The 461,373-nt window shown below is 45.2% G+C and carries 429 protein-coding genes, 19 pseudogenes, 6 CRISPR repeat arrays and 1 other annotated feature (1 of these 455 only partly in view); of the genes and pseudogenes, 382 read left to right on the forward strand and 66 right to left on the reverse strand.

Features of this window, described 5'->3' with window-relative positions; all coding sequences use genetic code 11:
- Window positions 1-170 precede the first annotated feature (170 nt).
- Window positions 171-1,136 carry a serine hydrolase domain-containing protein gene (locus LCF57_RS01765; RefSeq protein ID WP_225999183.1) on the reverse strand — a complete coding sequence of 322 codons (966 nt, stop codon included), beginning with the start codon at window positions 1,134-1,136 and terminating at the stop codon, window positions 171-173.
- 158 nt (window positions 1,137-1,294) lie between these two features.
- On the opposite strand from LCF57_RS01765, the gene LCF57_RS01770 reads away from it, so the two are divergent.
- Both LCF57_RS01770 and LCF57_RS01775 read left to right on the forward strand, forming a co-directional pair.
- Window positions 1,295-3,010, forward strand: a complete 1,716-nt coding sequence (locus LCF57_RS01770; protein ID WP_225999184.1) for a methyl-accepting chemotaxis protein — start codon at window positions 1,295-1,297, stop codon at window positions 3,008-3,010.
- A 90-nt stretch (window positions 3,011-3,100) separates the two neighbouring features.
- Complete coding sequence (locus LCF57_RS01775; RefSeq protein WP_225999185.1) at window positions 3,101-4,411, forward strand: MFS transporter; 1,311 nt, start codon at window positions 3,101-3,103, stop codon at window positions 4,409-4,411.
- Window positions 4,412-4,477: 66 nt separating this feature from the next.
- Here the strand turns inward: LCF57_RS01775 and LCF57_RS01780 are convergent, their stop codons facing one another.
- The 3 genes from LCF57_RS01780 to fsa form a co-directional block, all read right to left on the reverse strand.
- Complete coding sequence (locus LCF57_RS01780) at window positions 4,478-5,677, reverse strand: MFS transporter (protein WP_225999186.1); 1,200 nt, start codon at window positions 5,675-5,677, stop codon at window positions 4,478-4,480.
- 1 nt (window position 5,678) lies between these two features.
- Window positions 5,679-6,134, reverse strand: coding sequence for a MarR family winged helix-turn-helix transcriptional regulator (locus tag LCF57_RS01785; RefSeq protein ID WP_225999187.1), 456 nt, complete (start codon window positions 6,132-6,134; stop codon window positions 5,679-5,681).
- Window positions 6,135-6,321: 187 nt separating this feature from the next.
- On the reverse strand, window positions 6,322-6,969 hold the full coding sequence (gene fsa, locus LCF57_RS01790; RefSeq protein ID WP_225999188.1) for a fructose-6-phosphate aldolase: 648 nt from the start codon (window positions 6,967-6,969) through the stop codon (window positions 6,322-6,324).
- Window positions 6,970-7,186: 217 nt separating this feature from the next.
- Here fsa and LCF57_RS01795 point away from each other — a divergent pair, with 217 nt between their 5' ends.
- Together LCF57_RS01795 and LCF57_RS01800 are read left to right on the forward strand one after the other, a co-directional pair.
- The gene (locus LCF57_RS01795) at window positions 7,187-7,864 is read left to right on the forward strand and encodes a CBS domain-containing protein (protein ID WP_225999189.1); all 678 of its coding nucleotides are present in this window, start codon (window positions 7,187-7,189) and stop codon (window positions 7,862-7,864) included.
- Window positions 7,865-7,883: 19 nt separating this feature from the next.
- Window positions 7,884-8,510 carry a TraX family protein gene (locus LCF57_RS01800; RefSeq protein WP_225999190.1) on the forward strand — a complete coding sequence of 209 codons (627 nt, stop codon included), beginning with the start codon at window positions 7,884-7,886 and terminating at the stop codon, window positions 8,508-8,510.
- 90 nt (window positions 8,511-8,600) lie between these two features.
- Here the strand turns inward: LCF57_RS01800 and LCF57_RS01805 are convergent, their stop codons facing one another.
- From LCF57_RS01805 to LCF57_RS01815, 3 genes are all read right to left on the reverse strand, one after another.
- Window positions 8,601-9,599: a polysaccharide deacetylase family protein gene (locus LCF57_RS01805; RefSeq protein WP_225999191.1), complete on the reverse strand. Its 999-nt coding sequence runs from the start codon at window positions 9,597-9,599 to the stop codon at window positions 8,601-8,603.
- A gap of 128 nt (window positions 9,600-9,727) precedes the next feature.
- Window positions 9,728-13,423 (reverse strand): non-ribosomal peptide synthetase, encoded by a 3,696-nt coding sequence (locus LCF57_RS01810; protein WP_225999192.1) that lies wholly within the window; start codon window positions 13,421-13,423, stop codon window positions 9,728-9,730.
- A 143-nt stretch (window positions 13,424-13,566) separates the two neighbouring features.
- Entirely contained in the window at window positions 13,567-15,336 is a 1,770-nt protein-coding gene (locus tag LCF57_RS01815) for a methyl-accepting chemotaxis protein (protein ID WP_225999193.1), read from the reverse strand.
- A 463-nt stretch (window positions 15,337-15,799) separates the two neighbouring features.
- Here LCF57_RS01815 and LCF57_RS01820 point away from each other — a divergent pair, with 463 nt between their 5' ends.
- From LCF57_RS01820 to LCF57_RS01865, 11 genes are all read left to right on the forward strand, one after another.
- Entirely contained in the window at window positions 15,800-16,270 is a 471-nt protein-coding gene (locus LCF57_RS01820; protein WP_225999194.1) for a GNAT family N-acetyltransferase, read from the forward strand.
- A 61-nt stretch (window positions 16,271-16,331) separates the two neighbouring features.
- Window positions 16,332-17,000 (forward strand): ribose-5-phosphate isomerase RpiA, encoded by a 669-nt coding sequence (gene rpiA, locus LCF57_RS01825; protein WP_225999195.1) that lies wholly within the window; start codon window positions 16,332-16,334, stop codon window positions 16,998-17,000.
- Window positions 17,000-17,449, forward strand: a complete 450-nt coding sequence (locus LCF57_RS01830) for a VanZ family protein (RefSeq protein WP_225999196.1) — start codon at window positions 17,000-17,002, stop codon at window positions 17,447-17,449. Before rpiA ends, LCF57_RS01830 begins: the two co-directional genes overlap by 1 nt.
- Window positions 17,450-17,657: 208 nt before the next feature.
- A complete protein-coding gene (locus LCF57_RS01835) occupies window positions 17,658-18,107 on the forward strand; it encodes a MarR family winged helix-turn-helix transcriptional regulator (protein ID WP_025719585.1) in 450 nt (149 codons plus the stop codon).
- A gap of 230 nt (window positions 18,108-18,337) precedes the next feature.
- Entirely contained in the window at window positions 18,338-19,105 is a 768-nt protein-coding gene (locus tag LCF57_RS01840) for a B12-binding domain-containing protein (RefSeq protein WP_225999197.1), read from the forward strand.
- A 171-nt stretch (window positions 19,106-19,276) separates the two neighbouring features.
- The gene (locus LCF57_RS27455) at window positions 19,277-19,402 is read left to right on the forward strand and encodes a hypothetical protein (protein ID WP_264083434.1); all 126 of its coding nucleotides are present in this window, start codon (window positions 19,277-19,279) and stop codon (window positions 19,400-19,402) included.
- A gap of 43 nt (window positions 19,403-19,445) precedes the next feature.
- Window positions 19,446-21,164, forward strand: a complete 1,719-nt coding sequence (locus LCF57_RS01845) for an ATP-binding protein (RefSeq protein WP_225999198.1) — start codon at window positions 19,446-19,448, stop codon at window positions 21,162-21,164.
- Between the two features lie 109 nt (window positions 21,165-21,273).
- Window positions 21,274-22,527: an MDR family MFS transporter gene (locus LCF57_RS01850; protein ID WP_225999199.1), complete on the forward strand. Its 1,254-nt coding sequence runs from the start codon at window positions 21,274-21,276 to the stop codon at window positions 22,525-22,527.
- A gap of 20 nt (window positions 22,528-22,547) precedes the next feature.
- Window positions 22,548-23,102, forward strand: coding sequence for a nucleotidyltransferase family protein (locus tag LCF57_RS01855; RefSeq protein WP_225999200.1), 555 nt, complete (start codon window positions 22,548-22,550; stop codon window positions 23,100-23,102).
- Window positions 23,103-23,191: 89 nt separating this feature from the next.
- Entirely contained in the window at window positions 23,192-23,614 is a 423-nt protein-coding gene (locus LCF57_RS01860; protein ID WP_225999201.1) for a GNAT family N-acetyltransferase, read from the forward strand.
- A gap of 68 nt (window positions 23,615-23,682) precedes the next feature.
- Window positions 23,683-24,321 carry a GDSL-type esterase/lipase family protein gene (locus LCF57_RS01865; protein ID WP_225999202.1) on the forward strand — a complete coding sequence of 213 codons (639 nt, stop codon included), beginning with the start codon at window positions 23,683-23,685 and terminating at the stop codon, window positions 24,319-24,321.
- A gap of 104 nt (window positions 24,322-24,425) precedes the next feature.
- Here LCF57_RS01865 and LCF57_RS01870 read toward each other — a convergent pair whose 3' ends face one another.
- The 5 genes from LCF57_RS01870 to LCF57_RS01890 all read right to left on the reverse strand — a co-directional run bounded on the left by LCF57_RS01870 (window position 24,426) and on the right by LCF57_RS01890 (window position 31,349).
- Complete coding sequence (locus tag LCF57_RS01870; RefSeq protein WP_225999203.1) at window positions 24,426-25,307, reverse strand: TetR/AcrR family transcriptional regulator; 882 nt, start codon at window positions 25,305-25,307, stop codon at window positions 24,426-24,428.
- A complete protein-coding gene (locus LCF57_RS01875) occupies window positions 25,304-28,384 on the reverse strand; it encodes an efflux RND transporter permease subunit (RefSeq protein WP_225999204.1) in 3,081 nt (1,026 codons plus the stop codon). The genes LCF57_RS01870 and LCF57_RS01875 overlap by 4 nt, the downstream gene beginning before the upstream one ends.
- The gene (locus LCF57_RS01880) at window positions 28,381-29,664 is read right to left on the reverse strand and encodes an efflux RND transporter periplasmic adaptor subunit (RefSeq protein ID WP_225999205.1); all 1,284 of its coding nucleotides are present in this window, start codon (window positions 29,662-29,664) and stop codon (window positions 28,381-28,383) included. The genes LCF57_RS01875 and LCF57_RS01880 overlap by 4 nt, the downstream gene beginning before the upstream one ends.
- Window positions 29,665-30,017: 353 nt before the next feature.
- Window positions 30,018-30,695: a tetratricopeptide repeat protein gene (locus tag LCF57_RS01885; protein WP_225999206.1), complete on the reverse strand. Its 678-nt coding sequence runs from the start codon at window positions 30,693-30,695 to the stop codon at window positions 30,018-30,020.
- Between the two features lie 282 nt (window positions 30,696-30,977).
- Window positions 30,978-31,349, reverse strand: a complete 372-nt coding sequence (locus LCF57_RS01890) for an iron chaperone (RefSeq protein ID WP_225999207.1) — start codon at window positions 31,347-31,349, stop codon at window positions 30,978-30,980.
- A 608-nt stretch (window positions 31,350-31,957) separates the two neighbouring features.
- On the opposite strand from LCF57_RS01890, the gene LCF57_RS01895 reads away from it, so the two are divergent.
- Both LCF57_RS01895 and map read left to right on the forward strand, forming a co-directional pair.
- Entirely contained in the window at window positions 31,958-32,695 is a 738-nt protein-coding gene (locus LCF57_RS01895; protein WP_225999208.1) for a TetR/AcrR family transcriptional regulator, read from the forward strand.
- Window positions 32,696-32,721: 26 nt separating this feature from the next.
- Complete coding sequence (map, locus tag LCF57_RS01900; protein ID WP_225999209.1) at window positions 32,722-33,468, forward strand: type I methionyl aminopeptidase; 747 nt, start codon at window positions 32,722-32,724, stop codon at window positions 33,466-33,468.
- Between the two features lie 388 nt (window positions 33,469-33,856).
- Here map and LCF57_RS27460 read toward each other — a convergent pair whose 3' ends face one another.
- The 3 genes from LCF57_RS27460 to LCF57_RS01910 all read right to left on the reverse strand — a co-directional run bounded on the left by LCF57_RS27460 (window position 33,857) and on the right by LCF57_RS01910 (window position 35,419).
- Window positions 33,857-33,985, reverse strand: a complete 129-nt coding sequence (locus LCF57_RS27460; RefSeq protein WP_264083435.1) for a hypothetical protein — start codon at window positions 33,983-33,985, stop codon at window positions 33,857-33,859.
- A 61-nt stretch (window positions 33,986-34,046) separates the two neighbouring features.
- Window positions 34,047-34,205 (reverse strand): hypothetical protein, encoded by a 159-nt coding sequence (locus LCF57_RS01905; protein WP_225999210.1) that lies wholly within the window; start codon window positions 34,203-34,205, stop codon window positions 34,047-34,049.
- Between the two features lie 179 nt (window positions 34,206-34,384).
- On the reverse strand, window positions 34,385-35,419 hold the full coding sequence (locus tag LCF57_RS01910) for a stalk domain-containing protein (RefSeq protein WP_225999211.1): 1,035 nt from the start codon (window positions 35,417-35,419) through the stop codon (window positions 34,385-34,387).
- A gap of 340 nt (window positions 35,420-35,759) precedes the next feature.
- Here LCF57_RS01910 and LCF57_RS01915 point away from each other — a divergent pair, with 340 nt between their 5' ends.
- From LCF57_RS01915 to LCF57_RS01940, 6 genes and pseudogenes are all read left to right on the forward strand, one after another.
- Window positions 35,760-36,911, forward strand: coding sequence for an iron-containing alcohol dehydrogenase (locus LCF57_RS01915; protein ID WP_225999212.1), 1,152 nt, complete (start codon window positions 35,760-35,762; stop codon window positions 36,909-36,911).
- Window positions 36,912-37,252: 341 nt separating this feature from the next.
- Window positions 37,253-37,728: pseudogene (locus LCF57_RS01920) on the forward strand (hypothetical protein); the annotation flags it as partial.
- Between the two features lie 221 nt (window positions 37,729-37,949).
- On the forward strand, window positions 37,950-38,372 hold the full coding sequence (locus LCF57_RS01925) for a MarR family winged helix-turn-helix transcriptional regulator (protein WP_225999213.1): 423 nt from the start codon (window positions 37,950-37,952) through the stop codon (window positions 38,370-38,372).
- Between the two features lie 72 nt (window positions 38,373-38,444).
- Window positions 38,445-39,026 carry an NAD(P)H-dependent oxidoreductase gene (locus tag LCF57_RS01930; protein ID WP_225999214.1) on the forward strand — a complete coding sequence of 194 codons (582 nt, stop codon included), beginning with the start codon at window positions 38,445-38,447 and terminating at the stop codon, window positions 39,024-39,026.
- Between the two features lie 221 nt (window positions 39,027-39,247).
- Window positions 39,248-39,685 carry a MarR family winged helix-turn-helix transcriptional regulator gene (locus LCF57_RS01935; RefSeq protein ID WP_225999215.1) on the forward strand — a complete coding sequence of 146 codons (438 nt, stop codon included), beginning with the start codon at window positions 39,248-39,250 and terminating at the stop codon, window positions 39,683-39,685.
- Window positions 39,686-39,706: 21 nt separating this feature from the next.
- Window positions 39,707-40,540, forward strand: a complete 834-nt coding sequence (locus LCF57_RS01940; protein WP_225999216.1) for a DegV family protein — start codon at window positions 39,707-39,709, stop codon at window positions 40,538-40,540.
- Window positions 40,541-40,619: 79 nt separating this feature from the next.
- On the opposite strand, the gene LCF57_RS01945 is transcribed toward LCF57_RS01940, so the two are convergent.
- From LCF57_RS01945 to LCF57_RS01955, 3 genes are all read right to left on the reverse strand, one after another.
- The gene (locus LCF57_RS01945; protein WP_225999547.1) at window positions 40,620-41,252 is read right to left on the reverse strand and encodes a hypothetical protein; all 633 of its coding nucleotides are present in this window, start codon (window positions 41,250-41,252) and stop codon (window positions 40,620-40,622) included.
- Between the two features lie 209 nt (window positions 41,253-41,461).
- The gene (locus LCF57_RS01950; protein WP_225999217.1) at window positions 41,462-42,682 is read right to left on the reverse strand and encodes an MFS transporter; all 1,221 of its coding nucleotides are present in this window, start codon (window positions 42,680-42,682) and stop codon (window positions 41,462-41,464) included.
- Window positions 42,683-42,778: 96 nt separating this feature from the next.
- Window positions 42,779-44,806 (reverse strand): beta-galactosidase, encoded by a 2,028-nt coding sequence (locus LCF57_RS01955; RefSeq protein ID WP_225999218.1) that lies wholly within the window; start codon window positions 44,804-44,806, stop codon window positions 42,779-42,781.
- 137 nt (window positions 44,807-44,943) lie between these two features.
- Here LCF57_RS01955 and LCF57_RS01960 point away from each other — a divergent pair, with 137 nt between their 5' ends.
- The 9 genes from LCF57_RS01960 to coaD all read left to right on the forward strand — a co-directional run bounded on the left by LCF57_RS01960 (window position 44,944) and on the right by coaD (window position 52,023).
- A complete protein-coding gene (locus LCF57_RS01960) occupies window positions 44,944-45,780 on the forward strand; it encodes an AraC family transcriptional regulator (protein WP_225999219.1) in 837 nt (278 codons plus the stop codon).
- A gap of 190 nt (window positions 45,781-45,970) precedes the next feature.
- Entirely contained in the window at window positions 45,971-47,788 is a 1,818-nt protein-coding gene (locus tag LCF57_RS01965; RefSeq protein WP_225999220.1) for an APC family permease, read from the forward strand.
- Window positions 47,789-47,991: 203 nt separating this feature from the next.
- Window positions 47,992-49,110, forward strand: a complete 1,119-nt coding sequence (locus tag LCF57_RS01970) for an acyltransferase family protein (protein WP_225999221.1) — start codon at window positions 47,992-47,994, stop codon at window positions 49,108-49,110.
- Window positions 49,111-49,281: 171 nt separating this feature from the next.
- Window positions 49,282-49,914 carry a hypothetical protein gene (locus LCF57_RS01975; protein WP_225999222.1) on the forward strand — a complete coding sequence of 211 codons (633 nt, stop codon included), beginning with the start codon at window positions 49,282-49,284 and terminating at the stop codon, window positions 49,912-49,914.
- A complete protein-coding gene (locus tag LCF57_RS01980) occupies window positions 49,907-50,422 on the forward strand; it encodes an accessory gene regulator ArgB-like protein (RefSeq protein WP_225999223.1) in 516 nt (171 codons plus the stop codon). The genes LCF57_RS01975 and LCF57_RS01980 overlap by 8 nt, the downstream gene beginning before the upstream one ends.
- A 6-nt stretch (window positions 50,423-50,428) precedes the next feature.
- Window positions 50,429-50,551 carry a cyclic lactone autoinducer peptide gene (locus LCF57_RS01985; protein ID WP_081330746.1) on the forward strand — a complete coding sequence of 41 codons (123 nt, stop codon included), beginning with the start codon at window positions 50,429-50,431 and terminating at the stop codon, window positions 50,549-50,551.
- 57 nt (window positions 50,552-50,608) lie between these two features.
- Complete coding sequence (locus LCF57_RS01990; protein WP_225999224.1) at window positions 50,609-50,821, forward strand: hypothetical protein; 213 nt, start codon at window positions 50,609-50,611, stop codon at window positions 50,819-50,821.
- A 46-nt stretch (window positions 50,822-50,867) separates the two neighbouring features.
- Window positions 50,868-51,509, forward strand: coding sequence for a 16S rRNA (guanine(966)-N(2))-methyltransferase RsmD (gene rsmD, locus LCF57_RS01995; RefSeq protein ID WP_225999225.1), 642 nt, complete (start codon window positions 50,868-50,870; stop codon window positions 51,507-51,509).
- Window positions 51,502-52,023 (forward strand): pantetheine-phosphate adenylyltransferase, encoded by a 522-nt coding sequence (gene coaD, locus LCF57_RS02000; RefSeq protein WP_225999226.1) that lies wholly within the window; start codon window positions 51,502-51,504, stop codon window positions 52,021-52,023. Before rsmD ends, coaD begins: the two co-directional genes overlap by 8 nt.
- Here coaD and LCF57_RS02005 read toward each other — a convergent pair.
- Complete coding sequence (locus LCF57_RS02005) at window positions 51,986-53,281, reverse strand: nucleoside recognition protein (protein ID WP_225999227.1); 1,296 nt, start codon at window positions 53,279-53,281, stop codon at window positions 51,986-51,988. The two genes, coaD and LCF57_RS02005, sit on opposite strands and share 38 nt — an antisense overlap.
- Window positions 53,282-53,471: 190 nt before the next feature.
- Here LCF57_RS02005 and LCF57_RS02010 point away from each other — a divergent pair, with 190 nt between their 5' ends.
- Window positions 53,472-54,503: a SepM family pheromone-processing serine protease gene (locus tag LCF57_RS02010; protein ID WP_225999228.1), complete on the forward strand. Its 1,032-nt coding sequence runs from the start codon at window positions 53,472-53,474 to the stop codon at window positions 54,501-54,503.
- Here LCF57_RS02010 and LCF57_RS02015 read toward each other — a convergent pair.
- Window positions 54,493-55,728 (reverse strand): nucleotidyltransferase, encoded by a 1,236-nt coding sequence (locus LCF57_RS02015; RefSeq protein ID WP_225999229.1) that lies wholly within the window; start codon window positions 55,726-55,728, stop codon window positions 54,493-54,495. The genes LCF57_RS02010 and LCF57_RS02015 overlap by 11 nt on opposite strands.
- Before the next feature lie 284 nt (window positions 55,729-56,012).
- Between LCF57_RS02015 and LCF57_RS02020 the strand changes: the two genes are divergently transcribed.
- The 36 genes and pseudogenes from LCF57_RS02020 (at window position 56,013) to LCF57_RS02195 (ending at window position 87,815) form a co-directional block, all read left to right on the forward strand.
- Complete coding sequence (locus LCF57_RS02020; protein ID WP_225999230.1) at window positions 56,013-56,531, forward strand: YceD family protein; 519 nt, start codon at window positions 56,013-56,015, stop codon at window positions 56,529-56,531.
- A 189-nt stretch (window positions 56,532-56,720) separates the two neighbouring features.
- The gene (rpmF, locus tag LCF57_RS02025; RefSeq protein ID WP_007429979.1) at window positions 56,721-56,894 is read left to right on the forward strand and encodes a 50S ribosomal protein L32; all 174 of its coding nucleotides are present in this window, start codon (window positions 56,721-56,723) and stop codon (window positions 56,892-56,894) included.
- A 319-nt stretch (window positions 56,895-57,213) separates the two neighbouring features.
- Window positions 57,214-57,810 (forward strand): transcription factor FapR, encoded by a 597-nt coding sequence (fapR, locus tag LCF57_RS02030; protein ID WP_225999231.1) that lies wholly within the window; start codon window positions 57,214-57,216, stop codon window positions 57,808-57,810.
- Entirely contained in the window at window positions 57,794-58,786 is a 993-nt protein-coding gene (gene plsX / locus LCF57_RS02035) for a phosphate acyltransferase PlsX (protein WP_225999232.1), read from the forward strand. Before fapR ends, plsX begins: the two co-directional genes overlap by 17 nt.
- Window positions 58,787-58,794: 8 nt before the next feature.
- On the forward strand, window positions 58,795-59,784 hold the full coding sequence (locus LCF57_RS02040) for a beta-ketoacyl-ACP synthase III (protein WP_225999233.1): 990 nt from the start codon (window positions 58,795-58,797) through the stop codon (window positions 59,782-59,784).
- An 81-nt stretch (window positions 59,785-59,865) separates the two neighbouring features.
- Window positions 59,866-60,807: an ACP S-malonyltransferase gene (gene fabD, locus LCF57_RS02045; protein WP_225999234.1), complete on the forward strand. Its 942-nt coding sequence runs from the start codon at window positions 59,866-59,868 to the stop codon at window positions 60,805-60,807.
- Window positions 60,808-60,846: 39 nt separating this feature from the next.
- Entirely contained in the window at window positions 60,847-61,596 is a 750-nt protein-coding gene (fabG, locus tag LCF57_RS02050; protein WP_225999235.1) for a 3-oxoacyl-[acyl-carrier-protein] reductase, read from the forward strand.
- A 109-nt stretch (window positions 61,597-61,705) separates the two neighbouring features.
- Complete coding sequence (locus LCF57_RS02055) at window positions 61,706-61,939, forward strand: acyl carrier protein (RefSeq protein ID WP_007429985.1); 234 nt, start codon at window positions 61,706-61,708, stop codon at window positions 61,937-61,939.
- A gap of 190 nt (window positions 61,940-62,129) precedes the next feature.
- Complete coding sequence (fabF, locus tag LCF57_RS02060; protein ID WP_225999236.1) at window positions 62,130-63,368, forward strand: beta-ketoacyl-ACP synthase II; 1,239 nt, start codon at window positions 62,130-62,132, stop codon at window positions 63,366-63,368.
- A 12-nt stretch (window positions 63,369-63,380) separates the two neighbouring features.
- Window positions 63,381-64,079 (forward strand): ribonuclease III, encoded by a 699-nt coding sequence (gene rnc / locus LCF57_RS02065; protein WP_013309856.1) that lies wholly within the window; start codon window positions 63,381-63,383, stop codon window positions 64,077-64,079.
- A 271-nt stretch (window positions 64,080-64,350) separates the two neighbouring features.
- Window positions 64,351-67,920 carry a chromosome segregation protein SMC gene (smc, locus tag LCF57_RS02070; RefSeq protein WP_225999237.1) on the forward strand — a complete coding sequence of 1,190 codons (3,570 nt, stop codon included), beginning with the start codon at window positions 64,351-64,353 and terminating at the stop codon, window positions 67,918-67,920.
- Between the two features lie 38 nt (window positions 67,921-67,958).
- Entirely contained in the window at window positions 67,959-68,975 is a 1,017-nt protein-coding gene (ftsY, locus tag LCF57_RS02075) for a signal recognition particle-docking protein FtsY (protein ID WP_225999238.1), read from the forward strand.
- A gap of 193 nt (window positions 68,976-69,168) precedes the next feature.
- The gene (gene trhA, locus LCF57_RS02080) at window positions 69,169-69,819 is read left to right on the forward strand and encodes a PAQR family membrane homeostasis protein TrhA (RefSeq protein WP_225999239.1); all 651 of its coding nucleotides are present in this window, start codon (window positions 69,169-69,171) and stop codon (window positions 69,817-69,819) included.
- A 174-nt stretch (window positions 69,820-69,993) separates the two neighbouring features.
- Window positions 69,994-70,362: a putative DNA-binding protein gene (locus LCF57_RS02085; protein WP_225999240.1), complete on the forward strand. Its 369-nt coding sequence runs from the start codon at window positions 69,994-69,996 to the stop codon at window positions 70,360-70,362.
- Window positions 70,363-70,414: 52 nt separating this feature from the next.
- Entirely contained in the window at window positions 70,415-71,791 is a 1,377-nt protein-coding gene (gene ffh / locus LCF57_RS02090) for a signal recognition particle protein (protein ID WP_225999241.1), read from the forward strand.
- Between the two features lie 66 nt (window positions 71,792-71,857).
- A complete protein-coding gene (gene rpsP, locus LCF57_RS02095) occupies window positions 71,858-72,130 on the forward strand; it encodes a 30S ribosomal protein S16 (RefSeq protein ID WP_014281051.1) in 273 nt (90 codons plus the stop codon).
- A 23-nt stretch (window positions 72,131-72,153) separates the two neighbouring features.
- A complete protein-coding gene (locus LCF57_RS02100; protein WP_013309863.1) occupies window positions 72,154-72,384 on the forward strand; it encodes a KH domain-containing protein in 231 nt (76 codons plus the stop codon).
- 96 nt (window positions 72,385-72,480) lie between these two features.
- A complete protein-coding gene (gene rimM, locus LCF57_RS02105) occupies window positions 72,481-72,996 on the forward strand; it encodes a ribosome maturation factor RimM (RefSeq protein ID WP_225999548.1) in 516 nt (171 codons plus the stop codon).
- Window positions 72,997-73,815, forward strand: coding sequence for a tRNA (guanosine(37)-N1)-methyltransferase TrmD (gene trmD / locus LCF57_RS02110; RefSeq protein WP_225999242.1), 819 nt, complete (start codon window positions 72,997-72,999; stop codon window positions 73,813-73,815).
- Between the two features lie 226 nt (window positions 73,816-74,041).
- Window positions 74,042-74,386 carry a 50S ribosomal protein L19 gene (gene rplS, locus LCF57_RS02115; protein WP_025717224.1) on the forward strand — a complete coding sequence of 115 codons (345 nt, stop codon included), beginning with the start codon at window positions 74,042-74,044 and terminating at the stop codon, window positions 74,384-74,386.
- Window positions 74,387-74,487: 101 nt separating this feature from the next.
- Window positions 74,488-75,114, forward strand: coding sequence for a signal peptidase I (gene lepB, locus LCF57_RS02120; RefSeq protein ID WP_225999243.1), 627 nt, complete (start codon window positions 74,488-74,490; stop codon window positions 75,112-75,114).
- 86 nt (window positions 75,115-75,200) lie between these two features.
- Window positions 75,201-76,061 (forward strand): ribosome biogenesis GTPase YlqF, encoded by an 861-nt coding sequence (gene ylqF / locus LCF57_RS02125; RefSeq protein WP_225999244.1) that lies wholly within the window; start codon window positions 75,201-75,203, stop codon window positions 76,059-76,061.
- 211 nt (window positions 76,062-76,272) lie between these two features.
- Window positions 76,273-76,920 (forward strand): ribonuclease HII, encoded by a 648-nt coding sequence (locus LCF57_RS02130; protein ID WP_225999245.1) that lies wholly within the window; start codon window positions 76,273-76,275, stop codon window positions 76,918-76,920.
- Between the two features lie 91 nt (window positions 76,921-77,011).
- Window positions 77,012-79,126 carry a DNA ligase gene (locus LCF57_RS02135; protein WP_225999246.1) on the forward strand — a complete coding sequence of 705 codons (2,115 nt, stop codon included), beginning with the start codon at window positions 77,012-77,014 and terminating at the stop codon, window positions 79,124-79,126.
- Window positions 79,123-79,422, forward strand: coding sequence for an EscU/YscU/HrcU family type III secretion system export apparatus switch protein (locus LCF57_RS02140; protein WP_225999247.1), 300 nt, complete (start codon window positions 79,123-79,125; stop codon window positions 79,420-79,422). The genes LCF57_RS02135 and LCF57_RS02140 overlap by 4 nt, the downstream gene beginning before the upstream one ends.
- Window positions 79,422-79,805, forward strand: coding sequence for a YraN family protein (locus LCF57_RS02145; RefSeq protein ID WP_225999248.1), 384 nt, complete (start codon window positions 79,422-79,424; stop codon window positions 79,803-79,805). The genes LCF57_RS02140 and LCF57_RS02145 overlap by 1 nt, the downstream gene beginning before the upstream one ends.
- A gap of 171 nt (window positions 79,806-79,976) precedes the next feature.
- Window positions 79,977-80,528, forward strand: a complete 552-nt coding sequence (locus tag LCF57_RS02150) for a nitroreductase (RefSeq protein WP_225999249.1) — start codon at window positions 79,977-79,979, stop codon at window positions 80,526-80,528.
- A gap of 165 nt (window positions 80,529-80,693) precedes the next feature.
- Window positions 80,694-81,992 (forward strand): annotated as a pseudogene (locus tag LCF57_RS02155) (YifB family Mg chelatase-like AAA ATPase); the annotation flags it as partial.
- A gap of 67 nt (window positions 81,993-82,059) precedes the next feature.
- A complete protein-coding gene (locus tag LCF57_RS02160) occupies window positions 82,060-82,479 on the forward strand; it encodes a MerR family transcriptional regulator (RefSeq protein WP_225999250.1) in 420 nt (139 codons plus the stop codon).
- A 121-nt stretch (window positions 82,480-82,600) separates the two neighbouring features.
- A complete protein-coding gene (locus LCF57_RS02165) occupies window positions 82,601-83,797 on the forward strand; it encodes an MFS transporter (RefSeq protein ID WP_025720870.1) in 1,197 nt (398 codons plus the stop codon).
- Between the two features lie 484 nt (window positions 83,798-84,281).
- The gene (locus tag LCF57_RS02170; RefSeq protein ID WP_225999251.1) at window positions 84,282-84,470 is read left to right on the forward strand and encodes a hypothetical protein; all 189 of its coding nucleotides are present in this window, start codon (window positions 84,282-84,284) and stop codon (window positions 84,468-84,470) included.
- Between the two features lie 90 nt (window positions 84,471-84,560).
- A complete protein-coding gene (locus LCF57_RS02175; protein WP_264083453.1) occupies window positions 84,561-84,668 on the forward strand; it encodes a hypothetical protein in 108 nt (35 codons plus the stop codon).
- A gap of 452 nt (window positions 84,669-85,120) precedes the next feature.
- On the forward strand, window positions 85,121-85,888 hold the full coding sequence (locus tag LCF57_RS02180; protein ID WP_225999252.1) for a hypothetical protein: 768 nt from the start codon (window positions 85,121-85,123) through the stop codon (window positions 85,886-85,888).
- 144 nt (window positions 85,889-86,032) lie between these two features.
- Window positions 86,033-86,512 (forward strand): hypothetical protein, encoded by a 480-nt coding sequence (locus LCF57_RS02185; protein ID WP_225999253.1) that lies wholly within the window; start codon window positions 86,033-86,035, stop codon window positions 86,510-86,512.
- A gap of 104 nt (window positions 86,513-86,616) precedes the next feature.
- The gene (locus LCF57_RS02190) at window positions 86,617-86,931 is read left to right on the forward strand and encodes an SOS response-associated peptidase (RefSeq protein WP_225999254.1); all 315 of its coding nucleotides are present in this window, start codon (window positions 86,617-86,619) and stop codon (window positions 86,929-86,931) included.
- 260 nt (window positions 86,932-87,191) lie between these two features.
- Window positions 87,192-87,815, forward strand: a complete 624-nt coding sequence (locus LCF57_RS02195) for a nucleotidyltransferase family protein (RefSeq protein ID WP_225999255.1) — start codon at window positions 87,192-87,194, stop codon at window positions 87,813-87,815.
- Window positions 87,816-88,629: 814 nt separating this feature from the next.
- Here the strand turns inward: LCF57_RS02195 and LCF57_RS02200 are convergent.
- Genes LCF57_RS02200 through LCF57_RS02210 form a run of 3 tightly spaced genes read right to left on the reverse strand, consistent with a single transcriptional unit; the run spans window position 88,630 to window position 91,063 of the window.
- Window positions 88,630-89,415 (reverse strand): amidohydrolase family protein, encoded by a 786-nt coding sequence (locus tag LCF57_RS02200; RefSeq protein ID WP_225999256.1) that lies wholly within the window; start codon window positions 89,413-89,415, stop codon window positions 88,630-88,632.
- Window positions 89,416-89,432: 17 nt separating this feature from the next.
- Window positions 89,433-89,834 (reverse strand): carboxymuconolactone decarboxylase family protein, encoded by a 402-nt coding sequence (locus LCF57_RS02205; protein ID WP_014600006.1) that lies wholly within the window; start codon window positions 89,832-89,834, stop codon window positions 89,433-89,435.
- Complete coding sequence (locus LCF57_RS02210; RefSeq protein WP_225999257.1) at window positions 89,834-91,063, reverse strand: MFS transporter; 1,230 nt, start codon at window positions 91,061-91,063, stop codon at window positions 89,834-89,836. Before LCF57_RS02210 ends, LCF57_RS02205 begins: the two co-directional genes overlap by 1 nt.
- A gap of 105 nt (window positions 91,064-91,168) precedes the next feature.
- Between LCF57_RS02210 and LCF57_RS02215 the strand changes: the two genes are divergently transcribed.
- The 4 genes and pseudogenes from LCF57_RS02215 to LCF57_RS02230 all read left to right on the forward strand — a co-directional run.
- The gene (locus tag LCF57_RS02215) at window positions 91,169-92,005 is read left to right on the forward strand and encodes a helix-turn-helix transcriptional regulator (RefSeq protein WP_225999258.1); all 837 of its coding nucleotides are present in this window, start codon (window positions 91,169-91,171) and stop codon (window positions 92,003-92,005) included.
- A gap of 284 nt (window positions 92,006-92,289) precedes the next feature.
- Window positions 92,290-92,844: pseudogene (locus LCF57_RS02220) on the forward strand (tyrosine-type recombinase/integrase); the annotation flags it as partial.
- 20 nt (window positions 92,845-92,864) lie between these two features.
- Window positions 92,865-93,317 carry a DUF4158 domain-containing protein gene (locus LCF57_RS02225; protein ID WP_225999259.1) on the forward strand — a complete coding sequence of 151 codons (453 nt, stop codon included), beginning with the start codon at window positions 92,865-92,867 and terminating at the stop codon, window positions 93,315-93,317.
- A pseudogene (locus LCF57_RS02230) lies at window positions 93,245-93,749 on the forward strand (Tn3 family transposase); the annotation flags it as partial. The gene LCF57_RS02225 and the pseudogene LCF57_RS02230, both read left to right, overlap by 73 nt.
- A 190-nt stretch (window positions 93,750-93,939) precedes the next feature.
- On the opposite strand, the gene LCF57_RS02235 reads toward LCF57_RS02230, so the two are convergent.
- Window positions 93,940-94,524 carry a TIGR00730 family Rossman fold protein gene (locus LCF57_RS02235; protein WP_225999260.1) on the reverse strand — a complete coding sequence of 195 codons (585 nt, stop codon included), beginning with the start codon at window positions 94,522-94,524 and terminating at the stop codon, window positions 93,940-93,942.
- A gap of 90 nt (window positions 94,525-94,614) precedes the next feature.
- Between LCF57_RS02235 and LCF57_RS02240 the strand changes: the two genes are divergently transcribed.
- The 6 genes and pseudogenes from LCF57_RS02240 to LCF57_RS02265 form a co-directional block, all read left to right on the forward strand.
- Window positions 94,615-94,962 carry a MazG-like family protein gene (locus tag LCF57_RS02240; RefSeq protein WP_225999261.1) on the forward strand — a complete coding sequence of 116 codons (348 nt, stop codon included), beginning with the start codon at window positions 94,615-94,617 and terminating at the stop codon, window positions 94,960-94,962.
- Window positions 94,963-95,335: 373 nt separating this feature from the next.
- Window positions 95,336-95,917 carry a Crp/Fnr family transcriptional regulator gene (locus tag LCF57_RS02245; protein WP_225999262.1) on the forward strand — a complete coding sequence of 194 codons (582 nt, stop codon included), beginning with the start codon at window positions 95,336-95,338 and terminating at the stop codon, window positions 95,915-95,917.
- A 127-nt stretch (window positions 95,918-96,044) separates the two neighbouring features.
- The gene (locus LCF57_RS02250; RefSeq protein ID WP_225999263.1) at window positions 96,045-97,061 is read left to right on the forward strand and encodes an NAD-dependent epimerase/dehydratase family protein; all 1,017 of its coding nucleotides are present in this window, start codon (window positions 96,045-96,047) and stop codon (window positions 97,059-97,061) included.
- Between the two features lie 213 nt (window positions 97,062-97,274).
- Window positions 97,275-98,127, forward strand: a pseudogene (locus LCF57_RS02255) (hypothetical protein).
- Window positions 98,128-98,332: 205 nt separating this feature from the next.
- Window positions 98,333-98,553, forward strand: a pseudogene (locus tag LCF57_RS02260) (ABC transporter ATP-binding protein); the annotation flags it as partial.
- A gap of 42 nt (window positions 98,554-98,595) precedes the next feature.
- Window positions 98,596-99,235, forward strand: a pseudogene (locus LCF57_RS02265) (ABC transporter permease); the annotation flags it as partial.
- A gap of 331 nt (window positions 99,236-99,566) precedes the next feature.
- Here the strand turns inward: LCF57_RS02265 and LCF57_RS02270 are convergent.
- Genes LCF57_RS02270 through LCF57_RS02280 form a run of 3 tightly spaced genes read right to left on the reverse strand, consistent with a single transcriptional unit; the run spans window position 99,567 to window position 103,544 of the window.
- Window positions 99,567-99,956, reverse strand: coding sequence for a hypothetical protein (locus tag LCF57_RS02270; RefSeq protein ID WP_225999264.1), 390 nt, complete (start codon window positions 99,954-99,956; stop codon window positions 99,567-99,569).
- Window positions 99,957-99,963: 7 nt separating this feature from the next.
- Entirely contained in the window at window positions 99,964-102,192 is a 2,229-nt protein-coding gene (locus LCF57_RS02275; RefSeq protein ID WP_225999265.1) for a site-specific integrase, read from the reverse strand.
- A gap of 2 nt (window positions 102,193-102,194) precedes the next feature.
- Entirely contained in the window at window positions 102,195-103,544 is a 1,350-nt protein-coding gene (locus tag LCF57_RS02280; RefSeq protein ID WP_225999266.1) for a tyrosine-type recombinase/integrase, read from the reverse strand.
- Window positions 103,545-103,700: 156 nt separating this feature from the next.
- On the opposite strand from LCF57_RS02280, the gene LCF57_RS02285 reads away from it, so the two are divergent.
- From LCF57_RS02285 to LCF57_RS27475, 7 genes and pseudogenes are all read left to right on the forward strand, one after another.
- The gene (locus LCF57_RS02285) at window positions 103,701-104,066 is read left to right on the forward strand and encodes an SOS response-associated peptidase (RefSeq protein ID WP_225999267.1); all 366 of its coding nucleotides are present in this window, start codon (window positions 103,701-103,703) and stop codon (window positions 104,064-104,066) included.
- Window positions 104,067-104,696: 630 nt separating this feature from the next.
- Window positions 104,697-104,825 (forward strand): hypothetical protein, encoded by a 129-nt coding sequence (locus LCF57_RS27465; protein WP_258297766.1) that lies wholly within the window; start codon window positions 104,697-104,699, stop codon window positions 104,823-104,825.
- Between the two features lie 631 nt (window positions 104,826-105,456).
- Window positions 105,457-105,639, forward strand: coding sequence for a hypothetical protein (locus LCF57_RS02290; RefSeq protein ID WP_225999268.1), 183 nt, complete (start codon window positions 105,457-105,459; stop codon window positions 105,637-105,639).
- Window positions 105,639-106,091, forward strand: a complete 453-nt coding sequence (locus LCF57_RS02295) for a hypothetical protein (RefSeq protein WP_225999269.1) — start codon at window positions 105,639-105,641, stop codon at window positions 106,089-106,091. Before LCF57_RS02290 ends, LCF57_RS02295 begins: the two co-directional genes overlap by 1 nt.
- A gap of 160 nt (window positions 106,092-106,251) precedes the next feature.
- Entirely contained in the window at window positions 106,252-106,374 is a 123-nt protein-coding gene (locus LCF57_RS27470) for a hypothetical protein (RefSeq protein WP_264083441.1), read from the forward strand.
- A pseudogene (locus LCF57_RS28065) lies at window positions 106,374-106,763 on the forward strand (ATP-binding cassette domain-containing protein); the annotation flags it as partial. The gene LCF57_RS27470 and the pseudogene LCF57_RS28065, both read left to right, overlap by 1 nt.
- 22 nt (window positions 106,764-106,785) lie before the next feature.
- Window positions 106,786-107,049 carry an ATP-binding cassette domain-containing protein gene (locus tag LCF57_RS27475; RefSeq protein WP_264083442.1) on the forward strand — a complete coding sequence of 88 codons (264 nt, stop codon included), beginning with the start codon at window positions 106,786-106,788 and terminating at the stop codon, window positions 107,047-107,049.
- Between the two features lie 145 nt (window positions 107,050-107,194).
- Here LCF57_RS27475 and LCF57_RS02305 read toward each other — a convergent pair whose 3' ends face one another.
- The 4 genes from LCF57_RS02305 to LCF57_RS02310 form a co-directional block, all read right to left on the reverse strand.
- Complete coding sequence (locus LCF57_RS02305) at window positions 107,195-108,244, reverse strand: BtrH N-terminal domain-containing protein (protein WP_225999270.1); 1,050 nt, start codon at window positions 108,242-108,244, stop codon at window positions 107,195-107,197.
- Between the two features lie 490 nt (window positions 108,245-108,734).
- Window positions 108,735-108,857 carry a hypothetical protein gene (locus tag LCF57_RS27480; RefSeq protein ID WP_264083443.1) on the reverse strand — a complete coding sequence of 41 codons (123 nt, stop codon included), beginning with the start codon at window positions 108,855-108,857 and terminating at the stop codon, window positions 108,735-108,737.
- A complete protein-coding gene (locus LCF57_RS27485) occupies window positions 108,854-109,078 on the reverse strand; it encodes a transposase (protein WP_264083444.1) in 225 nt (74 codons plus the stop codon). Before LCF57_RS27485 ends, LCF57_RS27480 begins: the two co-directional genes overlap by 4 nt.
- 10 nt (window positions 109,079-109,088) lie before the next feature.
- On the reverse strand, window positions 109,089-109,619 hold the full coding sequence (locus tag LCF57_RS02310) for a hypothetical protein (protein ID WP_413232176.1): 531 nt from the start codon (window positions 109,617-109,619) through the stop codon (window positions 109,089-109,091).
- 854 nt (window positions 109,620-110,473) lie between these two features.
- Here LCF57_RS02310 and LCF57_RS02315 point away from each other — a divergent pair.
- Window positions 110,474-110,923: a hypothetical protein gene (locus LCF57_RS02315; protein WP_225999271.1), complete on the forward strand. Its 450-nt coding sequence runs from the start codon at window positions 110,474-110,476 to the stop codon at window positions 110,921-110,923.
- 332 nt (window positions 110,924-111,255) lie between these two features.
- On the opposite strand, the gene LCF57_RS02320 is transcribed toward LCF57_RS02315, so the two are convergent.
- The gene (locus LCF57_RS02320) at window positions 111,256-112,269 is read right to left on the reverse strand and encodes an ogr/Delta-like zinc finger family protein (protein WP_225999272.1); all 1,014 of its coding nucleotides are present in this window, start codon (window positions 112,267-112,269) and stop codon (window positions 111,256-111,258) included.
- A 322-nt stretch (window positions 112,270-112,591) separates the two neighbouring features.
- On the opposite strand from LCF57_RS02320, the gene LCF57_RS02325 reads away from it, so the two are divergent.
- The 25 genes from LCF57_RS02325 (at window position 112,592) to LCF57_RS02445 (ending at window position 140,364) form a co-directional block, all read left to right on the forward strand.
- Window positions 112,592-113,712 (forward strand): IS3 family transposase gene (locus tag LCF57_RS02325; RefSeq protein ID WP_225999273.1). Its coding sequence is split into 2 segments (ribosomal slippage): window positions 112,592-112,841 and window positions 112,841-113,712, totalling 1,122 coding nucleotides; the frame shifts between segments, so codons are not numbered across the junction.
- 467 nt (window positions 113,713-114,179) lie between these two features.
- Window positions 114,180-115,739 carry a B12-binding domain-containing radical SAM protein gene (locus LCF57_RS02330; RefSeq protein ID WP_225999274.1) on the forward strand — a complete coding sequence of 520 codons (1,560 nt, stop codon included), beginning with the start codon at window positions 114,180-114,182 and terminating at the stop codon, window positions 115,737-115,739.
- A gap of 35 nt (window positions 115,740-115,774) precedes the next feature.
- The gene (locus tag LCF57_RS02335; protein ID WP_225999275.1) at window positions 115,775-116,017 is read left to right on the forward strand and encodes an acyl carrier protein; all 243 of its coding nucleotides are present in this window, start codon (window positions 115,775-115,777) and stop codon (window positions 116,015-116,017) included.
- 362 nt (window positions 116,018-116,379) lie between these two features.
- Entirely contained in the window at window positions 116,380-117,471 is a 1,092-nt protein-coding gene (locus LCF57_RS02340) for a nucleotidyltransferase family protein (protein WP_225999276.1), read from the forward strand.
- Between the two features lie 29 nt (window positions 117,472-117,500).
- Window positions 117,501-118,454: a DUF4872 domain-containing protein gene (locus tag LCF57_RS02345; RefSeq protein ID WP_225999277.1), complete on the forward strand. Its 954-nt coding sequence runs from the start codon at window positions 117,501-117,503 to the stop codon at window positions 118,452-118,454.
- A 17-nt stretch (window positions 118,455-118,471) separates the two neighbouring features.
- On the forward strand, window positions 118,472-118,714 hold the full coding sequence (locus LCF57_RS02350) for an acyl carrier protein (RefSeq protein WP_225999278.1): 243 nt from the start codon (window positions 118,472-118,474) through the stop codon (window positions 118,712-118,714).
- Between the two features lie 19 nt (window positions 118,715-118,733).
- Complete coding sequence (glyA, locus tag LCF57_RS02355; protein ID WP_225999279.1) at window positions 118,734-120,086, forward strand: serine hydroxymethyltransferase; 1,353 nt, start codon at window positions 118,734-118,736, stop codon at window positions 120,084-120,086.
- 33 nt (window positions 120,087-120,119) lie between these two features.
- The gene (locus LCF57_RS02360; protein ID WP_225999280.1) at window positions 120,120-122,390 is read left to right on the forward strand and encodes a non-ribosomal peptide synthetase; all 2,271 of its coding nucleotides are present in this window, start codon (window positions 120,120-120,122) and stop codon (window positions 122,388-122,390) included.
- A 37-nt stretch (window positions 122,391-122,427) separates the two neighbouring features.
- Window positions 122,428-123,960, forward strand: a complete 1,533-nt coding sequence (locus LCF57_RS02365; protein WP_225999281.1) for a class I adenylate-forming enzyme family protein — start codon at window positions 122,428-122,430, stop codon at window positions 123,958-123,960.
- Between the two features lie 109 nt (window positions 123,961-124,069).
- Complete coding sequence (locus LCF57_RS02370; RefSeq protein WP_225999550.1) at window positions 124,070-124,861, forward strand: thymidylate synthase; 792 nt, start codon at window positions 124,070-124,072, stop codon at window positions 124,859-124,861.
- Window positions 124,858-125,802, forward strand: coding sequence for a phosphotransferase (locus LCF57_RS02375; RefSeq protein WP_225999282.1), 945 nt, complete (start codon window positions 124,858-124,860; stop codon window positions 125,800-125,802). The genes LCF57_RS02370 and LCF57_RS02375 overlap by 4 nt, the downstream gene beginning before the upstream one ends.
- 1 nt (window position 125,803) lies before the next feature.
- Window positions 125,804-126,037, forward strand: a complete 234-nt coding sequence (locus LCF57_RS02380; protein ID WP_225999283.1) for an acyl carrier protein — start codon at window positions 125,804-125,806, stop codon at window positions 126,035-126,037.
- Window positions 126,030-127,562, forward strand: coding sequence for an alpha/beta hydrolase (locus LCF57_RS02385; protein WP_225999284.1), 1,533 nt, complete (start codon window positions 126,030-126,032; stop codon window positions 127,560-127,562). The genes LCF57_RS02380 and LCF57_RS02385 overlap by 8 nt, the downstream gene beginning before the upstream one ends.
- The gene (locus LCF57_RS02390) at window positions 127,555-128,415 is read left to right on the forward strand and encodes a glycosyltransferase family 2 protein (protein WP_225999285.1); all 861 of its coding nucleotides are present in this window, start codon (window positions 127,555-127,557) and stop codon (window positions 128,413-128,415) included. Before LCF57_RS02385 ends, LCF57_RS02390 begins: the two co-directional genes overlap by 8 nt.
- 33 nt (window positions 128,416-128,448) lie before the next feature.
- Window positions 128,449-129,057 (forward strand): hypothetical protein, encoded by a 609-nt coding sequence (locus LCF57_RS02395; protein WP_225999286.1) that lies wholly within the window; start codon window positions 128,449-128,451, stop codon window positions 129,055-129,057.
- 51 nt (window positions 129,058-129,108) lie between these two features.
- Window positions 129,109-129,732 carry a hypothetical protein gene (locus LCF57_RS02400; RefSeq protein WP_225999287.1) on the forward strand — a complete coding sequence of 208 codons (624 nt, stop codon included), beginning with the start codon at window positions 129,109-129,111 and terminating at the stop codon, window positions 129,730-129,732.
- Window positions 129,729-130,349 (forward strand): hypothetical protein, encoded by a 621-nt coding sequence (locus tag LCF57_RS02405; protein ID WP_225999288.1) that lies wholly within the window; start codon window positions 129,729-129,731, stop codon window positions 130,347-130,349. Before LCF57_RS02400 ends, LCF57_RS02405 begins: the two co-directional genes overlap by 4 nt.
- Before the next feature lie 32 nt (window positions 130,350-130,381).
- Window positions 130,382-131,239, forward strand: coding sequence for an HAD-IIB family hydrolase (locus LCF57_RS02410; protein WP_225999551.1), 858 nt, complete (start codon window positions 130,382-130,384; stop codon window positions 131,237-131,239).
- A complete protein-coding gene (locus LCF57_RS02415) occupies window positions 131,226-131,648 on the forward strand; it encodes a hypothetical protein (protein ID WP_225999289.1) in 423 nt (140 codons plus the stop codon). Before LCF57_RS02410 ends, LCF57_RS02415 begins: the two co-directional genes overlap by 14 nt.
- Before the next feature lie 265 nt (window positions 131,649-131,913).
- The gene (locus tag LCF57_RS02420; protein WP_225999290.1) at window positions 131,914-132,879 is read left to right on the forward strand and encodes a radical SAM protein; all 966 of its coding nucleotides are present in this window, start codon (window positions 131,914-131,916) and stop codon (window positions 132,877-132,879) included.
- A 38-nt stretch (window positions 132,880-132,917) separates the two neighbouring features.
- A complete protein-coding gene (locus tag LCF57_RS02425) occupies window positions 132,918-134,651 on the forward strand; it encodes an ABC transporter ATP-binding protein (RefSeq protein WP_225999291.1) in 1,734 nt (577 codons plus the stop codon).
- Window positions 134,648-136,390 carry an ABC transporter ATP-binding protein gene (locus tag LCF57_RS02430; protein WP_225999292.1) on the forward strand — a complete coding sequence of 581 codons (1,743 nt, stop codon included), beginning with the start codon at window positions 134,648-134,650 and terminating at the stop codon, window positions 136,388-136,390. The genes LCF57_RS02425 and LCF57_RS02430 overlap by 4 nt, the downstream gene beginning before the upstream one ends.
- 117 nt (window positions 136,391-136,507) lie before the next feature.
- Entirely contained in the window at window positions 136,508-137,626 is a 1,119-nt protein-coding gene (locus tag LCF57_RS02435) for an IS3 family transposase (RefSeq protein ID WP_225999293.1), read from the forward strand.
- Window positions 137,627-137,774: 148 nt separating this feature from the next.
- The gene (locus tag LCF57_RS02440; protein WP_225999294.1) at window positions 137,775-138,704 is read left to right on the forward strand and encodes a hypothetical protein; all 930 of its coding nucleotides are present in this window, start codon (window positions 137,775-137,777) and stop codon (window positions 138,702-138,704) included.
- 1 nt (window position 138,705) lies between these two features.
- Window positions 138,706-140,364, forward strand: coding sequence for a non-ribosomal peptide synthetase (locus LCF57_RS02445; RefSeq protein WP_225999295.1), 1,659 nt, complete (start codon window positions 138,706-138,708; stop codon window positions 140,362-140,364).
- Between the two features lie 635 nt (window positions 140,365-140,999).
- Here the strand turns inward: LCF57_RS02445 and LCF57_RS28070 are convergent.
- The gene (locus tag LCF57_RS28070) at window positions 141,000-141,269 is read right to left on the reverse strand and encodes a transposase (protein ID WP_225999296.1); all 270 of its coding nucleotides are present in this window, start codon (window positions 141,267-141,269) and stop codon (window positions 141,000-141,002) included.
- Window positions 141,270-141,483: 214 nt separating this feature from the next.
- Here LCF57_RS28070 and LCF57_RS02455 point away from each other — a divergent pair, with 214 nt between their 5' ends.
- Together LCF57_RS02455 and LCF57_RS02460 are read left to right on the forward strand one after the other, a co-directional pair.
- Window positions 141,484-142,224 (forward strand): SDR family NAD(P)-dependent oxidoreductase, encoded by a 741-nt coding sequence (locus LCF57_RS02455; protein WP_225999297.1) that lies wholly within the window; start codon window positions 141,484-141,486, stop codon window positions 142,222-142,224.
- Between the two features lie 48 nt (window positions 142,225-142,272).
- The gene (locus LCF57_RS02460) at window positions 142,273-142,530 is read left to right on the forward strand and encodes a hypothetical protein (protein WP_225999298.1); all 258 of its coding nucleotides are present in this window, start codon (window positions 142,273-142,275) and stop codon (window positions 142,528-142,530) included.
- Window positions 142,531-142,555: 25 nt separating this feature from the next.
- Here the strand turns inward: LCF57_RS02460 and LCF57_RS02465 are convergent, their stop codons facing one another.
- Window positions 142,556-142,720 (reverse strand): hypothetical protein, encoded by a 165-nt coding sequence (locus LCF57_RS02465; RefSeq protein ID WP_225999299.1) that lies wholly within the window; start codon window positions 142,718-142,720, stop codon window positions 142,556-142,558.
- Window positions 142,721-143,112: 392 nt separating this feature from the next.
- Here LCF57_RS02465 and LCF57_RS02470 point away from each other — a divergent pair, with 392 nt between their 5' ends.
- The 8 genes from LCF57_RS02470 (at window position 143,113) to LCF57_RS02505 (ending at window position 148,541) form a co-directional block, all read left to right on the forward strand.
- The gene (locus LCF57_RS02470) at window positions 143,113-144,141 is read left to right on the forward strand and encodes a hypothetical protein (RefSeq protein ID WP_225999300.1); all 1,029 of its coding nucleotides are present in this window, start codon (window positions 143,113-143,115) and stop codon (window positions 144,139-144,141) included.
- A 350-nt stretch (window positions 144,142-144,491) separates the two neighbouring features.
- Entirely contained in the window at window positions 144,492-144,815 is a 324-nt protein-coding gene (locus LCF57_RS02475) for a hypothetical protein (RefSeq protein WP_225999301.1), read from the forward strand.
- Between the two features lie 3 nt (window positions 144,816-144,818).
- Window positions 144,819-145,016, forward strand: a complete 198-nt coding sequence (locus tag LCF57_RS02480; protein ID WP_225999302.1) for a transposase — start codon at window positions 144,819-144,821, stop codon at window positions 145,014-145,016.
- Between the two features lie 90 nt (window positions 145,017-145,106).
- A complete protein-coding gene (locus LCF57_RS02485) occupies window positions 145,107-145,433 on the forward strand; it encodes a transposase (RefSeq protein ID WP_264083445.1) in 327 nt (108 codons plus the stop codon).
- Between the two features lie 53 nt (window positions 145,434-145,486).
- Window positions 145,487-146,110, forward strand: coding sequence for an IS3 family transposase (locus LCF57_RS02490; RefSeq protein ID WP_225999303.1), 624 nt, complete (start codon window positions 145,487-145,489; stop codon window positions 146,108-146,110).
- Window positions 146,107-146,361 (forward strand): integrase core domain-containing protein, encoded by a 255-nt coding sequence (locus tag LCF57_RS02495; protein ID WP_225999304.1) that lies wholly within the window; start codon window positions 146,107-146,109, stop codon window positions 146,359-146,361. Before LCF57_RS02490 ends, LCF57_RS02495 begins: the two co-directional genes overlap by 4 nt.
- Window positions 146,362-146,771: 410 nt before the next feature.
- Window positions 146,772-147,002, forward strand: a complete 231-nt coding sequence (locus LCF57_RS02500) for a hypothetical protein (protein ID WP_225999305.1) — start codon at window positions 146,772-146,774, stop codon at window positions 147,000-147,002.
- A gap of 432 nt (window positions 147,003-147,434) precedes the next feature.
- Window positions 147,435-148,541, forward strand: coding sequence for a hypothetical protein (locus LCF57_RS02505; RefSeq protein ID WP_225999306.1), 1,107 nt, complete (start codon window positions 147,435-147,437; stop codon window positions 148,539-148,541).
- 234 nt (window positions 148,542-148,775) lie between these two features.
- Here the strand turns inward: LCF57_RS02505 and LCF57_RS02510 are convergent, their stop codons facing one another.
- Both LCF57_RS02510 and LCF57_RS02515 read right to left on the reverse strand, forming a co-directional pair.
- Entirely contained in the window at window positions 148,776-149,681 is a 906-nt protein-coding gene (locus tag LCF57_RS02510) for an IS3 family transposase (RefSeq protein WP_225999552.1), read from the reverse strand.
- 11 nt (window positions 149,682-149,692) lie between these two features.
- A complete protein-coding gene (locus LCF57_RS02515; RefSeq protein WP_010345122.1) occupies window positions 149,693-150,004 on the reverse strand; it encodes a transposase in 312 nt (103 codons plus the stop codon).
- A gap of 106 nt (window positions 150,005-150,110) precedes the next feature.
- Between LCF57_RS02515 and LCF57_RS02520 the strand changes: the two genes are divergently transcribed.
- The 5 genes from LCF57_RS02520 (at window position 150,111) to LCF57_RS02540 (ending at window position 152,671) form a co-directional block, all read left to right on the forward strand.
- Complete coding sequence (locus LCF57_RS02520; protein ID WP_225999307.1) at window positions 150,111-150,455, forward strand: hypothetical protein; 345 nt, start codon at window positions 150,111-150,113, stop codon at window positions 150,453-150,455.
- Between the two features lie 118 nt (window positions 150,456-150,573).
- A complete protein-coding gene (locus LCF57_RS02525) occupies window positions 150,574-150,843 on the forward strand; it encodes a hypothetical protein (protein ID WP_225999308.1) in 270 nt (89 codons plus the stop codon).
- 4 nt (window positions 150,844-150,847) lie between these two features.
- Window positions 150,848-151,270, forward strand: a complete 423-nt coding sequence (locus LCF57_RS02530) for a hypothetical protein (RefSeq protein WP_225999309.1) — start codon at window positions 150,848-150,850, stop codon at window positions 151,268-151,270.
- Between the two features lie 400 nt (window positions 151,271-151,670).
- On the forward strand, window positions 151,671-151,982 hold the full coding sequence (locus LCF57_RS02535) for a hypothetical protein (RefSeq protein ID WP_225999310.1): 312 nt from the start codon (window positions 151,671-151,673) through the stop codon (window positions 151,980-151,982).
- Window positions 151,983-152,020: 38 nt separating this feature from the next.
- The gene (locus LCF57_RS02540) at window positions 152,021-152,671 is read left to right on the forward strand and encodes a transposase (protein ID WP_264083459.1); all 651 of its coding nucleotides are present in this window, start codon (window positions 152,021-152,023) and stop codon (window positions 152,669-152,671) included.
- 158 nt (window positions 152,672-152,829) lie between these two features.
- Here LCF57_RS02540 and LCF57_RS02545 read toward each other — a convergent pair whose 3' ends face one another.
- On the reverse strand, window positions 152,830-153,039 hold the full coding sequence (locus LCF57_RS02545; RefSeq protein WP_225999311.1) for a YqaE/Pmp3 family membrane protein: 210 nt from the start codon (window positions 153,037-153,039) through the stop codon (window positions 152,830-152,832).
- Between the two features lie 221 nt (window positions 153,040-153,260).
- Between LCF57_RS02545 and LCF57_RS02550 the strand changes: the two genes are divergently transcribed.
- The 6 genes and pseudogenes from LCF57_RS02550 to LCF57_RS02575 all read left to right on the forward strand — a co-directional run bounded on the left by LCF57_RS02550 (window position 153,261) and on the right by LCF57_RS02575 (window position 160,170).
- Window positions 153,261-153,710 carry a nuclease gene (locus LCF57_RS02550; protein ID WP_225999312.1) on the forward strand — a complete coding sequence of 150 codons (450 nt, stop codon included), beginning with the start codon at window positions 153,261-153,263 and terminating at the stop codon, window positions 153,708-153,710.
- Window positions 153,711-154,192: 482 nt separating this feature from the next.
- Complete coding sequence (locus LCF57_RS02555; RefSeq protein WP_225999313.1) at window positions 154,193-154,420, forward strand: hypothetical protein; 228 nt, start codon at window positions 154,193-154,195, stop codon at window positions 154,418-154,420.
- Window positions 154,421-154,467: 47 nt separating this feature from the next.
- A complete protein-coding gene (locus tag LCF57_RS02560) occupies window positions 154,468-154,881 on the forward strand; it encodes a hypothetical protein (RefSeq protein ID WP_225999314.1) in 414 nt (137 codons plus the stop codon).
- 2,077 nt (window positions 154,882-156,958) lie between these two features.
- Window positions 156,959-157,087: pseudogene (locus LCF57_RS28075) on the forward strand (IS30 family transposase); the annotation flags it as partial.
- Between the two features lie 79 nt (window positions 157,088-157,166).
- A complete protein-coding gene (locus tag LCF57_RS02570; RefSeq protein WP_225999315.1) occupies window positions 157,167-157,421 on the forward strand; it encodes a hypothetical protein in 255 nt (84 codons plus the stop codon).
- 115 nt (window positions 157,422-157,536) lie between these two features.
- Window positions 157,537-160,170, forward strand: coding sequence for a lanthionine synthetase LanC family protein (locus tag LCF57_RS02575; RefSeq protein ID WP_225999316.1), 2,634 nt, complete (start codon window positions 157,537-157,539; stop codon window positions 160,168-160,170).
- Window positions 160,171-160,282: 112 nt separating this feature from the next.
- Here the strand turns inward: LCF57_RS02575 and LCF57_RS02580 are convergent.
- Both LCF57_RS02580 and LCF57_RS02585 read right to left on the reverse strand, forming a co-directional pair.
- Window positions 160,283-161,046, reverse strand: a protein-coding gene (locus tag LCF57_RS02580) for an IS5 family transposase (RefSeq protein WP_413232177.1) whose coding sequence is annotated in 2 segments (ribosomal slippage) — window positions 160,283-160,702 and window positions 160,705-161,046 — 762 coding nt in all. Because the reading frame shifts where the segments join, the coding sequence is not laid out codon by codon here.
- A gap of 133 nt (window positions 161,047-161,179) precedes the next feature.
- A complete protein-coding gene (locus LCF57_RS02585) occupies window positions 161,180-161,626 on the reverse strand; it encodes a helix-turn-helix transcriptional regulator (RefSeq protein WP_225999318.1) in 447 nt (148 codons plus the stop codon).
- An 8-nt stretch (window positions 161,627-161,634) separates the two neighbouring features.
- Between LCF57_RS02585 and LCF57_RS02590 the strand changes: the two are divergent.
- Window positions 161,635-162,135, forward strand: a pseudogene (locus tag LCF57_RS02590) (ATP-binding protein); the annotation flags it as partial.
- Between the two features lie 352 nt (window positions 162,136-162,487).
- Here the strand turns inward: LCF57_RS02590 and LCF57_RS02595 are convergent.
- Window positions 162,488-162,916 (reverse strand): organic hydroperoxide resistance protein, encoded by a 429-nt coding sequence (locus tag LCF57_RS02595; RefSeq protein ID WP_225999319.1) that lies wholly within the window; start codon window positions 162,914-162,916, stop codon window positions 162,488-162,490.
- Window positions 162,917-163,063: 147 nt separating this feature from the next.
- Between LCF57_RS02595 and LCF57_RS02600 the strand changes: the two genes are divergently transcribed.
- From LCF57_RS02600 to LCF57_RS03105, 103 genes are all read left to right on the forward strand, one after another.
- The gene (locus LCF57_RS02600) at window positions 163,064-163,534 is read left to right on the forward strand and encodes a MarR family winged helix-turn-helix transcriptional regulator (protein ID WP_225999320.1); all 471 of its coding nucleotides are present in this window, start codon (window positions 163,064-163,066) and stop codon (window positions 163,532-163,534) included.
- Window positions 163,535-163,869: 335 nt separating this feature from the next.
- A complete protein-coding gene (gene sucC, locus LCF57_RS02605) occupies window positions 163,870-165,030 on the forward strand; it encodes an ADP-forming succinate--CoA ligase subunit beta (protein WP_025718456.1) in 1,161 nt (386 codons plus the stop codon).
- A 49-nt stretch (window positions 165,031-165,079) separates the two neighbouring features.
- Window positions 165,080-166,009: a succinate--CoA ligase subunit alpha gene (sucD, locus tag LCF57_RS02610; protein WP_225999321.1), complete on the forward strand. Its 930-nt coding sequence runs from the start codon at window positions 165,080-165,082 to the stop codon at window positions 166,007-166,009.
- A gap of 228 nt (window positions 166,010-166,237) precedes the next feature.
- On the forward strand, window positions 166,238-167,356 hold the full coding sequence (gene dprA, locus LCF57_RS02615; protein WP_225999322.1) for a DNA-processing protein DprA: 1,119 nt from the start codon (window positions 166,238-166,240) through the stop codon (window positions 167,354-167,356).
- 284 nt (window positions 167,357-167,640) lie between these two features.
- The gene (gene topA / locus LCF57_RS02620; RefSeq protein ID WP_225999323.1) at window positions 167,641-169,743 is read left to right on the forward strand and encodes a type I DNA topoisomerase; all 2,103 of its coding nucleotides are present in this window, start codon (window positions 167,641-167,643) and stop codon (window positions 169,741-169,743) included.
- 27 nt (window positions 169,744-169,770) lie between these two features.
- Window positions 169,771-171,111: an FADH(2)-oxidizing methylenetetrahydrofolate--tRNA-(uracil(54)-C(5))-methyltransferase TrmFO gene (gene trmFO, locus LCF57_RS02625; protein ID WP_225999324.1), complete on the forward strand. Its 1,341-nt coding sequence runs from the start codon at window positions 169,771-169,773 to the stop codon at window positions 171,109-171,111.
- 26 nt (window positions 171,112-171,137) lie between these two features.
- On the forward strand, window positions 171,138-171,680 hold the full coding sequence (gene hslV / locus LCF57_RS02630) for an ATP-dependent protease subunit HslV (protein ID WP_225999325.1): 543 nt from the start codon (window positions 171,138-171,140) through the stop codon (window positions 171,678-171,680).
- Between the two features lie 36 nt (window positions 171,681-171,716).
- On the forward strand, window positions 171,717-173,117 hold the full coding sequence (hslU, locus tag LCF57_RS02635; protein WP_225999326.1) for an ATP-dependent protease ATPase subunit HslU: 1,401 nt from the start codon (window positions 171,717-171,719) through the stop codon (window positions 173,115-173,117).
- 408 nt (window positions 173,118-173,525) lie between these two features.
- On the forward strand, window positions 173,526-173,933 hold the full coding sequence (gene flgB / locus LCF57_RS02640) for a flagellar basal body rod protein FlgB (protein ID WP_225999327.1): 408 nt from the start codon (window positions 173,526-173,528) through the stop codon (window positions 173,931-173,933).
- Between the two features lie 6 nt (window positions 173,934-173,939).
- Window positions 173,940-174,392: a flagellar basal body rod protein FlgC gene (flgC, locus tag LCF57_RS02645; RefSeq protein ID WP_152381334.1), complete on the forward strand. Its 453-nt coding sequence runs from the start codon at window positions 173,940-173,942 to the stop codon at window positions 174,390-174,392.
- A gap of 39 nt (window positions 174,393-174,431) precedes the next feature.
- The gene (gene fliE / locus LCF57_RS02650) at window positions 174,432-174,746 is read left to right on the forward strand and encodes a flagellar hook-basal body complex protein FliE (protein ID WP_025718474.1); all 315 of its coding nucleotides are present in this window, start codon (window positions 174,432-174,434) and stop codon (window positions 174,744-174,746) included.
- A 35-nt stretch (window positions 174,747-174,781) separates the two neighbouring features.
- Entirely contained in the window at window positions 174,782-176,365 is a 1,584-nt protein-coding gene (gene fliF / locus LCF57_RS02655; protein ID WP_225999328.1) for a flagellar basal-body MS-ring/collar protein FliF, read from the forward strand.
- Between the two features lie 11 nt (window positions 176,366-176,376).
- Entirely contained in the window at window positions 176,377-177,393 is a 1,017-nt protein-coding gene (fliG, locus tag LCF57_RS02660; protein ID WP_025718476.1) for a flagellar motor switch protein FliG, read from the forward strand.
- Window positions 177,386-178,222, forward strand: a complete 837-nt coding sequence (locus tag LCF57_RS02665) for a FliH/SctL family protein (RefSeq protein ID WP_225999329.1) — start codon at window positions 177,386-177,388, stop codon at window positions 178,220-178,222. The genes fliG and LCF57_RS02665 overlap by 8 nt, the downstream gene beginning before the upstream one ends.
- Window positions 178,209-179,528 (forward strand): flagellar protein export ATPase FliI, encoded by a 1,320-nt coding sequence (gene fliI, locus LCF57_RS02670; RefSeq protein WP_152381337.1) that lies wholly within the window; start codon window positions 178,209-178,211, stop codon window positions 179,526-179,528. Before LCF57_RS02665 ends, fliI begins: the two co-directional genes overlap by 14 nt.
- A gap of 10 nt (window positions 179,529-179,538) precedes the next feature.
- The gene (gene fliJ / locus LCF57_RS02675) at window positions 179,539-179,982 is read left to right on the forward strand and encodes a flagellar export protein FliJ (RefSeq protein WP_025718480.1); all 444 of its coding nucleotides are present in this window, start codon (window positions 179,539-179,541) and stop codon (window positions 179,980-179,982) included.
- Between the two features lie 47 nt (window positions 179,983-180,029).
- The gene (locus tag LCF57_RS02680) at window positions 180,030-181,025 is read left to right on the forward strand and encodes a magnesium transporter MgtE N-terminal domain-containing protein (RefSeq protein WP_225999330.1); all 996 of its coding nucleotides are present in this window, start codon (window positions 180,030-180,032) and stop codon (window positions 181,023-181,025) included.
- A gap of 26 nt (window positions 181,026-181,051) precedes the next feature.
- Window positions 181,052-182,509 carry a flagellar hook-length control protein FliK gene (locus LCF57_RS02685; RefSeq protein WP_225999331.1) on the forward strand — a complete coding sequence of 486 codons (1,458 nt, stop codon included), beginning with the start codon at window positions 181,052-181,054 and terminating at the stop codon, window positions 182,507-182,509.
- A gap of 19 nt (window positions 182,510-182,528) precedes the next feature.
- Complete coding sequence (locus tag LCF57_RS02690) at window positions 182,529-183,062, forward strand: flagellar hook capping FlgD N-terminal domain-containing protein (protein WP_225999332.1); 534 nt, start codon at window positions 182,529-182,531, stop codon at window positions 183,060-183,062.
- Window positions 183,059-183,439, forward strand: coding sequence for a TIGR02530 family flagellar biosynthesis protein (locus LCF57_RS02695; RefSeq protein WP_225999333.1), 381 nt, complete (start codon window positions 183,059-183,061; stop codon window positions 183,437-183,439). Before LCF57_RS02690 ends, LCF57_RS02695 begins: the two co-directional genes overlap by 4 nt.
- A gap of 104 nt (window positions 183,440-183,543) precedes the next feature.
- The gene (gene flgG, locus LCF57_RS02700; protein WP_225999334.1) at window positions 183,544-184,353 is read left to right on the forward strand and encodes a flagellar basal body rod protein FlgG; all 810 of its coding nucleotides are present in this window, start codon (window positions 183,544-183,546) and stop codon (window positions 184,351-184,353) included.
- 60 nt (window positions 184,354-184,413) lie between these two features.
- Entirely contained in the window at window positions 184,414-184,638 is a 225-nt protein-coding gene (locus LCF57_RS02705; RefSeq protein ID WP_014281086.1) for a flagellar FlbD family protein, read from the forward strand.
- The gene (locus tag LCF57_RS02710) at window positions 184,635-185,108 is read left to right on the forward strand and encodes a flagellar basal body-associated FliL family protein (RefSeq protein WP_025718486.1); all 474 of its coding nucleotides are present in this window, start codon (window positions 184,635-184,637) and stop codon (window positions 185,106-185,108) included. The genes LCF57_RS02705 and LCF57_RS02710 overlap by 4 nt, the downstream gene beginning before the upstream one ends.
- Before the next feature lie 42 nt (window positions 185,109-185,150).
- Window positions 185,151-186,149 (forward strand): flagellar motor switch protein FliM, encoded by a 999-nt coding sequence (gene fliM / locus LCF57_RS02715; protein ID WP_225999335.1) that lies wholly within the window; start codon window positions 185,151-185,153, stop codon window positions 186,147-186,149.
- The gene (gene fliY, locus LCF57_RS02720) at window positions 186,139-187,425 is read left to right on the forward strand and encodes a flagellar motor switch phosphatase FliY (RefSeq protein ID WP_225999554.1); all 1,287 of its coding nucleotides are present in this window, start codon (window positions 186,139-186,141) and stop codon (window positions 187,423-187,425) included. Before fliM ends, fliY begins: the two co-directional genes overlap by 11 nt.
- 29 nt (window positions 187,426-187,454) lie before the next feature.
- Window positions 187,455-187,820 carry a response regulator gene (locus LCF57_RS02725; protein ID WP_010346372.1) on the forward strand — a complete coding sequence of 122 codons (366 nt, stop codon included), beginning with the start codon at window positions 187,455-187,457 and terminating at the stop codon, window positions 187,818-187,820.
- Window positions 187,821-187,832: 12 nt separating this feature from the next.
- Complete coding sequence (locus LCF57_RS02730; RefSeq protein WP_025719811.1) at window positions 187,833-188,366, forward strand: flagellar biosynthetic protein FliO; 534 nt, start codon at window positions 187,833-187,835, stop codon at window positions 188,364-188,366.
- On the forward strand, window positions 188,363-189,118 hold the full coding sequence (fliP, locus tag LCF57_RS02735; RefSeq protein ID WP_025719813.1) for a flagellar type III secretion system pore protein FliP: 756 nt from the start codon (window positions 188,363-188,365) through the stop codon (window positions 189,116-189,118). The genes LCF57_RS02730 and fliP overlap by 4 nt, the downstream gene beginning before the upstream one ends.
- Before the next feature lie 37 nt (window positions 189,119-189,155).
- A complete protein-coding gene (gene fliQ, locus LCF57_RS02740) occupies window positions 189,156-189,425 on the forward strand; it encodes a flagellar biosynthesis protein FliQ (protein ID WP_007430038.1) in 270 nt (89 codons plus the stop codon).
- A 10-nt stretch (window positions 189,426-189,435) separates the two neighbouring features.
- The gene (fliR, locus tag LCF57_RS02745) at window positions 189,436-190,221 is read left to right on the forward strand and encodes a flagellar biosynthetic protein FliR (RefSeq protein WP_225999336.1); all 786 of its coding nucleotides are present in this window, start codon (window positions 189,436-189,438) and stop codon (window positions 190,219-190,221) included.
- A complete protein-coding gene (flhB, locus tag LCF57_RS02750; protein ID WP_225999337.1) occupies window positions 190,221-191,333 on the forward strand; it encodes a flagellar biosynthesis protein FlhB in 1,113 nt (370 codons plus the stop codon). The genes fliR and flhB overlap by 1 nt, the downstream gene beginning before the upstream one ends.
- 23 nt (window positions 191,334-191,356) lie before the next feature.
- Window positions 191,357-193,390 (forward strand): flagellar biosynthesis protein FlhA, encoded by a 2,034-nt coding sequence (flhA, locus tag LCF57_RS02755; protein WP_225999338.1) that lies wholly within the window; start codon window positions 191,357-191,359, stop codon window positions 193,388-193,390.
- Entirely contained in the window at window positions 193,387-194,778 is a 1,392-nt protein-coding gene (gene flhF / locus LCF57_RS02760) for a flagellar biosynthesis protein FlhF (RefSeq protein WP_225999339.1), read from the forward strand. The genes flhA and flhF overlap by 4 nt, the downstream gene beginning before the upstream one ends.
- On the forward strand, window positions 194,775-195,662 hold the full coding sequence (locus LCF57_RS02765) for a MinD/ParA family protein (protein WP_225999340.1): 888 nt from the start codon (window positions 194,775-194,777) through the stop codon (window positions 195,660-195,662). The genes flhF and LCF57_RS02765 overlap by 4 nt, the downstream gene beginning before the upstream one ends.
- 30 nt (window positions 195,663-195,692) lie before the next feature.
- Complete coding sequence (locus tag LCF57_RS02770) at window positions 195,693-197,231, forward strand: chemotaxis protein CheB (protein ID WP_225999555.1); 1,539 nt, start codon at window positions 195,693-195,695, stop codon at window positions 197,229-197,231.
- Window positions 197,232-197,264: 33 nt separating this feature from the next.
- Window positions 197,265-199,358, forward strand: coding sequence for a chemotaxis protein CheA (locus tag LCF57_RS02775; protein ID WP_225999341.1), 2,094 nt, complete (start codon window positions 197,265-197,267; stop codon window positions 199,356-199,358).
- Between the two features lie 62 nt (window positions 199,359-199,420).
- A complete protein-coding gene (locus tag LCF57_RS02780; protein WP_225999342.1) occupies window positions 199,421-199,882 on the forward strand; it encodes a chemotaxis protein CheW in 462 nt (153 codons plus the stop codon).
- Between the two features lie 3 nt (window positions 199,883-199,885).
- Window positions 199,886-200,512 carry a chemotaxis protein CheC gene (locus tag LCF57_RS02785; protein WP_225999343.1) on the forward strand — a complete coding sequence of 209 codons (627 nt, stop codon included), beginning with the start codon at window positions 199,886-199,888 and terminating at the stop codon, window positions 200,510-200,512.
- Window positions 200,505-201,002 (forward strand): chemotaxis protein CheD, encoded by a 498-nt coding sequence (locus LCF57_RS02790; RefSeq protein WP_225999344.1) that lies wholly within the window; start codon window positions 200,505-200,507, stop codon window positions 201,000-201,002. Before LCF57_RS02785 ends, LCF57_RS02790 begins: the two co-directional genes overlap by 8 nt.
- Before the next feature lie 2 nt (window positions 201,003-201,004).
- A complete protein-coding gene (locus LCF57_RS02795; RefSeq protein WP_225999345.1) occupies window positions 201,005-201,418 on the forward strand; it encodes a hypothetical protein in 414 nt (137 codons plus the stop codon).
- A 14-nt stretch (window positions 201,419-201,432) separates the two neighbouring features.
- Window positions 201,433-202,221 (forward strand): FliA/WhiG family RNA polymerase sigma factor, encoded by a 789-nt coding sequence (locus LCF57_RS02800; protein WP_007430050.1) that lies wholly within the window; start codon window positions 201,433-201,435, stop codon window positions 202,219-202,221.
- Between the two features lie 44 nt (window positions 202,222-202,265).
- The gene (locus tag LCF57_RS02805) at window positions 202,266-203,675 is read left to right on the forward strand and encodes a DUF342 domain-containing protein (protein WP_225999346.1); all 1,410 of its coding nucleotides are present in this window, start codon (window positions 202,266-202,268) and stop codon (window positions 203,673-203,675) included.
- Window positions 203,676-203,754: 79 nt separating this feature from the next.
- Window positions 203,755-204,075, forward strand: coding sequence for a hypothetical protein (locus tag LCF57_RS02810; RefSeq protein ID WP_225999347.1), 321 nt, complete (start codon window positions 203,755-203,757; stop codon window positions 204,073-204,075).
- A 42-nt stretch (window positions 204,076-204,117) separates the two neighbouring features.
- A complete protein-coding gene (locus LCF57_RS02815; protein WP_225999348.1) occupies window positions 204,118-204,750 on the forward strand; it encodes a hypothetical protein in 633 nt (210 codons plus the stop codon).
- Window positions 204,747-205,394, forward strand: a complete 648-nt coding sequence (locus tag LCF57_RS02820) for an endolytic transglycosylase MltG (RefSeq protein ID WP_225999349.1) — start codon at window positions 204,747-204,749, stop codon at window positions 205,392-205,394. Before LCF57_RS02815 ends, LCF57_RS02820 begins: the two co-directional genes overlap by 4 nt.
- A gap of 253 nt (window positions 205,395-205,647) precedes the next feature.
- Window positions 205,648-206,346: a 30S ribosomal protein S2 gene (gene rpsB, locus LCF57_RS02825; protein ID WP_007430055.1), complete on the forward strand. Its 699-nt coding sequence runs from the start codon at window positions 205,648-205,650 to the stop codon at window positions 206,344-206,346.
- A gap of 130 nt (window positions 206,347-206,476) precedes the next feature.
- Entirely contained in the window at window positions 206,477-207,127 is a 651-nt protein-coding gene (gene tsf / locus LCF57_RS02830; RefSeq protein ID WP_225999350.1) for a translation elongation factor Ts, read from the forward strand.
- 121 nt (window positions 207,128-207,248) lie between these two features.
- Window positions 207,249-207,977, forward strand: a complete 729-nt coding sequence (gene pyrH, locus LCF57_RS02835; protein WP_013309918.1) for a UMP kinase — start codon at window positions 207,249-207,251, stop codon at window positions 207,975-207,977.
- Window positions 207,977-208,531: a ribosome recycling factor gene (frr, locus tag LCF57_RS02840; protein WP_025719844.1), complete on the forward strand. Its 555-nt coding sequence runs from the start codon at window positions 207,977-207,979 to the stop codon at window positions 208,529-208,531. Before pyrH ends, frr begins: the two co-directional genes overlap by 1 nt.
- An 84-nt stretch (window positions 208,532-208,615) precedes the next feature.
- The gene (locus tag LCF57_RS02845) at window positions 208,616-209,383 is read left to right on the forward strand and encodes an isoprenyl transferase (RefSeq protein WP_225999351.1); all 768 of its coding nucleotides are present in this window, start codon (window positions 208,616-208,618) and stop codon (window positions 209,381-209,383) included.
- A gap of 17 nt (window positions 209,384-209,400) precedes the next feature.
- Entirely contained in the window at window positions 209,401-210,192 is a 792-nt protein-coding gene (locus LCF57_RS02850; RefSeq protein WP_225999352.1) for a phosphatidate cytidylyltransferase, read from the forward strand.
- A gap of 152 nt (window positions 210,193-210,344) precedes the next feature.
- On the forward strand, window positions 210,345-211,484 hold the full coding sequence (locus tag LCF57_RS02855) for a 1-deoxy-D-xylulose-5-phosphate reductoisomerase (RefSeq protein ID WP_225999353.1): 1,140 nt from the start codon (window positions 210,345-210,347) through the stop codon (window positions 211,482-211,484).
- 109 nt (window positions 211,485-211,593) lie between these two features.
- Window positions 211,594-212,865 carry an RIP metalloprotease RseP gene (rseP, locus tag LCF57_RS02860; RefSeq protein WP_225999556.1) on the forward strand — a complete coding sequence of 424 codons (1,272 nt, stop codon included), beginning with the start codon at window positions 211,594-211,596 and terminating at the stop codon, window positions 212,863-212,865.
- A 51-nt stretch (window positions 212,866-212,916) separates the two neighbouring features.
- Window positions 212,917-214,365 (forward strand): proline--tRNA ligase, encoded by a 1,449-nt coding sequence (proS, locus tag LCF57_RS02865; RefSeq protein ID WP_225999354.1) that lies wholly within the window; start codon window positions 212,917-212,919, stop codon window positions 214,363-214,365.
- A 254-nt stretch (window positions 214,366-214,619) separates the two neighbouring features.
- A complete protein-coding gene (locus tag LCF57_RS02870; protein WP_225999355.1) occupies window positions 214,620-218,936 on the forward strand; it encodes a PolC-type DNA polymerase III in 4,317 nt (1,438 codons plus the stop codon).
- A 312-nt stretch (window positions 218,937-219,248) separates the two neighbouring features.
- On the forward strand, window positions 219,249-219,710 hold the full coding sequence (rimP, locus tag LCF57_RS02875) for a ribosome maturation factor RimP (protein WP_025719853.1): 462 nt from the start codon (window positions 219,249-219,251) through the stop codon (window positions 219,708-219,710).
- A gap of 100 nt (window positions 219,711-219,810) precedes the next feature.
- The gene (nusA, locus tag LCF57_RS02880) at window positions 219,811-220,908 is read left to right on the forward strand and encodes a transcription termination factor NusA (protein ID WP_007430066.1); all 1,098 of its coding nucleotides are present in this window, start codon (window positions 219,811-219,813) and stop codon (window positions 220,906-220,908) included.
- Window positions 220,909-220,931: 23 nt separating this feature from the next.
- Window positions 220,932-221,240, forward strand: coding sequence for an RNase P modulator RnpM (rnpM, locus tag LCF57_RS02885; RefSeq protein ID WP_007430067.1), 309 nt, complete (start codon window positions 220,932-220,934; stop codon window positions 221,238-221,240).
- A complete protein-coding gene (locus LCF57_RS02890) occupies window positions 221,233-221,556 on the forward strand; it encodes a L7Ae/L30e/S12e/Gadd45 family ribosomal protein (protein WP_225999356.1) in 324 nt (107 codons plus the stop codon). Before rnpM ends, LCF57_RS02890 begins: the two co-directional genes overlap by 8 nt.
- Complete coding sequence (infB, locus tag LCF57_RS02895; RefSeq protein WP_225999357.1) at window positions 221,549-224,101, forward strand: translation initiation factor IF-2; 2,553 nt, start codon at window positions 221,549-221,551, stop codon at window positions 224,099-224,101. The genes LCF57_RS02890 and infB overlap by 8 nt, the downstream gene beginning before the upstream one ends.
- A 20-nt stretch (window positions 224,102-224,121) precedes the next feature.
- Window positions 224,122-224,472 carry a 30S ribosome-binding factor RbfA gene (gene rbfA / locus LCF57_RS02900; RefSeq protein WP_025719857.1) on the forward strand — a complete coding sequence of 117 codons (351 nt, stop codon included), beginning with the start codon at window positions 224,122-224,124 and terminating at the stop codon, window positions 224,470-224,472.
- A gap of 51 nt (window positions 224,473-224,523) precedes the next feature.
- Complete coding sequence (locus LCF57_RS02905; RefSeq protein ID WP_225999358.1) at window positions 224,524-225,501, forward strand: DHH family phosphoesterase; 978 nt, start codon at window positions 224,524-224,526, stop codon at window positions 225,499-225,501.
- Window positions 225,498-226,436: a tRNA pseudouridine(55) synthase TruB gene (gene truB, locus LCF57_RS02910; protein ID WP_225999359.1), complete on the forward strand. Its 939-nt coding sequence runs from the start codon at window positions 225,498-225,500 to the stop codon at window positions 226,434-226,436. Before LCF57_RS02905 ends, truB begins: the two co-directional genes overlap by 4 nt.
- A gap of 169 nt (window positions 226,437-226,605) precedes the next feature.
- Window positions 226,606-227,544 carry a bifunctional riboflavin kinase/FAD synthetase gene (locus tag LCF57_RS02915; protein ID WP_225999360.1) on the forward strand — a complete coding sequence of 313 codons (939 nt, stop codon included), beginning with the start codon at window positions 226,606-226,608 and terminating at the stop codon, window positions 227,542-227,544.
- 132 nt (window positions 227,545-227,676) lie between these two features.
- The gene (rpsO, locus tag LCF57_RS02920) at window positions 227,677-227,946 is read left to right on the forward strand and encodes a 30S ribosomal protein S15 (RefSeq protein WP_007430074.1); all 270 of its coding nucleotides are present in this window, start codon (window positions 227,677-227,679) and stop codon (window positions 227,944-227,946) included.
- A 210-nt stretch (window positions 227,947-228,156) separates the two neighbouring features.
- Entirely contained in the window at window positions 228,157-230,259 is a 2,103-nt protein-coding gene (gene pnp / locus LCF57_RS02925; protein WP_225999361.1) for a polyribonucleotide nucleotidyltransferase, read from the forward strand.
- A 227-nt stretch (window positions 230,260-230,486) separates the two neighbouring features.
- A complete protein-coding gene (locus LCF57_RS02930; protein ID WP_225999362.1) occupies window positions 230,487-231,491 on the forward strand; it encodes a polysaccharide deacetylase family protein in 1,005 nt (334 codons plus the stop codon).
- A 66-nt stretch (window positions 231,492-231,557) separates the two neighbouring features.
- Window positions 231,558-232,823 carry a M16 family metallopeptidase gene (locus LCF57_RS02935; RefSeq protein WP_225999363.1) on the forward strand — a complete coding sequence of 422 codons (1,266 nt, stop codon included), beginning with the start codon at window positions 231,558-231,560 and terminating at the stop codon, window positions 232,821-232,823.
- Window positions 232,801-233,247 (forward strand): dUTP diphosphatase, encoded by a 447-nt coding sequence (gene dut, locus LCF57_RS02940; protein ID WP_025719868.1) that lies wholly within the window; start codon window positions 232,801-232,803, stop codon window positions 233,245-233,247. The genes LCF57_RS02935 and dut overlap by 23 nt, the downstream gene beginning before the upstream one ends.
- A gap of 135 nt (window positions 233,248-233,382) precedes the next feature.
- Window positions 233,383-234,282 carry a dipicolinate synthase subunit DpsA gene (gene dpsA / locus LCF57_RS02945; protein ID WP_225999364.1) on the forward strand — a complete coding sequence of 300 codons (900 nt, stop codon included), beginning with the start codon at window positions 233,383-233,385 and terminating at the stop codon, window positions 234,280-234,282.
- Window positions 234,279-234,872 (forward strand): dipicolinate synthase subunit B, encoded by a 594-nt coding sequence (locus LCF57_RS02950; RefSeq protein WP_225999365.1) that lies wholly within the window; start codon window positions 234,279-234,281, stop codon window positions 234,870-234,872. Before dpsA ends, LCF57_RS02950 begins: the two co-directional genes overlap by 4 nt.
- A gap of 134 nt (window positions 234,873-235,006) precedes the next feature.
- Window positions 235,007-236,044: an aspartate-semialdehyde dehydrogenase gene (locus LCF57_RS02955; protein WP_225999366.1), complete on the forward strand. Its 1,038-nt coding sequence runs from the start codon at window positions 235,007-235,009 to the stop codon at window positions 236,042-236,044.
- Between the two features lie 36 nt (window positions 236,045-236,080).
- On the forward strand, window positions 236,081-237,298 hold the full coding sequence (dapG, locus tag LCF57_RS02960; protein WP_225999367.1) for an aspartate kinase: 1,218 nt from the start codon (window positions 236,081-236,083) through the stop codon (window positions 237,296-237,298).
- A gap of 40 nt (window positions 237,299-237,338) precedes the next feature.
- A complete protein-coding gene (dapA, locus tag LCF57_RS02965) occupies window positions 237,339-238,220 on the forward strand; it encodes a 4-hydroxy-tetrahydrodipicolinate synthase (RefSeq protein ID WP_225999368.1) in 882 nt (293 codons plus the stop codon).
- A gap of 346 nt (window positions 238,221-238,566) precedes the next feature.
- Window positions 238,567-240,246, forward strand: coding sequence for a ribonuclease J (locus tag LCF57_RS02970; protein WP_225999369.1), 1,680 nt, complete (start codon window positions 238,567-238,569; stop codon window positions 240,244-240,246).
- Window positions 240,247-240,474: 228 nt separating this feature from the next.
- A complete protein-coding gene (locus LCF57_RS02975) occupies window positions 240,475-241,323 on the forward strand; it encodes a ClpP family protease (protein WP_225999370.1) in 849 nt (282 codons plus the stop codon).
- Complete coding sequence (locus LCF57_RS02980; protein WP_068496308.1) at window positions 241,320-241,532, forward strand: YlzJ-like family protein; 213 nt, start codon at window positions 241,320-241,322, stop codon at window positions 241,530-241,532. The genes LCF57_RS02975 and LCF57_RS02980 overlap by 4 nt, the downstream gene beginning before the upstream one ends.
- 103 nt (window positions 241,533-241,635) lie before the next feature.
- A complete protein-coding gene (locus LCF57_RS02985) occupies window positions 241,636-244,305 on the forward strand; it encodes an FtsK/SpoIIIE family DNA translocase (protein ID WP_225999371.1) in 2,670 nt (889 codons plus the stop codon).
- Window positions 244,306-244,531: 226 nt separating this feature from the next.
- Window positions 244,532-245,374 carry a spore cortex-lytic enzyme gene (gene sleB, locus LCF57_RS02990; RefSeq protein WP_225999372.1) on the forward strand — a complete coding sequence of 281 codons (843 nt, stop codon included), beginning with the start codon at window positions 244,532-244,534 and terminating at the stop codon, window positions 245,372-245,374.
- Window positions 245,375-245,533: 159 nt separating this feature from the next.
- Window positions 245,534-246,814 carry an EF-P 5-aminopentanol modification-associated protein YfmF gene (gene yfmF, locus LCF57_RS02995; RefSeq protein ID WP_225999373.1) on the forward strand — a complete coding sequence of 427 codons (1,281 nt, stop codon included), beginning with the start codon at window positions 245,534-245,536 and terminating at the stop codon, window positions 246,812-246,814.
- Window positions 246,815-246,817: 3 nt separating this feature from the next.
- Window positions 246,818-248,098 carry an EF-P 5-aminopentanol modification-associated protein YfmH gene (gene yfmH / locus LCF57_RS03000; protein WP_225999374.1) on the forward strand — a complete coding sequence of 427 codons (1,281 nt, stop codon included), beginning with the start codon at window positions 246,818-246,820 and terminating at the stop codon, window positions 248,096-248,098.
- Window positions 248,099-248,118: 20 nt separating this feature from the next.
- The gene (gene ymfI, locus LCF57_RS03005; RefSeq protein WP_225999375.1) at window positions 248,119-248,886 is read left to right on the forward strand and encodes an elongation factor P 5-aminopentanone reductase; all 768 of its coding nucleotides are present in this window, start codon (window positions 248,119-248,121) and stop codon (window positions 248,884-248,886) included.
- Between the two features lie 102 nt (window positions 248,887-248,988).
- The gene (locus tag LCF57_RS03010; protein ID WP_225999376.1) at window positions 248,989-249,243 is read left to right on the forward strand and encodes a DUF3243 domain-containing protein; all 255 of its coding nucleotides are present in this window, start codon (window positions 248,989-248,991) and stop codon (window positions 249,241-249,243) included.
- Window positions 249,244-249,471: 228 nt separating this feature from the next.
- The gene (locus LCF57_RS03015; protein WP_025719896.1) at window positions 249,472-250,245 is read left to right on the forward strand and encodes a DUF3388 domain-containing protein; all 774 of its coding nucleotides are present in this window, start codon (window positions 249,472-249,474) and stop codon (window positions 250,243-250,245) included.
- 30 nt (window positions 250,246-250,275) lie between these two features.
- On the forward strand, window positions 250,276-251,373 hold the full coding sequence (locus LCF57_RS03020; RefSeq protein WP_225999377.1) for a helix-turn-helix domain-containing protein: 1,098 nt from the start codon (window positions 250,276-250,278) through the stop codon (window positions 251,371-251,373).
- Between the two features lie 83 nt (window positions 251,374-251,456).
- A complete protein-coding gene (locus LCF57_RS03025) occupies window positions 251,457-251,621 on the forward strand; it encodes a hypothetical protein (protein WP_225999378.1) in 165 nt (54 codons plus the stop codon).
- 146 nt (window positions 251,622-251,767) lie between these two features.
- A complete protein-coding gene (locus LCF57_RS03030) occupies window positions 251,768-252,259 on the forward strand; it encodes a YajQ family cyclic di-GMP-binding protein (protein ID WP_007430096.1) in 492 nt (163 codons plus the stop codon).
- A 209-nt stretch (window positions 252,260-252,468) separates the two neighbouring features.
- A complete protein-coding gene (gene pgsA, locus LCF57_RS03035) occupies window positions 252,469-253,056 on the forward strand; it encodes a CDP-diacylglycerol--glycerol-3-phosphate 3-phosphatidyltransferase (RefSeq protein ID WP_225999379.1) in 588 nt (195 codons plus the stop codon).
- 94 nt (window positions 253,057-253,150) lie between these two features.
- On the forward strand, window positions 253,151-254,419 hold the full coding sequence (locus LCF57_RS03040) for a competence/damage-inducible protein A (RefSeq protein ID WP_225999380.1): 1,269 nt from the start codon (window positions 253,151-253,153) through the stop codon (window positions 254,417-254,419).
- Between the two features lie 239 nt (window positions 254,420-254,658).
- Window positions 254,659-255,720, forward strand: coding sequence for a recombinase RecA (recA, locus tag LCF57_RS03045; protein WP_025719904.1), 1,062 nt, complete (start codon window positions 254,659-254,661; stop codon window positions 255,718-255,720).
- A gap of 210 nt (window positions 255,721-255,930) precedes the next feature.
- Window positions 255,931-256,680 carry a regulatory protein RecX gene (locus LCF57_RS03050; RefSeq protein WP_225999381.1) on the forward strand — a complete coding sequence of 250 codons (750 nt, stop codon included), beginning with the start codon at window positions 255,931-255,933 and terminating at the stop codon, window positions 256,678-256,680.
- Between the two features lie 374 nt (window positions 256,681-257,054).
- The gene (gene rny, locus LCF57_RS03055; protein WP_013309958.1) at window positions 257,055-258,599 is read left to right on the forward strand and encodes a ribonuclease Y; all 1,545 of its coding nucleotides are present in this window, start codon (window positions 257,055-257,057) and stop codon (window positions 258,597-258,599) included.
- Window positions 258,600-258,675: 76 nt separating this feature from the next.
- On the forward strand, window positions 258,676-259,470 hold the full coding sequence (locus LCF57_RS03060; RefSeq protein WP_225999557.1) for a TIGR00282 family metallophosphoesterase: 795 nt from the start codon (window positions 258,676-258,678) through the stop codon (window positions 259,468-259,470).
- Between the two features lie 129 nt (window positions 259,471-259,599).
- Window positions 259,600-259,860, forward strand: coding sequence for a stage V sporulation protein S (locus tag LCF57_RS03065; protein ID WP_007430104.1), 261 nt, complete (start codon window positions 259,600-259,602; stop codon window positions 259,858-259,860).
- 122 nt (window positions 259,861-259,982) lie between these two features.
- Window positions 259,983-260,999 (forward strand): dipeptidase, encoded by a 1,017-nt coding sequence (locus LCF57_RS03070; RefSeq protein ID WP_225999382.1) that lies wholly within the window; start codon window positions 259,983-259,985, stop codon window positions 260,997-260,999.
- Between the two features lie 201 nt (window positions 261,000-261,200).
- Complete coding sequence (pduL, locus tag LCF57_RS03075; RefSeq protein ID WP_225999383.1) at window positions 261,201-261,773, forward strand: phosphate propanoyltransferase; 573 nt, start codon at window positions 261,201-261,203, stop codon at window positions 261,771-261,773.
- A gap of 308 nt (window positions 261,774-262,081) precedes the next feature.
- Complete coding sequence (gene miaB / locus LCF57_RS03080; protein WP_225999384.1) at window positions 262,082-263,635, forward strand: tRNA (N6-isopentenyl adenosine(37)-C2)-methylthiotransferase MiaB; 1,554 nt, start codon at window positions 262,082-262,084, stop codon at window positions 263,633-263,635.
- 78 nt (window positions 263,636-263,713) lie between these two features.
- Window positions 263,714-264,166 carry a RicAFT regulatory complex protein RicA family protein gene (locus LCF57_RS03085; RefSeq protein ID WP_225999385.1) on the forward strand — a complete coding sequence of 151 codons (453 nt, stop codon included), beginning with the start codon at window positions 263,714-263,716 and terminating at the stop codon, window positions 264,164-264,166.
- Between the two features lie 135 nt (window positions 264,167-264,301).
- Window positions 264,302-264,724, forward strand: coding sequence for a PaaI family thioesterase (locus LCF57_RS03090; RefSeq protein ID WP_225999386.1), 423 nt, complete (start codon window positions 264,302-264,304; stop codon window positions 264,722-264,724).
- A 65-nt stretch (window positions 264,725-264,789) separates the two neighbouring features.
- On the forward strand, window positions 264,790-265,578 hold the full coding sequence (locus LCF57_RS03095) for an NUDIX domain-containing protein (RefSeq protein WP_225999387.1): 789 nt from the start codon (window positions 264,790-264,792) through the stop codon (window positions 265,576-265,578).
- Window positions 265,579-265,646: 68 nt separating this feature from the next.
- The gene (locus LCF57_RS03100) at window positions 265,647-266,213 is read left to right on the forward strand and encodes a cysteine hydrolase family protein (protein ID WP_225999388.1); all 567 of its coding nucleotides are present in this window, start codon (window positions 265,647-265,649) and stop codon (window positions 266,211-266,213) included.
- The gene (locus LCF57_RS27490; RefSeq protein WP_264083447.1) at window positions 266,210-266,332 is read left to right on the forward strand and encodes a hypothetical protein; all 123 of its coding nucleotides are present in this window, start codon (window positions 266,210-266,212) and stop codon (window positions 266,330-266,332) included. The genes LCF57_RS03100 and LCF57_RS27490 overlap by 4 nt, the downstream gene beginning before the upstream one ends.
- A 5-nt stretch (window positions 266,333-266,337) precedes the next feature.
- Window positions 266,338-267,801 (forward strand): nicotinate phosphoribosyltransferase, encoded by a 1,464-nt coding sequence (locus LCF57_RS03105; protein WP_225999389.1) that lies wholly within the window; start codon window positions 266,338-266,340, stop codon window positions 267,799-267,801.
- Between the two features lie 75 nt (window positions 267,802-267,876).
- Here the strand turns inward: LCF57_RS03105 and LCF57_RS03110 are convergent, their stop codons facing one another.
- A complete protein-coding gene (locus tag LCF57_RS03110) occupies window positions 267,877-268,392 on the reverse strand; it encodes a molybdenum cofactor biosynthesis protein B (protein ID WP_225999390.1) in 516 nt (171 codons plus the stop codon).
- A 274-nt stretch (window positions 268,393-268,666) separates the two neighbouring features.
- On the opposite strand from LCF57_RS03110, the gene LCF57_RS03115 reads away from it, so the two are divergent.
- From LCF57_RS03115 to LCF57_RS03135, 5 genes are all read left to right on the forward strand, one after another.
- Window positions 268,667-268,996, forward strand: coding sequence for a four-helix bundle copper-binding protein (locus LCF57_RS03115; RefSeq protein WP_225999391.1), 330 nt, complete (start codon window positions 268,667-268,669; stop codon window positions 268,994-268,996).
- 73 nt (window positions 268,997-269,069) lie between these two features.
- Window positions 269,070-269,344: a binding site (T-box leader), on the forward strand.
- A gap of 83 nt (window positions 269,345-269,427) precedes the next feature.
- Window positions 269,428-271,155 carry an arginine--tRNA ligase gene (gene argS / locus LCF57_RS03120; protein WP_225999392.1) on the forward strand — a complete coding sequence of 576 codons (1,728 nt, stop codon included), beginning with the start codon at window positions 269,428-269,430 and terminating at the stop codon, window positions 271,153-271,155.
- Window positions 271,156-271,185: 30 nt separating this feature from the next.
- Window positions 271,186-272,103: an ATP-binding cassette domain-containing protein gene (locus LCF57_RS03125; RefSeq protein ID WP_225999393.1), complete on the forward strand. Its 918-nt coding sequence runs from the start codon at window positions 271,186-271,188 to the stop codon at window positions 272,101-272,103.
- Window positions 272,100-272,816 carry a hypothetical protein gene (locus tag LCF57_RS03130; protein ID WP_225999394.1) on the forward strand — a complete coding sequence of 239 codons (717 nt, stop codon included), beginning with the start codon at window positions 272,100-272,102 and terminating at the stop codon, window positions 272,814-272,816. Before LCF57_RS03125 ends, LCF57_RS03130 begins: the two co-directional genes overlap by 4 nt.
- Before the next feature lie 107 nt (window positions 272,817-272,923).
- Window positions 272,924-273,892, forward strand: a complete 969-nt coding sequence (locus LCF57_RS03135) for an S-layer homology domain-containing protein (protein WP_225999395.1) — start codon at window positions 272,924-272,926, stop codon at window positions 273,890-273,892.
- Window positions 273,893-274,038: 146 nt separating this feature from the next.
- Here LCF57_RS03135 and LCF57_RS03140 read toward each other — a convergent pair whose 3' ends face one another.
- Together LCF57_RS03140 and LCF57_RS03145 are read right to left on the reverse strand one after the other, a co-directional pair.
- A complete protein-coding gene (locus LCF57_RS03140; protein ID WP_225999396.1) occupies window positions 274,039-276,234 on the reverse strand; it encodes an ABC transporter ATP-binding protein in 2,196 nt (731 codons plus the stop codon).
- On the reverse strand, window positions 276,234-277,991 hold the full coding sequence (locus LCF57_RS03145; protein ID WP_225999397.1) for an ABC transporter ATP-binding protein: 1,758 nt from the start codon (window positions 277,989-277,991) through the stop codon (window positions 276,234-276,236). Before LCF57_RS03145 ends, LCF57_RS03140 begins: the two co-directional genes overlap by 1 nt.
- A gap of 50 nt (window positions 277,992-278,041) precedes the next feature.
- Here LCF57_RS03145 and LCF57_RS03150 point away from each other — a divergent pair, with 50 nt between their 5' ends.
- Complete coding sequence (locus LCF57_RS03150; protein WP_225999398.1) at window positions 278,042-278,227, forward strand: hypothetical protein; 186 nt, start codon at window positions 278,042-278,044, stop codon at window positions 278,225-278,227.
- A gap of 349 nt (window positions 278,228-278,576) precedes the next feature.
- Window positions 278,577-278,879, forward strand: coding sequence for a HesB/YadR/YfhF family protein (locus LCF57_RS03155; protein ID WP_152381388.1), 303 nt, complete (start codon window positions 278,577-278,579; stop codon window positions 278,877-278,879).
- Between the two features lie 130 nt (window positions 278,880-279,009).
- Here the strand turns inward: LCF57_RS03155 and LCF57_RS03160 are convergent, their stop codons facing one another.
- The 3 genes from LCF57_RS03160 to LCF57_RS03170 form a co-directional block, all read right to left on the reverse strand.
- Window positions 279,010-279,522, reverse strand: a complete 513-nt coding sequence (locus LCF57_RS03160; protein ID WP_225999399.1) for an ADP-heptose synthase — start codon at window positions 279,520-279,522, stop codon at window positions 279,010-279,012.
- Between the two features lie 111 nt (window positions 279,523-279,633).
- Window positions 279,634-280,077 (reverse strand): DUF441 domain-containing protein, encoded by a 444-nt coding sequence (locus LCF57_RS03165; protein ID WP_225999400.1) that lies wholly within the window; start codon window positions 280,075-280,077, stop codon window positions 279,634-279,636.
- A 13-nt stretch (window positions 280,078-280,090) separates the two neighbouring features.
- On the reverse strand, window positions 280,091-281,071 hold the full coding sequence (locus LCF57_RS03170) for a YpdA family putative bacillithiol disulfide reductase (protein ID WP_225999558.1): 981 nt from the start codon (window positions 281,069-281,071) through the stop codon (window positions 280,091-280,093).
- Window positions 281,072-281,410: 339 nt separating this feature from the next.
- Between LCF57_RS03170 and LCF57_RS03175 the strand changes: the two genes are divergently transcribed.
- Window positions 281,411-282,007, forward strand: a complete 597-nt coding sequence (locus LCF57_RS03175; RefSeq protein WP_225999401.1) for a metalloregulator ArsR/SmtB family transcription factor — start codon at window positions 281,411-281,413, stop codon at window positions 282,005-282,007.
- Between the two features lie 161 nt (window positions 282,008-282,168).
- Here LCF57_RS03175 and LCF57_RS03180 read toward each other — a convergent pair whose 3' ends face one another.
- Window positions 282,169-282,366, reverse strand: coding sequence for a hypothetical protein (locus LCF57_RS03180; RefSeq protein ID WP_225999402.1), 198 nt, complete (start codon window positions 282,364-282,366; stop codon window positions 282,169-282,171).
- A gap of 155 nt (window positions 282,367-282,521) precedes the next feature.
- Here LCF57_RS03180 and rsgA point away from each other — a divergent pair, with 155 nt between their 5' ends.
- Window positions 282,522-283,619 (forward strand): ribosome small subunit-dependent GTPase A, encoded by a 1,098-nt coding sequence (gene rsgA, locus LCF57_RS03185; RefSeq protein ID WP_225999403.1) that lies wholly within the window; start codon window positions 282,522-282,524, stop codon window positions 283,617-283,619.
- 83 nt (window positions 283,620-283,702) lie between these two features.
- Window positions 283,703-284,041, forward strand: a complete 339-nt coding sequence (locus LCF57_RS03190) for a L,D-transpeptidase (protein WP_025716871.1) — start codon at window positions 283,703-283,705, stop codon at window positions 284,039-284,041.
- A gap of 51 nt (window positions 284,042-284,092) precedes the next feature.
- On the opposite strand, the gene LCF57_RS03195 is transcribed toward LCF57_RS03190, so the two are convergent.
- Entirely contained in the window at window positions 284,093-285,112 is a 1,020-nt protein-coding gene (locus LCF57_RS03195) for a flagellar motor protein MotB (RefSeq protein ID WP_225999404.1), read from the reverse strand.
- Window positions 285,113-285,330: 218 nt separating this feature from the next.
- Between LCF57_RS03195 and LCF57_RS03200 the strand changes: the two genes are divergently transcribed.
- On the forward strand, window positions 285,331-285,480 hold the full coding sequence (locus tag LCF57_RS03200) for a hypothetical protein (protein WP_225999405.1): 150 nt from the start codon (window positions 285,331-285,333) through the stop codon (window positions 285,478-285,480).
- A gap of 130 nt (window positions 285,481-285,610) precedes the next feature.
- Here the strand turns inward: LCF57_RS03200 and LCF57_RS03205 are convergent, their stop codons facing one another.
- The gene (locus LCF57_RS03205) at window positions 285,611-285,850 is read right to left on the reverse strand and encodes a hypothetical protein (protein ID WP_025716873.1); all 240 of its coding nucleotides are present in this window, start codon (window positions 285,848-285,850) and stop codon (window positions 285,611-285,613) included.
- 393 nt (window positions 285,851-286,243) lie between these two features.
- On the opposite strand from LCF57_RS03205, the gene LCF57_RS03210 reads away from it, so the two are divergent.
- The 16 genes from LCF57_RS03210 (at window position 286,244) to cas2 (ending at window position 307,234) form a co-directional block, all read left to right on the forward strand.
- Window positions 286,244-286,564, forward strand: coding sequence for a hypothetical protein (locus LCF57_RS03210; RefSeq protein ID WP_225999406.1), 321 nt, complete (start codon window positions 286,244-286,246; stop codon window positions 286,562-286,564).
- Between the two features lie 67 nt (window positions 286,565-286,631).
- Complete coding sequence (gene essC / locus LCF57_RS03215) at window positions 286,632-290,627, forward strand: type VII secretion protein EssC (protein WP_225999407.1); 3,996 nt, start codon at window positions 286,632-286,634, stop codon at window positions 290,625-290,627.
- A 16-nt stretch (window positions 290,628-290,643) separates the two neighbouring features.
- The gene (locus LCF57_RS03220; protein WP_225999408.1) at window positions 290,644-291,486 is read left to right on the forward strand and encodes a hypothetical protein; all 843 of its coding nucleotides are present in this window, start codon (window positions 290,644-290,646) and stop codon (window positions 291,484-291,486) included.
- Between the two features lie 5 nt (window positions 291,487-291,491).
- The gene (locus tag LCF57_RS03225) at window positions 291,492-292,028 is read left to right on the forward strand and encodes a WXG100 family type VII secretion target (protein WP_225999409.1); all 537 of its coding nucleotides are present in this window, start codon (window positions 291,492-291,494) and stop codon (window positions 292,026-292,028) included.
- Window positions 292,029-292,276: 248 nt separating this feature from the next.
- A complete protein-coding gene (locus LCF57_RS03230) occupies window positions 292,277-292,552 on the forward strand; it encodes a WXG100 family type VII secretion target (protein WP_007430133.1) in 276 nt (91 codons plus the stop codon).
- 297 nt (window positions 292,553-292,849) lie between these two features.
- Window positions 292,850-294,889: a hypothetical protein gene (locus LCF57_RS03235; RefSeq protein ID WP_225999410.1), complete on the forward strand. Its 2,040-nt coding sequence runs from the start codon at window positions 292,850-292,852 to the stop codon at window positions 294,887-294,889.
- A 72-nt stretch (window positions 294,890-294,961) separates the two neighbouring features.
- The gene (locus LCF57_RS03240; RefSeq protein ID WP_007430135.1) at window positions 294,962-295,714 is read left to right on the forward strand and encodes a vWA domain-containing protein; all 753 of its coding nucleotides are present in this window, start codon (window positions 294,962-294,964) and stop codon (window positions 295,712-295,714) included.
- A 12-nt stretch (window positions 295,715-295,726) separates the two neighbouring features.
- The gene (locus LCF57_RS03245; RefSeq protein ID WP_225999411.1) at window positions 295,727-296,563 is read left to right on the forward strand and encodes a hypothetical protein; all 837 of its coding nucleotides are present in this window, start codon (window positions 295,727-295,729) and stop codon (window positions 296,561-296,563) included.
- 265 nt (window positions 296,564-296,828) lie between these two features.
- Window positions 296,829-297,638: an SDR family oxidoreductase gene (locus tag LCF57_RS03250; protein ID WP_225999412.1), complete on the forward strand. Its 810-nt coding sequence runs from the start codon at window positions 296,829-296,831 to the stop codon at window positions 297,636-297,638.
- A gap of 308 nt (window positions 297,639-297,946) precedes the next feature.
- Window positions 297,947-298,724: direct repeats of the CRISPR family, unit length 32 nt; unit sequence GTCGCACTCTATATGAGTGCGTGGATTGAAAT.
- A 312-nt stretch (window positions 298,725-299,036) separates the two neighbouring features.
- Window positions 299,037-301,526 (forward strand): CRISPR-associated helicase Cas3', encoded by a 2,490-nt coding sequence (gene cas3, locus LCF57_RS03255; RefSeq protein WP_225999413.1) that lies wholly within the window; start codon window positions 299,037-299,039, stop codon window positions 301,524-301,526.
- Window positions 301,527-301,638: 112 nt separating this feature from the next.
- Window positions 301,639-302,358, forward strand: a complete 720-nt coding sequence (gene cas5c, locus LCF57_RS03260; RefSeq protein ID WP_225999414.1) for a type I-C CRISPR-associated protein Cas5c — start codon at window positions 301,639-301,641, stop codon at window positions 302,356-302,358.
- Window positions 302,355-304,319 (forward strand): type I-C CRISPR-associated protein Cas8c/Csd1, encoded by a 1,965-nt coding sequence (gene cas8c / locus LCF57_RS03265; RefSeq protein WP_225999415.1) that lies wholly within the window; start codon window positions 302,355-302,357, stop codon window positions 304,317-304,319. Before cas5c ends, cas8c begins: the two co-directional genes overlap by 4 nt.
- Before the next feature lie 64 nt (window positions 304,320-304,383).
- Window positions 304,384-305,259, forward strand: coding sequence for a type I-C CRISPR-associated protein Cas7/Csd2 (cas7c, locus tag LCF57_RS03270; RefSeq protein WP_225999416.1), 876 nt, complete (start codon window positions 304,384-304,386; stop codon window positions 305,257-305,259).
- A complete protein-coding gene (gene cas4 / locus LCF57_RS03275) occupies window positions 305,246-305,905 on the forward strand; it encodes a CRISPR-associated protein Cas4 (protein ID WP_225999417.1) in 660 nt (219 codons plus the stop codon). The genes cas7c and cas4 overlap by 14 nt, the downstream gene beginning before the upstream one ends.
- A complete protein-coding gene (gene cas1c / locus LCF57_RS03280; RefSeq protein WP_025716886.1) occupies window positions 305,902-306,933 on the forward strand; it encodes a type I-C CRISPR-associated endonuclease Cas1c in 1,032 nt (343 codons plus the stop codon). Before cas4 ends, cas1c begins: the two co-directional genes overlap by 4 nt.
- 10 nt (window positions 306,934-306,943) lie before the next feature.
- On the forward strand, window positions 306,944-307,234 hold the full coding sequence (gene cas2 / locus LCF57_RS03285) for a CRISPR-associated endonuclease Cas2 (protein ID WP_225999418.1): 291 nt from the start codon (window positions 306,944-306,946) through the stop codon (window positions 307,232-307,234).
- 181 nt (window positions 307,235-307,415) lie between these two features.
- Window positions 307,416-308,179: a CRISPR direct-repeat array (repeat unit 32 nt; unit sequence GTCGCACTCTATATGAGTGCGTGGATTGAAAT).
- 53 nt (window positions 308,180-308,232) lie between these two features.
- Here the strand turns inward: cas2 and LCF57_RS03290 are convergent.
- A pseudogene (locus tag LCF57_RS03290) lies at window positions 308,233-309,350 on the reverse strand (IS3 family transposase); the annotation flags it as partial.
- Window positions 309,351-309,818: 468 nt separating this feature from the next.
- On the opposite strand from LCF57_RS03290, the gene LCF57_RS03295 reads away from it, so the two are divergent.
- From LCF57_RS03295 to LCF57_RS03380, 18 genes and pseudogenes are all read left to right on the forward strand, one after another.
- Complete coding sequence (locus LCF57_RS03295; protein WP_225999419.1) at window positions 309,819-310,850, forward strand: Wadjet anti-phage system protein JetD domain-containing protein; 1,032 nt, start codon at window positions 309,819-309,821, stop codon at window positions 310,848-310,850.
- Window positions 310,847-312,391, forward strand: coding sequence for a replicative DNA helicase (locus tag LCF57_RS03300; RefSeq protein WP_225999420.1), 1,545 nt, complete (start codon window positions 310,847-310,849; stop codon window positions 312,389-312,391). The genes LCF57_RS03295 and LCF57_RS03300 overlap by 4 nt, the downstream gene beginning before the upstream one ends.
- Window positions 312,378-313,130 (forward strand): DUF6063 family protein, encoded by a 753-nt coding sequence (locus LCF57_RS03305; protein WP_225999421.1) that lies wholly within the window; start codon window positions 312,378-312,380, stop codon window positions 313,128-313,130. Before LCF57_RS03300 ends, LCF57_RS03305 begins: the two co-directional genes overlap by 14 nt.
- A complete protein-coding gene (locus LCF57_RS03310; protein ID WP_225999422.1) occupies window positions 313,114-317,538 on the forward strand; it encodes a chromosome segregation ATPase in 4,425 nt (1,474 codons plus the stop codon). The genes LCF57_RS03305 and LCF57_RS03310 overlap by 17 nt, the downstream gene beginning before the upstream one ends.
- Before the next feature lie 372 nt (window positions 317,539-317,910).
- A CRISPR array of direct repeats spans window positions 317,911-318,273; the repeat unit is 32 nt; unit sequence GTCGCACTCCACGTGAGTGCGTGGATTGAAAT.
- 808 nt (window positions 318,274-319,081) lie between these two features.
- On the forward strand, window positions 319,082-320,083 hold the full coding sequence (locus tag LCF57_RS03315) for a DUF6602 domain-containing protein (RefSeq protein ID WP_225999423.1): 1,002 nt from the start codon (window positions 319,082-319,084) through the stop codon (window positions 320,081-320,083).
- 27 nt (window positions 320,084-320,110) lie between these two features.
- A complete protein-coding gene (cmr1, locus tag LCF57_RS03320) occupies window positions 320,111-321,481 on the forward strand; it encodes a type III-B CRISPR module RAMP protein Cmr1 (RefSeq protein WP_225999424.1) in 1,371 nt (456 codons plus the stop codon).
- Entirely contained in the window at window positions 321,451-323,283 is a 1,833-nt protein-coding gene (gene cas10 / locus LCF57_RS03325; protein WP_225999425.1) for a type III-B CRISPR-associated protein Cas10/Cmr2, read from the forward strand. Before cmr1 ends, cas10 begins: the two co-directional genes overlap by 31 nt.
- Window positions 323,252-324,514 carry a type III-B CRISPR module-associated protein Cmr3 gene (gene cmr3 / locus LCF57_RS03330; RefSeq protein WP_225999426.1) on the forward strand — a complete coding sequence of 421 codons (1,263 nt, stop codon included), beginning with the start codon at window positions 323,252-323,254 and terminating at the stop codon, window positions 324,512-324,514. Before cas10 ends, cmr3 begins: the two co-directional genes overlap by 32 nt.
- A 31-nt stretch (window positions 324,515-324,545) precedes the next feature.
- The gene (gene cmr4, locus LCF57_RS03335; protein ID WP_225999427.1) at window positions 324,546-325,448 is read left to right on the forward strand and encodes a type III-B CRISPR module RAMP protein Cmr4; all 903 of its coding nucleotides are present in this window, start codon (window positions 324,546-324,548) and stop codon (window positions 325,446-325,448) included.
- A complete protein-coding gene (cmr5, locus tag LCF57_RS03340) occupies window positions 325,445-325,831 on the forward strand; it encodes a type III-B CRISPR module-associated protein Cmr5 (protein ID WP_025721215.1) in 387 nt (128 codons plus the stop codon). The genes cmr4 and cmr5 overlap by 4 nt, the downstream gene beginning before the upstream one ends.
- On the forward strand, window positions 325,828-326,622 hold the full coding sequence (gene cmr6, locus LCF57_RS03345; protein ID WP_025721216.1) for a type III-B CRISPR module RAMP protein Cmr6: 795 nt from the start codon (window positions 325,828-325,830) through the stop codon (window positions 326,620-326,622). Before cmr5 ends, cmr6 begins: the two co-directional genes overlap by 4 nt.
- A gap of 198 nt (window positions 326,623-326,820) precedes the next feature.
- A CRISPR array of direct repeats spans window positions 326,821-327,650; the repeat unit is 32 nt; unit sequence GTCGCACTCTATATGAGTGCGTGGATTGAAAT.
- A gap of 314 nt (window positions 327,651-327,964) precedes the next feature.
- A complete protein-coding gene (locus LCF57_RS03350; RefSeq protein WP_225999428.1) occupies window positions 327,965-329,449 on the forward strand; it encodes a PLP-dependent aminotransferase family protein in 1,485 nt (494 codons plus the stop codon).
- A 109-nt stretch (window positions 329,450-329,558) separates the two neighbouring features.
- Complete coding sequence (locus tag LCF57_RS03355) at window positions 329,559-330,488, forward strand: D-alanine--D-alanine ligase (protein WP_225999559.1); 930 nt, start codon at window positions 329,559-329,561, stop codon at window positions 330,486-330,488.
- 1 nt (window position 330,489) lies between these two features.
- A complete protein-coding gene (locus tag LCF57_RS03360) occupies window positions 330,490-331,680 on the forward strand; it encodes an aminotransferase class I/II-fold pyridoxal phosphate-dependent enzyme (protein WP_264083448.1) in 1,191 nt (396 codons plus the stop codon).
- Between the two features lie 495 nt (window positions 331,681-332,175).
- Window positions 332,176-332,743: a CRISPR direct-repeat array (repeat unit 32 nt; unit sequence GTCGCACTCTATATGAGTGCGTGGATTGAAAT).
- Between the two features lie 272 nt (window positions 332,744-333,015).
- A CRISPR array of direct repeats spans window positions 333,016-333,856; the repeat unit is 32 nt.
- A 476-nt stretch (window positions 333,857-334,332) separates the two neighbouring features.
- Window positions 334,333-335,730 (forward strand): annotated as a pseudogene (locus LCF57_RS03365) (helix-turn-helix domain-containing protein).
- A gap of 360 nt (window positions 335,731-336,090) precedes the next feature.
- Window positions 336,091-336,258 carry an aspartyl-phosphate phosphatase Spo0E family protein gene (locus LCF57_RS03370; RefSeq protein ID WP_225999429.1) on the forward strand — a complete coding sequence of 56 codons (168 nt, stop codon included), beginning with the start codon at window positions 336,091-336,093 and terminating at the stop codon, window positions 336,256-336,258.
- 110 nt (window positions 336,259-336,368) lie between these two features.
- Window positions 336,369-336,563 carry a hypothetical protein gene (locus LCF57_RS03375; protein ID WP_025716577.1) on the forward strand — a complete coding sequence of 65 codons (195 nt, stop codon included), beginning with the start codon at window positions 336,369-336,371 and terminating at the stop codon, window positions 336,561-336,563.
- A 121-nt stretch (window positions 336,564-336,684) separates the two neighbouring features.
- Window positions 336,685-337,059, forward strand: a complete 375-nt coding sequence (locus LCF57_RS03380; protein ID WP_225999430.1) for a DnaJ family domain-containing protein — start codon at window positions 336,685-336,687, stop codon at window positions 337,057-337,059.
- Window positions 337,060-337,123: 64 nt separating this feature from the next.
- Here the strand turns inward: LCF57_RS03380 and gluQRS are convergent, their stop codons facing one another.
- Complete coding sequence (gene gluQRS / locus LCF57_RS03385; protein ID WP_225999431.1) at window positions 337,124-338,119, reverse strand: tRNA glutamyl-Q(34) synthetase GluQRS; 996 nt, start codon at window positions 338,117-338,119, stop codon at window positions 337,124-337,126.
- A gap of 282 nt (window positions 338,120-338,401) precedes the next feature.
- Here gluQRS and hrpB point away from each other — a divergent pair, with 282 nt between their 5' ends.
- The 5 genes from hrpB to LCF57_RS03410 all read left to right on the forward strand — a co-directional run bounded on the left by hrpB (window position 338,402) and on the right by LCF57_RS03410 (window position 344,878).
- Window positions 338,402-340,930 (forward strand): ATP-dependent helicase HrpB, encoded by a 2,529-nt coding sequence (gene hrpB / locus LCF57_RS03390; RefSeq protein ID WP_225999432.1) that lies wholly within the window; start codon window positions 338,402-338,404, stop codon window positions 340,928-340,930.
- A gap of 258 nt (window positions 340,931-341,188) precedes the next feature.
- Window positions 341,189-341,773: a general stress protein gene (locus tag LCF57_RS03395; protein ID WP_225999433.1), complete on the forward strand. Its 585-nt coding sequence runs from the start codon at window positions 341,189-341,191 to the stop codon at window positions 341,771-341,773.
- Between the two features lie 205 nt (window positions 341,774-341,978).
- Window positions 341,979-343,151, forward strand: coding sequence for an acyltransferase (locus LCF57_RS03400; RefSeq protein WP_225999434.1), 1,173 nt, complete (start codon window positions 341,979-341,981; stop codon window positions 343,149-343,151).
- A 340-nt stretch (window positions 343,152-343,491) separates the two neighbouring features.
- A complete protein-coding gene (locus tag LCF57_RS03405; RefSeq protein ID WP_010346250.1) occupies window positions 343,492-343,854 on the forward strand; it encodes a helix-turn-helix transcriptional regulator in 363 nt (120 codons plus the stop codon).
- Window positions 343,855-343,873: 19 nt separating this feature from the next.
- The gene (locus LCF57_RS03410; protein ID WP_225999435.1) at window positions 343,874-344,878 is read left to right on the forward strand and encodes a Gfo/Idh/MocA family protein; all 1,005 of its coding nucleotides are present in this window, start codon (window positions 343,874-343,876) and stop codon (window positions 344,876-344,878) included.
- Window positions 344,879-345,022: 144 nt separating this feature from the next.
- On the opposite strand, the pseudogene LCF57_RS03420 reads toward LCF57_RS03410, so the two are convergent.
- Window positions 345,023-345,591, reverse strand: a pseudogene (locus tag LCF57_RS03420) (TraR/DksA C4-type zinc finger protein).
- A 145-nt stretch (window positions 345,592-345,736) separates the two neighbouring features.
- On the opposite strand from LCF57_RS03420, the gene LCF57_RS03425 reads away from it, so the two are divergent.
- The 7 genes from LCF57_RS03425 (at window position 345,737) to LCF57_RS03455 (ending at window position 349,842) form a co-directional block, all read left to right on the forward strand.
- Window positions 345,737-346,114, forward strand: coding sequence for a DivIVA domain-containing protein (locus LCF57_RS03425; RefSeq protein ID WP_025717379.1), 378 nt, complete (start codon window positions 345,737-345,739; stop codon window positions 346,112-346,114).
- Between the two features lie 99 nt (window positions 346,115-346,213).
- A complete protein-coding gene (locus tag LCF57_RS03430) occupies window positions 346,214-346,648 on the forward strand; it encodes an Rrf2 family transcriptional regulator (RefSeq protein ID WP_225999438.1) in 435 nt (144 codons plus the stop codon).
- A gap of 24 nt (window positions 346,649-346,672) precedes the next feature.
- Window positions 346,673-347,173: a metallophosphoesterase family protein gene (locus LCF57_RS03435; RefSeq protein WP_225999439.1), complete on the forward strand. Its 501-nt coding sequence runs from the start codon at window positions 346,673-346,675 to the stop codon at window positions 347,171-347,173.
- A 32-nt stretch (window positions 347,174-347,205) separates the two neighbouring features.
- Window positions 347,206-347,550: a (2Fe-2S) ferredoxin domain-containing protein gene (locus LCF57_RS03440; RefSeq protein WP_225999440.1), complete on the forward strand. Its 345-nt coding sequence runs from the start codon at window positions 347,206-347,208 to the stop codon at window positions 347,548-347,550.
- A 136-nt stretch (window positions 347,551-347,686) separates the two neighbouring features.
- Entirely contained in the window at window positions 347,687-347,965 is a 279-nt protein-coding gene (locus LCF57_RS03445) for a hypothetical protein (protein WP_225999441.1), read from the forward strand.
- Between the two features lie 108 nt (window positions 347,966-348,073).
- Window positions 348,074-348,676, forward strand: coding sequence for a nitroreductase family protein (locus LCF57_RS03450; protein WP_225999442.1), 603 nt, complete (start codon window positions 348,074-348,076; stop codon window positions 348,674-348,676).
- Window positions 348,677-348,918: 242 nt separating this feature from the next.
- Entirely contained in the window at window positions 348,919-349,842 is a 924-nt protein-coding gene (locus tag LCF57_RS03455) for an NAD(P)/FAD-dependent oxidoreductase (RefSeq protein WP_225999443.1), read from the forward strand.
- A 10-nt stretch (window positions 349,843-349,852) separates the two neighbouring features.
- On the opposite strand, the gene LCF57_RS03460 is transcribed toward LCF57_RS03455, so the two are convergent.
- Together LCF57_RS03460 and LCF57_RS03465 are read right to left on the reverse strand one after the other, a co-directional pair.
- Complete coding sequence (locus tag LCF57_RS03460) at window positions 349,853-350,182, reverse strand: hypothetical protein (protein ID WP_225999444.1); 330 nt, start codon at window positions 350,180-350,182, stop codon at window positions 349,853-349,855.
- Window positions 350,183-350,324: 142 nt separating this feature from the next.
- The gene (locus LCF57_RS03465; protein ID WP_007430161.1) at window positions 350,325-350,645 is read right to left on the reverse strand and encodes a winged helix-turn-helix transcriptional regulator; all 321 of its coding nucleotides are present in this window, start codon (window positions 350,643-350,645) and stop codon (window positions 350,325-350,327) included.
- A gap of 291 nt (window positions 350,646-350,936) precedes the next feature.
- On the opposite strand from LCF57_RS03465, the gene zwf reads away from it, so the two are divergent.
- From zwf to LCF57_RS03495, 6 genes are all read left to right on the forward strand, one after another.
- Window positions 350,937-352,439, forward strand: coding sequence for a glucose-6-phosphate dehydrogenase (zwf, locus tag LCF57_RS03470; RefSeq protein WP_225999445.1), 1,503 nt, complete (start codon window positions 350,937-350,939; stop codon window positions 352,437-352,439).
- Window positions 352,440-352,488: 49 nt separating this feature from the next.
- Entirely contained in the window at window positions 352,489-353,382 is an 894-nt protein-coding gene (gene gnd / locus LCF57_RS03475; RefSeq protein WP_225999446.1) for a phosphogluconate dehydrogenase (NAD(+)-dependent, decarboxylating), read from the forward strand.
- 144 nt (window positions 353,383-353,526) lie between these two features.
- On the forward strand, window positions 353,527-354,201 hold the full coding sequence (locus tag LCF57_RS03480; RefSeq protein WP_225999447.1) for an SOS response-associated peptidase: 675 nt from the start codon (window positions 353,527-353,529) through the stop codon (window positions 354,199-354,201).
- A gap of 378 nt (window positions 354,202-354,579) precedes the next feature.
- Window positions 354,580-355,788 carry an MFS transporter gene (locus LCF57_RS03485; RefSeq protein WP_225999448.1) on the forward strand — a complete coding sequence of 403 codons (1,209 nt, stop codon included), beginning with the start codon at window positions 354,580-354,582 and terminating at the stop codon, window positions 355,786-355,788.
- A 54-nt stretch (window positions 355,789-355,842) separates the two neighbouring features.
- Window positions 355,843-356,289 carry an OsmC family protein gene (locus LCF57_RS03490; RefSeq protein WP_225999449.1) on the forward strand — a complete coding sequence of 149 codons (447 nt, stop codon included), beginning with the start codon at window positions 355,843-355,845 and terminating at the stop codon, window positions 356,287-356,289.
- A 68-nt stretch (window positions 356,290-356,357) separates the two neighbouring features.
- Window positions 356,358-357,443, forward strand: coding sequence for a lactonase family protein (locus LCF57_RS03495; protein ID WP_225999450.1), 1,086 nt, complete (start codon window positions 356,358-356,360; stop codon window positions 357,441-357,443).
- Window positions 357,444-358,007: 564 nt separating this feature from the next.
- Here LCF57_RS03495 and LCF57_RS03500 read toward each other — a convergent pair.
- Complete coding sequence (locus LCF57_RS03500; protein WP_225999451.1) at window positions 358,008-358,289, reverse strand: MerR family transcriptional regulator; 282 nt, start codon at window positions 358,287-358,289, stop codon at window positions 358,008-358,010.
- A 489-nt stretch (window positions 358,290-358,778) separates the two neighbouring features.
- On the opposite strand from LCF57_RS03500, the gene LCF57_RS27495 reads away from it, so the two are divergent.
- The 14 genes from LCF57_RS27495 to LCF57_RS03570 all read left to right on the forward strand — a co-directional run bounded on the left by LCF57_RS27495 (window position 358,779) and on the right by LCF57_RS03570 (window position 370,527).
- Window positions 358,779-358,901 carry a hypothetical protein gene (locus tag LCF57_RS27495; protein ID WP_264083449.1) on the forward strand — a complete coding sequence of 41 codons (123 nt, stop codon included), beginning with the start codon at window positions 358,779-358,781 and terminating at the stop codon, window positions 358,899-358,901.
- Between the two features lies 1 nt (window position 358,902).
- The gene (locus tag LCF57_RS03505) at window positions 358,903-359,154 is read left to right on the forward strand and encodes a hypothetical protein (protein WP_225999452.1); all 252 of its coding nucleotides are present in this window, start codon (window positions 358,903-358,905) and stop codon (window positions 359,152-359,154) included.
- Window positions 359,155-359,169: 15 nt separating this feature from the next.
- A complete protein-coding gene (locus LCF57_RS03510; protein WP_225999453.1) occupies window positions 359,170-360,183 on the forward strand; it encodes an aromatic ring-hydroxylating oxygenase subunit alpha in 1,014 nt (337 codons plus the stop codon).
- Window positions 360,184-360,210: 27 nt separating this feature from the next.
- Window positions 360,211-361,260 (forward strand): aromatic ring-hydroxylating oxygenase subunit alpha, encoded by a 1,050-nt coding sequence (locus tag LCF57_RS03515; protein ID WP_225999454.1) that lies wholly within the window; start codon window positions 360,211-360,213, stop codon window positions 361,258-361,260.
- A 76-nt stretch (window positions 361,261-361,336) separates the two neighbouring features.
- Window positions 361,337-362,197 carry a 2-oxo-4-hydroxy-4-carboxy-5-ureidoimidazoline decarboxylase gene (gene uraD / locus LCF57_RS27820; RefSeq protein ID WP_318840597.1) on the forward strand — a complete coding sequence of 287 codons (861 nt, stop codon included), beginning with the start codon at window positions 361,337-361,339 and terminating at the stop codon, window positions 362,195-362,197.
- 48 nt (window positions 362,198-362,245) lie between these two features.
- Window positions 362,246-363,634 carry an allantoinase gene (locus LCF57_RS03530; RefSeq protein ID WP_225999455.1) on the forward strand — a complete coding sequence of 463 codons (1,389 nt, stop codon included), beginning with the start codon at window positions 362,246-362,248 and terminating at the stop codon, window positions 363,632-363,634.
- Complete coding sequence (allC, locus tag LCF57_RS03535) at window positions 363,635-364,924, forward strand: allantoate deiminase (protein ID WP_225999456.1); 1,290 nt, start codon at window positions 363,635-363,637, stop codon at window positions 364,922-364,924.
- A complete protein-coding gene (locus tag LCF57_RS03540; RefSeq protein ID WP_225999457.1) occupies window positions 364,921-366,165 on the forward strand; it encodes a pyridoxal-phosphate-dependent aminotransferase family protein in 1,245 nt (414 codons plus the stop codon). The genes allC and LCF57_RS03540 overlap by 4 nt, the downstream gene beginning before the upstream one ends.
- A gap of 85 nt (window positions 366,166-366,250) precedes the next feature.
- Window positions 366,251-367,669, forward strand: a complete 1,419-nt coding sequence (locus LCF57_RS03545) for an NAD(P)-binding domain-containing protein (RefSeq protein ID WP_225999458.1) — start codon at window positions 366,251-366,253, stop codon at window positions 367,667-367,669.
- Window positions 367,670-367,754: 85 nt separating this feature from the next.
- Entirely contained in the window at window positions 367,755-368,225 is a 471-nt protein-coding gene (locus LCF57_RS03550; RefSeq protein ID WP_225999459.1) for a nucleoside deaminase, read from the forward strand.
- 282 nt (window positions 368,226-368,507) lie between these two features.
- A complete protein-coding gene (locus LCF57_RS03555) occupies window positions 368,508-368,663 on the forward strand; it encodes a hypothetical protein (protein ID WP_225999460.1) in 156 nt (51 codons plus the stop codon).
- 175 nt (window positions 368,664-368,838) lie between these two features.
- A complete protein-coding gene (locus LCF57_RS03560; protein ID WP_225999461.1) occupies window positions 368,839-369,348 on the forward strand; it encodes a hypothetical protein in 510 nt (169 codons plus the stop codon).
- 68 nt (window positions 369,349-369,416) lie between these two features.
- Complete coding sequence (locus LCF57_RS03565) at window positions 369,417-369,719, forward strand: ArsR/SmtB family transcription factor (protein ID WP_225999462.1); 303 nt, start codon at window positions 369,417-369,419, stop codon at window positions 369,717-369,719.
- 229 nt (window positions 369,720-369,948) lie between these two features.
- Window positions 369,949-370,527: an NAD(P)H-dependent oxidoreductase gene (locus LCF57_RS03570; RefSeq protein ID WP_225999463.1), complete on the forward strand. Its 579-nt coding sequence runs from the start codon at window positions 369,949-369,951 to the stop codon at window positions 370,525-370,527.
- 174 nt (window positions 370,528-370,701) lie between these two features.
- Here LCF57_RS03570 and LCF57_RS03575 read toward each other — a convergent pair whose 3' ends face one another.
- Window positions 370,702-371,328 (reverse strand): FMN-dependent NADH-azoreductase, encoded by a 627-nt coding sequence (locus LCF57_RS03575; RefSeq protein WP_225999464.1) that lies wholly within the window; start codon window positions 371,326-371,328, stop codon window positions 370,702-370,704.
- 287 nt (window positions 371,329-371,615) lie between these two features.
- On the opposite strand from LCF57_RS03575, the gene murI reads away from it, so the two are divergent.
- The 5 genes from murI to LCF57_RS03600 all read left to right on the forward strand — a co-directional run bounded on the left by murI (window position 371,616) and on the right by LCF57_RS03600 (window position 376,490).
- Window positions 371,616-372,419, forward strand: a complete 804-nt coding sequence (murI, locus tag LCF57_RS03580; protein ID WP_225999562.1) for a glutamate racemase — start codon at window positions 371,616-371,618, stop codon at window positions 372,417-372,419.
- Between the two features lie 87 nt (window positions 372,420-372,506).
- On the forward strand, window positions 372,507-373,358 hold the full coding sequence (locus LCF57_RS03585) for an aminoglycoside phosphotransferase family protein (RefSeq protein WP_225999465.1): 852 nt from the start codon (window positions 372,507-372,509) through the stop codon (window positions 373,356-373,358).
- Between the two features lie 14 nt (window positions 373,359-373,372).
- Complete coding sequence (fosB, locus tag LCF57_RS03590) at window positions 373,373-373,795, forward strand: metallothiol transferase FosB (RefSeq protein ID WP_225999466.1); 423 nt, start codon at window positions 373,373-373,375, stop codon at window positions 373,793-373,795.
- An 89-nt stretch (window positions 373,796-373,884) separates the two neighbouring features.
- Window positions 373,885-375,279 carry an MATE family efflux transporter gene (locus LCF57_RS03595; RefSeq protein ID WP_225999467.1) on the forward strand — a complete coding sequence of 465 codons (1,395 nt, stop codon included), beginning with the start codon at window positions 373,885-373,887 and terminating at the stop codon, window positions 375,277-375,279.
- Window positions 375,280-375,509: 230 nt separating this feature from the next.
- Window positions 375,510-376,490, forward strand: a complete 981-nt coding sequence (locus LCF57_RS03600) for a S8 family peptidase (RefSeq protein ID WP_225999468.1) — start codon at window positions 375,510-375,512, stop codon at window positions 376,488-376,490.
- 236 nt (window positions 376,491-376,726) lie between these two features.
- Here the strand turns inward: LCF57_RS03600 and budA are convergent, their stop codons facing one another.
- Together budA and alsS are read right to left on the reverse strand one after the other, a co-directional pair.
- On the reverse strand, window positions 376,727-377,473 hold the full coding sequence (gene budA / locus LCF57_RS03605) for an acetolactate decarboxylase (RefSeq protein WP_225999469.1): 747 nt from the start codon (window positions 377,471-377,473) through the stop codon (window positions 376,727-376,729).
- A 161-nt stretch (window positions 377,474-377,634) separates the two neighbouring features.
- Window positions 377,635-379,332: an acetolactate synthase AlsS gene (gene alsS, locus LCF57_RS03610; RefSeq protein ID WP_413232178.1), complete on the reverse strand. Its 1,698-nt coding sequence runs from the start codon at window positions 379,330-379,332 to the stop codon at window positions 377,635-377,637.
- A 539-nt stretch (window positions 379,333-379,871) separates the two neighbouring features.
- Between alsS and uxaC the strand changes: the two genes are divergently transcribed.
- From uxaC to LCF57_RS03625, 3 genes and pseudogenes are all read left to right on the forward strand, one after another.
- Window positions 379,872-381,296 carry a glucuronate isomerase gene (gene uxaC, locus LCF57_RS03615; protein WP_225999471.1) on the forward strand — a complete coding sequence of 475 codons (1,425 nt, stop codon included), beginning with the start codon at window positions 379,872-379,874 and terminating at the stop codon, window positions 381,294-381,296.
- Between the two features lie 264 nt (window positions 381,297-381,560).
- Window positions 381,561-382,849: pseudogene (locus tag LCF57_RS03620) on the forward strand (glycoside-pentoside-hexuronide (GPH):cation symporter).
- 86 nt (window positions 382,850-382,935) lie between these two features.
- Entirely contained in the window at window positions 382,936-383,940 is a 1,005-nt protein-coding gene (locus LCF57_RS03625; RefSeq protein ID WP_225999472.1) for a LacI family DNA-binding transcriptional regulator, read from the forward strand.
- Between the two features lie 101 nt (window positions 383,941-384,041).
- Here the strand turns inward: LCF57_RS03625 and poxB are convergent, their stop codons facing one another.
- A complete protein-coding gene (gene poxB / locus LCF57_RS03630) occupies window positions 384,042-385,766 on the reverse strand; it encodes a ubiquinone-dependent pyruvate dehydrogenase (RefSeq protein WP_225999473.1) in 1,725 nt (574 codons plus the stop codon).
- A gap of 324 nt (window positions 385,767-386,090) precedes the next feature.
- On the opposite strand from poxB, the gene LCF57_RS03635 reads away from it, so the two are divergent.
- The 4 genes from LCF57_RS03635 (at window position 386,091) to LCF57_RS03650 (ending at window position 390,714) form a co-directional block, all read left to right on the forward strand.
- A complete protein-coding gene (locus tag LCF57_RS03635; protein WP_225999474.1) occupies window positions 386,091-387,584 on the forward strand; it encodes a tagaturonate reductase in 1,494 nt (497 codons plus the stop codon).
- A gap of 19 nt (window positions 387,585-387,603) precedes the next feature.
- On the forward strand, window positions 387,604-389,103 hold the full coding sequence (locus LCF57_RS03640) for a UxaA family hydrolase (RefSeq protein WP_225999475.1): 1,500 nt from the start codon (window positions 387,604-387,606) through the stop codon (window positions 389,101-389,103).
- A 123-nt stretch (window positions 389,104-389,226) separates the two neighbouring features.
- Entirely contained in the window at window positions 389,227-389,673 is a 447-nt protein-coding gene (locus LCF57_RS03645) for an acetyltransferase (RefSeq protein WP_225999476.1), read from the forward strand.
- 183 nt (window positions 389,674-389,856) lie between these two features.
- The gene (locus tag LCF57_RS03650) at window positions 389,857-390,714 is read left to right on the forward strand and encodes a DNA-binding protein (protein ID WP_225999477.1); all 858 of its coding nucleotides are present in this window, start codon (window positions 389,857-389,859) and stop codon (window positions 390,712-390,714) included.
- 207 nt (window positions 390,715-390,921) lie between these two features.
- Here the strand turns inward: LCF57_RS03650 and LCF57_RS03655 are convergent, their stop codons facing one another.
- Window positions 390,922-391,812 carry a hypothetical protein gene (locus LCF57_RS03655; protein ID WP_225999478.1) on the reverse strand — a complete coding sequence of 297 codons (891 nt, stop codon included), beginning with the start codon at window positions 391,810-391,812 and terminating at the stop codon, window positions 390,922-390,924.
- Window positions 391,813-392,155: 343 nt separating this feature from the next.
- Between LCF57_RS03655 and LCF57_RS03660 the strand changes: the two genes are divergently transcribed.
- Entirely contained in the window at window positions 392,156-392,968 is an 813-nt protein-coding gene (locus LCF57_RS03660; protein ID WP_225999479.1) for a DUF3891 family protein, read from the forward strand.
- 87 nt (window positions 392,969-393,055) lie between these two features.
- On the opposite strand, the gene LCF57_RS03665 is transcribed toward LCF57_RS03660, so the two are convergent.
- The gene (locus LCF57_RS03665; protein WP_225999480.1) at window positions 393,056-393,193 is read right to left on the reverse strand and encodes a hypothetical protein; all 138 of its coding nucleotides are present in this window, start codon (window positions 393,191-393,193) and stop codon (window positions 393,056-393,058) included.
- A 260-nt stretch (window positions 393,194-393,453) separates the two neighbouring features.
- Here LCF57_RS03665 and LCF57_RS03670 point away from each other — a divergent pair, with 260 nt between their 5' ends.
- The 6 genes from LCF57_RS03670 to LCF57_RS03695 all read left to right on the forward strand — a co-directional run bounded on the left by LCF57_RS03670 (window position 393,454) and on the right by LCF57_RS03695 (window position 403,214).
- Window positions 393,454-394,599: a glucose-1-phosphate adenylyltransferase gene (locus LCF57_RS03670; RefSeq protein WP_264083451.1), complete on the forward strand. Its 1,146-nt coding sequence runs from the start codon at window positions 393,454-393,456 to the stop codon at window positions 394,597-394,599.
- 23 nt (window positions 394,600-394,622) lie between these two features.
- The gene (glgD, locus tag LCF57_RS03675; RefSeq protein ID WP_225999482.1) at window positions 394,623-395,726 is read left to right on the forward strand and encodes a glucose-1-phosphate adenylyltransferase subunit GlgD; all 1,104 of its coding nucleotides are present in this window, start codon (window positions 394,623-394,625) and stop codon (window positions 395,724-395,726) included.
- Window positions 395,727-395,771: 45 nt separating this feature from the next.
- A complete protein-coding gene (locus tag LCF57_RS03680; RefSeq protein WP_225999483.1) occupies window positions 395,772-398,225 on the forward strand; it encodes a glycogen/starch/alpha-glucan phosphorylase in 2,454 nt (817 codons plus the stop codon).
- A gap of 191 nt (window positions 398,226-398,416) precedes the next feature.
- Window positions 398,417-398,968: a DUF2062 domain-containing protein gene (locus tag LCF57_RS03685; RefSeq protein WP_225999563.1), complete on the forward strand. Its 552-nt coding sequence runs from the start codon at window positions 398,417-398,419 to the stop codon at window positions 398,966-398,968.
- Window positions 398,969-399,177: 209 nt separating this feature from the next.
- Window positions 399,178-401,853, forward strand: coding sequence for a YhgE/Pip domain-containing protein (locus LCF57_RS03690; RefSeq protein WP_225999484.1), 2,676 nt, complete (start codon window positions 399,178-399,180; stop codon window positions 401,851-401,853).
- 386 nt (window positions 401,854-402,239) lie between these two features.
- Window positions 402,240-403,214, forward strand: a complete 975-nt coding sequence (locus LCF57_RS03695) for an aldo/keto reductase (RefSeq protein WP_225999485.1) — start codon at window positions 402,240-402,242, stop codon at window positions 403,212-403,214.
- A gap of 83 nt (window positions 403,215-403,297) precedes the next feature.
- Here LCF57_RS03695 and LCF57_RS03700 read toward each other — a convergent pair whose 3' ends face one another.
- Window positions 403,298-404,278, reverse strand: coding sequence for a multidrug resistance efflux transporter family protein (locus LCF57_RS03700; RefSeq protein ID WP_225999564.1), 981 nt, complete (start codon window positions 404,276-404,278; stop codon window positions 403,298-403,300).
- A gap of 192 nt (window positions 404,279-404,470) precedes the next feature.
- On the opposite strand from LCF57_RS03700, the gene LCF57_RS03705 reads away from it, so the two are divergent.
- Window positions 404,471-405,682 (forward strand): GTP-binding protein, encoded by a 1,212-nt coding sequence (locus tag LCF57_RS03705; protein ID WP_225999486.1) that lies wholly within the window; start codon window positions 404,471-404,473, stop codon window positions 405,680-405,682.
- 30 nt (window positions 405,683-405,712) lie between these two features.
- Here the strand turns inward: LCF57_RS03705 and LCF57_RS03710 are convergent, their stop codons facing one another.
- Window positions 405,713-406,579 (reverse strand): LysR family transcriptional regulator, encoded by an 867-nt coding sequence (locus LCF57_RS03710; protein ID WP_225999487.1) that lies wholly within the window; start codon window positions 406,577-406,579, stop codon window positions 405,713-405,715.
- 124 nt (window positions 406,580-406,703) lie between these two features.
- Between LCF57_RS03710 and LCF57_RS03715 the strand changes: the two genes are divergently transcribed.
- The 5 genes from LCF57_RS03715 to LCF57_RS03735 all read left to right on the forward strand — a co-directional run bounded on the left by LCF57_RS03715 (window position 406,704) and on the right by LCF57_RS03735 (window position 410,891).
- Complete coding sequence (locus tag LCF57_RS03715; protein ID WP_225999488.1) at window positions 406,704-407,033, forward strand: antibiotic biosynthesis monooxygenase family protein; 330 nt, start codon at window positions 406,704-406,706, stop codon at window positions 407,031-407,033.
- A gap of 193 nt (window positions 407,034-407,226) precedes the next feature.
- On the forward strand, window positions 407,227-408,246 hold the full coding sequence (locus LCF57_RS03720; RefSeq protein ID WP_225999489.1) for an ATP-binding cassette domain-containing protein: 1,020 nt from the start codon (window positions 407,227-407,229) through the stop codon (window positions 408,244-408,246).
- Window positions 408,243-409,058, forward strand: coding sequence for an ABC transporter permease (locus tag LCF57_RS03725; protein ID WP_225999490.1), 816 nt, complete (start codon window positions 408,243-408,245; stop codon window positions 409,056-409,058). The genes LCF57_RS03720 and LCF57_RS03725 overlap by 4 nt, the downstream gene beginning before the upstream one ends.
- A gap of 61 nt (window positions 409,059-409,119) precedes the next feature.
- A complete protein-coding gene (locus LCF57_RS03730; RefSeq protein ID WP_225999491.1) occupies window positions 409,120-409,794 on the forward strand; it encodes a response regulator transcription factor in 675 nt (224 codons plus the stop codon).
- On the forward strand, window positions 409,791-410,891 hold the full coding sequence (locus LCF57_RS03735; protein ID WP_225999492.1) for a sensor histidine kinase: 1,101 nt from the start codon (window positions 409,791-409,793) through the stop codon (window positions 410,889-410,891). Before LCF57_RS03730 ends, LCF57_RS03735 begins: the two co-directional genes overlap by 4 nt.
- Window positions 410,892-411,088: 197 nt before the next feature.
- Here the strand turns inward: LCF57_RS03735 and LCF57_RS03740 are convergent, their stop codons facing one another.
- Window positions 411,089-411,958 (reverse strand): DUF421 domain-containing protein, encoded by an 870-nt coding sequence (locus tag LCF57_RS03740; protein WP_225999493.1) that lies wholly within the window; start codon window positions 411,956-411,958, stop codon window positions 411,089-411,091.
- A 247-nt stretch (window positions 411,959-412,205) separates the two neighbouring features.
- On the opposite strand from LCF57_RS03740, the gene LCF57_RS03745 reads away from it, so the two are divergent.
- The 15 genes from LCF57_RS03745 (at window position 412,206) to LCF57_RS03815 (ending at window position 426,129) form a co-directional block, all read left to right on the forward strand.
- Window positions 412,206-412,475, forward strand: a complete 270-nt coding sequence (locus LCF57_RS03745) for a glutaredoxin family protein (RefSeq protein WP_225999494.1) — start codon at window positions 412,206-412,208, stop codon at window positions 412,473-412,475.
- A gap of 42 nt (window positions 412,476-412,517) precedes the next feature.
- Complete coding sequence (locus LCF57_RS03750; protein ID WP_225999495.1) at window positions 412,518-413,858, forward strand: LLM class flavin-dependent oxidoreductase; 1,341 nt, start codon at window positions 412,518-412,520, stop codon at window positions 413,856-413,858.
- A gap of 17 nt (window positions 413,859-413,875) precedes the next feature.
- Entirely contained in the window at window positions 413,876-414,403 is a 528-nt protein-coding gene (ssuE, locus tag LCF57_RS03755; protein ID WP_225999496.1) for an NADPH-dependent FMN reductase, read from the forward strand.
- A gap of 111 nt (window positions 414,404-414,514) precedes the next feature.
- On the forward strand, window positions 414,515-415,405 hold the full coding sequence (locus LCF57_RS03760) for a LysR family transcriptional regulator (protein ID WP_225999497.1): 891 nt from the start codon (window positions 414,515-414,517) through the stop codon (window positions 415,403-415,405).
- A gap of 160 nt (window positions 415,406-415,565) precedes the next feature.
- Window positions 415,566-416,414 carry a transporter substrate-binding domain-containing protein gene (locus tag LCF57_RS03765; protein ID WP_225999498.1) on the forward strand — a complete coding sequence of 283 codons (849 nt, stop codon included), beginning with the start codon at window positions 415,566-415,568 and terminating at the stop codon, window positions 416,412-416,414.
- A 75-nt stretch (window positions 416,415-416,489) separates the two neighbouring features.
- Window positions 416,490-417,269, forward strand: a complete 780-nt coding sequence (locus LCF57_RS03770) for an amino acid ABC transporter permease (RefSeq protein WP_225999499.1) — start codon at window positions 416,490-416,492, stop codon at window positions 417,267-417,269.
- Window positions 417,266-417,976, forward strand: coding sequence for an amino acid ABC transporter permease (locus LCF57_RS03775; protein ID WP_225999500.1), 711 nt, complete (start codon window positions 417,266-417,268; stop codon window positions 417,974-417,976). The genes LCF57_RS03770 and LCF57_RS03775 overlap by 4 nt, the downstream gene beginning before the upstream one ends.
- Complete coding sequence (locus LCF57_RS03780; protein ID WP_225999501.1) at window positions 417,973-418,725, forward strand: amino acid ABC transporter ATP-binding protein; 753 nt, start codon at window positions 417,973-417,975, stop codon at window positions 418,723-418,725. The genes LCF57_RS03775 and LCF57_RS03780 overlap by 4 nt, the downstream gene beginning before the upstream one ends.
- 15 nt (window positions 418,726-418,740) lie before the next feature.
- Window positions 418,741-419,757, forward strand: coding sequence for an LLM class flavin-dependent oxidoreductase (locus LCF57_RS03785; RefSeq protein ID WP_225999502.1), 1,017 nt, complete (start codon window positions 418,741-418,743; stop codon window positions 419,755-419,757).
- A 64-nt stretch (window positions 419,758-419,821) separates the two neighbouring features.
- A complete protein-coding gene (locus LCF57_RS03790) occupies window positions 419,822-420,979 on the forward strand; it encodes an amidohydrolase (RefSeq protein WP_225999503.1) in 1,158 nt (385 codons plus the stop codon).
- A 403-nt stretch (window positions 420,980-421,382) separates the two neighbouring features.
- A complete protein-coding gene (locus LCF57_RS03795) occupies window positions 421,383-421,838 on the forward strand; it encodes a MarR family winged helix-turn-helix transcriptional regulator (protein ID WP_225999504.1) in 456 nt (151 codons plus the stop codon).
- Window positions 421,839-421,988: 150 nt separating this feature from the next.
- Window positions 421,989-422,867 carry a (Fe-S)-binding protein gene (locus LCF57_RS03800; protein ID WP_318840602.1) on the forward strand — a complete coding sequence of 293 codons (879 nt, stop codon included), beginning with the start codon at window positions 421,989-421,991 and terminating at the stop codon, window positions 422,865-422,867.
- Between the two features lie 438 nt (window positions 422,868-423,305).
- Complete coding sequence (locus LCF57_RS03805) at window positions 423,306-424,103, forward strand: dockerin (protein ID WP_225999506.1); 798 nt, start codon at window positions 423,306-423,308, stop codon at window positions 424,101-424,103.
- 358 nt (window positions 424,104-424,461) lie between these two features.
- The gene (locus LCF57_RS03810) at window positions 424,462-425,514 is read left to right on the forward strand and encodes a phosphotransferase enzyme family protein (RefSeq protein WP_225999507.1); all 1,053 of its coding nucleotides are present in this window, start codon (window positions 424,462-424,464) and stop codon (window positions 425,512-425,514) included.
- Between the two features lie 18 nt (window positions 425,515-425,532).
- Window positions 425,533-426,129 (forward strand): class I SAM-dependent methyltransferase, encoded by a 597-nt coding sequence (locus LCF57_RS03815; protein ID WP_225999508.1) that lies wholly within the window; start codon window positions 425,533-425,535, stop codon window positions 426,127-426,129.
- Window positions 426,130-426,590: 461 nt separating this feature from the next.
- Here LCF57_RS03815 and LCF57_RS03820 read toward each other — a convergent pair whose 3' ends face one another.
- Window positions 426,591-427,586: a carbohydrate kinase family protein gene (locus LCF57_RS03820; RefSeq protein ID WP_225999509.1), complete on the reverse strand. Its 996-nt coding sequence runs from the start codon at window positions 427,584-427,586 to the stop codon at window positions 426,591-426,593.
- Window positions 427,587-427,608: 22 nt separating this feature from the next.
- Window positions 427,609-428,643, reverse strand: a complete 1,035-nt coding sequence (locus LCF57_RS03825; protein WP_225999510.1) for a LacI family DNA-binding transcriptional regulator — start codon at window positions 428,641-428,643, stop codon at window positions 427,609-427,611.
- A 509-nt stretch (window positions 428,644-429,152) separates the two neighbouring features.
- On the opposite strand from LCF57_RS03825, the gene LCF57_RS03830 reads away from it, so the two are divergent.
- The 28 genes and pseudogenes from LCF57_RS03830 to LCF57_RS03955 form a co-directional block, all read left to right on the forward strand.
- The gene (locus tag LCF57_RS03830) at window positions 429,153-430,037 is read left to right on the forward strand and encodes an ABC transporter permease (RefSeq protein WP_225999511.1); all 885 of its coding nucleotides are present in this window, start codon (window positions 429,153-429,155) and stop codon (window positions 430,035-430,037) included.
- Window positions 430,038-430,051: 14 nt separating this feature from the next.
- Window positions 430,052-430,933, forward strand: a complete 882-nt coding sequence (locus LCF57_RS03835) for a carbohydrate ABC transporter permease (protein WP_225999512.1) — start codon at window positions 430,052-430,054, stop codon at window positions 430,931-430,933.
- Between the two features lie 18 nt (window positions 430,934-430,951).
- Entirely contained in the window at window positions 430,952-432,571 is a 1,620-nt protein-coding gene (locus tag LCF57_RS03840) for an ABC transporter substrate-binding protein (protein WP_225999513.1), read from the forward strand.
- Window positions 432,543-434,177, forward strand: a complete 1,635-nt coding sequence (locus tag LCF57_RS03845) for a glycoside hydrolase family 32 protein (RefSeq protein WP_225999514.1) — start codon at window positions 432,543-432,545, stop codon at window positions 434,175-434,177. The genes LCF57_RS03840 and LCF57_RS03845 overlap by 29 nt, the downstream gene beginning before the upstream one ends.
- A 232-nt stretch (window positions 434,178-434,409) precedes the next feature.
- Window positions 434,410-434,625: pseudogene (locus LCF57_RS03850) on the forward strand (LacI family DNA-binding transcriptional regulator); the annotation flags it as partial.
- Complete coding sequence (locus LCF57_RS03855) at window positions 434,610-434,882, forward strand: hypothetical protein (protein WP_225999566.1); 273 nt, start codon at window positions 434,610-434,612, stop codon at window positions 434,880-434,882. The pseudogene LCF57_RS03850 and the gene LCF57_RS03855, both read left to right, overlap by 16 nt.
- Before the next feature lie 360 nt (window positions 434,883-435,242).
- Window positions 435,243-436,253 (forward strand): annotated as a pseudogene (locus LCF57_RS28080) (glycoside hydrolase family 32 protein); the annotation flags it as partial.
- Between the two features lie 42 nt (window positions 436,254-436,295).
- A pseudogene (locus LCF57_RS28085) lies at window positions 436,296-436,730 on the forward strand (family 16 glycoside hydrolase); the annotation flags it as partial.
- Window positions 436,731-437,048: 318 nt separating this feature from the next.
- Complete coding sequence (locus LCF57_RS28090) at window positions 437,049-438,776, forward strand: GH32 C-terminal domain-containing protein (RefSeq protein ID WP_413232180.1); 1,728 nt, start codon at window positions 437,049-437,051, stop codon at window positions 438,774-438,776.
- Between the two features lie 274 nt (window positions 438,777-439,050).
- A complete protein-coding gene (locus tag LCF57_RS03865) occupies window positions 439,051-440,427 on the forward strand; it encodes a discoidin domain-containing protein (RefSeq protein WP_225999516.1) in 1,377 nt (458 codons plus the stop codon).
- A gap of 245 nt (window positions 440,428-440,672) precedes the next feature.
- Window positions 440,673-441,149 (forward strand): annotated as a pseudogene (locus LCF57_RS03870) (hypothetical protein).
- 124 nt (window positions 441,150-441,273) lie between these two features.
- Complete coding sequence (locus LCF57_RS03875; protein WP_225999517.1) at window positions 441,274-442,188, forward strand: class I SAM-dependent methyltransferase; 915 nt, start codon at window positions 441,274-441,276, stop codon at window positions 442,186-442,188.
- Between the two features lie 191 nt (window positions 442,189-442,379).
- Window positions 442,380-444,103, forward strand: a pseudogene (locus tag LCF57_RS03880) (ABC transporter substrate-binding protein).
- A 107-nt stretch (window positions 444,104-444,210) separates the two neighbouring features.
- Window positions 444,211-445,164, forward strand: coding sequence for an ABC transporter permease (locus tag LCF57_RS03885; RefSeq protein ID WP_225999518.1), 954 nt, complete (start codon window positions 444,211-444,213; stop codon window positions 445,162-445,164).
- Between the two features lie 15 nt (window positions 445,165-445,179).
- Window positions 445,180-446,106: an oligopeptide ABC transporter permease gene (gene opp4C / locus LCF57_RS03890; RefSeq protein ID WP_225999519.1), complete on the forward strand. Its 927-nt coding sequence runs from the start codon at window positions 445,180-445,182 to the stop codon at window positions 446,104-446,106.
- Between the two features lie 13 nt (window positions 446,107-446,119).
- Window positions 446,120-447,103, forward strand: coding sequence for an ABC transporter ATP-binding protein (locus LCF57_RS03895; protein WP_225999520.1), 984 nt, complete (start codon window positions 446,120-446,122; stop codon window positions 447,101-447,103).
- The gene (locus LCF57_RS03900) at window positions 447,096-448,064 is read left to right on the forward strand and encodes an ABC transporter ATP-binding protein (protein WP_225999521.1); all 969 of its coding nucleotides are present in this window, start codon (window positions 447,096-447,098) and stop codon (window positions 448,062-448,064) included. Before LCF57_RS03895 ends, LCF57_RS03900 begins: the two co-directional genes overlap by 8 nt.
- 178 nt (window positions 448,065-448,242) lie before the next feature.
- Window positions 448,243-448,512 carry a 30S ribosomal protein S14 gene (rpsN, locus tag LCF57_RS03905; protein WP_225999522.1) on the forward strand — a complete coding sequence of 90 codons (270 nt, stop codon included), beginning with the start codon at window positions 448,243-448,245 and terminating at the stop codon, window positions 448,510-448,512.
- Window positions 448,513-448,747: 235 nt separating this feature from the next.
- Complete coding sequence (locus tag LCF57_RS03910) at window positions 448,748-449,740, forward strand: cation diffusion facilitator family transporter (RefSeq protein WP_225999523.1); 993 nt, start codon at window positions 448,748-448,750, stop codon at window positions 449,738-449,740.
- Between the two features lie 239 nt (window positions 449,741-449,979).
- Entirely contained in the window at window positions 449,980-450,123 is a 144-nt protein-coding gene (locus LCF57_RS03915) for a hypothetical protein (protein WP_318840600.1), read from the forward strand.
- Window positions 450,124-450,242: 119 nt separating this feature from the next.
- Window positions 450,243-452,171 (forward strand): heparinase II/III family protein, encoded by a 1,929-nt coding sequence (locus LCF57_RS03920; protein ID WP_225999524.1) that lies wholly within the window; start codon window positions 450,243-450,245, stop codon window positions 452,169-452,171.
- Between the two features lie 16 nt (window positions 452,172-452,187).
- Complete coding sequence (locus tag LCF57_RS03925; RefSeq protein WP_225999525.1) at window positions 452,188-454,098, forward strand: glycosyl hydrolase; 1,911 nt, start codon at window positions 452,188-452,190, stop codon at window positions 454,096-454,098.
- A gap of 54 nt (window positions 454,099-454,152) precedes the next feature.
- Window positions 454,153-455,283: a glycoside hydrolase family 88 protein gene (locus LCF57_RS03930; RefSeq protein ID WP_225999526.1), complete on the forward strand. Its 1,131-nt coding sequence runs from the start codon at window positions 454,153-454,155 to the stop codon at window positions 455,281-455,283.
- Window positions 455,284-455,680: 397 nt separating this feature from the next.
- Window positions 455,681-456,163, forward strand: coding sequence for an RDD family protein (locus tag LCF57_RS03935; protein ID WP_225999565.1), 483 nt, complete (start codon window positions 455,681-455,683; stop codon window positions 456,161-456,163).
- Between the two features lie 506 nt (window positions 456,164-456,669).
- Entirely contained in the window at window positions 456,670-458,637 is a 1,968-nt protein-coding gene (locus LCF57_RS03940; RefSeq protein ID WP_225999527.1) for an ATP-dependent DNA helicase, read from the forward strand.
- The gene (locus tag LCF57_RS03945; RefSeq protein ID WP_225999528.1) at window positions 458,631-458,930 is read left to right on the forward strand and encodes a DUF6509 family protein; all 300 of its coding nucleotides are present in this window, start codon (window positions 458,631-458,633) and stop codon (window positions 458,928-458,930) included. Before LCF57_RS03940 ends, LCF57_RS03945 begins: the two co-directional genes overlap by 7 nt.
- A 509-nt stretch (window positions 458,931-459,439) precedes the next feature.
- Window positions 459,440-460,363, forward strand: a complete 924-nt coding sequence (locus LCF57_RS03950) for a PLP-dependent cysteine synthase family protein (protein ID WP_152381486.1) — start codon at window positions 459,440-459,442, stop codon at window positions 460,361-460,363.
- A 1-nt stretch (window position 460,364) separates the two neighbouring features.
- Window positions 460,365-461,373, forward strand: the 5' portion of a protein-coding gene (locus tag LCF57_RS03955) for a bifunctional cystathionine gamma-lyase/homocysteine desulfhydrase (protein WP_225999529.1). 122 nt of this gene lie beyond the right edge of the window; the window shows 1,009 of its 1,131 coding nt (coding positions 1-1,009); the start codon lies at window positions 460,365-460,367; its stop codon lies off the right edge, out of view.

Here is a 461,373-nt window from a genome sequence, read left to right on the forward strand (position 1 = left end):
CAACGATTTCAGGCCAAACTCAAACAGCGCGCGCCGATTGAGTACCGGCACGCGCTGGCTGCTTAGCCTTTTTTCACTTGTCTACTTGACAGGGGTATGACCATACAGGCAAGCCCTTTTTGCTCTTGAGTTGCTATAAGGGATTATCAACTTTGACTTTGATTTGCTGGCTATGCTTGCTGACGAAGCAGCGGAACAATATACTGCCGAAAAATATCCACAGGGGACCGTTTCTTTTTGAATTTATCAGCGGTAACGACAACTATCATATCATACGACGGAATGACAACAATATATTGACCACCAAAGCCGAGTGCGTAATAATAATCCGTTTCGGTGTTTTTTTCTGTTTTGTCTAAACCTGTATCCTCTAAAAAGGAAGACGTCCACCAGTGCCAGCCGTAAAATGCTTTTTGTGGTTTGGCAGCCGGAAGGAATGGACGGGTAGCATAGCGGACCGTCTTGGTTTGGATGAGCTGGCGTCCCTCCCAGCTTCCTTCGTTCAGATAAAGTAGCCCAAATTTGAGCATGTCCATCGGTTTGAGGCGTAGACCGAAGCCTCCAGTATGAGTACCCTGGGGGTCGGTTTCCCAATAATAGCTTTCGATTCCGAGTGGTTGGAATAATTCCTGCTCGGCAAATTCAGCTACCGTTTGTCCGGAAGCATGACGCAGTATGGTGGCCAAAAGCTGGGAACAGCCAGAACTGTACTCCATTCGTGTGCCCGGCGCATCTGATAGCGGCTGCGAAAGTACAAATTGCACCCAATCTGACGTTTTGCTCATGGTTGGAAAAGAATTTTGTCCGCCAAATTCGGTCCAGCTAAAGCCTGCCGACATTGTTAGCAGATGCTCAATCGTAATATCACGCTTTTGAGGGTCACTGTCCTCAGCCAGCCTGGGGAAAAATTCGAGGATCGGCGTGTCCGAATGAGGTACGATGTGTTGGTCCATGGCGATACTGACTAAGGCTGACAGTACGCTTTTGGTACAGGAATTTATTTTATAAAGTTTATTTGCGATTTCAGGCTCACGATAATATTCCAAAATCATGTTCCCCTGTTGCATTATAAGGCAACTACGGGTATCCAGCTCGGTAAGCTCGTGAATAAGCGAGGTAAACTCCAAACTTTTCATGCAGGTCCTCCTTGAGGCTATGGCATACAAATACTTAGTATATCATTTTAATTATTTAAATCCGACAAATAAAAGTCTGAAAGCTTCAAAAAAACGCTGAATTAAACGATATATAATAAGTTGGGCATTTTATTCAGACATAACTGGAGGACCGATTTATGAACTTAACAATCAAGGCCAAGATGATTCTTAGCGCGCTACTTATTCCAGGTGTGATTGCGGCCATGCTGCTGACGAATTACATTTTAAGCGTACATAGCGAGAACGAGTACAAGGATATTTTAAACCGTGAGGAGACGATTGCATATAACTCAAAGTCGCTTCAATTTTTGTTGAACGGGATATCCAATGATGAGCGGGGATATTTGCTGACTCGGGACGAGCAGTATGGGCAAGAGATCGAAAAGAAACAGAGTGAAATTGTGAAGCTGCTCCAGGAGACGGAAGCTTTGCTTAATACAGGCAGTGAGGATATGAAGAAAAAGATGGCTGATCTCAAGACAGAGATCAATAGCTATACGAGCCAGGTTCATAGCTTAGTGACTACAGCCGGGTATCGGAGTACAAAAGACATATTCCCGCCGTTTTCCGATTTGCTAAATGAATTTGAAAACGAACGGGTTTTGCGCAAGCAGCTTGATGTAAAGGTGATAGCCTTCGTCAAAGCTCAGGGTGACATGGTCGGTGTGAAAGTACAACAGGCACACCGAACGATGACGAACACAACCTTGATTACGAGCATCGTAGGATTTCTTATTATCATTTATAGTGTTGCACAATCTATCATTTTGATTCGTTCCATTCGTCCATTACATCATATGAATGAGCAGTTGTTGGAAATGTCGAAGGGCGGAGGGGATTTGCGAGGACGACTTGATATTACGTCCAAAGATGAGATCGGCATGATTGCCAGCTCTTACAATAAGCTTATCGAGGGATTTCGCGATATTATAGTGGATGCTCAGGATACGGCGCGTACATTAACCGTGACCGCCGAGCGGGTTAGCGTAAGCACCGAGGAAATGAACGAGGCCAATCGTCATACGTCCGGTGTCATGGAAGAGCTTGCATCCGGTATGGAGCATCAGGTTGATGATATTACACGAACCACAGATACTGTGAAGGAGCTTGCCCATGAACTGGAGCATATTGCAGTGACGAGCCAGCAGGTGTATGAGTTGTCTGATACGGCTGCTAAAGATGCGGAAGCAGGGGAGCAATCTATAGGTCAGGCCATGCGCCAGATGGAAAAAGTAAGTGAGAGTGTAGATAGCTCTGCACGCGCTGTACGTCTGCTTAGTGAACAGGCCGAACAGATTGGAATGATCGGTTCTGTCATTACCGGAATTGCCAAACAGACAGGAATGCTCGCGCTTAACGCGTCCATTGAAGCGGCAAGAGCGGGAGAGCAGGGTAGAGGATTTGCGGTGGTAGCCTCAGAGGTGAGAAGGTTGGCCGAGCAGGTATCGGTCTCAGCAGCGGAAATCACACAATTTGTGCAAAATATTCAGGATCATGTCGCAAATGTGGCATCAAGTATGCAGAGCGGGACGGTTGAAGTGCAGTCCGGCGTAAAGGTCATGCAATCAGCCGAAACTGCATTTCGTCAAATTGGAAATTCCATTCAGCAGGTTAGTCAACAGATTCATAGTGTAAATCGGTCTGTGGAACAAATGTCCGACGGATCAGAACGGATGGTGGAAGCTGTAGAACGGATTCGCGAAGTTGCCGAGCAGTCGGCAGGGGGAACGCAGAGCGTCAGCGCAGCGGCTGAGGAGCAGCAGGCTTCCATGGAGGAAATTGCATCATCCATTCATACGCTGGCGGATATGTCGCAGATTCTGAATACAAGGGTTGGAGGATTTAAGGTGTAGCCGTATAAATCCAAGTACATGTAAACACAATAATACCTGTTGAAAGAATCTGTACAGCTGTGTTATTACTTGTACAAAGGTGGTAACGGAATGCAACAAAATAAAGGAATTCTGCTTGCATTAGGTTCCATCCCGCTGATGATGACGCTGGGTAATTCGATGCTGATTCCTGTATTGCCGGAAATTGGACGTAAGCTACATGTAAATTCTTTTCGAATCAGCATGTTGATTACGGTATATGCGGTGGTGGCTATTTTGCTGATACCGATTGCAGGCTATCTCTCCGACCGATTTGGACGTAAAGCGGTGATCGTTCCCTGTCTGATCCTGACGGTCATTGGGGGAGGGATTTCTGCAGTGGGAGCATGGCTGCTTCAAGATCTGGCAGCGTATTGGACCATTATAGGAGGTCGTCTACTTCAGGGAGCGGGAGCGGCAGGAGCTTTTCCAATAGTCATTCCGCTTGTGGGAGATTTGTACGAGGACGAGAATGAGGTCAGCAAGAACTTGGGTGTGGTCGAGACCTATAATACATTCGGAAAAGTGTTAAGTCCGATACTCGGCGCGGCGTTGGGAGCAGTTCTGTGGTTTTTGCCACTGGCAGTAATTCCGGTCCTCTGTCTGATTTCGCTTATTTTGGTGCTTTGGCTGATTCATGTGCCTAAGCGCAAAAATCAACCAATTACGTTTCGAGAGTTTGCCGGAAAAGTAAAGCAGGTGCTTGCCGAAAAAGGACGCTGGCTATATGCCATTTTTGCCATGGGCGGTATTTGTATGTTCGTCATTTTTGGCGTCTTATTCTACTTATCCGACATATTGGAAAGCCGTTACAACCTTCATGGAGTCTGGAAAGGCTTTGTGCTTGCCATCCCGCTAGTTTCCCTTTGTCTGTGCTCCTATTTGGGGGGCAAGATCATTGGCAAGCATAAGAAGCGTATGAAATGGATTGGCTTTAGCGGTTTGGTAATATTAACGGTTAGCTTTGCTATTCTCGGATTTTTTGAACATATCTATGTGGTGATCGGATTGTTCACACTAGGAGGCGGGGGAATTGGTCTGGCACTGCCTTGTTTGGATGCCTTGATTACAAAGGGAATTGAAAAAGAGGAGCGCGGAACCATTACTGCCTTGTACAGCAGCATGCGCTTCGTTGGGGTATCGCTAGGTCCACCGGCTGTATCCTTACTGCAGGGTCGCAATGGACATGGTCTGCTCTTTGGTGTAATGGCCGGAGTGGGAGGGATAGCTGCTCTATTGATGCTGCTCGCGGTCAAACCGGAGCAGGATGAAGCGGCGGATAACCCAACCGTTAATCGTATGAAAGCGACTGAAGGGCTGATAGGAGTGACGAAAGAAAAGCCGCTTTCCTCCAAGTTAAAACGCAAAACTCCTGCGAAATAAAAGCAAATATATTCCAAAATGAAAAAGCACCCGAAACCATGAAGCATGGTAACGGATGCTTTTTCATTACCCCTCAAGAGGCACATGTGTTTTAGCTTTGCGGCTTGCGATGATTTGAATGACATAGATCAGCAAGAACAGCACAATAAACACCGAGGAAAGACGGTACATCCACGCATAATCACTTGCTTTGGCGATAATGCCGAGGATAAGAGCTCCGGCTGCAACCCCGAAATCGAGGGAGTTGAGAAACATACCGTTTGCCATGCCCCTCTGCTTGGGAGATACGACCTGAATCATCCAGGTTTGCAGGGTCGGTTGCATGACACCGAAACCGATGCCGTAGCAAAGAGCAGACAGATACATGAAGACGTCACTGTGTGCGTAGGAAAGCAGGATCAGACCGCCAATCAGAAACAGTGAACCCGGAACGAGCAGTGCTTTGGCCCCTTTTTTATCATAAATACGACCCGAAAAGGGGCGCACGATCAGCACGGATAGCGCATTAAACAGGAAAAAGTAGGCCGGGTGCGAAAGATTGGCTTCATCCCCGTAAAGCGCCATAAAGCCGATTAATCCTCCATACGTGATAGACATTAGCATATTCAGCAAGGCAGGAATCCATAATTTGCGATTCAATGCCGGTTTTCGTCCCTCTTCCAAAGGAACCATCGGCGGCTCGATATGCCCTTTGGGCAATGTACGAATCAGCCAGTAAGCTAGTGGGAAAATAACGACAATCACGGCTGATGTCGTATATACTAGCAGGTTAAAGCTGCCGTTTTGCAGCATGGATATGCCTATGGTCGGTCCAATGGACATGGCTAAGCTGGTGGACAAACTAAAAAATCCCATTCCTTCACCGAGACGTTTGGACGGGATGACGTCAGTAGCCATCGTTGGAAAGGCAGTACTGCTCATGCCGAAGCCAATCCCAAACAGCATACGCATGAGCAGGAGCACCGTAATCGTTGGTGAAACACTGTATCCCAGCGTGCCTACTAATGCAAACAGCAGTCCGATGAAAATTAGGGTGCTGCGGTGTCCTTTTTCCAGCATGCGGGCAGAAAAAAGCCTTGCTGCAATTGCACTCAATGCGAACAATGTCGTAACGAGACTGACCTGAACGGAAGTGGCGTGGAATGTATTTTTCACATAGGAAGGAATGGAGGATACGATCATCTGTAATTCCAGAAACAAAAATAGATTGGAAACCGTAAGAACGATAAATTCTTTGGTCCAAAGAGGTTGCTTGCCTTGTTGCATATTAATCGTTCTCTCCTTGTTTCTCTGATTCGCTTATGTTGGCGTGAATTTGTAAAAGAGTTTGGCGAAACAGCTTCAAATCGTCAGAAGAAATTCCCTTTACAAAATCTTGGTTGGCCTCACGTTCGAAAGGAAGTGTCTTCTCAATAAGCAGTCGGCCTGCCTCAGTCAAGTGAAGCAAATAGGCCCGGCGATCCTGTGGACTATTCACACGCTGCACCCATCCCTTCTTGTCCAATAAATCAATAATTCGGGTTGTGGTAGGCTGATCCTTGACGGCCTTGGCTGCAATTTCTTTTTGATTTAAACCCTCGGCCTGATAGATTTGGTACAGAACCGACCATTGCTCTGGGGAAATATCATACGGTTTAAGGCGATGTGTGAGCTGTTGACTCATTTTGCGATGAGTAATCCCCAGCAGCATGCCAATGGAACAATCGGGAGGCAAGTTATGCATAAGCTACCCCTTTCTGTTTTTTTCTAGATGGAACTATTCCGAAATTAATTAGTTGTTGAAACAATTATATGGTTAACAAGTTGTTTTGTCAAAAAAAGTTGTTCAGCATTTATACAAAGCCAAAAAAACAGCCCGCAATATACGGGCTGTTCGTGTAACGCAATATCGTTTTGCCATGAATGGCGAATTAAGCCTTAGGTACAGTTTCCCAGTCCTTCAGGAAGCGTTCAATACCACTGTCTGTCAGTGGGTGTTTCCACAGGGAAGGCAGCAAGGAACCTGGGATAGTGGCGATATGCGCGCCAGCCAGAGCAGCATCTTCCACATGCTTGATGTTACGGATCGAAGCCGCGATGATTTCGGATTTCAGGCCATGAATGTCCAAAATTTGTCTCAGCTCACGAATCAGCTTCATACCGTCAACAGCGATATCATCCAGCCGGCCTACAAATGGGCTGATAAAAGTAGCGCCAGCTTTGGCAGCCATCAAACCTTGAGCTGCGGAGAAAATCAGTGTTACATTCGTTTTGATTCCGTTCTTGGTCAGCTCGTTACAAGCGTACAAGCCGTCTTCGGTCATAGGCAGCTTGATTACGACGTTAGGTGCCCATTTCGCAATGTCATAAGCTTCCTTGAGCATATCCTCAGCCTTCAGGCCAATAACCTCAGCGCTTACGGGACCTTCAACGATACCGCAAATCTCCTGAATGACTTCCTTGAACACTCGACCTTCTTTGGCGATCAGCGAAGGGTTCGTTGTTACACCATCAACCAGACCCAAACGTTCAATACGTTTGATTTCTTCAATGTTACCAGTATCCAAGAAAAATTTCATTTGATTTCCTCCTCAGGGTTTTATAGTACATAATACATATCAAACACATGTGCATGAGCATATTTAAATGTAGCTTATTGCACACGTTAAACTTATAATTAGTATGTATTACATTTTTAATTGTGACACATTTTAAATTTGAAAACAAGCGGTCTATGATTAAAATTTGATGAATTGTCGGAAACTGCTGAATCTTGCCGATCTATGTTCATCTATAATGTATACTACCCCATTGTATAAGGAGGTAATCATTATTCAACTGTCCGAAAGACAGCGTGAAATTGTTGATATTGTCCAGCGCCTGGCGCCTGTTACGGGGGATAAAATTGCTGAAGAGCTGGGGCTGACACGACCGACACTCCGTTCTGATCTTGCTTTGCTCGTTATGCTCGGCCTGGTGGATGCCAAGCCTAAGGTAGGGTACTTGCCAGGGCAGTACCCAAAATATGATAGTCATGTTGGCAGCATGCTGAAAAAGCTGACTGTCGCTGATATACTTAGTGAACCAATCTTGATATCTGGCGATGCTACCGCCTATGATGCGGTGTTGATGCTATTTCAGCAAAATACAGGCACGCTGATGGTCACAGGGGAGGAGCAGGAGCTCATTGGCATTGTTACCCGCAAGGATTTGCTGAAGGTCATGCTGGGGCATACCGATCTGCACACCGTTCCCGTGACCATGGCTATGACGCGGCGGGCCCAAATGACGACGCTGCTTCCGAGGGATTCTTTGCTGGAGGCCATATCGAGGCTGGTTCGTCATCAGGTCAATTGCCTTCCGGTTCTGGACGAGCAATGTACCTCCCCAACTCAAATTCAGGGCCTGGTGGGACGGGTTACAAAAACGGATATCATGAATGCCATTCTGGGCTTGACGGAGGAAAGGACATAAAACAATAAGGGGGCCTTATATGTACTGGTTGGCCATGCTGACGATGCTGATTGACCATGTCGGACTTGTGTTTTTCCCGGCGGATCCGGCTTGGAGAATTGCTGGCAGGCTTGCTTTTCCCATCTATGCGTACGCGCTGTATATGGGGTATGCCCGAACAAGAAATTTGCGGAGCTACATGCTTCGTCTCCTTGGGCTCGCCCTGATTTCCCAACTACCCTATATGCTGGCATTTGATGTGTATAGGCCAAATGTGATTTGGACGCTGTTGACTTCGTTGCTGGCGCTGGCTGCCGCGTCCCGCTTGAAGCATTGGACGGCAATGACGTGCCTGTATGTTCTGACAGCTCTGATGATGGAGCTTAGTCTGATGGATTACGGAGCCTATGGCCTGTTGCTTGTCCTTATTTATCGGTACACACGTTCATATACGATGGTTGCAGCCCATTTTGCTTTGAACGTGGTGTATGATCTGGTGCACCACGCGAATATCCAGCATTTTAGTCTGCTGTCCAGCATTCTGATTGCATGCTTTATATACGAAAAGAGCGGATTTTATAGTCGGGTTCCACGTTGGTTGTGGCGCAGCTTTTACCCGGTGCATTTGGCTGTTATTGCGGCGATTCGCATTTGGCCCTCATTCTAATCCCATCAACCAAAAGAACCTTTAAACCACAGCATACTTGGTTTAAAGGTTCCTTTTTTATCTTAAAAATGAGCTAGACAACGTTTATGTTTATGATACCTTGTTGGGACCTTGGGCAAAAGGCAATGGCCGAAGGGGAGCACCCTCCTTCATATATTGCACCAAGACTTCCGGAATGTTGTGGATTCCGCCTGCATTAACGCGATAGCCATTCGTCTGTCCCGGTGAATTAATTCCACGTTTCACCGTGAACGTGACGTCTATGCCCAAGGAGCGACAAATATCCAGCGTTTCCTTGGTATATCCGCCGTAAGGGAAGGCAAGTACCTTCTGATCATTGTGCAGATGCTTGAACAGCTTCTTGTCAGCCGTGTCCAGATCGGTGTAAACTCGCTGTTTAAACTCATCCTCGGTTTCCATCCGCCCCAGTTTTTTCGAATACACCGGAGCCATCAAAAGCGGCTTTTGCTTGGTGCGTGCTGTGTTGGAGTATCCGTAGGCATGCTGGTCATTGGTATGATTATAAAAATCAATCCCCTCGGCATGCATTTGCCCGATTTGATCCCATGTCAGCTTACGAATACCAATGTGCTTGGGATTGCTGATTGTGGATGTGATGAGAAAATTGGTTGCCGGTACGCGATACTCTTTTAACACGGGAAAGGTGTCCGTATAAAAGGATTCATAGCCGTCGTCGAATGTCATGAGTACCGCATTATCAGGGACTTTGGCTTTATGTAAAATAAAGTTCGTATATTCTTTCATCGTAATCCAGCGGAAGCCGTTCGCTTTCATTTCGTCCAACTGCTTCTTAAAATTACTGAGCTTCAGAGCACCGGGATCAGGTGGGGACTTAGTCACCTCATGATACATCAGCACAATGACTTTGTTTTGGTAATATACTTTATCCGGTGTAGGCGTCAGTGAGAATAGATGGCGTACCAGTCGATCCGCATTAGCCGTGCGTGTACGATGAGTTCCTTTAACTGTAGGAGTGTGATAAATGGCACGTGCTTCGTACACCAAAATTCCTAAAACAGCCATCAAGCTCATAATTAGCAGCGTTCTTTTAAAAATAGTGTGTTTCATGTGAATGACATCCCCCGCATGCAAAAAATTCTGATTATTGAGGTTAATACTAAATATATTAAATTATGAAACTAGGCAAAATCTAGTCTATCATACCTAAAGCACGCGGGGGAAATATCACAACTTTGTTACCTCTGTGCTGCTTTTGCGGATAACGCTGATGGAGCCGGGAAATAACCGATCTCAACGGCATGCTGGATCATGTTCCGAATAAAGTTAAGGTCGGTTGCCGGGCATTGGACGCCAGACTGCTCTAGCAGAGCCGTGGTTACAGTGCACCCGTACCGATAAGCAGAATCCTTGGCTCCGTCCCCTTCGAGCTGCCCCATAGCAAGGTGAAGTGCATCCTCCTGAATGCCAGAAGACGGATTTAGCAGCCAGGTGCTGTAATCGTCAAAAGGCAGGGTTTCCACGACATAACCAAGCTTGTTTACCATAGCAATCAGCTCGTCATATGGAAGTGGGTTCGGATTGCAGATATGGAAAACGCGGTTCGCGCTTTTTTGATGAACGGACAGCTCTACAATCGCCCGGCTGGCATAATCAATCGGCGTGAAGTCTGTATGCCAATCAGCCTGTGGTGCCTTGCCCAGCAGCAACATAGCTTTCATCATACGATAGTAAGCATTGCTGTCGATATTACGCTGGAAGCGTCCGTTCTCCGAGTGGGCCGTCAAATTACCTGCGCGATAGATGGAGACAGGCGTACCTGCTTGAGCCGCTTGGAACAACAGCTTTTCTGCCGCCAGCTTACTGTTCGTGTACAGGTTGTCCACATTCAGATCCTTCGGGAAGGAGGACAGATCCAATACCGATTCCCATTTTCCCTCATTGGCTAGATCCTCCGGTATGCCCATTGTTGAGACATGATGGAAGGATACTCCTGGCTTCGCTTGGGCGATTTTCAGCAGCTCCAGCGTCCCGGTCACATTCGTACGATCAAAGGCTGCTGAATCACCAAAATGGCGAACGTCAGCGGCGCTGTGAATGATGCCGTCGATTTGATGCTCCAGCATATGACGGTCTACAGAGGAGAGGCCAAGATCCGCCTGTTCCAGATCTCCATACACGGGTTTGACTCGTCCTTCGATCAAGTCAGAGATATGGGGTCCGAAATACCCTGTCATGACAGATTGAATACGCTCGATACCGGATGGTCCCTCCTGAGAAGGGCGTACCATCGCATACACCTGGGCTTCTGTCCGTTGAAGCAGTTCATATAGAATGTGTGAACCAAGATAGCCTGTAGCTCCGGTCAACAGAATAACACGCATGTCGCGCACTTCAGCCATATCCGAAGTGCTGGACAGCTCAATCGGATGCTCATTCAGGTCAGTTTTTTCTTGAGGAACCTCCACTGGTTTGCGTTGCGGAGCTTGTTCTTCACCTAATTGCTCCACGTATTCTGCAAGCTCGCGAATGGTTTTATAGCGGAAAAAATCTCCGATACGCAATGCGCCATAACGCGGCTTCAAAATAGCCAGCACATGAATGACACGAAGTGAATCGCCCCCGATCAGGAAGAAATCATCGGTTGCGCCAATATTGTTTTTGCCAAGCACTTGTGCCCATGCTTCCGCAATGAGTGTTTCGGTCCCTTCCCGGACAGGCTCCCCGCCAAATGAAAGGTCAGATGCTTCGGGAAGCGGGCGCAGGGCCAGCTTTTTCCGATCAATCTTGCCCGTCGGTGAAATTGGCATAGCTTCCAGATGCACGACATGGCTCGGTACAAAATAGGAGGGCAGCTTGCTCCCGATATAGGACTGAATTACATCCTGCGGAATGGATTGTCCATCCGAAGTGGTGAAATAGCCCACCAGCATATTTTGATCGGTATGATCCTTAACAGCTACGATAGCCACGTCCTGAACACCCGGATGCTTGGAGAAATGGTCTTCAATCTCTCCAATTTCGATCCGGTTCCCCCGAATTTTGAGCTGTGAATCCTTCCGGCTCACGTATTCAATTGTGCCATCTGGCAGCAGCTTGGCGATATCCCCCGAGCGGTACATTTTTTCACCCGGAACAAAAGGGTTGTCCACGAACGATTGAGCTGTACGCTCCGGCTGATGGAGGTAGCCATGGGCCAACGCAGGCGTAGCGATGCACACTTCACCTGGAATATTGACAGGACACAGCTTGTTGTCCTCGTTAACGATGTAGACTTTGTAATTGTAAATCGGTTTGCCGATCGGAATGTTAACGACATGCTCAGGCACAGCACCACGAACACGGTGGGTCGTCGTCGCTACGGTGCACTCGGTCGGTCCATATACGTTGACAATGTCTGTATCTGTACCGAATTTACTCTGGAAGGCTCGAACCTGTGAGCCGTACAGCGCTTCGCCTGCCACGGTAACAATCCGTACTTTGGCGAGTTTACGATAGCCTTCGTCTGATAAGTACGTAGACAGCTGATTAAAGAACACAGTCGGCAAAATCGTAATAATCGTCGTACCGGTGCGTGCGATGGCTTCTGCGAATTCTTCAACGGATACACGTTCTTCGGAGGACAGCAGGTACAGCTTTGCACCGTAGAACAAGGCTCCAATCGTATCCCAAACCGATGCATCGAAGCTATAGGTCGCGAATTGGGTCAATACATCCTGAGGTGTGATGTCGCAATCGCGTTGCACAACAGCCCCCAAGTTAACGACCCCGCGGTGAGCGATCAAGGCCCCTTTTGGTTTGCCTGTCGAGCCGGATGTGTAGATAACATAAGCGAGATCATCCGGGCCTACGTTAACGTTCGGGTTGCTTGCGGCATAACCCGCGAGTGGCCCGTTAATGGCTAAAATTTCTTTTACGGTATCAATAGACCCGCACAGTTCAGTCGCTTGCTCCATCAGTGCGGAAGTTGTCAGGACAAAGGGAGAACGCGTATCCTCAACAATGTAGCTGCTCCGGTCAGCGGGATGGGCTGGATCGACAGGTACGTACACGCCTCCGGCTTTCAGGATGCCGAGCAGGGAAATAACGGTCTCCAGGCTCCGTTCCATGAAGATGGTCACGAATTCGCCCTTGGCAAGACCCTTGGACAACAACACACGTGCGACCTGGTTCGCACGCTCGTTCAGCTCACGGTACGTATACTCTCCGGCGTGGGAAGCGATAGCTGGACGATCAGGATATTGTGAAGCCGCCTCCTCAAACATACCGTGAATGGTTTGATGCTCGGGGTACTTCACGACTGTATTATTTAAAGCCTCGTGAGCAGCCCGGTCCGCATCAGACAATATATCAATTGAATTCACAAGAGCATGGCTGTGGGTTAGCGCGCCACGCAGAAGAGTTTCAAAATATTCTGCATACCGGACAACCGTTGTTTCCAGAAGGAGTGAATCATCATACCGTATCTGTATTTGATAAGATCCATTGTTTTTACTGACAGCCCAGTCCATAATCCGGGATTCTGCGCCGCTGTCTGTGAGCAGGCTGGCCGAGAATGACGTATCGGCTTGTGGTTCCGTCAGGTAAGCGTCAGACTTACGAAGCATTTCCTGGAATAAGCCTGCCAGTTCATGAAAAGTCGTTTCCTTTCCCATCGTCAGTGAAGCTGTGAGCAGACCGGACTGAGGCGCAAAAGTCGAAAGAGATACTTCTTCTTCTGCGGACAGACGGTATACCCATGCAGTATACGCTGATAATAGCAACGCTTGTTTTTTTTCCGTCGCTGCTTGCTGGTTCAGCTGCTCCGAGATGGACGGCTCCAGCTCTACTTGATAAGTAGAGTATGTATGCTTGCGTTGTGTACGTGCAAAATCCAAGGGAACCAGGAATGGGGATGGCGCTGTTTGTGAACTGTTTTGTAGTAATGAAGCCATTACGCTTACCTCCTGAATGTTTGATGTATTAATATATAGGTAAAGTCAATAAATGCCTCCTATCCCTTCAAATGCATGAACAGGAGGGAGGCATTACTGAGCGACTTACTTTTGAATAAGAGCTTGAAGTCGGTAGATGGTTGTTACGATTTAGTACGGCTGGTGTCCTTAATTTTGAAATAAGAAGTAATTTCCTGAAGCTCTTCAGACATGGACGTCAATTTATGGGACGAATCAATGATGGAGTCCAGAGAAGCTTTTTGCTCATCAACCGTTTGGGCAATATGAATGCTATTGTTAGCAGTTTTACTCACGGTGGAAGAGAGATCGTCCGCGGTTGCTGTCATTTCTTGTGTACCAGCAGAAATTTCCTCCGTAGCACTGGATACCTCTTGAATTTGCAATGCTACATTTTTAGTTGCTTGCAAAATGTCATTGAACAGCTCACCAGCCTGTCCAGCTACAACGATCCCATTCTGAACTTCAACGGTACCTTTCTCCATGGAAGTCACGGCTTGTCCGATTTCACTTTGAATTTCTTCTATTAAAGATGTGATTTGTTTGGTTGCTTCTGCTGATTGCTCTGCCAACTTGCGAACCTCACTGGCAACGACGGCAAAACCTTTGCCTTCTTCACCGACACGCGCAGCTTCAATAGAAGCATTCAAGGCAAGCAGATTAGTCTGGCTGGAAATACCTGAAATCGTACCGATAATGTTACCAATTTCTTGTGAACGGCTATCCAGCAGCTTGATGATACGGGATGTATTCGTAACAGAGTCTGTAATTAAATGCATTTGCGAAGAAACCTTACCCACAATTTCGTTACCTTCGTTAGAGCGCTTCTCGACCGAATTTGCTTCTTCTGCAACAGTAGCAGAGCTGGCTGCGATATTTTGGATGACCGAAGCCATTTCAGACATGGCTCGTGCGCTATCCCCTGTTGCTTTTTCTTGTGCGCGGATGTTATCTGTAATTTCATTGATATTCTGATTAATAATGTTTGAATTAACACCGTTTTGTTCGCAGATTGCGAGCAGTTCTTTCGCTGATTCATTGACTTCATCCGTTGTCTGCTTCACTTTGGTCATGATGCTGTTAATATGGCTTACCATATCATTGAAGTTCTGATTCACCAATCCTAAATCATCTTGGCCTGCGTGAATTTGAACGTCCAGATTTCCTCTGCTTACTTCGCTGATGCCGTACATCAGTTGTTTAATCGGTGTCAACGTGCGTCTTACTACCCAATATTGAAGCCCCAGACAGATCAATAGGAAAATGACCAAAATGGTAGCACCGCTAATGAGCAGCTTGGTCAATCCGGCAGGCACAGCACCGGCATCTGCATCGACAGCAAAATATGCAAAGATTTTGCCACTTGGATCTTTAATTGGAGTCATCAAAGTGGTCCATGTACCAAAAGAGTCATCATAGAAGCTGGTGAAGGTTGGTTTGCCGCTGTCCAGCATATCGGTCAGGCTTACTGCCACGACAGCTGGCTGCTGGTACATAGCGCCGACACCCATTTTTTCTTTCTCAAATGATTCTCTCAGATCGGTCGGCATCGCAACAATGGATGTCTGATCGCCGTCTTGCAGCTCCGTTCCAAAAATATAGGCATGAGAGATATTTGGATTCGTCGCCATGATACTATCCAGATAAGCACGGAGTTTGGTTTGAACAGGTCCGTCATAATTTTTTTCTTGAACGGCTTGGGTTACTTCATCTGCATTAATGCCCTGGGCCCATTTCAATGTGATTTTCTCCACTTGCCCGTGCAGCTGGTCTATCAAAATCGTACGTTGGATCAAATAGCTGGACACGATGAGGACTAGCCCGATCAATACGATGTTGAAGAATGATAATAATAAGTTCTTGGTGAAGAATGATAAGCTACTCCACTTTTTCAAAATGTTCCACTCCCTGGTTGTATTTTTGTATATGGTGTTGAACCGCTTATCGAATAAGATAATCAAGTTCCCCTTACAAACGAAGAATAGAGATAATAGACACTTGAATTTTAAGTAATAGGTCTTTAGTCCTTTTATGTACAAGTATGATATCCCTATATATATGTCGTACAAAATGCTCTTGAAATGAATACCTTACACAATAAAAAATTAATTTTAATAGGTAAACGCTGTGTTTGTTTCAGTATATTCCAATTTATACTTCAACTTGAAATTCGAATTCGGTTCCTCCATAAGCAACTGTTCAACAGAAACCATCATACTTTATAATAGAGTCAATTGCACTTGTCAATTTGGGACATTTTTCATATTTGGCGTTGCCAATGCTTGATTTATCGCGGTTTTTGTGAATTGTTTGCGAATGAGCCCATATATCCATACATAGAGTAGAGGGATGAGAAGAATGTCGAAGCTTACGATTGTAAAGGTTAAGAGTGATCATGCGGATCTGCATGAATTAATTCAGAGGCTGGATGAGGACTTACTGGAGAGGTATCCTGCCGACGAAATTTACTTGGTTGATTTTTCCAATCCGAAAGTAAAGGAAATGATTTTCGCTGTTGTGTATATGGATGCAAAACCTGTTGCTTGTGGAGGACTTAGGCCTATTGATAAGGAAGAGATGGAGCTTAAAAGGTTTTATGTCGATTTCTCTTATCGCAGGCAAGGAATTGGTGTCAGCCTGCTGTCCTTTTTGGAAGAGGAGGCTCGAAAGCAGGGGATCTTAAGGATCAAGCTGGAGACCGGCGCGGCTCAACCTGAATCGATTGCTCTCTATACCAAGCAGGGTTATGAACCGATTGAACGATTCGGCGAGTATGAACACGATGTGAACAGTCTTTGTTATGGTAAAAAGCTGCATCTGTTCTTATAAAACGTTTTCATATAAAATGAATGGTAAATCAATACTAGCCTATATAGCAGGAGAGATGATCATGAATTTGAAGCAAAAAGCGGCTGAAAAAGCAGTAGAGGCGATTCAGGATGGCATGAAAGTAGGACTTGGTACAGGTTCGACAGCTTATTGGGCTATTCAAAAAATCGGTGAGCGTGTAGCGCAAGGATTACATATACAGGCTGTAGCTACATCCCAAGCCTCGGAGGATCTGGCCAAAGAGCTGGGGATTCCCATCATTCCATTCGATCAGATTGGAAGGCTCGATGTTACGATTGATGGGGCAGACGAAGTGAATGAGCAGCTGGTACTGGTAAAGGGCGGGGGCGGAGCTCTGTTGAGAGAAAAAATTGTGGAGAGCAACAGCGACCGATTAATCATTATTGTGGATGAGTCGAAGGATGTAAAGGTGCTGGGCACATTTCCCTTGCCTGTCGAGGTTGTACCTTTTGCCAGTGAATGGACGTTGGAGTCCTTGCGGCAGACAGGCTGCCAAGCGGAATGGCGTATACAAGACGGCGAGCGTTTCCTGACGGATAACGGTAATTATATTGCCGATTGCCGCTATGGGACAATTGAGAACCCGCAAGAGCTGGAAATCCGATTGAATCAAATTCCAGGGGTCGTCGATAACGGATTGTTCATTAATATGGCGGATCAGGTCATTATCGCACGAGCCAATGGACAAATCGACATCCGTAATAAGTAATGCCGGGTACTCGACTGCTTCGTAGTTTGGTATGTGTGCTATTCATTTTATATACAGCGCTTCTATTATACTGGATGTTTCTCGGATTTGGGCGTACCCTACGACCGGGACCTCCGTATTCGTATAATATCGTTCCATTGGATACAATTAGACAATATTGGAGGGCAATGCATTCGTTCCCTTTTCGGGTATGGGGTGTTAATTTGCTCGGGAATATTGGTGTATTCATTCCCTTCGGTGTTCTTTTGCCGATCATTTGGGTGTCCTTGCGCAGGATAGGCAGACTACTGTTAACGGTGGTGGCCGCGCTGGTCATTCTTGAAGTGTCCCAAATGCTGCTTGGCGCAGGTACAATGGATGTGGATGATATCATACTGAATGTTGTGGGTGTATGTTGTGGCCGAGCTGGCTATGTATTTTTACGAAAATGGTTAGGGATTGCGTCATAAAAAAGTCCTGTTCTTCGTACCGTCACTACATAAACTGGTGACGGGTGGAGAGTGGGCTTTTTTACTTCATGAATTGCAATGATCACGCGATAATGGTAAATTAATCCATTGTAGATTGCAAAAGAAGCAGGGATAAACGCTTAAACTTGACAAAAGCATGCAATTAATATATCTTTGAATAAAGATATGACTAACGGAGGCTGTTACTATGTCTGTAAAACCAGATGATCAGGATTTGGCGCTTAATTTGTTTGTTGTGCTGGCTCGTGCCTATAATTCGGTCACGTCCCGCACGAATCGCGATATTCATAGTCATGGATTGAATACAACAGAATTTGGTGTACTTGATCTGTTGTATTATCGCGGACCACAGCCCTTGCAAAAAATTGGAGAAAAGGTGCTCATCTCCAGTGGGAATATAACGTATGTCGTGGATAAGCTTCAGAAAAAAAACTTGCTCACCCGGCGTGCATCACAAGATGATCGACGTGTAATTTATGCAGAATTGACCGACGAAGGACGCCATTTCTTTGAGCAAATATTCCCACAGCACCATCGTGTTATTATGGAGACGGTGGATGGTCTGTCTGTGGAAGAGAAGGAGCAGGCCATTCATTTGTTAAAAAAGCTTGGACTAACCGCTGAGGGACAGAGCTGAGGGATAGAAAATAGCGACTCATAGGCTGCACACGTTCAGACTGCAGGTTAAATATGTTTTTAGATAAAATACCGTATTTACGGTATTTTATTTTTTTTGTCGTAATTTGGGGGAGTAGGGTTAATGTAGAGACGCAAATCAGGTATAATTATCTAATAGTCACGCTCGGATGTATTCACCAGTTCCTGCTTACAGTTAACAAATCGGTCTTGTCTGGGAAGGAGCTGTACATGAGTATACAGCAATATACAGCAGGTGAGTCGCTGCTGATGCAAGCAGGAGATTTGGCGGAATTGGTCATCAATAAGCAATACGAATTACAGCCGGATCTTTTACTGCGTTTTGGGGATAGCGGCAAGGCAAAAACGAAACAGGATTCTATTTATAGCTTGAATTATTTGGCAGAAAGCGTCATCGTGAACAGTCCTATTCTATTTACACAGTATGTTTCTTGGCTCAAAAAGCTACTGGAAGGCTTCGGCATTACTCAGGAGGATTTGTCTATTCATTTCGGGCTAATCCAGGAGACGTTGATAGAGCATTTCCATCATCCAGATAAAAGTGTAGTGCTGGAGCACATGAATTTGGGGTTACAGCAAATTGCGCAGCAAGAGCAATATGCCTCTTTTATTAATGATGATAATCCATTCTCGACGGATGTGGCTCAATATTTGGAGTATTTGCTTGCAGGTAACCGCAGACAGGCTTTGGACCAGATTGTCCATTTGCTGGATGAAGGTATAACCATTCGACACATCTACAAATATATTTTTCAAATTTCACAATATGAACTGGGCCGACTGTGGCATGAAGGCAAAATCACCGTTGGACAAGAGCATTTTTGTACGGCTGCTATTCAATTTATTATTTCCAGCCTGTATCCCAGTTGGATCGGTAATGGAAGTAAGGGACACAGCCTAGTGGCCGCTTGTGTAGGCAGCGAGCAACATGAAATCGGCTTGCGTATGCTGGCAGATTTATTCGAGATGGATGGTTAAGATACGTATTATTTAGGTGCTAATGTACCTGATCGGAGTTTAGTTTCAGGCAATTGTGAGTTATAAGGCGGATGTGGTGGCCATCTCAGCTACTATGGCTTACCATGTCCATCTGGTGAAGAAATTGATTGCTATCATCCGCAAGAAGCCGCTACAAGCCATGTGAAGATTATGGTCGGTGGCTTACCCTTCAATCTCGATCCACGCCTGTGGGAGAAAGTAGGGGCGGATGGAAGCGCACCAGATGCCGAGGGAGCACTTGAGGTTGCAAAGGGATTACTGTCGCCCGGTAAATAGTTTGGTTTGGAAACCGGAAGTCATTTTGTAAAGGGGGCCTTTAATGATGAAGGAACCGGCAGCAGAAATGGCTGTCCTGCGGAAAACAGTTGAACAATTAACGGACGAGATTGTGAAAAGCAAGGCTGAGGAAGAAAAGTTGCTGAATGAATTTTCAGCTATGAATAATGAGCTTGTCAATCTGCAGCGCCAGCTGGCCAAAAGCAATGCGGAATTAAAACGAACGAAGGAAGAAGCGGTAAGGGCCAATGAACTGAAAAGCACTTTTCTCGCGGTAGTCAGCCATGAATTCAGAACGCCTATGAACGGTATACTTGGAATGATCGAAATGCTGGGTTCATCCAGACTATCACCGGATCAACGGCAGGCCATCGGTGTTATACGTGAGTCTGCATCCCTATTGTTAAACATGATTAATAATCTGCTTGATATATCCAAGGTGGAAGCAGGACAGATGGAGCTGGAGATCGGAAATGTCAGGGTTCAGGCGATTATGAGCCATGTGGCCCAGTTGCTGGAGCCGCAAATCTATCAGATGGGCAACCGTTTGAGTATAGAGACCGATTCCACTGTAGCAGAGCATTTGGAGGGAGATTCGGCAAGAATCATGCAGATCTTGCTCAATCTGCTGAACAATGCCAATAAATTTACGAGTGACGGATTGCTTGTTGTCCGAACAAAATTGGTGAAAGATACAGAAGATTCCCAGCGTGTTCGGTTTGAGGTGCAGGATTCGGGTATCGGAATTTCACCTGAGGATCAGGCTAAGCTCTTTCAGCCTTATGTGCAGGCGGGGGAAGGCAGTGCCTCACAATATGGGGGAACCGGACTGGGGCTATGGATTTGCAGCTCTTTTGTACAACTCATGCAGGGACAAATAGGAGTCGTCAGCGAGGAAGGACAAGGCTCCACGTTCTGGTTTGAAATTCCTTTGATGAAAGGCTCCAAACAGGCAGACGAAATAGAAAAGCATAAAAATGCTGATTTAACGACGCTTGGCGAGTTGCTGCGTGAGCATAGTCATTCTCAAGCTATTTTGGTAGCTGAGGATAATCGGGTGAATCGCCAGGTGATACAAATGCAGCTTAACCGCTTGGGATTCCAGCATATTGATTTTGCAGAGGATGGGCGTGCTGTGGTCGAAGCGGCCGCCAAACGATCCTACGCTTGCATTCTGATGGATCATCACATGCCCCTCCAAAATGGTAATGATGCGACAAAAGCGATCCGCCAGCGTGAAGCAAAAGACCAGCACCCACCGATACCGATTATTTCCCTGACCGGAAATGTGTCCGAGGAGGATCGCGAACGGGGGCGTGAGGTAGGAGTGAACGATTATTTGATGAAGCCGGTAACAATTGAAAAGCTGACTGAAAAGCTGGTCAAATGGCTTCCCAAGCCTGAAGCTGAGCCTATCCTGAATGAGGAAGTCATCCGCGAAATTATGCTGCTGGACGAGGATGGCAGTACAGGACTACTGCAATCATTGGTCGATATGTATACTAGTGATACGCCTGCCAAAATCAACACATTAAGAGAGTTGGCTGCCTCTGGAGAAGCCGCAAAGGTAGAGGGGGTAGCCCATGAGTTGAAATCGGGCAGTGTGAGTCTGGGTGTCGGGCGCTTGTCCACACTGCTGTCCGATATTGAGCAGCTTGCACGGGAGAACCGACTCGCAGAAGCACAAAGTAAGCTGGCAGCGCTCCAGTCTGTCTATCAGGCAACGTGCTTGGAACTGGAACGATATATCGGCCAAAACTGAGGGATTCCCCGCTTGTTGGACTTGCACACGACGCTTCTATAACACTTCTACGATGGTGTGCAAGTTTTTTAAGGGGTCGGGACAGAGAAGGAGGGCATGAGAGACATATATGAAAGAACAGCTACGCTCGATTCACCCATTGGCCTGGACGATTATTGCGGGTACTATTTTCGGCCGGATGGCCACATCGATGAGTATACCGTTTTTGTCCATTTATTTGACCACTCGTTTGGGAGTATCTCCCTTTCATACGGGAATCATCGTATCGGTCAGCTCGCTAGTCGGTATTTTTGCCAGCTTTTACGGTGGATATATTTCAGATCGCATCGGACGGCGTAAAGTGATGCTGGTATCCATCGCCAGTTGGGCGCTTGTATTCGTTGCTTTTGCGTTGGCTGAAGCGGCTTGGGCCTTTTTTGTCATTAATGCCTTAAATGGACTGTGCAGATCCTTGTTCGAGCCTACTTCGCGAGCGCTGTTATCAGATGTTACCCCCAAGGAAAAAAGGCTGCTTATCTACAATATGAGGTATGCGGCCATTAATGTAGGTGTGGTGGCAGGGCCGCTGCTCGGTCTGCTACTGGGCTCTGCATCCACGGGGACGCCGTTTATGGTAGCTGCTGGTGTGTACGCCTTGTATGGAGTGTTGCTGTTGATTCAATTTGCACGGTATGCCGCCGATCTGCATGTAGGGACCACAACGGGAGAAGCTCCGCTGCGGATGGGAGAGGCGTTCCGTACAGCCAGCCGTGATCCGATATTTATGCCGATTTTGCTGGGAACCGTATTTTGCGTGATGGGTTATGCTCATTCCAATTCCACGATGCCTCAATTTTTATCGTCATCCTTCGAAGAAGGAACCCGGTGGTTTACATACATGCTCACGGCCAACGCGATTTGCGTATTGGCTTTCCAGTATCCACTTGTCCGGCTGGCAAGCCGTTTTTCCCCAGTAAGTTCCCTGATTGCAGGCAATCTATGCATTGCGGTCAGCTTGCTGCTGTTCAGTGTGCTAAACTCAGGCTGGTTGTTTATACTGGATATGGTGCTGTTTACGATAGGTGAAGTATTATTGTTCACGATGCTGGATGTGTTGATAGATCAGATTGCAGATGCTCAATATAAAGGGACCTACTTTGGTACGATTGGCTTTAATAATCTTGGGAGTGTGCTGGCTCCTTTGTTTGGCGGCTGGTTGCTGGAGAGCTATGGCCAAACGGCGCCGCTTGCCGTTTTTGTTCCGATTACGCTGTCGGTCGTATTGGGCATTCCGTTTTTGCTGGTAGCTCGCCGGCGTCTGGCGCAGCGTACAGCCCGGATTGCGGCTGAGGCTGGAGAGCCCGTACAGCAACTGTCATCTTAAAATAAGGAGCTGAGTGCAGGATGAAGCAGGAAGAGGATATACAGCGAATTATACACATGATGAATGATCCGCAGGTTCTTGAAGACTTGCGCAACGTACGGGCTTTGGGGCTGCCTCAAGGCTGTATTGCCGCAGGCTATGTACGTAATCGGGTGTGGGATAAACTGCATGGTTATACGACCGCTACACCTATCAATGATATAGATGTCATTTATTTTGATCCGAAAAATACGCTGGCGGAACGAGATGAGCATCTGGAGCTGTCCTTGAATCGTAAGCAGGCTGGACGTAACTGGTCTGTCAAAAATCAGGCGCGGATGCATATCCGCAACGGGGAAGCCCCGTATTCCTCGATAGAGGATGCCATGAGTCGTTGGCCAGAGACGGCTACGGCCGTAGCCATTAGATTGAATGATGAGGATCAAATAGAGGTTATTTGCCCGCATGGTTTAAACGATCTGCTGGATATGCGGGTACGTCAAAGTCCATTGTTCCGTCACACGACGGCTTTTCGTCAGCGTGTATTTGAGAAGCAGTGGCTGGATAACTGGCCGTTGCTTATTGTGGAGAATTAAATACTATAAATCAGCAGGATAGCTGTCCTGATACAAGGCTTAGCCCAAATGTGCCAAAGGATTCAGGATATAAGGAGAGACGACTAACGATGTTTAAAAATTTAAAAACAAGTCTGGATCGGGAGGAGGTCCTGGAGCTGCTGACTTACGCGGTACTGGATCGTCCTGAACAGGGAGAGGAAGCTTTACGTTTCTACCAAACCTCGGATGAATGGAAGCTGTACGGTGTGGAAGATGAAGGACTTATTGTAGGTGTCATCGGTTTTGAGGAGCGAGAGGATGGAACGATCGTGCTTCATCACCTGGCTGTATTGCCTGAAAATCGTCATAGAGGCTACGGCAGAGGTATGCTGCTTACGCTTATTAAGGAACGTAGCCCGAAACAACTCACGGTAGAAACAGATGCGGAAGGAGCGGATTTCTTTCGTAATGTGGGATTCGCTGTGTACGGATCGGAGGATTTGCCAGGTGGTGGGCAATTCCATTGTGTATATGAAATAGACGAAGAATAAGCGAATCTCCGGGTCGCGCGTTCCTTTTTCCACATAAGATAGATTATGTCGGAGGGAGGTGGGTTTCATTGGCGTACCATTACACAGCGATTGGAGATTCTTTAACGACAGGTGCAGGCACGCTGCTGAGCGGCGGATTTGCACCCATCTATCGACGAATGGCGGAAAGACATCTCCATACGCCAGTCAGCTACGAGAATTTGGGAATCAACGGACTGACTTCACAGGAACTGCTGTCGTTGATCCGCAACAATTCGCTTTTTCGGTCGGCGCTCAGTCGAGCTGAACTCATAACGGTGTCGATCGGTGGAAATGATTTGCGTCCATACATCAGCGCCCTTGCTGGAGGTTCCGGCTCGTCGGGTTCTTCCATTCCGCAAGCGTTGAATCACACCAAAGAACATGTACGCCAAATTGTACATGCCCTGTATCAGATAAAGTCCGGTCAGCGTGAGCCATTTATCATTCGAATGGTGGGATTATATAATCCTTTCCCAGGGGTGAGGGAGGCGGGAGTATATGTGCGCCAGTATAACTCGTTTCTCTATACATTGGGCGGACCAAATTACCGGGTGGCGAACATTTACCCCGCATTTGAGGGCTATGAACGGGCACTGCTTTCGTTAGATCGGGTGCATCCGAACAGTCGTGGTTATCGCGTGATCGCGGAAGAGCTGAATCGGCTTGGTTATGCACCGTTACGGTGAGCGTGAGAGGATGCTTTGGATCGGACAAAGTATATTAAAGAAAGAGGTTCATGATGGCAGTAGAAACTGACCATCATGAACCTCTTTTTATGCATTTCGGCGTGCTAAATCTCCAATACAGCCTTCAGCTTGGTACAGTCTTCCAGCAACTCGGGCAGCTGCCCCAAAAATAGAAGGAGGGCTTTCACGTGAGCTATTTCCACGTTTTCTTCCGAGAGCTCACGCTGTAATCTGCTTAGGATTTGCACATATTCATTCCGGGTAGCTTCATTTAATTTAGTTTGTTTCAGAACCGTATCTATACGTTGCAGTGCATAGGAGATTTGTTTTCCTTTGGTCCAGATTTGGTCAGAATCTTCATAGAATACGGAATCGCGGCCCCACATGATTTGATGTTGAACATCAGGGCTCAACATTCCTTGTGCCAGTATATCCGTAATGCTGACGATAAATTCAGCCAGTGTTTTATGCTCCGTCGAGGACAGTTCTGAATCGCTCATTCGGAAGGAATTAATAATGATACTTTTGATGACAAAATTGATATCGTGCGCATAGTCACGTATAGATTGTCCATAAGCATCAATTAAGAAATCAACCATCACGTTAGACAAATAATGTTCAACACGATCAATGGCTTGTGCGATTTTTTCTTCCTTAGAACCGATTAAAGGGACGGAGTATACCAGCAAATGAACTTTATTCTTATAAATCCGGCCCAGCGCAATCAAATACAGTTGTCTCAACTTTTCACGGGAAGGTAGCTGGTGCTTCAAATAAAGTTCTTTAATATCTGCATCAAGAAGTTTTTCAATCAGGACGATTGTCCCCAGCAGCAACTCTTCTTTACTTTGAAAGTATTTATAAAAGGAAGCCTTGACCATCCCGCTTTTGCGGGCAATTTCATCCACCGAGGTGGCATCGTACCCTTTTTCAGAAAACAGGGAAAGGGCGGCATAGATAATATCTTCACTCGTTATTTTTTTCATTGTACCCCCAATTTTTTGCTCTGTCTCTTTAATTTCCAGCGGGCAATAACCATATACAGGGACGGAACCACAAACATCGTAAGAATGGTCGAGTACATCAATCCAAACATAATGGTATACGCCAGCGGTCTAAACATAAGCTCTCCAATAAGCGCAATCGGAATCAGACCGACAATGGCTGTCAGTGAAGTAAGCAATATGGGACGGAAACGCGCTTTGGTCGCTGCAATAACCGCCTCCTTCAGTTCGATCCCTTCACGTCTTGCATCCTCAATAAACTCAATCAGCACAATGCCGTTACGTACGACAATACCTGCCAAGGTCATTAAGCCCAACACGCCCATAAAAGTAATCGGTGTATTTAGAATGAACAAGCCAAGAAATCCACCTGCTGCTGCCATATACACGGTAGTCAATATGATGAGTGGAGTCGAGAAAGAATAAAATTGCAAAAAGATCAGCATGAAGATTAATAGGATGACGACAACATATAACCATCCTATTTCTGATAAAATGTCATCTTGTCCTGAAATCTCGCCGCCAATTTCCCAAGTGTAGCCTGGAGGAAATTTAATGTCCTGCAATTTAAGCTTGACATCCTTCATGACTTCGGAAGCTGTACGGCCGTGAACTTCAGCTTCAACAGTAATCGAACGCTTTAAATTATAATGGTTAATTTTTTGTGTTGCAAAGGATGGTTTCAACTCAGCCAATTGAGATAAAGGGATTTGAACACCATTGGCATTAGTCACATTCAATTGCTGAAACAAATTTTCAGGATTTTGATCGGTTTGGCTTAGCTTCAGCTTAATATTGATCAAATCTTTCCCCGTATCAAATCGGCTAAAGCTCACGCCATTACCCATTAACAAGAGTGTACGTGTCAGATCATTATTGCTAATCCGATATTGATCCATCGCTTGTTTATTGATTTGGAAATCCAACGTATAGCCTTCATTTTCCATATTGTCTTGTATGTCCTGTGTTCCTCTGGTAGCCATAATGCCTTCTTTTAACTGCTGTGACAACGAACGCAGCTGACCTACATCATTGCCTAAAATCCGAATGGAGATCGGCTTACCGAGAGGCACCCCCACTTTGGCTATTTTCAAGGAAATGGATTGACCCGGATAACGATCCTTTAGGATAGAGGACCATTTGACTGCCATTTCATCGGGATCAAATACACCTTCTTCCCCAACAATAGCAATCTGACCCACGGTTGTGCCTGTTTTGGCGTCAGCGGTCATATCTTGAAACAACTGGGGAGCGTCGCCGCCAGCCGCATAACTGATCGTTTCCACATGAGGCTGCTGCTTCACCCATTTGGCAATATCCTCGGTGACCCGCTTGGTTTCTTCTATAGAAGTACCTATTGGCATACGCACATTAATGCTTAATTGCGGATCGTCTGTTCTGGGGAAGAGGTCGATCGGAATCAGAGCAAGTACACCGTACAGTGAGGTGCTGATCAATAATCCTAATGCAGCATATAATCCAGGTCGTTTAATCACTTTAGGAATAAGCTTGCCGGCATATGCGTTACGAAGAGCATCAATTTGTTTTCCCAGCAGTCCCGGCGGCTTCATGGTGGAGTTGGGCGTTTTTTGACTTCGTTGTCCATACCATTCTCTAAAGATTGGGATGACGGTAAAGGACATGAGCATGGAAGCCAATAACGTAAAAATAACAGCAAACGGTAATGGTTTGATAAGGGAGCCTGCATCGCCTGATAAAAAGAACAGCGGGGCAAAGGAGGCTACAGTTGCCAGGGTTGCGGTCAAAATGGAAATGGAAACTTCTTTCGTTCCATTTAATGCTGCTATCTTGGGGCTCTCACCCAAGGTCATCATTCTACGTTCAATATTATCATTAATCACCACAGCATCATCGACTAGAATCCCCATTACAATAATGAGGCCGATGACGGTAACTTGATTCAGCGTTACGCCGAGCATAGGAAGAATAATGAAGCCTATGGCAATCGAAATGGGAATAGCCAGTGCGACAAAGGAAGATGTGACCACATTCAATCCCAATGTACATACAATAACAACAGCTGCAATAGCAAACAGCAATTCACGGGTCAAGCCATGAAAAATATGATCAATCCGCTCGGTCTGTGAAAATAATGTATTCAGTTGAAACGTATTAGGCAGATCCGGTTTTAACAACTGCATTTCTTGATTTACTTTACTATAAATCGTGTCTACGTCAGAGCCGGTATTACCGTTAATCGTCAGTGTAATAGCTGGTTTACCGTTAAAAAAGGCCATGTAATTGCTGGTATTTTGCGTAAGTAAAACGCTGCCCACATCACTGAGATACACAGGAGCGCCACTTTCAGTTTTGGAAATAATGACCTTACTCAAATCTTGAGCATTCTTGGACTGCGTCACATTCATTCGGTATGTGCGTTCGTTGTAATCCAGATTGCCTATCGGATATTGCTCATTTTCCTTCTGCACTGCACCCATGAGCTGTTCCCAACTGATATGGTACTGCTGGAGCTTTTGAGCATCAATCTGAATCTGAACCTCTTGATCCGGTAATCCCTTGATTGTTACTTCCGATACACCGGGAATGGTTTTTAATTGATCCTTCCACGATTTCACCATATCATTTAGTTGATACAATTGCTCCACAGAGTCCCCCGTGATGGCGTAGGAATGGATAAATACCTTATTCAAATCATCGTTAACGACAGGCTTTTGAGCATCTGTGGGCAGAGAAGACTGGGCATCGTTCATTTTTTTGCGTAAAGCATCCCAGGCTTCCGTAGCATTGGCGTTGCCTTCTGTCTCAATGATAATCGTCGAAAGTCCATTTTCGGATGTAGAAGAAATCTTTTTAATATGATTGATTTCTTTCATTTTTTGTTCCAGAGGCTTCGTGACCGTTTGTTCTACCTTTTGGGGTGTAGCTCCAGGGTACAAGGTCGTGACCACAGCGGTTTTCTTGATAATATCCGGCGTTTCCTGGCGGGGAAGCTGGGAGACACTATACAGCCCGGCAACAATCGCCATGATAAAAATAAAGAGGGTCAGTTTTTTCTTTTTGATAAAATATGCAATCATTTGCTCGTTCCCCCCGTGATCTGAACGGGCAGCCCATCGTAAATCAGGTTTACTCCGGTGGTAACGATACGATCCCCGACATTCAGCCCCTTGGTAATTTCGAGCTTATTGTTGGACATCTGGCCGACATTCACGACCGTCTTGACCGCCTTGTTGTTCACCACTTTATAGACAAAAGTATCTGTACCGTTATTAATGACCGCCTTGGCCGGGAGCAAAATTTGCTCACTCTGGGTCAGTTGGCGGCCTGCCTTTACGACTTGTCCCGGGGCCCAATCATGCTGGGGGTTAGGAACAATCACTTCTACGTTGATACTGCCCGTATTGGTGTTGGTGGCCGGATAAATTTTGCTGACCGTTCCTTCTCTGTTCTCATCGTACAGTTGAAGCTGGACTGTCTGACCTTGCTTCCAGTTCGTGATTTCATGATCGGGAACAGGGAGCAGCACCTTGAGCTTGTCGATTTGTCCGATACGATATACTGGCTGTCCAGCGCTCGCCAATTGTCCCACCGTTGCCTTTTTCTCCAGAATAACGCCGGAAATAGGGGCTTTTAAAGCTGTCTTGGAGAGGGAAAGTTCGGCTTGCTTTTTTGCAATGACCGCCTGTTGATATGCCGCAGTAGAGTTATCCTTGGAGGCTTCTGCCTGTTCTTTTGCGGCGATGGCCGATTCTTTCCCGGCTTGGGCCTGTCGCAAGCTGGATTCTGCCGATTGCCGATCTTCTACTGTGGCTCCCTCCTGGATTAAGGAGAGGGCTTCTTGCGCATCCTCCAGATCCTTGGAGGCGTTGGTTAAAGCGAGCTGTGCATTTTCATAATCGTTTTTGGTTGCAGCTCCCTGATCATATAAAAGCTTGGTGCGTTCAGCGGTGGCTTGTGCTTTAGTCAAAGCGGACTGTGCTCGTTGCACTTTGGTACGGACCTGTGCCCTTTCTTGCTCACGGGCACCCTTGTTCACTTTGTTGACTCCAGCTTGAGCTGCTGCTTTTTGCGCGTCGGCGGATTGAATGGAGGCATCTGCGCTGGAAATGGCGGCTGTAGCATTTTTGATACCTGCCTGTGCTTCAAGAATGGCCGTATTAGCCTGCTCCAGTTGGAGCTGATAGCTGGATGGATCAAGTTTGCTCAAGATCTGTCCTTGGGATACAGAGTCTCCTACGTTCACAAGTGTGTCACGTATCAGACCGGATAACTCGAACGATACGGTGGTGTCTTCATAGGGCTGTAGTGTGCCTGAAAGGTGAAAAGAAGCAGACAGCGGCTCTTTTTTTACAGTCATTGCTTCCACCTTTTGCTTTTGTTGTTCTGCTGCATCATTTTGACTCAACCCTGTAGATGAGCAAGCTGAGGTAAACAGAAGAATGAATATGGCAGATATGTAGAGACTGGGTTTCAACAAGATGATCGTCCTTTCCGGTTTTATACTTTTGAGTTTATTTATAAACTCTAAGGTTTATAAGCGGATTATATGACCAGATTTGTGGCATGTCAATAACAGGTTACAAAATAAAACGCTGATCAGGAGGAACAAAATGATTTGATTCAGGTCGATGGAGGAGCTGTGTGGATAAAACGTAAAAACGACCTTTCTCAAAAGAAGAGAAAGGTCGTTAAGGTAAAATATAGATCCGTCTAGCCTATTAATTTACGGAATAAGCTGCGTACAGCCCACTTGCGCTCACTTCGTTTACGGTATTTGGGCAGAGAACGATAGACGGCAATGGACTGGTTAAAGGCTGCCGTGGCCTCATCCTTGCGTCCCAGCATTCGGTACATCAAGCCTGTCAGATAATAGCCTTCGCTGGAAGAGGATTGAATTTCCTGAAATTGCTGCAGATAGTGCAGTGCCTTATTTACGTCGTGTTCCTTGAAAGCTGCGGCTAAATGCAAATAGGGCTCGCCGTATTGCACCCGCGGGTTAATGTCCAGTGCTTTCAGTAAATGCTGCTCTCCATCTTCCAGATGGTTTGTGTGTACTTCAGCCGTTCCTCGTGCATTCCAATAGTCTGCGGAATCTTCATAGCGGGATTGAATTTCCAATAGAAGTTCCAAAGCCTGATGGTATTTCTTGCTTTCGATCCAAATACGAGCCAAATCGAACTTGGCAGCCACATCGTTGGTATTTAGCGCAATCTGTTGACGCAGCCGTGCCACGTTGCGTCTTCTTTTCCAGGGCTTGCTGATGCTGGGCAGTACACCCACAAAGCTGCGATCCAATATATAGATCACGATGAGCAGTACGATCAGCGCGAGAAAAGGGTTGCCAAGCAAGCTCCATAGTAGCGAAAAAATTAGAAATTTCCCAATCATTCTGCTCCCATCCTCCTGTACATGTAACCATCCATACTTTCCACATTATAGCATAGGGTCACTTTAAGGGTCATTAGCATGATGAGATTTCGAAGGATGATAGCTTTCTATATTGGTGGGGGGTAAGCGAGAAAAGGAACCCTTGAATACAGAAGCGACATTAGTTTTGTATTATGGCAAAGGGTATCTAAGTAACGCTAAGCATATGAAACTTGTTTACCTTTTTTACAAACCCAAAAGGCCTTAAAACGCAAATATGAGCCTCTAAGGACATCCTATTTTTTATTCCCGCCAAAAGGTTGAACAGTCTGCCTTATCCAAAATATTAAACTCGATTATTTTCTCAAGTAATGAAAAATCAACTGGACTATCCCACTGGATACGTACCAACTGCTTGGTGTGATCATAGCCAGCCTGCACAATTAACTCAGAAAAATGATTAATCCCTGCCCTTTCAGGAGCAACGGCCAAATGATGTTTGGCTACGCTAAAGCCAATAATAAATGTGCCGTGATCCGTAAACATAGGCTGATTCCACGCAATTTTTGGCATTAAATTTGGAAACTTCTTGAATACCCAAGCCAAAACCTCTTGAGTTCGGGCCCGATGTTGCGGGTTATCAATATGTGTTAAATATTCTGCAAAAGCTTCCATGTTGTTCCCTCCTAAAATAAAAAATATGTCGTTCAGAGAAGTTCCTCAAACCTATTTGTCGTTAAAATTCCTCACAGAATCGCTCAGACACGTTCTTAACAACACCTATTTCCAACTATATATATTTTCAAACTAGTAGAAAGATCCTGAAATAACGTGCTTAAGCCCCAGCCCGGGGATTAACGGGAATTCCGGCTCAAAACCGAAATCGGTGCTTGACCAGAGGAGTAGATGCGAGTGCGTAAAAGCGGGCGAAAAATCTAATGGTTGTGAGCGACGCTATTGGGTAAAAATGGGGGTTTACAAAATGTAACGGTTGCCAGCGGGCCTATTTCCCGTTTTTTCGTAGGCAGAGGGGCTGTTTCGTCCAAATAAGCGCGCATACAACCGTTAGAAAGAAACCCCCTTTTTTTGGTCCGATTAAGCGCTATGACAACCGTTAGCGTAGCAATGTTCCAAACAGGTCGCTCGTTCGAGGCTAACCCGTTGGTCAAGCACCGATTTCTAGGTTGAGCCGGAAATCCTCCAGCTAATCTCTTGTTATTCGCAAGCCAATGTTTTATATTGACATAAGAGTAGGTCAAAAATAAAAGAGGTGAACGGACGAGATGTCTCCACGCACGAAGGAACAAAACGAAGAGATCCGGCTGCGGCGTCTGGCGCAAATCCGGAAAGCCGCTGCCGATGTGTTTTTGAATAAAGGGCCTTTACTGGAAATCCGCGATGTGGCCGTGCAGGCGGGACTCGGCTATGGCACGGTATACCATTATTACAGCAATAAGGGCGATTTGCTCCACGATCTGCTATGGGACGCGTTGGAGCGGGCCGAGGGATGGCTGGAGGCCTCGCTAGAGGCCCCGCGCGCTTCGGCTTCGGGGGAGGCACCGGCGGGCGGGCATTTCGGCTTGGCTGCTGCGGCAGCGGACACCGGGAACTCGGCTACCGCGGATTCCCGAAGCGGAAGCCGCGAAACGGCCGCTGCCGCAGAGCTTGGCCCCGTCGCCGCCGCCAGCGTCCGGCTGCTGCAGCTTTGGGCGGAGGACCACGCCCTGTACCTGCTGCATAAGCTGGCCGGTGAGAGCTTTGCCTCGCTGCCTGAAGCGCGCTCGGCCCCGCTCTCGGCCGCCTTTCGCCGGGAGGTGCTCGCGCCGCTTGCCGCGCTGCTGGAAACCGGGCGTGCGGCGGACGGGGCTGCCGCTTCCGGCGGAAACGCGGCGGAGCCGCCATATCGGCTACAGCACGCGGAAATGCTGCTGGCCGCCTTGGTCGGCTGCGCCTCGCTTTCGCTTCGCCGCGGAAAGCTGCACGAGGAAGCCAGGGATATCGTCCGGTTTTTAAAATTATAGAATTGATAAGGAGCGAATAAACAAAGATGATCATTTTAAAATCACCTAGGGAAATCGAACAGATGAAGCCGGCGAGCCAAATCGTTGCGGACTGCTACCGCGAGGTAGCCAAACTGATCCAGCCTGGGATCACCACCCGGGAAATCAATGACTTTGTTGCCAGACACATCACCAAGCTGGGCGGCAAGCAGTTTACGAAAGGGTACAACGGTTTCCCCGCCGAAACCTGCATTTCGGTCAACGATGTGGTGGCCCACGGCATTCCTTCGAACCGGGCGCTTATGGACGGCGACTTGCTGAAGCTCGATATCGTCGTGGAATACGGCGGATGGTTCGGCGATTCGTGCTGGTGCTATGCGGTGGGAAATATCCGACCGGAGGCGCAAAAATTAATGAAGGTGACAAAGGAATGCTTGGATCTGGGGATCGCCCAGGCGATCCCCGGGGGCCGGCTTGGCGACATAACGTCGGCGATTCAACAGCATGCGGAAGCGAACGGGTATTCGGTCGTACGCGATCTGCTGGCGCATGGGATCGGGCGGAGCTTGCACGAGGAGCCGAGCTACGAGCATATCGGCGTAGCCGGCAAAGGCATTCGGTTAAAGGAAGGCATGGTGTTTACGATTGAACCGATGGTCAACGAAGGTACGTTCCGTATCACGATCGACGACGATCAGTGGACGGCGAGAACGGCCGACGGCAAGTTGTCGGCGCAATATGAGCATACGATCGCAGTCACGCCGGACGGACCGCTGATTTTAACGGCCCAGTAAGAATAGAGACGAACGGACGGGAATGCGTCATTTTAGGAAATAAGTCGCCAACCCAGCCTGACGAAAGTTCGTAATCCGAAACGACGAGAAAGCGCTGAGCCCAGCCTGGAACCAGAGAAGTTTTTTTACATGGTTTGTAACTTTACCGATTTACGAAAAACCGCGTTGTTATGCGGTTTTTTATTATGACTTTGGTATCAATTTTGTAACCTTTATGGAAAAGGGTGTAAAAATCGAACGAAACTTAGTGCACAATTCGTGCGTCTAATTTATGACGATTCGCCAAGCCGGATCTGGTGCCGAAAAACCGTCTCCCCGGAAAAATGGACCAGAAGTAAAACACTTCCATTAGCTTAGTAGAACGATCCTGAAATAACGTAAAAGACATTCAACCTAACCCATGCTTCCAACGAAAAGGAACAGGATTGGCGTTGACTTCTTGAAGATACAATTCAATACGTTGTTTCAATTCTTCCTTGGACTTCACTCGTAGGTGACGAAGCACTTGTTTCGTCATCTTTGCAAAAAAGCTTTCAATCACATTGAGTCAAGAACCATGTTTGGGGGTGAAGATCAGTTCAAAACGTCCGGGCACACTCTCCGTCGGCATAATGGAGAAGAATTCGCGCGCGCTCAACCCGTCGGAATTCTTCTGTACGCGCTTTGCTTATTCGCTGAAGCATTTCACGATCCGCATCCGCTACATGCAGTTTTTCTTTTTTGGACTTGAAAGGCATGATATCTCTCCGTTCGTGTGTTAGAAAAGAGGGTCGAATTACGTGTTGAACAATGGGAACGAATCAATACCTTTTGCCGCCTGAACGCAAACCGCAAGGGAGGCGTCCGGCAGAAGGCAATCAGAAGATAATGAATGTGGTACTGGAATAGCCTGCTGTTATTGGCTATCCGGATCGTCTTAAAACAGCCTGCGGGCTGTTACGAAACGTTCCTGCCATTTACCGTCAAGCGTGTCAAAATGAACGCCGCGTTCTTTGGAGAATGTATGCAGTAATTTGTTGTTCCCTGCATAGATAGCCACATGGCCGATCTCCAGCCCGCGTGCGCTAAAGAACAGCAAGTCGCCTTTGCGCAGCTCGTTCAGCCCGACCTCCCGACCTTCTTTAGCCTGATCGTAAGAGACACGGGGGAGGACGATGGAGAGCGTATGCCGGAACACTTCCCCCACAAAAGAAGAACAATCAAAGGTCGATGTCTGGCCGGTTGCTGCGCCGAATTCATAAGGGCTACCGAGAAATTTCTCGCCGTAGGCGATCAGTTCATCTCCTTGCTGTTCCGCCAGGGATGGGCTGGTATAATCGCTGTATTTTGGTTTAGCCGATATGTAGCCGGTCAGGTTGTCTTTAGTACGCACTTCCAGCCAGAGGGCATTGACCTCGCGGATGACATGAACCTTTTCGCCGCTTGGAATAAGCCGCAGGGAAGGGGAAGCTCCCGATGAATCCGGCTTGCTGCGCAGGTTGACCCCGGAAAGGACCGTTGTGAAAAAATCGTCCCTGGAGACAATCCGGATCGCCCGGGTCGGGGCATCCCACTTCACTGTGCTCCCAAGTGCTTCGCTTACAAAACGTAGTGGAACCATCGTGTTGCCCTTAATAATCTGTCCGGGAACATTCAGGGACAGGGGATTGCCGTTTAGGGTGGCAGAAAGTTCCCCGATGCGGTAGGTCAGCACCGTGTTGCCTTTGGTTGCTGTTACGGTTTTGCTGGTTCCGTCCCAGGAAAGCCCGGCTCCTTGCGCCTCAAACAACTGGCGAATAGGGACGAGTGTTGTACCGCCTAGCAGCAACGGCTGGGCGGCAAGCTGAAGCGGGCGGTCATTCACATAGACGGTCGTCACCGGATTCAGCGGCACCGACTCCGCATAAGACGAGTTCGCTTGGAGCAGCGACACAGCCAGCAGAGCCAGCAATACTCCTTTTTTCATTGTCATGCTGTCATCACCTCGTTGTTAATATGTTCATCTAAGTTGTACGAGGCTGCCTTTGATTAGTTGTGTACCAAATATTGGACTGATTCTGCAGGATACTCGTCAAAAGAACCAAATCATCCGGGTCAGTCTAGGCTTGTTTAATGGAGTTTGAAAACGAAGACAGCAGATTTTCTTTGGGAAAACAAAATAAACAAAAATAAAACAAAATACAATCTGTGTTTTGATATTGACATCAAAATGAAATAAAGATAAAATTACATATGTGAAATATTTCACTTTTAAGAATGGTTCCGTATTTAGCGAGGCATCAAGAAGTGAATCCTTTAGGAGGCCGATTTTTATGAGCGCACATGTATTTTTTGTACCGTCTATCAATCTAATGGGAAAAGGCTGTTTGCATGAGGTTGGACCCTATATAAAAGAACTGAATTTAAACAAAGCATTAGTCGTGACGGATAAGTTTTTGATGAAAAGCGGTATTGCAGGCAAGGTCACATCCTTGCTGGATGATATTGGCTTGGACTATGCGGTATACGATGAGGTTAAACCAAATCCGACCTGTAAAAATGTACATGATGGCGTTCAATTTTTGCAAGAAAACGGTTGTGATTTTTTAATTTCCATTGGCGGAGGATCACCACAGGATACGGCTAAGGGAATCGGCATTATTGCTACCAATGGGGGACATATAACCGAGTATGAGGGCGTTCATAAATCCAAGCATAAATCGCTGCCTATTGTCGCTATTAATACCACGGCAGGAACATCCGCTGAAATCACGATTAATTATGTCATTACGGACGAAGAACGCAAGGTCAAAATGGTTATGGTTGACAAGAATAGTGTAGCTGCGATTTCGGTCAACGATCCTGAACTGATGGTAGACAAACCCGCCGCGTTAACGGCAGCTACAGGACTAGATGCTTTGACACATGCCATTGAAGCTTTGGTTACTCCAGGTTCCTATCCTGTAACGGATGCAACCGCGTTGGCAGCAGTAGAGATTATTTTTAATCATTTGGCCCGTACGGTGAAAAATGGTCATGATATAGAAGCACGTGAGCAAATGGTTTTTGCTATCTTCTTGGGAGGACTTGCATTTAACAATGCCGGCTTGGGTTACGTTCATGCTATGGCCCATCAGCTTGGCGGCGCATACGATTTGCCGCATGGTGTTTGCAATGCCATGCTGCTGCCGATTGTGGAGGAGGAGAATGCCAAGTATGTACCAGAGAAATTTCGTGCCATCGCTAAGGTCATCGGTTTTGAAGACAAGGGGAAAACGGATAAGGAATGCGCAGCTTATGTAATCCAAAGAATCAAAGACCTGTCGAAGGAAGTTGGGATTCCTTCCAAGCTTTCTGAACTGGGCGTAAATGAAGTGGATTTGGATCTGCTCGCCGAGAACTCAATGAAGGATGCTTGCGCTCCAAGCAATCCGTTCATACCTACCAAAGAACAAGTCATCGAGATGTTTAAGAAAATTCTTTAAATAAAAGGTGCAATTATTTGTTATATGCTATTAAGGGCTGTCCCAGATTATCGAAGAATACTGGGAACAGCCCTTTTTATACATTTTACTTCTAAGAAATCTGCGAGACTAGAGATAAGACAACCCCGTTGAATATTAAGGGCACTGCTCTCTCGGCTAAGGCTGTATGGGACTCTTTTTTTCCTTCTACATTCCAACGAAAGGTTACACCATAAATAGACCAGCTTAAAATGGTTGCAGCAAGCTCTAGCGTTCTTTGATCTGCATTGTTTGTTTCTCTTGTTATGAGCTGAAGTATGAATTGCTCTAATTGATTCTTAATATGTTCTTCCAGGATCGGTGGAGCTCAGCCGAATCCGGATCACTGTCCATTGGCCCATCCGGGCTGGATCTGGAAGGAAATAAAGTGACTGAGCCGATGGCAGAAGAAGAAATCGCCAAGGTCATTGAGGCCTTTGCCGATGCGGCAGCGAATGCAAAACGACTTGGCTTTGACGGCGTTGAAATTCAAGGGGCGCACGGCTACCTAGTTGATCAATTCTTCTGGGAGAAAACGAACCAACGGACGGATCGCTATGGCGGCAACATCATAAAACGTGCTCAATTTGCTGTCGAACTTGTGGAAGCTATTCGTGCTGCAGTTGGCCCTGATTACCCAATTAATGAACTACTGGAACGACTGAACAACAATGAATTTGATCTGGTAGCCGTTGGGCGCGCGCTATTGAGCGATCCTGCATGGGCTACGAAAATACGTGAAGGTCGGATTCATGATCTTCAAACGTTCACTCCAGAGGCACTTAAGACTCTCTTCTAATGTATCTAATTATGTAATGTTTACACCATAAAAATCCATATAGGCCCCTAACGGTAATAAGACGAGTTGACGTTCAGAAACCGCTGAGGGGTCATTTTGTGCAATCCATTTAAGCCTGTGTGAGTAGCTCGACAAGGGAAAATTAAAGAATTTTGGGAAGAGTGTGTGAATGCCTGCAAAAAGCACTTGATATATATAGATGTCTATGCAATAATGCTTATATGTTAAAAAATAATGCCGCTGCACTGATAGGAACGATCAGAGATTCGATCCATAAATTGATTGTGTCTGAGCTCGAATCCTATGGAGTTGAAGGGATTGTTCCTACCCATGGTGGAATATTAATGTTCCTCTATCAAAAGGATGGGCTTTCCATCAAGGAATTGACACAAAAAATTTCTCGCCAGCAGCCCACAGTCACTGTTTTGGTCGACAAGCTCGTGAAGCTGGGATATGTCGAAAGAAAAAAAGAAGGGGAGGATAGCAGAGTAACCCTGATTTATCTTACCGATAAGGGGAAAGAGCTGGAGCCTGTATTTGAAGTGATCTCCAATAAATTAAAAGAAACCATATACGGTGGTCTCAAGGATGAAGAAAAAGAACAACTGGAATATCTGCTGGAACATGTAAAAAACAGATTATAAATTTTTTTAGATAAATGTATAGATATCTATATGAAATTCAAAATAATATTAAAATATCTGGAGGTAATTGAAATGAAACATCTTATCGTCTATGCTCACTCTAACGCTGAAAGCTTTAACCATGCAATACTGGAAACAGTCATAAATGCTTTGAAGGAAAAAGGCGATGAAGTCGTTGTACGCGATTTGTACGCACTTGATTTTCAACCTGTATTAAAACCTGAGGATACTGCTGCTATGAGAGCCGGACAAACTTCAGCCGATATCAAGGTAGAGCAGGAATACATCACACAATCCGATACGATTACATTTATTGCTCCGATTTGGTGGACGGGTCTTCCGGCTATCCTGAAAGGCTACGTTGATCGTGTATTTGCCTACGGCTTTGCATATACGTCTGGTCCGGAAGGGATTCATAAGCTTCTTACAGGTAAAAAAGGTTTTATTGTAAATACACATGGTACACCAAACGAAATTTACGATGGAATCGGGATGACGGCAGGATTGAAAATCACTTCGGATACGGGTATTTTTGATTTCGTTGGAATTGAATCCGTCGGTCACTTGCTGCTTGGAAGTATCGGTTACCTTGATGAAGATGGCTATAAAGGACTGTTGAAGCAAGTCCAAGATACGGTTAAATCGGTGCTATAAAGTTAGTTCTTATCGTTCAGAAACGTAAGCCAGTCTTCAAATGATGAGGTCAACCAGTATTTACGGGTTGGCCTTTCTGTCATCTACTGAGTCATCTAATGTAACAACTCCTCTATGTATTAAAATTCACAAATAATTCATTGTTATTATCGCTCGCGATTCATTATAGTACATAGTATTAATAGTTAACTATATGTATTATGCGTTATACGGAGGTTACTATGAAAGAAGTTTATTTAAGGGACCGACTAAGAGAATCGGTTCAACGGATTTATAACATGGAATTATTCAGTAGTCTGACAGCGCTTGTCCAAGGTGAAAACCATGTGCTTCAATATTTAGTTCAGCATCGGGACGATGAAATTAATCCTTCCTTACTCAGCGACCATCTGCATGTGTCCAGATCAAGAATTACGGCAGCGCTTACGGGCTTAAGAAAAAAAGGCTATGTCACTATGGAGATGTCGGAGCATGATAGACGACGGATGTGTGTAAGGCTTACACCAGACGGTGAATCCTTGATTAAACAAAAGCAAGAGAGAATAGAAGGCTATTTTGAAGCGCTTGTAGCCGGTTTGGGCGAGGATGATGTAAAGGAATTTATACGGTTGATTGAGCTTTCCATGAGCATTATGGATTCGGATTCCACTGGAAAATAACATAAGATGAGGGTGTACAGAATGAGGTATACAATAATAGCAGACAGCTGCTGCGACTTAACAACAGAACTTAGAGAGCAGCTGCAGATTACTACGATTCCGTTAAACATGACATTGGGAGAAAAATGCTTCGTTGATGATGATACGCTGGACTTGCCTCAGTTCATGGAAGAAATGAAAGCCTGTACAACCAAGATTGGATCTGCATCACCTTCACCCTTGCTTTACAAGGAAGCTTTTCAAGGCCCGCATACTTCTTTTGCCATTACATTATCCAGCAACCTTTCCAGTTCGTATTCTAGTGCATTGGTAGGAAAAGATATGGCGGAGGAAGAAAATGGGGCAGATGTCCATGTTTTCGATTCGAAAAGCGCATCGGCTGGACAAGTATTGTTAGCTCTTAAGCTTCGGAAGCTGATCGACGAGGGATATCATAAAAGCGAAATCATCTCTTCCCTGGAAACCTTTATCACGAAGATGAAGACTTACTTTGTGTTGGAAAACCTGGATAATTTGGTGAAGAATGGTCGAATGAATAAAATTACGGGCAAGATACTTTCATTCTTGCATATCAGACCTATTTTAGGTTCCGATGGTGACGGGAATATCGCCTTTTTTACTCAAGCACGCGGTCAGAATCAAATCATCGAAAAATTGGCAGATACCATTGAAAAAAGTGGTCGGGATACCGAGGGGGAAAGCATCGTCATTACTCACTGCAATAATCCCGGTCTGGCGGAAAAATTAATGAATGCGTTGAAGAATCGTTATCAATTCAAAGATATTCATATTGTGTCCACCAGAGGGATCAGTTCGATGTATGCCAATGACAAAGGTATTATTATGGCTTTTTAGCTATTCAGGGTTTATCTTCGCTCGAACGAGTGTGGGATAAACCCATTTTTGTGGGCTGAGACTTTGCAGAGGTTCAAACCTATCTCAATTTTCTAATGATGACAGAGGCGTTCACGCTGGTTTGAGTTCCTCCAGCCAATGTTTGCAGGGTAACTGGAGTGGCAGAGCTATGGTTTCGCAGCGTAAGAACATCTCCACATGCCAGAGCGAGGATGGCTTGCCCTGTGTTCTGCTGCGTGCCGGCTCCTGAACCGTATAGGGTTCCTCCAGCCAGGATGCCATTAATATAGATGGCGAATTGGTTGGGCTCTACACCCGACACAGAAAAGTGAACCTCATAGTTCCCCGCGTCGGCGACAGTAATCTGTGTAGTCCCAGGAACATGAGCAATTCCAGGCGTAAGTATACCATTCGAATCCAGAATGACATCCGCTTCAATCGGAACGACTTGAGGTCTTAGGTTGTAAATATAACCGAACTGTGCCAAGCCATCTGTGGCAGGCCCCCCTCTTGTCTCTAAAGCGTCATGAGGAATATTCACATGGACAAGTTGTTTTTTGACGATAATATCTTTGCCAAAAAATTTTCGTTTCGAGCGGCCTTTTTTCTTTGGGGGCGTCTCATCAAACTTTTTCTCTAACTTATCAAACCAGGAACGAATAAAAACATTTTTTTTGCGGCCTTTTTTTCGTTTTAATTCAGGACGACCCAATACAAACACCTCCATATGGTTTGTTGTATACTACTCCATTCATCTAGGAGAGGCATGGATATCTGTCCTGCATTTCATAGGCAACAATCTATCTTTGGTTAAAAATAGGCTTTTGTACAAGGTACATTCGTCTAGTAAGTAAAATGGCGCCTGTGCTGTAGCCTTGAATTATATCAAGGAGCAGCCGAAGGCGCCGAAAAAGGCATGTATCAGGATGAAGCGGTTTGAAGCCGCTTTTTGCGCACGTATAAGGCGTACAGAATGCAGCCAAGCAGGCACAGGATACAGGCAAAGCCTGCCAGCAACCATGCCGAAGCGACTGCTCCGCCACGATCCATGCTGTTTCCAAGCCATAAGGGCAGCAGGGCACCCCCGACTCCGCCTGCACCGATAAGCAGGCTGGTAGTGGATTCTTCTGTGCCTGGCATCATTTTGCTGGCAAAAACGAGTGCGATGGAAAAAATGCCGGACATGCCCAGACCCAGCAGTGCAATAAGGACAAAGGTAACGGAAGTACCCTTAATCAGCGGGAATACACACATCAGCACGGTCGTTGCCAGTGAGCTCAGGGCGACAAAGACACCGTAGCCGTACCGATCGGCAATGTTGCCTGTGAATAGTCGTCCGGTGGCCATGGCTAGCCAGAAGCAGGTAACACTGAGTGCTGCCTCGGCTTGCGTGATTCCCAGGCGTTCAATAAACATGGAGGGCAGGAAATTAGCCAGGCTCATCTCTGTCCCAACATAGATGAAGAAAAAGACAATGAACAGAGCCAGCAGCTTCCAATTCCCTATAGGGCTAGCTTTAGAAGCTTTCACCTTCGGTGAATTAGAGGAGGAGGATGTATGGTTGTTCCCTCGTTGTTCCTGTTCGTCCAATACAGTGTCCAACGTGCCGAAGGACCCCCGTAGCCAAGCTACGACCGCAATAGCTGCGAACATGGAGATCATGGGAAAAGCCAATCTCCACCAGCCGAGAGCAATGAACTGGCTGGCGATAGCAGGCATGGCCAACGCGCCGATTCCAAAAAAGACTTCCAGCCGGCTCATAGCCGCGCCTGTTCCTTGAGTAATACCACTAATAACGATGGTACCGATAAGCGCTTCTACCATGCCGAAGCCAAAGCCAGCTGCTGCCCCGACAGCGTATAGCCATCCCCAAGGGGGCAATAGAGAGTACACTCCTTCTGCCGCACACAGCAGGAGCAGAGCAAATACCAGACTTCGGCGTTTGCCGAAAGTTCGTGCAAGCCATGGCGACAGCAGGACGCCAGCCAGAAAGCCGGAAAATTGAGCGAAAATCAGGCTTCCGCCCTCCGTATAGTTTCTGCCGTAGTGATCCAGCAGCACAGGTAGCAGGGACCCTACAACCACATGTGCCAGACCGATCAAAAAATAAGACAAGCTGCCAACCCATAGCAGTCGTTTCATGTTGAACTCCTTTGATACCTAATTTGCGCTCATACAGCAGACCGATCTGTAAATCAGAACTATGAAATCAGGCCTGTATAAGTCGGATATATGTTGTTATGATAGCTCCAGTACTTGAAAGCCGTAGCCATCAATGGAGATACCTCCTTCCAGGAAATTGCCGCTAATCAGCTCTTTCCCTTTTTGGTCATCCAGTTGTATATGTTGCATTTGAGCGTTATGGTTCAGGATGAACAGATACGATTTTCCATCTTTGGTACGTACAGTAGCTTCTACGCCTGCAGGAGCACGTAGCAAGGATGAAATCCCTTTTTCCTCACAAATATAACCCATTAGGCCATCAAGGAAAGATTCCTCAGGGTCCGATGCGACATACCATGCCTCACCTTGGCCGGAACGATTGCGTGTCAGTACTGGCATACCCTGATAGAAATCATCACCGTATTCAGCCAGCACCTCGGCACCTTCACTGTGCAGCAGATCGCAAAGCATGCCACATTGATATTCTCCATGCAATGCGCCTAACTTTTCTTTCATTATAATACGATTGTGTGATTCCGGCAGAAGCGCGTCTATTTCTTCTACCCAAATCCCGAGCAGCTTACGCAGCTTACCTGGATATCCTCCGGTTGTGGCCAGATCGTTTTCATTGACGATTCCGCTGAAAAAGGTGGTAACGAACGTGCCGCCACGCTGCGTGAATTGTTCCAGCTTCTCAGCAGTACCCGGCTTGACCATGTAGAGTACAGGCGCGATAATGAGATCATATTTCTGGAAATCCGTTTCTACGGAAATCAGGTCTACTTGCACGTTACGCCGGAAAAGGGCAGCATAGTACTTATGCACCTGATCTACGTAATTCAATGCAACAGAGGGCCCGCTTGATTTTTCTAATGCCCACCAATTATCCCAATCGAACAAAATGGCTACTTTGGCATCGACGGTCGCGTCAAGGAACCGGTCTCCTAATGCTCCAAGCTCTTTGCCAAGCTGTGCCACCTCGCGGAATACACGTGTATTTTCGTGTCCGGCATGCTCAATCACAGCTCCGTGAAATTTCTCACAAGCACCGATAGAGCGGCGAAGCTGAAAGAACATGACTGTGTCCGCGCCATGCGCTACCGCTTGGTAACTCCATAGCCGCATGATGCCGGGACGTTTGAGCGAATTGTACGCCTGCCAATTTTGCTGGCTCGGTGTTTGCTCCATGAGCATAAAGGGCTGCCCATCCTTTAGACCGCGCATCAGATCATGTGCCATCGCGGTATAGCTTGCAGGCGTATTAGCCTGAGGATAGCTGTCCCAGGACACAATATCCATGTGTTTAGCCCATTTGAAATAGTCCAGTTGCTTGAAAAATCCCATCAGATTGGTCGTTACCACAGCATGGGGAATATGCTTTTTAATCGCGTTATATTCCAGCAGATAGCAATCGAGCATACTGTCTGAATTAAAGCGTGCATAATCAAGGGAAATTCCTTGAAAGGAGGAGTGATTTTCTCCCCAATGCTCGCTCAGATTATTCGGGGGCACAATTTCATCCCAATCATAGAAGGTGTGACCCCAGAAGGAAGTGTTCCACACCCGGTTCAATTCTTCCAGTGATCCGTATTTTTGCTTGAGCCATACCCGGAACGCGGCGGCGCAGTTGTCACAATAACAATCACCGCCGTATTCATTGGATACGTGCCACACGAGGATAGCGGGATGATTTTTGTATCGCTCGGCCAATCGGTCAGCCATATGCTCCGCGTATTTACGATAGGTTAGACTGTTCGGACAGGAGTTGTGGCGGCCGCCGAATTTCCGCTTGCGTCCGTCAGCATCGACCCGCAGAATATCCGGATAACGGGTAGCCATCCAGGCGGGGTGTGCTGCAGTGCTGGTAGCAAGACAAACGAAGATACCGCTTTCATGAAGACTGTCAATCAATTGATCCAGCCATTCAAAATGATATGTGATTTCGTCCGACTGAATTTTGGCCCATGAAAATACGTTGACTGTGGCGATATCAATCCCTGCCAGCCTGAACATCCGTAAATCCTCCTGATGTGTGGCCTCATCCCATTGCTCGGGATTGTAATCTCCACCGTAAAATACTTTAGGAAGTTTGCCGCTTATCATGCCAATCACCTCTATATATAAGAATAATTCTATCTTATAATACAAGTAATGTCTTTTATATATAATAAAATGAACTTGGATATAACAATATGGATCTATAAGAGAAATACATACCCGCATACGCCGGAGGTGCATTTATGATTTTGACTCCCCATCATTTGCGATTTTTTCTGACTACACGTGAGCACTCTTTACCGCTTTTTATTGAGAGCATCGGATTCAACAGCAGGCAGGAGGATGTGTCCCGTCCAGAGGGATATCCGTGCTTTCACTGGATTCAGACGGTATCCGGTGAAGGGATATTTACATTTAAAGGGGGGACTTTCCGTCTGGGTGAGCAGTCCGGGGTTCTGCTGCTACCGGGCGAATCCCATGCATACAGACGGGCGACAAAGGTATGGCGAACGTTATACATCACATTTGACGGACCCATCGCCGCTGCTGTATTGACTGCTCTCGGATTGAAGCATACGCGCGGATATCATTGGGACCCGGATAGCGAGCTGCATACCTTTGGAGAAGGTATCCTTCATTCGCTGGTTAGCGAACGGGATTTATCCGGATTAGATGCATCGGCCAATATATACCGCTTTCTGACACTGTTGCGTAAATATGGGCAGCACAGCTCGATGCCTTCTCTGTCCCATAATGTGGAACGTTTGGCGCCCGTACTGGCCTTTATGGAGCAAAATTACGCCAGTCCGGATGTGGGGCTGTCTGATATGGCGCTTATGATTAATGTTAGCGCCCGTCATTTAAATACATTGTTCAAGCAGGCTTTTGGCGTGACGTCCTATGCTTACCTGATTGTGATTCGGCTGCGTAAGGCTAAAGAAATGATGACAGAGTACCCGCATTTGACGGTTAAGGAAGTTTCGGAGCGCGTAGGGTTTCGGGATGCCAGCCATTTTGTGGCAACTTTTCGCCGTGCTGAGGGAATTACGCCGGAAAGGTTCAAATTACTATATACATAAGGGTATTTTATCGAAATACTCTTTCTTACTCGGGAATGCTCATTATAAGAGGTATTTATTATTGTTTTTTCAGGATGAAGGGGTATAAAATAATAGTTCATTTGTTTCATCAATTTGATGTTCAGGTGACATAATAAACATACGATCACAGTTCTTCTGCAAAACCCTCATCGAAGAAGGAGTTAATGAAATGCTGAGTAAAGTCAAAAGATTATTAATCGGTCGTCCTCGAAAGTCGACGGCTCTTGAGGAGGAGAAGCTAAACAAGCTCAAGGCTCTGGCCATTCTGTCCTCAGATGCATTGTCCTCAGTAGCTTACGGCACCGAGCAAATTTTGCTGGTTTTGATTACAGCGGGCTTCGCTGCCCTATGGTATTCCATACCTATATCGATCGCGGTACTGGGATTGCTGGTCATTCTGATCCTGTCTTATCGGCAAACAATCTTTTCCTATCCAGGTGGCGGTGGTGCCTATATCGTTGCTCAAGATAATTTGGGTAAGGCCCCGAGTCTGATTGCAGGCGGCTCCTTGCTGGTCGACTACATTCTGACGGTTGCGGTCAGCTCGTCAGCGGGTACAGATGCCATTACATCGGCATTTCCATCATTACACGATCATCGAATTGCGATTGCTCTGATCATGATTATCTTTTTGACTATTATGAACTTGCGCGGGGTAACGGAATCTGCCTCGGTGCTGGCTTTACCGATTTACTTATTTGTTGTTTCCATTTTTGTTCTGATTATTAGTGGTGTCATTCATTACATTGCAGGGGGAGCCCATGCTGCGGCACCGCAATTTGGAGCCACGGTATCCAACGTTAGCCTGTTTCTCTTACTAAAGGCGTTTAGCTCGGGTTGTTCGGCGTTAACCGGGGTAGAAGCTGTCTCGAATGCCATTCCGAACTTTCGCAAGCCTGCTGCCAAAAATGCAGCAACCACATTGATGATGATGGGCTTGATTCTCGGGAGTATGTTCATTGGGATCAGCTTGCTGGCTTATTGGTACGGTATTCGTCCGAATCCGCATGAAACCGTCATCTCACAAATTGCCAATGCCACTTTCGGACGCGGTGTCATGTATTACATCATTCAGGGCGTGACGGCGCTCATCTTGTTTTTGGCGGCGAATACAGCCTATTCTGCCTTTCCGTTGCTCGCTTTTATGCTGGCTAAGGACAAATACATGCCGCATATGTTCATGGTTCGTGGAGATCGGCTCGGATACTCGAATGGTATTCTGTTTTTAAGTGTTTTCTCGGCGTTGCTGGTCATTGTATTTGGCGGAAATACAGAAAATCTGATTCCGCTGTATGCTGTAGGGGTATTTATCCCTTTTACGCTTTCCCAGCTTGGGATGATGATTCACTGGATTCGGCTCAAGCCGTCCGGCTGGGTCGTCAAGCTTGCCATTAACACGATCGGCATGCTGACCACGTTGTCGATAACGCTTATCTTTATCTTTACCAAGTTTAGTCAGGTTTGGATGGTGTTCATCTTCCTGCCTTTGGTACTGTATTTCTTTATGAAGATCAATATTCATTACAAAAATACGGCTGAGCAGCTGCGCATTGACATTACAAAGGATAAACCGATGATCAAAGGCAATACCATTATTATTCCGGTGGCAGGCATTACTCGGGTCGTCATGAATACCATCAGTTATGCCAAGACGTTGTCGGACAATGTGGTTGCTGTATATGTTGGTGTAGATGATGATGCAATTCGTAAAATGGAGCAGAAATGGGAAGAATGGGATGTCGGTATCCGCTTGGTGGTCTTGAAATCCCGTTATCGTAGCATTATTAATCCGCTCCGCAAGTTTATTGATACAGTGGAATGGAAAAAAGCAGACGAGGATCATATTACTGTCCTCATTCCGCAATTCATTACCAAGCACTGGTGGGAAAATATTCTGCACAATCAGACCAGTTTGCTGATGAGAGCTTATCTGCTCAATTACAAAGACGTCATCGTAACGACGGTTCCTTTTCATCTAAACAAATAAAATGAATGACTGCCAATTGGCCATGCTCATTTGTACATGCTGCAGGGAGCAACTAACTATAGCTTAACAATGTGAACATCTTTTGGCCGCAGATCATGCGGCTGGGAGATGTTTTTTTACATACGGAGATATTTACTTTGATGATACGTTTTGTGTATTATAGATACAAAATGTATCGTATAGGATCGATATGGAGGGATACGATGCCCGAAGCCAAGGGTGAAATGGAACATGACAAGCTGCAGTTTGTAGATACGCTGAGAGCGCTGGCCATTATTGGGGTTTTGCTGGTGCATGTCAGTCAGCATGTGGACGGAATCAACGGATGGATACAAAAAGGCTTGAGTATGGGTGCCAAAGGAGTCGCTTTATTTTATCTGGCCAGCGCTTTTACGCTATTTTTGTCTCTGAGCAGACGTTCGGGGGACAGGAGAGAAAGAATTTCGGCTTATCTGATACGTCGCTTTTTCCGAATTGCTCCTTTATATTACGTAATGCTCGGGATCTATTTAATTGTGAACGGGACAGGTCCTCGATTTTGGCTTGGGGATCAGGAGGGGATCACGGTCGCCAATATTGCAGCTCATGTCCTGTTTTTGAATGGCCTGAACCCATATTGGATCAACAGTATTATCGGGGTGGAATGGTCCATAGCGGTGGAATGTATGTTTTATCTGTTTGTCCCCTTATTATTTAAGCTGATCCGGTCAGTTCGCCATGCTGCCTGGTTTGTCATGATTGTGCTTGTGCTAAGCTTCGGGCTAAATACGTGGTTTGCTCAATATCCATGGATTAGTGATCATTCCTTATGGGGGCATTATCTGTATTTATGGTTTCCGAATCAATTGCCTGTCTTTGGGCTGGGTATATTGTTGTTTTTTATTTGGAAGAACGAGCGGCATTGGAAAAGCATAGACCGGGTCAGTGGGGGCTTGCTGCTTGTATCTGTGCTATTTGCGTTTTTTACAGGTATGACGGATTACCTCATAGGCGCTGGGTTGCTGCTGGGGGCATATGCTTTGTATCATTGGCAGCCGATGTGGTTGCTTAATCGGGTATGGTCATGGATTGGCCGGCTCAGCTACAGCATGTATTTGACACATATGCTGGTTCTGGGGCTGATCATTCAGATCAAATTCCCCTTTGCCCCGACGGTCAACCTCATTATGATGTTTATGATGACGCTGCTGTTCACTACTGGACTGTCCTGGCTCACCTATACATGGATTGAACAGCCCGGTATCCGCTCTGGGAAAAAGCTCATATCACGAATGAAGCCTAGACGTCCACAGGGAGATCTGGTTAAGGAAACCGTTGCTTAAGCCTTACTTGAAGCTTACATACGATAACATTACGTTGAAGTGCTTGAAAAGTTCTATGAAATCATTGAAAAGACCTCTTGAAAAGTAGCTCCCAGCTCTTTATATTCGATGTACAGCCAAGCTTTTAGATATATCGATGAGGTTTGTTGGAATTGTAAAGGAGATGCGTGCATGCTTGTGGAGCCGATCGGCTTTTTGCTTTTTTCAACGCTTGAGGGAGTGGCTGTTTTTGCACTGATTCTTAGTATTTTTAAAGTCAAAATGACACCCTATCTATGGCAGGCCATTTTTGTAAATTTGATTATGAACCTGCAAAGTTATTTGCTCCGAGAAGAATGGTCTCTCTCGTATTTGGTGCCTGTCATCAATATGCTGCTTTTTATTTTTTTACTCGCTACCGTAGTGAAAATTCCAATTGTGTGGTCGGGCATTATGACTGTAACAGGTTATTTTGCGTATGCTGTTATTCAGTCGGTGCTCCTAAAAATGCTGTTCGGCAATTTGCCAGTCTCTGAGTTGCAGGATGGGTCCTTGAAGGGTTATCTGCTGCAATCGATAAGCGCAGCCGCAGGGCTGCTCATCTCGTTTATGATGTATCGGAAAGGGATCGGCTTTGCTCCTAATTTCAAAAAGCTTAAATTCAAAGAGGAGTATGGCATTGTCATCACGCTGATTATCCTGTCCCTCATTTCAACTTCTATTGTGCTGTATTATAACGAGATATGGTTAAATATGATGTTTTTTGCTCTGGTTTCTGGATTTTTCATCTATTATGCGATCGGAAAGGAATACCGGGATGATTGAAATAATGGCTTCCAGGCTTGCCAACCAGATCAAACGTACGGTGCCGGATCATCCCGCCTCCGTTCCTGTACTTCAATATGCGCTTGCCCTCATTCTGAATGCATCCATGATCGTTGTGTTGACACTATTGGCCTCATTTTTCACTGGACGGATGGGAGAGGCTGCAACGATCCTCATCGCCTTTGCCCTGTTGCGCCAAATATCAGGAGGCATACATTTGAAAACAGGAATGGCATGTGTGGTGGTGACCTCGGTCGCTTTTACATCTATATCCTGTATCTCTTTAGACAGTTGGTGGATAAACCTGTTTACCGGAATGGCTCTTATGCTTGTTTTATGTTTTGCCCCATCCAGAATTGAAAAGCAGTCGCGCATTCCAGCCCGTTTTTATCCTCTCCTGCGACTGTTATCCTCCATACTTGTTTGTACTAATTTTGTAATCGGTTCTTCTGTAGTGGCTGTAGCTTTTTTCGTTCAGAGCCTGACATTGATTCGGGGAAGGAGGTGAAGAGGAATGGTGAGAAAAATAGTATATGGTATAGCGACATCGCTGTCTATGTTTGCAGCATTTGCTGTATCGGTAGCGAGCTATGTGTATGTTTATCAAGGTGATATCCCAGAAGAGCTGCTTAAATGAGCAAATCCTAGAATAGAAAAAATGATACATAAAGCTGCTATGGGGCAGCTTCTTTTTATGCAAAAAAATCAGGCGCTCCATGAAAGAAGCGCCCGAATGGGAGAGGAGAAACCGGACGAAGAGCTTATGGGGAAACGTAAGTCTTCTCCGCGGTTGTCTACGACATTGGTTGAATGCCGATATCCTAAGGATGCCCAGGGAAGGATTTTTTATACCTGCAATACCATACGTTTTTCAAACGGCGGTGCATGTGGTACGATAACGTCATAATCTTTATATGGTTATGAACACATATAGAAAATAGGTGAGTTTCAGCGTGAGAGTGGTATCGGGTAGTGCCAAAGGAAGGCCGTTAAAGGCAGTTCCCGGCACAGGGACGCGGCCGACCACGGATAAGGTCAAGGAAGCGCTATTTAGCATGATAGGTCCTTATTTTGATGGGGGAGTCGCACTTGATCTGTTCGCTGGCAGTGGTGGCCTGGGTATAGAGGCGCTTAGCCGGGGGATGGACAAGGCGGTTTTTATTGATATGGAATCAAAAAGCATTGAGGTTATTAAAGAAAATTTACGAAAAACCGGATTGGAAGAACAGGCTGAAGTGTTCCGTAATGATGCCGGAAGAGCGCTCAAGGCGCTCGCAAAACGTGGAGCCCTTTTTGATGCTGTTTTTCTGGACCCGCCCTATCGTCTCAAACATGGAGATGAATTAATGAGTCGTATGGCTGAATTGGGCTTGCTTCGTTCAGAGGCATTCATTGTGCTGGAGTATGAGTCTGGACATGAATACCCCGAAAGATTCGGGCCGTTCGAACAGGTCAAAAAAGCAGTCTATGGTGAAACGGCGTTATCTATTTATAAATATGCAGCCAATGCTTTGTCGGACGCCGAAGAGCACACAGAAACCGGAGTCAGTAAATCCGGCATCACCGAATCAGACGGGGAGGACCATCATGATTGAGCACAAACCACGTATTGCCGTATATCCGGGAACCTTTGATCCCGTGACGATGGGGCATCAAGATATCATTCAAAGAGCAGCCAGACAGTTTGATTTACTAATTGTCGCGGTTCTTAACAATATTAGTAAAAATCCGTTATTCTCTCTAGAGGAGCGAATGGAGCTATTGCGGACTGTAACCCGTGATATTCCAAATATTGAGGTGGACAGCTTCCGTGATCTGACAGCCAATTATGTACGTCAAAAAGGGGCTCAGGTTATTGTGAGAGGAATACGGTCGGTGACCGATTTTGAATACGAGCTGCAATTGGCCTCTACGAATCATAAGCTGAATCCGGATGCGGAAACGATCTTTATGATGACGAATCCCGCGTATTCATATCTGAGTTCCAGTATGGTGAAGGAAATTGCCCATTTTGACGGCAAGGTCGTAGATTTGGTAGCACCTGAGGTTGAGGACGCGCTGCGTTCCAAGGTCAACGCGATGCGCGACGGCTCCACCATGAAGTCATAAAGGAAATGACCAGTAATATAAGCACAATCGCAGCCAACAGGGAGGCAGACAGCACAGTCAGCTGCCAGGGATATAGGGATGCACCTTCCAATTGTGTTAAAAGATTAGTGGCTTCCGTCATGACGGAGTGTGCCGCCTCATCATATCCGCTTTCTGTAAGGGAAGAAGCTGAGCTGCCGCTAATGTAAGCTGGAATTGTATGGTTGGCAATATGACTGAAAGGTGTCCATGCCACGAGCGTAAGCCCGCAGGCGATGATCCCATGAAGCGCTCGCGACAGGGTGAATGTGATGCCTTTGTCGGATGGTCTGGTGACTGCAGTAATTTGGAGCCAGCCGCATAGGCCGCCCCAGCCCAGCACGGCGCTGATTAGTGCCGCTTGGGTGCGGAGATCATAAGGTAAACGGCTGATTTCATAGGAACCCAGATGAATCTCCATCCAGGCAGGCCATATGAAAGAAAGTGTTCCTTGGCCTGAGTATATGGATATTAGTCGAATCAGTACGGAAAAGAAAATAATAAATCCACCTGTCACCATAAGCGTCTGTACAGCATGAGATACGGTTTCGCCCAGTAGCTTTCCGAAACTGCGGCCGTCCCGTGCTCTGGCAGATTGCACAGCATTCCATGCGGAGCGGATCAGGGTGGTGGAAGTACGGGAAACAGAAGTGGGCCGTAGGGCAGCTGGCGTTTCCCGTTTTTGCAATTCCTTTGACGTTGCAGGCAATCTGGCTGTAATCCAGCCTGCCAGTAGTCCAGAGATCCAGTGAACAGCAAGTAACATTCCGCCTACAGTAGCATTATGCAGCATTCCTGTTCCGATGACGAGTAGAATGATGATCGGGTTGCAGAAATGGGCGATGGCGGTCAGTCGCCTGAGCTGGGGCTCGGTCATATCCTCCTGCTGTGCCCATTGGCGCACCGCCTCCACAGCCGCCGGGAATCCGGCGGTCAGGCCAAGGGCCAGCACCCAGCCGCTTCGTCCGGGCAGTCGAAACCAGAAGCGCATGAACGGCTCCAGCAGGACACCCAGTCCATGGACCAGACCGAAGGCGATGAGCATTTCGGATAACATCAAAAAAGGGAGCATAGCCGGGAAAATAATACTCCACCACAGCTTAAGCCCTTGGGTAGAGGCTTGAAACACCTCTTCTGGAGAGGTGACAACAGCCAATACGAGCAGAATGGCTCCGAAGCCAAGCAGTAGGGTTGTCCAGTAAGATGCGGTATGGACTTCCTTTTGTGTCAAAGGATTCACCTCTCATCAATATACTAAGGAGGGTCGGATGCTTCGGCAGCGATCTATTTACGATGTTGTCGGTATGGGTTGTTCATATATGTTGTCTTGTCGTAATCAATGTATGCTTGTTCGAAAGGCTTGAGAACAAGCAGGTGTGCAGGATTGATTGGGGGAAGATAGGGAAATCAGGCTGTAAGGGGGAGAAGAGATGAAGCAAATCAGCCGCAAAAGTGCTCTTTTTTCAATCGGCTATGTCTTGATGCTGGCTGCAATGGTCTATGTGCTGGTCTATATGCCTACCCCTTATCTGATCTATGGACCAGGTGGGGCAAACGAGATTAAACCGATGGTTACAGTCCGGGAAGGTGATCGCAACGAACGGGGGACCTTTATGATGACGACAGTATCGGCACGTTATGCCAATCTCATCATGCTGGGCATGTCCAAGCTGGATAGCAATTCGGAGATTCAGCGCAAGGAGGATCGTCTGCACGGAAGAAGTGAGGACGAATACACAGCCGAGCAGGTATGGTATATGGGGGATTCCCAGTCTTCCGCAATGGAGGCTGCATACAGCCGCGCTCAGGTCCCGTATCGGATTGTGCCGGATTATGTGTATGTGTTTAAAGTGCCCCGATCAAACAGCGTATTTGAGCCTGGAGATGAAATATTGGAGTTGAACGGAACGAGGGTAACGAATAATCGCTCCATTCGGATTGCCTTAGAAAATGAGAAGGCGGGGACAAAAGTCCGAGTAAAGCTCAAGCGCAATGGCACCTTGCTGACGGTGCAAGCTCCGTTAACGACCATCACAGACAGCGAGACGGGCAAACAACGTCCTGGATTTGGCGTCAGCATTGCCACGGTGCAAAAGGTAGAGCCGAAGGATGGACGTAAAACGATTCATTTTACATCCACAGACGTTGGTGGGCCTTCGGCAGGTTTAATGTTTACGATGGAAATTTATAACCAGTTGACACCCGGTGATTTGAGTAAGGGATATCGTGTAGCTGGTACGGGTACTATTGATAAGGACGGTCAGGTGGGAGCGATCGGTGGTGCAAAGTATAAAATTGTCGCCGCTGACCGTCAGGGTGCAGAATTGTTTTTCGTCCCGGCGGATAATTATAAAGAAGCCAAGGCCAAAGCTGAGCAAATTGGAACCCGAATGAAGCTCGTTCCGGTGCGTACGCTTGACGATGCACTGAATTATATGGAAAAGCTGCCCATCAAACCATAATGGGCGGTCGCAAGTAGTCGGCATACATATCGCGGATGGCGGGACGTGGCATCCCGGTTGCATGTATGGCGGCAGCGGCCGTATCCCAGTCCAGATGGGGATGTGATCCGGCAGATGGCTTGACCCATACAGGAAGGGTTGCTGTCTGCTTCATCCGTGCCAGCAACTCGCGTCCAGCCGTATTAAAGCCGAGCACACGGATATAACCGGGACCTTTCGCCAGCTCAGTGGGAGTCATATTGGCTTTGCCATGATTCAGCAAAATATGTGCAAGCATGCGCTGAAGCTTCGTATGAGTATACCGCCTTGTCTTGACGGCAGCGAGTAATGCCTCTACCGAGGGCTGGGCCAGCGTGTACAGCGATTGCCGCAGACGATACTCCAGCCCTTCGGTGACCTCATGCAGCTCCGCCAGCTGCTGCGGGCTGCGCGTGATCAGGGCGTTCAGCAGGGGCTGGCTGAACGCTTCCCATTGCAGCGGCGCGCGTCTGGCTTGCCACTCGCGCCGTAAAATCTCCAGCGTTGCCGCAGGTACATACGGCGACGCAGCCTCTGGCCCGCCGTCCAGCAGCAGACGGCGGATGGCCGTAGCGCTGGCGATGACTCCGTTCGCAGGCGCTACGGCTTCATGGTAGCCCGATCCGGTGCGGGCTACGGTGAAGGGCTTGATTGTGCTGCCCAGCCGTTCCAGCGCAATCAAGTAATGCAGCCCGAGCGTATTGTTGGGCTGCTGCATGAGGGCGGCGAGCGCAGCACCGTCCTCCCCTTCGACCGCGAGCGCGGCTGCGGCTCCCGCGTAGGCGGCAGGATAGCTCGCGCCGCTGCGCAGGCGCTGCGCGATGCCGGCCTTAAGCTCGGCCGGCTCTGCCGCCAGCACGCGGGCCAGCGCGCGGAGCGGCGCAATGTTTCCGCTCTCGCTGCCGAAGCAGAGCGCGTCGACGACGCCCGTGGCGCGGAGCAGGGCGACCGCCCCGTGGGCAAACCATTCTGCGGGCTGGATGGCGTAAGCCACAGGCAGCTCCACAACGAGGTCTACGCCCATGGCGAGCGCCATTTCCGTGCGGGACCATTTGTCCGTAATCGCAGGTTCACCCCGCTGGAGGAAAGGACCACTCATCACAGCCACCGTGCGCTCTGCGCCAGTGATGCGAAGAGACTCTTTCCAGTGATGAACATGTCCGTTATGCAGCGGGTTATACTCTACAATAACTCCAAGTGTTTTCAAGACGGATGTCGGCTCCTTTCTTTAATAGCTATTCCAGTAACTATTCTGAACAAGGCCATTGAGACCTGGACCAAAAAGCTTTATACTCGCATTATTGTACACGAAGAGTGGCGGGGGTACGAATGCTCAAAGGTACATCATCCGTACAACGTATTTTCGCTTTCGCATAAAACGTGCTGTACCATTGGAAAACCAATGGGTTTGTATGTGGTGTAAAGTGAAAGGTGTTGACAAACGACTCGATCAGTCGGTATAATAATTTTTGTTTGTTTGGAGTGATAGTGATGCAACTATTTTTTCGCAAAGTAGCAGCAAGTGACGGTCCTTTTCCTATCCGTGAATCTCTTAATGTGAGTGAATTGGTGGATGATCGTGCTGATGTTACGGCCGTTTCCCCGCTGGAGACCGATCTGGTCGCCGTTAGTCTGGGTCAAGGCTTGATGAGCGTGGAAGGCACACTGACCGCAGGTCTGGACATGCTGTGTTCACGCTGTTTGAGCCCGATGCACGAGGATTTGAAGATTGAATTCCGTGAACGGTTCAAGCAAACCTCTTCAAGTAACGAAGAGGAAGATGAAGATGGCGAATTTATTGCAGTGACGGAGGATTCCTTCGACATTGCACCGTATTGCAAAGAACTGTTTGTACTGAACGTGCCGTTTGCGCCTGTGTGCAGTGAGGACTGTCAAGGAATCGCACCCGCGGCCGGACAAAACTGGAGCATCGGCTCCGATGACAGTGACGATGGCAATACGGACAAGATTGATCCGCGTCTGGCAGGGCTTAAGGATTTTTTTAAATGAGAATTGAGTTCAATTCTGGAAAAAATCATCATCCACTTATGCTGGAGAGTTACAGAATCCATGCATGGATGTTGCAGGCTTGATTCACCGGCTGTAAGATAACTGCTTCCGGTAGTTACCTTCAGTCTTGAATGAGATAAGAAGTCATACCCGCTTTGCGGGGTTGATCTGGTTAAGGAGGTGGGAATAATGGCAGTACCTCAACGGAGAACATCCAAAACTCGTCGCGACAAACGTCGTACTCACTTTAAACTGGCAGTACCAGGTATGGTGAAATGCTCCGAATGCGGCGAATTGAAACTTGCTCACCATGTGTGCAAAGTTTGCGGAACGTACAAAGCTAGAGAGATCATCTCTCAATAATGTCCGATAAGTAGATTCTTTGGAATCTTCGCAGGGAAAGTGGCGCTTCACTCCAGTGAGGCGCCACTTTTTTTATTTGCATGCTTTCTTTTTTTATTTGCATGCTTTCTTTTTTTATTTGCATGCTTTCTTTTTGTGTCAGCATGCTATATACTGTTTTAGTACCAGGTTCTAAGAAAGAAGGGCCGAAGGGGTTCCTTTATACATACAAGATAACAAACCGGCTTGAAGTTATTGCCGTTAGAACGTGAAGTAACCCGAACCGTCGGCTGAACGGAAGTTTATTGCAGGGAAAGGAGGCGTCACTGACATCGAACGTTTGCCGAAGAGACAGAGACAGCAGCGGCTGACTCAATTGATTGATGACAATCCGTTCGTAACGGATCAGGAATTGACGAGACAATTGAAGGTAAGCATTCAGACGATTCGGCTGGATCGGATGGAATTGGGAATCCCGGAATTGCGGGAGCGGCTAAAGCTGATGGCTGAGCGCTCCTACGATCAGGTTCGTTCCTTGCCTTTACATGAGGTGATCGGGGATATCGTTGATCTTCAATTGGATCGAAGTGGTATTTCCATCTTTGAAATCAAAGAGGAGCACATCTTTTCACGCACCGGCATTGCACGGGGACATTATGTCTTTGCTCAAGCCAATTCATTGGCTGTCGCCGTGATTAATGATGAGATAGCATTGACCGCTTCGGCGGATATTCGCTTTGTCCGCCCTGTTCATTTGGGAGAGAAGTGTATTGCCAAGGCATATGTACGCTCAAATCCCGAGCAAAAAGGGAAGGCCAAAGTGGAGGTATTTGCCTACGTAGGAGAAGAAATGGTGTTTCAAGGAAACTTTGTCGTTTATCGGTCCACGGAGGAAGAGTATAGCGAAGGAGGAAGTCAGCATGCGGATCGCCATTGATGCCATGGGGGGAGATCATGCCCCTGAGGCGACAGTAGAGGGTGCGCTATCTGCGGCGGCGGAATGGAAGGATACAGACATTACGCTGGTTGGTGATCGTGAACGGATTGAATCGGTTCTGAACGGCAGAGCGTTGCCTGCGAACCTCAGCATTCGTCATGCATCCGAAATGATAGATGCGCAGGACGAGCCTGTAAAGGCAGTGCGGCGCAAAAAGGATGCCTCAATGGTTGTAGCTGGCCGAATGGTCAGAGAAGGCGAAGCGGATGCCATGATATCTGCAGGTAATACTGGTGCGTTAATGACCACAGGGTTGCTGGTGGTTGGAAGAATGGAAGGGATTGAGCGTCCGGCCCTTGCCCCGATGATACCGACGATTGATGATCAGGGTGTACTGGCACTGGACTTGGGGGCCAATATGGATGCCAAGCCCGAGCATCTCGCCCAGTATGCATTGATGGGGAGCTTGTATCGTCAGAAGGTTCACGGTATAGCTTCTCCGAGGGTAGGTCTGCTGAATGTCGGGACCGAAGCTGGGAAGGGCAATGAATTAACGAAATTGGCATTTCCTCTCATTGAGCAGTTACCTGTCCATTTTGTGGGTAATGTCGAATCTAGAGACGTGTTAACCGGAAATTGTGATGTACTGGTGTGCGACGGATTTGCCGGAAACATCATGCTAAAATCGCTGGAAGGTACGGCCGGAGCGATATTTTCTCTCCTTAAAGAGAAGTTCACCAAATCTTTAAAGACCAAGCTGGCGGCGGCATTGATTATGCCCGAACTTCGCAGTCTGAAGGATAAGCTGGACTATAAGGAGCATGGCGGAGCTCCCTTGCTGGGGCTGAGCGGACTCGTCTTGAAAAGTCACGGTTCGTCTGACGGCGTTGCCGTCAAAAATGCGGTAAGACAGGCCCGTACGGCCTTGCAAAACCAATTGGTGGAAAGTATATCCAAGGAAATCAGCAGGAAGTGAGTGACGATATGAATAAATTACGGCCGGTTGGTGTTATCGGAACGGGGAAATATGTTCCTGAGAAAATTCTGACCAATAAAGATCTGGAAGCCATCGTAGAAACAAGTGACGAATGGATTGTTAGTCGTACAGGGATTCAGGAGCGCCATATTGCGGCACCGGAGCAGGCTACATCGGATTTGGCTTATGAAGCTGCGATAAAGGCGTTGAAGTCTGCCGGCATGAAGGCAGAGGATTTGGATCTGATTATTGTAGCTACGGTTACACCGGATACGGCATTTCCGTCAACTGCCTGCATTCTTCAGGATAAGTTGGGAGCAAAAGGTGCAGCGGCTTTCGATTTGTCTGCAGCATGCTCGGGTTTTGTGTATGGGCTGGCAACGGCAACAAGCTTCATTAAGACAGGGATTTATAACAATGCGTTGATCATAGGGGCAGACTGTCTTTCCCGCATTACAGATTATACCGACCGCAATACCTGTGTTCTTTTTGGAGACGGTGCAGGAGCTGTAGTGATTGGTGAAGTACCTGAAGGTAGAGGATTTCAATCCTTTGATCTTGGTGCCGAAGGTGCGGGAGGCAGCTTGCTTAAGTTGGAAGCTGGCGGTTCGCGTTTGCCAGCGAGTGCGGATACAATAGAAAATAAACAGCACTATATCTACATGAACGGACGCGAAGTGTTCAAGTTTGCGGTCCGTGTGATGGGAACAGCTACGGTTGATGTATTGGAAAAAGCAGGTTTGACCAAAGATGACATCGATCTATTCGTTCCGCATCAAGCCAATATTCGCATCATCCAGTCGGCGATGCAGCGTTTGGACTTGCCAGAAGAAAAGGTAGTCGTCAATGTTAATAAATATGCAAATACATCTGCAGCATCAATCCCTCTTGCTCTTGTAGAAGCAGCTGAGCAAGGCCGTATGAAGGAAGGCGACCGGATATTAATGGTGGGCTTCGGCGGCGGGTTAACCTGGGGTGCGTCGGTTCTTGTCTGGTAAGAAGACGGCGGGTTTGATACAATATTGAATTTGTCAGGTACTTTACAGGACAAGCATTGGATACAGAGAGGTGCATACAAGATGGGCAAAACGGCATTTATATTTCCCGGTCAGGGTTCACAAGCTGTAGGTATGGCTAAAGACGCTTATGAAGCGATTCCAGCTGCAAAGGAAGTGTTCCGTCAAGCGGACGAGCGGTTGGGTTTCGCGCTAAGCACACTGATTTTTGAAGGGCCGGACACAGCTTTGAAACAGACATCGAATACACAGCCTGCGCTGTTAACGGCAAGCATTGCATTATATGAAGCGTTCAAGGAAAAAGGGATTCGTCCTGATTATGTGGCTGGGCACAGCCTTGGGGAGTACAGCGCGCTTGTTGCTTCCGGTGTCCTTGCATTCGAGGACGCGGTTGAGATCGTACGTGCACGTGGCGAGTTCATGGAGCAGGCGATACCTGATGGACAAGGCGGGATGGCTGCTGTGTTGGGAGCTGACCGTGAAGCACTGGCAGCACTATGCCGTAATATTACGGAGTCTGGTCAACTGGTAGAACTGGCGAACATCAACTGCCCCGGACAAATTGTTGTATCTGGCACGAAGGAAGGTGTAGCTGCGGTCGCTGAACGTGTGAAGGAAGCAGGCGGCAAGCGTGCTATTGCTTTGGAAGTCAGCGGTCCTTTCCATTCTTCATTGATGAAGGAAGCGGCGACTAAGCTTTCCGACAAGCTGGAGGGCGTGGATTTCTCCGAAGCTCGGATTCCGGTTGTGGCTAATGTAACGGCAAAACCTGTGTGTGGTGGTAACGAAATTCGCCAGCTGCTGGTGGAGCAAGTCTATTCCCCGGTACTGTGGGAAGACAGCGTGGCATGGCTGCTGGAACAGGGTGTTGACACCTTTATTGAGTTTGGTCCGGGAAGTGTTTTAACCGGATTGGTTAAAAAGATCAACAAAACGGTTAAGCTGTATAATATAAGCAGCTTGGAGTCGTTTGCTTCTGTGACGGAGGCCTTGGAGGTCCGCTAAAAGTAATAGTTATCTATATACTTGCAAGGAGGGACTATGATGTCTAAGCCATTAAGTGGAAAAACGGCGCTGGTTACGGGAGCATCACGCGGAATTGGACGTAGTATCGCGCTGGCGCTGGCTGAAGCAGGCGCTAATGTGGCGGTAAACTATGCTGGCAGCGAAAGGGCTGCGGCTGAGGTTGCAGAGCAGATTCGAGCCATGGGCGTGGAGGCTATTACAGTCCAGGCCAATGTCGGGCGTGCTGACGAGGCGGACCGGTTAATCAAGGATGTAATTGACGCTTGGGGCAAGATTGACATCCTCGTGAATAATGCAGGAATAACAAGAGATAATTTAATTATGCGCATGAAGGAAGAAGAGTTCGACCAAGTGATTGAAACGAATCTGAAAGGCGTGTTTAATTGTCTCAAGGCGGCAACACGACCTATGATGAAGCAACGTTCCGGTCGAATTATCAATATTTCTTCTGTTGTCGGTGTACTTGGCAATGCAGGTCAAGCAAACTATGTAGCTGCTAAGGCGGGAGTGATTGGTCTCACCAAATCCTCTGCTAGAGAGCTTGCTTCGAGGGGCATTACAGTAAACTGTATAGCTCCCGGATTTATCGATACGGAGATGACGCAGGTGCTGGCTGACGATTTGCGTGATAGTATGCTCAGTGGTATTCCGCTGGCCCGTCTCGGACGGCCTGAGGAAATTGCGAACGTGGTGCTGTTCTTGGCCTCGGATGCTTCCTCATACATGACGGGCCAGACTTTGCATGTGGATGGCGGCATGTACATGTAATTACTTGCTGCTAATCCGCATGCCCCGATGAAGAGTAGTAAATGAAAGCTCTCTTCTATGGCATTTTAATTGTAATTTTCGTATAATACCTAAGGAGGAGGTGAGCCGGATGTCCGACGTATTGGAGCGCGTAAAACGCATTGTCGTTGACCGTTTGGGAGCCGACGAAGCCGAAGTTACACTTGAAGCATCTTTTAAAGATGATTTAGGCGCTGATTCTCTCGATGTAGTTGAATTGGTTATGGAATTGGAAGATGAGTTTGATATGGAAATCTCTGATGAAGATGCAGAGAAAATTACAACTGTAGGTGAAGTTGTAAAGTACATACAATCTCATACCTAATTCATGTCAACAAAAGTCCCGTTCTGTTACAGGCGGGACTTTCTCCTAATTATACAGATTGAACTAAAGACGGAATTGCCGTGTGTTTGATTATACGGCATTACTAACTTTAGTTGATTCTATATTATTTCTGCGCACAAAGCGTGCGGCCTTAAAATACAATTTGCAGTAGACATAGAGGTGATTATCTTTGAAACAACGAGTTGTCATAACAGGAATGGGTGTAATCACTTCGCTGGGACAGGATTTGAACACACTGTGGGATAATCTGATGGCTGGAAAATCTGGCATCAGCCCAATCGAGGCTTTCGATACGACTGACTATCCTACGAAAATAGCCGCTTCCGTGAAGGATTTTAATCCAGAGGATTATATTGAACGCAAGGACGCACGTAAAATGGACCGCTTTGTACAGTTTGCGGTTGCAGCCAGTAAACTGGCGCTTAAGGATAGCGGACTTGTCATTGGAGAGAATGCGGAAGCTGAGCGTGTTGGTGTATCTGTAGGCTCGGGCATTGGCGGATTGGGTACTTGGGAGGATCAGCATCGTACATTAATGGAAAAGGGACCTAAACGCGTAAGCCCTTTCTTTATCCCGATGATGATTGCCAATATGGGCTCCGGTCAAGTGTCCATTTCACTCGGTGCCAAAGGACCCAATACATCGCCAGTAACGGCTTGTGCCACAGGCAGTCATGCCATTGGTGATTCCTACCGTATGATTCAGCGTGGTGATGCTGACGTCATGATCTGCGGCGGAGCTGAGGCGACGATTCGTCCGATCGGTATGGCTGGATTTTGTTCCATGCGGGCGATGTCCACACGTAACGATGAACCTGAAAAGGCAAGCCGGCCTTTTGATACGGAAAGAGATGGATTCGTGATGGGCGAAGGCTCTGGTGTTCTGATCCTGGAATCGCTGGATCATGCTTTGGAGCGTGGTGCGCGTATTTACGGTGAAGTAATTGGCTATGGATTGTCCGGCGATGCTCATCATATGACGGAGCCTGATCCTGAGGGTGCGGCACGCTGCATCAGAATGGCGATCCGCGATGCTGGATTGAAGCCGGAGGAGATTGATTATATCAACGCTCACGGCACATCGACTCCAGTGGGTGATAAATCTGAAACGGAAGCAGTCAAGAAAACGCTTGGAGAGCATGCTTATAAGGTGGCGATCAGCTCAACCAAGTCGATGACAGGGCATCTATTGGGTGCAGCGGGCGGCGTTGAAGCTATAATCTGTGGTCTTGCCCTTCAGCATCAGACGATTCCGCCTACGATTAATCTGGATAATCAAGACCCGGAATGCGATCTTGATTATGTGCCTAACAAGCCAAGAAAAGCGGAACTGAATGTGGTTATGTCCAATTCCTTTGGTTTTGGCGGTCACAATGCTACGGTTATTCTAAAAAAATATGAAGCGTAAGGGGTCAGTTCGTTGAGTGGAGACTTGAAGCAATTACAGCAGAAACTTCATATTCAATTCAACAATCGGCAGCTTCTGAAGCAGGCCTTTACGCACGCTTCCTACGTAAACGAACATCGGTTCAGTCAGCATGCAGACAATGAGCGCCTTGAGTTTTTAGGTGACGCTGTGCTGGAGCTGACTGTATCCGAGCAATTGTACAATCAATACCCTAACCGACCCGAAGGCGAATTGACCAAGCTGCGCGCAGCTATTGTCTGCGAGCCTTCTCTGGTGAAGTTTGCTGTCGGGCTTGAGTTCGGGCAATATGTACTGCTTGGAAAAGGCGAGGAGCTAACGGGTGGACGTACTCGTCCGGCTTTGCTCGCTGATGTGTTCGAAGCGTTCGTAGGCGCGCTTTATTTGGATCAGGGTCTGGAGGCCGTCCGGTCGTTTCTAGAACGTTATATTTTTCCTCAAATTGTGTTAAATGGTAAGCTCCAGATGAGTGATTTTAAAACAGAGCTTCAGGAACTGACGCAGCATCATAACATGGGGATGCTTGAATACAAGATTGTAGAGGAGCGCGGACCTGCCCATGAGCGCGAGTTTGTAGCCGAGGTATATATGGACAGCGAACGGCTGGGGGCAGGTACAGGTCGCTCCAAAAAAGAAGCTGAGCAGCAAGCGGCGGCAGTAGCTTTAAACCGTTTGAAGCTGGCGGAATCGTAATCGGTACCTGAGCGGCCCGGACGGGTTGCGCGAGCAGGGGACACAAAGTAAGAGCAAAGGGCAGTCCGCGGGGGAGTCCCGGCCCGCAAAGGCGAATGGACTGCGTTTTGCTCTTTTTTCGTGGCTTGGCTGTATCGCGTTGAACGTCGATGTTGAACGTTGATAGTGTGCTTTATCCAAAGTAGTCTTGTGCTACAATAGGGATAATTCATGTCCATCAGGTAAACGGTGTTGTACAAGCATATTTGAAATGTTAGAGGTGAGATTGAGCATGTTTTTAAAGCGCATTGAGCTGGCGGGCTTCAAATCGTTTGCAGATAAAACGGAAATGGAATTTGTCCGCGGCATTACAGCAGTCGTCGGACCCAACGGAAGCGGAAAAAGTAATATTTCCGATGGCATTCGCTGGGTGCTGGGCGAACAGAGCGCCAAATCACTGCGTGGTGGCAAAATGGAGGATATTATTTTTGCTGGTAGTGATGCTCGCAAGGCAGTTAATTATGGTGAAGTATCGCTTACGCTGGATAATGAAGATCAGGCATTGCCTCTGGATTTTGGCGAAGTCACGGTAACTCGTCGTGTGCATCGAAGTGGCGATAGTGAATATTTCATTAACCGACAGTCATGCAGACTTCGGGATATTACCGAGCTGTTTATGGATACAGGGATCGGTAAAGAGGCCTACTCCATTATCGGGCAAGGGCGTATTGAAGAGATTTTGAGTACCCGATCCGAGGACCGGCGAGGTATTTTCGAGGAAGCATCGGGTATCGTAAAATATAAATCACGTAAAAAAGAGGCGGTTCGCAAACTGGATGACACGGAGCAAAATTTGCTGCGTATTCACGATTTGGTCAGCGAGCTGGAGGATCAAATCGGCCCGCTTAAGGAGCAATCGGAAAAGGCGATTCATTATAAAGAGCTGCGTAGTGAGCTGAAATCAAAAGAGATTTCGATGTATGTCTATCAAATCGAGCAAATTCATACTTCGTGGAGCGACGCAACTTCCAAGCTGGCTCTGCTGCAGCAGGAGCAGCTTCAGCTGTCTACGGTGGTATCCCGCCACGATGCGATGCTGGAAAGTGAGCGCAATGAATTGCGTCAGCTTGAGGAGCAAGTCGAGCGTCTGCAAAGTGATTTGCTGCAGTATAGTGAGGCTACAGAAAAGAGCGAAGGCTACGGTGAATTGCTGAAAGAGCGCACACGCAATCTGCAGGCTAACCGGGAACAGCTTATTCTATCACTCAGCACGAGCGAGGCAAGGCATTCCGATCGCAAAAATGAACTGGATCAGCTAAATGAAAAACTGTCTGCGTTAATTGTAGAGCTTGAAGAGCTGCGTGAGAGGCTATCTGATGAAGAGGTCAAGCTGATTGGTGTCACAGGTGGTATCAGCCAGGAACAGGAGGAAAGCCTTAAAGGCAACCTGCTGGAGCTGATGAACCAGATGGCACAGGCGCGCAACGAAATCCGTTATACCGATCAGCAGAAGGAAGCGCTGGAGCGACGGGTGAATCGTGTCAGTGACGAATCCGGTAAATGGGAAGCACAAAAGGTCGAGCTGGATCAGCGCAAAAAGGGATTGGAAGCTGCCATTCAGAAGCTGGGACAGGAAATCAGTAGTCTGCGCAGTGGGTATATTCAGGGAAGTGAAAAGTACCAGGCGCTGCAAAAGCTACTGGAAGAAAGCCAAGGCACCATTCGTAAATGGGAACAAAAACGTGAGGCTCAAATTTCACGCCGAGATACGATGAAGGAAATGCAGGATGACTTTGACGGCTTTATGCTGGGTGTCAAGGAAGTCTTAAAGGCTTCGCGCAAGGAGACCTTGCACGGTGTGCATGGAGCGGTTGCAGAGCTGATTCGGGTGCCTGAGCATTTGGAGCAGGCGATGGAAACTGCTTTGGGCGCTTCCGTACAGCATATCGTAATGGAAAATGAATCGGTATCCAGACAGGCCATCAGCTTTTTGAAGCAACGTCAATTGGGTAGAGCAACATTTTTGCCTATGGATGTCATTCGCCCGCGTCAAATCGGTGCGGGAGAGCGCCAAATTGTGGAAAATGCTGAGGGCTTTGTCGGAATCGGTGCGGATCTTGTTCAGTATGACGAGCGGTATGCCGGAATTATAGGCAGTCTCTTGGGTAATGTGGTCATAGCCCGCACGCTGGAAGATGCAAATCGGATTGCCGCCCGTTGCCAATATAGATATCGTGTTGTGACGCTGGAAGGTGACGTCGTCAATGCAGGTGGTTCCATGACTGGTGGTAGCCAGTTTAAGAAAAATGCCAATCTGCTTGGACGTAAACGTCAGCTGGATCAGTTGGATCAAGACATTTTAGATACGGAGCAGCAAATTGCGAGATTACGTCAAAGCGCTGTGGATACCAAGCGCCAGCTGGAGGAGACACAGATCCAGTTGGACGAGCTGCGTCAGGCCGGAGATGTGAAGCGTGGAGAAGAGCAGCAGACGGCAATGGAGCTCAAGCAGCTGGAGCATGAGCTGCGTCATGTCCTAGAACAGCTGGCTGCGTCTAGTCAGGAGAAAAAAGGCTTTGACCAGGAGATAAAAGAGCTGGAAGCTGCACGTGAAGAAGCGTTGGTAAAGCTGGCTGCACTGGAGGAGGAAGAGAAGAAAACCCACCAAGCCATTCACGCCGCCGAATTTGCGCGTAAAGCCAACGAATCAGCCAAGGAGCAACTGCAAGGAGAACTTACGAATCTCAAGGTTAGAGAAGGCAAGCTGGATCAGGAGCGTTTTTCACTGGAAGAGCAACTGCGCAGATTGCGTGGAGATTATGATACTCTTGGCAAGGATTCGAGGCAGAATAAGACCTTGCTTGCTTCCATCGAAGCTGATCTGCTAACCAATGAGCAGGAAAGCGTAAAGCAGATTGAAAATCTCAATCAATACCGTTTGAAAAAGGAAGAAGCCTCGCAGCAGTTGGAGTTTAAGCGGGCTGCACGCAGCAGCTTGTCCAAAAAGCTGGAAATGGCTGAGAACGAGACAAAAGAGCAGCGAATTCAGCTTAAATCGGTCGAAGAGCTACTTCGTCAAACGGAAATTGGAGTGAACCGGCTTGATGTAGAGCTGGAAAACGTACTCAAAAAATTAAGCGATGATTATGAACTCAGCTATGAGCTGGCCAAGCAGCGCTATCCCGTACCGGAAGATATTGAAGGCACGCAGGCTGAAGTGCAAAGGCTCAAACACGGTATTTCCGAGCTAGGCGAGGTAAATCTGGGTGCTATTGAGGAATATCAGCGTGTGCATGAGCGGTATACGTTTCTCGATGAGCAAAAGTCTGATCTGGTGGAGGCCAAAACCACGCTCTATCAGGTTATTCGTGAAATGGATGATGAAATGTCCAAACGCTTCAAATCCACGTTCGATGCCATTCGGCGCGAATTTGGCACGGTTTTCTCCAAGCTGTTCGGAGGCGGGCGTGCCGATCTGGTACTGCTTGACCCGGAACGTTTACTGGAGACGGGAATTGACATTGTAGCTCAGCCACCAGGCAAAAAACTGCAAAACCTGCAGCTGCTGTCGGGCGGTGAGCGGGCGTTAACTGCGATGGCGTTGCTGTTTGCCATTTTACATGTTAAACCTGTTCCATTCTGTGTACTGGATGAAGTAGAGGCCGCATTGGACGAAGCTAACGTGGTGCGTTTTGCACAGTATTTACGGGAATTCTCGCAGCAGACACAGTTCATTGTAGTTACTCATCGCAAGGGTACAATGGAAGAATCCGACGTGCTGTATGGGGTTACGATGGAGGAAGGCGGGGTTTCCAAACTCGTGTCTGTCAAGCTTGACAGTGACGAAGCTGAGATTGCCTGATATCAAATAACATACTTTCAAATCAACGGAGGGAACCTATGAGTTTCTTTAGAAAATTAAAGGAAAGCATTGCAAGCAAAACGGAATCCGTCACAAAACAGTTCAAGGATGGGCTGGAAAAAACAAGAAAAGGCTTTGTTGAAAAAGTAACGGATCTGATGATTCGCCGCAAAAAGATTGATGAGGAGTTTTATGAGGAACTGGAAGAAATTCTGATTGGAGCGGACGTAGGTGTCAACACGGTTATGAACCTCATTGAAGATCTGCGGGTAGAAGTGAAAAAACGCAAAATCGAGGACGCATCCGAGCTTCAGCCTGTATTGTCGGAAAAGCTATCCGAGCTGCTGCGAGGCAATGACAATAGTCAGCTCCAAATGAGCACTAACGGAATTACAGTCATTCTATTCGTCGGAGTCAACGGTGTCGGCAAAACAACAACGATCGGTAAGCTGGCGCATCGTTTTAAACAAGAGGGTAAAAAAGTGCTGCTGGCTGCCGGAGATACGTTCCGTGCAGGTGCGATTGAACAGTTGGAGGTATGGGGGCAACGGGCAGGCGTTGAGGTCATTAAGCAGCAATCCGGTTCCGACCCGGCTGCGGTTATGTTTGATGCCGTACAGGCTGCGAAGCAGCGTCAGGTAGATGTTTTGCTGTGTGATACTGCTGGACGTCTTCAGAATAAAAGTAATCTGATGGAGGAGCTGAACAAAATTTTCCGTGTTATCCAGCGTGAAATCCCAGACGCTCCTCATGAAGTGCTGCTGGTACTTGATGCCACGACCGGACAAAATGCACTTAACCAAGCCAAGCTGTTTGGAGAGAAAAGTGGCGTAACCGGGCTGGTACTGACAAAGTTGGATGGTACAGCGAAGGGTGGAATTGTGGTGGCAATTCGCCAAGAGCTTAATTTGCCTGTTAAACTGGTGGGCTTGGGTGAAAAAATAGAAGATCTTCAACCGTTTGATTCTGAGCAATTCGTCCATGCGTTGTTTGCGGGCTTGATTCAGGAAGAGACTGGGGAAGCAACTGCTGCTGGCGAGGAAGAACAACGCTGATTTAGATCGTGCAGGATGGTCTGGAAAGTTTGGATGACGCCTTGTAATCGTATAACTTTTCAGGTTTGGGGCTTGGGTTGGTCCTGTTGCTGCTTGTGATGGTGGAGATATATAATGAGAGCAACGGGTCTGTCGATGCCGGATATATATTGTTGTATATAAAATACTTTACAGAAAGCCGGGTGAAGAACCGATGGCGAACACCTATACTTATTCCCGACGGGAGGAAGTAGCCAACGCGATTACACATGGAATTGGAGTCGTTTTAAGTGTAGCGGCGCTTGTGCTGCTCATTGTTTTTGCCAGCTTAAAAGGAACTGCTTGGCATGTGGTCAGCTTTACGATTTACGGGATAACAATGCTGCTGTTGTACACCAATTCCACGTTGCTTCATAGCTTGCGTGAAGGGAAATTGAAGGATTTGTTCGAAATATTTGATCATTCCTGCATTTACCTGTTCATTGCGGGCAGCTACACCCCGTTTATGCTCGTTGCACTGCGAGGGACTTTGGGCTGGACGCTGTTTGGAGTGGTTTGGGGTATCGCTTTGTTCGGTGTGCTGTTCAAGGCGTTCTTCACCAAACGCTTTCTGTTCATGTCTACCGTGTTCTACATTGTGATGGGCTGGCTCATCATCATTGCCTGGAACCCTCTGGTGGCGGTAGTTCCCGCCGGAGGGATGACGTTACTGTTCGTAGGTGGTCTTCTGTACACGTTGGGCACGATTTTCTATGTGTGGCGTGCATTTCCGTATCATCATGCAATCTGGCATCTGTTTGTTTTGGCAGGCAGCACACTTCATTTTCTGGCTGTTCTGCTGTATCTTACTCCAGTCAGGGTTTAAGAAACAGAGGGAAAAAGTCGATCCGTAATTCTATTTAAGAATTGTGGATCGGCTTTTTTTTATATGACAAGGGATAACGCTTGACATCTTCTTTTCTTTTATGTATCATAAGGAACGTTGAAAAGAACTGTAAAGTGTTTTTCCTTGACGATGGAGGTAATGGAGGTATCGGTGATGAGTCAGGAGAATCGGCTGGAAAAAACAAACCGAATTAACCGACTGTTTGACTTCTATGAACCTCTCCTTACGGAGAAGCAACAGATGTTTTTGAAATATTACTTCCATGATGATTTTTCTCTGGGAGAAATTGCTTCGGAATTTGAAATTAGCCGTCAGGCAGTGTATGAACATATTAAACGTGCCGAACAGGTACTTGAAATGTATGAGGAAAAGCTTGGATTGCTGAGTAAGCATGAACGCAGAAGCCAAGATCTGAAAGAACTAAACACAGCGTTGCATGAGGCATTCGGTAAGATGGGCGAGGCCCATGAAGGCACTCTGCAGCATGTTCATCAAATTGTAAATCGCCTGCAGGAATTGTAGGTCATATAAATGAGTAGACAAACAACCCTGGTAGACAAGGAGGTGCGAAAGTATGGCATTTGAAGGATTATCGACACGCTTGCAAAATGTATTCAGTAAGCTGCGCGGCAAAGGGAAAGTGTCTGAGGATGATGTAGCTCAGGCGATGCGTGAAGTGCGATTGGCTTTGCTTGAGGCGGACGTTAACTTCAAGGTTGTAAAGGACTTTATTGCCAAGGTAAAAGAGAAGTCCGTTGGTAAGGAAGTGATGGACAGCTTTACGCCAGGCATGGTCATCATCGACATCGTGAACAAGGAACTGACCGAGTTGATGGGTGGCAGCCAGGCCAAGCTTGCCAAAGCAAACAAACCGCCTACAGTCATTATGATGGTGGGTCTCCAGGGTGCAGGTAAAACGACGACGTCCGGTAAACTGGCGAAGTTGTTGCAAAAGCAAAATCATCGTCCGTTGCTTGTAGCTGGTGATATTTATAGACCGGCCGCAATCAAGCAACTCCAGATTCTGGGTGAGCAGATCAATGCCCCTGTATTTACTCTCGGAGATCAGACAAGCCCCGTGGATATTGCAAAGCAGGGTTTGCAGCATGCTAAGGATAACGGTAACGATTACGTTATTATAGATACTGCTGGTCGTCTTCATGTTGATGAAGAGCTCATGGAAGAGTTGCGTCAGATTCATGCTAACGTCAAGCCAGACGAAGTTCTGCTGGTGGTAGATAGCATGACGGGGCAGGACGCGGTTAACGTTGCAGAGCACTTTAACAGTAGTCTGGAGCTAACGGGGGTTGTATTGACGAAGTTGGATGGTGACACCCGTGGTGGTGCGGCCTTGTCAGTTAAGGCTGTGACTGGCTGCCCGATCAAGTTTGCTACATTGGGTGAAAAGCTGGATGCGATGGAGCCTTTTCATCCGGAACGGATGGCTTCACGGATTTTGGGTATGGGCGATATGTTGTCCCTGATTGAAAAAGCGCAATCCAATATCGACGCTGACAAGGCGAAGGAAATGGAACGGAAAATGCGCAATGCCGAGTTTACGTTCGAAGATTTTCTGGAGCAGATGGATCAGGTTAAAAAGCTTGGCCCGATTGACCAGATTCTTGATATGATTCCCGGCATGGGCAACATGAAGCAAATGAAAGATGTCAAAGTGGATGACAAGCAGATGGGCCGTATTGAGGCTATCGTGCATTCAATGACTACACAAGAAAAGCAAAATCCGGACATGATTAATCATAGTCGGCGCAAACGGATTGCTGTAGGTAGTGGAACATCGCTGGCAGAGGTAAATCGTCTGATCAAACAATTTGACGAAATGCGCCGCATGATGAAGCAGTTCTCAGATATGATGGGGCCTAAAGGTGGTAAAAACAAGGCTCTTAAGCAGTTGAAGGGTATGGGTAAAGGCTTGAAGTTTCCATTTCGTTAAGGCCCTGAGGCCGTTGGGATAATGGATAACAATATACAGTCTACTTTTTGAAGGAGGTGAATTTTCGTGGCAGTTCGTATTCGTCTGAAACGTATGGGTGCGCATAAAGCTCCTTTCTATCGCGTCGTGGTATCTGATTCCCGTTCCCCGCGTGACGGTCGTTTTATCGAAGAAATCGGTTATTACAACCCTATTACAGTACCAGCGGTTGTAAAAATTGATGAAGATAAAGCGCTGAAATGGTTGCAAGATGGTGCACAAGCATCCGATACAGTCCGCAACTTGCTTAGCAAAGCGGGCGTGATGAAAAAGTTTCATGAGCTTAAACAACAGAAATAAGGTGCTGATTCGGAGGGTCAATTATGGAAGAATTAGTGATAATCATTGCTAAGGCTTTAGTCGATCATCCGGAAGATGTAACCGTGAAGACCTTGGAGAAGGATCGGCTTGTTGTATATGAGCTTAGTGTGCATCCTGAGGATGTAGGCAAAATCATTGGCAAGCAGGGTCGCATCGCCAAGGCGCTTCGCACTGTGGTTGCATCAGCAGCCGTTAAGATGGATAAACGGGTTACCGTAGACATCATATCTTAAAGATATACGAAAGTGGGTTAGGATGTATGTCCTAACCCTTTTTCGTACATGATGAAGATGATATGGAGCGGACCGATTACATGCAGGAGGAACATGATGCAGCAATTGTTTAATGTCGGGAAAATTGTGAATACCCATGGAATTCGTGGCGAGCTTAAAATATTAGCGACAACTGACTTTCTAGAAGATCGTTTTGCCAAAGGTAGCGAGCTATTGATTGTTCCGGCGGATGGTAAAGCACCGATTCCCGTAACTGTCGAGACAGCGCGTTTTCAAAAAAATATGGTCATCGTCAAATTTAAGGAATATCACAATATCAATGATGTTGAAAAATATAAAGGTACTTTGTTGAAAGTGTCTGCTGAACGTCTAGGTGAGCTGGAAGAAAATGAATTTTATTTTCATGAAGTTATCGGCCTTGAAGTCATTACAGAAGACGGAGAAAAGCTTGGTGTGGTCAAAGAAATTTTGACTCCGGGAGCCAATGATGTATGGGTAGTCAAAATGCCTAGTGGCAAGGAACTGTTACTGCCGTATATAGAGAGTGTTATTTTGAATGTAAACGTGCGCGAAAAACGGGCTACGGTACGGTTAATGGAAGGACTGCTGTAAATGCGGCTGGATGTGCTGACCCTGTTTCCTGAAATGTTTGATGGTGTATTTAATGCAAGTATTCTGGGAAAAGCAAGGGATAAGGGAATAGTTTCACTGCAAGCGATTAATTTTCGCCAGTATGCCGGAAACAAGCATGGACAAGTAGATGATACGCCCTATGGCGGTGGGGGCGGCATGGTATTGAAGCCTGATCCTATTTTTGCCGCGGTGGAAGCGCTGTTGGATGAATCAGAGCGTTCCATATTAGAGGGTTCCGATGAAATCGTCCATAATGAAAAAAACGAAGCAAACGCTGATTTGAAAGCTCCGCGTATCATTTTGATGTGTCCACAAGGAGAGACCTTTACGCAAAAGAAAGCGGAAGAGCTGGCCCAAGAGGACCATCTTATTTTTATATGTGGACATTATGAGGGCTATGATGAGCGGATTCGCGAGCATCTGGTAACTGATGAGCTTTCTATCGGCGATTATGTACTGACTGGTGGAGAACTGCCGGCGATGGTCGTTATTGATAGTGTGACACGGCTGCTACCGGGAGTGCTGGGCAATGAAACAAGTGCAATTACAGACTCATTTAGCACGGGACTGTTAGAGTACCCGCATTATACCCGGCCTGCTGAGTTTAGGGGCTGGAAAGTACCTGATGTGCTGCTGTCGGGGCATCACGTTAATATTGATGCCTGGAGACGACAGGAAGCATTGCGCCGTACGGTCGAACGCCGACCTGACCTGCTGGAGAAGGCTGAACTGACAGGTAAGGAGCGCGAGTGGATTGAGGAGCATTGCAAACCGGACTGTTCGGGGAATAAGCGTTAAAGCGCTTTAGCCATAAGTGGATTTGAAAGCAGGTAGTGACCTGTTCTATAATGAAGTCAATTAAATAAAATGTTTGGTCAAATCCCTTTTTGTTGTTGCAATGCGGTAACCTCCATGATACAATAAATCTGTTGTGTGTAATACGGTGGTCCTCTGTGGATGATGAAGGAAACGGATGTGTTTCCAGAAGAAGCATGAACACCTGTACGGAAGGAGGGAGTCATAGATGAATATCGTCCAAGCGATCACTGAAGAACAACTGCGTAAAGATATGCCTAACTTTCGTCCTGGTGACACTTTGAAAGTGCACGTGAAAGTTATCGAGGGAACTCGTGAGCGTATCCAGTTGTTTGAAGGTGTAGTAATTAAACGCCGTGGTGGTGGAATCAGTGAGACTTTTACAGTTCGTAAAATTTCTTACGGTGTAGGTGTGGAAAGAACTTTCCCGCTTCATTCCCCAAAAATCGATAAAATCGAAGTGGCTCGCCGTGGTAAAGTGCGTCGTGCGAAGCTTTATTATCTTCGTGAACTGCGCGGTAAAGCAGCGAGAATTAAAGAAATTCGTCGTTAATACAACGAATAACGAAAGGGGCTTGGTTACAAGCTCCTTTCGTTTTTTCTACGTACATAGGGAACTGTGGATTATTGACCGTAAAGAGAGGACAGTGAGCTATGGAGCAAGAAGTAGGACAAGGAGCTGCACAGCAGCCAACCGATCAGGATGGTACGCCCAAACGTAAACCAAAAAATGAGATTTTTGAGTGGCTCAAGGCCATCATTATTGCGTTAGTGCTTGTCTTTTTAATCCGTTGGCTTCTCTTTAAGCCGTTTATTGTGGATGGACCGTCGATGCAGCCTAACTTTCATACCGGAGAACGCGTCATTGTAAATGAAATTTTGTATGATTTCCGTGCCCCTAAACCGGGTGAAGTGATTGTGTTCCATGTTCCGGAAGAAGGAAGAGACTTCATTAAGCGTGTCATTGCCGTTGCGGGTGATACGGTCAAGGTAGAAGGCGACACGATTACAGTGAATGGTAAGCCAATTCAGGAACCTTATCTCAAGGCCCCTTTGGCAGAAGCGCATCAAAATGGCGAGCTTTACAATAAGTTTACCAATTTTCCAAATGAGAAGTTTAAGAATGGAAAAGTTCCAGAAGGGCATATTTTTGTTATGGGCGATAACCGTTCCAATAGTACAGACAGTCGGATGATTGGATATATTGATTTGAAGGAAGTTGTGGGCCGGGCTGACGTTATTTTCTGGCCAGCGAAGGATATGCAGTGGATTAACCACTAAACTAACTAATATGCAGGAAAGCTGCCGTAATTCTAGCTAACGCCTAAAAGGCTAATGCAGGAGTTGCGATCAATGAGGTGATGACGGTGACGATTCAATGGTTTCCTGGTCATATGACCAGAGCGCGCCGCCAAATTGAAGCAAAATTAAAGCTGATTGATTTGGTAATTGAGCTGATTGATGCTCGATTGCCGCTTTCCAGCCGAAATCCAATGATTGATGATATTTTGCAAGGGAAGCCGCGAATGATTATTTTGAATAAGGCAGATTTGGCAGACCCGGTAGTATCGCAGCAGTGGATTGCCTACTTTAAGGAGCAGGGGCAAATAGCCTTTCAGGTGGATGCTACGACAGGGACAGGGATGAAGGAAATTCCGGTTCAGGCCAAGCTGTTACTTAAGGAAAAAATAGATCGACAGATTTCCAAAGGAATGAATCCGCGTCCTATACGTGCTTTGATTGTCGGTATTCCGAATGTCGGCAAATCGACACTAATCAATCGAATGGCAGGACGTAATATTGCAGCTACGGGTGATCGTCCGGGGGTAACGAAGGCACAGCAGTGGATCAAGACCGGAGAAATTGAGTTGCTGGATACACCGGGTATTTTGTGGCCTAAATTTGAGGATCAGAATGTCGGCTATCGTCTAGCAGTTACAGGAGCGATCAAAGAAGAAATTCTCAACGTAGAGGATATCGCCTTTTTCGCTACAAAATATTTTGTCCAATATTATTGGGGTGCCATGGCAGAGCGTTTTGAACTTACCGAACGTCCTGAAGATATAGAAAATCCTGATGATGTTGTCAGTGTTATGGAAGCCATCGGACGTAAACGTGGCTGTATTGTTAGTGGCGGACGTGTAGATCTCGAAAAGGCGTCAAAAATTATTTTACGTGAGCTGCGTGCAGGGAAGCTGGGACGTTTCAGTTTGGAAGCTCCTTACTGATTGTGGTCGGTGTGCCCGAAACAGAACATAGCAAATTGCGGCAAGGAAGAACCTTCCCCATCTCTCCGGAGAGGAGGAAGGTTTTTTGGTATGTAAAGGCAGATAGAAAAGGGTTTTGGACGGTCCGGGTCTGTGGTAAGCTGAATTACATCATACAGAGCTACGGCATGAATGAAGCGTTAAACTACATATAGATGGGCAGGTATTGAATGTGGAAGATAAAGTGGTAGTGGTGAAGGATATGCTGCACTATGAAAAAAAGTGCTGGGAGCAGTCCTGCGAGCGAATCGCTGGTATCGACGAGGTAGGGCGAGGGTGCTTGTTCGGGGATGTTGTGGCTGCAGCCGTTATTTTACCAGTAGGGGAGTTGCTGGAGGGTGTAGATGATTCCAAAAAACTGACGGACAAGAAGAGAGAAGCATACTACGAGCTCATTATGGAGAAGGCCATTGCTGTAGGAGTAGGCTATGTAGATGCACGGACGATTGATGAGATCAATATTAAACAGGCAGCTCGTTTGGCCATGAAGCAGGCTATTGAAGCTTTATCTGTATCTCCTGATTATTTACTTGTGGATGCTGAAAAGGTGGATGTCCCCATTCCTCAGCTGTCTATTATTAAGGGAGATGCGAATAGCCAATCTATTGCTGCGGCTTCTATCATCGCGAAGGTTACCCGTGATCGGCTGTGTAAAGGCGAATGGGATGCAAAGTATCCGGAATACGGAATTGCCATACATAAAGGCTATGCAACCAAGTTGCATAGGGAACAAATATTGGCACTAGGACCTACGGAGATGCATAGATGCAGTTTTTTGGGTAATTTGCTGACAGAGCAGCCAACGCTGTTTGATCTGTAAAGCCTTATTATGAAACGGGACTATGCCGATATAATGTATACCCAATAAAATAGGCCCTTTAGATAGAGGGATAAAGGAGAGGAGGGGCGATATGAACATCGGATCAGTATTTCGTGGATTATTTGGTGATGTGAAGGCGGGAGAGGTCAAAAAGCTCGATATGCAGCCAGGCCAAGTCGTAAGGGGCATCGTATTAAAGGTCTCTGAGGACGGCGGTGAGGCTGTGCTGCAAATACAAGGCTCTCAAGTCAGAGCAAAGCTGGAAACCCCTCTTCAGCCTGGACAGACCACAACATTTCAGGTACAACCGGCTTCCCCCAGTGGAATGACGGTACTTAAGCCTTTGAACGATGCTGCTAATGCACCACAGCAAACCGTAGCTCTCGCAGATGTGTTGGAATCGGTAGGATTGCCGGATACAGCTCAGAACAGAGCGCTTATCCAGGTCATGCAAAAAAATGGTGTACCACTGACATCGGAAAATGCAGCTTCTTTGAGAGAAGCGTTGGCAAAGCAACCTGGCAATGTACAATTAGGAACGTTTGTACAGGCGGCGGCCGTTGCTTTTCAGCGGGGACTTCCATTGACGGCTGATAGCATTAACGGCTTGCGCCAAGCAATGTTTGGTCCTCCTTTAAATGATCTGCTATCATCATTGGAGCAGGAGATCGAAACGGTATTAAAGCAGCTGGGACAGGGAGCATCATCTACAGACCAGACAACTAGAGAAGCAACAGCGATAACGGGAGCTGATCGAGCATCAGCTAGTCCGGCAGGCACCTCTACCATTGGGGTTGTAGATACGCCGGAAGGTCAAGCGCCTGCATTATCCAAGGACACCTCTGCTGCTGTAAAACAGGCAGAAGCTGGACAAGCAGCAGGAGGCAAGGAGTTGCTGAAAGGGACACAGGCAGCCAACCTTGTTGTTGCTGCTGCGGGGAATGAAACGAATGCTTTGGCTACAGAGCCGGATGCTCCGGCCAGGGCTGCATTTGGAGCCCTAGGGACTGCTCCAGAAGAAGCGGAGGCAGCCAATGGGCGTGGAGCGACAGTGGCTTCGGACACTGTCGCAAATGCGCCTGAATTGGGCGCTGACGCATTAAGCGGCTCCCGTACCAGAGCAGAGCAGGGGCAGCATGCTGCCACGACAAGTACGCAGCTTAAGGATGCTAATGGCACTCCAGCGGCGGCAACGACAGAGCCTGCCGGGGCGAAGCCAGCGGCAACCGCTGCTCCAGCTGAACGTACAGCCGTACAGACAGCTGGCGGAACTGCTGTGCCGCAAGCCGCGGCGGAGGCGCCGCTCCAGCGGCTGCGCACGCTGCTGCAAGAGCTGCGCGCAGCGGTCCCACCCGCGCTGGGCACGACCGCGACGGAGCAGCCCGCACCGGAGGCGTCGCAGCCGGCGGCGAGCGCTCCGCGGGCTACAGACACCGCTGCTTCGCAGCCAGCGGCGTCTGTAGCGTCCAGCACGCAGCTCACCCCCACGGAGGACCCGTGGGTGGGCCGTGTGCTAAAGCTGCTCGGCGCAGAGCACGAGCAGCAAGTACACCGCGCGGCTGCTCAGCCCGCGCAAGGGACGACGGCACGCTTGGAGCCGCCGGAGGGAGCGTCGCAGCCACTGCCGGGGTTAGCAGCTGCGTCAGGCGGCACGGTGTCAGCCGATGCAGACACCGTAAAAGGGGCGCTGCTCCAGCTGATGAGCAGCGATGACCTGCCGCCCACTTTGAAAGAGGCGGCCCAGCAGGTCGTACAGCACCTGACGGGTCAGCAGTTGCTGCTAAATACGGACCGGACGGCTCCTTTTGCACAAGTACACATGTTTATTCCATTTGTCGGACCGGACGGTCGTGAAACAGCTACAATTCAGATTCAGTCTCGTCGTGGCAAACGGGGGGAGCTGGATTCATCCAACTGTCGTCTTTGGTTTGATTTGGACATGAAGGGGCTTGGACCGACGTTAGTGGATGTACAAGTCGTGGACCGGATTGTGAGTCTCAAGCTCCATAATGATCAGGAGTGGGCCGCTTCGCTGTTAACCAGCGGGCGTGAATCCATAAATGCGGTGCTGGAGTCATTAGGATACCAACTTCTATCGCTTCGTACCGAGCCTATGCCCATCAGAACTGAACCGGACAGTCTCGTTTCTTCTGAGGTACAAAGCTATGTACCTCAGCCGTATAAAGGAGTCGATCTTAAAATATGAAAGAGCCTTTGGAAGCTCCCTCTCCTTCCAGGAAGAAGGCGGTCGCTCTTAAATATACGCCCGGTGAGAACGAAGCACCGGTTGTCGTTGCCAAGGGGAGCGGCCGTATTGCTGATAGCATTTTAGAAAAAGCCAAAGAGCATGGTGTTCCCGTACAGGAGGATGCTGCGCTGGTTGAGGTATTGTCCAAGCTGGATTTGGACGAGCAAATTCCTGCGGAGCTCTATCAATTGGTAGCAGAAGTGCTTACCTATATATATCAAATGGATAGGCTTGCTCCGAGGGATGATGGGTGATGGGAAATGAAATGAGGACCGGAGGCAAGGATCAGCGAAAAGCTAGAGGGACTATGGGCGAACAGGCAGCGGCTTTATTTTTGGAAGACTTGGGTTACCATATCATAGCGCGTAATTGGCGTTGCCGAAGCGGTGAACTGGATTTGATTGCCAAGCAGGAGGACACATTCGTGTTTATTGAAGTACGTAGTCGAAGCAGCTCCAGGTATGGAACGCCAGCAGAATCGGTCACCGCACGTAAAATAACCCAGGTTCGCCAAACAGCCGCTGTATATTTACATATGAACGGGATTGGAGATGTTCCAATCCGTTTTGATATGCTCGCTGTACGATTGACCAAGGAAGCGGCTGTTGTTACCGACCATTTCACTGATGCGTTCTAGAATGCGTTCTAAAAGGGCGAGAACCTTTTCATAAGGGTTAACAGGCGAACTTGAAATTCCATGTATACAGGTTGACAGAAAGGAAAGCTAACGGTATATTTTATTGATAATGGTTATCATTTTCATCATCTAATGGATATCTGGAAGTTGTATCTATGAAGGAGGATATACGTGACAAAGCAAACCTTTAGTGAACATGTCATAGATGTAATTCAGGAACGCCGCACAATTAAAAAATTCAAAGTTGATTCCATTCCGGTAGACACCATCAAAGAACTGCTGGACGTCGCTGTATGGGCTCCTAACCATAAAATGCGTGAGCCGTGGCGCTTTTTGCTGTTTGCTGGTGAAGGACGGAAAAAGCTTGCTAAAGCTATCGCAGCGGATGTGGGCAAGGAAAACAAGTTTGAGAGCGGTATTTTGCACAACCCCATTCAGCTTTTAGTTGTACTGGAAGAAGATCCGCGTCAGGCGGTTTGGGATGAGGATTTTGCAGCGGTCAGCGCTCTTGTGCAAAACTTTATGCTTGCTGCATGGAGTAAGGGAATCGGAACGTTTTGGGTGACAAAACCATTTTTGTATTCGCCTAAATTCCGTGAACCCTTGGGAATTCAACCGGGTGAAAAGGTTATCGGGATGATATATGCAGGCTATCCTGAGGTTATCCCTGAACCAAGACCACGTACATCGGCAGCTGATAAGCTGACCCTGTTTGACAAATAATCTGTGGTCAGATAATCTTAATTAAGGCTTATAAAAGCCTGCTTTGGAATTGAATTTTGGAACATTATATTTGCAGTGAATGAAAATTTGGAAGCACCTTTTTTCATATATGCAATGATTCCTATTTGGGAGACATTTCAATATGAGGAGAGGTGCTTTTTTGTTATGTATGGAAAACTGCACGGAGCTTGTTTGTATGGAATAGATGGTGTTCTGATTGAGGTAGAGACGGATTTGTCCAATGGCTTGCCGCAGACTGCCATTATCGGATTGCCGGATTCGGCGATTCGGGAGGCGGTGGAGCGTGTGCGGGCAGCAATCAAAAACTGCGGCTTCAAATATCCGTCCCAGCGTGTAACGATTAATTTAGCCCCAGCTGATTTGCGTAAGGAAGGCTCGGCTTTCGACCTTACTATCGCTCTAGGGTTGCTGACAACCAGTGGACAGGTTGCTTTACCCGTAGGAGAACGGACGTTATTTATTGGTGAGCTGGCGCTGGATGGTAGCATTCGTCCTGTGAACGGGGTGCTGTCCATGGTTGATCTTGCTAAGCGAGAAGGGTTCCATTCGGTGCTGCTTCCTGAGGAAAATGCGAGGGAGGCCCGTCTGATCACGGATATACGTATTTACGCTATTCGTCATCTGGCAGATCTCATCCCGGTTAAAGATCATGCACCTAACACTGTCGGGGGCCAAGCGACTGATCTAAGTTCTCATTCTGTACCTCATCCAACTTACGATCAGGATATGAACGAAGTCACGAATCAAATGACAGACCAAGCCTCTAAATCAGCTATGAACCACATTGCGAAGTCTAGTCCAGAAAAGCTTACAGTCAGACAACAGGTCATAATTCATTCCTATGACCATTTAACTCAGGCAGAGCACGTACCGCTGCGTGAGGAAAAAGAGATCATCAGCAGTATGGAGGATTATAGTGATGTCCTTGGCCAGCTACACGCCAAACGTGCGTTGGTTATCGCTGCGGCTGGAATGCACAATATCATTCTTATGGGACCACCAGGTGCGGGAAAAACGATGCTTATCCGCAGGCTGCCGTCCATCCTGCCGCCCTTGACTGAAAAGGAGGCGTTAGAAGTGACCAAAATATACAGTGCCGCCGGGAAGTGGAAGGAGTCATCGCCCCATCTGATGAACATTCGACCCTTCCGTTCTCCTCATCATACGATTTCTGCTGCTGGATTGGTGGGAGGTGGAGGTATCCCAAAGCCGGGAGAAATCAGTCTTGCCCACCGGGGAATTTTATTTCTGGATGAGCTACCTGAGTTTAGCCGCCATGTGCTAGAGGTGCTGCGTCAGCCGTTGGAGGACCGCAATGTTACAATCAGTCGATCACGTGCTGTTTTTAAATATCCGGCGCATTTTTTACTTGCCGCCTCCTTAAATCCATGCCCTTGGGGATGTAACGGAGGCAGCTGGCCAACAATCAGCTGCCTTTTTTCGTGTTAATGAAATTTGGCCCCAAAAAAAATCTTGCGTTCGAGTTTACTCGAAGGGATATACTGGGAGCATGAATAACTCACTAACCATTCGGCAAGTCGCCGCCCTTACAGGTCTTAGTGTCCATACGCTTCGTTATTATGAGCAAATAGGCCTCCTAACTTCCATTGATCGTAATGAACATGGACATCGTTGCTTTACTTCTGAAGACGTAACTTGGATCGAGTTTATTAATCGTCTTAAAGCTACCGGAATGACATTAACCAATATGCTCGAAATTGCGGAACTAAAAAGGAAAGGAGATCCAACTCTCACTGCAAGAAGAATTCTTCTAGAAGAACATTACTCAGAAGTTCAAAAAGCCCTCATGGAACTTCAGACTAATCTTCATTTACTAGCAGAAAAAATTACTACTTACAAGGAATTGGAGAACAGGCACGCATTAAAGCAAAAGTTAAATGAACAACCAACAGACCGTTCAACTGAATAATACCCTGACAGAATATGAAGAAGCTAACTTCTATTTAGCATTTGGGGTTAGCTTTACACTAAAACATAGTATACACATCCGTATAGTATAATATTTTCACAATCGAAAGGATGAAAATCAATTGCAAAGGAACAAGTCTTTATTCATCTTCTTTATCGCCCTTGGCGTATTTGGTATTGCCAATACGGAGCTTGGCGTAGTAGGGATTTTGCCTCAAATTTCTGAGCGCTTCCAAGTCAGTGCTTCTCAAGCAGGTTTGCTCGTTAGCATGTTTGCTTTGATCATAGCCATTTCTGGTCCGTTTATGACTCTTTTATTTTCCGGTATTAACCGAAAAAAGATTCTGTGCGGAGTACTTGCTGTTTTCGCCATTTCTAATCTGATTTCCGCCTTTGCCCCAACCTTTACTGCCTTATTACTGTCTAGACTGCTGCCTGCATTTCTTCATCCCGTTTATTTTTCTGTTGCATTTGTAGCAGCCGTCAGCTCGGTTCCAAAAGAACAAAGTACCAACGCAGTGGCCAAAGTTTTTATGGGGTTAACGGTCGGGATGGTAATAGGCATTCCGGTCACTTCGTATATTGGGGATCAGTTTTCACTTGAAGCCGCTTTTCTATTTTCTTCCGGAATAAATACGCTAGCCCTGTTCGGAATTGCTGCGCTCGTTCCATCGTTACCCGTACAAGGTAAATTGACCTATGGCCGACAATTACGTATATTGGCAAAGCCGCAGCTATGGCTTAACATTACTACGGCTTGCTTCATCCTGGCGGCTTTATATTCTGTCTATTCCTATTTTGCAGCGTATCTCGAGACGGTGACAGGAATGAACGGTGAAACCGTCAGTTTTATGCTCGTTCTTTTTGGCATCAGCGGCATAATTGGGAATCTGCAAACGGCAAAATATTTAAGTAAGGACTTGGTCAAAACCACCTTGTTTTATCCCATTGTGCTTATCGGTATGTATTTGCTGATATTTTGTCTTGGACGTTACTCTGTTCCGATGATTGCCATCGTACTGGTATGGGGAGCCGTCTTTACCGGCGGTCTCATTATAAGCCAAACATGGTTAACCTCGGAGGCCCGTGAAGCACCAGAGTTTGCTAACAGCTTATTTGTCTCCTTCGGAAATCTGGGTATCACACTCGGCACCGCCCTAGGCGGATGGTTTCTATCCCATATGGGAACACATAACATTACGTGGAGCGGAATATTGTTTCTGCTGATTGCATTGTTGTGTATTGGATTGAAACTTAAGTTGTTTGATCTGAAAGAGGACAAGAATTTAAGCGTTAAGAAATCTCCAAATGTTCAATGATACGGTTAGGGATTTCGTTAAGCTAACGGGAAAGGATAGCTCAAAAAAACAAGGAGGCAGCCGACCAACGTGATCGGCTGTCTTTGTTCAACTAAGGGGCAGTATACTACCAAACTCTGTATCAATACATTATTGTTCATTTAGTCACTGAGTGGTAAAATTAACCCTAATTGGTTCGCATGACTTAGAGTTGGGTTTCATGAAGTTAACCAAAAGTAACTTAATATTCTCAGTTGCATTCGTATTGCCTATTTTGATCGTTTATTTTTTAATCTATGAATTGTCCATTGATGAAGGTCAATTCTGGCCCCAAGCTTCAATTTAAGAATATTCAAACTAAGAGAACCATGTATAAGATTATTATGTCACTTTAAAGGAAGACAAGTTTAAGCGCGTACATATATCTTTGAATGCGAACTAGCTTGGATTGTTACTAAAATAGAGATGAATAAAAATTAATAGCAATATAGTAGGAGTGTGTAATATGAATCTAAAAGAAAAGTTGATATTGATAAAAGCAAATGACTACCAAGCACCTTCCGATACATTCCAATTGATACAAGAGATGATGAATAACATCGGTTCTTTAGATGCCCAATTACGTGATGAGCTAATTTATACTACCTTATCCAATTGGATTCCCGGTAATGCTCTAACTGTAAACGAACTGTAACAACTCCTACCCGTTATTTTGGATAAAAACCATTTGCTTTTCAGGCTTGATGAAATAAATACAGACTCTGTCTTCACTAGATCTTTCTCTATGCTAGTTATACCGCTTCTCCTTATGAGGCATAGGGAATCACCATTTCTCTCAAGTGAGCATATAATCCAGAATTTCTTCATGCCTTTAAGCAAAAAAATAATATAAAGAACTTCTTGAAAAGTTTATACTTTAGAGTTAAATTTCACAAAGTAGATGCCGAACTTTGTCCAACTATCGAGCATACATTATATAAAGTAGAACAAGTATACTATTCTTAGTTAAGAATAAAGTGAGGGGAACACCCCCTCACTTGTTCGTCTCATTTCAAGTGCAGTAAAAACAATAGCCCACAGAGAACACTTCATCTCCATATTTTTCACAGTTGATTTGATTGATGGTTCAGATAAATCCCCATTGTTCAAGACATAAGTTATTCTGTCATCGAAGAACTCATTTTTTATAAGCGGCAATTATTAGACGATTGGGACGCATTATTTTAAATTTAAACGGAGCAGTTTGCTGTCAGCAACTGCTCCGTTTTACATTAAGCTATAGAGGCAGGTAATCGGTGGGCTGCCTGCGATGAAGCCAAAGGAAGAACGAGGGGGAGCACTATTATGTATACTAGCGTTAAGGAGTGTATGGAATTCTTGACAAAAATGTGTCAGGAACTAGACATAGCTATTTTGAAAGGTACTGAAAATTCTTTTCAAAATTCCTTGGTTATGGATGAAGTTAATGAGATTAGTTTACGTGCATTACTATCAACACTACATAAGAGTAACATGCCGTTATTTATAGAGATTGAAGAGATTACAGCACAAGAAGTTCAGAATTGTACCTTGGATTTAGAAGACATTCAGGATAGTGCAAGTAACTACGAAAATTACTCATTCTATTCAGAATTAATGAAGAAAGTTACAGAACAAGTTAATTTACACAATGAAGTCATTAATACCTTCAAAATTGGAACACAAATAAAAATGATTGGGTATGCGAATCTTAATGGAACGATTATTATATTCGAAGTAGAGGATGAAGAGTACAATAAATGGTTTGAGGTTTCACAAAATTCTACACTTTTTATCTTTGAAGATGAGCTTGTAAACTTTAAAGAAGCAGCGAAAGAAGAAATTGAAAGTAAGATACATTCAATTAGAGACAAGGTTTTTGAACAGTGGAAGAATTATATTAGAGAAGACCTTGAATTTCCTTTATTTAAAAATAAGGAACAAAGAAAAAAATATACAATGAATAATATGGACAATGTGCTTAATCAATTGAGTGGACCTGAACTTGAAATATTTGAAAATAGAATAGGCCATCATGAACTATTTATGGTCACAGACCTTGTATGGAACGAGATAAAAGCTAAAGGTAAATAGTATTTTTATTTTGAAGTGAAATTCAAAGGTTCTGAGCGAAACGGTTGAATGGAAGAAATGGAAAAGTGACACCAAAAGCTAAGATCATTGAGGTGTCTATAAAAGTCTGTACTAAAAGTATGGTAAGGGGAGTATTAACATTCTATGAGTCCAGATAATTGTATTATGACCTATACGATGAATAGTGGAATAAAAGGATCAGTTGTTTTCACAAGTAAGCAAATATCTGAGTGGATAGAATCGTACCGCGTAGGAAGTAGATATGTAACCACAGTTAATAGAGACTATTTTGGGCTAAATCCAGAATTGGTGGCAGATTTTAAGATACATAATTACTTTTCTGAACAAAGGATTCAATTGGAAACTATACCTCCGGAAAATCCAAAAAATGATCTTCAAGTAGATTCCACGTACAGTAAAGCAGAAACTATTATGCAGATAGAATGCAAATGCGGTGAAAGCTACATTATAAGATCTGCATACAAAAAATTAAAATGGTCCTGTAAGAAATGTAATAGTATTGTTTTCTTAGATCGAAAAAAAGGATTAGTTGATACTGAAGAGGGCAAGGCTTGGTATATGACGAATCGCTACTTTGTTGATCGAAATGCTTTGGGGCGGTAAGTTAATCGTGTATTTTCCTGGGGCCTTTGTATGCAAAAATATTGTATTGTCAGTTTGGAATGGACAGAAATTGTCTACTCTTATGATAAAGGAGGGATGTCGAGGTGTGTGGAAGATTTACACTTGCAGCTGATGCAAGCGATGTAATGAGCACTTTTTCGGTAGAAGACATGCACTATGAGCACGCTCCCAGATATAACATTGCACCATCCCAGACCATTGCTGTAATAAATAATAATAATGGGCGTAGAGTGCTTGATGGTTATCGATGGGGACTCGTACCACGATGGGCAAAGGAAATCAAAATTGGTTTTAGTATGATCAATGCACGAGCTGAAACATTGGATACCAAGCCCGCCTTCCGCAATCTATTGGCCAAGAATCGAGTAGTCATTCCAGCTGATGGATTCTTTTATTAAAAGTCAACCAAATAATCTCTCTAACTGAGATCATATAACGATGCTTGTGATGTCTAACATTTTATATTTGACGTGTGACAGGCTTGGGATGAAAACCGCGAATCATTCACAGAGGAACTGTCGCACTTGGCTTGGCAATCGTCTTGAGGAAAAGCAGGTATGTTTACTTAAAAAATGTATAGTTTCATAATGTGTCGTTTGACTACGATAATTTCTTATAGATTTTGCGGAGGATGTTTATTGGTAGGGAGGCAAAGAAATTGTTTCATAAGGTAGAAAAAATAGAAAAAATGAATGGTTATAACAAAAATATAGACACCCAAAAAGAAATTTTAAAGGATATTTTAAATTTAAGTGAGAACATTGACAAAGTATTAAAAGTTTCGCATTCAGAATTAGACAATTATTATATTGGAGCAGGTTGTTTAGTTCAAACTGTTTGGAATTACTTGTCGGGAAATCCATTAGAATATGGAATTGGTGACATTGATATTGTTTATTATGATGCTAAAGATTTATGCAGGGAGAAAGAAGAATATATAGAACGCAAAATCGTGTCGTTACTTGGGGATATTCCATTTAAAGTAGATGTAAAAAATGAAGCAAGGGTTCATCTTTGGTATGAGAAAAAGTTTGGATACAGTATAGAACCGTACCAATCTTTAGAAGATGCCATTAACAGTTGGCCAACCACTGCAACTTCATTAGGTGTGAGGAAAGCGAATAATGGAGAATTTAAGGTGTACGCTCCCTATGGACTAAATGATCTATTTAATATGATTGTGAGGGCCAATAAAGTACAGATAACACGAGAAATTTATGAAAAAAAAGTCGCTAAATGGACAAAATTTTGGCCTAAACTCCAAGTTATTCCATGGGATTAAATAATGATAAGTCCACGCTATTCAATTAAAGGCGCTTTCCTTCTTTAGGGCGACCGCCAACATAATGCGGATTTTGAACGCTAAGGACGTAAATGGCTTCGCGGATTAAAGGGCGGTGACGGACTCGCACCAAACAAACAGAAATATCCTTTTATTATTGTTCCGAAGGCACAAAAATAGGGAGCGTTTCCGCTCCTAGAATCCTAGTTTTCAACTGTAATGTTACTCGTCTTCTTCGTCGTCGTGATCATTCACCATCACTATGTCGTCTCCGCTCAAAAGGGTAGTCACCCCGTTGAGCCGCGCAATTTCGGCATCCTGTTCGACTAGCAAAGCTTTCAAAGTGGCTAGTTCTCCATCACTTAAATATTCACCACTTTCTGCCTTTTCAATAATTTACACTTATCTGCTACTTTGCGGTCTAGAGCAGCAACCCTGTGATTAGTCCAATAAGAGCAAGAACATCCTTATCCATAATTATTCCTCCAAAGTGATTTGAGAAGTAGCACTAGCAAAACGCGAAAAAAACCACTTTAACGATTCTGTTGCATTAAGAAACATCATCTTGGGGCTAAATTGTGTTGCGTAAGGCTCTGAAAAGAGCAAGATTTCCCCTTATCGATACAACACAATTAATATTGTGTTGTATGAATGACATAAAGCTTTTTTTTGTTTATTTTTATTTAAAATGTTACAGTTTATAATTCTAAAGAGGAATATCACCTTACACTAAGACATAAAAGCAACCCTAGTTTTCCCAATGATAAGGAGGTGTCAGGATTGCTTTTATGTATTAAATTGATATAAAAATAAGTTAAATATTTAAAAGGTTAGCAATATTTCCACCTAGTACTCGTTGTACGACTTCTTCACTTGAAGCATGACGTTCAACTGCCAACTTATTTAAGAACGGATCACCATAAGGGAAATCAGAGCTAAATAAAGTTTTCTCTGGGAGTTCTTTTATAGCCAAAGATAATGCATAGGTTGTATAAAATGCAGAGATATCTAGGTAGGCGTTCTTTGTTTCTTTTGTTAATGCAATAACTTGCAGCCAATGAACTCCTCCCAAATGGCCATAAATTACAGGTACATTGGGATATTTACGAGTTAAAGCGAACAATTCCTGAATATCATTTAAATTGAGTGGATGGAATGTATGCACCCAAATCGGAAAGGAATTATAATCACTAGCTGCCTGGAATACAGGTTCAAGCATTTTAATTTGGCCTGAACCAAGGGTAAATTCTCCAAGTCCCTTCATTTTATAATCTTTTACAATCTTCTCAATCCAATCGTGCAGTTCTCCAGAGGAACTTAAAAGGGGAACTGATCCAAATCCAGTAAAACGATCAGGATATTTTGCGATAGCATCCCTTAATTCTTCTAGAGCTTTTAATCGTGCTTCTAGGGGATTTATCTCGTTATTTAAAATTTGATTCAGTACATCCATTTCCTGAATAAATTCATCGTAGCTTTCACTTTTTTCTGGATGAACAAGCGTAGAGAATAAAATAGTTTTATCTATCCCACTTGAATCCATCATTTTAATTTGTTTTTCTATAGGTAGAACTACGTGGGCATGACTATCGATAATCATTTTTCACTCTCCCTCCATTAATTGGCTGACAGCTGATTTCGTCTTTTAGAAAATACTTCGGTAGCTATTGTTAAAATGGTATTTAATGCGACAGGAAAGCCTGCATAAATTAACATTTGCATCATAGCTTCCACAATTTCTTCTTCGGTCCATCCAACATTTAAAGCTCCGTTAATATAAAACTTTAATTGTTCCGTATTTCCTAAAGCAGTTAGACCAGCAACTGTTGCAAGAAGGCGAGATTTTAAATCTAATCCTGGTCTAGAAAAAATTTGACCGTAATTAAATTCCACGGCCAAAGTTCCTAAGTCAGGTGCTACTGAATCTTTAAAACTATTCACGATATTTTGATAGTTGTCCGGATCTATTTTTGATAATACTTCCAATCCTTTTTTATAGTTTTCTGTATTTGCAGACATTAGACATGACTTCCTTTCTCGAATCCTCTATTTTTTACTTTTTTTTCTTGTTTAGGAAAGCTAAATAAGGAACTAAAAGCAATACCTATCATGAGTATCCCAACTGTACATACTCCATACCAATGCCATTTGCTCCAAGCAAGTACACCTAAATATGATCCTAAAGATCCACCTAAGAATGTAGATACCATGTATAATCCATTTAATCTGCTTCTCTTTTCGGGAGATAGTTGAAAGATAGTAGCTTGACAAGCAACTTGATTTGCTTGCGTGCCAACTGTTACTAATAGTGCACCAAGAATTAATCCTAGTAGCCAATATCCTAAGAATATTAAGATTAGAAAAGCGATTAAAGAAATAAACATACATAAAGTATTGGCAAATTTTGGCCCTTTTTTATCAATCACCCGGCCAATAATAGGAGTTGCAAAGGCTCCAGCTATTCCCACTAAACCTATTAACCCTGCCACGGTACTCCCATAAGAATACGGAGAAGTATTTAATAAAAAAACAAGTGTTGTCCAGAAGGCACTAAAGGAACCAAACATCATTCCTTGACTAAGGCAAGCTTTTTGCAACACTTTTTCCTTTAAAAATAACGGGCCTAAAGATGTAAGTAATTTTTTATACTGTATTGCATAATTTCCTTTGCTTTTTGGAAGATACATTGCAATTAAAATGATCATTATAATTGTGCCAGCAAAAGAAGCCCAATACATAGATCTCCATCCAAAATGTGAATCTACAAAACCACTGATTAATCGAGCACCTAAAATCCCACACACTAAGCCAATGGCAACATTCCCTAACACTTTTCCTCTGTTATCTTCTGAAGCTAAATTAGCAGCAAGAGGAACAATAATTTGAGGGACAATGGTAACAAATCCAAGAATTAAGTTTGCTGCAATCAGCCATGTTACATTCATTGATAAAGCAGTTGCAGCTAAAATAATACATACAATAGATAATAAACTTAGGATCAATTTTCTTCGTTCAAAAATGTCACCTAATGGTACCAATAAAAGATTTCCCAAAGCATATCCCACTTGAGTTAAAGTTGCTACAATTCCTATATTGGTTTCAGAAATGTGAAAAGTATTTGCCATACTGACTAAGAGCGTTTGATTTAAATAGACATTAGCTACTGTAAAACCACATGCTGCAGCCATTAGGAGAACTAATCCTTTCGTAAGTATAGGAAAAGCCTCAGCCCTATTTTTGAAAACCATTAAACTCACCTCCTTCATGTATTAGAATAGATAAAGGTTTATAATGAGAATAGGAGTGTGTTTATACTATTATTAAAACTACTACTTATAAAGGGGAGAGGTTAAATGTTAAGTGATAAAGAAAGAAGGAAAGAACTAGGGGATTTTTTAAAGACACGACGGGCACGGTTATCTCCTCAAGATTTTGGTTTACCTATTGGGCCACGTAGAAAAACAGAGGGACTGCGCCGAGAAGAAGTAGCTCAGCTGGCAGGGATAGGAATAACTTGGTATACATGGTTAGAGCAAGGGCGGGATATACAAGTATCTTCAGAAGTATTGGAGGCTATTTCGCGTGTATTCAGGCTAAATGAAGAGGAAAAAGAGCATCTATTTTTATTAGCAAATCAGCCATTGCTATCAAAGGTAGGAAGACCTCTCGTTGAAAGTGTAAATAGCGTCTTGAAAAATTTATTGAGTCAATTAGAATACTGTCCTACCTATGTAACAGACGAAAAATTGAACATAGTAAGCTGGAATAAAGCTGCTACCGTGGTTTTTGGTGACTTTAATAAAATGAATGATCGAGATCGTAATGCAGTCTGGCGTTGCTTTGCATCTAAAGAATACCGAGAGCTATTTCTTAATTGGGAAGATCATGCGCAACGCTTGATTGCTCAATTTCGTTTAGCATATACACGTTTTGTCGGTGATGAGTGGTTTAAAGATATCATTAAAGAACTTACTAATAAGAGCCCTGAGTTTCGTAATTGGTGGCCCAAGCATGAAGTTCTAGGTACTCCTTGTGGCAAAAAAACACTTCTGCATCCTTTAGTTGGAGAAATGATTATGGATCATATTACTCTTCAGGTGTACGATGCAACTGAACTAAAATTAACCATTTACCAACCTCGCCAAGAGGGAGAAACAGAACAGAAAATGAAGCGCTTGTTAAACTGGTAAGTAGACCTACAATAAAAGAGTGGTATAAACACGAACGTATTAAGGGGAAATCGTTTGTCTCTAATATAAGAGTAGGAACATTTTGCATGAATAAATTCCACACAACTAAGTTTGAAATGAAACAGCCGATTTAGCCTTAACGTGGTCAAAATCGGTCTTTTCTTTGTCGAAATTTGCTTAACGTGGTTTTTTTCCGATTTGCTGGCGGTACCCCATTTCTTCTGGTACCAACTTGACCGGTTTGGACGGATCGCGGCGAATTAAATCTTGAGCTGAAGCCCACTAAGGCAAGCCCACTGCAGATGACCGAAAGAGAAGAAGCAGCTCTCATTGCTGCTGTGGAACATAGTGGATCGATTCGAGATCAAACGATTATTACTTTGATGATGCATACGGGACTACGAACGATGGTTATCTGTGATCTTGCACCTGGTGATGTGATCATTGGAAAACGAAGTGGTCAAGTTACGGTTCGATCAGGAAAACGAAACAAGCAACGAGAAGTACCGCTGAATTCAACCTGCCGGGCCATCTTGGAAAAGTATTTGGCGGACTTGTCTCCAGATAGCCCGTATCTATTCCCTTCAAAAAAAACTGGTGATCGTTTAACTGAACGTGCTTTACGACACCTCATTCAAAAATACATAAAATTAGCTCGCTTAGAAGGATTGAGTGCTCACGATTTACGCCATCGATTCGGCTATGACATAGCCGACAACACTCCATTACATCGGTTAGCGCAAATTATGGGGCACGACAGCTTAGATACAACCATGATTTATGTCAAAGCAACACGCGCTGATTTGCAATCCGAAGTAGAAAAAATAGCTTGGCAATAATCTAAAAGGATGAGCAGTTTATGCCGGTTAGAGGAAGAGAATTACTAACACCAGACGAAAGAAATGAGCTCATGAGGATTAGTCCAGACATGAGTGAATGGGAACTAGCTACTTACTATACTTTTTCAAAACATGACATTGAAATCATTAACAGGCACCGTAGAAGTCATAATCGCTTGGGCTTCGCTGTACAGTTATGTACTCTACGGTATCCTGGTTTGTCGTTGTCTGATGTGAAAGATATTCCTGAGACTGTCTTACGTTACATAGCCGAGCAAATTGATGTTGATCTGGAAATCTACCCTTTGTATGCCCAGCGAGACCCAACCAGGCGCGAACATCTGGAAGAGATCCGTCAGGAATATGGTTATCGTAATTTCTCTTCGCGTGAATACCGTATATTCGGGAAGGGAAAGTTTCAGGATCTCTTATCATGGGGAAGCTTGGATCTTATGCTAGACAAAATAGTTTAGCTACAAGCTCTACGGAAATGGGACGGATCGAAAAGACAATCTTCATTTTGGATTACATCTCTAGCGAATCGATGCGTCGTCGCATCCAGCGCGGTCTAAATAAAGGCGAGGCAATGAACGCTCTAGCCAGAGCACTCTATTTTGGAAAACGCGGAGAATTACGCGAGCGTGCCTTGCTAGATCAGCTACAACGGGCCAGCGCATTGAATATTCTTCATCAACGCAATTAGTGTCTGGAATACGGTTTATCTTACAGAAGCAACGAAGGTCTTGAAGCAAAAAGGATCGCTTCAGGAAAATCTATTAAGCCACATTTCGCCTTTGGGTTGGGAACATATCAACTTTCTTGGTGAGTACACATTCGATCAAAAAACGAAATGCCAGCTTAAACACATTGTTACCACTTATTCAAGGGAAAATCGAAGCCGGTAATCCTTAGCGTACAAGATTCTTGGCGTTTTTTCGACAATTAAGGCTTAGCGTACAAAATCTGCACTTTGTTGGCGGTACCCCTTTAGGTGTGTCATTACTTTTTGGACAGAATAGGAAAAATGGATTTAAGGAAAAGCTCATTTTAAATAGGGAAACAGACCAAGGGAAATGACTCGGTCTGTTTTTTTAACTATCTGATCTGTTTTTCAGCAAGGTAAGTTTTTACAGTTGGTGCTTCATATATTTTGAATTTATCAAGTATCCCTTTAGGTTCACTGTCAACTAATGCCATATTACGGTACTTTTCATGTAAAAATTGTTCCTCCGACATGTGATTAAATAACGCGATAAGAGGATCATAATAATGATTTATATTTAAAAGACCACATGGTTTATTATGAAGTCCTAATTGAGCCCACGTAAAAATCTCAAAGAACTCTTCTAAAGTTCCTGGCCCACCAGGTAAAGCTATAAATCCATCTGCCAGATCTGCCATTTTAGCTTTTCTCTCATGCATAGAATCTACGATGATTAGCTCTGACAAGTTCTTATGGGATATCTCTCTATTTTCTAGAAAACTTGGCATAACACCAATTACGTACCCTCCTTCTTCTAAAACTGAATCCGCAACAGCACCCATAACGCCAACACTCGCTCCACCATAAACAAGTACAATATTTCGTTTAGCTAGTTCTTTACCAAGTTTTTTTGCACCTTCTATATAAACATCAGATGCTCCATTACTCGACCCACAAAATACAGCTAACTTTTCCATTATATCGCCTCCTAAATAAACACCATTAAAGATTATATATTACTTTCGTTTTTTGTTAAACTTAAGGTATTGAATTGGAGGTCAGATAAAATGAATGTCACTGAATTTCAACAATGGGTAAAGGATTATTATGAAAGTAGGGGTTGGTCTGAGTTAGACATTTTTATTCGTATCGGCTTTTTAGCAGAAGAAACTGGCGAAGTTGCACGAGCAATAAGAGCCCTTGAGATAGGTAGGGATAGGCCTGATGAAGTTAAGGGATCTTATGCGGAAAATAAACAAGAGTTAACTGAAGAATTAGGAGATGTATTGGGGAATTTAATTGTGATTGCAAACAAGTATAATATCTCTCTAGATGAAGTGTTTCAGTCACACAAAAAGAAGCTGTCAGAACGTTATTCTAATGATAGGTTAAACAACAATAAAGCACATTTCTGAACTAACGAAAAAAGCCCAATTTCTCAATTTTTATTACTGAGAAATTGGGCTTTATTATTGGAATTACCTTAACGTTGTAAATCCGCATTTTCCTGACGCTACCCCATGCCCATCAAGCTAATATTTTGAAGTACCCCCAAAACGAAATTTTTATCTCTTGATAGTTATTTATGAAAATTAAATTCATTTTTTCGTTTTGGGTAACAGCCAATTTCTTAAGTTGATGGATGTGTGTAGCTACCCCAATAAGTGCTAATCGTTGATTGTATTGAATTTTTAAGTAAATCTATTATGTTGCTTGACATGGTTAAATGCTATAATAGTAAATTGTGGATAAAGGATATGCCTTATATGTTTAGAGAGGTGATGAATTATGCTGAATAAGCCGAGTGATTATATTGAAGCTGGTTTGAAGCTGGAGTTGGAAGAAGATTTAAAATACTTATTTAATTCAACAGCTGATATAAAGATGGTACCAAAGGGTACAATTGTTTTAAGGCAGGGGCAAAGAGTTTCTTCACTGTATTATATTCATAAAGGAATTATGAGAGGATATTATATAGGTGCTGCAGGGAATGATGTGACAAAATGTTTTGCAGCTGAAACAGAATTTGCCTGTGCAGAGGGTTTATTAAGAGTTGAAGAAGCTAGATTTAGTGTAGAAAGCCTGCAAGACAGCATTTGCGTAGTTATTCCGTATAATTCCATAGATCAAGGTATGAAGAAAACTAATCAAATGAAGGTTATATTCACTAATTATATTCAGAAGATTCTTGTTGGTATGCTAAATCGAGAACAGGCGTTACTTATGAAAGATGCACTGGAAAGGTACATGGAGTTTAAAAGAGAGTATTCTTCTTTAGAAAGTAGAATAAATCAATCATATATTGCTTCTTATATTGGAATTAGAGCAAGCTCACTTAGTAGAATTAAGAGAAGTATGAAAATAGAATAAACGTTTTTAGGAAACATCAAATAAAAGTATTTGGTGTTTTTTTATTGCAATTTACATATGTCAATTACAACAGGCTATTATCGCATTATGATAACTGTTGTAATCACTGATTTAGGAGGATTTATTTATGAAGAAAATTTCCTTGGTAACAGGTGCAAATGGTCATTTGGGTAACAACTTGGTAAGGGAATTATTAAAAAGAGGAGAAACTGTTAGAGCAAGTGTACGAGATTTAAATGACAAAGAACCATTTATAGGCCTTGATTGTGAGATCGTCTACGCCGATTTGAGGGATAAAGACTCACTTCATAAAGCACTTGATGGAGTGAATACCTTATATCAAGTAGCTGCTGTATTTAAACATTGGGCACAAGATCCTGAAAAAGAGATAATTATTCCTAATGTTGAGGCAACTCAAAATATAATGGAGGCTGCTAAAGAAGCAAATGTAAGAAAAATAGTATATGTAAGCTCCGTAGCAGCATTGTCATTGGACAAGACAAACTTAAAGGGTAAAATTGATGAAACTACATGGCTTGAAAACAGTCATGGAAATGCATACTTTGATTCAAAAGCACGAGCTGAAAGAACAGCTTGGGAGCTGGCAGAAAAATATGATTTGGATATGGTTAGCGTTCTTCCTGGTGCAATGATTGGTGGAGAGTTTTTAAAGAAAACTCCAACCATACTGGCCTTCGATAGTATTCTTTTAGGAAAGATGAAAGTTAACTATATAAGTGAAATGACGCCAATAGATGTAACTGATGTTGTGAAAGGTATGATTGCTGCAGCAGAAAAAGGTGTAAGGGGTACAAGATATATCTTGGCTAATGAAGAGCCTGTAACTTCAGATGATATCATTAAAATTGCAAAAAAATTTATTCCTAATCTTGAGATACCACAAAAATATACTAAAGAACAGTTGTTAAATTTAGCTGATAAACTTGAATTTGAAGCAAAGGAAAAGAATAATCAGCCATCACTACTTAGAAGTCAAGTAGAATTATATTATGGTGGAATAAATAGACACTATGACCTTACTACATCAAGACAGGATTTGAATTTTAAGCCTAAGTTGGGTGAAGTGGCATTAGAAGAGTATTTTAAACGTTTTTTTGCTAGCCTAAGAAAAAAATCCTTATAATGAATCGGCTACACTTAACTGGACAATAAAATAAAGGTCAAGTAGACTTACCGCTAATTCTGGGCATACTTCTAACTAACATAAGTGAACAGTCCCAGAAACTTTATATGGGGGTCCCACCACATCGTCATCAAGTTAAGACGAATTTGTATCTATATAACGAAAAAAACGCTATTCTTTTTGTAGAAATATACAAAAAGGATGACGTTTTTGATGAATCCTATCATTTCAAATGAACTGAATCTTTTCGCACAAGAGCTACAATACTTTTTATCTCCAGTAGTCCTACAAGATATCGCCAAACAAGTTGGCTTTGTACAGCGATCTAGTAAGTATCAAGCAAACGAACTCATTGCCCTTTGCGTATGGCTCAGTCAAGAAATAGCTAGCACATCACTTACACAATTGTGCAGTCAGTTAGAGGCTTCCACTGGGGTACTGATGAGTTCAGAAGGACTGAATCAACGCTTTAATCCAGCGGCTGTCGCATTTCTTCGAGAAGTCTTTACTTCTCTTCTCACACAAAAACTCTGTTCAAATCACTCTCTTTCTGTACACATGATCTCTACTTTCAACCGTATCCGTATTTTAGATGCGACGGTGTTTCAACTGCCTGATCATTTCGCCACTGACTATCAAGGTTCAGGTGGGAGTAGTAATACGGCAGGCGTGAAAGATTGAGATTTTGTTTAAAACGTGGAAGTCATTCTTTGAAATTGATGAATGTAAAAATATTAAAAGAGAACGCCTAGAGTGCCATTTATATGGACAACTCATCGGCATTCTCCTCTGTTCTTCTACAATGTTTCAAATGCGACAATTTCTGCTTGAAAAGAAAAAGCAGGAGCTGAGTGAATACAAAGCGATTTATATGATTAAAGACTATTTTCCATTACTGTTTCAAGCGATAGCCGTTGGAACAGAGGAACTTTTGAAAATTCTGCATCGCCTTTATAAGCTGCTTAAAAAGAACGGTCGTAAATGTCATAGATATAAGAAGATGACCGTCTTTGATATTCTAGGGATTGTGTATAAAACGACGGTGAAGCATAGACAAGCTGCCTAGCGAGAAAATTGCGTTTTAATAGGCTTCTTTAGCATGCCTACTTTTCTATCACTTGCTAGTTTTGAAACAAGGATCATTTTGTATCTAGTAATTTACTTTGTTAGCTTGATGGGCATGTGACACTACCCCTATAAAATTGTTAGGGATTATGAGATTCAGAAACATTAGGAGCGTGTATTCTACCGTGAGTTACCTGATTCAAAGCTCCGACGGCGGCACGACGATACTCCTGACCACGCAGTATTTGGAGGAAGCCGAGCAGCTTGCCTTCCGAATAGCCATTTTCCACGAGGGCAGGATTATTGCCAACGGCACGCTCTCGGAGCTAAAAAGCTGTTTCCATACGCAAAGGTGGAGTATGTTGAAAAACAGTCGACATTAGAGGAGATATTTCTCGCAATCGTCGGCAAAAAGGAGGGGAAGTAAGTGAAGGAGATAAAGAAACATTATTTTAGCGATCTGGGCGTTATGCTTGGACGTTCCATGCTCCATATTACCCGCTGTATGGGCACCACTATCACAGTCACCATCATGCGATCGCGTTCATGTTGCTGTTCGTCTATGTGTTCGGAGGTGCAATTCAATCCGGAACGGATAACTATGTGAATTACCTGTTGCCAGGTATACTCCTTATTGCCGTTGCTAGCGGTATATCCTACACGGCTTTCCACCTGTTTACCGATGTGCAACGGGGCATATTCGCGAGCGGTTTCACTCCATGCCGATTTCACGTTCCACCTTACTGTGGGGGCATGTACTGACCTCGCTGGTATCCAACGCCATATCGGTTCTCTCATCATTCAGTAGCGTTGATTATGGGCTTTCGTTCGTCGTCGGGGCTACGGTCATGGCTTGCAGTAGCCGGCATACTCATGCTGTTTACACTGGCGTTAACTTAGCGGCGATTGCCCGACTGTCCGCCAATTCAGTGGATGGCGCAAGTGCCTTTCCCTATCCGATTTTCTTCCTGCTGTTTATCAGCTCGGAGTTTGTGCCGACCGAGTCGATGCCATGAGTCGTTCACACCTTTGCCGAAAACCAGTCGAGGACCGCGTTAGTGGAAGCCATTCGGGCGCTACTGTCAGATCAGCCGGTGGACAATGATATATGAGTTGCTCTTGCGTGGTGTGTTGGGATTTTGCTCGTAGCGTATTTTTTTGCGATGAGATGAGAATGTATAAAAAGTGGGTATGAAATAGTTAAAGAAGGAAGCTGAAAGTCAGAACTTTATTTTCACGTTAGCTGCTGCTTTTTCTATTTCAATGATCAGACTAAAACGTAGGTATTGTTTAAAGAAAACGCCAAGCCGGTAGACATAATCATAGGCTTTGGCGTATATTTTCGCAGTATGAGACTCTGAGTGTGAAATTCACATATATATCCATTTACTTTGCGGTTGGTGAGAGTTTTGCTGGTATCCCCCCTTTTAAAAGAAATTTCTAAGTGATCGGGAATGATTCAAATTGTTTTATTAACCATACATTATTGGAATTAGCAATATACTGTTCGGCACTGATTAGGCGGTCAATTAATTGTGCCTTTGTCATTTGTTTATAGCGAATGCGCACAGTTTGCAGATCTCTATCTAATTTTATGTGTGAAAAATCGGTCTTAGAAAAATCCTCGGTTACTTCTTTTTTTCTCCGTGTGTTTTTTGCTTTTTTGTATGTCTTGCTGTTTTTTTTGTAGTATTCATAAAGTTCTGTATTTGTTCGAATGGTGTTTTGGTGGATTCCTCTCCCTTCTGGATCAATAGCTTTTGACTTTCTAGCTATATTAGAAAACGTAACATCCACAGACTCAGATAAAAGATGATCAATAGACCTCATTCCCAAGTTAATTGTCCTCATTGCCCGTTTTTCTCTTGCGCTTTGTAGCCAGGGACGTTGTTGGTATGTTCGATCCGTATTGGAGTTGGGGCTCATATAGCTCATCCTTTCTGAACTTCTCAATTAATCCAATCTCGTATAGTTCTTTCTCTGCGTTTCGCATTGCAATTTTCATTTTGTTAGCTTCAAGAGGCTGCTTCTGATCTTCCCACAACTTCACACTTTGCTCTGCCCATCTTTTATACACAATCAATTCTTGTTTCTTTTCTGGTTCAGGTATCTTTGCGCCACAACCTACACAAGCCATCTTGACAGGACATATAGCATCGATCGAGCAACTTCCTCCAAGTGCCTGTGTGTAAACTCCCACTTTTTCTTTAGCATCCTTCAAAGCATCAATTAGCTCTTTCGGGCCACGTAATACAGAAGAATCAATTTCAAGATAGCTGGCCATTATCTCTTGAAATTCATGTGTTTTAATTGCCACTTGGGAATCAGTTGGTTCAGCATAATAATCAGTAATTTTGAGTTCCTTTTGATGCAATATCGACGCAATGATATCTATGGGGATCTTTTGTACCTGTTGTAGATGATTTGCAAAAGCATGACGAAGTAAGTGTGGTTTAAGATTTACAGGATTACCAGCTTGGTCTTGAAATAACATCCCGTGGGTTAAAAATCGCATACAAGCAGTTACATCTTGCCTATTGAGGCCTTTATAGTTGTATTGAAATAGATAGGGAGACTCATTATCTAAAAGTTGACCTGTAATTCCCTTGAATTTAATTTTTGGTATCTGGCCATTAGGATAATGCCTAGTAAGCATGTTTTTAAGTTCAACAATTACTTGTACTGATTCCTTAGATAAGTAGAAATTCTCCGGTTCAGTTCGTCCTTTGGGAATAACTCTGAAAAGATACCTTGTAGTACGTTGATCACCATCAATAATATTTTTGACAATGAAGCAATCCTTCGTATTTTTGATTTGAAGCACTTCACTTATTCTAGCTCCTGTAGTTGTAATAATATCAATGACTGCTAAGCCAAAGGTTGCAGCAGAAAATAGTGGTTCCAGTTTAAAGATGGTACTTTTCACTTTTGATTGCATTTTAACAACAAAAGTCCCCTGTGTTAGTACACCTTTTGCCTCTGTAACAAATGGCCGCGGAACTGAATTAATATTTTTTTCATCGCCGTAACCCCATTGCAAAAGGTACTCCTTTCTGGCTTTCCTCATTTTAATGTTTGTATCAGCATTAGTTGCCCATCCACCTATTAACCCGAGCCTTAGTAATTCTTCAAACCATAATCCTGTGGGGCTAATCGTTGTCTCGGTTTCATCTTGAGTGATAACTACGCTTTTTACAAATCCAAGAAAATAATCATGAGAGTCTGACTTACGTCTGTATCTTCGAATGGTTGAAGCTTCAAATTTATCTTGATTAGCAAGTACGAACGATTTCTTATCCCAAATACAAAAGGTAAATCGTTCAGCATAACCTGCCTTCTCATTGATATTTTCTAGATAACTGAACTCGAAGGGAGGTACAAGGTTGTTATCTTTCATGTAAGAAAGAGTCCTCTCATATTGTTTTCGAAGACGGTTTATTAGGTTCCAGCGCATGTGTGCTTCTGCTCTAAGCTCTGGATAGTATGGAACTATTGCATCTGTCTCAGACTTCCTGGTAGCTTCTGCTTCTGCACGAGCATCTCTCCAAACCTTAATTTCACGAGCTAGGTAAGAGAATTTTGGAAGCAGAAATGGAAACAATTTTTCTGCTTTATCTCTTTGACACTTATTGCGGACCCATTCATGAGAAACTCGTACAGAAGAGTTATATATACTAGCGAATTTTGCCCTTTTAGCATTGGTGTGATCCTCAAAAACCTTTAAAGTTAGGTATTGATAGATGTGGACATCGGGAAGAAAATCGTCCATTGTTTCAAGGCCAAAATGATTAAAAAAATCATTTAGTCTTGGAGATAACTCCCGAACAGTACCTAAAATCGTATTTGGATCGTATTGGTACTGAGCTCTTGTCAAAATCAGTAAAGCCATATGATTAGTCCATGGCTTATCAAAACAGTTTCTTACAAAATAGGCCAAACAATTATGATGAACACACTGCCATGCTGAGTTTCCATGATCATCGGTGAGATTCAAGATCTCATCGGCAACTTTAGATTTAATTTTATCGAACCATGAACTCCACAATTCATTAACATAAATATTCATACTCACTCCAACCCTTCGAAAAACCCAAGAATTTCGCTGTCTTCAATGACTATCTCCTGTAGTTTATGTTGTATCTTGTAGTGGGTTTGTTTCAAATTGCTTACTCCATTAACGTAGATTTCTTTCTCGACCTGTAGCATGTTCTCATGGACTTCGTTAATTAACTCTAGTTGTCTCTTTTCATCAAAAAAATGTTCGTATACTGCTAAAGTTTCCTTACTGCGCCACCTCATATATCTAACAAATTCCTTTATCCGGATTATTCTTTCACTTTCATTAGTGGAGGTTTCATAGATCGTCCTCATGACATTGGTTACATACCAATGCCTAGTCTTGTGTGGATTTATTTTTAATACACTATGCTGTACAGCTTTTTTCCAATGAGCATACCAAGCATGATAACTATAGGGAGTGCCTCTGTTGCTTATAAATAGAGGTGCATCGTCAGGCAACTTATCATACGGCAAACCAAGTGGGTCATGTTTAATCCTCTCGTTTTTCAAATATTTCATTAACAAAATATAGGTATCATTACTGAACAATAAAAACTTTGTTCTTATGCCGTTGCTACCTTTGTTAAACGTAGCAATTTCTCTAATAGACCGACGCGCTCGAAAATCACCTATTGTAACTGTAATAACTTCACTGGCTCTAGCACCCGTTTCAAATAGCATACGAATTATTATTCGATCTCTAAGCTGCAATTTTGCTTTATCTGCCGCATGGTATACCTGTGAAGGCAAGGAAACATCATCTATTATCATAGGTAGCCATTCATTCTGAGTTATTTTGAAATACGAATCAGTTTGTCGCCGATAAGAGGTTCTAATTGGTGGTTCAGTACCAGCTACCAATGGCATTCGGGGACGTCCATTCCGAAATCCATGAACAGTATGTATGTTTTCCGAGTGACCATCAATTAATGGATTTGAATGTGAATAGTAATCAAGTCGAATCATTGACTTATAGAACGATTTAAGTGCCGCTAGAAACCTGTTTATAGTATCGGGGCTTTTTGGTGTTTGCTTTACCAACTCAAACGAACTCCAGTGACGGACCTTGCAATACATTTTTTCTTTTAGATAATCACTTACAGCAACTCTTATTGCTTCCGGTGGCATGTTCCAAGATACTCTTGAGCCCTGATAGTTACTGCTTACATCCATCCAATAAAAGAATGGCAGCAGAATGTTTAGATAATTAGTTACAGATGAGCCTGCTATCATACCTTTTTGATCATGGTAATACTCAGTTAGCGGAATGAATGGTGATCCACTAGAATCAAACACCAATAAATTGTATTTACTTTCAATATGCGAAGGACACTGAAAAAAGCGATATCGATCCCACAATCCTTTCCCCTCCATAACAACAAACCTGGTATACAAATATATCGTCTTAAACGCGAATATTTAATACTATAAAATGTGATACATTCTATGTTATTGCCTTCATTTCTTGTTCGGTTCAACAATTAACTAAATTAATCTTACAATTTTTATGAATGGTTGAGGTTAGATGATGGAAAGCAGCCTTATCGTTTTGTTCTTAAAGAACAAGGGGTTTTTGGCTTTGCTGGCCTATATGACGAATGGACGGACTCTAAAGGAGACATACTTCGTAGCTGCACCATTATAACAACCCAGCCCAATGAACTAGTACAATCTGTTCATGATCGCATGCCGGTGATTTTGGAGAAAGATGCGGTAGATGAGTGGCTGGACCCTGGTGTAACAAAAACAGAACATGTATTAGGATTGCTTCGGCCATATCCTGCTGGATTAATGAACTCGTATCCGGTTTCTAAAGCTGTAGGCAATGTTCGATCTACAGACGCAGGTTTGATTGAAGAAGTCCATCTTAACTCTAAGTGAACTATAAGCTTAAAGAATTGTATCCTTGACCAGCAAAATAACGGGCAAGGATTTTTTATTTATTGAAAACGAACTTACGTTCCCTTATAATTGATACATCGTAAAGGGGGGATCAGCGTGATATCTGATCTTGAGTTACTCCAAATCCTATTTGACTATTCAACACAACATGGGCATTTGCCCTCATTGGTAGAGCTTGAAATTAAAACAGGGAAGAGCAAGAGTGACCTGGTACAATCCTTAGAAGCGCTTGAGAAGGTAATTATATTCTGCGGGAAAATAAAACATCCTCAGAAAACTTAAGAATGCTTGATTCTTAGCGAGAGTCGTCTCGCATAACAAGCCAGCGCAGCTGCTCGTACGAAACGTTTCCTAAAAACGAGGATAACACGCCATTGGAATGGCCAATGGGGAAATCACAATAAGAGAGGACGAGGGCTGGCTATATAGTGACCAAGAAAAGGCTCAGCATCCTATAACACTATGTGTAGTTAGAAAATATAAGCATTCAATAATAAGGACATCATTAGAAATTAATAGTAGATACTAGAGGGAATCATATTATAATTGAGGAAACAAAGTAACCGGTGGGAATGACATGGCGAAGCTGCCCTGAGAGGGGGTGACGCTGTGTCACTTGACTTAATCGTGAAGATTCTGGACGTTATGTTGAAGTTGGTCGGTATAGTTGCTGGCCTGAAGACGTTGTTATACGGACAGAAGAAGTCACGTAAAGCTAAGAAAAACCACCGGCGATAGGTTGGCACCTCTATCCGGTGGTTTTTCAATTAACTAATTGAGATTCGCCGTGGTCGCCCACTGGCCTTTGTTAAGTCACGATGGTGAGACATCGTGGCTTTTTTTAATATACTCTATTTATGTATTCATTATACCACATAAGGGGCATTTTATAACCAAACAAGTAAATTATTTTTTACAGTTTTCAAAAGGTATAGGTATATTCCGAACTTTAATGTGAAACTTAAGATCAAGTAATTGAAAAGGTTGATGCATCATTAGTATGGTAAAATGACAGTCCAGTTATTGAATTGGAGTTTATTTATGTTGTATAATTTTTTTATTACAAGGAAATTTGATTATCTTTTTCGCTCAATATAACGTTGCGATAAAGAGAAGGCGCTGCTTAGCTGTGGCATTATGAATGAACCTTTTGGAGACTTTTATTTGTGTTCCCACTGAACACTCATAGAGTCTCCTTTTTTGCGTTCACATAAGCAGAGTGGGGCACTTAAAGCCCGTACAATTTGTAGGGTTCAATAGAAGGGGTGATTTGTACGAGGGAATGTCATAGAGTCCACGGGAGTAGAAGAATTAAAGCAATTGCTAACCAATTGTGGAAACAAGTCCGCATGTGGGGAGTGTAATTAACATGATTGACAAAAGACTATATGTAATTCAGCTAGATGAATCCATCCAGCAATCTATTATTAAGCAGATACGAAGTAGACTTCAGAAAGAGGGGTTTTCAGAAGCTGAAATTAATGAGGCTGTCGAGAATGCTCTTTGTAGCAAATTGAAAGACATTGAATACGTGTTAGGAGAAGACTTTTAATGGAACAATATTACACTCTATTATCTAACTTGCTAAACTCTATGGAGAACATTTCTAACGCCATAGATGGGGATGATACAAACGAATTCAATGACATTTTTGCAGGTTTTGATCTATTTAAAAAGTCACTGGATGAACAAATAAATGATTTCAAAGGTAAGCTTGAAAAATACCAAAGATGTACAATCCAACCCCAAAACGCAAAATCAACCTATTTTTCAATTTATAAAATAGGGAACAAAACGTTTCAAGGATTTACGTTAGGCGAGCGTTGGGACGGATGGGAAAAGCCCTACTTCACCAAACAGCAAGCTTTAAAAGTTGTAACCGCAGTATCTGATTTCTTCGAATCTCCTGGGGGGTATTGCTCTGAAAAGATAGTGTTCCAGTGTGGCGTACCTATGAAAGTCAATTGCATTGGTTTAATAAACATCGTATTCACGGAACTTTAGGCTAAATGACGTCTGCCCAGTATCGCTATGAAGCCCTTAAAAAATTTTGTTTTTATGTGACAATCCAAGTTATCTTTAATTCTTGACCATCATCGGCTCCGCGGAGTCGATTCCACGGGACTTATGAGAGTTTACAGATTTCTATAGGAGGTTCGTAAAGTTGGAGAAATCCTATGACAATATTGATCAATTGAAAAGATACTATACGTTGACACATGCTCAAAAGCGTATATGGTGGATTGGTCGGCAGGTAGTGCCAGCTTGGAAAGGCTACGCAATGTGATGGAAGGGGAGCAGAGCGACGAAGGAAACGAGCCGGTTCCGACTCCGTTGCAGAGAATTTCTTTCAACAATATTGATTTTAGCTACGAGCCAGGGGGCAGCGCCGTACTTAAAAATCTAAGTTTTGAGTTTCCCATGGGACTTAAAATTGGCATTGTAGGTACCAGTGGTTCTGGAAAATCGAGCATTGCTCAACTGCTGATTCGTAATTTCGAACCGAAAGCCGGCAGCATACTGGTGAATGGTAGTCCGCTCCAACGGGTGCGCCGAGTTGATTGGACACAGAGGATCGGAATCGTGTTCCAGGAACCATATTTTTTTCCGGATACCATCCGGAACAACCTACTAATGGGATTAGATGAGCAGAACAATACAAACACAATGAGAGCGGCCTGCAAGGCGGCGCAAATCGATGAATATATTATGGGTCTGCCGGACGGATACGATACAGCTATTGGTGATTCGAGGGGTGACACTGTCGGGAGGTCAACGTCAGCGGCTCTCCATAGCCAGAGCCTTAATTCAGAACAGAGAAATCCTGATTCTAGATGAAGCTACCTCTGCGCTGGACATGAAACAGAGAGGCAGCTGCAGCAAGCAGTTGACCGTTATCGTAAAGGAAAAACAACGATTGTCATTGCCCATCGCCTGTCAACTATACAGAATTCGGATTTGACTTTGGTCATGCATAACGGGGAGATGGTTGAATCTGGAACTCACGATCAACTTATGAATCGAGGGGCGCTATACCAGCAAATGGTCAGTAGCCAGGAGTTGAACAGAGAAGGCCACCAAACGAACCTTCTGCCATCAGCTCCGGCTTAACGAAGTCTTACCCCTGTGATGCCCTGCTTGCTGAAATCACTCAGCAGCAGTTCAAGCGTTTCATTTTCCAGTTGATACAGGAAACCTAGCCTGCCAATCAATTTGATAATATTATCCTCGCATTGGGTTATCCCGTATTTCAAAAACTGGTTAAGCATAATCGTTGTTTCTTTTTCAACTCGGGTATAGTTATCCTTAAAAACTGCGGGGAAACGATAGTGTCCTTCTTGTTCAATATATTTAATTTTCAGATTCATGAATTTTTTATGTTCTCTAAGCGTGTACAGCAAACGTGTATCAATGGTTCGCTGCTTGGAAAGCATCAACTCAAAATACATTGTTAATTTGTTATAAATATCCAGACCAAAGGTCCGATCCGAGTACAGCTTTGGCGTGTAGAAGCTTTTATAATTTTCAGTCTCATTAATAGAGGTATAATAGTTTTCCATGCATTCTGCAAAGTACGAGAGGTCGAATTCATAGATTTTGTTGTTGTGGTACTCCGGGTTGATCTTTAGCAAATGAGTATAGTTAAGATAATCATCATAGATATCGCAATGCTCGAACGCCGTCTTCAAGTCATCGTATGGGACGGTTGTTCGAGAATAGCTACGGTACTTGAAAAATCCGGCAAGCTGGAACTCCCGAGTTGAGTCGTCGTATCCGTAGATCAGAACCGCATGAGCGAACCGCCGGGTATGATAGGAAGGCGTATCTGGGATAAAGTATTCATCAACGTGCGTCCAAACGTAGTTCCCCGAGTCGATCTGACTCCTAATGAACGATACTAGATTCGGAATAGAGCCCAGAATGAGATCACGGTGCAGTCGTTGTGAATCCTTAAACCAGGGATTAAAGTGGTGTTCGGGTGTCTGCACATAGAAATCCAGAAAAATCTCATCGTTTTTCCAGTCAGACAAAAACAGATTCGTATAGTTGGAATAAATCCACGGTTGGCAATCCTTATTGTCAGAAATAATTGATAGGTAGAAGGCATGTTGAGGATAGTTCGAAATTAGAGGATCGCAAAGAGGTAATGTTTTCATTATTAGAGCTCCTTTCACGAAATAAATTCTTATCCATATATTTCAACATGAGTGGGAAATGCTTGTTTATTTATATTCTAATATTTATTTGTAAAAAATGCAATATTTAGATTTTTTAAGTGACCCAACTTGGATAGATAAGATAGCACTTTCCCGTTACCTTTCTGCTTTTTAACATAAACAAAAGCTTTACATCCTTTAAACATTACATATGAACATTTTTTAAAGTCATCAATCAGAGGATAATAAAAAGGAGGATGGATAAACGAATGAGTAGAAACCTGTATGATCCTTTACTCGAGCGGAAGTGAAATTTCTCGAGGAAGAAATACTTTACTGGGAAACGATAGGTCTGTTTGATTGATGACGATTAATACGTATTATAGTAGGATCCCGTTGTCCAAGTTCAATCTTCTAGAAACAGTATTATTAACTGTACTTGCCAATAATCACTTCAATAATTTGGAAGCTAAAAAAGCTGACAGTATCCCTATGCCGCTCTGAGCTGCGTTTTAATTTGGGCTAATGTAGCCCCGGATTGAGCTTGGTCGTAGATATATTCAATCATGTCCTGTTTTTTCTGTAAGCGGTAGCGATGTAACCCATCGATCAAGCTTCCTTGCTTCCTTGGCCATCATAGATGCAGCACATCGAAGCAAACATCAGTAGGGTCAAGTAACGGTCAATGGCCTTAGCGGATCGAACCTGGTAGCGATCCATTGCCAGATGGACTTTGGCGGTTCGAAAGTACGTTTCAATCGCCCAACGCTTGCTGTAGTAGCTTAGAATTTCTTCATTTGTCAGTGAAACTTCCGTGCTTAGAAAAGCCTTCATTGGTTTGGGGTCAAAACCTTCCCCCTCTTTCCAACACAGCAGCAGTGCGGCGTTTTCCAAGAGATTGAGCTTTCTCATAGCGATATACCCGATAAGCGGAGGAGCCGATGGTCACCAGATCGGTATCCGATTTCGAGATGTAGGAAGCAAAGCTTTTGAGCGATTGCCGAATGCCTTGTGGATAGAAAATACGGTTGGTTTTCAAACCACTAATGACATGAAAGCCTCGCTCGGCACTCGTTTGAAGCACCGAAGACGACGGATACCACGAGTCCATCAGCACGTAAGTCCGGCACGTGGACATCGGGACGGCCTGGATCATCTCGCAAGCCAGGGCAATTTTGCTCTTTCCTTCCGGGTCATAACGTTCCATAGCAAATGGATATACCTGATCACCCGAACGGAGCAGGGCTTGAACAACGGCATGCCCATATACATGTCGGCCCTTGAGATGAGAATGCTGAAACGAAGCTCCTTGCATCGTATGCGTAGCCTGTGACGAAGGCTTGGTTTTTTCACACACGGTATCGTCCAGGATCACAAAAATCGGGCTGTGATGCTGCTGAGCGCTCTCCTTAACCTGCTGAAAAGCTACACGTTGACGATACGTTTAAGGTAGGGAGTGTTCCAGTGACCGTGAGATAAGAAATGACTCAGGGTTCTGCGATCTCGATCCTGCAAGCTTTCCCGATGAATGTCGGTTAAGGTGCCCGTAAATCCAGTAGAAAGCATGCCATCCACGAAGTACTTGATGTGATGGAGCGCGGGTTTAGTAAAATATAGCGGGAGCTTCCACTGCTTAAAAAGATTGTTCCAATGGCTCTGTTGTGTTAATTTAATCGTATGGGACATGTCTTGTTCTCTATTTAGCCCCCTAGATTTGAGAGGCATAATAGAGCGATTTGACATGGAGCCTCTGGGGGCATGAGTACTCGCGAAAGCCGCGAAGGGAAAGGAATTCGCGTTGCTAACCATCTTATCATGCCCGTCTCTCCATATAAAATCGCTGTCTATTTACCCCACCCAGAGTAGCGAGGAAGCATAAATTTACTGCTCCTTTAAGCAATCCCTCTAGCCCACATAGACCATTTTTACCGGAAAGTAATGAGATACTAATGGCTATGACAGTTATATTAAGTTTCAAATCGCTGATCGACATATTCATCCATGATGCACATAGGAATAGGCGGGTGGAAAAGGAGAAAAGAATCGTTGAGCCACGATTGGAAGGAGTGGGATTATATACTAAGCTTTCGAATGAGTTTTTTGAAATTAGTAGGTAACGACAAACCAATGTACAAACGTTCTCCCTATTAATGTGATAGCATATCAATTTTTCCAAAATTACGATACCATAAATCTGATTCTTATAAATTGATCAGTGTGAGGTTATACATGAGTCTTGATGCTATAATAGATGATTACCTTAAGCCGAAGAAGCGCAAGGTGAAATTGATTAGTAGGATATTGCCTTACATATTACTAGTAATCATTACGTTCGGGATGATTTTTTTGTTGTTTATATACACGCCTAAGGATGCTTGGATTACATATAAAACTTACCCTAACAATATTACTTTAAAAGATGTTATGTTTGGACTTTACTTAAAGGCAACTACTGATAGGTTGTATATTACACAAGGAGAAATGACAAATGTTACATCCCTTTCTGTAGAGATAAATGGTGAGATCCAAACCTTGGCTCCTAATGAACGTACGCAAGCAAGTCCAGCAAGACCGCCTACCACTGCTCAGCCGCTTCAGCAGGTTCTCTTGCTTCAAGGCGTCATCTACCCAGATGACAAATTCTCCACTGCGCCAGATGTAGCGATTCCAACTGCGTAGTCCAGTCATTCGACGGTGGCGTGTCTTGGTCCGGCGGAAGAATCGTTCATGGTCGTTGTTGGTTCTTGGTAAATACGCTGTATCGTAACAAGCAAACAAGCCTTCTGAGAATCCAGTGGTGTATTTTTTAAAGTTTTCTACCATTTCCGCGTCTTCTTTTCGGATGAAGGTCTGCTTCATTTCGGTGAGCAACCACTGCATTTGCACACGAACGCAGTCGGCAGTATGCTCCGCCGGGGCATTCAAAATATGTGCGGCATCTTGAAGAGGCTTTAACCAGCGCTTCACCTTTTTGTAGAGAGGACGGAAGTCATCCAGTTTCTCAAACAATTTTAGAAGTTTTTGGCTGTAGGCGAACCCCCTTTTTTAGCGCTTCGTTGAAGCGAGTTCCGAATCGCTGAGGCTTCTTCATACACCCGAATACCTGGGAGATCCAAAGGCGGGTTCCCATCTTCGAGCAAAACGGAACGCACTGCGGCTAGATAATCTTTAGCAATGGCGGCATCTTCGGAATCCTCAGGTTGAATCTGCTTTTCCAATTGGCGAATTCCACGCAAGTTTTTCTTAATGCTCGTCTTCAGTTTGCGGTCCAAATCCACGACAGGCTTGGCTATATCTTTAAGATAATGGTATTGACAATATTGGTAGGGGACTTCCGGCCACAAGCCGGACATAGCCAGACGAATCGAGTGCTGGCCATCACTAAGCAGCCCGATCACGGGAAAACCAAGCTGCTCTATAGGAGCTAATAAACTTTTCAATTCCTCTGCGCTGCCGCTCTTTAGGTTTTGTGCAGCGAGGATGCTGCCGCTGAATCCTTCGCGTACGACATGCAAGGTTTCATTTCCTTTTTCGGGTTGGACGCCATCCATGGAAAGAAGTAGCCCACCATGCTCTTTCACCACTGTAGCCAAGGTCTCACGAAGATGGTCACTAACCGATGCACGAAGCAACGTCAAGTATCGTTCGTACAGTCGTTCACAATTCCGCTCGGAGGTCACGACTCCCCGGCGATTCAATTCCTCATGCAGTTCGGAAAGCGTATAGTGGCGTTTGAACCGAAGTTCACCGACGAGGGCAAGGACGTCGAATCCGTAGGAGGTGTGTTTCATCACGAGCGCGTCAGCTTCGGCAGAGCGAAAATAAGAGCCGGGATACGGGCACTCTGGGTTCGTACAGGCGTAGGCCATATTCCAGACGTCAAAAATTCCACTAAGCGTGTTCACGTATTTATGCCAAGCGGTATGGTGCCGTTTCAGTTTCGCTCCACAATGTGGGCAGTGTCGTAGTTCACTATGGAAATACATTCTTTTTTCAGGGGTAATCCGGTTTTTGGCTGAAGGCATGTATACCTCCTCCTTCCTTACCTTTTATTACCCCCTAGGAGGATTTTTCTATCAGGTTAGTGAAACGGACAGACGTAGTGCACAACTTCTCCAATCGGTACTCGTAGCGGTGTTCATGGATGAACGAATACTTTACCGATGGTCTTTCGCGAAGTAGTGCATCGCTTTTTTTAGAATTTCATTCTCCTCTTGCTGTTCACGGATACGCTTCTGCATTTCCCGCATCTGATGCTCGTCCGACTTGGATCGGCTACACTGAGTTGGACAATAAAAATAAGGGCTTGTAGAATAAACCTATCAAGTTAAGGAGCGGATCTCTACAATGCCAAAACAACAACGACGTACCTTCACCTCAGAATTTAAAAAGCAAATGGTGCAGCTCTACGAAAACGGGAAATCCCGAGCAGCTATTGTGGAGGAATATGGCCTCACAGCCTCGGCTTTAGACCGATGGATCAAGCAAGCTCAGACGTCAGGCTCCTTCAAGGAGAAAGACAATCGTTCACCTGAAGAAAACGAGCTGATGGCTTTGCGAAAAGAGAACCAGCGTTTGAAGATGGAGGTCGATATTTTAAAGCAAGCCGCGCTGATCATGGGACGAAAATAGCTATCATCCAGAACAACCGTGATAAATACTCGGTATCAGCAATGTGCGACGTCCTGCAAATGGCAAGAAGTACGTTCTACTATGAAGCCAAGGAACGGGTCGATGAAGACGATATGACTGAAGCGATTGTGGAGATTTTCCACAAAAATCGAAAAGCTTACGGTACACGAAAGATCAAAGTCAAGCTTCAGGAACAAGGCATTGTCGTGTCCAGACGCCGAATTGGCCGAATCATGAAAGAGCAGGGACTGGTCTCTACCTACACCGTAGCTCAGTACAAGCCCCATAAAACGGCTTGCAACGAAGCTACTACAGCAAATGTCCTGGATCGAGAGTTTGAGCATACAGAGACCAAACGTTTCGTCGTCAGCGATCTGACGTATGTGAAGGTCCAAAACAAGTGGCACTACATTTGCGTACTCGTTGACCTGTTCAATCGAGAGATAATCGGTCATAGTGTAGGTCCGAACAAGGACGCTGCTCTGGTTTCTCGCGCCTTTGCCACCGTACAGGGGGATCTGCGTCAAATTCAGTGGTTCCATACAGACCGTGGCAGTGAATTTAAAAATGAAAAGATGGACGAGCTGTTGGAAACCTTTGAAATCGGTCGTTCCCTAAGCATGAAAGGCTGTCCCTATGACAACGCCGTAGCGGAAGCCACCTACAAGGTCATGAAAACCGAGTTCATAAACCAGATGGAATTTCAGAGCCTTCGTCATTTGGAGATTGAACTATACGATGACGTCAACTGGTTTAATCAGCATCGTATTCACGGAACACTGGGATACATGATACCTATTCACTACCGCCAAGAGGCCCTTAAAAAAGCTGTCTGATTTACTGTTGACAATCCAAACTTTACTAGCTACTCATAAGGGTTGAAATGAATAAATCTTTTGGAATTTGTGAAATTATTTAGAAGATTGCTAGGATTTATATTTTTAAATGACATTTTTCCCCTTACTTCGACAAAAGCTTTGGTGTATGTTATCAACATAAAATGCAGAAGCAAAGGCTCGGTCCGCAAGGAGGATAAGAAATCTCCTGAGAGGTGCTTGTTGATCCTATTGTTTCACAGACAGGTCTGAGAAGTCTATAGCAAATGACAGCGATGGACACGGCCCATCTGCTATAAATATACAGTTGTCAAAGAGCGCAGGACAAAGAGAGATAGACAACGGATTCGCCTGTACCCCAAAATGCGTGATTTCGATCCGGCTCCCTCCTTCGAGGTGAAACGGGTAAAGCGGCAGCCTCGGCGAATGCCGAGAGGCTATTATTTGAGTAAAGAGGAGTTTATTTTATGATTAAAACGACATTAATGGCAATTTCGGCTGAAGGCTTAGAGAACGTAGAGGTTGGGCGATTACAAGCATATTTGTCGGAAAATGGATATGAATCTGACAGTATACAACTTAATCGAAACAAAGATATTGACGAATATTACTCTCATTTAGATTTGAGTAGCAAGGTATATGCCATGTACGAATATGCCGAATCTTCTGTATATCCTGAAACTATTTTATGTTTTGCTCAGTTAGCTAATAAGATAAAAGCTGAAATAGCTGATAGCATCATTGTGCTTGGTAGCAAATTCCCTTCTATTTATTATAAAGAAATACTAGGCGATGAACGTTTTTCGAGTATAGATTACATTATTTTAGGAGAGAGTGAATATACTCTAGCTGCACTTATAGATTGCGTTGAGAAAAATGATGACATATCTGAATTTGTGGCGGCACATAAGAACATTGCCTCAAAGACGAGCATGGACGATAAAGAAATTTTGAACATTAATATAAACGAGTTGCCACTTCCAGATAGATCTTTTTTATATAACAAAAATTTCGGAAACTATTATGCATTCATCTATGACAGTCATGGATGTACTATGAAATGTTCATTTTGTACGCGGGGACAATTTTATAAATTCACAGGACGGTCAGCTGAAAGTCTATTTTCAGAGATTAAAAAAATAACCACTGAATCACCAATCAAATGCTTTTGGTTTACGGGAGGAAGTGGAGGGAGTTTTGAAGATCCAGGTGGCGAGTTGGGTGTGAAAAAAATCAGAGACTTGTGTAATCTTATCATTGAAGACAACCTGAAAGTTAGTATGCGAGTCTACTTACGCAGTAATTTTGTTGCTAAGGTTGATATTGATTTGTTGAAATTAATGAAAAAGGCCGGTATCCACGTAGCGTTGGTTGGAATTGAATCGGGAAATGAGTATGATTTGAATCTACTCAAGAAGGGGACGAGTGTTAAAAATAACAGGAATACTTTAAAAATGTTACAGGAAGCTGGTATTTATTCGGACCATTTCGGATTCATGATGATCAATCCATACTCCACACCGGAAAGACTCCAGGATAATTTTCGCTTTTTAGATGAATATCAGCCTCATGACTTAGATAATTATGTTCATCACTTGGTTGTTGATCCGGGTACAGCGATTATGAAAAGGATTGAAAAAGATGGATTGCTAATTCCTAAAGATGACTTTTTAAAGCAAGGCCCTTCATATCGCTTTATGGATCCTTTTGCTGCAGAGGTATCCGAGTTTCTACATAAATATTTTTTGATACACGATACAGAGACAGCCGGTATCTCTACATTTGTTTTTAATTTGGCTCCTTTTCTTCCCCATGGGGAAAGATTCGAGGGAAGCACAACTTTAATAATGCGGAAACGCGCTAGAGTTTATAGTGAATTTTTTCGCATGCTTTATCTTGACATGGATATAGGTTCATGCGAAAGGCAATATGATGAGTTTAGATCAATTTTAAACAGCTTTGATATGGAATTAGCTCTTCTTAAGAATGCACTCGTAAAAGATTTAATTAAGTTCAAAATTATGTGAGTATTATTTGAAACCAAAATTAGGAGGAATATTTAGTGAAAATAAGTAAAACTGATATTCACGAGATGATAGCAAGCCTTTTGAATGTTGATGTCGAATATGTGGAAAATATAAAAGAAGATGAGGACCTTATGATGTATGGCATGACATCCATATCCTGCATAAAGCTGGTCGTTATGCTTGAAGAAAAGTATAACTTTGATTTAAAAGACGAAGACTTATTAATAGGGAAATATAATACCTTCAATAAATTATTTGCTTTATTAGACAATTATTGAGTCAAAGTCTAGTATCTATTTCTTCTTCATCATAAAGCCTTATTGTGAATACACTTCCTTTGTCTCAACTATCTTATTCCAATTAAAAAGTAGTAAAAGCACATCTGGTACATGAGCACAGCCCGTCAAAGGAATTTCGCTTTGAGCTGCCACACGAACAGGCTTATATCCTGTTTGGTTTTTTGACGATAGATAATAGACAATCCTTTCGGTGTGGTTTTACCGTATCAATACTATACTATTGCGAGCTGTCTGTATCTATATTTGTCGCAGTGACAACACGATCCTGCTATGACGCGAAACCTGCATAATTTCTGTACTTGCGAGTTTGGCTCATGGCTATGTTAAGAGGTGGACATATCGTGACACAAGATTTACTTTTGGAGATGTTAAGAGCTAGCTTTTGTAATGAAAACACATCTATGTTATTTCGTTATCCTCAAAACGAGTCATTATTAGAGCTTGCCTATCAACATGAGGTAGGTCTGCTTATCGGGGATAAAATGCAACTTGATAGGAGTCAACGTTTAGCTAACCATATATTGAAACAAAAAAATTTAAAAAGATATCATGAAAATTTCGTCCATTTCGATCCGGTTGCAGTTGAACTTGAAAAGTCCAACGTAGAATACGTTATTACAAAGGGCGTATATGCATCTAAAACTGCTTATATTGACGAGGGTTACAGACGCTCTGATGATTTAGATGTGATTATAAAGCGTGAAGATTATTCAAAAGTAAGAGAAATTCTTCATACTCATGGCTATGTACAAGGTATTTACAATCCAACGACAAAAACAGTAAAAAAATTTTCTCGACAACAAGAATTGTTCTATCTCTCATATACACAACAATCAGCCCCCTTTTTAAAAGAGACTGGCAGTGACTTGGTACCAGTAGTGAATCTGGACTTAAACTTTCACATCTTTTGGTATGAAAGTGATGCCTGGGATATATCAAAACTGCTCAGCCACTCACAAATACTTAACTATAAAGGCTTTAAAGTTAAAACATTTCAGGATGAGTATATGCTATTACATATGTGCATTCATGCGTATTTTGATATGAATTCTGTATATATTCTTTATAAGAGTTACGCATACAGGCTGAAGTATTTTGCTGATATTTATGGATTTATTAAGCGGTCAAAAGTTTCTTGGGACAGATTTCGATCAGTTTGTATCGATTATAAGGTTGAAAAGTATATTATGTATATTTTGTACTATACCGCTTTGGTTTTTCAAGATGATTCCTTTTTAACCATTACAGGCTTGGAAATGCCAAGCGAAGATTTCTTAAACCGCTTTGGTTTAGAGAATGAGGGTTCGTTTATTTGGAAAGAAAGTTTCTTCGAAAGACTTTTTAACATGGATAGGGATAGTCTGCTTGATAAATATTTTAATGAAGAGATTAAACTAAAAATTAGTCAGGGTAGATCCTTTGAAGGGATGTAATTCCGCTAAGAATATAAGAGGTATTAACTGTGATGTTTGAACACATTGAAAATGTGAATTCTTACAACTGTCTCCTTGCATCTGTTGCTACTTTAGCTAAATATTACGGTCGGGATTACCATATGATATCAGGAAGTGACTGGAAACTAAGGTATGATGGAGACGCGGGTGGTAAAAGAATAGGTGAACAGATCGATGTTGTTAGTCAAGTTGACGCTACTTACAGGACCAAGAAATTTCATGGGTTTATTTGGAAGATGGAGCCGTTTGAAGAATGCCATATCAATGAGGATACTGGATGCTATAAAGAATACGCATATCCGTTTTTAATGAGTGTTGATTTGTATTACTCCAAATGGTCAAAAGTATATCAAAGGCATCATTTTTTACATTGTATTATTATTTGCGATTATAACTCTAAGGATCAAACCTATAGCTGTATCGATCCTTATTTTCAGTATGCTCATTACAACGTGTCAAGAGAAGACTTATATCTAAGTATAGACAAATGCGGCAAGCTAATACTTCTGGAATTGCCCGAAAAAAATAGTGTGGAAGATTATATCAAAGCCATTCGAGAAGATATTGTAATGGTGAATAACGATAACGAAAATTACAAAAATCTCAAGCGGTTGTCCAATGATATCTTGACTAAAATGGATATACATTATGAATTTGATGAATACAAGAATGATCTGCATGCTGTTCCAATTATGGACAGAATTAGAAAGGTGACCATGTACCGAGACGCTTATAACTGCATGCTGGATTACGTATACAAGTTGTTTGAATTAAAATACTTAAACGATGCTTCCAGTTTAATCAAGCAAAGTGTAGTTTTATGGAAGACTATACAAGGAAAACTATTAAAAACCTATCTTACAGGATCAATAAATAGTGACAGAGAAATAATAGCCCAAATGATTAATCAAATCGCTGATATTGAAAAACAAGCAGTCGATATAATACTAATCAATGAATAAGAAGGTGCATGGATATTATGACAGAGGCAATTTTTGATTTAATAAAACGAAAAGCAGGGAATTCTTCTGGTGTTAATGGTGATAGCTCTCTTATGGAGATTGGGATTGATTCAGTTGAGTTTATCACAATGATAATTGAATTAGAGGAAGAATTTAACATTAGATTTGAAGACATGCAGTTGATTTATGACAGTTATAGTACTGTAGGTCAGTTGGTTTCTGTAGTACAGCAAGTGATTGAAAAACAAAAAAACATGTAATAGAGAATGTGAGGATAATATGGTTAATTCATCTAGTAAACTATCTGATCTTTTGGTTCGTGGTATTAAAAATATAGGGGATGTAAATTCAGAGTTTATGCAGGTTTTAGAACGAGAGTATGAAAGACAAAAATCCGTCTTGATGATGGTGGCATCCTCCAGCTATGCTTCTCCAAGCGTTCTTGCATGTATGGGTATGCCTACAGTAAATATAACAGCTGAAGGATATCCTCATGCTAGATACCACGCAGGATGCGCTGAGGTCGATAAAATTGAAGAGGTTGCAATTACAAATGCCAAACAAATATTTAAAGCTGCTTATGCAAACGTCCAGCCTCATTCAGCAACCACAGCAAATGAAATAGTAACATATTCCTTAGTAAAGCCAGGCGGCTTAATAATGGGAATGAACTTGAGCTCTGGAGGGCATTTATCTCATGGTGCCTCAGTATCTTATTCTGGGGCTGATTTTCAAGTTGTGCGGTATGGATTGGATGAAAACTATCTTATTGATTATGACAAAGTCGAAGAATTAGCATTACAACATCATCCGAAGATGATTATATGTGGTACAACGGCTTATTGCAGAAAAATTGACTTTAAACGTTTCAGAGAAATTGCTGATAAGGTAGGAGCCTACTTATTAGCTGATATATCACATATATCCGGTTTGGTGATTGCAGGTTTGCATGAGTCACCTATTGATTATGCACATGTAACAACTACTTGCACACACAAACAGCTTTTTGGACCACGAGGTGGTCTGATTTTATCTGGAAAAGATGCGAAAAGTAAGGTGTTTGGCGAAAATATTACATTAGAGGATAAATTGCAAAGTGCAGTATTTCCATTTTTCCAAGGAGCGCCCATGATCAATCAAATCGCGGCTAAAGCAATTGCGTTGGAGTTGGCAGGCTCCTTGGAATATACACAAACAATGCAGCGGGTAGTGGATAATGCCAAGATACTTTTCAATCATTTGCAGAGTAAGGGATTTGACATTATTTCTAGCGGCACGGAGAACCATATAGTACTAGTAGATCTATCCAATAAGTGCATCGGCGGCGATGTTGCTGAAAAAGCACTTGAAGAATGCGGAATTATTGTTAATAAAAATGGTGTGCCAAATAAAAAGATTAACGGTAATAATACATCAAAGCGTCCAGCAGGCATTCGGATTGGTACAAATGGTATATCACAAAGGAATATGACAGCAGAGGCTGTACAAAAATGCGCTACCATGATCGCTGATGTTTTAAATCATACACATGGGGCTAGCTTGGAAACCTGCAAAGTTGATGATGCTGTTAAGTTTGATGTATTGCGAAAGGTCGAGGAATTATGCCAGGAATTCCCGATACCTGGATATTAAACGAATATTTTTTGATCGAGGCGGTGATTCATCGTGAGCGAAGGTAGCAGTACTATTATTGAAAGACTGGGGCACAAACTTGACAAGTGTTTGGATGGAAACTTTGAGCTCTACAAGAATGGAACAGTGAATTCTAACTGTAAAAGATATGCAAACTATCAGCATATTCTAAACCTAAATTCTAAGAATAACATCAGTGAACATGTAAATCCTCCAACGTTTTTTTTCGGTGTATTTATGTCTTTGATGATGCGTTATACGCAAAATGAGTTATTAACCGGTGTTTTCCTGCGGAATTTTACTGATAACTTATCTGTTCTCGTCGCAACTGTGCAGTATGACGATCAATTAACTATGAATGATGTCATAAAACAGATATCGAGAGAGAAAGAAGCCCTTCTTTTTAAACACAATTCTTTAGATGCTGTTTTGTTAAAAACCGCGAGCTATGCTAATGCTGTTTTCTCATACACTGATTTTTTTGATTCTAGTGTGAACGTTGATCAGAGAAATGTTCAAACCGATATATGTTTTCAAGTTGTAGCTGCAGATGAAAAAACCATTCTCAATATTATATATAACGAAAATACATATGATAAGGATCTTATTTTCCGCATGGCTTTGCATTATGATCAGTTGTTATCCTGTGTATTAGCGGATTTTGAGTTGCCAATCTGCAATGTAACCTATTTAAGTACGGCTGAAGAAAAACTTCTGGTCGATGTTTGGAATCGAACTGACTATCCTTTTCCGAGTGGATATTGCATCCATCAGTTGTTTGAACAACGAGTGAGGGAAGCCCCTGACGTTATTGCTGTATACCATGAAGGTAAAACTATGACTAGGGGAATGCTAAATAAGCGCGCTAATCAACTGGCACACCAGTTGCTTCAGCTAGGGGTAAACACGGGTGATATCATCACTCTATATACTAATAAATCCATTAATTTTGTGATTGGAATTATGGGTATATTAAAAGCTGGGTGCGCTTACTTACCGATTGACGCATCTTATCCACAGTCTCGTGTTGAATATATTCTTGCCAACTCTAAGTCATCTGTTGCGGTAACCACGATAGATCTAGGGAACAATCCTGCGGTAATGTCTGGCCTTAGAGTAGTGAAGATGGATTCTGAAGACGATACGCTTGTAGATTATCCAGATACTAATCCTAATATTAGCGTTGGTCCACATGATCCCTGTTATTTAATCTATACTTCTGGATCAACAGGTCAACCCAAAGGCGTGCTCTTGAACCACGAAGGCCGTGTTAACAATTTTTATGATTTTAATTCGCGTTTTTCTATCACTAGTAAAGATAAAGTACTGGCAGTTTCCTCAGTCAGCTTTGATATGAGCGCGTATGACATCCTAGGTAGCATGATTATAGGAAGTAGCGTTGTCTTGCCGGATCCTTTACTAGAGAAGCAGACATTTCATTGGCTTGACTTAATTCAAAAGTATAATGTTACAATTTGGCATTCTGTTCCAGTTCTGTTGCATCTTCTTTGCAAATGCTGCCAGCACAGAGAATCGCATAAGCTTGATTCAATTAGACTTGTCTTATTAGGAGGTGACTGGATACCTTTATCTTTACCTGACAGCTTTCGCTTGCTAAATAACCAGGCAGTATTAGTTAGCCTTGGGGGAGCCACTGAAGTATCGATGGATTCAACAATCTATCCCATTCACAATGTTAATCCGGATTGGAAAAGCATTCCTTACGGGAAACCTATGCGCAATCAAAAAGCATATGTATTAGACAAGAACAGGCAGTTGCAGCCAATTGGTTTTCCGGGAGAATTATACCTGGGTGGAATAGGTGTTGGTGATGGTTATTATCTAAATCCTGAGGCTACAAGAGAGCATTTCTTTGAGAACCCATGGGTTGATGATCCTAAACAACGGATATACAAAACAGGAGACTTGGCTCTTTTTGAACCAGATGGAACTCTCATTTTATTAGGAAGAATTGATTTTCAAGTCAAAATAAACGGCACAAGAATAGAACTTGGGGAAATAGAGCACTGCCTATTAAATTACGAAGGCATAAGCCGCTCCGTTGCTGTTGCCCCAAAAGTTGGATCAAATAGGAAGATAGTCGTGCATGTTGAGTATAAATCGAAACTTAGAATGCCTAAGGAAAGTGAAATATTCGAGTATCTTTCAACAATGTTGCCAAAAAGTCATATTCCGGCTCATATCATATTAACAAACGCTATTCCTATAACTCCTAATGGAAAAATAGACAGAAAAGCGCTTGAAAAGCTAACAGATAATTTTTTGAGTCAATCTAAATTATAACAAAAAGGAAGTAATTCTAACTATGGTCCGTGATCTTTTGGCTAGACTCAAGGAATCTAACAAAACTGGTATTGTATGTGGAGAAACGGCGTTAAGTTATAAGCAATGGCATCAGCTCTCTGAGGAGCTAAATAATGAAGGGTTAAGAAATCAGCGTGGGAAAATAGTGGGACTCTTTTTACCTAATAGCATTGCATATGCAGCCAGTTATTTTGCTTGTCTTTATGCAGATAAAGTTATAGCCCCCTTTCATACGGGGAGTACGATGAATGAGTTGTTATATACGATAAAGCATTGTGGCATTTCTATCCTGATAACAACCGAGTCTCATTTTTCCCAAATTGAAACACTGTTGCATGCACATGCTATCCCTATGAGTATTATCGTAGTAAATGATAACGCTGAGATTCAAAAAAAGGTTGCATTATATACGAGCAATGTATCCTTGGATATTTCTATTGAAGATGAGCTGAATGATGTTGCCGTTTTATTACATACGTCGGGGACAACTTCAAGGCCAAAACGGGTTATGCTTACCAACCAAGGATTACTGAATAACATCGAGTCTCATTGCAAATCGTTAAATTATGATGACAAAGAAGTTTGCTTGATTCAACTTCCTATGATGTTTGGATATTGCAATACGGCCCAGTTTTTAGCACACGTATACTTAGGAGCCTGTATTGTGATTAACCCGAATCCGTTCATGGTAGCTGATTTTTATAGGATAATAGAAAAGTGGGGCATTACAAATTTTACCGCAGTACCTTCGATCTTGATCGCTCTAAACCACAGTAACTTATTATCCTATGATATCTCATCATTGAAAGTGATATGTTTTGGGGGCAACCCTATTCCAAAACCTCGTTTGCTAGATATTATAAGGAAGTTTCCTACGATTGCATTTGTGCAAACATATGGATTAACGGAGGCTGGGCCCCGGGTTACAACATTGCCTCCTTCTCGCTATAACGAAAAAATCGGATCTGTTGGCCGCGCAATTCCTGGTGTGGAATTAAGAGTGGTTGATACTCTTGGTCAGCCTCTTGAAAAGGGCGCGGTTGGAGAAGTGATTGTAAAGAGCAATGGCATCATGAAGGGGTATTTTAGATGTGCAGAGGAAACCATGGCAATCATGCATGGTGAGTGGCTTCATACAGGAGATATGGGATATCTTTCAGAAGATGGATACTTATATATAGTGGGCAGGAAGAAGAATATTATTATTTCTGGTGGGCAGAACATTTCTCCAGAAGAAGTAGAAGAAGTAATTGCGACTTGCCCGGGTATCATTGATGCGAAAGTATATGGAGTATATGATGATTTGCTCGGTGAAATAGTTTATGCGGATATTGTAGCTGACTCTGATAACAATGAAATTCTTCAACAGCTGAAGCTGGTTTGTGAGGAAAACCTAAGTAAATACAAAATTCCCCGACGCTTCTGTCTCGTGGACAATATTTGTCGAACATATAACGGCAAGATTAAACGATCTGCAAAAAAAGTAGACGAATGCTTTGATCAAACTGATGATAATGACAACAAATTTGGAAGGGAGCGTATGGTTTAGTTTGTGACTATATCATACAAATAGAATGATGATTTTTAAAAATGTAAATGAAGCATTCACATATTATATCAAGCAGCTACAATCCGCATCAGAGTCTAAGCCGCGTGGGATGAGAATAAAAGAATGCCTGGGTGTTTCTTTTTCCGTTGAAAACCCTAGAGACCGAATTACGAATAATACTTCCCGACAAATGAGTTTGTCATTCGCTTTCGGTGAGTTCCTTTGGTATCTCAGAGGAAGCGATAAGTTGGATATTATTGAGTATTATAGCAAAATGTATCCCAACTTTTCTGATGATAAGGTCTCTGTCAATGGTGCGTATGGTGCCAGAATATTCGGAGGCGAATTGTCTCAATGGGAACAAGTCAAGAATATTTTATCAAGGGATCCCGATTCAAGGCAGGCCGTAATATCAATATATCAACCGCGTGACTTGTTTTCATGCTCGTTAGATATACCATGTACATGCGTGCTACAATATTTCATTCGTGACGGGAAGCTGAATGGAATCACATATATGCGTTCTAATGACATCTATCTTGGCATGCCTTATGACATTTTCAGTTTTACTATGCTTCAAGAAATGCTGGCATTGGAGTTAAATGTTGATTTAGGGTCATACACCCATATGGTAGGCAGTTTACATATATATGAGAAACACTTTGATATTTTCAATAGTCTTTCAGAAATAGAAAACCAAACTGACCAAAATATGCTCAGCATGACAAAGGAGGCTGTCACAAGTGAACAGATAGCGCTTATACTACAGGCAGAGCAGGCACTCAGGAAAAATGAAGTCATTGGCGATATTAATTTAGATCCATATTGGAAACCATTCATTGGTGTTTTAAGCAATAAAAGTAAACAAGTTCATAATTGGAATAAAGAGGATATTATATGATTATGCAGCAGGAATTGCTAGAAAACCTTCATAAATATTATGGGTTAAAAATTGTCAATGTAAAAGTAATTAATAGACTGATGTTTCGCCAAAGCTTTTTAGTATATGCTTCTGACGGTAATCAATATGTTGTTAAAGATTACGCAGACGCCTTCTCATTACAAGAGATGTCTCCAATATGGCAGTACTATTGGATACTGCGGAAATTCGGTATTAGGGTCGGGTGCCCGTTACGGCAATTAGACTCAGATGAATTTCATATCTATTTAGGAAATAGATATTATGTCGTTTTTGAGTATGTACAAGGCGATCATCCAGTTATAGATCAATACAAGGATATAGCAAGTTGTCTGAGAAAATACCACGAAGTTGCTACTTCCGAGATATTCCCTAATTTAATTAGCACAGGACAAAAATTGTGTGAGGCAAAAGAGCTTTTTTCGCATTTCAGTCAAGGCTCTTATTCAATTAAAGAAGAAATTCTATCGTGTAAAACGAACTTGTACAGAATTGTTGATGAATATTCCAATTCCAGCCAGACGATTATACATGGCGACAGTATATTGGAAAACATGATATCAAACTTTGGAGAGGTAAGTTTGATTGACTTTGATAGTATGCGCCGCGGAGATGCTATAGAGGATGTGGCAAATACAGTATTGTCGTTTATGTACCATGGATCAAAGAAATTTGAAATACATCCAGAAAGATCCAAACAGGTTAAAGCATTTATTGGTAGCTATCATGGAGATTTGCCTTCGACGGATATTGAAGAAAAAATACACTATTACATGCAGGTGCACTGCGCTATTGATTTAATTCGTCATGCTGAAAATATTAGATTTCTAGTCAGGATGCCGGGAATGAAGGATTATTTACTATTGCTTGTATATATAATACGTTCTAAAGATTTAAACACACTAATGCGGAAGGATGATTGAAATGATTCATACAGAAAAAGTTGTCAAAATTATTGAAGAAGTTATTGATACAAAAGTGCTTGATTATTCCATCAACCCATTTAATCATGGTTTGGACTCTTTGGGTGTACTAAAACTTATTACAATTCTTGAAGAAGAGTTAAGTATTGAGATTGATGATAATGACCTGACTGTAGAAAATATGTCTTCGGTAAACTCGATTATAAGCATGGTTTATAAGTATGTTAATGAATGAGCGCGTAAATGAAGTGAATCTAGCTTTTAATTACAAATCTGAGACAATAAATGCAGTTTTGCATACTTCGTTCAATTTATCAAATTCGTACGTCACGATTATTGTACCTGGATTATTCGGTGATCGTGGTGATTCTCGTGCGATGTTTACACGCATTGCCAGGAATTTAAGTATTAATGGATTTTCTGTCTTACGTTTTGATTTTTTTGGTGGAGGCAGCAATTTTGGTAACTATTCCGAAAATGATTTTGATTCATTTATTGACCAACTAAATGAAATCACGAGTCAGCTCTTGAGCGCATTTGGATTTATAAACAAAGTAATTTATATAGGTTTTAGTGAAGGGCTGAAATTTGCTTTTCACGCGGCAGCCAAACGAAATGATGTGGTTGCTATATTATCATGCAATGGATTATGCGTTGAGGAATCCTATCTTGAGAAAATAAATCGACCCAAGATAAAAAAAGGGAAAATGGTTTATGACAGTAATTTTGGAGCATGGATTAACTGGAGTATAGTCGAGAAGTACAAGGAATATTTTGTTGATAATTGCCGCCTAGACCAGCAAGTTGACTTTTTTGGGGTGTACTCTACGAGCGATAATTTATCGGAAAACAGCAGAGCTTTTTGGATGCAAAAAAAATGGCCATTAGAACTAATACCCCAGGCGGATCATTTGTACACCAAGAATTTATGGGTTCAAGATCTTATTGATATTTTAGTCCAATGGCATTATAGAAAAATCAGATATATATCTGCAGAGGAATCTGAGTTTTTCTTACATACGAGGCAGAACCGGATTTGCTTAAAACTAGTGGAGAATGAACAGTCATCCGATTATATCCTTTTTCTGCACGGGTTATTTCAAAATAAATCAGGTCCGGGATTTTTGTTTACTCAGATGGCTAATATTTTTCATAAACATCACAATATCTGTATGTTTGATTTTCCTTCATCGGGAGATAGTGATGGGAAGAGTGAAGACCTTACGTATGAACTTATGAAAGAAGTGTTGTTATTTGTCGTCAATTATCTTAAGCAAAGAAAGCCAAACGTGAGAATAATTGGTATATCTTCTGGTTCTAGCAATTACTTGCTCTTTGATAATCAAGATATTTTTGATCATACAATCATGCTCTTTCCGGAAAACAGCAATATGTGGAACAATTTGGGGTGTGATGAGAAGTTGGTTCCAATGATTGACACAAGTGATCTTTATAATAAGTACATTTGGACTGAGGAAGAGTGTTGTATCCTTGGAAATGTACGAAATAGGAGCAAAGGGATTAGCTTATCAACTAATTTTTTGAAAAGACTATCTGAGTTTAACTCCTGCCAGATGCTTAATGAATATGATGGATTTGTATTTGTCAATCGTAAAGAATATCTTATCAGAGAGAATTTTATATATGTAAATGATAAGCAAGGGTTGGCGATGTCAGCACAGACTCGCGACAAGTTAATTGCCGATGTTACCAATATTATTAACAATATTACTTCAGAGAAAGAGGATTATGATGATTAGTGTAATTATTCCTGTTTACAATCAATATTCATCCTTAGATGTGGTATTGTGGCATTTTTGCAGGCAAACTATATTAGAACCATTTGAAATTATTATTGTAGATGACGGATCATCAGACTATGATCCGTCTGTTCTTGAACGTTATACTTCCCTACAAATTACGCACATACGAAACAAAATAAACAAGGGACGGTCACATACTAGAAATGCTGCTATCGATAGCGCTAAAGGCGAATACCTTATTTTTTGTGATTGTGATCGTTTTCCTGTTCCCGAATTCATTGAATCACATATAAATTTGATTGATTCACCTGATGCAATCCTGAGCATAGGGTATTCAACTGAAACTTATAACAGTGTTGACAAGCTTAAAGTAGAAGCTGAAACGATTATTAGGCGCAAAGCGATTTATTACAAAGTAATTTCCCAAATTTATAATGAATCTGGGATAACAGACAGTCATTTGTGTTGGCTATCTACCTTATCAGGAAATATGGCACTAAAAAAATCCACATTAGCTGGCCACCGCTTTGATTGTGACTTTAAGAATTGGGGATTTGAACATTTTGAATTAGGTTATCGGCTATGGAAAGATAAAACACTTTTTATGAGCAATGCAAAAGCTGAAAATATACATATTGCTCATGCAAGAAGTAAAGGGTTTTATAATGAAAGTATTATTAACAGCCATGATACCTTTTTAAGTAAGCATCCAGTTGACGAAGTATCTCTACTTAAAGGATTTGTGTTGGGGGAAATTTCCCTTCAAGAATATGAAACTAAAATTAACGGCGGATTAAAATGGATGGAAAACAAACAAAAGCCTATATTGGTCAATAATATCAACGTGTAGAAGTATTTTATTATAGCAGATTGGAGCTTCAACATGATAATAGCATTCGTTGGGATTGACGGAACTGGGAAAACCACTTTATTATCCCGATTTGCAGAATACGTAGAGAAAAAAGGAAAGTCTGTGCATGTTATAAAAGCATTACGGCCCAACTCTACTTTCATGAAAAACTATAACATGATACGAAAAGAGTTTTTAATTCAACATCCTGATAAAAATCACCAATTGAATATTATCGGTTCATACATTATGAGCTTTGATTTGTTACAAATTTCTGAAGTGATCAAGGGATTAGATTCTCCTGATACAGTGATAATCCTAGATCGATGGGCAATATGCCAACAGTTATATGCAAAAATTTGGATGGCTCAGAATGATTTCACTAATATTTCTTATGATATGTGCCTTGAGCCGGATATAACTTTTGTAATTGATTCAGATATGAATTTAATTTTGGAACGATTGGAAAACAGGGGAGGAGCTAATGAGTTTGAAAATACTCTTAGCTTACGCCGCTTAAAAAAACTTTATTTAAAATATGCAGATGAGCATAAAAAGGCTGTTCTCATTGAAAACAATAATGAGCTATGCAAAGCTTATAGGAACATTATTCGAGAGTATAAGAAGAGGAACGAGGGCTAGCTAGCGAGCTGTTTCAATTGTGAATCACCTTTTAAGAGAGGGGGAAGATCTTTGATTAGTGAACCGTCAATAAATAGGTGTTGGGAAGAGGCGATGAAATACTTTCTTACTAATGCTTATTCAAGGAATATATGCGGGAAAGAGTACTTGATATTGGATAATTTCACTGTACATGCATATGACTATATATTGGAACCAAAGTTAAGTACCTTTTGTCCCTGGAAATCTAAGAGCCTTGAATACTATTTAGACCAAATTATTTCTCCTGGAAAGCATTCTGAAATAAATCGTATGTACTCCTTCGGGCCCAACGAAATTAATCAGTATGAATATGCTGTCAAAGTTATGAAAAATAGAAAAAATATAAAGCCAGTCGTGATACCTATATATGACCCATACAAGGATAACAGAGAACATGTACCAACTCCTTGTATAAGCAATATCATTCTCGATGCATATGATGGCGTTATCAACATGCACGTGAACTATTCAACAATGAATTTATTCCGAATGGGATTACTAGATTACCATCAAATGGCATATCTCCATCGCACTATTGCAAACGATTCATGTAATGAGGTTGGGACTTTACGAATATTTTCAGTTCAAGTTCATATGCCTGTATTTGATTTCATTGTAAGCAAAAAAATTTTTTCCAATGGTGATAATATATGAGTAAAACATTATTTATTGGAAATATGGAGTCTCCATTAATTAAAGAAGTTTTGGAGACTCTTGTTCTATCAGGTAAGGAATTAATTATGAGTTTAGATAGTTATCAAGTGTTAGGGGAGTTTATGTTTGATAATGAAATGATTAGGAATAGGGTTCAAACATGGTCTTGGAATGATTCAGCTGCTGATTTTCATATTCAAGATGCGATTATGGATCTATTCCCATATCTATATCCTGACACATTTAACCCCATTAAATTGGAAAAGCTATTAAACGTTTCACAGCAGTACAAAAGGTCATATAGTAGCTTCAGACTCGGATTCGGTGTACAGGAAGAATTATTTGACCTTTTTCTTGCGCAGTTCTTTGAAGTAACCGAACTCGCCTATTTCGACGTTCTTTCCTCACTTCAGCTTCTAAATCCAGCAAGCCAGCTTGAATATAGGAAGAGGGCTTATGGGTTTTTACGCTTTAAAGACAAGGAACAATTTATACTTTCGGAACAAAGTCTGCTATCTAAAAGGTATGAAATAACTAGGTCAATCCCATTTTATGAAAGTTTTTCAGAGAAATTCGGACACCCTGCTTTTATCTCCCATTATGTTATTGAGAAATAAAAAGAGAGATGAGGGATATGGTCGTGAAAAAAATGTTGGTACTGGATATAGATGGAACAAGTATAACGGATACCTATAATCTGACAGACGAGCTGCAGCAAGCGATTCATTTTATCAAAAAAGAACACATGGTTTATATTGCTACAGGACGATCTGTATCTGATGCGTATAGGTACTATCAGGCGTTTAATCTAAAAAATGACTTGATTTGCCATAATGGGGGACTCATTTATAATCCTAATAGTGGCATTGTAAGATATCAGAATAACATTTGGAATGCGGAGAATATCATAGAGTTCCTACTTAAATACCAACATGAGTATAACATTAATAATGTGGTTTTATCTCGATGTAATGAAACATATCTGCTTACAAATGAAAACGAGTATCTTCATGAGATTATAATTAATCAGGATTTACCCCATTTTCATATCGGACATAAACTAGCTCAGATTCATGATGTTCAAAGAATCATCATCAGTATTTCTTCTGATTTCCGTGAGGCTCTGCAAAATGAAGTCGTACGATTATTTGAAAACATTATTGTCTGTGGATGGCGAGGTTGCGACGATATTATCGATATATCTGTTGGATCTGTTAACAAATGGGCTGCAGTTAAGGGTATTGCAGAAGAAAATGAGGTTATGGATCAAAATATCATCTCTTTTGGAGATGCCTTCAACGATATTGAATTATTAAAAAACTCTGGAATAGGGATATGCATGATCAATGGCGTGGACGAGGCCAAAGATGTAGCAGATTATATAACAGAGTTTGATAATAATGAAAATGGTGTTTATCATTTTTTAATGAATCAATTGTCTACAATATTTAATATTACGCAAAATGAGTGGAGAAGGGGAAAAGAGGTGAATCATGGATCGTATTGACAAGATCAACTATTATTTGGACATCGCCCAGACGATAATGGACCGCGGTACCTGCCTGCACGCCAACTATGGTGCAATTATCGTCAAGGATGATGTAATAGTTTCAACGGGATGCAGTAATAAGGTACGGCAGGACGGTGCGTCCCTGAACCAGGTTAACAGCACCGATCCGACGTGCTGCATAGAACACGCGGAGGCCACCGCTATCTTCGCCGTCCCCCGGGAACTGATGCTGGGCGCGACACTCTATCTAGTGGGTCGGGACATGCAAACGGGTGAAATTCTCACTGAAGGGCCTTGTATGATGTGCTACCATCTCATCATCAAAGCCAGAATCTCCTGGGTGGTTAATCGCATCTCCCCTGTAGATTACAATGTCGTCCAAGTAGGCTGGACTGAATCAAAATAGAAGTTTAGCCGGTCACGAAAGAATAAGTATCTGTTTTATACTTGTCAGAAGTTTGAACGTTTCATTGACATGAAATGTTGCATCAAGTAGAGGAGCTAACAGTTTTAAAATAATGAAACGATTGTGAAAGGAATGGCTATATTAACAAGTATGCAATGGACACGCTCACTGATGTGAAGAAATATCGCAGCTGTACGTTTATCGAGCGTTTTTATTTGAATTTCCACGGATTAAACGGACATCAATTTAATAGCAACGTTAAAGGTTGTTTAGAGTTTTGTTGTCTTACTTCATCGCCGGGGTCACGCTTAGCGATAAAGGAGAGGAATCCATAAAGAGTATCATAAAAAAACGTGATGAAATAATTACGGAAAGTAAGATGTTTAGCCTGCTAGATAAGGGTGACCACGAACGAAATTATACATCTGAATGCGCAAAGTGTCCCCACTTCAACGAAATGACGGGGGAGGGAGATGGACTTATCCATTATGTTAACATAAATATGTATCCTGCACCTTGCCAAGCCAAGTGTACCTATTGTAGCGTTCATAATAGTAATTTTGGAATCTTGAATAAGTGGCTGCATGAGGAGCGTTATGAAAATATGCTCAACGCGATAGAATGGGCGCATGATAACGGTATGATTGCCACGGACGCGGTATGGCAGGCTGCAAGCGGGGAGATTACAATTCATCCGTATAGGGAGAAGATTTACGATTTAATGAAAGATAAAGCTGCTCAATTTTTAACAAACTGCTTTATTTTCGATAAAAAAATAGCGGCTATTCTTGGGGCAAACCCGAGATCGTCCATCAATTTGTCTATAGACGCTGGAACTTCGGAAACATGGTATAAGGTCAAAGGCGTGAATAACTTCGACAAGGTTATGAATAATCTGGATAAATATTCAGCGAGCAGCGTTCACCCAGAGCAAATAACTTTGAAATATATAATCCTGACGGGTATAAATGACAACTTAGAAGACTATCAGGGAGTTATAAACATAATGAAACGATTGAAAATCGAAAAGTTGGTTATTTCTCGTGATAATCGAACCAAAACTGAAAAATTAATTGTTTCTCATAATAACCGAGTCAAAGATAAATTTTACACGGAGCAATACAGTCCTACTGATAAAGCGACAGATGATCTTACAGCAATGTTAAAAGAGAATGGTATGACAGCAGAAATTGCTTCATTTGGGCCATTAGCAAATGATAAAGAGGCTTGAGCCCTATCCATATTTCTATAGGTAAAAGAGGTGTGTTTATGACAAAAAGGAAATGGATCGTAAAATTTGTTTTTATGCATAAATGGGTATTTTTATTTGGATTCTTCGTCACTACATTAATGACATTGATTAATTTGATTTATCCGTTCCTCAACGGGAAGATAATCAATATCGCTTTTTATGATAAAGACATGAATGCCTTTTTGAATTTGTGCTTTATTTATGCCGGAATACTCGTTTTTAATCAGTTTATCATTGCGACTTTAAACAATCTCATTTCCTCGCATTTAATGACAGGTTTTGTATTTGATATACGGCGGGCTATATTTAAAAAGATATTGCATAAAAAAGGGAAAGACCTCTCCGGAATGTATAGTGGAGATATGATCAGCCGGATGAACAATGACGCCACGGATATTATGAATCTCATATTCTGGAGCGGCCTTTGGGGATATTCCAACCTATTGCATATCATTTTCGCTGTCGGCTTCATGTTTTATTACAATATATTTTTGGGGGCTTTTACTGTCGTTCTGGTTCCTACCGTGTTCTTCACCTCAAAGTATTTCAAGAAAAAATCTCAAAATGTCAACAAGGATATTTCAAAGGAACAGGGCAAATTATCATCTTACTTGTTTGAAATCGTGAAAAACCTGCAGGAGCTAAAAATCCTTAATGCATGTAAAAAAGTAACGAGGATTTATTTAAGAAATACAACATCAATCAATAAAATGAATGTGGAGAGCGGTAAAATCGACGTGACGGCAGAAAGGGTTAATGCCTTTATCACTCTTATCGCACAACTGTTGATTTTTATAATATGCGCCTATTTCATTGTTAAAGACCAAATGCAGCTCGGCGTTTTTGTAGCTGCTGTAAGCTATTTCAATATGGCAGTGAACTTCTTCAGCTCCATAAACAGCAAAATTGTTGATGTCGGGAGACAAAACGTCTCATTACAACGTGTCGTAGATATTTTGAATGAAAATGAAGAAGATTACAGAGAAAACCATCCTCTTAAAGAAATAAAGGAAGGCACGATTGAATTTAACGATGTCACATTTGGGTACTCCGAAGATAATCTTATCTTGAACGGATTCAATCTCCGCATTGATGCAAGAAGCACGATTGGCATTGTCGGAAAGAGCGGCGCGGGTAAAACTACGATGGCGAACCTGCTCTACAATTTATATAACGTTGACGGCGGCGAGCTTTTGATCGATGGCATGAATGTTAATGAATATAACCTGCATAGCTTACGAGGACAGGTGGGTATTGTCCATCAGGAGACCATTCTTTATGACAATACCCTGCGTTACAATCTTTCATTTACAAACAACAAGGATAATGATGATGCATTGATAGAAGCTCTTAGAAAGGCTGCCCTTTTTGATGTTTACCTGACGCTCCCGAACGGCCTGGACACTCTGCTTGGAACTGATGGGCAAGAACTATCCGGCGGGCAGAAGCAGCGTCTGGCTATAGCAAGAATATTAGTAAAGAATCCTAAGGTTTTGATCTTTGACGAAGCCACATCGTTCCTCGACAGCCAGAACGAAATGCTTATTCGGAAAGTAATGAGTGATATGTCAAAAGATCGGACGCTTATTATAATTGCCCACCGTTTTTCTACCATCAAAAGCTGTGACAAAATTGCGGTTTTAGCTAACGGCACTGTCATAGGCTTTGATACTCACGACGTGCTGATTAAAAATAATGAAACGTATATAGATTTATTCAGCGAACAGTGCATAGGAGATGAAGCCGTATGAAGCGATTGGAGTTTTTTAGGACATTAACTCGGGATATAGACGGCATTAAAAAGCCTTTGTTTGCGCTCGGTTTTTTCAAGGTGTGGAACCTAGTATTCGGGCTAATCCCTTTGTTCTTGTACTCATTTTTGGTAAACCGTGTCTTAATGGATAAGAATATGAACGAGCTTTGGCCAGTTATCATCGGTTATCTGGCTGTTTTCTTGTTCGCGACAATCGGGATCGCAGTCAGTAAGAAATTTTCAAATCGGTTAACGTTGAAATATGATCTGAGAATAAAGAACAAATTGCTTAAAAAGTATACCCGCCTTGAGAACGATGTATATAGCAAATATAGCATTGGTGACGTTAAAAGCCGGATTGAAAACGATTCTATTGTTGCCGAGAATTTTTTTACGACCCATATTTTAGATTTTATCTACGCTGTCGTTTACGCTACTGTGCTGGCTGTTATTTTGTTATGGTACGACTGGCGAATTGCGGTCATCAGTTTTGTTTTTGTTCCGATATCTCTATTAACGGTTAATTTTTTGGGGGGCAAAACGAAGAAGGCTGGAGAAGAATTGTGGAAACTACAAACTAAATATGAAACTTTTTTGCATGCAAACTTTCAAAACTGGAAAGATGTCAAGAGCAATAACCTTGAAGACGCGCAGTTTGATGAATTAAACGGGCATTATAAGAAGATTAGGGGCATTTATTTTCTAAATCAGCTCTATTTGCATCTAGGAATTACATATTCATTCTTCACGAAAAACTTCATTACCCAGCTGTTTATATATTTTATTGGCGGATTATTTGTCATTAAGGGTTATTCGCAAGTTGGTGTGCTTCTCATTTTTATTAGCTTTTATGGGCAGTTTTTCGGGTATATAGAGAACATTGGTGATTCTATCATGAATTTCAAGAATGATTCGGTGAAGATCGAAAAAGTTATCGAGATATTGAATTTAGAAATGGGTAAGAGGCCCTATAAGAAAATTGAAGGAACAGATATTAATGTTGAAAATCTGAAGTTCACATATGAGGGAATCGATTCATTTGTTCTTGATGGCATTTCGTTCTCCGTAAGTAAGGGCGAACATCTAGCAATCGTCGGAAAAAGCGGAAGCGGCAAGTCTACAATCGCTAAACTGTTGACAGGGCAGATTAGACCGCAGGATGGTGCAGTATGCATTGGCGGCATTGATATATATACTGTGAACAGCGAGTGTGTATCAGAAAAAGTTAGTATCGTTATGCAGGAACCTGTTCTCTTCAATATGACGATCAGAGAAAATCTATTGCTTGCAAAGGCAGACGCAACTGATGCGGAATTGATAGATTGCTGTAAGAGAGCGAGTATTTACGACCTCATTGAAACATTGGAGAATAAACTGGATACGGTAATCGGTGAAAAAGGTGTGAAGCTTTCAGGAGGGCAGAGACAGCGCTTATCTATTGCTCGAGCCTTTTTACAGAACAGAGATATCATTATTTTTGACGAGAGTACAAGCGCTCTTGACAACGAAAATGAGAATGACATCATTACAGAACTCAAGAACCTTTCGTCAGGAAAAACCATGATTTCCATTGCACACCGTTTATCCACTATTTTGGACTGCGATAAAGTGCTGGTTTTAAAAGATGGAGCTATGGTAGCTTTAGATACCCATGAAAATCTGTGTAGCAGAAACGAAACCTATGATTGGCTATTCCAAAATCAGTATATAGCGGGTGAAAAGCTGCTGAAAAAATAAAGAGGACATACAACCATCAATCGTAGGGAGTTGATAGTGGATCGGCTACACTGAGTTGGACAAGAAAAATAAGGGCTTGTAGAATAAACCTATCAAGTTAAGGAGCGGATCTCTGCAATGCCAAAACAACAACGACGTACCTTCACCTCAGAATTTAAAAAGCAAATGGTGCAGCTCTATGAAAACGGGAAATCCAGAGCAGCGATTGTGGAGGAATATGGCCTCACAGCCTCGGCTTTAGACCGATGGATCAAGCAAGCTCAAACGACGGGTTCATTCAAAGAGAAGGACAATCGTTTACCTGAAGAAAATGAGCTCATCGCTTTGCGCAAAGAACTCCAGCGTCTGAGGATGGAGAACGATATTTTAAAGAGCTGCGCTGATCATGGGACGAAAGTAGCTATCATCCAGAACAACCGTGATAAATACTCGGTATCAGCAATGTGCGACGTCCTACAAATGGCAAGAAGTACGTTCTACTATGAGGCCAAGGAACGGGTCAATGAAGACGATCTAACCGAAACGATTGTGGAGATTTCCCACAAAAATCGAAAAGCTTACGGTACACGAAAGATCAAAGTCAAGCTTCAGGAACAAGGCATTGTCGTGTCCAGACGTCGAATTGGCCGAATCATGAAAGAGCAGGGACTGGTCTCTACCTACACCGTAGCTCAGTACAAGCCCTATAAAACGGCTTGCAACGAAGCTACTACAGCAAATGTCCTGAATCGAGAGTTTGAGCAGACAGAGGCCAAACGTTTCGTCGTCAGCGATCTGACGTATGCGAAGGTCCAAAACAAGTGGCATTACATTTGTGTGCTCATCGACCTATTTAATCGAGAAATCATGGGCCATAGCGTAGGTCCCAGTAAGGACGCTGCTCTGATTTCACGCGCCTTTGCTAGCGTACAGGGTAATCTGCGTCAAATTCAGTGGTTTCATACCGACCGTGGCAGTGAATTTAAAAATGAAAAGATGGACGAGCTTCTGGAAACCTTTGAAATCGGTCGTTCTCTGAGCATGAAAGGCTGTCCCTATGACAACGCCGTAGCGGAAGCCACCTACAAGGTCATGAAAACCGAGTTCGTAAACCAGATGGAATTTCAGACTCTTCGTCATTTGGAGATTGAACTATACGATTATGTCAACTGGTTTAATCAGCATCGTATTTACGGAACACTGGGATACATGACACCTGTTCAGAACCGCCAAGAGGCCCTTAAAAAAGCTGTCTGATTTACTGTTGACAATCCATAGTCTAAAGGCGGAGAAAGAGCCGCGAGGTATTAGACCATAAGCAATTTGAAATAATAACCTCATTATCATTTCTCATAGTTAAGCGCTATAGATATGAGGAAAAAATATTTGCGAGAGAGGGAACATTATGAGTAATCATATTTCTGTAAAACGGTATATAACACATAATTGCGTAGAAAATTGTATAGCAAATATAAGTGACTATTATGAGATTGACTTTAGACCTCTATTCCTATTTTCATGGGATTTTGGCTTTAAAACGACTGGGCCGATATTAGAAAATAATATTCACTTTAACTCGGAATTCATATCATGTGTCAATAATTATTTCGAAATATCAAAGTCATACTTAGATTTGCTCTTTACTTCTATTAGCAATGACCTCAATGACGTAATGAGTTGCCTAACTGATGGGAATATTGTATTAGTAAGCTCAGATGCTTATAACTTACCGTGGAATTTAGCATATCAAAAGTATCATGTTCCCCATTCTTTTTTAGTAACATACGATTCTATAAAGAAGTCAATAAATATAATTGATTCATTCAGTTCAAATAATATTTTGGAGGTGGAAAATTTAAAGGAACTTAAGATAAATGAGTTCCGTTCTGTGCAAGTATTGGGAGATAGTCAAAGTAAAAATAATCTTATTTTGTTAAGGAACAGATATCTAACTTTTTTGGAATCTAATATCAAAAACGAAGTCTATAATTCAATTAGGAATTTTAGTGATTATCTAGATATTATAAATTCAATAGAGAAACTCACGAAGAATGCGGATGATTTATCAAATGATCTTCTTATAAGAAGATTAAGTAATATTGCAAATGCAAGATATAATACAAAATGCTTTTTTGAGTACTTACAATGGCCAAATAAATATATTGATGCGATGGATGGTATTCATGCTAAATGGGAATTCGTTAAAAATATGTTTATCAAGATTATTCTATCTAAAAGGCTTAAACTAATTTCACAGATACAACAAGAATTGCTTGTTATTGCAAGTTTAGAAAACGATTTATGTTATACAATAATTAAAGAGGAGAAACACTAATATGCAGATGCTTGATAACAAAAAGATCTACAATTGTTGTAGGGTTGATATTTCAAATAACAATTTAGTTGGTATTCTGCTTAAAAGAAATGTTAGTTTGATTTCAACAATACTTAGTTGTTATAAAAATGGAATAACATACATACCCATTGACTCGGAGTGGCCCGAAGAACAAATTTGTGCAATCATTTCAGCTAATGATTTAAATGTCGTTATTACTATAGAAGAATATATTAATAGAGTAAGTTGCCCCAATATAATCGTTGTAGATGATGAGAGTATCATAGAATTTACTCAACAATTCAAGGAGAATGAGACTTCATATATCCTTTATACATCAGGCTCAACAGGGCAACCCAAAGGAGTTGAAGTGAAGCGTGAATCATTACTTAATTTCATTGACGGCATATCTGAAACTATTGATTTTTCTCCGTCAAAACGAATTGCCTGTTTAACTACAGTTTCCTTTGACATCTTCTTTCTCGAAAGCATAATGGCATTAGAAAAAGGATTGACCGTTGTTTTAGCTAATGAAGATGAGCAACGCAACCCAAAGCTTATGGCAAAACTAATCCAAGAAAACAATGTTGACATGATTCAAATGACACCATCAAGAATGCAGTTACTCTTGAATTACGATAAAGAACTTTCTTGTTTGAAGCAGGTCAAAGAAATTATGATAGGGGGCGAGCCTTTTCCACTTAGTCTACTACGAACATTGCAGAATAAGACAACTGCGAAGATATATAACATGTTCGGTCCGACTGAAACAACTATATGGTCTACTGTGAGCGAGCTTACACATAAAGATCGAATTGACATTGGTCGTCCTATCAAAAACACAGAGGTATATATAGTAGATGAGAACTTGTCTATCTTGCCAAATGGACAAGCCGGAGAAATCTGCATTGCAGGAAAAGGACTAGCAAAAGGTTACATTGGAAGAGAGGATCTAACCGATGAAAAGTTTCTATATTTACCACAGAAACCTGATGTTAGAATATATCGAACCGGTGACTTAGGAAGGTATTTGCCTGATAATGATTTGGAGTATTTAGGACGTATAGATAATCAAGTTAAAATACGAGGGCATCGGATTGAACTCGAAGGAATTGAAGCTAATATAAATCAATTTGACGGTATAAAACAATCAGTCGTCACGCTAGAAACGAGCGAAACGGATAAAGGTTTGCAGGCTTTTTATACAAGCGATCAACACATAGAACATAGCGAATTGTTAAATTACTTATCTTTAAAGCTTCCGAAATATATGATTCCCGTCATATTTAAAAGAGTTGAAGATTTTATTCAAACGGTGAATGGGAAAATTGATAGAAAAAGAGTGTTGGAATGTGTAGAGATAAATGATGAAAATTCTATGCCGGAGAATTCGGATTTTGGAGAATTGAGTGATATTCAAAAGAGAGCTTTCGAAGCTATAGTTTCAAAACTTGATTCTAATATTGCTGGAGATATAACTTTAGAAACGGAATTCACTAGCGTTGGTCTTAATTCAATTACATTTATCAATATTGTTGTCGATTTAGAGAGCGAGTTCAAATTTGAGTTTGAAAATGAGAAATTACTAATCCAAGAGTTCCCTACCATCCAGTCCATGATAGAATATTTAGAATCAAAAATATCGGGCAACTGTGGCTGAATGAAAACTTCCTGCGTCAGGTTACGTGTCGAACACGGGAGTCATGTCTAGCGTTATGATTTTATAGAGGACAAGTTATCAAATGGGCGGCGGGTTCGCTGGCTCAATATCATTGACGAGTAACACCCATAAGTGTCTGGCCAGTATTCTCTGCAGGAGTTGGCGGTACACAGGTGTGACTGATGTGCTTTCCGGCTAGGACTGTCCTGAGTACATTACGCAGTGACAACGGAAGCGAGTTTACTGCCAGGGCCTTTCCGGGACTGGCTGAACAGCCTTGAAATTACAGCTGCGTATATCGAGATGGGGAGTCCTTGGGAAAATGGATTATGTAAAAGCTTAAATTCCAGGATACGGGATGGATACCTCAACTGTAGCGTTTTGATACTTTAGCTGAAGCCGAGATTCTAACCCCCGTTGGGGTTCGAAAACAATGTCGTTAGGCCTCACAGTGCTCTTGGATATCAGAGGCTATTGTTCTTTGCAGCGATGCTCTCCGTAACGAATGTTTCTACGGTTTCCTTTTTCATGTCATCAATGACTTCCATTTTCACAAATAAGGGATGCCCCTTTTTATTTTTAGATAGGGCGACAAGCACTTGATTTTTATCGGTGCCGCGTCCGCGCTTGCCATTCTAAGTCGGGGTACCAATGTAAAAATCACCAATCTCCACAAGGCCTGACAGCATAACGGTTGTTTGGTGCTTGCACTTTTTACACTGAAATAAAGGGAGCGTTCGTGTCGTAATTTTAGCATACACGTTATGCTTACAAGCAGGACAGGCAAACCTATTTGACCACTTCAATTGAAATAGGTGGTCATTGCATGTCGCGTTCTGAATTGTTCTTGGAATTTTGCAAAAGTCGTAGCTTCTTGTTTTGCCAAGTCCACCATCTCCGAACATATGTTTGTTTGTACTATTTCAAACATATGTTCCTATTCCAATTCGTTACTGAGCTAACTTGAAAGCCATTAAGGATAATTATCATTTTAATATAACCAAGCCGCTTTAAAGGTGAACCGTTATAACAAGGCTATATTGTCATAGATATTACTTTTCCTTTTTTCTATAATAAATATTTAGGTCTTATAATCCACAGAACGGACGGTGAAAATAATTGATTGTTGATGTGTCTAATAAGGTAGTAGTTATCACTGGCTCATCTAGGGGTATCGGAAGCGAATTGGCAAAGGCATTTGCAAAAGAAAAGTCTAAAGTTGTTATTAATTATTTTAATAGTAAAGATAAGGCTCAAAAATTGTTTCGCGAAATTTCAAAGTGCAACCAAGATTGTATGCTTATAAAGGCGGACGTTACAAATCCATCAGATGTATCAAAAATGTATCATGAAGTCGTTAATAAATATGGATGCGTGGACGTGCTAATTAACAATGCTGGTGTTTGTGATGATAATCTAATTCAAATGATGCCGCTTGAACAATGGCAAAAAGTTATTGACGTAAATCTTACTGGAACCTTTCTTTGCTGCAGAGAGTTTTCAAAAATAATGATTAAACAAAAGTCTGGCAAAATCATTAATATGGCTTCTCTGAAGGGACAGGAAGGGGCAGTAGGACAAATTAATTATACGGCTTCAAAGGCTGGAATAATTTCGTTAACAAAAACTCTTGCTAAGGAGCTAGGTCAATATAATATAGCCGTGAATGCAGTTTGTCCAGGCTTTATTGTTACCGATTTAAACAGACATGATAAATATAAAATAGAAATTGCAGAAAATAAGAGTATATTACCAATTAATTCTAATTTGAATGAATTAATGAATTTTATAATATATATATCATCAAATTTGTTTATAGGAATTAGTGGTAGAGTTTTTAATTTAGATTCAAGGCTTTAGTATCTTATGCCATATTTGTAATATGACCAGCATTAAAAACAGGGTCCCTTGCGTGAAAAACTCGAACCATCTCAATGGGCAAAGGAATTAAGTGGGGAAAAATTATCTGCCCGAATTAGCAGACATCTTTCATTACTTCGTGCTCATGGATTGATTAAAAAATTACCAAATCAAAGAAAGCATATTCTTACTGAAAAGAGAGAAAATTACTATGGCTTTAAAATGCTGCTTTGGCTGCTCTTCCAATGCGCAAGTGCACAGCAGAAACGTAGTTATAGCAAGGGTATAGCAGAAACCGATCCTTGATCTTGATAGGATTGAATGTATGTGCTCACAGTAACAGGGGTCTGCGAATGATCTCCGCATGTTGGATCGTCGTATTCGTGAACAGGGCTGGACGAAGGAACGAGCGAGCGATGACAACACCACCACGTGCCCTAATCGGATCATCTATCCGCAGAGATACTATCGGCTTTTCACATTTACAGATTTTCAAGTGATTATTGGCTAGTATAGTTACTTATTCTGGCTAATCAAAAGGCGTATCGGACAACTAAATTTATCCAAAGATCAAACTATATGCTGTACATGGAAGAAATGAAACAAAAGCATCATATAGTATGCTATACAGTATGCTATACAGTATGCTATACAGGCATAGAGTTAAGGCAAGCTTGGAGGTACGATCTAATGCAGTTGAGCATTTCAAACGATCGTTCGCAACTGCGTGAGACGCCGATGAGAGTTGTTGCCTTTCGGTTTCGTTTGCAGGGGTACTAACATTTTCCAAACTGAAGGCTCCGTTTTTTACTATTTAATGGTTATATAATTGGAGCTTTATTCCAAATAAGATTAAGGGAAATAGTAAATTTAAAAGCGGAGGTAAAAATGAAGAATATTTTACCAGTTTATAATCCTCCATTACTAGGATTTTTGAGATGGCCATATACGTTATCTATAACCATGGGATATAACGAAACCCTTCCGTGGTTTTATACCAATTTCATTCAAGTTAAAGTAAATAAAAATTTTCACGAGAAAAAATCAGAGTTTAATTTCAATTTCTATCGTGGAGAAAGAAATGAATTTACGAATAATCCATTTATATCTACAACTTCTATAGATGTTGATTTTTTAAATGGTCTGAATCATGATATATTATCATTTTTGAAATACTCAATTGATAGTGGATATTATGTTGTAATGTTAGTCGATGAATTTTTCATACCAGGGAAATATAGTTATTTCAAAGAAAATTATCCTCATCATATTTTTATTTATGGATATGATTTTGAGAAGAAAGTTCTTTTTTTGACTGGATTTAGCCATGGGGTATATGGACATAACGTAATTAACTTCTATGATTTCATCAACTCATATAAATCTATAATTAATATGTATAATAATAACTTAACTCCTAAAGATAATATTTATTTAATGAAATTTAATTCAAATCACAGTTACAATTTTAGTGAAGAAGTTTTTAAGGACGAAATTCTATCTTATTATTACTCTAAAAGTCATACTGACAGCTTGAATTACATTAATGTCGATAATGAATATGGACTAAAAACTTATAAACACTTAATTTATTATTACTCTTTGCTAAGTGAAGAAGTGGAAATTAATGATTTCGGAAAAATTAGGAGTTTGCATATATTATGGGAACATAAAAATATGATGGTTAAGCGACTTGAATATTTATCTGAAAATGGTCATCTCAATAATGTAGAATTAACTATCATGAATTACAATAAAATGGCTAAAAAGGCAATGATTTTAAGAAATTTGATATTGAAAAGCAATGTGCATGTTGATAAAAGCGTTTATATTAAAGTCATCAATGGATTAAGAGATCTAGAATTGATTGAAAGTGAAGCTCTTGAGAAAGCACTGGAACTATTTAGAAAAAATTGATGTTTACCAGGTTTGTTGATTCACTAATTTATTTGAATTCAAGAATGGAAGATATCCTTCATATTAAAGGTATATTCAAAAAATTATAGGATTAACGCTAAGTGGATACAGGAGGAATTTAAAGAATAGAATGAGGTGAAGAAAAAATGTCAAGATATGTTGATGTTGAACTAATTGATAAAGTCACACATAAAGTTCAAATTATTCTTGAAATAAATGAGAACATTTTAATTGAACCCGAATTTCGAAAGCATAGCTCTCTGAAAAATGTAAAAATGATCCTGAATCTTTGGTAGAGTAAAATAGTGTTTATTGAGAACACATCACCCAAAGAGAGGAGCACCTTTAAGGTGAAGTCTATCAAATCTACCGCAAAAATCAAGTGCGAGTTTTCGCTACAAAACGGAACCCCTCTGGCCGGAAGCAAAGTCTGGCTGGATTTCCCGGAGCGCATCCAACTCCGTCAATCGTTTTCCAACCTGTCCTGCGTCAAAGCGACTCATTCTCTGTTTTCCCTTCAACAGGTCTTACTGTATCTCATCGCGGGCTGGATGGTTGGGTGTCAGCGGCTGTTTCATTTTCGGACTATCCAACAGGATCCTCTCCTGCAACGCTTTCTCGGAGGACGATGCCCTCACCATTCCTTGCTGTACAAGGAGCTAACCCGGATCTGAGCCGTGAAATCGCTGGTTCTTCCCGAGCTGCAACGCCTGAATATTCAGCTCCTCTCCCCATGCTTGCCCGAGCGGTGCATTCTGGATCTGGACTCCACAGTGGAAACCGTCTACGGGAACCAGGAAGGCGCAGCAGTGGGGGTCAATGCCCATAAGCTGTATTTTGTGGGTCGAGTAATGGAGCATCTGATGTTTATATAGAAGGTGCAAAAAAACTTGGTTAGCCTCCTAGAAGACTTGGACAGTACACCCCTTAATCAAATACAATAATATTAGAGGGTGGGGAACGTGATGAAACGTGTACAGTATGATCTTAATTTCAAGATGGATATCATTCGAAAAGGGAAAGAAATCGGGAACTTTACAGCCGTAGCCCGACAGCATGAACTGGACCCTAAGATGGTATTGCGGTGGGCCAGAGAATTGAACCGTAAAGATGTGGATCAGTTAGATGGAGCGAGTAAGAGACAAGCCGCTTTTATCCCGACAGCCGAAGATTTCAAGCAGCTTGAGCATGAGAATGACAAACTGAAGAAGCTCTTAGCGGAACAAGCTCTGGAAAGAGAAATTCTCAAAGACCTACTAAAAAAAACGAACCCCAACTTGCGGATAAAATAGAGATTGCCCAGAAATATATCGTACAGGGACATTGCATTACCTTAGTGCTCGGTGTGGTGGAAGTCGAACGCTCCACGTACTATGCACATGTGAATAAAGCAGAAAAGAAACCTCTCCATCGGGTGGGTCGTCCCGCACCTGGCTACTCCTATAATACAAATGGCAATCCCGTAAGTGATGAACAGATCTGCGAATGGCTCATGGAGCTATTGGCGGGTGAGGGGGCTGCCTTTGGCTACCGGAAGCTCACTGTGCTGCTAAAAAGACGCCACCAACTTGTGATTAACAAGAAGAAAGTGTACAGGTTATGCAAACGGTTGGAGGTACTGCGACCACAACGTAAGCTAAAAATGAAGCATCCGAGAAGGCTGGCTAATAACCGTGTGATCACAGGTTCGAATCAACTTTGGGAAACGGATATCAAGTACGGCTGGATTGCGGGTGTGCGTCGATTCTTCTTCATCATGTGCATCCTTGACGTATTTGACCGCGCCATTATTTCATATCATCTGGGCTTAACCTGCGAGGCGAAACATCTGGTTCAGATCACGCAGGAAGCCCTCATGAAGCGTCAGCTCTTTCATAACCAAAGGAGGAGAAGCCGTTTATACGCTCAGATAATGGTCCGCAATTCATCAACCACCTGTTTGAAGATGCTTGCGATTCGTTTGAAATGATTCATGAACGAATCCCACCCAGAACGCCAAATAAGAATGCACATATTGAATCCTTCCATTCTATTTTGGAAGCTGAATGTTATCAAAGGCATGAATTTGAGACGTATCCTCAGACCTACGAGATCGTCACGCAATTCATTCAGGACTACAATCAGAAACGAATTCATGGGAGTATTTACGACTTATCTCCTTATGAATATATCGATGCATTGAAGAAAAATCTGTTAAAACCTAAACCGATTAAAGTATAAAACGAAAGAAATGAAGAATACGAGAGCAATTTCGAGCAATTCTATGAGACCGTTTGATTAAGAGATGTAGTGTTCAGTATAAGGGTGTTCAACCGAAAGGAGATGATCGTGTTTCTCGATAGATTTAACATTGCATTTCTCCTTGTCAATTGTCATCATAAAGTTTTATTGCATGCTTGTGCGAACAGAACATGCCGACACACCATTCGCCCTGCAGATCACCTTCAGAAATGAAAGTATATTATATATAAAATAGCATAAATTTATCATTCCACAATAGAATATGTAATATTAGAAACTTTATTTAAATATATAAAACGCAATAAAAAGCTAACATCGTTCCAAACTCAATGCCGAATGGGGTAATAAGAGTTACAAGAGACTGGAACCCCAAAAGGTGAAGAGAGCAATTGAAAAGGAAATCGAAAGATTATAGGAGACTTCAGAGTAAACGGTTATACGAAAGATACCTGGGGGTTCGTCTTCGTCTGGAGAGCTGCTCTTTTGCCGAAATTGGAGAACTGCTTTGCCGTGCCCGCCAGACGATTAACATCTATTGGAAAAGCTATCAAGAACAAAGAAATGTTGGCCTAATATGGTTCTCAGGGCAGCCGCCTGAGCTGACCGAAGAGCAACGCTAGTAATTGGCGGACATGCTAGAGCGTCAGCAGGTTGCGAATGTTGGTTTTGAAGCTCGATATACCTAGACTCGGCCCCGTCAGAGTGGATTCAGCGTGAATTCGGTCAGCAATGAGTGAGCATGGGATTAGCGCTATACTTAAACGGAGGCTCTGGCGTTAAAGCAGATGTGATCAACAACGTGTTTTTGAAATTTTTTATCGCATTAAGTTGCATGTGAGCCACTCCATCAAGCGAATTAACAAGCATCCGGTAAAAACGATTGATCGCTTGCTCATGAGGTTACAATGGTAACTGCGTTTTATATAGCCAAATATTTATGGAGCACAATTCAAGAAAATTTAAGGTTCCAAAAGATTTCGAAAGTGTGGTATATTTTATGTTGTATAACAGCATGTGCACATTTAATACAAATTGTAGAGGAAGTGGAGGATTTGAAAAAGCTATTGCCTATAAGTCCACCCTTAATATCAAGTTATCCTTATTATGCCGGACCACTAGCAATTTTAGCATCAAGAGGAAACCATTATATTCCATGGGCATTAAGCAATTTCATTCAATTAAGTATAGACAACAATTATAAGTTAGATTATTTTCAACCGTGGATCACTTGGAAACCGTATGAGTGCCCTTTTTTGGATGTACAAATTATAAATAGGGACATTTTTTCGAGCCAACAAGAGCCGTCAGCAATCGTAGAAGAGATAATAAAGTCAATAGATCGGGGCTACTATGTTTATTTGAAAGTCAATCACCAATACTTATCTATTTCATCCAACTGGTATCAGCAAGTGGATACCGCCCATGAATTACTAATCTATGGGTACTGCAAAGTTACTGAATCGTTTCAGGTAGCAGATAACTTTGGCGGGAAGTATGATTTTAAAAACTGCCCATTTGATGAGTTCATACAGTCCTGTACTTTTTCTCCCTCAATTAATATCGATCATTACAATAAGATCATCTTAATGAAACCATTAGAAGATGCCTTCGTGGGGTTTGACTTGCTTCGTGTAATTGATTCTTTAAGAGACTATATAGAATCCCGTATTACAGAGATTCGTAATGATCTGAGTATCAATTGGGCGAGAAATATCGTAGTAGGCATTCGTGTTTATCAGAAAATAGAAGAATATTTAGAGCTCCTCATTGAACAACCAGACAAAAAGTTGGACCATCGTATATTTCACGTATTATGGGAACATAAATGCTGCATGACTCGACGTATCGAATACATGAGGGAAAATGGACTTTTGACAGATGACACAATCTTATTCCAACAGAAGGAATTAGAGAAAAAAGCGCTTCTTTTTAGAAACTGCGCACTTAAATACATAGTCACCAAGGATATACGAATCATTCAGAAAATTTATAAGGAAATTAATCCATTCGCAATCCAAGAAGCTAATCTTACTTCTTACATGATTGAGCACATCTGTCATATCAATTCTAAAACGGACTACGAGCATATACTGGGAACCGACCTAAACTACAACTTGCGTTGGTTTCTTGCCAAGCCCGTGGAATCTGGCGAAGATTGAATTCTCTCCGTTAACTAGATTCCTGAGGGTTTCCTCAAAAAAATAAGACACCGTATTTCCTATTTAGAGGAAAACGGTGTCTTTTTTAATCTATTTAAGTTTTTTCAGTTTCCCAAACGCTCAAAACAAAGGATCATATTTTCTACGCTTTCTTTCTGGGGGCCGTAAAACCGGATTAACCCCCTAAGTTTGGACGCTAACTCTCTCTTGCTCATCGAGACTTCGTTTTTGAAATTATACACGAACTTCTCGGATCGGAATCGGTTTTGTCTGGTTTTTCTCATAAAACTGAGACGGCGACAAATCGCGAATGCTAGAATGAATTCTTCGTTCATTATAAAAATGAATGAATTCAGTGACGGCTTCATAAGCTTCGCTGTACGTTTCAAAGTCGTAGCGAGCCAAGCATTCATCCTGCAATAACCTATGAAAAGATTCAATATGTGCGTTCATATTCGGTGTTCGTGGAGGAATGCGTTCATGCTCCACTCCAAAGCTTTCACAGGCAGCTTCAAACCCATGAGAAATAAACTGAGGGCCATTGTCTGAACGAATCACAGGTTTGGTTTGCACCTCAAATAATTGTCTCTTAAACAAGGCCGTTTGTAGCGTTCGGATCACATCTTTGGCCTCGCACCGCAATCCTATGTGGTAAGCGACCACAGAACGGTCGTAAACATCGAGGCAAGACTGAATGAAGAAGAATCGGTCTTCTCCTGCAATATAACCGTACTTAATGTCCGTCTCAAACAGTTGGTTCGAATTCGTAATCATCCGATTTCGTGCCAGTTTCCGTGGGTAAGATGAGTTCACTTTTCGCTGTGGTCGCAGGACGTTCAATTCTCTGCACAATCGGTAGACCTTCTTTTTGTTAATAATTAGGCCATCATCTCGGCGTAAAGCGACGGTTAATTTTCGGTATCCATACGCATGGCCGTCTGCAGAAATCAACTCCATAATCCGTTCCATAATCTGAGCATCCGGTACTTTTACGCCGTCCGAACGCAGCGAATATCCTGGCTTTTGTCGTCCCCCACTTGCTGTTTTCTCGATCAATTTTCTATTTTTATGGTAGTAGTAACTAGATCTCGGGATGTTGGCCAGTCGTAGCACAAGCGTGACGGCATATCCTTCACAAATGTAGTGTTCTGCTACTTCAACTTTTTCAGCAAATGAGGGTTTTTCTTTTTTATCAAGTCACGCAGTATCGCAATCTCTAGTGCCTGTTCACCCAGTAGTTTCTTCAATTGATCATTTTCTTGGGAAAGCACTTTGGAATCTAGTCCATGTATGGTTTCCAGTGAAGTTTCACCATATTTACCTTCTTCAAATTCCTTTACCCAACGGTGAAGCATATTGACGGCAATTTCATATCTCCGGGCTACAGCTGCCTTATTCCCGGTTTCGATGGCTTCCTTGACGATTTGGCGTTTAAATTCTCTAGAATGTTTATTTCGTGTCATTTTCTCAGCCCCTTATCACTAGTAGTGTAATCCATATACACTCTTAGTGTCCAAGTTCACTAAGGGGCTAAAGAGGTTCTATGCTATTACCATAGAAAACCCTCTTATGATTGAAGGTCGAGAGGGTATGGACAATACTAAAGAATTAGAGGGGATACTTTCAAAACTGGGTAGAGGGAAAGGATTTTTTAATATTTCTTCTGGAGTAAGTGCAAAAGTAAGAGTCCAGGAAATATTAGCGAGACAAGAAATAGAAGCTACAACAACGAAAAACCAATATAAACAACAGGATCAGCAGGCAAGGAAAACGCTGCGAGAGACTGCCTCCAAGGCAACTAGAGAAGAAAATAGTAAAATTCAAAAGAAGGTCATATATAATGTTGCTAAGAGTACAAATACAAGAAAAGCCTCAAATATAAAAGAATATTTAAAAAAAAGGAAAAAATGTTAAATCGCAAAGTAATAGGTCTGTAAATTCCTCTATAGAGACTTTAACAAGAGACCAGGCCAGACAAGGGGTACAAGATTTACTAAAAAATGGGGAAATTAGCTTATCCAATTTAGAATCGATGATTCCCCCAGATACGTCAAGTACATTTATTCCAACAAGTACAATTAAAAATGGAGCAAAGTATGAATTTCTACTGGCTGATGGACAGAAGGCAATTATTCGATGGCATTCACCAGATCCTATAGCTGCAAGTAAGTACCCTGGATCAGTATCAGGCACACGTTGGACTGCACAAATAAAAATAGGTAATAGACAATTAAAAACAGATGGAACTTGGACTAAAAATCAATCCTTAAATGAAGTTCACATTCCAATAGAGGGGAAATAAAAAAATGAATCTTAAAGAAATTGAGAATTTACCTGATGTATTACCAACAGAAACATTAGCATTGATTTTTCAAAACGTATTGAATGAATTTTATGAAGGGAAAATTGAGGAAAAGGATTTTTTAATAATTCTTAGCCAATTAACAGATAGACAAGTTATGACCTATAAGTTATTGGAAAGTGAAGTAAGAAATAGTATAGATAAGGTTCTTTACAAGTTATGGAATACTGATTCTTATGATGATGTAGATATCATTCTTTCAATCGTTGTAAACCTTGGACTAAAGAATTGCTTTCAAAAAATTAAAGATTCAATAAATCAAAATAGGGATATAGATGAATTAATATTAAAAGAAATAATAGAAACAATTGATGGAGTTGGTGAAAATATTTCGAATCCATATCATGGTTTAGAAAGATTCAAATAAGCCAAGTCAATGGTATGTCAATAATTTCGAGTAAATTCAAGGCTCTACACCAAACATAGTGCTTGAAATTTATGCTTAACTATGCATAGGTCTAAAATATAGAAAAAAATCTGTACATTCCCTAAGATGGTTGTGCTACCAATCCAACTTTAGGGAATGACAGATGCACAATCAGTATATCGATCTTTTGCTTGATTTGCCAGAATTAAATATATTACAAGTGTTGGAAATAGACGCTCAAACGATTCAGATTGAGGGCACGCCTACAACTCATCAGCAGGATTGCCCGGTTTGTGGAACTAGCCTTGCTGTGATTTGGAAAGGGAAAAACTAGCCACGGAAAATCCGTCATTGTGATGCTTTCGAGAAAACCATTTATATCTTAGCCCCGGCTATTCGCTTGTTTTGCAACGACTGCCAGTGCGGCTTTGTTTGGCAATATGGTTTTGTAGCTCCAGGTAAACGATATAGCAGCGCATTTGAAAAGCAAGCGCTCCGTACAGCAACGGTAGCTACCGTCAAACAAAGTGCTGGTCGGCATGCTCTGCCCGCCAGTACGCCAGACCAAGCAGCAACAATGGTCATAACGGAGAGCGAGCGTCTTCAGGAACAAGCCTGGTTCGATGCGACTTCTACAGCAAGTCTCGTGCTTGAAGTGGATAATTTCGCCATTCGAAAAGGTCACACGTGCAATACAGACGTCCATAATTAAGGGGAGAAACGCTGCAGGATATTGTTCCTGGCCGCAAACTGGAAGAGCTTAGGGCCTATGCCCGTCAGCATCCATTGTTTTTATCCCTTCGGCCGAAAGTGGTTGTGATGGATTTAGCGCCATATTATCACACCTGGATTGCGGAGTGCTTTCCCACAGCCCTTCGAATTGCAGATCGGTTTCATGTCCATCGCTATGTGGTAGAGGCCGTTCAAGCGGTCCGAAAAACGGTACCGCAGACGCTGTCTCCCCGAGCAAAAGCGAATCTGAAAGCCAGACATCGACTACTCAATGCTCAGCAGGCTTCTTTACCGGCTGAACAGCAGCATGAGCTGAGAGAGATTCTGAAAATCTCGCCCTTACTCCAGCAAGCTTATGAATGGAAGGAAGCATTCGGTGAATGGTATGACCGCTCTCCAGATGTAAAAACGGCACAAATTCGATTAGAGCACCGGCTTGAGCAAGGGGAACGTTTCCAGCATCCCGCTATTTCGGAGTGTCTGAAGACCATTCGAAACTGGCGAGAGGAAATCATTAATTACCACCTCTGTCGATGGACCAACGCCGTAGTTGAAGGCAGAAACAACCGAATGAAAGCCTTTCAACGTAGGCACTATTTTACTCGGAATCGCGAGCATTATGTTTATGGACTTTTAGTAGAATGTAATCAGGCGCGCTATAGTCCTTAACAAAAAGGGCTCGATGCCGCAAGCACTGACTTTGGTGTTGAGCCATAATATTCGTTCTTAAATAAAGGGGATCCTAAAAGTAGCCGAAAACAATTCTGTGGCTTAATCTTAGATGTTTTACAGGATATTAAAACCCCGGATTTCTCGGGGATTTCTGGTTACCTAGGGAATTGTCTGGCTTGTTTTACCGCTCTAATAAGTTCCTCGTTTCGAGGATCAGCATTATAATTGTTCACTACTACCACTGCATGAATTACTGCAGGAACCCAGCCAATACAGCACAAAATGACATTTAAAAATGCCTGCCAAGGCTTTCCGCATAGAATGATAGCTAGTGGGGGAATAAAAATAGAAAAGAAGTACTTCATAATAACACTCCTAATATAATTAAGATAATAATCAATAATTTTATAAAAATAGTATATATGGCCTTGCAGATATTTTCTATTAGTATTTACAAATAGTCCAATTTGATTATACTTAGCCTAACACATACGGAAGCACCGTTGTGCAATCCGAAAGCATTGGTGATACCCTGCTGGCATACGCTGGTGGGGTATTTTTCTGTTTTATAGGGGGAGGAATACATATGTTTAGATGGATAGTGACGTTGCTGGCTACGATTTTATTAGCCGGCTGCAGCGTGCAACAAGACGTTGTAAAGACCACTAGAAATGAGCCTGTAGCTGCCCAAGTAACACAGGTCTCTGCCGACACGGTCAAGCTGGAATTTCCCTCAGCCAAGTACCCGGAAACAGCCCGGCATATTAAAGAGGCTATTGCTGCAGGAGAATCCAGTGTCTGTACCATCGACCGTGAAGGAGCCGAGCATAACCGGGAGCTATCTCTTAAAGGCGTGCCCACATGCAAGGGTAAAGACCACAATGAATGGCCAATGGCAATGTGTGCAGATATTAAGCACATAAATCCAAAAGATAATCGTAGGGCAGGTTCGTGGGTAGGCCATAAATTGGACGACTATTCAGATGGAATGAGAGTGGAGTTAATATTAAATAAAATTCCTATCAATGCCTTTTGACAAATTTTATATATGGGCTTATTATTATAATGATATACGCCGACCAAAAGACAAAAAACTCCTAAAAGCATGCAATATTGCGACAAAGGAGCTGACATATGAATAAATATTTTTATAAACTATTTGTCTTACTAATTAGTGGAGGGTTACTGATAACACTGGTAGGAGTTCTGGCAATTAGTTTTCTGTTCTATTTTTTAATGAAGAGTTAAAGTGAAAATAATGAATGAGTACAAATAGTATAAGAAAGCTGTGTTATCGAAATTAGTTAAAATTTAATAAAGATACACGATTAGATTTTTAGGGGTGTTTTGGTCGGCTCCCTAAATGGGGGCTGATCTGGCACCTTATAAACAAATATAATTATCTAATCGATTAGATAGTTATAAAAAGGACTCTACTGGCCTTAATAGGCCGTTAGAGTTCTTTTTGTTGAAGGATTACTCAAACCATTCACGAATTATTATTTTGAGGTGATCAGCATGAACCATACATATAAAGTGTTGAAATCTGATATCGAACTATTTGCAGCTGCATTAAACCAGGTAAGAGTATATGTAGTCCAGCTACTAAGCGAGGATTTGGTATCGGTTGTAGATTACGGGGGTACCTTAGAAAAGTTTTCGCCTGATTCGGTTAAGATTGCCGGAGCATATTACATGCGGAATCAATTTGAATTTAGAGTAGATATGAAAGGGACTACAATCTAGTATTCCCTTTCAGGTAGACTTTATCAAAAAAACGGGAGGGAAAAATTATGAAGAAAAGAATATTTCTTTTCTCGATACTATCTTTAACCATGGCAACTACGGTAGGGGCTGCTTCAGCTTCACCAAGAAGCGAAAACATCATAATTTCTCAAAGATCGAGCGGAAGCGCAACAGTAGGAGAATCCTTTAATGTCCCTAAAGGATGGGGGCATATTAAACTTCGTATGAAGAATCACTCTGACCATTCAGTCAGGGTCAGTTTAACGCACGACAGATCAAACAAAGTATATTTTGATGGGGTAGTAATTGCTCCTCACGACACAGTGACTTGGAAATCTACAGATGAAGGTATCACCAATGGTATGCGTTCTGGAGACTACACACTTCAGTGGAGAGGGAGCGAATATAAAGTTAACGGAGAAACATGGGGAGTAGCTAATTCAAAGCCTGAAAACCTCTAAATTATCCAAGCTATACAACTTGTCCCTCTTGCCATTGGGTGGATAGACCAATAGAATGGAGTGCCACAATGTCATAAAATCAATGAGAACTTGTTCAGAAAACCGAGTTTCCTTCAATGTTTTTTCACTTATTGGAACGACTCATATATGATGATGAAGCATTCCTATATGCTAACGGCTTTCTATAACGGTGAACAAAGAATCGTGAGGCTGAGGAAGGGGGGAAGCCGAATTATTGACTTCAGAAGAAAGCACCAAGATATGGGATGCCACAGTTGTGTTCAATCGTCAACCTTCCCTGGAATCCAATATCAGAGTCGTTAGGGTGACAGAGTGCATTACGTAGGTGTGGAGCTGTTGAATACTGCTTGCACATCGCTCTGAGCGATTCTAAGCCCGTTGCAGGTGACGCCATCATCGAATACAACGAAAAGACGGTGATAGCCCGGCAGGAATGACGGTTGTCAATATGGCTCTTCAAACGGTGAGAATGAATTTGCTAAGTGATCCAGATATACATACATACCTCGTGATGAATGATCAAAGCGTTAAAGCTGAAGAACTTCAACAAAACTATCCATGCATCCAAACAGGCTGCTAATGGTTTATGGTTGTGAAGCTATGCCTCTTCCTCATCTTCGATACGAGAAAGCGCGGTATATACGGTATGGTACTGTGAATCGATGATAAGGGAAGCACTCGATTTTAATCCGGACAGCTGAAGGTACTCCGTGCCGATCAGGAGGAGTTCAGTTCAAGCTGTGGAAACCCTGGAGCGTGTTACATTTTCCACTCGGATGGAAGCTACCATAAAATCGCCGATGCCGTTACGGTTGCATACGGTTATGTTGATCGCCAAGGCGTATGGTACGAATTGCAGGGCACCGATCAAGTTACGAACTTGACTAAAGGGGGCAGTTATCGGTTTGAGCCATGATCGGCAAAAAACTTTGTTGAATTATCGAGGGATAAAATGGATAAAAAGTGAGCGGCTTTCTTCGATATTCTGCTCGCTGTTTTAACATTTATGATACAGACAAAAGGCACTCTAATAGGGTGCCTTTTGTCTTATTCCAGGTTGGTGAAGGTGCAATGTCAGGAAACTTAAGAAACCGTCAAACTTTCCTCACCTTCGCTGTGAGATAATCCTCCTGAGAAGCTGAACCGAGGAGGACTTTCTATGGCCAGAGAAGAGATTCGAATGAAATGGGAGTCGCACATCGCAGCTTTCTGCGCGAGTGGAGGAAAGCGAGTCACTGGTACAAAGCCAATCGAGTCAATCATCGTCAGCTCTACTTTTAGATGAAAAAGCTGAATGCCTCATTTACAGCGTCTGCCACAGTCGAGCGCCAGACCTTCGTTCCGGTTCAAACCCGTTTTTTTGATACATTAAAAACTTAAAATTGGGAACTTTATTTGTATATGACAGATTGTAATATGAAGTGCTCCAGCTAAAAAAGTAAAAGTCCATGTATGGATTCATTAAATCAGCCGTAAGTTAAAGCGGTATCACTCGACCATCGCCCGAGAACTTAAGCGTGGAAGACTGATACGGCTAAAGCATTCAGAAGGCCCAAGAGGCCTCTGAGCATTGGAGAACAGCCTCTGTTCCTGCCGGTAAATATACGCCCGAGCTTGCTAATGAAGGGAGCAGAAGTTAGAGCAAACCTGGTCGCCTATGCAGATTGCATAAAAACATAGAGCCGAGGGAAATCCTTTTACCGCTGGATGTATGCAGGGCTTTAGTCGCAGGTGAAGTACGTTTCTTACTCCATAAAGGAAAACGGCGAAAACCCACCGAAACCCGCGGACGTTTCCGGGTGGGCCAAACCATTCATCAAAGGCCTAAAGAAGTAAAAGTACGAACACGGGAAACCTTTGGTCATTGGAAACTGGATACAGTGGTTTCTAGTCGAGGTAAGAGTAAGGCGTTGTACAACCACTTTTATCAAGCGTAAAACCCGGCAGTATATGGCCCTTAAAATCCCGGATCGCACGGCTCACTCTATAGAAGTTGCCTTTAGTGTTCTCGCCAGCGCTAATATCGACTACAGCGATTTTGACGGCTACCTCGTTCTGGCAGCGTGGCTCTAACGAAAACTTGAATTGCCTCCTCCGGGAATTCTTCCCGAAGGGACATGCTTTTGCTGGGGTGACCGAGGAAGAATTGGCTCAGGCCGTCCACCTCATCAATAATCGCCCACGTAGTGTTTCGGCTGGAATGGAAGAGTTGTCGCACTTAGCTTGACAATCCGTCATTACAAAAATATTAGGAGGTTACCTTCATGGAAAATTTAACAGACCTTGAGTTAAAAGAGCATCTGATTGAAACGATGCGAAACAAAGCCAACAACGATAAGGATTTTTTTAGTAAATTGGCAAATGACCCGGACCAAATTGTGCAAGAACTAAACATTACCCATCCTGCCTTGAGGCAAAATATTCTTTCCCTTAATCCAGATAAAATACTGAACGGTCTCACTGGCATTTCAGTAGAGTCATGTACTATATTAACGACAGTCGTTGGAAGTTGTTCGTAAGGCAAGAGGATCACTTTCGGATAACAACATTTTTTTGGGAAGTTTGGCCGTATAACTCTTTGGGTTTTTTACGGCCTGCTTTCTATTGAATACATTTTAAAGGGAGCTTGAGCTTATGAATGAAATCGTTCATGATTATTATTCCATTCTCAGCAGCATAAACGAAGATAAAAGTATCTTTGATATCCAATCGGAATGGATACAACACGGTGCTGTTGCAAATTCTCAAGGGTGGAAAATACATATATCAACCATTCCGACGCAAGCGGAAAAACTGCTAAGATTGGTTGTTCCTATCTTTCTTCAAAGAAATATCAGCTTCAAAGTCATTAAAAACAGTCGTTTATTGACTCAGTTAAACCTGGGGCTTCTCGGACTATATCAAGTAGGGAAATTTATAACCGTCTATACGAATTCGGATCATGAAGCGGTAGAAATTGCTGAAATTCTGAATGTCCTTACTCCTGATTTCCAAGGCCCTACCGTAGAATCGGACTTGAGACTCGGGAAAATCGTGTATGCCAGATATGGTGCTTTTCATTCCATTCTCGAAAGGGATCGATTAGGGTACACCTATACTTGTATACTAAACCCGAACGGCGATTTGGTTAGAGATTCTTACAATACTCCACATCCCGAATTTGTACGAAATCCGTTCATGAAACATTGTCATATTTTGAAAAATGAGCCAAGTCGACTCATCATGGCCAGGTACATGATCGTTGATGCTATTAAATCGCATCCAACCGGAGGTGTTGCGCTCTGCTTGGACCTGGTACACCCTGGTGAAGTTCAATATAAAATTTTAAAGCAAGCCAAAGCCTACTGCATATCGGACTTCCTCGAACGTGATGGACGAAATCGCCTTCAGTCCCAAGAAAAATTACATCGCAATCTGCAGGATATTTTACCTATACCTAAAGTGGAACAATATATATCGACCCGGAACTATGGTTATTTAATCATGGAATATATACAAGGGCAAACTTTAGAGCAGGTAGTCATGCAATACCAGACGCATTCCTGGTCGACACAGCCTACGGACCACAAGATTGCTTTATTGAACACCATATCCGAACTTTGTTCCATTGTTGAAAATATGCACCTTGCGGGTTATGTCCACCGGGATCTGACACCGGCGAATATAATGATACAAAAAACAACACGAAACGTATTTTTGCTGGATCTAGAGTTAACCCATTTCATCAACGATCCGAATATTCCCTTTCAATTGGGAACTCCGGGATATATATCTCCGAACCAAGAAAAAGGAGGCGCTCCGGAATTTGAGGATGATCTGTACTCCATAGGCTGCCTACTCTTTTTTTTGTTTACCAAAATGGCTCCTGACCGACTTTCCCGTGACAATAATTTTAATTCTGCAATTGCGATTTCTGGTATATCCAGAGACTTTCTTGCTACCGCATATTCGCTCCTAGACAACTCTTCTCAAAACAGACCCTGTTTAAAAAACATTCAACAAATTATTAAAAAAGAGATCGAGTTGTTACAGTGCGGAAGAAGCCCGAAGAATAGTAGCAACGGAATATCGATGAACACGATAAACGATGTGATACACAAAGGGATGCACGGAATGATTTATCGCGCAGATCGTGACGAAAATTCTCAGCTATTGGGATCACCAGACATTAATCTTTTTAGCAATGAAATTGTTTCCCGCCAGTGGAAAAAGCTCGCTGTATACAGGAATGCCAATACCGGTGTAGCTGGCAGTGTGTACTTGTTCAGCAGACTTGCCAGATTAGGCTATCAAACCGATTTTGTGAATCAGGAGATTAACCGTACCGTGAATTGGCTACTGGAAACCGATCCGATTAAAGAATTACCTGGGCTACATTTTGGTGAAGCAGGGGTAGCAGTAGCCGTCGCTGAAGCCCTTTCGGCAGGACTTTGTTTGCATACGAAAGCAATAGAAACGTTTATCAAACGCTCTTTGGAGGGTGAGCTAAACTGGCCGGATCTCACCCATGGAGCAGCTGGCCAAGGAATTGCCGTACTTATTTGTTTTGATCGCTTACGCGATGATCGTCTGTTGGAACTCTCTCATAGGTATGCCGAATACTTGATTGAGAATCAAAATAGCGATGGAGCTTGGACTATTCCTGAGAATATGCAAACCATTGGCGGTGATGTGTATATGGGATTTGCACACGGAGTGAGCGGAATTTTATACTTCCTCAGTGAATACGTTTCTCGATTTAAAAACAAGGTGATGCAGCATCATATAGAAAAAGCCATCGATTTTTTACTGAAGAATTCCTTCGTTGATGGAGGATCAAGACGATGGAGTAAGAGTCTTGAAATAAAAGATCGAGACTTATGGTGGGCACATGGAACGCTTGGACACGCTCTAACATTTTTGAAGCTCTATGAACATACATCAAAAAGTATTTATAAAAAACTTGCCGTGAATGCATTAAGTTCCTACCCGGAATCAGTTTCCTACTACAATTTCAGCATCAGTCACGGCCTTGCCGGTCTAGGTGAAGTATATCTTGAAGCTAGTCGAGTATTGAAGGATCAACAGTGGTACTCAAGAGCCTCACGTATAGCAAATATAATCTGTAGGTTACGGGATGAAGAGAACGGCTCTGCAATTTGGAATATGGACGGTACGTCTTACCGGACAGCCGATTTATTTTCCGGAAGCGGGGGTGTACTTCATTTTTTAGCACGTTACCTGACAAGTGGCGAAAAACTGGGATTCCCACTATTAATTGACCCGTAAAATCCGCCTAATCCCGCGATGTCGCGGATTGTGGCCCAGTCGTCGAAGTTGTCCTACGAGTATCGGGATGTTGAAAGAGAAATCATCCCTGTACTAGGGCGTGTCTTCAAACTTAAGCAAGCCACACTAAAATGGATGCCAAGGTCAAAAACGCCTTGAACGTACACGCTAATTTATCATAGCGAGTCGCCAGACGACGGTAGTTTTTTACTTTATTAAAGAAACATTCTACTAAGTGACGTTCTTTGTAGATGTCCCGATCATATTTTGGGGGCACTCGGCGGTTTTTCTTACCCGGAATCACGGGGATGGCCCGCTGTTCTTCCAAAAAAGCCCGGATTGCATTCGTATCGTAAGCTCGGTCGGCCAAGACTTGCTTCATGGTCAGTTTCATGGCTTTAAGCATTTCGTATCCATGGACGGAATCATGCGCCTCGCCTCCGGTCAATTCCAAGCGAAGTGGGTTGCCTAACGCATCCACCACAGCATGAATTTTGGTGCTTAATCCGCCACGGGAACGTCCGATCGCTTGCTTGCTTTGCCCCCTTTTGCGCCTGATCCATGCTGGTGAACTCGCACAATCGTGGCATCAATCATCACGCTTTCCTCATCGGAATCCAGCGAAACGTGTTTTAACACTTCATCCCAAATCCCCGCTTTCTGCCAGCGTCGAAAGCGGGTGTAGACAGATTTCCAATTGGGAAAGAAATCGGGCAAATCACGCCAAGGGGCGCCTGAACGGGCCACCCATAGCATGGCATTCAACATGATTCGATTGTCCACTGCAGGACGTCCTCCTTGTGGTTTTCGTTCAGGTGGAAAAAGATCTTGAATCTGCCGCCATTGTTGATCTTGAATTTCATATCGTGTACTCATTTAATGGTTTTAACCAATATATTCCTACTTAAACACTTTGAAGACACGCCCTAGTTAGAAGAAGCCAATGAGAAAAAACCATTGGCTCTTTTTGTTGTGATTTGTTAAAAACTATGAAGTGTGGGTAAAGAATTCACGATGATATGATTTCTGTAAATGCTTCAATGGAATTGTGATACTTGGAAGGAAGAGGCGTTCTATCTAATTCCCAATTATAGATGGTCTTTGCATCAACTTTCATTCGTGCACTTAATTCAGTTTTGGTTATGCCATAATAGTGCCTGGCCTTCTTTATTTTCTCGCCTATAGTGCCTTCAGGCATCTCCTCAAAGCAACCAAGATAAGATATTGGCTGCCCAAGTAACTCAGATAGAGTGCGGAGCGTTTTAGGCTTCGCGGGATTAATATCTCTCTCGATTCTGCTGAGTGCTACGTCTGATATGCCAGCTTTAACTGCCAGCTCTTTAATTGTAAGATTACGAAGCATCCGATGATAACGAATACGTGCTCCAGATGTGTTGATCTCTTCAGGAGGTTCGCTCGGAAAAAACCTTGTCTCTTTTGTGATATATAATCCCAAGGTATTATCTACACGGTTGTCACTGTGGATTTTTCGGCAGTGACATGGAGCATCAGCGTTGTACCTGTTCACCTTCTGCGGTAGCCCGCTACCGTTCGCGTATTTCCGGTCCGTTACTGGATCGGATTGATCTCCAGCTTGAAGTATCGCAGCCGAAGGATTGGCGGGAGGAAAAAGAATCGTTGTCGTCGGCTGAAATGCGAAGGCAGGTGCTGGCTGCACAAGCGATACAAACCCGCAGATACGGCAAGCTTTCTTTTTCATGGAATAGTGAGTTGTCGGGGCAGATGCTTCGTAAATATGCGGTATTAGAACAGAGCGCGGCTGAGCTGCTCAATCAGACGATGGATGCACTTGGTTTAAGCATGCGTGCATATGATCGAATTCTCAAGCTGTCTCGCACCATTGCGGACTTAAATGAGTCGGAGAAAATCAAGACCTCACATGTCGCTGAAGCTATTCAATATCGTAATATGGATAGGGCAAGAGCTAGTTTTACCGAGGACTAATATGAAATAAAGTGGTTACACGCGGTTATTTTTTATATACACTTTGCAGGTCAGATTGGGGAAATATGAGGGCAAAAAAAAGCTCCAGACGCAAAGTTCTGGAGAAGCAAAAAAAATTATGACAATGTGATTATACTATGAGTATATCAATTTCGTATATACGATTATGCATCATCTTCCATGTTACTTGATGGAAAAAACATTAGTTATGAGCCCTCTAATGAGCACGTAGCCGAAAGGATAAAAAGCCTCCCAACCGGGAACGGCTAAGAGGCTGTGCTGTGAATTCGTTTATTCATAATGTTGAATCAACTAGAGAAAGAAACTGGCCTCCTGCTCAATAAAATCTCAGTTACAGGACGTTCAGCTTTACTTCAATATTTCCGCGGGTAGCGCGGGAGTATGGACATTGCTCATGTGCGCCTTCCACCAGTTTTACTGCTGTCTCATGGTCTACACCTTTTACCAGTACGTCAAGGTTTACTCCAATTCCGAAGCCGCCGTCCTCCACTTTACCGAATTGGACTGTAGCTGTTACTTCGGTACCTTCGTGCTTAACACGTTGCATGCGGGCAACCATATTTAAAGCACTGTCAAAGCAGGCGGAATACCCTGCCGCGAACAATTGCTCCGGATTTGTTCCTGCACCGCCTGCACCACCCATTTCTTTTGGTGTATCAATATTTAAACGAAGTTCGGGAGAGGAAGACTCGATATACCCGTTACGTCCACCAACCGCTTTTACTGTTGTTTCATACATTTTTTGTTGAATGGTCATCATAATTCAATCACTGCCTCTCGCTCAATTTATATTTTACACAATTTAATTTAACAAAATAATTATTAATTGTAAAGTATTTTGTGCAATTAGCATGTATTTTGCTATATAATGTGTTAAAATAGTGACGAAAGTAGGTGATCTGACAACATGGACCATAATCAAAATGAAGGTGCAGCATTAAAACTTGATAACCAGTTATGTTTTGCCATATATGCGTGCTCCAGAGAGATTACGAAACTGTACCAGCCTTATCTGGATAAACTTGGTGTGACGTATTCACAATATCTGGTGCTCATCGTGCTCTGGGAGCGTGAAGAATGTACCGTGAAGGAATTGGGTGAAGCGTTGTACCTAGATTCCGGCACATTGACTCCGCTATTAAAGAGATTGCAAAACGCCGGACTGATTGATCGCAAGCGTTCGACTCAGGATGAGCGTAAAGTGCTGATTTCTTTGACGACAGAGGGAAGTGCATTGCGAGAGAAAGCTTTATCTGTACCGGGATGTATTCAGGAAAAAACGAATATGACCCACGATCAATTTGGTTCGCTTCTGCTGCAGTTCAATGATCTGCTGGATCGTGTCCATCAAGCGAATGCGAAAATTGAAAAATCATAGTAGGCACTTTCAGTTACACTTACAATCTGAGTGCATAAGTGGTTCTAAGCTGTAAGAGAGAATGCCTGATGGAATAAAGTGCCTCTCATGGTGGATTAGTAACCATTTTGAGAGGTGCTTTTTTGCGTACCGTTGTATTAAAATGTATTAAAAATAAATACCCATTAATATCCAAACATTCGATTTTGGGAATGATAATGATATCAAAATACTGTAATTCATAAGGTTAAATTATAAGGAAAGCGTTTTAAAAACATGTTACAATGATGTAGGTTTAGTATAGATTTCCTTGTGAACCACCCTTGTTGCAGTCATGTTGATAGGAGGATTCCAGAATGAATATCCATGAATATCAGGGTAAAGAAGTATTAAAGCAGTACGGAGTGGCTGTACCGAATGGCAAGGTTGCCTATACGGTGGAAGAAGCCGTAGCCGCGGCAGAAGCGCTTGGAAGCGCTGTTACGGTGGTAAAAGCACAAATTCATGCTGGTGGACGTGGTAAAGCGGGCGGCGTGAAGGTAGCCAAAGGCTTGGATGAGGTGCGAACATTTGCTTCTGAAATTTTGGGGAAGGTGCTGGTGACGCATCAGACCGGACCTGAAGGTAAAGAGGTCAAACGCCTTTTGATAGAGGAAGGCTGCGATATTCGCAAAGAATACTACGTCGGTGTTGTTGTAGATCGTACAACCGGACGTATCGTGATCATGGCCTCGGAAGAAGGCGGTACGGAAATCGAAGAGGTAGCTGCGGCTACTCCGGAGAAGATTTTTAAAGCAGTCGTTGATCCAGCGATTGGGCTTCAAGTGTATCAGGCCCGTAAGCTGGCTTATGACATTAACATCCCTAATGAGCTGGTAAACAAAGCAGTCAAGTTTATGCTAGCATTGTACGAGGCTTTTGTGGACAAGGACTGTTCGATTGCAGAAATTAATCCTCTAGTTGTTACAGGTGATGGAAATGTAATGGCGCTGGATGCCAAACTGAATTTTGATTCTAATGCGTTGTTCCGCCACAAGGATATTTTGGAGTTGCGTGATTTGGATGAAGAGGATGAGAAGGAGATTGAGGCATCCAAATACGATCTGAGCTATATCGCTCTCGACGGAAATATTGGCTGTATGGTCAATGGTGCTGGCTTGGCGATGGCAACGATGGATATTATTAAATATTACGGTGGCGATCCGGCCAACTTCCTGGACGTAGGGGGCGGTGCGACGACGGAAAAGGTCACCGAAGCGTTTAAAATCATTTTGGCCGATCCGAAGGTAAAAGGTATTTTCGTGAACATTTTCGGCGGAATTATGCAGTGTGACATCATTGCAAACGGCGTTGTGGAGGCTGCCAAGCAATTGGGGCTGACACGTCCGCTTGTTGTCCGTCTTGAAGGGACGAATGTTGGGCTCGGCAAACAGATTTTAGCGGAATCCGGCTTGAATATCGTGGCAGCTGATTCCATGGCGGATGGCGCCCAAAAAATCGTTGAACTTGTTCAATAGCCTGTTTGCATTCCGATATGCCGAATAAACGATAGGGGATGTGAAGATCGTGAGTATTTTGGTCGATAAGCATACAAAGGTGATTACACAGGGGATTACGGGAAAAACGGCGTTGTTTCACGCCAAGGGTGCGCTTGATTATGGCACACAGATGGTAGGAGGCACCTCTCCGGGTAAAGGTGGCACAGAGGTGGAAATCACGCTGGAGAGCGGACAACAGGTCAAGCTGCCGGTGTTTAACACAGTGAGCGAAGCAAAGGAAGCTACGGGTGCAACAGCGAGCGTTATTTACGTACCGCCGGCTTTTGCAGCGGATTCCATCTTGGAAGCTGTGGATGCGGAGTTAGACCTCGTAATATGTATTACCGAGGGCATTCCGGTGCTGGATATGATCAAGGTCAAACGTTTTATGGAAGGTAAAAAGACTGTTCTGATCGGCCCGAACTGTCCGGGTGTTATTACGCCGGGTGAGTGTAAAATCGGCATCATGCCTGGTTACATCCATCTGCCAGGTCATGTAGGTGTTGTGTCACGTAGTGGTACGTTAACCTATGAGGCAGTGCATCAGCTGACAACCCGGGGCATAGGACAATCTTCCGCGGTTGGTATTGGCGGTGATCCTGTGAAAGGTTCGGAATTCATTGACATTTTGCAACGCTTCAATGAGGACCCCAAAACTCACGCTGTTATTATGATCGGGGAAATCGGTGGCACAGCTGAGGAGGAAGCTGCCGAGTGGATTCGGGATAATATGACAAAGCCGGTGGTTGGTTTTATCGGCGGTGTGACTGCACCTCCAGGCAAACGAATGGGGCACGCCGGCGCCATAATTTCCGGTGGAAAAGGGACAGCCAAGGAAAAAATTGCTACGCTTGAAGCTTGCGGGATCAAGGTGGCACCGACTCCTTCCGAAATGGGCTTGACGCTGGTTAGTGTGCTGGAAGCACGCGGAATTTTGGATTTGTGTACGACACATTAAATTGTGTTTCTTCATTAATATGCGGGCTGTAAAAACAAATCGAAATTTGTTGCCTGCTAGTGTATAATGAAGGAAAGGTAAGCAACCTTTTTGTCTTCTGAAACAGGGGATAAAAAGGTTGCTTTTTTTGCGTTGAGACAGGCTTGTCAGGGAAACGCTTGCAAAATGATTCAATGTGCCACAAAATAAGGGAGGGTTCACTCTTCCCGTGAATGGGGGAACCGCAGGTTGGAAGAAAGATGGCTTTTGTTAGGTTTACATGAATTAGAGGGGATCGGAAGGAAAACAATTCAGCGTATTTGGTCGAGTGATTATCGACTGCACGAGCTGCTGGATTTTAGTGAGCAGAAATGGATGGAGATAGGATTAAGTTCTGCTCAGGCTCGCCTAGCGGCACAGTGTTACAACGAAGAATGGGTTCATGAACGATATCAGCAAGTTCAATCCGGTGATATTGGAACGATAACTTATGTAGACGAGGATTATCCCCTATTAATGAAGGAAACGATTGACCCACCTTGGGTAATGTATACAAAAGGGGATAAATCACTTTTGCATACGTGCGCTGTAGCCATGGTAGGAACCCGCGTTCCTACTGCTTATGGACGCAGAGCAGCGGAGATACTAACAGAGGGATTGTGTAATGCCGGGATTACGGTGGTTAGTGGCTTGGCGAGGGGAATCGACAGTATTTGCCATGAAACAGCGCTACGCCGGGGAGGAAACACAATTGGTGTGCTTGGAACAGCGATTGATCAAATTTATCCGCCCCAAAATGCGTCTTTATTTGCAGAGATGACAAGCAGAGGCTTGATCGTATCGGAGTATCCACCAGGCACAAGGTCGCATCCGGGAATGTTTCCGCAGCGTAACCGGATTATTGCCGGCTTGACGAAGGGGACACTTGTCGTCGAAGCAGATGCAAGAAGTGGCTCTCTAATTACAGCTGATGCTGCACTGGAGGAAAATCGAGATGTGTTTGCTGTTCCCGGACCGATTACGTCACCGAAGAGTAGGGGGACGCTGAATCTGATTAAGCAAGGGGCCAAAACGGTCACTGAAGCTTCGGATATTATCGAAGAGTATGCAGCAGATTTGCGTACAAGGGATGTTTCTTCATACAATAGAGAGCAGGGTCTCGATGTAAGGGAGATCTCGAAAGCATCAGAAAGTGAAACTCCCGAGGAGAATCGTGTCGTGCTGTTGCTGGAGCAGGGGACCATGACACTGGATGAACTGCTTGAAGCCACTACATGGGATTTTGGACTTTTACACGGAGTTCTGTTATCGTTAATCATAAAAAAAAGGATCGCCCAGCTCGCGGGCACAAAATACAAGCTTGTTTAGTAGTTGTTTTTGCAAAGTCCTTAGTTAGTAATTGTACAAATTCAATTTTAAACATCAGGTGGGGGAAGTACTGCATTCATCCGCACCGCGGATTTCTACTCCCTCCGCACTTCCTGAAATGTGTTGAATTTATAGCTCGTACTAGCGAAGCGTTGAATTTGAATCTGAAAAAGCAACAGCGATTGTAAGATCAAATCCATCGCGTAGCTCTCTACGAACTATAGCTCACCACATTTCAGGAAGACTATCCTATTCATGTATGTAATCGAGAGGAGGAAGAGCCTATGGCGGATTCACTCGTCATCGTGGAATCGCCTTCCAAGGCGAAGACGATCGGCAAATACTTAGGCAGCAAATATATCGTCAAGGCTTCCATGGGTCATATCAGGGATTTACCGAAGAGTCAGATCGGCGTAGAGGTCGAAAATGATTTTAATCCCAAATACATTACCATTCGAGGTAAAGGCTCAATTCTAAAAGAATTAAAGGATGCCCGAAAAAAAGTAAAAAAAGTATATCTGGCGGCTGACCCGGATCGCGAAGGCGAGGCTATTGCTTGGCATCTGGCACATGCGCTGGAACTGGACGATACAGCAGATTGCCGCGTTGTATTTAATGAAATTACAAAGCAGGCTGTTAAGGATGCTTTTAAAACACCACGTAAAATCAATATGGATCTAGTCAATGCCCAACAGGCCAGACGTATTCTTGATCGGCTTGTCGGCTACAAAATCAGTCCGCTTCTGTGGAAAAAGGTAAAGAAAGGTCTATCAGCAGGTCGTGTGCAGTCCGTGGCGGTGAAAATTATTTTGGATCGTGAGACCGAGATTAGTGAGTTTATACCGGAAGAATACTGGACGATCACAGCCAAACTAGCTATTAAGGATAGCACCTTTGAAGCAAAATTCCATAAGCTGCGTGGGGAAAAGAAAGAGCTCTCCAGTGAAGCGGACGTACAGGAAGTATTGGAGGCGATCGGCAAATCGTCCTACAAGGTACGTGATGTGAAGGAGAAAGAGCGTCTGCGTAATCCTTCTCCACCCTTTACAACAAGTTCATTACAGCAAGAGGCAGCTCGGAAGCTCAATTTCCGTGCATCCAAAACGATGTCTGTAGCTCAGCAGTTATATGAGGGCGTTGATTTAGGTAAAGAAGGGACCGTGGGTCTGATTACGTATATGCGTACGGATTCCACACGCATCGCCGCTTCGGCTCAAGAGGAAGCAAAGGAAATCATCATTCAAAAATATGGCGAAGATTTTGTACCTGAAAGTCCTCGTCAGTATTCAAAAAAATCGGCTAACGCTCAGGATGCGCATGAAGCGATTCGTCCAACCTCCGCCTTGCGTGATCCAGAAACCGTTAAGCCGTTTATGAGCCGGGATCAGTTCCGATTATACAAACTGGTATGGGAACGTTTTATGGCGAGCCAGATGGCTTCCGCTATTATGGATACCTTGTCTGTTGATATTGAAGCAGGTGAGACGATATTCCGGGCAGCCGGTTCTAAGGTTCGTTTTCCAGGCTTCATGAAAGTGTATGTAGAGGGGAATGACGACGGTAAAACCGAAGAAGATAAGCTGCTGCCACCACTTCAACCGGGCGATAAGCTCAAAAAAGAATCGGTTGAACCCAAGCAGCATTTTACACAACCGCCTCCTCGTTATACGGAAGCACGACTGGTCAAAACGCTGGAAGAATTGGGTATAGGACGCCCGAGTACGTATGCACCTACGCTGGAAACCATTCAGAAGCGCGGTTACGTTGCCATTGAGGAGAAGAAGTTCTTCCCTACAGAGCTGGGGGAATTGGTTATTGAGCAGATGGAGGAGTTCTTTCCTGAGATTCTAAATGTAGAGTTTACAGCCAATATGGAAGATGATCTTGACCACGTAGAAGAGGGAGAAGGAAATTGGGTTAAGGTATTAAGTGACTTTTACGAGTCATTTGAAAAGCGTCTGGAAGTAGCAGAAGAAGAAATGAAGGAAATTGAGATTAAGGATGAAGTGTCTGATGTCATTTGTGATAAATGTGGTAGCCCAATGGTGTATAAGCTAGGCCGCTTTGGTAAATTTCTGGCCTGCTCTGCCTTCCCGGATTGCCGCAACACAAAGCCAATTGTCAAGGATATCGGGATCACTTGTCCTACATGCGGTGAGGGCCATGTCGTCGAACGACGGAGTAAAAAAGGACGTGTATTCTACGGTTGTGACCGCTACCCGGAATGTGATTTTGTATCGTGGGATAAACCGTCCATTAAGCCTTGTCCAAGCTGTAGTGGTCTAATGGTTGAAAAACGAACGAAACAGGGGACGAAGCTCAACTGTACCGTCTGCGATCACAGCGAAATGTTGGAAGAGAGCGATGAGAGTGTAGAGACTTCATAAGAAGAACAATAGCAGGGGGATTTAAACGTGAGTGAAATACAAAAGGTAACGGTCATCGGAGCAGGTTTGGCGGGCAGTGAAGCTGCCTGGCAAATTGCAAGCCGTGGAGTACCTGTTAAGTTGTATGAAATGAGGCCGGTAGTAAAGACACCGGCACATCATACAGATAAATTTGCCGAATTGGTGTGCAGTAATTCCTTGCGAGCGAACGGCCTAACGAACGCGGTAGGCGTGCTGAAGGAAGAAATGAGAATGCTAAATTCCTTGATTTTGAGCGCAGCGGATCGTCATGCTGTTCCGGCTGGTGGTGCGCTGGCAGTTGATCGTGACGGATTTTCCGGCCATATTACAGATACGCTTCATCAGCATCCGCTGATTGAGGTCGTTAATGAAGAGCTTCAAGAAATTTCACAGGACGGCATTGTGGTTATTGCAACGGGGCCTTTAACTTCTCCAGCTTTGTCAGAACAGATTAAATCGCTGATGGGAGAGGAGTATTTTTACTTTTACGATGCTGCAGCCCCGATTGTCGAAAAGGACTCCATTGACATGAGCAAGGTTTATCTGGCTTCTCGCTACGATAAGGGAGAAGCAGCTTACTTGAATTGTCCGATGAACGAGGCGGAATTTGACGCTTTTTATGAGGCCTTGATTACGGCTGAAGTGGCACAGGTTAAGGAATTTGAAAAAGAAATCTATTTCGAGGGCTGTATGCCCATCGAAGTGATGATGCAGCGTGGAAAACAGACGGCATTGTTCGGACCCATGAAGCCAGTTGGCCTGGTAAATCCACATACAGGCGAACTGCCGTATGCAGTTGTTCAGCTTCGTCAGGATAACGCTGCAGGTACGCTGTATAATCTGGTTGGTTTTCAGACTCACCTCAAATGGGGGGAGCAAAAGCGTGTATTTTCTATGATACCGGGTCTCGAAAATGCAGAGTTTGTACGGTATGGTGTAATGCATCGTAATACCTTTATCAATTCTCCACAGCAGCTTCGTCCAACCTATCAATTCAAGGGGAGAAGCAATTTGTTTTTTGCCGGGCAAATGACTGGCGTAGAAGGGTATGTGGAATCAGCAGCTTCAGGTTTGCTCGCGGGAATGAATGCGGCACGTGCGGCACGTGCACAGGAAATGTTTGTATTTCCTGCGGAAACGACACTTGGCAGCATGGCGCGGTATATTACGACTGCTGATTTCAAGCATTTCCAACCGATGAATGCAAACTTCGGTCTGCTGCCTAAACTGGAGACACGGATTCGCAATAAGAAGGAAAAGAACGAAGCGCTCGCTAATCGCGCGCTGGAAAGCTTGCGCCGTTACATCGATGAAACGGGAGTTATGTCAGCTGAAGTACAGGCATAAGGATGAATGAAAAGGAGGAGCGCGTTATGGATATGTCCTTTCATGCTACCACCATCTGCGCTGTACGCCACAATGGCAAAGGAGCTATTGCGGGTGATGGACAGGTAACGTTCGGTAACAGTGTTGTGATGAAGCAGACGGCTAAAAAAGTACGCAGACTGTATCGTGGACAGGTCGTTGCAGGATTTGCGGGTTCGGTGGCCGATGCCATCACATTATTTGAAAAGTTTGAAAGTAAGCTGGAGGAGCATCACGGCAATCTGCAACGGGCTGCCGTGGAGCTGGCCAAGGACTGGCGACAGGATCGTATTCTGCGCAAGCTGGAGGCGTTGATGATTGTAATGGATGCCTCCGGGATGCTGCTCATTTCCGGCGGCGGGGAAATTATCGAGCCGGACGATGATGTGCTTGCGATCGGTTCAGGTGGCAATTTTGCATTGGCGGCTGCTCGGGCGTTCAAACGTCATGGTACTAATATGGATGCAAAGGATATGGCACGGGAAGCTTTAGAAGTCGCTTCGGAAATATGCGTGTATACAAACAATCAGATTATCGTGGAAGAACTGTAAATCGGCTCTGAGTATTCAAGGGTGGAGGAGTGCAAAATGAAAAATCAATCGTTGACGCCCAGACAAATTGTATCCGAGCTGGATAAGTATATTGTCGGACAAAAGCAGGCTAAAAAATCTGTGGCTGTTGCTTTGCGCAACCGTTATCGTCGTAGTAAGCTGCCGGATGATGTTCGGGATGAGATTGTGCCTAAAAATATTTTGATGATCGGGCCGACAGGTGTAGGTAAAACGGAGATTGCTCGTAGACTTGCACGGCTCGTGGGAGCTCCTTTTGTCAAGATTGAAGCGACCAAATTTACAGAAGTGGGCTATGTCGGTCGTGATGTGGAATCCATGGTACGTGATCTGATGGAGACCTCCATTCGCATTGTAAAGGCGGAGCGAACAGAGAATGTGAAGGACAAAGCCGAGGAAATGGCCAATGAACGGATCGTCAGCATTCTTGTACCTGCGGGGAAGTCCAACAAATCGCAGCGTAATCCCTTTGAAATGCTGTTTGGTAATAACTCGGGAACCTCAGTAGAAGAAGAATCACCACAGCAGGACGCTTCTTTGGCGGAGAAACGACGTAAGGTCAAATTTGATCTGTTGTCCGGTAAGCTGGAGGATGAGATCATAGAGATTGATGTGGAGGATACCGCACCCAATATGCTCGACATGTTTGCCGGGCAAGGAAATGAACAAATGGGTATGAATATGCAGGAGATGTTCGGAAGTTTTCTGCCCAAGCGGACTAAGAAGCGCAAGTTATCCGTGAAGGACGCCCGCAAAGTTTTGATTCAGGATGAGGCCGCCAAGCTGATCGACATCGATGATGTGATACAGGAGTCTGTGAGACGTGCTGAACAGTCCGGTATTATTTTCATCGATGAAATAGATAAGATTGCGAGCCAGGGCAAGGGTAGTGGACCCGACGTTTCGAGAGAGGGTGTCCAGCGTGACATTTTGCCTATTGTCGAGGGATCTACCATTATGACTAAATACGGTCCGGTAAGAACGGATTACATTCTGTTTATTGCAGCTGGGGCATTTCATGTCGCCAAGCCATCTGACCTCATTCCTGAACTCCAAGGCCGTTTTCCTATCCGTGTCGAGCTGAGTAGTTTGACCCTGGATGAGTTTGTGTCGATATTGACGGAGCCTAAAAATGCGCTGACCAAGCAATATACGGATCTGCTCCGTACTGAAGAGATCGAAGTTGAATTTTCAACGGATGCGATCCGCGAGATTGCCAGCATTGCCGAGTCCGTAAATCGGAACACGGAAAATATCGGAGCACGCCGCCTGCATACCATTTTAGAAAAGCTGCTGGAGGACCTATCCTTCGAAGCTCCTGAGCTTACATTGGATCGTATGATTATTACTCCCGAATATGTACGTGAGAAGCTGGGTGATATTGCCCAAAACAGGGACCTTAGTCAGTATATTTTATGAGTTAGGTTTCTAAAAATAGGGTGCGGGGTCCAGAATAACACTATCTTGCACCGTTATATAGACCTAGATGAAAGTCAAGTTGATGATTTTTCTGTCTATTCCAAAAGTAGGACGTGTAATCTTTTACAGGTGTAAAGTGCTAAAAAAACGCCCATTTCCATGAAAAAAACCTGAAAAATTTAACATTTTATGCATCTAAAGCCCTCTTTTTTAAAAAAGATAGGGCTTTTTTCTTATTGTAATTAGGTCCCAACTCTACGAAACTTAGAATATATGACAGAAAGCAATTATTTTCTACTTAAGACCTAAGAGAAATGTATAATTATGAAATTTAATTGTCGAAAAAAAGTGAAAAATCTTGTTTTATTGAATCTTACTTTGGAGTAGACGTTGGAAGGGAGGAGCTAAATGAATCTGCTGGGTGATGTGAGCTTTCAAAAGCTTCAGGCAGGTGTACAGGCGGCAAATACGAGACAACGTGTGATAGCCGACAACATTTCCAATGCGGATACCCCGTATTTCAAGCGTTCGGAGGTTTCATTTGAAGAACTGCTTCAGCAGCAAACGGACGGTAATGTAACACCACTGCGTGGAAAAGTTACCAATGCAAGACATTTTCAGATAGGACCTGTGAACTCCATTCCGGATGCCACGGTCACCAGAGATGGGTACTCAGTCATGAATAATAATATGAACAACGTAGATATCGACAGAGAAATGAGTCTTATGGCTGAAAATCAACTAAGATATAATACCTACATCCAGGAAATTTCTGAACGTATCAAAATGATGAGAACAGCGGTGGAAGGGAGATAGGACTAGGTGAAGATTAACAACGGCTTTGATATTAGCGCATCTGCACTTACGGCCCAACGCCTGCGGATGGATGTTATATCAAGTAACATCGCCAACGCAGAGACAACTCGGGCCAAGGTGGAGAATGGACAAGCAATTCCATATCGGAGAAAAACGGTTGTTTTGGAGCCGAACCAATCTGGCTTTGCCGATGTTTTGAAGGCTCAAATGGAAGGAAACAGCACAGGTGCTGCTGGCGTTAAGGTTGCGCAAATTCAGGAAGATCAGTCGCCTTTAAAGCCTGTGTATAATCCGGGTCACCCGGACGCTGATAAAGATGGCTATGTATATATGCCAAATGTAGACATTATGAAAGAAATGGTTGACATGATTTCCGCAACACGCTCGTACGAAGCCAATGTAACAGCTCTGAATGCATCAAAAGCGATGGTTTCCAAAGCGCTTGAAATCGGTCGCTAAGTACCAGGACTACTAACTATTGAATAGGGAGAGTAAAGCATGATTCAAAACGCCATGTTTAATGTACAGACACCGGTAATACAGCAGATTCAATCGCCTAACAATGAGTTGACGAAAGCGACGCCTTCCGAATCCATAAAAGATTTTGGTTCCTTTCTAAAGGATGCTCTCAATGAAGTGGGGCAGCAGGAAGCCGCTACACACCAGATGTCCGACCAATTCATGGCAGGCAAAGTTGATGTGGATCAAGTCATGATCACTTCCCAGCAAGCGCTGCTTTCCCTGCAGCTTACTACACAGGTCCGAAACAAAGCGATTGAAGCCTATCAGGAGATCATGCGTACACAGATGTAAAGAGGGTCTAGCAAAGTTTCGGATGGGGTGACGGAGTGAACGAGAGAATCGCCCAATATCGGGATAAAATTTCCGGGTATTGGAATAATTTTAGCAAAAAACAGAAGATACTACTTGTTTCGACATTAGCATTCATCATTATTGCAATTGTAGTGCTAACGATGCAGTTTACCAAAACTGAGTATGAAGTGGCTTTCCGGGACTTAAATGCAAACGATGCTGCCGGAGTCATTAAATATCTCGATTCGGCGGGTATACCGTATCAGCTCAACGCTGGTGGGACGCAAATCTCAGTCCCGACCGCAAATGCGGATAAGGCAAAGGTAGACGTTGGGTCTCAAGGCCTAATTCAAAAGGGTTCAATCGGCATGAGCACTTTTGACCAGTCTTCCTCGGCAATTGGCATGACGGAAAACGAGTTCAATGTGAAGTATAACAACGCATTGAATGGTGAAGTACAGCAGCTGTTGGAACGGATGGATGGTGTCCAAAGCTCCAAGGTTGTCATTAATATGCCGAAGGAAAATATTTTTGCCGGACTTGAAGAGAAGGATAAAGCTTCTGCTTCAGTGCAAATGGAGTTCGAACCTGGCTTTACGCCAAATCAACAAGCTATTGATGGATACTTTAATCTGGTGAAAACGGCTGTGCCGAATTTGCCAGTGGAGAACATTACGATCACCAATAAAGAATATGAGTTGATTCCAACAGCCAAGGGCGGCCAAGGAGGACTCACGAGTGGTGTTCAGGAAAACATGGCTCTACAGAAGAAGTTTGAGAGCGATGTAAGGAGTAATGTTCAACAATTTTTGTCGAAAATTGTTGGGGAAGACAAAGTCAATGTACTGGTCATGTCCCAGCTGAATTTCGACAAAGTAACATCCAAGGAACAAATGGTCACACCTGTTGACCAAGAGAAAATGAAGGGCATTGAAATCAGTGCTCAACAAATTCAGGAAAGCTATACGGGCAGCAGTGGACAAACCGGAGGAGTTGCAGGAACAGGAACGCAGGATGTTCCTGGCTACCCTGGAGGAGCCAATTCCGGCAACACTAGCTCAGATAAGAGCTCAAGTACAATTAACTACGAAGTTAACCGAATTGCGAAGGATATTATCCAAAGTCCGTACGTTGTAAAAGATTTAACCATTAATGTAGCGGTTGAACCACCAACAGGACAACAAACGTTGGATACTGCAACCCAGACAGCAATTCAAAATATTTTGGTTAATATTGTAAGAGCGTCGTTGGCGAATTCCGGTACTACCTTTACAGACGCTGATTTGGCCAAAAAGGTTTCAGTTTTCTCTCAAACTGTCCCGGCGCCAGCCAGCACCAACACATTCTTCTCGGCTTCCAATCCTTGGATATGGGGTATCGGAGCTGCAGTTCTGGCATTGTTGGCGGGTGTAATCTTCCTGATCGTGCGCGGTCGTCGTAAACAGGAAGACGATCTGGAGGAAGATTTGGAACTCATGCCAACACCGACGGAGTTCCCGTCCATTACCATGGAAAGTGTGACAAATGAAAGTCAAGTGCGTAAACAGCTTGAAAGTCTGGCGAAAAAGAAACCCGACGAATTCGTCAATCTGCTTCGTACATGGCTGGCTGACGAATAGAGGTGAGTTCATTGGCAAAGGCAAGCAGTCAAGGTTTAACAGGAAGACAGAAAGCGGCTATTCTTCTGATCACAATGGGGCCAGAAGTATCTGCCCAAATATTCAAACATTTGCGTGATGAGGAGATCGAGCAACTTACATTGGAAATTGCCAATGTGCGGAAGGTCGATGCCATTGAAAAAGACTCCATTATGGCCGAGTTTCATCAAATTTGTCTGGCTCAGGAGTACATTTCCCAAGGCGGTATCAATTACGCGAAAGAAATATTGGAAAAAGCACTCGGATCGCAAAAAGCGGTTGAAGTCATTAACCGTCTGACGGCCACATTACAGGTGAGACCATTTGATTTTGCCCGCAAGGCTGATCCGAACCAGATTTTGAATTTTATACAAAATGAAAATCCACAAACGATTGCTCTCGTGCTTTCGTACTTGCAATTCGAACAGGCAGCGGCGATTCTGTCGTCTCTGCCACAGGAAAAGCAAGCAGATGTGGCCCGGCGTGTCGCTGTCATGGACAGCACATCTCCGGAAGTTATTTCACAAGTAGAACGTGTGCTGGAGCAAAAGCTGTCAGCAACCGCAACGCAGGACTACACGAATGCAGGCGGTATCGAGTCCATAGTTCAGATTTTGAATGGCGTAGACCGAGGAACCGAACGTACAATTCTCGACTCGCTAGAGATTCAGGACCCTGAACTGGCCGAGGAAATCAAGAAAAGAATGTTCGTATTCGAGGATATCGTCAATGTGGACAACCGTTCCATTCAACGTATTATCCGCGATATCGACAACTCGGATTTGCAGTTGGCGCTTAAAGTATCCAGTGAAGAAGTACGCGATGTGATTTTCCGAAATATGTCGAAACGTATGGCAGAGACCTTCAAAGAGGAAATGGAGTACATGGGACCGGTGCGGCTGCGTGATGTGGAAGAAGCACAAACACGTATCGTATCGACGATCCGCAGATTGGAAGAGGCCGGTGAGATTATAATCGCACGCGGCGGAGGAGATGACATCATTGTCTAACTTGATCAAATCTTTCCAATATGTGCCTGTAGAGGCTTTGAAAACGATTGACGTGGCACATACGTATGCGCCAGAAACGACGGATGAAGAAGTCACAACGGAATATATGGAGCCGGAGCCTCAAAGAGATCATGAGGCTGAACGGCTCCGGGATGAAATGCTGAAAGATGCCAAAGATTTTGCCGAACGCCAGGTTCGTGAGGCAGCTGAAGAAGCAGAACGGATACTTCAGGAAGCACAGCAGCAGATTGAAGACTGGTGGCAGGAACGACGTGAAAATGACGATCAGTTAACCCAGTCGTTAAAAGCCGACGGATTCCAGCAAGGCTATGAAGAAGGTCAGAAGCTGGCTGAGGCCGAGCTCCAGACAAAATCGGAGCAAATGATGGAAGAAGCACAGGAAATTCTGCGTCAGGCCTATGAGATTAAAGAGCAACTAATTCAGGAAGCTGAGCCGTTTTTGGTCGAACTGAGTAGTGCTATTGCTGAAAAAGTCATTGAAAAGCAGCTTAGTATTGAGCCGGAATATACGATTGAGCTAATTCGCAAAAATTTGGCTCGCAAGCGGGAAAAAGGAACAATCACGTTGTGTGTGTCACCTCAGCATTTCGCATTTGTGCAAGGCGCGCGCGAAGAACTGTCATTAACTATTGATTCGCAGGCAGAACTGCAAATTATTCCTGATGGTACTGTGAAAGATCGCGGTTGTGTCATCCGCTCTTCCTTTGGAAGCGTGGATGCAAGGATTGATACGCAATTAGCGGAGATTAAAAAAGAACTATTGCGTCTGGCACATGAGAATGAGGAGCGAAGACATGAAGGGGCTTAATGCGCAGCGCTACATGGATCATTTGCGACAGCTGGACCCGGTTCGGGTAAACGGTAAGGTCACACAGGTTATCGGTTTGATGGTGGAATCAGAAGGTCCAGACGCCAGCATCGGGGATGTTTGTTACATTTATCCGGGTAAAACGGCCAAGCCGCTGCAAGCGGAGGTTGTCGGCTTCAGAGACAACAAGGTGCTTCTGATGCCGCTGGGAGAACTGCAATCCATTGGTCCGGGTTGTGATGTCGTAGGAACTGGGAAACCACTCAACGTGCAGGTAGGATCAGAGCTGCTAGGCAAAGTACTGGACGGTTTGGGTCAGCCCTTGGATGGCTCGTTGATCCCCTCGAGAATGGCGAGATATTCGACCTTCAATATTCCTTCCAATCCTCTGAATCGTCCGCGTGTGCAGGAACCGATCAGTATCGGAGTGCGGGCTATCGATGGATTGCTAACCATTGGTAAAGGGCAACGGGTTGGTATTTTTGCAGGATCTGGCGTAGGCAAGAGTACCCTCATGGGCATGATTGCACGTAATACCGAAGCCGATGTCAACGTAATTGCGCTGATCGGAGAACGTGGACGCGAGGTGCTGGACTTTATCGAACGGGATTTAGGCCCAGAGGGGCTCGAACGTTCTGTAGTCATTGTGGCCACTTCCGACCAACCTGCGTTGATTCGCATTAAGGGTGCACTCATCGCGACGACGATCGCAGAGTACTTTCGGGATCGCGGGTTGAACGTCATGCTGATGATGGACTCCGTTACCCGGTATGCCATGGCTCAGCGTGAAGTAGGACTGGCCATAGGGGAGCCGCCGGCAATGAGAGGATACACTCCTTCCGTGTTTGCTAGTTTGCCAAAGCTGCTGGAACGTGCAGGAACGGGGCCTACTGGCTCCATAACTGCCTTCTATACAGTGCTGGTCGATGGTGACGACATGAACGAGCCCATCGCGGATGCGGTGCGCGGAATTTTGGATGGTCACATTGTATTGAACCGGGGGATTGCGAACAAAGGGCATTTTCCCGCAATTGATGTGTTAGCGAGCATTAGTCGGGTCATGAAGGACATCTCACCGCGTGATCAGATCGAAGCTGCCGAGAACATTAAGCGCTTGATGGCCATTTACAAGGATTCGGAGGACCTGATCAATATCGGGGCCTATCAGCAGGGGTCAAATGCAGAAATTGACGAATCCTTGGAGCGCATACGGGATATATGGGACTTTACAAGACAAAGAACAGATGAAAAGACTGAGCTGGACGAGGTACGGGAACGTTTGATTTCTGAATTTACGAGGAGATGAAGGTTGAACGATGAGATTTCAGTATTCCTTTCAGAAAGTTGTAGACTTGAAAACGAACGAAAAGTCACAGGCCGAATGGATGCTTTCCAATGCTGTTGGACAATTGCAGGCTGAAGAGCAGACATTGTTACAGCTTGTTGGCGAAAGGAATCGGGTCATATCAGCCATTCTAAAGGCTGCCGAGGAATGTGCGCCACTCTCTACCATTCAGGAATTACAAGCTTATGTTAATCATCTGGACCAATGTATTACACGCAAGCATAAAGACGTTCAATATGCGCAGCAAAATGTGCAAAGCAAACAAACCGTTTTGACCGATAAAATGCTGGATGAACAGGTTTGGCTGAAAGCGAGAGAGAAGGCCAACGTGAAATTCCAACAGGAAATGCTCCTGCGCGAGCAGAACGAGCTGGATGAAATGGCTTCCGTGCGATTTGCCATGAAAGCCCGGTAAGCGGAAAGTCATAGGATACGCATATCAGCTGCCTGAGGAGGAAGACGATGGCACAGAAGTTAGCAGAAAATGAACTGGATATGGATTTAGAAAAAGAATCAGGCGGGGGATTTGAACGGTTTATGTTTTTCCTGATCCCGATTGTTTTCACAATCGTTCTGGTCGGGGTCCTGCTTACACTGTTCAATATGGATTTCAGAAGCGAAATGATTTCATTGGGGAACAAGATTCCAATCGTAAAAAATTGGCTTCCTGAATCGAAAGATAAGACTGCTCAGACGAAAGAGGCAGATCAGAAGGCCCAGTCTGAAAGTTCTGAAGCAACCATTCAGCAGTTAAAGGAAGATTTGGCCAAACAGACAGAGGAGCTTAAAAAGGCATCCGCTGCCAAAACGGCCCAGGATAAAAAGGTTACAGAGCTACAGAATCAAGTCAATACGATGCAAACGCAACAATCACAACAGTCGCAGACCGGTCAACAGGGACAGACAGGTACGCAAGCCGCAGGCACTACTGCTAGCGGAACAGCGAATGAAGATCCATATGTAAAGCAGGCGAAGGATCTTGCTTCCATGTATGAAGGAATGACAGCAAGCAAGGCAGCACCGATTATGGAAAACCTGACTACGGAAGAAACTGTACAACTGTTAAGCTACATGGATCCTGCAAACAGTGCGAAAATCCTGCAAAAGATGGATGCCAAAAAGGCAGCCGATATTACCATGGCACTGAAAAATGTAACGCCATCTACGGATTTGTCAGTAGCTGCGTTGCAGTCCCGTCTGAAAAAGGATCAAGGTAGCACAGCGGGGACGACAAGTAAAAGCTTGCAAAGCACGCAAATCAGCAGCACATTTGCTTCCATGGACAAGAAAAGCGGTGCTGAACTTATTTTACAAACTTACAAAATCAGTCCGGACAAGGCACTAAACATATTAAATACAGTAGATGATTCAACACGTGCTTCTTTACTGCAAAATATGTCTGCCAAGGATGCGGGCCAAACCGCAAAAATTTTGAACAAGCTGATGGGCAGCAAGTAATGTCAATGAAGGGAGGTGAAAAATAAATGACCCTTATTTCTCAAAGCGTATCTCTTGCTTCCAGTCAGACAGCGAGTGGCACGACGTCAGCATCAACAACGAATACAGCAGCTGCAGGAGCGACAAACGGTGCTTTTAATCAAACACTTACGCAAATGATGACAGGCGGGCAAACGGGCTCAGCTGGGACTGATGCTAACGGTTCTCCATTAGTTATGGTACTTCCACTTATTGCGGCTGGAGAATCTGCGGAAGCTCCAACCGAGCCGCTTGTCGAAACATTGGCTCCTTTGCTGCAAAAACTTGCTAAGTTGGATGATCAGGTAGCTGCTGATCCTGCTCTGCTTGCAGCTCTGCAATCGTGGATTCAGCAAGTTCAGCAGTTTTTGCAAGGCGGCGGAACAAATCAACAGACAGATGGTGGAGAATCGACAGAGCCAGCAGGCTTAACAGCTTTGGCAGCTAATCCGGCTACTCTTCAATTTGCATTGCAGGACGCTTTGTCACAGCTTGCTAATGTAGCAGAACAGGCTTCGGGAGAACAGAGGTCCCAGGTGACACAGCTGCTACAATCGCTTCAAAGCGTGACGGCTGGTACAGGAACTATTTCCGATGAGCAGTGGAGTGGTGTGATGAAGGCTGTGGAACTTGCTGATGGTGGAGATTCACAAGCGGCTCAACCTCCTGCAAATCGGACTAATGGTACTCAGACATTAACTACAGCTTCTACAGACAAACAGGTTGTTGCTCCTGAGCAGCAAGCGAGTCAAGGTGGAACAAGTCAACAAGGCTCAGAAGGACAGCGTTCATCAACTAATCTTCATGTTCAAGCTGCAGTTAAAGCGACTGCAACGGATGAAGCCAGTACAATCGTAGACGCAACTGAGCAAGTGGATCCGGCAGCAACTGACAATCAGACTCCAGTGATCACGACTGCAGGACAGCTTTCGGTACAGACACAAGGAACAACCCCTTCGGCTCCGGCTCAACCCGTGGTACATGTACGGCAATTTGCCAAGGAAATGACTGAATTTGTAGTGCAGAAGCTTGATATTGTAAAGCATTCCGGCGTGACGGAAGCGACGATCATGCTTCGTCCAGATCATCTCGGTCAGCTGGAAGTTAAGCTGACGATGCAGAACGGTCATCTGGTTGCCCAGTTCATGACCGAGCATAGCGGAGCGAAAGATTTGCTGGAACAGCAAATGTCGCAACTACGTGCCAGCTTGCAAAGCCAAGGTATCCAGGTGGATAAGGTGGAAGTAACACATAATGAATCACTTTCCTCCCATATGTATCAGGATGGCCGCGGCTCTAGTGCTAATCAACAACAGCAATCCAACCAGCGTTCCAAAGCTCAAGGCAGAGAAGAGAACGAGGACGCATTGAAGGTAGCCGAAATGGCAGAAGAGCTGCGCAGTTGGACAGCTGAACAACGCGCAGATGAGGTGAATCGGGCAGGTTCCTTTACAGCGCAAGCGTAATGATGGAGGTGAGAACACAATGACGACTACAGACAACAATGTATCCACCAGTAACGTCTGGCCGAATTACAATGTCAATAATGTCAAAACAGCAAGTGCCAAGGATACCAAAACGATGGGGAAGGATCAATTTTTAAAAATTTTGATCACTCAGCTGCAAAATCAGGACCCGATGCAGCCTTTGGAGGATAAAGAATTTATCGCTCAAATGGCCCAGTTTTCTTCGGTGGAGCAACTGATGAACATTTCTACGCAGTTGAATGCATTGGGACAGTCTTTGGGTACAGCCTCCGGATTGATAGGTAAGGAAGTCAGCTGGATTGAGGCAGGTAAAAAAGATCCTCTGACGGGTGAAACAGCTGCAGGTACAACGAAAAGTGGAATCGTAGATTCCATCGTTATTCGCGACGGTGTGCAGTATGCCAAAATGGGAGCGTCCGAGGTAGCATTAAAAGATGTTACATCGGTAAGCCAGGCTAACTCAACGGCTCCCGCAACAGAAACGTCAGATACTACACCATCTTCCTCTACTGGAAGCGGTGAGAACTCATGAATGACAGGATAACGGTTGGACGTCTTTTTCCAGCCAACGTTCCTCCAGCAGCGATACCGCAAAACCGAACAAATTCAGTGCCGAAGGATGCAAAACCATTCGATCAGGTGCTGCAGGAACAGGTTCTGAAGCTGAGCAACCATGCAGCCAAGCGGTTGGAGCAGCGAGGAATAGAGTTGAGAAGTGACCAGATGGCAAAGATTAACTCAGCTGTCGATAAAGCAGCTGCCAAAGGTGCTAAGGAATCATTGATTTTAATGCAGGATATGGCTTTGATTGTAAGTGTGCCTAATCGAACTGTTGTTACCGCGATGGACAAGCAATCCATGGAGGATAACGTATTTACGCAAATAGATAGTGCCGTAATTATTTCATAAAAAATGTACACGAAGTGGCTGGCCCGAATAGGAAAGCCATGAAAAAGCCGCGGATCGACTGATGCGGTCAACTAAGCAACCAATCAGAGGAGGATTTATACTCAATGTTGAGATCAATGTATTCAGGTGTATCGGGCATGAAGGGCTTTCAAACGAAGCTGGACGTTATCGGTAACAACATTGCCAACGTAAATACTACAGGCTTTAAGTCCAGCCGGGTGATGTTCAAAGACATTTTGAGCCAGACAAGTTCAGGAGCAAGCGCACCAGACGCAACAACAACTGCAGGACAAAATGCCAAGCAGGTAGGTTTGGGAGTATCAGTTAGCTCCATTGATACATTACATCTTCCAGGTAGCGCAATGACCACTAATAATCCGACAGATATGCGGATTAACGGTGACGGATTTTTCTTGGTCAAAATGAATGATGCGCAGGAAGTCCCTTACCTGACTCGTGCGGGTGACTTCCACGTGGATGCGAACCGAAATCTGGTGACCTCCGATGGATTTTTCGTAACAGACACAGGCGGAACTCCAATTACACTTGCTGACAATGTTGCTTCGTTCTCTGTTCAACAGGACGGTACGATTGTACAGCAATTACAAGACGGAACAGTTGATAATGGCACACAAATCGGATTAGCCAGAGTCACGAACCCAGAAGGCTTAGAAAAAATCGGAGGAAGCTTGTACCGTACAACAGTGAACTCCAACATTGATGCTATAGAGCCAGGAGTAGCGAACGCTGATGGCTTGGGAGCTATCATCTCTGGTCAGCTGGAGATGTCCAACGTTGATCTGACCGGCGAATTTACCGAAATGATCGTAGCGCAGCGTGGCTTCCAGGCGAACTCACGTATCATTACGACTTCGGATGAAGTGCTTCAGGAAGTTGTAAACTTGAAACGATAATCTCATTTAAACGCGGAGGAGTAGAGGCTCCTCCGCACCTATCAGGAGGTTGGTGTTACGATGATCCCGTTGACGCGGCTGAACGGCTCGCCTATGTGGCTTAATGCGCTGCTCATTGAGACTGTGGAGGAAACGCCGGATACATACGTCACTTTGGTGACGGGGAAACGGTTGATTGTATTGGAAAAAGCGGCAGATGTCGTCTCCTTAATTAAGGGTTACAGCCGTGAAATCGGCATCCATGCCGCCACGATAAAAGTGCAACAAATGGAGGAAGACGAATGAAGAAGATGCTGCCATGGCTCATTACAATTTTACTCGCGATTACTTTGATTGCAGGCGCGGCCTTTGTACTTGTACCAGCGCTTAGCGGGAAGAAGTCGGAAGTCACTCCGAATGCGCAAGCTGCTCAAGCAGAACAGCTTCCAAGATTATCAGCAGATGAACTGGTAGAAGTGAGTTCTGAAATTACCGGCATCAAAACAAATTTAGCGGACGCCGATTACATTGTACAGATGAATCTTTCTTTCCAATTGAACGATGCCAAAGCAAAAGAAGCTTTTGAAAAAATCAAAGACATTAGTATTAAGCCTATCGTTATTCAATTACTTGCAGACACCAAACCTGATGAGCTCAGAACGGCTAAAGGCCGTAGCCAATTCAGTGACAGGCTGACGGATCTCATCAACAAGTCGCTCCCTGAAGGTCACCTGGGGAACGCCAAAATTACAGACTTTTTGCTGGCATCCATTTGATTCCAGGTGAACTTGTCAGGACACGTAAGGGGGTGAATAACATTGGTGGATGTACTGTCACAAGGGGAAATTGATGCCCTTTTAGCAGCTCTTTCGTCCGGTGAAATGGATGCGGAAGAACTTAAAAAGGAAGATACCCAAAAGAAAGTTCGCGCTTATGATTTTAAAAGGGCGCTTCGTTTTTCCAAGGATCATATACGGAGTCTGACGCGGATACACGAAAATTTTGCGCGGTATCTGACCACTTATTTTTCAGCACAGCTCCGTACATTTGTCCAAATTAATGTCGTTCAGGTGGAGCAGCTTCCTTATGATGAATTCATTCGCTCCATTCCGAAAATGACCATTCTGAACATTTTTGAAGCTGAACCACTGGAAGGCCGAATGGTGCTTGAGGTTCACCCGAATGTAGCTTATGCCATGTTGGACAGGCTTCTCGGAGGAACAGGCTCGGCACCGTCCAAGGTTACCGCGTTGACAGAAATCGAGACGACAATCATGGAGCGGATTTTCAGTCGTACCTTTGACAGCCTGCAAGAGGCCTGGAAAACGGTACTGGACATTGAACCGCGTCTGGAGGCGATGGAAACCAATCCACAGTTTATGCAGATTGTTTCGCCGAATGAAACGATTGCTCTGATTTCGCTCAGCACCAAAATTGGTGATACCACGGGGATGATTAACCTCTGTATCCCGCATGTGGTATTGGAGCCCATTATGGCCAGACTGTCCACGCACCAGTGGTTTACATCCGAAAAGAAATCAAGGGCGCCTGAAGAGATTGACGCCTTGAGATTACGGGTCACCAAAGCAGAACTTCCTATTATTGCTGAGTTAGGTGAATCCCGGATAAATGTGGCTGAGTTTCTTGGCCTTTCGGTAGGGGATGTCATTTCATTGAACAAACCTGTTAAGGAAGGACTGTCCATCCGGATAGGCGAGAAATTGAAGTTTATGGGAAGTCCCGGCATGGTAAGAGATCGTGTTGCCGTACAAATTGATGAAATTGTCAACGAAGGAGTTGAAGAAATTGACGAGTAAAGACTATTTGTCCCAGGAGGAAATTGATGCCTTGCTGAAACAGTCTGAAGCGGGGACGGATTCTACTCCCGCCAACAAGACCGTTGACGATTTTCTGACTCCTCTGGAGCAGGATGCTCTTGGGGAAATCGGTAATATAACGTTCGGTAGCGCAGCGACGGCTCTTTCCACACTGCTCGGTCAAAAGGTGGATATTACGACACCAAAGGTTTCAATTATTACCCGTTCTGAATTTGAAACGGCATTTCCAAAGCCGCACGTAGCAGTACATGTGAATTACGTCGATGGATTTGAAGGTATTAACTCGCTCGTAATCAAGAAGCGCGATGCGCAGGTTATTGCGGACTTAATGCTTGGTGGTGAAGGAAACCCGGCAGATGAAGAATTAAACGAAATTCATATCAGTGCCGTGCAGGAAGCGATGAACCAGATGATGGGCTCGTCAGCAACCTCGATGTCTACCATGTTTAACCGTTTTGTAAATATCTCTCCACCGGGGATTGATATTTTAGACCCGATGCATGGAGATGGAGTATCCAGCTTGCCAGATGAAGAGACACTTATTACAGTATCCTTCCGTTTATTGATTGGGGAACTTATTGACTCTACACTGATGCAGCTGTTACCTGTAAACTTCGCCAAAAAGATGGTAAGCATCCTGATGAATGGCGGAGAGGACGACGAGCAGCCGCCAGCCTCAGCACAGCAAGCAGCTGCAGCAGCGGCTGCAGAAGTGCCGCAACAAGCTCAGGCTCCGCAGCAGCCGCCAGTAGCCGCTCAGACGCCGCAAAATACAGGTTACGGACAGCAGCCGCCGACATATCCTCAAGACCCGGGATATGGACAGCCAGGGACTCCAGGCTATGGATCACCGGGTTATGGAATGCCAGCTGGTGTACCACCGCAAGCTCCTTATGGGACACCTCATCACTATGGTGCAATACCGGGACGTAATGTAAATGTGCAGCCTGTACAATTTTCTAACTTGCAGTCTGGTGCATTTGCGCAAGTGGATGAAAACAATTTAAATTTATTGATGGACATTCCCCTTAGAGTCACCGTAGAATTAGGAAGGACCCAAAAGCAAATTAAAGATATTCTGGAGCTCTCACAAGGTTCAATTATTGAACTGGACAAACTTGCCGGGGAGCCGGTCGACATCCTAGTTAACAACAAACTGATTGCTAAGGGCGAGGTTGTCGTGATTGACGAGAACTTTGGCGTGCGTGTAACAGATATTGTAAGCCAATGGGACCGTATTCAAAAATTACAATAATAGCATAATTTAGGGAGGATTTATTTCAGATGGCAAACCGTATTTTGATCGTGGACGATGCTGCATTTATGAGAATGATGATTCGGGACATCCTGTCCAAAAATGGATTTGAAGTAGTAGGAGAGGCCCAGGACGGATCACAGGCGATTGAGAAATTTAAGGAGCTTCGTCCGGACCTGATTACGATGGATATTACGATGCCCGAAATGGACGGCATTGCCGCTCTGAAGGAAATCAAACAAATTGATGCCAACGCAAAGGTTATTATGTGTTCTGCGATGGGACAACAGGCGATGGTTATTGATGCTATTCAAGCTGGCGCAAAAGATTTTATCGTTAAGCCTTTCCAATCGGATCGGGTTATCGAAGCCATTAACAAAACACTGGGTGTCTAAGGCGCACCCGGTATGGATACAAAACAGGGTGCCTCTGACGCATTGAGTACATCCAGCAATATAGGCAACATCGCCTGGGTCCTTTTCGTGCTAATCTTGATCATCGTACTGATCGTGTACTTGATACGGTTTTTGAGTAAAAGAAATCAGAGCTGGTTCAGCAACCGCTCCGTTCGCATACTGGGAGGCGTGGGGCTGGGCCCCAATAAATCCCTTCAGCTTGTTGAAGTTGGTAGCAGTGTGTACCTCATTGGTGTGGGAGAAGATATCCGGCTTGTTGACAAAGTATCCGATCCTGAAGAAGTGGAGCAAATTTTGGCCGCACTGGAGCAGGAAGCTTCTCTGCAGCGCGGCCCAATTGCCCCGCTGTTCGCTAAAATTGCGGATAAGCTTCGCCGGAACAACGCGGCACAGCAGCAGTCTGAAGAAGAAACATCGTTTCACGAGATGTTTGAATCCAAGCTTCGGCAGATGCCGAATCGCAAGGAAAAACTTGAAAAGCTGCGCAATGAGGAGAATACTACAGATCGGTCGGGAGATTCATGAGAAAAAAGATTATACTAGCATGTTTGCTGCTTGTCTTGTTTAGCTTCATTTCGGTGACGGCGGCCTCTGCAGAACCGATTCCGAACATTGATATTCAAGTCGGCAATTCGGACAAAGGACAGCCCGGTGCCACCTCGCTGTCTATTATTTTACTTATAACGGTCATTAGTGTAGCGCCAGCATTACTTGTGCTTATGACAAGTTTTACACGAATTGTGATTGTGCTTGGCTTTGTGCGAACCTCGCTGGGAACACAGCAGATGCCACCCAATCAGGTGCTTGTCGGACTGGCTTTGTTTCTCACTTTATTCATTATGGCACCAACGTTTTCGGCGATGAACGAAACTGCGCTTCAGCCTTATCTCAAGGGGGATATAACACAGTCTCAGGCTCTGGACAAGGCATCGGTACCGATCAAGACTTTTATGTTCTCTCATACACGTGAGAAGGATTTACTGCTTTTTATGAAATACACCAAGATGGAAAAGCCAAAAAATTATCAGGAAATTCCATTAACGGTGATGGTTCCGGCTTATGCAATCAGCGAGTTGAAAACGGCATTTCAGATGGGGTTTATGATTTTCATACCATTTTTAGTGATAGACATTGTAGTGTCGAGTACACTCATGGCTATGGGGATGATGATGCTACCACCGGTAATGATTTCACTTCCTTTTAAAATACTGCTGTTTGTGCTTGTAGATGGTTGGTATTTGGTCGTCAAATCATTGCTTCTAAGTTTTAACACATGAATATTTCCTGCAAGGACAGCAATCAAGGAGGACGGCAATGACTTCGGAGTTTATTATTTCCCTGGCTGGACAAGCGGTGTACATTGTACTCAAGGTGAGCGCTCCGATGCTGATTTTGGGGCTAGTCGTGGGTTTGATTATCAGCATTTTTCAGGCGACAACCCAAATTCAGGAGCAGACACTGGCCTTTGTTCCGAAGATTGTCGCCGTATTGCTGGCGTTGCTTTTGTTCGGACCCTGGATATTGACCACTTTAGTGGACTTTACGTATAACATTCTGGACAATTTGTACAAATATATAGGTTAGGCTGAAAGCTATGAATATAGTGTTACAGAGTTTTCCTGTTTTTTTGCTGATTTTTTGTCGGATTGCCTCGTTTTTTGTAGTAGCGCCTATCTTTTCAACCCGAGGAGTACCTAATATCTTTAAAGTTGGAATTTCAGGATTTCTGGCTTTGATTGTGTATCTTACCTACGGTACACATCAACAGGTACCGACCGATGTAGCGTATGTGCTGTTAGTAGGTCGTGAAGTGCTAATTGGGTTGTTGTTGGGGTTTACTGCATATTTGTTCATAACAGCGATCCAGACCGCAGGTTCATTTATTGATCTACAGGTGGGTTTCGGGATGGCCAGCGTGTTTGATCCCATGACAGGGGCATCAACGCCTTTAACGGGGAATTTCAAGTTTGCCATCGCTGTATTGTTCTTTTTAAGTATAAATGGGCACCATCACCTGCTAAATGCAATCTTATATAGCTATGATTGGGTACCGCTGACAAATGATTTTTTTGTGAAACTGTATGGTGGCAGTGTAACTGAATTCCTGATACGTTCTTTTGCGGAATCATTTATGCTGGCCTTTCAAATTGCTGCTCCCATTGTAGTAGCTACCTTTCTGACGGATGTGGGACTCGGCTTTTTAGCAAAAACAGCCCCTCAGTTTAATATTTTCGTCATTGGTGTACCGCTTAAAATTATTGTGGGACTGTTCATGTTACTGCTTCTCATGCCAAGTTTTGCTTTTATTTTCGAAAAATTATTTTCTGTGATGTTCGAATCCATGCGCAACTTGTTGGATATTATGGGCAACCGTCCTTAATGTCTGGTTTGGAGGAACGTAGTTTGTCATTTAAATATGCTATGAACCTGCAGTTGTTCTCAGGGGAAAAAACGGAAAAAGCTACACCCAAAAAGAAGCAAGATGCAAGACAAAAAGGCCAGGTTGCCAAAAGCATGGAGTTGCCCGCCTCTGGTGTCCTGCTGATTACGTTTTTTTGCCTTATGATTTTCGGCGGGTATTTTAAGGATCATGCGGTCCGCTTGTTTCGGGATATATTTATGAATCGCCTCACTATGGAGGTAACACCAAACACGACGCTTCTGATGATGGGTGAGTATGGCGTGCAAATCATAATTATGCTGACTCCTATTTTTATTGGGGCTATTGTCATCGGGATAGCGGCGAATTACATGCAGATCGGTTTTTTATTAACCGGAGAGGGCATCACGCCCAAGTTTAGTAAGATTGATCCGATTAAAGGATTCAAAAACATTTTTTCCATGAGGTCATTGGTCGAATTCCTGAAGTCTGTTTTAAAGATGACCGTGATTGGTTATCTCGTGTATAGCGTACTCTGGAAAACAAAGGCCGACCTTCCCAAACTGGCTGAAATGTCCGGCGATCAAATGTTAAGCTTTACGGCTTCATTAACGATGGAACTGGGGCTTAAAATTGGTGTGGTGCTGTTCATTTTAGCGGTATTGGATTATATGTATCAACGCTATGAACATGAGAAAAACCTGAGGATGTCCAAACAGGACATCAAAGATGAGTACAAGAAAATGGAGGGTGACCCGCTGATCAAAGGGAAAATCCGCGAACGGCAGCGCCGCATGGCCATGCAGCGTATGATGCAGGAAGTTCCCAATGCAGATGTCATCATCACCAACCCTACGCACTTTGCTGTGGCTTTGAAATATGACGGTTCGGAGATGGAAGCCCCTCAGATTATTGCGAAAGGGCAAGATTACGTAGCACTCCGAATTAAGGAAATTGCCAAGCAAAACGGCGTTATAACGATGGAAAATAAGCCGCTGGCGCGGGCGCTGTTTCAAAGGGCTGAAATCGGGGACGCGATACCAGCTGACCTGTTTCAGGCCGTTGCCGAAGTGCTGGCGTATGTATATAAATTAAAAGGAAAAGTGAAATAAAGGGATCGGAGGCCTAGAGACCCGTGAAAATAAAAGAAATAACTGTCCTTGCAGGCGTCATCGGCATCGTTCTTATGATGATTCTCCCGATCCCTTCATGGCTGCTAGATATTTTACTCGTCATCAATATATCAATTGCTTTGATGATTCTACTTGTTTCTATGAACACGAAGGAAGCTTTGCAATTCTCTATTTTTCCTTCATTGCTGCTTATCACCACGTTGTTTCGTTTGGCGCTTAACATTTCCACGACCAAACTCATTTTAGGTGAGGGACATGCAGGGGAAGTCGTGGCTACGTTCGGTAGCTGGATTGCAGGGGGACAAATTGCAGTCGGTTTTGTAGTCTTCCTGATTCTCGTGGTTGTGCAGTTTATCGTTATCACCAAGGGCTCTGAGCGGGTTGCTGAGGTAGGCGCACGGTTTACATTGGATGCGATGCCGGGTAAACAAATGAGTATTGATGCTGATCTGAATGCAGGTCTGATCAACGAGCAGCAAGCCCGTGAACGACGCAGTAAAATCGAACGTGAAGCGGATTTTTACGGAGCGATGGATGGTGCGAGTAAATTCGTTAAAGGTGACGCTATCGCCAGTATTATCATTTTGATCATTAACCTGGTGGGCGGTTTTATAATTGGTATAGCCGTTCAGGGGAAGGGATTTCAAGAGGCACTGTCGACTTATTCTGTTCTTACCATCGGTGACGGACTGGTTAGCCAGATTCCTGCACTGCTCATATCCACAGCGTCAGGTTTGATTGTTACGCGAGCTACGTCGGATGGAAACTTGGCAGAGGATTTAACCGGGCAGCTCTTTTCATATCCCAAGCTGATCTACATTGTAGCTGCTACGATTGCATTATTGGGCTTCTTTACGCCAATTCATATTATTACAACCCTTCCACTGGCCGTTCTGCTATTTTTCGCGGCCCGCAGGATGCAGGGCAATATGGAACGCAAGCAAATAGCGGATGAACAACTGGAAGAGGAGCAACAAATTGAAGAGGTACGTAGTCCGGAAAGTGTCATTAATTTGCTTCAAGTTGATCCGATTGAATTTGAGTTCGGGTACGGGCTGATTCCGCTGGCTGATACACAGCAGGGCGGGGATTTACTGGATCGGATTATCATGATCCGCCGTCAATGCGCCTTGGAGCTGGGTTTGGTTGTACCGGTCATTCGTATACGGGATAATATTCAGCTTAAGCCGAACGAATATGTAATTAAAATTAAAGGCAATACGGTAGGCGGCGGAGAACTGCTGTTGAACCATTATCTCGCTATGAGCCCGGGATATGACGACGATTCCATTACTGGTATTGAAACCACGGAACCGGCCTTCGGATTGCCTGCGCTCTGGATAGATGAAAACACCAAGGATGTTGCGGAACTATCAGGCTATACCGTTGTTGATCCACCTTCAGTCGTAGCTACTCACCTAACGGAAACGATCAAGAAACATGCTCATGAGTTGCTTGGCAGACAGGAAACACGGTCGTTGGTCGACAATCTTAAGGAAAATTATCCAGTGCTGGTGGACGATCTTATTCCTTCCGTGCTGGCAATTGGAGATGTACAAAAAGTATTGGCCAAGTTGTTAAAGGAAAAAATTTCCATACGCGATATGGTGACTATTTTCGAAACGCTGGCTGATTACGGTACTTATACAAAAGATCCCGATGTGCTGACTGAATATGTACGTCAGGCGTTGTCCCGTCAGATTACACAGCAGTTTGCTCAGCAAGGGGAGACGCTGCGTGTCATTACCGTAGGACCGGGACTAGAGAAGAAAATTGCCGAAAGTGTGCAACAGTCGGAGCAAGGAAGCTATTTAGCTCTTGATCCGGTGTCAACGCAAACCGTGTACCAGAAGATGATGGAGCAAATCAATCGTCTCATTCAATCCGGACAGCAGCCGATCGTATTAACGTCACCGACAATCCGTATGTATTTGCGGCAAGTGATGGAACGGACAATGCAGGATGTCCCGGTGCTGTCGTATAGTGAACTGGAGCCGAACGTTGAAATTCAAAGTGTCGGGGTGGTGAACTTATGAGAGTGAAACGATATGTAGTGGATACCATGCCGGAAGCCATGCTGCAAATCAGGGGTGACTTAGGAACGGATGCCGTCATTTTAAGCACGAAGGAAGTCAAGGTCGGCGGCTTTATGGGAATGTTCAGCAAAAAGAAAATCGAAGTGGTCGCTGCGGTAGAGGAGAAGCAGCCTCAAAAGCCTCAGCGGATGGGAACACCACGACAACAGCCTTTTTCTATAATGAAGGAACCTGAGCAGCCGGAGGTGCCATCCGCGCCTGTGGTTCCCAGACAAGCCGCTCCAGAAGCTTACCGACGGGTTACGCAGATGACGGGCAGTCCTAGAGAGGAAATGGGTGATTTAACAGCTGGCTCAGAACAAACTGCATCAGCCACAGACCATTCATCAACCGAGTCTGATTATAATCGGGAAACAACTGCTCAACTCCATGAGCTATTAAAGCAACCAATCGAAACAAGGGTTCCAGACAAGAGCGGAGCTGCGGAAAATCAGGCTTTGCTCAATGAATTACGGGAAATGAAAGCTATGATGACTCGCTTTTCCCGCAACTCTTCGCTGGAAAGTACTTGGCCGGAGCCATTGCAAGAAATTTGTGAGCGATTGTTGGAACAGGAAGTGGAACGTGATCTGCTGGAGTATTGGCTCGAACGAGTTTATGAGCGTCGTAGTGAATACCCTTTAGCTCCGGAGTCCTTTGATTGGGAACAAGCCCTTCGTGAAGAAGTGACCGAATTTATTCGGACCAGACTGGACAAAGGCATCTCAAAAGATACCAAAATTGTGTATGTGGCAGGCCCTACGGGGGTGGGAAAAACGACGACCATTGCCAAGCTGGCGGCGGAGCAGTTGTTTAAGCATCATCGCAAGGTTGGATTTATTACCTCTGACACATATCGTATTTCAGCCGTCGAGCAGCTGCGTACATATGCTACGATTTTGAATGTACCGCTTGAGGTTGTGCAATCTCCCGGGGATGTTCACAGAGCCATTCAGCGTCTGGAGCATTGTGACCTGATCCTTATGGATACTGCAGGACGAAACTATCGTAATGAATTGCTTGTTTCAGAACTGCAAAGTCTGCTTTCACCTATTAAGGAAAGTGAGACGTATCTGGTGCTCAGTCTGACGTCCAAAAGCAAGGACATGCTCAATATTACCGGTCATTTCAGTAAATTCGGTCTTGGTAAAGTAGTATTTACGAAGATGGATGAGACAGGTAGCTGTGGTGGAGTGTTTAATCTATTGCATCATTTTCCGATGCAACTGGCCTATATCACTAACGGACAAAATGTTCCTGACGATCTTCTTCATCCAGATGCAGAAATGGTGACAAGTATGCTACTCGGAACTAAAGCATCATCAGGAGATAACGGAGATTCTATATGAGTGACCAAGCCCAATCACTTAGACAAATGGTTTCAGCCTTGGATAAATTCCGATTGCCCCCACGTGATCGCCAAGCGAAAATTGTAACGGTTACCAGTGGTAAAGGCGGGGTAGGCAAATCCAATTTCACGCTCAACTTTGCTCTGGCCCTGCAATCCCTTGGTCGAAGAGTACTTGTATTTGACGCTGATATTGGTATGGCCAACATTGATGTGCTGATGGGGGCTAATTCACAATACAACCTTCTTCACCTGCTGAAACGTGAAAAATCAATTGATGAAATTATTCAAACAGGTGTAGGTGGTCTGCCTTATATTGCCGGAGGATCGGGCTTGAGTGAGCTGTTTTCGCTATCAGATGATGACCTGAATTATTTTGCCGATGAAGTGGAGAAAATGGCGGCAAATATGGATTATATTTTGTTTGATACCGGTGCGGGCTTGTCCAAAGAAAACCTTAAATTTATCACTTCAGCTGATGAATGTATTGTTGTAACCACGCCGGAACCGACATCCTTAACAGATGCCTATGCGCTAATCAAAGTCGTGAGCGGGTTGCAAAAGGATACGGTATTCAAAATTATAGTCAATCGTGCCGATAACGATAATGAGGCCCGTCAAGTTGCCGATAAGATTGCACTTGTTGCGAGACGCTTTTTGGAGATCGATATCCCGTTGCTTGGACATATCAGTGATGATACTCATGTCATGCAGGCAGTCAAAAGGCAAGTACCTTTTTGGGTTGCCTTTCCGGGATGTGCGGCTTCCAGAGATGTATTGAATCTGGCGCACCGATTTGCAGCAATGCCGCAGGCTCCGCAATCTGGTACATTGAGCGGAATTAAAGGTTTTATGCAAAAATGGCTGCGACGTTCTGTGCATTGATTTTGATGAGAGGAAACAGAGGTGTTTAACATGTGTGCTTACCGGGTGCTGGTTGTAGATGATTCAGCCTTTATGCGCAAAATTATTTCAGATTTAATTGTAAGGGATGAGTCGTTCAACATCGTAGGTACAGCCGCCAACGGCAAAGAGGCTGTAGAGAAAGTGAAGGAGTTGCAGCCGGATCTGGTTACCCTGGATGTTGAAATGCCTGAAATGAATGGGCTTGAAGCGTTGCCGCTGATTATGGCAGCCCATCCGTTGCCTGTCATTATGCTGTCTGGTATTAATGAGCAAGGCATGAAGGAGACCATCATGGCTCTGGAGGCAGGGGCTTTCGATTTTATAAGAAAGCCATCCATATCTCATGCGCAAGACATTGGGCAGGTAAGCAAGGCGCTGCTGGAGCAGATGCATACGGCTATGCAAGCAGTACGCAGCCGTTTGGAGCGTAAGGAAGCGAATGAGCGCAAAGAGGCGTTAGAGCAAGTGAAAAAAACGCCACTGGAAAAACCTTCAGAAGGACAGGCTGTAACTGAGAAACAAGTGGAAAGTAAAGCACCGGCTGACAAGGCACCTATGACTCCGCTGGCTTCTCCGCCTGCTCGATCAGTACAGCCAAAGCCAGATGCTGGCAAGCCTGTTCAGGACAATGCCAAGCCGGAAACGAAACGGCAACAGTCAGCACCATCTGTGACAGTCGGTCGCAAAGACCCATCAGCGGTTCAGCCAAGCAAGCCAGTGAAAGCACCTGCTGCGCAGCCGAAGCAGGAACCATCCAATGGTACGGGACGAAAACAAGGGCAACTGAATATTTCCGGTACGACTGCTGCCAAATCACTGCAGGGTACGGATAAGGCAGGGCTGGTTAAGCCGGAGCATCGGAAGACCGTAACTTCATCCACTCCTGCGGCGACTACACCTCCGGTAACGCCATCTGCAGTTCCGTCTGCCCCCAAGGAGCTGTCTTTAAAAAAAGGTGTGCATACGTCCAACTTTCGCAAGCTGGTGGCGGTCGGATGCTCTACAGGCGGCCCGAGGGCGTTGAAGACGTTGCTGGAGCGCATTCCTGGGGATTTTCCCGCCCCTATCGTCATCGTTCAACATATGCCGCCAAACTTTACTCGCTCGCTGGCGCAACGTCTAAATACGTTGAGTCCTCTCCGAGTAGTGGAGGCAGAGCAGGGAATGACGCTGGAGACCGGTACCGCCTACATCGCTCCAGGAGGGTATCAGTTAAGAGTTGTGTCAGGAGCGGGCGGTAAATACACCGTATCACTGAAGATGGAAGAATCTCGTAATGGCCACCGTCCTTCTGTAGATACGATGTTCGAATCTTTGCTCTCGTTAACCTCGCTGGAACGGCATCTAGTGTTGTTAACTGGCATGGGAAGCGACGGAGCCAAAATGATGAAAAAGCTTTATGATGCAGGGGTGCAGTCCACATTTGCTGAAAATGAGGAAACTTGTGTAGTGTATGGAATGCCCCGCTCAGCAGTGGAGTTAAAATGTGTGCGTTACCTTCTGCCTATGCAGGAGATCGCCCCCAAGCTTGTACAAGTTGTGAAATAATCGGAGTGTAACTCATGGAGGAGGTGTCTCACAATGGACATGAACCAATATTTAAACATGTTTATTGATGAGTCGAATGATCATCTGCAATCTCTTAACGAAAATATGCTTCAACTGGAAAGCAACCCTACAGATCTAGGCATCGTTCAGGTGATTTTCCGTTCTGCCCATACCCTCAAAGGAATGGCTGCTACGATGGGGTTTGAAGATCTGGCATCGCTCACTCACCAAATGGAAAACGTTCTTGATTTGGTACGTAACAACAAGCTGGCGATGCATGAATTTATATTCGATACCTTATTCAAAGGATTGGATGCTCTGGAGTCCATGGTGCAGAACATTACAGAGGGCGGCGATGGAAAAGCGGATGTTTCCTCCATTGTAGCTTCACTGCAATCTATTGTGAGCGGTGATTTCCAAAAGTCCGGTACGGGTGCTGCTTCTGAGGCTTCTCCATCCACAAAAGTAGACAATAGCGAAAGTGCTAGGCTTGTTCTGGATCAATTCCAGTATTCTGTACTGGAGCAATCTATTTCCGAGGGACATCGTGTTCACTATATACAGGTGACAATCAGCTCAGAGAGCCAGCTGAAGGCGGCACGTGCTTTTATGGTATTCAACACGCTGGAAAACTCCGGTGAAATCGTGAAAGCCCATCCGTCCGTACAGGATATTGAGCAGGAGAAATTTGAACAAAGCTTCTCGTTATACTACATAACGCAGAAAGAAGTCGGGGAGCTGGAAAAGGAAATCGCAGGTATTTCCGAAATCGACACTGTCTCCGTAGTACAGCTGGATCAGGAATCTCTTAAACGAATGAGCGAAGTTACTGCCGGACTGGCAGAGGCTGCTGCGGTGCAGGAGGCTGTTGCCGTACAACAATCCGCTCCATCCCAGCCGCAGTCTCCAGCTGCGGCCTCTGTCGCTAAGCCAGCGGCGGGTAAAGCACCAGCAGCCAAGGCAGCTGCACCTACACATAACCGTACCATTCGTGTAGATATTGAACGTCTGGACGTACTGATGAATTTATTCAGCGAGCTGCTCATTGACCGAGTGCGGTTGGAGCAGTTGGCAAGTGAGGCCTCCAATCCGGCACTGACAGAAACGGTAGAACACATGAGCCGTGTGAGCAGTGATTTGCAAAACGTCGTGCTTAAATTGCGGATGGTCCCGGTGGATACTGTTTTCAACCGTTTTCCGCGTATGGTGCGTGATCTGGCCAAATCACTGGATAAAAAACTGGATCTGGTTATTACTGGTGCAGAGACTGAAATGGACCGCACCGTTATCGACGAAATTGGCGATCCTCTGGTGCATTTGCTCCGTAACTCCGTGGATCATGGAATTGAGTCGGTAGCCGACCGTATTGCGGCTGGCAAGCCAGAGACAGGAACGGTGCAATTGCGTGCCTTCCATAGCGGGAACAACGTATTTATCGAGATCGAAGATGACGGGAATGGCATTAATCGCGAGAAGGTACTGAAAAGTGCTATTTCCAAAGGGATTTTGACAGAAGAACAGGCAGCCGTCATGACCGATGAGGAAGCCTATCAGGTGCTGTTTGCTCCAGGCTTTAGTACGGCGGCGGTTATTTCAGACGTATCAGGACGCGGTGTTGGTCTGGATGTTGTAAAATCCAAAATTACCGCTTTGGGTGGCAATGTTACCGTTCACTCTACCTTGGGCAAAGGCACCAATTTCTCTGTACAATTGCCACTGACCCTGTCCATTATTGCAGCAATGATGATACAGATCGGCTCTGAAAAATATGCAATTCCTTTGTCCTCCATTGTGGAGACCGCGATCGTCAAACGGACACAAATTCGTTCGGTACATGGCAATAAAATGATCGCTTTCCGCGATTCCCATATCCCGCTTATCTCCTTGAGTCAGCTGTTTGAGGTGCCGGACTTCAATGAAGATGAAGAAGATGAGACCGAGGTCGTGGTCATCCGCAAGGGAGACCGTCTGGCAGCACTTTCCGTGCAGGACTTTTTGGGACAAAGTGAAATTGTCCTTAAAAATTTGGGCAAGTACCTTCCGAACATTCAGGGAATTTCAGGCGCCACGATTCTGGGTGACGGTCAGGTTGCTTTGATCATTGACCCGAATGTTTTCATTAAATAATGTCTTCATTAAAAATGAAAGAAATGTGAGATTGCTGACATCAATAAGGAGGGTTTTTAGACATGGGAGAAGAAATTAAAGTTATCGTATTTAAGCTTGGTGAAGAGGAATACGGTGTTGAAGTAGAAAAAGTCCAATCTATTGAACGCATGGTGCCAATTACCCGGGTTCCGAGAACATACGATTTTGTTAAAGGCGTATTCAACATGAGAGGCGTAGTCATCCCGGTTATTGATCTTCGCGGCCGTTTTGGATTGGCTGAAGCTGAATATACGGATCAAACCCGAATCATTATCGTTGCAGTAGGTGAGATGCAAGTCGGCTTTATCGTCGATTCGGCGAATGACGTTATTGACCTGAACACCGATAACATCGAGACACCACCGGAAGTGGTTGGCGGAGTCAAGGCTAAATACCTTCGCGGAGTTGCTAAAATCGGTGAAGAGCGCCTGTTGATCATGCTGAACTTGTCCGAAGTCCTGAATCGAAGTGAAATGAACCAACTGGAAGGCTTAGAGGATTAATCTATGGAAAATCTTGGTAATCTTGAAGACTTCAAGTTGGATGTTTTGAAAGAAGTTGGCAATATTGGCTCGGGGAATGCTGCTACAGCGCTCTCCCGGCTTCTCAATAAACCGATCGATATGGGTGTGCCCAAAGTACAAATGCTGCCCTTTGAGGAAATTGCTGAAAAAGTCGGTGGCGATGAGCAACTTGTTGTTGCAGTGTTTTTTAGGGTCGAAGGGGAAGCTCCCGGCAATCTATTTTTTATATTGCAGCCTCAGGCGGCCAAAAGCCTGCTTTCCCGTTTGGCGAATATTCCTTCAGATGACGAAGACAGCTTTAACGAAATGGAGCATTCAGCCCTGTCCGAAATCGGAAATATTTTAGCAGGTTCATACCTGTCCTCGCTGGCGGATTTCACACGTTTGGCTATGTATCCGACAGTTCCTGCGCTGGCTTTGGATATGGCCGGAGCAATTCTTAGCTACGGACTGCTCCAATTTGGGCAGATGGGGGATGCGGCTTTATTGATTGACACATCGTTTCTGGAAGGTCAGAATCAGATTGAGGGTCAATTTTTCCTGATTCCTGATCCAGAATCGTTCGGGAAAATATTTAGGTCGTTAGGAGTCCCGATGAACGATGATTGAGGATAAAAGCATCATTAAGGTCGGCATGGCAGACTTAAATGTAACCAGCAACCCGAATTCGATTCGCACGACAGGACTTGGCTCCTGCGTCGGATTGACCCTCTACGATCCTCATTTGAAACTGGCAGGCATGGCACACGTGATGCTACCGTCCTCGGATATTGCACGTGAAGGGCAATTAAACATTGCTAAATACGCGGATACAGCACTGCCAGAGCTATTTGAGCGGATGTTGAAATTGGGAGCCGAACGCCGCAGATTGATCGCCAAAATGGCAGGGGGAGCCCAGATGTTTGCCTTTGCTGGTAGTGGAGATACCATGCGGATTGGTCCGCGCAATGTAGAATCATGTAAGGAAATGCTCGTAAATCTCGGTATCCCTTTGATTGCGGAGGATACTGGCGGTAATTATGGACGAACGATTGAGTTGGACTGTGAAACCGGCGTTTTGAATATTCGAAGCGTACAAAAAGGTGTAAAGGAATTATAATCATGTTATTTGGCAGCTTACGCATTAATCTTTGGTCTGGAGTAGTCGGATTTTTTCTGACTTTTGTGTTGTCCGTTGGCAGCAATCTGCTGACCACGAGCTTAATTCGTGGCTTGATCGCCTTCGTTTTTTGGTTCCTGCTTGCATTTGTGCTGCGCTGGACACTTGGTGTTGTAGCGCGGCCAGATCTGGGGAATGCCCAAAGCCGGGCAAGCTCTCAGGTAGATGGCGTAGGTGAGAATCTGGACCTGACGACACCAGACGAAAATGAAAATCTGAATGAATTGCTGAAACCAAAACCAGAGCAGACGGACGGGGAAGAAAATGGTTTCGCACCTTTAAACCCGCCTAAGCTGGTTACCAACAAGAACCCTGAAGAATTGGCCAAGGCCGTTCGTCACCTGACAGACAAATAAGGAGGGTGAAGCCGATGAACGAGCGAAAAGCCGCTCATTTAAACCATTCCGAGCTGTGGGAGCAATGGAAAGAACACGGTGACAAGGAAGCAAAAAAGCAGTTAATTGAAAAGTATCTTCATATTGTGGAGTATGTGTCGGGTCGGCTTGCAGTAGGCTTACCTAAAAATGTATCCAAAGACGACTTGGCGAGTAACGGTGTCATGGGTTTGATTGATGCTTTGGAGAAATTTGATTATGGGCGTGGTTTACAGTTTGAGACTTATGCTTCTTGGCGTGTTCGCGGAGCAATTTTGGATGGTCTTCGTCAAGGGGATTGGGTTCCCCGTTCGGTTAGGGAAAAAGCGAAGAAAATTGAAGATGCCTACCAGCATTTGGAACAGAGGTATTTGCGTACGGTAAGCGATGAAGAGATGAGCCATTATTTGGACGTTTCCGAAAAAGAGTTTCAAAATATGATCCAGGAAGTCGCCGTTATGTCGATCGTTTCACTGGAGGACCCAATCCGCGAGGAAGAGTCGGAAACACGGCTTTCTCTTTTGGTGGACGAAAAGGCGAAAAATCCGGATCATAAAGTCAATGAATTTACACTTCGTGATGCCCTTGCACAAGGCATTGACAAATTGACTGAAAAAGAGCGTATCGTTGTTTCTTTATTGTATTACGAGGACTTGTCACTCAGTGAAATTGCTGAGGTCATGTCGCTCTCTCCATCAAGAATTTCACAGTTGCATTCCAAGGCAATATTGCGCCTGAGAGCGACATTGGACAAACAACGGGATTTGCTAATGCGTAAAGATTAACGTACGGGAGGTTACAGTAACAGTTAGACGGAAGGAGCACCCCTGTGGAGAAGCAATATGCTTTGGACCAGTTTTTAAAAGTGGTTGTCTCACCTGACAAACAAACCGCCTATTTGGAGTTTGCCAAACGTGAAGAAGGCTTTAACTGCTCTGTGGAGGAACTAGAGCGTTTTCTGAGCAGCCAAAAAATATTCTATGGTTTAATTACGGATGCGATTCATGCATTTGTGGCACGTCCGGAAGATCATTTCTTTACCAAAGTATTAATCGCTCAGGGAAAGCAGCCGATCCATGGCAAAGACGGAAAAATTAATCTGGCCGAGATCGTGACCGGAGAATATGCACATAAGCCGCTTGAAACCATTGATGGACGGGTGGACTATAAAGAATTAACTCGTTTAAGAAATGTAAAGCGTGGACAACTGATTGCCGAACGGGTTGATCCTCTGCCGGGTGTACCGGGTATTGCTGTAACTGGGGAGGAAATTCCTTTTCTTCCGGGTAGAGAGGCTCGCTTTAAGATTGGAAAAAATGTAGTGGTTCATCCAGAAGGCGTTGCGATGTATGCGGCCATTGATGGATTGGTAACAACAACTGAAAAGGGTAAACTTAATGTATTCCCTGTATATGAAGTGAACGGGGACGTAGATTATAGTGTTGGTAACATTGATTTTGTTGGAACCGTCGTCATTCGTGGGAATGTTTTGACAGGTTTTCGTGTTCGGGCTGCTGGAGACATCCGTGTCATCGGTGGTGTGGAAGGAGCTGAACTGGAAGCGGAAGGTTCAGTGGAAATCAGTGGCGGTATTATTGGATATCATAAGGGTTTTGTCAAAGCAGTACAAAATGTGAAATGCTCCTTTATACAAGATGGTAACGTCATTGCGGGAGGCGATATTCTCGTATCCCAGAGCATTATGCATTCCCAGATTAAAGCGAGCAAAAATGTAATCTGCGAGGGGACAAAAGGGCTCATTGTAGGTGGCAATGTACAAGCTGGTGAAAAGGTAGTGGCGCGTACCATCGGTAACACGATGTCCACAGCTACCATTATAGAAGTGGGCGTGCTTCCAGAACTGCGTGATGAGCTGACAGAGCTGCGCGCACGTTTGAAGCAACAGACGGACAGCCAGGATAAAACCAATAAGGCCCTCACCATATTGGATCAGCTAGCTGCTACTGGACAGCTTGCACCTGAAAGAATGGCCATGCGGATTAAGCTGACATCTACTAAAAAATCTAATGAGCATGAGCTTTTGGAAACCAAGTCCAGAATGCTGGAAATTGAACGAACATTGGAAGATACGAGCCGTGCACGGGTAGAAGTAAAAAATGTAATTTACGGCGGCTCTAAAATAGTTATCGGCAGATATACGAAATTTATTAAAGATTCAGTGGAAAGAATAGCGTTTTATTATCATGAGGGAGACATCAGTATGTCCTCTTACGTATAATTTGGTATATAGATTCTAACTCAACATTGTATTCCTCGGAAAACATACACGGATGCTCAATCGGAAAGGGCGTGGTCCAATGAGCTTGAAAGCTGTTGAATTACAAATTGCCGTACCTCGTACCAGTGAAGCAGGTAAATACCAAAGTGAATCCCAACAGCGGCCGATGAATGACCAGGCACTGCTAGGACAAAAGACCGCGCTGGAGACGGAGAACATGCGGCAGCGAAGCAGTGCGGTAGATGAATCTGCGGAAACATTTGTTGATGAACGGCAAACAGGAGCCCAGGGCAGGGAATCTTCACAGCAGAGCCGTTCAGGATCTGGTGAGAACGAGCTGCCTAAAGAGCATCCGGCAGAGCATCCGTACAAGGGACACCATATTGATTTTTCGCTCTGATTACAACAGGTGGAGAAGCATAATTAAAGGAGACGATGGGCAGTGGACCAACCATGGATTTATATTGTTCTGCTGGGCGTTGCAGCTGTTGTCTACGCCTGGCTGCTGCCTAAGCGTCAGCCGGATCGGGGAACAGAAGAGGCCGTCGTCCAAAAGGTCGAGGCCACACTGGAGCAATATATGGCTGATATTGAAAGCGATAATGACGAGCTGATTGAACTCGTATCTGGTATGAAGCAGGAACACGCAGTTAAGCAGGCGGCATTACAGGAGCAGGTGGCTGAGCTGCGGAACCGTATCGTCGAGCTTGAGCGACAGGCTGTGCTTGCTGCGGCCTCTGCTCAAGTGGAGTCTACATCTGAGGAAATACGCTATACAGGTATTTCTCAACAGGCAGCGGTCGCTTATGGTCAGTTCCACAGACCGCAATCTTCTATGTCCATACAAGAAGAGCCTCCTGTTTCAAACGCTCCCCTTGTAGCTGGTCATGACCAGACGGCGTTGCAAGAGCCTGAAACTGAACAGGAGCCAGAATCCATCCGTGATCGTTATCAAGAGCTGTTTGCGCTCTATGAGCAGGGGAAATCGGTGGATTACATAGCTAAGCAATCAGGTATCCAGCGGGGCGAGGTACAGCTCATATTGCAACTAGCAGAACGGGAGGATCTGAAGTGATCAAAAATCGTTCATTTATGCTGGGTATGGGTACCGGACTTGTAACAGGCGCACTGCTGCTGCAACTGGCGATAATCGGTCAGGGACAATCGCAGCAATCCTCCATAGATCTGAAAAACATGACCCGTGAGCAATTGGAGAAAGCGGCAGCCGGATTAAATCTTCAGATCAGTGACAGTTCTGATCCGAAGATGACGGAAGATGAATGGCGAAATAAGGTGATCAAGGAAGGCAGCAAAACACCGACTGCACCCCAAAAGGCAAAACCAGCCCAAACGCCAGCAACTCCAAAGGCACCTGCAAACAGCACACCTTCGGCTGCTTCAAAGCCTGCGGCCAGCAAGACTATAACGAAAAATCCGGAACAGCCGCAAACGAAAGAATCTGGTGCTGCAACTACTCCAGATACCCCTAAGCAACCTGCTACTCCGCAAGTGCAATACAGCATTGCATCGGGGAGTAATTTGAGAAGTGTGGCATCTGGACTGGAAAAGGCGGGCGTTGTTTCGGATGCTAGTGCATTTGAGACTGCGGCTAAGGCTCAAAAAATCAATACCAAAATTCGTACCGGTACCTACCAGTTTGTCAAAGGTGAGGATTTCGGTTCTATTATTACTAAAATTACGAAGAAGCCGTCCAACTGACCAGTACGGGAAGTGGACGGCTTTATTTTTTGCTAAAAAGCTCGACAGATTGAAGTGAACGGGTCACTTTTGTATGGATTCAACTATTGTCGAAAAGTTAGTTGCAACGATGCAAGTGTTATGGTATATTAATTGACGGTGTTAAAAACGCACGTCGGTTAATTTCGTAAAGGGTGCTTTCAACAGAAAGTCTTTATGAAAAATGATGTCGGCGGAGGACACACAAAAAACCAAACTTAGGAGGTGTGTGAAGATGGCAGTAATCTCCATGAAACAGCTTTTGGAAGCTGGGGTTCACTTTGGTCACCAAACACGTCGCTGGAACCCGAAAATGGATCGTTATATCTTCACTGAAAGAAACGGTATTTACATCATTGACTTGCAAAAGACAGTGAAAAAGGTTGAGGAAGCTTACAACTTCGTAAAAAGCATTGCAGCTGAGAATGGTACAATCCTGTTCGTAGGCACAAAGAAACAAGCGCAAGATTCTGTTAAAGAAGAAGCAGAACGCGCTGGTCAATTCTACATTAACCAACGTTGGTTGGGTGGAACGCTGACTAACTTTCAAACCATTCAAAAACGTATTGATCGTTTGAAACAGCTTGAATCTTGGGAAGAGGACGGCACATTCGCAGTTCTTCCTAAAAAAGAAGTTATCATTCTTCGCAAAGAAAAAGATCGTCTTGAAAAATTCTTGGGCGGTATCAAGAACATGAAGGGTCTTCCAAGCGCCCTGTTCATCATTGATCCACGCAAAGAACGTATCGCGGTTGCTGAAGCTCGTAAATTGGGTATCCCAATTGTAGGTATCGTTGATACTAACTGTGATCCAGACGAAATCGACTATGTTATCCCAGGTAACGACGACGCGATTCGCGCTGTTAAATTGCTGACTGGTAAAATGGCTGATGCAGTTATGGAAGCAAACCAAGGCGAAGAAACTACAGCGTAATATTTCCTTTAGGAAATACCTATATGAATTAAATGAAAAGGGTGGTTGGCAGGTGGATAACCTCTCACTACCCTTTTTTTAAGGAATAAATTGTGTATACCACTGAAAACCAAATTTGGAGGGAAATAATATGGCAGTTAATGCTAGCGCAGTAAAAGAGCTTCGTGAAAAAACAGGCGCAGGAATGCTGGATTGTAAAAAAGCGCTTGAAGAAGCGAATGGTGATTTGACAAAAGCGGTTGAAGTTCTGCGCGAAAAAGGACTTGCAGCTGCAGCCAACAAAGCAGGTCGTATTGCTACTGAAGGCGTTGTCGAGTCCTACATCCATGCAGGCGGCCGTATCGGCGTACTGGTAGAAGTAAACTGCGAAACAGACTTCGTAGCTAAAACAGACCAGTTCAAAGATTTTGTGCGCGACATCGCAATGCATATCGCTGCATCGAACCCTCGTTATGTTCGTCGTGAAGAAGTGCCACAGGAAGAGATTGAAAAAGAAAAAGAAATCCTGAAAGCACAAGCTTTGAACGAAGGTAAGCCAGAAAAAATCGTTGAAAAAATGGTTGAAGGCCGCATCGGTAAATTCTACGAAGAATTCTGCTTGCTAGAGCAATCTTTCATCAAAGATCCAGACAAAACAATCTCCACACTTATCAACGAGAAAATCAGTACGATTGGTGAAAACATCTCCTTGCGTCGCTTTGTTCGTTTTGAGCTGGGTGAAGGTCTGGAGAAAAAAGAAGACAACTTCTACGAAGAAGTTATGTCTCAAGTAAAACAATAATTACCAGTGAACGGTAATTGAATATGGGGAAAACGGAAATGGAACACATCGGTGTTCCTTTTCTTGCAACAGGACACTTATCCTGTTACATAAAATATAAATGATATTGGAGGGTGATCATTTGGAAAAACCTGTGTTTAAGCGTGTAGTCCTGAAAGTTAGTGGAGAGTCGCTGTCGGGACCAAACGGTTATGGCATTGATGCGGACACGATTGCATCGATTGCCGAGCAAGTCAAAGACGTTGTGGAACTGGGTGTGGAAGTTGCTATCGTATGTGGAGGCGGCAATATCTGGCGTGGTATCGCTGGTAGCGCCAACGGGATTGATCGGGCAACGGCGGATTACATGGGTATGCTGGCAACGGTGATGAACTCACTCGCTTTGCAGGATGCTTTGGAGCAAATTGAAGTACCTACACGTGTGCAGACATCCATCGCGATGCAACAAATTGCAGAGCCTTATATCCGTCGTAGAGCTATCCGCCATCTGGAAAAAGGCCGGGTCGTTATCTTTGCGGCAGGTACAGGGAATCCGTTCTTCTCGACTGACACTACAGCTGCTTTGCGAGCTGCTGAAATTGAAGCCGAAGTGATTCTGATGGCTAAAAATAAAGTGGATGGTGTATATTCAGCCGATCCGTTTAAAGATAGCACAGCCGAGAAATATGAGCAGCTCACGTATTTGGATGTACTCAATAAAAACCTCGGTGTCATGGATTCTACAGCTTCCTCGCTGTGCATGGATAACAATATTCCGTTGATTGTCTTTGCTATTACAGAGCAAGGTAACATTAAACGTGTCGTGCTGGGTGAGAAAATCGGTACGATCGTCAAAGGGAGTGTAAATTAATGCCACAATCCGTGAAAAAAAGCGCAGAAGAGCGCATGCAAAAAGCAATTCAGGCATTGCAACGTGATCTTTCATCTTTGCGTGCAGGGCGAGCGACACCAGCTTTACTGGACCGTGTGCAGGTTGAGTATTACGGCGCAATGACTCCAGTCAACCAACTGGCGAACGTAAACACACCTGACAGTCGGACCTTGATGATTCAGCCTTGGGACAAATCCTCCTTGGCAGACATCGAGCGTGCTATCCAAAAATCCGATCTGGGTTTGACGCCTTCGAATGATGGAAATACCATCCGTCTGAGCATTCCTGCTTTGACAGAGGAGCGCAGAACTGAACTGGTGAAGATGACGAAAAAGAACGGTGAAGAAGCGAAGATCGCTATTCGTAACATCCGCCGCGATGCAAATGATGATATCAAAAAAATGGAGAAAAGTGATATTTCCGAGGACGAATCTCGTAAACATCAGGAAGATATCCAGAAAACGACCGATAAATATATCGCTGAAGTGGATAGAGTTTTAGCTGCAAAAGAAAAAGAAATTATGGAAGTCTAAAAGAATGGCAGCCCCTCCCTTACGGTGGGGTTTGTCTCTTTTCAAGCCTGAGGCACATTTTCAGAGAATGCTGGAGGAACTGGAATGATCAAACGGGTTCGGTCTTGGTGGAACAGGGAACAAAATCAGCAAACACCGGCCATTTCAAAAGACAATATTCCGCAGCATGTTGCTGTCATCATGGATGGAAACGGCAGATGGGCCAAACGGATTGGAATGCCGCGGATTGTAGGGCATCAAAATGGAATGAAGGCAGTGAAGCGCACAGCAATTGCGGCGGACGAACTGGGCATTAAGTATTTGACTATGTTTGCTTTTTCGACTGAAAATTGGACGCGTCCAAAGGACGAAGTTGATTTTCTAATGCGGCTGCCACAGGAATTTCTGGCTATTGAGCTGGATGAGCTCATTGAAAAAAATGTGCAGGTACGTATGATGGGAAACAAGGAACATCTACCTTCTCATACCGTTGATGCGCTGACTGAAGCGATTCGACGAACCGAAAATAATACCGGACTTGTTCTTAATTTTGCATTAAATTATGGAAGTCGGCTGGAAATCACGGAATGCATGCAAACGCTGGGACGTCAAATTGAGAGCGGGAAGCTCAAATCAGAAGATATAACGCCCGATATGATCGGCAACACTTTGCTTTCCAGTGATATGCCAGACCCTGATTTACTGATTCGCACAAGTGGTGAGCTTAGACTCAGTAATTTTATGCTCTGGCAACTTGCTTATAGTGAGTTATGGTTTACTGATATTTATTGGCCTGAATTTAAAAAAGAACACTTATACGAAGCAGTGATCGAATATCAGCAAAGATCAAGACGGTATGGCGGACTGAAGTAAATGGAGGATGAAAGCCGTTGAGACAGAGATTAATTACCGGTATTCTGGCAGGCGTATTCTTTTTGGCGATGGTCCTGTGGGGCGGCTTGGCCTACCATTTGCTTATTTTGGCAATGGCCCTTATCGGATTTTATGAGTTCGCACGAATGACGCAGGTATCTCCTTTTGGGGGTACGGCACTACTTGGGTACGTGAGCATAATGGCTTTTGTATTCCCTTATCAACCTTTGGGTGTACATTCACCACTACCCTTTGCCAGCATGCTTTGGCTGCTAATGATAGCCTTCATGATCATTACAGTAGGAACAAAAAACAAAATCCCTATTCAAACGGTAGCTATGCTATTCCTTGGTACCGTTTATATAGGTTTTGGGTTTTCGTATATTGCGGAATCACGTCATATGGAACATGGGCTGTTATGGACTTTTTTATTGCTGGCTTGTATATGGGCAAGTGATGCAGGGGCCTATTTTGTAGGTAAAATGGCAGGAAAGACGAAGCTATGGCCTGCGATTAGTCCGAACAAAACGGTCGAAGGATCCATCGGCGGGATTGTTTTAGCACTGGTTATAGCTCTGCTATTCGCCGGATTGTCAGGAGGATTGCTGCCGTGGTCCAAAGCTTTCGGAATTGGCTTGGCTTGTGCGGTTGTGGGGCAACTGGGTGATTTGGTACAATCTGCGTATAAACGAGTGTACGGCATTAAAGATTCCGGTAATCTGCTGCCAGGACACGGCGGGATATTAGACCGCTGCGACAGCTGGATTGTCGTTTTTCCATTTGTACATATGCTGATGCTGCTTCCATGAAATTTACCTGGTGATTATTAGTTTATGCTCAGGATTAATCTCTATGCTGCTCACACCGCGTCATTCGAAGCATGAAACCATAGCATAGCTGCCCTGAATAACAAACAATGAGCTCCTGGATAAAAGGGATTTTCTGGATAGGAAGGTGCATCATGAAAAAAATTACGGTACTCGGTTCAACTGGATCTATTGGAACACAAACGCTGGATGTGGTATCCATGCACCCGGATCAGTTTGTTGTTGAGGCTTTGGCGGGTGGTTCTAATATAAAGCTGCTTGCTGAACAGGCGCATCTCTATCAACCTAAAAAAGTATCAGTCGGCACCAAGCAACTGGCGGAGGAAATTCGTCCTTTACTGCCACCCGGCGTGGAATTGCATTGGGGAAATGAAGGACTCGTTGAGCTGGCTGCAAACACAGAGGCAGATATGGTTGTGACGGCTGTAATGGGCAGTGTCGGATTGCACTCCACGCTGGCCGCGATTGAGGCTGGAAAACAGATCGGATTGGCTAATAAGGAAACACTGGTTACTGCCGGTCATCTGGTCACAGAGCGAGCTCGGGCGAAAGGAGTGCCGTTGCTGCCGATTGACAGTGAGCATTCAGCTATTTTCCAATGCTTGAATGGTGAGCGCATGAAAGATGTGGCACATATCACCCTCACGGCATCGGGTGGTTCTTTCAGAGATTTGACAAGAGAACAGCTTCGTGCAGTTACGGTGGAAGACGCACTCAAGCATCCCAATTGGTCGATGGGCGCTAAAATTACGATTGATTCAGCAACGATGGTAAACAAAGGGCTGGAGGTCATAGAGGCTCACTGGCTGTTTGGGCTTGATTATGAGCAAATTCACGTGTTGCTTCATCCGGAAAGCATCATTCATTCCTATGTGGAGTTTCAGGATACGAGCATTGTTGCCCAACTGGGGAATCCGGACATGAGAGTGCCCATTCAGTATGCTTTGACTTACCCTGAGCGGATGAAATCCCCGGCGAAGCCGCTGTCACTGGCGGAGGTGGGTAAGCTCCATTTTAAGGAAATGGACTTTAATCGTTTTCCTTGTTTAAGGCTTGCCTTCGAATGTGGTAAAATGGGTGGTACAGCACCAACCGCATTTAATGCAGCTAATGAGATTGCTGTTGCCCGTTTTCTGCGTGGAGAAATTTCTTTTCTGCATATTGAGGCTATTATTGAACGTGTGCTGGAGCGACATGTCAATGTGGCTAACCCTGACCTGTCTGTGATTGAAGCCTGTGATCGTGAGACTCGCAGCCTAGCTGCCGGGCTATAAGACTGACTTGGGGTTGGAGAAGCGAAATGTGATTCTCTTGTACAGGATTGGAGAATAATGATAATCTAGGAAGACAAACTCGATCTCATTGAAAGGGGAACGGAAACGATTGGAGACGATTCAAATAGTGTTGATGACGGTGCTCATGTTTTTCGTCATAGTGACGGTGCATGAATGGGGGCATTATTATTTTGCCAAACGCGCCGGGATTCTGGTACGGGAGTTTGCGATCGGTTTCGGTCCGAAACTGTTTTCTTATAAAAGAAACGAGACGCGATTTACGCTACGTTTGTTGCCTTTCGGTGGTTTTGCCCGCATGGCAGGAGAAGATCCGGAGGTCAATGAAATTGAAGCCGGACAAACGATTGCTGTACGCGTAACGGACGGTGTCGTTAAAACCATTTATCTGGATCAATTGGATAACCGTAAAAATGTGGTGCGCGGCGAAGTGTTGGATATTGATCTGGAGCAGGCGCTGACTGTAAAATTGGATGTGGATGGCGAAGATCAGCAATACACTGTACACCCGCAAGCGATGATGGTAACCAAAGGACAATCCATTCAAATTGCTCCGAAGGATCGGCAGTATGGCAGCAAAACGGTGGGACAGCGTGCGATGGCTATTTTTGCTGGGCCACTGATGAATTTTATTCTTGCTTTTATTCTGTTTGGTCTGCATATCCAAATGGTCGGGATACAAGTGGAAAACCCTACTTATGTTCAAATTAGTGAAATTACAGCGGGGATGCCTGCTGCTGAGGCTGATTTGCATAAGGGAGATATCATTGAATCGGTTAATGGTACTGCAATTGGTGCGAATGTTGAAAATTTGATCAAGCTGATTGCTGATTCTCAAGACAAGCCGATGAAGTGGAAGGTTCGCCGGGATAATCAAACATTCGATCTCACTATAACACCTCGTGCAATGGAGGGGCAAAAGGGCGGCAAAGTAGGTATCGTGCCTGAACTTCCAAAGCGTCAGGCAGGTGTTGGAGAGACGTTTAAATTTGCCGGACAATCCATGGTAAGAACGACCGATATTATTTTCCAAGGATTTAGCCAGCTCATTCAACGCTTTTCTATTAATGATCTGGGCGGTCCAGTCCGTACTTTTGAAGTGACGGGAAAAATTGCCAAGCAGGGCATTGAGCAGTTAACGTATTGGACTGCTATCATGAGTCTCTATTTGGGGATATTTAATTTGTTGCCGATACCAGCACTGGATGGTAGCAGACTTGTGTTCCTCGGTGTGGAAGCGGTAAGAGGACGTCCCATTGATCCGGGTAGAGAGGGAATGGTCCATTTTGTTGGTTTTGCTATGCTATTCCTGCTTATGATCGCGGTCACGTACAACGATATTTTACGCTTAATTAATGGTTAATTAGAGGCGGACTTATATAAAAACGGTCTGTATGGGAGGACATGCATTTCTATGTCGAACGATAAACAGTTTGTCGAGGAAATTACGCCACAGAGCGAAGATTTTTCCCGATGGTATATTGACGTTATTAAAAAAGCAGAACTGATGGATTATTCCCCGGTTCGCGGGTGTATTGTATTCCGCCCAGATGGTTTTGAAATTTGGGAGCATATCAAGGAAGCCATGGATGTTCGTTTCAGAGAGACGGGGCATCGAAATGCCTATTTTCCAATGTTCATCCCCGAAAGCTTTTTCCAAAAGGAAAAAGAGCATGTGGAAGGATTTAATCCTGAGCTTCCTTGGGTAACCGAGGCTGGTGGGGAAAAGCTGGAAGAGCGTCTTGCAATCCGTCCGACTTCAGAAACGATGATTGGACATATGTACTCCAAATGGATTCAATCCTATCGAGATCTGCCTGTGCTGATTAACCAATGGGCTAACGTAGTACGCTGGGAAAAACGGACACTGCCTTTCTTGCGTACAAGTGAATTTTTGTGGCAAGAAGGCCACACGGCTCATGAAACAGAGGAAGAAGCACGTGAAGAAACGATGAAAATGCTGGAAGTGTACCGTGAGGTTATCGAAGAAGTTCTGGCTATTCCAGTTATTACTGGACAAAAAACACCATCCGAAAAATTTGCAGGTGCGAAGGATACCTTCTCGCTGGAAGCGATGATGAAGGATGGGCGTGCAGTACAGGCTGGGACTTCGCATTATATGGGGACTAATTTCGCGGTTGCATTTGACATTAAATATTTAAGCCGTGAAAACAATCTGGAATTCGCACATACAACTTCATGGGGAACAAGTACACGTTTGATTGGTGCACTGATTATGGTCCATGGAGACGACCGCGGTCTGGCTTTGCCTCCTAAAGTTGCACCTACGCAAGTCGTTATGGTTCCAATCGGACCACCTAAGAAGCGTGATGCAGTTATCGCGCGTGCAGATGAACTGTTCGCTGAGTTGAAGCAAGCAGGTGTACGTGTGAAAATGGACGACCGCAGCGATGTAAGTCCAGGCTGGAAATTTAACGAATATGAAATGCGCGGTGTACCGGTACGTTTGGAAATCGGACCTCGTGATATGGAAAACGGTGTTTGCGTACTCGTATCCCGTATTAGCGGCGAGAAAAAAGTTGTACAGCAGGACAACCTGGTAGAGGAAGTCCAAGCAATGCTCGTACAGGTACAACAGGAAATGTATGATCGTGCGAAGAGTTTTATGGAAGAAAACTTCTATTCCGTCGATACGCTGGATGAAATGAAGGCGCTCATGGAAGAAAAACGTGGCTTTACTTTGGCAGGTTGGTGTGGATCTGAGGAATGTGAAGACAAGGTCAAAGAAGTGACAGGTGCTACAAGCCGTAATATACCGTTTAAAACAACCGAGCAAAAGACCACATGTCTGTGCTGTGGTAAACCAGCCAAGCATACTGTAGTGTTCGCACGGGCGTACTAATTAAGAAGTAAAGCAAACCCATTATACTCACTTCATTTTCTCTGCCAGCAGTATAACTGTACGTGGCAATGCCCCGTAGGATTTATATTGCCGTGATGGAGGGGTGAGGTGGGCTACGAAAAGCTTTTGCGGTCGGAGATTTTTTTGACGCAGAAGCTTTTCATGTTTTCAGAATGTAGAATTGAACATGAGGAGAACGGCTGTACATTATGAAGACAGCTAGGCTAGCATCAATAGAAAATGGGGGGAGAGCCATGGGCGGAGCTGAAGAAAAGAGAAAGCGGCTGGAACTGCTGATGAAACAGGTTGTGATGCCTGCAGGAGTGGTTGAACCTTACTTTTTGGACGGTTGGATTGATCAGGTGGAAATTAGCCGTACCAATAAGGATTGGAATATCATCATTGTCAAGGAGACACTGGTTCCCGCTCAGGTGTACCGTACGTTTTGCATTCAGGTACAGGAAAAGATGAATCACATCGCTAAAATAACGTTTCAGTTTCATTATAGTGAGCAGGTTCAACCTGGTGATATCATTGGCGAATATTGGAAGCTTTTTTTGGAGTGGGTGCATCGTGAAATTCCCTCTGTAAACGGTTGGATGAATCGGGCTGTGCATGAGTGGGAAGATGGGCTATTCATACTGACGATGAGCGATAGCATGTCGCTGGAACTGGCACGTAAAAAACAGATTGACCAAGCTATTATCAAATTTTACGACAAATATTTTGGACTTTCCATGCGCGTTAAAATTCAGGTGGGGGAAAGTAACCAGGAGGCTTTGCAGCAGTTCCAAGAGAAGAAGATGCAGGAAGAACGCGAAGTTATTCAGAAGATGATGGAAAGTATGGAATCTGAATTGCCGCCTGAAGATGAGGAAGAGGGAGACGTCCGGCTTCAATTTGGTTATGAAATCAAAGAACCACCTGTTCCGATGCAGGATATTCAGGACGAAGAAAAGAAGGTCACGTTACAGGGGACGATCTTCGGTCTGGATAGTAAAGAGCTGCGTAATGGTAGTACACTGTTTACATTCTATTTGACGGACTTTAGTGATTCGCTACAGATGAAAATGTTTGCAAAAACAAAAGAAGATCTAAAGATACTTAGCCTGCTGGCTAACGGAAAATGGGTCAAAGTCCGCGGTCGAGTAGAATACGATCGTTTTATGCAAATTCCCGAGCTGGTTATGATTCCTTCCGATCTGGTTGAAGTACAGGCTCCACCTACTCGTAAGGATAATGCAGAGGAAAAGCGGGTTGAGTTCCATCTGCATACGAAGATGAGCGCAATGGATGCTGTAGCCTCGATTGACCAATATGTTAAAACAGCCGCCAAATGGGGGCACAAAGCGATTGCGGTCACCGATCATGGTGGTGTGCAATGCTATCCTGATGCTGCTAAGGCAGCAAAGAAAAACGGAATTAAAATGATCTACGGCATTGAGGCCAATGTGGTTAATGATGCAGTTGAGGTTGTGATGCAGGCACAGCCGTTAAATTTGAAAACAGCGACTTATGTCGTTTTTGATATTGAAACTACGGGTTTGTCGGTCACGCAAAATAAAATCATTGAGATAGCGGCTGTCAAAATGCATGAAGGCAAGGAAGTTGACCGTTATGCTACCTTTGTTAATCCGCATGAGCGTATCCCCTACAATATCCAGCAACTGACCAACATTAACGATGAAATGGTCAAGGATGCACCGGATGTGGAACCAGTTATGAAGGAGTTCGTGGCTTTTGCTGGCGATGCTGTGTTGGTTGCCCATAATGCGAGATTTGATGTCGGTTTTATCCAGGCGACTCTTCGAAAGATGGGTTTGCCTGAAATGACCAATCCGGTACTGGATACACTGGAACTGGCGCGTTTGCTTTTTCCAACCATGAAGAATCACCGCTTGAATACGCTGACGACTAAATATAAGGTTGCGCTTGAAAGCCATCACCGGGCCATTGATGATACGGTTGCGTTGACAGAGGTGTTGAATGGTTTGTTGAATGATGCTGAACAAATTAAAGGTATGAAAATGCTCGACCGCTTGAATGACTATGTGGGAAAGGATTTATCGACCGCTCGTCCGTTCCACTGCTGCATTTATGCCCTTAATCCGATAGGTAAAAAAAATCTGTACAAGCTGGTATCGATGTCTCATACCGAATATTTTAAACGTGTGCCTTGTATTCCTAAATCAAAATTGTCGGAAATGAGAGACGGACTGCTCATCATTTCCGGCTGCGAAAAAGGAGAATTTTTCGAGGCCGTGTTGAACAAATCCGAGGAAGAAGCCGAGGAAATCGCACAGTTTTATGATGTGCTGGAGATTCAACCTTTAACGATGTATATGCATCTGGTGGAAAAGCAGCTCGTAAGCGGACCTGATGCTCTGAAAACGGCCATACGCAAAGTATGCGAAATAGGAAAACGACTTGATAAGCCTGTGATTGCTACAGGCAATGTCCACTATTTGGAGACTCGCGATAAGCTGTACCGTGATATCACCATTCACGGCATTACGGGATTTAGCCCGCTAAAGGATATCCGTAAGCCGGATGCTCATTTACGGACAACGGATGAAATGCTGGCGGAGTTCGAGTTTTTGGGTGAGGAAAAAGCTTATGAGGTCGTTGTGACAAACACGATCGAGCTTGCGGACCGTTTTGAGGAACTGGAACTGTTCCCTGACAAGCTGTTTACGCCATTGCTGGACGGAGCAGACGAGGAAATCCGTAATACATGCTATGAGACGGCTCAATCCATTTATGGTGAACCCTTGCCTGAGGTCGTTGTAGCTCGCCTTGAAAAAGAATTGGAACCTATTATTAAATACGGTTTCTCCGCTAACTATCTCATTTCCGAGCGTCTGGTTAAAAAGTCTAATCAGGATGGATACCTGGTAGGTTCACGGGGGTCTGTTGGCTCTTCTGTGGTAGCTACTTTTCTCGGTATTTCTGAGGTTAATCCATTGCCTGCCCATTACATTTGCGGTAATCCTGAATGCAGACACAGCGAATGGTTTTTGGACGGTAGTGTGCCGAGCGGGTTTGACTTGCCAGATAAAAACTGTCCGAATTGCGGGGGCAAGCTCAAGGGTGAGGGACAGGATATACCCTTTGAAACGTTCCTCGGCTTTAAAGGAGATAAAGTTCCCGATATTGACTTGAACTTCTCCGGAGAATATCAGCCTGTCGCACATAACTATACGAAAGTACTGTTTGGTGAGAAAAGTGTTTTCCGTGCAGGAACCATCGGTACGGTTGCCGAGAAAACGGCGTTTGGTTTTGCAAAAAAATATGAAGAGGCACACCATAAAAAATGGCGCGGGGCTGAGCTGAACAGGCTGGCTTCCGGCTGTACAGGTGTAAAACGCAGTACCGGACAGCATCCAGGCGGGATCGTTGTTGTTCCCGATTATATTGAGGTCGAGGACATTACACCGGTGCAATATCCGGCTGATGATACGAGTTCAGAATGGAAAACGACGCATTTTGATTATCACGCTTTTGATGCGAATTTACTCAAGCTCGATATTCTGGGCCATGATGATCCGACTATGATGAGGATGCTTCAAGATTTGACCGGGGTTGATCCTACGACGATTCCCATGAATGATCCTAAGGTAATGAGCATGTTCAACTCCACGGAGGCACTCGGTGTAACACCGCAGCAAATCCGTACACCTGTCGCAACCTATGGTGTACCGGAGATGGGAACAAAGTTTGTACGCCAGATGCTGGTAGAGTCGCAGCCGAGTTCTTTTGCCGATTTACTGCAAATATCCGGTTTGTCTCACGGTACGGGTGTATGGCTGGGGAACGCGCAGGAATTGATCAAAAATAATACCTGCAACATCAAGACCGTAATTGGTTGCCGGGATGATATCATGCTGTTTTTGATTTACAAGGCGGGAATGGATGCGGGTCTGGCCTTTAAAATTACGGAGAGCGTGCGTAAAGGTAAGGGACTTAGTGCCGAATGGATTGAGGAAATGAAAAAATGCAAGGTGCCACAGTGGTACATTGATTCCTGTCTGAAAATCCAATACATGTTTCCGAAGGCGCATGCTGCAGCCTATGTTATTTCAGCGGTGCGTACAGCGTATTTCAAGCTGTATCATCCGATTGAATATTATGCGACTTACTTCTCAGTACGTGCAGCCGATTTTGATATTGAACTGTGCTGTCAGGGGTATGATGCGATAGCGCGTAAGATTGTCGAAATCGAGCAGCTCGGTTTTCAGGCACCACCAAAGGAAAAAGGGATGCTGCCAATCCTGGAAATGGCTTTGGAAATGACGGCTCGCGGTTTCAGTTTCAAATCCATTGATTTGTACCGTTCCGAAGCTACACGCTTCAAAGTGGATGGAGATTCGCTCATCCCTCCGTTCGGAGCCCTTCAGGGGATTGGTGACAATGCGGCGCGTAACATCGCAGCTGCCCGTGAACAGGGTGAGTTTTTGTCTGTCGAGGATTTTCAGCAAAAGTCGAAGGCCAGTAAAACCATTGTCGAAATGCTGTCCCAGATGGGATGCTTCCGTGGTCTGCCAGAGAGTAATCAGCTGTCTCTGTTTTAATTCGTACCACAGTAGTCAAGCTCTGGCACTTGTCACATAACTACGGTTATGTTATAATTTTTTTGGTAATCATGGAGATAAAACCGTTGCTAAAAGAGTGGGGAAACCCACTCTTTACTGTTTGATATACAGTTACAACGTGAAAACGTTATTTTTGGGCCAAAAACCGGTAAGCCGGTTTATTTGCAGTGAGCCCGAAATGAACATTACATCAAATAAAAATGGAAAATGCCGGTGATGAAGAAGCATTGTCCATAGTAATGGGGCGTCTTTTTTCACCACAGGAAAGTTTACTTTTGGAGGTTATAATCTTTGAGCACACCAAAGATCAAATCAGCAGTAGAAGAAATGGCCCAACCTTATCTCGATGAGCATGGCTTTGAACTGGTCGATGTCGAGTATGTTAAAGAGGGCAGCAATTGGTTTCTTCGCGTTTTTGTAGACAAAGACGGAGGAATTGATCTGGACGACTGTAGTATGATCAGTGAGTATCTGGGCCAAAAGCTGGATGAGAATGATCCGGTTTCTACAGCATATTTTCTGGAGGTATCTTCACCAGGCGCCGAAAGACCGCTGAAAAAAGCGGAGGACGTTGCTAAAGCGGTAGGCAAAAATGTATTTGTTACTACATACGAGCCGATCAACGGCCTGAAGGAATTTGAAGGTCGTCTGCTTTCTTTTGAGGATGGAGAGCTTACCGTTCAAAGCGGACAAAAGAAGCATGCCATACCTTATGAAAAGGTAGCTGGTGCAAGGCTCGCGATCATATTTTAATTCGGATTTGATTGTTGCTGTTTGACATGACTTCATGTATTTTACCTCGTGTGCTGACCAGGACACAGGTGCCATCATTTGAAAGGGGGAGCAGTAATCCATGAGTATGGATTTTATTGAAGCAATGAACGAGTTGGAAAGAGAAAAGGGGATCAGCAAGGATGTGCTGTTTGAGGCCATTGAAGCAGCCTTGATTTCCAGCTACAAACGGAATTTCAACACTGCACAGAACGTGCGTGTTGATATGAACCGCAACTCGGGAGTCATTAAGGTATATGCGCGCAAGCTGATTGTTGAGGAGGTATTGGACCCTCGCACCGAGATTTCGTTGCCGGCAGCTCGTGAAATTAATCCGCATTTTCAGTTGGAAGATATCGCTGAAATTGAAGTTACACCACGTGATTTTGGACGGATTGCTGCACAAACAGCGAAGCAGGTCGTGACCCAACGTATCCGCGAAGCGGAACGGGGATTGATCTACAACAAGTTTGTGGACAAGGAAGAAGATATTGTAACAGGTACAGTACAGCGCCAAGACCCACGCAATATTTATATTGATTTGGGCAAGGTAGAAGCGGTTTTGCCGTTGAGCGAGCTGATGCCAAATGAGAAATTTAATCATCTGGATCGAATCAAGGCTTATATTACCAAGGTAGAGAACACAACTAAAGGACCGCAAATTATGCTGTCCCGCTCACATCCGGGTCTGCTTAAGCGTTTGTTTGAACTCGAAGTGCCTGAAATTTTTGACGGTGTTGTAGAGATTCGTTCTGTGGCGCGGGAAGCAGGCTTCCGTTCTAAAATCGCGGTTCATTCCCGCAATGAAGAAGTTGATCCGGTAGGCTCCTGTGTAGGACCTAGAGGAACACGGGTACAAACTATTGTGAATGAGCTGCGTGGTGAAAAAATCGACATCGTGCGCTATTCCGATAACGTTGATGAATACGTTGCTAATGCGTTAAGCCCTTCTAAAGTACTTGAAGTACAGGTGTTTGAAGAAGAAAAGATGGCACGCGTCATTGTACCGGATTATCAGCTTTCTCTGGCTATTGGCATTAAAGGGCAGAATGCTCGTCTTGCTGCTAAGCTTACGGGCTGGAAAATTGATATTAAGAGTGAAACACAGGCGGAGGAAGAGCTTGGCAGACCAAGAACATCCACCGATGAAATGCATCAGGATTCCGTGTCAGTAGATTAAGCGGAGTGTAGGGGGGTTAATGCATGAAACAGAGAAAGATACCTTTGCGCAAATGTGTGGCCTGTCATGAAATGATGCCAAAGAAGCAGTTGATCCGTGTCGTCAAAACCCCTGAAGACGAAGTGCTGATTGACTTGACCGGTAAAAAGTCAGGACGCGGCGCTTACTTGTGCGGCAAAGCCGCCTGCTTCAAGCTGGCTCAAAAAAGTAAGGCACTGGATCGAGCATTGAAGCACTCGGTTCATCCTGATATCTATGAGCAGCTAAGTCGTGATTTTGCTGCCGTCGAGGAAGAATTCCTGGCGGCACAAGGCAGCGTGCAGGATGAGTAAGGCGCTGTCTGGATTGGGTCTTGCCATGAGAGCTGGCAAGCTGCTAACAGGTGATGAGATCGTTTATAAAGCGATCAGGTCTTCAGAAGCCAAGCTGGTCATTCTTGCGAAAGATGCTTCAATGAATACTCAAAAGAAATTCCGCGACAAATGCGGGACGTACAAAATCCCCTTATTGATAGGATTTGACCGGGAAAGCTTGGGAAGCAGTATCGGCAAACCTGAACGGGTGGTGCTGGCTGTGACAGATCAAGGATTCGCGAAATTGATCATGAAACATGCGGGGATAATGTCGGAGGTGGAGTATATTGAGTAAACAAGAAAGCAAAGACAAAGTGCGGGTATACGAATACGCCAAATCGTTGAACATGAGCAGCAAAGAAATTATCACCATTCTTAAACGGCTGGATATTCCCGTGAACAACCATATGAGCGTCATGGAACATGATGCCGTAGGTAAAGTGGAAAACTTTTTTAAGAATATCAAATCCAATGCTGCGGCTAAGCAAGGTGGAGCAGACACGGCGCAAGTAAGCTCGAATCAGGCTCGTTCAAGCCAGGCCGGTTCAAGTCAGACCGGTTCAAGTCAGAACAGTAATCATTCAACTGAGCAAACCAAAAATCAACAGGAAAAGCAGGTAAGTATGAATAGGACAAACAACAACCAAAACAGTAATCGAAGCAGCGCTCCAAGAGTGCAAGGTAGTCAGCAGGGCGGTCAAAACCGCAGTCAGCAAAGTACAAATAAACCAAGTGGTCAGCAAGGCAGCCAGAACCGCAGTAATGGTCAACAACAAGGAGGACAACAGCGTTCCACTAGTAACACAGGTACGCGTTCTCAAGGAAGTAGCCAGGGTGGTACGGCAGTAAGAACATCTTCATCTACGGGAAGCAGCAATGCGAACCGTAATAGTGGTGGTGGCAACCGTACAGTCAGCAGTAACGGTAATAACCGTTCCGGTCAAGGCCGTTTCGACGATAACCGTCAAGGCGGAGGACGCGGTGGTAGCGGTGGCCGTGGTGGTAACCGCGGTGGTAACAATCGTGGTGGTAAATTTAATAACCGTGGTAAAGGCCAACCGCAGGAGCGTCGTGAGAAAATCGACAACACGCCTAAGAAAATTATTGTGCGTGGTGAGATGACCGTAGGCGAAACAGCGAAGCTGCTTCACAAGGATGCTTCAGAAGTTATCAAAAAGCTGATTATGCTCGGAACAATGGCGACAATCAACCAGGAATTGGATATGGATACCATTCTTTTACTGGCCGGAGATTTCGGCGTTGAGGTAGAAGTGAAGATTCCGGTTGAAGAAGATCGTTTTGAAACTGTGGAAGAAAATGATGATCCAGCGGATCTGAAAACACGTCCACCAGTTGTAACAATCATGGGTCACGTCGATCATGGTAAAACCACTTTGCTGGATGCTATTCGCTCCACCAATGTAACGGGTGGCGAAGCTGGTGGTATTACACAGCATATCGGTGCTTATCAGGTTGAAATCAACGGTAAAAAAATCACTTTCTTGGATACACCAGGTCACGAAGCCTTTACGGCAATGCGTGCTCGTGGTGCTCAAGTTACAGATATGACGATTATCGTGGTTGCAGCTGACGACGGTGTTATGCCACAGACGGTCGAAGCTATCAACCATGCGAAAGCGGCAGGTCTGCCTATTATCGTGGCTGTGAACAAGATTGACAAACCGGATGCGAACCCGGATAAAGTGAAGCAAGAACTGACGGAATATGAGTTGGTACCTGAAGAGTGGGGCGGAGATACCATTTTCGTCAACGTTTCAGCGAAACAAAGAATGGGTCTGGAAGATCTGCTCGAAATGATTCTGCTGGTAGCTGAAGTGAATGAATACAAAGCGAACCCGGACAAACGTGCACGCGGTACAATCATTGAGGCTGAGTTGGATAAAGGTCGCGGTTCTGTAGCTCGTGTGCTCGTTCAGAACGGTACTCTGAAAGTCGGTGATGCCTTCGTAGCGGGGAATTGCTTCGGGCGTGTACGTGCTATGGTCAACGACAAAGGTCGCCGTCTCAAGGAAGCTGGACCTTCCACGCCAGTTGAAATTACTGGTTTGACAGAAGTTCCACTCGCTGGTGATCCGTTCATGGTGTTTGAGGATGAGCGCAAAGCCCGTGCTATCGCTGATAGACGTGCGATCACGCAGCGTCAGTCAGATCTGGGCAGCAACACCCGCGTAACGCTGGATGACCTGTTCCAACACATCAAGGATGGTGAGATGAAGGATCTGAACGTCATTATCAAAGGTGATGTACAGGGTTCTGTCGAAGCGCTGAAGGGCTCCTTGAACAAGATTGAAGTAGAAGGTGTACGCGTCAAAATTCTTCACAGTGGTGCAGGTGCAATCACCGAATCCGATATTATTTTGGCTGCTGCTTCCAATGCTATCGTCATTGGCTTTAACGTTCGTCCAGATAATCAGGCGAAATCTACAGCGGAAGCTGAAAAAGTGGACATTCGTCTACATCGCGTTATTTACAATGTCATTGAAGAAATCGAGCAGGCTATGAAAGGCATGCTGGATCCTGAGTATAAAGAAAATGTGATCGGGCACGCTGAAGTTCGTAACGTATTCAAAGTTACTAAAGTCGGTACGATTGCTGGCTGTATGGTGACGTCTGGTAAGATTACCCGTTCAGCAGAAGCACGTCTGATTCGTGACGGCATCGTGATTTTCGAAGGCAAAATCGACTCACTGAAACGCTTTAAGGACGACGCAAAAGAAGTTGCCCAAGGTTACGAATGTGGTATTACCCTTGATGGCTATAATGATGTTAAGGAATCCGACATTATTGAAGCGTTCGTCATGGAAACAGTGGAGCGCTAACGGCAGAGAGGTGAGCATCCATGGCTAAAATACGTACAGGTCGAGTTGGCGAGCAAATTAAGAAGGAACTAAGCCTACTCATACAAACCGAATTAAAAGACCCCCGTATCGGTTTTATTACGGTGACGGGTGTCGATGTCACAAACGATTTGTCGCAAGCGAAAGTATACTTGAGTGTACTTGGGGATGAAGAACAAAAAACTTCTTCCCTGAAGGCATTGGACAAAGCGAACGGTTATCTTCGTTCTGAACTTGGCAAACGGATACGGCTTCGCCATGTTCCTGAGCTGATTTTCAAAATTGACGAATCTATTGCTTACGGCAGTCGAATTGAAAAGCTGTTGAGTGATATCGACAAGGACGAAAAATAGGAATTCCTGTTGGTCCGAAGAAACCACGAACTGAATGTAAAGGAGACGGCAATGCATACCTATGAACAGGCGCTTCAACAAGCGAAGGAATTTATTCTGGAGCATGATGATTACCTGATCGTATCGCATGTGCAGCCGGACGGAGACGCAGTCAGCTCCACCGTAACGGTGGGCTGGCTTCTCTCATGTCTGGGGAAGAAATTTACCATGTTGAATGAGGGAGCGATTCCCAAACGCATGGATTTTTTATGGCATGCCGATGAGATTATGGATATGAGCCAGCAACCGCCAGAACAGAAATACAACCGGATCATTTGCGTGGATTGTGCAGATTACCGTCGTGTTGGTTTGACAGAACAGTTTTTTGCGGAAGATGCCGTTATCCTGAATATTGATCATCATCCAACGAATGATGCGTATGGTACGGTGAATGTAATTAAGTCGGATGCAGCAGCAACAGCGGAAATCCTTTTTGATTTACTGGAAATGTTTGCTGTGAAGTGGGACGTTGAAGTAGCGACTTCTGTGTATACAGGACTGCTTACGGATACAGGAGGCTTCCGGTATTCCAACACTTCGCCAAAGGTGATGTCTATTGTGTCACAGTTGCTCACTTATGGTGTAGATGGTCCATCTTTGTCTGAAAATTTGCTGGAAGAAATGACATTCCCGCAAATGAAGGTGCTGACCAAGGCATTGCAGACGCTTACCATGTCGGAGGATGGTAAAGTCGCCTGGGTGGTTGTTACACCTGATGATATGGAGGAGTGCGGAGCTGTGAACGAGGACTTGGAAGGGATTGTTAACTATCCAAGAAATATTCGTGGCGTTGAAGTAGGCATTTTCTTTAAAGTGATCAATGAACAAGCGGTTAAAGCCAGCATGAGATCGGCAGGTCGTGTTGATGTAGCTGCGTTAGCCCAGTCGTTTGGGGGCGGAGGCCATGTTCGTGCGGCGGGCTGCCGGCTTGAAGGCAAACTGGAGGATATTATTAAGATCGTTGTAGGGCGTGTGAAGGACGAGCTATGAACCCGATGAAGAAGGAACAGGCAAGTTGGGAAGGGATTCTGCCCGTCTTTAAACCCGCTGGATTTACCTCTCATGATGTGGTAGCGAAGGCTCGTCGTTTACTGGGGATGAAGCGAATCGGACACACCGGAACGCTTGATCCGCAGGTAACCGGTGTGCTGCCCTTGTGTTTGGGACGTGCTACCCGAGTCGTAGAATACATGCAAGAGCGGCCCAAGGAGTATCGGGCTACGCTGAGATTAGGCATTGCGACCGATACCGAAGATCTTACGGGGACAGTTATTGAAGAAAGTCAACGTCCGGTAGAAGTAACGGAACTGGAAGCCAAAGCGACGCTGGAGCGTTTTGTTGGTACGATTTCTCAAGTGCCGCCGATGTATTCCGCACTCAAAGTGAATGGCAAACGTCTATATGAACTGGCTCGAGAAGGCAAAACCGTAGAGCGCAAAAGCCGCGAAGTAGACATTTACGAGCTGGAGATGACAGGATTCGCGCAGACAGGATCATATGTGGACATTTCCTTCCGTGCTTTATGTTCCAAAGGGACATATATCCGTACACTATGTGTTGATATTGGCCGTGCCTTGGGATATCCTTCGACGATGGTCAAGCTGGAGCGAACCATGTCTGCGGGAATTTCCGCGGAACATTGCCTGACGTTCGAAGAGATAGAGCGTTGCGTAGCGGATGGCAGTTTGGATGAGCGGCTTATTGCAACCGATCAGGCGATTGACTATATGCCTGAGCATACGGTGGTCGAAGCAAAGGCAGCTGCAGCTTTGCAAGGCCAACGTTTGTCACCGAGTATGATTTCACCACCTGTGGTCGACAGCCAGCCCTTCCGTTTGTATAAAGAGGATAAAACGTTTTTAGGTATATATGGACGAGATGAATCAGGGGCAATCGCCCCAATTAAAGTTTTTTTAAGATTGTAGAATTTATAAATTTTCAGCGGAGCTGAACATTTCTATAATCGCAAGAAAAACTTCCGCTAGGCGCGGTCTGGCTTCCGTGAAAGTACGTCGATAGACGTTTTTCTTACCTTGAATTGTGCTATAATTTTGACGAAGTTAGTCAAATGATGTGAAATGCAGGTGAATGAATATGATTACCGTTTCGTTATCTTATCCATTGAGTGATGAGCTTTTACAGCAATGGGGGCGTCCACAGGTCACGGCGATTGGTCAGTTTGACGGTCTTCATCTGGGGCACGCAAGCGTTATACACCAAGCCGTTTCGCTGGCTCGGGAACAGAAAGTACCGGGTTCTGTCATGACATTTCATCCTCACCCGAAGGAAGTCATGAAAAAAGGTGACTATGAAGGTTATTTAACACCGCTTGCGGACAAGCAGACTATTTTGGCTGATATGGGTGTGGATGTTCTTTATATTATGAGCTTCAACGAGGATTTTTCCAAGGTCAGTCCTGAGGCGTTCATGACAGATGTACTGCTTCCATTGCAAATTCAAACGGCAGTAGTAGGCTTTGATTTTCGGTTTGGCTACCGAGGGGCGGGGCATGAGGATACGCTTCGCAAGCTTGGTGGGGAGCTGATGGCTGTCCACACTGTACCACCGTTTGAACTGGATGGGGAAAAGGTGAGCAGCTCTGGCATCCGCCGTGCTTTGCAGACCGGGGATCTAACACATGCGTCTCGCTGGTTGGGACGTCCTTACCGTATACGGGGTACTGTAATGGATGGAGAGAAGCGGGGACGCACCATCGGATTTCCGACCGCCAATCTCAAATTAGATGATACTTACGTAATTCCGGTCAAAGGTGTATACGCTGTACGAGCACTTGTAGGCAATCGTTGGATCAGCGGTGTCATGAATGTAGGAGTTAAGCCTACCTTTCATGAAGGTGTGCTGAATCCGTCGTTTGAGGTGCATCTATTTGATTTTAATCAGCAGATTTATGGCGAGTCTGTGCTGGTTGAGCTTCATCATTACATCCGTCCTGAACGTAAATTCTCTTCAGTGGACGAGCTGATCAGTCAAATTGGCAATGACGCACAGACGGCTAAAAAGCTCTTGGGCTAATTTATTTACATAAGACAGGCGCTGTGTTATACTGACTTATGTTGTGTAAACAACGATGAACCTTAGCTTGGTTGTCCGCTTTCACCGGCGGCTACGAGGCTAGTGGCGATTATAATGAAGGAGGTGAACAGGATGGCATTGACTCAAGAGCGTAAACAGCAATTGATCGAGGAGTACAAAACTCATGAATCCGATACAGGATCACCTGAGGTACAAATCGCTATCCTTACTGAAAACATCGTCAACTTGCAAAGTCACTTTCGTTCGCACAAGAAAGACCATCACTCCCGCCGCGGGTTGTTGAAAATGGTCGGTCAGCGTCGTAAACTATTGGCTTACCTGAAGAAGACTGATGTTAAACGTTACAGTGCGTTGATCGAGCGTCTCGGACTGCGTCGTTAATTTTCAGACATGTAATGAGAAAAGAAGCCTGGTTGTTCACCGCTTGTCCCTGCTAAGGCGACGGCGGACAGCAGCCGGGTTCTTTTTTGAAATGAGGAATCTTTTTTAAATTACATATCTTATTTGAATGTGTTTCTTATGAATAAGACCTGCGCAGGAAATACTGGATATGTATAGAACTTTTACAATGGAATGAAATGGAGGGATACCATGGAGCAACGTGTAGAAATGCAGCTCGGCGGAAGAAAGCTGGTGCTGGAAACAGGACGTCTTGCGAAACAAGCCAATGCGGCAGTTAAAGTAAGCTATGGAGAAACAGTTGTGCTTTGTACCGTGACTGCTTCCCGTGAACCGAAAGATCTGGACTTTTTTCCGCTGACAGTAAACTATGAGGAAAGATTGTATGCTGTTGGGAAAATTCCAGGTGGATTTATTAAACGTGAAGGACGACCAAGTCAAAAAGCGATTTTGTCCAGCCGTTTGACAGACCGTCCGATTCGTCCATTGTTTCCTGAAGGCTTCCGGAATGATGTACAGGTATTGAACTTGGTGATGAGTGTTGATCAGGATTGTGAACCGGAAATTGCAGCGATGATCGGAACCTCGGCGGCACTTAGCATTTCAGACGTGCCTTTTAACGGGCCGATTGGCGGAGTTGCTGTAGGCCGTGTAAACGGACAATTCGTGATTAACCCGGACATTGCCCAACAGAATACCAGCGATATGTACCTGGTTGTAGCCGGAACGAAAGATGCCATCATGATGGTAGAAGCTGAAGGTGACGAAATTCCAGAGGAAGTCATGCTGGAAGCCATTATGTTCGGCCACGACGAGATTAAGAACATTGTCGCAGTCATTGAACAATTGGTTCAAGTGGCAGGTAAAGAGAAAATGCAGGTTAAGCTGCATACTGTTGATGAAAAAGTGAACAGTGAAGTACGTGCTTATGCAGCTGAGCGTTTGGTGGAAGCTGTTAAAATTGCAGAAAAACATGCCCGTCAAGAGGCAATTGATGCAGTTAACGAAGAGACAGTTGCCCACTTCGAAGCACAATACATAGAGACGCCTGAGCTTTTGAAAGACGTGAGCGAAGTTCTCTATGATATCGTTAAAGAAGAAGTTCGTCGTCTGATTACGCATGATAAAGTGCGTCCTGACGGTCGTAAGCTTGATGAAATTCGTCCGATCGAAAGCGACACGAGCATTTTGCCACGTACGCATGGCTCGGGCTTGTTCACACGTGGTCAAACGCAAGCGCTTAGCGTTTGTACACTTGGTGCATTGGGTGACGTACAAATTCTGGACGGTATTGATCTGGAAGAAACGAAACGTTTCATGCATCATTACAATTTCCCTCCATTCAGCGTAGGTGAAGCTCGTCCTTTGCGTGCGCCGGGTCGACGTGAAATTGGACATGGTGCTCTTGGTGAGCGTGCGCTTTCCAAAGTAATTCCTTCCGAAACTGAATTTCCATACACCATCCGTCTGGTTTCCGAGGTGCTGGAATCGAACGGTTCAACCTCCCAAGCTAGTATTTGCGCAAGCACACTGGCTATGATGGATGCAGGTGTACCGATCAAGGCACCGGTTGCAGGTGTAGCCATGGGATTGATCAAGGACGGAGATCATGTTTCCGTGCTGACGGATATCCAAGGTATGGAAGATCATCTGGGCGATATGGACTTTAAAGTGGCTGGTACAGCAGAAGGTGTAACTGCCATTCAAATGGATATTAAAATTGACGGTATTGACCGTGAAATTTTGCAGGATGCGCTCAAGCAAGCTAGAGAAGGACGTTTGTTCATTCTTAGCAAGATGATGGAAGCTATCCAAAAGCCGCGCGAGCAGTTGTCTCCGTATGCTCCAAAAATTATGACGATGCATATTAATCCAGACAAAATCCGTGATGTTATTGGCGCGGGTGGTAAAATCATTAACAAAATCATCGAAGAAACCGGCGTGAAAATTGATATCGAGCAAGATGGCCGTGTGTTCATCGCTTCCACAAACCAAGAGATGAATGAAAAGGCGCGCTCCATTATTGAAGGTATCGTTAAGGAAGTTGTAATCGGAGAGATTTACATCGGTACAGTGAAGCGGATTGAAAAATTCGGTGCATTCGTCGAGATTTTACCGGGCAAGGACGGTCTGGTTCATATTTCTCAACTGTCTACTGAGCGTGTAGCCAAAGTTGAGGATGTAGTTGCTATTGGAGATACGATTACGGTGAAAGTAACTGAAATCGATCAGCAAGGTCGTGTCAATTTGTCCCGTAAGGCGGTTCTGACGGCTGAAGCTCCTGCAAAGTCCTAGGTTCTGACACAGCGGACCACAGTAACAGGAAGTCTATCCGTTTTCTACAGAACACGGGATTGCAATAAGTATTATTTAAGCTTTTGGAAAGAGGCAGAGATACGTTTCTGGCTCTTTTTTCATACATACGCACAAGTGTGCCGAAGGGGCTTCTAGAAGCTACTGCGTCATAGTTCTTGTCCTCCCCGCATACAATGTGGACAAACGGGCGGGAGGATGAAGGGACCATGAGAAGGGCAAAGAGAGCGGCGTGGGTTGTAGCCAGTTTGGCCATCACGCTGATCATCGGGCAGTTTAGTGGGGTTCGTGATTACATTGGTCAATTACGTGACGGACAAGGTACAGAAGTTAACGAGCCAGAGGCCGTAACAACGATGGCGGTTGCGACTTTACCTGATAATGCGCTTATGCAGCGACTACGTTCTGAAGCAGCCCGTCAGCGGCGGGAACCGGTTGATGCCAAGATCGACAGAGTATGGAAGGCTATTCCGGGCTATAACGGACTGGAGGTCGATCTGGATGCGACCTATCGTAAAGCGATAAAGGCCCCAGACCGCCCAATCCAGTATGTGTATCGGCAATTGGCGCCCAAAGTACATTTGAACCAGCTGGGGAATGTGCCAATTTACAGGGGAAATCCCGAGAAGCCGATGGTATCCTTCATGATCAATGTGGCTTGGGGAAATGAGTATATCGTGCCAATACTGAATACGCTGGATCAGGAAAAGGTAAAGGCTACGTTTTTTCTGGATGGAAGCTGGCTGAAAAAAAATCCCGAACTCGCCAAGGAGATTCAAAAAAGAGGACATGAGCTTTCGAATCATGCCTATTCTCATCCGGATATGAGTCGTCTGAGTCGGGCAAGGGCCACACAAGAAATACAGAAGACGGAAGTGCTGCTTCAAGAAACTTTAGGTGTGAAAAACAGCTGGTTTGCCCCGCCGTCAGGTGATTTTAATCAGCAAACAGTTGATCTGGCCGCAGAACTCGGACTCAAAACCGTGCTGTGGACATTGGACACCGTAGACTGGAAGCATCCGTCGCCAGAATCGGTGGTTAACAAAATCAGCAGTAAGGTTGAATCAGGCTCCCTGATATTGATGCACCCGACAGATTCCTCAGCGGCGGCTCTTAAAGGCATGATTCATGCGATTCGGAGTAAGGGACTCGTGCTCGGAACTGTCAGTCAGACGCTTTCCCCTGATCGGCAGCTACCTGCTCCGGTTGAGTGAACGTCTTTTTTCTGTTAGGATTGAACATTATGGCTAAGTATGCAATTCAGTTTAGGAGGGCCAATCGTGGAAAAAATTCAACTCAAAAACGGCCTAAGAGTGGTCATTGAAAAAATTCCAACCGTGCGTTCAGTTTCTTTTGGCATCTGGGTTAAAACCGGCTCCCGGAATGAAACACCGAACAATAGCGGTATTTCTCATTTTATTGAACACATGCTTTTCAAAGGAACAGAGCGCTTTAGCGCGAAGGAAATTGCTGAGCAATTCGACGCCATCGGAGGGAATGTTAATGCGTTCACTTCGAAGGAATATACCTGCTATTATGCAAAAGTGCTGGATGAGCATCTGCCGATCGCGATTGATGTGTTGTCTGATATGTTCTTTAATTCCAAATTGGATCGTGATGAACTAGCAAGAGAGAAAAATGTGATTCTTGAGGAAATCTCCATGTACGAGGACACACCGGATGATATGGTGCATGATCTTGTATCTCGGGCAGCTTATGGTGAACATCCGCTGGCTTATCCGATTCTCGGAACCGAAGGGCATCTGCTTGCTATGGATAGCTCACATCTCAGCCACTATATGAAGGAGCATTATACAATTGATAACACAGTTATAAGTGTAGCTGGCAATGTTAACGATCGACTTATCGAATTGCTGGAGCAACATTTTGGACATTTTGATAATTATGGAACCGTTTCGCCGCTAACCGTGCCTGTTTTTAACGGTGAGCAGTTGTATCATGAGAAAGCGACGGAGCAAAATCACATTTGCTTATCCCTACCCGGATTTGCAACTGGCGACGAACTCCAGTATGCTATGGTATTGCTGAATAACGCGATCGGCGGCGGCATGAGCTCACGTTTGTTTCAAGAAATTCGGGAAAAGCGCGGGCTGGCTTATTCAGTTTATTCCTATCATAGCTCTCATGCGGATAGCGGTTTGTTCACGATCTATGCAGGAACGGCCCCTAAGCAGACAAAGGACGTGCTGGATTTGACGCTGGAACTGCTGCGGAATTTGGCTATCCACGGATTGGACGAGAATGAGCTCCATAAAGGCAAGGAACAGTTAAAAGGAAGCTTGATTTTAAGCCTTGAAGGTACAGGCAGCCGGATGAACCGTCTTGGAAAAAATGAGTTGATGCTGGGTCGGCATTATACGCTGGATCAAATGATCGAACATATTGAGCAAGTGACGGCTGATGATGTGAACAAAGTGTTGGACCGGATGTTCTCGGAGCCGTTTGCCCTGTCGATGGTCGGAGCGAGTGATTCAGCGGTTAAGGATATGAGGAGGGACTATTTTGTTAACTTACGTGGAAATTAACAGACTTGAGGGCAATGAAGATATTGAGTTGCCTCGTAAAATGTCAGAGCTTGCATCCGGATTTGACCTGTATGCAGCGGTACAGGAGGAGCTGGTGCTGGAACCCGGCAAACGTTGTCTTGTTCCAACCGGATTTGCAATAGCTATGCCAGCAGGACTGGAGGCACAAATCCGACCGCGCAGTGGACTGGCTCTCAAGCATGGTATTACCTGTCTCAACACACCGGGGACGATTGATGCGGATTATCGTGGGGAGATAAAGGTACTCCTTATTAATTTGGGTGAGGAATCATTCACGATTACACGTAATGAGCGAATTGCACAAATGGTATTTCAGGCTGTGCCTGAGGTGGAATTGAAACAAGTAGACCAGTTGTCTGAAACCGTGCGTGGTGCTGGGGGCTTTGGCCATACAGGGCGCTGAGTCTATGAATCATTTTATGAATATAAATACACAAAAAAAGCTGTCCCATCATGGGCGGCTTTTTTTGCTTTTCACCCCTCTCCGGGCGCTTGCATAGAATAAAAGCATATCGTGTCTCGGAAAGGAGTGATCCGGATGCTAACAGGAATACGCATCCTTGTTTTGGGAGGCGATGCGAGGCAGCTTGAAGTCATCCGTAAATGTGTGGACATGGATGCTACGGTCAGCGTGGTTGGCTTTGATAAGCTTGAAACACCACTCAAAGGAGTATCACTAGAGCCATTGTCAGTCAAGTTGCTGGAGTCGTCAGACGCGCTGATTCTGCCGGTTGTGGGATGCGATGAGGAAGGGAACGTGAATGCACTTTTCGGAGCGCAAAAGCTCCAATTTTTGAATGAGCATGCTGCTGCTCTTCCACCGCATTGCGTTGTGTACACAGGGATGGCGCGGACATACTTAAAAGATATTTGTACCAGGCACGATTTGAAGCTGGTGGAGCTGCTGGAGAGAGACGATGTAGCCATATACAACTCCATACCTACGGCCGAAGGCGCATTGATGATGGCCATTCAGCATACAGATTTTACGATTCATGGTGCCGATTGTATGGTTCTGGGCATGGGACGGACTGGATTTACCATGGCAAGGGCACTGCAGGGCTTGGGAGCCAAAGTGAGGGTTGGAGTACGGCGGGCAGAGGATGTGGCGAGAGCGGTGGAAATGGGGTGGAGCCCTTTTATGACAAGGGATTTAGCGGATGAGACACAGGGAGTTGACTTGATTTTTAATACGATACCCTCTATGATTATCACAGCGCAAATCCTGTCTAAATTGCCACTGAGTACCGTGATTATAGATCTTGCTTCCGCCCCGGGTGGATGTGATTTCCGTTATGCGGAAAAGCGTGGCATCACGGCTATGCTTGCCCCCGGCCTTCCCGGTATTGTTGCTCCCAAAACTGCTGGTGCCATTATAGCGAATACGCTGGTGCAGTTGTTAATGGAAGATAATCCTGAGCGGGGGGATGCACAATGAGTTGGCAAGGGAAAACAGTCGGTTATGCAATTACAGGCTCACATTGCACATTTGAAGAGGTAATGCCTGTTATACAGCGCTTTGTTGATATGGGTGCTAAGGTCGTTCCCATTATATCCAATACGGTACTAACAACGGATACCCGCTTTGGTACATCGCAAAGTTGGCAAAAACAGTTGAAAGATATAACAGGGAATGATATCATTTCTACAATTGTGGAGGCTGAACCACTGGGGCCTTCCCAGATACTCGATGTGCTGGTGATTGCACCTTTGACGGGGAATTCGATGAGCAAGTTGGCGAATGCGATGACAGACAGTCCGGTGTTAATGGCTGCCAAGGCGCAATTACGCAACGGTCGTCCACTTCTTTTGGCCATATCTACTAATGATGGATTGGGTCTGAATGCTGCCAATATCGCCAAGTTACTAGTAGCTAAAAACATCTTTTTTGTGCCGTTCGGACAGGACAATCCATTTAAAAAGCCAAACTCGCTTGTGGCTAACATGGAGCTGATTCCGGAGGCTGCTTACGAAGCAATGCAGGGCAAACAGCTTCAGCCGATGATTGTGGAACGCAAGACCCCATGAAGTACTATAGTTAACTGCTGAGCATCCCTCGCCTAGAAGATGATTCGATCATGCATCGGGTCTAATTTCTTGTTGGCGGTGGATGCTTTCAGAATAAAAAATGGTTTTTTAGTCGAGAAGGGGAGATACACCAGATGAGCAATAGAAAGTTTAATGTAGCTGTCGTTGGAGCGACAGGCGCTGTAGGAGAACAAATCGTAAATCTGCTGGAAAAAAGAGATTTTCCTGTGGACAAAATCAAATTTCTTTCTTCGCCTCGTTCTGCCGGCACGTTAATTAGCTTTAAAGGTCAGCAGATTCCAGTAGAGATTGCTACCCCCGACAGCTTTGAAGGAATCGACATTGCCTTGTTTAGTGCAGGTGGAGACGTAAGTAAGGAACTGGCACCACATGCAGTACGTCACGGGGCAGTTTGCATTGACAACACGAACGCATTTCGAATGGAACCGACAGCTCCTCTTGTAGTGCCTGAGGTGAACAGCGATAAAATTGCCGAGCATCAGGGTATCATCGCCAACCCGAATTGCTCCACCATCCAGATGGTAGCTGCTTTGAAACCATTATATGATAAGTATGGTATTTCCCGTATTATTGTATCCACTTACCAGGCAGTGTCCGGCGCTGGAAGTCGTGCCATTGATGAATTGAATCGTCAAAGCGTAGCAATTCTTAACGGTGAGGATGTTCAGCCTGATCTGTTGCCTGTGGGTTCATTGCCAGTGAAGCATCAAATTGCTTTCAATGCTATCCCGCAAATCGACAAATTCCAGGACAATGGTTATACACTGGAAGAAATGAAAATGGTACGTGAAACGAAAAAAATACTGGGTGACGAATCCGTAGACGTAACAGCAACATGTGTACGTATTCCTGTCGTATACGGTCACTCGGAATCTGTCTACGTAGAGCTTAAAAAAGATTATGATTTAGAGGAAATCCGCAATCTGCTTGCTTCGGCACCTGGAGTAACGCTGGTGGACGATCCTGCTGGGCAGCTCTATCCGCTGGCATCCGAAGCCGCAGGGAAACCGGATGTATTCGTAGGACGTTTACGCCGTGATTTGGGCAATAGCCGTGGATTAAATTTGTGGGTCGTATCCGACAATCTGCTCAAGGGAGCGGCATGGAACGCGGTGCAAATCGCGGAAATTATTGCTGCAAATGCGGAGTAACGTTCCCAGAGCAGGGAGTAAGATGGGGGAAGAATGATGGGGATTTTAGTTCAAAAATTTGGGGGAACCTCGCTGTCCACACCCGAAGCGCGTCAACTTGTGCTGGGGCATGTGAAGCGAGAACTGGAACAAAATATTAAACTTGTTGTTGTTGTGTCGGCCATGGGGAGGAAAGGAGAGCCTTATGCGACGGACACGCTGCTCGATTGGGCGGCGTCTAACGGCGACAGTCTTCCGAAGCGTGAACGGGATTTACTGCTGTGCTGTGGTGAAATCATTTCTGCCGCTACATTATGTAGCCTGATGGAGAAAGAAGGTATTCCTGCTACGGTGCTGACTGGTGCACAGGCAGGCTTTATTACGGATGATCAATACGGCAATGCTCGTATTTTGGATATAAAGCCGGATCGAATTGTGGAAGAGCTAAACCAGGGCCGGGTCGTTATTGTGACAGGTTTTCAGGGACAGACAGCAAACGGTGATATGACTACGCTGGGCCGGGGTGGCAGTGATACCTCAGCCACTGCGTTGGGTGCTGCTCTACATGCGGATATGGTTGACATTTATACGGACGTTAACGGCATATTAACCGCAGATCCGCGTATTGTAGAAAATGCCAAGCCGCTTTCACATGTTAGCTATACGGAAATTTGTAATATGGCTCATCAGGGAGCAAAGGTTATCCATCCACGTGCTGTTGAAATCGCTATGCAGGCGAATATTCCGGTTCGTGTTCGCTCCACCTTCTCTGAAGGAGAAGGTACACTGGTTACACACCCTGAAGGCTTCAAGGACGTGGAGGCAGACATCGTAGACCGTTTCGTGACCGGTATTGCGTATGTCGGCAACGTCACTCAGATTACCGTAGAATTAAAGCCAGGTTTGGAGTATTTGCAGCTGCAAGTATTCAAATCTATGGCTGAGCACGGAATCAGCGTTGATTTTATTAATGTCACTCCATCCGGAGCGGTTTATACTGTGTCTGATCATGATGGAAGCAAAGCAGTTGAAGTATTGAACAATTTGGGTCTAGAGCCTAAGATTCTGGCCGGATGTGCTAAAGTTTCAGTCATTGGTGGCGGTATCAACGGGGTACCGGGCATTATGGCGACGATTGTAGAGGCATTGGCAGATTCAGATGTACAGATTCTTCAATCGGCAGATTCCAACACGACCATTTGGGTACTTGTAAAAAAAGATGATATGGTGCAGGCTGTACGCGCATTGCATAATAAATTCGAACTCCATCAGTAGGCGCATGTCCGTGCTCGGACTTGCAAAAAAAGGAGGCAGCATGGTGAACTTCGGCAGACTGATTACCGCAATGGTGACACCTTTTGATCAGCAAGGAGAGATTGACTGGGCTGCATTGTCCTCGTTGATTGACTATTTAATAGCAGAACAACATTCAGAGTCACTGGTCGTATCAGGGACAACAGGCGAGTCCCCTACTCTGAGTGATGATGAAAAAATCAAGCTATTTGCATTTGTTGTAGAAAAAGCAGCCGGGCGATGTAAAATTATTGCCGGAACTGGAAGCAATAATACACGTCATTCCATTCACCTGACCCGTGCTGCGGAGCAGGCGGGAGCAGACGGTGTGCTTCTGGTAGTGCCTTATTATAACAAACCGAATCAGGAAGGGATGTACCGGCATTTTGAAAGCATAGCGAACTCCACTTCCCTTCCGGCTATATTGTATAATGTTCCAAGCCGTACCGCAGCGAGTCTGACAGCTGAAACGACGCTGCGTCTCGCACAAATCCCGAACATTGTGGGGACCAAAGAATGTGCATCACTCGCGCAGGTTACACAGATTGCAGCGGCAGCCCCAGAAGGATTTGTAGTTTATTCAGGGGATGACGCGTCCGGACTACCTGCTATGGCTGTAGGCGCATATGGTATTATCAGCGTAGCCAGCCACGTGGTAGGCGCAGAAATGAAGCAGATGATCGATGCACTTGTTGAAGGGCACGCGCAGGAGGCAACAAAGTTGCATCAGCAGTTGTTCCCGGTTTTCAAAGGCTTGTTTGGCTGTCCTCATCCTCTGCCTAATCCGGTCGCCGTAAAATACGCATTGGAGTTGCGGAATGTTAAGGTTGGTTCGGTTCGGCTGCCGCTTATTCCTCCTACCGAGGAGGAAGCGGAGTTTATTAAGAAGTTATTTATTCGATAAATGAAGATCTCGCAGTGAGAGATGACTCATAGTAGGAGTATATTGTTAGAGGCAATCGATAGCAGCAAAACCGAGAAAGCTTATGGTCTGACAAGATCCTTCGGCATGAGGGGCGTTCTAATGGAACGCCCTTTTTGTCGTGCTTTTAATCATCCATCTAGATAAATGGACTGGACTAATGCTTTTAGGCGGCGATGGGAAACCTAGCGTAACGGACAGGATGACTTGTTTTTTCGTAATTTAATCATGTATAATGAGGTCAAGTGACTGGGTGCGGTATTTTTTTGAAAATTAAATAAACAAATCAAGGTACGACGTCCAACTACCATAGGAGGTTTAGATTCATTTGTCTAAAAAAACAAACAACGATAAATTGATGATTTTCGCTTTGGGCGGCGTCGGTGAAATCGGGAAAAATATGTATGTCATTCAATACGGCAATGATATTGTCGTGGTGGATTCCGGTCTGAAATTCCCGGAAGAGGACATGCTTGGTATTGATATCGTTATTCCTGATATTTCCTACCTTACAGAGAACCGCGACAAAGTAAGAGGCATAGTGCTGACTCATGGTCACGAGGACCATATTGGCGGTTTGCCTTACGTGCTGAAACATTTGAATGTACCGGTATATGGTACCAAATTGACGCTGGGATTGGTGGAGAACAAGCTGAAGGAAGCGAATCTGCTTGGCGAAACCAAACGTATTTTGATCAATGCTGATTCCGAAATTAAGTTGGGCTCCACGCTGAAGGCCACATTCTTCAAAACAAACCATAGTATTCCGGATTCTGTAGGTGTATGCATTGATACTCCTGAAGGTGCTGTTGTTCATACAGGTGACTTCAAGTTTGATCATACTCCGGTTAACGGACAATATGCAGATTTACAGCGTATGGCTGAAATCGGTGCACGTGGCGTACTGGCTCTTTTGTCAGACAGTACCAATGCTGAGAAACCGGGTTTTACACCTTCGGAAAAGAGCGTTGGCATCGTGTTGGAAGATATTTTCCGTAAATCCAGACAACGTGTGGTTGTAGCAACTTTTGCTTCCAACGTACACCGCATTCAGCAGGTTATTAATGCTGCGGAAGCGACAGGGCGTAAAGTGACGGTTATCGGTCGCAGCATGGTTAATGTCGTAGGAATTGCTTCTGATCTGGGCTATTTGGAAATTCCAGACGGAATGCTGATCGAGCCTGAAGAAGTTGGCAAAATGTCAGCAGATCGCGTAGTTATTCTCTGCACAGGTAGTCAGGGTGAGCCAATGTCCGCTTTGACAAGAATGGCTCGTTCCACACATCGTAAAGTGGATATTCTCCCAGGAGATTCGGTCATTATCGCAGCTACTCCGGTACCTGGTAATGAAAAATATGTGGGTCGCACAATTGATGAATTGTTCCGTTTAGGTGCCAATGTATACTACAGCGCAGCTAACCCGGGAATCCACGTTTCTGGACACGGAAGCCAGGAAGAACTCAAGCTGATGTTGAACTTGATGAAACCTAAATTCTTCTTGCCAATTCATGGTGAGTTTAGAATGCAGCGCCGTCATGCTCTTCTTGCTGAAGGAGTAGGTGTAGAGCCTGAAAACATCTTCATCACAGACATCGGTGAAGTCATTGAAATTCAGAACGGCGGAGCACGCAGAGCTGGTAAAGTTACAGCAGGCAACGTGCTAATTGACGGACTGGGTGTAGGGGATGTAGGAAATATCGTATTGCGTGACCGTAAATTGCTGTCACAGGACGGTATTCTGGTTGTTGTTGTAACGCTGAGCAAGCAAGATGGCACAATTAAATCGGGACCGGATATCATTTCCCGTGGTTTCGTATATGTTCGTGAATCGGAAGGCTTGCTGGATGAAGCCAATCGTATTGTCTCAAGTACATTGCATAAGCTCATGAGTGAAAATGTAAATGAATGGGCTTCCCTCAAGACAAATGTCAAGGATGCACTGGGTCGCTTCTTGTACGAGCAAACTCGTCGCAGACCGATGATCCTGCCAATTATAATGGAAGTGTGAGTCAATTGAAATTTGTTGGAAAACCTGAATTAAAAACTTAAGTCACAGGCACACAGTCGCCTCTCTCCCGCAGGAAATATTGGACGGTTTCCGCGGGTGGAGAGGCTTTTTTGGCTTTTTCGGCTGAGGAAACGCATGGAGGCGGGTATAAAATATTCCATTTCCATCCCATACTATAGGGTGAATACGGGTCACATAGATGCGTAAAGCGAAAGGAAGATCACCCATATGGAACAGTACAGCAACCTATCATCTGGCAACGAGGAAACGGAAGCGCCGGATCAACCCGAAGTTGGGCAAAGACCCGCTTTACCTGCAATAGAGGCCTTACAGCAGTTGGGACAAACCTCCATGCCCGGAAGCGAATCCAATATTTTCTGCATGACAATTATCGGCCAAATTGAAGGACATCTCATTTTACCGCCTCAAAACAAAACGACAAAATATGAGCATATCATTCCTCAACTGGTAGCGGCAGAGCAAAACCCACGGATCGAAGGATTAATGATATTGCTGAACACAGTTGGTGGTGATGTAGAGGCAGGGCTGGCTATTGCTGAAATGATCGCTTCCATGAGCAAGCCAACGGTGACCATTGTCATTGGCGGAGGGCATAGCATCGGTGTGCCTATTGCCGTGTCATCCACCTATTCCTATATTGCCGAGAGTGCGACAATGACGATTCACCCCATTCGTATGAGCGGATTGGTCATCGGAGTACCGCAAACGTTTGAATATATGGAGAAAATGCAGGAGCGTGTTGTGCGCTTCGTCGTTTCCCATTCCCGGATCACGGAAGAGAAGTTCAAGGAGCTGATGTTCAAAACCGGGGAATTAAACCGCGATATTGGTACAGCAGTTGGTGGAGCTGATGCAGTAAAATATGGATTGATGGACGCGGTTGGTGGCATCGGAGAGGCACTGAAACAGTTGAACACCATCATTGAAACACGACGCCAGCAAAACGGGATGCCAGGGACTCAGCAGCAGGCTCCGTTTGCTCCTTTTTCACCCAATGCTACAGGTAGCCCTACAGGGACACTTTCAGGTGAGCATAGCGGGGAGCTGCCCCAATGACCTTATATACGGTAATGCCAATGGAAATGGTGTGGGAAGGTATGTGGAAGGAGCCAGAGGGGTTTGCAGAGGTTCGGGTGGATGGTTTGCTTATGCAGGTACAGCCGCTCGAAAGTCGCCGGGGAATCATTGTACGATTGTTGGACTGCCCGCTGGAAGCCTACCTGAATCCGCGTTATGAGCCAGGGCAAGTCATCGAGTGGTCGTAGAAGGTGTCGAATAACACAAAAATAGGTCGTTTATTGCTGAAAAAGAACATATGTGCGGATACCGAGTGACGTGGTATAATATTCTTCTGGGGGGTGACCTTGTATGTCCAGAAGAAGAAAAAAGAAAAAGAAAGCTGTGTTTGGCGGAGTTCTAAAATTTGAAATTTACGGCATTGTGCTGATTACATTGGCGGTCATTGCGCTATCGGGTGAAGCGGCGGTTGGTCGGTCGCTATCCAAGATGTTCGGGCTCGTACTGGGAAAATTCTATTTTGTTATCCCTCTGATTGGCATTTATTACGGTCTGATGGTGATGATTCACCGTAAATGGCCGAACCAGTGGAACTCACGTAAAACGGGATTGCTGTTACTGGTATTTGCCTTTACACTTATGAGTTCTATTTCATCCATGGAGCAGCGTTTGGGGCCGATTAATGCGCTTCAGCCGGGCGGAGTGATGAGCCAAATACATATAGATATGCGTGAGCAGTTGCTGTCGCCTGACAAGGAAGGTCATACCTCCATGCTGAACAAGGATATTAGCGGCGGGTATGTCGGCGCATTGCAGCTTACCGTTCTGTTGTGGCTGTTTGGGCTTACAGGAGCCAAGCTGATTATGATTGTAATGTTTGTTATTTGCTTCATGCTGTTGACCCAGCTGTCTTATGTGGATTTGGTACGGATTGTTCGGACCAAGCTACTGGCAGCAGGGGGAAGCGTACGAAAAAAGTGGAATGGTAAAGCTACTCCACTTTCGGCATCTGGCAGAGGCAATAGAAAAGTTAAGTCCGAGTCGATTCCTGCGTATGAGGAGGATATGGATGATGACTTTGAAGAAATGCAGCCTCCGGGACGAAAGCAGCCGATTTTCTTTCAGTTGTTTGGTCTTAAAAAATCTGATAAAGCAGACAAGGGAGAGCATTCCGCCCACATGGATGATGATCATGAGCCTCCATATGAAGCTGGGGCTACACAATCTCGCTGGAAAAACGTAAATCATGGGGAAGAGCGGTCTGATATGGTCGAGCACGCTGAGGAGGAAGCTTCAACTCCGGTGAAAAGGTCGCCGATTATTCGGGATTTCTTTGAACAGGTGAAGCATGAGGAAAGAAGACCAGAAGCTGAATCTGAGGAGTCTTTGGCAGGGGCAGAGCAGTCGGATTCTGTCTATGATGAGCCGCTGGATGATAACTTCACGGATGCTACTGTAAACACAGATATGGATGATGTACCAGCGGCCCAGAGCACAACGGCAGGTATTGAAGGACAAGCTCAGACGACTGCAACCGGTTTAACTGGTGTAGAGACTGAAGGTGCCGATGCAGCGATGCCTGCTCCACTGCCGCCTAAACCGTATAAGCTTCCGTCGTTTCGTTTGCTTGCCAAACCGCAAAATGCGGGCAAAGGTATGGGGCAAAAGGATTACATGCAAACGGCACGCAAGCTGGAGGCAACGCTGGAAAGCTTCGGTGTGCGGGCGAAGGTGCTGGAGGTTGTCCGTGGACCTGCCGTAACGCGTTATGAGATTCAACCAGACATTGGTGTGAAGGTCAGCCGAATTGTGAGCCTGACGGATGACATTGCGCTTGCGCTTGCTGCAAAGGATATCCGTATGGAGGCTCCGATTCCTGGCAAATCTGCTATCGGAATTGAGGTTCCGAATAATGAAGTTTCCATCGTAACGATGCGTGAGGTAATGGAGACGACCGTTTTCCAGGAATCAGCTTCCAATTTATCTATTGCATTCGGACGTGATATTGCAGGTCAGACGATTGTCGGTAATTTAGCCAAGATGCCCCATTTGCTTGTAGCCGGAGCAACAGGCTCGGGTAAATCAGTATGTATTAATGGGATAATTACAAGTATCTTGTACAAAGCGAAGCCAGATGAGGTCAAATTCTTAATGGTCGATCCTAAAATGGTGGAGTTGAACGTATACAACGGAATTCCGCATTTGTTGGCTCCAGTCGTGACTGATCCGAAGCGCGCCTCACTTGCTTTGAAAAAAATTGTAGTTGAAATGGAAAAACGCTACGAGTTATTTTCCAAATCAGGAACACGTAATATAGAAGGCTATAACAATCTGATGAAAGATAACCCGGCTGCATTTCTGCCTTACATTGTCGTTATTGTCGACGAGCTGGCGGATTTGATGATGGTAGCTGCCGGAGATGTGGAGGATGCGATTGCCCGGCTTGCCCAAATGGCGCGTGCCGCAGGCATTCATCTTATCATTGCAACGCAGAGACCTTCGGTTGACGTAATCACCGGAGTTATTAAAGCCAATATTCCTTCACGTATTGCCTTCGGCGTTTCTTCGCAGGTGGATTCCCGTACCATACTGGACATGGGCGGAGCCGAGAAGCTGCTTGGACGTGGTGATATGCTGTTCATGCCGATGGGAGCCTCCAAGCCGGTTCGCGTTCAGGGGGCGTTCATGAGTGATCAGGAAGTGGAGAACATCGTTAACTACGTGCGTGAACAGGGTGAAGCGCAGTATGATGAAACGCTGGTGCCGGAGGTGGAAGAGGTATCGGCTGATGCGGATGAAATGCTGGATGAGCTGTATGATCAAGCTGTCAACATCATTTTGGAAGCCAAGCAGGCCTCCGTATCTCTCCTTCAGCGCCGGATGAGAATCGGTTATACACGTGCTGCCCGATTGATTGACTCCATGGAGGCTCGCGGAGTGATTGGCCCTTACGAGGGCAGCAAGCCTCGGGAGGTACTTATCTCAATAGAGCAATATCAGCAAAATAAAGTTAGCTCCTGATCATTCGCCTTTATCTAGAACGACATTAAATCGCTGTTTGTACTCTTGAATGGTTGCTCCAATATGGCAACTTCATTCGTACAGACAGCGTTTTTTTGTGCTGTTTTTTCAGGTGTTGCGCCTGCTTATTGAAAGAAGATTAAAAGGGTGAATAGCTTCAAGCGGAGCTTGTCATAATAAACGTAGCCATCCTGTTAATCCACAAAAGAAAGGTAGAGTGCAGCATATGAAAAAGACAATGGTCTGGATTTGCACGGGTATTCTCGTAGCCTCGGCTATTACGTACACAGGGCTTTTAAAAAATGAATCTGCACAGGAGCAAGTAAAATCGCTGAGCACACAACAGGAAGTACAAGCGGCGCAGCCTTCCCAGCCGACATTTAGCTCGGCGGCCGTTGATTTTGGTTCTTACGGCCAGGATGTTTATGAGTTGCAATCACGATTGAAGCTACTGGGCTTTTTCGGGGGGCAAGTGGACAGCCATTTTGGTAGCAGTACGTTAAAGGCTGTCAAAGGGTTTCAAAAGGAGTTTGGCATGAGTCCGGATGGAGTGGTCGGAGCGAAAACAAAATTGAAGCTGGTGAACGCAACTCCGAATTGGAAGCCTACGGAAACTCCTTTGCACCGTAGCAACCAAGGCTCTGCACAGGGCCAGACAACAGCCAATAAAGATCAAAATGATGAAACAATGGGATCGGCCAACACGATGGGACTATCTGAAAATGATCTTAAAATTATGGCCAATGCGGTCTATGGTGAATCCCGTGGTGAGCCGTTTGAAGGCCAAGTAGCCGTGGCAGCAGTTATTTTGAATCGGGTCAAATCCCCAAGTTTTCCAAACACACCGTCTGGGGTGATTTTCCAACCGGGGGCCTTTACAGCTGTAGCTGATGGTCAAATCTGGCTCACGCCAAATGAAACTGCACAGAAGGCAGTACGTCAGGCACTGAACGGCTGGGACCCAAGCGGTGGTTGCCTCTATTATTTTAATCCGAAAACAGCCACCTCCAAATGGATTTGGAGCCGTCCGCAGGTGAAGACGATTGGTGAGCATATTTTTTGCATGTAGACCGCCGAAGCAGCCGGAAGCTTGTCTCCGGTTGCTTCTTGGCTTTTGCATGGTTAGAATAAAGATTGGCACACTTTACCTCTTTACAGGAGAATGATTCACAGCGGCTCATGCTAATAAAAGGCTAGACGAAATTGACGCCACAAAGGAGTTTTGGACTTGAACAAAACAAGTTTCGAGCGTGGCACGCGCAGACAATTAAGGATTCATGTACTGCCGACCAAACGCTTTAAGACGTTTGCCATATCTTTGTATGTAGGTACTCCACTCCGAGAGGAAACCGTAACCCGAGTAGGATTGACACCATTCGTACTGCGTCGGGGTACAGAAACATATCCGCAGACTACACAATTCAGAGAGCAATTAGAGCAATTGTATGGCGCGGGCTTTGGATTCGATGTTTATAAGCGCGGAGATTATCAGATCGTACAATTTCGTATGGATACGATTAATGACAGCTTTGTAAACAGCTCGGACAGCTTGCTGGATCGTTCGTTTGCTTTTCTCGGTGAAGTATTAACAAAACCAGCCCTGGAAAATGGCGCTTTTCAAACTGGATATGTTCAGCAGGAACGAGAAAATGTTCGGAAGAAGCTGGAATCTATAGTTAACGATAAAATGCGTTATGCCGCAGAACGCTGCATGGATGAAATGTGTAAAGATGAGCCTTATCGTCTGCACCCTCTCGGCCAGCGATCCGATCTGGAACAAATAGATGCACAGGGCTTGTATCAGGCTTATGGAGAATGGCTAAATCATGCCAGCATGGATTTATACGTTGTGGGAGATACAACGCTGGATGAAGTTGAGAAGTATATTGATCGATATTTTCAGTTAAACCGTTCAGCAGAAACAGGGTATGTTCCCGAACAGCCCAAGTCGGTGGAGCGCGGTATTCAAACGGTGGTAGAGCGTCTTGATGTGAATCAGGGTAAGCTCAACATGGGTTTGCGTACCCCCATTACGTATGGTGATGATCGTTATGCTTCTGCTTTGATGTACAATGGAATTTTGGGCGGGTATCCGCATTCAAAGCTGTTCGTCAACGTGCGGGAGAAGGAAAGCCTGGCCTATTATGCCTCTTCGCGTTATGACGGTCATAAAGGCATTGGCACGATTCAATCCGGTATTGAAATTCCTAATTATGAAAAAGCGGTTACGATTATTCGCAAGCAATTGGAAGATACGCAAAATGGAGCAATTACCGAGCTGGAAATGACTCAAACGCAGGCGATGATTCGCAATTTGCTAAAGGAAATGCAGGACTCCGCTTTTGAAATGATTGCCTATGATTTTAACAGACAGCTTTCCGGCAAAGAGCGGACGGTAGATGAGCTGCTGAGCCAGGTGGAGGCTGTCAAGGTGCAGGATGTTCAGGATGCCGCCCGGACGTTCCGACTGGACACTATTTATTTTTTGAGAGACCAGAAGGGGGAATAACGGGTGGAGCACATACCTTATGAGCATTTGCAGGAAACGCTGTACTATGAAGTGATGGATAACGGCTTGCACGTCTATGTGTTGCCCAAACCAGGTTTTCAGAAGACCTACGCCACCTTTGCGACAAAATATGGATCAGTCGATAATCATTTTCGTGTGGAAGGTCAACAGCCGATCAAGGTACCGGATGGCATCGCCCATTTTTTGGAGCATAAAATGTTTGAAGAGCCTGAGGGAGATATTTTTGCTACCTTCTCTTCCAATGGGGCATCGGCAAATGCATTTACGAGCTTTGATCAGACCGTATATCTGTTTTCCGCAACCGAGCGCATTCAGGAAAATTTGACGACACTGGTCAATTTTGTGCAGCATCCTTACTTTACAGATGAAAATGTAGAGAAGGAAAAAGGCATTATTGGCCAGGAAATCAATATGTATGAGGATAACCCGGACTGGCGGAGCTACTTTGGTCTGATTGAAGCACTATACAAAGTCCATCCGGTGCACATAGATATTGCAGGTACTGTTCAATCCATCAGCACGATTACAAAGGAAACGCTGTATAGCTGCTATGAAGCTTTTTATCACCCAAGCAATATGATTCTTTTTGTGGTCGGCGGGGTGGACCCAGCGGAAGTAATAGAGCTGGTGCGTAACAATCAGGCGAAAAAAGACTATAAGCCGCAGGGAGAGATCGAGCGGATTTTTGATGAGGAACCTACCACGGTTGCAGAACCGCGTCGTGAGGTGAAGCTGGCGGTTTCTCTACCGAAGCTGCTGTTCGGATTTAAGGAGGCCAAGGTTGGTCTGACGGGGGAAGAATTGCTGCGTCATGATCTGGAAACCAAGCTGATGCTTGAACTCCTTTTCGGTTCCAGTACACAGCTATATCAAAAGCTGTATGATGAGGATTTGATTTCGGACAGTTTTGGTCATGAATATAACTGTACGACTCAGTATGCTTTCTCTGCAATCGGCGGGGATACCAAAGATCCTGATCGGTTGCTGGCGCGAATACGTGAAGAGGTAGAGTCCATCCAGAAGCACGGCTTTGTTGCAGAGCATTTTGAACGGGCACGCAAAAAGAAAATTGGTGGTTATTTGCGTACACTCAACTCACCCGAAAGTATCGCGCACGAATTTACAAGGCATCGTTTTCGGGGTAGTGATTTTTTTCAGCTGCTTCCGATCTATGAAAGCATTACACTAGAGGATGTAAATCGCCGTCTCAAAAATCATATCCAGTGGGATCAAATGGCAATATCTCTGGTGGTGAGTCCGTAATGTCTAGGGAGAGGGAACCGATGACCACCAAGAACGGAGCATTAAAAGCCATAGGCGATACGACCGTGCTGATTACAGGAGCGAGTGGGGGGATTGGGGCGGCTATTGCCGAGCGTTTTGCCTCGGTAGGGATGAATGTGGCCATTCACTACATGAAGTCCCATGAAAAAGCGAATGAAGTTGCCCGTCGTTGTATGGTTTATTCGGGCAAGGTAATGACCGTGTCGGCCGATTTGCGCAGCAAGGAACAGATCGAACGTATGCGGGAAAAGCTTGAAAATCACGGAATGAAGCCGGATATTCTGGTGAATAATGCTGGATTATCTCATTATGGACTGCTATCGGATGTGTCGGAAGCGGAATGGGATGAAGTGATGGCCGTCAACGTTAAGGGAACTTTTTTGTGCTCGCAGGCTTTTATGCCCCATATGATTTCTCAACGCTATGGCCGCATTGTAAATGTGTCATCCGTGTGGGGAATATGTGGTGCTTCGTGCGAAGTGCTGTACTCCACCACCAAAGGAGGCATTAACGCTTTCACGAAAGCGCTGGCTCAAGAGGTTGCACCTTCCGGGGTAACAGTAAATGCTGTAGCTCCGGGTGCAGTGGATACCCCGATGCTGGATCATTTGGATGAGGGGGAAATTACCAGTTTGGAAGAAGAAATTCCTGCCGGGCGATTGGCTCGACCTGATGAAATTTCGTCCCTGGTATATTTTCTCGCACTTCCTGAGTCAGGTTATATAAATGGTCAGGTCATAAGTCCTAATGGAGGATGGGTGACTTAAGGAAAACAGCGTTTGGAGGAATCCACCAGTATAGTAAGCGTCTGAGAAGAGAATATTACAACTGTTGATTTTAAATCTGAATCATCTAAGGAGGATTTAAGCATGTCAACAGTTGTCAAGGATTTTGATGTTTGGAAAAAGTTCCTCGGTCAGCGCGTTGAGCAAGCGGAAAAGCTGGGAATCAGTCAGGATACCATTGCAGAGCTTGCTTATGAAATTGGTGATTTTCTGGATGAGAAGGTCGATCCAGCCAACCATTCCAACCGCGCACTGAAAGAACTGTGGGAAGTTGCCGATGAAAATGAGCGTCACACCATCGCCCGGTTAATGGTCAAATTAGCCAAAAGCAACGTATAAGCAGGAATCCACATGAAAAGCTCCCTTTTGGGGGGCTTTTCTGTAATGGTTACAGACCTGTTCTTGTAATTCCATTGTAATTTATATATCATAAACGTGATTGAAGCATACAACTCAATGGAGACCTTTCAGGTCTCAATAATTGGTTTTGTCGAATGTTGTTATTTTATGATACAATAATGCTTTGATTGGAATTTTTGATGGTTTGAATCTGAATGAGGTGCTAACGTGACGGAGGAAACGAAACAGTGGTACATGGAGTACAAGATACATAAAAATCGACCCGGACTGCTAGGGGACATTGCTTCCATGCTTGGTATTCTGGGGGTTAATATACTGACGATCAATGGTGTTGAAGGCGAAAGACGGGGAATGTTACTGGAAACGGACGATGATGAGAAAATACGCATACTCGGAGACACGTTGAAAAAGGCCAGCAACATTACAGTCACGGCCTTGCGTGCTCCGAGACTAGTCGATATATTGGCAGTAAGACATGGCCGTTACATTGACCGGGATTCGGATGATCGTAAAACATTTCGCTTTACTCGCGATGAGCTTGGGTTGCTGGTCGATTTTTTGGGTGAAGTATTAAAGAGGGACGGCAATCAGGTCATTGGCCTTCGTGGAATGCCGCGTGTAGGTAAAACGGAATCTATTATTGCCAGTAGCGTATGCGCCATGAAGCGCTGGACTTTTGTATCCTCGACGCTTCTGCGTCAGACGGTGCGTAGTCAGCTTTCCGAAGAGGAAATGAACCCGAACAATGTGTTTATTATTGACGGGATTGTGAGTACGATTCGATCAAATGAAAGACATTATCACTTGCTTCAGGAAATAATGAGCATGCCAAGCACCAAAGTAATTGAGCATCCTGACGTATTTGTGCGTGAATCGGGATACAGCTTTGACGATTTTAATTTCATTATTGAACTTCGCAATAATCCGGCTGAAGAAATTATCTATGATACCTTTACAGCCAGTTATACAGAAGAGCTTTAAAAAAGCGTAATTATACAAGGAGATGATGACATGTCAGAACTGGGTCAGCAATTAAAGGAGGCCCGGCTGCAAAAAGGATTGAGCCTTGACGATGTTCAGGAAATGACGAAGATACGCAAACGTTATCTGGAAGCCATTGAGACGGGCGATTACAAAGTGCTGCCGGGAAGCTTTTATGTCAGAGCTTTTATTAAAACTTACGCCGAAACGGTCGGTTTAAATCCTGATGAAATTTTGGAAGGACATCAAAGCAATGTACCTGAACCAGAACCAGAAGCGGTTATGGAGCCTGTTACACAGAAACGCTCTAGCCGTCCCGCTACAATTGGGAATCTTAAGTGGTTGCCTACCGCGTTAATGTGGCTTTTTCTAGTTCTTATTGTTGGGGTTATTTATGCTTATTGGGTGAGCAACAATCATTCAGCTCCAAAAACAGCAGAAAACACAACACCGATCACAACACCAAGTTCGTCTACTCCTGACACTACGAAGGGTGGAACTACGACGCAACCGCAGGACACAACACCAGCCCAGCCGGATAATAATAGCCAAACGACGGCTCCTAACGGCGGTGGCGGGCAAACCTCTGATACAGGACAAACAGGACAGACTCAGCCAGGTGGTACGGGAACTGATAATCCCAATGGAACTTCACCTGACAACAGCCAGCAGCCGAATACGACTACGCCACAACAAGGTGTAACTGTGGCACAGGACGGCAAGCAAGGCAAAACGACGATTTTCAAGGTCTCTAGTGCGACTGGGGCCACGGTCAAGGTTGATATTAAAGCAACGGGCGAAAGCTGGCTTGAGGTGTACAAGGGACAAAACTCCCGTGGTGAAAAGCTGAGCTATGGTATGACTAAAAGCGGGGATGTCATGTCCTTTGACATTGGTCCGGAGGGTTTATATATCAAATCAGGACGTTCTTCTGCTACAGATATTTCCGTAGCTGGTCAGCCGATAACTGATAACAAATCGACTACTCGTGTACTGATACAGCAAGGAGAAACTTCTTCTACCGGAACGAGTGCCGGTGTGGCGGGTTCATCTACGGATTCGACGACAGGTAGTAATACGGATTCAGCGCCAAGCGGTACAGACTCCACAACTACGAACGGCGAATAGACACCTTCATGCGAGTAAATACTAATGACTGTAATTTTGGGATGCCAGTCATTTTATTTTCCGCAAAGTGAGGTGTATACGTTATGACCGTTAGCTGGATCGTGACTGGGCTGGGGATAATTGTCAGTTTACTTGGCTATTATCTGACACCGAGTGCTTGGGGCTATGGCATACTGGGCTTTGGTCTTGCTCACATTGTGCTTGGAGTTTTGGATATGTTCCGAACTTCAACCCGCGTTCACCATTAGACATGTTGAATCGTGGAATGAAATAAAGGCGTTTTTGTCAGAGAAACTGGCAAGAACGCCTTTTTAGTGAGCGGATTATTGGATTTTTGTAAATGACTAGCCTATAATTAGATATTGAACTTTGTTGTGGAAAGGGAAGTGAAACGATGGCTTCAGAAAATTCATTTGATATCGTCTCCAAAATGGATATGCAGGAGTTAACGAATGCAGTTCATCAGACGGAGCGTGAAATTGAAACACGGTTTGATTTCAAGGGGAGTAAAAGTAGCCTAAAGCTTGAAAAAGAAGCTCTTACGATTGCATCGGAAGACGAATACAAGCTGAATGCGGTTATTGATATTTTACAATCTAAAATGGTCAAGCGGGGATTGTCTCTTAAAAATGTGGAGTTTGGCAAGCTGGAACCAGCTTCTTTGGGTTCAGTACGCCAACGTCTTACGCTCAAGCAGGGGATTGACCAGGATAATGCCAAAAAAATTAACATTCTGATTCGAGATTCCAAGCTAAAAGTGAAAAGTCAGATTCAAGGTGATCAAATTCGCGTGACCGGAAAAAGCAGGGATGATTTACAGGCGATCATTCAATTGCTGCGTAAAGCTGATTTGCCATTGGAGCTCCAATTTACGAACATGAAATAAAGCCGTTTTCCCTCATGCTTTGTGTAGGAAAAAACGTTGCTTGATGTGGGGCAGGTTATTTTGACATGCGTTTTGCACCATATTATACTTGTAACGAAATGCAGACAATTCAGGTGTATAGCGCTTGTCGGAAGCGATTTACATAGGATTGAATTCAATCCGAAAACTGCCATTTGTAATCAAGTACGATAATTAGGGGAGAGTGTGTTGTGAATTTACCCAACAGAATTACAATTACGCGGATTTGCCTTATTCCGGTGATGATGCTGGCTTTGCTGGTGGACTTTGACTTTTATCCGCCGCCGATTGAGATCGGAGCTTTTAAGTTGCCGTACAATCAGCTGATAGCGGCTATCATTTTCCTCATAGCAGCCAGCACGGATGGTCTTGACGGATACTTGGCCCGTAAGAATAACATGGTCACCAATTTGGGCAAGCTGTTGGACCCCCTTGCTGATAAGCTGTTGGTAACCGCCATTTTGGTTTCTTTGGTAGAAATGGGTAAGATTGATTCGTGGATTGTCGTTGTGATTGTTAGCCGTGAGTTCGCGGTTACGGGTCTGCGTCAGATTGCCTTGCTGGACGGTTCAGTGGTCGCTGCAAGCAACTGGGGCAAATTAAAGACGATTATTCAGATTGTTGCCATTGTAGCGCTGCTCATTAATAATTTCCCGTTTGTTTTTCTGGGTGTTCCGTTCGATTTAATAGCGATGTGGGCGGCTGCGTTAGTTACCATTTATTCGGGTATAGATTACTTTGTGAAGAATATCCATTTGCTGAGTTCCTCCAAAGTTTAACAGGATAAAATTTAAGGGAACAGCAATAGAACCATACTTATTGCTGTTTCTTTACATAATTCCCACAACATTTGCAGTACAGGAGGAAAAGACAATGAAAGCTGAAATTATCGCAGTAGGAACAGAACTATTGCTTGGACAAATCGTGAACACAAATGCTCAATATTTGTCACAAGAGTTAGCCGCAATCGGAATTGATGTATATTTTCAGACTGTAGTTGGCGATAACATGGATCGGCTTCAGGAAGCGGTACGACTGGCTCAGAAGCGTGCGGATATTATTTTGTTTTCCGGTGGTTTGGGACCAACTCAGGATGATTTGACAAAAGATGCGATAGCTGCTGTACTCGGACGGAAATTGCACATAGATCGTCTTGCCATGGACAAGCTCGAACAGTTTTTCCGCAACCGTGGGGTAGAAATGACCGAGAACAACCGCCGTCAGGCGCTTTCTATTGAAGGGGCTACCCCGCTTGAAAATGAGACAGGATTGGCTATAGGCGATGCAATTGCACAGGATGGTAAATTTTATGTGGTTTTACCTGGGCCTCCTAAGGAACTTAAACCGATGTTTGAAAATCAAGCGAAGCCTTGGCTGCTTCAACAGGCATTAAGCGGTAAAGAAATGCCGATTTATTCGAAAATGCTAAAATTTGCAGGGATTGGTGAGTCTGCGCTGGAAACCCGACTCCTAGATCTGATTCAATCCCAGACGGACCCGACTATTGCTCCTTATGCCAAGGAAGGGGAAGTCACGATCCGCATATCCACCAAGGCGGCTAGTGAAAGCGAAGCGTTAATCAAGCTGACGGCTACGGAAGCAGAAATTCAACAACGTCTTTCCGAACACATGTATGCAAGCGAGGATGTTACGCTGGAGAAGGTCATCGTGGACTTGATGTCCAAACGCGGGCTAACTGTTAGTGCTGCGGAAAGCTGTACAGGCGGGATGCTGATGGAGCACATTACTTCCGTGCCGGGTAGCGCTGTTATGTTTCAAGGTGGCATCGTGTGTTATTCCAATGAAATGAAGATGAAGCTGCTCAACGTTCCTCATGATTATTTGGAAGGGGATCAAGCGCCCGGCGCAGTGAGCAAGGAAGTGGCCCTTGTGCTTGCGGAGCAGGCAAGAATGGTCATGGACAGCGATTTCGGACTTTCAGTCACAGGTGTAGCCGGACCTGGATTTTCCGAACGGAAGCCTGTAGGCTTGGTATACATCGGCATTGCTGAACGGGACAAGGAAACGGAAGTATATGAGCTGAATCTGAGCGGAAACCGTGAAACAATCCGTTTGCGATCTGTCAAAGCAATCCTGTACAGATTGTGGCGCAGATTGGTGGAGAACGAGAAGCTCTCTTAATGGTGAGACAGTGCGAATCATAGAGTTGTTTTTGATAGACCATTCATGATATAATTATACTATCGGAAGAACCGTTGCAAAGCCTTTTGCCTGCGGTTCTTTTTTTATTTTAAGAGACGGGTGCAATTATAGTAGAGAACCAACTGAGTAAAAAAACGAATGTATGTTCGAAAAAATGCTTGGCAAGCGTGTCAAAACAAGGTATTATTAAAGTACAAACAATGAAGGATGTGAGTTTATTGTCAGATCGTCGTGCTGCGCTGGATATGGCGCTCCGTCAAATAGAAAAGCAATTCGGTAAAGGTTCCATTATGAAGTTGGGAGAGTCCACTCATATGCAAGTGGAAACGATCCCCAGTGGTTCAATTGCTTTGGATATTGCGTTAGGAACGGGCGGCTTTCCAAGAGGCCGGATTATTGAAGTTTATGGACCGGAATCATCCGGTAAAACGACAGTAGCTCTTCATGCTATCGCAGAGGTGCAAAAAACAGGCGGACAAGCCGCCTTTATCGATGCCGAGCATGCGCTTGATCCGTCGTATGCGAGCAAGCTCGGTGTTAATATTGATGAGCTGTTACTATCACAACCAGATACAGGAGAACAGGCGCTGGAGATTGCCGAAGCTCTTGTACGTAGTGGAGCGGTAGACATTATCGTCATTGACTCTGTAGCGGCACTTGTGCCGAAGGCAGAGATTGAAGGCGAAATGGGGGATTCCCACGTCGGTCTTCAAGCTCGCTTGATGTCGCAGGCATTGCGTAAGCTGTCTGGAGCCATTAATAAATCGAAAACTATTGCTATCTTTATTAACCAGCTGCGTGAAAAAGTAGGCGTTATGTTCGGTAACCCTGAAACCACACCAGGTGGACGTGCATTGAAGTTTTACTCAACAGTACGCTTGGATGTCCGCCGTATTGAAAGCTTGAAGATGGGTAACGACATCGTGGGTAACCGCACACGTATTAAAGTCGTGAAGAATAAAGTTGCCCCTCCTTTCCGTCAGGCTGAAGTGGACATTATGTACGGTGAGGGTATTTCCAAAGAAGGTAGCTTGATCGACATCGGTACGGAGCATGACATTGTCGACAAGAGCGGAGCCTGGTATTCCTATGAGGGCGAGCGCCTTGGTCAAGGACGTGAGAATGCGAAGCAATTTTTGAAGGAAAATCCGAACATTGCTAGCACAATCGAGCAAAAAATTCGGGTGGCGAGTAATTTAATTACGACGGTTGCTCCACCGACAGAAGAAGAGTTGGCGAAGGAAGCTAAAGAAGAGCAGGAATTGCTAGAGCTTGAATAAGCTTGGCTGAATCTTGGTTTCTGTTCTGTCATGTGAACTGTAGCCTGGGGATTATGGCACAGTCCGTTTGAATAGCATAATTCTGATGCCCTGCACAGTTGTGCAGGGCATTTTTGCATCGAACGCGGCCTGTTCTGTCAGTGGAATCTAACTTTTGCGTGGCAGGCGCTCTCAGCTTGCCTTCGTGAATTTCAAAGTGAGGGAAGCACATTGCAATTGCAGAATGAAGATGAATATACCTCGGAAGAAAATGAGCAGCAAGGTATTTCTCATTTTCCGGATAACGAAGAATTGATGATTACCAAGGTGGAGCAGGGACAGGGGCGCAAACGAGGAAGATATATCATTCATTTCGGCCCGTATTCACTGTCCGTGTTAGAAGATGTAATGATCAAGTACAATATGTTTAAAGGAACGGCGTTCGACAAAAAAGAATTGGAAGATATCGTTCTAGTAGATGAAAAGCAGCAGGGTTACGTATATGCGCTCCATTATTTGGGGCGAAAGCCGCGTACACGCCAGGAAATTGCACAGCGATTGGTGCAAAAGGAACTGGATCAGGCTGTTATAGATGAAGTGTTGGCGCGACTGGAAAGGGAACGGCTCGTGGATGATGATTTGTACGCCCGCCAGTGGGCAAGGCAGCGTATAACGAGCCAACGTAAGGGGAAGATGTGGGTAAGGCAGGAGCTTCGTCAGAAGGGCATCTCAAAAGCCTCTATCGGGGAAGCTTTAGGAGAGATCACCGATAACGAAGAGTGGGAGAGCGCTTTAGTTATTGGACGTAAGAAATGGGAACAGGTACGCGGTGATGTGACGGAGAAAAAACGGAAAACGTATCCTTTTCTCATGAGACGCGGATACTCGGGTGACATGACACGCCGAGTAGTCAATCATCTCACTGCGGCTGAGCAAAACGGAACTTATGAAGACGAGGAATTATCGCAGTGGGATGAATAGTTGTTAACTGTCGGTCATTCATCGGATGATGACCTGACTGGTCAGGGCAAGCAGGTTATTACATGGAAACAACACGGCAACTTACTAAAGTTTGCATTCCCTTGACAATGCCATTTGTCAAATAATAAAATATATATGAAACGATACTTGTGGAATGCCCTTTTTCCTTCCAAAAAAGCGGAATCCACGGTAAGTTCTCATCGCCAAATAACAAGTGATGCCGCTATGCCAGGCGGAATTGTACATGTGAAAGCATGTGCATATGAAATGAAACGACCTTGTGTCGTTATCTTAGTTTGACGATTAAAGTAAATGTGACAATTGCAAAAAGTCCCAAGGAATGCCTTGGAGGAACCAACGGGGAGGTGAACAGTATGATGACTGCGATCTGGTTCGTTCTCGTTGCTGTAGCCGCGTTATTCTTTGGGTTCGGGATTGGTTATTTTATTCGCAAATCTATTGCAGAAGCTAAAATCTCCAGTGCGGAAGAAGCTGCCGCGCAAATCGTGGAGAACGCGAAAAAAGAGGCGGAAGCACTGAAGAAAGAAACGGTATTGGAAGCGAAAGATGAAATCCACCGCATCCGTGCCGAAGCTGAAAAAGAAACTCGTGAACGTCGCAATGAAATTCAACGACAGGAACGAAGATTGCTGCAAAAAGAAGAATCGCTGGATAAAAAATTGGAATCGCTGGAACGCAAAGAAGAACAAGTGGCCAACAAAGAGAAACGAATCGATGAAACCCAGCAGCAAATTGATTTGATTTACAAGAGTCAGGTAACTGAGCTGGAGCGTATTTCCAATCTGACGATGGAGGATGCAAGAAGTATTATTCTGACCAATGTAGAGCAGGAAGTTCGTCATGAAACAGCTCAGATGATTAAGGAAATTGAACAGCAGGCCAAAGAAGAGGCGGACAAAAAGTCTCGTGAGATCATCACACTGGCCATCCAACGCTGTGCGGCAGACCATGTAGCAGAAACGACGGTTTCTGTTGTCACGTTGCCAAACGAAGAAATGAAAGGACGGATTATCGGGCGTGAAGGCCGTAATATCCGTGCACTTGAAACCCTTACGGGGATTGACCTCATTATTGATGATACGCCGGAAGCTGTTATTTTGTCCGGATTTGATCCGATTCGTAGAGAGATTGCGCGTACTGCGCTTGAGAAGCTCGTAGCGGACGGACGGATACATCCGGCACGTATTGAAGAGATGGTTGAAAAATCCCGTAAAGAAGTGGACGAACGAATCCGCGAGTATGGCGAACAGGCCACCTTCGAGGTAGGCGTGCATAGCCTGCATCCGGATTTAATCAAAATTTTGGGGCGTCTCAAGTTCCGTACGAGCTACGGACAGAACGTATTGAAGCACTCGATGGAAGTTGCATACTTGACAGGTCTGATGGCCGGAGAACTGGGCGAGGACGTTGTACTGGCAAGACGGGCAGGATTACTGCATGACATCGGGAAGGCGCTGGATCACGAAGTGGAAGGATCACACGTTGAAATTGGCGTGGAACTAGCGAAGAAGTACAAGGAACACCCGGTCGTCATCAACAGCATTGCTTCACATCACGGCGACTGCGAAGCGACTTCAGTGATCGCCATGCTGGTCGGGGCAGCAGATGCATTGTCAGCTGCAAGACCGGGAGCGCGGCGTGAAACGCTAGAGACGTACATCCGTCGTCTTGAGAAGCTGGAACGTATCTCCGAGTCTTTTGAAGGCGTTGAAAAATCATACGCGATTCAAGCCGGACGCGAAGTTCGTGTCATGGTACAGCCAGAGAAAATTGATGATGCGGAAGCATTCCGACTGGCCCGCGATATAACGAAAACGATTGAAAATGAACTGGATTATCCTGGTCATATCAAGGTTACCGTCATTCGCGAGACCCGTGCGGTAGAATACGCAAAATAAAAGCATTTCAATGAAAAGTGGCCGCTGCTTGTAGGGCCACTTTTCATTATGTAAGGCAGACTAGGGAGGGCTTTCTATCAACGTATTATTTATTGGAGACATCGTCGGCAGTGTAGGCAGAAAGGCACTGAGGGAAAATCTTCCTTCGTTAAAGTCAAAATATAACCCGCATATTATTATTGTCAATGGAGAAAATGCGGCTTCGGGAAGAGGGATTACTCCAGCCATCGCCAGAGAGTTTTTTGATTGGGGCGTTCATGGGATTACGATGGGGAATCATACTTGGGACAATAAGGAAATATTTGATTTTATAGATGATGAGCCGCGCATTATACGCCCGGCTAACTTTCCACCAGGAACACCGGGACGGGGGTATACCGTTGTAAAGGGTGGAGGTAAAGAACTGGCAATCGTTAATTTGCAGGGTAGAACCTTTTTGCCAGCTATTGATTGTCCGTTTCGCGCAGCAGATGAAATTGTAGATGAACTGCGCAAAAAGCACAAGCATATTCTGGTCGATTTTCATGCCGAAGCAACCTCGGAAAAGATCGCCATGGGCTGGCATCTGGATGGACGTGCTTCCATTGTGGTCGGTACACACACACATGTACAGAGTAATGATGATACCATTTTGCCGCAAGGAACTGCGTATCAGACAGATGCGGGAATGGTAGGTCCCTATGAGGGAGTGCTTGGTATGCAAAAAGAAGCTGTGCTACAGAAATTCCAGACACAGCTTCCGGTACGTTTTCAAGTGGACATGGGCAAATGGCACTTCCATGCCATCAGCGTGGAGTTGGATGATAACAATGGAAAAGCCCGCAAGATTCAGAAAATTAGACTTAAAGAAGATGAATGGCGGATGGATTAACCTTTTTACAAGCTCCTTAAGGAAACAATATGGAAAACTGTCACCAAAAAGCAGGAATTTTTTGCTGACCCTCGAATAACATCTAATAGTGGAATCAAACCATCATCATTCCCAGGGGAGGTACTTACTATGGATGTATTAAAAGTATCAGCAAAATCCAATCCCAATTCAGTTGCAGGCGCGCTTGCAGGAGTACTGCGTGAACGCGGAAATGCAGAATTGCAGGCGATTGGAGCCGGTGCACTAAACCAAGCCATTAAAGCGGTAGCCATTGCCCGGGGATTTGTCGCACCAAGCGGAGTGGATTTGATTTGTATTCCTGCTTTTACAGACATTGTTATAGACGGAGAAGATCGGACCGCAATTAAATTGATTGTAGAGCCAAGATAATAAATGAACGTTGCCTGAGCCTGTTTACGCTTCGTAAACGGGCTTTTTTGCTTTGTGGCTTGTTGCGATATGATTTTTTTAAAATACATTTCGTGCTTAGCTATGAATGGGGGGAAAAGTGCATGAACGGTAAGTCAAATACCAAACGGCCAGTTGTTGACTTTCATTGTGATGTACTGTGTAAAATGCAGCTCAATCCACGAGTAGATTTCAGTCATTCATCACTGGATGTCACAAAAGAGCGCTTGCTGGAAGGTAATGTGCGATTGCAAACGTTCGCCATATATATATCCCAGGTATTGGGCATGCCAAGAATAGAGCATGTAGTTCGTCAAATTGAGCTGTTCAGGCAGCATGTCGTATCTTCCTCTGGTGGACTTAGAGCCTTGCTTTGGCGGGAAGACTTGCAAGAACAAGACGAACTGACAAAAAAGCTGACGTATTTGGACGGTAATGAGTCAGATCAAGCCCACTCAGCTTGGGCTTTACTCTCATTGGAGGGAACAGACGCGCTGGAAGGGAATCCGTTTTATGCGGAACTGTGCTATGCCATGGGGATACGGTTCATTGGGCTGACGTGGAATTATGCAAACTGGGCGGCTGACGGCATTATGGAACCAAGAGGGGGAGGCCTGACACGTAAAGGGCGTGAGCTGGTCAAGCGCTGCAATGAGCTGGGGCTATTGCTAGATGTATCGCATTTGTCCGTACAAGGATTCTGGGAGGTATTAGAGGAGGCAACTTTGCCGCCAATTGCCTCGCATTCGAACGCTTTTGGCGTTTGCTCTCATCCACGCAATCTGCGGGATGATCAGATTCGGGCATTGATCGCATGTAACGGACGAATCGGTTTGACTTTCGTAACGATGTTTATCCAGGAGCAGGGTACTGTGACCGCTGAGGATCTGTTACCTCATATTGAGCATATTTGTGCTTTAGGCGGTGCAGGGCATATGATGTTCGGCTCTGATTTTGACGGTATCGAACGTTATGTACAGGGATTGGAGCATCCAGGGAAATATCCCGAGTTCGCAGAATTGCTATTAAAGCATTATCCTGAGGAACTGGTCAAAGGCTGGTTGGGAGGACATGCGCTCCATTATTTGCAAACCAATCTGCCCTCTAAACCGTCTTCTTGAATATTTATATTGTATAAATATATACACAAAAAAACTCCTAGGTCCGGTTATCGGATAGGAAGCAGGTAAATGAACGAAACTCAAGACTGATTAGGGCGAAAAAGGGAACTTTGTGTGCTTTCCTTTTCTTTCTTGACGAAATAGGAGTATAATAGCATAGATGTGTTAAGTATTGTATAGAGAAAAAGGAGTGACCACACGATGAGTAAAATCGTACCTGTCGGCGTTTCCGCCCGTCATATTCACCTGACCCAAGAGCATATTGAAATTTTGTTTGGAGCAGGCTATCAACTGACTGAATTTAAACCTTTGTCCCAACCAGGACAATTTGCCGCAAATGAAACGGTAGCTGTAATTGGTTCTAAGGGCCAATTTGATAAGGTTCGCATTTTGGGACCTGCTCGTCCAGCTTCCCAGCTCGAAATCTCTCGTACAGATTCCTTTGCTATTGGTGTAAAAGCACCTGTACGCGAATCTGGCAACATTGAGGGTACACCAGGAATTACGGTAAAAGGACCAGCCGGAGAAGTGGAACTGCAAGAAGGTGTTATTGTAGCAGCTCGCCATATTCACTTCCATACATCTGATGCAGCTAAATGGGACATTAAAGACAAGCAGTTGCTGAAAGTACGTGTCGGCGGCGAACGTGGTCTTGTGTTTGAAAATGTTATTGCACGTGTATCTGACTCCTTTGCTTTGGATATGCACATTGATACGGATGAAGCGAACGGAGCCGGTGTGAAAAACGGCGACAGCGCTGAAATCGTAGACTAATATACGTATTGAATGCCGGAAGGCTTTTTGGAGCTCGATTCTTGCAAAGGAATCGGGCTTTTTTACATAGATAAGAAATAGATAGAAAATTCACAAATCTCCACATATACATATAAAGATCACTCGCTCACATTGCAGCCAATTGATGTCTGTGGCCTGATCTATGGCTATGGGGTATAAATCATGCTATAATTTAGTGTAATGCCTTTTTCAAAGGATTTTAATGAGCTTAAAAGGATATGTACATGTATAAGGATTCAGCAAAAGCGCGAATGGCGTGAAATAGATGGTGTAAGGAGTGACCAGGAATGGCTAAGGAAACAAAAGATTACTCCAAATATTTTGATTTCTCGGATGCGAAGATTATTTCTGAAGATGAGCATAGCAAAAAGATCCGTATTCGCGGACGTGAAATCAACATTATGGCGGAGCCGAACCATAGAAAAGAAAAGCAGCGCGGTAAAGAGGACGTACAAGTATTATATGATAACGCAGTTCCAGATGAGCTGAAGCATATCGGTGAGGGAAAGCATTATATCGTATATACATTTGGTTGCCAGATGAACGAGCATGATTCCGAAACCATAAAAGGCTTGCTGGAGCAAATGGGTTACCAGGCAACCGAGGATCGGAAGGAAGCAGATATCATTTTATTGAATACTTGCGCCATCCGTGAAAATGCGGAGGATAAAGTGTTTGGCGAGCTGGGTCACCTCAAGCATCTCAAAACAGAAAAGCCAGGGCTGCTGCTCGGCGTGTGTGGCTGCATGTCGCAGGAAGAGAATGTCGTTAACCGGATTATGCAGAAACATGGTTTTGTCGATATGATTTTTGGTACCCATAACATTCATCGTTTGCCTCAACTCGTCAAGGAAGCACTGTTCAGCAAAGAAATGGTGGTTGAAGTGTGGTCCAAGGAAGGCGACATTATCGAAAACCTGCCGAAGAAGCGTGAGGGAATGCGGGCTTGGGTAAACATCATGTACGGGTGTGATAAATTTTGCACCTATTGCATCGTTCCCTTCACACGTGGTAAGGAAAGAAGCCGCCGACCAGAGGATGTTATCGCAGAGGTACGGGATTTGGCGCGTCAGGGCTTTAAAGAGATTACCTTGCTGGGTCAGAATGTCAATGCCTATGGCAAGGATTTGAAGGATATGAATTACAGATTCGGGGATCTGATGGATGATATGCGCAAGATCAATATCCCGCGTGTACGTTTTACCACATCACACCCACGTGATTTTGATGACCATTTGGTTGAAGTGCTCGGTAAGGGCGGCAATTTGGTGGAGCATATTCATCTGCCTGTACAATCCGGTAATACGGATATATTGAAGAAAATGAACCGAAAATATACTCGTGAGCGTGTTTTGGAGCTGGCAGCGAAGATCAAAGCGGCTGTTCCACATGTTTCTCTAACAACGGATATTATTGTAGGATTCCCGGGTGAAACGGACGAACAGTTTGAAGATACACTATCGCTTGTGCGAGAGGTTGGCTACGACTTCGCCTATACATTCATCTATTCACCACGTGAAGGTACGCCAGCTGCTTCGATGGAAGACAATGTACCTATGGAGGTCAAAAAAGAGCGTCTTCAGCGACTTAACAGGGTTGTGAATGAAAACAGTCTCCGCTTTAACAGTAGACTGCGGGGCGAGGTGGTTGAGGTACTGGTAGAAGGCGAGAGCAAAAATAACAGCGAGGTGCTCGCCGGACGGACCCGATCTAATAAGCTCGTGCATTTTGAAGGTTCCAAGGATCTGATCGGTACTTTTGTTCAAGTGAAAATTACAGAGCCTATGACCTTTTATATCAAGGGTGATCTGGTTCAAACCGCAGTGGCGGTTAACGGATAAAAAAAGAAATTCTAGCGGATTGCATGGGGATGACGATTTTATGCAAGATCGCCTAAGTGAGAAAAGGAGCGATGGACAGTGACAGAGGAGCGGTTGCAACAGACAGAACTTCAATCGGCGGCGCACCAGCATGATCATTTGGTCAATCGCGATATGATATTGGCAAAAGCCAAAGAGTTAGCTGGTATTTTGGGCAACAGTGAGGAAGTGCAGATATTTCGGAAAGCTGAAGAGAAGATTCGGGATCATGGGCGCATCCAGCAACTGATTGCAACAATGAAGAAGAAGCAAAAGGAAATTGTAGCATTTGAATCCCTGAAGAATCAAAAAATGATTGCCAAAATAGAGGCTGAGCTTCAGGAGCTGCAGGAAGAGCTTGACGGTATTCCGATTGTAACGGAGTTCCAGCAAAGTCAGGTGGAAATTAATGAGTTGCTGCAAATGGTGATCATGGCTATCCGTGATACGGTTGCAGAAAAGGTAAATGTAGAAGAGGGAAAAAGTACTTCTGCCTCTAATTGTAGTGACTAAAATGAGGTGTAAGGTGTGGAGGCTTAGCTTCCACGCCTTTTTTTCGAAGGCAATCCGAGTCGTGCATGCTGAACTATGTATACGGTGCCGGACATCAAGAATGAGTGACATCGAAGAAGGGATGAAAACAAGGGAATGGATAAGCTGCGTAAGATGATAGAGGGGGAAGAGAATACATTCTGGAGTTACTTGGGATGTGAGCTGGTCGGTGCGGATGAGAACGAGGTACACATCGCTTTGCAGGCTGGCCCGCAGCATACGAATGTAATGGGGATTGTCCATGGGGGTGTGCTGACTTCGTTAATGGACCAGGCAATGGGAATGGTCGCCATGGGGTCGCGTCAAATGCAGTCATGTGTAACGACGAACCTGAATGTTCATTTTTTGTCAGCAATGAGGCAAGGGGCATTGCAAGTGAAAGCCCGGATTCTTCATCAGGCAGGTCGCACCATCACTACGGAAGCAGAAGTAAGGAATAGTGAAGGGACACTTGGTTGCATATCTACGGCAACCTTTCGAGTGTTGCATAAACAGCCCAGTGAATCAGACAAGGCCTAACGCTTGACAAAACTTTTTATTATGTCATAATGAATTTATCAAAACGATATAATATGGTGATGCGAATGGATAACAATCGTACAAACGAAGAGGCGCAGAAGGCGTCTTACAACATTAAGAAATACCGCACCCCGGATGGTGCTCCGGCAGATATCGTTATGTTTACCTTAACGAAGCGGGAACGCAAGACGGTGACGAAGACATTGCCGATCCGGGAGCTTAAGGTAATGCTTATCAAGCGCCGCAGATGGCCGTTTGAGGGACGCTGGGCCTTGCCCGGAGGATTTTGTCAGGAAGATGAGTCTATGTATGGAGCGGCCAAGCGAGAACTATTAGAGGAGACCGGTGTGGACGGCGGACATCTGGAGTATTTAGGTGTATACAGCGGACCAGGGCGTGATCCGCGTGGCTGGATTATATCGCATGCATTTTTTGCATTGGTAGAGGAATGGATGCTGGAGCAGCGGCAGGCAGCGGATGATGCTTCCGAAGTAGGATTGTTCACGATCCGTGAGGCACTGGAGGAATTGGAGCTGGCGTTCGATCACCGGGACATCATAGTCGATGCTTATCGGAAAATTCAGTTGCAGATGTTGCAGACGACGATAGCCAAGCAATTTTTACCGCCGCATTTTACACTGGGCGAGCTGTACCAGGTGATTCAGAGTGTCGTACCGGATTTTGAAGAGCCGAATTTTATCCGTAAAATAACATCGACCCGCAGCAGACAGGGAATACTGGAAGAAGTAAGGGATGAGGCCGGTAAACCGCTCAGCTCCAATCAGTATTCACAAAGACCGGCTCAGCTGTACCGTTTTAGTGACAGAGTACCGCGGTTGTCTATCTACACATAATGTGATGGGATAGGTCATACGAAGAACGCACAATCCCCAACTTTGTGGATGAAGGAGCTAACTGTACGATGAAGGCACTCATTGTTATTGATTACACGAAGGATTTTGTAGATGGTAGCTTGCCTGTAGGTCAACCGGCGATTGATTTGGATGATCGGATTGCAGCAATCACACAGGCGTATGTGGATCAGGGGGACTTTGTTGTCATGGCTGTGGATTTGCATGAGGAAAGCGACCCTTATCATCCGGAGAGTAAGCTGTTTCCCCCACATAATATACGTGGAACGGAGGGACGACATTTATATGGCAAGCTCCAAACCCTCTATGAGCAACAAAGTGATTCCATCTATTGGTTGGATAAAACACGGTATAGTGCGTTCGCTGGGACCGATCTGGAGCTCAGGTTGCGCGAACGAGGCATTTTGGAAGTTCATCTGATTGGTGTATGTACAGATATATGTGTACTCCATACGGCTGTAGACGCTTATAACAAAGGATTTGCTATTACCGTATACAAGGATGCTGTGGCGAGCTTTAATCAGGCAGGACATGATTGGGCTTTGGGTCATTTTGAGGGAAGTTTGGGAGCTGCCGTATGGTCGGCTGAGGATACGATTTTACTACAGAAGAAGTGAATAACTTAACGATTGTGCACCAATATCCGATAACAAAATGGAGCCGGATATTGGTGGGCTGGACAGATGAGGCGGTACGCCGTCGCAATCGCAAAACCGGGGACAGTCAGAGAGGATGAATACGATGCAGTCAACGAGCCTCGCATTACATACAGATAAATATCAGATTAATATGATGTACGCCCACTGGGTGAACGGAAGTCACCAGCGTAAAGCTGTGTTCGAGGCGTATTTCCGTAAGCTGCCCTTTGGCAACGGTTATGCGGTGTTCGCTGGTCTGGAGCGCATTGTGAATTACATCTCAAATTTGCGTTTTACAGAAGAGGATATTCGCTACCTGTCAGAACAGGAGGAGAAGTATGATCCTATGTTTCTGGAGGCTTTGCGGCATTTTAGATTTGGCGGGACAGTTCATTCGATGAAGGAAGGAGCGCTTGTTTTTCCGAACGAGCCTCTGATACGCGTCGAAGGAACGATTATGGAAACGCAGCTGGTAGAGACGGCGATACTGAATTTTATGAATTATCAGACACTGATCGCTACAAAGGCGTCACGCATTAAACAGGTGGCAAATGATGACACGCTGCTTGAATTTGGCACACGGCGTGCACAAGAAGCAGATGCGGCGATTTGGGGCGCACGTGCAGCTTATGTAGCAGGCTTTGATGCGACGTCCAATATGCTGGCAGGTGAGCACTTTGGGATTCCGACGAAGGGAACACATGCTCATTCCTGGGTGCAAACGTTTATGTCGGAGCAGGAGGCTTTTGACGTGTACGCCAAGGTTTTACCAGATCAGGTCACGCTGCTGGTAGACACCTTTGACACGCTGGAAAGCGGCGTTCCTCATGCGATTCGTACAGCGAAGATGCTGGAGAGCCAGGGCAAGCGTATGAATTCAATTCGTCTGGATAGCGGTGATTTAGCTTATCTTTCCATACAGGCGCGGGAAATGCTTGATGCTGAAGGCTTGGATTACGTAAAAATTGTAGCTTCCAATGATTTGGATGAAAATACGATTTTTAATTTGAAAGCCCAAGGGGCGCGTATTGATGTATGGGGTGTGGGGACACAGCTTATTACAGCTTCGGATCAACCTTCACTTGGCGGAGTGTACAAGCTGGTTGAGCGGGAAGTGGACGGTGAAATGTTGCCGACGATTAAGATTTCGGGTAATCCGGAAAAAGTATCCACACCGGGCAAAAAGGATGTATACCGCATCGTGGATAAAAAGAAGGGAAGAGCCGTTGCAGATTATATTTCTTTTCCGGATGAAGAGCGTCCGCGTAATGGAAAACGACTGAAACTGTTTAATCCCTTGCATCCATATATGAAAAAATATGTAGAAAATTACGAAGCTGTACCGATGCTTGAGCCCATTTTCGTAAACGGGCAGAAGGTATATACGCTTCCCGAGCTGGATGAAATTAGAGCTTACCATGTTTCACAGTTGAAGCTGTTTTGGCCAGAATATTTGCGGAAGCTGAACCCTGAAATTTATCGTGTTAATCTCAGCGAAAAGGTGTGGGGGCTGAAGCAAAAGCTGATCGACAGCTATATGCAGCCTGAAGTAGAAGAAAAGGAATAGCACGAAGAGGCACCTCATGAATGTATGGGGTGCCTTTTTTCTATGTGGCGAATGGCGAGTATGGAAAAAGAGAGCTTACTTATAAATTTCTCTCATGACATGTCTCAGCTCAGGTACAATAATGCGTTCCATCGCCAAACGTACAGCCCCTCTTGAACCAGGCATGGAAAATACAGCTGTCTGCCCTATAATACCGGCTACAGCACGGCTTAATATAGCGGCTGAACCAATATCCTCAGCAAAGCTTAGATATCGAAAGATTTCTCCAAATCCAGGTAGTTCCTTATCCAGCAGGGAGGAGACCGCTTCATATGTGGTATCCCGTGGGGAAATACCGGTGCCGCCTGTCAAAAGTATAGCTTCGATGCCATCCTGTGTCGCAGCTTCGGATACCAATTGCCGAATACCTTCATAGTCGTCCTTGACGATGACATAACGAGCGACCTCGTAGCCGCTGGTTTCCAGCAAATCCATGAGCAGTCGTCCCCCGGTATCCGTTTCCACGGTGCGTGTGTCAGAGACGGTTACGACCATGCAGCTAACCCGCTGCGGAGATTCCCGTCGGTGTTCCTCTACAGAAGTCATATTCATTACAATGTTCACTCCTTGATCAGTGCTTAAGCATACTGTTTTTTACACTCTTTTTTTACAATAGAGGAATGGTTGTCCGTATGCAAGTCGGGAGCGAAGAATACAAAGCATTGTGATGAATATCCTTGCTTTCATACATTGGAATATAGTACACTTCCTTACATAAGTCGGGATTTTCTGGTTTTGTTTTGTTGGAAGCGTGAACATCAAATGATTAATCTCAATGATTAGCGGGTAATAGTCAGCAGGATCAACAACTGGGAGGTAATGTAATATGAATCATTCATACCAACAATGTGTAGATGCTTGCCTAGAATGTATGAACGCTTGCAATGTCTGCTACGTGGCGAGTTTGAAGGAATATGATCTGGCCATGCTGCGTGAATGTATTCGAGTGAGTAGGGAATGTGCAGAGATATGCGGGTTTGCTGCTCAAATGCTGGAACGAGGAACCGATTTTGCCGAGCAAATCTGTGAGCTGTGCGCTAAAGCTTGTGAAGTATGCGCTGCCGAATGCAGCAAGCATGGACATGATCACTGCAAACAATGCGCAGAAGCCTGCCACCGTTGCGTTCAGGCCTGCCGCCAATTGGTGGCTGTGTAATTACATATGAGGAACTAGTGCCTGAAGAAGAAAAAGTTGCTTTCTACTGAATAGGTTTGTATAATGATGGGAATTAACGTCGTGGAATGGGAGAGTAGCATTGGAAGCCGATCATTACAGCGAGCCGGAAAAGGTGGAAGCCGGTATGAGGTTTGATGTGAAGCGCACCCGGGAGACGGCTGGTCCAACGCGGAGTTCCTTTTAGCGAAATTCCTTTAGTAGATCAGCCCGGCAGACACCGTTATTCGTCATTGGAGTGAAATCGGCGATTTGTGTAGCTAGTTTTAGCTGCGCAACCTGATTTACGAAGAGTGGTACCGCGGGGATATTGAAGTTCTCGTCTCTTGAATTAGTTCAAGAGGCGGGAGCTTTTTTATTAGACAAGGATTTTGCAAAATCCGGAGATCTTAATCGAGAAGGAGAGAGAAGACATGTTGTTGTTGACTGCTGCTAAGGTTTTATTGGCCCATACGGGCCTGGAAGAGAAGGAAGTATTATCTTTATTGGAGATACCCCCGCAGCCGGAATGGGGAGATTTGGCGTTTCCGTGTTTTGTGCTCGCTAAAAAGCTTCGCAAGTCTCCACAGCAAATTGCGCTTGAATTGGCGGAGGCAATAAGTCATGAGGAAGGCTTAAGTGCTTCGGCTGCTGGTGCCTATGTTAATATAACTTTGAATCGATCTGTTCATATTCCGCATATGCTGGCTGAATTGAGCAAGCCCGATTTCCTCAAGCCAGATATCGGACATGGGCAGCGGGTTGTGATTGATATGTCCTCACCTAACATCGCCAAACCGTTTGGTATCGGCCATCTTCGCTCTACTGTCATCGGTGCAGCCCTGTATCGCATTCTGGGGGAAACAGGACATGTTCCTATAAGCGTAAATCATCTGGGGGATTGGGGAACACAATTTGGCAAGCAAATTGCGGCCTATAAAAGATGGGGAAATGAGGAGCAGCTACAACAGGATCCGATTGGAGAGTCACTTAAGCTATATGTGCGTTTTCATCAGGAGGCCGAGCATGACCCGTCTTTGGAGGATGAAGGGCGCGAGTGGTTCCGGCGTTTGGAGTATGGGGATGCCGAGGCTCAGCGACTATGGGAGTTTTTCGTTAAGGTCAGTCTGAGTGAATTTGATCGTATGTACCAGCGTTTGAACATTACATTCGACCACGTGCTAGGGGAAAGCTTTTACAATGATAAGATGCAGGCAGTTGTTGCCCAATTAAGAGCGAAAGAATTGCTGGAGGAAAGCGACGGGGCACTCGTGGTTCGTCTGGAAAAAGAGGAGCTGCCACCGTGTCTTATTTTGAAAAAGGATGGGACCACCATTTATCCGACACGTGATCTGGCAACAGCGATCTATCGTCGTGAGGTGATGAAGGCAGATCGGTTGCTTTACGTCGTTGGCGGGGAGCAGAGGTTGCATTTCCAGCAGGTATTTGCAGTACTGAAGCGTGCAGGCGAGGCATGGGCGGAGCAATGTGAGCATGTGCCGTTTGGATTGATGCGGTTTGCAGGAAAGAAAATGTCTACAAGACGAGGCAAGGTTGTGAAGCTGGAGGAGGTGCTGGATGAAGCTGTAGCGCGTGCTCAAGCCATCATTACTCAGAAGAATCCCGATCTACAGGATCAACAGGAAATAGCTGAGGACGTTGGTATCGGAGCGATTATTTTCGGTGATTTAAAAAACAACCGTCTCAATGAAGTGGATTTTTCATTGGAGGAAGCGTTGACCTTTGAGGGCGAGACGGGGCCTTATGTGCAATACACTCATGCGCGCCTACGCAGTCTTCTGGAAAAAGCCCATGCTCGTACTGGTGCTCATTCAAATTTTAGTGACATCGCACCTATGCAGGAGAGGCATTCGTCTGACTTGACTGACGACGTATCAAGTGAAATGCTCGGTGATGCAGGCTGGGCGCTGCTTAAGCAGCTGGATCACTATCAAGGGCAACTGATACGTGCGGTTCGGCAGCTGGAGCCATCGGTTATGGCGAGATTTGCGTTGGATACGGCCCAGGCATTCAACCGTTTTTACGCCAAGGAGCGGATTGTTGATGGTGGACAGTGGCGTATTCAGCTGGCGGAACAAACCGCGGATATTCTGGCAAGAACGCTGCAGCTCCTTGGGCTGAAAGCACCTAATCGGATGTAAACAAAGCGAATAAAGGAGAGCGAGATACAGGTGAGTATTCTTGCAACAATGCGCAATGTAAGTAAACGATATAAGAATGTAGCGGCCTTGGACGACTTTACTTTTACTATTAAGCAGGGAGATTGGATTACAATTGTAGGGAAAAATGGTTCCGGTAAAAGTACACTGCTGCTTTTACTGGCAGGTTTGCTACGCCCCAGCTCCGGGTCAATTGAGTGGCGATCCGGAGCTTCGATACATGTCGGCTATGCGCCTGATCGGCTGCCGCAGCTGAATTTTACACCTCGACAGTATTTACAGCATATGGGCCTCATGCAGGGAGTGCAGCGGGACGAATTAAGGCGGGAAATTGATTTTCGGCTGGAGCAATTTTCGTTAATGCATGCTGCTGATCGTGATATGCGTGGTTTTTCCAAAGGGATGCTGCAAAAGGTTAACCTGACACAGGCACTTTTGGGTAGGCCGGAGTTATTGTTGCTGGACGAGCCACTTGGTGGCGTGGATGTGGACACGCAAGCATCAATGATTAAGCTGTTGTCCGAATTAAGTGAACAGGGTATTACAATACTGGCATCCAGCCATGAGCCGGAGCTTGTGCAGCAGGCGGCACGGCAAGTGCTTGTATTGGATCATGGTCGTCTTGTGGCACAGTACGATCCGCATCGTGTACTACGGACAATACAACAGATTGTATGCACAGGGATATCAACGTTGGAGGCAGAGAGTTTGCTCGCTAGTGAGCAGACGGAGTGGATGGTCGTTAATGAGGGTGATCATATTCGCGTGACTGTGGAGAAGGAGGCGGGAAATCGGCTGCTGCTGAATTTGATACAATCGGGAGCCTCTATTGTTTCCGTACATCAGGACGCACAATTTTCCGATGATATTTTTGATGCTGCTAATTCTGCTGCAGTTCGCAGACGTGAGGGAGAGGGAACGATCTCATGATTTTTGCTATCCGTTACATATTACAAAGCTATACGCGTTCACGGCGTTATGTACCGCCTGTAGTGATCTATTTTTTTGCCATGATGCTGATCTATTCTTACAAGCCCAGCCCTATAGCTGACAGCTACAGTGTTACTGCCCTTTTATTATTTTTTGCTTCCGCATGGCTGGGAATCAGTCTGTTGAACCACGAGCACCCCGTACAAAAACAGTTGTCAGTTCAACATAATCGACAGCATTGGATATATTTTAGTGCCGAGTTAATAGCAGCATATATCATGCTTGTTTTTATGACAGGGGTTGCCGTGATTTATCCGGTAGTTTTCAAAATGTTTGTGCACGTTCCTTCTGTGCTGCAATGGGTGGTGGGTATTATAGGTCATTTATCGCTTGCATTACTAGGGTTGTCCCTATCGCTGTTTTGCCAGCGGATTTTTATAGCGAAAACGAATCGCAGCCTGTCATTGGTTATCATCGCGCTCACTGTATCGCTTGCCGGACCACGCCTAGCGGAGTTGCTTCCGGTGGGAGCTGAATGGATGATATGGATTCTTCCACCTGCTCATATGAATGTAAATGCGATGATGAATCTCGAACAGTTGCCGTTAGGAGAGGTTATTTGGTCATTGCTACTTCCTGTGTTATATGCTTTTGTGCTGATTGGTGTGTACATAAAGATTGTGAGCAGAAAAGAGCTTAACGGGTTACACTAATCGCAAGAACGGTGCTGTTTTGCAATCCTTTTGTGCATATGTGAAACATTTGCAGCTTCTATTGCGTCGATAAGTATAGAACATAGTTAAAAATGGAGGTGCACCTCATGAAAAAAAGTAAAAGTGTGGCAGCTGCTCTGCTCGTCATCTGCTCATTGGCAGTGGCAACGTCAGCTTCTGCTTTTCGTGATATAAAAGGAGCTGAGCAGGAGAAAATCGTTAATTCGCTTCAGCAGAAAGGTATTATTCAGGGAATAACCAAGGACAAGTTTGCACCTGATCAAACCCTTACGTATGCACAAGGAGTGCATTTGGTCGTTAATGCTATGGATCTTCAGGTTATGCCCGATTTCACAACCGGTTCCTTTGCAAACATTCCCGCTTCAGCATGGTATGCCAAGTCCTACCGGATCGCAGCCCAGCATCAAATCCCTTTGTCACCGGATATTGACCCGAGCACCCGCATGACAAGGGAACAATTCGCAAACATTCTGTATAAAGCAGTGATTGCCACAGGAGAATACCCAACTGTCCGTATGTACATTAATGTAGCGGACGGCAAAAAGCTGGACCAGGATTCAAATGAAGCGGTTCAATTCCTGCTGTTGACCCAAATTGCAAAATTGGACGAACAGAGCAACTTTAATCCGGATCGTAAAGTAACTCGAATGGAGGCAGCGGAAATGGTCTATAATGCATCTGAATTTGTGCAAAATCATAAGCCGGTTAAAGCTACTCCTGAAACTCCCGTCGAGCCTGCAGACCCGGTTCAGCAAAATAATGTTAGTATGAGCATAGAGAAGACGAATGACCAGCAGAACAAGGTGACAATCACCCGTTTGCAGGCACCTAATCCGGGTTACGGTATTGAAGTAGATCATATCGACTATATAGATGATACGAATGCAGTCATTTACTACAAGTTAACAAGTCCAAAGCCGGGGGAAATGAACATCCAGGTCATTACGGATACCCATACAAGTACATTGGTGGACAGCAAATATAAAGTTACGCTCAAAGCCGTAGAAGGAACAGTATCTCCCCCCGCAGGAACAGGTTCATCGGTAGCTAAATAAGGTCTGGAGCCGATTTGAGGAATATAATATAAAAAAATAAAACCAGCAAGTTTCCTATTTACAACGGAAACTTGCTGGTTTTTTAATGCATCATGCTGGTCTTTTGCCTAAGGAAATATCGTTTATTTCAAGCTTTACGAGCTGACTTAAGCGTTTCCGCCAGCCAAGCCGGGTCCGCTTTGGCCGGAGCCCGCTTTCTGTGAGGCACTGGAACCCGCCCGGTTGTTGGACTTTCCAGAAACCGTAGCCATTACGGCTACAGTATCTTTACCGGCAAGCAAGCCATCCTGTGCGGGAGATGAAACAGACGATGAGGCTGCTGTATCTGTTCCAACCGTTCCCGACTGAAGCTGATACATTTGGAAATAACGACCGCCATGAGCCATAAGCTCGTCATGGCTACCGCGCTCCACAATTTCACCCCGATGCAGCACCAAAATTTGATCTGCACTGCGAATGGTCGATAAACGGTGAGCTATGATAAAGGTCGTGCGCCCCTTTTTAAGTACCTCAAGGGCAGATTGAATGAGCGCCTCCGTTTCGGTGTCAATATTGGCAGTCGCTTCATCCAAAATCAAAATGGCTGGATCGAAGGCCAGTGCGCGTGCAAAGGAAATAAGCTGGCGCTGTCCGGCTGATAAGGTACTACCTTTTTCAATAACGGGTTCATCAAAGCCTTGCGGCAAGTGTGACAACAATTTGTCAGCTCCAACGTCACGCAGCGCTTTGTCCACCTGTTCTCTGGTGATGCGGCTGTCTCCGAGACTGACATTGGAGGCTACCGTACCTGTAAACAAATACGGATCTTGAAGAACAATACCCATATGATGACGAAGCCATTGCTTAGGGATTTCCTTGACAGGTGTTCCGTCAATGGTGATCGTTCCTTTTTGCGGATCATAGAAGCGGAACAGCAGGTTAATAATCGAACTTTTACCTGATCCGGTATGTCCGACTAGGGCAACCGTTTGGCCGGGCTGTGCTGTAAAGGAAATATGCTTAAGCACATCATCCTTTTTGTAGGCAAAAGATACGTCGTCAAATTCTACCTGGCCTTTGTAGCGCGGCATAGTGCCGTCCGTCACGGGTTCTCCGGTTTCATCCATCAGCTCAAATACCCGTCCAGAGGACACGATGGACGAATCTAGTACAGCGAGTTGGTTGACCATACCTGTCATAGGCTGGAACAGTCGTCCCAGCACATCGACGAACGCATACAGGACGCCTAGTGATATCGCACTGTCTGCGGTGCCGAGTGCCTTAGATCCGAAATACCACAACACGACAGCAAAGGCGAGGTTTCTCAACACATTGACCAAATTGTGCGAAGTAAAAGCGTTCAAATTCAGCATTTTATTCTGATGCTTCATATAGTCATCATTCAATGCTTCGAACTCGGTTTGCGTTTGCTTCTGATGCCGGAATACACGAATAATGGACATACCCTGAATAGATTCATTGATAATCGCATTGATTTCACTGAGCCGGGACCGAATGATCGTATTGTAGCGTGTGGCAACCTTACGGTATAACACAATCCACAAGATCAGCAGCGGCACAATGAACAAGGAGATTAGACCCAGTCTGAAGTCCAGCAGGAAGAGTGCAACATATACCCCTGTCATTGTCACAATACCGGAGGTGAAGTTTGACAGTACGGCTACGAACAAGTCTTTGACCGCTTCAGTGTCATTCGTAACACGCGATACGACCTTGCCTGCGGGCAGGTTGTCAAAAAAGTAAACCGGCAGCCGTTGAATGTGCGCGTAGAGGTCCAGCCGAAGCCTCTGAATGACCTTGTTGGCAGAGGATTGCAGCCAGTACGTTTTGCCAAACTCGGCAAAGATCGAAACGACCAGAAAGAAGCAATACCAGCCAATCAACTGAAAGATGCCGGGCATTTCCGGTTTGTAAAAGCTATACAGCTCATCAGCAGTCAAAGCCTTGGCTTCATAGCGAAAGGTGTCGGAGCCGCGTGTCACCGTCAGTGTACCGTTGGCAAAGGAACGATTGCCATCAGCCACCTGCACCGAGCCATTAACAAATACAAAGGATTTGTCAACTTGTAAAATTCTCGCTTCGCGACCTTTGGCTTCTCCGGGCTCAAAGCGGTCTTCACGCTTAAAGTGGGTATCGGCAAAGCTTACAGTGCCGTCCACACTCGTTGTTTCATAAAATGGTTTTTCTATAGCGAGCATATGGTCGTCGATCATCGTTTTGGCGATGAAGGGTCCGGCCAGCTCGGCGGCTACTCCAATAGCCAGTGCGATGAGTGCAGCGATAAAACCTGCTTTGCTCGTCAGGGCGTACTGGAACAGCCTTTTGCCGATATTGGGTTTCATTAGGATACCTCCCCTGAGGTCAGATCAGATTCCACTTGCTGCCGTTCGTACTGCTGCCGGTACCAGCCGCCAGCCTCAAGCAGCTCGCTGTGGGTTCCTTCCTCAATAATGCGTCCTTGCTCCAGCACGACGATCCGGTCTGCATGTTCGACAGCCGAGAGACGGTGAGTGGAGATCAGGGTTGTTTTACCCGAGCGCTTACGCCGGATATTTTCAATAATACGTGCTTCCGTTCGGGCATCTACTGCTGACAGTGCATCGTCGAGCAACAAAATATCCGGGTCACCGATAAAGGCGCGCGCGAGCGAAACACGTTGCTTCTGGCCGCCGGACAGGGCAATACCTTTTTCCCCAACCAGTGTATCCAGTCCATCGGAGAGAGTGCCCAGATCCTGATCAAAGGCGGCAGTACGGATCGCTTCCATAATGTCGTCATCATCTGCACCAGGTTTACCGAACTGAATGTTCTCACGTACCGATTTGGAGAACAAAATTTGCTCCTGTGGCACATATCCGATCCAGCTGTGCAATTGTTCGACGGCAATGTCCTCCAGCCTTGTGCCAGAAATTAAAATATCACCGCTGCCTGTTGGGTACTCATGCAAAAGTTGTTTGAGCAAAGTGGACTTCCCGCTACCGGTCCGACCGACAACGCCTAGCGTTTCACTACGTTTCAAATTCAGGCTCACATGCGACAAATTATCGACAGTGGAAGTGGGATAACGGAAGGTAACGTCTTTCATCGTAATGGACTCAGGACGGTTAACCGATACGGGATGGGCTACATCCTGTACGTCTGGCTGGACATGGAGCGTTTCATTGACCCGATCCAGAGATGCGCTGCCGCGCTGCATGATGTTAATCAGCTCGCCGATGGCAAACATCGGCCAAATCATCATTCCCAGATACATATTAAAGGAGACCAGCTCGCCCAGCGTGATATCGTTATGAAATACCAGATAAATTCCATAGCCGAGACCGATGACGTAACTAAGTCCTACGCATAAGCGGATTGTTGGTTCAAAGAGGGCGTCCATTCGGGCGACTGCCAAATTTTTACGAAATACGTCCTCGGTAATATCTGCAAAACGCTTTTCATCCATCCGCTCCTGCACATAGGCGCGAATGACCCGGATACCTGCCACTGATTCCAACACCTGGTCGTTCATATCGCCAAATGCATCCTGTGCGAGTGTGTAGCGTTCGTGAACGGCTTTGCCGTAGATGCTCATGGCCAACGCAATAAAAGGCAGCGGCAGGATCGCCGCCAGTGTCAGCTTCCAGCTAATCAGGGTACCCATGGCAACCAGTACAACGGTCAGATAGACTGTGGAGTCTGTTAGTGTCAGCATGCCGAAGCCGGCTGTACTTGCTACGGAGCGCAGGTCGTTCGTGGCACGAGCCATCAAATCCCCTGTGCGGTTGCGCTCAAAAAAGGGCGGCGTCATCCGTAGCAGATGATTCATGAAGCGTGTGCGAAGCAGGCGCTCCACCAGATTGGCACCCCCAAACAGCTTGTGCATCCATATGTACGTAACGTAGTAGATGACGGCGAGAATACCCAAAATCATAAAAATATAACGCCAAAGGGAGGACCAGGAAATCGTACCGCGCACGATCTCATCAATGGCGCTACCTAACAGCCGAGGAGGAGCCAGCTCTACAATACCAACGGCTATCAGCATAAACAATCCAATGAAATATCGGCTTCGTTCTCTTTTAAAAAACCAACTTAAATTTTTGAATACCGAAAACAAGTGGAATCCCATCCTTTCATAACAAGCTCATTCGAGAGTTGTGTACCATTTTGAAAAAACAACAGTGGCTTGCTGCCACGAACTTCATCGGACAACAGGCGCAAAAAAGGCATACCGTCCGCAGACGATATGCCTTAAATCTCAATATCATATGGCGCGCAGGTATTTTCAGCACACTCACCACTGAAAAACTGCTCAAACACAGACAACCACTCGTATTAAACCATACAACGTGAATGGCCCAATTCCGAAAGGTGCGACAGGGGAGATGCTCCGGTATGAAGTTGTTGTGTGTGTAGATGTGGGTAAAATGTAATATGGAATTTTAGCACCGGAAACACTCCTTTCTTCCTCAAATTGGGTTCATTCTTACGCGAGTAAGCGTTCAAATTGTAATAAATTTCAAAATGGATCTCGTATGGTTGAATCTTAACACCCTTTTTTGCGAATTGTCAAACCTTTTTCAAAAAAATGTATATGACTTGTATCAAAAGACCAGCTTGAGCAGGGCGGTTGGTGGTCATTCCAAAAGATGCTATGATATAGTTAACAGGATTTCATTGTATAAGGAGATGAGCGCAACGCATGAGTATACAGGTAACTGAGCCTGCGGCACAGTGGTACATTAAGGAGCTTGGCTTGAATGAAGGAGATGCGATCCGTTTTTTTGTTCGCTACAGTTCTGGCGGCGGGTTGCATCCAGGCTTTTCTCTGGGAATTTCCGTAGAGCCTCCGCAGCATCCCGTATTGCAGCATAAAGCGGCTGGCATTACGTTTTATATGGAGGATCAGGATTACTGGTACCTGAAGGGTCATGATCTGCAAGTCAAGTATTTGGAGGAACATGATGACATTATTTACACCTACACCGAGGAAGCGCAAGTGTAATATCCCAACGACAAAAATAGTGTACAAGAGCTGTTCATCGACATGAAAAAGCGGCGGAGCACCGTGCTGCAGGGAATTAGCCTGCGCATGATACTCCGCCGCTTTATTGTGTTTAAGGCGATGTCATATGTTAAGGATTGTTAAACATCGGATCATCGACCGCAAAATCAAAATCATCAATATCATATACGTGTACAGGTACAGAAGCTTCAATAATGCGGTGAATCCAATCCAATTGGTCTGTCAAAATGGGCAATGCTTCACGCTGGGCGGTCAGTACCAGCTCGGTTTCGATCGGATCAAAATATTCCCCGTAGTGTGCCGTATCCACAGCATTAATAACAATGAGCGAGGTGTTGGCATCGAATAGAATGGGCAAGCTTTTGGCCCAGGGCATCTGAAGGGCGCGCCGGATTTTTTTCTGATTCAATGGTTCTTCAAAATAGCTGATGAGCTCGCTTACCTTTCGCTTTACATGCTGATCGTCCATAGGATTATCCATGAGAGGCTCCGTGCTATCCTGAAACTCGTATAGCTCCAGCAGCGATGTATAAGGCACTATATATTCCACAGGGGCGGGAGATGTAAGCAACTGGCCGTATATGGCCACCATTACAGCTTCCGTTACAAATTGTCGAGACATCGGTCAAGCCTCCTGCATTTACCCAATTATGCGATAAGAGTATAACACAAAAGCGGGACTAAATTCAGCCCGACATGCAGATTGCTTTCATTTGTAGCATGAGCCAAGGATTTAGGAGCGGCCGATCAACAAAGACAGCAGTCCGGCGGCAATAAGTGGCCCTACAGGAACTCCTTTAAAGAATGCAACGCCAATGACAGTTCCGATAAGCAGACCTGTCACAATAATAGGTTGACCAGACATCAAGGTTGCTCCGCGACCGCCAAGATAGGCTACCAGGATGCCGATGACAATCGCGAGCAGTGACTTCCAGTGCATAAAGGATTCCAACACTTGATTAATGCTGATTTTACCGCTGGCTAGCGGGGTCATGACCCCGATTGTCAGGATAATAATTCCAATCGTCAAGCCGTACTTTTCGAGCCAAGGGAAAGCAGTATGAAAACTGGTTACCCGCAGCAGCAATAATACAACCATGGCGATGGTTACAGTGGAATTGCCGCTGATAATTCCAAGACCAGCCAGCGCCAGTAAAATAAGTGAGCTGTAATCCATATCGGTGTTCTCCTTAGTTCGTTTGGCTTTGTATATGCTCAGCAATTTGACGTCCATGCCAGCGACCAGTTTCAATGAATACCTCATTGGCATTGCTGCCGGAAGCGATCACGCCTGCCACATATATACCTGGTATATTCGTTTCCATCGTGGCAGGATCAAACTCGGGTTTATCTATATCTTCAGCCATATGGACGCCGACAGATTCGAGTAGTTTTCGTTCCGGATGAAACCCGGTCAGTGCCAGCACAAAATCATTCTCCAGTCGGAATGCTTCTGCATCCAGCGGAGTGACTACTACATGGTCTGGATGAATTTCCGTAATACGAGCACCTAAGTGCAGCGTAATTTTCCCCTTTTGTACCATACTGTCGAACAGTGGGCGCACCCACGGCTTAATGTATGGAGACAGCTCGGTCCGACGATACACCATATCAATCGCAGCCCCGACTCGTACCAATTCCATCGCTGCATCTACTGCGGAGTTACTGCCGCCGATGACTGCGACCCGGGTTCCTGTGTAAGGATGGGCTTCGCTGAAATAGTGAGTGACTTTATCTAATTCTTCCCCGGGAATGCCCAAATAGTTCGGATGATCAAAATATCCTGTAGCCACTACGACATAGCGGGACGAATACGTTTGGGATTTTCCACGCTTGCTCATGGTATGAACAGTAAATGTACCGTCATTCTGACGAGCAATGGATCGAGCCTCCTCATAATGCTGAATGTTCAGGTTATAATGTGTTGCTACTTTACGGTAATACGCCAAAGCTTCATGACGAAAAGGCTTGTCATTGGGGGTGCTGAACGGAACATCACCGATCTCCAGCAGTTCGGCGGTGCTAAAAAACTGCATGTTCGTCGGATACAGAAAAATAGAGTGGACAATGTTGCTTTTTTCAATAATGACGGTTTGCAAACCTTTGCGGCTGCATTCGATAGCAGCGGATAGCCCGCATGGACCGCCACCGATAATAATTACGTCGTGCATATAGTCGTGCATATAGATGAACCTCCAATGTATTGGTGTACTGCGTTAATTTATCACAGGATCAGCATTGTACATCACTTTCGAATCATTCCGATTTACATTTTGATCCATGAAAACTGCTCTCTGAATGGATGGAAAATGCACGGGTATGTAAGAAGTTTTCAAATAATAATCCTACCGCAATGCGCACATAATATCCAGCCGATTTCAGGAAGAAGTAATGGAAGGATAGGATTGACACATGTTTTCAACAAACATATAATTAGATATATATCTAATTTTAGTGATTGAGTTCGTTGGTAGAGCAGGTATGGATTAAGGGAAAGAGGTGTTATCACGATGCAGCTGGATAAGATGGTCAATTATCATAAAGCACTTGCTGATCCGACGCGTATGCGTATATTACTCCTTTTGTCCGGTGGAGAGATGCATGGTCAAGCTTTGGCGAAAAAGCTGAATTTATCCCAACCGACCGTTACGCATCATGCTTCCAAGCTCCGTGAGGCTGGATTAATCAAAGAACGACGGGACAAAAATACGGTGTATTTTACATTGAATCCGGAGCTGATCCGGCAGCATGCCGAGGCGACGGTACGTTTTATCTTTGAAAAGGGAGAGGGGGAGAAAGAGATGTCAGAGCTTAATGAAACATTGGAGGCGACGGTTTTGCGCAATTTTTTTGCCAAGGACGGCAAGCTGCGCCAAATTCCTGCACAGTACAAGAAAAAGCTGATCGTGCTTCAGATGCTGGCAGAAAAGCTGGAGCCGGGCCGCGTATATCCTGAACGTGAATTAAACGAGTGGATTAAACAGTACCATGACGATTTTGCAACGATTCGACGTGAGCTGATTATGCATCAGTTTATGTACAGAGAACAGGAAATGTACGAATTGAATCCACGTGAGATGTGGACGCGCTGGGATCAAGTGCGCTAAACGAAACTAAAAAAATTGAAGAAAGTTTCGCGGCAGGCTTGACAGACGATTTATCGACTTGTATGATAAAGGAAATTTTAGGAGGAGGCGATGTTATATGCGTACGAACAAGAATGGATGGGTTCAGCAGCAGAATGACTTGTCTCCCGCACGGACGATGCTCAGCTAAGACTGTACAGTATATAGTTTTGGCTTAGCAGTTGGTTGGACAGTAGAACCGACGAAATCCGCAGGGAGTAATTCCCTGCGGATTTTTTTATGGTTAGGTGTCCTTTGTTTACGGTTGTTGGTTCCGGGAAGTGGTCCGTACGTAAGACTGCTTGAATGAACGAACGACGGATCATATGGGCCTTAGCCATACATACATCCTCCGCAGGGATTTCCCTGCGGATTTTTTGCATTGTTTGCTTGCGGGAAAAAAGGTGCACATTTCGAACAACACTATATTTGAACAACGCTATATTCGAACAACACAAAAATCAAAAAAACAAAGATAACTCTAAGGAGGAAAACGATGAGTATACATGAATACGGTTGGTCTGATTACTGGAACGGTTATTGGGACCAATGGAAGCAAAGTTTTGAGGAACGTGCAGGACATTCACAGCTACGGCCTGCCCGCTTGATCGCCGATTATGGGCAAAAAGTCAAGCTTATCACGATGGATGGGGAACGCTGGGGAGCCTCTTCTGGCAAGCTGCGACATTTCATCGATGATCCCGCCGAAATGCCGGCTGTCGGGGATTGGGTGGCGATCACCACACCGGATGGAGTGTCGGATGCTGTGATCCATGCCGTCCTGCCACGCAAAAGCCGAATATCCCGGCAGGCTGCGGGCTTTGAGACAAAGGAGCAACTGATAGCGACTAATGTGGATACTCTCTTTCTCGTAAATGCGTTGAATCATGATTTTAATGTACGCAGACTGGAACGGTATTTGATTATGGCTTGGAACAGTGGGGTGAACCCGGTGGTCGTGTTGAGTAAGAGCGACCTATGTCACGATGTTGAAGCACGGATCGCAGAAGCGGAGGGGGTAGCTCCCGGTGTCCCTGTCATCGTTATTTCTGCTCTGCAAAACGAAGGTAGGGAGCAGTTGGAGGCGTTTCTTCAACCCGGCTGCACCATTGCCTTGACGGGCTCTTCCGGTAGCGGTAAATCAACGATTGTGAACTGGCTGTCTGGAGCCGAAGTTCAGCTGACACAAGATGTGAGGGAGGAAGACAGCCGGGGACGGCATACGACAACTCACCGACAGCTTTTTCCCATCGCCAAGCAAGCTGTCCTGCTGGATACGCCCGGCATGCGTGAGCTTAACCTGTGGGATGATTCTACGGGCGTCGCTCATACCTTTGCCGATATTACCGACATAGCGCAAAATTGTCGGTTTGTGGATTGTAAGCACAAGGGGGAAGCTGGATGCGCAGTGGAGGAAGCTGTACAGACGGGGGGACTGTCAGAATCGAGGGTGAACAATTATCGCAAGATGCAGCGAGAGCTGGAATATCAGGCGCGCAAGGAAGCGGATCGGCGGAGAAAGGATAGCCGTACAAGCACAACCACGGGCCGAAGGGATCAGCGAAGTGGTTGGCGACGGGATGTGGAGTGGTAAGCCAAGCTGCATTGAAATATCATTTGTAAAAAATACAAGAAAATCTATGAAGTAATCGGCATATGGTGTAAAGGGGTGAGCATATGCCGAATTACAGCATTTTGGTGGATCTATCGGAGCGTCGTTTGTATTTAAAAGATGGCAGTCAGATCGTGCAAAGTTATCCGGTCGGTATCGGTAAGTTGGCTACACAGACACCGTATGGACAATTTACGATCATTAACAAACAGCCCAATCCCGGCGGCCCTTTCGGAGCGTTCTGGATGGGGCTGTCCAAGCCACATTATGGCATTCACGGGACCAATGATCCTTCATCTATTGGCCAGATGGTGTCACATGGCTGCATCCGAATGCAGAACAAGGATGTACTTGAGCTTCAGGAGAAGGTAAGCGTGGGCACACCTGTTACGATCCAGTCTTAGCGGATTACTGACCGACAAAGAGTTCGACTTTTAGCTATGTGCGCTGGTCCGTTACGATTTGGGCTGGATAGGGATACGGGCTTCAATCCGCTTGGAGCCCTCTTTGTCGTTCGCAACTTTGACTAACGATCCCGAAAGACGTTCTCCACGTGTACCGTATACCTGCTTAGCGTTGATCCATATATCTTCGTTCGGCTCGTAGTTTATGACCAGGGTGTAGCGGTTGGCAAGGCTCGGTTTTTTGACCCTCATGCTGAAGGAACCGTCAGGCATGACTTTAGTTTGGTCATCGTAGCCAAACTGCCATCGCCCCGGGAAATCAATCGTGAGCTTGACATCGGAACCCTCCAGCAAATTGCTGCGTGCATATACATGATAATAATTGCCTTCTTGTTTCACATCAGGCTTAATCCACACTTGGGGGCTGCCGTAGTCCTTAGGTTTGTTCCAGACAGGTTTAACCAGTGGAGTAGTGCGATCCTGCTCGGGATCAAGCTCAGCGCCAATCCGTACTTCTTGCAATAGCCGTTCCTTTTCCTCGTATTGATATACATATGGCCCTTCCAGCTTGTTACCGCCGCTGCCATAAAGATTTCGTATCGCATCGACTTGATCGTCCGGGCGAAACAGAACGGTCAGATCCATACTGCCCTGTATGCCAGGTCGTTGCACTCGGAGTACAAAACTTCCGTCCTTTTGGATCGCTGTCTCGTCAGTGTATCCGGTTAACAGGGAGTTTTTGACCGCGAGATTCCCTTTAATCCGTGCTCCGGCGGGGAGATTGGAGTGTCCTGTAACCTTGACGGTATTTTCGTCTATACTTACGTTCCCCGATATTTCGAGATAGCTGCTGCCTTGCTGATGCACGGGGGAACGGCTGGCAGCTCGCTCATCAAGGGTTGATGCACCCTGATTCGGATTGCCGGTGACAGTATAAGCGCGTGCTTCTGCTTCATGCTGTGCGATACTCCGGGTAGATGCCTTTTCCCTGCTGCACGCAGCTAGAATAGTTAAAAATAACAAAGTGCATATCAGGTTACAGCCTATTTTGATCATTCGGCGTTTGCTCATGATTTCTGCTCGCTCCTTGTCTGTAGCTATCAGGCTTAAGTGGGATCAAACTTTTGAAACTCTATGTATTTACCCGATTTAAAGGAGATGTAATCCATCCACACTGTATCCTACAAGGACCGTACATGTTTAAATAACCTATAGAATGGTTAAAAATGGATAGCCTGATCATCCATCAGAATAGCAGGGGCAGCATGCTGTAAAGGAGCCTGAGTCATATGTCCATTGACCGTTTTATTTTGAAAAAGCTGGACAACTGCCGGGAAGAACATACACGCGCTAACTTACTGGAACTGTTTAGAATACGAATAGAGAAGGCGCAGAAACAGGAACGAGGCGCTAAAAAAGGCTATCGCAGAGTTTTATAAGCAGAATCTGATCAAATGCACAGATGACGGCAAGGTCACATAGTTCATGTTTCAAATCCGCTGATATGGAGAGGGTGCTGGAGAGCCCTCTCTTTTTTGTGTCTGTATTCAGACAAAAAAATAGTCCCTCTTAGTAGAGGGACAGTGCCAATGAATCATTTTCACTAACGCTATGCAGGATGGCTTCACAGCCAATAATCTCTATGCTGATCAAAGAGTTAAGACATTTCTGAAGGGCACGCTTGCCGCTGGAGATTTTGTTCTCCAAAGTGTTGCTTAGAAGTTTCAATGTTTTTTGCATAGGCTGCTTGTTATCTTGATTGAAGTAAACGGGAATACGTTTGTTTTGAAATGTAATTAATGTTCTCACAAAAATCACCTCACCTGAGTTATTTCATGGCTTTATTGTAGAGCCCGTTTCTTAAAATTACCTTAAAAACACCTTATAAAAACATAAAGGTCTGAGAAATTTACAAAGTGTTCACAATAATCTGGGTAACAATCGAGTTTAGTTCTAAGCAATTGATAAAATGACGTAGATGCGACTATTTAAAACTATTAAATATAAATTTGTGATACAATTGGCTCTTTATAATTTGGTAAAATGCGACTAAAGGCTTTATATTATTTTGAGAGTGGGTATTTTGTAACAAATTGACAGTCTAATAGGTGAATGCTACAGTTACGATAGCCATCTTTCTATCGAAAAAAGGCTTTTTGTGTGAACTTTACTGTATTAATTAAGGATCGGGAGGGATGACAGATGATCCTGACCGTGCTTTCAGGACGACAGGAAACAGAGTGGTTTGACATCGAGGTGGCTGATGAATATTCGGTGGAGCATTTGAAGCTGATGCTGGGTGTGCGCATTTTTGGGGAGTCTCCGGCAGAGGGAATGCAATATATTATGGAAGCAAAGTTCCCGGAGGGGCTTTGGTTCAGAGTGGAGGACGACCAGCTACTTACAGGGGCAGGCTTGCGGGAAGGCTGTACGGTGCGTATTCAGCGTGCCTTTTCGACAACCCAGGACGAAGCACCTGTATATGGACGGCGTTCGCTGTTTCAAAACGAAAAAAATGGGTAAATACACACATGAAATTATATGAAACCTTGGTAAAATGAAATAGTAAGCGAAAAGGGGGACTTTTGTCTTGAATGTATTATACCAGCGATCCCCGAGATTAAGGCCGGCACTCCGAGAGGAGAAGCTGGAGATTTTACGGCCTCCGGCTGAGCCGAGCAAGCCGTCTTTTTCTATTATATCTATACTTATTCCTTTAATGATGACGTTGGTGACTGTAGGCTTTTATGTATATATGAGCAGAACGGGCAAAATGGGCAATAGTAACTATCTGATGTTCCAGATGGTTACGGTGGTCATGATGCTAACATCGTATACGATTCCTTTTTTCGTATACCTAAATAATAAAAAGGAATATAAGCGCAAGCTGGAGGAACGCGACCGGATGTACCGGGAACAGCTCCAGAAGCATCGTGAAGAGCTTGAATTGAAGCGCGAGGAACAAATTCGCACGCTGTATGAAATTCACGGTGATCCGCAAATATGCGCTCAAATCGTCAAAAACCGCAACAGTTCTCTTTGGGAACGATCTCCGGAGGATGAGGATTTTTTACAGGTCCGTATTGGGACTGGACAAGTTCCCTTTCATATTAAATTGCAAATCCCGCGTCCGGACGGCTACGACCGTGACCCCCTGTTGGGGGCTGCGGATGAGTTGGAGGAAGAGTTCCGTCTGGTGAATGCTGCTTCCATTGCATTACCGTTGTTTCAATCCAAAGTAGTAGGACTGGTCGGTGAACGAGAGCATACTCTTGCTGCCTTAAGAGTGATTCTGGCGCAGGTAGCTGTGCGTCACTCGCCGGATGAAGTGAAAATCGCGTCCTTTTATGATGAGCGAGAGGAAAGTGAATGGGCCTGGATGCGCTGGCTTCCGCATGTGTGGGATGATGACAGAACCCAGAGGATGATGTCAGACCGCAGCAGCAGCACCCATCAATTAGCTGATTTTCTGTTTGCCAGGCTAAACCGCCGTAAAAACAATCGCAGCGAACGTCACGGAAAAGGGATGGAAGTCCCTTGCTACCTGATTGTTTTATCCGATAGCCAGCTCATTGAGGAAGAGCCTTTGCTTCCATTATTACTGGAAGACGGACGAGCCATTGATGCGTGCACGATCGTGCTTGCTTCCCGTAAGGAAGCATTGCCGATGCAGTGTCAGCTGATCGTGGAGGCTTCCAAGGAGCAGGGGGTATATGCTCGCAAATCGGAATCGGCAGAGGTTGAACAACAGAGCTTTAAGCCGGATCGTTTGTCCAAAGGGGAAGCCGATGCATTGGCACGGTATATGGCTCCTATTCGATTGAAGCGCTCCTCGGCTTCGGATATTCCATCTGTACTGCCTTTGTTTGATATGATGAGCGTAGCGGATGTGGAGGAACTGGATGTAACAGAGCGGTGGCGGCGGAACCGTCACCCTGATACTTTACCCGTACCGATGGGTGTGCGAGCAGGCGGCAAGAAGATTATGATTAATCTGCATGATAAAATAGAGCGCCAGGGACATGGTCCCCACGGTCTGATCGCGGGTACGACGGGTTCAGGGAAGAGTGAGGTTATTCAGTCTATCGTGGCCTCGCTTGCGGCCGAGTTTCACCCGCATGATCTTGCTTTTATGCTGATTGACTACAAGGGCGGCGGCATGTCCAATACGTTCGTCAACCTGCCGCATGTTGTGGGTACGATTACGAATTTGGACAATAACTTGATCGAACGCGCCAAAATATCCCTCAAGGCAGAACTGGTTCGTCGACAGAAAATATTGAACGATGCAGGCAATTTACAGCATATTGATGAGTATTACAGATTACTCCGGCAGCGGCACGAACAGCCGCTGCCTCATCTGGTTATTATTATTGATGAATTTGCACAACTAAAACGGGATCAGCCAGAGTTTATGGACGAGCTAATCAGTATTGCAGCGATTGGGCGGACGTTGGGTGTCCATCTGATCTTGGCAACCCAAAAGCCCGCCGGGGTCGTAGACGATAAAATCTGGAGTAACTCCAGATTCCGTATCTGTCTTCGGGTGCAGAGCGAAGGCGATAGCCGTGATATGCTGAAAATACCGAATGCGGCGTGGATTACCAAGCCGGGACGAGGGTATTTTCAAGTCGGTAGCGACGAGGTGTTTGAAGAGATGCAGTTTGCTTGGAGCGGTGCACCGTATATAGGCAACAGCGATATTTCTTCTGCACTGCCTGTACATGAAGTGAGACTGAACGGGAAACGTGAAGCACTACTGACAGGCGGCGAACGTGCAAGCTCAGGCTTAAAAGGAGAAGAAGCCCCTAAACAGCTTCAAGTTTTTATTGATTATATTGCGAATGAGGCTGCTAAGGCAGGGATCGAACGGCTTCAGGGACCGTGGCTTCCGCCGCTGCCTGAATTGCTGGATTTAACAAATTTGCCTCCATGCACCGAAATAGATAGTACATCATCACCTTTGGAGCTGAAGGCTCTTATTGGTCTGGTGGATGATTTGCCGAATCAGCGACAGGAGCCAATTTATGCAGCGCTGGATCATGGCCATTGGGCGGTGTACGGCATGCCGGGCATGGGGAAAACGACCTTTTTACAGACGCTGCTGATGTCGACAGCTCAGCGCTTTGATGCGAACCGTTGGAACGGTTATATCATTGACATGGGTCGGACGATGCGCGATTTTGGGGAACTTCCGCAAATCGGTGCTGTTATGATGGCAGAGGAGGACGACCGGATCAAGCGGTTGTTCCGTTATCTGTTCAAGCTGGTTGCTTTACGCAAGGAATTGATTTCCGAAGCTGGCGTCAAAACGATAAGCTCGTATCGCCGTTCTGCGGTCGAGGATGTACCGCAAATTGTCGTAGCTATTGATGGCTACCTTAATTTCCGTAATGCTTATCCGGATGAAAATGAACTGCTGGAATCTCTTTTGCGTGAAGGTGGCAGTTTGGGTATCACGTTCATCATCACTGCGAACCGGATTACGGATGTGTTTGAGAAATTCCGCAGTAACATTCCGAATGCTGTTTCTTTTGAATTGTCCGATCCGAGTGATTATTATTACGCGGTAGGACGGCCGGCGAAAACGCCAGGACCTTTGATTCCGGGCCGCGCCCTGGTAAAAGGACATATTCCACCGCTTGAGTTCCAGACGGCATTGCCTTCACCGGGAGAAGATGAGACGGAACGATCGGCACGGCTGCGCCGCAATATCGCGAGCATTGTACAGGAATGGAAGGGTGCGCACGCACCAGCCATTCTCCCGTTGCCTGAGCATATTCCACTGGCGGAACTGTTACAGCAGTGGGATCGGACAGCTGGGCCTTCCGGTGCGCTCCCTTATGAGGTGCCTGTAGGTCTACAGAGTGACGATCTTGAGCCTTTCCTCCTGAATCTAAAAGAGGGTCCTAATTTTATCGTCGGCAGTCCTATGGAGGGAGGAAAAACATCCTTCCTGATGAGCTGGATTCTATCGCTGGCTTATTACACCTCACCAGGACAGCTGGAAGTCTATACGCTTGATACCCGTTATGGGGGCGGTGGATTATCGCGGTTGCGGCATCTTCCTCATGTCAAGGCTGCGGCCGAAAGCGAAGAAGAAATCGGGCCTCTGGTACAGCAAGTGCATGATATCGTTCAACAGCGAAGCAAGGATGGAAATGACCCTGAATTACTGCTGGTTATTGATGATGCGGATATGTTAAGCAAACAGCTGAACGATTTTATGATAAAGGATCAGCTCTCCGCCATTGTACGGTTGGGACGTGATCGTAATGTGCATGTCGTGCTATCGGGTGTGCCATCTGATTTCCCAACCTTTGGGGTAGACTGGTTCAATGATGTCAAGGCAAGTCAAAGCGGCATGCTTTTTGGAACACTGGATTCGAATGATTTATCGTTCTTTCGTATCCCCTATTCGGAAGCGAATGCCGCTGCGGGTGGCCTAAAAGTCCTGCCGCCTGGACAGGGATACTACGTACGGCGCAAATTTACCAGGATAAAAGCGGCAATTCCTTTCTCAGAGCAAGTGAGCTGTGAGGATTGGATAACGAAAATTCGTGACCGATGGCATGTTGTAGTTTGAAGGGAGGTGGCTCATAATGTTAACGTTTCAAGCTTCCAAGCAGAAGTTAATAACCCTCAAGTCGAAGGAACTGTTTTTTCTGGCAGGCGTGCTGGGTTCTGACAGACTGCTTGGGGTGGAAGATCCGTTCAAGGGCTATCTAGCGGAGGAGTTGGCAGAAGAGTGGGAACAGGTAAAAGCTGCTCTTCTGGAAAAGGGTTATCTAAAACGGGTAGATAAGGGCAAAGAGTTGGCAATGCCCCCTACTGTTTTTTCGAGGGTTGCTATCGCCGGATTATCTAACAGGGCTTGCCGCATACGTTATACACGGGGAGGCAAGCGGTTTGAAGGCTACCTTCATTGCACGAACGAGCGTGTGGTGGAGCTTGTGAAATCCGTTGATGAACCCGATGAGTATCGCCTGTACGATCTGGGTAATGTGGAAAAGGCATGTGAATCGTTGATTGATGAAATGGGCTGGGTAGATCGGCTTGTGCCTGAATCCCCTGCGCTCATGTTCTCCAAGCAGGCATTTAATGAAATTTATAAGCAATCTGCAGGAGAGAATGTGTCTCTAATCAGCAGTAAACTGACCGAGACTAGCGGAGATGCGGAGGGGGCTGCCAAGCTGGCCCAGTCATTAAGCTCCCGAGTAGCCGAAGGAGAGCTGCAATTGCTGGTTTGGAACGGCAGGGAGTGGGAATCACAACGGGCAGCTTTTGTCCTGTGTCCTGCAATGAGCTGGATATTTCGTATGAGCTCTAATGGTAATGGAGACTGGCTTATTGCAGCCATGACTTCGAGGGATCAATTTGTGGATTTATTATTAAATTGGCTGAGACAGTCGACAGTAACTGAAGAAGCGACAGAAGAAGGGTGATGGATATGCGCATTCGAGTTGAACCGGATGTGCTTCGGGGGCTTAGCGGGCAGCTACAGCATGCGGCGGAGCAAATTCAACAGTTAACAGCAGGTTTGGAGCAGGCGTTACAATCGCTGGATTGGGATGTATCTGCACGTGAGACGGTCTTGGATCATTGGATGCAGGCCAAGCGAATGTCGGAGCAGATTCATGCTTACCTCCATACATCAGGTGCACAACTGAACCGAAAGGCAGAGGAGTTTCAGTCTGTTGACCACAACTATCATACGATTCTGTCATTTGCCAGCCAGCCATTGGGACGCCCCGTCACGATGCTCGATTGGTCGAATCAGCAATCCCCGTCTATTTTGCCCGGGCAAACTTCGGAAGGAAGCGGTCTGATTTCAAACCCGCAGTCTGTCGTACATGCCATTACCGGCATACCATCTTCAGATGCAGGAACACTGAAGATGGATATTCTGGAGCAGGCATCCTCCGGCAGTCCACAGGATTGGTATTTTACGGACCCGTCTGTAGTGAGAGATCAACCTGTCGCATAGCAGGTTTAATTCCATGATTATCTTGTTCGATTGCGAGTTTGAATGAATTAATACCATTATTCCCGGTTTTTTGGGACTTATTAGGTGTCTTTTTTGTCAGGATCATACTGTTAGATGCTGTTATATAGTTAAAAAGTGGGATAATTGCATTTAGGACCTTTGCCTTTTGTAGGGAATTCAATAACCATAGTACAATTTGAACCAGTTAAACAATAAACATTTTTTATCATCAAGGAGGACTCATAAAAATGGCAGGACGCATTTTAATTACACCAGAACAGGTCGATCAGGTAGCTAACCAATTTAAACAAAGCGGTGAGCAAAGCCAGCAAATCGTTTCCAGTCTGACACAGTCCATCTCAGGTATGGAAGGTCAATGGGAAGGTATGACTAAGCAACGTTTCTTCCAAGAGTTTCAGGAAGCTAGCAAACAAATGCAAGCTTTCGTAACGACTTTGAACAGCATCAGCCAGGAATTGACGGCTATCGCTAACAAATTCCGTACGGTTGACCAAGCTAAGTAAGCCGCCAGCCAGGCATTTCTTCATAATTTTACCACGCTATAAAGAAGCAATATGTGAACCATTCCTCACAGTTTAGAATAGATGGTTCCAAGTAGAAACGGTTTGGCTGTCCTTTACCAGGATGATATCCATTTCTGCAGATAAATATAAGAACAGAGGATAACGTTAAACGTATACTTTCTTATATTTTAAGAAAACCGGGCGATCTTAGGACACCCGGTTTTCTTGCCATCCACAGAAATTTATATTAAAGTGAGGAAACTAGCATACTGAACGATATAAGGAGAGGGATGTTTCATGTCTTTTCAACCGAATCCGGGAGACGAATTGATCATAAACGGCACAGCTTATGTGGTTGGACGACATCCAGTTGCACCCGGTTTGGCCTATGCTCAAGCGGGGCGTCAAGGCATTGTATATCAGCTGAATGCTAAAAGTGGAGCGCCACATGAGGCTAAAGCCCTTAAAGTGTTTTTTCCGAAGTTCCGTATCCCGGCTATGGTTTATCAATCTGAGCATATGGAAGCATACGGGGATATTCCCGGTTTGCAGGTGTGCAAGCGTGATGTGCTCACTCCAGAAAGAAACGGAAGTCTGATCGCCGAACAGCCTGATTTGCTGTATGCGGTACTGATGCCATGGGTTCATGGTACGACGTGGTTCGATTGCCTCACAGATCAGCGTCAGCTTGAGGCTTCCGATAGTCTGGCTTTAGCCAGAGCACTGGCAGGGATCGGTTCGGCTATGGAGCAAAAAGGACTGGCGCACTGTGATTTATCAGCGCCAAATGTCATGCTTCCGTTTTTTTCTGAAGTGGAACTGCCTGAAGGCACGTCAGCTGTAGAATTGGTGGACGTGGAGCAAATGTATAGTACCAAAATGGATCGTCCAGACGCTCTATTGGCAGGTTCACCAGGATATGCCGCACACCGTACCGTTCACAGCGGGTTATGGAGCGCATACGCAGACCGTTTTGCAGGGGCCATTATTATTGGAGAAATGCTGGGCTGGTCTGACCGTGTAATCATAGATAAAGCGTGGGGCGAAAGCTATTTTGATCAGCACGAAATGCAGACGCCTTGCGAACGATATTTTATTTTACGAAAATCACTGGAATCCCGATGGGGAAGCAAGGTGGTAGAACTGTTCAGTCGTGCCTGGGATAGTCAGGATTTAAGCAGTTGTCCTACCTTTGGCGAATGGCTGGTTGTGCTTAATGGCATTACTGAACAGGAAATTCCTGTTGAAGTAGAAGCGACAGAGCTTGAGACGACAGAAACAGCACAAGCCGCCGCCGTAGGTAGTTCTTCCGTTGAGCCAGCATCCTCTTTAGTTGCACCGCTCGAAGCTGAGCAGGCTGCGCTGCTTAATCAGGCCGCTGAGGAGCAGGGACAGCGTGGGGTAACGGACAAGCTGTTCCGACAGGCCCGTGATCTGGAGCAGCAAAACAAACCTGCTGCAGCGCTGGAAGTATATCGGTCGTTGTATCATTTTGTAGAAGACGGCAGTCCTCTGCATGTCGAGGTATCGGCTGCTATTACAGGGCTGGAAGAGCAGTTAAATCCCAAGACACCAGAGCAACCCGAAAAATCGGCAGCCTGGTATCGCTCGAAAACGTTTATCGTATCGACAGCGGCTGCGGTCGTTTTCTTAGCTGTTGGAATTCCAACCGTTAAGATTCTTGCGGATCAGTCCAATCAACGGCAAATTGAGGCAGCAAAACAGGAAGAAGCCGTGAAGGCTGCACAAGCCAAGCTGGCTGCAGAACAGGAGGCCGCTCAAAAGGTGTTAGCTGAGAAGCAACGGCAGGAAGCGGAGGAGCAGGCCAAACAACAGGCAAAGCAACATGCTCTTACCCAAAAGCAGCAGGAAGAGCAGAAAAAACAGCAGGCCCTTATAGATCAACAGGTCAAATATGAAGCTTATCTTGCCCAAAAGGAAAAAGAGAATCAGGCAGCTGTCAAGCTGGCCAAGCAAAAAGTATATGATCAGCAGGCAAAGTATGAAAAGTATTTGGCATGGAAAAAGGATCAGGAAGCCCGTGCAGCCCAGGAAGAGGCAGCGCGTAAGGCGGCAGCTGAGGCAGCACAAAAGCAAGAGGCGTCGATGCATGAACGTAACAAGGAGAACGTTCTCCAGCTTATTTCACTGTATAACAAGGCTTATGCCTCCCAGGAGGGGGGGAGCACGGCAAAGGCAAAGAGCTTTGCCAATCGTTTTAGAGCATTATACGATAGTAATCCATCCTATTATCGTAAGGTAGGTGAAGTAGGATATCGGGCTTCTTCTATCTATAACTTTTTAAGTGACACGAATTTTAGACTGCCTAAAATTTAATTATTGAACTATTCATGATAGATAGGCTGATAGATAGAGATACAAGGTAACTGAGGGGAGCATGTACAAACCATGAATTATACAATACAGGCTTCACAACGTACCCCCGCCCTGATCATTTACCTGATTGACATCAGCGCGTCGATGAACATGCTGATGGAGGGGCGACGGCGCATTGACGTTGTGTATGAGGCTATATCGCTGGCGATCCGGCAGATGGTTTTCCGTTCAACCAAAGGGAATCGTCTGACTGCACGCTACCGGATTGCGATCTTGGCTTACAGTGACGACGTGTATGATCTGTTGAACGGTGTAAAAGGGATTGATGAAATCGCAGCCATTGGCTCGTTGCCCGATTTGACGCCCAAACGGTTTTCAGATTCCGCAAAGGCTTTCTTGCAAGCCGAGCGTATTTTACAAGCAGAGCTGCCAGGGATGCAGGATTGTCCTGCTCCTTTGGTTTGCCATATGACAGATGGGGTATCTACAGGCGATGATCCGGAGCCGATTGCCAAGCGCATTATGAGCATGAGCGTACCGGATGGAAATGTGCTGGTAGAAAATATATTTTTATCTGACAGACTGCTGGAGACACCTATTCAGGACCCTCGTCGCTGGAAAGGCTTGACGCACAATACACCGCTGCAAGATGAGCATGCTGTGAAATTGCGTAATATGTCTTCTGTACTCCCTGAAAGCTATCGGGAAATGCTGTTTGAGGCAGATTATCAGCTGGGTGAAGGGGCGATTATGATGCTGCCTGGAACCTGTGCGGAACTGGTGTCCATCGGTTTTCAAATGTCGGCCGCAACGCCTGTACGGTAAGGAGGTAAAAGCATGAATCCACTGCTGTCCCTGCTCCCCGCGAGCAAAAGAAAGGGAATGAATGCAAGGCTGGCTCAGCATTTTGCTTACATAAGCTCTCAGACAGGCGATCAGCCTTTATCATCTCATCATAGTCGTTTTATGTGTCGTTATGGCTATGGAAGGTCTGCCGAATCTGCCAGCATGGGGGAAAGCGGACAGGATTTTGCCGCAGTGCGGATTCATAAATCCGTCTGTTGCTTTGTCTTGTGTGACGGTGTCGGGCTCAGTTATCGAGGAGATTTTGCAGCTCGCTATCTGGGCTCTTCTTTACTGGATTGGCTGGAAGAGGGGCGGGATCTGTCTGCTGATCAATTGAGGATGTATCTCGAACGCTTGGCCGGTACAGCTACAGAGGAATTGGATCGGCAGCCTTTGAATCTCGAATCAGGCTTAATGCGTTCGGTATTGGAGGACAAACGTCGTCAGGGAAGCCAGTCCATGTATATTTGCGGTAAAATCGAACTGCCGAAGCGCGGTGCTCGTGGGCGTCTTAGACTTGCCTGGCAGGGCGATTCACGCTTGCGACTATGGAACGGTGCGGAGGAAATCAGCGAGTTGTTTGATCATACCTTCTCTACAGCAGAGCGCTGGTCCACAAGCCGTGGACCGATCGGAGGTAAGCCTCATTGGTACGAAAGAAGCATACCCGCAGATATGCCAATGAGACTACAGGTATATAGTGACGGTTTATCCGATTTGGACCCTATTTGCGAGCCTGTCCCTGATGAGCAGATACAAGTATTGCTGGATGCATCCCATACCGGGGGGCTTGATGATGATGCGGCATTTATTGAATTGCAGTGGTAAATGAATAAGCAAAAGGACGTTTGCATCCATGTCAATGGCTGGAGGACGTCCTTTTTTGATGCATACATACAAAAAAACAAACAGTTAAGATAGATTTGGAATGCAATCGAGATACAAGAAGAAAAGATGCGCTAATTCGCGTAATATTCGTTCTTTTCCTCCATATCGCAAAGGAATAGCAAAAAACGCGCAAAAATGGTGATTATAAAGTATCCCCTTTTGGGTAATCTTGTGATTATACAGGAAACTGAAGGGAGAGATACATATGAGCTACACATCTGTAGGAAATGCGCGCTTTGAAGGCAAAACGGCTCTAATCACGGGGGCTGGTTCTGGCATTGGCAAGGCAACGGCTATTCAAATGGCGAGAGAAGGAGCGAATGTCGCCCTCTTTGACGTAAGTAATGAGCGGATTTTGGAGACGGAAAGAGAAATTAATTCCATACGAGAAGGATCAGCACGGGCATTTGACGTGGACATTGCCGATCCGGTGCGTGTGGAGAAAGCAGTGTTGGAAGCCGTAGAATTGTTTGGCGGGTTGCACATCATTTTTGCCAATGCCGGAATTAACGGAGTAGTTGGACCGATTGAAGATTTGAGCATTGAGGATTGGCGGCAAACATTATCTACAAATCTGGATGGTACCTTTCTGACGGTGAAGTATACGGTGCCACATTTGAAAAAGAACGGGGGCGGCAGCATTATCATTACCAGCTCCATTAATGGAAATCAGCGTTTTACCAGCTTTGGGATGTCAGCTTACAGCACTTCGAAGGCAGGTCAAACCGGGTTTGCTAAAATGGCGGCGCTGGAGCTGGCCAAATTCCGTATCCGTGTCAATGTCATCTATCCTGGTGCCATTTCGACCAATATTGATGAAACAACGGAGAAATCGGAAAGGTTAAAGCAGATTACCATCCCTGTTCAGTTTCCCGAAGGAGGGCAGCCGTTGGCTAATGGGCCGGGTCAACCCGAGCAGGTAGCTGATTTAGTCACCTTTTTGGCCTCCGATCATTCGCGTCATATCACTGGCGCACAAATTGTGATTGATGGGGCGGAATCCTTATTGTTTTAGCGCTGAGCAGATTTTTAGTCATAGAGAAATGATGAACGTTGTTTGAGTGTATGGTCTTGGTTATGATGCTTATTTATGGTATATGTATAAAGGAAGATAAAGCAAATTTTCTCTCTCTCTATTGTTTGGTGCGAATGTGAAGCTCACATAAAATCCCTAGATCCTTCGCACCTCGAAATTTGTCGAAAAGGATTCAAATCAGCTTTCATCGATAAAAGTCAATCCTAGATTCAAGCTTTTTTGGTATCGTTTTTATGAAAATGTACAGAATTGATATCTTTTCTGGATCAATTGGGTACATTTTCGCTGTCGCACTCTATATGAGTGCGTGGATTGAAATTCAAAGTCAAAGTATTCGGCTCTAGCATCTCCTGGTCGCACTCTATATGAGTGCGTGGATTGAAATTGCTAGGCATGCTACAAAAATCCCCTATCAACGCGCCGTCGCACTCTATATGAGTGCGTGGATTGAAATATACAACGCTGTTACGAATTTTGTGGATGCCGTCAGTCGCACTCTATATGAGTGCGTGGATTGAAATCAATAATGAAAGGAGGTTTCCTAGCGTATGGAGCCAGGTCGCACTCTATATGAGTGCGTGGATTGAAATATGTAGTTATGGGTGGAAACGTTTGGATAGCTTAGTCGCACTCTATATGAGTGCGTGGATTGAAATATAGAATCACATCCTCAATAGGGTTTAAATGGTGGGGTCGCACTCTATATGAGTGCGTGGATTGAAATAAAAAGTTTTGAGAAAAAATACCATATCCCTTCGAGTCGCACTCTATATGAGTGCGTGGATTGAAATTTGATGACAAGCCGAAGAATAAAGCCAGCAAATAACGTCGCACTCTATATGAGTGCGTGGATTGAAATTCGTTATTATTATATTCAACAAACAAAAGGCTCTGTGGTCGCACTCTATATGAGTGCGTGGATTGAAATTCCTTATACGGCATCGGCTCCCGTGGCTTGTTGCCCGTCGCACTCTATATGAGTGCGTGGATTGAAATCTGTAGATACGCATCATCTGCGGATCGATCTCAACATGTCGCACTCTATATGAGTGCGTGGGTTAAAATCGGGGCGCGGGTTGCATGTAACTGGCAATCCATGCCCACTCCACATGAAGATGTATTTTAAAACTCATTTTGTAAGTGTAATTCGAACTTAAAATATTTAATTTTGGTGTATGTCAAGAATCCTCAGAGAAAGAGCTCTGGGGATTTTTTTATGAGTGCTTGATTCGCTCAAAATACTGAATTTTTCTCTAAAATAATTTGTTTGGGAGGAAAATGTAAATCAATGTCGAAAAAAGTAAATAAGTCTTAGTTCAAGAGACTCATTCAGCAGAAGTATAGGCTCATATAGGCCGAAATTAAAGGAGTGAAAAAATGGAGTATATCGCCCACATACGGGAAAGTGACCAAGTGATTCAGACGGTTGCTGAACATCTATTGGAAACTCGACAATTAGCAGAGGCCTTTGGCGATAAAATAGGCATACGACATATTACCGGACTCGCTGGTATGCTGCATGACTTGGGGAAATACACAGAAAAATTCCAGCATTACATACGTTTAGCCGTACAAAATCCTGACAATCCACCGAAACGAGGAAGCGTGGATCATTCTACCGCTGGTGGGAAGTTGTTGTACAATCTCTTACATATCCAGCCTCAGGGAGCATTTGATCAGCAGGATTTCATGAACAAAGCTTTATTATCCGAAGTTGTAGGAAATGCGATTATTTCACATCATGCCTATCTACAGGATTTTCTAGACCCAAATCTGGAATCGAAATTTTTGGACCGGGTGCGTGATCGAGAATTAGAGGGATTTGATGGTGCAGTCGCTCTTTTTTATGAGCAGGTGATGGAGGAATCTGAATTTTATCATTATGTGAATCAAGCAGGGATAGAACTGGCTCATTATATGAAACGAGAGGATAAGACAGACGTTGAACTCCAAATGATGTTCCTATCCAAGTTTGTTTTCAGTGCTTTGATCGATGCGGATCGCACGAATACCCGTTGTTTTGAAGAAATTAACCTTAAAAACGAGAAGAACAGCAATGAACCGATGAATCGCCAACAGCTATTTCAAACATATTACGAAAGACTAATGGAGCGTATTAACGATCTGCAATCAGGAGAGAACGCCGACACAACCATTAATCTGCTTAGAAAACAAATGTCCGAGCAATGTGAGCAATTTGCAGACAAGCCTTCCGGGATACATACACTTTCCATACCTACAGGGGGTGGGAAAACGCTGGCCAGTCTGCGTTATGCCCTAAAGCATGCGGTCACATTTGAAAAGAAGCATATCATCTACGTCGTTCCATTCACAACGATTATCGAACAAAACGCTCAGGAGGTTCGTGAAATTATACGGGATGACGCTAACATTCTGGAGCATCATTCCAATGTGGTCATGAACGAAGTAGAGGCCATAGATGGTGAGGATCATGAGCTTGAAGATGTTGTTGTGAATACGCATCAAAAATTAAAGCTGGCTAAGGATAATTGGGATTCGCCAATCATTTTCACGACTATGGTGCAATTTTTAAATGTGTTTTACGCAGATGGCAGCAGAAATATCCGTAGACTTCACAATTTGAGTGAGTCCGTCATTATTTTTGATGAAGTCCAAAAAGTTCCCACACACTGTATTTCTTTGTTTAATCAAGCGCTGAATTTTTTAAAAACATATGCCTCTTCAAGCATTGTTCTTTGCACCGCTACCCAACCGGAATTGGATTTTGTACACAACAAGCTGGACATTGAACCGGATGCCGAAATGGTGCATGATCTCGATCATGTTATCGAAAAGTTTAAGCGGGTTGAAATTGTTGATAAGGCGACGGATGATACTTTGGATACCGAGAAACTTGCCAATTTTGTTGAGCAAATACTTGCCGATGAATCAAGCATACTCGTTATTCTCAATACAAAAGCAATGGTCAAAAATCTATATCACCGATTAATAGAAGGAAACGGTACCATCCCGGTTTACCATTTAAGTACCTCCATGTGTCCGGCTCATCGCAATCGCATATTGGAGGAAGTAAAACAACATCTGGAGCATAAAAAACCTGTCGTTTGTATTAGCACACAACTCATCGAGGCGGGAGTGGATATTAGTTTTGATTGTGTCATTCGATCCTTGGCTGGTCTGGATTCCATTGCTCAGGCAGCAGGTCGATGTAATCGCCATGGAAGAGATGGAACGAAGCAGGTGTATGTCATTGATCATGAAGAAGAAGATCTCAAGCGTCTCAAAGAAATCAAAATCGGTAAAGAGATAACCAGGAAAATGTTCATTGACTTAAAACGTGATGAAACCTGCTACGGTGGTAACGTATTATCTGCACAGGCCATGGAAATATATTTTAAAAAATATTATACCGAGCTGGAAACAGACTTGAATTACTTTATACCTCAGCTAAGAAAAAACATGACTGAACTATTATCTGCTAACCGCAGAGAGAATACGTATTATCGTTCTTATTACGATGAAAAAGGTACGATTCTTCCCTTATTCTTAGCGAATTGCTATAAGACAGCGGCAGAACATTTTCAAGTCATTGAGGATCATACGACTGCCATTATTGTTCCATATGGGGATGGAGACAAAGAAGGAAAGGAGATCATCGCTGATCTAAATGGACAGCAAAGCATAGAGGATCTAACAAGCCTACTGCGCAGAGCGCAGCAATTCACCATTAATATATTCCATTATGAGAAAGAACAATTGGATCAGAATAAGGCGCTGGTTTCTTTTCTGGATGGTAAAATATTGGCTTTGACCGAGGGGGCCTATCATGATTCTTATGGGCTTAACCTTGAAAATGATAGTCCGCATGGTGGATTTTTTATTTAAGAAAGCTTTCATCTGGGACTTAGGGCTTGTTTTTTGCGTTGACTGAATATGCCGAAAGTAATATTCTGGTACTATATTTAGAAAAAAGACCTTGAAAGGAGGAAGCTGCCAGTTGAGAAACGCAATCGAATTTAGAGTGTACGGAGATTATGCACTGTTTACAGACCCACTAACCAAACTGGGTGGGGAGAAATTAACGTACAATGTCCCTACCTATCAGGCATTAAAAGGGATCGTAGAAAGTATTTACTGGAAACCTACGATTACGATGGTTGTGGACAAGGTTCGTGTTCTAAACGCGATCCGAATGGAATCCAAGGGAATTCGGCCCATTGAATACGGCGGCGGTAATACGCTTGCTAACTATACTTATCTCAAAGACCCTTGCTATGAGGTTCAGGCTCATTTTATTTTTAATGTGCATCGTCCCGAGATGGAATATGACCGTAATGAAAACAAGCATCATAACATCCTCAAACGCTCGTTGCTTGCGGGTGGGCGTAGAGATATTTTCCTCGGTACACGAGAATGCCAAGCTTATGTGGAGCCTTGTGTTTTTGGTGAAGCACCCGGTTTCTATGATAGTTATGGCGAGATTCATCTAGGAAACATGGTACACGGCATTAACTACCCGGATGAGACAGGCAGGAATCAGCTGGAGGTACGCTTGTGGAATCCGGTGATGAAAGACGGAGTTATTGAATTTATTCCACCGGAGAAATGCCCACAAGTTCGCGTCATAGCAGAGATGCATCCCAAACGGTTTGATGAAAATAATGTTCAATCCGCTGATGAGCTGCTTGCAGAGTGGGAGGGGTGGGGCATGAAATGAGCTGGCTGCTAAATTTATATGAAACATATAAATCGAATCTTGATCGTGTAGGTTTGCCCGAGAAAAAGCGTGACGGTCGTGAATACACGCTGTTGCCCATCTCTCATACAACTCAAAATGCACAAATTGAAGTGGAAATTACGGAACAAGGTGATTTTCATTCAGCCAGAGTGCTGGACAAGGACGAGCTCAGCACATTAATTCCTTGCACAGAGAAATCGGCCAGTCGGGCTGGCTCTGTCGTAGCGCCTTATCCGCTGCACGATAAATTAAGTTATGTGGCCGGAGATTTTGTAGCATATGGTGGAAAAGTCAAAAAAGAAGAGCCCTTTGCGGCTTACATTCAGCAGTTAGAAGGGTGGGCTAATTCAGAATATGCCACTCCCAAGCTGAAAAGCATCTATCGTTATCTTAGCAAGCGCCAACTGATTAAGGATTTATCGGATCATTCTATTTTATGCCTTGATGAGAATCAACAGCTAATAACCAAATGGGACAAGAAGTATGAGCGTTCATCTGGGGAAAAACCACGTATATTTACGGCAGTTCCCGGTGAACTGGAGAGTGCTTTTATTCGTTTTAATGTATATTCACCAAATAAAGCGTTAACTAAAGTTTGGCTGGATACAGAACTATATGATTCATTTATTAGTTACTACAGTCAGTTGCTGGGTGAGAAAGACATTTGTTATGTCACCGGAAAGCAACTCCCGAGCACAGACAAGCATGCAAACAAAATCAGAAATTCCGGAGATAAAGCAAAGCTGATTTCTGCTAATGATACAAGCGGGTTCACATTCAGAGGACGGTTTGCCGATAGCCATGAAGCAGCAAGCATCAGCTATGAAGTATCCCAAAAAGCTCATAATGCCTTAAAATGGCTGATTCATCGTCAAGGTAAAATTATGGATAATCGTGTTTTTCTCGTCTGGGGTAATGATGACCCGGATGTGCCGAGCTTTACCAACAATGACAACATCTTTGCAATGGATTTTGGTCCTGAATCATCCCGGCCGACAGCAATCAAAAGTCATACGAACGAGGAACTTGCCTTTGATCTGGCCAAAGCCCTGTCGGGTTATCGCAATAAACTGGCCGTCAAATCGACGTCCAAAGCAAACGTCAACATTCTAGTGCTTGACTCAGCAACAACAGGGCGCATGGCTGTTCTGTATTATCGGAATTTGGATAAAAAATTGTACTTTGACAAGCTTATTGATTGGCATTCAAAATGTGCCTGGTTACACCGTTACCAGAAGGACGAGCAAGGTGAGCTATTACAATTTTGGGGGGCTCCAGCGACCAAAGACATTGCTTTCGCGACATACGGCCCTAAGGCAAATGATAAACTCGTTAAAGGTCTAATGGAACGAATGCTTCCGTGTATCGTAGATGGTCGACCCATTCCGCAGGATATTGTGAGGAGTGCTACTCACCGTGCCTCTAACCCGGTAGCTATGGACAAATGGGAATGGGAGAAAACATTGAGTATAACATGTGCATTGATTAACACACAGGAGGGATACAACGTGGCATTAGATGAAGAGATTAGGGATCGCAGCTATTTATTTGGCAGACTGTTGGCCATTGCTGATGTACTGGAACGAAATGCACTGGAGCGAAGTGGGCAGGATAGGGATAAAAAGCGTTCCACCAATGCCATACGCTATATGAGTGTATTTTCACAGCATCCGGAAAGAACCTGGAGAACGATTCAGAATGCCTTGCAGCCACACCAAGCTAAATTCGGCAAACAACTAAACTATTATTCCATTATGATTGATGAAGTTGCTTCAAAAATCCCATTTGACGAATTTAATAACGAACCGCTGACCGGTAAGTATTTGCTCGGATTTTACAGCCAACGCTATGAAATCTATCATAACACGGATAAAAAGAGACATGAGGGCAATAACGCAGGAGATGAAAACAACCAAGACGACAACATCCCAGACATGTGAATGAATAGTGGTGCTCGTAACAATCTTTTAAAATATAAGGTTACATGAAAAGGAGAATCATCATATGTCTATACTGGATCATAAAATTGATTTTGCCGTTGTACTGTCTGTCGCGAAAGCCAATCCCAATGGAGATCCCCTGAATGGCAATCACCCGCGGCAAAATTACGATGGTTATGGCGAAATTTCAGATGTGGCTCTGAAACGGAAAATAAGAAATCGTCTGCAGGATATGGGCGAATCTATCTTTGTTCAATCGAATGATCGGAAACAGGATTCTTTTCATAGTTTAAGAGAACGTGCCGAAGCGAACCCTGAGCTGGGAAAAATTTTTAAGAGCAAGGAAGGTTCAAGCGAGGAGTTTGCCAAAATGGCCTGTCAGGAGTGGATGGATGTTCGTAGTTTTGGTCAAGTTTTCGCATTCAAAGCGGCGGGTAAAGGGGCAGGAGTATCTGTGGGGATAAGAGGTCCTGTATCTATACATACGGCAACCAGTGTTCTTCCTATTGATATTACCAGCATGCAAATTACCAAAAGTGTAAACTCCGAGCCAGGAAGTGAAAAAGGTTCCGACACGATGGGGATGAAGCACCGTGTGGATTTTGGCGTGTACGTTTTTAAGGGAAGCATCAATACACAACTAGCTGAAAAAACAGGGTTTACCAACGAAGATGCTGGAAAGATCAGGGGAGCGCTGATTTCCTTGTTTGAAAATGACGTATCTTCCGCCCGTCCTGACGGTAGTATGGAGGTACATAAGGTCTATTGGTGGGAGCACAATTCCAAACTCGGAAAATACTCATCTGCTAAAGTACACCGATCTTTGGAAGTGAAACCGAAAGAAAATGTAAATGCGGCCGACAAATCTTTTGATACACATTATGAATGCATCCTCACTCCGCTCGAAGGCTTAGAGGTCCAAGAGTATGCAGGGCTATAATGAAGAAGATTATTTGCTTCTATCCGGTATACAGCATTTTAATTTCTGTAGAAGACAGTGGGCGTTAATTCATATAGAGCAGCAATGGGAAGAAAACGTGCGGACGATTGAGGGTAATCATTTGCACAGAAAAGCGGATCAGCCGATGATTCGTGAAAAAAGAGGGGATAAGCTTGTCGTACGCGCATTACCTGTACATTCCAGAGAGCTTGGGATCACTGGAATCTGTGACGTGGTAGAGTTTGTGCGAGATCCACTCGGCGTTCCGCTTGCAGGGGAGGAAGGTACGTACCTTCCTTTTCCTGTTGAATACAAGCGTGGTAAACCGAAACGAAATGATTCGGATCATGCTCAGTTAGTCGCACAAGTGATGTGTCTGGAAGAAATGCTCGTATGCGAGATTTCAAAGGGCTACTTTTATTACGACGAGATCAAACATCGCGTAGAGGTCATCATCACGGCGGCTGACCGAGAGCGTGTGCGCACAAGCTTGCAGGAGATGCGGCATTATTTTGAGCGAAACCATACACCTAAAGCCAAAGCGGGACCACACTGCCTGAGCTGCTCACTACATAACATATGTGTTCCCGAAATACTGAATAAAAAATCAGTTTCGAGCTTTATTGAAAGCAGGCTGGCTGAATGAAAAAACTACTAAACACATTATTTGTGACCATGCCGGATACGTACTTGTCACTAGATGGGGAAAATATCGTAATTAAACAAGAAGAGTCCATTCTTGCACGGTATCCTTTGCATAATTTGGAGGCGGTTTGCACTTTTGGCTACTCAGGGGTTAGTCCAGGCCTAATGGGGGCTTGTGCAACACGCAATATAGACTTAACTTTTATGACGCGAAGCGGACGTTTTTTGGCACGAGTTACGGGGGAAAGCCGGGGAAATGTAGTGCTGAGAAAAGAACAGTATCGGATTTCCGATGATGATAGAAGAAGCGCTCTGGTAGCCAGGAATATGATTACAGGTAAGATTTACAACCATAAATGGATTTTGGAACGGGCGACGAGGGACCACCAACTTCGGATTGACACGGATCGCTTGAAGAAGGTGAGCACATCTTTAACAGAGATCATGAAGCAGGTCCGTGAAGTGGAGGAGCTAGACATTTTACGGGGCTTGGAAGGTACGGCGGCGGTTCAGTACAATTCTGTTTTCGATGAGCTGATCTTACAGCAAAAAGATAATTTTTATTTCCATGGACGCCATAAGCGCCCGCCATTAGATAATGTGAACGCTCTGTTATCCTTTGCCTATACACTGCTGTCCAACGATATGAAATCAGCCCTGGAGGCTGTAGGCCTGGATGCGTATGTAGGTTTTTTGCATCGAGATCGTCCGGGAAGAGCCTCCTTGGCACTGGATGTGATGGAAGAACTTCGAGGCGTATATGCCGACCGTTTTGTGCTGTCCCTGATTAACAAAAAGCTGATTCACGGCAAAGGATTTTACAAGAAAGAAAACGGGGCTGTTATGATGGACGATGATACGAGGAAAATCGTATTGAAGGCCTGGCAGGAACGGAAGCAGGACAAGATTATTCATCCTTATCTGAATGAGAAAATGTCCTGGGGATTGGTGCCTTATTCACAGGCTCTGCTCTTGGCCAGGCATATTCGGGGAGACTTGGACGAGTATCCTCCATTTTTGTGGAAGTAGGTGTGAACACTTGCTCATATTGATTACTTATGATGTAAGTACAGTAGACAGAGTAGGCAGAAAGAGATTGGCAAAGGTTGCGAAAAAGTGTGTTGATCACGGACAAAGGGTACAAAACTCCGTATTTGAATGTATTTTGGATTCGGCCCAGTTCCGCCGTTTAAAATATGAATTAGAAGAGTTGATAGACAAAAAGGAAGACAGCCTGCGTTTCTACAACTTAGGTGATAACTACAAAAAGAAAGTAGAGCATATAGGGGCCAAAGAGGCTTACGATATGGAGAGTCCACTTATTTTATAAGGTGCGAATGTGAAGATCACATAAAAACCCCGGGTCCTTCGCACCTCGAAAATTGTCGAAAATCAATTGAATCAATTACCTTTAGTAAAAGTCAATGGTTGATTCAAGCTTTTTTGGCATCAGTTTTTGCGACAATGTGTGGAATTGATATCATAAGGGTATGAATTACTGCATTTTCGCTGTCGCACTCCATGTGAGTGCGTGGATTGAAATTACTTAATTGAATTGATCTGCTCGAAAAGAGAGCGTCGCACTCCATGTGAGTGCGTGGATTGAAATTTACTCAAGATGAAAAACAACTCCTTTTATGGTGTCGCACTCCATGTGAGTGCGTGGATTGAAATAATTTCATCAGGACGAGGCAATGATGTAATTGAACGTCGCACTCCATGTGAGTGCGTGGATTGAAATCATATTCCTGCTCAAGTTTGGCTCTAATCTGTTCTTGTCGCACTCCATGTGAGTGCGTGGATTGAAATAGTGGAGATTTGCCGTCCAGAAGCCGAAGTTCCTAAAGTCGCACTCCATGTGAGTGCGTGGATTGAAATCCGAATTGACGTTGCAGTTTAGAGAGGGGGTAAGTCGCACTCCATGTGAGTGCGTGGATTGAAATAATGGAACGCATCTTCATTACAGTAAACGTTTAGTCGCACTCTATATGAGTGCGTGGATTGAAATGCCCGTGGTTGCCTGCGAACGGGCCCGATCAATTGTCGCACTCTATATGAGTGCGTGGATTGAAATTTTTCTCAAAAAAATAATCCATGCTAACGTTTAAAAGTCGCACTCTATATGAGTGCGTGGATTGAAATTCTTGCTGGACTGATGAAATGTAGTCGTTGTGAAAGTCGCACTCTATATGAGTGCGTGGATTGAAATTTGCCTTTGTATGTGCTGATAACTTCGTTAATAGTCGCACTCTATATGAGTGCGTGGATTGAAATCTTCGCACTACCAGGCCCATAATACGTACTTACTGGATTGTCAACAGTAAACCAGACAGCTTTTTTAAGGGCTTCTTTGCGATACTGAATAGGCGTCAGATATCCCAGCGTTCCGTGACTCCGATGTTTGTTAAACCAGTTGATGTAATCATATAGTTCCAATTCCAGATGATGAGAACTGTGGAAATCCATCTGATTAATGAACTCTGTTTTCATGATTTTATAGGTGGCTTCAGCCACGGCATTGTCGTAGGGACAGCCCTTCATGCTAAGCGAGCGACGGATTTCAAAGGTTTCCAAAAGCTCGTTCATCTTTACGTTTTTAAACTCACTGCCACGGTCTGTATGAAACCACTGAATGTGACGCAGATCCCCCTGTACGGTAGCAAAGGCGCGGGAAATCAGAGCAGCGTCCTTATTTGGAGCTGCACTATAACCAATGATTTCTCGATTGAATAAGTCGATCAGCACGCAAATGTAATGCCACCGATTCTGAACCCTTACATACGTTAGATCGCTAACAACGAAGCGCCTCTCTTCCGTCTGCTCAAATTTACGTGCCAGGACATTTGCCGTCTCTGCTTCATTGCAGGCCGCTTTGTGGGGCTTATACTGAGCGATTGTATAGGTGGAAACCAGCCCCTGCTCTTTCATGATGCGGCCAATTCGACGTCTGGACACGACTAAGCCTTGTTCATGGAGCTTAACTTTGATCTTGCGTGTACCATAAGCTTTTCGATTTTTATGAAAGATCTCCTTAATAGCTTCAGTGATCTCATCCTCATTCGATGGTTCTTGCCCTTCATAGTAAAAGGTGCTTCTTGCGACTTGCAGGACGTCACACATTGCTGATACCGAGTATTTATCACGGTTATTCTGGATGATAGCTACTTTCGTCCCATGATCAGCGCGGCTTGCTTTAAAATATCTACCTCCATTTTCAGCCGCTGGTTCTCTTTTCGTAAGGCGATGAGCTCATTGTCTTCGGAGGAGCGATTGTCCTTTTCTTTGAAGGAGCCCGTTGTCTGAGTTTGCTTGATCCAGCGGTCTAAAGCAGAAGCCGTGAGGCCATATTCCTCCACAATCGCTGCTCTGGGTTTCCCGTTTTCATAGAGCTGGACCATTTGCTTTTTGAATTCTGCTGTAAACGTACGTCGTTGTTGTTTTGGCATTGTAGAGTTCCGCTCCTTCACTTGATAGGTTTATTCTACAAGCCCTTATTTTTTCTGTCCAACTAAGTGTAGCCGATCCAGTCGCACTCTATATGAGTGCGTGGATTGAAATGTTAGAGCTTTGATCTTCATACCATGTGGCGTAGTCGCACTCTATATGAGTGCGTGGATTGAAATGGTTGTTACTCGGTATCCGGTCATAGTGTCATAACCCTGTCGCACTCCATGTGAGTGCGTGGATTGAAATAGAGTGAGTAGTGTCAACTGCCCTGTTACTTGCAGTCGCACTCTATACGAGTGCGTGGATTGAAATCGGCAGGTGGGGGGGCGGCGCAGCTGGAGGCTCGGCTTTGTTGCTCTCTATTTAACAGCTGTGTTCATAAAATTAAGAAAAGGTATATTTATAATACCTTCGTATCCTGAAATGGTATAATTAGCCAAGGGGATTCTCATTCATCAGGAGGGGCTATGGAATCAGAAGACATTCGCCGGCAATTACTAAGTCATATTCAGAGTTACAAGAAATCTACCATTCTACTTGAAGAGTTGGCAGCTTTTATGAGTGGACATGACGTTAATTATCCATCATTTGCTGAGACCATTTTACAACTCGAGGAAATGCAGATATTAGTGGGGGTCAAAGCGCATGGCAGGAACGGGAAACGGCCCGCATTGGCTTACCAATATAAAATTCGTCGAGTGTTCATGCGGCAGGGGCATTTACAAAGAATTCAACAGCACTCTGCTCAATTTCATCCAAGTATAAATCTGGATTGGTATTATGGGCAGTCTGAAGACACATGGAACAAGGACCTGACCTATATTGAACGTATTCATCATTTTTTAGCAATGCATGGATTGCCAGTCAGTGAAGTGCCGGCCCCGGAGCGAAGTTACCAATTAACGGGTGATGAGAAATGGATCACGGATGGAGGAGGAAGAGTTGTTCTGGAGCGTCTTGGTTTATGGAGCAAGATGCTTATTAAACCTGTCAGCGATCCTTTGATGTGGGCATTTAACCCTTCGCTAGAAACTTCTCAATCCTATCAGTCTCATTTGATTATCGAGAACAAGACGACCTTTCAGGCGTTATTAACAGGGCTGTCCACGTTACCTTTTTCCACCCTGATCTTTGGCTCCGGCTGGAAAATTGTTGGGAATCTGGAGATGTTTCATTTACAGTATCCGGTGCAGGATGTACAGCATACTTTTTATTATTTTGGAGATCTGGACTGGGAAGGCATCCGAATTTGGCATGCCTTGCAGGTCAAACATATGGTGAAGCTGGCAGTGGAATTCTATCTGGCTTGTCTGGAGCATAAGGGGGTGCCGGGGAAGCTGAACCAGATACGAAGCGAAGCTGATTTGGCTACTTGTCGGACGGTTCTGCCAGAGGCAGCAGGTGAGCAGTTGGAAAATATGCTGCGTAATGGTCAGTACATCCCTCAGGAAGTGCTAGGCCGGGAACAATTACTTGCGATTGGGAGATTGGGTGTATGAAACAGACGGACACAGGTATGAATGCTGGCGAGATTATATCCGGGTTTGCAGGACGAATGGGCAAGATTGCTCTTTTTGACCCTTTGTTTGAATTGAGTCGGCAGCGAAAGGTAGACCGCAATGGCAAGCAGATAGCTATGATGGAGCTGGGGCTGATGACGCTCCTGTTTTTCTTCGAGAAGAAGCTATTACGCAGTCATAAGACGAGTACGAGAGATTACATACAATTTTTAAAGGAATCACTGGCTCCACATTATGAGCTGGAACAAGTAGATCTGGAGGATGTTGGGCGTAAGATTTTACAGGTGTTCCGTCCTGCGAATGGACGGAAGCGGGAAATGCCATTTTACAATCTGGATTCAGGACAGGAAGAGATACTGCAAACTTCCATTCTACGAACAGACAAATACGATGCACAGACACAGGTTCAATATTACACATTAGATGAGGATGGACTAGAGTTGGTATTCGCAACCAAAGAATTTTATATGGAATTTCAACTGTCCATTCATCAGCTATTGCTGCGTAAACAACTGGAAAAGGGTGAATTTCAAGGCGCACTTCGTCAGATTGATGAGATGCAGGTCGATGTAGAGACTCTGCGAGAACGTATTCGCAAGGTGGAGTACGAGATTAAACGCAATATTGTATCCGACGAGACTTTCCAACGTTATCGCTCATTGCTCGAGGACATCCATCTGCGATTAAATCGTGAGAATGAGGAATTCGTGGAACTGCGGGATTTTGTCCGCGAGACACGAGACCGAATCTATGCGGATCGGGAACAGGCAAGGTTCCAACGACCTTACGAGCTGATTCTCCGTATCTCCGCTAATCTGGAGAAGGTCCATAATGAGCATACCTATCTATTGCAGCAGAGCATAGAACTGGATTCGCAGGCATTACGGGCAGCCAAGGAGTCGCTATACTACACCGGAATTAGCTCTTTCAATTTTGACCAGGACATCACCGGAATCATCATAGGGCATCCTTTGTCTCCAGATGCATTACGGGGTGTGATTTCTCCGTTTCTTACCGTAGAACAGAAGCCGTTATGGTCACTCCTGACCCTTTTTGATAAACAGCAGGTTATCAGCAAGGAGGGGGGCCAAAGCGATTCAGCAGGTTTTCTGGTGATGGATCAGGGCGAGGATAATCCTTTCAATTTGCAGCGTAAAAAAGGCGTCGTAGATATGCTCTCGTTACTTTTGGAATGTGCAAAGGTACATGGAAGCTCTAAATTTCTTTTGAGCGATTTTATTGCCTATGTAAGGCAAATGGATCTCGAGGAGTTGCTTCACAGCCGGAACTTTTATGATTACTGGATGATGATTCATCAGCGCAGTCCAATCTCTGCACAGCAACGTGAACAGAAAACGGCAGATGAGAGTGATTTGAGCCTGTATGAGGCGATGACGGATGCACTGAAAGGGTATGAACTTACAGTGTATGAAGCGACAGAATTACTGCAAGTAACGGATCGGTATGTGATCCAGGATATGATTATTGAATTGGCAGGTGCTTATGATGCAATATCTTGAGGAAGAAGTGATAACAGCCTTTCGAATTTATGCGTTGCTGACCCAGAAGGGTGAAGCGGGTTCAGACAGTCTGCAGCAATATGAGAGTGATGATAAAGTGCGCGGGCTAGTGGATCAATTTGCAGCAGAGATGGAATGCGCTGTACTGACGGCCGGGGGACGGCTCTATCTGATTCCGCTCGCGCGACTGTCTCCTTTTCATATGAGTAACGACATGCTGAAAAAAACATATTTGCGTGGAAGTGCCGTTAACGCAGACTTGTATCTCATGTATCTGGTCATGATCGTGTTCATCGGTGGGTTTTATGACAGCTACCAGACGATGGAGCCTACGCGTAATTTCCTGAATATGAATGATTGGTTGTCTCTGGTGCAGGAGAGAGTTGATGTATTACAGGAGCATGGCGATGAACATTTGGAACGTCTGAGCAAGGAGTTCTCCTACAGGTGGGTCGACATCATTGAACGCTGGAATGCGATGGATGACATTAAGGAAAATGTCAAACGCCAGAGCGGGCAAACGATCAGCCGCATTAGCTTTCTGGATACCGTCAGACGTTTCCTGTTGGAGCAGGAACTGGTATATCAGGTTGGACCGGATGAACTTGATCTGACGGAAAAGACGAAAATTATTGTACAGCGTTACTTTATGGAAGCGGAATACAACCGGGGAATTCTTGAATTCCTGTATTCATTTAAGGAGTCCACGAAGGAGGAATCTCATGCCAACAATTTCTAAAATCAGATTCACCAACGTTGTCTATGAAGCTGGAGCCAAACGGTATACCGATTCGATCTTTCATTTTGACGGTCATAATGGTGCAATTGTGCTGGAAAATGGAGGAGGGAAGACTGTCTTTATCCAGACGGCGCTTCAGGCTGTCATGCCCCATGTGGATTTGGCGGGCCGGAAAATGAAGGACACGCTTGCGCTGGAAAATGGACCTGCTCATATTGCCGTAGAGTGGCTGCTGACGGAGAAGCCCCGGCGCAGGTATGTTGTGACCTGTATCAGCTTGTTTATGGACACGAATGGAATGAGTTCTTATCGTTATGTTCATGAATATGGAGAAGGGGACGAGCACCGGATTGAGCAGATTCCATTTACAAAGACTCAGGGTGATCGGGAACGGGTGAGTGACAAGGGAGAAATTCATGATTACTATATGCACATGCAGAGCAGATATTCACTAACCTCCAAAACGTTTTTCAACACCATAGATGAGTATAAAAAATATTTGGAGGAGCAGTATCATATTATCTCCACGGAGTGGGCGGCCATAGCCAAGATTAATTCAAATGAAGGCGGGATCGAAGCCTTTTTTGATGAATGCAAGACTACTTCTCAGCTTGTTGACCGCCTTCTGATTCCGACCATTGAAAGCTCAATGGAAGGGTATAAGCAAGGAGCTTTTGTTGATCTTTTCCAGGCGCGGCAAGATAGCTTTAAGCAATATAGGGCGCTGAAGGAGAAGCTGGATACGAATCGGGATATTCTTATCCGTCTGCAAGAGTACGTGGAAGGATATACACGATATGACCAACAGAAGAAGGAATATGACGAGCGGCGGCGAGAATCGAAGGCGGCATGGCAATACCTTGAGGGTATGAAGCAAGTGACAGTTGCAGAATTGCTACAACTTGATATGCAGAAGGAAGAACTACAAGCTCAAGAGAAATTGATGGAAAAACAGGCTGATTCATTGAAAATCGCACAGGCTAAGGAAACACTGGAAGCGCTAGAAACCGTGTATTATGAGGTACAGGACGAATATGAAGCATTACAGGATCGTATCGGCTCCGAGGAGCAGCAGTATTATTCGATTAGGTATGCACAGATACGTGAGCGGCAGAAAGAAGCCGCATTCAGGCTTGAGTATATCCATAATCAGATGGAGCAACTGGAGCAATCGGCTGACGAACAGGAGCTTCAGGTGCAGTGGGATCAGAATGGTCGGCATCTGCGAGCTTTTTACATGCAAGAGGAACAGAAGCTAAAGGCAAACCTTGAGGACATGGAAGAACAACGGAAGGGGTTGGAGCAACAGCGGAATGAATGTGCAAAAAGTGAAAATATGGAGGATCAGGCTCGTGAGCAACTCGGCATAGAGGAAAGTAGAATCGTAACGCAATATGACAGTCATAAAAGCAGAGCGACAGATATTTCCAGACAAATATTAAGCAATGTGCAGACGCAATCGGTTGAACGGGAGATGTCGCTCTGGAAGGAAGAATATACAGTGCTGCAACGTGAGATTGTCGCATTTGTACAGGTCTTTCATAAGATGGAGCGGAAGAAAGAACGATTACAGCAGCTACAAGCAGATGGCAGGGTGCAGCTTGCTGCGGTAAGAGAAGAGTTGGGTAAAGTACAAGCTCAGCTAACCGCATTCGATCAGGAGCATGCACAGATGTTACAGGAACTATCTGTATTGCATCCTGCCTGGAGTCGGGTGACTTCCTTGCACACACAGGCAGATTCGATCCGTAATCGTCTGACTAGTGGGATCGTCCACAAGGAACGACAGAAGCAGGACCTGTTATATAAGGAAAGAATCGCTTACCGTTATGTGGATGACTATCAGCAGCAAGATGTATTTTTTGCTGATCCGTATGCTGCTGAGCTGGTCCACCATTGGAGTAATGAGTTCTCCATGCTTCAGTTGGGCGTGCAGTATGTGGAGCAGAGTGAGCAAGCCGGTGAACATCCACTGTGGGAAGTTACGTTATTAACCACTGTACACGAGAAAGAGAAGCTGCTGAAAAAGCTGAGACAGTCTGCGAGCAAGCTCCAGTATCCGATAAGGGTGTTGTCAACGGAGGAAGCGAAGCGCTTGCTAACCCCGGTGGGAGAGCCAACGCTGGGAGAAAGCTGGGTTGAGCCCGGACTATGGATGGACGTACAGGATTCTGCACAATTTCAAATATGGAAGCAGGCAGCAGAGGAACGAGCGGAACTAGCCAGGCAGGAACGGGAAGATCAAGAAAATAAACTCGAACAATGGCGAGATGTATTGAGGCAAACAGAACGTTTCTTTGACAGGTACAGGATAGAGAGCATACATGAACTGCGCCAGCTTCTGGAGGGACTTGGTGATCGACGTAATATCCTGCAGAAGCGACTGGATTTATGGGATGGGGAAATGAAGCACCTGGACCAGCACAAGGACGAATTACAGCAGAAGAAAAGATTGCAAGAGCAGCAAACCGCGGAGTTGGAGCGTCGCTTGAATCTGGGACATGAATGGTTAGCCATCATGCAAAAGAATCATGAATTGGAACACGAGATGGTCTCTGTGCGGGAACAAATAAACCTGAAAAGGAAGCATGTGGATAAATTCAGGCAGCAAAAAATCAGTCTGGATACTCAATGCAGGGATGCTGAAAAACAGATCATAGCTCTCGAAGGCAAGCTCCTTCATATGCAAGAAGATGAATTATACACAGAGGTTCAGGTGTACAGCCCGCTGGAGAATTCCTTTGGTTTGCAACGTTTAAGGGATGAGTATGAAAATCTGAAGATGAGGCGTCGGCAAATGATGATGTCCCGTACAGAGTTGGAAGGAAAGCAACAGAGTCTGATACGAGAAAAGAGTCAGGCGGAGCAAGAGATGTCCGTGCTACGAAAAGAACATTCCAATATTATCCTGGAGCTGGACTTGCCACCTCACGAGGAAACTAGGATGGAAGAGATTTGGAAAAAGTGCGAAGAGTTGAAAGAACGTGTCCACAAGATCAGGGCTGAGTTGGATCGTAGACGCCAGGAGCGCGATCTTCAGGGAGGTGTCGTGAAGCAACTGCTGAGCCGGTATACACTTGATCATGAGGACGAATCGCCAATATCCTTCCATGGTTCGCTAAGGCAGGTACATGAACGAATCGAGCAAACACAACGGGAACTGAGTCTCCAACTCCGTGAAGTGGATAAGGTGATGAAGTCCACGTTGGAGCAACGACGCAAATTTGAACAGGCACTGAATCAGTGGAATCAGGTCATCAAGCTATATCAGCTCGACGATCCCCAGTTGCAGAGCGCGCAGCTTACGGAGGAGCAACGCAGCGAGTGGCTCTATCAGGCATTTAAGCACAGCGAAACTGCTATTAAGGAGCTGGAGCAACGAGCAAAGCAGCGGGATCAAGAGAAGACCGGGGTCGAAGCTCACAAGCAGCGGTTTCTGGATTTTTGTAACAAATCTATTCAAGATCCAAAGCAACGCGAGATGGCCAAGAGTGGAATACGGAAAAATGATACACTCGAAGAATTACTCGATTTTGAATCTTTGCTTAGACAGAGTATCGTAAAGACGAATCAAATTGCAGAGCTGCACTTGCAGACGGAGGACCAGAAGCTGCAGCATTATATCACCCATATCCATATGCACATAAAGCAGATTGTACAGGAGTTGCGTGATCTTCCCAAGAAAACGCGTGTTAGAACAGAGAATGGGAGCAAGGAAATCTACGTATTCAAAATCCCGGAATGGGATGAAGCAGAAGGTAAACAACGCATTCATGCTCATATCGACTGGATTGTTGAGCAGTTGGATCGTACCCCGTATCAGGCTGAACATAACGAGAATTCAGTTGCACGAGTGCGTAAGGATTTGGAAAAGTGGCTGGATTCCAAGCAACTGCTGCAGAAGGTGTTGAAGCATGAAACGATCAATATTAGTTGCCATAAGGTTACGAACGATCAACAAATCACAAGTGCTAAGTTCTCTTGGGAAACCTCGAACTCCTGGTCTGGTGGAGAGCGATGGAGCAAGAACATGACTCTTTTTCTGGGCTTGCTAAATTATGTAGCCGAGCGCAAACAGCATATACAGGGGCAGATGAAGCGACACCGGGTTGTTATCCTCGATAATCCATTCGGCAAGGCATCCAGTGATCATGTTCTTAGTCCCGTGTTTTATATTGCGGAGCAGTTAGGATTTCAGATTATTGCTCTGACAGCGCATGCTGAGGGCAAATTTCTACAGGACTATTTTCCAGTTATGTATAGCTGTCGACTTCGTGGAGTTGCTGGTGAGCCCGGTAAGCAAATTATTGATCCCCACCAAAAGATGGATCAGGCTTATTTCCGCGATTTTGCTCCTGAATCCAAGGTGTATATAGGTGAAGTGAAGCAATTGGAGCTTTTTGAATAAGCATGTTGGAGACTAATATTCGCTCGTCATTGGCACGGAGGGGGCTCCGTGCTTGAGGCTGATCTGGCTCTGACCGAATATATGGTGTGTCTTATCTTCCAAGAACCGCCCTGAACTGGTGTCGATTCGTATTATGCACATCGACCTATTCCGTTTCTTTCAGCGTCAGGCAGATCAACCGAATCGTAAAGGTGCGAATATAAAGCTCCCATGAATTCCCCGAGTCCTTCGCACCTCGAAATTTGTCGAAAGGTATTGGGATCACTACTTATCCATAAAAGTCAATAGTTGATCCAAGCTTATTGGGCATCATTTTTTGCATCAATGTGGAGAATTGATATCATTAGGATTATCAAATACTACATTTTTGCTGTCGCACTCCACGTGAGTGCGTGGATTGAAATGCTGAGTGTGACGATAAGATCAGTCGTGGCAAGGTCGCACTCCACGTGAGTGCGTGGATTGAAATTTGTGGATTTAGAAAAGGATATGGGGTTCACGGGGTCGCACTCCACGTGAGTGCGTGGATTGAAATTACACGGGTAGCTGGAGTACCAATACCTTTTTCCTGTCGCACTCCACGTGAGTGCGTGGATTGAAATAGCCCTGAGTATCAGATTTTACGGATTACCTTCATGTCGCACTCCACGTGAGTGCGTGGATTGAAATAGACTTTGATTAAGGTGTATGAGAATTTATTGAAGTCGCACTCCACGTGAGTGCGTGGATTGAAATAATCTAGAGGCCAACTACGTAAGGATTAGATAAGTGGCTGGATTCCAAGTAGCTGCTGCAGAAAGTGCTGAGGCATAAAAACGATCTATATTGGTTTGCCAAGGTTACGAACAATCAACAGATTACAATGCCATGTTCTCCTAGGAGACGTGAACTCTTGGTCTGGTGGAGAGCGATGGAGCAAGAACATGACTCTTTTTTTTGGCATGTGAATTATGTAGCCGAGCGTAAACAGCATATCCAGCGACAGATGAAGCGACACCGGGGGTTGCCATCCTTGATAATCCATTCGGCAAGGCATCCAGTGACCATGTTCCTAGTCCAGTATTTTATATTGCGGAGCAGTTAGGGTTTCAGATTATTGCTCTGAAATCGCATATAAATGGCAAATTTATACAAGAATGTAATTATCACCAAAAGATGGATTATCAGGTCTATTTTCGCGATTTTGCTCCTGAATTTCACCAAAAAAACAAAGCCTCCCTGATAATCTCTTATTTTGAGATTTACAGGGGGCTATTTTTTAACAGGACTTATGCAAAATCCTATTAAAGCTTGGTAGTCACTTTCGCTTGTGAAACTATTTATTTTACTTAATTGAAATATAAAGGTTAATTAAAATCTATAAAACATGATTAAGAAATATTATCCTTGTAAAATACATACAAACGTAATTATAATTAACATGATCCTTAATACCTATATAAATAAGGTCTATTTTGCCAGTTTTATAACATGAGTTGAATTATTTTTAGGACTAATTAATCAGGAATAACACAAATGTGAATGATAGAGAGGGCAAGAGAAAATGGGGAAAATTGAAGTCAGCAAAGATAGTAAGGTTGAAAATGTATTTGAGCGTATTCATCAGAATTACCGTTACCTGAATCAGATGATGGTAGAAGAGATCGATATTGCTTCTGAGCATGGAACAATTAGTGGGAACTATCGCGAGGAGAGGTGGGTCAAATTTTTCCGAAGTATTATCCCTCTCAAATACTCACTGGCACAGGGGGTTATTATCATTGACTCGAACAATAACCGATCCAGGGAAGTGGATATTGCTGTCTACGATGAGCAGTATACACCTTACGTCTTCCAATATAATACGCTCAAGTTCATTCCAATCGAAGCCGTAGTGGTAGCTATTGAGTGCAAGAGTACAAATTGGGAATATGAAAAAATCATAGAATGGACAGAAAGTATTAAAAACTTACAACCACGAACGACGGGCATTGCGCGGATGGTGCAGGGGTATGTAACTGGGATCACAAACAAAACGCAGCAACGTACTCGACCTATTTTTATTCTTGCAAGCAATTTCCAGAGACAACAACAGACAGCCATAGATCAAGTTGCAAAGAATATTAAAGGGGCATTCGATTTTATTCTGCTAAAAAGAGTTGAGCCGGGTAGTAAAGGAATTGTCAGAGAATTTGATTTGCTGGTCGAACACGAGAATGAAAAGCTTGGCTGGTGGGGGGATCAATTGAATCTTGGGATACAAAATATCGGTAATATGAACGTGATTCCTTCAAACTGGAAAGATGAAGATAAGCAAGGGTTTAAAATACAAGTGGACAGCGGGCAATATAGCGAACTGAAATTTTCGGAAAACGCCATGTCACTTGAAAATACGCTGAGTGATTTGAAAATACCAGGCAATCCGCTTTTGACCTTAAACTTCCAGCTTAACCAGTTGCTCATGTTGCTGAATAACCCTATGTTGTTTCCTCATTTCGCTTATGCCAAAGCTTTTAGAGAGCTTACAGCAATCGGGGACGACAGTATCGAAGAGGATGCCAATTAAATAGATGGATTAAGAAAGGAGACTCGCATGGGAAGAAAACTGGAAAGTCCTGAAACCACTATCTCCAGTCTGGAAAAAAGTATCGCTCAAATTGCTAATCTGCATAACGTTTATGACATAACGGTCGTGACTCCTATGTTTGGGGGAGGCTATCTTGCAGGGCAGATTGATACAGAACAATTGGTTCGTACAGGCACGGTGCGGGGACAGTTACGTTTCTGGTGGCGGGCAACGCGTGGTGCAGCTTATGAAAATGTATATGAACTGCGCAAACGAGAAGTAGAGATTTTTGGAGATACAAGTCGGCCAAGTTGCGTGAAGATTTGGATTGAGCAAACGACCTCTAAGTCTACAGGTAGAATTCATTTTCCCAAATATGCGTTATATTCAGCAGGCGCCGAAGTGGATACTGCTAAAAAGAACTCTATCGAGCACACTATTGGGCATACATTCAAGCTTCATATCATTTATAAGCAACCATTCGATGATATTGCAAAATCTATGGATCTTGAAGAAATAGAACGCAAAGAGATAGAGCCTGCACTATGGGCCTGGATCAACTTCGGTGGAGTAGGGGCAAGAACACGCAGAGGGTGTGGGAGTTTATATTGTGAGGGAATTTCTCCTACTATAGATAACTGTACCCATGAAAATTTTTTGCCGTGGTTTGATAAACAAATAGAAAAGTACGATTTGAATCTGTTACAGGCGAATCAAAGTCGTAAATGGCCAACGCTCTGCAAACACATTAAATTTCGTCCCCATACAGAGGGGATACAGGATGCTTGGAATGAGGCAATTGAAGCTTATCGCCTATTTCGCAGACGTGCGAACAAAGGGAAAGATAAACACAAACCTGGAAGAAGCCACTGGCCGGAAGCAGATTCCATTCGAACGATTACAGGTATGGCACATCCCAAACATAAGAAAAAATGTCCAGCCAGTAAACCTGATAAGCTGATTGCTTTTCCAAGAGCACAACTTGGTTTACCAATTATTTTTGAGTTTAAGCAAAAAATGGATGAGGACAAAAGCCTATCTTATGAAGAACTCCGTAATAGAAAACGATGGGAAAAGGAACCATACAAAACGCAACTTGTTCCCAAAAACAAGGATCGCCTTGCTTCTCCGGTAATTTTAAAGCCACTAGCCTGTAGTCCTCATAAGTCGCTTGGAATAGTGGCTGTCCTAAATCAACCTATGTTGGAGGGGGTTGATTTAGAGGCAAACGGTAGAACTGTAAAGCAAGTTGGAACAAAAGAAATATACCCTGACATTTCATATGATGATAACCCTATGCAAGATAATAAAAAAGTCTATATGTCTGCTGTTGAGGCTTTTTTAAACAGTAAGGAGGTCGGAAAATTTTGCAAGAGCACAAATCTGAAGAGATACTGATGATGTTTTCCATCGGACCTGTGCAAGAATTTATCGCCCAGGCACGTAGAACGCGAGATCTATGGTTTGGCTCATATTTGCTCTCTGAATTAAGTATAGCGGGAGCACGGAAATTCCGGGAACTGGGTGGCCGATTGGTTTTTCCTGCGATGGTGACGGTCACAAACTCCAAACAAGTAGAGAAAATGAGTGCACCAAACAAGATTCTGGGGATAATGGATACAGATCAGCCGAGCAAGATTGCTTGGCAAGTCAGAAGGGCTATCCAAGGCAAATGGAAGGAGTATGCCAGAGCGGCTGAGGAGAAAATTGGGCGTATTATTAATATACGCACGTGGGACCGACAAGTCAGCGATTTACTTGAGTTTCAAGCGGCTTGGACAGCGATGCAAGGACTAAATTACGATGAAGCATTAAGCAGAACAGAACAATTATTAGCTGCCCGTAAGACCCTGCGGGATTTTAAGCAGAACGACCCAGGCGCGATGTATGGTGAGAAAAAATCTTCTCTGGACGGCGGTCGTGAATCAGTATGGATCAACCACGATAGGAACATTGAGCGGCTTTTACGGTTGGGAATTAAAGAACACGAGACCTTAGACGCCATCTCCGTCATTAAACGGTTGTCTTTAATACTTCACCCTGACCAAGAGCGGTTTCTTTCGGTTTGCGAAACGGCCTTTCTGCCTTTCCAAGACCAAATTCGTGACGTTACTTTCATAGGTTCGGCAGTGACCGATTATTTGCATACCGTGAATGAATTGTTGGGAAAAGAGAATTTAAAGCCAGCAAACAAGCTAGATTCCAATTCCTATGACGCGCGTCTTTTTTATGAACGTCGAATCGAGGATTATCTTGAAGAATGCGTTATGGTTCCCAAGGAACGTAAAGAGAACCTCAAAGATTCTATCGCGAACGAGTTGGAGCAGATGTATGTCCAGTTGGAGGAGAAATCAAGGGATCATCAGTTTGATTTTGTCCGTCCAACTCCTTATTATGCTTTTCTAGTTGCTGACGGTGATCGCATGGGTGAACATCTTCGCAACATTAAGGATGAGCAAAGCCATATTGAATTTTCAACTGCGCTCTCCAGATTTGCTCTGGAGGCAGTAAAAATTATGAAAAAGCATCAGGGACAGCTTGTTTATGGTGGCGGAGATGATGTCATGGCCTATTTGCCAGTTCATACATGTCTGGATGCAGCCAATGAATTGCGGAAGGCTTTTATAGATAAAATGGGTTCTGTAATCTCAAACCCGACTCTCTCTGTGGGAATAGTGATCGCTCATATGCTTGAACCTCTTGAAGAAGTGCGTCATATGGCACATGAAGCAGAACGCCAGGCCAAGAGAACGCGTAATGCACTGGCGGTCCACTTTCACAAGCGGGGCGGGGGCGATCTGATAAAAGTAGCCATGCCATTTGATCTTCATCCTGTGGAGCAAATGAAGGCATTGCGCGATCATAAAGTGTTTTTTTCTGCCCAGTTTGCCTATGAACTCCGCAGCATGTACCAAAGCTACGAGGAGATGGCTAAGGGCTCATCGTGGCTCAGTGATCAGAAATTGCTCGCGGAATTACTCTGGATGGAGATTGAGCGTCTGGCGTTCAAGAAGAAGCCGGAAAGAATAGATAAGGAAACCATCCAAGAGCAGTGGATTCCTAAACTGAAGGAACTATATGATACCGAAAAAGAGCCATTAGAACGATTTCGGATATTGGCAGAGCAACTCATTTTGACGATTCATTTGGAAAAGGGGGGAGCGACTTATGAAGAAACGACTGCAAGTAAAACCTCTTGATCCTATTATGGTACGGGACGGAAGACCATTTAGCGCTACGCCGGGAATCCGGGCCCACACATTAAGCGATGTCACGCCAAGTATGCTTGCGGGTACGATCCGCACGATGCTGGCTAAAAGGGAACAAGCACAAGAAGGGAAGTCGTTCCTCAGCCTTAACCATTTTGCTAAATTGAATGTTCGAGGTCCAATATACAAATACCGAGAAAGCTTGTATTTTGCCATGCCTCAGGACGCTGAAATATATGAAGAACATGGGAAAGCCAGTATCCAATTCATCCAACCAGTTAACTTGACAGGGGGTCAACATGACAGACAGGGATTTTTTGGTGTAGGTCAGGAAGGACGTCTGGCAGATGTGCTCTGGCCGCCACTTGGAGCAGGAACACACAAAGGAATGAAGGAAGCACCAGCATACATCTCGAAGGAGCAAATGGTGCATTGGCTGACAGGTTCCAAGTCAGAAGAAACGTGGTCCAAGCTTCTCGAACAATGGCGTCTGGATCAGAAAAACATTTCATTGCACGCAGCTAGTGAAACATCACCTTTTCTGCCCGCATTTATTCGTGAAGAACGTACACATACTGCAATCGACCCCAAGACGTATACCGCCAAGGAACAGCAACTATTTTCGACACAATCACTGGTTTTTCCACCAGAGTTCACTGTGGAGGCTGAGATTGACTTTGGAGAGCATATGTCCGGTTGTACAGGCAAAATATCAGAACTGCATCCCATGGGGGGCAAGCGCAGACTGGCTCACTTCAGTGAGATGGAAGATGACTTGTCATGGAATTGTCCCGTAGCCATTCAAGAAAGCATGCAGGGGGCGTCATATATTCGCATGGTATTAGCGACTCCTGCTTATTTCCGAAAAGGCTGGTTGCCAGGCTGGCTGGACGAAAATCTCCAAACTAAAAATCTATGGAAGTGCGGAGTAGAGCTTCAATTGCGCTGGGCTTGTGTCCCACGGTGGCAGCCTGTATCGGGATGGAGTTACTCGAAGGATGATTTGTATAGCGAAAAGGCGGTTCGGCGCATGGTTCCAGCAGGAAGCGTATATTTCTTTGAAGTCACCAAAGGGGATGCGGCTGATTTGGCGAAGGAGATGTGGTTACAATCCGTGTCGGACACGAATCGCCGCAAAGAGGCTTTTGACAAAGAAGACGGGTATGGATTGGCTTTATGGGGGAAATGGAACATTACAGACACAACTCAAAAGAACAAATAATAAATAAACCTACTATAAAGGAGCAAGGGAAATGGAAAATGTAAGCCAGTGGTACTGGATACACTGTTTGTCTCCACTACATATCGGTTCGGGAGAAGGACTTGGGGCAATTGATTTGCCTATTATGCGCGAGAAGGTGACTGAATGGCCTATGATTCCTGGTAGTAGCATGAAAGGGGTAAAGAGAGATTACTATCGAGTTAAAGAGGGAGAAAACGCTTGGTTCAAGCAAGCATTCGGTAAATCAGATAACAATGGGACCGAAGCTGGAGCGCTTGTTATTTCCGATGGACGGATTCTTGCTTTTCCGGTAGCCAGCCGATATGGAACCTTCGCTTATGTTACTTCCCCTATGGTACTGAAACGCCTAGTACGAGATGCAGCAGCGATGGGGATGTCTTTGGATATTCCAGATTTAGATCAATTTGAGAAAGATGCGAAAAACGGTGAAATCGCTTGGACAACTACAGATTCTGTAGTGGACAGCCAACAGCAAGTTTTCCTGGACGAGTTCTATGGTAAGGCGGAAATATCGCATGGCTTTACCACCTGGGCGAGTTGGCTGGCGAATATGCTGTTCGATGAAAATGAACCTTATTCAAAGCAGATGTTCATCGAGCGGCTTGTATTAGTATCGGACGACACATTCAGATACTTTACAACGATGTGTTGTGAGATTACGCCACGCATTCGAATACAGGAAGATACGAAAACTACGCAAGCGGGTGCGCTATGGTATGAGGAATATGTACCTACAGAAGCCATCTTTTACGGAATGATCTGGTGTGATCGGGTAGATGGATCGTCAGATATCTCCAAACGGATTTCCAATCTTCAACATATGAAAAAAGAAATATTCTTACAACTTGGAGGCAATGCAAGTGTCGGCAAAGGGCGCGTGCGCTGCCGCCTCTCGGGAGGCGGAGATCAATGAAATCATCCCAGCATGAGTACGCGCAGGCCGCATTTGAAGGAATAAAGTCATTAGATGCGGACTCCGTCGTTGCCCAGCAATATGGGCAGCTCTGTCACCGTTTTCCTTCGCTCGTTCTGACCAACGGTTTACGTCTGGCCGTTACCTTCTTTCAGGCGAAGTCCAAGAGCGTAGAAAGTCCACATGCTTTATATTTGCAGCATATGCGGAATGCGCTTGATCTCGATAAATCTTGGAAAGAAGAACTCGAAAAACAAAACGCAGACTATCTTCACTTGTCGCGGCGGGTACTGAGTGCCTCCGTCTGGTTTAAGCGGTATGCGGAAGCCATTCTGAAAATCGAACAAGGAGCGGATACACCGGAACAGGAGGGCATCTCATGAACGCCCATCTGGCTATGACGAAGAGTAACGAAGGTTCGCAGGATATGTCCTTAAAACTGATTGCTAGCAAAGAGGATGGTAGAGGGGATGCCAAACGAGCTTTCTACCAGAAACTGATCAAGGCTTATGAAATGGACTGGAACACGGCAAAAAAAAGCTGGTATGAACATTACTATACACGATACTGCAAGCATGAGAACTTTGGAGCCACTACATTGTTGCCTATTGTGGTTAGGTCACAAACATCGCTCGTCATTGGGCACGGAGGGGACTCCGTGCTTGAGACTGGTTTGGCCTTGCACCGTATTTATGGTGTGCCTTACCTTCCAGGAACTGCCCTGAAGGGTGTCGCTTCGCATTATGCACATCGACAACTGGGTGATCAGCACCCAGCATTGAAGCGTGCAGGAGCCGACTACGACATTTTATTTGGCACACAAACATCAGCTGGATGTATTCAATTTCACGACGCCCTTCCCACGCCAGAAACAGTTTGCACAGCGCTCAAACAGGATGTGCTTACACCGCATCACCAGGATTATAACGGCATTATTGTAGAGCCTTATCATAAGGACATTGAATACGAGGCTCCACGTGACGATGATTCTCCTGTCCCTATTTCATTTCTTTCAGCGTCGGCTCATTTCCGCATCATATTAACCTGTGAGGGAGAGCAGGAACAAGCTATGAAATGGCTAAGCTTGGCAAAAGCAATCCTGCTCGGAGCGCTAAGAGATGAAGGCATTGGTGGGAAGACCAACGCAGGATATGGAAGGTTGTTAGAGGTTTAATTGAACAGTGAAGTGAAGGTGCGAATGTAAAGCTCCCATGAATTCCCCGGGTCCTTCGCACCTCGAAATTTGTCGAAAGGTATTGGGATCACTACTTATCCATAAAAGTCAATAGTTGATCCAAGTTTATTGGGCATCATTTTTTGCATCAATGTGGAGAATTGATATCATTAGGGTATTAATTACTTCATTTTCGCGGTCGCACTCTATATGAGTGCGTGGATTGAAATCTGCCTAATCCGTTTACAAAATAGATAAAACCAAGTCGCACTCTATATGAGTGCGTGGATTGAAATTTCATCGGGCACTCCTGATACTGGTAGTTCAACAGTCGCACTCTATATGAGTGCGTGGATTGAAATCGTCCTGATGCTTTACTAAACCGTGAGCAGGCTTGTCGCACTCTATATGAGTGCGTGGATTGAAATCAATACCTGTGGCAGACGCGACCTATCAATCGCAGCGTCGCACTCTATATGAGTGCGTGGATTGAAATAATAAGCTGCTTGATTTTTTGTCCTATCCGCTTGGGTCGCACTCTATATGAGTGCGTGGATTGAAATTGCCATACCTGCAGGCTTTTTAGCAGACCCAGCCCGTCGCACTCTATATGAGTGCGTGGATTGAAATTAAACTGCTTTGAGTAACGAAAGGAGTCTCACAGTCGCACTCTATATGAGTGCGTGGATTGAAATCCCTACTCGTCCTCGTGCTTGCTGCACTTGCTGCGTCGCACTCTATATGAGTGCGTGGATTGAAATGACCAGTCGTAAATGGTAGAAGGGCGGTAGAGAAAGTCGCACTCTATATGAGTGCGTGGATTGAAATAAGCCAAGCGATACAGCAAAAACATAGGTATAGAAGTCGCACTCTATATGAGTGCGTGGGTTGAAATTACGAAGACGGCCATCCTAAAAGTTGCGTAATCACAGTCGCACTCTATATGAGTGCGTGGATTGAAATTCGTCTATCATATCCACTGGCATATCTATCATCGTCGCACTCTATATGAGTGCGTGGATTGAAATTTGATGCTATGTATTCGGAAATGTCCTTATACACAGTCACACTCTATATGAGTTCAAATTTGTCCAGCATGCGGAAGATTTGAAGGCCTTCAAGTCGCACTCCAGTTGACAAATTGACGATGCGGCAGGATTCACGGTTGGTCGTTACGGCATATGGTTTTGCTCGGCTGGTTAGGCGGTAGAATGAGGCTAGGAGATGAGGCCGTACAGAGGATAAAATGCGGAAGAACCACCGAAGGATGAAAAATCCAGTACGGTGGTTCTTTTTTTTCACTCGTCTTGTATGCCATCATTATAGGGGGAGGCGATGAAGGATGTTCCAGGATTTCAAGCTCGTCAGTGACCGTCCGGTCTCGATACAAGTAAAAGAATACGTCAATCGTTTAATTATAAAAGGGGCGCTTCAGGCGGATCAGAAGCTGCCCTCCACACGAGAAATGAGCGTTCTGCTTAAGGTGAGCCGCAATACAGTCATTGCAGCCTATGAAGGCTTGGAGGATGACGGATTTACGTATGCGATTCCCGGAAAGGGTAGTTATGTGGCCGCAATGGTGAGCCAGTCGGATGTAGATAACGAAGGGTCTGACAGCTCTGCCACCTGGGAGATCGACTGGAAGACAAGAATGAACGAGTATGCTGTATCGGCTGTTGATCTGGATATGATGAAGCAGGGCATTCGTGCCCAAAAAGGAACTATCTCGTTTACAAGCATCGCTCCGGATGAGCAGCTGTTTGATCTGGGGGATGTAAGGCGAGCCTTTATGGACCGGATGGCAATCGAAGGGCAGGTGCTGCTCAACTACGGCTATGCCAAGGGCTACAAGCCGCTGATTGATTACCTGATGCATTATATGGAGAACAAGGGCGTCGATATAAGCGGCAAGGATATGCTGATTACAGGCGGGTTTACAGAAGGCTTTGACATTGTGCTGTCGGCTTTACGCCCTTCTGGACGCCGCGGAGCAGCAATTTGTGAAAATCCGACCCATTACACAGCGATCAAAAATTTGAAGCTGCAAGGATTTGAGATTACCGGTATTCCGATGGAGCGTGACGGTATTGATGTGGAGTGGCTAGAAGCGGTACTGCAGACCAATAGCTTCGATCTGGCCTATTTGACTCCTTCCTATCACAATCCGACAGGCATTGTCATGTCGCCAGCAAAGCGCAGCGCCGTTATGAAATTAATGATGCGCTATCAAATCCCGATAATCGAGGATGGATTTAATGAGGAGCTGCGCTATTCGGGAGCGCATGTTGCGCCCTTAATAGCGTCAGCAGGGCATGGGAACGGAGTAATCTATATTGGCAGCTTCTCCAAGGTGCTGTTCCCTGGATTGCGAGTAGGCTGGGTACTTGGGGACCGAGCGCTGATTGATACTTTGGAAAGCATTAAGCGTGCGCGCACCATTCATACCTCAACAATCGATCAATCGATTTTATACCAATATATGCTTAATGGAAATTTCGATAAACATGTAAAAAAAGCACGTACAGAGTATAAGCGCAAATATGAGCTGACAAAGGCATGCTGTGAAGCACATCTTCCTGAGACGCAGGTGTCTGGTGACGGGGGCTTGCATTTGTTCCTTACCTTCCCGGCAGGCGTGAATACACGCCAACTGCTAGAAGATTGCACAGAACAGGGCGTCATTTTTACACCGGGAGACAGGTTTTTTATTCAAGAAGGCGAAGGGACGAATACATTGCGGCTTGGTTTTTCACGAGTAACGGATGAAAATATCGAACGGGGTATTCAAATAATAGGTAAACAGGCGCGTAGCTTTCCTAAGACATAAGGATTAAGAAAAGAGCTATAGAGATGAAATATTGTTCTGGAGAAGCACCAGCGATCGGAAGAACAATCCGTATCCACATAATGATTTTGAAGAAAAATGAGGTGTCATGATGAAAATTGGCGTTATTATGGGTGGTATTTCCTCTGAGCGTGAGATTTCTCTGCAAACAGGTCAGGAGATGATCAATCATTTGGATCGCAGCCGTTATGAAGTGATTCCCATTGTGATCGAGCAGCGAGCGGATTTAATCGTGCAGGTCCAGCAGGCAGGCATCGATATCGCGCTGCTGGCACTGCATGGTCAGTATGGCGAGGACGGTACGGTGCAGGGAGCGCTGGAAACGCTGGGCATTCCGTATACAGGCAGCGGTGTCTTGGCAAGCAGCTTATGCATGAATAAGCAGTTGTCCAAGACGCTGCTGAAGGCAACGGGTGTGCATACGCCTGCAGGTCTTTGCTGGCAGGGGATGGACGATTATGATCCGCAGGTGGTGGAGCGTCTGGGCTACCCGGTTATTGTGAAGCCGAATACGGGGGGATCAAGCATTGGTATCCAGCTTGTACAGAATGAGAAGGAGCTGCTGCCGGCTGTTCAGGAGGCTTGCAGCTTGGATCAAGCGATCTTGATTGAGCCCTATTATAAAGGGACGGAGATTACCTGCTCGATCTTAGACGGCGAGGTATTGCCGATTATTAGTATTAGCTCCGCTCGTTCGAAGTGGTTCGACTACAAAGCGAAATATGAGGTCGGTGGTGCTAAGGAGGAGGTGATCGAGCTTCCTCCCGTTATTGAGCAACGTGTGCGCGAGGCGGCACTGGCCAGCTACCGACTGCTGCAATGCAAGGTCTATGCAAGGGTCGATATGATTTTGCGTCAGGATAGGCCTTACGTGCTGGAAGTGAACACATTACCGGGAATGACCGCCAACAGCCTGCTTCCGAAGAGTGCGGCAGCTGCGGGTATAACCTTTTCACAACTGCTGGACCATATTATTGCCATCTCGCTCCATGAGCGGAAACAGGAATGGGGGATGGCGTAATATGTTTATTGAAAAGGGTATAGGGCGGTTTGTATCCTCGCGTGTACGGGATATTCGGCCATCGGGAATTCGCGCTTTTTTTGATCTGAATGCAGCAGGCGGAGAAGGAGATATAATCGCCCTTGGGGTCGGAGAGCCTGATTTCATTACACCGGAAAAGGTACGTGAAGCTTGCATTCAGGCATTGCGTGAAGGGCAGACGAAATATACTTCAAATGCCGGCTTAATGGAGCTGCGCGAGGAGATCTCTGCTTATTTTTCCGGCAGCTTTGCGCTTTCTTATGACCCCGAGCAGGAAATGATCGTGACGGTGGGAAGCAGTGAAGCCGTCGACCTGGCACTGCGGGCAGTAATAGATCCGGGTGACGAGGTGCTGATTCCGGCCCCAAGCTATATTGCCTATGAACCAATTACCCATCTGCATGGCGGTAAAATTATAGAGGTAGCGGCTACGGCAGAGGAGCAGTTCAAGCTGACCCCGCAAGCGCTGCAAGCGGCAATTACGCCTCATTCTAAGGCTTTAATGATCAATTATCCGTGCAATCCGACCGGAACAGTTATGACGGAGCAGGATTGGTTGCCGATTGCAGAGCTTATTATCCAACATAATCTGGTCGTCATTTCGGATGAAGTGTATGCCGAGCTGACTTACGGGAGAAAGCATGTCAGTATCGCTTCCTTGCCGGGCATGAAGGAGCGTACGATTGTCATCAGCGGTTTTTCCAAAGCATTTGCGATGACAGGCTGGCGGGTGGGCTATGCGTGCGGTCCGCGTGAGCTGATTGCCGGCATGCTGAAAATCCACCAGTACACAGCCATGTGTGCGCCCACCATTGCACAGATTGCCGCGCTCGAATCATTGCGTCATGGCTTGGCTGCCAAGGATGAGATGATGGCGAGTTACAATGAACGCCGCAAGCTGTTTGTGGCCGGCTTGAATGCAATCGGGCTTGCCTGTCACGAGCCTGAGGGGGCTTTCTATGCCTTCCCTTCAATTACTTCTACTGGCATGTCATCTGAGCAGTTTGCACTTCGAATGCTGAAAGAAGCGAAGGTGGCGCTCGTACCGGGACATGTATTCGGATCAGGCGGAGAGGGCTTTATTCGCTGCTCATATGCAGCCTCGCTCGTCGATTTGGAGAAGGCGCTGGGGCGGATGGGAAGGTTTATGCAGGTAATGCAGCCGGTATGATGAACAGGGTTAATAACTCAAATTTTGCCGAACGTCTTCATAAAATATTTTACAGATACCTTTATGATTTTCGAAAACATAAGTATTTTTCTCATTAATGTAGTGGATATTTCCGAATGTATATACATCCAAAGCCGGAACGTTCAGCTTAGGTGTTAACTGGTGGGACCCTACTTTTAAATGCGCTATCGATGAATTAAATATATTCGAATGTGCGCTGTCTCTTCACAGGTGGTAGAACTGGCAGAGTTGAAATAAGTTCAGGCAGGTATTTGCTGCTATGGCAAAGTAATTTTTTGAAAGCGATCTGTTCAGGTGCGAATGTGAAGCTCACATGAATTCCCCGGGGGATTCGCACCTCAGATTTTGTCGATAGCGTGTCGAATGTGAACAAGTTGTAAATGATCGTAAGGGGATGAGGTAATAATAGATGCGTTTTTGCTGAAATAACGCTAGAATATTACTTAAATAGGGGAGATTAGACCCATTTTCGCTGTCGCACTCTATATGAGTGCGTGGATTGAAATCGGCACGGACACCAGCTCCGCACTCCAGGTTGCTCCGTCGCACTCTATATGAGTGCGTGGATTGAAATATACGAAGGGCAGCGTTTTGAATCAGACTATCTTTGTCGCACTCTATATGAGTGCGTGGATTGAAATAATTAATTAAGACATTTCCAGAAGCCCTGACTAGTCGCACTCTATATGAGTGCGTGGATTGAAATGATTTGCTTAAAAGGGCCATCCAAAGGAATCGGAGTCGCACTCTATATGAGTGCGTGGATTGAAATCACCAAACCGTATCAATAATCATCATTGTCTTTCACGTCGCACTCTATATGAGTGCGTGGATTGAAATCATTAAGTTCATCATCTTTGCCAAAATAATTTTCGCGTCGCACTCTATATGAGTGCGTGGATTGAAATGAAGACTCTAAGCATCGCACTGTTAATGACAAAAGTCGTACTCTATATGAGTGCGTGGATTGAAATTGGAGGCTCTTGCACCCCTTAAAGGGTTCACTAGAGTCGGACTCTATATGAGTACGTGGATTGAAATTTTTGGCAATCACAAGTCACATTTGATAATCGGCCTGTCGTACTCTGTATGGAGTGTGTGGATTGGAATGGAAAGCTTACTTATTTTATAAGGTGCGAATGTGAAGCTCACATAAAAACCCCAGGTTCTTCGCACCTCGAAAAATGTCGAAAAATATTAAATTTGCTATTTATCCGTAAAAGTCAATAGCTGATCCAAGCTTATTTGGAATCATTTTTTGCGATAATGTTGTGGGATTGATATCATTAGGGTATGAATTGCTGCATTTTCGCTGTCGCACTCCATGTGAGTGCGTGGATTGAAATTTGAGCGGGCATAACTATATAACGATCCAGATACAGTCGCACTCCATGTGAGTGCGTGGATTGAAATACGTCTTTACCTTCCGGTACACTTGCGGAGCTGCGGAGTCGCACTCCATGTGAGTGCGTGGATTGAAATATTGTGAAGCAGGGTATTTCGTGGGGCGTGAGGCGTCGCACTCCATGTGAGTGCGTGGATTGAAATTCACGATTAAGTATTCAAAACATAGTAGTCTAAAGTCGCACTCCATGTGAGTGCGTGGATTGAAATACTGCGTAGATCAAAATATTGCTTTTCGTCGTTTTGGTCGCACTCCATGTGAGTGCGTGGATTGAAATATTAAAGGAGTGACTCCCGGTGAAGAGCATCCAGGTGGTCGCACTCCATGTGAGTGCGTGGATTGAAATATTAAGTCTAAAGAAGAATTGTATGGGAAGACACAGCCGTCGCACTCCATGTGAGTGCGTGGATTGAAATTTTAGTAGAACTATCTTTTAACAAAACCATTTGCAACGTCGCACTCCATGTGAGTGCGTGGATTGAAATAGCACATACTCCCCGTGATATGTGGAAATTTGCGTCGCACTCCATGTGAGTGCGTGGATTGAAATATCTGATGTACCTATAAATTCGCCATTGATATAGTAGTCGCACTCCATGTGAGTGCGTGGATTAAAATCGACAGGATGGTGCAACGAATGAAGAACGGAAAGGTCGCACTCCATGTGAGTGCGTGGATTGAAATTCATTCCCGCAATACCAAACTCCCTTAAAGGTGAGTCGCACTCCATGTGAGTGCGTGAATTGAAATTGACTATCAGATCCCGTAGACTTACCGTCCATAGGGTTATTTTACGCTTTGTGATATAAGATGAGTGCTATGGGTATCTATGCAATTTTGATAGGAATTGTGACTGGAGAAATAATCAACTTCGTATTATCAAAGCGAGAGAAATGAACTTATGCATCCCTTGATTGATCAAAATCAGGGGATTTTTCATTAAATTAAAAAAGTCATAGAATTTCTACCTGCAACCTCTACATCATTTACTGGTGGTAATGTATATGGGAAAATGAAATAGTCATGTCAACATTGTGAAATCTTTTATTTAGGCAATCCAATTCTACTTTTGCTACTCGTTTCACAATCTCCCCTTATGTGTGAGTTATGCAATTTATTTATTACAAACATTAGTTGCATAATATATTGACAGATGGTTAATTTTGGAGAAGAATAAAGTATGTTTTTTACAATAATGGGATTTTTATGTGAAGGGTGGTTATGACTTGAAGCATACACCTACGATTTCGGCAGAGTTTGAAGCTTATCTAACACAAAATGACATGACATTGGCTCAATTTGCGGAATATTCAGGTGTTCATCAAAGAACGCTTAGTAATTGGGTTACTCAGCATCGTCCTGTTTCCGTACAGCAGCTAGACCGAATCACTGTGGCTATGGGTTTACCGGAAGGCTACTTCTACGACTTGTACATAGAAAACTACATTATCGAACGTTCCCCCAATATGCGCCGAATTGAGCCGTTGTTATATCGTTGTGCGGAGCTGGACAAGCTGGATGCGATCCGACGAATCGTTGGACAAATCATGGACAAGCTGATGTATTCGCCCAGACTATTTGACATTGCAGAAACATTATTTGCACAGGGGCAACATGCCGCCGCACTGCTGCTCTATGAGAGTGTAGCAGAAGGGGAGAAGTACCAGCATTCCGAGCGCTTGGCAGTCTGTCAGTATCGTATGTTCACCATTCAAGTTGGAGACGATCAAAGCCGCAATCTCAGGGCAGCTACGCTATTTGAAGCTTTTGTTGAGCGTCTGGACGAAATAGAGCAACTTGATGCATTAAAGGATTTGGCTAACGTGTATAGGTCCTTGCGTAAATGGGACAGGTTGGATGAAACCGCGAGAAAAATGAGGGAGAAAGCAAAAGTCCAGTATTCGATGAAACATCAACAGAAGAGTCGAGAGCGCAATCAGTCTTCTAAGAAGTTAAGTCGTCCCATGTTTGTGTACATCACCTATGCTGACCTGTTGTTGACAGGTGTCTGTGAGGCTCAAGGCGATTATCAACAAGCTCTGCAATATACATACGCCTACGCTAATTTAGATTGGGTCAAAGAGACTGATGAGGAAACCCAACACTGGGTTAACTTATTCAAGCACTGGGCAGAAGGTAATATTTACACATACAAACTTTTATCTGGAGATGTAGGTGTGCTAAACGATTATGTTAAATATATTACTGTGTAGTCAGATACCACTGAAAAAGAAATGGTTGCAAAACTGCTGAACATTATGATGGCGGCTAACCGATATCAGATTGATGTAGATGACATACTTCAGCAGTTTGAAACGGAGATTGATTTTATCACCCAACAGCAGTCATCAGCTGATATGTACAGTCTTCAAGTGGTCCCAGAACAATTAATGCGTTTTAAATATGAACTGGCTAAATACTACCTCAATAGAGGTAATTACTTATACGGTTTCAGATTCTTACTAGACGTTTTATCTAAATCATTAGCCATTAACAAAGAAGCCTTTTTCATTAGCTGCATAAAATTATTTGAGCAGTTCAAACCATTTGCAGACTTTAGATTGTGTACAAAGTATGAGAGTTTAGTTAGAGAAGGACGAAAAGAAAGATTATTTTATTATTAGTAGTGATCAATCATTTTTTAGTGTTGATTCCAAGCTGAATAAATAAAATGTATATGGAAAACGAAGAAGCAGAATATTGCTGTGTAAGTAAAGAAATCGCTTTTGCCACGGATTTTAACCCACACCTGACTTTATTCAGGAAATACGGAGGAGGTGATAAGGGGAAGCAACATCCGACTGCATAGTGAAATAATAGTTGGATTTTAAGTTCAGCTTATGGGAGTCTATTGCATTTTAAATAAACATAAAACGTTAAAAAGTGCCTCTGGAATGCTCCAGAAGCATTTTTTTGTCGAGCAAATTTTCGAAAAATCCAAAAGTTTACGTTTTATATTAGGATATGACACAGAAGGGAGAATCATGATAATGAATACAGGTGTGACTTTACTTCGTGTCGAACGGGCCAGAAAAAGACTGTACCAAGTCCAGAAGAAATACGGATTTTTAACGCATCCCAAAGTGATTGAACAATCCATGAAACTGGATGAACTATTGAATCAATACCAAACCTGCAAAATGAAATCTTAGCTAATGTGTGTGCATAACGTGCTGCTGAAGGCAGAAAGCGAAACCTAATCTCCAAACCCGAACTCCAAAAAAAGTTCTAACTCCTATACTATGAAGAGGTGGTAACGTTGATGAACAAACGAAATCCTGTAACCCCTTTTGGCTGGAAAATCAAACAAAGGCTAGTCGAAATTCAAATGGATCAGAGAACTTTTTGTGACACCTATCGTGTTCCTGCAAGCCGATTGTCCAATCTCATTCATGGAACACGCAAGGCGAAAAAATATAGAAAACAAGTATGTCAATTGCTTGGGATCGAAGAATAACTCTCTCTTTTACAGAAATACAGAACATCCTCATAATATGTAGGCTACAGTGGTAATGGACCCCTTGTTTATTTAAAATAGATTGTACATAGGATGCTTATACAAGGAGTGGATAGGATCGATGGGGATGTTCTCCAGAATGGCAGAGCAGAAGATTGCCGAGGCGATGGCGAAAGGTGAGTTTGATCATTTGCCGGGAGCGGGCAAGCCACTGGTGATCGAGGATTTATCACATGTTCCAGAGGAGCTGCGGATGTCGTACAAGCTATTGAAAAATGCGGGCATTTTACCAGAGGAACTTCAGCTGCAAAAGGAATGTGTCCAGCTACGTGATCTGCTTCACGCTTGCCATGAGGCAGGAGAGCAACAGCGGATCAGTCGCAGGCTGACTGAAAAATCACTTCGTCTCCGCATGCTGCTGGAGGAAAGAGGTCTGAATACGTCGTCTGTATTTTATGAATATGAGCCGGCTGTGCGTAAGCGGCTGGGGGAATAGAAGCGAAAGGAGCAGAGGGCGGAATGCCCTTGCCCGTATACTTTGATTTCCACGCTTCACCTCATTAACGTTGCAGCTCAGACAGCCTTCTGAGGAATTGCTTCGTCAGGATGACAGGCTGATTGGGTAGCTTGTCCAAATGAAAGCCATCAATTAAATCCACAGCCTTCACAGGCTCAGGCGAATCCAGCAGCCCGGAAAAATAGGCGAGCCAGCCAATGACTGTTTCCGGTGTGATTCCTTGCCGCCGCATGGCTCGAAGTGCTACTCCGCCGTGTCGTTTAGCGAGCCGCCGTCCATCAGGCCCCAAGACGAGGGGAACGTGCGCGAAGCGCGGCGGCTGCAAGCCCAGGGCTTGGTATAGCAAAAGCTGACGGGGGGTCGAATCGAGAAGATCATACCCGCGCAGGACATCGGTAATATGCATATCCGCATCATCGACAACGACGGCAAGCTGATAAGAAAACATGCCGTCTGCCCGTTTGACGATAAAATCGCCCCCCTCTGCCGCACCGAAGGCCACATGGCCAGCTACCTGATCCTGAAATGAAATCACGGAATCCTGATTTTGCGGCACTTTGAAGCGAAGGGAAGGGAGTTTATGTTGTGATTTGGCCTCTGCTTCCTGAGGGCTAAGACTGCGACACGTCCCCGAATAGGCTGGTCCTTCACCAGACAGTCCATGTGGAGCACTGGCGGCAGCCACAATATCCGCCCGGCTGCAAAAGCAAGGGTACAGCAAATCCTGCCCCTGTAGTTTCTCTAATGCAGCTTGGAAGCGTTCCAGCCGTTGGCTTTGGGTATAGGGACCGTAGGAACCGCCTACGTCTGGTCCTTCATCCCATTCCAGCCCGATCCAGCGCAAATCCTCCATAATTCCTTGGGCCAATGGGCTGCGAGCCCGAGTCATATCAATATCCTCCATACGTAAAACATAGGTTCCGCCCAGAGAACGAACATGCAGCCAAGATAATAACGCAGTGCGGGCGTTTCCCAAGTGTATCCATCCCGATGGGGTTGGGGCAAAACGTCCTCTGATGGGTTGGGCCTGTAATTCCATACGAAAGTTACCTCGTTTCTATATTCCGTCCTTTACAATCCATATAAACCCTATTATAAAACGATCCAACCGCGAGTGCATCCCGACAAGTCACGAAGCTGACATCGGGAGCTTGCATACGGCTTGCATATCTGCGATAGCCAGACGGGAAATTTAAATATCTGTATAATAGATGGAGAATGATATCCTACCATAATAATTACAGGTGATGAAAAATTCACAATAATAAAAGAAGCAAAACCCAGATTCTACGCATTCCGCGTATCATTGGAGAGATTTCAATTGACAGATAAACAACTGCCTATCATACAAGTTATACCTGAGCTTAAAAATACCCTGCAATCTCAGCCGGCGGCTGTACTGATTGCACAGCCAGGAGCAGGGAAAACGACGGTTACACCGCTGGAGCTGCTGCATGAGCCGTGGCTGGCAGGACAAAAGATGATCATGCTGGAGCCGAGGCGTTTGGCAGCACGTGCAGCAGCGGCGCAGATGGCGAAAGCGCTGGGCGAGCCCACCGGAAAGACAGTGGGTTACCGGGTTCGTATGGATACAAAAGTAGGGCCAAGCACGCGGATTGAAGTGGTTACTGAGGGCGTACTGACCCGGATGCTGCAGCATGATCAGGCTTTGGAGGGAGTCGGCCTGATTATTTTTGATGAGTTTCATGAACGCAGCCTGCATGCAGATTTAGGATTGGCGCTTGCTCTGCAAAGTCAGGCATTGCTGCGCCCGGATTTAAAAATATTAATTATGTCTGCCACATTGGAGGCCGAGCCAGTCTGCCGTCTGCTGGGAGACGCTCCATTGCTGGAATGTCCAGGCACGGTATTTCCGGTAGAGACTTTTTATAGGTCCAAGCCTGCATCGGCTACATTAGAAGATTTTACAGCAGAAACCGTGGAAAAAGCGCTGCATGCGCATGAAGGGGATCTGCTGGTATTCCTGCCCGGGGCGAGGGAGATTCATCGCACGGAGCGTGAGCTGGCTTCGAGGAACTTGCCTGCACATGTCAAGGTGATTCCGCTGTATGGCAGTATGAAGCTGGAGCAGCAGGATGAGGCGATACGCCCGTCGTCTTTGGGTAGCCGCAAAGTCGTTTTGGCAACCTCGATTGCCGAGTCCAGCCTGACGATCGCCGGGATTACGGTGGTAATAGACAGCGGATTGTCGCGGGAATCGGTGTTTTCCGCGCGAACCGGCATGAGCCGCTTGACCACCGTCAAGGTGTCCAAAGCCTCTGCCGACCAGCGCCGCGGTCGGGCGGGCCGACTACAGCCGGGCGTATGCTACCGGCTGTGGAGCGCGCAGGAGCATGCCGCGCTCCCGGATGCGAGCCGCCCGGAAATCGCGGCGGCAGATCTGGCTCCGCTCGCGCTGGAGCTGGCCGCCTGGGGCGTGCGCGAGCCTAACGAGCTGGCCTGGCTGGATGCCCCGCCTGAGGCGGCGTACCGCCAGGCGACAGACCTGCTGCGCCAGCTCGGCTGCCTGCATACCGCCGCCGATGGCGGCGCAGGCGGCATTACCGCGCATGGACGCGAGGTATCCGCCCTGGGCGCGCATCCGCGCCTCGGACACATGCTGCTGCGCGCGACCACCCTCGGTCTGGCTCCAGCCGCCAGCCGTCTGGCTGCGCTGCTGCAAGAGCGCGACCCGTTCCGCGCCCATGGCGGAACGGATTTGCGCCCGCGGCTGGATGCCCTGCGCGACGCGGCTCATGCCCGCAGCACGCACAGTCTGCTGCGGACGGCAGACGATACGGTCATTCGCCGTATCGTGCAGGAAAGCCGGCAGCTATTAGCCTCGCTGCCGACAGCAGCCGCAGCGCAGGACGAGCCTGACGGCTCCGCATCCTGCGGGCTGCTGCTGGCCTTTGCGTATCCGGATCGGATTGCGCAAGGCCGGGGGGACGGCCGCTTTTTGCTCAGCGGCGGCCGGGGCGCGCGACTCCGACAAGTGGAATGGATGTCGCGCTCGTCCTATCTCGTCGCCGCCGAAGTGGACGACGAGGGAGTAGACGGTGTCATTCAGCTGACGGCACCGGTTGAGCTGCAAGAACTGATCGAGCATTGTGGTGAAATGCTGCTGGAAAAAGCCAACGTATACTGGGATAGTTCAGCCTCGGCCGTAAGAGCTCGCAAGGTGTTACAGCTTGGCTCACTCGTTGTAAAGGAAACGTCCTACGAGCGGCCTCCGGCAGAGGAAATAGCTGCCGCCTTGATGCAAGGCGTCCGCGAACGTGGTCTAAAGCTGCTGTCCTGGAACCGACAAACCCTTCAGTTGCAGGCGCGTTTGATTTTTATGCACTTCTCGGCACCCGAGGATTGGCCGGACAGCTCGGAATCCGCGCTGCTGGATTCACTGGAATCGTGGCTGCTGCCTTTTGCGCTTGGAGCCAAAAATATGTCTGACCTGCAACGACTGGACGGTAGCGAATTGCTGCTCGGCAGGCTGAATTGGGAACAGCGGCAGCAGCTTGAGCAGGAGGCACCGACGCATTTACGTGTACCCAGTGGTTCCCGTATTCCTGTCGATTATTCGAATCCCGAGGCACCTGTGCTGGCAGTGCGGTTGCAAGAGCTGTTTGGCATGAGGGAAACACCGCGGATTGGTCGCGGACGTGTGCCGCTCGTGCTGCATCTGCTGTCACCTGCCCAGCGTCCTGTGCAGGTGACCTCCGACCTCTCCAGCTTCTGGAGCGAGGCATATTTTGAAGTCAAAAAGGACCTGAAAGGTCGATATCCCAAGCATTATTGGCCGGATGATCCGTTGGAAGCCGTGGCGACCAATAGAGCAAAGCCCAAGCGTTGAACAGCGGCTGTCATTGTCCGAATAAACGCTGAATTTGAAAAATTCACATCAAAACGGAGTAGGTAGTATGGTGCTGTACAAGCGATGGGAAGTACCATCTGACTACGTAGGGGCTCCATATGTAACTTGTATAGAATGGTTTAATTTGAAAGGCTGAAGCATTTTAAATTTTCGCAAAAATCGTTTAAACGTCAGAATAGCGGGGTAATGAAGGACGAACCACTCAACTCAACACCAAAATCTTGGGAGGTAACTATCATGGCGAATAACTTAAACGATTATAACGAAAAGAAAATTGTCGGTGTTTTTGATACAGAGCAGGAGGCGTCTCGGGCGATTGGACAATTGCAGAGCAAAGGTATCCCGAGCAGTGAGATTTCTGTCATCACCCGAGATCGTGAAGATCTGAGGACGATTAGCGAAGAGACAGGCACCAAAGCACCGGAGGGTGTAGCGACAGGTGCGGCTACAGGCGGCGTTGTGGGCGGTGTCGCCGGCTTGCTGGCAGGCATCGGGGCCTTGGCTATCCCGGGGATCGGACCTATACTGGCTGCCGGACCGATTGCAGCTACCCTCACCGGAGCGGCTGTCGGAGCGGGAGCAGGGGGCTTGGTCGGTGGACTGGTCGGACTGGGCATCCCGGAAGATGATGCGCAGCAATACGAGACCTACGTCGATCAGGGCAAGATTTTAGTGCTGGTGGATTCCACTGAGCATCGCAGAGATGTCTATGATATTTTCCGTACCAACCGTTCCCTGAATGCGGATCGTTACAGAACAGTTGATGATCCGGTGACAGATATTCGGACAGATGCATATACAGATACCAGAAGAAATCTGTAGGTTATCTCATAGAGTCTATTCCTCTTACATCTAATTGGTTTAACAAGCAGCGGTCTTCCCAAGCGGGAAGGCTGCTTTTTTTTATAAGTAAATACGTGTTGAAGAATCGGACTTGATCTGCACTGACACGTTTATCCTTCTATATATTTTTACAGAATTGTCGCTATAATAGATTTATACTTGCTAAACATAACAGGAGAGTGACATGAGTCAAAAAGAGAGAATTTCCGAAGTCGCTTTGCTGAGAGGACTGGCTTTTGTCGCCGTTGTTCTTCAGCATTCCGTTGCACATTATGCGGTTGCGCAGGGGGCGCGCATCCAGGACGGAGTTTTGATGACACTTTTACTGCTGTGTTCCAAATTCGCAGTGCCCGTGTTTGTATTTATCACCGGGATGGTGTTGTTTTACAATTATGATGGAGCCTTAAAGTACGGAACGTTTTTACGTAAAAGATTTATGGATATCATCGTACCTTATATCATATGGTCTCTTTTATACGAATTGGGAAATCAGCTTGTTCAAAGTGGGGGAACTATTCACCCGCTGGATTTTTTGCAGAAGCTTTTGAACGGAAAAAGCAGCTATCATCTGTGGTACATCGTTATGATTATCCAATGCTATGTGTTATTTCCTGTGTTTCGGTATGCTGTGCGCCGCTTGTCTGCGCTGCTGCCGTCACGATGGCAACCGGCTGCATTGGCTGGAGTGGGCGTGTTATATTTTTTGCTCATGTTCGCAGTTGGACCTGTATACCACGCGATGGACAAGCTCCAGCTCCCGATCATTAGCTCTTGGTTTACCCTATATGCTGACCGGAATGTGATCTATTTTTTCTTTTATTTTGTGTTAGGAGCGGCAGCCGGGATGAACGTCAAACGCTGGAATGCCTGGATAACCAAGGCGCAGGTGATCTACTGGCCGCTGTTTATCGTGCTTACAGGATACTTGCTGTATGAGATGATCGGTCAGTTTCAGACGCCGCGAGGTACGGTTCTTTCCTTTAATTACTTGTCTCTGCTGCGTCCCATCATGGCTGTATATTGTGTTGCGTCTATTTTTGTGGCTTATCGGGTAGCCACGTGGATTGCCCATAAGGGTGGACAAGTGGCGAGTATGCTGACGGCCATCGGAACGTTGTCCTACGGAGCGTATCTGATGCATGCCTTTATGCTGCGTGTGACCTACTATTTTGACGAAACGCTGTTTGCAGACTGGAGCGATGTGCTTCGTACGCTGGCCTCGTTCGTGCTCTGTGTGGTCTTTTCCATTGCCGGAACATGGCTGCTGGCTCGTATGCCCCTAGGCAAATGGATTGTAGGGCTGCGAGTTCGTCCCCGGCCGTCCCAAGGTCCGCCAGCCTTACAAAAGCAAGCCTGACCTAGTGCTTTCCTTATGCTTCTAATGATCTCGTTGTGGATGTGCTGTTTCAATCCGCAACGAGATTTTTACATTTAAAAACGAAAAAATAAAAGTGGTCTATCCTTTATTTATATAATTTCATTATATGAAAAATTCATAATAGAAAAGACTATGGCCTGCCATTCGCAACCTGCATAACAATGCATTATGTTATATCTCTCGCCATCTTACAACCCGTCACAAGGGGCGGAATGTTCTCATACACTCTTACATTATGAAAGGAAATAGTGTATGGACACAGAGTGGTTTATAATGGAAGATAAGAGGTATATGAATAAGGTGTGGAGGAGGCTGTGTAATGGCGTTTATGATATCCCAGCGGGCTTTTATCAAAATTTATCTGATCACAATGGTGGAGAGGCATCGCGGTTATGGATATCAGATGCTCGAATCGATGAAGGATGAGTTTAGCAGCTTCGGATATGTTCCGCCTCAGAGTGAGGTCTACCGAGCGCTGCATGAGCTGGTACAGGAAGGTGTTTTTTACCGTACCAAACGATTAAAAGGGACAGACCCCCGCGTGGATTTTCAGGAAATTGTACTCTATCATTTTACAGATGATGGGGAGGAGAAGGCCCGACTTTATAAAAAGCAGGTTAAAACCGATTTGGACCGTTGCTTAGGTATGCTGCATAAAGCGGAACAAGACAACTATTCCTAACCACGAAAGGATGAGAAGGATGGGTAGAAAGCTGAAATGGGGAATTTTGGGTACTGCGGAGATTGCACGAATCGCTGTAATTCCGGCAATTCAGCAATCTGAACGCGGAGAAGTGCTTGGGATTGCTAGCCGTAATGCAGACAAAGCCGCCGAGGCCGCCCGGGAATTCGATATTCCGAAAAGCTATGGAAGCTATGAGGAGCTGTTGGCTGATCCTGAAATCGGGGCGGTGTACATCCCGTTGCCAAACCATCTGCATGAAGAGTGGACGATTCGGGCGGCGGAGGCAGGAAAGCATGTTTTGTGCGAAAAACCATCTTCTCTCAGTTCAGCTGGGACTATCCGCATGATTGAAGCCTGTAAAAGTGCGGGTGTGATCTTTGCAGAAGCTTTTATGTATCGCTATCATCCAAAGCATCGAAGAATTAAGGAAATCATCAATAGCGGGGAAATTGGCGACATTCGCGGGATTCATTGCACATTTACGTTTAACAATGCCGATCAGGCAGATAATGTGCGTTTTAATAAAAGCATGGGCGGCGGCTCGTTATATGATGTAGGCGTGTATCCGATATCGGCGGCTCGTATGTATTTGGATCGGGAGCCCGAGGCGGTGACGGTACATGCCTTATTTTCTCCAGAGCATGACAACGTTGATATGATGGCATCCGGCCTGCTGGAGTTTCCGGGCGGGGTCAACCTCACCTTTGATTGCGGCATGTGGGCTGCAAACCGTTCCAATATGGAGATTCTCGGCAGCAAAGGTACAATCGCGATGCCCAAAATGTTCGGCTGGGAAAGAACGTCTGTTGTACCGCAAATCTTCGTCCACGTCGGTTCGGTTACGCGCGAGGAACGTCTTAAAGGCTTTAATTCCTTTGAGCTGCAAGCGAATGCTTTTGCCGAGGCGGTGCTTGATGGTGTTCCGCTGCCTTATGAGCCAGAAGATGCGGTCAGCAATATGAAGGTGATCGACGCATGTATTGAATCGGCTCACAGTCGGAAACGGGTGGAAATCGGGTAAGAATGATTGGATAAGAGTAATCGGTAAGAAGTAATAACCGTATCACAAAAGGTTAAGAAAAGCAGCCTGTCACAAGGACAAGCTGCTTTTTTAGTTCAACGAATACATACGCATACAAACAGACTTCGAGTCTTTGCGCGCGCCTCACATATTTTCATCATAGCTTGTAGCATCGCGCTTGGCGGCTGTCGCAGGCGAGTTGGATGTGCCGTATTCTTCGACTGCATCCCATGCACCCGCATCGTCAAAACGCCCTGCATTTCGTTGTCGCACTTCACCCGCACCTTTGGGTGGCGGAGTCATGACCTGCTCCTCTATAGGGCGGTCATTCGATAGCTCCCGATTTGGAGTATCTCGACTGTATACGCGGTGTATGGGATGGCCTGCAGACGTTCAAATGGAATTTCTTCCCCGCTCTCTACGCATATTCCGTACGTTCCATCCTTCATGCGTTGAAGGGCTGCATTGATTTGCTCCAGCTCGCTTTCCAGCGAATCGTTAATCGCCAGATCACGGGATCGTCCAAAGGTTTCCGTCCCTATATCAGCAGGGTGGTTGTCGTAGGAAGATAGCTCGCCTGTGGAGTCTGTAAGGGTTTCTCCCAACAACGTGTTTTCCTGACCGTTTTGTTCAAAATGTTTTTCCAAATCCTTTTTCTGCTCCAGTAACATATGTTTCAGCTCAGCAAGCTGTGATTCGCTCAAATGGTTCATGATCCTATCTCTCCTTTGGTCTAAATGTAGTAAGCACGTATGCTTTGTTTATACCCGCTCACAGGACTGGGCAATCAGCAGAGACTTTTATTCCCAGCCTAGAATGTGATATAAAAAGAATAGTGTGTTAAGGAGGGAATAACCGATGGATGAACATATGAAGCGTCGTCTGGATAAGCAAAAACAGTTATTTAAACAACTGGGCATTCAGCTGGACGCGCTCTCCATTCATGAAAAACAGTTTAAAAACAAAATACGTGGCTATGATCCGGACGAGGTAGATGCTTTCCTGGACGAAGTGATCAAGGATTATGAACGCTTTTATGCGAATATAGCCGACTTGATGGACAAGTGGCAGGAGCAGCAGGCAACAATACGTGATTTGAAAAATGCACCCAAGCCTGCCGCCGATTTCAGCGGACTTGATCGTCGTCAACTGGAGGACATCGTCAAGCAGCTCGAATATAGCGTGCGCCAGTTGAAAGTACGATTACGTCCTGAAAATGACTATTTTCCGGAGTAAGGTGCAGTAAGCGCTGTGTCGATGCCTCTTTAATGTGGTATGATGGTAATATGCATTTTACACAACATTTAATGAGGCACACATATAAAGGTGGTTAACATGAGTACCCATTTTTCCGTTAGTATCCATTGTCTGCTTCTACTGGCAGAAGGAGCACCGGAGCGAATGACTTCGACGCTGATCGCATCCAGTATCAATACGAATCCGGTTGTCGTGAGAAGAATTATGAGCCGACTCAAGCAAGCGGGTTTGGTTGATTCATCGCCGGGAGCACGCGGCTTTCGTTTGAGCATGTCGAGCTCAAACATTAATCTTAAAATGATATATGAAGCGACCAAGGATGAAGGGCCGTTGTTCTCCATTCATACCGACAGCAATCATAATTGTGAGGTCGGCAAGAACATAGACGCTTTGTTAGACGGTTTATATACCGTGGCAGAAGAGAAAATACAGGCGTTTTTCGAGACCGTCACGCTGCGAGATCTGGAACAGTCACTCCAGCAGCGGGTTGGACACCAGAGTTCGTCTGTGTAGAGACGCCGGTAAGGAGAATTGAATATGAAAATCGTCGTACTATCAGATACTCATATGCCGTACCGAAGCAAGGCGCTTCCGAGTCGGCTTGTACAGGAGTTAAAAGACAGTGATCTCATTCTCCATGCCGGAGACTGGACGGACTGGTTCGTATATGAACGCCTGGCGGATTTTGCGCCTGTGCAAGGAATTGCCGGGAACAATGATGGAATAGATATCGTAGATCGCTTGGGCTATCAACGAATCGTTGAAGTCGAGGGCAGACGGATTGGTATGGTCCATGGTCACGGCTGGCGCGGCTCGACAGAGAATATTGCGCTGAATACGTTTAAGGAAGAACCATTGGATTGCCTGATTTATGGACATTCGCATATTCCGGTGGTCAAAAGGGTGGGAGAACTGCTTGTTCTGAATCCCGGTTCTCCGACGGATAAGCGTGGTGAGGACGAATATTCATTTATCGTGCTGAACCTTGAAGCTGGGCAGTTGAAAGCACAGCTTGTTCTTTATCCAGATAAACATTAAGCAATCAACAACCGTTGATTAAAGGGGAAGCTATGGCTATATTTGAATTGGAACCGATGAAGCATCATGTATTGATCTGTAATGGAGGTACATGTATGCGACATGAGGGTGAAGAAGTGACACAAGCAATCCGGGATGAAATCCGTAAACAAAACGCAGACACTTATATTCATACGACCCGCACTCGCTGTAATGGCCGTTGTCACGATGCTGCGGTTGTGATCGTATACCCTCAAGGTGACTGGTATGGTCAGATGACACCTGCTGCAGGGACACAGCTGGTACAGAAGCTCGTAGAGGGAGAAAAGCTGAAGACCCATCTTTTTCATGAGTGTACAGGCAAATCCCGTTCGGAATCATCCAGCAACGTAAAATAAATAAGACTAGAACATAAAATAAATAAGAAAAGTAGAGAAAATCTTTGCGGAGATTTTCTCTTTTTTTGCGTTTAATCCCTGTCCTGGAAGGTAAAAGTATACTATGGACAACCTAGCCGAGAGGGAGGGAAACAAAATGACCCGATTTGACAATGATCTGCACGATCAGGATGAAAAGAAGGAACGGTCAGGGAGAGGACCGACAGAGCATGATGTACAGGAGCAGACCCTAAGCCGGGATCATGCGGAGCAGTATCCGACAGAGCAGGAGAGCTTGTTCGACCGTTTTGAGAGTGAGCAGACGGTAGATGCTATCCCTGTAGAGGATTTAAAGATGGAACGTCAGGAGGAATTCGACAAGGACGCAACCAAGCACACCTCTTCCAGTGAGAAAAAATACAAAGGTGACGCATAAAATAGCAGGCAACTGGTAATATTTAAAAAGAAATCTCTTGACTTTAAGACATGTATAATATATATTTGGTTACGAAAAGTAATTAATTTTTCTCAGGAGGTAACAAAAATGTCTAAAGACTTCTTCACAGCTCTGAAAGAAAGACGCTCCTATTACGGTATTAGCAAAGAACAAGTGATTTCCGACCAAAAGATTCAAGAGATTGTAGAGGAAGCTGTTAAGTATACACCTACCTCTTTTAACTCCCAAACTTCACGCGCGGTTGTATTGCTCGGAGAGCACCATGACAAATTGTGGAATATTACTGAGGATATTTTGCGTGAGGTTGTAGGCAATGAAGAGCAATTCAAGTCTACGGCTGAGAAAATGAACGGCTTCCGCAACGGCTACGGAACGGTCTTGTTCTTTGAAGACAACAACGTTGTAGCGGGTCTGCAACAACAATTTGAAGCGTATGCGGACAATTTCCCAATCTGGTCCAACCAATCGAATGGTATGCTGCAATTGGTGGTATGGACAGCTCTGGAGCAAGAAGGACTGGGCGCATCCCTTCAGCATTACAACCCTTTGATCGACGAAAAAGTAAAAAATGAATGGAACATTCCTGAACACTGGAAGCTGATTGCTGAAATGCCATTCGGTAAACCAACCTTCCAACCAGGTGAAAAAGAATTCCAACCTGTTGAAGAACGCGTAAAAACGTTTAAATAAGTCAGACAATATTAACGGTCAGGTTTCATCCTGAGCAGAGCGCTGTGGTATCCACAGTGCTTTTTGTCATTCATTCGATTACGTGACTAATCTCTGGAAATGTGCTGATTTTGGGATTAATTCGGATGTCAGCAGGTCATGCTACGTTTAAAATCAGATGAGAAGGTTACATATGAGAAGACTTCACATGAAAAGACAACACGGGTGTTGTTTACAAGTCATTATGAAGGAGGTAACAACGCGTGACCTATGATTGCATTATTGTTGGTGGAGGAATCGCCGGGCTGCAAGCAGCCATTCAATTGGGAAGATACAGCAGGCATCGTATTCTGGTGATAGATTCGGGGTATGGTCGATCTACGCTGTGCCATCAGTATCATAATATTTTGGGTTATCCTGACGGTATTTCTGGTGAGGAGCTTCGGCGGCTTGGACGACATGAGGCAACAAAACTGGGAGTCGAATTTGTTAAGGGTAAGGCGATACAAGCACGCAAACAGGAGGAGTTTTTTGACATTGAAATTGAAGAGGGAACGGTATACTCCTCCAGAACGTTACTGCTGGCCACGGGACTAACTGACCGTTTTCCCAAGCTGGAAGGACTTGAGGCCTGCTTGGGCAACAGTGTGTATGTCTGCCCGGATTGTGATGGCTATGAGGTTCAGGATCGGAGCACGGTGGTGATAGGAGCGGGGAAAGCGGGGGCGTCCATGGCTCTGATCTTATCAGCACGCACCGATCAGTTGGTTTATGTCAATCACGAGCGGTCGGAAGTTCCGAACGAGCTTATGACCAAGCTACGAGAGAAAGGAATTGGATATCGAGAAGCAGCGATTTCCCAAATCATAACGGAGGAACCTGGAGGTTTTGAAGGAGTTCGGCTGGATGGAGGAGATGTAGTTCGCGCGGAACGGGGCTTTTTGGCCTTTGGTGGAAATCATGTTCATTCAGAGCTGGCAGAGCAACTGGGTGTGCATTTGCTGCATAACAAGCATATCGAGACGCATCCACGCAGTAAAATGACGAATGTGGAAAATGTATGGGTAGCTGGCGATTTGGGAGCTCATGCCGAGCAGGCGACTGTAGCGATGGGAGAAGGGGCGATGGCGGCCATTTGGATACACAAGGTGTTATCCGCTAGGCAAACAAAAGTACCGCAACTCTAGGAGTTGCGGCTTAAAAGGTTGGACGTGTACCTGCTTGAAGATGAAGGCCAAAGCGTTTTAACTGATCGCTCATTCCGTACTTACGTAAAATTTCCGCTTGTCTGCTGCCGATCAGATCAAAATGAGGATAGGGCTGACGCTGATGAATATATCGAGGCTCCAAACCGTTATGGCTGCACCATAAGCGGAGCTTGTCCAAATCAGAACAACCTACCTTGGTGACAGTTGTGATTCCTGGAAAACGATCGTCCAGCCAGTAATGCGTCAGAAAAGCAATTTCACCGCGACTGACCTCTCTTTTCCAGGCTGCAAGCTCTTCTCGGGTAATGCCAAATGCCATCAGTCTCATCCTTTCTTGGCTCAATCCCAAATCATGGGCTGCCGCGTGGGTGTACCATTATTTTCGTGCATTAGCTTGTATTATGATCCTTACAAAGCAACACAATAAAAGGAGACCGTGTAGGACGATCTCCTGCTGGCAATTAAAGCCATCTTTCGGCCCAGCTCTCTACACCATTCAATGCATCACCGAGTTCCTTTCCCTTGCGTGTCAGCGAATACTCGGTACGCACAGGTCGCTCTGTGATGACATTGCGAAGGATCAGGCCGGAAAGCTCTAGCTCCTTGATGCGTTCGTTCAGCATACGTTTGCTAAGATCAGGTATGGAGACGTGAATTTCACTGAATCGTTTGGGATGTTCCATCAAAGTATGAATGATGAGAGCGGTCCATTTTTTGCTGATGATCTGAAAGGACTGTTCCACCTTACCGCACAAAAGCTTGGGCTGCCTGTCGTCGCTCATCTGAATCCCCTCAATTTCATTGTTGTTTTAAACAGTATACTAAAAGTAACTCTGTATACCAATAGTAACTACATCATGTTGTAGCAACTGTGACATTTTTAACATTTTTTTCTCATTCCTTTCGTCAATCATACCACAGAAAACGTTATCATTACAGGATATATCGAATGTTCACGATTTCGCTAAAATTTGATTGACTTGCCCCTTATTTTGGGTGTATTATGGGTTACGTTAATTCCTCAGGTAACTTTTAATAACCTCATCTTTTATAATGGGAAGAAGGAATAATTCATGGATTCAATGACTTTTGTCTTATTTGGAGCGACAGGGGATTTGGCGAAACGCAAAATTTACCCTGCCTTGTATAATTTGTTTGTAGAAGGTAAAATTCCGGCTTCCTTTTCTGTAATTGGGATGGGGCGTCGTGAAGTGGCTGACGAGCAATTTCAAAGTAATGTGGAGCAATCCATTAAGGATTTTTCCAGACACGTGAGTGATGACCGCGCACAGATGGATCAATTCTTGAGTGCTTTCCGCTATAGTGCTTTGAATGTCAATCACCCGGAAGATTATAAAAAGCTGCTGCAACTTGCTGAGCAACGTGAAAATGATTTGGGAATTCCGGGGAACCGCATGTTTTATTTATCGGTGGCACCGGAATTTTTTGATGTGATTGCCCTCAACATTCGGGAAAGTGGTTTAGCCGAAACCAAGGGCTGGAAACGGCTTATTATCGAAAAACCGTTTGGACATGATCTGGAATCCGCACGCGAGCTGAATGATCGTTTGAGCAGAACATTTGCTGAGGATGAGATTTATCGTATTGACCACTACTTGGGCAAGCCGATGGTGCAAAACCTGGAAGCCCTGAAATTTGCTAACCCATTGCTTCAAGGAGTATGGAACAATCAGTACATTGCCAATGTACAAATTACCGCTTCCGAGATCGTAGGGGTTGAGGAGCGCGCTGGATATTACGACCATTCTGGAGCGATTCGTGACATGGTACAAAATCACATGCTGCAGGTGCTGATGATGACAGCCATGAACAAGCCTGGACATGTAACGGCTGATCAGGTGCGTGACGAAAAAAGCAAGGTCATGGAGGCGTTGCGTCCACTTGATCCTTCGGATATTGCTTCCAGTATGGTCAGAGGGCAATATACGAGTGGTGAGATTAATGGAAACGCAGTTCCTTCCTATAAAGAAGAACCGGGTATTGAACCTGATTCGCATAACGATACATTTATTTCAGCTCGCCTATGGATCGACAATGAACAATGGTCAGGTGTGCCATTCTATATTCGCACCGGTAAACGTATGAAAGAAAAATCCACACGCATCGTCGTGGAATTCAAGAAGGACAGCACAGATCCATATGCCGCTCAAGGGCAGCCATCTGAACCAAACTTACTTATTATTCATGTGAACCCGGATGAAAAGGTAACCCTGCGTCTGAACAGTAAAGACCCGCTGAACAATGGTCAACTGGAAACGGTTCTGATGAACTATGATTCAGAGGAAAAGGCTGTACCGGAAGCTTATGAGCGCCTCATCTTTGATGCGCTGCGCGGCGACTCCACCTTTTTTGCTCACTGGAATGAAGTTGAGCTTTCATGGATGTGGGTACAACCCGTACTGGAAGCTTTTGCACGTGGAGAAGTTCCGCTTCATTCCTATGCAGCGGGCTCCTATGGTCCAGAAGCTTCAGATCAATTGTTGGAGGAACAGGGCTTTACATGGTGGCTGGATCAAAAGTCCGAAAGTTCTGAAAAAGCAGTTGTTCGTGCTTAAACATTAACAAACAGACAATATATTTTTGCTACGGCAGGAGGCCTTTACAATGCAAGTTGGACTAATTGGTTTGGGAAAAATGGGCTTGAATCTCGGAAAAAACTTGATCGACCATCAACATGAAGTTGTTGCTTACGACGTGAATGCAGCAGCGATTCAAGAAATGAAGGATTATGGCGCTAAAGGTGCTGCCACATTGGAAGAGCTTGTACAGGCAACGCAATCCCCGAGAGTCCTGTGGATTATGGTTCCCCATCAAATTGTTGATACTGTGCTGGATCAGCTTCAACCGATGCTGTCCAAAGGTGACATCATTATTGAAGGGGGTAACTCTCATTACAAAGAGTCCATTGCTCGTCATGCCCGTCTGAAAGAATACGGCATCAGCTTCATGGATGCAGGAACTTCCGGCGGTATGGAAGGCGCACGCAATGGTGCATGTTACATGATCGGCGGCGATCCCGAAGCATGGGCTGTTGTTGAACCTATTTTCCGCGATACAGCGGTGGAAAATGGTTATCTGTATGCAGGTAAATCCGGTAGTGGACATTTTCTCAAAATGGTTCACAACGGTGTGGAATACGGCATGATGGCTTCCATTGGTGAAGGCTTTGAAGTGCTGGAGAAAAGCAGCTTTGACTTTGACTATGAGCAAGTAGCGCGTGTTTGGAACAACGGCTCTGTTATCCGCTCTTGGCTGATGGGCTTGACTGAACGTGCATTCTCCAAGGATGCGAATTTGGATGAAATCCGTGGGGTTATGCACTCTTCTGGTGAAGGTAAATGGACCGTTGAGGAAGCACTGGATATTCAGGCAGCGACTCCAGTCATTGCTTTGTCCCTCCTGATGCGTTACCGTTCTCTGGATACGGATACGTTCAATGGTAAAGTGGTTGCTGCGTTGCGCAATGAATTTGGCGGTCACGCGGTAGAAAAGAAGTAAGAACAATATAAGTTAGTATCTATCCCCGTAGCCTCACAACTGCGGGGATATTGCTATATGCTTTTGCTAAGCTCTTTTGCTGTATGCATATTTTTCCTTGTATATCCGCACAATAGATGAAAAAGGCGGAAGGAAGAAGAACATATGTGCAAAAGATTTTCGTTATCGGCTGATTTGGATGAGGTTAGGGAACATTTTGGCATACAACGGGTGATGTATTATTACAAAACACGCTATAACATGAGTCCCACCCAGCATATCCCGATTGTGCTGCATCAGGATGGTGAACGGGTGCTTGATGAATTCCGCTGGGGTTTTATCCCTTACTGGGGCAAGGATTGTGTTAACGCCGACTTAAATTCACTGCGGGTAAATCCGAGCTATCGCAAGATGGCGGAAACCCGGCGTTGTATCCTTCCTTGCAACGGTTTTTATTATTGGAGAAAATTAGGCAAACGCATGTGTGCTGTACGCGTGGTACTGCCAGAACAGAAAATGTTTGCGGTCGCGGGTTTATATGAAATATGGCAGGATAGTCGTAAAGAGCCGCTACGTACCTGTACGATGATGACAGTCCAGGCCAATGCGGATATACGTGAATTCGATAGTCGTATGCCGGCTATTCTCGAAGCTGAACATATCGATGCATGGCTCAATCCATCCATCCAAAACGTAGATGAACTGCTGCCGATCCTGCGCACGTACGAGCAAGGCGACATGAGTATCTATCCGGTAACGCCGCTGGTGGCTAATGATGAACACGATAACCGCGAATGCATTCAGGAAATGGATTTGCAATATTCCTGGATTAAACCTTAAACGTATGGAGATTTTTATCCATTATTGATCATAAGCTTCCCGCCACCTGCATAGGTATGTATTGGGGAACAAGCGTCATGATCCGGGGAGAGGGGAAACGGCCGAAGGAGTATCTCATATGGGATGGAGGCGATTGGAATGAGTAACGATACACTCATCCAGCTGCTGGTGCTCATGGTGACGATCATCGGTCTGGTCCAAAACCGGTAAGTGTCAGGTTCCAGAAGGCGGGAGAATTGCCGTAGGCAATCTTCCGTTTTTTTCTGCGTTAAAATACTCGCAGATTAAGGAAGCTTGCGGTACAATAGATGCTAGGCTACAGGTGACAAGACACTTGAATACATGGCTGTATACGATGCATTTAAGGGAGAGCGAATCATGAGTGAATTAACTTCATTACCACCAGCTAAGAAAAGGAAGCTGCTGTTTAGCGCGGGGCTCAGTTGGCTTTTTGATGCCATGGATGTAGGGCTGCTTTCATTTATAGTCGCAGCGCTGGCCAAGGAGTGGCATCTGGGATCAGAGCAAATCGGTCTGGTGACTTCGATGAATTCAATAGGAATGGTGTTCGGGGCCGCGTTGGCCGGGATTTTAGCTGATCGCTACGGCAGGCGCGCCATATTAGTGTGGACGCTGCTGATTTTTTCCATTGCCAGCGGCCTGTCTGCTTTTGCAACGGGTCTTGGAATGCTGCTGGTGCTGCGTTTTATTGCAGGCGCAGGCTTGGGCGGGGAATTGCCTGTAGCTTCGACACTGGTGTCAGAATCGGTGCCTGTGAAGGAGCGAGGGAGAGCAGTCGTACTGCTGGAAAGCTTCTGGGCGGCAGGCTGGATTCTCTCGGCCCTAATTGCCTATTTTGTGATTCCGAAGTATGGTTGGCAGATGGCCTTTATTCTCGGCGCCATACCTGCGCTGTACGCTCTTTATTTGCGCAGGGCTGTTGAGGATTCACCACGTTACAAGCAGCAGAACGTCAAGCTTCCGCTGCGTGAACGGTTGGCTTCTATTTGGTCAGGAGCGAATCGCAAGTCTACATTAATGCTGTGGATTTTATGGTTTACGGTTGTATTTTCCTATTACGGCATGTTCCTGTGGCTGCCGAGCATGATGTTTATGAAAGGGTTTGAGCTAGTTAAAAGCTTTGAGTACGTCCTGATCATGACGCTTGCACAATTACCAGGTTACTTTACCGCTGCGTACTTGATTGAAAAGCTGGGCCGCAAATTCGTCCTCATCATCTACTTATTGCTGACGGCGGTGTCCGCCATTTGGTTCGGAACCTCGGAAACGGCAGGAATGCTATTGGCCGCTGGGATTTGCTTGTCCTTTTTCAATCTCGGTGCGTGGGGTGCAATGTATGCCTATACGCCGGAATTGTATCCAACAGCCGTTCGTTCTACCGGTGTGGGTATGGCGGCTGCGTTTGGCCGTATTGGAGGCGTAATCGGGCCATTGGTGGTCGGTATACTGGTAGGGCAGGGCATTGGATTACCCGCTATTTTTACGATTTTCTTCGTTGCTATCCTGATTGGAGCAGCCGCTGTAGGGTTGCTGGGGACCGAAACCAAAAATCAGGAGATCGACTAACTTTACATTCACCTGGGTAAAGATTCATAATACAAGAGAGAGGAGTGACCTGAAATGGAGCATACCTTTCTGCTCAAGGCAGACTGGAACGGGGGGCGCAACAGCGACGGCCGTATCGAAGCCGGACAGCTACGGACAGCGATTTCGATTCCGGCTGAGATGGGCGGTCCCGGTGTGGGTACCAATCCGGATGAAATGCTGCTAGGTGCTGCCGCTACCTGCTATTTGATTACTTTGGCAGCGATGATGGAGCGTGCCAGTCTTCCGGTGGCATCACTGGCGCTGGAATCCGAAGGGATTGTCGATGTTACGAACAATATTTTTACATATCGTCGAATTGTGCATCGTCCGCGGGTTCAATTGACCGCCGATGCGTCAGAATCGCAGATCGAACAAGCATTACGTCTGACAGAGCAGGCAGAAACATCCTGCATGATCTCGCGTGCCGTCGCGGGAAACGTGGCTTTGTCTACAGAGCCTATCGTGGAACGCGCCTCTTAAAGCGATATTTGAACCAGGAGCAATTATTCCAATTGCCCATTATTTTTTAATTCAAGGAGGAGACAACCATGACAGCACAACAAAAATTGCTCGTATTCGTAGGCTCTTACGCCGAACTGGAAGGTAACGGAGTGTATTCGTACACTTTTAATGAAGAGACGGGAGCCCTTACTTTACAGGATGAGTTCTCCGGCCTGAAAAACCCTACATTCCTGAATGTGGATGTCAAAAATCGGAAGCTGTATTCCATTGGTGAGACCACTTCTGCTGGCGGAGCAAAGGTAGGCGAAGCTGCTGCTTTTGACATTGACCCGGTCAAAGGAACATTTACATTGCTGAATCGCGCGGAAAACGTGGGCTCAACAACCTGCCACATTCAGCGTGATCCATCCGACCGTTACCTTATCGTGGTCAGCTACCATGGAGGTATGGTGGGACTGGTGTCTCTGACTGAGGACGGACGTATCGGTGAGCTGCTGGATGTTAAGCAACATGAAGGTAAGGGAGCGCATCCTGAGCGTCAGGATCGTCCACATCCTCACTCCAGTTTCTTTAGCCCTGACGGCCGATTCCTGTTCGTACAAGACCTCGGTCTGGATCTGATCCGTATCTACACCATTGACGCTGGCCAAGGTCAGCTGGTGCTTCATGGTGAAACGAAAATCCATGCAGGTGCAGGCCCACGCCATTTGACATTCCATCCAAACGGTAAGTTCGCTTTTGTTATTAACGAAGTGGATTCTTCCATTACTTCTTTTGCATATGATGCAGAAGCTGGCAAGCTCACTGAGCTTGAGAGCGTACCGACATTGCCGTCTGATTTTACTGGCGAAAACACAACCGCTGAAATTGCGATTTCACAGGATGGTGCTTATCTATACGGCTCTAACCGCGGGCATGACAGCATCGTGGTGTACGCTGTAGACGGAGCAACCGGCAAGCTGAGCCTGGTAGAGCATGTGTCGGCCGAAGGCGAGCATCCGCGCCATTTTGCTTTGACTCCTAACGGTGATCATTTGCTGGTTGCAAACCGTGACACCAACAACATTGTTACGTTCAAGGTGGACAAGGCAAGCGGTCGCTTAACTTATACCGGACAACAAGTAACCGTATCCAAGCCGGTATGCGTACAGCCTTTTTACTTTTCCGTATAGCAATCCGGGGCTCACTTATGTGAGTCCCTTTTCCTTGATTTTATGCAAGTCCTGTTGTGGGAATCACACCATCTGTTCAACAAGAATCTGGATTTCATAGCAGGCCTCGTCTGGCTGATCTGTAAGAGAATACCCACTTGAATAATATTCTATTCCTCACCCAAAACTTTCCACCGATTTTTTTTGCAATACATAAGCAGTTTTTCAAGACATTCAATACAATTCACATGATTGAGCCCGGTGTAATAAGAAAACACATACGTACCGGAAGGGATTGCTTCGGTTGAATTCAGAATACCCTTGAAAAAAACGGGTTTAATGTAATGCCCCATCCGGTTGCTGGCCAGAACAGGAATTGTTTCATTTACCATTTGTTCAAGCTTCAAAAAAACATAGGATAACGATTCTGAATCCGTCATATTCAAAACAGCCGGGAAAGGGATGTAACGTCTTTCAGGGAGATTTCGCAGGATGATATCCGATTTCCTGTAATCCTGCTTGAAGCGCGACCTAGGTTATCCGCGTTTTCAGGATGGAAGAAAATTGTTGCAATACAGCAATTTGTTAATCTATTTTTCCCAAAGCTCTTTGTATGTGCTTTATCGACTTCTTCAGATTGCGATTTTGCATACACTGTTTTATTTCTTCAATAGAGAGTCCGATCTGGCGAAGCTCCATGATCGTACCGGGAACTTCATATTGTAATATCGAATAATGTCGATAACCCGTTTTTTCATCTACCTGTGAAGGCTTGAACAAATCAATCTTGTCATAATACCTCAGTGTGTCCACGGATATTCCACGAAGTTTTGCCATCTCGCTTATACTCAGCTTCTCTTTACTCATTGGCACGCATCTTATTTCAGTTGATTAATGTATATTATCTGACATGATTTTAATTGAAACATAGAAAAAATTTATAATTCATAATTTTGTGTTAAATAAAGTGACATCAAATTAGGGGCGGGATCTGTTCTGGAAGAGATTGCTGATAAAGCAGGTTTATCTTCTTCTGCAATTGGTATGTATGAGCGTGGGTAGCATGTTCCTGATATTAAACTATATATCTTTTTGCTTAATTCTTTGAAGTGGATATAACTTATTTTTTTATAGGAATTACAGTATCTCAGGAGCAACTGAATAATGCGTTTGTCGCAAACAAGGTGTAATCTTTCCGCCCTAAGAATGTGAAGGTGAAGAAAGAAAGGGTTATATTTTCTGCTTGTAATTCTTTTTAATGTTAATTATATTGACACATTTTCTGGATTTGTCTTATAATTAGAAAAATAAACGAATTATATGTAATTAAAACTAACATATATGGAGCAGGCATCAATGAACCTGAAAAAATCTGCAGTGCGGGTACTTTGCGCGGAGTTTACCAATTTGTCCCCAGGTGATATTCCGGAGCAGATGGAGCAGAAACGCTGCATTAATTCGCTGGAGCTATTTAGTTGAAATGATGCTTGCAGAATCGCTGAGCCGAAGCGGGATACCCGATCTGTTCGAGGAAGGAATCGTGCCCGTGGACTATGAAGGGGCCATTCGTTATGCCAATAAACGTGGCAAAATTCTTCTGAACACCAGCCGATCGGTGGTGGCGAATACCTTGGAACTGGAGGATGAGCTTCGGATCGGTACCAGAGTGTATGCCCGCAGCGACTTAAAGGATTTGCTCGCAAAGGCGAACGAGCAACGCTCCGGATTTTAAAAGGAGAAGGTGACTATGATGAAAGATCATATATTGGAAAAAGATTGGATAGCAGCAGTTTATTCTCAGGATATCGGAAGCGAACCGGTACCTGTTATGATTTTGGAAGAGAGGGTCGTCTTTTTCCGAACCCGGGACGGAGTTCAGGCATTTAAAGATTTATGCATACACCGGGGGGCGGCGTTGTCGCTGGGCAAAGTGGCAGATGATTGTATCGTTTGTCCTTACCACGGCTGGAAGTATGATGCGGAAGGAAAATGCGTCAAAATCCCTCAGCAACCAGCAGAACAAACCATTCCGCCTAAAGCTAAAGCGGTGGTTTATTCCTGCACGGAGCAATACGGCATCATCTGGGTGAAACTTGATGCTCGTTCCGGGAACGAAGCTCCGGTCCCCTTTTATGAGGAATATGAGGATTCAACTTTTCAAACCGTACATGCGGAGCCGTATATCCTGCATGCAACTGCGCCGAGAGTCGTTGAAAATTTTCTGGATGCAAGTCATTTGGCTTTCGTTCACGACAGACTATTGGGCGACTCTGATTTTCCTGAAATACCACATTACAGCGTTTATTGGCATGAAAACCGCTACGTTTCCGACGAAATCGCCATTTACGCTGATGCGGATGGCTCGGGAAATTACGCAACGATTTACTATACGTTTGAAATTTTGCGGCCTATGACGGCAAGACTCAAAAAAGTGAACTATGAAAACAACCAGATTCTATCCATGTTATTTACGGCGCTTCCCCACGAAGAGAGAAAAACAACTGTTTTTGCACTTATTTCTAGAAATTATGCATTAGACCAGTCTGACGAATATTTTCGGGATTTTCAGAAGCGGGTGATCGAGCAGGACGCGGGAATTGTAGAAAGCCAGAAGCCGGAGGAACTTCCTCTGGACTTACAGGAGGAGCTTCATTTGAAGGCGGACCGGGTCAGCATTGCTTACCGGGGGTGGCTGAAAGAGCTGGGTGTGACCTACGGCAGCGACGTTTCGGTTGTCTCTTCAAAGAACACTAGACTATAAAATCAATTTACGGATAAGGAGAGTGCCATGGTGGTACCTAAAGCTAAAAATAACCATTCTGAGGTTCAACTTCCGCGGGATTGCACGTTCACTCCGGAGGATTGGCAGGTGTTGGCACAATATTGGTACCCGGTGGTGCAGGCAAGCGAAATCACGGATAAACCTGTTGGCGTAAAGCTGCTTGATGTGAAGCTCGTATGCTACCGTAGCAACGGCAAGGTGGTTGTCGCCCGTGACCTTTGCTTCCACCGAGGTGCTCCCCTTAGCAAGGGGTGGGTTGAAAACGGAGAAATTGTTTGCCCATATCACGGACTTCGTTACAACTGCGAGGGCAAATGCACATCAGTTCCGGCGTATCCCGACGCCAAAATTTCGCCTAAGCTGAAATTGATCACGTATCCCGTAGTAGAGCGATACGGTCTGATCTGGACATCTCTTGCGTCCAGCGACGTGCAAATTCCCGAGTTTCCGGGATGGGATGACCCGGATTACCTGAACATGCTGCCGCCGAGCTTCGACATTGCAGGTTCGGCAGGGCGCCAGATGGAAGGCTTCCTGGATGTATCGCACTTCGCCTTTGTGCATACCGATACCTTCGGAGACCGTGATAACCCGTTTGTGCCTCAGTACACCGTCAAGCGCGAAGGCAGCGGCTTGCTTGCCGAATATTGGAGCACGGTTAGCAATTACGGCAAAGGTCAGAACAATCTGGTCCCGGAAGGCTTTAAATGGCTTCGCGAATTTCGCGTATTTCCTCCGTTCGCGGCTTCGCTTACGGTCTACTTTCCGAACGACGGCAAGCTAATGATCCTGAACTGTGCCTGCCCGGTATCGGCCCGCTACACCCGGTTATTTTGTCCGATTTCACGAAATTTTGATAAAGATGCATCCGTTGAAGATACCATCAAGTTCAATTTACAAGTGTTTCAGGAAGACCGAGAGATGGTAGAAGCGCAGACTCCAGAGGATTTGCCACTCGATTTGCAAGCAGAGGTCCATATTCCGGCAGATCGCACCTCCATCGCTTACCGGCAGCTTCTTAGCGAGATGGGGCTCGGCAGGTCCTATACAGCCTAAAGGAAATTCTCGAAAATTGGAAAAGCCGTCACATTGGCAAAAATAACAACTGCAAGAGCATATGAAGGGGAGCAGAATGAAATTATCCTTGGATTCTATTAATCGAATGAATAGAGAGCAGTTTGTCGATGCGCTGGGATGGGTGTTCGAGCACTCGCCTTGGGTGGCGGAACGCGCATGGATATCCCGTCCTTTTGCTTCTTTTGGGCAATTGTCCAGTAAATTGGAAGAAGCGGTGGAGCAATCTGCGCTTGATGAACAACTTGCCCTGCTCTGCGCTCACCCTGATCTTGCTGGCAAGCTGAAAATGACGGAGGTCTCCGTTAAAGAGCAGCGGGGCGCTGGCCTGGATGAGCTTTCTCCCGAGGATTATGAACAATTTAGGGCCGGCAATCAGGCCTACAAGGATAAATTCGGATTTCCTTTCATTATAGCCGTACGCGGCCTGAATAAAGATTCGATTTATACCGCCTTGGGCAAACGGCTTGGTGACGAATGGGATGAAGAGAGAATCCTGGCCTTGAAGGAAGTATTCAAGATTGCCCAATTTCGATTAAGCGACTTGATTATGAGCCCTAACGACGGAAAATTAACTACCCACGTGCTAGATGTGTCCTGCGGCGCACCGGCGTCCGGAATGAAGCTCGAGCTGTGGGAAATCGGCGGTGAGGTGGGACGGAGGCTGCTGCGTTCTGTCGTAACCGATGAGGACGGACGCCTGGATGCGCCTCTGCTGTCAGGCGGCGAGTTGAAGGTGGGACAGTATGAGCTGGTTTTTTACGTTGCCGATTATTTTCGGGAGAAGGGCTTGGCCGGGAAAGAGCCCCCTTTTCTGGAGTGCATTCCGATTCGTTTCGGTGTGAGTGATGCGGGCAGCCATTATCATGTTCCGCTGCTTGTAGCTCCTGGCGGCTACAGCACGTACCGGGGAAGCTGATTAATTGAAACAAAATACTGTATTTTTTGTTAAGTGGGTGCATGGATTATGACGGAGTATCTGGAGGTTGTCATACGGGGAGGTCAAGTCGTTTTACCAGATGGAGTATATGTTCTCGATATCGGAATTAAAAATGGAAAAATCCACGTACTCCGGCAATTGCTGGAGCCATCGCAGGAATGCAAAGTCATTGATGCAAGCGGACAGTTTGTACTGCCTGGAATGATAGATGTTCATGTTCATTTCAACGAGCCGGCATTAGGTGATTGGGAAGGTTTTGTCAGTGGATCGGCATCACTTGCTGCAGGCGGATGCACCGCCTACATAGACATGCCTCTAAATGGCCGGCCGCCTACAACTTCATTAAGCGCATTAAATCAAAAATCGGCTTTGGCCTATGGTCAGTCGTACGTTGATTACGCGTTCTGGGGAGGACTTGTACCAGGAAATCTGAAATCACTGGAAGCTTTGGCGGAGGCAGGAGTTGCCGGATTCAAAGCCTTTATGTCCCACCCGGGAGGAGAAGGAGAGGACATTTTCCGGGGAGTCGATGATGTTACCTTATATGAGGGGATGCAGCGAATTGCTGCAATTGGCGGCATTCTTGCCCTTCATGCAGAAAGTGAGCCGCTGGTAGCGGGGCTTGGCGCTAAAGCGCAGCATACCGGCAAAACCGGGTTTCGCGATTATGCGGCATCCCGGCCGGTACTTGCGGAATTGGAAGCCGTCCATCGTGCACTGTTTTATGCGAAGCAGACAGGTTGCGCGCTGCATTTTGTGCATATTAGCAATCCTCAAGCTGTAGAGCTGATTGATCAGGCAAAACGCACAGGCATGAATGTTACGTTGGAAACTTGTCCGCACTACTTGATGCTGACCTGTGATGATATGGGGTCCCTCGGAACCGTTTCGAAATGTGCCCCGCCGCTCCGGTCCGAAGCGGAACGGGAAGAGATGTGGAAGGCAATTGCTGCCGGGAAGATAGACATGATCGCTTCGGATCATTCACCGTGTCCGAACGAGTTAAAGCGATCCGACGACTGGTTTCAAGCTTGGGGAGGCATTTCCGGAGCACAGAGCTCGATGGAACTGATTCTGGATGAAGGACACCTGAAACGAAAGATTCCTTTACCCTTGTTATCTCGGCTGCTGTCTGAAAATCCGGCCCGCCGTTTTGGTCTCTTTCCCCGCAAAGGCACGATTCAAGTAGGAATGGACGCAGATTTGACGATTTTCAACTTGAACAGTCCGTATACCTTGGCTGCGAATGATTTGTATTACCGTCATAAACATAGTCCTTATGTTGGCAGGCAATTGAACTGCCGGGTAACTGCCACTTTATGTCGTGGTGAAGTGGTATATAGGTTGGGCGAAGGAGTTTCGCTGTCGAGAAAGGGAATGCTGCTGCATCCATTCAAGCGTAAGGGGGGGGGATAGATGATGAACAATGTCATACCACGCTTACCGCAAGAGCTGCCGGATATCAACCGATTAGCTGCTTCTATCGAAGAAACATTGCATTGGTTATCCGAATATGGTGCAGACGGCGGGGGAGGTATTACCCGGTTTCTATATTCGAATTCCTGGAAACAAGCGCAAACGGCTCTAAACGACAGGATGAAGCAAGCCGGGCTTAAGGTTTACTTTGATGAAGCGGGGAACCTTTATGGACGAATTGAAGGAACGGAACCGAATCGGGGAACGATTCTGACAGGCTCCCATATAGATACCGTCATAAATGGAGGCAAATATGACGGGGCTTTCGGCATTGCCGCAGGGTTAGCAGCTCTTCAGTTTTTATTGGAACGATACGGAAGACCGAAATGCAACCTTGAGATCGTCTCGTTCTGTGAAGAAGAAGGAAGCCGATTTCCGTTAACATACTGGGGTTCTGGTAATGTTTCAGGACGTTATTCGGTCGATCAAGTACCGGAAATATGCGACTCCGGAGGCGTTAGTTTAAGGGAAGCGATGATGTCGGCAGGATTTGGTTCCAAGGCGGGGCGCGCTGCAAAACGGGACGATATCCAAGCGTTTATCGAGCTTCATATCGAGCAGGGAAAGGTTCTTGAACGGGAAGAGAAGGGGATTGGGGTGGTCAAAGGCATCGTCGGGCAAAAGCGGTTTACGTGTGAGGTCACAGGCGAAGCAAATCATGCGGGAACGACGCCGATGGCCTTGCGGCGAGATGCGCTTGCGGGCGTATCCGAAATGATTCAGTTGCTCGAAGGGCTGGCGCAAAGCTACGGCTCCCCGATGGTAGCGACCGTAGGAAGCTTGGAAGTGATCCCTGGTCTATCTAACGTGATTCCCGGCAAAGTCACGTTTACACTTGATGTGCGGCATTCGGATTCTGTGACATTATCCGCTTTTTGTCAAGCCGTGAAAATAAGCTTCGAAGAAGTTGCAGCCAGACGGGGGCTTATGCTGACCCTCAGCCAATGGATGAACGCAGAGCCGGTCATGATGGACGTAGAACTGACTCGAATGGTGGAACATATTTGTATGCATAGAAATTTGAGCTTTCTCAGCATGTTCAGCGGTGCCGGTCACGATACGCAAGTGATGCAGTCCGTCTGTCCAACCGCACTCGTATTTGTTCCTAGCCGCGGCGGCATCAGCCACTCTCCCGATGAATACACGTCCACGAAGGAGCTTGCTACTGGTGTTTCCGTCCTAACCGATTTCTTGTATGTATTGGCCTATGACAGGGGGGGAGCGCTTTGAAAACGTATCGTGATCTGTCACCGTCCCCTCGTACAATCTTGACCCCCGGACCGGTGGAGGTGGATCCGCGTGTACTGCGGGCGATGTCGTTTCCGATACTGGGGCAGTTTGATCCAGAATTTACCGACATCATGAATGAAACGATGGACATGATCAGGGTGTTGTTCCAAACGAACAATCACTGGGCATTTTCGGTTGACGGTACATCTCGTTCCGGTATCGAAGCTGTGCTGACGAGCTTAATTGAACCGGGAGACCGTGTATTGGTTCCGATCTACGGCAGATTCGGCCATTTGTTGGTAGAAATTGCGGAACGCTGCGGAGCCGAGATCTCTACCATGGAGCAGGAATGGGGGCAAGTCTTTGATCCGGAGCAAGTAGTGAAAAGGATCCGTCAAGAGCGTCCGGATATTGTGGCGATCGTCCACGGCGAGACATCGACAGGACGTATGCAGCCGCTGAAGGAAATAGGGAAAGTTTGCCGGGAGTTGGATGTTCTTCTCGTCGTCGATGCGGTTGCGACGGTCGGTGGAACGAAGGTTGCGACGGATGAGTGGATGCTGGATGCCGTGATTGGAGGAACACAAAAATGTCTTTCCGTTCCGGCAGGCATGGCACCTGTTACCTATAATGAGCGGGCAGCAGCGAAAATATTGAAGCGAAAACGAATCGAACGTGGGCTTCGCGATCCCCAGACGGAAACCGGTTGGAGCGGTAAAGGAATTCAAAGTAATTATCTGGATTTAAGTCAGCTTCAGGACTATTGGAGTCCAGTCCGATTAAACCATCATACCGAAGCGACTTCGATGCTGTACGCCCTGCGGGAAGGCTTACGTCTCGTATTGGAAGAAGGGTTGGAGCAGCGTTTTGCCCGCCATCTCGAGCATGAAGCGGCATTGGTGGCTGGAATTCGTGCGATGGGATTAACGCTGTTCGGCAATCCTGGCTGCAAGATGCCGATGGTTACGTGCGTAAATATACCAGACGGCGTTGACGGCGAATCTGTTCGGACGATGCTTCTTCACGAATTCGGCATTGAAATCGCCAGCTCGTTCGGGGCGCTCAAAGGGAAAATATGGCGGATCGGCACTATGGGATATAGCTGCAATAAAAAAAATGTGCTGCACTTGCTTGGAGCGCTTGAGGCCGCATTGCTCCGTCATCGCGTCCCCGTTCATATTGGAGCTGCTTCACAGGCCGCATTGGACGTTTATAGCAGAAAGGCGAATACGTATGGATAAACCGGAAATCGGAAACCAAAGTCATGGTCGTCAGCCAGATCGCTCTCTCTTTCGTCTTACCGACCGCTGAAAGGAATGAGCAATCATGAGCCTAGAGGCTTTAAATGAACGAGTAATAACCGATCTTTCCTATCTCAACTTCAGGGGACCTAACTGGGTTCGCCCACTGATCCATCCTAAGGGGCATGTCTATGACGTTGTGATCGTCGGCGGCGGACAATGCGGCTTGGGCGCAGCCTTCGGCCTTTTGCGAGAACGTGTTTCCAACATTCTCGTTATCGACGAAAACAAGGAAGGCTCCGAAGGACCGTGGGAAACCTATGCCCGCATGGTGACGTTGAGAACACCCAAGTATTTGACCTCCATCGACCTGGGGATTCCTTCGCTGACCTTTCGCTCATGGTGGGAGGCACAAGCCGGGCAGAAAGGCTGGGAAGAGGTGGTCAAGATTCCGCGGGGCGACTGGATGAATTACTTGCGCTGGTATCGAAAGGTCCTTGATCTGCCTGTCGTTAATGAGGTCAGGCTGAAGCTGATCGAGCCCGTGGAGGGCGGGATTCACCGCCTGCATATCGAAGGGGCGAGAGCACCATCTGCTCAATTGCTGGCACGCAAGGTTGTGTTGGCCACCGGTATTCAGGGCGGTGGAGAATGGTATGTTCCGCCCGTGATTGCTGATAAACTGCCGCATCACCTATATGCCCACACCTCGGAAACCATTGATTTTGATTCGCTGAAAGGCAAGAGAATCGCTATATTGGGCGGTGGGGCTTCGGCCTTTGATAATGCCAATTTCGCACTAGCTGAAGAAGTGGCTGAGGTCCATATTTTTGTTCGCCGAAAGGAACTGCCTAGGATCAACCCGATCCGTCAGATGGAATTGTCCGGCATGATTGAACGGTTTGCTACGCTCTCGGATGCCGAGAAATATGCGGTGATCGCCCATTTTTTCAAGCACAATCAGCCGCCGACCAATGACACCTTTGAGCGCGCGGTTTCATGGCCCGGTATCCAATTGCATTTGGGTGCGCCATGGCTTGATGTGGAGGCTGCGGACGAAGGAGCGACAGTGACTGTGCCTCAAGGCAAATTCACCTTCGATTTTCTCGTTATCAGCACAGGTCTCCTCTCCGATCCGGCTTTGCGACCGGAGTTGAGGCTTGTCGAAAGCCACATTGCGCGCTGGAAAGACCGTTATAAGGCCCCGAAAGCGGTAGCTAATCCTTTGCTTGATGCACATCCTTATTTGAGTCCGGGCTTTGCTTTCTTGAGCCGCGATGACAAGGACCCAAAACTGCTGAACGGACTTTTTGCTTTTAACTATGCTGCTTTGGTCAGTTGCGGGCTCTCGGCTTCTGCCATTTCTGGCATGAGATTTGCTATACCCAAGCTCGCGTCGGCAGTGGCAGATCAGCTCTTCCTCGATGATCGCGAAGAGATTCTGAAAGACTTCTTTGCCTATGATAAGGCTGAATTTGTTGGCGAGTGGCCGAAAAAGGCATGAACCAAGGGTAAAAACTCACACACGGCTGATACTATCGTTTTTATTGGATGAATGACCTTGAAATGAATAGCAGGAGGATGATCCCGTGAGTAACGAAACCTTAATGAATCAAGCAATCCAGTTAGCCCACCAAAATGTCGTTTCTGGTCATGGTGGCCCATTCGGTGCCATTGTAGTTAAGGATGGAAAAATTATTGGAAGTGGAGTTAATGAAGTTACCTCGTCCTGCGATCCTACAGCACATGCAGAAGTACAGGCTATACGAGAAGCATGTAATCATTTAAATGATTTTCAATTAAATGGTTGTGTGATCTATACAAGCTGTGAACCATGCCCAATGTGTATTGGGGCCATTTATTGGGCAAGACCTGATGCAGTCTACTACGCATGTACAAAGGAAGAAGCAGCAATCATAGGATTTGACGACCAATTTATATATGAACAAATTGCTTTGCCTATGGAAGATCGTTCAATAATTATGAGTCAAATATACCCGCCCAAAAGCAAGCTGCCTTTTGAAACATGGAGCACATCAGTTCAAAAAATAGAATATTAATACTGTCATGTACTGTCATGCTGCAAAATGCTTACTAAGCAATTAGTATCCTTTAAATCATAAGTCAACATTATTGCCACCATTGATTGAAGTTCGATGGTGGCTTTTTATGGTGCATAATCGTATGAACACTTCATTAGCATGTTTTTCTGTATGTTCTTCTAATTAAGATACGAATACTCTCGGCTGAAAAAGGGTACATATGTTATAAACAGAACAATGATTAGGCAAATTCAGGACAAGCTTGCGGATTGCACATATTTTTCACGAGGAGGAGTAGCAATGAAAATTATTATTACGCAAAAGGAAGCTGCCGACAAAGGAATGTGGACAGAGATTATGGGGATGTTTGGTGCAACCAAAGAAGACGAGGTGTGGGGAAATGAGGAGTTTATTCTCACGGAGGAACAAGCACGTCAGGTTGGTTTGATAAGATGACGAGAAGTAAGGCAGGATATGTAATCAAGTTTTAAGACCAAGTCTTAAAAAATCGTAACTTCTTTTTTATGTATCTGATACACTTTTTAACCGTACAACGTTTATGATGAGTCCATAAAGGTAATGAAGCTTACAGACACCGTGTACATACCCAGACGGTAAGGAGAGATCAGACATGATGAGATTAGCTTCGAAATGGACAGTATTGGCTTTAATGATGATATTGATGACGGCGGCGGGAGCAACAGCACAAGGCTACACACCCGTAACACCTGCTGAAAATCAGGAGACCGTATATATAAACCAAATGGAGATGCGTAACGGACAAATCTATTTGTCGGCAGATCCAATTGAATGGTATGAAGGTAAGGCAGCGGACAAGGCATTTTTGGAGCATGAAGGAAATACAGGGTTGGACGGAGCACCGGACGGCTACTACATCGTAAACAATTCCGTTCAAAATGATGTATATCAGGTTGCGTCGGATGCTTCGGTAGAGGTACAAATTTATGATCATACCGGTCGTATTGAAGACACAGACGTGAAATGGAACGAGTCGATTCCGCTGGAACAGTTTGAACAAGATTTCGCCAAAAAAGATGTTCTGGACCTTAGCCAATTTCCGTACCATGTGACGCTACGTGACGGCAAGATCGTTAAAATCGTGCAGCAGTTTATTCCTTAAATAAAAGGTATTGCATAACAATGAGTTGACATATCGTGAAACGTCGATATAATGATTATATGAAGCCAATGGACCCAATTGAAGTATTTAAAGCACTGTCTAATGAAGCACGTCTTCAAATCTTAGAGTGGCTAAAAGACCCTAAAGCCCATTTTGGATCTCAGGAAGGGGTCGACCTTATTGAGATTGGAGTATGTGTTAGTCAGATTACAGCAAAACTGAATATGACCCAATCAACGACATCTCAATATTTGTCTGTCCTTCAGCGGGCGGGACTTATACAATCGACTCGAATAGGAAAATGGACATATTACAAAAGAGATGAAGACGCCTTAAAACAAATTACTTCCTACATTCAGCAAGAACTCTAGTCATAAAAACTGGATTCAAACCATTTGAATTCAGTTTTTATATAAATAATAAATCGATAATTCGAGATTTGTAAATTCATTTTTTTATTTTACCCAACAAATCGACATATCTCGAATTGTATCAATGGTGGTGGTGACATTTTTTTAATGCTAACGGAGTTAACAGGTTATGAAGCAGGCGTTCTTAGAGACTGCCAAAAATTTACCCTAAAAAAGGAGCTGTTCCATATTGTCCAACCATTCCAACCCGTCCGGCAGTGCTAAAACACTCGTTATCGTTGCGCATCCGGATTTGGAGGCTTCCCGCATTAACAAACGATTGACGGTAGAGCTTGAACGAAGAGGCAATGTTACCGTTCATCGACTGTACGAGACTTACCCGGACGAAAAGATCGACGTTGCGCGTGAGCAGGCGCTGTTGACGGCCCACGACCGTGTCGTGCTTCAATTTCCACTGTTCTGGTACAACTCGCCCGCTTTGCTGAAAAAATGGCTGGATGAAGTATTCGAGCTTGGTTTTGCTCACGGCAAAGGAGGCGATAAGCTGAAAGGCAAGGAGCTCCTCATTGCCACTTCTACGGGAGGCGCTCAAAGCATGTACCAAGCCGGAGGCCTTCACAATTATTCATACAGTGAGATACTACGTCCGTTCCAGCAGACTGCTAACTACACCGGAATGAACTATCGCCCGCACTTTGTAGTGAGCGGAATTCGTGAAGTGAGCGATGAACAGCTCGAGAAGTATGCCACAGATTACGCCAACTATGTAGAGAGTCGACCGGCGCTCTCAGGCAGGGTTCAAATTTAACGGAGTATTAATAAGTTCTATTGGATGCTAAAACAGTAACAACAAATAACTAGTGGGTTCTAATATCATCCCTTGCGCAGGATGGTCACGCGTTTTTCATACGTTATAACAAAAAAAAGAGGATATCCATTCCCAATAGGGTGCGGATATCCTCTTTTGATCATATATATGGTATTAGAATGATTTTGCTGCTTCTGTTGCACGTTGTACAGCAGATGCAACGATTTCTTGTGCTTGATCTGGAGCTTGGTTATGTCCTTCCAGTACAACCTTCACGATGTCTTTTACACCGAAGAAGGATAAGATGTTGCTCATGTAGTTCAAAGACATTTCAGCAGCAGCAGCCGGGCCTTCGGAATATACGCCGCCTCTTGCATTCAACAGGGCAACTTTAGTTTCAGTTACGAGACCCACAGGACCTTCAGCGGTGTATTTGAATGTTTTACCAGCTTGGTTCAGGTAGTCAATGTACGTATGCAGTACTGCTGGAATCGTCATGTTCCAGAGCGGGAAAGCAAATACCACTTTGTCTGCTGCCAGGAATTGATCCAGGTAGCCATTAGCAATGTTGGCCAGGCGAGCTTCTTCAGCATTCAGTTCCAAGCCTCTAGCGGACTTGAATGTACCGTTAATCATGTTGGCGTTCAAATAAGGAAGCTCGACAGAGAACAGGTCCAGCTCAGTGATTTCATCAGATGGGTGGGAAGACTTGTAGCTTTCCACGAAGGCGTTATACAATTTAACCGTTGCAGATTCTTCGGCTGTACGATCATTAGCTTTGACAAACAATACTTTAGACATGAAATATTTCCCCCTAAGTAAATTGAATAAGTAAGTTAAGTTAGTAAGTTACCTCGTAATATTACAATATAAAGATAATATCTGTCAACGCTTTTATATTAAATTTACTTTGAAAAGCTACTTTATTTTTTACACTGTAAAATTCATGTGTTTCTTTTGCAAATTATCAGTTTTGCGGTAAAATTTAAATATGAGCAGTTGAGAGTATGTATTGAATAGGTGAAAAATGAAGTTACGACGTTGCCTGCAAAATGCGGTACAACAGTTGAACGAAAAAGGTGAGCAGCTTGAAAATTGGTTTTTTTGATTCAGGACTAGGTGGAATTACGGTATTATCTGAGGCGTTAAAACGGCTGCCGAACGAAAGCTTTGTATACATGGCAGATACGCTTCATGTTCCTTACGGGACGAAAGCACCGCAAGAGGTGCTTGGATATGTCAAGGCTTCAGTAGAAACGATCCTGAAAGAGGATGTTAAGGCCTTGGTCATTGCTTGCAATACAGCGACGAGTATCGCGGTTGCGGAGCTGAGGAAAGATTATGCTATTCCGATTATTGGTATGGAGCCGGCAGTGAAGCCTGCGGTAGAGATGAATCGAGCGAATGGAAAAAGAGTACTTGTGTTAGCTACACCGCTGACATTAAAGCAATCCGGTTATGCAGCGCTGGTATCAAGAGTTGACGATCATGGAAGTGTGGACTCACTACCTCTGCCGGAGCTTGTGCAATATTGTGAGCAGTTAAATTTTGACCGGACAGAATTGTTCGAATATTTTAAACGTAAGTTGTCTTCGTTTAACCTGGACATCTATGGTACGGTCGTTTTGGGATGTACGCATTATCCATTTTATAAGGAAATTCTGAAGGAACTGTTGCCTTCTCATATTCAGCTAATCGATGGGAGTCAGGGAACGGTTAGACGATTAAAACAGGTGCTGTCCGAGCGTAATTTGCTGGCATCTCCGGTAAAAGTGGGTCAATCGCAGGAGGAGCACGTTACATTTCTATGTTCCAGTCAGGATGAAGCCTACGTGCATAAGATGGAACGCGCGCTTGAAATCTATGCGGAGCATGAAAAGATATATTTTTAAGGGAAGAACGGCTGGCGAACAGGTGGGGTAGATGAACAATCCGAAGCGCCAGCCGCATTATGGATCAGATACATGGGGAGGCTTTTCATGGACATTCAATTGATCCTGAATGAGCTTTATGATGCAGGCGTGCTTGAAAGCCATATGCAAAATCTCAAACCGCTGACCGGCGGAACTTCGAGCGAAGTGGTTGCTGTCATGGATGGAACTAATCCGCGATATGTGATCAAGCAAAATGACCCCGCAATGATAGAAGCCGAAGCGGCATTTTTACATACCTATTTACAGATTGAGAAGCTATCGCACTTGGTTCATGTAGATTCGTTGCATCGTTATCTGGTATATACGTTCAAGCCAGGACTCACCGGGCAATATCGTAAAACAAATAAAGCCGATTTGCTGCTCAGTCTGGCGACCGAGGTCATTGCACATTACAAGCCCCTCGGAGCGGAACGCCATTATGGCTATCCAGATCATCCGTTTATGAAATGGAGAGATTTTCTGCTGCATAGAACGAAGGAGTCTGGAAAGATCATACAAGACATTCTACCCCAAGAGGATCATCGTTTCGTTCATACACTTGTGGCTGGATTTCCACAACGGAATATTAAATATTTGCTTCATGGCGATTTTGGAGTACATAATTTTGTGTTTGCTGAAAATGGTACATTGACGGGCATTATTGATCCTGATCCAGTGGTGGGAGAACCCCTATATGATCTGATATATGCCTTCTGCTCATCACCGGATAGCTTGACCTTCGATACTATTTTACCTGCGGCAGAGAGGCTTGGGCCGGAGCTGACAAGGGAATATGAATTGAGCAGGGAAGTGCTGCAGGGATTATATTTTCGTATAGCCACCTGCATTCGTCATCATCCGGAAGATCTCGATCAATATACAGAAGCGTGGACCTATTGGCTGAACAGGGTTCGCTGAAAGGAAGAGGCAATATGAGCATACAAGGATGGAATCATATTTGCTTTTCAGTTTCAGATTTGGAGAAATCGATATATTTTTATCAACATGTACTAGATGGAAAACTGCTCGTCAAAGGACGTAAGCTGGCTTATCTGGACTGTCTGGGAATGTGGCTGGCTCTCAACGTAGAGGAGGATGTCCCGAGAAATGAAATTCATCATTCCTATACACATATTGCATTTTCGGTAGCCGAAGCGGATTTTGAGGATATGCTTAACAAGCTGAGAACTTTCAATGTCACCATTTTGCCCGGACGAGAACGGAATGAACAAGACAAAAGGTCGGTCTATTTTACAGATCCAGACGGACATAAGTTTGAATTCCACACAGGACAATTGCAGGACCGCCTGGAATATTATAAAAATGAGAAGAAGCATATGACTTTTTATGAATGAGCAAGTGTTATCGATATAAAAGAGTTATCGATATTAATGTGTAAGTAATAAGTAATGATTGGGTTCGCATTTGGGAGGAATACAGAAGTATGTCAATGTCGCAGGAAAGCGGTTCCAAGCAAGCGAAAGACGTTAAAACAATGACAGTTTTTGCGATTACTTGGCCGATCTTTATAGAAATGCTGTTTCATATTTTGATGGGTAGCGTGGATACGTTCATGCTCAGCCATGTTTCAGACGAGGTTGTATCGGCTGTAGGGGTATCGAGACAGTTGATTGAATTTACAATCATATTGTTCAATCTGCTTGGTCTTGGAGTAGGTGTCATCATTGCTCAGCTATTGGGTGCGCAAAAGCATGTGGATGCGAGCCGTGTTACAGCTTCAGCTCTCACCTTTAATCTGGTATTTGGTCTGGCGCTGAGTTTGATGTTTATTGTAAGTCGCGATTTTCTTCTTTCCTTTTACCATATTACTCCAATGATTAAGGAAAATGCCGAGATTTATATGATGCTGGCAGGAGGCTCGCTGTTTCTGGAAGCGCTGATGCTAACCGCTGGTCCGGTGATTCGCTCGCATGGTTATACCAAGGATACGATGATCGTGGGCATTGGTATGAATATTTTACACGTTGTGGGGAATGCACTGCTCATTTACGGCTGGCTAGGTCTGCCGCAAATGGGAGTGGCGGGAGCGGCCATTTCAACGGTAGTTAGCCGCGTTGTAGCATGCGTCTGGATTTTTACACTGCTGTACAAACGTGTAAGTGCGCCGATTCGCCTCCGGTATTATGTACAGCTTCAATGGAGCAAGCTGGTGGCAATCCTGAAGATCGGTATTCCGGCAGGGCTGGAATGGTTGTCCTATCAGCTTAGTCAAATGATGGTAACCCGATTTGTCAGCTTCATGGGTACAACGGCGATCGCCACTCATTTTTATACGAATACGATTGTATACTTTTTTATGGTATTCGGAATGGCGGTAGGCGAAGGGACAGAAATTATTGTTGCCCGCCTGATTGGAGCAGGAGACAAGGAAAAGGCGTATCATCAACTTTTGCGAAGCCTGAAATGGTCTTTGGTTATTACGATTGCCGTAATCGTAGTCGTTTCCTTTTACCGATATGAAGTGATGGCGATTTTTACGGATGAGCCAGCAATCATCCAATTGGGGGCAGCAATTTTGCTGTTCTGTATATTGCTGGAGCCGGGGCGTGTGTTCAATCACGTGGTCATTAACTCCTTGCGGGCAGCGGGAGATGTTCAGTTCCCGTTAATGATGGCCATGATCTCAATGTGGGGGATTAAAATCCCGCTAGCATATGTACTGGGCATTCATATGGGATATGGCGTGCTTGGGGTATGGATTGCCCATGCCTGCGATGAATGGGTACGAGGTATTTTTCATTATTTACGCTGGAAAGGTCGGAAATGGCAGTACAAATCGCTGTTATCTAAAGCTGAACTTCAGGCGGAATCGGTGTAAGACTGACGGAAATTCCAGAAAAGGCATCCTACAAAAGATAGTCTCCAACAGACATTCTCCAGAAAAATGGTGGGGGATGTCTGTTTTTTTTACAAAAATAAGCAAAATGGGGATGTTAAAACTTTTCAAAAATTGCTAGAATATAGTAACCTCGAACGATACACTTCGTAGAGGGTTTCAAAGTTTCATAGACGGATGGTTTCCGATTGTATCCAGAAGGAGGGAATAGGATGGAACGAAAAGTGCATATCATTCCTTACCAAGTGATCAAGCAGGAGCAACAAGTGAATGAAATACCGCAAGGTGTGGAGCTGATTCAGGCTCCTGCGGTATGGAACCAGACTCGAGGCCAGGGAGTAAAGGTAGCAGTGCTGGACACGGGCTGTGATTCGGACCATCCTGATTTGAAGGATCGCATTATTGGCGGCCGGAATTTCACGGATGATGATGAAGGTGATCCGGAGATCTTCAAGGATTACAACGGTCACGGTACACATGTGGCAGGAACCATCGCAGCAGCGGAAAATGAGAATGGTGTCGTGGGTGTCGCCCCTGAGGCGGATCTACTCATTATCAAAGTGCTGAACAAGCAGGGCTCAGGCCAATATGACTGGATTATTCAAGGCATCTATTATGCGATTGAGCAAAAGGCAGATATCATCTCGATGTCGCTTGGCGGCCCTGAGGATGTGCCTGAGCTGCATGAAGCGGTGCAAAAGGCAGTGGCCAGCCAAATTCTGGTCATCTGTGCAGCTGGAAATGAGGGAGACGGTGACGATAGAACGGACGAGCTTGGCTACCCCGGTTGCTATAATGAAGTGATTAGCGTAGGCGCAGTAAACTTTGACAGACATGCCTCGGAATTCAGCAACTCTAATAATGAGGTGGATTTGGTTGCACCAGGTGAGGATATATTGTCCACCGTTCCGGGCGGCAAATATGCGACCTTTAGCGGAACTTCGATGGCTACCCCGCACGTAGCAGGTGCTTTGGCATTGATTAAGCAGCTGGCAAATGCGAGCTTTGAGCGTAATCTCACCGAACCGGAGCTGTACGCACAACTCATCAAACGCACGATTCCACTTGGCCATTCTCCTAAGCTGGAAGGCAATGGTCTATTGTACCTGACAGCCGTAGAGGAGCTTTCCCGTATTTTCGATGCACAGCGTGTAGCAGGAATACTGAGTGCAGGATCGTTTAAGGTTAAATAAGCCGTAACAACGGATTTATAGCGGCTCTCCTTAATGGAGAGTCGTTTTTTGTGCCAGATCGAGACATAAGTGGGTCCGAGTTAGGACAAAACAGTCAAGTAAGGACAAAAGTAGTATCGTGTATATAAATTCGTATATAAAAAAGATCACAGTCGGAAAGCAGCAAGTCTCTCTCTCCCTGACTGTGATCTTTTGGTGTCTGTCTATAGGTTACCTCGATGAGTCATATGCTGCGATTATTGCGCGCCTTCGGTAACAGCGATTTCTTTATCCAGGTTTTCTCTGGACAGGTTGGCGGTCAAGTAATCCGGTGTATCGGGTAGCACAAGATGCAGATTGGATTTTTGACAAAGGCGGATGGTGCACTTTTCGACGATTAAATCAAAGACGTGACCGCCTCCGGTGCGTTCATCGTTAATAAAATGCAGGTGAAATCCAGCTACGCCGATACCTTGGGCATAGGCAGGTGTCCAGAAGCCTGTGACCACTCCGGAAGTCTCATTAAAAGTAAAGGTAGGCTGTGACTTGGTTGCTTCGATAAAAGGTTTATAAGGTTTCACTTGGTGAGGCACGGTCCGTGTTTTTACTTCATGGAAGGTGCCATCTAAACGGAAGGCGTAGAATAAATTGCGGCTTGGAAACAGCTTGAGCAGCAGGGCTTCCAGTTCATCGCGACGCATGGGACGATCAATAGTATATGTGAAATCTTCACGAAAAAAGGTGACTGTGGAAAAAGGAGTAGTCTCTTCCGGTTTTACACGATGGGCCGTACCGTCTGGAAGCAAGTGGTAAAATTCGCCATCAAACGCGATCATCTCACCATTGAGTTGATCAAAGGTCCCAAGCCCGAAATCCCCGTGTTTTTGTAGTTCTTTGAAGGCAACGACCCCGTCATAAAGACCATCTAATAAAGCGAGCATGGTGGATGTTTGGTAAATATCATGATCAGTTTCTTCCTTGGTTTCCAGTTCTGCAACGGTCATGGTAATACACTTCCTTTTGTAATTGTATGCATTTATTTTCTTTCTTTTTCGATAATAAACGTAAATTTTCAGTAAATAACATTAACAACTCAAAAAAAGCATAAAAAAACGTTAAACTCCTTAATTGTCACGAAGCTGCCACGAGTGAGCAACAGTTAAGGTTAGTTTAATTGATTAGGAAGCAGTTTACGTCCCAGCTGGATATTATCCTGATAATCAATCGGAATATCGACGACTACGGGACCCTCGGTATGGAGTGCCTGCTGCAGTACACCTTCCAGTTCATCTGGACCATGCACACGCAATCCGGTTGCCCCAAAGCTTTCAGCATATTTCACAATATCTACATTTCCGAATTCTACACCGGAAGTTCTGCCGTATTTAATCTTTTGCTGAAAAGCGACCATGTCGTAGGTTCCATCTCTCCATACGATATGCACGAGCGGGGAGTTGAGACGTACGGCGGTTTCGAGCTCCATGGATGAAAAAAGAAATCCTCCATCACCAGAAATAGAAACGACTTTTTGACCAGGGTTGACAAGTGTGGCAGCAATCCCCCAGGGCAGAGCTACACCTAATGTCTGCATCCCATTGCTGAACAGAAGGCGCCGTGGCTCATATGAACGGAAATATCGGGCCATCCAAATATAGTGTGAACCCACATCACAGGTGACCGTGACGTTATCATCAATCAGGCTGCGTAATGTACGAATGAATTGCAATGGATGAATCAAATAGTTGTGTTTGCGTACAGGAACCTCAGCCTGGTCATTCAAATCTTGGCGAAGGCGGTTCATTTGAGCGCATGAGGCTTTAGACAGCTTTAATGTAGGTATTTCCTCTGCGAGGCTACTTACAATCAGGGCTATATTACCGATAAGCTCGTAATCCGGTTGATAATCATGGTCGATATCTGCTTGATGATCATCCAGGTGAATAAGAGTTCGATTTGCAGGAATGTTCCAGTTTTTTGGATCGTATTCAATCGGATCATAGCCAATTGTCAGTACCAGATCTGCGGCCGCAAGAAGCATGTCGCCCGGTTGATTGTGGAACAGCCCCACTCTTCCGAAATAGTGGCTTTCCAGCTCGCGAGAGATAGCTCCAGCGGCCTGAAAGGTTTCGACTACAGGCAAATCCGTATTTCGAATGAGTTCGCGGATAGCTGCTGTGGCTTTGGGAGTGCTGGCTTTCATACCGAGAAGAAGTACGGGCAGCTTGGCTCTTTTGATTTGGCCTGCGACTTGTTTGATTAGCCCGGATGGTGCAATTCCAAGCTGTGGAAGAGAAAGCTTTTCAATGGCTGTTACTTCAGATGACGAAGTCAACACGTCCTGCGGCAAACTGACAAAAGTGGCTCCAGGCTGGGCTGAGGTCGCAATCCGAAATGCATTGGTAATAGCTTCTGGTACATTATCAGGATGTTCTACTTCAACGCTGTATTTAGTGATGGGTTCGAATAGCCCGGCATTATCCATGGATTGATGTGTGCGTTTCAAGCGTTCGGATCTTGGGACTGCACCAGCCAAAGCAACGACGGGATCACTTTCCGCATTAGCGGTGACAAGTCCTGTCGCCAAATTCGATGCGCCGGGACCGGAGGTAACAAGGCATACGCCTGGTTTTCCGGTTAAGCGACCGACCGCTGCTGCCATAAAGGCGGCGTTTTGTTCATGGCGGCATATGATCAATTCTGGACCGCGATCTTGAAGAACGTCAAAAACGGAATCGATCTTGGCACCCGGAATGCCAAAAATGTGCGTTACCCCTTGCTTGATCAAACAATCGACAACAAGGTCAGCTCCTTTCGTATCGGTTTTTGTTTGGACATCTTGTACTTTTGTACTCAATGCAGTCACCTCTTCTTTTGTCTTTAAAATATATGAAATACTTTCAATGTAAAACAATGGATGTATATTACAATTATAATGCAATAACTGGTATTTTCAAGAGAGAAATTTTCTGAAAATTGGCAAAAAATGATGAAATCGTTTTCGAAACGTCGTTTATAAGGAGAAATACAAAGTGCGAGATTTGGAAACAAAGGCTTTCAAACAACGCTTCATGCCCTAAAGCAGAAAGAGTTATTTTGCTCCAAGTGGCAAGATGAAGGGAGGGCTATCTATTTTTTGTCATTCCACATGATAAAAATCACTTTCCTCTACAAAGGATAGCGGTTACAATGTAATTGTTGTTAACGTAAACATTAAATTTAAGGTGAAATAATCCAGGGTGATATGACAAGCAGGAATCGTAATATAGATACATTATCTTGTATAATAACGTGACCTGTTAAGTTATGCAGAATGCTATTGCCAAATAATAGGTAGAATGAAAACATTTTTGTTAACGTTAACAATTTAGTTGGAAAGATGATTATAGAAGGGATGAGAGAGTAATGACTAAAGCATTTTTAGATGAAAACTTTTTGTTAAGTAATCCCACAGCTGAAATTTTGTATCATCAGTACGCCAAGGATATGCCGATTATCGACTATCATTGTCATTTAAGTCCGCAGGAAATTTACGAAAATAAAAAGTTCAAGAACATTACGGAAGCTTGGCTGTACGGAGATCATTACAAGTGGAGACTTATGCGGGCCAATGGAGTAGAGGAACGCCTGATTACGGGGGATGCTGAAGATTATGACAAGTTTTTGGCTTGGGCCAAAACTGTACCTACACTGATCGGTAACCCACTGTATCATTGGACGCATTTGGAGCTTCAACGCTTTTTTGGTGTCAATGAGCTGCTAAATGAACAGAACGCACCTTTGATCTGGCAGAAAGTAAACCAAAAGCTGCAGGGACAGGGCTTTGGGGCACGTGATCTGATTGTGAATTCAAAGGTAACTGTTGTGTGCACCACAGATGATCCGACGGACCATCTTGAATACCATAAACAAATCAGCAAGCTGAGCGATTTTCCAGTGGCTGTACTGCCAAGCTTCCGCCCGGACAAAGCTCTGGAAATTAATCGTGAAACCTTCCAGCCTTGGGTGGCCCGGTTGGGCGAGGTCAGCGGCCTGAATGTTTCCGGCTTTGAAGGATTTTTGAATGCGCTGGCGAGCCGGGTGCGCCATTTCCATGCTGCTGGAGGACGGGTATCCGATCATGCGCTGGACACTGTAGTCTACGAGAAAGCGACACGGGAAGAAGCGGCAGCCATATTCAGCAAGGCGCTGACAGAAGGTCGTGTGACTCCATTAGAGGAGGCAAAATATAAATCATACGTGCTGGTATTCCTCGGAAAGCAGTATGCAGAGCTTGGCTGGGCCATGCAGTACCACATTCACGCGCTGCGCAACAATAATACCGCCATGTTCCGTCATCTGGGACCGGATACCGGCTACGATGCCGTAAATGACGGCTCCATCGCCCGCTCACTGGGGGCATTGCTGGACGCGCAGGAGCTGACAGGAGGATTGCCGCGAACAATTTTGTACTCGCTTAATTCGGGTGATTACCCCGTGCTGGCAAGTCTCGCGGGCTGCTTTCAATCCGGTGGAACGGTGGGGAAAATTCAGTTTGGCACTGCATGGTGGTTTAACGACCATATCGAAGGCATGCAGGAGCAGATGAAGCTGCTGGCCAACCACGGGGTGCTGTCCCGTTTTATCGGCATGCTGACGGATTCTCGCAGCTTCCTGTCCTACACACGCCACGAATACTTCCGACGTATACTCTGTGATCTGATCGGAACGTGGGTTCAGGAGGGCAAGGCGCCTAAGGATCTGGAGCTGCTCGGAGGCATGGTACAAAATATTTGCTACAATAACGCCGAGCAATATTTTAATTTCCCTACTGTTGTTCATAGCAAGTGACACTGTTATGTCAAGGTAATAGTTTACGAACTTCATAAAAAAGATGCTCTTGCCAGGAAGCTGGTTCAAAAGACCTGGTAAGAGCGATTAACAACAGGATAGATATCAAGCAATCATGTGAATTAAATCACAAATGAAGAGGAGTGAGTAGGTATGGGAGTGCCTATCGTACAGGAGAGCGTCCTAACTGACAACAAGACTGGCGAGCACATTAGCCTGAAAGAAAAGATTTCTTACGGTATGGGTGACTTTGGGAACGGATTCATGTTTGATTTGGGACAGTTGTATCTGCTGAAATTTTTTACGGATGTGGCAGGTGTTTCAGCAGGAGCAGCCGCAGGCATTTTTTTGGTCAGCAAGCTGTTTGCCGCCGTATGTGATCCGGTTGTCGGGTCCTTTGTTGATTATCGCAAGCATATCGGTTCGCGTGGAAAATTCAGACCTTTTCTCATCATTGGAAGCGTTATCCTTGCGATTCTTACGATTCTCACCTTTATTTCACCCAATATTTCACCTACAGGTAAACTCATTTACGCTTATGCGTCCTATATGATCTGGGGAATTGGCTATTCTATTGTCAATATTCCATATGGCTCACTGGGTGCGGCCATTACGCAGGATACCATTCAGCGTGCCTCCTTGTCTTCTTTCCGTCAGGCGGGCTCACTAGGGGCATTATTTGTAACCAGTGTCATTGTCATGCCGCTGATTTTGCTGTTTCCCAATCATCATGTTGGATATCCGGTTGTGATGGGAATTATGTCACTCATTGGTGTGATCGCTTTCATTATATGTTATCGAGGAACGAAAGAACGCATTATTAGTCAGTCCGGACCAAAGGAGAAGCTATCTATAGGCGTTATCGTACACACCTTTACGAATAACAAGCCCTTGCTGGTACTCGTTTTAATGACGATTTTCACCATATCCGCGTACAATATCAAGTCCGCACTGCTGATCTATTTTGCCGAATATAATTTGGGGCATGTAGAGTTAATGGCTTATATGAATTTTATTATTATTGGTTCGTCGTTGCTGGGTGTGTTATTCCTGCCCAAGTTGGTGCGGCGTTTTGGTAAACGAAAAACAGCCATATTCGGGATGCTGGTTAGTGTCATTGCCGACTCCGTAAACTTTTTTATGCCTTCAAATGTATATATTTTTACAATTCTGGCCAGTATTTCGTTCATTGGTATAGTATTCCTAACGGAGTTACCTGGGCATTTGTCTCCGATATCATTGATTACGGCGAATGGTCATCCGGAGAGCGGAAGGAAGGGATTACGTATTCACTGTTCAATTTTTCGCGCAAGCTGGCTCAATCCTTGTCCGGCTTTCTATCGGGTATTGGACTGGCGCTAGTAGGATATGTTCCGAATGTAGTTCAGTCCTCCGGAACACTGCTCGGGATCAAGGCCTTGCTTTGTCTCTATCCGGCTATTGCTCTGGCTTTGGCCATGCTGGTCATCGGTAAAATGTATAAGCTGACTGACAGCAGACATGCAGAAATGGTTCAAGACTTACAGCGTCGACATGCGGAAAACCGCGTATAATTTGTGAAAGTCTTCTTTTCCGGGCGGCTCCTGTGGTATGGTGAGTATATAATTTTTTAGAGCCTCACTAAAGAAAGGATACGTATATGGCAGCTACCATTAAAGACATTGCCAAATTGGCTAATGTTTCCCATACAACCGTCTCCCGGGCGCTTAACAATAGCCCGCTGATTAAAGAAGATACGAAACGCAAAATAATGGAATTGGCAGAGCAATTGAATTATATTCCAAACTTTAACGCGAAGAGCCTTGTTCTCCAGCGCTCGCATACGATAGGCTTGTTTTTTACCAGTATTTCAGAAGGCACCAGCTCCAGCTTCTTTGCGGATACCATCCGTGGAGTGAATCATGTCATCGGGGTGGATTACAATCTGTTTGTGCGGGGAATTGACGACTACACCGATTTTTCGGCCATTCACCGCAAGCGATTTGATGGCATCATTCTGATGAGTCAAAGCGAAGCGGACAACCCGTTTATTTATCATGTGCTTGGTCAGGGCATTCCGCTTGTTGTGCTGAACCGGCAGGTGTCCGGAGCTGGCATCGTGAACGTGATTTCCAATGACAAGGAAGGGTCCTATGCGGCGGTTTCCTTTCTCATTGAAAGCGGACACGAACGCATCGCGATCATTGAAGGGGTGGAAGGCTTCAAGTCTACCCAGCAACGCCGCGAGGGTTTCATGAATGCGCTGATTGATAAGGGTAAGCCGATTCGACACGAATACATCGTACAGGGTCATTACGATACCGAAAGCGGAAGCCAGGCGATGAAGCGGCTGCTTTCCTTGCAAGAGCCGCCGACCGCAGTATTTTGCTCGAACGATGATATGGCCATCGGTGCGATGAATGCCGTATTTGAAAACGGCTTGAAGGTACCTGAGGACGTATCTATTATTGGTTTTGACGATATCGGCTTCTCCATGTATACGACCCCGCCGTTAACGACGGTCAAAAGACCGATAGAGCAGATTAGCGCGCGCGGAGCTGAGTGCATTCTCGAACGGATTCAGTCGCCGTCGAGCGAGGGCGAGCTTATATTTATGGAGACTGCGCTCATGAAGCGGAAATCAACGGCAGAGAGACTACGCTGAGTATCGTTTTTGAATACAGGCAGGCCAAAAGGGGCAGGTCCAGTGCATCAAGCGCTGTTCCTGTCCCTATTTTTGTTGAAATCGTGCTGCTTCGTTGGTATTTAACGTAAAAGATTAGTTTTCGCCAGTTCAACAATCTCGTCACCGCGTCCGTTCAGCACTGCTTTCATCATCCACAGTGTAAAGCCTTGTGCTTGTTTTAGATTAATTTTAGGCGGCATGGATAGCTCCTGTCGGTTTACCACCACGTCCACCACCACAGGGCCGTCATAGGCCAATGCTTGCTGAATGGCATCCTCTAGCATGGATGGATATTCAACCCTGATGCCCTTGAGTCCCATGGCTTGCGCTACAGCGCCAAAATCAGGGTTAACCAGCTCGGTGCCACTTTCCAGGAATCCGGCCGCTTTCATTTCCAGCTCGACAAAGCCAAGAGCACCATTATTGAAAACAATGACTTTTACAGGCAATTGATGCTGCTTTAGGGTAAGCAGATCGCCCATCAGCATCGTGAGTCCGCCATCGCCCGACAGGGAAATCACCTGCCGAGCAGGCTGAGTGGCCTGTGCTCCAATCGCTTGCGGCAGTGCGTTTGCCATCGTCCCATGGTTGAAGGAACCGATAAGCCGCCGCTGACCGTTCATCTGCAAATAACGTGCTGCCCACACCGTGGGCGTACCGACATCACAGGTGAAAATGGCATTTTCCTGAGCAGCATCACTAATGACCCTGGTGAGATATTGCGGATGGATCGGTGTATGGCTTGGTTTACCAGCCGCCAGTTCATCCAGCTCCCGACGGACCTTGGTATAGTGTGAAACGGCTTTTTCCAGATGCTTGGACTCATGCTCTGACGTTAAATGAGGAAGCAGCATCTCTAGTGTTGCTTTTACATCCCCGCATAAACCATAGGTTAAAGGAGTGCGTCTGCCGAGGTGGGCGGGCTCTATATCTACCTGCAGCACTATCGCATTTTCGGGATAAAATTGTCTGTAAGGAAAATCAGTTCCAAGCATGAGCAGGACGTCACAATCCATCATCGCATGGTACCCGGAGGAATATCCGATCAGTCCGGTCAAGCCTGCATAATAAGGATTGTTATATTCGAGATATTCCTTGCCTCGCAAAGCGGATACCATGGGTGATTTTAGCTTGTCGCACAGCTGCATGAGCAATTCATGAGATTGCGCACAGCCGGCCCCGCAGAGTAAAGTAATTCGTCTGCCTTTATTCAAATACTCGGCCAGCCGGGAAATTTCGGAAGGTGACGGATGCACAACTGGTGCTGTAGGATGGTAGACATGTTCGGGCACAGGTACCTTTTCCGCCTCCAAGGCTGCTACATCACCGGGAAGAACAATGACGGAGACACCTGAACGTGAAACTGCCTGTTGAATGGCCATGGTTACTGTCCTTGGAACTTGCCGAGGTGTCGTAATCACCTCACAGAAGTGACTGCATTCTCCGAAAAGATGCTCGGGATGTGTAGCCTGAAAGTATTCGCTTCCGATCTCGTCGCTTGGAATATGGGCTGCAATAGCGAGTACAGGTACCCGATTGCGGTGGCAATCATATAGCCCGTTAATCAGATGCAGGTTTCCGGGACCACTGCTTCCGGCACATACAGCAATGCTTCCACTAAGGCCAGCATCCGCTCCGGCTGCAAAGGCAGCGACCTCTTCGTGCCTTACATGAATCCATTCAATTTGACCATTACTGCGGATGGAATCAACCATATTATTTAAAGAATCTCCAACAATGCCATAAATTCGTTTGATTCCTGCGTTGACCAAAACTTGTACAATGGTATCCGCGATTGTCTTCATAGAAGTTCCTCCTGCCTAGCCTTTGTCTAGTAAGTAACGTTATCCTGCCCGTGCCTTCTTGCATTTATTCTGTTGAAAATGTATATAAGAACAAGCTCGCGGGAGAGGGTGATAGTTAGCCTTAACCGTCTTGTATCAGTGCGAAACAGCAGAAGGAGGGGGATAGACGAACGTTTGTTGTGTAACCACATATGTTAACGTGTTCATATTATTGTCATTAAAATTTATAAAAACTAAAAATGTTGAGAAAACTATTTTGTTCACGTGTGCATTGTGATAAAATAACCTTGCAATCATAATGGTAATAGTGGGAGGTTACTCCGGGTGAAACAAGTAGATGAATTAGACCAATTAAACAGAAAAAGCTTTATTGTAGCAGAGCCGTATCCTGAGAGGGTGCTGCAATTCGGGGAAGGAAACTTCCTGCGTGCGTTTGTAGACTGGCAATTCGACAAAATGAATAAGCTGGCAGAATGGAATACGGGTGTTGTGATCGTACAACCGCAGCCAGGAGGCATGGTGGAGAAGCTGAGCGAGCAGGATGGCCTGTATACGGTCATTCTCGAAGGGATTAAGGATGGGCAAGCCATGAAGGAGCACACAGTTGTGGAGTGTGTAGCTCGCGGGATCAATCCATACGGCTCAGATTTTGTTGAATACGAGGCGTTATCCCAAAAGCCTGAGCTTCGCTTTGTCGTATCGAACACGACGGAGGCAGGGATCGCTTATGTGCCAGAGGATCGGCTGGAAGATCGTCCGCAAAAGAGCTTTCCAGGAAAGCTGGCTGCTTTACTGTACAAGCGCTTTCAATTTTTCGGCGGCGATCAAAGTAAGGGACTGGTGATCATTCCGTGCGAGCTGATCGACCGCAATGGTGATGCGCTCAAGGAGATTGTGCTGAGATATGCTGATCAATGGGGGCTTGGGGCTGAATTTACAGCATGGCTTGAGGAAGCAAATACATTCTGCAATAGTTTGGTAGACCGGATTGTACCTGGTTATCCCAGAGACCGGATTCATGAAATCCAAACCGAATTGGGCTACAAGGACGATTTGGTGGTTGTGGGCGAACAGTATCATCTGTGGGTCATTGAAGGACCGCAATGGCTGAAGGAAGAACTGCCAGCTCATTTGGCGGGATTGAATGTGCTGATTGTCGACGATATGGCACCCTATCGTACACGCAAGGTGCGCATTTTGAATGGGGCGCATACGGCGCTTACACCTGTCGCTTATTTATATGGTCTGGATACGGTGGGGCAGGCGGTCGAGCATGATGTTATGGGCGCTTTTATCCAATCGCTGATTCGAGAAGAAATTATTCCGACACTGGACTCCCCGGAAGCGGAATTGAATTTATATGCCGACGATGTTATTGAACGTTTCCGTAATCCATTTGTAAATCATTATGTCATGAGCATTGCTCTGAATTCGGTGTCCAAGTTCAAGACACGTAACTTGCCGTCCTTGCTACAGTATGTGAAGCAGCATAAGGTACTGCCTGCCAAAATAGTATTTTCGCTGGCGTCCCTGCTCGTATTTTACCGGGGAGACAGAAACGGTGAGCCAATCGCCCTGGCAGACGAAGCAGAAGTATTGGGTGCGTTTGGTGAGCTGTGGAGTAGATATGACGGAAGCCTTGCCGGGGCGAAGCAATTAACCGAACAGGTACTTGGCAAGCAGGCATGGTGGGGTCAAGACCTGAACCAGGTCGAAGGGCTGACTGAACAGACGGCACAGCACGTGTATGAAATGACAAGCAGAGGAATAAAGGAGACGCTGGAATCTCTAACCGGGAAAAGCGTACCCAGAGCATAAGCAAGGAGGAGAAACCGGAATGCTGGAATTCATTCAAATACATGATCAAGATAACGTGGTTGTTGCTCTGCGTGATTATAAGCGGGGAGAGACACTAGCGTGGGGGGAACAAGAAGATCAGCGCGTGGAGCTGGCCGAGGATGTGGCGCGCGGGCATAAAATTGCGCTGCAGAACATATCTGAAGGTGAGCACGTGCTGAAATACGGATATCCCATCGGTCATGCCATTCAGCCCATTCAGGCCGGGCAGCATGTGCACACGCATAATACGAAGACAAATCTGACGGGCGTCGAGGAATACACCTACAATCCTAAGCCAGCGCCTCTTTTATATGAACAGGAGAACCGGACATTTCAAGGCTTTCGACGTAAGGACGGTCGTGTGGGGATTCGCAATGAGTTGTGGATTGTCCCAACGGTCGGTTGTGTGAACGGGATTGCCGAGCTTATTTTGAACCGCTTCAAGCAGGCAGTGGGCGATATTTCGCCTTTTGAAAATGCACTTGTGCTCAAGCATAACTATGGTTGTTCTCAGCTTGGGGACGATCATGCATATACACGCACGATTTTAGTTGATGCCGTGAAGCACTCAAACGCGGGCGGTGTACTTGTGCTTGGTTTGGGCTGCGAGAACAACGAAATGAAGGAATTCAAGGAAGCTATCGGTGAATATGACGCGGAGCGGGTAAAGTTTTTGCTGTCTCAGGAAGTATCGGATGAGGTGGAGGAAGGGGTACGGCTACTGCATGAAATTTTTGCGGCTGCGCAAGAGGATCGGCGTGAGCCTGTGCCTTTATCCGAACTGAACATTGGCTTGAAATGCGGCGGCTCTGACGGCTTGTCGGGCATTACTGCCAATCCGCTGCTCGGACGACTGTCGGATTATATGGCGGCGCAGGGTGGAACGACGGTGCTGACTGAGGTGCCTGAAATGTTCGGCGCGGAGACCATTTTAATGGAGCGTGCTGCCGATGAGCAAGTATTCGGGAAGATTGTACATCTGATTAACGATTTTAAACAATACTTTCTGGATTACAAGCAGCCAGTATATGAAAATCCGTCACCGGGCAATAAAGCAGGGGGCATCACGACACTGGAGGATAAATCACTGGGCTGTACGCAAAAATCCGGCTCTTCCACGGTCACCGATGTGATTCAGTACGGGGAGCGTCTCAAGACCAAAGGACTTAACCTGCTCAGCGCACCAGGGAACGACCTGGTTGCTTCTTCGGCACTCGCAGCAGCGGGCTGCCAGCTCGTTATTTTCACAACCGGACGCGGCACGCCTTTTGGCTCATTTGTTCCGACGATGAAGGTATCGACCAACTCACCTCTCTATCAGGCTAAGCCCCATTGGATCGACTACAACGCCGGTTCATTGGTGGAGGATGTCAGTATGGAAGATGCGCTCCGTAACTTTGTGGATTACATTGTCGATGTAGCCAGCGGAACCTGGGTTAACAATGAGAAAAACAATTTCAGGGAGCTTGCTATTTTTAAAAACGGCGTGACGTTGTAGAAGCTTGGAACACATCGGGAGGCGGAATTTATTCCGTTTCCTTTTTACGCTGTATATCTCTAAATAGGCATGGTAGACTTTAGGGGAAACACACCGAATCGCGTCAGAATAGGAGGAAATACAGTGCAAAATGCAATTGTAGCTTATCGTGAAGAAAATCATGATCAGCTCGTAGATATTTGGCACCGGGCTGTACGCCGGACACACACTTTTTTAGAGGAAGAGGATATCCAATTTTATCATCATATCGTGCGCAATGGCGCCCTTAGAGAAGTCGAAATTTGGATGGCATGGAATGAAAGTCAAGGTCTAACAGGGTTTATCGGGCTGGACGGGCCCAAAATAGAGATGCTATTTGTCGATCCTGAGTTGCATGGGCAGGGCATAGGCAGTCGGCTCATCCAACATGCCGGGAAAATAAAAGGTACACACCTCAAAGTGGACGTAAATGAGCAAAATGAGAAAGCGCATGCATTTTACAAGCATCTCGGCTTTGTCCAAACAGGGCGATCCGAACTGGATGGATCAGGTCGGGCATTTCCTTTGCTTCATATGGAGTGGAACCAGTAAACGAAGGACATCCGCCCCCATGTTCATAACTGGAATATGTTATCATAATTTTGTTGCCACACGTTTGATTTTATGGTATAACTTAATTACGTAATAAATACGTAATTAAGTTATATTTTAGATGGAAGGTAGATCATGTTTTTGTTTGATAAGTATTAAAAGTCGGACAAGGAGGTGGGGAGGGTGGATGATCTTGTTCACTCCCATATCACAGATCTGGACACACTTGTTAACATGATTAAGCTGTCATTTTCATTTGCAGACGGAGCCAACATGATTGCTTTATGTGATCATCTGTACAACCATGCCAGTCAAAAGTATCAGGAGCTGCAGCTTTATAAAGCACGCAAGAAGCCTGTACAACTCATACATAGCAAACGGCCGCTAGTATATTATTACGGCTACAGTCATCTTATGAAAGGCATGGCCTTCCAAAAACAGGGCAATTATGAAGCCGCCCGAGATTGTATCGAAAAATATGCGGAATTGGGCTGGTTTAATGGTCTTGATCAGTATGGTGAAGCAGAGGTTGAATATTATCGCCATGCCGCCAGAGCCAATCTGTATGCCCTGGATATTTTATCCGGCCATTCTGAAGTGCTGGAGGATTACGTCCAATTTCTTCGAGACGATCCAGAAGAACTGTTACCAGGGCTCCTTTCCATCGTAGAGGGGGCATACAGGTATGACTACCCTTTAGAGGATATACTTCAATCCTTTGCCGAACAAATTGATGATTTCAAATATTTTGAAGAGCCTGTAAACGTATCTTATTATTTTCGCTTCTGCTATCAACTGGCTCTCTACTATATCAAGCAACAACAGGTTACAGCTGCATTGGATTATATTCTGCAATCCCTCATGCTGTCAGATACCCTGGGTATGGAACATGAGCATGAGTTTAGAAAATGTACCGCTATATTTGAGATTTTTCGAACCCAAGCTACAGCAACACAGCAAGACCAATATATAACTATATTAAAAGGAGTGTTAAAGGATGAAAAAATTGATTTCACGGCCTCTGTCGCTCAGTCTGTTTAGCTTGGTGGTGTTTGTTACAAGTCATGACCTCATCTCGGTATTCTATCATGGAGCCAATCATTAATAGGTAGAAGTTAAGTAGAACAAAAATTTTTTAGCAGGTATAGATTAGATGCGAAAAATTTGATGTTAAGAATTTGATGTAAAACACACCAAATAGCAAGCAAGCTCATTATGATCCGGGCTTACTTGCTATTTGGCGTTTATTTAAGCCATTGTAGACTTATGTAGGAGACCCTGTTCTGAGGGGTGCAATGAAATCCGCGTTTGCTGGTAAGCTGGGAATGTTTCTTCTGTACGATATGTCCCGCTTTTTAGTGCTGCATCCAGTGCTCGCAATAAGGAACCTATGAACTGCTCTGGAGAAAAGAAAATACTTTTCCCGACCATATGAATGTGAAGCTCGTTATGGTCACGGTTGCTCACAGACAGCAATATTCCTTTACCCTGAAAGCCGGTACCGATTACTCGTACCTTGTTTATACCCGAGAGCAGCATTTCTGTTTTCACCGCACGTCCCTGCTCCTCCACAAACACAGAAATCAGTCGCTTGTCCGTAACGATAACAATTTGATTACCGCGAAATGTATGGGTTAGATGTACAAAATCCTTATACACTCCAATCGGTTGTTCCTGCGGAGAAATCATCCCCATCCGTACAAACCCATCCAGTTCGGCGGCATCCGGCTCCTGATGATTTTTAATCCGTTTCTTAATACTGAACTGAATCGTCAGAATAGCAAGGATGACTATGAGAAAAGAGGTTGGCCGGGTGTCGAACACAAAGATCATCAAGATGATAAAGGCACCCGCCAGCCACTGCGCCCAAGTGAGATAACGCAGCTTTTGTTGAACCGTACGGCGATAATAACCATAGCCTTTTCCCGGTTGATACTCCTTGGTAAACTTTTTCATGCCACGCATCAGTGTTAACACATAGATTGCTAGAACTGTCATCCCAAGCGAAAGGAACGTCATAAGCCATTCTTGAGTTGCGAGGCCAACTAAGGTGCACAGACCAAACATGATGATCGCCAGCCAGCAAACGCCCTTTTTGAATCGCACCTGTTTTTGAATCGAACGAACTAATTCTTCCATTTTGTAATCCTCCTGATTTAGGTACATAGGTAATGATTGGAATATCATATAGTCTTATCGTACCATCTGATAGTCTTTTTCGTAAATTCATTCAGATGATATTATATTTATGAATATTTAGTGTCCATGTCGTGTTCTTTAACAACATGGTTCTGAAAATGGAAGGGATCATAAAGAAGCAGTTTTGAGTGAGGAATTAAGCGGTAATGGGAAGTAAGGGTGGAGAAAACTTCACTGCCTTTTTACCTTGATCCTGATATAATGAGTGTAAGTATAACCATGTCCTTCGATCAGAAAGTTTGTACACATATCAGATGAATCGCCAAACGGAAGGGGAGAACATATGGTTATTTATGAAACGGACCAAGCATATGTAATGACGACGCAGCATGACCATGCCCACATTTCAGGTGAGCTGGCTTCACAATGGGAAGAGAGTGCCTTCAAGAATCGACGGCATAAGCAGGATTTTGTATATGCAGCTAAGGAGCATGACCGGGGTTGGATTAAGTTAGACGCTGCTCCTTTCTGGAATGATCGTGTATCTGCACCTTATACGTTTATTGATTTTCCGCTCAGTCCTCGTTTTGTGTTCTATCATCTGGGGATTGATGAAGTGGAGCAAGTGAATTCGTATGCGGCGCTGCTGTGCAGCTTGATGTACAAGGAGCTGGTCGGACGGACTGAGCATGAAAATGCTCAGGACAAGCAGATTACGCGTGCTTATCAGGAGGTGGAGGAACAGCGTCGACACAGGCTCAAACAGGAGCTGGCAGGTGGCGTCACCTTCGAACACCAGGTGCGTACAGATGTGCGCAGAATGTTGTTCTGCGATGAATTGAGTCTGTTTCTGTGCAGCCGGCAGCCAGGGACGCCTGCGGCAGATTATGAATGGTTTGCTGATGGTTTGAGTTTCCCGGCTGTTCGCCATGAAGGCGGGCGGGTTCGGGCCGAATGGTTATCGGATCAGACGGTGGGTCTTTCCTATTTTCCTTTTAAAGGCAAGGTGGGGATTACTCATACCTTTAAGAAGGTGGACAAAGAGCAAATTCATACTTCAGGTCTTCTGCAAGCCTACCGTTCCTCCGAATGGAAGCATCGAACCTTTACCGTTGAACATATCATGGGAGTAGAAAAACACAAGGAGAATGCCTGACCGTCTTCCGATACGGTTCCGGACAGCGCAAAGCCTCCCTGAAATAAACCCACTCAGAGAGGCTCGTTTTTTTCTTGCTTTAAAGCTTTAAGATTTTGTAGATGTTTTCGCGCGGTTGACGAAAGTCTGTACTTTGTTCAGTACCTTATCGCGTGCCCCTTTATTTCTCATCAGATACGTAACACCCATTCCCAATGCGGCTACCGCCCATTTTTTATTTTTCATGAATAACACCTCCTTAATGATCATGCTGTTACACCACCAACGATGTAAATGAATCCAAAATGTGAAATGATGAACGAGATTTTACGATTTAGTGCTTCCTTGCGCTTGTTCCGCATAACTATGATTTTACCCTTTCCATGAAATCTTACCCGCTCCATCGGCAATGAAACGATTACGAGTGTCTTTTCACGTTTAATGGATATTATCAAAAATATCCAGCCGCAATTGCTTCAGACGCACATGACAGGGAGGTCTTTGTGATGAGAAAGAAGGAAGTGGTTGCCATGCTGCTTGCCGGCGGACAGGGCAAAAGACTCAAAGGACTGACCCGGACACTTGCCAAACCGGCTGTATTTTTTGGAGGAACCTACCGCATCATTGATTTCCCCCTTAGCAATTGCGCCCATTCTGGTATCGACACGGTAGGCGTGTTAACCCAGTACGAACCGTTGGTGCTTCATTCGTACATCGGCGTAGGCAGCGACTGGGATTTGGATCGCCTGGATGGAGGAGTTTTCGTATTGCCTCCGCATGAAAAAGAAGACGGGAATAATTGGTATAGAGGTACTGCGGATGCGATTTACCGTAACCTGCATTTTTTGGATCAATATGACCCGGAGCACGTACTGATTTTGTCAGGGGATCACATCTACAAAATGGACTACAGTCTCATGCTCGACTATCACAAGGAAAAGGGAGCAGACTGCACGATTTCTGTCATCGACGTCACGATTCAGGAAGCCAAACGATTCGGGATACTAAACGCGGACGATGACCTGAAAATATACGACTTTGAGGAGAAGCCGGAACAGCCGAAAAGTACATTGGCCTCGATGGGCATTTATTTCTTCAAATGGGAGGTACTGCGTCGCTATCTGCTGGAAAGCGCAAGCGATTCTGAATCCTCGCATGATTTTGGCAAGGATATCATTCCGATGCTGCTCCAGCATGGGCGGTCGCTGTATGCATATCCGTTTGCTGGCTACTGGAAGGATGTGGGAACGATTCAGAGCTTGTGGGAGGCTAACATGGACCTTCTGGCTCAGGACCCGCCATTGGATTTGAATGACCCTTTCTGGCGTATCTATACCCGCAGTCCAAATCAACCGGCTCAGTACATCACCCAGCGAGCGGTCCTGAAAAACAGCATCGTAAATGAAGGCTGCATGGTAGACGGAGAAGTAAGGCATTCTGTGCTGTTCTATGGGGTCGAAGTAGGCAGGGACAGCGTTATTACCGAGTCTGTCATTATGCCGAATGTAAAAATTGGACGCAATGTACGCATTCACCGGGCTATCGTGAACGAAAACGTCGTTATTGATGACAACACGGTCATTGGATCTGAGGATAGCTCGAATGAGGTTATTTTGTTCGATCAGGAAAGCAAGCTTCATGCACGAATATAACCCGGATAAGGACGGTGTCCGCTATGAGCCGACTCATTGGAGTGATCAACCTGGATCACGAATTGGATCAGTTGAAGGAGTTAACCTATTTCCGGTGCGGGGCCGCAGTTCCCTTTGCCAGTCGATACCGGCTCATTGATTTTACCTTATCCAACATGATGCATGCAGGGGTGCATGATATTGCATTGTTCATCCGCCGCAAATACCGTTCGCTGCTGGATCATCTGGGCGAAGGACGGCCTTGGGATTTGGACCGCAGACGAGGAGGGCTGTTTATTTTGCCGCCGGACTGGAATGATCCGACAGATGGTTCACGCGGGGATTTGCAGCATGTGCACAACAACCTGGACTTTTTTCATCGCTCAGCCGGGCAAACCGTTGTGCACGCAGGAACGCAGCATGTCAACAAGGTTAATATTGAGGATGTACATCGTTATCATCGGGAAAAGAATGCAGACGTTACCCTCGTCTACAAAGCTACAGAGCAGCTCGAAGCTGAGCATGCGTCTTGCGTACGGTTGGAGATTGCCGAGGACGGACGAGTGACCGGCATTCATCAGGAGCAGGATCATCATAATATTTATCTGGAAATGTTCGTGATGGACAAAAGCTTGTATCTGGATCAGGTGAAGCATTGCATCGCCCATCAGGATAGCCACTTCTTCCGGGATGCGATTCAGAAAAACCCAAGTGGACTACGCATTTATGCATATCCCTATGAAGGGTATCATGCGGTCATTAATTCCGTCGAGAGTTACTATAAAAATAGCATGAAGCTGCTGGATCAACAGCAGTATCAAGCGCTGTTCCAGAATCAGCTGGTGCATACCAAAATCAAGTATGAAGCCCCGACCCGCTACACGCACAGTGCCGAGGTGGATCATTCGCTTGTCGCCAATGGCTGCACGATTGGGGGCAAGGTTGAGAATAGCATTCTTTTTCGCGGGGTACGGATAGAGGAAGGCGCGTGGGTAAGCAACTCGATTATTATGCAAAAATGCACGATTCGTAAGGGTGCAATTGTCCAGAATGTCATTTTGGATAAGGATGTGCAGCTTTCACCGGAACGGACTCTGATTGGAGACAGTAAGGTTCCTTATGTCATTGCCAAGAATAGCGTCATTTAGAAGATATATAGTGCATTTAAAACCGAAATACAGGAGGTTACACCTTTGTTCAGCAATAAAGAAGCATTCAAGCAGGCTTTTCAAAAGCAACTGGTCGGAAGGCTGGGCAAACCGATGCAGGAAGCTCAGGCGGAGGACGTATACAAGGTTTTGGGCGGTATGATCCGCGAACAGGTCGGCAAAAAATGGGCGGAAACGAACCAAGCCTATAAAGAAGGAAAAGAGAAGCAGGTCTATTACTTTTCACTGGAGTTTTTGATAGGCCGTCTGCTGGGCAGCAATTTGCTGAATTTGGGCGTATTGGATATGGTTCGGAAAGCCCTGGGAGAATTGGGCTGGGACTTGGAAGAAATCGAAGAGCAGGAGGCGGATGCCGGGCTGGGGAATGGCGGTCTTGGTCGTCTGGCTGCTTGCTTTATGGATTCACTGGCATCTCTCGGCTATGCAGGACATGGCTGCGGCATCCGGTATAAGTACGGTTTGTTTGAGCAGCGGATTGTAGACGGAAACCAGGTAGAACTGCCGGATTATTGGCTGCAAAAGGGGAATGTATGGGAGGAGCGCCGCCCTGACAAGAAGGTCGAGGTTCATTTTTGGGGACGGGTGGAGACTCGTGAACAGGATGGTCGTCTTATATTCGAGACTCAGGATGCCGAAACCGTCTGGGCTGTTCCGTATGATATCCCGCTAGTGGGCTATGGCCACGCACAGGTGAATACGCTGCGGATTTGGAGTGCCGAATCGGCGCTTGATCCCGTCCGAGGACCGATTCGGGGCGAGGGTGGCTATTATCGCTTTCTCGACTATAACCGCTCGGTGGAGTCCATCTCGGCCTTTCTCTACCCGGATGACTCTAATTATGAGGGCAAGCTGCTTCGCTTGAAGCAGCAGTACTTTTTGTGCTCGGCTGGATTGCAAAGTATTTTGCGTACATTCGAGAAGCTTCGTTTACCGTACAGCCAGTTGCCTGACAAAATTGCGCTGCACATTAACGATACACATCCAACGCTGGTTATACCCGAACTGATGCGTATTCTAATAGACGTGAAGGGCTTGGGCTGGGACGAAGCATGGGATATTACGACCCGGACGGTTTCGTATACCAACCATACGATTTTAAGCGAGGCCTTGGAACAATGGCCTGTCAATATGGTGCGGGAGCTGCTTCCTCGTATTTGTTTAATTATTGAAGAAATGAACAAGCGTTATTGCGCTATGCTACTGGAGCGTTATCCAGGTCAGGACATCAAAATTGGACAAATGGCGATTATTCACGGTGAACAAATCCGCATGGCCCATTTGGCTATCGTCGGCAGCTACAGCGTCAACGGGGTAGCTGCGTTGCACACACAAATTTTGAAGGAACGAGAAATGAAGTCGTTTCACGAGCTGTACCCGGGTCGTTTTAACAATAAAACGAACGGGATTGCCCATCGTCGCTGGCTGATGCACGCGAACCCTGAGCTGGCAAGCTTGTATGATGAAACGATCGGTACACGCTGGAGAACCCGTCCACGCGAGCTAATCGACCTGCTTCGTTACAGTGGGGACGAGTCGTTCGAAGAACGGATTCAGAAGATTAAGCGAAATAATAAAATCAGGCTGGCCGAGCATGTGTTTGCCAAACACGGTGTCCGACTGGATACATCCTCGATTTTTGATGTACAAGTCAAACGGCTGCATGGCTACAAGCGACAGTTGCTTAATATTTTGCATGTTATGCATCTGTACAGCCAGCTCAAAAATAATCCTTCGCTGGATATGGTGCCACGTACGTTTATTTTCGGAGCTAAAGCAGCTCCGGGCTATTTTCTCGCCAAACAGACGATTAAACTGATTAACAATGTGGCGGATACGATCAATCGGGATGTGGATGTCAGGGACAAGCTGAAAGTGGTTTTCCTTGAAAATTATTCAGTTTCGCTGGCGGAGTTGATTATTCCTGCAGCGGATGTCAGTGAGCAGATCTCTACGGCAGGCAAGGAAGCCTCCGGCACAGGAAATATGAAATTTATGATGAACGGTGCACTCACCCTGGGGACATTGGATGGAGCCAATGTTGAAATGCATGAAATGGTGGGCGATGCCAACATGTTCATTTTTGGATTAAAGGTGGATCAGATCGAAGCATATGTTCAGGACGGCCAGTATTCAGCACGTAAAACAGCTAACAGTGACGAAAGACTGCGTGAGGTGCTGGATCAGCTGGTGAACGATGCCCCTTTTACGCGGCATGAACGAGAATTTGAGGCCATTTATCAATCCCTAATCGATCATAATGATGAATACTTTGTGCTAAAGGACTTCGCAGCCTATGTGGATACACAGGTTTATGTGGAGCAGGTGTACCGGAATCCGTCCGAGTGGACGCGGCGAGCGATTGTGAATATGGCTCATTCGGGTAAATTTTCGAGTGATTGCACGATTCAGCAGTACGCGGCGGAAATTTGGGACATTGTGCCTCTCGAAACCGATATCAACAAGCGAATCTTGTCCTAAAAAAGCGAAACAGGCGGAATAGCATTGCTTTTCGACCGCTGAGGGTTATAATGACAGTATAAACATAAGTAAGGTTGGGGGGCTATATAACCTCATTCCCGAACTTGAATTGTACTGTTAAAGGAGTCCTCCTATTGATAAAGCTCAATCCGAACAGGCTCAAACCTAATAAATCCAAGAAGAAATATAATATGTTCCAAAATATATGGCGGGCGATTCGTCTGAATTTTATCAAGCTGTTGCGTGCGCCCGGTGGCGTCAAAAAAATCTCCTTGGGCTTTGCCATTGGCTTCGGGCTGGAGATGGTTGTGATTTCTACAGCTTCTCTGATCTACCTTGTGTTTTATCCCATTGTTCGGCTGTCCGGCGGTTCGATGCCTGCGGCCATTGTGGGTAACGTTGTAGGCAAGCTGACCTTTTTACCGATTGTGCTGATGCCGTTCGCCAAGCAGATTGGGGCTTGGATTTATCCATCCCATTTCCCAGGACACGTCAGAGGCGGGCGACTTCACGAGCATTCTTTTATGGAGCTGTTTCATGGCAACTGGTCTGTATTCAAAGACTTGCTGCACGGAGGGCTGCACATTCTGATTGGGATGTCGATTTTCGGTGTGGTACTGGGCATTATCTCGTATTTTGTCATTCAAGTCTTGTATAATCGTTCGCAGCACAAACGGCTGGAAAAACGGAAATTGCGTCATGGTGCAGCCTTTTCAGCGGCCAGACTGCTAAAAAATGGATAGCGTAGTGAATAAGAAGCTCCTTGTGCCTGAAAATTAGGCCTGGGGGGCTTCTTTTGAATTAAGCAACTTTTTACATTTGTGTCACTTATAAGGGATATATTTACTTTAATCAACTTTCACATAATTGGCTTCATCCACTCAAATCGTTTACAATACGTGTGCATACAACACTGGACGATAGGTTAATGTACATACAAGGAGTGGTGAAGTTGCGGAAGATATGGCAAATCTACTTAACAGACTGGAAAAATGTATTCAAAGTATCGACCGGGACTTTATTAGTCATTGGCATCATTCTTTTGCCTTCCGTCTATGCATGGGTGAATTTGAAAGCAATGTGGGACCCGTACGCGAATACATCAGGTATTAAAATTGCAGTAACGAGCCAGGACCAGGGTGCTGAGGTGAACGGGAAGAAAATTAATATCGGCGACGAGGTTTTGCATAACCTTCAAAATAACAAGAAGCTGGGCTGGACGTTTGTGAATGAAGCAGAGGCACGAAAAGGTGTGCTAAACGGTGATTATTATGCCAGCCTGCTCATCCCCAAGGATTTTTCAAAGAAAATTACGAGCGTGCTAACGGAAAATCCGCAAAAGCCTGAGATTGATTACGCTGTAAATGAAAAAATCAATGCAGTTGCTCCAAAAATCACCTCCTCAGGGGCCACCTCTTTGACCAACCAGATTAGCCAAAACTTTATTGAAACGGCCAGTCAGGCTGTGTTGACAAAGTTAAAGGAAGCCGGGGTAAAACTGGAGGAGGAGCTGCCTACCATTCGCAACATTGAGAATCGGGTGCTGGAGCTGAACAATCGCCTGCCGGATATCGACAGATTAGGTAAACAGGCTATTGAGCTGGAGCAGAATTTGCCCAAAATTAAGGAGCAGGGGCAAAAAATCATTGCCCTGAAGGAGAAAATTCCAGAAATTAACCGCGCCGGCGATCTGGTGCTTAAAATAGACAAAAACCTGCCTGAGCTGGATAAGGTAGCGGCGATTATTTTGGATATACAAAAAAGACTGCCAGACATTCAAAAGGCTGGTGACCGGATTGTTGAGCTGGATCAAAACTTTGGCAAGGTGGAAAGTGCGTTGGCCACTGCCTTGGAGGATACACAAACAGCCCTTAAGGTCATTAATGCTGCACAGAAAGCACTGCCGGAGGTACAGAAAATTGCGGATACAGGCAAGGATTTTACAACCGGCTTACTTGAATTCCTCGACAAAAACGATGGTGCACTTGACTCCATTGGAACGCTGGTCAAAGAGGATCTGCAGCTCGTACAGCAAATTGCGAATGAAGTTTCCGAGATCACAGGCATCATTCGTGGTGTGGATTTTGATCCTAAAGCAGCTCAAGCTGCGGCGAATCGGGTTAGCGGAAGGCTGACGACTGCAATCGGGGTACTGGATCATATTTCCCAGTTGTTGAACCGTGTGAACGGATATTTGCCGAGTCAGCCTCTGGATGCGCTTATTTCCCGTGTGAGCGGGCTGAGGGACCGTCTTAGTCGCTTGAATAGCACGGTGACAAGCATTGGAGATGCCATACAGCGTGGCGAGAAGCCTGCTCAAAATTTACTGGATGACGCTGACCGCCTGGCCGGAGAGGTTAGCAGCGGAATTGACAGCATTTTGAGCAATTATGATACGGAGTATGCGCCCGCCATCCAAAAGGCGCTGGATCAAATCAAAGCCGTTGCCCGCCATTCCGCCAATGTGCTGAACACCGCCCAAGAGCAGCTGCCGAATATTGAAAAGATATTAAATGACGCACAGGCTGCTGCAGAATTCGGTCAGCAAGAGCTGACTCGTCTTCAGCAGGATCTGCCACAATATCGTCAGAAGCTGCATGAAGCGGCTACGACGATTCAGGGACGCATGGGCGAATTCACGAATGCCGTCAACAAAGCGGCAGACTTTGTAAATAACGATTTGCCTGCGGTTAAAGGTAAAATTCATCAGGCCGCGGATTTTGTACGTAACGATTTGCCGAAGGCGGAACAACAGTTTGTCAAAATGGCTGATTTGATTGAAAACAAGTTCCCTGAGGCAGAAAAAGCGGTACACCAGGTCGCTAATTTTGTAAGAACGGATCTTCCAGCTGCCGAGGATTCAATACGTCACGCGGCAGACACGATTCGCAAGCTGAGAGGCGAAAACGCACTCGGACGAGCCATCGCATTGCTCAAAGGGGATGTGAAGAAGGAAAGTGATTTTCTCGGTAGCCCGGTATTGCTGAAGCAGGAACGAATATACCCGATCCCGAACTATGGCTCTGCCATGTCTCCTTTTTACACTACATTATCAATTTGGGTAGGTGCGATGCTGCTGGTCTCCATGTTCAGGGTAGATGTGGAGGACCCGGAAGGCCAATATAAAAGCTACCAAGTGTATTTCGGACGGCTTATGACGTTCTCTACGATTGGTATTTTTCAGGCGCTGAGTGTGTCTCTCGGTGATTTGTTCCTGCTCGGGGCGTATGTGGATGCCAAAGTAGCGTTTGTATTGTCGTCTATGCTGATCAGTCTGGTGTTTACGGCGATGACCTATACCTTGGTTTCTGTGTTCGGCAATATCGGGAAGGGTCTGGCGGTCATCCTGCTGGTGCTTCAATTCTCCAGTTCAGGAGGGACATTCCCGATAGCGACGAGTACACCCTTCTTTCAGGCACTGAATCCGTTCGTACCGTTTACCTATGCGGTTAGTCTGCTACGGGAAACGGTAGGAGGTATGTTGCCTTCAACGGTAACACGAGATGTGGTGATGCTGATTGTATTTATCGGAGTTTGCTTCCTGTTTGGATTGGTGCTTAAAAAGCCGCTCAGCAAGCATACGAAAAAAATGGCTGAGCGCGCGAAAGAAACGAAATTGATTCCTTGATTGTTAAAAAAGAGAGAGTTACGGTGGTTGAAGTGAGCGTGCTTCGCGAAGGATTTGATCTTATGATCGCTGTTGCCACGGGATTCTTTGGATTGGATAGGACATGAAAAGGTAAGAATCCCGTGGCAAAGGCGAACGCTCCGCTTCTCCAGATTCAAATCCTCCGCTCCGCTGGTAAAGTCACATTCTTTTAACATTCGGCGGGTAGCACGAGGGGGATGGCCTCCGCATGTAATGCTTCGGCATGGTGTGGAGGCTTTTTTGCATGCGCAAAAAATGCATTACAGGGTGTTTCAAAGTGGTTTTTTCTGGTGAAAAAATGGGTATGGTCTTTTTATGGAATTTTGGCGGAATTTTAAAATCCTTAAGCAAAGGCGGGAGGCAGTATGGAATATTCATACTTGGGAAAGTCAGGCTTGAAGGTTAGTCGCTTATGTCTGGGCACGATGAATTTCGGACCGGAAACCGAAGAAAAGGATGCGTTTAAAATCATGGATGCCGCGCTGGATGCGGGCATTAACTTCTTTGATACAGCCAATGTATACGGTCATGACCGCAAAGGATGGACAGAGGAAATTATCGGACGCTGGTTCCAGCAGGGTGGCGGAAGACGTGAGAAGGTCGTGTTGGCGACGAAGGTATACGGGGACATGAAAAATGAAAATGACGGACCGAACGCAGGATCAGGCTTGTCTGCTTACAAAATTCGCCGTCATTTGGATGCCTCTCTGCAACGTTTGCAGACTGACCATATTGAGCTATATCAAATGCACCACGTTGATCGGAATGTGTCCTGGGATGAACTATGGGGCGTGTTCGAATCCGTTGTGGATCGGGGACAAGTGGATTATATCGGCTCCAGTAACTTTGCGGGCTGGCACATCGCTGTGGCGCAGGCCGAAGCAAAGGCACGACGTTTTTTGGGTCTTGTATCCGAGCAGCATCTGTATAACCTGAATGAACGCTCCGCCGAGCTTGAAGTATTGCCAGCAGCTCAAGAATTGGGACTGGGCGTGATTCCTTGGAGCCCGTTGGCAGGTGGACTATTGGGACGTAATGCGTTAGCAGGTACAGGCTCTCGTAGCGCACGCGCCAAGGAAAAAGTGGAACAGAACCGTGCAAAGCTGGAGCAGTTTGCAGCATTGTCCCGCGAGCTGGGCGAGAAGGAGGACGTGATTGCACTGGCCTGGGTACTGTCCCATCCGGCTGTAACCGCTCCAATTATTGGCCCGCGGACCTTGGAACAGCTGGAGGATGCTTTGCGGGTGCCTGAGGTCAAATTGACTGATGAAGTACTTGCCAAGCTGAACGAGATTTTCCCTGGCCCGGGCAAACCTGCACCGGAAGCTTACGCTTGGTAATATCGCACGATCATCGCAAAAAGGCAGCAGATTAGGAGTAACCTCCTTAATTCGCTGCCTTTTTATATACATAACAGTAAACGCTAAACAGTGTCTATCTTTTTGGATATCATTTGATGATCGGGTTTCTTATGATGTGTAACATAGCTGTGCAGAACCATGCCGAGGATGACGACAAACATGCCCAGCCATGATAGAAGTGACGGAATGGGTATGGATAAAAAGATCAGTTCCCCCATTAATGCGAACAGAACTTCCAGAGATTGTGTTGCTTCAACTGTCGCTAGCTTTTGCATATTTCTGCGAACCTGATCCGTAGCTTTAAAAAATAGAACCGTCGCAATCACTCCTGAAAATATGGCCACCAGAGCAGACTGTATCGTTTGATCCATGCTTGGCATTCCCGCACTAAGCACTCCGTATAACGAAAGCAGTAACCAAAAGGGCAAACTGGCTAAAGTCATCCCGAGCACACGTTGATAGGCATCTAACCGTCCTGCACAGACTTCCATCATTTTGCGATTACCCAATGGATATGCGAAGGAGGCAATGATGACCGGCAGGAGGCCAAATAAAAAATCTTGTGCAGCAATGGATTTTGCCTGTTCGACTTGCATGAGGAGGATTCCAATGAGAATAATCAGAGACATCATAAGTCCCTGGATGGGTATTTTCCCGCGTATTGTTATTGGTCCGTTCTCCGTTTGTACAACCTCTGTAAATAATGGCACAAGCAGAGAACCGGAGATAATAGTAATTTGCCAAGTACCCGCAATCAGCCAGCCTGGTGAATAAGTCGATGCGAAGCATAAAGGAGCATAAAATAAGCCAAATCCGATGAAGCTCCACAACAGCCACGTTCCCGGTCGTTCCTTCATAACGTCCCAAAGAGGCTTAAGCTTCCGTTGGCTCATAACAATGACGAATAAAATAGGAACCATAAACACATACCGCAATGAAGCACTCCAAATCCAGCTCCCGCCAGACATTTCCATAGACCGATTGAGAACAAATGTAAATGCAAAAAAGAAAGCAGCCAACACACCTAGCCAAATAGATCGCAATATATTCACCTTATTCTTTAAATTTCGTTATTACCCATAATAATAACTTTGGATCATTTATTTCAAGAGCTTCTTCATCGTTGACAAGGCAAAACGGATGCTGTATATTACTACATGCCAAGTTTAATAGTAATTATTACGATTTAAAGAGCGAGGATATGACAAACCAATCATAAAGGGAGCATACCGTCAATGAATAAGAAAGCAATACCGGTAACTGTGCTAAGCGGATATTTGGGTGCAGGGAAAACGACAATTTTGAATCATGTATTAAACAACCGGGACGGAATGAAAGTGGCAGTGATCGTCAATGACATGAGTGAAGTAAACATAGATGCCGAGCTGGTTAAAAAAGAAGGAGGCTTGTCCAGAACAGAGGAAAAACTGGTCGAGTTGTCTAATGGCTGTATATGTTGTACATTGCGTGAGGATTTATTACTGGAGGTTAAGAAGCTGTCAGAACAGGGTGAGTTTGATTATATTTTAATTGAATCAACAGGAATTAGTGAGCCTGTGCCCATCGCTCAAACCTTTACGTACGCTGATGAAGGAACGGGCATTGATTTGGCCTCCTTGGCAAAACTGGATTGCATGGTGACCGTGGTCGATGCGAACCGCTTCTGGCATGATTTTGAATCGGGAGAAACGCTGCTGGACCGCAGGCAGGCTACTGGTGAAGACGACATTCGTGATATCTCGGACTTGCTGATTGACCAGATTGAAACGTGCGATGTACTCATTCTGAATAAATGCGATCTGGTTCAGCCTGCCGAGCTGCACAAGCTGGAGGGTGTGCTGCGCAGGTTACAGCCTGAAGCGAAAATTATTCGTGCCTCCAAGGGACAGGTCGCTCCTGCGGATATTTTGAATACCGGGCTTTTTAATTTTGACAAGGTCAGTCAATCGGCTGGATGGATTCGAGAGCTGGAGCTGGATAGCCATACCCCGGAAACGGACGAATATGGTATTCACTCCTTTGTGTATCGCCGCAGAAGACCGTTTCATCCTGCCAGATTGGCTGAATTTATGAACTACTGGCCGGAGGAGGTCGTTCGCGCCAAAGGTTTGGCCTGGATTGCAACCCCTCAGGATTGGGCGGCCAGTATTAGCCAGGCGGGCCCATCCATTCAGTTCGGACCGGCGGGAAGCTGGCTTGCGGCGTTGTCGGAGGAAGAACGGCAGGAGATCGTCGCAGCCAATCCTGAAGCTCTGGACCATTGGGACGAGTCATGGGGCGACCGCATGAACGAAATTGTCATGATTGGCATCGGAATGAAGCAATCGGACCTGGAAGTAGAACTAGATCAATGTCTGCTGAGCGATAGCGAAATGGACATGGACTGGTCAGGCTTTGAAAATCCATTGCCATGGCCGACAGACGACAATTTTTCGTCTCTGAATTAAACAGGATGTATATCTATTAACATATTGATATTAGCGAATCCATTCAGCAATGAAGTTCATACACTTTTTGGCGGCTGGAGCCATGCTCTTTAAAGAAGCAGCGGCGATACCAATGGAACGTGAATATGGCCCATCCAAAGGTCGAATACAAAGTTCATAAGGATTTTGATATAAAATCATTTCCGGAAGAATACTTACGCCCAGTCCGTTTTGCACCATAGCCATAATGGCATGATCATCTTCTAATTCATATTTGATTTTCGGAGCAAGCTTGTGCTGATTAAAAATTCTCCATACATCGGTGTCGCAGCCAGAAGCAGGCATAATGAAGTTCTCATCGAGGAGTTGATCCACACGTATGGTTGTTTGCTCCCGAAGCATGTGATTAGATGGCAGTACGCACAGCATTCTTTCTTTTTTTAGCGGCAGTACTTCCAGTACGTCTAAAGTAGGCAGATTAACGAAGCCAAAATCAGCTTCTCCGCTGGCTATCCAATTCTCAATCTCATGGTAGTTACCGTCGAGCAGTTTCAGTTCAATAAGTGGGAACTGCTCGTTAAATTTATGAATAATACCGGGCAACCACTGGATGGATACACTTGAGAACGTACCTATCTTTACGGTTCCGGTCTCCAGTCCTTTGATTAGAGCAACCTCTTGATAAAGCCTTTCGTTCATTTGTACGATCTCTCTGAAATGCTTCATCAGACGTTCTCCGTTGCTGGTCAATTTGATGCCTGAACGTCCCCTAATCAGAAGAGTCAAGCCCAATTCATGTTCCAAACCGGAAACAGCATGGCTAATGGCGGATTGTGTAAGATTGAGAAGTTCTCCTGCTTTGGTAAAGCTTCCTGTTTCTACTACGCTAAGAAAGACCTTATATTTGAACAAATTCATGTGTCCTCCTATGTTAAATGAAATATATTCATACATAGTATCATATATATTCATTTTTTTTATCTCAGTCTTGTAGTTATAATCGAACTTAAGAAAAAAACTATTTAATTTCTGGGAGGTACCTATGAATTCAATTGCAAAAACGCCACAACCCCCTTATTATGCCGTTATCTTTACTAGTGAACGTACTGAAGGAGATGGCGGCTACGGAGAGATGGGAGAATTAATGGAAACACTGGCTGCCGAACAACCTGGTTTTCTGGGCATGGAAAGTGTTCGTGACCAAGATGGAGTAGGCATCACAGTTTCCTATTGGGAATCTTTAGACGCTATCAAAGACTGGAAGCATAACGAGATGCACAAGGTAGCACAGGAGAAAGGGAAAGCCGAATGGTATAAAACGTTTGGTTTAAGAGTAAGCAAGGTAGAACGAGATTATTTTTTTTCAATATAAATAGGTTCAATACCAAAGTTAGTGCTTGAGGTATCAAGTCGAATCTGGGGATCGGTATGCTGGTTGTGCATCTGTCAATTCTCGAGAGGATAGGTCCTTCCCTATGAAGGTAAAAAGGAGAGTAAACGGTTCTATTCATATTCAGTTCATAAATGTGGGTTATCCTCTCTATAGAAACCGTTATAGGGAGGAAATGATAGTGGATTATACAGACAGAAAAGAGGCCTTGGCCATTGAAGCAAGGGGACTCGTTAAAGTTTTTGGCAATAAGCATGCGGTTGACGGTGTCGATTTGAAAGTGCGTGTCGGCACGATCTACGGTGTGCTTGGTCCTAATGGAGCAGGCAAGACGACGATCATCCGAATGCTGTCAACGTTATTGCGGCCTGATGGGGGATCTGCGCGCATCTTCGGGCATGATGCAGTAAAGGAGCCGCAGGTTGTGCGTCAATTGATCGGTGTGACAGGCCAGTACGCATCGGTCGATGAGTCGCTTAGTGCTACCGAGAATCTGATTATCTTCTCCAGGCTGCTCGGACTGGGACGTGCCGAGGCACGTCATAAGGCAGCAGAGCTGCTGGAGGAATTTGGCTTGACCGAAGCGGCCAGACGACCGTTAAAGTATTTCTCTGGAGGCATGCGCCGCCGGCTGGATTTGGCCGCAAGTCTCATTGCCAAGCCGCCGCTGATCTTCCTGGATGAGCCGACTACCGGACTGGATCCGCGCACGCGTGCCCAGATGTGGGACACGATCCGGCGTCTGGTCAAGACAGGTTCCACCGTACTGCTCACTACCCAGTACCTCGACGAGGCGGATCAACTTGCTGATCGAATCGCGGTGATCGACCATGGCCGGGTAGTCGCCGAGGGTACAGTGGACGAACTGAAAGCGGCAGTGGGGGCATCGACTCTGCAACTCAGAGTGCAAAATCAACAGGACATCGAGAGGGCTGCTCAGATCGTTGAACAGGTGCTTTCAGTCAAGTCTAACGTGTCGGTGGAGGCTGGAAAGATCATTTCTCCGATGGCCAATGTTGATCGGGTGACGGACCTGCTGATCGCCCTCCGTACCGGAGAAATTCACCTGGTAGAGATGAGTGTGCAGAAGCCGACGCTTGACGAGGTGTTTCTGTCCATCACTGGCCAAGGGGTACAAGTAAATGAGCAGCAGACGGCCCAAGGAGCGCATGCTGTGGAGGGGGTGAGAGCATGAAGAACGCTACTGTTATGACAGGTTCTGATCGCACATTGAAAAAGTCTGTGAGTTTTGGCCAGGCGTTCGCCAACTCCATGACGATGGCCTACCGGGGCATTCTCAAGATCCGGCATACTCCAGAGCAATTGTTTGATGTCACGCTCCAGCCGATCATTTTCACCCTTATGTTTACCTATATCTTTGGCGGCGCCATCTCAGGAGACGTGCAGCATTATTTGCCGGTCATCATTCCAGGTATCCTCGTACAGACTGTAATCTCGACCTCCGTTGTTACCGGCGTTCAACTGCGGGAGGATATGGACAAGGGCGTGTTCGACAGGTTCAAGTCACTCCCGATCGCGCGTATTGCGCCCTTGGCCGGAGCTCTGCTGGCCGACAGCATTCGATATACGATTGCGACTGTACTTACCTTCACTATGGGGTATATATTGGGGTATCGGCCAGAAGGAGGACTGCTGAGTGTCGCTATCGCCGCGCTTCTGGTCATCGTGTGTTCTTGGGCAGTCAGCTGGATTTTCGCCTTCTTTGGCGTGATTGCCCGCACGGCTTCAAGTGTACAGGGCATATCCATGATTGTTTTGTTTCCGCTCACTTTTGTTTCCAACGCATTTGTGCCTGTGGACACAATGCCTGGCTGGCTGCAGTGGTTTGTGAACGTCAACCCGATTTCACATCTTGTGAATGCGGTCAGGGAGCTTGCGAATACGGGAGTGATTGGCGGGGAACTGGCGATCTCCCTGTTTGGTGCTGCAGTCATTGTGGCGATCTTCGCGCCGCTTACGGTGCGTGCTTATATGCGTAAAGCTTAAGATAGCGTTCTTCTTGACGAGGACGAGAGGTTTAAGGCAGAGTTAGTTAGGGGAGATTGTAATGACGCGTGTATTGGTCGTTGATGATGATCCGCATATTCGTGAACTGGTCGGACACTTTTTGCGACTGGAAGGTCTGGAAGTAGTTGAGGCGGTGGATGGTTTGAACGCGCTGCGAATTTTTGACGAAATCAAGCTCGATTTGCTTGTTCTTGATATCATGATGCCGGGAATGGATGGCTGGGAGCTGTGTCGTAAGCTGCGCGAGCAGACCGACCTGCCGCTGCTTATGCTTACAGCCAAAGGCGAGACATCACAGATCGTAAAAGGCTTCGCGCTCGGAACGGACGACTATCTTGTCAAGCCCTTCGACCCCATGGTGCTTGTCGCACGCGTGAAGGCTTTATTAAAACGCTATCGTATCATGGCTTCAAAATCGGTGACTGTCGGGGATCTTGTCCTGCACAGCGATACATTTGAGTGCCGGGCTGGGGAGAAGGAGATTACCTTGCCGCGCAAGGAATTTGAACTGCTCTTCAAGCTGGCCAGCTATCCTGGAAAAACCTTTACCCGCGACCAGTTGATCGAACAGATCTGGGGTTATGATTACGAGGGAGACGAAAGAACGGTTGATGTGCATATCAAGCGCCTTCGGGAACGGTTTCCGGAGGCAAGCCACTCCTTCCGGATCCGTACGATCCGGGGCTTGGGTTATCGGCTGGAGGTGCAGCAATGAAGCGGGAACCGGGGTTCCTCCATATCCTCGCGAGAGTCCTGCTGGTATTATTGGCGCTGTATCTTAGCTGGGCTGCGGCGTTTTTTATTACGGCGGCGATCTATTCGCGCATGTTATGGGCTCCCCATGATTTGTTTGTCTTTCTTATTAATGCGACGCTGGGCTTTTTCTTCTTCGGTATCATTAGCATGACTGTAAGGCGCTTCATCCAGCCTAGAGAGCAGCACGTTTTTACCGAAATGATCGACGCTTTAAAACGCATCTCTCAAGGGGACTTTCACATTAATCTGGATTGGGACCTCGGCGGGAGGAATGGTAAAAATCGGAGGCCGCATCCTTATATACAGCTGGTGGACAGCATTAATGATATGGCGGCAAATCTTAAGGCTATGGAAGAACTGCGGGAGGAGTTTATTTCGAACGTATCCCATGAAATCGGCTCGCCCCTGACCTCAATAATCGGTTTCGCGAAGGCGCTCAAGGATGAGAATCTGGATCAGGAGCAGCGAGACCGGTATTTGACGATCATCGAGACGGAGTGTATACGTCTGTCCAAGCTAAGCGATAATCTCATGAAGCTGGCGGTTCTGGATTCGGAGCGGTATCCGTTTCGTCCGTCCCGTTATCGGCTGGACAAGCAACTGATATCGCTTATCCTCACCTGCGAACCGCAATGGGAGGCTAAAAAAATCGACATGACTGTGGAGGTGGATATAGTTGAGGTCAACGCGGACGAGGATCTGTTGGGCCAGGTTTGGGTGAATCTCCTTCACAATGCCATTAAATTTACACCACAGGGTGGAAGCATATCTGTTTCTCTTTCAAGTAACGGTGATCAGGTGGTTGTCTGCATTGCCGATACGGGACCGGGCATCGACGAACAGGATCAGCAGCGCATTTTCGAACGATTTTATAAAGCGGACAAGTCACGGGCTCGAACCGCAGGAGGCAGCGGCTTGGGACTTTCCATCGCCCATAAAATAACGAAGATGCATACCGGCTCTATCTCTGTATCCAGCAAGGTGGGAGAAGGAACGGCAGTTACAGTTTTGCTGCCACTACATCAGGAAGCAAAGAAAGGCAGCGGCAACTGCTGACAGCACACCGACACAGTAATAATAAAATGTTGATGACCCGGCTCTCCAAAAGAAAAAATGTTAGCATTCGGTATGATTACTGTAAACATAGATGAAATCATGACGGGCTAAAGGGAGCGTCTTCAAAGCCATAAACGGCTGAAAGGACGCTCCCTTTTGATTGCATACTCGTATTCTTATGTCATATACGTATAAGCTCAGGAGTTAGATGAATTTACCGGTTGCATTTCCTGAATAGCTTCCTTCAAGTTGTGTGAGCAGAGCTCATACAACTGCTTCCTTTGCTGTTCACTGGAATTTGTGGCCAGCTTTTGCAGCTCGGTTGTACATTGCTGCAGCAGCGTCAGCACGGCTTGATTAGAGTCCTCTACCTTGGACAGCTGCACATTATCGCTGTATTGGTCAATGTACAGCTCCCCTTGCGGGTCCACCTGCGCGAAAAATACGTCTTTGACCGTCAGGCTTTTTTCTTTCAGCTTTGCATCCAGCCATTGTTGCGTAATTCCCATGTATGCCATTTGCTGCTTCATAACTTGTCCATCCATAATAATGGCTGTTGGTTCCTTCTCCGGCAGCTGCAGCATATTGAGATCCTTAAGCGTCACAGCCTGCTTGTCTTTAGTCAGCAGCACGTTGATCGCACCGCTGGTCTCCATAATAGCAAATTCCACGTCAGACACCTTGAATACATTTTTACTCCGCAGCTGCTCCATGAGCTCATCGATCGTAAGCCGTTCCTTTCGCATATTATCCTCTAAAATTTTGCCGTCTTTGATCAGGGTAGTGGTTTTTCCATCGGTAAAATCTCTGATTTTCTTGCTTTTAATTTGCAATATTTCAATGACAAATGTTGTCAGGACCCAAACTGCCAAGGCTATAAAGCCCAAGTACCAAGTGGATTCTCGCTCCATAGGAATGGTAGCGGCCAGATTCCCTATCGTGATTCCGGTTATATATTCGAACACGGAAAGCTGGGATACCTGACGTTTCCCGAGAATTTTGGCAATTAAAAATAATACAGCGACAGCCATTAATGTGCGTGTAACAACCTCGGACCAATCCTGCATATGCTCACCTCATTTCATTTTGCCGCAAGTGCGTTGATATTCCAAGCATATCCGCACCAGGGTCTGTTTAAACGCTGGCCCGCTAATTTTAGATAACCGTTAATTCCGTATTAAAATTTTCTATCGTTGCATTATCGATGTCTATTACACAGGCGATTGACGGAAAAGGGGGAGCAGGATACATTATAAATATAATTCTTATTTAATTTATCGGGATTATAAACATTAAGCTTACGGAGGTATGTATATGTCGTCCAAACCTAAGGTTGTATTGTGGAGTAAAACTGGCTGTCACTTTTGTGGAGAGATCAAATCGTACCTGGAATCCCAAAATCAGCCGTATGAAAATATTCAAATAGACGGAAATGATGCGTTGCGTGACGTACTGGAGACAAAATATGGTATTCGTTATGTCCCTGTCGTAGAGGTGGGTGGGGATAACAAATATGAAGCCCTGCTCAACCCGGATCTGGAAGAGTTGGCTAAAGTGCTGGAAAGTTACAATCAGGCGGTATAAGCCGACGGGAAATCATTATGTTCAAGAGAGGTGGAAGAGTTCATGGCTAAGAATAGACAAATCAAATTTGGTGCAATTATTCACGGTGTTGGGGGAAGCATGACGACTTGGCGTCACCCCGAAGTGCCTGCGGACGCGAGTGTTAATTTTGAATTTTATAAAACACAGGCGCAAAAGGCGGAGGAAGGCAAGTTTGACCTCGTATTTATCGCAGACGGCCTGTTTATTAACGAAAAATCCATTCCCCACTTTCTGAACCGTTTTGAACCCATTACGATTTTGTCTGCTTTGGCCGGGGTGACAAAGCATATCGGACTGGTCGGTACACTGTCGACTTCCTATAGCGAGCCGTTTACGGTAGCACGCCAGTTTTCTTCCATTGATCATATCAGTGGCGGTCGTGCAGGCTGGAACGTGGTGACTTCTCCGCTGGAAGGCTCTGCCCTCAACTTTAACAAAGGCGAGCATCCGTCGCATCCGCAGCGCTATAAGATTGCCGATGAATATTTGCAGGCAACCAAAGGGCTGTGGGATTCATGGGAAGAGGATGCGTTCATTCGTGATAAGGAAACCGGTGTATTCTTTGACCCTGAAAAGCTGCATACACTGAATCATAAAGGCGAGTTCTTCTCTGTGCAGGGGCCATTGAATATTGGGCGTTCCAAGCAGGGACAGCCGGTTATTTTCCAGGCAGGTTCCTCGGAGGATGGTAAAAACCTGGCTGCGAAGGAAGCGGACGCTGTGTTTACGGGACATGAAACGTTGGAGGAAGCGCAGCAGTTTTATCGTGATGTGAAGGAACGTGCGGTCCGCTATGGCAGATCGGAAGAGGATATCGTCATTTTACCGGGCATTTCACCGATTATCGGCAGCACGACGGAAGAAGCGGAACGGAAGTATGAGGAGATCACCAATCTGGTGACCATTGAGGCCGCGCTAAAATATTTGGGACGTTTCTTCGATCATCATGATTTCTCACAATATCCACTGGATGAGCCATTCCCTGAGCTTGAAGGTATTGGCAGCAATGCGTTCCGCAGCGGTACAGATAAAATCAAACGAACAGCCAAAGAGGAAAATCTGACTCTGCGTGAGGTTGCATTGCGTTCAGCAACGCCAAGAACCTCTTTTATCGGGACTGCTGAGCAGGTGGCGGATCGGGTGCAGGAGTGGTTCGAAAGAAAAGGAGCAGACGGATTTATTATCGGCTCTGATGTGCCATCGGGTCTGCATGACTTTGTAAATCTGGTTGTGCCTATTTTGCAGGAGCGCGGGATTTACCGCCAGGATTATGAATTTAGCACACTCCGTGAAAACCTGGGCGTGCCCATTCCAGAAAACCGCTACACCGCAGCAAGAGCCAAAGTGAAGGTAGACGCGTAACAGAAGGAGGGAACAATATGTCGAAGGTTATCATCCTGTCGGGCAGTCCGTCAACACAATCCCGTCTATATGGCTTGATTAACTATACGACTGAGCAATTGCAGGAGTCCGGAGCGGAGATCATCTTGCTGAATGTGGCCGACTTACCGGCCGAGGACCTGGTAAAGGCTAACTTTAACAGTCCCGACATCACAGCAGCACTTGCGTTGATTACAGCAGCAGACGCCATCATCGTCGCTTCTCCCGTGTACAAAGCTGCCTATTCCGGCCTGTTGAAGATATTTTTGGATTTGGTTCCGCAGGAGGGGCTGAGAGATAAGCCTGTACTTCCTTTATTTATCGGCGGCACACTGGCTCATCTGCTGGTCATTGACTATGCCTTGAAGCCAGTTCTCAACGCGCTGGGCGGAAGACATATTCTTGGCGGAGTGTATGCCGTGGATCAATGGGTCGAACGGCTGCCGGATGGCGGATACGGATTGTCCCAAGAATTGGTTGCACGGTTGGACCGTTCTGTGAAAGAGTTGAATGAGCTATTAAAGTGATAGATTTTTTCAATATTTCCATTGACAGGTCGTTCAGTGAGTTTTATGATACAAAAAAACCAAGTTAACATATTGGATAAATGTATATAAAACTTACTGGGGGACTTGCGTATGAATATCGAGAATATGGAAGCCTTTGTATACGTGAATCATTATGGCAGTTTTAACAAGGCGGCAGAAGCGTTGTTCTTGTCACAGCCCTCTGTCACAGCCCGGATTCAGACGCTGGAGCGCGAGCTGGAGTGCAAGCTGTTCGATCGCCAAAGCAAGCAAACGGTTCTGACCGAGGATGGACGAAAATTTCTTCCTTATGCGGAGCAGATGCTTCAGGTGCTGCAAAAAGGGAAGCAAAAGCTTCAACAGCGTAAGAAGGCTCCTCAGCAAATTCGTATCGGCTGCACGATATCGGTCTCAAACTATATCATGCCTGAGATATTAAAGCAGCTTCGCGCCCGTTATCCGGAGGTTAACTACAAAATTGTGACGGCTACGACGGACCAACTGGTACATAAGCTGTTGAACCGTGAGGTAGACATTAGTTTTGTCCGTAAAGTGATGCACCCTGCGATTCGCACGCTTGCTTTTTATGAAGATCCTATTTCTCTGTATGTATACGATGGTCATCCGTTTATGAAGACAGGAAAGGCCAGCATGCAGGATATTCAACATGAAACACTGGTGTTTTTTGAATGTGGATCATTGGATTGGATGAGAATTCATCGAGCTTTTGAATCACTGGAGCAGCCGCCGGATATTGCCTTTCAGGTGGATAATGTGGTCACGGCCAAAAAGCTGGTATTGGAACAAGCGGGCATTGCCTTTTTGCCGGATGTCTGTGTAAGCCGTGAAGTGAAGGATAAGAAATTGTTCCGCATTCATGTGCCAGAGGTGGCTGGCGTGTCTATGCAGATTAGCATTGTGGCGACCAAAGAAGACTGTGCAGTGACATCGGATTTTACAGATGCGTTGACAGATGGCTTCCGGGAGGCTGTTTTGTTATAGAAAAGTTCTATTGCTTGGTGGATTGACGTATAGGATTCCAGGTGTTAAATTAATCACACCTAAAAACCGATTAAACTCATTGGAATTATTAATTAGTGAATGTTGTAGCTACCACGTATGTCGCAAACTGCTGATATACAAAGAGACGAGGGGGATTTATATGAAAAAGTGGTTTGCAATATGGTCCGTTATGGCAATCATCCTGGTGTTGGCAGGCTGCGGTTCCTCAGATAACGCGTCTAGCGCGTCAGGTTCAAACGGAGATGTGAAGAAAATTATCGTTGGCACAGGTACTCAATTCAAAAATGTATGCTTTATTGACGAAAACGGAAATTTAACAGGCTTTGATGTGGAGCTGATTAAGGAGCTGGACAAGCGCCTGCCTCAATACGAATTTGAATTCAAAACGATGGATTTTGGCAATCTGCTGCTGAGTCTGGATGCCGGTAAAATCGACATGGTATCTCATCAAATGGAAAAGAACCCGGAGCGCGAAGCCAAATATCTGTTCAACAAAAATCCGTATAGCATTTTCCTGAACAGAGTTGCTGTAGCAAAGGATAACAATACGGTCCATTCGATTGACGATTTGAAAGGGAAAAAGGTACTTACCAGCCCAACCAGCAATGCGGCCTATGTGCTGAAGGAGTATAACAAAACTCACGGGAATGCTTTAAACATCGTGTATACGAGCGGTGCAGCCAATGATACGGTGCAACAAATTACGAGCGGCCGTATAGATGCTACCATTACGACAGATTTTGCGAATCGTTTTAACACGGATGAAAAAGGGGAACTAGCTCTGAAAACCGTTGGTGATCCTCTGACTCAATCGGATGTACTGTATGTATTGAACAAAAATGAGCAGGGTCTGGCGGATGATCTGGACAGAGCTATCCAGGAAGTAAAGGACGACGGCACGCTGTCAAAGCTGAGTATTAAGTGGCTCGGCGAGGACTTTACCAAGTCTCTGGAAGATGTGAAAAAGGAAAGCAGCAGCAAGAAATAAGGATAGGTTTGAATGTTCAGCGGTCAGGGTACTTCGTGTATTCTGATCGCTGATGTATAGGAAGGAGGCAGGCATATGAGCAGAGAGTTCAATATTGACTATGTCTTTAGCTTTATCCCGAAAATGCTGTCTTATTTGCACATCACGTTGTTTATTGTGGCAAGCTCGCTAGTATTGGGGCTGATGATCGGTCTGTTGGTTGCGCTGCCTCGCATGTATAACATTCCATTTCTCAAACGTGTTTCTCAGGTATATGTTTCCTTTTTTCGCGGAACGCCTATTTTAATCCAGCTGTTTCTGGTGTATTACGGCTTGCCGGAGCTGCTTAAGCTGGTGGATATCAATTCCTCCAGATGGGATGTATTGTGGTTTGCCATTGCGACCTACGCGCTTAACAGCGGGGCGTTTATTTCGGAGATTATCCGGTCAGGTGTGGAAGCCGTAGATCGGGGACAAATCGAGGCTGCACATTCGGTCGGCATGACCGGATATCAGACCTTTATACGCATTATTTTGCCACAAGCGCTGGCTGTTGTGGTTCCGGTATTTTCCAACTTGGTGATTGGTAATCTGAAGGATACGTCACTGGCGTTTACCATCGGAGCGATGGAGATGACAGGGAAATCACAGACATTAGGCTCGGCTACCCAGCATTTTGTTGAAACCTATATTGCACTATCTCTGATCTATCTGGTGATCAGTCTGATTTTACAAAAATTGTTCAAGGTGCTGGAAAATATGCTTCTCCGGCATGAGCATCGGGATCGTGTCCAGAATGAGCCGGAACAACGAAAAGGTTTTGTGGTGCGGCACCTGAGGAGTCTGCGTCTTAGCAAAGGAGGTAAAGGCATATGAGTCTGGATTTTGGATTTATATATACCGCCTTTTTGGGGTTGTTCTCCGCGTTGCCCAACACTTTAATCATTACGGTGATTTCCGTTCTGGCTGGACTGGTCATTGGTTTGCTAACGGCTCTAGCCCGAATTTATAAAGTTCCAGTGTTGTCCCAGATTTCGCACGGTTACGTTACCTTTATCCGGGGTACCCCGATGCTGATGCATTTGCTGCTTATTTATTTCAGCTTGCCTTTGTTGATTGATACGGGAGCGAAGCATTTCGGCTGGTCATTTCATTCCAAAGACGTTCCCTATATGGTATTTGCACTTATTTCTTTTTCCATTACCAGTGGCGCGTATATGTCGGAGGTCGTTCGTTCCGGTATTCAATCGGTGAACCGGGGACAAATCGAGGCTGCATATGCAGTCGGCATGACGACAGGGCAGGTGCTGAGACGAATCGTATTTCCGCAGGCGTTTGTAGTGAGCTTGCCGAACCTGACGAATTCCGTTATTGGGATGCTTCATGGCTCCACCTTGGCCTTCACGGTTTCGGTAACAGAGATCCAGGCGCAGGCTGAAATTTTGGCATCCATCAACTGGAAATATTTGGAGGTGTATATTGCGGCCGCGCTGCTCTTCTGGGGTTTGACGGTGCTGATTGAGCGAATATCCGGCTTGGTAGAGAAAAAAATCAATGTGTTTAATGGAGGTAGAGCATCATGATCCGTCTGCAAAATATAACAAAATCGTTCGGCAAGCATGACGTGCTCAAAGGCATTGATTTGACCGTGAACAAGGGCGAGGTCGTCGTTATTTTGGGCCCAAGCGGTTCCGGCAAAACGACCTTGCTGCGCTGCATCAATTATTTGGAAAAGCCGAATGACGGGGAGGTCAGCATCGGCGATTTTACGGTGAACTGCAAGCGGCCTGCGAAAAAGGATGTTCTGGCTTTACGCCAAAAGACGGCCATGGTCTTTCAGCAATACAATTTGTTCAAGCATAAAACGGCGCTGGAAAACGTAATGGAAGGACTTGTCGTGGTCCGCAAGGTGAAGCAGGAGGAAGCGAAAAAAATCAGTATCGAAGTGCTGGAAAAGGTCGGTCTGGGCGAGAAGCTCAATCATTATCCGAGCCAGCTATCCGGTGGACAGCAGCAGCGTGTTGGCATTGCGCGTGCTTTGGCGCTGAACCCGGAAGTCATTTTGTTCGATGAACCGACCTCGGCGCTGGACCCTGAACTGGTGGGCGAGGTGCTATCAGTTATTCGCAAGATCGCGAAGGAAGGCATTACGATGATTGTTGTCACACATGAAATGGGCTTTGCGCGCGATGTTTCAAATCATGTGGTATTTATGGACGGCGGTCATATTATCGAGGCAGGCACACCGGACGATATTTTCAACCGCCCCAAAGAAGAACGGACAAAGCAATTCCTGAAACGGATTACACCAGAATATAACTACTCAATATAGACGGGAGAGGGAGACATGAGTATTAAAATCGGAGTATTGGATCAAAGCCCTATAGGCGAGGGAGAAACAGCGGCACAGGCGCTTCGCAACACAATTAAACTGGCGCAGCGTGTAGAGGAGTTGGGATTTTCACGCTTTTGGGTATCAGAACATCACGATTCCGAGCAGGTTGCGGGTTCTTCGCCAGAGGTACTCATCTCCCATTTACTGGCACGTACCGAGCATATTAAAATCGGCTCTGGCGGAGTGATGCTGCAGCATTACAGCCCGTATAAAGTAGCCGAAAACTTCAATGTGCTGGCATCTCTTGCGCCGGGTCGCATAGATTTGGGCATTGGCCGTGCGCCGGGCGGATTACCGAAGTCTACCCAGGCGTTACAGCGTAACGTGCATGGCGCGCCTTCTCTCGAAGAAAAAATTGATGAAGTAAGTCGTTATATTCATAATATTCCGTCGGAGGAAGGGCCGTTGGCTGGACTACAGGCTAATCCAATTCCGGAAACACCAGCGGATATTTACGTTTTGGGTACAAGCACAGACAGCGCTGGGATTGCTGCACGTTTGGGGCTGCCCTATGTCTTCTCACAATTTATCAATAGCAGCGAGCAGGTTGCCTTGGATTCATTTCGTACGTATCGGGAGTCTTTCGATTACAGTTATGGACGTGAGCCAAAAGCTCTTTTTGCGCTTTCGGTCATTGTGGCAGACACTTCCGAGGAAGCTGCGGAGTTGGCAGGAGAGCACAAGCTGTACAAGATTCATCTGGCCAGTGGCAAAACGGCGACGGTGGGAACGCTGGAAAGTGCAGAGGATTTCGGCAAGCAATCGGGTGAAGAGTATACGATTGAAGTAACGGAAGCGCAGATTAACAAAGGCAATAAAGACGAAATCTATGCGACGTTGACGGAAATTCAAGCCAAATATCAAGCCGACGAGCTGATCGTAACGACGGGAATACGGGATATTGAAAAGCGCGTGCGCTCGTTCGAATTGTTGCACGAAGCTTTTGCCGGATCGCTTGTGCAATCCTAGATTCTAAATGCTATCGGCTTGAAAAAAGTTGTAACTATTCTGGATTCACGAAGGAGGAATAGCAATGAGTGGATCAATCGGGACAAAGGAGCAGGTTTTGGAGCAGAAGCTGGTGGACATTCGTCGCCACCTTCACCGAAATCCCGAGCTGTCGAATGAGGAAGTTGAAACGACTGCCTATATCCGCCGTCTGCTGGAAGAACAGAGCATAACTATTCTGGATGTGCCACTGCGTACCGGGTTGGTGGCAGAAATCGGCGGGCAGCAGGAGGGGCCGATTGTGGCGCTTCGAGCGGACATTGATGCACTGCCGATTCAGGAGGAGACTGGACTGGCTTATGCCTCGGTACATCCGGGCAAGATGCATGCCTGCGGGCATGATTTTCATACGGCTTCCCTCTTCGGGGCTGCTGTATTGCTAAGACAGCGGGAGCAGGAGCTGAAAGGTACGGTTCGGCTGGTGTTTCAGCCAGCCGAGGAAAGGGCCAAGGGTGCACTCCAAGTGCTGGACAGCGGTGCACTGGCAGGCGTACAGGCCATATTCGGCCTGCATAATAAACCGGATCTGCCCGTAGGCACGGTCGGTATCAAGGAAGGTCCGCTAATGGCAGCGGCGGACGGTTTTTACATCGAGGTAGAGGGGTTGAGCACGCACGCAGCCGTGCCGCATGCAGGGATTGATCCGATTGTGGTCTCGTCACATATCATAACAGCCCTGCAATCCATTGTGAGCCGGAGTGTCAACCCGCTGGACAGCGCAGTGATCAGTGTTACGAAGCTGCATAGTGGCAACGCCTGGAACATCATTCCGGATCGTGCCCATCTGGACGGTACAATTCGGACGTTCGACGAGAACGTACGAGCACAGGTGACTGAACGCTTTGAGCAGGTGGTCAAAGGCGTTGCCGATGCTTTTTCCACGAAAGCGACCATCCGCTGGATCGAGGGCCCGCCACCTGTGCTGAATGACGGGCAGCTGGCCGTCATTGCGGAGCAGGCAGCCGAAGCTGTCGGCCTGGGGGTCGTTCGCCCCGTACCCTCCTCGGCGAGCGAGGATTTTGGGTTTTATCAGAAGAGCATCCCCGGTATGTTTGTCTTTGTCGGCACTTCGGGGAGCCAGGAATGGCATCATCCAGCCTTTGACCTGGACGAACGCGCGTTGCCGGGAACGGCGAAGCTGCTGGCTTCGCTGGCAGAATCGGCATTGGTATCCATAGAGTAGGGGAGGTGAGTCTACTCTTTCGATATAGATCCCCTCTTTGCAGAGAGGGGATCTTTTTTGCACGGGAAATCATGCAATGTGAAAATTGTGACCTACCGCACCAATAGAATATTTTTTTCTGACAAGTAAGTATGTGGTGCTGTCAAATAGGTGGCTGAATTGTACAAATCCATTGGCTTCAGGCCGGTGAATCACAGGAGTACTGGGGATTGCACTTTCTGCAATAGATTTCATAAGAATGGGATTTTAGCAAGATTAGGAACGTCAAGCACTATTTTACCCCATTTCACCATTACCGTTAGAATGAAATCAGAGAATGGAGACTGTGACAAATTGCGCTGACAAAACACCCGGATTTTGAAATAGTGTAGATACACGAAAAGATGGAAGGAAAGAAGAACCTATGACTGCGTCAAGGAAGGATAAAAAATCATCGCAGAGGAGCTCGCCCTCAGTCTGCACATGCATTAATCTGCGCCGTTCCTCGATGGCTGTAACAGGGTTGTATGACCGGTATCTGGCTCCAAGTGGACTCAATATCAGCCAGTTCTCGCTGCTCAAGCATTTAACGGTGCTGGGACCGGTAAGCGTAAGCGAATTAGCGTTGGAGATGCGGCTCGACCGGACCACGCTTGTGCGCAATTTGAAGGCACTGGAGCAAAGTGGGTATGTGGAGGATACATCCGCTGAGGGAAGCCGGAACCGCTGCCTTACTCTGACGGGGAGTGGAAAAGAGGTATATAACGATGCAGCAGAGCTATGGGAGAAGGCGCAGCTTTTTTTGCAGGAGTCACTGGGAAGCGACGATTTGCAGATATTGACCGCACTGTTATCCAAAATTGAAAAATTGAGCCTGTGATTAGTCGCCACCTAAAACGGAGGTATGCTGACTTATTCGTGTATATACACGAATAAGGGTTGAAATGTGTATCGCAGCCACTAACCTGTCGCCGGGTACCCGCAAGAAAGCGAGAGATATAAAATAATCTAGAAGAGGGATGTGGATAGGATGGTAGTGCCTGTACCGGATATGAAAGAACTCATCGCTGCCGAGATGAAGATCTATGTGAGCGAAGATAAAGGCAATTTCTGTGAAGAATTGCAGTGCCCTTACTACGAAGAACCGATTATTCAATTTGCTGCGGCCAATGATCCTTTGTTTGAGGAGTATAAAAGAGTGGTTGGCCCTGACCATGCTACGCCGCAGGAAGCCTTCGAACGGACCCTCGGCGCAGGAAGTTTTGATGGAGGCACCGTTATCAGTGTTGTTTTGCCGATCAGCGAGACGATCCGCAAGGCCAATCGTGCGCAAAAAGCAAGAGCCTCTAGAGAGTGGGCGCTGCTGCGGACCTTTGGCGATGAATATTTTGTACGTTCGGCAAGGCAGCATTTGGCGGGATATCTGACCGGGCTTGGTTACCGTGCGGTGGCGCCGCTGGATACGGATTGGTACAGCATCCACGGTGCCGCAGATGGTCCGGTCTCTAACTGGTCGGAACGGCATATCGCGTATGCAGCCGGCCTCGGCACCTTCAGTATCAACGACGGTTTCATTACCGAGAAAGGAATTGCCATCCGTCTGCTGTCTGTAGTAACTGATCTGCAGGTGCCGCCTGATGCCAGAGCGTCCTTGAACTTGAGCCATACTGGGAACTGCCTGCTGTGCAGTAAAGGCATTTGCGGTGTGTGCATTACCCGCTGCCCTGTGCAGGCTATCAGCAAGGAAGGCGGCCATGACAAAATAGCCTGCATGAAATTTGTGTACGGTGAGGAATCCCGGAAATGGGCAGTGTTAAATGGGGGAGAGGCTAAATCGGGTGCCGGTTGCGGACTTTGCCAGACCAAGGTACCCTGTGAAAGCCGGAATCCGATGCGGACCGCTCGCTAGTGTTATTTTTCCTAAATATCTATCCTGTTTTTATTTCTAGTGTGGATTACAACCTGAACAGTAAGTTTAAAAAGTTTACAGGTGAATTGGGTGTTGATGATAAGACTAAGAATAACCCGAGAAGTTGTTATGCCACCTGTTTCTGGGTGGCTTTTTTATTTGACGTTTTTTTGTTCCAATGATAATATAAAATTGTTATTTTATTCAAATTTGAGAGTGGGTGTAATGGAAGAATCATAGAATAATAGTTTGTCATTCTGGATATGCTTGTTGAAATTAAATTATATGGAGGTTAAAGAAATGACGAAGAAAAAAGGAATGATCATGGCTTCTTTTTCATTGGTTGTGGCTGCTTCGTTACTGGTTGGCGGGGCTAATGTGGGTTCAGCGGCTTCTAATATTGAAAGCGCTTCCTAAACTGAGTCCACGAGTATTAGCTTGGCTGCTTCCGATATACCTGCAAAATTTAAGCCATCGGTAGAATGGGTTTGGAAGAATAGAATCGTTAAAGAAGGTTCAACGAACCGTAAAAATTTGATTTTTGATCAAATATATGCGGGAAAAGGGACGCTAAATTATGTTGTACGCTGGCAATCTCCCAAAAATCTCACATTACAGCAGCGCAAAGATATGGCTTCCATGCTGAGTCGTCAGGTCAATAACTGGAATAAGCAGTTGAAAGGGTATGATGGCTGGCCTTATGATCATATTACTGTAAAAATAGTAGGCTGGGCAGTTGCGAATCCAACACAAATACTTAATAAACAATCTAATGAAATCGTATATACGGACACGATTACAGATGATTTGAGCAAAACGAACCCGGCTATTCCTGCCAAGCTCCCAGTTGCGCCTGACGTACTGTCCAGATTTGAACATTTTAATGATCCCAACTATGCTTATCCCGGCGGATTGGACAAGCGGTTTGATTTGTATCTGTGGGGAACAGCTAATTTCGGCGGTGGGGCCGGTGGTGACTGGGGGCAACGGATGTCTGATGATTATATCCTGAGCACCCTGAACTCTGATGAAGTTCATGTTACAGAGCATGAGATGGGGCATGGATTCGGCTTGCCTGATTTCTATGAAGAAAATGATCGTCCGCCCGGTGGATTCCCTACACCAACCATTATGTGGGCCGGAAATTCTTCCAAGATAACAGAGTGGGATGCCTGGATGTTGCGTTATACCTGGAGCCAGATCAAGAAGGATACTTCCCGTTTTCCTACCCGATAAAAAGATACTTAAATAGCGCAAAAAAGCTGATGAATAGGGACCGTTTCTTCCGGAAGTCGCCATATTGGCGGCTTTTTTGTTTTAACGATGTAAGTTCTTGTCCCAAACTAAGGAAAAGAACTTGTATTTCATAGCCGATTAGATAGTTATCTAACCATTACAGAATAGAAGGGTATGCGCTGAACAAGTATGATTGCTTTCAGTGGCGATTTAAAGCAACATACAGAGGAGGAGAAGTTTTTAAATGTGGGAAAAATTATAGCGCTTTTAAGGAAAAACCTTTCGTCGATGCGAGTTGTAGTTTCAATGGATTGTTTAATTATGTTATCATTTTTAATGAAAGGAAGCATTCTTTAACATGACAGACATAGAACTTATACAAAGCGGATTAAAATTATTCTTTGTCCAAAAATGTGAAATTATTCACATTATCAACAACTCCAGATCGAATGAAAAGAGATATATAAGCTTTGCCATGGCTGGTGGTCAGCTAAGGATTGTTATTAAAATGTATTCCTCATCCTACGTCGATTCTTTGAGGATTCATTCCTGGCAACGCTTGGCGGACATCTACTGGAAAGAAGGAGTTGTGACTCCCCAATTCTTGCCAAGCTTGAGCGGGAAATTTGCTGAAGCGGTTATGATTGAAGACGATACCTTCTATATATGGGTTGAAGAATACATTGCAAGCAAATATCAATTGGGAAGGGGGATCAAGTTGGAAGAGCAATCTTTGTTCGTATTTAAACGAATTGGACAAATGAAAGGTAAAATGCATCGCTTAGCTTTTGAGAACCAAATCAAATGTGATTGGGTAAGTCCTTGGCGGCTCTACGAGCCGTTCACAGCAGAAGAGGAGTGCGATGAAAATTACACTAATGCACTGTGGTTATATAATTCATTCAAGGATACGGAAGAAGCAGGCCAAGTGATAGAGGAAATATGGAGCATTTATAACAGCAATAGGAGGAAATTAAAGGAATTCTATGATCATTTGCCTACGGGGCAAGTGCAGGGAGACTTTTCGCCGGCGAATTTTATTGTTAATCCACGGAACAGCATTATAGGAATCTATGATTATAACCTCTCAGGAAGTGATGCCTTTATCTCGGATTGTATTCAAGAAGGAATATTTCTCGCGTATGAATGTTATGAAACGGAATGGTTTGATGATGAGCATGTGCAGGCTATGGATAAGCGCTTTGAAGAATACATAAAAGGCTATACAACAGAATATCCATTATGTGACATGGAATTTAAAGCGATTCCCCTCTTATATAGTATCTCCAGACCTATAAGGTTTGACAAGATTGCCCTTACTATAAAAAAATACAATGAAAAGAAGTTCGACGAGGTCAATGAACGATTGCTCTGGATGCGGACGGAATTGAACAAACCAAACATAACTTAATGATGGGGGGCATTATCAATGAATATGAATGATGAGAAATTACTGCAATATTATCTGGAACTCAAAGGTCCGGATGCGGGAGAATGGAACTCTTCTCCACAGTGCATTCACACACAGTTGGTGACAAGGGATTACGTAAAGAAGACATTCGATATGTTTGATGAAATCCAAGTATGTAATGTTGGGATCGGAACTGGAGATTGGGATGATTACCTTGGATATTGGCTTAATGGAAGAGGTAGTTTAACGAGCATTGATATTGACGAAAGTATTTGCGAGATATTTGAGTATAGACAACAGAGGGAGCGGCATCCGAATCCATCAAAGGTTTTATGCAAGAGCATATTCGATTCCGATTTGCCACAAGAAACCTTTGATATTGTAACCCTAATTGGGTCCGCTATTAATGAAACAGGGGACTTCAAGAAATGCTTGGATTCGTGTTTTAGTCTAATCAAGCATGGGGGACATTTGATGTTTATGGCAAGTTTAAAATATACACCTGTTGAAATGTTGGAAGAATACATAAGTAATACTAATTATCATATTGTGCAAAAAAATGTATACGAAGTGTTCCCTGAATATCCGTTTTTCATCAGCAAAATCAGAAAATAATCAGGCTATGTGTAAATCGACTTACTGTAGCCACTCTAATTCTATAGGTTTGGTTGCACAACCTGCTGCTAACTTCTAGAATTTCGTGAATATTTTTTTGCATTTGCGATATAAAAATATCCAATTGTAAAGTGGTTATATATACTTTTACCTTCCTTCAGGTGCTCTCATCGACACAAGTACAAACCAGTTCAGTGAAATAGGTTAACGTGAGTGGTTGAAGTTATACTTCGGATATTTCGAGGAGGAATTCAGCGAATTTGACATTTATAAGGACGCGGTGCTCCCGCTTTATTTTATTAATCGTGAATAACAAGAATCCGCTTCATAAATAATAAGTTTTAATCTTCATCAAGCTTCCCGTCAGATAAGCGAAAGATCACCCTGATCAGCATTACCTTCCAAAGAATAACTAAAAAGGTGTCCAGCGACCCTTGGATCGTCGGACACCTTTGCTATTCTTACGCTTCAATTTTTGATTCACCCTGTTGCTCTACGAAACGCTTAACTTCTTCCAACGACGGCAAGGCTGCAATCGCTCCAACTTTGGTGCACACGATGGCGCCGACTTGATTGGCAAGTGTTACAAATTCCTGCTGTTGCTTCGCGTCGGAGGTAAATGCCTTAGGCTGACTCAGCTGGCTGATTTGATACAGCATAGCTCCGACGAAGGCATCTCCGGCACCGGTAGAGTCGATCGATTTAACAGTAATACTGCTGATGAGCGAACGGGAGGCACCGTTTGAGATGAGGGTTCCTTCTTTCCCCAAGGTAACTGCCACCGTCTTGGCTCCCAACCCATGCAAAAGATCCAATGAAGCATTGCGGTCAGTCAGCCCTGTAATGATGTTTAATTCCTCTTCACTTACCTTTACGAAATCAGCATTGTGTATTCCTCTTCTGGACAGTGTGATAAATTCCTCAAGCCTGTCTTTCCAGAGGTCCCCCCGGTAATTGGGATCAAAGGAGGTGAATTGCCCATTGGCCTTTGCTTCGTCCAATAAAGATAAATACGCTTCACGGAAAGGATCGGCGAGCAAGGCCGTTGCCGAGCCAAAATGCAGTATGGCAGCTTGCCGGGTCCATTCTCTATCAATGTCCTGCAGAGACAGCTGACGGTCAGCTCCGCGGTTGAATACGAAATCCCGTTCCCCGTTAGCGGCAAGGGAAACAAAGGCCAGTGTAGTCGGCGTTGCCGGATCAAAAAGGAGCATGGAAGTATCCACATGCTGCTCATCCAGCGTTTGCTTCAGGTACATGCCGAAGGGATCTGCTCCGACTTTCCCCAAGAATGACGCTTTTCCTCCAAGCTTGGCTACAGCTGCGCTTACATTTGCCGGAGCACCGCCGGCCTGCTTGGAGAAATGCTGACCCTTGACAAGATTGACGTCAATATCTGTACAGAAAAAATCAATGAGCAGTTCGCCCACACAAAGAACCGTTACGTCATTTTTCACTTTGATTCACCTCTTGATAGATTTAGTTTAGAACAGGCGTCGAGTCCCGGTATACGATATCCGTCGCCACATGGGTCACTCGGTACGGCATGGTATTGTCTTTGATTCTGGACAATAACATTTCGGCTGAAATAATACCCATTTGGCTACTGTAAATATGCACGGTTGTAAGATGGGGCTCGACAACCCGGGATTCTGAAGCATCATCGAACCCGCAGACAGCAACATCTTCGGGGGCTTTAATCCCCTTGTTCTTCAACGATTTTATCACGCTGATGGCAATGAAATCATTGGCGCAAATAAAGACGGAGGGGCACTCCTTCAGGGCATCCAATTGCTGCTCCATCCAGTTCTCCTCTATAAAGAAGTTGCGGTCCGGCGCTACAATACTATGGGCAGGATCCGGGGTGATTCCGGCTTCTGCCAGGGCCTTATTGAATCCGGTCCAGCGTTCATTGAAGCTTTTGCAGTGATTGTAATCGCCTACAAAACCGAAGCTTTCATAGCCATGATCGATTAACTTCCGGGTAACACAGTATGTGCTGTGCTCATTTTCCATTAATACCAGATCCGCCTTTAAATCCGCATACATCATATCCGCAGCGCAATCAATAAAAATGGTTGGGATGCCAAGATCCGTGATCAGCTTGCTGTATTCCTTGCTAAACATTTCAATGCAGAAGATGCCAGCCACATTCGAAGGCTCGAAATTACCAGGTAGGGTCATCGTATTGATATCGTTCTCACGAACAAAGAAAATAGATAAAGTGTAGCCCTGGTTGCTGATTTCCTTCTCCAGCCCGCTGATCAGCAACGATCCAAAGTGTGAGCTATTGGGAAGATTACAGGTCAAAAGTGCGATATTGCCTTGTTTCTCAGAAGCTGTTTCCATATAAGAAAATTGTTTGTATTTAAGCTCCACCGCTTTTTTGATCACCTTGTCCCTGGTAACGGCAGGAATATTCTCCACTCCATTAAGCGCCTTGGATGCAGTGTTTCTGGAAATTCCCAAGGCATCGGCGATGTCTTGAATAGTAACCTTTGACTTTCTCGTCATATTGTTCCACCTTATTCTCCGAATTAAGATTCTTCATAATTCTAAATATATAGTATTTTGATGCTTTTAACAATGGATTTATTCAAATGAACAAAAATATTTTACATTTTTTTATTCAAAGAGTGCATTTATAAGAATTTAGCGTTAAAAATAATACATTTTTCTTAGTTCATGCAATTTTAGTGAATTTATTTGTCCAAAATATATTGACTTATTAAATGTCTATCTGTTAAATTGTAAGAGTAAAAAATGTTCAAATGTAAAATGTAAACCCATTCATTTTGCGAAAGTGTAAATTGATAGTTCTGTTGGAGGTGGGGGTATTACCAGCAAAGCATTTGAAAAACATCTTGGTGAATTATGTCAGAGAGATGACATAACATGGCTTATAAATTGTCTTTTATAACAAGCCGTGAACAGTAGGAGGGAAAAGATTGGCAAACTCGATCGTTCAAAACAGGGGAGTTAGGGCTTCAGAAACAAAAAAAAGAAACCATTGGCTAAGTTACATGGTTCGAAATTATATATTATATTTGTTTCTGGTTCCGTCCATAATTCTTACCGTCATTTTCAAGTATGTTCCCATGTACGGATCGATCATTGCGTTTAAAGATTTCAGTCCAAGAAAAGGCATCATGGGTAGCGAATGGGTTGGCTTCGAACATTTTCAGCGGTTTCTTTCATCACCAAATTTTTATGACATTTTAATGAATACGCTTAAATTAAGTGCTTACGGTCTTATTCTCGGTTTCCCAGTACCCATCATTCTGGCCTTGATGCTAAATCTGATCCGAGGAGCGAAGCTCAAAAAAAATATTCAGCTTATTGTATATGCACCTAACTTTATCTCGGTTGTTGTTGTTGCCGGTATGCTGTTTGTTTTTCTATCGCCGACTGGAATAGTGAATGCTTTGGTAACAACCTTTACCGGCAAGCCGATTTCTTTTATGACTGATCCTGCCTATTTCCGAACGGTATATATTTTGTCCGGTATATGGCAAACAGCGGGCTGGTCCTCTATCATTTATGTGGCCACCTTGTCCAATGTGGACCCGCAGCTGCATGACGCTGCAACAATTGATGGCGCTTCTTTGATCAAGAGAATCTTCCACATTGATCTGCCGGCTCTCAAACCCGTCATGGCCGTCCTGTTCATTCTCGCTGCAGGAGGCATCATGTCGATCGGTTATGAAAAGGCTTACCTGATGCAAACAGCACTGAACACGCCAACCTCGGAAATCATCGCGACTTATGTATACAAGGTGGGGTTGCAATCCGGTGATTATGCTTATTCTACGGCAATCGGGTTATTCAATTCCGTGATTAATGTGGTCCTGCTGATTTTCGTAAATACTGTCGTCAAGAAGTTGAACGAAGGGGAAGGGCTGTATTAAAGAAGGAGGTATTCATGAATATTCAATACACCGGGAAGGACCGGATTCTGCTCATCATCAATTATATTCTGCTTGGTTTGTTTGTTCTCGCTATTCTGATCCCGCTGATTTATGTGGTGCTGGCGTCCTTTTTGACTCCAAACACCCTAATTACCAAAGGGCTGGCCATTGCATCATCCGACTGGACAGTCACAGGATATGCCAAAATCCTAAACAACAGTGCCATGGTCCGCGGTTTTTTTAATTCAATTTTTTATTCAGCAGCTTTTGCGTTCGCAACCGTATTTTTTTCCGTCTTCGCGGCTTACCCGCTTGCGATTGAAGGGCTGATCGGGAAACGGCCCATTATGGTCTTTTTCCTGATTACGATGTTTTTCGGTGGCGGTCTGATTCCGACCTATCTGGTGGTTAAGGATTTAGACATGTTGAATACAGTGTGGGCTATTATCCTGCCTGGCTCGATCAGCGTATTCAATATTATTTTGGCAAAGACTTACTTCCAGGGGCTTCCCAAAGAGCTGTTCCAGGCGGCGAGCATAGACGGAGCTTCCGAGCTCAGTATTTTCTTTAAAATCGTCCTGCCGCTGTCGAAGCCTATTATTTTTGTTCTGGCTTTATACGCTTTTGTCGGACAGTGGAATTCTTATTTCGACGCCATGATTTATCTCGATGATCCGAAGCTGTTTCCACTTCAACTGGTGCTGCGCTCCATTCTGATACAGAATCAGGTTCAGCCCGGTATGATTGCCGATGCGCTGGCGCAAGCGGAGCTTAAGAAATTGTCCGAAATGATTAAATACTCTGCCATTGTCATATCAAGTTTGCCTTTGATTGTCATGTATCCATTCTTCCAGAAGTATTTCGAAAAGGGTGCCATGGTAGGTTCGATCAAATAACACACCGGGGGAATAGAGATGAAAAAAACATTACTAACCTTGTCAGCGCTGGTACTTTCTACTTCATTGCTTGCCGGATGCGGCGGTGCGGACAATAATTCTGCTGCATCCGAAGATTACAAGCTCAACAATGTCACTCTGCCGCTTAAAGAGAAAGTTAGCTTGCATTTTATGACTCAAAGCTCGCCGCTGGCACCTTCCGATCCAAATGAAAAGCTGATTTATAAAAGACTGGAAGAAAAAACGGGTGTGCATATCGACTTTACCAACTTCACCTCTGATTCCTTCATTGAAAAAAGAAACCTGGCAGTTGCCAGCGGGGATCTTCCAGATGCGATACTGGATGCCGGCTATTCCGACTACGATTTGTTGAACCTCGGAAAGGATGGAACCATTATCCCACTGGAAGATTTGATTGATAAATATATGCCGAATTTGCAGAAGGTATTGAAGGCAGCGCCTGAGTACAAATCCATGATGACCGCACAGGATGGGCACATTTATGCTTTTCCTTGGATTGAGGAACTGGGGGCCGGGAAGGAAAGCATTCATTCTGTAAATGACATGCCATGGATCAATGTGGAGTGGCTGAAAAAGCTGGGGCTTAAAATGCCAAAAACCACCGAGGATTTAAAAAACGTCCTGCTCGCATTTAAAAATGGCGACCCTAACGGAAATGGCAAAGCAGATGAAATCCCGCTGTCCTTCATACTCAATAATGGCAATGAGGACCTGAATTTTCTGTTCGGATCATTCGGTCTTGGAGACAACGGCGATCATACGGTAGTCACCAATGAGGGGAAAGTGGTCTTCGCCGCCGATCAGGACGGTTACAAAGAGGGGATTAAATACCTTAATGAGCTGTATAAACTGAACTTGATCGACGAGGAGTCATTCGAGCAGGATTATAACACGTATCTGGCCAAAGGCCAGAGTGAAAGATATGGCCTCTACTTTCAATGGGATAAGGCGAATATTTCAGGAGACAACGATAAATATGATTTGATGAATCCGCTCGCGGGACCAAGCGGTGAAGTCAATGTGACCCGGACGAACAATTTCGGCTTTGACCGGGGGAGAATGGTGATTACCAGCGCCAACAAAAATCTCGAGCTTACGGCAAAATGGATTGACCAGCTGTATGATCCCATCCAGTCCGTACAGGACAATTGGGGCACCTACGGCGATAAAACTCAGCAGAACATTTTCGAATACGATGAAGCGAGTCATATGCTGAAGCATCTTCCGCTTAAGGGAACTGCCCCTGTCGAGCTGCGGCAAAAAACGAATATCGGTGGTCCATTGGCAATTCTTGACGAGTATTACGGAACCGTGACGACCAAGCCCACCGATGCAGTGGGGCGGCTCAAGCTCATGAAGGAAAGACTCGTTCCTTATATGAAGGCTGACCATAATTTCCCGAAAGTCTTCTTCTCGCTGGAGGATCAGAAGCAGATCTCCACACTGGAAACCGATTTGTTTGCTTACGTTAACCGCAAACGGGCGGAATGGATCAAAACGGGCAAAGTGGAAGAAGAATGGGCGGAATATAAGGCCGAGCTGTCCAGACTGGGACTCGACAAATGGCTGGAAATTAAACAGAAAGGCTATGACAGATACCTTAAAGATCAAGGCTGAAACATTTAACAAGAGGAGAGTGGAAACCATTAAAGGAATGAACCTAACGGACGACAATAGCAGCAGAAAAGGATCACGAAACGATTATTATAGAGAGACGTACAGACCTCAATTTCATTATTCACCTGAGAAAAATTGGATGAACGATCCCAACGGCATGGTTTACTACGAAGGAGAGTACCACTTGTTCTACCAGCATACACCCCATGATACACGGCCTGACTTTGGTAGGATGCATTGGGGGCATGCGGTAAGCAAGGAGCTAGTGCATTGGGATGAACTCCCACCGGCAATTCCGCCTGGGGAGGACGGTGCGATCTTCTCGGGAAGTGCGGTGGTGGATAAGAACAATACAAGTGGATTTTTCAACGAAGAAGGATCAGGATTGGTTGCAATTTATACGAATGAGGGCAACAAGGCTCAGCCCGGCAAGTCGCAGGTGCAAAGCATTGCTTACAGCAAGGATAAAGGTCGAACCTGGACAAAATATGAAGGTAACCCGGTTTTATTCCCAACGGACACGCTAGACTTTCGTGATCCGAAGGTGTTTTGGCATGATGAATCGTCGATGTGGATCATGGTTCTTGCCGTAAGAGACCGTGTAGAATTTTACTCGTCTCCAAATTTGAAAGAATGGACTTTTGCAAGCGAATTCGGTTCCGACATTCCGGGTATCCACCGAGGGGTATTTGAATGTCCTGATGTATTTCGAATCCAAGTGGATGAGGATCCGAATACTATGAAGTGGATTCTGATGCTAAGCGTCGGGGATAGAAATGGTGTGAATCCAAACGATCCAGAACCACCGGCAGGCGGTTCGGGCATGATGTATTTTATAGGCAACTTTGACGGTAAGGCATTTACTCTGGATGAAACGTTGGAATCTTTCGATAGCATCAAATGGGTAGACTACGGATCAGATTTTTACGCGGCCGTGACCTGGAATGGCATTCCAAACGAGAACGGACGAAAGATTTGGGTCGGCTGGATGAACAATTGGCGTTATGCTACCACGCTGCCTTCCGAGGAATGGCGTGGCAAGACATCAATCCCCCGGGAGCTACAGCTTAGGACTTATCCGGAGGGACTTCGCTTAATCCAAGCACCCATTAGTGAATTAAGTCAGCTAAGAAAACCAATTTTGTCTCTGCAAGACTTGACGATTAAGCCAGGTATGAACGTATTGTCTGATATTTCTGCTGCAAAGGCAGAAATTATTGCAGAATTTGAAATCAGTACTGCCGTGGAATTTGGGTTTAAAGTACGGAAGTCTTCCGATCAGGAGACGATCATCGGATATAATATCTCGAATGGGGAGTTGTTCGTCGATCGGACGAAGTCGAGCACCATTGATTTCCATTCCGATTTTACAGCAAAACACAAGGCCCCTATGAAGCCAGAGCATGAACGGATACAGTTGAGCATTTACGTGGATTGGTCAAGTGTCGAGGTCTTCGGCAATCATGGAAAAACAATCATTTCAGACATGATTTTCCCTGAATTGGAAAGCAAGGGGCTAGAACTCTATGCTATTGGTGGAGAACTAAGGGTAGTGTCGCTTCAAATCAATGATCTGGTAAGCATTTGGGGAAATGAGACTGTTTAGACTTTAGTTACCGTTGCCCGGTTGCATGCACCCATATCTGAGCTTGGTCCAAAACTAATTAAAGTAACATCTTCTGCCTGGACACATAACACCCGGTCGGCTCACAACCGTATCGGGTGTTTTCGTATCCTTTGAAAGTTAGCAGAAGTCGAAAGACGTAAGAATCTGTCCGTGCATGCCCTGGCCAATTATCCGCAATTATAATTTCCATAAGAGAGATGGGGAGGGTTAGATGCCAAGTATTAGAGATGTAGCTAACATAGCTGGCGTAGCTGTGGGAACTGTGTCCCGAGTTATTAACAACTCGGGCTCTGTAAAACCAGATACACGCAGAAAAGTGGAGAAAGCTATACAAGAACTGAATTATTTTCCTAATGAAGTCGCTCGAAATTTCAAGATGAGGAAATCCAAGATGGTAGCCTTGCTGCTTACGTGCAAGCACTGGAACTGGGATTGGAAGTCAATTTTGATTATGCAACAAAAGTTCAAATTGCCGTTCACACGGCTTATGCGCTGGAACGCATGGTCATTCGCGATGGATTGGTTTATCGGGGGGAAGTGGAACTGCTCGACCAGCTTATATTCGAAGAGGTAAACCGTGCCTCCGGGATATTTGTTTCTGGTATGAACCTGACGCTGTCTGATGACGAAAAATATTATATTTGCGAAATGTTGAGCGAAGTATATAATTTTGTTTCACAGTAAGGGAGAAACAATATAAAGCGCTTTCGCATGAGTATGAAAGCAGCGAGAATGATAAATAATGATCAGTTCAGACTGGCAAAAACCTCCGATGGCTCGGGGGTTTTTTGTTGTTTATAGGACCTACCGGATGTATACAGATGTTTGGCACGGAACTTGCATTACTAATATAAATGAGAGAGACGAAAGGGGGGAGACCAGAATTTTGTGACGTATACAGCTTGAATCCATGGAATTGAGCTGCGGATAAAATGTAAACGCTTTATTTTTTTGATATCGTAGTACATCAGAGAAGTTGTAAAATTTCAAAAAAGGATGTGAAAGATTGTGAAGAGGAAGTTAAGTGTGCTGCTTATTTGTTTTATGGTAATGGGTTTACCTTTAACTCCCGCTTTTGCTGCGGACCCTGGTTATTATGATGAACCATACCGTAATCAGATTCATTTTTCCCCCGAGGCTAACTGGATGAATGACCCGAATGGAATGGTTTATTATAAGGGTGAATATCACTTATTTTATCAACACAATCCCTATGGGACGACATGGGGATCGTTGCATTGGGGTCATGCCGTAAGTAAAGATCTTGTTCATTGGAAACATTTTCCGATTGCATTATCTCCTGATGAAAAAGGGCAAATTTTCTCAGGAAGTGCTGTGATTGATTGGAACAACACAGCAGGATTTGGAAAAGAAGCGATGGTGGCTATCTTTACTCATGCAGGAGAAAAAGGCCAAGTTCAAAGTATTGCCTACAGCCTAGACAAAGGCAGAACTTGGAAGATGTATAAAGGGAATCCCGTAATGCCAAATCCACCTTTGCCGGATTGGCGTGATCCAAAAGTATTTTGGCATGAAGACTCCCATCAGTGGGTCATGTTATTAGCTGCAAAGGATAAAATGATGTTTTATACTTCACCCAATTTAAAAGAGTGGAATTACGCAAGTGAATTTGGCCAAGATGGCGGGATACAAGCAAATAGCCTTGATAGAACTTCTTATGCCATGACTTCACAAACTGGTGGATCATTTACTTATGAAGGGGATATTACCCTTAACGAAAAGAATGGCCGGGAGGGAGCAGGTGGTCTAGTTTTTCGCGCTGATAAGAATGCGAAAAACGGCTATGTTGTCAGCTTAGATGCAAAAAATGATGTCGTAACATTAAATAAGAATATAAATGGATCGAACCAGGAAATAGCGAGATACTCTTTAACCCTCGAAACTTCATCTACTTACAATGTGCGGGTGAACGCAGAAGGCGATCATATTCAGGTATTTGTAAACGATAAGCCTATTATTGAGAAAATAGATACTGAATTTAATTACGGTTATTATGGGTTAACAGCCTGGAATTCAACAGCTGCCTTTCGAAATGTAGAATTTAAGAATACCTCTAACTTTGCAAACAACTTATCAAAATGGAAAGTTGTAAATGGCAAATGGGAAGACACAATAGATGGAAAAAGTGGAACTTCTACAGAGAATGCTTTTATCATGAGCGGCCAAACAGGGGATAACTTTTTATATGAGGCAGACATTGAGGTAGCAGGTAATGGTACGGGTTCACTCGTTTTTAGAGCAGATGCTAATGCAGCGAATGGGTATATAGCGAATATTGATCCTTTAAACGATAAATTAAAAATCTTAAAAGTTGAAAACGGAAACATATCCGTTCTAGCTGAAAAAACAGCCCCTCTTGATACTGATAAAAGGCATCATTTAAAAGTGAGCACCTATGGAGAAAATATTAAAATGTATGTAGATGGTAATCTTATTCATGATGTGAATGATGCGACGTTCTCGTCAGGTAATTTTGGTTTGCACCTTTGGAATTCTTCTGTCCTATTCCAAGATGTTCAATTAGGCAAGAATATCATTACCGATGAAAAAGAAATTGCCAACCATGATTTTGAAACGGGAGATTTGACTGGGTGGACTACCGAACAAGGCAATGCTTTTACAAATGAGCATGTAACAGATATAGCATCTTATTGGGGTGGATCTTTTGGCCATCAAGGAAACTATCACTTGTGGGGATTTTCTGATATTCACAAGGGAGATGACGCAACAGGAGAATTGCATTCCCCGTATTTTAAACTAGGGGGTTCTGGAGAAATCAACCTGTTATTAGGAGGCGGCAATGATATTAGCAACCGCTATGTTTCATTAGTGAGAGCTTCTGATGACCAAGAATTGATTCGTCAAGCTAACACAAAATTCGAGGACGAAAAATATAAAAAATACGTATGGGATGCATCTGAGTATATTGGTAAAGTGTTATATATTAAAGCTGTAGACCAAGCGACAGGTAGCTGGGGCCATATAAACATTGATGATGTTAATGTTTATAATGAAGGGAGCATGCCACAGGAAGTTGACCAGGTTGCAAAAGAGCCAGAGAAAAATGATATGAAACAAAGCGGCCTTCTTACAGATTGGACTGCGGTTTCCGGTGAGTGGATTCCTTCTACACATGGAAACAACGGCGGAATATGGGAATGCCCTGCATTAGTCGAATTACCAATTGATGGTGACCCTACAAAAACAAAATGGGTGCTGCATGCAAGTATTAATGATGGAGCTCCAGCAGGCGGATCAGGCATGCAATATTTTGTAGGTAGCTTTGACGGCAAAACATTTAAAAATGAAAACCCTTCCGACAAAGTGTTATGGACTGACTATGGAGCTGATTATTATGCTGCTGTAGAATGGAGCGGGATTGAAGGGAAGAAGGGTGAAAAATATTGGCTCGGCTGGATGAACAACTGGCAGTATGCAAATAATTCACCGACATCAACCTGGAGAGGCTCAGGGACATTGCCGAGAAAAATGGAATTAACTCAAACAGAAGAGGGTTTGCGCTTAAAACAAACACCAGTTTCTTTAAAAAGCATTCAAGATAAGAGTGGAAAAATTTCCTACACAAATAAAGTGATATCCGGTGATAGAAATCTTTTATCTAACCTATCAGAAGATACATTTGAATTGAATGCTGTGTTTGATGTATCAGATATTGAAGCAACAGAATTTGGTTTCGAAATCCGTAAAGGAAGTAAGGAATATACCACTGTCGGTTATGATGTCTACAACGAGCAATTATTCGTTGATCGGACTCATTCAGGAGATTTCGATTACGGAAGTAATGTAGTTGGCAAGCATGAGGGACCATTACATGCTAAAAACGGCAAGGTTAAATTGCAGGTTATTGTTGACAGATCAGCTGTAGAGGTGTTCGGCAATGATGGTAAGACCGTTATTACCGATCAGATATTCGCGGATTCTGCAAGCAAAGGATTAAAGATCTATAGTAAGGGCGGAAATGTTAAGCTGAAATCATTGGACCTATATCCTCTAAAGAGTGTATGGAAAGAAAAAAGCTCTTCTTTTAAATCAAACTTATCAGGTTGGACCACCGTTAACGGGAAGTGGGCGAACACCATTCATGGAAAACAGGGACAGAGTGAGGGAGATGCTTTTATAGTATCAAAAGTGACTGGCAGGAATTTTGTGTATGAAGCCAATATAAACGTGCCGGATACAGATTCGATAGACAATCCCATTGGATCGGGTTCGTTGGTTTTTCGTTCTGACATAACAGCAAAGAATTCATATGCAGCAATTGTTGATATAAAAAATAATGTTGTAAAGTTCATTAAATTTGTTGATGGGACCGGATATGAAATTGCAACATATAACAATGATGGAAAAGTGGATTTACAGCCAAATACAGATTATCATCTCAAAGTAGTAGCGCAAGGCGATATCACAAAGGTTTATTTGAACAATAAATTAGTTATCGACACAAAAGATGAAACTTATAAAGAAGGATACTTTGGTCTCAATGTACGGGATACAACGGCTTTTTTTAATAAAGTTAAAGCCACCGAGCAAAGATAAGGTTAGTTAAATAATGACATTTGTATCTCTATGAGTTTAGTTTGTGTCGCCGAGCCGCGACACAAACTTTTTTTAATTATAGGATCCATTTCAGAGAAAGAATACCTTTCAAGGTTTCTTTTTTGGCTCTCTTGCATATGAAGGGACGCCTTCGTTCCAATATACGATTAAAATACCTAATTTAAATCATTAAGGAAAATATTGACTATTCTATCATTCCAGTGATAATATGATTTGTGATTATTTACAATAAATAGATATGGAGGTATATTTCATGATAAACAAAAAAGGAATGATGAGGGCTTCTCTTTCAGTGGCGATCGCCAGTTCATTACTGACAGGAAATGCTGCGATGATGTCCGCAGCTTCTTTGGAAAATGAGCGTGCAGTGGTTGCAACGTGTGATTCGACACTGGCTGATATGCCAGCTTATCTCAAATCATCGGTGGAGTGGGTTTGGAAGAATAGAATACTGACCGAAGGCTCGACTAACCGCAAAAATTTAATTTTCGATCAAATTTTTGCGGGAAAAGGCACTCTTAATTATGTTATACGCTGGCAGTCTTCTAAGCCAGTTACGCTTCAACAGCGTCAGGATATTGCTAGAATGCTAGGTCTGCAGATGAACCATTGGACAGAGCATCTCCAGGGATATGATGGCTGGCCCTACAAGGATATTAAAGTGAACGTGGTAGGCTGGGCTGTTGCCGATCCTTCACTGCTGCTGGACAAGCAGCCTGACGAGGTCGTTTATACAGATACCATTACAGATGTGTTAGCTTCCGAACAACCGGAAATTCCTGCTGCACTTCCCGTTGCGCCTAATGGAATATCCAGATTTGAGCATTTTTCAGACCCCGACTATTCGTACCCGGGGGGATTGGATAAACGCTTTGATATGTATCTTTGGGCTACAGAAAATTTCGGTGGGGGAGCCGGCGGCGACTGGGGACAGCGTATGAGTGACGAATATGTTCTGAGCACGGTGAACACTGATGAGATCGAAATCACGGAACACGAAATTGGACATGGCTTTGGACTAAACGATTTTTATGAAGAGCACGAGCGTCCACCGGGTGGCTTCCCAACCAACACCATTATGTGGGCCGGCAATTCCGATCATATCACAGACTGGGATATTTGGATGCTGCGTTATACCTGGAGTCAGCTCAAACAAGATACTTCCCGTTTCCCAAGTACAACTAACGGCGACGAGGGCCCCATCGACACATCGCCTGATGAAAACGTAAACATTGCGCCAGCTGCAAAAGTCAGCACTTCCTATACTTCACCTTGGGAAAATGTGAGCGCACTCAATGATGGCTTTGATCCAACCAGCTCCAATGACAGAAGTCACGCCGTGTACGGAAACTGGCCAGAAACGGGAACACAATGGGTTCAATATGATTTTGATCAAGAGCAAACGATATCCCAAACCGATGTATATTGGTTCAAAGATGGCTCTGGCATTGATGTTCCCAAGTCTTACAAGATAAAGTACTGGAACGGTCAAGGCTGGTCTAATGTTAAGCAGGCCAAAGGACTGGGCACTGCGGTAGATCAATATAATACGACCACCCTCACACCTGTAAAAACAACAAAATTAAAAATTGAAATGGTATCCAGAGGTTCGGCATCCACAGGGATTTAAGAGTGGAAAGTAGCGGCCAAGCAATAAGTTATTCTAAAGGTTGTTTCTTGCGATATTGCAGGAGACAGCCTTTTTTTATTCATAGCCGGAACCACTGGAGTCCGATCATATCAGGCTTTTTTGCATCTTCTTGATTATAGCGCTTGTTTCGTTCATATTTGTATGCAAGGATCACAGGGAATGAACGAGTGTACGATAATATGTATAATAAACGTCAGACATGAAAGAAAAGAGGACAGAGAGCGATGTGTTATGACGTGAATGCTCCTTATAATGTACATGTAGCATATGGACCGGTGTTTGAGCTGCTCAGCAGCTTGCATACCTTTATTTGCCGCAAGGCTTACAAGAAGACCGATTTATCATCGGAATGGGCGGAGCAGGTACGTGGCACGCTGTCTCCTGGTTTGTCCGGATTGCTGGAGACGATGGAAATCAATGCAGACTGGAAGGTCATCTACGGACTCGTCTGCATGCTTACCGATCAAGGAGGTATTGATGAGGTTGTAGATCGTCTGGAGAGCCAGACTGCACAGGAATTGAACGACCAGGCATTGGCCTAGCTGTCCAAGGGAATCACGCATGACCATATATTTAAGCTCCGTACCGCGGGTTTCATCCATGCTCATTTTGATGGCGAAACATTGCTTGGTTACAGCGCGCGGCTTTCGGCCGTGGATGAAATGCACGCGAGTATCCTTGGCTATATGGAGCGAACTTAGATCATTTTTTTCTTGACAAAAATATTTATTTATGCTATAATTTACTTTTATGAAATTTGTGTTTATAATGAGATTCTCCTGGCCAGGGGAATCTTTTTTTGTTTATCACTAGGAGGATAAAGGTATGAAGCAAAATGAATCCAGTTTAACTTCCCTAATATCAGCTTTTGGCAGAGCATACCACAGTCAATATGACACACCCAAAATTTTTGATGATTTTATCGCAAAAGATCTAATCTCCCAAAAAGAGTTTTCAGACATCAAAGAGAATATGATTCAAGGGATACCATTTTTTAATAAAGATATTGCTCAAAGGTTCCAGGACGATCCAGATGAAATTTTAAAATGGATTACACAAGTCCAGCTTTCTCCAACGCCCTTAGCACGTGCTGCGTATTGTGAAAAAGTATTACTTAATGAAGTAAGGTTAGGATTAAAACAGTATGTCATCCTTGGAGCTGGGTTGGATACTTTTTGTTTCCGGCATCCAGAATTGCGAAACAGTCTGGAAATATTTGAAGTCGATTATCCGGCTACACAGGAACTTAAAAAGCAAAGGTTAGATGACGCAAGTTTAAAGATCCCGAGCCATCTTCATTTTGTTCCGATGGACTTCACCCATCATTTGTCTTTTCAAAATCTAATAGCTCAAGGGTTTGATCACCAAAAAACGTTCTTTAGCCTTCTGGGTGTTTCTTATTATTTAACTAAAGAGGAAAATGCAAGATTAATAAATCATTTGTTTGCCCAAGTCCCATCGGGAAGCTCAATCGTGTTTGATTATTCAGACGAAAACCTTTTTAAAGAGAAAGGAATGTCTAACCGAGTTGATAATATGGTGAAAATGGCTTCCGCCAGTGGAGAACCAATGAAATCATGTTTCACTTATTATGAAATTGAAAATATGCTGAAAAAATCAGATTTACTAATTTATGAACATCTGTCACCAGCTACAATAAATGACCTTTTCTTTGAGAATAGGACAGATTATTTAACTGCATTTGAAACGATTCATTATATCCATGCTATAAAAAAATAATAATACCGCTCATAACGACTCGCCTCTCAATCTATGCTTAGGATTGAGAGTTTTTTTAACTCCAGTCACTTTATATAAAAATAATGCAGTTCTCCCTTTACAGAACCCTATTAAATTCCTATAATGAGATTTATCTTATTAATCACGACTTGTTATATCGGAATATACTGAATTAACTTGGGGGGATTATTTTGAAAAAGGGAATGATTCGGCTTGGCAGTCTGCTTCTGGCGGGCTCTGTCTTGTTGGCTGCTTGCTCTAACGGGGGGGCGGACAGTGCTGACAATACGACGGCGCAAAATAATGAGAACACGCAGACGGCTGGTACAGCGCAGCCATTAACGAGCCTGGTGCAAGCTTCTGATCTGTCCAAATTGCCGGAGGTGTCGCAAAAAAGAAACGACACGATTATTGTCGGTCTGACCGACCCGGCAGGCGTGTTCACTCCGTATTTTAACCAAAGCGGTTATGACGGCAATGTGATCTCGCAGTTGTGGACTCCGCTGGTTACGGTAGACGAGAAGGGGCTTCCACTGCCCAATCTGGCGAAGAGCTGGGATATTTCCAAGGATAATCTAACGTACACGTTTCATCTGGTTCCAGGTACCAACTTCAGTGATGGCTCCCCTTTGACAGCAGAGGATGTAGCTTTTACCTGGACGTTGATCTATGACAAAGCCTATCCTGGCGACAGCCAAATCCGAAAGCTGAACATTAAAGGCGGCAATGCCTATACAGAAGGCAGAGCACAACAAATTGCCGGAATTAAGGTGATTGATCCGCAGACCATTTCTGTGACGTTAGAAAAACCAAATGCGCTGGCACTGACAATTCTAGGTGAGTATGTGCTGTCCAAAGCTTACTATGGCAAGGATTACAAGTTCGGGCAGCTGGATTATTTTAAAAATCTGCATGGCAATCCTCTGGGTAACGGGGCTTATAAGCTGGAAAAGTTTGTTCCAGGGCAAGAGGTTCGTCTGGAGGCAAATGATCATTTCTTCAAAGGAAAGCCGAAAACACAGCATTTCATCTACAAAACAGCGGAGGGCGATGCTTGGCAGTTCATTGAAACGGGCGATACCGACTTTGCTTCCTTCACCGCAACGCAGGAAAATATCGACAAGCTAAAAGGGCTTGGCTTTTTGAACATTTTGCCTTACACCCCAAGCACTTACGGATATTTGCAGGTCAATCTGGAAAATGAAAAGCTGAAGGATAAAAAGGTTCGCCAAGCGTTGACCTATGGACTGGATCGTAAAAGCATTTATGTCGACGCCGCTCAGGGGGCAGGGGTGGTGGCTAACATTCCAGCTTCCCCAATATCCTGGTCTTACACGACAGGCGGAATCAACCCCTATAACTATGACCCGGAAAAAGCAAAAAAGCTGCTGGATGAAGCGGGCTCTGGGTAGAAGGCAGTGACGGTATCCGTGAGAAAAACGGTCAGAAGCTGACCATTCACTTGCTAACCTCCAAGCGTCCCGAAACAGATACTTTTATTGCGCTTGCGGCTGAAAATTACAAAGCAATTGGTGTAGATTTGCAACCGGAAATCTTCGCAGACTTTAATGCCATGGTCGCCAAAGTAGAAGGCAAGGATTATGATCTGGCCGCCTTCTCGACAGGGATGCTGACAGATCCATCTGATGGAATCGAGCCATTCGTCAATGGAGAAATCAAGGGATATAACAATCCAAAGCTCAAAGAGTTATATGAAAAAGGCTTGTCTACGACGAATATTGAAGAACGCAAGAAAGTATATAAAGAATTATATGTGCTGCTAAATGATGAATTGCCCGTCATTTTCACCAACTACAAGAAGACAGTGTATGCCTACAATGGTCGGATGGAACATGTAAAGGTCAGTCCGTTCATTGGCTTATCTGGTAATCTGTTCGAATGGTCCCTTAAATAAGTAACGCCTGCGGCCCCTTGTGAAGAACATCAGGTTCGGATCAAGGGGCCTCGCCAAATGGGAAATGCAGTTTGAGCAGCCCGATCCTGAGGTGAAAGGAGTCTGTCATGAGCTCATTTTTAACGAAAAGACTGACATATATGATTATTATTTTGTTGGCTGCTTCGATGATGATTTTTTTTCTGTATGCCATGACACCGGGAGATTTCATTAGCGGTAATCTGAAGCTGTCGCCAGAGAGAAAGGCAGAGCTCAGAGAAATCTATGGCCTGAACAAGCCTATTCTTGAACGCTACGGCAACTGGCTGGAAAATGCGCTGCATGGCAATTTTGGCTATTCGCTTGCCCAGCAGAAGCCGGTTCTGACCTTGTTTAATGAGTATATCTGGAACTCGTTTTTGCTGGCTATTGTATCGACCTTCCTGACCTGGCTTATCGCGGTCATTATTGGTGTGGTTGCTGCTTACAAGCAGTATTCATGGTTCGATACGTTGGTTATGGTGGTGGTTTTTGCTGCAATGTCCGTTCCGTCTTTTTTTATCGGGCTGTATCTGATTAAAATTGCTGCTGTTGACCTAAAGTGGCTGCCACCGAGCGGCATGCTCAATACAGGCAGTAACGCTACAGGCTTGGAGTATGTGAAGGAGGTTCTCCAGCATATGACCTTGCCGGTGATCGTTATGACGCTGCTGGGACTGGGCTCGCTGACCCGCTATTTCCGCAGCAATATGATCGACGTAATCCAGCAGGATTATATTCGCACAGCCCGTGCAAAGGGACTAAAGGAAAAAAAGGTGCTTTTTACGCACGCACTGAGAAATGCATTACTGCCGGCCATTACGCTCGTTGGCTTCGAATTGCCTGCGCTGTTTGGTGGATCGCTTATTATTGAAAAGATTTTTAACTGGCCGGGAATCGGTCAGCTGTATATGCTATCCTTTTCGCTTCGGGATTATCCGCTGCTCATGGGCTTCACGATGCTGATTGCCATATTGAGCGTCATCGGGACGCTGTTGTCCGATATTTTGTATCGCATTGCAGACCCGCGTGTGAAAGTGTAAGGAGGGGGCGAAGGAATGTCATCTGTTAGCAGTAATTTGAGTAAAAGCAGTGCCAGACTGCGATCAGCTGCCAAATCCTCGATGTGGCAGCAAGCGATCAGGCGGCTGTTTAGAAACAAGCTGGCTATGGCTGGTCTGCTTGTCGTGGTATTTATGTTTTTGCTCTGTTTTATCGGCCCGTTATTTTCTCCCTATGCCGATAATAAAACAAATATATTGATGATGAACAAGCCGCCGAACATCCATCACTGGCTGGGAGCAGACAAGCTGGGACGGGATGTGCTGACCCGTGTGATGCAGGCAGGCCAAATATCTCTTACTGTGGGCTTGGCTTCTATGGTGCTGTCTGTCGTTTTGGGGGCTACGCTGGGAGTCATATCTGCCTATTTTCGCGGGATCGCCGATCAGATTATTATGCGCGTTGCTGATTTGCTGCTGACGATTCCCAGTTTGCCGCTGCTCTTTATTATGGGCGCACTGCTATCTGACTGGAAGGTTCCGCCCGATCAGCGGATGTATATTGTTATGCTGATGCTTAGTTTGGTCAACTGGCCGGGGATTGCACGGATGGTGAGAGGTCAGATGCTTAGTTTACGGGAGCGTGAATTTATGCAGGCCGCGACGGTATTGGGACTATCCAATCGCCGTAAGCTGTTCAAGCATTTACTGCCTAATATTTTGCCGTTGCTGATCGTTATCGCTACATTGAACATTGGCGGAGCCATCCTGAGTGAATCTGTACTTAGCTTCTTTGGGCTTGGCGTGCTGCCCACGACACCGACCTGGGGGAATATGATTGATGCCGCGAACAATGTGCTGGATTTTCAGCAGCGTCCGTGGCTGTGGATACCGCCTGGCTTGTCTATTTTTGCTACAGTTATCGCTATTAATATTTTTGGTGACGGGCTACGGGATGTACTTGATCCGAAACATAGAAGGTAGGTGATCATACACCATGAACAATTTACTTTCCATTGAGCATTTAAGCACTCATTTTTATACAGAAGAAGGAACGGTTAAAGCGGTGGATGATATCAGCTTTCGCGTGAAGCCAGGGGAAACGGTGTGTATTGTCGGTGAATCAGGCTGTGGCAAAAGCATTACCGCCATGTCGATCATGGGCCTGATCCAGAGTCCAGGTGGTAAGGTGGCAGGGGGAAGCATCCGCTTTGAGGGTACTGATTTGCTGGAGCTTAGCAGAAATGAGATGCGCACGATTCGCGGACATGAGATATCTATGATTTTTCAGGAACCGATGTCTTCACTGAATCCGGTTATGACCATTGGTGAACAATTGTCTGAGCCGCTGATTGAGCATTTGAAGCTAGGCCGCAAGGAAGCTCGCAAACGGGCACTGGAGCTGATCGAACAGGTTGGCATATCCCGACCGGAGCAGATTGTGAAAAGCTATCCGCATGAGCTGAGCGGGGGAATGCTGCAACGTATCATGATCGCCATCGCTGTGTCCTGCGGTCCCAAGCTGCTTATCGCGGATGAGCCAACTACGGCGCTGGATGTGACAATACAAGCACAAATCCTCGACATGCTGCGTGATTTTAAAGCCCAATCCAATATGTCGTTGCTGTTGATCACCCATGATCTGGGCGTGGTTGCGGAAATGGCAGATTACGTCATTGTGATGTATGCGGGCAAGATTGTCGAGGAAGGCGAAGTGGTACAGCTATTCAATCACCCCAAACATCCTTACACACAAGGCTTGCTCAAATCCAAGCCAGTGCTTAATCAGCGCCAAAAGGAGCTGTATTACATCCCCGGACAGGTCCCTAATCCGCTGGAGCTGACGGCTTCCTGCTACTTTCATGACCGCTGCGAGCATTGTATGGACATTTGTCGCGTGAAGGAACCTACATTAAAAGAAATTTCAGCTCAGCAGAAAGCATCCTGCTGGTTATATGAGGAGGCGGTTGTTCATGGCTGAGCCGTTGTTGGAAATAGACCGCTTAAAAACGTACTTTCCGGTCAAATCCGGGTTAATGAATCGTACTTCAGGACATGTGCGGGCAGTGGACGATATCAGCTTTACAATCCATCAAGGAGAAACCTTCGGCCTGGTGGGTGAATCAGGGAGCGGCAAAAGCACAGTGGGCCGCACGATTGTCAGATTGACGGACAAAACAGACGGTACCGTAAAATACAAAGGGGTCGATCTACACAGCTTGTCTGCAAAAGGAATGCAGGAGCTTCGTCCCAAAATTCAGCTGATCTTTCAGGACCCATACAGCTCGCTGAATCCGCGCGTGCGGATCGGTGATGCCATTGGTGAGGCGTTGCTTGACCATGGTCTGGCGACGAAGGAGGAGGTCCGGTCCATTGTGCTGGATGTGCTCAAGCTGTGCGGATTGTCGGAGTATCATATCGACCGTTTTCCACACGAATTTTCGGGAGGACAACGTCAGCGGATTGGCATTGCCCGTGCGCTGGCACTCCAGCCGGATCTGATCATCGCGGATGAGCCGGTATCGGCGCTGGATGTGTCCATACAGGCGCAGATTATTAACCTTTTCGCCAAATTGCAGGCTGAGCGGGGACTGACGTATTTGTTCATATCGCATGACTTGAGTGTGGTAGAACATCTGTGTTCCCGTATTGGAGTGATGTATCTAGGTTCTATGGTCGAAACAGCTTCGCGTGATGAGCTATTCGGAAACCCGCTGCATCCATATACAAAGGCCTTGCTGTCCGCTGCACCTATTCCGGTGCCGAAGCTGAAAAGGGAACGGATTTTGCTCAAAGGGGATATTCCGAGCCCAGTTAACCCGCCTTCAGGCTGCAAGTTTCATACTCGCTGTCCCTTTGCGATCAACCGTTGCTCCCAAGAGGCTCCACTCTATCGTGAAGCTCGTCCAGATCACTGGGTGGCTTGCCATTTGGTTGAATGAAGAGGTTACAGATACAAGCAGCTTGGATTGACAAGCTACCCGAAGCGGCGGTATATTAAATATTAATCGTAATTATTACAATTTATATGCATTACATCATGTCCATATTCGCTCGTCCATCTCGTGGTGAAGAGGAGAGCCTTCATGATTGACATCAATGACAAGGAGGAACTCTTACATGGCCAAGAAGTCGAAAATCGTAAAAGAGAAGAAACGTCAGGAAATCGTAGCTAAATATGCGGACCTGAGACGTGAGCTGAAAGCAAATGGGGACTACGAAACGTTGCAAAATCTTCCGCGAGACTCATCCCCAACCCGTCTGAAAAGTCGTTGCGAGCTGACAGGCAGACCAAGAGGCTACCTGCGCAAATTCAAGCTGTCCCGTATCGCGTTCCGCGAGCTGGCACTTCAAGGCCACATTCCAGGCGTTACGAAATCCAGCTGGTAATTTAAAAGCGGCAAGTTGGTTGTTTTTAAGTGTCTGGCAGAAGGTTATACAGGGAATGCTCCGCGTCGCAGGATGAAGCGGAGCATTCTTTTTAATGTGACATATATTATAGTTTGTATTGATTCCCCTTAGATGGTTAGGTAAAATATGGACGGGTTATAAATAATACATAACAAATAATGACTACATAATGTGGCTATATCAGATTATGTATACCTCAGGAGGAAGCTACAGGATGGAAGAGAAACAGAGAGAGGACTCCTTTTGGGGTCTGGTGAAAAAAGGGAATAAATCCTCAGGCTCGGCAGCGTTAGGTAATACGGGCATCGCTCTGATTAAAGGAATTGCTTTTGCCTTGACAGGCAGCGGCTCCATGTTTGCCACGATGATGCATTCCATTGCAGATGCAGTGAACCAAATGTTTGTATTTGCAGGCAGTGTACTGGCAGAGAAAAAGCCGACAAAACGCTTTCCTACCGGCTTTGGACGGGTGATTAACCTGTTTTGTATGGTTGCTGTTATTGTCGTAACGATTATGGCCTATGAAACTGCTTTGGAAGGCATTCATTTGCTGCAGCACCCGGCTGAATCTTCACAGGGATTTTGGATTAATGTAGTGGTGCTTATTTTGTCACTGGTGGTTGACGGGTTTGTTTGGAGCAAAGCGATGAAAGAAGTGCTGCATGAATCCAGAGTGGAAGCCAAGGGACTCGGCATTTTTACGTCTGCGTTCCGTCATGTGGGACGTGCTGCGCCGCCAACTCGTCTGGTGTTTTATGAGGATTTGGTGGCAACAACGGGTGGGGTGCTGGCCCTGCTGGCTGTTGTGGTCACATCGCTGACCGATTTTAAGCTGCTAGACGGGATTTCGAGTATTCTTATCGGCTGTCTGATGGTCGGCGTTGCGTTTCGGGTCGGCTACGATAATATGGTGGGCTTGATTGGTGTATCGGCTCCCCCAGATATCGAAGAACGTGTAGCTTCTATTATTCTCGCCGATACGCATGTAACGGATATTTATCAGATGCGTATTTTACAGGAGGGCCGCTACTATCACGTGGAAGGGCTGATTGAGCTTACACCGGGAATGACGTTGGCAGATGCAGATGACATCAAGTTCAGAGTCGAGGATGCTCTGCTACGTGATCCTCATATTTCAGATGCTGCATTAGGTATTTTGGAAGATGACGGGGTTAAAAACTGGAAAAAGCAGGAGCCAGAAATGTAAAACGGCCGAAATGCAAGCAGGAAGCTCTTTTCGTATGATTAGGTCAGCCAGAAACTACTGGTTGGCCTATTCTTATATGAGAAAAACACAATCAATAATACTTGTGAATAATAGAGGTACAATACCTTTAAATGAATAATATTTTCTTATCTATAAGAATATAGGTGAAGAATAATGAAACCAGCTTTTCTCCCTCAGAAGTCACCGTAAAGGAGATAGAAGAGGAATCAGGATATATTGTGGCTCCAAAGCGTTTACTTGCTGTGATGGATAAAAAATTTCATCATCACCCACCAGAGCCTTATCATGTGTATAAATTTTTTATCGAATGCGAGCTTACAGGCGGAGAGGCCAAAAGTGGACTAGAGACGTTAAACCGGTGATCATTGATTAATGAAAAAGAAGAGGGTTGATCCTTTGAATTTAGGCTGATTGTTAGATACAATGAAAGCGTTAACAAAAAGAAGGTGAAACGAATGCTTCTCATGGGGAGGAAAAGCGAATGAGTCTTCTGAAGGAGGCTTGGCCTGCTTCGCGGCTCGTGACGGTGCTGGATGGCGGGGTGCAGGACACAGCAAGGCAACGGTTAAGGAGTGAATGGACAAAAAGGCTGCGGGCGACGGTCGCTGAACCGGTATACGCTGAGCTTTGGGTGGACATCGAACGTGTCTGTAAGAATAGTCGGGAAACACCATGGCCTGAGCTCTCGTTGCCCTTGTTTCGACAATTTGCACATACGGGAGAACGCAAGCCGTATGAGGATGTGTACTTTGAACGGCGTGGACGACTGGCTGCCTTGGTGCTGGCAGCTGTTGCCGATTCGGAGCCATGGCTGATGAAAGAGGTGGAAAACGGGCTGCTGGAAATATGCCGCGAGTACACATGGGCGCTTCCTGCACATGTCAGGGAAGAGGACACGGTGACACCGCCTTGGCAGCAGGTGGATTTATTCGCGTCTGAAACAGCGCAGATGCTGGCTGAAATTTTATTGCTGCTTGGCGAGCAACTGGACGGACATGTGGTTGCTGGGGTACGCGAAGAGGTCGAGTGCCGGGTGTTGGAGCCTGTTTTTTGGCAGCCTCGCCATTTTGAATGGGAGACAGCAGAGCATAACTGGGCGGCCGTATGCGCTTCCGGTTGCGGAATTGCCGCATTGCTGCTGGTAGAAGATAAATCTTCCAGAGCGGTAGCGATCGAGAGTATGCTGAGCACGCTGGATTACTTCCTGGCATGCTACGGGGAAGATGGAGGGTGTCCTGAGGGCGTTGGTTATTGGGTATACGGCTTTGGTTATTTCATTTATTTTGCCGATATGCTGCGCGCGTTTAGCGGGGGAGCCGTAAATATTCTGACCTCGGAAAAGGTCGGAAAAATCGCCGCCTTTGCGGAACGGGTGCATTTGTCGGATGGCATTTATTCCAATTATTCGGACAGCAGTGAAACTGAACGCCTGCCCTCTGGTCTTGTCTCTTATTTGAATGATTTGCAGGGGCGACGATCGGCCCTCCCTTTTCATGTATCTGGTCTGCTGGAGGACCCTTGTCGTCGCTGGGCTCACGTATTGCGCAACCTGGTATGGACAAATCCTTCGGCCTTTGGAAGCGGTGAGAAAGCCGTCGATTATTTGCCACAGCTAGGGTGGCTCATGTGCCGTAGCCATAGCTCTAGTCATAGTTCCAGCCATGGCAGAGCTGCCAGGACAAAGGCTGGGTCAGGCGTAATGCTTGCATTTTCAGCCAAGGGCGGGCATAACAATGAACCTCACAACCATAACGATCTTGGACATTTTATCCTTCATGGCGGTGGCGAAAATCTGCTGTGTGATCTGGGAGCGGGCTTGTATACGAAAGCCTATTTTTCACCGGGACGAGAGTCGATCGTCAACATATCCTCAGGCGGTCATTCCGTGCCCGTAATCAATGGGACCATGCAGCAATCGGGTGCAAGGGCAAAGGCGGTTGTACTGGATATTGCTGTGGAAGATCAGGAGAAGGCACAGACGACTGCAAGGCTAAAACTTGATTTGACATCCGCATATCCAGTAGAAGAATTAACGGTTTTCACCCGCTCTTTTGCATGGACTGCGCTAGAGGGAAACGAGGGAGCAAGGCTTACCATCACCGATCATTTTGAGTTTGAATCGTCCGGCGTGAGTATGAAGCTATGGGATGTGGAGGAGCTTTTGATCAGTCGTATTCAGCCTAGAACAGGAGCGGGCTTCGTAGAATGGAAGGTCACGAAGGCTGTGGTCAGGCTGGATTATGATGCCAGTGTGCTGCATCTGGAGGTGGAGGCTGTAAAGCATGTGGATCATGACGGAGTACCCTTTGTATTTTATAAAACATCGCTGAAATGGTCTTCAGATCGCTGGAACGGTTCTGCAAGCGTAGATTGCAATCTGTTTTTTATCATCAATCAATCTTCATGTTGAATGGGAGGAAGACAGGATGAATAAGCTGCATACAGGTAGCGTGTATCCTTGGCAGACGGAGCTGGAGAGATTTATTGAGCAGCTGGAAGTCACACCGAATCGAGTGGAGGACGGATGGACACGCCAACGTAAGCTTGCCATGCTGGAAAAGCTAGTTCGTGCATATACCTCGCATCAGGATGAAACCGGAGCTATCATTGACCCCCATTCTGAAAGTGAACGGTATTACTCTACCCCAGCCTATGCGCTGGCTGCGGCGGTGCTGGTCAAAGAAGGTCGGCATGATTTACTCGAATCTGCGGCTGCGACTTTGACGCATAGCATAGCTTGTGTAGTGGAGGAAAAAGCGCCGGATCAGCACCCGGACTTTTTTCCCATCATGATGATGGGAGCGTATCGGCTCCTGAAAAATTTGCTGCCAGAGCAAGCCACAGCCTGGAAGCAGCAGCTGAGCAGAATTGAGCCGGAGCAGACTTACATTTTTACGATGAGCAAAATGAAAAATCCGAACCGGATGATCAACTGGAATGCGATTATGATTTCCGGCGAGTTTTTGCGTGCTGCCGAAGGGCTTGCAGCTGATACCGAGTGGATGGAGACGTATATCCGCAACTACCATCTGCCTCGCTTTACCGGTTTGGGACTGTACCAGGATGGTCCGCTGGACCGACCCAATAGCCCGTTCGCCTACGATATCGTCACTCGCTTTCATCTGGGCGTGATGCTGGAGAACGGATATGATGGCGGCTGCGCTCTGGAGCTGCGTGACCATCTTCGCAGAGGGGCGCTCAGCTCACTGCTGGCGTTATCCCCGCACGGGGAAATTCCGCCGCGTGGTCGAAGTGCGCAGCATCAGTGGAACGAAGCGGCTGCGGCCTTTGTCTTCACGACCCATGCACAGCAGGCTAATACAGAAGGCGAGCACGGGCTTGCGGGTGCGTTCCGGCGGGCAGCGGACCTGTGCTGGCAGGCGATTAGCCACTGGCAGATCGACGACGGCAAGCTGCATATTGTCCGCAACCATTATTCGTCTGAGGCACGACATGGCTTCGAGGTGTACTCGAACCACACCTGCTACAGTCTGTGGACGGCGGCTGTGCTGGCACATACCTTGCTGTACGGGGAGGGGATAGAGCGTATTACTCCAGCTTCTATACCTGCGGAGATTGGCAGCCGGGTGCTGGAAATGGACGGCTGGTTCCAGACGGTCATTGCAGCCGTAGAAGGGCAGCAAATGCTTGTGCAGGTGTCGGTCAACGACCCGTACAATATTCCTGGTATCGTGCGTATTCAGCAGACCTCGCTACCGCCACTGATCGGTCCGTCCTCAGGAGGGCACGCCGACCGCGGCTTTACGGGCTTTGCGGAGGGGGATATTTTCCCGCTGAGCTATACTCCGGCCTGGCAAACGGAGGACGGAAAGTGGCACAGCCTGTCGGAGGGCATCCCCGGAACGCTGGAATTCGACCGGGATGGAGGGATTGATCCGCAGGATGGTGGCGGGTCCGTACAGGTGGAGCAAAGCTCAGCATCTGATGGAGCAACGGATTTTACATTGCTATGGAGAGGCCCGTTCCCCGGGGTGAGGGAAATCCGGACACATTATCGTCAGGTGCGTGGAAAAATTGAGGTGAGATATGAGCTTCAAGGCAATATTCAGCATGTGGCGGCACTTATTCCCCTAATGGCGTATGACGGCCGGGAGCGCAGCGTAATTCATCATATTATGTCAGCCGGGGAAGAAACGGAAAGCATTCGGGTGGAATACGCAGGCGCAAGCCTTGAAGTCATCCCGACAATGGAAGGAACGAACGTGGTATGGCCGGAGGAATTGACTTCCGTAGCTTGTCGGAATGGCTTACTCAAGGGAGCACGCCTGGAATGCACAGGTAGTCGCATTTCCTTTATCATAAGGCTACCAGAATAATTTGGGCTGGAGCGATAGACGTTTTTAACCAGTGGAAAAGGGAGAGGAAAAGAAATGACAAATACAGAAGCATGGCTGGAGCAGTCATGGGAGCTGGCTTTGGACAAAACGCTTGCCTTGGCGGCAAGACTGGGGGACGCTTTTCCCCATGTTGCGGAGGGTGGACGCTATGACAATCGTGAGGAACCGTGGTGGACAGCAGGCTTTTATCCTGGGCTGCTATGGCTTGCAAATCGGGCCCGCCCTGACAGCGGAGCTGCCGGGATTGCGCAGCGGTGCGAGAGTCGTCTGGAAAAAGTGCTCTATAACAGTGAGGCGGTAGACCATGATCTAGGCTTTATTTGGCTGTTGAGCGGTGTGGCCGCCCATCGGTTGACGGGAGATGCTGAGTCCAGAAGACGGGGGCTGCTGGCTGCCAATCTGCTGGCCGCTCGTTTTAACGTGAACGGTCGCTTTATTCGCGCGTGGAATTTCCAATCGAAGGACATGGATACACGGGGCGTTGCGATTATAGACAGCATGATGAATCTTCCCTTGCTCTATTGGGCCTCGGAGGAAAGCGGAGATCCTCGCTTTGCTGCTCTGGCTGTGCAGCATGCGGATACCGTGGCACGTGAATTTGTCCGTGCGGACGGCTCCATCGCACATGTGGTCGAATTTGATCCGGAAATTGGAAAAAAAGTCGCCGAGCATGGCGGACAGGGGTTCGCTCCCGGTTCCGCCTGGGCACGTGGCACGGCATGGGCTCTGTACGGCTTTACGCTTTCGTACGGGTACACGCGCGATTCGCGTTATTTGAAGGTGGCCGAGAACACGGCTGACTTTTTCCTGTCCCAACTAGGGGATGCTTGCCTGCCTGTGTGGGATTTTAGAGCATCAGATGGACATCGCGAAGCGTGGGATTCATCTGCGGCGGCTATTGCGGCAAGCGGTTTGCTGGAGCTGGCCAAATATTCGACGCGTGCGGAGCATTTTATCCAAGCGGCAGAGTCCATTCTCATGGGCTTGCATCACACATGCACGGAGTGGGGCGAGGAGCATGAGGGCTTACTGATGAACGGAACCGTACATTATCCTGAGCAAAAATACATCAACGTTCCCATTATCTACGGCGATTATTTCTTTGTTGAGGCATTGGCAAAGCTGCGCGGAGAAGAAGGCTTGTTTAGTGTTGAAAGCACATAAATATAGTGCGTAAATTGGGAAAAATGAGCCCATTCTAATCGTGCTGTGCTATGTCAGGTTTATTACATGAAATTTGAGACAGTGTGTGTGTAAACTTATTTACATATACGCTGTTTTTTTATGCGTGAAAAGGCTGGATTTAATTCGATACCAAAGTACTAATTACTAGGTGGATAAGAGTTTAGAGCTGCATTTATTTTGTACCCAATCAGAACAAATTCATGTAAATAAGCTCTTAAATCCTATGAGGATTTTCATTTTGATGTATGGAAATAGGTCCTTTTACTTGTTTATGAGCCTTTATTCGTAAATTGACAATATAGGTGGGTAGCCGTATGATATCTTCTTGGATAAAGGAATAAAATGGATTTTAAAAAGAAAAGGGGTTATACATATCATGACAGCAACAAGTGATAGCACAAGACGAATATATGGAGGATTTTGGATAAGAACAGCAGCGTTTGTGATGGATTTCATCATTGTCACTTTACTTGTTCTTTTAATAGGAGGAGGAATATCCAGTATTCCATTCCTTCTGGGTATAGAGGAGACTGGTTTCGTACACGTGTTGGCTCTGCTGTGGCCCTTGATCTTTTGGCTCGTGTTGCCATGGCTGTATTGTGTTCTTTGGGAGTCATCGAAGGTAAAAGCAACACCAGGGAAGCTTGTATTTTCTCTAATTGTAGTAGACAAGGATGGAAAGCGGCTTGGATTCTGGCACGCCTCCGGGCGTTACTGGATTAAAGCTATTTCTTTTGTGATTATTCATATTATTTACATTGTGGTCGCTTTTACTGCGAAAAAACAGGGAGTCCACGATCTTTGTACCAACACCTTTGTTGTACATAAAAAAGAGTTGCAGCGATATGAACAGCAATAGTATTTTATACCAATATCAGTGCTTGTGACCAATTAATAGGGGGTAAGTAGTCTTTTATTTTTAAAATAATGGGGAAATATGAATTCATGCGTCATACTTATGAGCTTCAAGCGGGCGCTCCCGTTCCTTTCTTTGAAAGCCATAACTTTTTCAAAAGCTTTTTGGAATATGAACAGTATTGGGAGAAATTTTATATGTTCCTTTTCCTAAATTCAAACCCGGATATAGTGGGCAAACGTGTCGTTATGGATGAAGCCAATTTGCTCTGGGATTCTAACCTTTAAAAGGTATGGAAATCTGAGAATCCCGGGGCAACAGCGATCGTAAGATCAAATGCTACACGTAGCGTCTAACTCAGACGAAACCATGTTCCCTTTATTTTAAAGAGATTCTTATTTCGACATAAAAAAATGCAGCCTGTTCTTACAGTTTACATATTCCTTTTAGGTCGTTTTGGGTTATAATGAAAGGATGCACATTATGAACGAATTGGAGGCACAGCCCGATTGACTACTTATCCTTTTGCCTTTGATCCGTCCAAGCCGTTTATTGAGCAGGCAAGTGACTGGATTGCGGATGTATTTTATGAAGTTTTGCCTGAAGTCGGCTTTGAGGTTCGGGATGAACAAATTTATATGGCATTTCAGCTGGAGCGTGCCTATAAGGAGAAAAAGACCATTTTTGCGGAAGCAGGTGTGGGCACGGGTAAAACGCTGGTGTACCTGCTGTACGCCATTGCATATGCCCGGTACATGAGAAAACCTGCGATTATCGCCTGTGCAGACGAGTCACTGATCGAACAACTGGTTAAGCCGGAAGGGGATATCGCCAAGCTGGCACAGCATTTGAATCTGACGATTGATGCCAGACTGGGTAAGTCGCCGGATCAGTATATCTGCCTAAACAAGCTGGACGAGGCTCGAAGCGGGCTGGATGAGGATGCGGATGCCTTTCGTGATATTTATCAGGACTTGCCGGATTTTGTCCATTTTCCAGACACGCTGCAGTCCTTCACCCCTTACGGGAACCGCAAGGAATATCCTGAGCTGACGGATGAACAATGGAGCAGACTGGGATGGGATGTTTTTCAAGACTGTCTCGTTTGTCCTCAGCGTCATCGCTGCGGACAGACGTTGTCCCGCGATCATTACCGCAGGGCGGTAGATTTAGTGATCTGCTCACATGATTTTTATATGGAGCATGTATGGACCTATGAAGCTAGAAAACGTGAGGGGCAGCTCCCGTTGCTACCGGAGCACAGCTCTGTTGTCTTTGACGAAGGCCATTTGCTGGAGACAGCGGCACAGAATGCGCTCACCTATAAACTGAAGCATACACAATTCGAAGCGATTATTACCCGTCTGCTGGAGGGGGAAATACGGGAATCCCTGGCAATGACGATTGAAGATGCGATATCCCAAAGTGAGGCTTTGTTTGCTGTGCTTCAAAAGAACAGCCAAGCTGTACATGGCTCGGACCGCAAGGAATTTAATCTGGATGAGTCACTGATTCGAGAGGTGAACCGTTTTGGTGACCTGATCGGCACCATTGAAGAGGAGCTTGTCTTTGAAAGCGGACTATTCTCGCTGGATGAGTACCAGGTCAAGATCGTGGAAGAGCATCTTGAAATGATCCAGACGGCCTTGGCCTTGTTCAAACGCCCTGAACGTTTGATTTCATGGGTGATTGAGGATCAGGACGGATTAACGCTCGTGGTTATGCCCAAAATGGTAAAGGAGATTCTCAAGGAACGAGTATTTGCCCAGCATATGCCTATCGTATTCTCGTCAGCTACCCTTTCCGTGGAGAACTCCTTTGACTACATGGCGCAGAGCCTCGGAATTGAAAATCCGCTGACATTTTCCGTGCCTTCACCTTATGACTATGCTGATCAGATGCAGACGGCGCTGTATCCGTCACAACCGGGGCATAATCCTGTCGAGAGGGTGCTGGCGCTACTGGAGAAATCGCAAGGCAGAGCGCTTATCCTGTTTCCTTCACGGGAGGAACTGGTTGCATTTCAAATGGGCCTGACTGCTTATACGGAGGCTTCTGCCTATCGTTTTCTGTACGAAGGTTCGGCGGAAATCAGCCATCTGATCTCGGCTTTTCAGAATGATGAGGAAAGTGTCTTGTGCGCTGTTACTTTATGGGAAGGACTGGATATTCCTGGACCGTCTCTGTCGCATGTCATCATCTGGTCGCTGCCTTTTCCTCCGAATGACCCAGTGTTCACGTCTTTACGCAAGGATGCGACGGATCCATTTATGCAGATAGATATGCCTCATATGGCGCTTAGACTTAGACAAGGTATAGGACGTTTAATTCGCTCGCGTAATGATCGGGGCTGGATCTCAATTATGGGTGAGGATTTAAATCGTCATGAAGTACGTACTCAAGTTGAACAGCTACTGCCTGCGGGCGTAAAATGCACAGTAATTGAAGGAAATCCGGAGGGAATGAAGACATGTTAAATTTCACATCGTACACGGTGGAGCAGATTAAAGACGCTTTTGGTATTTTGAGTGGGCAGCGGTATGAATTTATCATTGAGGTTGAAGTTGAAGAGGACGACGAGCTCTACACCGAAAACGGACTGCATATTCGCGCCCTTTATTTAGTAGACGAGGGAGAATCCAAATTGTTGAAGTATGAGCTAATTGAAAAAGTAACGAATCGTTACATTGATCTTGAACTTGAAGAAGATGAGTTGCAGGCTGTTGAGAACTTTTGCAAAGAGCATGTACAGGACGGGACTGCAAAGTAATAGAATGGAACATATAGCGGACATAGCTAACCTATAACGATTCATGATGTATAAAGGAGTCCTGGCATGATCAGGCTCCTTTTTTTCATGACCAGACAACAAGGGGATATATTTGTTTTAGCGTATTCTGTCCCACACATTCACTATAAACAGGATCATTCCAGCCGCGAGTAAGCCCCACCCAGTGATGACCCACATGCCAGCATCTGGCACCTCGTGATGTTGGCCTATCATCGCCAATACCAACACCGGCAGACTGATATTATGGAACCAAAAATGAAGCTGTGCCAGCACGGTGACCGAGAGCGCGGGTGTGGACGTTTTGGAAATGGGTCAGGGTAAAAATGATGCTATTTGACAAATGCTTGAATTACACATAAAATCTTATTGCATCAATACTTACCGTATTACTATGTTTTTACGGAGATGATAGCGAACTTCTCCGACAATGGGTGTTATTTTTGACCATTGGTTTATTTTGGATTCGCCATTAAAAGGAGCATGAAATTATGAATGTATATCACAATACTCTTGAACTTATTGGACGCACGCCACTCGTGGAGCTGAACAGCTATTCTCTACCGAGAGGAATTCGTTTGTTCGCCAAGCTGGAGTTTATGAACCCCGGCGGTAGTGTGAAGGACCGGGTGGGCAAGGCTCTCATTGAAAAAGCATTAAAGACAGGTCAGTTGAAGCCAGGCGGGACTTTAATTGAAGCAACAGCAGGTAATGCAGGTATTGGCCTTGCGATGGCGGCGCTTCATTACAATATCTCGGTTATTTTTGCTGTACCTGAGAAGTTCAGCCAAGAGAAACAGGACCTGATGAAGGCATTGGGAGCACGCATCGTTCATACCCCGACAAGTGAGGGAATGAAGGGAGCCATCGAGAAAACAAAAGAATTGGCTGCTGAAATTAAAGATGCTTACTTGCCACGTCAATTCAGCAATCCGGATAATCCAGAGGCATATTATACGACAATGGGCCCTGAAATTTGGAACGATCTGGATGGAAAAGTCGACGTATTTGTGGCAGGAGCAGGCTCGGGGGGAACATTTATGGGAACCTCGCGTTATCTTAAGGAGCAAAACGCAGCCATTAAAACGGTAATCGTGGAGCCGGAAGGGTCCATTTTGAATGGCGGCGAGTCAGGTCCGCATAAAACAGAAGGAATTGGCATGGAATTGATCCCTGAGTTTGTGGATAAAGGGTATTTTAATGCCATTCATACGATTAGCGATGTTGATGCATTTAACCGTGTCAAGGAACTGGCCGCACGTGAAGGAATTCTCGTTGGCAGTTCTTCAGGGTCTGCTTTGCATGCTGCTTTACTGGAAGCAGAGAGCGCACCGGATGGCGCGCATATTGTAACCATTTTCCCGGATAGCAGCGAACGTTATCTGAGCAAAAAAATATATGAAGGCGGGATATAAAATGAAACGAAAAACAAAACTGATTCACGGCGGCCTCCCTACCGACCCCCATACAGGCGCGGTTAACGTTCCTATTTATCAAGTAAGCACTTATGAGCAAGAGGAGATTGGCGTTCACAAGGGCTACGAATATTCGCGTACGGGAAATCCAACCCGGTTTGCACTGGAGGAGCTGATCAAGGAGCTGGAGGAAGGCAAACGTGGTTTTGCATTTGGTTCCGGTATGGCAGCGATTCATGCGGTATTTTCACTGTTCAATGCAGGAGATCATATTCTGCTGACGGATGATGTATACGGGGGCACCTATCGTATCGTAAGTAAGGTGCTCAGTCGGATCGGGATCGAGTCCACATTCGTGGATACGACTGACCTGGAGGCCATCTCCAAAGCAATCCGTCCAAATACGAAGGCATTGTATGTGGAAACGCCAACGAATCCGCTGTTGAAGGTTACAGACATTCGTGCAGTTTCGGAGCTGGTGAAAAAAAATAATCTTTTGTTGATTGTTGACAATACATTTGCCACTCCTTATTGGCAGACGCCTATTACACTCGGAGCGGATATCGTCGTTCACTCTGCTACCAAATATTTGGGTGGACACAGCGATGTTGTAGCCGGGCTGGCTGTAGTAAACAGCGACGAGCTGGGAGAGCAGCTTCATTTTGTGCAAAACGCCATTGGCGGTATTCTCGGCCCGCAGGATTCATGGTTATTGATCCGTGGTATCAAAACTTTGGGTCTGCGTATGGAAGCGATCGAGCAAAATGCGAAGGCAATTGCAGCCTTTTTAGAAAAGCATCCGAAGGTTAGCAAAGTATACTACCCTGGACTGGAAAGCCACGCGCAGCATGAGCTGTCCAAAACACAAGCAGATGGCTTTGGCGGCATTATTTCCTTTGATGTAGGCAGTGATGCCAATGCGGTTGCACTCCTGAAAAAGGTGAAGTATTTTACGTTGGCTGAGAGCTTGGGGGCGGTTGAAAGTCTGATTAGCGTTCCAGCACGTATGA

It is taken from the genome of Paenibacillus sp. BJ-4, assembly GCF_020404765.1.
Classification (GTDB): domain Bacteria; phylum Bacillota; class Bacilli; order Paenibacillales; family Paenibacillaceae; genus Paenibacillus.

Coding starts and splice junctions, on each gene's coding strand:
- LCF57_RS01765 (WP_225999183.1), bottom strand. CDS start 1,136: ATGAAAAGTTTGGAGTTTACCTCGCTTATTCACGAGCTTACCGAGCTG.
- LCF57_RS01770 (WP_225999184.1), top strand. CDS start 1,295: ATGAACTTAACAATCAAGGCCAAGATGATTCTTAGCGCGCTACTTATT.
- LCF57_RS01775 (WP_225999185.1), top strand. CDS start 3,101: ATGCAACAAAATAAAGGAATTCTGCTTGCATTAGGTTCCATCCCGCTG.
- LCF57_RS01780 (WP_225999186.1), bottom strand. CDS start 5,677: ATGCAACAAGGCAAGCAACCTCTTTGGACCAAAGAATTTATCGTTCTT.
- LCF57_RS01785 (WP_225999187.1), bottom strand. CDS start 6,134: ATGCATAACTTGCCTCCCGATTGTTCCATTGGCATGCTGCTGGGGATT.
- fsa (WP_225999188.1), bottom strand. CDS start 6,969: ATGAAATTTTTCTTGGATACTGGTAACATTGAAGAAATCAAACGTATT.
- LCF57_RS01795 (WP_225999189.1), top strand. CDS start 7,187: ATGTATACTACCCCATTGTATAAGGAGGTAATCATTATTCAACTGTCC.
- LCF57_RS01800 (WP_225999190.1), top strand. CDS start 7,884: ATGTACTGGTTGGCCATGCTGACGATGCTGATTGACCATGTCGGACTT.
- LCF57_RS01805 (WP_225999191.1), bottom strand. CDS start 9,599: ATGAAACACACTATTTTTAAAAGAACGCTGCTAATTATGAGCTTGATG.
- LCF57_RS01810 (WP_225999192.1), bottom strand. CDS start 13,423: ATGGCTTCATTACTACAAAACAGTTCACAAACAGCGCCATCCCCATTC.
- LCF57_RS01820 (WP_225999194.1), top strand. CDS start 15,800: ATGTCGAAGCTTACGATTGTAAAGGTTAAGAGTGATCATGCGGATCTG.
- rpiA (WP_225999195.1), top strand. CDS start 16,332: ATGAATTTGAAGCAAAAAGCGGCTGAAAAAGCAGTAGAGGCGATTCAG.
- LCF57_RS01830 (WP_225999196.1), top strand. CDS start 17,000: ATGCCGGGTACTCGACTGCTTCGTAGTTTGGTATGTGTGCTATTCATT.
- LCF57_RS01835 (WP_025719585.1), top strand. CDS start 17,658: ATGTCTGTAAAACCAGATGATCAGGATTTGGCGCTTAATTTGTTTGTT.
- LCF57_RS01840 (WP_225999197.1), top strand. CDS start 18,338: ATGAGTATACAGCAATATACAGCAGGTGAGTCGCTGCTGATGCAAGCA.
- LCF57_RS27455 (WP_264083434.1), top strand. CDS start 19,277: ATGGTCGGTGGCTTACCCTTCAATCTCGATCCACGCCTGTGGGAGAAA.
- LCF57_RS01845 (WP_225999198.1), top strand. CDS start 19,446: ATGATGAAGGAACCGGCAGCAGAAATGGCTGTCCTGCGGAAAACAGTT.
- LCF57_RS01850 (WP_225999199.1), top strand. CDS start 21,274: ATGAAAGAACAGCTACGCTCGATTCACCCATTGGCCTGGACGATTATT.
- LCF57_RS01855 (WP_225999200.1), top strand. CDS start 22,548: ATGAAGCAGGAAGAGGATATACAGCGAATTATACACATGATGAATGAT.
- LCF57_RS01860 (WP_225999201.1), top strand. CDS start 23,192: ATGTTTAAAAATTTAAAAACAAGTCTGGATCGGGAGGAGGTCCTGGAG.
- LCF57_RS01870 (WP_225999203.1), bottom strand. CDS start 25,307: ATGAAAAAAATAACGAGTGAAGATATTATCTATGCCGCCCTTTCCCTG.
- LCF57_RS01875 (WP_225999204.1), bottom strand. CDS start 28,384: ATGATTGCATATTTTATCAAAAAGAAAAAACTGACCCTCTTTATTTTT.
- LCF57_RS01880 (WP_225999205.1), bottom strand. CDS start 29,664: ATGACTGTAAAAAAAGAGCCGCTGTCTGCTTCTTTTCACCTTTCAGGC.
- LCF57_RS01885 (WP_225999206.1), bottom strand. CDS start 30,695: ATGATTGGGAAATTTCTAATTTTTTCGCTACTATGGAGCTTGCTTGGC.
- LCF57_RS01890 (WP_225999207.1), bottom strand. CDS start 31,349: ATGGAAGCTTTTGCAGAATATTTAACACATATTGATAACCCGCAACAT.
- LCF57_RS01895 (WP_225999208.1), top strand. CDS start 31,958: ATGTCTCCACGCACGAAGGAACAAAACGAAGAGATCCGGCTGCGGCGT.
- map (WP_225999209.1), top strand. CDS start 32,722: ATGATCATTTTAAAATCACCTAGGGAAATCGAACAGATGAAGCCGGCG.
- LCF57_RS27460 (WP_264083435.1), bottom strand. CDS start 33,985: ATGACGAAACAAGTGCTTCGTCACCTACGAGTGAAGTCCAAGGAAGAA.
- LCF57_RS01905 (WP_225999210.1), bottom strand. CDS start 34,205: ATGCCTTTCAAGTCCAAAAAAGAAAAACTGCATGTAGCGGATGCGGAT.
- LCF57_RS01910 (WP_225999211.1), bottom strand. CDS start 35,419: ATGACAATGAAAAAAGGAGTATTGCTGGCTCTGCTGGCTGTGTCGCTG.
- LCF57_RS01915 (WP_225999212.1), top strand. CDS start 35,760: ATGAGCGCACATGTATTTTTTGTACCGTCTATCAATCTAATGGGAAAA.
- LCF57_RS01925 (WP_225999213.1), top strand. CDS start 37,950: ATGTTAAAAAATAATGCCGCTGCACTGATAGGAACGATCAGAGATTCG.
- LCF57_RS01930 (WP_225999214.1), top strand. CDS start 38,445: ATGAAACATCTTATCGTCTATGCTCACTCTAACGCTGAAAGCTTTAAC.
- LCF57_RS01935 (WP_225999215.1), top strand. CDS start 39,248: ATGAAAGAAGTTTATTTAAGGGACCGACTAAGAGAATCGGTTCAACGG.
- LCF57_RS01940 (WP_225999216.1), top strand. CDS start 39,707: ATGAGGTATACAATAATAGCAGACAGCTGCTGCGACTTAACAACAGAA.
- LCF57_RS01950 (WP_225999217.1), bottom strand. CDS start 42,682: ATGAAACGACTGCTATGGGTTGGCAGCTTGTCTTATTTTTTGATCGGT.
- LCF57_RS01955 (WP_225999218.1), bottom strand. CDS start 44,806: ATGATAAGCGGCAAACTTCCTAAAGTATTTTACGGTGGAGATTACAAT.
- LCF57_RS01960 (WP_225999219.1), top strand. CDS start 44,944: ATGATTTTGACTCCCCATCATTTGCGATTTTTTCTGACTACACGTGAG.
- LCF57_RS01965 (WP_225999220.1), top strand. CDS start 45,971: ATGCTGAGTAAAGTCAAAAGATTATTAATCGGTCGTCCTCGAAAGTCG.
- LCF57_RS01970 (WP_225999221.1), top strand. CDS start 47,992: ATGCCCGAAGCCAAGGGTGAAATGGAACATGACAAGCTGCAGTTTGTA.
- LCF57_RS01975 (WP_225999222.1), top strand. CDS start 49,282: ATGCTTGTGGAGCCGATCGGCTTTTTGCTTTTTTCAACGCTTGAGGGA.
- LCF57_RS01980 (WP_225999223.1), top strand. CDS start 49,907: ATGATTGAAATAATGGCTTCCAGGCTTGCCAACCAGATCAAACGTACG.
- LCF57_RS01985 (WP_081330746.1), top strand. CDS start 50,429: ATGGTGAGAAAAATAGTATATGGTATAGCGACATCGCTGTCTATGTTT.
- LCF57_RS01990 (WP_225999224.1), top strand. CDS start 50,609: ATGCAAAAAAATCAGGCGCTCCATGAAAGAAGCGCCCGAATGGGAGAG.
- coaD (WP_225999226.1), top strand. CDS start 51,502: ATGATTGAGCACAAACCACGTATTGCCGTATATCCGGGAACCTTTGAT.
- LCF57_RS02010 (WP_225999228.1), top strand. CDS start 53,472: ATGAAGCAAATCAGCCGCAAAAGTGCTCTTTTTTCAATCGGCTATGTC.
- LCF57_RS02020 (WP_225999230.1), top strand. CDS start 56,013: ATGCAACTATTTTTTCGCAAAGTAGCAGCAAGTGACGGTCCTTTTCCT.
- rpmF (WP_007429979.1), top strand. CDS start 56,721: ATGGCAGTACCTCAACGGAGAACATCCAAAACTCGTCGCGACAAACGT.
- plsX (WP_225999232.1), top strand. CDS start 57,794: ATGCGGATCGCCATTGATGCCATGGGGGGAGATCATGCCCCTGAGGCG.
- LCF57_RS02040 (WP_225999233.1), top strand. CDS start 58,795: ATGAATAAATTACGGCCGGTTGGTGTTATCGGAACGGGGAAATATGTT.
- fabD (WP_225999234.1), top strand. CDS start 59,866: ATGGGCAAAACGGCATTTATATTTCCCGGTCAGGGTTCACAAGCTGTA.
- fabG (WP_225999235.1), top strand. CDS start 60,847: ATGTCTAAGCCATTAAGTGGAAAAACGGCGCTGGTTACGGGAGCATCA.
- LCF57_RS02055 (WP_007429985.1), top strand. CDS start 61,706: ATGTCCGACGTATTGGAGCGCGTAAAACGCATTGTCGTTGACCGTTTG.
- smc (WP_225999237.1), top strand. CDS start 64,351: ATGTTTTTAAAGCGCATTGAGCTGGCGGGCTTCAAATCGTTTGCAGAT.
- ftsY (WP_225999238.1), top strand. CDS start 67,959: ATGAGTTTCTTTAGAAAATTAAAGGAAAGCATTGCAAGCAAAACGGAA.
- trhA (WP_225999239.1), top strand. CDS start 69,169: ATGGCGAACACCTATACTTATTCCCGACGGGAGGAAGTAGCCAACGCG.
- LCF57_RS02085 (WP_225999240.1), top strand. CDS start 69,994: ATGAGTCAGGAGAATCGGCTGGAAAAAACAAACCGAATTAACCGACTG.
- ffh (WP_225999241.1), top strand. CDS start 70,415: ATGGCATTTGAAGGATTATCGACACGCTTGCAAAATGTATTCAGTAAG.
- LCF57_RS02100 (WP_013309863.1), top strand. CDS start 72,154: ATGGAAGAATTAGTGATAATCATTGCTAAGGCTTTAGTCGATCATCCG.
- rimM (WP_225999548.1), top strand. CDS start 72,481: ATGCAGCAATTGTTTAATGTCGGGAAAATTGTGAATACCCATGGAATT.
- trmD (WP_225999242.1), top strand. CDS start 72,997: ATGCGGCTGGATGTGCTGACCCTGTTTCCTGAAATGTTTGATGGTGTA.
- rplS (WP_025717224.1), top strand. CDS start 74,042: ATGAATATCGTCCAAGCGATCACTGAAGAACAACTGCGTAAAGATATG.
- lepB (WP_225999243.1), top strand. CDS start 74,488: ATGGAGCAAGAAGTAGGACAAGGAGCTGCACAGCAGCCAACCGATCAG.
- LCF57_RS02135 (WP_225999246.1), top strand. CDS start 77,012: ATGAACATCGGATCAGTATTTCGTGGATTATTTGGTGATGTGAAGGCG.
- LCF57_RS02140 (WP_225999247.1), top strand. CDS start 79,123: ATGAAAGAGCCTTTGGAAGCTCCCTCTCCTTCCAGGAAGAAGGCGGTC.
- LCF57_RS02145 (WP_225999248.1), top strand. CDS start 79,422: ATGGGAAATGAAATGAGGACCGGAGGCAAGGATCAGCGAAAAGCTAGA.
- LCF57_RS02160 (WP_225999250.1), top strand. CDS start 82,060: ATGAATAACTCACTAACCATTCGGCAAGTCGCCGCCCTTACAGGTCTT.
- LCF57_RS02170 (WP_225999251.1), top strand. CDS start 84,282: ATGAATCTAAAAGAAAAGTTGATATTGATAAAAGCAAATGACTACCAA.
- LCF57_RS02175 (WP_264083453.1), top strand. CDS start 84,561: ATGCTAGTTATACCGCTTCTCCTTATGAGGCATAGGGAATCACCATTT.
- LCF57_RS02180 (WP_225999252.1), top strand. CDS start 85,121: ATGTATACTAGCGTTAAGGAGTGTATGGAATTCTTGACAAAAATGTGT.
- LCF57_RS02185 (WP_225999253.1), top strand. CDS start 86,033: ATGAGTCCAGATAATTGTATTATGACCTATACGATGAATAGTGGAATA.
- LCF57_RS02200 (WP_225999256.1), bottom strand. CDS start 89,415: ATGATTATCGATAGTCATGCCCACGTAGTTCTACCTATAGAAAAACAA.
- LCF57_RS02205 (WP_014600006.1), bottom strand. CDS start 89,834: ATGTCTGCAAATACAGAAAACTATAAAAAAGGATTGGAAGTATTATCA.
- LCF57_RS02210 (WP_225999257.1), bottom strand. CDS start 91,063: ATGGTTTTCAAAAATAGGGCTGAGGCTTTTCCTATACTTACGAAAGGA.
- LCF57_RS02215 (WP_225999258.1), top strand. CDS start 91,169: ATGTTAAGTGATAAAGAAAGAAGGAAAGAACTAGGGGATTTTTTAAAG.
- LCF57_RS02225 (WP_225999259.1), top strand. CDS start 92,865: ATGCCGGTTAGAGGAAGAGAATTACTAACACCAGACGAAAGAAATGAG.
- LCF57_RS02235 (WP_225999260.1), bottom strand. CDS start 94,524: ATGGAAAAGTTAGCTGTATTTTGTGGGTCGAGTAATGGAGCATCTGAT.
- LCF57_RS02240 (WP_225999261.1), top strand. CDS start 94,615: ATGAATGTCACTGAATTTCAACAATGGGTAAAGGATTATTATGAAAGT.
- LCF57_RS02245 (WP_225999262.1), top strand. CDS start 95,336: ATGCTGAATAAGCCGAGTGATTATATTGAAGCTGGTTTGAAGCTGGAG.
- LCF57_RS02250 (WP_225999263.1), top strand. CDS start 96,045: ATGAAGAAAATTTCCTTGGTAACAGGTGCAAATGGTCATTTGGGTAAC.
- LCF57_RS02270 (WP_225999264.1), bottom strand. CDS start 99,956: ATGAGGTCTATTGATCATCTTTTATCTGAGTCTGTGGATGTTACGTTT.
- LCF57_RS02275 (WP_225999265.1), bottom strand. CDS start 102,192: ATGAATATTTATGTTAATGAATTGTGGAGTTCATGGTTCGATAAAATT.
- LCF57_RS02290 (WP_225999268.1), top strand. CDS start 105,457: ATGATTGACAAAAGACTATATGTAATTCAGCTAGATGAATCCATCCAG.
- LCF57_RS02295 (WP_225999269.1), top strand. CDS start 105,639: ATGGAACAATATTACACTCTATTATCTAACTTGCTAAACTCTATGGAG.
- LCF57_RS27475 (WP_264083442.1), top strand. CDS start 106,786: ATGAATATATTATGGGTCTGCCGGACGGATACGATACAGCTATTGGTG.
- LCF57_RS02305 (WP_225999270.1), bottom strand. CDS start 108,244: ATGAAAACATTACCTCTTTGCGATCCTCTAATTTCGAACTATCCTCAA.
- LCF57_RS27485 (WP_264083444.1), bottom strand. CDS start 109,078: ATGAAGGCTTTTCTAAGCACGGAAGTTTCACTGACAAATGAAGAAATT.
- LCF57_RS02315 (WP_225999271.1), top strand. CDS start 110,474: ATGAGTCTTGATGCTATAATAGATGATTACCTTAAGCCGAAGAAGCGC.
- LCF57_RS02320 (WP_225999272.1), bottom strand. CDS start 112,269: ATGCCTTCAGCCAAAAACCGGATTACCCCTGAAAAAAGAATGTATTTC.
- LCF57_RS02330 (WP_225999274.1), top strand. CDS start 114,180: ATGATTAAAACGACATTAATGGCAATTTCGGCTGAAGGCTTAGAGAAC.
- LCF57_RS02350 (WP_225999278.1), top strand. CDS start 118,472: ATGACAGAGGCAATTTTTGATTTAATAAAACGAAAAGCAGGGAATTCT.
- glyA (WP_225999279.1), top strand. CDS start 118,734: ATGGTTAATTCATCTAGTAAACTATCTGATCTTTTGGTTCGTGGTATT.
- LCF57_RS02370 (WP_225999550.1), top strand. CDS start 124,070: ATGAGAATAAAAGAATGCCTGGGTGTTTCTTTTTCCGTTGAAAACCCT.
- LCF57_RS02375 (WP_225999282.1), top strand. CDS start 124,858: ATGATTATGCAGCAGGAATTGCTAGAAAACCTTCATAAATATTATGGG.
- LCF57_RS02380 (WP_225999283.1), top strand. CDS start 125,804: ATGATTCATACAGAAAAAGTTGTCAAAATTATTGAAGAAGTTATTGAT.
- LCF57_RS02385 (WP_225999284.1), top strand. CDS start 126,030: ATGAATGAGCGCGTAAATGAAGTGAATCTAGCTTTTAATTACAAATCT.
- LCF57_RS02390 (WP_225999285.1), top strand. CDS start 127,555: ATGATTAGTGTAATTATTCCTGTTTACAATCAATATTCATCCTTAGAT.
- LCF57_RS02395 (WP_225999286.1), top strand. CDS start 128,449: ATGATAATAGCATTCGTTGGGATTGACGGAACTGGGAAAACCACTTTA.
- LCF57_RS02405 (WP_225999288.1), top strand. CDS start 129,729: ATGAGTAAAACATTATTTATTGGAAATATGGAGTCTCCATTAATTAAA.
- LCF57_RS02410 (WP_225999551.1), top strand. CDS start 130,382: ATGTTGGTACTGGATATAGATGGAACAAGTATAACGGATACCTATAAT.
- LCF57_RS02415 (WP_225999289.1), top strand. CDS start 131,226: ATGGATCGTATTGACAAGATCAACTATTATTTGGACATCGCCCAGACG.
- LCF57_RS02425 (WP_225999291.1), top strand. CDS start 132,918: ATGACAAAAAGGAAATGGATCGTAAAATTTGTTTTTATGCATAAATGG.
- LCF57_RS02430 (WP_225999292.1), top strand. CDS start 134,648: ATGAAGCGATTGGAGTTTTTTAGGACATTAACTCGGGATATAGACGGC.
- LCF57_RS02435 (WP_225999293.1), top strand. CDS start 136,508: ATGCCAAAACAACAACGACGTACCTTCACCTCAGAATTTAAAAAGCAA.
- LCF57_RS02440 (WP_225999294.1), top strand. CDS start 137,775: ATGAGTAATCATATTTCTGTAAAACGGTATATAACACATAATTGCGTA.
- LCF57_RS02445 (WP_225999295.1), top strand. CDS start 138,706: ATGCAGATGCTTGATAACAAAAAGATCTACAATTGTTGTAGGGTTGAT.
- LCF57_RS28070 (WP_225999296.1), bottom strand. CDS start 141,269: ATGTTCGGAGATGGTGGACTTGGCAAAACAAGAAGCTACGACTTTTGC.
- LCF57_RS02470 (WP_225999300.1), top strand. CDS start 143,113: ATGAAGAATATTTTACCAGTTTATAATCCTCCATTACTAGGATTTTTG.
- LCF57_RS02485 (WP_264083445.1), top strand. CDS start 145,107: ATGAAACGTGTACAGTATGATCTTAATTTCAAGATGGATATCATTCGA.
- LCF57_RS02495 (WP_225999304.1), top strand. CDS start 146,107: ATGATTCATGAACGAATCCCACCCAGAACGCCAAATAAGAATGCACAT.
- LCF57_RS02515 (WP_010345122.1), bottom strand. CDS start 150,004: ATGACACGAAATAAACATTCTAGAGAATTTAAACGCCAAATCGTCAAG.
- LCF57_RS02520 (WP_225999307.1), top strand. CDS start 150,111: ATGATTGAAGGTCGAGAGGGTATGGACAATACTAAAGAATTAGAGGGG.
- LCF57_RS02525 (WP_225999308.1), top strand. CDS start 150,574: ATGATTCCCCCAGATACGTCAAGTACATTTATTCCAACAAGTACAATT.
- LCF57_RS02530 (WP_225999309.1), top strand. CDS start 150,848: ATGAATCTTAAAGAAATTGAGAATTTACCTGATGTATTACCAACAGAA.
- LCF57_RS02545 (WP_225999311.1), bottom strand. CDS start 153,039: ATGAAGTACTTCTTTTCTATTTTTATTCCCCCACTAGCTATCATTCTA.
- LCF57_RS02550 (WP_225999312.1), top strand. CDS start 153,261: ATGTTTAGATGGATAGTGACGTTGCTGGCTACGATTTTATTAGCCGGC.
- LCF57_RS02555 (WP_225999313.1), top strand. CDS start 154,193: ATGAACCATACATATAAAGTGTTGAAATCTGATATCGAACTATTTGCA.
- LCF57_RS02560 (WP_225999314.1), top strand. CDS start 154,468: ATGAAGAAAAGAATATTTCTTTTCTCGATACTATCTTTAACCATGGCA.
- LCF57_RS02570 (WP_225999315.1), top strand. CDS start 157,167: ATGGAAAATTTAACAGACCTTGAGTTAAAAGAGCATCTGATTGAAACG.
- LCF57_RS02575 (WP_225999316.1), top strand. CDS start 157,537: ATGAATGAAATCGTTCATGATTATTATTCCATTCTCAGCAGCATAAAC.
- LCF57_RS02595 (WP_225999319.1), bottom strand. CDS start 162,916: ATGATGACCATTCAACAAAAAATGTATGAAACAACAGTAAAAGCGGTT.
- LCF57_RS02600 (WP_225999320.1), top strand. CDS start 163,064: ATGGACCATAATCAAAATGAAGGTGCAGCATTAAAACTTGATAACCAG.
- sucC (WP_025718456.1), top strand. CDS start 163,870: ATGAATATCCATGAATATCAGGGTAAAGAAGTATTAAAGCAGTACGGA.
- topA (WP_225999323.1), top strand. CDS start 167,641: ATGGCGGATTCACTCGTCATCGTGGAATCGCCTTCCAAGGCGAAGACG.
- hslV (WP_225999325.1), top strand. CDS start 171,138: ATGGATATGTCCTTTCATGCTACCACCATCTGCGCTGTACGCCACAAT.
- hslU (WP_225999326.1), top strand. CDS start 171,717: ATGAAAAATCAATCGTTGACGCCCAGACAAATTGTATCCGAGCTGGAT.
- flgB (WP_225999327.1), top strand. CDS start 173,526: ATGAATCTGCTGGGTGATGTGAGCTTTCAAAAGCTTCAGGCAGGTGTA.
- fliE (WP_025718474.1), top strand. CDS start 174,432: ATGATTCAAAACGCCATGTTTAATGTACAGACACCGGTAATACAGCAG.
- fliI (WP_152381337.1), top strand. CDS start 178,209: ATGAAGGGGCTTAATGCGCAGCGCTACATGGATCATTTGCGACAGCTG.
- fliJ (WP_025718480.1), top strand. CDS start 179,539: ATGAGATTTCAGTATTCCTTTCAGAAAGTTGTAGACTTGAAAACGAAC.
- LCF57_RS02680 (WP_225999330.1), top strand. CDS start 180,030: ATGGCACAGAAGTTAGCAGAAAATGAACTGGATATGGATTTAGAAAAA.
- LCF57_RS02685 (WP_225999331.1), top strand. CDS start 181,052: ATGACCCTTATTTCTCAAAGCGTATCTCTTGCTTCCAGTCAGACAGCG.
- LCF57_RS02690 (WP_225999332.1), top strand. CDS start 182,529: ATGACGACTACAGACAACAATGTATCCACCAGTAACGTCTGGCCGAAT.
- LCF57_RS02695 (WP_225999333.1), top strand. CDS start 183,059: ATGAATGACAGGATAACGGTTGGACGTCTTTTTCCAGCCAACGTTCCT.
- flgG (WP_225999334.1), top strand. CDS start 183,544: ATGTTGAGATCAATGTATTCAGGTGTATCGGGCATGAAGGGCTTTCAA.
- LCF57_RS02705 (WP_014281086.1), top strand. CDS start 184,414: ATGATCCCGTTGACGCGGCTGAACGGCTCGCCTATGTGGCTTAATGCG.
- LCF57_RS02710 (WP_025718486.1), top strand. CDS start 184,635: ATGAAGAAGATGCTGCCATGGCTCATTACAATTTTACTCGCGATTACT.
- LCF57_RS02725 (WP_010346372.1), top strand. CDS start 187,455: ATGGCAAACCGTATTTTGATCGTGGACGATGCTGCATTTATGAGAATG.
- LCF57_RS02730 (WP_025719811.1), top strand. CDS start 187,833: ATGGATACAAAACAGGGTGCCTCTGACGCATTGAGTACATCCAGCAAT.
- fliP (WP_025719813.1), top strand. CDS start 188,363: ATGAGAAAAAAGATTATACTAGCATGTTTGCTGCTTGTCTTGTTTAGC.
- fliQ (WP_007430038.1), top strand. CDS start 189,156: ATGACTTCGGAGTTTATTATTTCCCTGGCTGGACAAGCGGTGTACATT.
- fliR (WP_225999336.1), top strand. CDS start 189,436: ATGAATATAGTGTTACAGAGTTTTCCTGTTTTTTTGCTGATTTTTTGT.
- flhB (WP_225999337.1), top strand. CDS start 190,221: ATGTCTGGTTTGGAGGAACGTAGTTTGTCATTTAAATATGCTATGAAC.
- flhF (WP_225999339.1), top strand. CDS start 193,387: ATGAGAGTGAAACGATATGTAGTGGATACCATGCCGGAAGCCATGCTG.
- LCF57_RS02765 (WP_225999340.1), top strand. CDS start 194,775: ATGAGTGACCAAGCCCAATCACTTAGACAAATGGTTTCAGCCTTGGAT.
- LCF57_RS02770 (WP_225999555.1), top strand. CDS start 195,693: ATGTGTGCTTACCGGGTGCTGGTTGTAGATGATTCAGCCTTTATGCGC.
- LCF57_RS02775 (WP_225999341.1), top strand. CDS start 197,265: ATGGACATGAACCAATATTTAAACATGTTTATTGATGAGTCGAATGAT.
- LCF57_RS02780 (WP_225999342.1), top strand. CDS start 199,421: ATGGGAGAAGAAATTAAAGTTATCGTATTTAAGCTTGGTGAAGAGGAA.
- LCF57_RS02785 (WP_225999343.1), top strand. CDS start 199,886: ATGGAAAATCTTGGTAATCTTGAAGACTTCAAGTTGGATGTTTTGAAA.
- LCF57_RS02790 (WP_225999344.1), top strand. CDS start 200,505: ATGATTGAGGATAAAAGCATCATTAAGGTCGGCATGGCAGACTTAAAT.
- LCF57_RS02795 (WP_225999345.1), top strand. CDS start 201,005: ATGTTATTTGGCAGCTTACGCATTAATCTTTGGTCTGGAGTAGTCGGA.
- LCF57_RS02800 (WP_007430050.1), top strand. CDS start 201,433: ATGAACGAGCGAAAAGCCGCTCATTTAAACCATTCCGAGCTGTGGGAG.
- LCF57_RS02810 (WP_225999347.1), top strand. CDS start 203,755: ATGAGCTTGAAAGCTGTTGAATTACAAATTGCCGTACCTCGTACCAGT.
- rpsB (WP_007430055.1), top strand. CDS start 205,648: ATGGCAGTAATCTCCATGAAACAGCTTTTGGAAGCTGGGGTTCACTTT.
- tsf (WP_225999350.1), top strand. CDS start 206,477: ATGGCAGTTAATGCTAGCGCAGTAAAAGAGCTTCGTGAAAAAACAGGC.
- frr (WP_025719844.1), top strand. CDS start 207,977: ATGCCACAATCCGTGAAAAAAAGCGCAGAAGAGCGCATGCAAAAAGCA.
- LCF57_RS02845 (WP_225999351.1), top strand. CDS start 208,616: ATGATCAAACGGGTTCGGTCTTGGTGGAACAGGGAACAAAATCAGCAA.
- LCF57_RS02855 (WP_225999353.1), top strand. CDS start 210,345: ATGAAAAAAATTACGGTACTCGGTTCAACTGGATCTATTGGAACACAA.
- proS (WP_225999354.1), top strand. CDS start 212,917: ATGTCGAACGATAAACAGTTTGTCGAGGAAATTACGCCACAGAGCGAA.
- LCF57_RS02870 (WP_225999355.1), top strand. CDS start 214,620: ATGGGCGGAGCTGAAGAAAAGAGAAAGCGGCTGGAACTGCTGATGAAA.
- nusA (WP_007430066.1), top strand. CDS start 219,811: ATGAGTATGGATTTTATTGAAGCAATGAACGAGTTGGAAAGAGAAAAG.
- rnpM (WP_007430067.1), top strand. CDS start 220,932: ATGAAACAGAGAAAGATACCTTTGCGCAAATGTGTGGCCTGTCATGAA.
- LCF57_RS02890 (WP_225999356.1), top strand. CDS start 221,233: ATGAGTAAGGCGCTGTCTGGATTGGGTCTTGCCATGAGAGCTGGCAAG.
- rbfA (WP_025719857.1), top strand. CDS start 224,122: ATGGCTAAAATACGTACAGGTCGAGTTGGCGAGCAAATTAAGAAGGAA.
- LCF57_RS02905 (WP_225999358.1), top strand. CDS start 224,524: ATGCATACCTATGAACAGGCGCTTCAACAAGCGAAGGAATTTATTCTG.
- truB (WP_225999359.1), top strand. CDS start 225,498: ATGAACCCGATGAAGAAGGAACAGGCAAGTTGGGAAGGGATTCTGCCC.
- LCF57_RS02915 (WP_225999360.1), top strand. CDS start 226,606: ATGATTACCGTTTCGTTATCTTATCCATTGAGTGATGAGCTTTTACAG.
- rpsO (WP_007430074.1), top strand. CDS start 227,677: ATGGCATTGACTCAAGAGCGTAAACAGCAATTGATCGAGGAGTACAAA.
- pnp (WP_225999361.1), top strand. CDS start 228,157: ATGGAGCAACGTGTAGAAATGCAGCTCGGCGGAAGAAAGCTGGTGCTG.
- LCF57_RS02930 (WP_225999362.1), top strand. CDS start 230,487: ATGAGAAGGGCAAAGAGAGCGGCGTGGGTTGTAGCCAGTTTGGCCATC.
- dpsA (WP_225999364.1), top strand. CDS start 233,383: ATGCTAACAGGAATACGCATCCTTGTTTTGGGAGGCGATGCGAGGCAG.
- LCF57_RS02950 (WP_225999365.1), top strand. CDS start 234,279: ATGAGTTGGCAAGGGAAAACAGTCGGTTATGCAATTACAGGCTCACAT.
- LCF57_RS02955 (WP_225999366.1), top strand. CDS start 235,007: ATGAGCAATAGAAAGTTTAATGTAGCTGTCGTTGGAGCGACAGGCGCT.
- dapG (WP_225999367.1), top strand. CDS start 236,081: ATGGGGATTTTAGTTCAAAAATTTGGGGGAACCTCGCTGTCCACACCC.
- dapA (WP_225999368.1), top strand. CDS start 237,339: ATGGTGAACTTCGGCAGACTGATTACCGCAATGGTGACACCTTTTGAT.
- LCF57_RS02975 (WP_225999370.1), top strand. CDS start 240,475: ATGGAACAGTACAGCAACCTATCATCTGGCAACGAGGAAACGGAAGCG.
- LCF57_RS02980 (WP_068496308.1), top strand. CDS start 241,320: ATGACCTTATATACGGTAATGCCAATGGAAATGGTGTGGGAAGGTATG.
- LCF57_RS02985 (WP_225999371.1), top strand. CDS start 241,636: ATGTCCAGAAGAAGAAAAAAGAAAAAGAAAGCTGTGTTTGGCGGAGTT.
- sleB (WP_225999372.1), top strand. CDS start 244,532: ATGAAAAAGACAATGGTCTGGATTTGCACGGGTATTCTCGTAGCCTCG.
- ymfI (WP_225999375.1), top strand. CDS start 248,119: ATGACCACCAAGAACGGAGCATTAAAAGCCATAGGCGATACGACCGTG.
- LCF57_RS03010 (WP_225999376.1), top strand. CDS start 248,989: ATGTCAACAGTTGTCAAGGATTTTGATGTTTGGAAAAAGTTCCTCGGT.
- LCF57_RS03020 (WP_225999377.1), top strand. CDS start 250,276: ATGTCAGAACTGGGTCAGCAATTAAAGGAGGCCCGGCTGCAAAAAGGA.
- LCF57_RS03025 (WP_225999378.1), top strand. CDS start 251,457: ATGACCGTTAGCTGGATCGTGACTGGGCTGGGGATAATTGTCAGTTTA.
- LCF57_RS03030 (WP_007430096.1), top strand. CDS start 251,768: ATGGCTTCAGAAAATTCATTTGATATCGTCTCCAAAATGGATATGCAG.
- LCF57_RS03040 (WP_225999380.1), top strand. CDS start 253,151: ATGAAAGCTGAAATTATCGCAGTAGGAACAGAACTATTGCTTGGACAA.
- rny (WP_013309958.1), top strand. CDS start 257,055: ATGATGACTGCGATCTGGTTCGTTCTCGTTGCTGTAGCCGCGTTATTC.
- LCF57_RS03065 (WP_007430104.1), top strand. CDS start 259,600: ATGGATGTATTAAAAGTATCAGCAAAATCCAATCCCAATTCAGTTGCA.
- LCF57_RS03070 (WP_225999382.1), top strand. CDS start 259,983: ATGAACGGTAAGTCAAATACCAAACGGCCAGTTGTTGACTTTCATTGT.
- pduL (WP_225999383.1), top strand. CDS start 261,201: ATGAGTAAAATCGTACCTGTCGGCGTTTCCGCCCGTCATATTCACCTG.
- miaB (WP_225999384.1), top strand. CDS start 262,082: ATGGCTAAGGAAACAAAAGATTACTCCAAATATTTTGATTTCTCGGAT.
- LCF57_RS03090 (WP_225999386.1), top strand. CDS start 264,302: ATGGATAAGCTGCGTAAGATGATAGAGGGGGAAGAGAATACATTCTGG.
- LCF57_RS03095 (WP_225999387.1), top strand. CDS start 264,790: ATGGATAACAATCGTACAAACGAAGAGGCGCAGAAGGCGTCTTACAAC.
- LCF57_RS03100 (WP_225999388.1), top strand. CDS start 265,647: ATGAAGGCACTCATTGTTATTGATTACACGAAGGATTTTGTAGATGGT.
- LCF57_RS03105 (WP_225999389.1), top strand. CDS start 266,338: ATGCAGTCAACGAGCCTCGCATTACATACAGATAAATATCAGATTAAT.
- LCF57_RS03110 (WP_225999390.1), bottom strand. CDS start 268,392: ATGAATATGACTTCTGTAGAGGAACACCGACGGGAATCTCCGCAGCGG.
- LCF57_RS03115 (WP_225999391.1), top strand. CDS start 268,667: ATGAATCATTCATACCAACAATGTGTAGATGCTTGCCTAGAATGTATG.
- argS (WP_225999392.1), top strand. CDS start 269,428: ATGTTGTTGTTGACTGCTGCTAAGGTTTTATTGGCCCATACGGGCCTG.
- LCF57_RS03130 (WP_225999394.1), top strand. CDS start 272,100: ATGATTTTTGCTATCCGTTACATATTACAAAGCTATACGCGTTCACGG.
- LCF57_RS03135 (WP_225999395.1), top strand. CDS start 272,924: ATGAAAAAAAGTAAAAGTGTGGCAGCTGCTCTGCTCGTCATCTGCTCA.
- LCF57_RS03140 (WP_225999396.1), bottom strand. CDS start 276,234: ATGAAACCCAATATCGGCAAAAGGCTGTTCCAGTACGCCCTGACGAGC.
- LCF57_RS03155 (WP_152381388.1), top strand. CDS start 278,577: ATGAGTATACAGGTAACTGAGCCTGCGGCACAGTGGTACATTAAGGAG.
- LCF57_RS03160 (WP_225999399.1), bottom strand. CDS start 279,522: ATGTCTCGACAATTTGTAACGGAAGCTGTAATGGTGGCCATATACGGC.
- LCF57_RS03165 (WP_225999400.1), bottom strand. CDS start 280,077: ATGGATTACAGCTCACTTATTTTACTGGCGCTGGCTGGTCTTGGAATT.
- LCF57_RS03170 (WP_225999558.1), bottom strand. CDS start 281,071: ATGCACGACGTAATTATTATCGGTGGCGGTCCATGCGGGCTATCCGCT.
- LCF57_RS03175 (WP_225999401.1), top strand. CDS start 281,411: ATGCAGCTGGATAAGATGGTCAATTATCATAAAGCACTTGCTGATCCG.
- LCF57_RS03180 (WP_225999402.1), bottom strand. CDS start 282,366: ATGGCTAAGGCCCATATGATCCGTCGTTCGTTCATTCAAGCAGTCTTA.
- rsgA (WP_225999403.1), top strand. CDS start 282,522: ATGAGTATACATGAATACGGTTGGTCTGATTACTGGAACGGTTATTGG.
- LCF57_RS03190 (WP_025716871.1), top strand. CDS start 283,703: ATGCCGAATTACAGCATTTTGGTGGATCTATCGGAGCGTCGTTTGTAT.
- LCF57_RS03195 (WP_225999404.1), bottom strand. CDS start 285,112: ATGAGCAAACGCCGAATGATCAAAATAGGCTGTAACCTGATATGCACT.
- LCF57_RS03200 (WP_225999405.1), top strand. CDS start 285,331: ATGTCCATTGACCGTTTTATTTTGAAAAAGCTGGACAACTGCCGGGAA.
- LCF57_RS03210 (WP_225999406.1), top strand. CDS start 286,244: ATGATCCTGACCGTGCTTTCAGGACGACAGGAAACAGAGTGGTTTGAC.
- LCF57_RS03220 (WP_225999408.1), top strand. CDS start 290,644: ATGTTAACGTTTCAAGCTTCCAAGCAGAAGTTAATAACCCTCAAGTCG.
- LCF57_RS03225 (WP_225999409.1), top strand. CDS start 291,492: ATGCGCATTCGAGTTGAACCGGATGTGCTTCGGGGGCTTAGCGGGCAG.
- LCF57_RS03230 (WP_007430133.1), top strand. CDS start 292,277: ATGGCAGGACGCATTTTAATTACACCAGAACAGGTCGATCAGGTAGCT.
- LCF57_RS03235 (WP_225999410.1), top strand. CDS start 292,850: ATGTCTTTTCAACCGAATCCGGGAGACGAATTGATCATAAACGGCACA.
- LCF57_RS03240 (WP_007430135.1), top strand. CDS start 294,962: ATGAATTATACAATACAGGCTTCACAACGTACCCCCGCCCTGATCATT.
- LCF57_RS03245 (WP_225999411.1), top strand. CDS start 295,727: ATGAATCCACTGCTGTCCCTGCTCCCCGCGAGCAAAAGAAAGGGAATG.
- LCF57_RS03250 (WP_225999412.1), top strand. CDS start 296,829: ATGAGCTACACATCTGTAGGAAATGCGCGCTTTGAAGGCAAAACGGCT.
- cas3 (WP_225999413.1), top strand. CDS start 299,037: ATGGAGTATATCGCCCACATACGGGAAAGTGACCAAGTGATTCAGACG.
- cas8c (WP_225999415.1), top strand. CDS start 302,355: ATGAGCTGGCTGCTAAATTTATATGAAACATATAAATCGAATCTTGAT.
- cas7c (WP_225999416.1), top strand. CDS start 304,384: ATGTCTATACTGGATCATAAAATTGATTTTGCCGTTGTACTGTCTGTC.
- cas4 (WP_225999417.1), top strand. CDS start 305,246: ATGCAGGGCTATAATGAAGAAGATTATTTGCTTCTATCCGGTATACAG.
- cas1c (WP_025716886.1), top strand. CDS start 305,902: ATGAAAAAACTACTAAACACATTATTTGTGACCATGCCGGATACGTAC.
- LCF57_RS03295 (WP_225999419.1), top strand. CDS start 309,819: ATGGAATCAGAAGACATTCGCCGGCAATTACTAAGTCATATTCAGAGT.
- LCF57_RS03300 (WP_225999420.1), top strand. CDS start 310,847: ATGAAACAGACGGACACAGGTATGAATGCTGGCGAGATTATATCCGGG.
- LCF57_RS03305 (WP_225999421.1), top strand. CDS start 312,378: ATGCAATATCTTGAGGAAGAAGTGATAACAGCCTTTCGAATTTATGCG.
- LCF57_RS03310 (WP_225999422.1), top strand. CDS start 313,114: ATGCCAACAATTTCTAAAATCAGATTCACCAACGTTGTCTATGAAGCT.
- LCF57_RS03315 (WP_225999423.1), top strand. CDS start 319,082: ATGGGGAAAATTGAAGTCAGCAAAGATAGTAAGGTTGAAAATGTATTT.
- cmr1 (WP_225999424.1), top strand. CDS start 320,111: ATGGGAAGAAAACTGGAAAGTCCTGAAACCACTATCTCCAGTCTGGAA.
- cmr3 (WP_225999426.1), top strand. CDS start 323,252: ATGAAGAAACGACTGCAAGTAAAACCTCTTGATCCTATTATGGTACGG.
- cmr4 (WP_225999427.1), top strand. CDS start 324,546: ATGGAAAATGTAAGCCAGTGGTACTGGATACACTGTTTGTCTCCACTA.
- cmr5 (WP_025721215.1), top strand. CDS start 325,445: ATGAAATCATCCCAGCATGAGTACGCGCAGGCCGCATTTGAAGGAATA.
- cmr6 (WP_025721216.1), top strand. CDS start 325,828: ATGAACGCCCATCTGGCTATGACGAAGAGTAACGAAGGTTCGCAGGAT.
- LCF57_RS03350 (WP_225999428.1), top strand. CDS start 327,965: ATGTTCCAGGATTTCAAGCTCGTCAGTGACCGTCCGGTCTCGATACAA.
- LCF57_RS03355 (WP_225999559.1), top strand. CDS start 329,559: ATGAAAATTGGCGTTATTATGGGTGGTATTTCCTCTGAGCGTGAGATT.
- LCF57_RS03360 (WP_264083448.1), top strand. CDS start 330,490: ATGTTTATTGAAAAGGGTATAGGGCGGTTTGTATCCTCGCGTGTACGG.
- LCF57_RS03370 (WP_225999429.1), top strand. CDS start 336,091: ATGATAATGAATACAGGTGTGACTTTACTTCGTGTCGAACGGGCCAGA.
- LCF57_RS03375 (WP_025716577.1), top strand. CDS start 336,369: ATGAACAAACGAAATCCTGTAACCCCTTTTGGCTGGAAAATCAAACAA.
- LCF57_RS03380 (WP_225999430.1), top strand. CDS start 336,685: ATGGGGATGTTCTCCAGAATGGCAGAGCAGAAGATTGCCGAGGCGATG.
- gluQRS (WP_225999431.1), bottom strand. CDS start 338,119: ATGGAATTACAGGCCCAACCCATCAGAGGACGTTTTGCCCCAACCCCA.
- LCF57_RS03395 (WP_225999433.1), top strand. CDS start 341,189: ATGGCGAATAACTTAAACGATTATAACGAAAAGAAAATTGTCGGTGTT.
- LCF57_RS03400 (WP_225999434.1), top strand. CDS start 341,979: ATGAGTCAAAAAGAGAGAATTTCCGAAGTCGCTTTGCTGAGAGGACTG.
- LCF57_RS03405 (WP_010346250.1), top strand. CDS start 343,492: ATGGCGTTTATGATATCCCAGCGGGCTTTTATCAAAATTTATCTGATC.
- LCF57_RS03410 (WP_225999435.1), top strand. CDS start 343,874: ATGGGTAGAAAGCTGAAATGGGGAATTTTGGGTACTGCGGAGATTGCA.
- LCF57_RS03425 (WP_025717379.1), top strand. CDS start 345,737: ATGGATGAACATATGAAGCGTCGTCTGGATAAGCAAAAACAGTTATTT.
- LCF57_RS03430 (WP_225999438.1), top strand. CDS start 346,214: ATGAGTACCCATTTTTCCGTTAGTATCCATTGTCTGCTTCTACTGGCA.
- LCF57_RS03435 (WP_225999439.1), top strand. CDS start 346,673: ATGAAAATCGTCGTACTATCAGATACTCATATGCCGTACCGAAGCAAG.
- LCF57_RS03440 (WP_225999440.1), top strand. CDS start 347,206: ATGGCTATATTTGAATTGGAACCGATGAAGCATCATGTATTGATCTGT.
- LCF57_RS03445 (WP_225999441.1), top strand. CDS start 347,687: ATGACCCGATTTGACAATGATCTGCACGATCAGGATGAAAAGAAGGAA.
- LCF57_RS03450 (WP_225999442.1), top strand. CDS start 348,074: ATGTCTAAAGACTTCTTCACAGCTCTGAAAGAAAGACGCTCCTATTAC.
- LCF57_RS03460 (WP_225999444.1), bottom strand. CDS start 350,182: ATGGCATTTGGCATTACCCGAGAAGAGCTTGCAGCCTGGAAAAGAGAG.
- LCF57_RS03465 (WP_007430161.1), bottom strand. CDS start 350,645: ATGAGCGACGACAGGCAGCCCAAGCTTTTGTGCGGTAAGGTGGAACAG.
- zwf (WP_225999445.1), top strand. CDS start 350,937: ATGGATTCAATGACTTTTGTCTTATTTGGAGCGACAGGGGATTTGGCG.
- gnd (WP_225999446.1), top strand. CDS start 352,489: ATGCAAGTTGGACTAATTGGTTTGGGAAAAATGGGCTTGAATCTCGGA.
- LCF57_RS03480 (WP_225999447.1), top strand. CDS start 353,527: ATGTGCAAAAGATTTTCGTTATCGGCTGATTTGGATGAGGTTAGGGAA.
- LCF57_RS03485 (WP_225999448.1), top strand. CDS start 354,580: ATGAGTGAATTAACTTCATTACCACCAGCTAAGAAAAGGAAGCTGCTG.
- LCF57_RS03490 (WP_225999449.1), top strand. CDS start 355,843: ATGGAGCATACCTTTCTGCTCAAGGCAGACTGGAACGGGGGGCGCAAC.
- LCF57_RS03495 (WP_225999450.1), top strand. CDS start 356,358: ATGACAGCACAACAAAAATTGCTCGTATTCGTAGGCTCTTACGCCGAA.
- LCF57_RS03500 (WP_225999451.1), bottom strand. CDS start 358,289: ATGAGTAAAGAGAAGCTGAGTATAAGCGAGATGGCAAAACTTCGTGGA.
- LCF57_RS27495 (WP_264083449.1), top strand. CDS start 358,779: ATGAACCTGAAAAAATCTGCAGTGCGGGTACTTTGCGCGGAGTTTACC.
- LCF57_RS03505 (WP_225999452.1), top strand. CDS start 358,903: ATGATGCTTGCAGAATCGCTGAGCCGAAGCGGGATACCCGATCTGTTC.
- LCF57_RS03510 (WP_225999453.1), top strand. CDS start 359,170: ATGATGAAAGATCATATATTGGAAAAAGATTGGATAGCAGCAGTTTAT.
- LCF57_RS03515 (WP_225999454.1), top strand. CDS start 360,211: ATGGTGGTACCTAAAGCTAAAAATAACCATTCTGAGGTTCAACTTCCG.
- uraD (WP_318840597.1), top strand. CDS start 361,337: ATGAAATTATCCTTGGATTCTATTAATCGAATGAATAGAGAGCAGTTT.
- LCF57_RS03530 (WP_225999455.1), top strand. CDS start 362,246: ATGACGGAGTATCTGGAGGTTGTCATACGGGGAGGTCAAGTCGTTTTA.
- allC (WP_225999456.1), top strand. CDS start 363,635: ATGATGAACAATGTCATACCACGCTTACCGCAAGAGCTGCCGGATATC.
- LCF57_RS03545 (WP_225999458.1), top strand. CDS start 366,251: ATGAGCCTAGAGGCTTTAAATGAACGAGTAATAACCGATCTTTCCTAT.
- LCF57_RS03555 (WP_225999460.1), top strand. CDS start 368,508: ATGAAAATTATTATTACGCAAAAGGAAGCTGCCGACAAAGGAATGTGG.
- LCF57_RS03560 (WP_225999461.1), top strand. CDS start 368,839: ATGATGAGATTAGCTTCGAAATGGACAGTATTGGCTTTAATGATGATA.
- LCF57_RS03565 (WP_225999462.1), top strand. CDS start 369,417: ATGGACCCAATTGAAGTATTTAAAGCACTGTCTAATGAAGCACGTCTT.
- LCF57_RS03575 (WP_225999464.1), bottom strand. CDS start 371,328: ATGTCTAAAGTATTGTTTGTCAAAGCTAATGATCGTACAGCCGAAGAA.
- LCF57_RS03585 (WP_225999465.1), top strand. CDS start 372,507: ATGGACATTCAATTGATCCTGAATGAGCTTTATGATGCAGGCGTGCTT.
- fosB (WP_225999466.1), top strand. CDS start 373,373: ATGAGCATACAAGGATGGAATCATATTTGCTTTTCAGTTTCAGATTTG.
- LCF57_RS03595 (WP_225999467.1), top strand. CDS start 373,885: ATGTCAATGTCGCAGGAAAGCGGTTCCAAGCAAGCGAAAGACGTTAAA.
- LCF57_RS03600 (WP_225999468.1), top strand. CDS start 375,510: ATGGAACGAAAAGTGCATATCATTCCTTACCAAGTGATCAAGCAGGAG.
- budA (WP_225999469.1), bottom strand. CDS start 377,473: ATGACCGTTGCAGAACTGGAAACCAAGGAAGAAACTGATCATGATATT.
- uxaC (WP_225999471.1), top strand. CDS start 379,872: ATGACTAAAGCATTTTTAGATGAAAACTTTTTGTTAAGTAATCCCACA.
- LCF57_RS03625 (WP_225999472.1), top strand. CDS start 382,936: ATGGCAGCTACCATTAAAGACATTGCCAAATTGGCTAATGTTTCCCAT.
- poxB (WP_225999473.1), bottom strand. CDS start 385,766: ATGAAGACAATCGCGGATACCATTGTACAAGTTTTGGTCAACGCAGGA.
- LCF57_RS03640 (WP_225999475.1), top strand. CDS start 387,604: ATGCTGGAATTCATTCAAATACATGATCAAGATAACGTGGTTGTTGCT.
- LCF57_RS03655 (WP_225999478.1), bottom strand. CDS start 391,812: ATGGAAGAATTAGTTCGTTCGATTCAAAAACAGGTGCGATTCAAAAAG.
- LCF57_RS03660 (WP_225999479.1), top strand. CDS start 392,156: ATGGTTATTTATGAAACGGACCAAGCATATGTAATGACGACGCAGCAT.
- LCF57_RS03665 (WP_225999480.1), bottom strand. CDS start 393,193: ATGAAAAATAAAAAATGGGCGGTAGCCGCATTGGGAATGGGTGTTACG.
- LCF57_RS03670 (WP_264083451.1), top strand. CDS start 393,454: ATGAGAAAGAAGGAAGTGGTTGCCATGCTGCTTGCCGGCGGACAGGGC.
- glgD (WP_225999482.1), top strand. CDS start 394,623: ATGAGCCGACTCATTGGAGTGATCAACCTGGATCACGAATTGGATCAG.
- LCF57_RS03685 (WP_225999563.1), top strand. CDS start 398,417: ATGTTCCAAAATATATGGCGGGCGATTCGTCTGAATTTTATCAAGCTG.
- LCF57_RS03695 (WP_225999485.1), top strand. CDS start 402,240: ATGGAATATTCATACTTGGGAAAGTCAGGCTTGAAGGTTAGTCGCTTA.
- LCF57_RS03705 (WP_225999486.1), top strand. CDS start 404,471: ATGAATAAGAAAGCAATACCGGTAACTGTGCTAAGCGGATATTTGGGT.
- LCF57_RS03710 (WP_225999487.1), bottom strand. CDS start 406,579: ATGAATTTGTTCAAATATAAGGTCTTTCTTAGCGTAGTAGAAACAGGA.
- LCF57_RS03715 (WP_225999488.1), top strand. CDS start 406,704: ATGAATTCAATTGCAAAAACGCCACAACCCCCTTATTATGCCGTTATC.
- LCF57_RS03720 (WP_225999489.1), top strand. CDS start 407,227: ATGATAGTGGATTATACAGACAGAAAAGAGGCCTTGGCCATTGAAGCA.
- LCF57_RS03725 (WP_225999490.1), top strand. CDS start 408,243: ATGAAGAACGCTACTGTTATGACAGGTTCTGATCGCACATTGAAAAAG.
- LCF57_RS03730 (WP_225999491.1), top strand. CDS start 409,120: ATGACGCGTGTATTGGTCGTTGATGATGATCCGCATATTCGTGAACTG.
- LCF57_RS03735 (WP_225999492.1), top strand. CDS start 409,791: ATGAAGCGGGAACCGGGGTTCCTCCATATCCTCGCGAGAGTCCTGCTG.
- LCF57_RS03740 (WP_225999493.1), bottom strand. CDS start 411,958: ATGCAGGATTGGTCCGAGGTTGTTACACGCACATTAATGGCTGTCGCT.
- LCF57_RS03745 (WP_225999494.1), top strand. CDS start 412,206: ATGTCGTCCAAACCTAAGGTTGTATTGTGGAGTAAAACTGGCTGTCAC.
- LCF57_RS03750 (WP_225999495.1), top strand. CDS start 412,518: ATGGCTAAGAATAGACAAATCAAATTTGGTGCAATTATTCACGGTGTT.
- ssuE (WP_225999496.1), top strand. CDS start 413,876: ATGTCGAAGGTTATCATCCTGTCGGGCAGTCCGTCAACACAATCCCGT.
- LCF57_RS03760 (WP_225999497.1), top strand. CDS start 414,515: ATGAATATCGAGAATATGGAAGCCTTTGTATACGTGAATCATTATGGC.
- LCF57_RS03765 (WP_225999498.1), top strand. CDS start 415,566: ATGAAAAAGTGGTTTGCAATATGGTCCGTTATGGCAATCATCCTGGTG.
- LCF57_RS03770 (WP_225999499.1), top strand. CDS start 416,490: ATGAGCAGAGAGTTCAATATTGACTATGTCTTTAGCTTTATCCCGAAA.
- LCF57_RS03775 (WP_225999500.1), top strand. CDS start 417,266: ATGAGTCTGGATTTTGGATTTATATATACCGCCTTTTTGGGGTTGTTC.
- LCF57_RS03780 (WP_225999501.1), top strand. CDS start 417,973: ATGATCCGTCTGCAAAATATAACAAAATCGTTCGGCAAGCATGACGTG.
- LCF57_RS03785 (WP_225999502.1), top strand. CDS start 418,741: ATGAGTATTAAAATCGGAGTATTGGATCAAAGCCCTATAGGCGAGGGA.
- LCF57_RS03790 (WP_225999503.1), top strand. CDS start 419,822: ATGAGTGGATCAATCGGGACAAAGGAGCAGGTTTTGGAGCAGAAGCTG.
- LCF57_RS03795 (WP_225999504.1), top strand. CDS start 421,383: ATGACTGCGTCAAGGAAGGATAAAAAATCATCGCAGAGGAGCTCGCCC.
- LCF57_RS03800 (WP_318840602.1), top strand. CDS start 421,989: ATGGTAGTGCCTGTACCGGATATGAAAGAACTCATCGCTGCCGAGATG.
- LCF57_RS03810 (WP_225999507.1), top strand. CDS start 424,462: ATGACAGACATAGAACTTATACAAAGCGGATTAAAATTATTCTTTGTC.
- LCF57_RS03815 (WP_225999508.1), top strand. CDS start 425,533: ATGAATATGAATGATGAGAAATTACTGCAATATTATCTGGAACTCAAA.
- LCF57_RS03825 (WP_225999510.1), bottom strand. CDS start 428,643: ATGACGAGAAAGTCAAAGGTTACTATTCAAGACATCGCCGATGCCTTG.
- LCF57_RS03830 (WP_225999511.1), top strand. CDS start 429,153: ATGGTTCGAAATTATATATTATATTTGTTTCTGGTTCCGTCCATAATT.
- LCF57_RS03835 (WP_225999512.1), top strand. CDS start 430,052: ATGAATATTCAATACACCGGGAAGGACCGGATTCTGCTCATCATCAAT.
- LCF57_RS03840 (WP_225999513.1), top strand. CDS start 430,952: ATGAAAAAAACATTACTAACCTTGTCAGCGCTGGTACTTTCTACTTCA.
- LCF57_RS03845 (WP_225999514.1), top strand. CDS start 432,543: ATGACAGATACCTTAAAGATCAAGGCTGAAACATTTAACAAGAGGAGA.
- LCF57_RS03865 (WP_225999516.1), top strand. CDS start 439,051: ATGATAAACAAAAAAGGAATGATGAGGGCTTCTCTTTCAGTGGCGATC.
- LCF57_RS03875 (WP_225999517.1), top strand. CDS start 441,274: ATGAAGCAAAATGAATCCAGTTTAACTTCCCTAATATCAGCTTTTGGC.
- LCF57_RS03885 (WP_225999518.1), top strand. CDS start 444,211: ATGAGCTCATTTTTAACGAAAAGACTGACATATATGATTATTATTTTG.
- opp4C (WP_225999519.1), top strand. CDS start 445,180: ATGTCATCTGTTAGCAGTAATTTGAGTAAAAGCAGTGCCAGACTGCGA.
- LCF57_RS03895 (WP_225999520.1), top strand. CDS start 446,120: ATGAACAATTTACTTTCCATTGAGCATTTAAGCACTCATTTTTATACA.
- LCF57_RS03900 (WP_225999521.1), top strand. CDS start 447,096: ATGGCTGAGCCGTTGTTGGAAATAGACCGCTTAAAAACGTACTTTCCG.
- rpsN (WP_225999522.1), top strand. CDS start 448,243: ATGGCCAAGAAGTCGAAAATCGTAAAAGAGAAGAAACGTCAGGAAATC.
- LCF57_RS03910 (WP_225999523.1), top strand. CDS start 448,748: ATGGAAGAGAAACAGAGAGAGGACTCCTTTTGGGGTCTGGTGAAAAAA.
- LCF57_RS03920 (WP_225999524.1), top strand. CDS start 450,243: ATGAGTCTTCTGAAGGAGGCTTGGCCTGCTTCGCGGCTCGTGACGGTG.
- LCF57_RS03925 (WP_225999525.1), top strand. CDS start 452,188: ATGAATAAGCTGCATACAGGTAGCGTGTATCCTTGGCAGACGGAGCTG.
- LCF57_RS03930 (WP_225999526.1), top strand. CDS start 454,153: ATGACAAATACAGAAGCATGGCTGGAGCAGTCATGGGAGCTGGCTTTG.
- LCF57_RS03935 (WP_225999565.1), top strand. CDS start 455,681: ATGACAGCAACAAGTGATAGCACAAGACGAATATATGGAGGATTTTGG.
- LCF57_RS03945 (WP_225999528.1), top strand. CDS start 458,631: ATGTTAAATTTCACATCGTACACGGTGGAGCAGATTAAAGACGCTTTT.
- LCF57_RS03950 (WP_152381486.1), top strand. CDS start 459,440: ATGAATGTATATCACAATACTCTTGAACTTATTGGACGCACGCCACTC.